At 67.4% G+C, this 443,850-nt stretch carries 447 protein-coding genes, 4 tRNA genes, 1 other RNA gene and 6 pseudogenes (2 of these 458 cut by a window edge); 213 read left to right on the top strand and 245 right to left on the bottom strand.

Annotated elements, in window-relative coordinates:
* Positions 1–36 carry the 3' portion of a DUF8054 family protein gene (locus tag BMW35_RS06510; protein WP_089668565.1) on the top strand. The gene continues 486 nt to the left of window position 1, outside the view, so only the last 36 of its 522 coding nucleotides appear in the window; the start codon falls outside the window, past its left edge; it ends in the stop codon at positions 34–36.
* Positions 37–79: 43 nt separating this feature from the next.
* Here BMW35_RS06510 and BMW35_RS06505 read toward each other — a convergent pair whose 3' ends face one another.
* The 8 genes from BMW35_RS06505 to BMW35_RS06470 form a co-directional block, all read right to left on the bottom strand.
* On the bottom strand, positions 80–2,908 hold the full coding sequence (locus BMW35_RS06505; protein ID WP_177170788.1) for an integrin alpha: 2,829 nt from the start codon (positions 2,906–2,908) through the stop codon (positions 80–82).
* Between the two features lie 378 nt (positions 2,909–3,286).
* Positions 3,287–3,799, bottom strand: a complete 513-nt coding sequence (locus BMW35_RS06500; protein ID WP_089668563.1) for a DUF7261 family protein — start codon at positions 3,797–3,799, stop codon at positions 3,287–3,289.
* Positions 3,781–4,200, bottom strand: coding sequence for a DUF7262 family protein (locus BMW35_RS06495; protein WP_089668562.1), 420 nt, complete (start codon positions 4,198–4,200; stop codon positions 3,781–3,783). The genes BMW35_RS06500 and BMW35_RS06495 overlap by 19 nt, the downstream gene beginning before the upstream one ends.
* The gene (locus tag BMW35_RS06490) at positions 4,193–4,855 is read right to left on the bottom strand and encodes a DUF7263 family protein (protein WP_089668561.1); all 663 of its coding nucleotides are present in this window, start codon (positions 4,853–4,855) and stop codon (positions 4,193–4,195) included. Before BMW35_RS06490 ends, BMW35_RS06495 begins: the two co-directional genes overlap by 8 nt.
* Positions 4,852–5,319: a DUF7266 family protein gene (locus BMW35_RS06485; protein WP_089668560.1), complete on the bottom strand. Its 468-nt coding sequence runs from the start codon at positions 5,317–5,319 to the stop codon at positions 4,852–4,854. The genes BMW35_RS06490 and BMW35_RS06485 overlap by 4 nt, the downstream gene beginning before the upstream one ends.
* On the bottom strand, positions 5,316–6,032 hold the full coding sequence (locus BMW35_RS06480; RefSeq protein WP_089668559.1) for a DUF7289 family protein: 717 nt from the start codon (positions 6,030–6,032) through the stop codon (positions 5,316–5,318). Before BMW35_RS06480 ends, BMW35_RS06485 begins: the two co-directional genes overlap by 4 nt.
* Positions 6,029–7,876, bottom strand: coding sequence for a type II secretion system F family protein (locus BMW35_RS06475; RefSeq protein ID WP_089668558.1), 1,848 nt, complete (start codon positions 7,874–7,876; stop codon positions 6,029–6,031). The genes BMW35_RS06480 and BMW35_RS06475 overlap by 4 nt, the downstream gene beginning before the upstream one ends.
* The gene (locus tag BMW35_RS06470; protein WP_089668557.1) at positions 7,873–10,017 is read right to left on the bottom strand and encodes a type II/IV secretion system ATPase subunit; all 2,145 of its coding nucleotides are present in this window, start codon (positions 10,015–10,017) and stop codon (positions 7,873–7,875) included. The genes BMW35_RS06475 and BMW35_RS06470 overlap by 4 nt, the downstream gene beginning before the upstream one ends.
* 158 nt (positions 10,018–10,175) lie before the next feature.
* On the opposite strand from BMW35_RS06470, the gene BMW35_RS15875 reads away from it, so the two are divergent.
* Genes BMW35_RS15875 through BMW35_RS06445 form a run of 5 tightly spaced genes read left to right on the top strand, consistent with a single transcriptional unit; the run spans position 10,176 to position 14,510 of the window.
* Positions 10,176–11,165, top strand: a complete 990-nt coding sequence (locus BMW35_RS15875) for a DUF4129 domain-containing protein (RefSeq protein ID WP_089668556.1) — start codon at positions 10,176–10,178, stop codon at positions 11,163–11,165.
* A gap of 51 nt (positions 11,166–11,216) precedes the next feature.
* Entirely contained in the window at positions 11,217–12,179 is a 963-nt protein-coding gene (locus BMW35_RS15870; protein WP_245708144.1) for a DUF4129 domain-containing protein, read from the top strand.
* Positions 12,179–12,757: a DUF7269 family protein gene (locus tag BMW35_RS06455; protein WP_089668555.1), complete on the top strand. Its 579-nt coding sequence runs from the start codon at positions 12,179–12,181 to the stop codon at positions 12,755–12,757. Before BMW35_RS15870 ends, BMW35_RS06455 begins: the two co-directional genes overlap by 1 nt.
* Positions 12,757–14,019 carry a DUF58 domain-containing protein gene (locus BMW35_RS06450; protein WP_089668554.1) on the top strand — a complete coding sequence of 421 codons (1,263 nt, stop codon included), beginning with the start codon at positions 12,757–12,759 and terminating at the stop codon, positions 14,017–14,019. The genes BMW35_RS06455 and BMW35_RS06450 overlap by 1 nt, the downstream gene beginning before the upstream one ends.
* A complete protein-coding gene (locus tag BMW35_RS06445; RefSeq protein ID WP_143052161.1) occupies positions 14,016–14,510 on the top strand; it encodes a DUF7519 family protein in 495 nt (164 codons plus the stop codon). Before BMW35_RS06450 ends, BMW35_RS06445 begins: the two co-directional genes overlap by 4 nt.
* Positions 14,511–14,560: 50 nt before the next feature.
* Here BMW35_RS06445 and BMW35_RS06440 read toward each other — a convergent pair whose 3' ends face one another.
* Positions 14,561–15,010: a DUF7979 domain-containing protein gene (locus tag BMW35_RS06440; RefSeq protein WP_089668552.1), complete on the bottom strand. Its 450-nt coding sequence runs from the start codon at positions 15,008–15,010 to the stop codon at positions 14,561–14,563.
* Positions 15,011–15,158: 148 nt separating this feature from the next.
* A complete protein-coding gene (locus tag BMW35_RS06435) occupies positions 15,159–16,112 on the bottom strand; it encodes an AAA family ATPase (protein ID WP_089668551.1) in 954 nt (317 codons plus the stop codon).
* Between the two features lie 101 nt (positions 16,113–16,213).
* Between BMW35_RS06435 and BMW35_RS06430 the strand changes: the two genes are divergently transcribed.
* Positions 16,214–16,298: transfer RNA gene (locus tag BMW35_RS06430), tRNA-Ser, on the top strand.
* Between the two features lie 109 nt (positions 16,299–16,407).
* Entirely contained in the window at positions 16,408–17,496 is a 1,089-nt protein-coding gene (locus BMW35_RS06425) for a S1C family serine protease (protein WP_342706486.1), read from the top strand.
* Here the strand turns inward: BMW35_RS06425 and BMW35_RS06420 are convergent.
* Complete coding sequence (locus BMW35_RS06420) at positions 17,493–17,843, bottom strand: DUF192 domain-containing protein (RefSeq protein ID WP_089668550.1); 351 nt, start codon at positions 17,841–17,843, stop codon at positions 17,493–17,495. The two genes, BMW35_RS06425 and BMW35_RS06420, sit on opposite strands and share 4 nt — an antisense overlap.
* A gap of 60 nt (positions 17,844–17,903) precedes the next feature.
* Between BMW35_RS06420 and BMW35_RS06415 the strand changes: the two genes are divergently transcribed.
* The 4 genes from BMW35_RS06415 (at position 17,904) to BMW35_RS06400 (ending at position 21,855) form a co-directional block, all read left to right on the top strand.
* On the top strand, positions 17,904–18,431 hold the full coding sequence (locus tag BMW35_RS06415) for a DUF7097 family protein (protein ID WP_089668549.1): 528 nt from the start codon (positions 17,904–17,906) through the stop codon (positions 18,429–18,431).
* A 255-nt stretch (positions 18,432–18,686) separates the two neighbouring features.
* Positions 18,687–19,241, top strand: a complete 555-nt coding sequence (locus tag BMW35_RS06410) for a GMP synthase subunit A (RefSeq protein ID WP_089668548.1) — start codon at positions 18,687–18,689, stop codon at positions 19,239–19,241.
* Positions 19,242–19,260: 19 nt separating this feature from the next.
* The gene (locus BMW35_RS06405) at positions 19,261–21,132 is read left to right on the top strand and encodes a DUF2070 family protein (protein WP_089668547.1); all 1,872 of its coding nucleotides are present in this window, start codon (positions 19,261–19,263) and stop codon (positions 21,130–21,132) included.
* A gap of 42 nt (positions 21,133–21,174) precedes the next feature.
* Positions 21,175–21,855, top strand: coding sequence for an MBL fold metallo-hydrolase (locus tag BMW35_RS06400; RefSeq protein WP_089668546.1), 681 nt, complete (start codon positions 21,175–21,177; stop codon positions 21,853–21,855).
* 57 nt (positions 21,856–21,912) lie between these two features.
* Here BMW35_RS06400 and BMW35_RS06395 read toward each other — a convergent pair whose 3' ends face one another.
* The 9 genes from BMW35_RS06395 to pth2 form a co-directional block, all read right to left on the bottom strand.
* The gene (locus BMW35_RS06395) at positions 21,913–22,152 is read right to left on the bottom strand and encodes a DUF3194 domain-containing protein (protein ID WP_089668545.1); all 240 of its coding nucleotides are present in this window, start codon (positions 22,150–22,152) and stop codon (positions 21,913–21,915) included.
* A gap of 7 nt (positions 22,153–22,159) precedes the next feature.
* On the bottom strand, positions 22,160–22,534 hold the full coding sequence (locus BMW35_RS06390; RefSeq protein ID WP_089668544.1) for a prefoldin subunit beta: 375 nt from the start codon (positions 22,532–22,534) through the stop codon (positions 22,160–22,162).
* 117 nt (positions 22,535–22,651) lie between these two features.
* Positions 22,652–22,909, bottom strand: a complete 258-nt coding sequence (locus tag BMW35_RS06385) for a KEOPS complex subunit Pcc1 (RefSeq protein ID WP_089668543.1) — start codon at positions 22,907–22,909, stop codon at positions 22,652–22,654.
* A 2-nt stretch (positions 22,910–22,911) separates the two neighbouring features.
* Positions 22,912–23,046, bottom strand: coding sequence for a DNA-directed RNA polymerase subunit P (locus BMW35_RS06380; RefSeq protein WP_089668542.1), 135 nt, complete (start codon positions 23,044–23,046; stop codon positions 22,912–22,914).
* A gap of 2 nt (positions 23,047–23,048) precedes the next feature.
* A complete protein-coding gene (locus BMW35_RS06375) occupies positions 23,049–23,336 on the bottom strand; it encodes a 50S ribosomal protein L37ae (RefSeq protein ID WP_089668541.1) in 288 nt (95 codons plus the stop codon).
* 185 nt (positions 23,337–23,521) lie between these two features.
* Positions 23,522–23,704: a hypothetical protein gene (locus BMW35_RS06370; protein ID WP_089668540.1), complete on the bottom strand. Its 183-nt coding sequence runs from the start codon at positions 23,702–23,704 to the stop codon at positions 23,522–23,524.
* An 83-nt stretch (positions 23,705–23,787) separates the two neighbouring features.
* A complete protein-coding gene (locus BMW35_RS06365; protein ID WP_089668539.1) occupies positions 23,788–24,510 on the bottom strand; it encodes a DUF2103 domain-containing protein in 723 nt (240 codons plus the stop codon).
* 56 nt (positions 24,511–24,566) lie between these two features.
* On the bottom strand, positions 24,567–25,871 hold the full coding sequence (truD, locus tag BMW35_RS06360) for a tRNA pseudouridine(13) synthase TruD (RefSeq protein ID WP_089668538.1): 1,305 nt from the start codon (positions 25,869–25,871) through the stop codon (positions 24,567–24,569).
* Positions 25,871–26,209, bottom strand: coding sequence for a peptidyl-tRNA hydrolase Pth2 (pth2, locus tag BMW35_RS06355; RefSeq protein ID WP_089670366.1), 339 nt, complete (start codon positions 26,207–26,209; stop codon positions 25,871–25,873). The genes truD and pth2 overlap by 1 nt, the downstream gene beginning before the upstream one ends.
* Before the next feature lie 83 nt (positions 26,210–26,292).
* Here pth2 and BMW35_RS06350 point away from each other — a divergent pair, with 83 nt between their 5' ends.
* Genes BMW35_RS06350 through BMW35_RS06340 form a run of 3 tightly spaced genes read left to right on the top strand, consistent with a single transcriptional unit; the run spans position 26,293 to position 28,433 of the window.
* A complete protein-coding gene (locus tag BMW35_RS06350; protein WP_089668537.1) occupies positions 26,293–26,907 on the top strand; it encodes a YIP1 family protein in 615 nt (204 codons plus the stop codon).
* Positions 26,908–26,940: 33 nt separating this feature from the next.
* The gene (dcd, locus tag BMW35_RS06345; RefSeq protein WP_089668536.1) at positions 26,941–27,528 is read left to right on the top strand and encodes a dCTP deaminase; all 588 of its coding nucleotides are present in this window, start codon (positions 26,941–26,943) and stop codon (positions 27,526–27,528) included.
* Complete coding sequence (locus tag BMW35_RS06340; RefSeq protein ID WP_089668535.1) at positions 27,525–28,433, top strand: thiamine-phosphate synthase family protein; 909 nt, start codon at positions 27,525–27,527, stop codon at positions 28,431–28,433. The genes dcd and BMW35_RS06340 overlap by 4 nt, the downstream gene beginning before the upstream one ends.
* Here BMW35_RS06340 and BMW35_RS06335 read toward each other — a convergent pair.
* The 9 genes and pseudogenes from BMW35_RS06335 to BMW35_RS06295 all read right to left on the bottom strand — a co-directional run bounded on the left by BMW35_RS06335 (position 28,425) and on the right by BMW35_RS06295 (position 37,916).
* Positions 28,425–29,186: a DUF7551 domain-containing protein gene (locus BMW35_RS06335; protein WP_089668534.1), complete on the bottom strand. Its 762-nt coding sequence runs from the start codon at positions 29,184–29,186 to the stop codon at positions 28,425–28,427. The genes BMW35_RS06340 and BMW35_RS06335 overlap by 9 nt on opposite strands.
* 1 nt (position 29,187) lies before the next feature.
* Complete coding sequence (locus BMW35_RS06330; RefSeq protein ID WP_089668533.1) at positions 29,188–31,629, bottom strand: DUF5059 domain-containing protein; 2,442 nt, start codon at positions 31,627–31,629, stop codon at positions 29,188–29,190.
* A 104-nt stretch (positions 31,630–31,733) separates the two neighbouring features.
* On the bottom strand, positions 31,734–32,483 hold the full coding sequence (locus BMW35_RS06325) for a 4-phosphopantoate--beta-alanine ligase (RefSeq protein WP_089668532.1): 750 nt from the start codon (positions 32,481–32,483) through the stop codon (positions 31,734–31,736).
* A gap of 51 nt (positions 32,484–32,534) precedes the next feature.
* The gene (locus BMW35_RS06320; protein ID WP_089670365.1) at positions 32,535–33,368 is read right to left on the bottom strand and encodes a pantoate kinase; all 834 of its coding nucleotides are present in this window, start codon (positions 33,366–33,368) and stop codon (positions 32,535–32,537) included.
* Between the two features lie 38 nt (positions 33,369–33,406).
* Positions 33,407–33,994 carry a hypothetical protein gene (locus tag BMW35_RS06315; protein ID WP_089668531.1) on the bottom strand — a complete coding sequence of 196 codons (588 nt, stop codon included), beginning with the start codon at positions 33,992–33,994 and terminating at the stop codon, positions 33,407–33,409.
* A 166-nt stretch (positions 33,995–34,160) separates the two neighbouring features.
* Positions 34,161–34,364 (bottom strand): annotated as a pseudogene (locus tag BMW35_RS15865) (FAD-dependent oxidoreductase); the annotation flags it as partial.
* Positions 34,365–34,435: 71 nt separating this feature from the next.
* Positions 34,436–35,734: an ABC transporter ATP-binding protein gene (locus BMW35_RS06305; RefSeq protein ID WP_089668530.1), complete on the bottom strand. Its 1,299-nt coding sequence runs from the start codon at positions 35,732–35,734 to the stop codon at positions 34,436–34,438.
* Positions 35,727–36,731, bottom strand: coding sequence for an ABC transporter ATP-binding protein (locus tag BMW35_RS06300; RefSeq protein ID WP_089668529.1), 1,005 nt, complete (start codon positions 36,729–36,731; stop codon positions 35,727–35,729). The genes BMW35_RS06305 and BMW35_RS06300 overlap by 8 nt, the downstream gene beginning before the upstream one ends.
* Positions 36,732–37,916 carry an ABC transporter permease gene (locus tag BMW35_RS06295; protein WP_089668528.1) on the bottom strand — a complete coding sequence of 395 codons (1,185 nt, stop codon included), beginning with the start codon at positions 37,914–37,916 and terminating at the stop codon, positions 36,732–36,734. It lies immediately after the preceding gene.
* A gap of 99 nt (positions 37,917–38,015) precedes the next feature.
* On the opposite strand from BMW35_RS06295, the gene BMW35_RS06290 reads away from it, so the two are divergent.
* Entirely contained in the window at positions 38,016–39,005 is a 990-nt protein-coding gene (locus tag BMW35_RS06290) for an ABC transporter permease (protein ID WP_089668527.1), read from the top strand.
* 1 nt (position 39,006) lies between these two features.
* On the opposite strand, the gene BMW35_RS06285 is transcribed toward BMW35_RS06290, so the two are convergent.
* Entirely contained in the window at positions 39,007–39,714 is a 708-nt protein-coding gene (locus BMW35_RS06285; protein ID WP_089668526.1) for a phosphoglycerol geranylgeranyltransferase, read from the bottom strand.
* A gap of 183 nt (positions 39,715–39,897) precedes the next feature.
* The gene (locus BMW35_RS06280; protein ID WP_089668525.1) at positions 39,898–40,863 is read right to left on the bottom strand and encodes a transcription initiation factor IIB; all 966 of its coding nucleotides are present in this window, start codon (positions 40,861–40,863) and stop codon (positions 39,898–39,900) included.
* Positions 40,864–41,044: 181 nt separating this feature from the next.
* On the opposite strand from BMW35_RS06280, the gene rnhA reads away from it, so the two are divergent.
* Both rnhA and BMW35_RS06270 read left to right on the top strand, forming a co-directional pair.
* A complete protein-coding gene (rnhA, locus tag BMW35_RS06275) occupies positions 41,045–41,641 on the top strand; it encodes a ribonuclease HI (RefSeq protein WP_089668524.1) in 597 nt (198 codons plus the stop codon).
* Positions 41,634–42,179: a DUF7108 family protein gene (locus BMW35_RS06270; RefSeq protein ID WP_089668523.1), complete on the top strand. Its 546-nt coding sequence runs from the start codon at positions 41,634–41,636 to the stop codon at positions 42,177–42,179. Before rnhA ends, BMW35_RS06270 begins: the two co-directional genes overlap by 8 nt.
* Positions 42,180–42,284: 105 nt before the next feature.
* On the opposite strand, the gene BMW35_RS06265 is transcribed toward BMW35_RS06270, so the two are convergent.
* Complete coding sequence (locus BMW35_RS06265) at positions 42,285–42,635, bottom strand: PadR family transcriptional regulator (RefSeq protein ID WP_089668522.1); 351 nt, start codon at positions 42,633–42,635, stop codon at positions 42,285–42,287.
* Positions 42,636–42,745: 110 nt separating this feature from the next.
* Here BMW35_RS06265 and BMW35_RS06260 point away from each other — a divergent pair, with 110 nt between their 5' ends.
* From BMW35_RS06260 to BMW35_RS06250, 3 genes are all read left to right on the top strand, one after another.
* On the top strand, positions 42,746–43,279 hold the full coding sequence (locus BMW35_RS06260) for an inorganic diphosphatase (protein ID WP_089668521.1): 534 nt from the start codon (positions 42,746–42,748) through the stop codon (positions 43,277–43,279).
* A gap of 260 nt (positions 43,280–43,539) precedes the next feature.
* On the top strand, positions 43,540–44,652 hold the full coding sequence (locus BMW35_RS06255; protein WP_089668520.1) for a DHH family phosphoesterase: 1,113 nt from the start codon (positions 43,540–43,542) through the stop codon (positions 44,650–44,652).
* Between the two features lie 84 nt (positions 44,653–44,736).
* Entirely contained in the window at positions 44,737–46,095 is a 1,359-nt protein-coding gene (locus BMW35_RS06250; protein WP_089668519.1) for an alkaline phosphatase family protein, read from the top strand.
* 169 nt (positions 46,096–46,264) lie between these two features.
* Here the strand turns inward: BMW35_RS06250 and BMW35_RS06245 are convergent, their stop codons facing one another.
* Positions 46,265–47,338 (bottom strand): tubulin/FtsZ family protein, encoded by a 1,074-nt coding sequence (locus BMW35_RS06245; protein ID WP_089668518.1) that lies wholly within the window; start codon positions 47,336–47,338, stop codon positions 46,265–46,267.
* Positions 47,339–47,417: 79 nt separating this feature from the next.
* Here BMW35_RS06245 and BMW35_RS06240 point away from each other — a divergent pair, with 79 nt between their 5' ends.
* The 11 genes from BMW35_RS06240 to BMW35_RS06195 are packed head-to-tail and all read left to right on the top strand — an operon-like array spanning position 47,418 to position 58,400.
* Positions 47,418–47,843, top strand: coding sequence for a DUF7310 family coiled-coil domain-containing protein (locus tag BMW35_RS06240; RefSeq protein WP_089668517.1), 426 nt, complete (start codon positions 47,418–47,420; stop codon positions 47,841–47,843).
* Positions 47,840–48,331 carry a DUF7311 family protein gene (locus BMW35_RS15525; protein WP_177170787.1) on the top strand — a complete coding sequence of 164 codons (492 nt, stop codon included), beginning with the start codon at positions 47,840–47,842 and terminating at the stop codon, positions 48,329–48,331. Before BMW35_RS06240 ends, BMW35_RS15525 begins: the two co-directional genes overlap by 4 nt.
* Complete coding sequence (locus BMW35_RS06235) at positions 48,276–50,069, top strand: ATPase, T2SS/T4P/T4SS family (protein ID WP_177170786.1); 1,794 nt, start codon at positions 48,276–48,278, stop codon at positions 50,067–50,069. Before BMW35_RS15525 ends, BMW35_RS06235 begins: the two co-directional genes overlap by 56 nt.
* A complete protein-coding gene (locus tag BMW35_RS06230) occupies positions 50,066–51,649 on the top strand; it encodes a hypothetical protein (RefSeq protein WP_089668515.1) in 1,584 nt (527 codons plus the stop codon). Before BMW35_RS06235 ends, BMW35_RS06230 begins: the two co-directional genes overlap by 4 nt.
* 32 nt (positions 51,650–51,681) lie before the next feature.
* Positions 51,682–52,152, top strand: a complete 471-nt coding sequence (locus tag BMW35_RS06225) for a DUF7283 family protein (RefSeq protein WP_089668514.1) — start codon at positions 51,682–51,684, stop codon at positions 52,150–52,152.
* Positions 52,130–52,525 carry a DUF7285 family protein gene (locus BMW35_RS06220; RefSeq protein WP_089668513.1) on the top strand — a complete coding sequence of 132 codons (396 nt, stop codon included), beginning with the start codon at positions 52,130–52,132 and terminating at the stop codon, positions 52,523–52,525. The genes BMW35_RS06225 and BMW35_RS06220 overlap by 23 nt, the downstream gene beginning before the upstream one ends.
* Positions 52,516–52,974: a DUF7284 family protein gene (locus tag BMW35_RS06215; protein WP_143052159.1), complete on the top strand. Its 459-nt coding sequence runs from the start codon at positions 52,516–52,518 to the stop codon at positions 52,972–52,974. Before BMW35_RS06220 ends, BMW35_RS06215 begins: the two co-directional genes overlap by 10 nt.
* On the top strand, positions 52,971–55,919 hold the full coding sequence (locus tag BMW35_RS06210; protein ID WP_143052158.1) for a DUF7286 family protein: 2,949 nt from the start codon (positions 52,971–52,973) through the stop codon (positions 55,917–55,919). Before BMW35_RS06215 ends, BMW35_RS06210 begins: the two co-directional genes overlap by 4 nt.
* Positions 55,920–55,957: 38 nt before the next feature.
* Complete coding sequence (locus BMW35_RS06205) at positions 55,958–56,389, top strand: DUF5791 family protein (protein WP_089668510.1); 432 nt, start codon at positions 55,958–55,960, stop codon at positions 56,387–56,389.
* Positions 56,389–57,291 carry an SDR family oxidoreductase gene (locus tag BMW35_RS06200; protein WP_089668509.1) on the top strand — a complete coding sequence of 301 codons (903 nt, stop codon included), beginning with the start codon at positions 56,389–56,391 and terminating at the stop codon, positions 57,289–57,291. The genes BMW35_RS06205 and BMW35_RS06200 overlap by 1 nt, the downstream gene beginning before the upstream one ends.
* 20 nt (positions 57,292–57,311) lie before the next feature.
* Entirely contained in the window at positions 57,312–58,400 is a 1,089-nt protein-coding gene (locus BMW35_RS06195) for an aldo/keto reductase (protein WP_089668508.1), read from the top strand.
* On the opposite strand, the gene BMW35_RS15520 is transcribed toward BMW35_RS06195, so the two are convergent.
* Positions 58,401–58,568, bottom strand: a complete 168-nt coding sequence (locus BMW35_RS15520; RefSeq protein WP_177170785.1) for an HVO_0758 family zinc finger protein — start codon at positions 58,566–58,568, stop codon at positions 58,401–58,403.
* A gap of 107 nt (positions 58,569–58,675) precedes the next feature.
* On the opposite strand from BMW35_RS15520, the gene BMW35_RS06190 reads away from it, so the two are divergent.
* The 7 genes from BMW35_RS06190 to BMW35_RS06160 all read left to right on the top strand — a co-directional run bounded on the left by BMW35_RS06190 (position 58,676) and on the right by BMW35_RS06160 (position 66,638).
* Positions 58,676–59,875 (top strand): MFS transporter, encoded by a 1,200-nt coding sequence (locus BMW35_RS06190; RefSeq protein ID WP_089668507.1) that lies wholly within the window; start codon positions 58,676–58,678, stop codon positions 59,873–59,875.
* Between the two features lie 27 nt (positions 59,876–59,902).
* Positions 59,903–60,997, top strand: a complete 1,095-nt coding sequence (locus BMW35_RS06185; protein WP_089668506.1) for a glycosyltransferase family protein — start codon at positions 59,903–59,905, stop codon at positions 60,995–60,997.
* Between the two features lie 117 nt (positions 60,998–61,114).
* A complete protein-coding gene (locus tag BMW35_RS06180) occupies positions 61,115–62,809 on the top strand; it encodes a DUF4352 domain-containing protein (RefSeq protein ID WP_089668505.1) in 1,695 nt (564 codons plus the stop codon).
* Positions 62,810–62,865: 56 nt separating this feature from the next.
* The gene (locus BMW35_RS06175; RefSeq protein ID WP_089668504.1) at positions 62,866–63,297 is read left to right on the top strand and encodes a DUF7109 family protein; all 432 of its coding nucleotides are present in this window, start codon (positions 62,866–62,868) and stop codon (positions 63,295–63,297) included.
* 49 nt (positions 63,298–63,346) lie between these two features.
* Positions 63,347–63,985, top strand: a complete 639-nt coding sequence (locus tag BMW35_RS06170) for an NUDIX hydrolase (protein ID WP_089668503.1) — start codon at positions 63,347–63,349, stop codon at positions 63,983–63,985.
* Positions 63,986–64,074: 89 nt separating this feature from the next.
* Positions 64,075–65,709, top strand: coding sequence for a hydroxysqualene dehydroxylase (locus tag BMW35_RS06165; protein WP_089668502.1), 1,635 nt, complete (start codon positions 64,075–64,077; stop codon positions 65,707–65,709).
* A 137-nt stretch (positions 65,710–65,846) separates the two neighbouring features.
* On the top strand, positions 65,847–66,638 hold the full coding sequence (locus tag BMW35_RS06160) for a DUF7388 family protein (RefSeq protein ID WP_089668501.1): 792 nt from the start codon (positions 65,847–65,849) through the stop codon (positions 66,636–66,638).
* Here the strand turns inward: BMW35_RS06160 and BMW35_RS15515 are convergent.
* Positions 66,625–66,789: a hypothetical protein gene (locus tag BMW35_RS15515; protein ID WP_177170784.1), complete on the bottom strand. Its 165-nt coding sequence runs from the start codon at positions 66,787–66,789 to the stop codon at positions 66,625–66,627. The two genes, BMW35_RS06160 and BMW35_RS15515, sit on opposite strands and share 14 nt — an antisense overlap.
* Before the next feature lie 121 nt (positions 66,790–66,910).
* Between BMW35_RS15515 and BMW35_RS06155 the strand changes: the two genes are divergently transcribed.
* The gene (locus BMW35_RS06155; RefSeq protein WP_089668500.1) at positions 66,911–68,032 is read left to right on the top strand and encodes an NAD(P)/FAD-dependent oxidoreductase; all 1,122 of its coding nucleotides are present in this window, start codon (positions 66,911–66,913) and stop codon (positions 68,030–68,032) included.
* Positions 68,033–68,038: 6 nt separating this feature from the next.
* Here BMW35_RS06155 and BMW35_RS06150 read toward each other — a convergent pair whose 3' ends face one another.
* On the bottom strand, positions 68,039–68,497 hold the full coding sequence (locus tag BMW35_RS06150; RefSeq protein WP_089668499.1) for an Hsp20/alpha crystallin family protein: 459 nt from the start codon (positions 68,495–68,497) through the stop codon (positions 68,039–68,041).
* Positions 68,494–68,652 carry a DUF7559 family protein gene (locus BMW35_RS15510; protein ID WP_177170783.1) on the bottom strand — a complete coding sequence of 53 codons (159 nt, stop codon included), beginning with the start codon at positions 68,650–68,652 and terminating at the stop codon, positions 68,494–68,496. Before BMW35_RS15510 ends, BMW35_RS06150 begins: the two co-directional genes overlap by 4 nt.
* Positions 68,653–68,752: 100 nt before the next feature.
* On the opposite strand from BMW35_RS15510, the gene BMW35_RS06145 reads away from it, so the two are divergent.
* From BMW35_RS06145 to BMW35_RS06135, 3 genes are read left to right on the top strand one after another with little or no spacing between them, the layout of a single operon-like run.
* Complete coding sequence (locus BMW35_RS06145; RefSeq protein ID WP_177170782.1) at positions 68,753–70,024, top strand: glycosyltransferase family 87 protein; 1,272 nt, start codon at positions 68,753–68,755, stop codon at positions 70,022–70,024.
* Positions 70,021–70,845: a DUF429 domain-containing protein gene (locus tag BMW35_RS06140; protein ID WP_089668497.1), complete on the top strand. Its 825-nt coding sequence runs from the start codon at positions 70,021–70,023 to the stop codon at positions 70,843–70,845. The genes BMW35_RS06145 and BMW35_RS06140 overlap by 4 nt, the downstream gene beginning before the upstream one ends.
* 35 nt (positions 70,846–70,880) lie before the next feature.
* Positions 70,881–72,578, top strand: a complete 1,698-nt coding sequence (locus BMW35_RS06135) for a radical SAM protein (protein WP_089668496.1) — start codon at positions 70,881–70,883, stop codon at positions 72,576–72,578.
* 24 nt (positions 72,579–72,602) lie between these two features.
* Here BMW35_RS06135 and BMW35_RS06130 read toward each other — a convergent pair whose 3' ends face one another.
* The 4 genes from BMW35_RS06130 to BMW35_RS06115 form a co-directional block, all read right to left on the bottom strand.
* Positions 72,603–73,031 carry a TRAM domain-containing protein gene (locus BMW35_RS06130; protein WP_089668495.1) on the bottom strand — a complete coding sequence of 143 codons (429 nt, stop codon included), beginning with the start codon at positions 73,029–73,031 and terminating at the stop codon, positions 72,603–72,605.
* An 86-nt stretch (positions 73,032–73,117) separates the two neighbouring features.
* The gene (locus BMW35_RS06125; protein ID WP_089668494.1) at positions 73,118–73,786 is read right to left on the bottom strand and encodes a YkgJ family cysteine cluster protein; all 669 of its coding nucleotides are present in this window, start codon (positions 73,784–73,786) and stop codon (positions 73,118–73,120) included.
* A gap of 124 nt (positions 73,787–73,910) precedes the next feature.
* Positions 73,911–74,681: an MBL fold metallo-hydrolase gene (locus tag BMW35_RS06120; RefSeq protein WP_089668493.1), complete on the bottom strand. Its 771-nt coding sequence runs from the start codon at positions 74,679–74,681 to the stop codon at positions 73,911–73,913.
* A gap of 36 nt (positions 74,682–74,717) precedes the next feature.
* Positions 74,718–74,987 carry a MarR family transcriptional regulator gene (locus BMW35_RS06115; RefSeq protein ID WP_089668492.1) on the bottom strand — a complete coding sequence of 90 codons (270 nt, stop codon included), beginning with the start codon at positions 74,985–74,987 and terminating at the stop codon, positions 74,718–74,720.
* Between the two features lie 117 nt (positions 74,988–75,104).
* Here BMW35_RS06115 and BMW35_RS06110 point away from each other — a divergent pair, with 117 nt between their 5' ends.
* The 3 genes from BMW35_RS06110 to BMW35_RS06100 all read left to right on the top strand — a co-directional run bounded on the left by BMW35_RS06110 (position 75,105) and on the right by BMW35_RS06100 (position 77,269).
* Positions 75,105–75,503, top strand: coding sequence for a PPOX class F420-dependent oxidoreductase (locus BMW35_RS06110; protein WP_089668491.1), 399 nt, complete (start codon positions 75,105–75,107; stop codon positions 75,501–75,503).
* 66 nt (positions 75,504–75,569) lie between these two features.
* Complete coding sequence (locus BMW35_RS06105) at positions 75,570–76,274, top strand: class I SAM-dependent methyltransferase (RefSeq protein WP_089668490.1); 705 nt, start codon at positions 75,570–75,572, stop codon at positions 76,272–76,274.
* Positions 76,275–76,348: 74 nt separating this feature from the next.
* Entirely contained in the window at positions 76,349–77,269 is a 921-nt protein-coding gene (locus tag BMW35_RS06100; RefSeq protein WP_089668489.1) for a glycosyltransferase family 2 protein, read from the top strand.
* Positions 77,270–77,304: 35 nt separating this feature from the next.
* Here BMW35_RS06100 and BMW35_RS06095 read toward each other — a convergent pair whose 3' ends face one another.
* From BMW35_RS06095 to BMW35_RS06080, 4 genes are read right to left on the bottom strand one after another with little or no spacing between them, the layout of a single operon-like run.
* Entirely contained in the window at positions 77,305–78,123 is an 819-nt protein-coding gene (locus BMW35_RS06095; protein WP_089668488.1) for an amidohydrolase family protein, read from the bottom strand.
* A gap of 51 nt (positions 78,124–78,174) precedes the next feature.
* A complete protein-coding gene (locus BMW35_RS06090) occupies positions 78,175–78,783 on the bottom strand; it encodes a trimeric intracellular cation channel family protein (RefSeq protein WP_089670364.1) in 609 nt (202 codons plus the stop codon).
* Positions 78,784–78,797: 14 nt separating this feature from the next.
* On the bottom strand, positions 78,798–79,553 hold the full coding sequence (locus BMW35_RS06085; RefSeq protein ID WP_089668487.1) for an SAM hydrolase/SAM-dependent halogenase family protein: 756 nt from the start codon (positions 79,551–79,553) through the stop codon (positions 78,798–78,800).
* A gap of 43 nt (positions 79,554–79,596) precedes the next feature.
* Complete coding sequence (locus BMW35_RS06080) at positions 79,597–80,130, bottom strand: nicotinamide-nucleotide adenylyltransferase (RefSeq protein ID WP_089668486.1); 534 nt, start codon at positions 80,128–80,130, stop codon at positions 79,597–79,599.
* A gap of 179 nt (positions 80,131–80,309) precedes the next feature.
* Here BMW35_RS06080 and lonB point away from each other — a divergent pair, with 179 nt between their 5' ends.
* From lonB to BMW35_RS15815, 3 genes are all read left to right on the top strand, one after another.
* Positions 80,310–82,394: an ATP-dependent protease LonB gene (gene lonB, locus BMW35_RS06075; RefSeq protein WP_089668485.1), complete on the top strand. Its 2,085-nt coding sequence runs from the start codon at positions 80,310–80,312 to the stop codon at positions 82,392–82,394.
* Positions 82,395–82,822: 428 nt separating this feature from the next.
* Positions 82,823–83,161, top strand: coding sequence for a hypothetical protein (locus BMW35_RS15820; protein ID WP_218138593.1), 339 nt, complete (start codon positions 82,823–82,825; stop codon positions 83,159–83,161).
* Positions 83,119–83,481, top strand: a complete 363-nt coding sequence (locus BMW35_RS15815; RefSeq protein WP_218138592.1) for a CPBP family intramembrane glutamic endopeptidase — start codon at positions 83,119–83,121, stop codon at positions 83,479–83,481. The genes BMW35_RS15820 and BMW35_RS15815 overlap by 43 nt, the downstream gene beginning before the upstream one ends.
* 3 nt (positions 83,482–83,484) lie before the next feature.
* Here the strand turns inward: BMW35_RS15815 and BMW35_RS06065 are convergent, their stop codons facing one another.
* A complete protein-coding gene (locus BMW35_RS06065) occupies positions 83,485–83,940 on the bottom strand; it encodes an MGMT family protein (RefSeq protein ID WP_089668483.1) in 456 nt (151 codons plus the stop codon).
* Between the two features lie 82 nt (positions 83,941–84,022).
* Here BMW35_RS06065 and trpC point away from each other — a divergent pair, with 82 nt between their 5' ends.
* From trpC to BMW35_RS06045, 4 genes are read left to right on the top strand one after another with little or no spacing between them, the layout of a single operon-like run.
* On the top strand, positions 84,023–84,790 hold the full coding sequence (trpC, locus tag BMW35_RS06060; protein ID WP_089668482.1) for an indole-3-glycerol phosphate synthase: 768 nt from the start codon (positions 84,023–84,025) through the stop codon (positions 84,788–84,790).
* Positions 84,787–86,073 carry a tryptophan synthase subunit beta gene (gene trpB, locus BMW35_RS06055; protein ID WP_089668481.1) on the top strand — a complete coding sequence of 429 codons (1,287 nt, stop codon included), beginning with the start codon at positions 84,787–84,789 and terminating at the stop codon, positions 86,071–86,073. The genes trpC and trpB overlap by 4 nt, the downstream gene beginning before the upstream one ends.
* Complete coding sequence (trpA, locus tag BMW35_RS06050; RefSeq protein ID WP_089668480.1) at positions 86,070–86,963, top strand: tryptophan synthase subunit alpha; 894 nt, start codon at positions 86,070–86,072, stop codon at positions 86,961–86,963. The genes trpB and trpA overlap by 4 nt, the downstream gene beginning before the upstream one ends.
* A 24-nt stretch (positions 86,964–86,987) precedes the next feature.
* On the top strand, positions 86,988–87,785 hold the full coding sequence (locus BMW35_RS06045; protein ID WP_089668479.1) for a 2-amino-3,7-dideoxy-D-threo-hept-6-ulosonate synthase: 798 nt from the start codon (positions 86,988–86,990) through the stop codon (positions 87,783–87,785).
* Here BMW35_RS06045 and BMW35_RS06040 read toward each other — a convergent pair.
* Together BMW35_RS06040 and BMW35_RS06035 are read right to left on the bottom strand one after the other, a co-directional pair.
* Entirely contained in the window at positions 87,782–88,084 is a 303-nt protein-coding gene (locus BMW35_RS06040) for a hypothetical protein (protein WP_089668478.1), read from the bottom strand. The genes BMW35_RS06045 and BMW35_RS06040 overlap by 4 nt on opposite strands.
* 89 nt (positions 88,085–88,173) lie before the next feature.
* The gene (locus BMW35_RS06035) at positions 88,174–88,731 is read right to left on the bottom strand and encodes a hypothetical protein (protein ID WP_089668477.1); all 558 of its coding nucleotides are present in this window, start codon (positions 88,729–88,731) and stop codon (positions 88,174–88,176) included.
* A 122-nt stretch (positions 88,732–88,853) separates the two neighbouring features.
* Between BMW35_RS06035 and BMW35_RS06030 the strand changes: the two genes are divergently transcribed.
* On the top strand, positions 88,854–90,017 hold the full coding sequence (locus BMW35_RS06030) for a 3-dehydroquinate synthase II (RefSeq protein ID WP_089668476.1): 1,164 nt from the start codon (positions 88,854–88,856) through the stop codon (positions 90,015–90,017).
* A 4-nt stretch (positions 90,018–90,021) separates the two neighbouring features.
* Here the strand turns inward: BMW35_RS06030 and BMW35_RS06025 are convergent, their stop codons facing one another.
* From BMW35_RS06025 to BMW35_RS06015, 3 genes are all read right to left on the bottom strand, one after another.
* Positions 90,022–90,456 (bottom strand): DUF7575 domain-containing protein, encoded by a 435-nt coding sequence (locus tag BMW35_RS06025; protein ID WP_089668475.1) that lies wholly within the window; start codon positions 90,454–90,456, stop codon positions 90,022–90,024.
* A gap of 56 nt (positions 90,457–90,512) precedes the next feature.
* Positions 90,513–91,187, bottom strand: coding sequence for a type I 3-dehydroquinate dehydratase (locus BMW35_RS06020; protein WP_089668474.1), 675 nt, complete (start codon positions 91,185–91,187; stop codon positions 90,513–90,515).
* A gap of 61 nt (positions 91,188–91,248) precedes the next feature.
* Entirely contained in the window at positions 91,249–92,208 is a 960-nt protein-coding gene (locus tag BMW35_RS06015; RefSeq protein ID WP_089668473.1) for a transcription initiation factor IIB, read from the bottom strand.
* Positions 92,209–92,483: 275 nt separating this feature from the next.
* Here BMW35_RS06015 and BMW35_RS06010 point away from each other — a divergent pair, with 275 nt between their 5' ends.
* Both BMW35_RS06010 and BMW35_RS06005 read left to right on the top strand, forming a co-directional pair.
* Positions 92,484–93,194, top strand: a complete 711-nt coding sequence (locus tag BMW35_RS06010; protein ID WP_089668472.1) for a helical backbone metal receptor — start codon at positions 92,484–92,486, stop codon at positions 93,192–93,194.
* A gap of 23 nt (positions 93,195–93,217) precedes the next feature.
* Complete coding sequence (locus BMW35_RS06005) at positions 93,218–93,769, top strand: DUF84 family protein (RefSeq protein ID WP_089668471.1); 552 nt, start codon at positions 93,218–93,220, stop codon at positions 93,767–93,769.
* Positions 93,770–93,889: 120 nt separating this feature from the next.
* Here the strand turns inward: BMW35_RS06005 and BMW35_RS06000 are convergent, their stop codons facing one another.
* Positions 93,890–95,731, bottom strand: a complete 1,842-nt coding sequence (locus tag BMW35_RS06000; protein WP_089668470.1) for a flippase-like domain-containing protein — start codon at positions 95,729–95,731, stop codon at positions 93,890–93,892.
* A gap of 260 nt (positions 95,732–95,991) precedes the next feature.
* On the opposite strand from BMW35_RS06000, the gene BMW35_RS05995 reads away from it, so the two are divergent.
* Positions 95,992–96,231, top strand: coding sequence for a DUF7123 family protein (locus tag BMW35_RS05995; RefSeq protein ID WP_089668469.1), 240 nt, complete (start codon positions 95,992–95,994; stop codon positions 96,229–96,231).
* A 161-nt stretch (positions 96,232–96,392) separates the two neighbouring features.
* On the opposite strand, the gene BMW35_RS05990 is transcribed toward BMW35_RS05995, so the two are convergent.
* The 5 genes from BMW35_RS05990 to pyk form a co-directional block, all read right to left on the bottom strand.
* On the bottom strand, positions 96,393–96,995 hold the full coding sequence (locus tag BMW35_RS05990) for a winged helix-turn-helix transcriptional regulator (protein WP_089668468.1): 603 nt from the start codon (positions 96,993–96,995) through the stop codon (positions 96,393–96,395).
* Positions 96,996–97,059: 64 nt separating this feature from the next.
* Entirely contained in the window at positions 97,060–98,235 is a 1,176-nt protein-coding gene (locus BMW35_RS05985; RefSeq protein WP_089668467.1) for an SPFH domain-containing protein, read from the bottom strand.
* 116 nt (positions 98,236–98,351) lie between these two features.
* The gene (locus tag BMW35_RS05980) at positions 98,352–98,900 is read right to left on the bottom strand and encodes an NfeD family protein (protein ID WP_089668466.1); all 549 of its coding nucleotides are present in this window, start codon (positions 98,898–98,900) and stop codon (positions 98,352–98,354) included.
* 32 nt (positions 98,901–98,932) lie between these two features.
* Complete coding sequence (locus tag BMW35_RS05975) at positions 98,933–99,115, bottom strand: DUF7312 domain-containing protein (protein WP_089668465.1); 183 nt, start codon at positions 99,113–99,115, stop codon at positions 98,933–98,935.
* Between the two features lie 37 nt (positions 99,116–99,152).
* Positions 99,153–100,886 (bottom strand): pyruvate kinase, encoded by a 1,734-nt coding sequence (gene pyk / locus BMW35_RS05970; protein WP_089668464.1) that lies wholly within the window; start codon positions 100,884–100,886, stop codon positions 99,153–99,155.
* 105 nt (positions 100,887–100,991) lie between these two features.
* Between pyk and BMW35_RS05965 the strand changes: the two genes are divergently transcribed.
* Positions 100,992–101,282, top strand: coding sequence for a GYD domain-containing protein (locus BMW35_RS05965; RefSeq protein ID WP_089668463.1), 291 nt, complete (start codon positions 100,992–100,994; stop codon positions 101,280–101,282).
* 337 nt (positions 101,283–101,619) lie between these two features.
* Here BMW35_RS05965 and metG read toward each other — a convergent pair whose 3' ends face one another.
* The 7 genes from metG to ppsA form a co-directional block, all read right to left on the bottom strand.
* Positions 101,620–103,686, bottom strand: a complete 2,067-nt coding sequence (metG, locus tag BMW35_RS05960; protein ID WP_089668462.1) for a methionine--tRNA ligase — start codon at positions 103,684–103,686, stop codon at positions 101,620–101,622.
* A gap of 137 nt (positions 103,687–103,823) precedes the next feature.
* The gene (locus BMW35_RS05955; RefSeq protein ID WP_089668461.1) at positions 103,824–104,507 is read right to left on the bottom strand and encodes a LiaF transmembrane domain-containing protein; all 684 of its coding nucleotides are present in this window, start codon (positions 104,505–104,507) and stop codon (positions 103,824–103,826) included.
* 42 nt (positions 104,508–104,549) lie between these two features.
* Positions 104,550–105,122 carry a VTT domain-containing protein gene (locus BMW35_RS05950; protein WP_089668460.1) on the bottom strand — a complete coding sequence of 191 codons (573 nt, stop codon included), beginning with the start codon at positions 105,120–105,122 and terminating at the stop codon, positions 104,550–104,552.
* 72 nt (positions 105,123–105,194) lie between these two features.
* On the bottom strand, positions 105,195–106,259 hold the full coding sequence (gene mfnA, locus BMW35_RS05945) for a tyrosine decarboxylase MfnA (RefSeq protein ID WP_089668459.1): 1,065 nt from the start codon (positions 106,257–106,259) through the stop codon (positions 105,195–105,197).
* A gap of 45 nt (positions 106,260–106,304) precedes the next feature.
* The gene (locus BMW35_RS05940; protein ID WP_089668458.1) at positions 106,305–107,279 is read right to left on the bottom strand and encodes a hypothetical protein; all 975 of its coding nucleotides are present in this window, start codon (positions 107,277–107,279) and stop codon (positions 106,305–106,307) included.
* Positions 107,280–107,373: 94 nt separating this feature from the next.
* Positions 107,374–108,621, bottom strand: a complete 1,248-nt coding sequence (locus tag BMW35_RS05935; RefSeq protein WP_089668457.1) for a M48 family metallopeptidase — start codon at positions 108,619–108,621, stop codon at positions 107,374–107,376.
* A 56-nt stretch (positions 108,622–108,677) separates the two neighbouring features.
* On the bottom strand, positions 108,678–110,930 hold the full coding sequence (ppsA, locus tag BMW35_RS05930) for a pyruvate, water dikinase (protein ID WP_089668456.1): 2,253 nt from the start codon (positions 110,928–110,930) through the stop codon (positions 108,678–108,680).
* Between the two features lie 152 nt (positions 110,931–111,082).
* On the opposite strand from ppsA, the gene BMW35_RS05925 reads away from it, so the two are divergent.
* Positions 111,083–111,496, top strand: coding sequence for a hypothetical protein (locus BMW35_RS05925; RefSeq protein WP_089668455.1), 414 nt, complete (start codon positions 111,083–111,085; stop codon positions 111,494–111,496).
* Positions 111,497–111,505: 9 nt separating this feature from the next.
* Here BMW35_RS05925 and BMW35_RS05920 read toward each other — a convergent pair whose 3' ends face one another.
* From BMW35_RS05920 to BMW35_RS05910, 3 genes are all read right to left on the bottom strand, one after another.
* Positions 111,506–112,414, bottom strand: coding sequence for a PhzF family phenazine biosynthesis protein (locus BMW35_RS05920; RefSeq protein ID WP_089668454.1), 909 nt, complete (start codon positions 112,412–112,414; stop codon positions 111,506–111,508).
* An 82-nt stretch (positions 112,415–112,496) separates the two neighbouring features.
* A complete protein-coding gene (locus tag BMW35_RS05915) occupies positions 112,497–113,369 on the bottom strand; it encodes a universal stress protein (protein WP_089668453.1) in 873 nt (290 codons plus the stop codon).
* Positions 113,370–113,417: 48 nt separating this feature from the next.
* On the bottom strand, positions 113,418–114,815 hold the full coding sequence (locus BMW35_RS05910) for an alpha/beta hydrolase (protein ID WP_089668452.1): 1,398 nt from the start codon (positions 114,813–114,815) through the stop codon (positions 113,418–113,420).
* Positions 114,816–114,944: 129 nt separating this feature from the next.
* On the opposite strand from BMW35_RS05910, the gene BMW35_RS05905 reads away from it, so the two are divergent.
* The 3 genes from BMW35_RS05905 (at position 114,945) to BMW35_RS05895 (ending at position 117,348) form a co-directional block, all read left to right on the top strand.
* Positions 114,945–115,643 (top strand): phosphoribosyltransferase, encoded by a 699-nt coding sequence (locus BMW35_RS05905; RefSeq protein WP_089668451.1) that lies wholly within the window; start codon positions 114,945–114,947, stop codon positions 115,641–115,643.
* Between the two features lie 74 nt (positions 115,644–115,717).
* Positions 115,718–116,572 carry an S-methyl-5'-thioadenosine phosphorylase gene (gene mtnP / locus BMW35_RS05900; protein ID WP_089668450.1) on the top strand — a complete coding sequence of 285 codons (855 nt, stop codon included), beginning with the start codon at positions 115,718–115,720 and terminating at the stop codon, positions 116,570–116,572.
* A 74-nt stretch (positions 116,573–116,646) separates the two neighbouring features.
* Positions 116,647–117,348, top strand: a complete 702-nt coding sequence (locus BMW35_RS05895; protein WP_089668449.1) for a DUF7504 family protein — start codon at positions 116,647–116,649, stop codon at positions 117,346–117,348.
* On the opposite strand, the gene BMW35_RS05890 is transcribed toward BMW35_RS05895, so the two are convergent.
* The 3 genes from BMW35_RS05890 to BMW35_RS05880 are packed head-to-tail and all read right to left on the bottom strand — an operon-like array spanning position 117,345 to position 122,364.
* A complete protein-coding gene (locus BMW35_RS05890; protein WP_089668448.1) occupies positions 117,345–118,505 on the bottom strand; it encodes a segregation/condensation protein A in 1,161 nt (386 codons plus the stop codon). The two genes, BMW35_RS05895 and BMW35_RS05890, sit on opposite strands and share 4 nt — an antisense overlap.
* A complete protein-coding gene (gene smc / locus BMW35_RS05885; protein WP_089668447.1) occupies positions 118,498–122,070 on the bottom strand; it encodes a chromosome segregation protein SMC in 3,573 nt (1,190 codons plus the stop codon). The genes BMW35_RS05890 and smc overlap by 8 nt, the downstream gene beginning before the upstream one ends.
* Positions 122,071–122,088: 18 nt before the next feature.
* Complete coding sequence (locus tag BMW35_RS05880; RefSeq protein WP_089668446.1) at positions 122,089–122,364, bottom strand: DUF7518 family protein; 276 nt, start codon at positions 122,362–122,364, stop codon at positions 122,089–122,091.
* Between the two features lie 131 nt (positions 122,365–122,495).
* Between BMW35_RS05880 and gatB the strand changes: the two genes are divergently transcribed.
* Complete coding sequence (gatB, locus tag BMW35_RS05875) at positions 122,496–123,977, top strand: Asp-tRNA(Asn)/Glu-tRNA(Gln) amidotransferase subunit GatB (protein ID WP_089668445.1); 1,482 nt, start codon at positions 122,496–122,498, stop codon at positions 123,975–123,977.
* A 54-nt stretch (positions 123,978–124,031) separates the two neighbouring features.
* On the opposite strand, the gene BMW35_RS05870 is transcribed toward gatB, so the two are convergent.
* The gene (locus BMW35_RS05870) at positions 124,032–124,424 is read right to left on the bottom strand and encodes a DUF7994 family protein (RefSeq protein WP_089668444.1); all 393 of its coding nucleotides are present in this window, start codon (positions 124,422–124,424) and stop codon (positions 124,032–124,034) included.
* 58 nt (positions 124,425–124,482) lie between these two features.
* On the bottom strand, positions 124,483–124,863 hold the full coding sequence (locus tag BMW35_RS05865; protein ID WP_245708142.1) for a DUF7994 family protein: 381 nt from the start codon (positions 124,861–124,863) through the stop codon (positions 124,483–124,485).
* A 217-nt stretch (positions 124,864–125,080) separates the two neighbouring features.
* On the opposite strand from BMW35_RS05865, the gene BMW35_RS05860 reads away from it, so the two are divergent.
* The 4 genes from BMW35_RS05860 (at position 125,081) to BMW35_RS05845 (ending at position 130,242) form a co-directional block, all read left to right on the top strand.
* The gene (locus BMW35_RS05860; protein WP_089668442.1) at positions 125,081–127,573 is read left to right on the top strand and encodes a DNA topoisomerase I; all 2,493 of its coding nucleotides are present in this window, start codon (positions 125,081–125,083) and stop codon (positions 127,571–127,573) included.
* A 204-nt stretch (positions 127,574–127,777) separates the two neighbouring features.
* Positions 127,778–129,046 carry a DNA repair protein NreA gene (gene nreA, locus BMW35_RS05855; protein WP_089668441.1) on the top strand — a complete coding sequence of 423 codons (1,269 nt, stop codon included), beginning with the start codon at positions 127,778–127,780 and terminating at the stop codon, positions 129,044–129,046.
* Positions 129,047–129,077: 31 nt separating this feature from the next.
* Complete coding sequence (locus tag BMW35_RS05850; protein ID WP_089668440.1) at positions 129,078–129,302, top strand: hypothetical protein; 225 nt, start codon at positions 129,078–129,080, stop codon at positions 129,300–129,302.
* Positions 129,303–129,456: 154 nt separating this feature from the next.
* Entirely contained in the window at positions 129,457–130,242 is a 786-nt protein-coding gene (locus tag BMW35_RS05845; RefSeq protein ID WP_089668439.1) for a CPBP family intramembrane glutamic endopeptidase, read from the top strand.
* A 56-nt stretch (positions 130,243–130,298) separates the two neighbouring features.
* Here the strand turns inward: BMW35_RS05845 and BMW35_RS05840 are convergent, their stop codons facing one another.
* Complete coding sequence (locus tag BMW35_RS05840) at positions 130,299–132,101, bottom strand: methyl-accepting chemotaxis protein (RefSeq protein ID WP_089668438.1); 1,803 nt, start codon at positions 132,099–132,101, stop codon at positions 130,299–130,301.
* 84 nt (positions 132,102–132,185) lie between these two features.
* Positions 132,186–132,473 carry a DUF5789 family protein gene (locus BMW35_RS05835; RefSeq protein ID WP_089668437.1) on the bottom strand — a complete coding sequence of 96 codons (288 nt, stop codon included), beginning with the start codon at positions 132,471–132,473 and terminating at the stop codon, positions 132,186–132,188.
* A gap of 90 nt (positions 132,474–132,563) precedes the next feature.
* Here BMW35_RS05835 and BMW35_RS05830 point away from each other — a divergent pair, with 90 nt between their 5' ends.
* Positions 132,564–133,493 carry a cell division protein CdpA domain-containing protein gene (locus BMW35_RS05830; RefSeq protein WP_089668436.1) on the top strand — a complete coding sequence of 310 codons (930 nt, stop codon included), beginning with the start codon at positions 132,564–132,566 and terminating at the stop codon, positions 133,491–133,493.
* Here the strand turns inward: BMW35_RS05830 and BMW35_RS05825 are convergent.
* The 3 genes from BMW35_RS05825 to BMW35_RS05815 are packed head-to-tail and all read right to left on the bottom strand — an operon-like array spanning position 133,490 to position 136,103.
* Positions 133,490–133,921: a Mut7-C RNAse domain-containing protein gene (locus BMW35_RS05825; protein ID WP_089668435.1), complete on the bottom strand. Its 432-nt coding sequence runs from the start codon at positions 133,919–133,921 to the stop codon at positions 133,490–133,492. The two genes, BMW35_RS05830 and BMW35_RS05825, sit on opposite strands and share 4 nt — an antisense overlap.
* Positions 133,918–135,672 (bottom strand): DNA polymerase/3'-5' exonuclease PolX, encoded by a 1,755-nt coding sequence (gene polX / locus BMW35_RS05820; protein ID WP_089668434.1) that lies wholly within the window; start codon positions 135,670–135,672, stop codon positions 133,918–133,920. The genes BMW35_RS05825 and polX overlap by 4 nt, the downstream gene beginning before the upstream one ends.
* On the bottom strand, positions 135,669–136,103 hold the full coding sequence (locus tag BMW35_RS05815) for a DUF5788 family protein (RefSeq protein WP_089668433.1): 435 nt from the start codon (positions 136,101–136,103) through the stop codon (positions 135,669–135,671). Before BMW35_RS05815 ends, polX begins: the two co-directional genes overlap by 4 nt.
* Before the next feature lie 162 nt (positions 136,104–136,265).
* On the opposite strand from BMW35_RS05815, the gene BMW35_RS05810 reads away from it, so the two are divergent.
* From BMW35_RS05810 to BMW35_RS05795, 4 genes are all read left to right on the top strand, one after another.
* The gene (locus BMW35_RS05810) at positions 136,266–137,246 is read left to right on the top strand and encodes a rhomboid family intramembrane serine protease (RefSeq protein WP_089668432.1); all 981 of its coding nucleotides are present in this window, start codon (positions 136,266–136,268) and stop codon (positions 137,244–137,246) included.
* A gap of 1 nt (position 137,247) precedes the next feature.
* On the top strand, positions 137,248–138,066 hold the full coding sequence (locus BMW35_RS05805) for an endonuclease V (protein WP_089668431.1): 819 nt from the start codon (positions 137,248–137,250) through the stop codon (positions 138,064–138,066).
* Positions 138,067–138,130: 64 nt separating this feature from the next.
* Positions 138,131–138,997, top strand: coding sequence for a hypothetical protein (locus tag BMW35_RS05800; RefSeq protein ID WP_089668430.1), 867 nt, complete (start codon positions 138,131–138,133; stop codon positions 138,995–138,997).
* A 48-nt stretch (positions 138,998–139,045) separates the two neighbouring features.
* Entirely contained in the window at positions 139,046–139,867 is an 822-nt protein-coding gene (locus BMW35_RS05795; RefSeq protein ID WP_089668429.1) for an SDR family oxidoreductase, read from the top strand.
* A gap of 6 nt (positions 139,868–139,873) precedes the next feature.
* On the opposite strand, the gene BMW35_RS05790 is transcribed toward BMW35_RS05795, so the two are convergent.
* Both BMW35_RS05790 and BMW35_RS05785 read right to left on the bottom strand, forming a co-directional pair.
* Complete coding sequence (locus BMW35_RS05790; protein WP_089668428.1) at positions 139,874–140,968, bottom strand: ArsA family ATPase; 1,095 nt, start codon at positions 140,966–140,968, stop codon at positions 139,874–139,876.
* 48 nt (positions 140,969–141,016) lie between these two features.
* Positions 141,017–142,117, bottom strand: coding sequence for a pyridoxal phosphate-dependent aminotransferase (locus BMW35_RS05785; RefSeq protein WP_089668427.1), 1,101 nt, complete (start codon positions 142,115–142,117; stop codon positions 141,017–141,019).
* A 94-nt stretch (positions 142,118–142,211) separates the two neighbouring features.
* Between BMW35_RS05785 and BMW35_RS05780 the strand changes: the two genes are divergently transcribed.
* From BMW35_RS05780 to BMW35_RS05770, 3 genes are all read left to right on the top strand, one after another.
* A complete protein-coding gene (locus BMW35_RS05780) occupies positions 142,212–142,556 on the top strand; it encodes a nuclear transport factor 2 family protein (protein ID WP_089668426.1) in 345 nt (114 codons plus the stop codon).
* A 65-nt stretch (positions 142,557–142,621) separates the two neighbouring features.
* A complete protein-coding gene (locus tag BMW35_RS05775; RefSeq protein ID WP_089668425.1) occupies positions 142,622–143,137 on the top strand; it encodes a CinA family protein in 516 nt (171 codons plus the stop codon).
* A gap of 22 nt (positions 143,138–143,159) precedes the next feature.
* Positions 143,160–143,642: a metal-dependent hydrolase gene (locus BMW35_RS05770; protein WP_089668424.1), complete on the top strand. Its 483-nt coding sequence runs from the start codon at positions 143,160–143,162 to the stop codon at positions 143,640–143,642.
* A gap of 6 nt (positions 143,643–143,648) precedes the next feature.
* On the opposite strand, the gene BMW35_RS05765 is transcribed toward BMW35_RS05770, so the two are convergent.
* A complete protein-coding gene (locus BMW35_RS05765) occupies positions 143,649–144,404 on the bottom strand; it encodes a PHP-associated domain-containing protein (protein ID WP_089668423.1) in 756 nt (251 codons plus the stop codon).
* Positions 144,405–144,512: 108 nt separating this feature from the next.
* Here BMW35_RS05765 and BMW35_RS05760 point away from each other — a divergent pair, with 108 nt between their 5' ends.
* The 3 genes from BMW35_RS05760 (at position 144,513) to BMW35_RS05750 (ending at position 147,155) form a co-directional block, all read left to right on the top strand.
* Positions 144,513–145,670: an acyl-CoA dehydrogenase family protein gene (locus BMW35_RS05760; RefSeq protein ID WP_089668422.1), complete on the top strand. Its 1,158-nt coding sequence runs from the start codon at positions 144,513–144,515 to the stop codon at positions 145,668–145,670.
* A gap of 365 nt (positions 145,671–146,035) precedes the next feature.
* Entirely contained in the window at positions 146,036–146,377 is a 342-nt protein-coding gene (locus BMW35_RS05755; protein ID WP_089668421.1) for a DUF7565 family protein, read from the top strand.
* A 55-nt stretch (positions 146,378–146,432) separates the two neighbouring features.
* Positions 146,433–147,155, top strand: coding sequence for a fumarylacetoacetate hydrolase family protein (locus tag BMW35_RS05750; protein ID WP_089668420.1), 723 nt, complete (start codon positions 146,433–146,435; stop codon positions 147,153–147,155).
* 33 nt (positions 147,156–147,188) lie between these two features.
* Here BMW35_RS05750 and BMW35_RS05745 read toward each other — a convergent pair whose 3' ends face one another.
* From BMW35_RS05745 to BMW35_RS05710, 8 genes are all read right to left on the bottom strand, one after another.
* Complete coding sequence (locus BMW35_RS05745; RefSeq protein ID WP_089668419.1) at positions 147,189–147,629, bottom strand: transcription elongation factor Spt5; 441 nt, start codon at positions 147,627–147,629, stop codon at positions 147,189–147,191.
* A gap of 1 nt (position 147,630) precedes the next feature.
* Positions 147,631–147,804 carry a protein translocase SEC61 complex subunit gamma gene (locus BMW35_RS05740; protein ID WP_089668418.1) on the bottom strand — a complete coding sequence of 58 codons (174 nt, stop codon included), beginning with the start codon at positions 147,802–147,804 and terminating at the stop codon, positions 147,631–147,633.
* 68 nt (positions 147,805–147,872) lie between these two features.
* Positions 147,873–148,127 (bottom strand): hypothetical protein, encoded by a 255-nt coding sequence (locus BMW35_RS05735; protein ID WP_089668417.1) that lies wholly within the window; start codon positions 148,125–148,127, stop codon positions 147,873–147,875.
* 65 nt (positions 148,128–148,192) lie between these two features.
* Complete coding sequence (ftsZ, locus tag BMW35_RS05730; RefSeq protein ID WP_089668416.1) at positions 148,193–149,368, bottom strand: cell division protein FtsZ; 1,176 nt, start codon at positions 149,366–149,368, stop codon at positions 148,193–148,195.
* Positions 149,369–149,395: 27 nt separating this feature from the next.
* Positions 149,396–150,757 carry a D-aminoacyl-tRNA deacylase gene (locus tag BMW35_RS05725; RefSeq protein ID WP_089668415.1) on the bottom strand — a complete coding sequence of 454 codons (1,362 nt, stop codon included), beginning with the start codon at positions 150,755–150,757 and terminating at the stop codon, positions 149,396–149,398.
* Between the two features lie 112 nt (positions 150,758–150,869).
* Complete coding sequence (locus tag BMW35_RS15860) at positions 150,870–151,685, bottom strand: hypothetical protein (protein WP_089668414.1); 816 nt, start codon at positions 151,683–151,685, stop codon at positions 150,870–150,872.
* A gap of 109 nt (positions 151,686–151,794) precedes the next feature.
* Positions 151,795–153,147, bottom strand: coding sequence for a sodium:calcium antiporter (locus BMW35_RS05715; protein ID WP_089670363.1), 1,353 nt, complete (start codon positions 153,145–153,147; stop codon positions 151,795–151,797).
* Between the two features lie 42 nt (positions 153,148–153,189).
* Positions 153,190–154,143: a calcium/sodium antiporter gene (locus tag BMW35_RS05710; protein ID WP_089668413.1), complete on the bottom strand. Its 954-nt coding sequence runs from the start codon at positions 154,141–154,143 to the stop codon at positions 153,190–153,192.
* 78 nt (positions 154,144–154,221) lie between these two features.
* Between BMW35_RS05710 and BMW35_RS05705 the strand changes: the two genes are divergently transcribed.
* The 5 genes from BMW35_RS05705 to BMW35_RS05685 are packed head-to-tail and all read left to right on the top strand — an operon-like array spanning position 154,222 to position 158,523.
* Positions 154,222–155,019 (top strand): shikimate dehydrogenase, encoded by a 798-nt coding sequence (locus BMW35_RS05705; RefSeq protein WP_089668412.1) that lies wholly within the window; start codon positions 154,222–154,224, stop codon positions 155,017–155,019.
* A 26-nt stretch (positions 155,020–155,045) separates the two neighbouring features.
* Complete coding sequence (locus BMW35_RS05700; protein WP_089668411.1) at positions 155,046–155,618, top strand: DUF4332 domain-containing protein; 573 nt, start codon at positions 155,046–155,048, stop codon at positions 155,616–155,618.
* A gap of 15 nt (positions 155,619–155,633) precedes the next feature.
* On the top strand, positions 155,634–157,112 hold the full coding sequence (gene pabB / locus BMW35_RS05695; RefSeq protein ID WP_089668410.1) for an aminodeoxychorismate synthase, component I: 1,479 nt from the start codon (positions 155,634–155,636) through the stop codon (positions 157,110–157,112).
* Positions 157,109–157,684 (top strand): anthranilate synthase component II, encoded by a 576-nt coding sequence (locus BMW35_RS05690; RefSeq protein WP_089668409.1) that lies wholly within the window; start codon positions 157,109–157,111, stop codon positions 157,682–157,684. Before pabB ends, BMW35_RS05690 begins: the two co-directional genes overlap by 4 nt.
* Positions 157,669–158,523, top strand: coding sequence for an aminotransferase class IV (locus tag BMW35_RS05685; protein WP_089668408.1), 855 nt, complete (start codon positions 157,669–157,671; stop codon positions 158,521–158,523). Before BMW35_RS05690 ends, BMW35_RS05685 begins: the two co-directional genes overlap by 16 nt.
* 29 nt (positions 158,524–158,552) lie before the next feature.
* Here BMW35_RS05685 and BMW35_RS05680 read toward each other — a convergent pair whose 3' ends face one another.
* Entirely contained in the window at positions 158,553–159,272 is a 720-nt protein-coding gene (locus BMW35_RS05680) for a DUF726 domain-containing protein (RefSeq protein ID WP_089670362.1), read from the bottom strand.
* A gap of 378 nt (positions 159,273–159,650) precedes the next feature.
* On the opposite strand from BMW35_RS05680, the gene BMW35_RS05675 reads away from it, so the two are divergent.
* Positions 159,651–160,088, top strand: a complete 438-nt coding sequence (locus tag BMW35_RS05675) for a Rieske (2Fe-2S) protein (protein ID WP_089668407.1) — start codon at positions 159,651–159,653, stop codon at positions 160,086–160,088.
* Here the strand turns inward: BMW35_RS05675 and BMW35_RS05670 are convergent.
* Positions 160,085–160,375 carry a transcriptional regulator gene (locus BMW35_RS05670; RefSeq protein WP_089668406.1) on the bottom strand — a complete coding sequence of 97 codons (291 nt, stop codon included), beginning with the start codon at positions 160,373–160,375 and terminating at the stop codon, positions 160,085–160,087. The genes BMW35_RS05675 and BMW35_RS05670 overlap by 4 nt on opposite strands.
* A 59-nt stretch (positions 160,376–160,434) precedes the next feature.
* Here BMW35_RS05670 and BMW35_RS05665 point away from each other — a divergent pair, with 59 nt between their 5' ends.
* A complete protein-coding gene (locus BMW35_RS05665) occupies positions 160,435–161,403 on the top strand; it encodes a nucleotidyltransferase family protein (RefSeq protein ID WP_089670361.1) in 969 nt (322 codons plus the stop codon).
* Between the two features lie 240 nt (positions 161,404–161,643).
* Here BMW35_RS05665 and BMW35_RS05660 read toward each other — a convergent pair whose 3' ends face one another.
* From BMW35_RS05660 to BMW35_RS05650, 3 genes are all read right to left on the bottom strand, one after another.
* The gene (locus BMW35_RS05660; RefSeq protein WP_089668405.1) at positions 161,644–162,390 is read right to left on the bottom strand and encodes a diphthine--ammonia ligase; all 747 of its coding nucleotides are present in this window, start codon (positions 162,388–162,390) and stop codon (positions 161,644–161,646) included.
* Positions 162,391–162,427: 37 nt separating this feature from the next.
* Positions 162,428–163,576: a DUF373 family protein gene (locus BMW35_RS05655; RefSeq protein WP_089668404.1), complete on the bottom strand. Its 1,149-nt coding sequence runs from the start codon at positions 163,574–163,576 to the stop codon at positions 162,428–162,430.
* Between the two features lie 147 nt (positions 163,577–163,723).
* Complete coding sequence (locus tag BMW35_RS05650) at positions 163,724–164,626, bottom strand: coiled-coil protein (protein WP_089668403.1); 903 nt, start codon at positions 164,624–164,626, stop codon at positions 163,724–163,726.
* Positions 164,627–164,927: 301 nt separating this feature from the next.
* Here BMW35_RS05650 and BMW35_RS05645 point away from each other — a divergent pair.
* Both BMW35_RS05645 and BMW35_RS05640 read left to right on the top strand, forming a co-directional pair.
* Positions 164,928–165,341 (top strand): annotated as a pseudogene (locus BMW35_RS05645) (DUF371 domain-containing protein).
* Between the two features lie 45 nt (positions 165,342–165,386).
* Complete coding sequence (locus tag BMW35_RS05640) at positions 165,387–166,187, top strand: endonuclease III domain-containing protein (protein ID WP_089668402.1); 801 nt, start codon at positions 165,387–165,389, stop codon at positions 166,185–166,187.
* Between the two features lie 3 nt (positions 166,188–166,190).
* Here the strand turns inward: BMW35_RS05640 and BMW35_RS05635 are convergent, their stop codons facing one another.
* The 3 genes from BMW35_RS05635 to BMW35_RS05625 are packed head-to-tail and all read right to left on the bottom strand — an operon-like array spanning position 166,191 to position 169,050.
* On the bottom strand, positions 166,191–166,559 hold the full coding sequence (locus tag BMW35_RS05635) for a DUF7522 family protein (protein ID WP_245708140.1): 369 nt from the start codon (positions 166,557–166,559) through the stop codon (positions 166,191–166,193).
* A gap of 54 nt (positions 166,560–166,613) precedes the next feature.
* Positions 166,614–167,072 carry a DUF7332 family protein gene (locus tag BMW35_RS05630; protein WP_177170780.1) on the bottom strand — a complete coding sequence of 153 codons (459 nt, stop codon included), beginning with the start codon at positions 167,070–167,072 and terminating at the stop codon, positions 166,614–166,616.
* Positions 167,073–167,124: 52 nt separating this feature from the next.
* A complete protein-coding gene (locus tag BMW35_RS05625) occupies positions 167,125–169,050 on the bottom strand; it encodes a beta-CASP ribonuclease aCPSF1 (protein ID WP_089668400.1) in 1,926 nt (641 codons plus the stop codon).
* A gap of 333 nt (positions 169,051–169,383) precedes the next feature.
* On the opposite strand from BMW35_RS05625, the gene BMW35_RS05620 reads away from it, so the two are divergent.
* Positions 169,384–169,866, top strand: a complete 483-nt coding sequence (locus tag BMW35_RS05620; RefSeq protein ID WP_089668399.1) for a cupin domain-containing protein — start codon at positions 169,384–169,386, stop codon at positions 169,864–169,866.
* 77 nt (positions 169,867–169,943) lie between these two features.
* Here the strand turns inward: BMW35_RS05620 and BMW35_RS15505 are convergent, their stop codons facing one another.
* Complete coding sequence (locus tag BMW35_RS15505) at positions 169,944–170,105, bottom strand: hypothetical protein (RefSeq protein ID WP_177170779.1); 162 nt, start codon at positions 170,103–170,105, stop codon at positions 169,944–169,946.
* 421 nt (positions 170,106–170,526) lie between these two features.
* Here BMW35_RS15505 and proS point away from each other — a divergent pair, with 421 nt between their 5' ends.
* The 4 genes from proS (at position 170,527) to BMW35_RS05600 (ending at position 177,819) form a co-directional block, all read left to right on the top strand.
* Complete coding sequence (gene proS, locus BMW35_RS05615; RefSeq protein ID WP_089668398.1) at positions 170,527–172,032, top strand: proline--tRNA ligase; 1,506 nt, start codon at positions 170,527–170,529, stop codon at positions 172,030–172,032.
* An 85-nt stretch (positions 172,033–172,117) separates the two neighbouring features.
* Positions 172,118–176,584, top strand: a complete 4,467-nt coding sequence (gene gltB, locus BMW35_RS05610; protein ID WP_089668397.1) for a glutamate synthase large subunit — start codon at positions 172,118–172,120, stop codon at positions 176,582–176,584.
* An 82-nt stretch (positions 176,585–176,666) separates the two neighbouring features.
* On the top strand, positions 176,667–177,176 hold the full coding sequence (locus tag BMW35_RS05605) for a hypothetical protein (RefSeq protein ID WP_089668396.1): 510 nt from the start codon (positions 176,667–176,669) through the stop codon (positions 177,174–177,176).
* A 55-nt stretch (positions 177,177–177,231) separates the two neighbouring features.
* Entirely contained in the window at positions 177,232–177,819 is a 588-nt protein-coding gene (locus BMW35_RS05600) for a hypothetical protein (RefSeq protein WP_089668395.1), read from the top strand.
* A 24-nt stretch (positions 177,820–177,843) separates the two neighbouring features.
* On the opposite strand, the gene BMW35_RS05595 is transcribed toward BMW35_RS05600, so the two are convergent.
* On the bottom strand, positions 177,844–178,260 hold the full coding sequence (locus BMW35_RS05595; protein WP_089668394.1) for a hypothetical protein: 417 nt from the start codon (positions 178,258–178,260) through the stop codon (positions 177,844–177,846).
* Positions 178,261–178,406: 146 nt separating this feature from the next.
* Here BMW35_RS05595 and BMW35_RS05590 point away from each other — a divergent pair, with 146 nt between their 5' ends.
* Together BMW35_RS05590 and BMW35_RS05585 are read left to right on the top strand one after the other, a co-directional pair.
* A complete protein-coding gene (locus BMW35_RS05590) occupies positions 178,407–179,396 on the top strand; it encodes an SDR family oxidoreductase (protein WP_089668393.1) in 990 nt (329 codons plus the stop codon).
* A 75-nt stretch (positions 179,397–179,471) separates the two neighbouring features.
* Complete coding sequence (locus BMW35_RS05585) at positions 179,472–180,530, top strand: NAD(P)-dependent glycerol-1-phosphate dehydrogenase (protein WP_089668392.1); 1,059 nt, start codon at positions 179,472–179,474, stop codon at positions 180,528–180,530.
* Here BMW35_RS05585 and BMW35_RS05580 read toward each other — a convergent pair.
* The 4 genes from BMW35_RS05580 to BMW35_RS05565 are packed head-to-tail and all read right to left on the bottom strand — an operon-like array spanning position 180,523 to position 185,490.
* Entirely contained in the window at positions 180,523–181,542 is a 1,020-nt protein-coding gene (locus tag BMW35_RS05580) for a lysylphosphatidylglycerol synthase transmembrane domain-containing protein (protein ID WP_089668391.1), read from the bottom strand. The genes BMW35_RS05585 and BMW35_RS05580 overlap by 8 nt on opposite strands.
* A 22-nt stretch (positions 181,543–181,564) precedes the next feature.
* Complete coding sequence (locus tag BMW35_RS05575; RefSeq protein WP_089668390.1) at positions 181,565–182,632, bottom strand: M48 family metallopeptidase; 1,068 nt, start codon at positions 182,630–182,632, stop codon at positions 181,565–181,567.
* 53 nt (positions 182,633–182,685) lie between these two features.
* Positions 182,686–184,479, bottom strand: a complete 1,794-nt coding sequence (locus BMW35_RS05570) for a S9 family peptidase (RefSeq protein ID WP_089668389.1) — start codon at positions 184,477–184,479, stop codon at positions 182,686–182,688.
* A gap of 60 nt (positions 184,480–184,539) precedes the next feature.
* Positions 184,540–185,490, bottom strand: coding sequence for a polysaccharide deacetylase family protein (locus tag BMW35_RS05565; RefSeq protein ID WP_089668388.1), 951 nt, complete (start codon positions 185,488–185,490; stop codon positions 184,540–184,542).
* A gap of 129 nt (positions 185,491–185,619) precedes the next feature.
* On the opposite strand from BMW35_RS05565, the gene BMW35_RS05560 reads away from it, so the two are divergent.
* Together BMW35_RS05560 and BMW35_RS05555 are read left to right on the top strand one after the other, a co-directional pair.
* Positions 185,620–186,687, top strand: a complete 1,068-nt coding sequence (locus BMW35_RS05560) for a glycosyltransferase family 4 protein (protein ID WP_089668387.1) — start codon at positions 185,620–185,622, stop codon at positions 186,685–186,687.
* Positions 186,688–186,737: 50 nt separating this feature from the next.
* Positions 186,738–187,385 (top strand): hypothetical protein, encoded by a 648-nt coding sequence (locus BMW35_RS05555; RefSeq protein WP_089668386.1) that lies wholly within the window; start codon positions 186,738–186,740, stop codon positions 187,383–187,385.
* A gap of 33 nt (positions 187,386–187,418) precedes the next feature.
* Here BMW35_RS05555 and folP read toward each other — a convergent pair whose 3' ends face one another.
* Positions 187,419–189,860 carry a dihydropteroate synthase gene (folP, locus tag BMW35_RS05550; RefSeq protein ID WP_089668385.1) on the bottom strand — a complete coding sequence of 814 codons (2,442 nt, stop codon included), beginning with the start codon at positions 189,858–189,860 and terminating at the stop codon, positions 187,419–187,421.
* Positions 189,861–190,005: 145 nt separating this feature from the next.
* Between folP and BMW35_RS05545 the strand changes: the two genes are divergently transcribed.
* On the top strand, positions 190,006–190,830 hold the full coding sequence (locus tag BMW35_RS05545; protein WP_089668384.1) for a hypothetical protein: 825 nt from the start codon (positions 190,006–190,008) through the stop codon (positions 190,828–190,830).
* A gap of 242 nt (positions 190,831–191,072) precedes the next feature.
* On the opposite strand, the gene purN is transcribed toward BMW35_RS05545, so the two are convergent.
* Complete coding sequence (gene purN / locus BMW35_RS05540; RefSeq protein ID WP_089668383.1) at positions 191,073–192,683, bottom strand: phosphoribosylglycinamide formyltransferase; 1,611 nt, start codon at positions 192,681–192,683, stop codon at positions 191,073–191,075.
* A gap of 168 nt (positions 192,684–192,851) precedes the next feature.
* Between purN and purB the strand changes: the two genes are divergently transcribed.
* The 4 genes from purB to BMW35_RS15295 all read left to right on the top strand — a co-directional run bounded on the left by purB (position 192,852) and on the right by BMW35_RS15295 (position 195,636).
* Entirely contained in the window at positions 192,852–194,228 is a 1,377-nt protein-coding gene (purB, locus tag BMW35_RS05535) for an adenylosuccinate lyase (protein ID WP_089668382.1), read from the top strand.
* 54 nt (positions 194,229–194,282) lie between these two features.
* Positions 194,283–194,486, top strand: a complete 204-nt coding sequence (locus BMW35_RS05530) for a zinc ribbon domain-containing protein (RefSeq protein WP_394327255.1) — start codon at positions 194,283–194,285, stop codon at positions 194,484–194,486.
* A gap of 128 nt (positions 194,487–194,614) precedes the next feature.
* Positions 194,615–194,800: an HVO_2922 family protein gene (locus tag BMW35_RS05525; protein WP_089668380.1), complete on the top strand. Its 186-nt coding sequence runs from the start codon at positions 194,615–194,617 to the stop codon at positions 194,798–194,800.
* A gap of 23 nt (positions 194,801–194,823) precedes the next feature.
* Positions 194,824–195,636, top strand: coding sequence for a hypothetical protein (locus BMW35_RS15295; protein ID WP_143052157.1), 813 nt, complete (start codon positions 194,824–194,826; stop codon positions 195,634–195,636).
* A gap of 76 nt (positions 195,637–195,712) precedes the next feature.
* Here BMW35_RS15295 and BMW35_RS05520 read toward each other — a convergent pair whose 3' ends face one another.
* From BMW35_RS05520 to dapA, 6 genes are read right to left on the bottom strand one after another with little or no spacing between them, the layout of a single operon-like run.
* Positions 195,713–196,780: a M20/M25/M40 family metallo-hydrolase gene (locus BMW35_RS05520; protein WP_089668379.1), complete on the bottom strand. Its 1,068-nt coding sequence runs from the start codon at positions 196,778–196,780 to the stop codon at positions 195,713–195,715.
* Complete coding sequence (dapF, locus tag BMW35_RS05515; RefSeq protein ID WP_089668378.1) at positions 196,773–197,600, bottom strand: diaminopimelate epimerase; 828 nt, start codon at positions 197,598–197,600, stop codon at positions 196,773–196,775. Before dapF ends, BMW35_RS05520 begins: the two co-directional genes overlap by 8 nt.
* Entirely contained in the window at positions 197,597–198,841 is a 1,245-nt protein-coding gene (gene lysA / locus BMW35_RS05510) for a diaminopimelate decarboxylase (protein ID WP_177170778.1), read from the bottom strand. Before lysA ends, dapF begins: the two co-directional genes overlap by 4 nt.
* Positions 198,838–199,671 (bottom strand): 2,3,4,5-tetrahydropyridine-2,6-dicarboxylate N-succinyltransferase, encoded by an 834-nt coding sequence (locus BMW35_RS05505; protein WP_089668377.1) that lies wholly within the window; start codon positions 199,669–199,671, stop codon positions 198,838–198,840. Before BMW35_RS05505 ends, lysA begins: the two co-directional genes overlap by 4 nt.
* Positions 199,668–200,417 carry a 4-hydroxy-tetrahydrodipicolinate reductase gene (gene dapB, locus BMW35_RS05500; protein ID WP_089668376.1) on the bottom strand — a complete coding sequence of 250 codons (750 nt, stop codon included), beginning with the start codon at positions 200,415–200,417 and terminating at the stop codon, positions 199,668–199,670. The genes BMW35_RS05505 and dapB overlap by 4 nt, the downstream gene beginning before the upstream one ends.
* Positions 200,414–201,316: a 4-hydroxy-tetrahydrodipicolinate synthase gene (gene dapA, locus BMW35_RS05495; protein WP_089668375.1), complete on the bottom strand. Its 903-nt coding sequence runs from the start codon at positions 201,314–201,316 to the stop codon at positions 200,414–200,416. Before dapA ends, dapB begins: the two co-directional genes overlap by 4 nt.
* A gap of 271 nt (positions 201,317–201,587) precedes the next feature.
* Between dapA and BMW35_RS05490 the strand changes: the two genes are divergently transcribed.
* Both BMW35_RS05490 and BMW35_RS05485 read left to right on the top strand, forming a co-directional pair.
* Positions 201,588–202,229 (top strand): metallophosphoesterase family protein, encoded by a 642-nt coding sequence (locus tag BMW35_RS05490; RefSeq protein ID WP_089668374.1) that lies wholly within the window; start codon positions 201,588–201,590, stop codon positions 202,227–202,229.
* A 36-nt stretch (positions 202,230–202,265) separates the two neighbouring features.
* Entirely contained in the window at positions 202,266–202,763 is a 498-nt protein-coding gene (locus BMW35_RS05485; RefSeq protein WP_089668373.1) for a LabA-like NYN domain-containing protein, read from the top strand.
* Here the strand turns inward: BMW35_RS05485 and BMW35_RS05480 are convergent.
* Positions 202,760–202,948 carry a hypothetical protein gene (locus BMW35_RS05480; protein WP_089668372.1) on the bottom strand — a complete coding sequence of 63 codons (189 nt, stop codon included), beginning with the start codon at positions 202,946–202,948 and terminating at the stop codon, positions 202,760–202,762. The two genes, BMW35_RS05485 and BMW35_RS05480, sit on opposite strands and share 4 nt — an antisense overlap.
* Before the next feature lie 83 nt (positions 202,949–203,031).
* Here BMW35_RS05480 and BMW35_RS05475 point away from each other — a divergent pair, with 83 nt between their 5' ends.
* The gene (locus tag BMW35_RS05475) at positions 203,032–203,508 is read left to right on the top strand and encodes a PUA domain-containing protein (protein ID WP_089668371.1); all 477 of its coding nucleotides are present in this window, start codon (positions 203,032–203,034) and stop codon (positions 203,506–203,508) included.
* On the opposite strand, the gene BMW35_RS05470 is transcribed toward BMW35_RS05475, so the two are convergent.
* A complete protein-coding gene (locus tag BMW35_RS05470) occupies positions 203,505–204,845 on the bottom strand; it encodes a cytochrome P450 (RefSeq protein ID WP_089668370.1) in 1,341 nt (446 codons plus the stop codon). The two genes, BMW35_RS05475 and BMW35_RS05470, sit on opposite strands and share 4 nt — an antisense overlap.
* Before the next feature lie 128 nt (positions 204,846–204,973).
* Here BMW35_RS05470 and BMW35_RS05465 point away from each other — a divergent pair, with 128 nt between their 5' ends.
* Both BMW35_RS05465 and BMW35_RS05460 read left to right on the top strand, forming a co-directional pair.
* The gene (locus BMW35_RS05465) at positions 204,974–205,366 is read left to right on the top strand and encodes a nascent polypeptide-associated complex protein (RefSeq protein WP_089668369.1); all 393 of its coding nucleotides are present in this window, start codon (positions 204,974–204,976) and stop codon (positions 205,364–205,366) included.
* Positions 205,363–206,082, top strand: coding sequence for a methyltransferase domain-containing protein (locus BMW35_RS05460; protein ID WP_177170777.1), 720 nt, complete (start codon positions 205,363–205,365; stop codon positions 206,080–206,082). The genes BMW35_RS05465 and BMW35_RS05460 overlap by 4 nt, the downstream gene beginning before the upstream one ends.
* A 340-nt stretch (positions 206,083–206,422) precedes the next feature.
* Here the strand turns inward: BMW35_RS05460 and BMW35_RS05455 are convergent, their stop codons facing one another.
* A complete protein-coding gene (locus tag BMW35_RS05455) occupies positions 206,423–207,394 on the bottom strand; it encodes a phosphoadenosine phosphosulfate reductase family protein (protein ID WP_089668367.1) in 972 nt (323 codons plus the stop codon).
* Positions 207,395–207,463: 69 nt separating this feature from the next.
* A complete protein-coding gene (locus tag BMW35_RS05450) occupies positions 207,464–208,468 on the bottom strand; it encodes a phosphate signaling complex PhoU family protein (RefSeq protein ID WP_089668366.1) in 1,005 nt (334 codons plus the stop codon).
* Between the two features lie 228 nt (positions 208,469–208,696).
* Here BMW35_RS05450 and BMW35_RS05445 point away from each other — a divergent pair, with 228 nt between their 5' ends.
* The 6 genes from BMW35_RS05445 to BMW35_RS05420 all read left to right on the top strand — a co-directional run bounded on the left by BMW35_RS05445 (position 208,697) and on the right by BMW35_RS05420 (position 214,819).
* Positions 208,697–209,719: a PstS family phosphate ABC transporter substrate-binding protein gene (locus tag BMW35_RS05445; RefSeq protein WP_089668365.1), complete on the top strand. Its 1,023-nt coding sequence runs from the start codon at positions 208,697–208,699 to the stop codon at positions 209,717–209,719.
* Positions 209,720–209,772: 53 nt separating this feature from the next.
* Positions 209,773–210,732 (top strand): phosphate ABC transporter permease subunit PstC, encoded by a 960-nt coding sequence (gene pstC, locus BMW35_RS05440; protein ID WP_089668364.1) that lies wholly within the window; start codon positions 209,773–209,775, stop codon positions 210,730–210,732.
* A gap of 1 nt (position 210,733) precedes the next feature.
* Positions 210,734–212,389, top strand: coding sequence for a phosphate ABC transporter permease PstA (gene pstA, locus BMW35_RS05435; protein WP_089668363.1), 1,656 nt, complete (start codon positions 210,734–210,736; stop codon positions 212,387–212,389).
* Positions 212,390–212,396: 7 nt separating this feature from the next.
* On the top strand, positions 212,397–213,278 hold the full coding sequence (pstB, locus tag BMW35_RS05430; protein WP_089668362.1) for a phosphate ABC transporter ATP-binding protein PstB: 882 nt from the start codon (positions 212,397–212,399) through the stop codon (positions 213,276–213,278).
* Between the two features lie 5 nt (positions 213,279–213,283).
* Entirely contained in the window at positions 213,284–213,964 is a 681-nt protein-coding gene (gene phoU / locus BMW35_RS05425; RefSeq protein WP_089668361.1) for a phosphate signaling complex protein PhoU, read from the top strand.
* Positions 213,965–214,096: 132 nt separating this feature from the next.
* Positions 214,097–214,819, top strand: coding sequence for a DUF47 domain-containing protein (locus BMW35_RS05420; protein WP_089668360.1), 723 nt, complete (start codon positions 214,097–214,099; stop codon positions 214,817–214,819).
* Here BMW35_RS05420 and BMW35_RS05415 read toward each other — a convergent pair.
* From BMW35_RS05415 to BMW35_RS05405, 3 genes are read right to left on the bottom strand one after another with little or no spacing between them, the layout of a single operon-like run.
* Entirely contained in the window at positions 214,816–215,226 is a 411-nt protein-coding gene (locus BMW35_RS05415) for a glutaredoxin family protein (protein WP_089668359.1), read from the bottom strand. The two genes, BMW35_RS05420 and BMW35_RS05415, sit on opposite strands and share 4 nt — an antisense overlap.
* 36 nt (positions 215,227–215,262) lie before the next feature.
* Complete coding sequence (gene gfcR, locus BMW35_RS05410) at positions 215,263–215,910, bottom strand: transcriptional regulator GfcR (RefSeq protein ID WP_089668358.1); 648 nt, start codon at positions 215,908–215,910, stop codon at positions 215,263–215,265.
* Entirely contained in the window at positions 215,907–216,977 is a 1,071-nt protein-coding gene (locus tag BMW35_RS05405; RefSeq protein WP_089668357.1) for a glucose 1-dehydrogenase, read from the bottom strand. Before BMW35_RS05405 ends, gfcR begins: the two co-directional genes overlap by 4 nt.
* A gap of 99 nt (positions 216,978–217,076) precedes the next feature.
* Between BMW35_RS05405 and BMW35_RS05400 the strand changes: the two genes are divergently transcribed.
* A complete protein-coding gene (locus BMW35_RS05400; protein ID WP_089668356.1) occupies positions 217,077–218,285 on the top strand; it encodes an HAD family hydrolase in 1,209 nt (402 codons plus the stop codon).
* Here the strand turns inward: BMW35_RS05400 and BMW35_RS05395 are convergent.
* Positions 218,282–218,548, bottom strand: coding sequence for a ubiquitin family protein (locus tag BMW35_RS05395; protein ID WP_089668355.1), 267 nt, complete (start codon positions 218,546–218,548; stop codon positions 218,282–218,284). The genes BMW35_RS05400 and BMW35_RS05395 overlap by 4 nt on opposite strands.
* A gap of 100 nt (positions 218,549–218,648) precedes the next feature.
* On the opposite strand from BMW35_RS05395, the gene BMW35_RS05390 reads away from it, so the two are divergent.
* The 3 genes from BMW35_RS05390 to BMW35_RS05380 all read left to right on the top strand — a co-directional run bounded on the left by BMW35_RS05390 (position 218,649) and on the right by BMW35_RS05380 (position 221,870).
* Positions 218,649–219,563 carry a dihydrodipicolinate synthase family protein gene (locus BMW35_RS05390; RefSeq protein ID WP_089668354.1) on the top strand — a complete coding sequence of 305 codons (915 nt, stop codon included), beginning with the start codon at positions 218,649–218,651 and terminating at the stop codon, positions 219,561–219,563.
* Positions 219,564–219,601: 38 nt separating this feature from the next.
* The gene (locus tag BMW35_RS05385) at positions 219,602–220,840 is read left to right on the top strand and encodes a mandelate racemase/muconate lactonizing enzyme family protein (protein ID WP_089668353.1); all 1,239 of its coding nucleotides are present in this window, start codon (positions 219,602–219,604) and stop codon (positions 220,838–220,840) included.
* 73 nt (positions 220,841–220,913) lie between these two features.
* Entirely contained in the window at positions 220,914–221,870 is a 957-nt protein-coding gene (locus tag BMW35_RS05380; protein ID WP_089668352.1) for an acetamidase/formamidase family protein, read from the top strand.
* A 4-nt stretch (positions 221,871–221,874) separates the two neighbouring features.
* Here BMW35_RS05380 and BMW35_RS05375 read toward each other — a convergent pair whose 3' ends face one another.
* The 3 genes from BMW35_RS05375 to BMW35_RS05365 are packed head-to-tail and all read right to left on the bottom strand — an operon-like array spanning position 221,875 to position 223,829.
* On the bottom strand, positions 221,875–222,771 hold the full coding sequence (locus tag BMW35_RS05375) for a hypothetical protein (protein ID WP_089668351.1): 897 nt from the start codon (positions 222,769–222,771) through the stop codon (positions 221,875–221,877).
* 15 nt (positions 222,772–222,786) lie between these two features.
* Complete coding sequence (locus BMW35_RS05370; RefSeq protein WP_143052156.1) at positions 222,787–223,209, bottom strand: hypothetical protein; 423 nt, start codon at positions 223,207–223,209, stop codon at positions 222,787–222,789.
* The gene (locus BMW35_RS05365) at positions 223,206–223,829 is read right to left on the bottom strand and encodes a rubrerythrin family protein (RefSeq protein WP_089668349.1); all 624 of its coding nucleotides are present in this window, start codon (positions 223,827–223,829) and stop codon (positions 223,206–223,208) included. The genes BMW35_RS05370 and BMW35_RS05365 overlap by 4 nt, the downstream gene beginning before the upstream one ends.
* A gap of 59 nt (positions 223,830–223,888) precedes the next feature.
* Here BMW35_RS05365 and BMW35_RS05360 point away from each other — a divergent pair, with 59 nt between their 5' ends.
* On the top strand, positions 223,889–225,013 hold the full coding sequence (locus BMW35_RS05360) for an MBL fold metallo-hydrolase (protein ID WP_089668348.1): 1,125 nt from the start codon (positions 223,889–223,891) through the stop codon (positions 225,011–225,013).
* Between the two features lie 14 nt (positions 225,014–225,027).
* Here the strand turns inward: BMW35_RS05360 and BMW35_RS05355 are convergent, their stop codons facing one another.
* A complete protein-coding gene (locus tag BMW35_RS05355; RefSeq protein WP_089668347.1) occupies positions 225,028–225,354 on the bottom strand; it encodes a 2Fe-2S iron-sulfur cluster-binding protein in 327 nt (108 codons plus the stop codon).
* A gap of 123 nt (positions 225,355–225,477) precedes the next feature.
* On the opposite strand from BMW35_RS05355, the gene BMW35_RS05350 reads away from it, so the two are divergent.
* Positions 225,478–226,848 carry a geranylgeranyl reductase family protein gene (locus BMW35_RS05350; RefSeq protein ID WP_089668346.1) on the top strand — a complete coding sequence of 457 codons (1,371 nt, stop codon included), beginning with the start codon at positions 225,478–225,480 and terminating at the stop codon, positions 226,846–226,848.
* Here BMW35_RS05350 and BMW35_RS05345 read toward each other — a convergent pair.
* Positions 226,845–227,315 (bottom strand): plastocyanin/azurin family copper-binding protein, encoded by a 471-nt coding sequence (locus BMW35_RS05345; protein WP_245708139.1) that lies wholly within the window; start codon positions 227,313–227,315, stop codon positions 226,845–226,847. The two genes, BMW35_RS05350 and BMW35_RS05345, sit on opposite strands and share 4 nt — an antisense overlap.
* Before the next feature lie 252 nt (positions 227,316–227,567).
* Between BMW35_RS05345 and BMW35_RS05340 the strand changes: the two genes are divergently transcribed.
* The gene (locus tag BMW35_RS05340) at positions 227,568–228,062 is read left to right on the top strand and encodes a hypothetical protein (RefSeq protein WP_089668345.1); all 495 of its coding nucleotides are present in this window, start codon (positions 227,568–227,570) and stop codon (positions 228,060–228,062) included.
* A gap of 15 nt (positions 228,063–228,077) precedes the next feature.
* On the opposite strand, the gene BMW35_RS05335 is transcribed toward BMW35_RS05340, so the two are convergent.
* Positions 228,078–229,358 carry an amidohydrolase gene (locus tag BMW35_RS05335; protein WP_089668344.1) on the bottom strand — a complete coding sequence of 427 codons (1,281 nt, stop codon included), beginning with the start codon at positions 229,356–229,358 and terminating at the stop codon, positions 228,078–228,080.
* Positions 229,359–229,454: 96 nt separating this feature from the next.
* Between BMW35_RS05335 and BMW35_RS05330 the strand changes: the two genes are divergently transcribed.
* Complete coding sequence (locus BMW35_RS05330) at positions 229,455–231,002, top strand: Na+/H+ antiporter NhaC family protein (RefSeq protein WP_089668343.1); 1,548 nt, start codon at positions 229,455–229,457, stop codon at positions 231,000–231,002.
* A complete protein-coding gene (locus BMW35_RS05325) occupies positions 230,999–231,265 on the top strand; it encodes a DUF7513 family protein (RefSeq protein WP_089668342.1) in 267 nt (88 codons plus the stop codon). Before BMW35_RS05330 ends, BMW35_RS05325 begins: the two co-directional genes overlap by 4 nt.
* 112 nt (positions 231,266–231,377) lie before the next feature.
* Here BMW35_RS05325 and BMW35_RS05320 read toward each other — a convergent pair whose 3' ends face one another.
* On the bottom strand, positions 231,378–231,713 hold the full coding sequence (locus BMW35_RS05320; RefSeq protein ID WP_089668341.1) for an uS10/mL48 family ribosomal protein: 336 nt from the start codon (positions 231,711–231,713) through the stop codon (positions 231,378–231,380).
* Between the two features lie 124 nt (positions 231,714–231,837).
* Here BMW35_RS05320 and BMW35_RS05315 point away from each other — a divergent pair, with 124 nt between their 5' ends.
* Both BMW35_RS05315 and BMW35_RS05310 read left to right on the top strand, forming a co-directional pair.
* Positions 231,838–232,266, top strand: a complete 429-nt coding sequence (locus BMW35_RS05315; protein WP_089668340.1) for a bis(5'-nucleosyl)-tetraphosphatase — start codon at positions 231,838–231,840, stop codon at positions 232,264–232,266.
* 105 nt (positions 232,267–232,371) lie between these two features.
* Positions 232,372–233,385 (top strand): DUF5787 family protein, encoded by a 1,014-nt coding sequence (locus BMW35_RS05310; RefSeq protein ID WP_089668339.1) that lies wholly within the window; start codon positions 232,372–232,374, stop codon positions 233,383–233,385.
* A 23-nt stretch (positions 233,386–233,408) separates the two neighbouring features.
* On the opposite strand, the gene BMW35_RS05305 is transcribed toward BMW35_RS05310, so the two are convergent.
* Positions 233,409–233,891 carry a DUF5797 family protein gene (locus BMW35_RS05305; protein WP_089668338.1) on the bottom strand — a complete coding sequence of 161 codons (483 nt, stop codon included), beginning with the start codon at positions 233,889–233,891 and terminating at the stop codon, positions 233,409–233,411.
* A gap of 79 nt (positions 233,892–233,970) precedes the next feature.
* Here BMW35_RS05305 and BMW35_RS05300 point away from each other — a divergent pair, with 79 nt between their 5' ends.
* Positions 233,971–234,741, top strand: a complete 771-nt coding sequence (locus BMW35_RS05300; protein WP_089668337.1) for an enoyl-CoA hydratase/isomerase family protein — start codon at positions 233,971–233,973, stop codon at positions 234,739–234,741.
* Here the strand turns inward: BMW35_RS05300 and BMW35_RS05295 are convergent, their stop codons facing one another.
* Positions 234,742–236,007: an MFS transporter gene (locus BMW35_RS05295; RefSeq protein WP_089668336.1), complete on the bottom strand. Its 1,266-nt coding sequence runs from the start codon at positions 236,005–236,007 to the stop codon at positions 234,742–234,744.
* A 129-nt stretch (positions 236,008–236,136) separates the two neighbouring features.
* On the opposite strand from BMW35_RS05295, the gene BMW35_RS05290 reads away from it, so the two are divergent.
* Positions 236,137–236,451, top strand: a complete 315-nt coding sequence (locus BMW35_RS05290; protein WP_089668335.1) for a transcription factor S — start codon at positions 236,137–236,139, stop codon at positions 236,449–236,451.
* Positions 236,452–236,770: 319 nt separating this feature from the next.
* The gene (gene aspS / locus BMW35_RS05285; RefSeq protein WP_089668334.1) at positions 236,771–238,081 is read left to right on the top strand and encodes an aspartate--tRNA(Asn) ligase; all 1,311 of its coding nucleotides are present in this window, start codon (positions 236,771–236,773) and stop codon (positions 238,079–238,081) included.
* 37 nt (positions 238,082–238,118) lie between these two features.
* On the opposite strand, the gene BMW35_RS05280 is transcribed toward aspS, so the two are convergent.
* The 10 genes from BMW35_RS05280 to BMW35_RS05235 form a co-directional block, all read right to left on the bottom strand.
* The gene (locus tag BMW35_RS05280; protein ID WP_089668333.1) at positions 238,119–238,403 is read right to left on the bottom strand and encodes a transcriptional regulator; all 285 of its coding nucleotides are present in this window, start codon (positions 238,401–238,403) and stop codon (positions 238,119–238,121) included.
* 1 nt (position 238,404) lies between these two features.
* Complete coding sequence (locus BMW35_RS05275) at positions 238,405–239,022, bottom strand: hypothetical protein (protein ID WP_089668332.1); 618 nt, start codon at positions 239,020–239,022, stop codon at positions 238,405–238,407.
* Positions 239,015–239,905, bottom strand: a complete 891-nt coding sequence (locus BMW35_RS05270; protein ID WP_089668331.1) for an ABC transporter ATP-binding protein — start codon at positions 239,903–239,905, stop codon at positions 239,015–239,017. The genes BMW35_RS05275 and BMW35_RS05270 overlap by 8 nt, the downstream gene beginning before the upstream one ends.
* On the bottom strand, positions 239,902–240,753 hold the full coding sequence (locus tag BMW35_RS05265) for an ABC transporter permease (RefSeq protein WP_089668330.1): 852 nt from the start codon (positions 240,751–240,753) through the stop codon (positions 239,902–239,904). Before BMW35_RS05265 ends, BMW35_RS05270 begins: the two co-directional genes overlap by 4 nt.
* A 149-nt stretch (positions 240,754–240,902) precedes the next feature.
* Entirely contained in the window at positions 240,903–241,730 is an 828-nt protein-coding gene (locus tag BMW35_RS05260) for an aldo/keto reductase (RefSeq protein ID WP_089668329.1), read from the bottom strand.
* Between the two features lie 81 nt (positions 241,731–241,811).
* Positions 241,812–243,044, bottom strand: a complete 1,233-nt coding sequence (locus BMW35_RS05255; protein ID WP_089668328.1) for a digeranylgeranylglycerophospholipid reductase — start codon at positions 243,042–243,044, stop codon at positions 241,812–241,814.
* A 212-nt stretch (positions 243,045–243,256) separates the two neighbouring features.
* Positions 243,257–244,939: a hypothetical protein gene (locus BMW35_RS05250; protein WP_089668327.1), complete on the bottom strand. Its 1,683-nt coding sequence runs from the start codon at positions 244,937–244,939 to the stop codon at positions 243,257–243,259.
* Positions 244,911–245,669: an ABC transporter ATP-binding protein gene (locus tag BMW35_RS05245; RefSeq protein WP_089668326.1), complete on the bottom strand. Its 759-nt coding sequence runs from the start codon at positions 245,667–245,669 to the stop codon at positions 244,911–244,913. The genes BMW35_RS05250 and BMW35_RS05245 overlap by 29 nt, the downstream gene beginning before the upstream one ends.
* 233 nt (positions 245,670–245,902) lie before the next feature.
* Complete coding sequence (locus tag BMW35_RS05240; RefSeq protein ID WP_089668325.1) at positions 245,903–246,103, bottom strand: helix-turn-helix transcriptional regulator; 201 nt, start codon at positions 246,101–246,103, stop codon at positions 245,903–245,905.
* On the bottom strand, positions 246,100–246,516 hold the full coding sequence (locus BMW35_RS05235; RefSeq protein ID WP_089668324.1) for a DUF2178 domain-containing protein: 417 nt from the start codon (positions 246,514–246,516) through the stop codon (positions 246,100–246,102). Before BMW35_RS05235 ends, BMW35_RS05240 begins: the two co-directional genes overlap by 4 nt.
* A gap of 95 nt (positions 246,517–246,611) precedes the next feature.
* On the opposite strand from BMW35_RS05235, the gene BMW35_RS05230 reads away from it, so the two are divergent.
* Complete coding sequence (locus BMW35_RS05230; protein WP_089668323.1) at positions 246,612–246,884, top strand: hypothetical protein; 273 nt, start codon at positions 246,612–246,614, stop codon at positions 246,882–246,884.
* Positions 246,885–247,037: 153 nt separating this feature from the next.
* On the opposite strand, the gene BMW35_RS05225 is transcribed toward BMW35_RS05230, so the two are convergent.
* The gene (locus BMW35_RS05225) at positions 247,038–247,907 is read right to left on the bottom strand and encodes a 2-oxoacid:ferredoxin oxidoreductase subunit beta (protein WP_089668322.1); all 870 of its coding nucleotides are present in this window, start codon (positions 247,905–247,907) and stop codon (positions 247,038–247,040) included.
* Positions 247,904–249,649, bottom strand: a complete 1,746-nt coding sequence (locus BMW35_RS05220; protein WP_089668321.1) for a 2-oxoacid:acceptor oxidoreductase subunit alpha — start codon at positions 249,647–249,649, stop codon at positions 247,904–247,906. The genes BMW35_RS05225 and BMW35_RS05220 overlap by 4 nt, the downstream gene beginning before the upstream one ends.
* A 255-nt stretch (positions 249,650–249,904) precedes the next feature.
* Between BMW35_RS05220 and BMW35_RS05215 the strand changes: the two genes are divergently transcribed.
* Positions 249,905–250,546 (top strand): FAD-dependent oxidoreductase, encoded by a 642-nt coding sequence (locus BMW35_RS05215; protein ID WP_089668320.1) that lies wholly within the window; start codon positions 249,905–249,907, stop codon positions 250,544–250,546.
* A gap of 14 nt (positions 250,547–250,560) precedes the next feature.
* Positions 250,561–251,142 carry an NUDIX hydrolase gene (locus BMW35_RS05210; RefSeq protein ID WP_245708138.1) on the top strand — a complete coding sequence of 194 codons (582 nt, stop codon included), beginning with the start codon at positions 250,561–250,563 and terminating at the stop codon, positions 251,140–251,142.
* Positions 251,143–251,146: 4 nt separating this feature from the next.
* Here the strand turns inward: BMW35_RS05210 and mce are convergent, their stop codons facing one another.
* The 3 genes from mce to BMW35_RS05195 form a co-directional block, all read right to left on the bottom strand.
* A complete protein-coding gene (mce, locus tag BMW35_RS05205) occupies positions 251,147–251,536 on the bottom strand; it encodes a methylmalonyl-CoA epimerase (RefSeq protein ID WP_089668318.1) in 390 nt (129 codons plus the stop codon).
* Between the two features lie 46 nt (positions 251,537–251,582).
* The gene (locus tag BMW35_RS05200; protein ID WP_089668317.1) at positions 251,583–252,533 is read right to left on the bottom strand and encodes an oxidoreductase; all 951 of its coding nucleotides are present in this window, start codon (positions 252,531–252,533) and stop codon (positions 251,583–251,585) included.
* Positions 252,534–252,617: 84 nt separating this feature from the next.
* On the bottom strand, positions 252,618–254,303 hold the full coding sequence (locus BMW35_RS05195; RefSeq protein WP_089668316.1) for an acyl-CoA mutase large subunit family protein: 1,686 nt from the start codon (positions 254,301–254,303) through the stop codon (positions 252,618–252,620).
* A gap of 193 nt (positions 254,304–254,496) precedes the next feature.
* Between BMW35_RS05195 and BMW35_RS05190 the strand changes: the two genes are divergently transcribed.
* On the top strand, positions 254,497–255,219 hold the full coding sequence (locus BMW35_RS05190) for a hypothetical protein (RefSeq protein ID WP_143052155.1): 723 nt from the start codon (positions 254,497–254,499) through the stop codon (positions 255,217–255,219).
* 69 nt (positions 255,220–255,288) lie between these two features.
* On the opposite strand, the gene BMW35_RS05185 is transcribed toward BMW35_RS05190, so the two are convergent.
* The 4 genes from BMW35_RS05185 to BMW35_RS05170 are packed head-to-tail and all read right to left on the bottom strand — an operon-like array spanning position 255,289 to position 258,481.
* A complete protein-coding gene (locus tag BMW35_RS05185; RefSeq protein WP_089668314.1) occupies positions 255,289–256,344 on the bottom strand; it encodes a S66 family peptidase in 1,056 nt (351 codons plus the stop codon).
* Between the two features lie 54 nt (positions 256,345–256,398).
* A complete protein-coding gene (locus BMW35_RS05180; RefSeq protein WP_089668313.1) occupies positions 256,399–256,626 on the bottom strand; it encodes a hypothetical protein in 228 nt (75 codons plus the stop codon).
* Positions 256,627–256,676: 50 nt separating this feature from the next.
* Positions 256,677–257,264, bottom strand: coding sequence for a GNAT family N-acetyltransferase (locus BMW35_RS05175; protein WP_089668312.1), 588 nt, complete (start codon positions 257,262–257,264; stop codon positions 256,677–256,679).
* A 44-nt stretch (positions 257,265–257,308) separates the two neighbouring features.
* Positions 257,309–258,481, bottom strand: a complete 1,173-nt coding sequence (locus tag BMW35_RS05170) for a LolA family protein (RefSeq protein ID WP_089668311.1) — start codon at positions 258,479–258,481, stop codon at positions 257,309–257,311.
* Between the two features lie 92 nt (positions 258,482–258,573).
* On the opposite strand from BMW35_RS05170, the gene BMW35_RS05165 reads away from it, so the two are divergent.
* Positions 258,574–260,553 (top strand): AMP-binding protein, encoded by a 1,980-nt coding sequence (locus BMW35_RS05165; protein WP_089668310.1) that lies wholly within the window; start codon positions 258,574–258,576, stop codon positions 260,551–260,553.
* On the opposite strand, the gene BMW35_RS05160 is transcribed toward BMW35_RS05165, so the two are convergent.
* From BMW35_RS05160 to BMW35_RS05125, 8 genes are all read right to left on the bottom strand, one after another.
* Positions 260,554–260,967 (bottom strand): hypothetical protein, encoded by a 414-nt coding sequence (locus BMW35_RS05160; protein WP_089668309.1) that lies wholly within the window; start codon positions 260,965–260,967, stop codon positions 260,554–260,556.
* 85 nt (positions 260,968–261,052) lie between these two features.
* Positions 261,053–261,637, bottom strand: a complete 585-nt coding sequence (locus tag BMW35_RS05155) for a GNAT family N-acetyltransferase (RefSeq protein WP_089668308.1) — start codon at positions 261,635–261,637, stop codon at positions 261,053–261,055.
* Positions 261,637–262,215, bottom strand: coding sequence for a GNAT family N-acetyltransferase (locus tag BMW35_RS05150; RefSeq protein WP_089668307.1), 579 nt, complete (start codon positions 262,213–262,215; stop codon positions 261,637–261,639). Before BMW35_RS05150 ends, BMW35_RS05155 begins: the two co-directional genes overlap by 1 nt.
* A gap of 53 nt (positions 262,216–262,268) precedes the next feature.
* Entirely contained in the window at positions 262,269–262,958 is a 690-nt protein-coding gene (locus tag BMW35_RS05145; protein WP_089668306.1) for an acyl-CoA synthetase family protein, read from the bottom strand.
* 248 nt (positions 262,959–263,206) lie between these two features.
* Positions 263,207–264,358 carry a molecular chaperone DnaJ gene (gene dnaJ, locus BMW35_RS05140; protein ID WP_089668305.1) on the bottom strand — a complete coding sequence of 384 codons (1,152 nt, stop codon included), beginning with the start codon at positions 264,356–264,358 and terminating at the stop codon, positions 263,207–263,209.
* 43 nt (positions 264,359–264,401) lie between these two features.
* Entirely contained in the window at positions 264,402–266,816 is a 2,415-nt protein-coding gene (locus BMW35_RS05135; protein WP_089668304.1) for a DUF2298 domain-containing protein, read from the bottom strand.
* A 116-nt stretch (positions 266,817–266,932) separates the two neighbouring features.
* Positions 266,933–268,846: a molecular chaperone DnaK gene (gene dnaK / locus BMW35_RS05130; protein ID WP_089668303.1), complete on the bottom strand. Its 1,914-nt coding sequence runs from the start codon at positions 268,844–268,846 to the stop codon at positions 266,933–266,935.
* 194 nt (positions 268,847–269,040) lie between these two features.
* On the bottom strand, positions 269,041–269,682 hold the full coding sequence (locus BMW35_RS05125) for a nucleotide exchange factor GrpE (protein WP_089668302.1): 642 nt from the start codon (positions 269,680–269,682) through the stop codon (positions 269,041–269,043).
* 90 nt (positions 269,683–269,772) lie between these two features.
* On the opposite strand from BMW35_RS05125, the gene BMW35_RS05120 reads away from it, so the two are divergent.
* Positions 269,773–271,122: a DEAD/DEAH box helicase gene (locus BMW35_RS05120; protein ID WP_089668301.1), complete on the top strand. Its 1,350-nt coding sequence runs from the start codon at positions 269,773–269,775 to the stop codon at positions 271,120–271,122.
* On the opposite strand, the gene BMW35_RS05115 is transcribed toward BMW35_RS05120, so the two are convergent.
* Complete coding sequence (locus BMW35_RS05115) at positions 271,119–271,478, bottom strand: hypothetical protein (protein WP_089668300.1); 360 nt, start codon at positions 271,476–271,478, stop codon at positions 271,119–271,121. The genes BMW35_RS05120 and BMW35_RS05115 overlap by 4 nt on opposite strands.
* A 70-nt stretch (positions 271,479–271,548) precedes the next feature.
* Between BMW35_RS05115 and BMW35_RS05110 the strand changes: the two genes are divergently transcribed.
* The gene (locus tag BMW35_RS05110; RefSeq protein WP_089668299.1) at positions 271,549–273,051 is read left to right on the top strand and encodes a DUF790 family protein; all 1,503 of its coding nucleotides are present in this window, start codon (positions 271,549–271,551) and stop codon (positions 273,049–273,051) included.
* A gap of 45 nt (positions 273,052–273,096) precedes the next feature.
* Here BMW35_RS05110 and BMW35_RS05105 read toward each other — a convergent pair whose 3' ends face one another.
* The 7 genes from BMW35_RS05105 to BMW35_RS05075 all read right to left on the bottom strand — a co-directional run bounded on the left by BMW35_RS05105 (position 273,097) and on the right by BMW35_RS05075 (position 277,795).
* The gene (locus BMW35_RS05105) at positions 273,097–273,660 is read right to left on the bottom strand and encodes a hypothetical protein (RefSeq protein WP_177170776.1); all 564 of its coding nucleotides are present in this window, start codon (positions 273,658–273,660) and stop codon (positions 273,097–273,099) included.
* A 14-nt stretch (positions 273,661–273,674) separates the two neighbouring features.
* Positions 273,675–274,223, bottom strand: coding sequence for a hypothetical protein (locus tag BMW35_RS15290; RefSeq protein WP_177170775.1), 549 nt, complete (start codon positions 274,221–274,223; stop codon positions 273,675–273,677).
* Positions 274,224–274,246: 23 nt separating this feature from the next.
* A complete protein-coding gene (locus tag BMW35_RS05095; protein WP_089668296.1) occupies positions 274,247–274,801 on the bottom strand; it encodes a hypothetical protein in 555 nt (184 codons plus the stop codon).
* An 84-nt stretch (positions 274,802–274,885) separates the two neighbouring features.
* Positions 274,886–275,434 carry a hypothetical protein gene (locus BMW35_RS05090; RefSeq protein ID WP_143052153.1) on the bottom strand — a complete coding sequence of 183 codons (549 nt, stop codon included), beginning with the start codon at positions 275,432–275,434 and terminating at the stop codon, positions 274,886–274,888.
* 151 nt (positions 275,435–275,585) lie between these two features.
* A complete protein-coding gene (locus tag BMW35_RS05085) occupies positions 275,586–276,134 on the bottom strand; it encodes a hypothetical protein (RefSeq protein ID WP_089668294.1) in 549 nt (182 codons plus the stop codon).
* A 240-nt stretch (positions 276,135–276,374) separates the two neighbouring features.
* Complete coding sequence (locus tag BMW35_RS05080; protein WP_089668293.1) at positions 276,375–276,887, bottom strand: DUF7122 family protein; 513 nt, start codon at positions 276,885–276,887, stop codon at positions 276,375–276,377.
* Positions 276,884–277,795, bottom strand: coding sequence for an RsmB/NOP family class I SAM-dependent RNA methyltransferase (locus BMW35_RS05075; protein ID WP_089668292.1), 912 nt, complete (start codon positions 277,793–277,795; stop codon positions 276,884–276,886). The genes BMW35_RS05080 and BMW35_RS05075 overlap by 4 nt, the downstream gene beginning before the upstream one ends.
* Before the next feature lie 107 nt (positions 277,796–277,902).
* Between BMW35_RS05075 and BMW35_RS05070 the strand changes: the two genes are divergently transcribed.
* Together BMW35_RS05070 and BMW35_RS05065 are read left to right on the top strand one after the other, a co-directional pair.
* On the top strand, positions 277,903–278,649 hold the full coding sequence (locus tag BMW35_RS05070) for a proteasome assembly chaperone family protein (RefSeq protein ID WP_089668291.1): 747 nt from the start codon (positions 277,903–277,905) through the stop codon (positions 278,647–278,649).
* 252 nt (positions 278,650–278,901) lie between these two features.
* A complete protein-coding gene (locus tag BMW35_RS05065) occupies positions 278,902–279,246 on the top strand; it encodes a DUF6176 family protein (protein ID WP_089668290.1) in 345 nt (114 codons plus the stop codon).
* A gap of 66 nt (positions 279,247–279,312) precedes the next feature.
* Here the strand turns inward: BMW35_RS05065 and BMW35_RS15500 are convergent, their stop codons facing one another.
* Positions 279,313–279,465, bottom strand: coding sequence for a hypothetical protein (locus BMW35_RS15500; protein WP_177170736.1), 153 nt, complete (start codon positions 279,463–279,465; stop codon positions 279,313–279,315).
* A gap of 189 nt (positions 279,466–279,654) precedes the next feature.
* Here BMW35_RS15500 and BMW35_RS05060 point away from each other — a divergent pair, with 189 nt between their 5' ends.
* From BMW35_RS05060 to BMW35_RS05045, 4 genes are all read left to right on the top strand, one after another.
* Positions 279,655–280,776 (top strand): pyridoxal phosphate-dependent aminotransferase, encoded by a 1,122-nt coding sequence (locus tag BMW35_RS05060; RefSeq protein ID WP_089668289.1) that lies wholly within the window; start codon positions 279,655–279,657, stop codon positions 280,774–280,776.
* Positions 280,777–280,840: 64 nt separating this feature from the next.
* Positions 280,841–281,692, top strand: coding sequence for a UbiA family prenyltransferase (locus tag BMW35_RS05055; RefSeq protein ID WP_089668288.1), 852 nt, complete (start codon positions 280,841–280,843; stop codon positions 281,690–281,692).
* 31 nt (positions 281,693–281,723) lie between these two features.
* Positions 281,724–282,113, top strand: a complete 390-nt coding sequence (locus BMW35_RS05050) for a hypothetical protein (protein ID WP_089668287.1) — start codon at positions 281,724–281,726, stop codon at positions 282,111–282,113.
* A gap of 38 nt (positions 282,114–282,151) precedes the next feature.
* Positions 282,152–282,934, top strand: coding sequence for a class I SAM-dependent methyltransferase (locus BMW35_RS05045; protein ID WP_089668286.1), 783 nt, complete (start codon positions 282,152–282,154; stop codon positions 282,932–282,934).
* 27 nt (positions 282,935–282,961) lie between these two features.
* Here the strand turns inward: BMW35_RS05045 and BMW35_RS05040 are convergent, their stop codons facing one another.
* Complete coding sequence (locus tag BMW35_RS05040; RefSeq protein WP_089668285.1) at positions 282,962–284,143, bottom strand: redox-regulated ATPase YchF; 1,182 nt, start codon at positions 284,141–284,143, stop codon at positions 282,962–282,964.
* A 109-nt stretch (positions 284,144–284,252) separates the two neighbouring features.
* Here BMW35_RS05040 and BMW35_RS05035 point away from each other — a divergent pair, with 109 nt between their 5' ends.
* Positions 284,253–285,359: a CNNM domain-containing protein gene (locus tag BMW35_RS05035; protein ID WP_089668284.1), complete on the top strand. Its 1,107-nt coding sequence runs from the start codon at positions 284,253–284,255 to the stop codon at positions 285,357–285,359.
* Here the strand turns inward: BMW35_RS05035 and BMW35_RS05030 are convergent.
* Together BMW35_RS05030 and BMW35_RS05025 are read right to left on the bottom strand one after the other, a co-directional pair.
* Positions 285,356–285,637: a hypothetical protein gene (locus BMW35_RS05030; RefSeq protein WP_089668283.1), complete on the bottom strand. Its 282-nt coding sequence runs from the start codon at positions 285,635–285,637 to the stop codon at positions 285,356–285,358. The genes BMW35_RS05035 and BMW35_RS05030 overlap by 4 nt on opposite strands.
* Before the next feature lie 50 nt (positions 285,638–285,687).
* Positions 285,688–286,533, bottom strand: a complete 846-nt coding sequence (locus tag BMW35_RS05025) for a polymer-forming cytoskeletal protein (RefSeq protein ID WP_089668282.1) — start codon at positions 286,531–286,533, stop codon at positions 285,688–285,690.
* A 95-nt stretch (positions 286,534–286,628) separates the two neighbouring features.
* Between BMW35_RS05025 and BMW35_RS05020 the strand changes: the two genes are divergently transcribed.
* The gene (locus BMW35_RS05020; protein WP_089668281.1) at positions 286,629–286,826 is read left to right on the top strand and encodes a DUF5800 family protein; all 198 of its coding nucleotides are present in this window, start codon (positions 286,629–286,631) and stop codon (positions 286,824–286,826) included.
* 68 nt (positions 286,827–286,894) lie between these two features.
* On the top strand, positions 286,895–287,029 hold the full coding sequence (locus BMW35_RS15975) for a hypothetical protein (protein ID WP_281242464.1): 135 nt from the start codon (positions 286,895–286,897) through the stop codon (positions 287,027–287,029).
* Between the two features lie 147 nt (positions 287,030–287,176).
* Here BMW35_RS15975 and pan1 read toward each other — a convergent pair whose 3' ends face one another.
* Positions 287,177–288,397, bottom strand: a complete 1,221-nt coding sequence (gene pan1, locus BMW35_RS05015; RefSeq protein WP_089668280.1) for a proteasome-activating nucleotidase Pan1 — start codon at positions 288,395–288,397, stop codon at positions 287,177–287,179.
* A 123-nt stretch (positions 288,398–288,520) separates the two neighbouring features.
* On the opposite strand from pan1, the gene BMW35_RS05010 reads away from it, so the two are divergent.
* From BMW35_RS05010 to BMW35_RS04995, 4 genes are all read left to right on the top strand, one after another.
* Positions 288,521–288,763: a MarR family transcriptional regulator gene (locus BMW35_RS05010; protein WP_089668279.1), complete on the top strand. Its 243-nt coding sequence runs from the start codon at positions 288,521–288,523 to the stop codon at positions 288,761–288,763.
* Between the two features lie 159 nt (positions 288,764–288,922).
* Positions 288,923–290,146, top strand: a complete 1,224-nt coding sequence (gene mre11 / locus BMW35_RS05005; RefSeq protein ID WP_089668278.1) for a DNA double-strand break repair protein Mre11 — start codon at positions 288,923–288,925, stop codon at positions 290,144–290,146.
* On the top strand, positions 290,143–292,806 hold the full coding sequence (gene rad50, locus BMW35_RS05000) for a DNA double-strand break repair ATPase Rad50 (RefSeq protein ID WP_089668277.1): 2,664 nt from the start codon (positions 290,143–290,145) through the stop codon (positions 292,804–292,806). Before mre11 ends, rad50 begins: the two co-directional genes overlap by 4 nt.
* 39 nt (positions 292,807–292,845) lie before the next feature.
* Positions 292,846–293,097, top strand: a complete 252-nt coding sequence (locus tag BMW35_RS04995; RefSeq protein ID WP_089668276.1) for a hypothetical protein — start codon at positions 292,846–292,848, stop codon at positions 293,095–293,097.
* Here the strand turns inward: BMW35_RS04995 and BMW35_RS04990 are convergent.
* From BMW35_RS04990 to BMW35_RS04980, 3 genes are read right to left on the bottom strand one after another with little or no spacing between them, the layout of a single operon-like run.
* Entirely contained in the window at positions 293,085–293,513 is a 429-nt protein-coding gene (locus BMW35_RS04990; RefSeq protein ID WP_089668275.1) for a DUF7346 family protein, read from the bottom strand. The genes BMW35_RS04995 and BMW35_RS04990 overlap by 13 nt on opposite strands.
* A gap of 25 nt (positions 293,514–293,538) precedes the next feature.
* Entirely contained in the window at positions 293,539–293,820 is a 282-nt protein-coding gene (locus BMW35_RS04985; RefSeq protein ID WP_089668274.1) for a DUF7322 domain-containing protein, read from the bottom strand.
* Positions 293,821–293,860: 40 nt separating this feature from the next.
* A complete protein-coding gene (locus tag BMW35_RS04980) occupies positions 293,861–294,055 on the bottom strand; it encodes a DUF7331 family protein (RefSeq protein WP_237007065.1) in 195 nt (64 codons plus the stop codon).
* Positions 294,056–294,159: 104 nt separating this feature from the next.
* On the opposite strand from BMW35_RS04980, the gene BMW35_RS04975 reads away from it, so the two are divergent.
* Positions 294,160–296,868 carry a DNA-directed DNA polymerase gene (locus tag BMW35_RS04975; RefSeq protein WP_089668273.1) on the top strand — a complete coding sequence of 903 codons (2,709 nt, stop codon included), beginning with the start codon at positions 294,160–294,162 and terminating at the stop codon, positions 296,866–296,868.
* A gap of 30 nt (positions 296,869–296,898) precedes the next feature.
* Here BMW35_RS04975 and BMW35_RS04970 read toward each other — a convergent pair.
* Positions 296,899–297,231: pseudogene (locus BMW35_RS04970) on the bottom strand (SDR family oxidoreductase); the annotation flags it as partial.
* On the opposite strand from BMW35_RS04970, the pseudogene BMW35_RS04965 reads away from it, so the two are divergent.
* The 9 genes and pseudogenes from BMW35_RS04965 to BMW35_RS04925 all read left to right on the top strand — a co-directional run.
* Positions 297,223–297,522 (top strand): annotated as a pseudogene (locus BMW35_RS04965) (DJ-1/PfpI family protein); the annotation flags it as partial. The pseudogenes BMW35_RS04970 and BMW35_RS04965 overlap by 9 nt on opposite strands.
* Before the next feature lie 106 nt (positions 297,523–297,628).
* On the top strand, positions 297,629–298,540 hold the full coding sequence (locus tag BMW35_RS04960) for an ABC transporter ATP-binding protein (RefSeq protein ID WP_089668272.1): 912 nt from the start codon (positions 297,629–297,631) through the stop codon (positions 298,538–298,540).
* Between the two features lie 33 nt (positions 298,541–298,573).
* Positions 298,574–299,998 carry a Fe-S cluster assembly protein SufB gene (sufB, locus tag BMW35_RS04955; RefSeq protein ID WP_089668271.1) on the top strand — a complete coding sequence of 475 codons (1,425 nt, stop codon included), beginning with the start codon at positions 298,574–298,576 and terminating at the stop codon, positions 299,996–299,998.
* Between the two features lies 1 nt (position 299,999).
* Positions 300,000–301,214, top strand: a complete 1,215-nt coding sequence (gene sufD / locus BMW35_RS04950) for a Fe-S cluster assembly protein SufD (protein ID WP_089668270.1) — start codon at positions 300,000–300,002, stop codon at positions 301,212–301,214.
* Positions 301,215–301,299: 85 nt separating this feature from the next.
* Complete coding sequence (locus BMW35_RS04945; RefSeq protein WP_089670356.1) at positions 301,300–301,794, top strand: rubrerythrin; 495 nt, start codon at positions 301,300–301,302, stop codon at positions 301,792–301,794.
* A gap of 40 nt (positions 301,795–301,834) precedes the next feature.
* Positions 301,835–302,272, top strand: a complete 438-nt coding sequence (locus BMW35_RS04940) for a metal-dependent transcriptional regulator (protein ID WP_089668269.1) — start codon at positions 301,835–301,837, stop codon at positions 302,270–302,272.
* Between the two features lie 164 nt (positions 302,273–302,436).
* A tRNA-Gln gene (locus BMW35_RS04935) sits at positions 302,437–302,509 on the top strand.
* Positions 302,510–302,694: 185 nt separating this feature from the next.
* The gene (locus tag BMW35_RS04930) at positions 302,695–304,551 is read left to right on the top strand and encodes a hybrid sensor histidine kinase/response regulator (RefSeq protein ID WP_089670355.1); all 1,857 of its coding nucleotides are present in this window, start codon (positions 302,695–302,697) and stop codon (positions 304,549–304,551) included.
* 54 nt (positions 304,552–304,605) lie between these two features.
* Complete coding sequence (locus BMW35_RS04925; protein ID WP_089668268.1) at positions 304,606–304,800, top strand: cold-shock protein; 195 nt, start codon at positions 304,606–304,608, stop codon at positions 304,798–304,800.
* A gap of 15 nt (positions 304,801–304,815) precedes the next feature.
* Here BMW35_RS04925 and BMW35_RS15495 read toward each other — a convergent pair whose 3' ends face one another.
* On the bottom strand, positions 304,816–304,971 hold the full coding sequence (locus BMW35_RS15495) for a DUF7563 family protein (RefSeq protein WP_177170774.1): 156 nt from the start codon (positions 304,969–304,971) through the stop codon (positions 304,816–304,818).
* A gap of 113 nt (positions 304,972–305,084) precedes the next feature.
* On the opposite strand from BMW35_RS15495, the gene BMW35_RS15490 reads away from it, so the two are divergent.
* Positions 305,085–305,390 (top strand): DUF7964 domain-containing protein, encoded by a 306-nt coding sequence (locus tag BMW35_RS15490; RefSeq protein WP_177170773.1) that lies wholly within the window; start codon positions 305,085–305,087, stop codon positions 305,388–305,390.
* Between the two features lie 7 nt (positions 305,391–305,397).
* On the opposite strand, the gene BMW35_RS04915 is transcribed toward BMW35_RS15490, so the two are convergent.
* Positions 305,398–306,117, bottom strand: coding sequence for an alanyl-tRNA editing protein (locus tag BMW35_RS04915; protein ID WP_089668267.1), 720 nt, complete (start codon positions 306,115–306,117; stop codon positions 305,398–305,400).
* A gap of 117 nt (positions 306,118–306,234) precedes the next feature.
* On the opposite strand from BMW35_RS04915, the gene BMW35_RS04910 reads away from it, so the two are divergent.
* Positions 306,235–306,912: an HD domain-containing protein gene (locus BMW35_RS04910; protein ID WP_089668266.1), complete on the top strand. Its 678-nt coding sequence runs from the start codon at positions 306,235–306,237 to the stop codon at positions 306,910–306,912.
* Positions 306,913–306,928: 16 nt separating this feature from the next.
* On the opposite strand, the gene BMW35_RS04905 is transcribed toward BMW35_RS04910, so the two are convergent.
* The 7 genes from BMW35_RS04905 to BMW35_RS04875 all read right to left on the bottom strand — a co-directional run bounded on the left by BMW35_RS04905 (position 306,929) and on the right by BMW35_RS04875 (position 314,702).
* Complete coding sequence (locus BMW35_RS04905) at positions 306,929–307,561, bottom strand: LysE family translocator (RefSeq protein WP_089668265.1); 633 nt, start codon at positions 307,559–307,561, stop codon at positions 306,929–306,931.
* A gap of 37 nt (positions 307,562–307,598) precedes the next feature.
* Positions 307,599–308,324 (bottom strand): TMEM165/GDT1 family protein, encoded by a 726-nt coding sequence (locus tag BMW35_RS04900; RefSeq protein WP_089668264.1) that lies wholly within the window; start codon positions 308,322–308,324, stop codon positions 307,599–307,601.
* Positions 308,321–309,013, bottom strand: coding sequence for a metal-dependent transcriptional regulator (locus BMW35_RS04895; RefSeq protein ID WP_089668263.1), 693 nt, complete (start codon positions 309,011–309,013; stop codon positions 308,321–308,323). Before BMW35_RS04895 ends, BMW35_RS04900 begins: the two co-directional genes overlap by 4 nt.
* A gap of 130 nt (positions 309,014–309,143) precedes the next feature.
* Positions 309,144–311,831, bottom strand: a complete 2,688-nt coding sequence (locus BMW35_RS04890; protein ID WP_089668262.1) for a TRAP transporter permease — start codon at positions 311,829–311,831, stop codon at positions 309,144–309,146.
* Positions 311,824–312,318: a DUF1850 domain-containing protein gene (locus BMW35_RS04885; protein WP_089668261.1), complete on the bottom strand. Its 495-nt coding sequence runs from the start codon at positions 312,316–312,318 to the stop codon at positions 311,824–311,826. The genes BMW35_RS04890 and BMW35_RS04885 overlap by 8 nt, the downstream gene beginning before the upstream one ends.
* Positions 312,319–312,429: 111 nt before the next feature.
* The gene (locus tag BMW35_RS04880; RefSeq protein ID WP_089668260.1) at positions 312,430–313,377 is read right to left on the bottom strand and encodes a TAXI family TRAP transporter solute-binding subunit; all 948 of its coding nucleotides are present in this window, start codon (positions 313,375–313,377) and stop codon (positions 312,430–312,432) included.
* A 131-nt stretch (positions 313,378–313,508) separates the two neighbouring features.
* The gene (locus BMW35_RS04875; RefSeq protein ID WP_089668259.1) at positions 313,509–314,702 is read right to left on the bottom strand and encodes a threonine synthase; all 1,194 of its coding nucleotides are present in this window, start codon (positions 314,700–314,702) and stop codon (positions 313,509–313,511) included.
* A 330-nt stretch (positions 314,703–315,032) separates the two neighbouring features.
* On the opposite strand from BMW35_RS04875, the gene BMW35_RS04870 reads away from it, so the two are divergent.
* Positions 315,033–316,298: an NAD(P)/FAD-dependent oxidoreductase gene (locus BMW35_RS04870; protein ID WP_089668258.1), complete on the top strand. Its 1,266-nt coding sequence runs from the start codon at positions 315,033–315,035 to the stop codon at positions 316,296–316,298.
* Positions 316,299–316,302: 4 nt separating this feature from the next.
* Here the strand turns inward: BMW35_RS04870 and BMW35_RS04865 are convergent, their stop codons facing one another.
* Genes BMW35_RS04865 through BMW35_RS04835 form a run of 7 tightly spaced genes read right to left on the bottom strand, consistent with a single transcriptional unit; the run spans position 316,303 to position 319,876 of the window.
* Positions 316,303–316,998 (bottom strand): metallophosphoesterase family protein, encoded by a 696-nt coding sequence (locus BMW35_RS04865; RefSeq protein WP_089668257.1) that lies wholly within the window; start codon positions 316,996–316,998, stop codon positions 316,303–316,305.
* Between the two features lie 54 nt (positions 316,999–317,052).
* Complete coding sequence (locus BMW35_RS04860) at positions 317,053–317,637, bottom strand: J domain-containing protein (protein ID WP_089668256.1); 585 nt, start codon at positions 317,635–317,637, stop codon at positions 317,053–317,055.
* A 48-nt stretch (positions 317,638–317,685) separates the two neighbouring features.
* Complete coding sequence (locus BMW35_RS04855; RefSeq protein ID WP_089668255.1) at positions 317,686–318,438, bottom strand: proteasome assembly chaperone family protein; 753 nt, start codon at positions 318,436–318,438, stop codon at positions 317,686–317,688.
* A 4-nt stretch (positions 318,439–318,442) separates the two neighbouring features.
* Positions 318,443–318,625, bottom strand: a complete 183-nt coding sequence (locus BMW35_RS04850) for an RNA-protein complex protein Nop10 (RefSeq protein WP_089668254.1) — start codon at positions 318,623–318,625, stop codon at positions 318,443–318,445.
* Positions 318,622–319,422 carry a translation initiation factor IF-2 subunit alpha gene (locus BMW35_RS04845; protein ID WP_089668253.1) on the bottom strand — a complete coding sequence of 267 codons (801 nt, stop codon included), beginning with the start codon at positions 319,420–319,422 and terminating at the stop codon, positions 318,622–318,624. Before BMW35_RS04845 ends, BMW35_RS04850 begins: the two co-directional genes overlap by 4 nt.
* Positions 319,419–319,592, bottom strand: a complete 174-nt coding sequence (locus BMW35_RS04840) for a 30S ribosomal protein S27e (protein WP_089668252.1) — start codon at positions 319,590–319,592, stop codon at positions 319,419–319,421. Before BMW35_RS04840 ends, BMW35_RS04845 begins: the two co-directional genes overlap by 4 nt.
* Positions 319,593–319,594: 2 nt before the next feature.
* A complete protein-coding gene (locus BMW35_RS04835) occupies positions 319,595–319,876 on the bottom strand; it encodes a 50S ribosomal protein L44e (RefSeq protein WP_089668251.1) in 282 nt (93 codons plus the stop codon).
* A gap of 161 nt (positions 319,877–320,037) precedes the next feature.
* Between BMW35_RS04835 and BMW35_RS04830 the strand changes: the two genes are divergently transcribed.
* On the top strand, positions 320,038–321,369 hold the full coding sequence (locus BMW35_RS04830) for a hypothetical protein (protein WP_177170771.1): 1,332 nt from the start codon (positions 320,038–320,040) through the stop codon (positions 321,367–321,369).
* Positions 321,370–321,394: 25 nt separating this feature from the next.
* Positions 321,395–321,661, top strand: a complete 267-nt coding sequence (locus BMW35_RS04825; RefSeq protein ID WP_089668250.1) for an HAH_0734 family protein — start codon at positions 321,395–321,397, stop codon at positions 321,659–321,661.
* Here the strand turns inward: BMW35_RS04825 and BMW35_RS04820 are convergent.
* From BMW35_RS04820 to BMW35_RS04750, 15 genes are all read right to left on the bottom strand, one after another.
* Positions 321,658–324,063 carry a DUF2298 domain-containing protein gene (locus BMW35_RS04820; RefSeq protein WP_089668249.1) on the bottom strand — a complete coding sequence of 802 codons (2,406 nt, stop codon included), beginning with the start codon at positions 324,061–324,063 and terminating at the stop codon, positions 321,658–321,660. The two genes, BMW35_RS04825 and BMW35_RS04820, sit on opposite strands and share 4 nt — an antisense overlap.
* Positions 324,064–324,323: 260 nt before the next feature.
* Positions 324,324–324,398: transfer RNA gene (locus BMW35_RS04815), tRNA-Met, on the bottom strand.
* A 63-nt stretch (positions 324,399–324,461) separates the two neighbouring features.
* Positions 324,462–325,142, bottom strand: coding sequence for a type 1 glutamine amidotransferase domain-containing protein (locus tag BMW35_RS04810; protein ID WP_089668248.1), 681 nt, complete (start codon positions 325,140–325,142; stop codon positions 324,462–324,464).
* Between the two features lie 120 nt (positions 325,143–325,262).
* Positions 325,263–325,829, bottom strand: coding sequence for a hypoxanthine/guanine phosphoribosyltransferase (hpt, locus tag BMW35_RS04805; protein WP_089668247.1), 567 nt, complete (start codon positions 325,827–325,829; stop codon positions 325,263–325,265).
* Between the two features lie 59 nt (positions 325,830–325,888).
* On the bottom strand, positions 325,889–327,652 hold the full coding sequence (locus tag BMW35_RS04800; RefSeq protein WP_089668246.1) for a Na(+)/H(+) antiporter subunit D: 1,764 nt from the start codon (positions 327,650–327,652) through the stop codon (positions 325,889–325,891).
* Entirely contained in the window at positions 327,652–329,295 is a 1,644-nt protein-coding gene (locus BMW35_RS04795) for a proton-conducting transporter transmembrane domain-containing protein (RefSeq protein WP_089668245.1), read from the bottom strand. The genes BMW35_RS04800 and BMW35_RS04795 overlap by 1 nt, the downstream gene beginning before the upstream one ends.
* The gene (locus BMW35_RS04790; RefSeq protein WP_089668244.1) at positions 329,292–330,815 is read right to left on the bottom strand and encodes a monovalent cation/H+ antiporter subunit D family protein; all 1,524 of its coding nucleotides are present in this window, start codon (positions 330,813–330,815) and stop codon (positions 329,292–329,294) included. The genes BMW35_RS04795 and BMW35_RS04790 overlap by 4 nt, the downstream gene beginning before the upstream one ends.
* The gene (locus BMW35_RS04785) at positions 330,808–331,164 is read right to left on the bottom strand and encodes a cation:proton antiporter subunit C (protein WP_089668243.1); all 357 of its coding nucleotides are present in this window, start codon (positions 331,162–331,164) and stop codon (positions 330,808–330,810) included. The genes BMW35_RS04790 and BMW35_RS04785 overlap by 8 nt, the downstream gene beginning before the upstream one ends.
* Entirely contained in the window at positions 331,161–331,637 is a 477-nt protein-coding gene (locus BMW35_RS04780; RefSeq protein ID WP_089668242.1) for an MnhB domain-containing protein, read from the bottom strand. Before BMW35_RS04780 ends, BMW35_RS04785 begins: the two co-directional genes overlap by 4 nt.
* On the bottom strand, positions 331,634–332,164 hold the full coding sequence (locus tag BMW35_RS04775; protein WP_089668241.1) for a DUF4040 domain-containing protein: 531 nt from the start codon (positions 332,162–332,164) through the stop codon (positions 331,634–331,636). The genes BMW35_RS04780 and BMW35_RS04775 overlap by 4 nt, the downstream gene beginning before the upstream one ends.
* Complete coding sequence (mnhG, locus tag BMW35_RS04770; RefSeq protein ID WP_089668240.1) at positions 332,161–332,484, bottom strand: monovalent cation/H(+) antiporter subunit G; 324 nt, start codon at positions 332,482–332,484, stop codon at positions 332,161–332,163. Before mnhG ends, BMW35_RS04775 begins: the two co-directional genes overlap by 4 nt.
* Positions 332,481–332,756 (bottom strand): cation:proton antiporter, encoded by a 276-nt coding sequence (locus tag BMW35_RS04765; protein WP_089668239.1) that lies wholly within the window; start codon positions 332,754–332,756, stop codon positions 332,481–332,483. Before BMW35_RS04765 ends, mnhG begins: the two co-directional genes overlap by 4 nt.
* A complete protein-coding gene (locus BMW35_RS04760) occupies positions 332,753–333,862 on the bottom strand; it encodes a monovalent cation/H+ antiporter subunit E (RefSeq protein ID WP_089668238.1) in 1,110 nt (369 codons plus the stop codon). The genes BMW35_RS04765 and BMW35_RS04760 overlap by 4 nt, the downstream gene beginning before the upstream one ends.
* Before the next feature lie 240 nt (positions 333,863–334,102).
* Positions 334,103–335,254, bottom strand: coding sequence for a bifunctional phosphopantothenoylcysteine decarboxylase/phosphopantothenate--cysteine ligase CoaBC (gene coaBC / locus BMW35_RS04755; protein WP_089668237.1), 1,152 nt, complete (start codon positions 335,252–335,254; stop codon positions 334,103–334,105).
* A 204-nt stretch (positions 335,255–335,458) separates the two neighbouring features.
* Positions 335,459–336,172: an NAD(P)/FAD-dependent oxidoreductase gene (locus BMW35_RS04750; RefSeq protein ID WP_089668236.1), complete on the bottom strand. Its 714-nt coding sequence runs from the start codon at positions 336,170–336,172 to the stop codon at positions 335,459–335,461.
* Positions 336,173–336,244: 72 nt separating this feature from the next.
* On the opposite strand from BMW35_RS04750, the gene BMW35_RS04745 reads away from it, so the two are divergent.
* Positions 336,245–336,736 carry an SRPBCC family protein gene (locus BMW35_RS04745; RefSeq protein ID WP_089668235.1) on the top strand — a complete coding sequence of 164 codons (492 nt, stop codon included), beginning with the start codon at positions 336,245–336,247 and terminating at the stop codon, positions 336,734–336,736.
* A 45-nt stretch (positions 336,737–336,781) separates the two neighbouring features.
* On the opposite strand, the gene BMW35_RS04740 is transcribed toward BMW35_RS04745, so the two are convergent.
* On the bottom strand, positions 336,782–337,360 hold the full coding sequence (locus BMW35_RS04740; protein WP_089668234.1) for a plastocyanin/azurin family copper-binding protein: 579 nt from the start codon (positions 337,358–337,360) through the stop codon (positions 336,782–336,784).
* Positions 337,361–337,432: 72 nt separating this feature from the next.
* A complete protein-coding gene (locus BMW35_RS04735) occupies positions 337,433–338,485 on the bottom strand; it encodes a M42 family metallopeptidase (protein ID WP_089668233.1) in 1,053 nt (350 codons plus the stop codon).
* Positions 338,486–338,627: 142 nt separating this feature from the next.
* Between BMW35_RS04735 and BMW35_RS04730 the strand changes: the two genes are divergently transcribed.
* From BMW35_RS04730 to BMW35_RS04715, 4 genes are all read left to right on the top strand, one after another.
* Positions 338,628–338,885, top strand: coding sequence for an MTH865 family protein (locus BMW35_RS04730; protein WP_089668232.1), 258 nt, complete (start codon positions 338,628–338,630; stop codon positions 338,883–338,885).
* A 77-nt stretch (positions 338,886–338,962) separates the two neighbouring features.
* Positions 338,963–340,264 (top strand): M28 family peptidase, encoded by a 1,302-nt coding sequence (locus BMW35_RS04725; RefSeq protein ID WP_089668231.1) that lies wholly within the window; start codon positions 338,963–338,965, stop codon positions 340,262–340,264.
* Positions 340,265–340,409: 145 nt separating this feature from the next.
* Positions 340,410–341,120, top strand: a complete 711-nt coding sequence (locus BMW35_RS04720; RefSeq protein WP_143052152.1) for an NAD(+)/NADH kinase — start codon at positions 340,410–340,412, stop codon at positions 341,118–341,120.
* 44 nt (positions 341,121–341,164) lie between these two features.
* Positions 341,165–341,605, top strand: a complete 441-nt coding sequence (locus tag BMW35_RS04715; protein WP_089668229.1) for a DUF7313 family protein — start codon at positions 341,165–341,167, stop codon at positions 341,603–341,605.
* Positions 341,606–341,885: 280 nt separating this feature from the next.
* Here BMW35_RS04715 and BMW35_RS04710 read toward each other — a convergent pair whose 3' ends face one another.
* The 9 genes from BMW35_RS04710 to BMW35_RS04670 form a co-directional block, all read right to left on the bottom strand.
* A complete protein-coding gene (locus tag BMW35_RS04710; RefSeq protein WP_089668228.1) occupies positions 341,886–342,146 on the bottom strand; it encodes a DUF7314 family protein in 261 nt (86 codons plus the stop codon).
* Positions 342,139–342,432, bottom strand: coding sequence for a DUF7315 family membrane protein (locus tag BMW35_RS04705; RefSeq protein WP_089668227.1), 294 nt, complete (start codon positions 342,430–342,432; stop codon positions 342,139–342,141). The genes BMW35_RS04710 and BMW35_RS04705 overlap by 8 nt, the downstream gene beginning before the upstream one ends.
* A 185-nt stretch (positions 342,433–342,617) precedes the next feature.
* Complete coding sequence (locus BMW35_RS04700) at positions 342,618–343,379, bottom strand: cytochrome b family protein (protein ID WP_089668226.1); 762 nt, start codon at positions 343,377–343,379, stop codon at positions 342,618–342,620.
* Positions 343,380–343,381: 2 nt separating this feature from the next.
* Positions 343,382–344,194 carry a cytochrome b gene (locus BMW35_RS04695; RefSeq protein WP_089668225.1) on the bottom strand — a complete coding sequence of 271 codons (813 nt, stop codon included), beginning with the start codon at positions 344,192–344,194 and terminating at the stop codon, positions 343,382–343,384.
* 2 nt (positions 344,195–344,196) lie between these two features.
* The gene (locus tag BMW35_RS04690; RefSeq protein WP_089668224.1) at positions 344,197–345,024 is read right to left on the bottom strand and encodes a Rieske 2Fe-2S domain-containing protein; all 828 of its coding nucleotides are present in this window, start codon (positions 345,022–345,024) and stop codon (positions 344,197–344,199) included.
* Between the two features lie 4 nt (positions 345,025–345,028).
* On the bottom strand, positions 345,029–345,415 hold the full coding sequence (locus BMW35_RS04685) for a DUF7318 family protein (RefSeq protein ID WP_089668223.1): 387 nt from the start codon (positions 345,413–345,415) through the stop codon (positions 345,029–345,031).
* Entirely contained in the window at positions 345,415–346,086 is a 672-nt protein-coding gene (locus tag BMW35_RS04680) for a plastocyanin/azurin family copper-binding protein (RefSeq protein ID WP_089668222.1), read from the bottom strand. The genes BMW35_RS04685 and BMW35_RS04680 overlap by 1 nt, the downstream gene beginning before the upstream one ends.
* A gap of 75 nt (positions 346,087–346,161) precedes the next feature.
* Positions 346,162–347,073 carry a DUF7319 domain-containing protein gene (locus BMW35_RS04675; RefSeq protein WP_089668221.1) on the bottom strand — a complete coding sequence of 304 codons (912 nt, stop codon included), beginning with the start codon at positions 347,071–347,073 and terminating at the stop codon, positions 346,162–346,164.
* A gap of 44 nt (positions 347,074–347,117) precedes the next feature.
* Positions 347,118–347,558, bottom strand: a complete 441-nt coding sequence (locus BMW35_RS04670) for a hypothetical protein (RefSeq protein ID WP_089668220.1) — start codon at positions 347,556–347,558, stop codon at positions 347,118–347,120.
* Positions 347,559–347,641: 83 nt separating this feature from the next.
* On the opposite strand from BMW35_RS04670, the gene BMW35_RS04665 reads away from it, so the two are divergent.
* Positions 347,642–348,130 carry a DUF7321 family protein gene (locus BMW35_RS04665; RefSeq protein WP_089668219.1) on the top strand — a complete coding sequence of 163 codons (489 nt, stop codon included), beginning with the start codon at positions 347,642–347,644 and terminating at the stop codon, positions 348,128–348,130.
* Here BMW35_RS04665 and BMW35_RS04660 read toward each other — a convergent pair.
* Together BMW35_RS04660 and nth are read right to left on the bottom strand one after the other, a co-directional pair.
* Positions 348,127–348,822 carry an ArsR/SmtB family transcription factor gene (locus BMW35_RS04660; protein ID WP_089668218.1) on the bottom strand — a complete coding sequence of 232 codons (696 nt, stop codon included), beginning with the start codon at positions 348,820–348,822 and terminating at the stop codon, positions 348,127–348,129. The genes BMW35_RS04665 and BMW35_RS04660 overlap by 4 nt on opposite strands.
* 109 nt (positions 348,823–348,931) lie before the next feature.
* A complete protein-coding gene (gene nth, locus BMW35_RS04655) occupies positions 348,932–349,615 on the bottom strand; it encodes an endonuclease III (RefSeq protein WP_089668217.1) in 684 nt (227 codons plus the stop codon).
* A gap of 134 nt (positions 349,616–349,749) precedes the next feature.
* On the opposite strand from nth, the gene mvaD reads away from it, so the two are divergent.
* Both mvaD and BMW35_RS04645 read left to right on the top strand, forming a co-directional pair.
* Positions 349,750–350,721 carry a phosphomevalonate decarboxylase MvaD gene (mvaD, locus tag BMW35_RS04650; protein ID WP_089668216.1) on the top strand — a complete coding sequence of 324 codons (972 nt, stop codon included), beginning with the start codon at positions 349,750–349,752 and terminating at the stop codon, positions 350,719–350,721.
* Positions 350,722–350,776: 55 nt separating this feature from the next.
* Positions 350,777–351,952: an NAD(P)/FAD-dependent oxidoreductase gene (locus tag BMW35_RS04645; RefSeq protein WP_089668215.1), complete on the top strand. Its 1,176-nt coding sequence runs from the start codon at positions 350,777–350,779 to the stop codon at positions 351,950–351,952.
* Here BMW35_RS04645 and BMW35_RS04640 read toward each other — a convergent pair.
* Both BMW35_RS04640 and BMW35_RS04635 read right to left on the bottom strand, forming a co-directional pair.
* Entirely contained in the window at positions 351,934–353,247 is a 1,314-nt protein-coding gene (locus tag BMW35_RS04640; protein ID WP_089668214.1) for a phosphoribosylglycinamide synthetase C domain-containing protein, read from the bottom strand. The two genes, BMW35_RS04645 and BMW35_RS04640, sit on opposite strands and share 19 nt — an antisense overlap.
* 657 nt (positions 353,248–353,904) lie before the next feature.
* A pseudogene (locus BMW35_RS04635) lies at positions 353,905–354,186 on the bottom strand (VOC family protein); the annotation flags it as partial.
* 131 nt (positions 354,187–354,317) lie between these two features.
* On the opposite strand from BMW35_RS04635, the gene BMW35_RS04630 reads away from it, so the two are divergent.
* The gene (locus tag BMW35_RS04630) at positions 354,318–355,076 is read left to right on the top strand and encodes a DUF2797 domain-containing protein (RefSeq protein ID WP_089668213.1); all 759 of its coding nucleotides are present in this window, start codon (positions 354,318–354,320) and stop codon (positions 355,074–355,076) included.
* On the opposite strand, the gene BMW35_RS04625 is transcribed toward BMW35_RS04630, so the two are convergent.
* On the bottom strand, positions 355,073–355,489 hold the full coding sequence (locus BMW35_RS04625; protein ID WP_089668212.1) for a hypothetical protein: 417 nt from the start codon (positions 355,487–355,489) through the stop codon (positions 355,073–355,075). The two genes, BMW35_RS04630 and BMW35_RS04625, sit on opposite strands and share 4 nt — an antisense overlap.
* Before the next feature lie 90 nt (positions 355,490–355,579).
* Between BMW35_RS04625 and BMW35_RS04620 the strand changes: the two genes are divergently transcribed.
* A complete protein-coding gene (locus BMW35_RS04620; protein ID WP_089668211.1) occupies positions 355,580–355,987 on the top strand; it encodes a hypothetical protein in 408 nt (135 codons plus the stop codon).
* Positions 355,988–356,006: 19 nt separating this feature from the next.
* On the opposite strand, the gene BMW35_RS04615 is transcribed toward BMW35_RS04620, so the two are convergent.
* Both BMW35_RS04615 and BMW35_RS04610 read right to left on the bottom strand, forming a co-directional pair.
* Positions 356,007–357,113, bottom strand: coding sequence for a glycosyltransferase (locus BMW35_RS04615; RefSeq protein WP_089668210.1), 1,107 nt, complete (start codon positions 357,111–357,113; stop codon positions 356,007–356,009).
* Position 357,114: 1 nt separating this feature from the next.
* On the bottom strand, positions 357,115–358,203 hold the full coding sequence (locus tag BMW35_RS04610) for a glycosyltransferase family 4 protein (protein ID WP_177170770.1): 1,089 nt from the start codon (positions 358,201–358,203) through the stop codon (positions 357,115–357,117).
* Between the two features lie 72 nt (positions 358,204–358,275).
* Here BMW35_RS04610 and BMW35_RS04605 point away from each other — a divergent pair, with 72 nt between their 5' ends.
* The 3 genes from BMW35_RS04605 to BMW35_RS04595 all read left to right on the top strand — a co-directional run bounded on the left by BMW35_RS04605 (position 358,276) and on the right by BMW35_RS04595 (position 359,795).
* Positions 358,276–358,551 (top strand): ribonuclease P protein component 4, encoded by a 276-nt coding sequence (locus BMW35_RS04605; RefSeq protein WP_089668208.1) that lies wholly within the window; start codon positions 358,276–358,278, stop codon positions 358,549–358,551.
* 123 nt (positions 358,552–358,674) lie between these two features.
* Positions 358,675–358,917 carry a YhbY family RNA-binding protein gene (locus tag BMW35_RS04600; RefSeq protein WP_089668207.1) on the top strand — a complete coding sequence of 81 codons (243 nt, stop codon included), beginning with the start codon at positions 358,675–358,677 and terminating at the stop codon, positions 358,915–358,917.
* Positions 358,917–359,795: a mechanosensitive ion channel family protein gene (locus tag BMW35_RS04595; protein WP_089668206.1), complete on the top strand. Its 879-nt coding sequence runs from the start codon at positions 358,917–358,919 to the stop codon at positions 359,793–359,795. Before BMW35_RS04600 ends, BMW35_RS04595 begins: the two co-directional genes overlap by 1 nt.
* Positions 359,796–359,804: 9 nt before the next feature.
* Here BMW35_RS04595 and BMW35_RS04590 read toward each other — a convergent pair whose 3' ends face one another.
* Entirely contained in the window at positions 359,805–360,254 is a 450-nt protein-coding gene (locus BMW35_RS04590; RefSeq protein WP_089668205.1) for a universal stress protein, read from the bottom strand.
* Between the two features lie 202 nt (positions 360,255–360,456).
* Here BMW35_RS04590 and BMW35_RS04585 point away from each other — a divergent pair, with 202 nt between their 5' ends.
* Both BMW35_RS04585 and BMW35_RS04580 read left to right on the top strand, forming a co-directional pair.
* Positions 360,457–361,338 (top strand): GAF domain-containing protein, encoded by an 882-nt coding sequence (locus tag BMW35_RS04585; RefSeq protein WP_089668204.1) that lies wholly within the window; start codon positions 360,457–360,459, stop codon positions 361,336–361,338.
* Positions 361,331–361,981 (top strand): DUF7504 family protein, encoded by a 651-nt coding sequence (locus tag BMW35_RS04580; protein WP_143052151.1) that lies wholly within the window; start codon positions 361,331–361,333, stop codon positions 361,979–361,981. Before BMW35_RS04585 ends, BMW35_RS04580 begins: the two co-directional genes overlap by 8 nt.
* Positions 361,982–362,108: 127 nt before the next feature.
* On the opposite strand, the gene ffs is transcribed toward BMW35_RS04580, so the two are convergent.
* Positions 362,109–362,419, bottom strand: an RNA gene (ffs, locus tag BMW35_RS04575) — signal recognition particle sRNA.
* Between the two features lie 104 nt (positions 362,420–362,523).
* Here ffs and BMW35_RS04570 point away from each other — a divergent pair.
* The 3 genes from BMW35_RS04570 (at position 362,524) to BMW35_RS04560 (ending at position 364,754) form a co-directional block, all read left to right on the top strand.
* Positions 362,524–363,375, top strand: a complete 852-nt coding sequence (locus BMW35_RS04570) for a nucleotidyl transferase family protein (RefSeq protein WP_089668202.1) — start codon at positions 362,524–362,526, stop codon at positions 363,373–363,375.
* A gap of 8 nt (positions 363,376–363,383) precedes the next feature.
* On the top strand, positions 363,384–363,662 hold the full coding sequence (locus BMW35_RS04565; RefSeq protein WP_089668201.1) for a DUF5798 family protein: 279 nt from the start codon (positions 363,384–363,386) through the stop codon (positions 363,660–363,662).
* A 111-nt stretch (positions 363,663–363,773) separates the two neighbouring features.
* On the top strand, positions 363,774–364,754 hold the full coding sequence (locus tag BMW35_RS04560) for a PLP-dependent cysteine synthase family protein (RefSeq protein WP_089668200.1): 981 nt from the start codon (positions 363,774–363,776) through the stop codon (positions 364,752–364,754).
* Between the two features lie 42 nt (positions 364,755–364,796).
* On the opposite strand, the gene BMW35_RS04555 is transcribed toward BMW35_RS04560, so the two are convergent.
* The 4 genes from BMW35_RS04555 to BMW35_RS04540 all read right to left on the bottom strand — a co-directional run bounded on the left by BMW35_RS04555 (position 364,797) and on the right by BMW35_RS04540 (position 368,547).
* Positions 364,797–366,323, bottom strand: a complete 1,527-nt coding sequence (locus BMW35_RS04555; protein WP_089668199.1) for a hypothetical protein — start codon at positions 366,321–366,323, stop codon at positions 364,797–364,799.
* Between the two features lie 180 nt (positions 366,324–366,503).
* Entirely contained in the window at positions 366,504–366,914 is a 411-nt protein-coding gene (locus BMW35_RS04550) for a CoA-binding protein (RefSeq protein ID WP_089668198.1), read from the bottom strand.
* A gap of 31 nt (positions 366,915–366,945) precedes the next feature.
* Positions 366,946–367,590: an RAD55 family ATPase gene (locus BMW35_RS04545; protein WP_089668197.1), complete on the bottom strand. Its 645-nt coding sequence runs from the start codon at positions 367,588–367,590 to the stop codon at positions 366,946–366,948.
* Between the two features lie 117 nt (positions 367,591–367,707).
* Entirely contained in the window at positions 367,708–368,547 is an 840-nt protein-coding gene (locus BMW35_RS04540) for a geranylgeranylglycerol-phosphate geranylgeranyltransferase (RefSeq protein ID WP_089668196.1), read from the bottom strand.
* A 74-nt stretch (positions 368,548–368,621) separates the two neighbouring features.
* Between BMW35_RS04540 and BMW35_RS04535 the strand changes: the two genes are divergently transcribed.
* The 4 genes from BMW35_RS04535 to BMW35_RS04520 all read left to right on the top strand — a co-directional run bounded on the left by BMW35_RS04535 (position 368,622) and on the right by BMW35_RS04520 (position 374,097).
* Positions 368,622–370,349, top strand: coding sequence for a multicopper oxidase domain-containing protein (locus BMW35_RS04535; protein ID WP_089668195.1), 1,728 nt, complete (start codon positions 368,622–368,624; stop codon positions 370,347–370,349).
* Positions 370,346–371,044, top strand: coding sequence for a cupredoxin domain-containing protein (locus BMW35_RS04530; RefSeq protein ID WP_143052150.1), 699 nt, complete (start codon positions 370,346–370,348; stop codon positions 371,042–371,044). Before BMW35_RS04535 ends, BMW35_RS04530 begins: the two co-directional genes overlap by 4 nt.
* Positions 371,045–371,092: 48 nt before the next feature.
* Positions 371,093–371,167: transfer RNA gene (locus BMW35_RS04525), tRNA-Arg, on the top strand.
* Between the two features lie 638 nt (positions 371,168–371,805).
* Positions 371,806–374,097 carry a phospholipase D-like domain-containing protein gene (locus BMW35_RS04520; RefSeq protein ID WP_089668193.1) on the top strand — a complete coding sequence of 764 codons (2,292 nt, stop codon included), beginning with the start codon at positions 371,806–371,808 and terminating at the stop codon, positions 374,095–374,097.
* Positions 374,098–374,311: 214 nt separating this feature from the next.
* Here BMW35_RS04520 and BMW35_RS04515 read toward each other — a convergent pair whose 3' ends face one another.
* Together BMW35_RS04515 and BMW35_RS04510 are read right to left on the bottom strand one after the other, a co-directional pair.
* Positions 374,312–376,597, bottom strand: coding sequence for an Eco57I restriction-modification methylase domain-containing protein (locus BMW35_RS04515; RefSeq protein WP_089668192.1), 2,286 nt, complete (start codon positions 376,595–376,597; stop codon positions 374,312–374,314).
* Positions 376,598–376,937: 340 nt separating this feature from the next.
* On the bottom strand, positions 376,938–378,197 hold the full coding sequence (locus BMW35_RS04510) for a hypothetical protein (protein ID WP_089668191.1): 1,260 nt from the start codon (positions 378,195–378,197) through the stop codon (positions 376,938–376,940).
* A gap of 98 nt (positions 378,198–378,295) precedes the next feature.
* Between BMW35_RS04510 and BMW35_RS04505 the strand changes: the two genes are divergently transcribed.
* Together BMW35_RS04505 and BMW35_RS04500 are read left to right on the top strand one after the other, a co-directional pair.
* On the top strand, positions 378,296–378,766 hold the full coding sequence (locus BMW35_RS04505) for a CRISPR-associated ring nuclease (RefSeq protein WP_089668190.1): 471 nt from the start codon (positions 378,296–378,298) through the stop codon (positions 378,764–378,766).
* Entirely contained in the window at positions 378,766–379,803 is a 1,038-nt protein-coding gene (locus BMW35_RS04500) for a hypothetical protein (protein ID WP_089668189.1), read from the top strand. The genes BMW35_RS04505 and BMW35_RS04500 overlap by 1 nt, the downstream gene beginning before the upstream one ends.
* A gap of 93 nt (positions 379,804–379,896) precedes the next feature.
* On the opposite strand, the gene BMW35_RS04495 is transcribed toward BMW35_RS04500, so the two are convergent.
* Both BMW35_RS04495 and BMW35_RS04490 read right to left on the bottom strand, forming a co-directional pair.
* Positions 379,897–381,591, bottom strand: a complete 1,695-nt coding sequence (locus BMW35_RS04495) for a DUF262 domain-containing protein (RefSeq protein ID WP_089668188.1) — start codon at positions 381,589–381,591, stop codon at positions 379,897–379,899.
* A gap of 198 nt (positions 381,592–381,789) precedes the next feature.
* The gene (locus tag BMW35_RS04490) at positions 381,790–383,355 is read right to left on the bottom strand and encodes an ATP-binding protein (protein WP_177170769.1); all 1,566 of its coding nucleotides are present in this window, start codon (positions 383,353–383,355) and stop codon (positions 381,790–381,792) included.
* 326 nt (positions 383,356–383,681) lie between these two features.
* Between BMW35_RS04490 and BMW35_RS04485 the strand changes: the two genes are divergently transcribed.
* The 4 genes from BMW35_RS04485 (at position 383,682) to BMW35_RS04470 (ending at position 388,232) form a co-directional block, all read left to right on the top strand.
* On the top strand, positions 383,682–385,781 hold the full coding sequence (locus BMW35_RS04485) for a vWA domain-containing protein (RefSeq protein WP_089668186.1): 2,100 nt from the start codon (positions 383,682–383,684) through the stop codon (positions 385,779–385,781).
* Positions 385,778–387,547: a HEAT repeat domain-containing protein gene (locus tag BMW35_RS04480; RefSeq protein WP_089668185.1), complete on the top strand. Its 1,770-nt coding sequence runs from the start codon at positions 385,778–385,780 to the stop codon at positions 387,545–387,547. The genes BMW35_RS04485 and BMW35_RS04480 overlap by 4 nt, the downstream gene beginning before the upstream one ends.
* Positions 387,548–387,673: 126 nt before the next feature.
* Positions 387,674–387,955, top strand: coding sequence for a ribbon-helix-helix domain-containing protein (locus BMW35_RS04475; protein WP_089668184.1), 282 nt, complete (start codon positions 387,674–387,676; stop codon positions 387,953–387,955).
* On the top strand, positions 387,948–388,232 hold the full coding sequence (locus tag BMW35_RS04470; protein ID WP_089668183.1) for a type II toxin-antitoxin system RelE family toxin: 285 nt from the start codon (positions 387,948–387,950) through the stop codon (positions 388,230–388,232). Before BMW35_RS04475 ends, BMW35_RS04470 begins: the two co-directional genes overlap by 8 nt.
* Positions 388,233–388,385: 153 nt before the next feature.
* Here BMW35_RS04470 and BMW35_RS04465 read toward each other — a convergent pair whose 3' ends face one another.
* Genes BMW35_RS04465 through BMW35_RS04455 form a run of 3 tightly spaced genes read right to left on the bottom strand, consistent with a single transcriptional unit; the run spans position 388,386 to position 394,410 of the window.
* Positions 388,386–391,850, bottom strand: coding sequence for an ATP-dependent helicase (locus BMW35_RS04465; RefSeq protein ID WP_089668182.1), 3,465 nt, complete (start codon positions 391,848–391,850; stop codon positions 388,386–388,388).
* A complete protein-coding gene (locus BMW35_RS04460) occupies positions 391,847–392,749 on the bottom strand; it encodes a PD-(D/E)XK nuclease family protein (RefSeq protein WP_089668181.1) in 903 nt (300 codons plus the stop codon). The genes BMW35_RS04465 and BMW35_RS04460 overlap by 4 nt, the downstream gene beginning before the upstream one ends.
* Positions 392,746–394,410, bottom strand: coding sequence for a PD-(D/E)XK nuclease family protein (locus BMW35_RS04455; RefSeq protein ID WP_394327261.1), 1,665 nt, complete (start codon positions 394,408–394,410; stop codon positions 392,746–392,748). Before BMW35_RS04455 ends, BMW35_RS04460 begins: the two co-directional genes overlap by 4 nt.
* A gap of 582 nt (positions 394,411–394,992) precedes the next feature.
* On the opposite strand from BMW35_RS04455, the gene BMW35_RS15285 reads away from it, so the two are divergent.
* The 4 genes from BMW35_RS15285 to BMW35_RS04440 all read left to right on the top strand — a co-directional run bounded on the left by BMW35_RS15285 (position 394,993) and on the right by BMW35_RS04440 (position 402,099).
* Entirely contained in the window at positions 394,993–396,402 is a 1,410-nt protein-coding gene (locus BMW35_RS15285; RefSeq protein ID WP_143052149.1) for a hypothetical protein, read from the top strand.
* Between the two features lie 328 nt (positions 396,403–396,730).
* Positions 396,731–398,044: a PD-(D/E)XK nuclease family protein gene (locus BMW35_RS04450; RefSeq protein ID WP_089670354.1), complete on the top strand. Its 1,314-nt coding sequence runs from the start codon at positions 396,731–396,733 to the stop codon at positions 398,042–398,044.
* An 85-nt stretch (positions 398,045–398,129) separates the two neighbouring features.
* A complete protein-coding gene (locus tag BMW35_RS04445; protein ID WP_089668179.1) occupies positions 398,130–400,823 on the top strand; it encodes an McrB family protein in 2,694 nt (897 codons plus the stop codon).
* A complete protein-coding gene (locus BMW35_RS04440) occupies positions 400,816–402,099 on the top strand; it encodes an McrC family protein (RefSeq protein ID WP_089668178.1) in 1,284 nt (427 codons plus the stop codon). The genes BMW35_RS04445 and BMW35_RS04440 overlap by 8 nt, the downstream gene beginning before the upstream one ends.
* Before the next feature lie 119 nt (positions 402,100–402,218).
* Here the strand turns inward: BMW35_RS04440 and BMW35_RS15280 are convergent, their stop codons facing one another.
* The 3 genes from BMW35_RS15280 to BMW35_RS04430 form a co-directional block, all read right to left on the bottom strand.
* A complete protein-coding gene (locus BMW35_RS15280) occupies positions 402,219–402,872 on the bottom strand; it encodes a DUF8169 family protein (RefSeq protein WP_143052148.1) in 654 nt (217 codons plus the stop codon).
* 18 nt (positions 402,873–402,890) lie between these two features.
* On the bottom strand, positions 402,891–403,886 hold the full coding sequence (locus BMW35_RS04435) for a DUF8098 family protein (RefSeq protein ID WP_089668177.1): 996 nt from the start codon (positions 403,884–403,886) through the stop codon (positions 402,891–402,893).
* Positions 403,887–404,254: 368 nt separating this feature from the next.
* A complete protein-coding gene (locus BMW35_RS04430) occupies positions 404,255–406,483 on the bottom strand; it encodes a Piwi domain-containing protein (protein WP_089668176.1) in 2,229 nt (742 codons plus the stop codon).
* A gap of 239 nt (positions 406,484–406,722) precedes the next feature.
* On the opposite strand from BMW35_RS04430, the gene BMW35_RS04425 reads away from it, so the two are divergent.
* From BMW35_RS04425 to BMW35_RS04405, 5 genes are all read left to right on the top strand, one after another.
* The gene (locus tag BMW35_RS04425) at positions 406,723–408,246 is read left to right on the top strand and encodes a ribonuclease H-like domain-containing protein (protein ID WP_089668175.1); all 1,524 of its coding nucleotides are present in this window, start codon (positions 406,723–406,725) and stop codon (positions 408,244–408,246) included.
* A 2-nt stretch (positions 408,247–408,248) separates the two neighbouring features.
* Positions 408,249–411,005, top strand: a complete 2,757-nt coding sequence (locus BMW35_RS04420; RefSeq protein ID WP_089668174.1) for a DEAD/DEAH box helicase — start codon at positions 408,249–408,251, stop codon at positions 411,003–411,005.
* 94 nt (positions 411,006–411,099) lie between these two features.
* Positions 411,100–412,110 (top strand): hypothetical protein, encoded by a 1,011-nt coding sequence (locus BMW35_RS15275; RefSeq protein WP_143052147.1) that lies wholly within the window; start codon positions 411,100–411,102, stop codon positions 412,108–412,110.
* Between the two features lie 308 nt (positions 412,111–412,418).
* Complete coding sequence (locus BMW35_RS15270) at positions 412,419–414,329, top strand: hypothetical protein (RefSeq protein ID WP_143052146.1); 1,911 nt, start codon at positions 412,419–412,421, stop codon at positions 414,327–414,329.
* A 151-nt stretch (positions 414,330–414,480) separates the two neighbouring features.
* Entirely contained in the window at positions 414,481–415,491 is a 1,011-nt protein-coding gene (locus BMW35_RS04405; protein WP_089668171.1) for a DUF7961 domain-containing protein, read from the top strand.
* A gap of 102 nt (positions 415,492–415,593) precedes the next feature.
* On the opposite strand, the gene BMW35_RS04400 is transcribed toward BMW35_RS04405, so the two are convergent.
* Positions 415,594–416,580 carry an HNH endonuclease gene (locus tag BMW35_RS04400; protein ID WP_218138590.1) on the bottom strand — a complete coding sequence of 329 codons (987 nt, stop codon included), beginning with the start codon at positions 416,578–416,580 and terminating at the stop codon, positions 415,594–415,596.
* A gap of 505 nt (positions 416,581–417,085) precedes the next feature.
* Between BMW35_RS04400 and BMW35_RS16030 the strand changes: the two are divergent.
* From BMW35_RS16030 to BMW35_RS04385, 3 genes and pseudogenes are all read left to right on the top strand, one after another.
* A pseudogene (locus BMW35_RS16030) lies at positions 417,086–417,622 on the top strand (metallophosphoesterase family protein); the annotation flags it as partial.
* A gap of 165 nt (positions 417,623–417,787) precedes the next feature.
* Positions 417,788–418,537, top strand: coding sequence for a hypothetical protein (locus BMW35_RS15855; protein WP_245708136.1), 750 nt, complete (start codon positions 417,788–417,790; stop codon positions 418,535–418,537).
* A gap of 34 nt (positions 418,538–418,571) precedes the next feature.
* A complete protein-coding gene (locus BMW35_RS04385) occupies positions 418,572–421,664 on the top strand; it encodes an AAA family ATPase (protein WP_089668168.1) in 3,093 nt (1,030 codons plus the stop codon).
* A 176-nt stretch (positions 421,665–421,840) separates the two neighbouring features.
* Here BMW35_RS04385 and BMW35_RS04380 read toward each other — a convergent pair whose 3' ends face one another.
* From BMW35_RS04380 to BMW35_RS04370, 3 genes are all read right to left on the bottom strand, one after another.
* A complete protein-coding gene (locus tag BMW35_RS04380; protein WP_218138589.1) occupies positions 421,841–423,052 on the bottom strand; it encodes a metallophosphoesterase in 1,212 nt (403 codons plus the stop codon).
* A 221-nt stretch (positions 423,053–423,273) separates the two neighbouring features.
* Positions 423,274–426,639, bottom strand: coding sequence for a helicase-related protein (locus BMW35_RS04375; RefSeq protein ID WP_218138588.1), 3,366 nt, complete (start codon positions 426,637–426,639; stop codon positions 423,274–423,276).
* A complete protein-coding gene (locus BMW35_RS04370) occupies positions 426,636–429,998 on the bottom strand; it encodes an Eco57I restriction-modification methylase domain-containing protein (RefSeq protein WP_089670352.1) in 3,363 nt (1,120 codons plus the stop codon). Before BMW35_RS04370 ends, BMW35_RS04375 begins: the two co-directional genes overlap by 4 nt.
* Positions 429,999–430,234: 236 nt before the next feature.
* Between BMW35_RS04370 and BMW35_RS04365 the strand changes: the two genes are divergently transcribed.
* Positions 430,235–430,774 (top strand): TATA-box-binding protein, encoded by a 540-nt coding sequence (locus BMW35_RS04365; protein WP_089668167.1) that lies wholly within the window; start codon positions 430,235–430,237, stop codon positions 430,772–430,774.
* Positions 430,775–430,783: 9 nt separating this feature from the next.
* Here the strand turns inward: BMW35_RS04365 and BMW35_RS04360 are convergent, their stop codons facing one another.
* On the bottom strand, positions 430,784–431,332 hold the full coding sequence (locus BMW35_RS04360) for a TATA-box-binding protein (RefSeq protein WP_089668166.1): 549 nt from the start codon (positions 431,330–431,332) through the stop codon (positions 430,784–430,786).
* A 432-nt stretch (positions 431,333–431,764) separates the two neighbouring features.
* On the opposite strand from BMW35_RS04360, the gene BMW35_RS04350 reads away from it, so the two are divergent.
* The 8 genes from BMW35_RS04350 to BMW35_RS04315 all read left to right on the top strand — a co-directional run bounded on the left by BMW35_RS04350 (position 431,765) and on the right by BMW35_RS04315 (position 439,515).
* Complete coding sequence (locus BMW35_RS04350) at positions 431,765–432,310, top strand: DUF8112 family protein (protein ID WP_218138587.1); 546 nt, start codon at positions 431,765–431,767, stop codon at positions 432,308–432,310.
* Positions 432,307–433,251, top strand: a complete 945-nt coding sequence (locus BMW35_RS04345; protein ID WP_089668164.1) for a hypothetical protein — start codon at positions 432,307–432,309, stop codon at positions 433,249–433,251. The genes BMW35_RS04350 and BMW35_RS04345 overlap by 4 nt, the downstream gene beginning before the upstream one ends.
* Entirely contained in the window at positions 433,244–433,525 is a 282-nt protein-coding gene (locus BMW35_RS04340; protein WP_089668163.1) for a hypothetical protein, read from the top strand. The genes BMW35_RS04345 and BMW35_RS04340 overlap by 8 nt, the downstream gene beginning before the upstream one ends.
* Positions 433,518–434,330, top strand: coding sequence for a DUF8168 family protein (locus tag BMW35_RS04335; protein ID WP_089670350.1), 813 nt, complete (start codon positions 433,518–433,520; stop codon positions 434,328–434,330). The genes BMW35_RS04340 and BMW35_RS04335 overlap by 8 nt, the downstream gene beginning before the upstream one ends.
* A gap of 397 nt (positions 434,331–434,727) precedes the next feature.
* Positions 434,728–435,663, top strand: a complete 936-nt coding sequence (locus BMW35_RS04330; protein ID WP_089668162.1) for a hypothetical protein — start codon at positions 434,728–434,730, stop codon at positions 435,661–435,663.
* Positions 435,663–436,340, top strand: a complete 678-nt coding sequence (locus tag BMW35_RS04325) for a 3'-5' exonuclease family protein (RefSeq protein WP_089668161.1) — start codon at positions 435,663–435,665, stop codon at positions 436,338–436,340. Before BMW35_RS04330 ends, BMW35_RS04325 begins: the two co-directional genes overlap by 1 nt.
* 67 nt (positions 436,341–436,407) lie before the next feature.
* Positions 436,408–437,127, top strand: a complete 720-nt coding sequence (locus BMW35_RS04320) for a hypothetical protein (RefSeq protein WP_089670349.1) — start codon at positions 436,408–436,410, stop codon at positions 437,125–437,127.
* A gap of 1,485 nt (positions 437,128–438,612) precedes the next feature.
* Positions 438,613–439,515: a hypothetical protein gene (locus BMW35_RS04315; protein WP_089668160.1), complete on the top strand. Its 903-nt coding sequence runs from the start codon at positions 438,613–438,615 to the stop codon at positions 439,513–439,515.
* A 91-nt stretch (positions 439,516–439,606) separates the two neighbouring features.
* On the opposite strand, the gene BMW35_RS04310 is transcribed toward BMW35_RS04315, so the two are convergent.
* The 3 genes from BMW35_RS04310 to BMW35_RS04300 form a co-directional block, all read right to left on the bottom strand.
* The gene (locus BMW35_RS04310) at positions 439,607–440,149 is read right to left on the bottom strand and encodes a hypothetical protein (protein WP_089668159.1); all 543 of its coding nucleotides are present in this window, start codon (positions 440,147–440,149) and stop codon (positions 439,607–439,609) included.
* Between the two features lie 319 nt (positions 440,150–440,468).
* A complete protein-coding gene (locus BMW35_RS04305) occupies positions 440,469–440,681 on the bottom strand; it encodes a hypothetical protein (RefSeq protein ID WP_089668158.1) in 213 nt (70 codons plus the stop codon).
* A 250-nt stretch (positions 440,682–440,931) separates the two neighbouring features.
* On the bottom strand, positions 440,932–441,789 hold the full coding sequence (locus BMW35_RS04300; protein WP_089668157.1) for a CBS domain-containing protein: 858 nt from the start codon (positions 441,787–441,789) through the stop codon (positions 440,932–440,934).
* Positions 441,790–441,897: 108 nt separating this feature from the next.
* Between BMW35_RS04300 and BMW35_RS04295 the strand changes: the two genes are divergently transcribed.
* Genes BMW35_RS04295 through BMW35_RS04285 form a run of 3 tightly spaced genes read left to right on the top strand, consistent with a single transcriptional unit; the run spans position 441,898 to position 443,529 of the window.
* Positions 441,898–442,254 carry a DUF8165 family protein gene (locus BMW35_RS04295; protein ID WP_089668156.1) on the top strand — a complete coding sequence of 119 codons (357 nt, stop codon included), beginning with the start codon at positions 441,898–441,900 and terminating at the stop codon, positions 442,252–442,254.
* A 53-nt stretch (positions 442,255–442,307) separates the two neighbouring features.
* The gene (locus tag BMW35_RS04290) at positions 442,308–442,577 is read left to right on the top strand and encodes a DUF8110 family protein (RefSeq protein ID WP_089668155.1); all 270 of its coding nucleotides are present in this window, start codon (positions 442,308–442,310) and stop codon (positions 442,575–442,577) included.
* A 43-nt stretch (positions 442,578–442,620) separates the two neighbouring features.
* On the top strand, positions 442,621–443,529 hold the full coding sequence (locus tag BMW35_RS04285; RefSeq protein ID WP_089668154.1) for an ADP-ribosylglycohydrolase family protein: 909 nt from the start codon (positions 442,621–442,623) through the stop codon (positions 443,527–443,529).
* A 187-nt stretch (positions 443,530–443,716) separates the two neighbouring features.
* Here BMW35_RS04285 and BMW35_RS04280 read toward each other — a convergent pair whose 3' ends face one another.
* A protein-coding gene (locus BMW35_RS04280; RefSeq protein WP_089668153.1) for a tyrosine-type recombinase/integrase crosses the window boundary here: on the bottom strand, positions 443,717–443,850 show its 3' portion. It continues 982 nt past the right edge of the window; 134 of the gene's 1,116 nt are visible here — the last part of the coding sequence; its start codon lies off the right edge, out of view; its stop codon occupies positions 443,717–443,719.

Raw genomic sequence — 443,850 nt, 5'->3', positions numbered from 1 at the left:
AGCGAGTGGGGCTTCGAGGAGTTCGCAGAGGACTGACTCCTGCTCGTCGCGCCGCGGCGAAAGAACGGGCGTCGGGGAGTTACTCGCGGGTGCGGACGAACAGACCGAGAGAGCCCACGAGCCCGACGAGCGCGGCTCCCGTCGCAGTGCTGGTCGAAGGCGTGGTGCTGGTCGGGGTTTCGGTGGTGGTCGAGGTTTCAGTTGTAGTGTTAGTTGGGGTTTCGGTGGTGGTCGGAGTCTCTGCGGTCGTTGGCTGTTCAGTCGTGGTCGGTTCCTCGGTGGTGGTTGGTTCCTCAGTTGTAGTCGGGGTCTCGGTGGTGGTGGTCGGAGTCTCGGTGGTGGTTGACTGCTCAGTCGTAGTCGTGGGCGGCTCGACAGGACACTGTTCGACGCTGACGGCTGCCTCGGTCTGGCCGTTGACGGTGACGTTGTCGGAGGCGAACGAGTCGTCGGTCGCGTAGCGGGCGTCGACGGTGTAGCCGCCTGCCGTCACGTTCACGGTGGCGCTGTCACCTGGGTCGACGTCCTGAGCGGTGGCGACCGGGTCACCGGACGCGTTCCGGACGCGGAAGTCGACGGGCTCCGCGCTGTCACCGGGGGTAGTCACGGTGATTTGCTCGCACTCTTCGGAGACCGCCGTGGTGTCGGTCGGCTGTCGACAGCTGGCGACTGCGACCGTCGCCTCGGTCTGGCCGCTGACGGTGACGTTGTCGGAGGCGAACGAGTCGCTGGTCACGTAGCGAGCGTCGACGGTGTAGTCGTCACCGGTGAGTCCGTCGATGGTGTCGCCCTCTCCGGGCGCGACGTCTCGGACGGTGGTGACCAGGTCGCCGGACCCGTTCCGGACGCGGAAGTCGACGTTCCCGTCGTTGTCACTCGGATTTCTGACGGTCAGCTGCTCGCACTCTTCGGTGACGGCCACGGTGTCCTGCGTGCCTCTCGGCTCGTCGCAGTCGACAGTGAGCGTGCCGTCGCCGATGTCGGTGCCGTCCTCGGCCTCGGCACTCCACTGGTAGTCACCGTCGTCGAGGTCGGAGACCACGAGGGAGTCGTTGGCGGTGCCGTTGGCAGTCAGCGTGTAGTTGTCGCCCTCGATGCTGAAGGTGGCGTTCTGGTCGTTCGGATTGGTGACTGTCAGCTCGCCCTGTTCGTCGACGCACTCCAGTGTCACCAGCACGTCGTCGGGTTCGTCGCAATCGACGGTGAGCGTGCCACCGCCGACGTCCGTGCCGTCCTCGGTTTCCGCGCTCCACTGGTAGTCGCCGTCGTCGAGGTCGGAGAGCGTAACCGAATCGTCGTCCGAACCGTCGGCGGCGAGGGTGTAGCTGTCGCCCTCGATGGTGAACGTGACGCGCTCGCCGTTGGGGTTGCTGACCGTGACCGTCCCCTGCTCGTCGGCGCACTCCGTGGTGACGACGACGTCCTCCGGTTCGGGCTCCGGCTCTGGCTCCGGTTCCGGCTCGGGGCAGTCGCCGGCGACGAGGTAGGCGGCACCGGCGTCGACGGCGCTGGAGTTGTTGAACGGTGCGCCGACGAGGACGTCCTTGTCGCCGCCACCAGTCACGTCCATCGCGTCGGAGACGGCGGTGCCGGCGCGGTCGCCTTCGCCCTCACCGGCGAGCGTCGCGTCGGCCGTCGAGAGGTTGCGCTCGGTCGCGGGGGACTCGCTGCCGGCGACGACGTAGACGGCTCCGGCCTCGACGGCCGTCGAGTTGTTGCCGGGTGCGCCCACGAGCACGTCGGCATAGTCGTCGCAGGTCACGTCGCCGGACCCGGCCGAGGAGACCGAGTAGCCGGCGAAGTCGTCCTCGCCCTCGCCGGCGAGCGTCGTCCCGGCGTCGGAGAGGTTCACCGTGCCGGTGTCGCCCTCGCCACCGTAGACCACGTATGCGATGCCGGCGTTCGACTCGCTGTCCGCCGTCTCGGCGGTCGGCGCGCCGACGAGGACGTCGTCGTAGCCGTCGTCGTCAACGTCGCCGGCCTCGGCGACGTCCCAGCCCGCGCGGTCGCGAGCGGCGTCGCCGGCGAGCTTCAGCCGGGCGTCCGCCAGCGAGACCGTCCCCACGTCGGTCTCCGTGAGGAGGTAGACGGCACCGGCGTCGGTGGCGGTGGAGTTGTTCCACGGCGCACTCACGAGAATATCCTGACTGCCGTCTCCGTCGACGTCGCCGGCTTCGGCGACGGACCAGCCGGCGGCGTCGCCGCTGCCTTCGCCGGTGAGTGTCGTGCTGGCGTCAGCGAGCGAACCGACGCCGGGGTCGACGTCCGAGACGACGTACGCAGCGCCGGCGTTGGCGGCGGAGGCGTTACTCCCGGGTGCCCCGACGAGCACGTCGTCGCCGTCGGTTCGGTTCACGGCGGCGACGGACCAGCCGGCGCGGTCGCCCGCGCTCTCGCCGCGGAGCACGTGGTCCGCGTCCGAGAGCGACCCGTTCTCGGGGAGGTCGTCGCCCCCGTCGACGACGTACACCGTGCCCGCGGACTGGCCGTTGGCGTCTTCGAGCGGCGCGCCGACGACGAGGTCGTCCGCCCCGTCGTCGTCCACGTCCCCCGCGGCCACGGCGTAGCCGGCGCGGTCGCCGGCGTCGACGCCGTGGAGCGTGACGCTGGCGGACGCCGCGTCGATGTCGCCGTCCTCGACGGGACCGTAGAACACGTAGACCGCGCCGGAGTTGGTCCCCTCACCCGTGTTGTTCTCGGGCGCGCCGACGACGACGTCCTCGACGCCGTCCCCGTTGAGGTCTCCGTGCGCGAGCGCAGTCCCGAACGTGTCGTTGGCACCTGCCCCCGCGAACGTCGTGCTCGCGTCGCCGAGCGAGCCTGTCTCGGGAACGAGCGGCGTCTGCTGCACTGGACCGTCGCCCGTAGCGTCGCTGGCGTCGCCCGCGGTCGATCCGACGACCCCCACACTCGCCGGAGCGACGACGAGTACTCCAACGACGAGTAGTGTGAGGAGTCTGCTCGTGCGTGACGATGCACTCTGTCGCTCGCCTGGTCGCGTGCCCATACCACCGCTGGCGGCATCTGTTGTCTTTGTTATAAAACGCCGATTCGCGAGTAGGCTCGGCCCCGGCAGCACAACGCCGAAGCTACGAGCCGCCGTGCGTCGGGCTGCTGCGCGAAATCCGGTCCTACTGTCGCTTCCCGGAGACGAGTACTCCAGCCGCTGTGACCCGCGGCGGTGTCGAGTGGCGTACAGGCCAGCGGTCGGCCGCCTGGCCGGCCCAGCGTGCCGGCGGCAACCGCCCCATTCCACGAAGTAAGCTCGCCGCCATTCGCCGAACTGTCACCTCGGTTGAAGTACCCGCGTGAACGTCGTCGTTCCGTCCGGCGTCGTCACGCGCACGTCGAGCGCGACTGCGACGACCACAGTCTCGTTCGCGCGTTCCTGGAGGACCACACCGCCGTCGCGCTCGCAGTCACCGAACGCGCGTCCGCGACCACTGGGGCACGCGACACCCGCTACGGCGGACTCGTTCTCCGTGACGTGCACGGCGACGGCGTCGCCCAGCCGACTCCGCTCCAGTGTGTCGACCGGTGGCCCGAGCGCCGCGCGGAGTTCTCGTACTGCCGCCTCGCGCTCGCTCCAGGGCCGCCCGGTCGCGCGCTCCGCGGCGTCGTCCACGAGCCGGTCGAGTTCGCTCGCCACGCGCTCGCCGTGGTCTGCGTCAGGGTCGGCGACATCGGGCGCGTAGCCGAACTGGAGGTAGGCCGCCGCGACCGGAACGAGCGCGAGCGCCGCGACGGCCGCCGCGACGAGCACGAGTTGGCCGCGCCGCGTCACGCGTACCACACCCATACCGTCACTGTCCCACCGCCCGTGGGGACCGTCGCGACGCCCGTCGGCACAGTCGACGGGCGCGCGTACCCGACCGTCCCGTGGGGCGTCGCCACCCGGAAGAGGAGGTTGTCAGGGAGGATGCGGTCGACGCGGCGCTCCAGCGCGTCGGCCTCCCGGTCGAACGCGTCCTCTGACGCCGCGACCTCCGCGAGTCGGGTGCTGTCGCCGTGCTGGGGCGGTTCGTTCGCGAGCACTGTCGCGGCATCGCTGGCGTACGCGTCCAGCTGGGCGTCCCGTGGGACGCCGCCCGCTGGCGACCCGAACGCGAACGCCGCCGCGACCGCGACCACGAACAGCACGCCGACGGCGGCCTCGACAGCCGGCAGCGACACCTGGCCGCGCGGCGGCTGCTCACGCATCGACGGTCACCTCTAGGACGGCCTTGCTCGTGGTCTCGACGCGGTAGCCGACTGTCAGCGCCCTGGGGCCGAGGTCGCGGTTCGCGTCGAGTGCCAGCGTCACGGTGTCGTACCGGGAGAGCGCGAGGTCGTAGCGGCCGTCGAGGCCGCCGGGGTCGTGGAGCACGACGCGGTCGTTCGCCCGGACGGTCGTCACGCGCGTCCCGGTCGGCGGGTCCAGCCGGACCGTCGCGTTCGCGGTCCGCCGCGGGAGCGTCACCGCGTCTTTCCCGGAGAGCGCGGCGTCGAGCGTCCGCCGCTCGGTGTCCGCGACGAGCACGATGCGGCGCACGGTCTCGCCGCGCTTCGGGTCGCCGCGCGCAGCGACAGTCTCCCCATCGAGCCGGAGCTGGCAGTCCGCGGCTCCCGGGCAGAGCCCTCCCGAGGCGTTCTCGACCGCGTCTCGCGAGAGGACGTTTGCGCGCACCGAGAGCGGGCCGTCTGCGGCGACCAGGCGCTCGGCGAGCGACGACACCAAGCGAGTGTCCTGCGCGTCCGTGTTCGCGGCCGCGAACGCGCCGCCCGCGAGCGCCACGGCGACGCCGACGCTCGCGCCGACCAGCAGCAGCGCCACCGCCAGCGCGGGCAGATTCGCCTGCCCCCGGCTCGCGGTCACCGGTCGCTCACCTCACTCGGCTCGTCCGCGAGCACGACGACCACGCCGCCCGCTGGGTGCGGTTCGACGCGGACGACGCCACCGCCGCCGTCCCACGCGCCCGTGACGGTCCGGACGCGGTCGGGGAGCACGAGCGGCGTCGACCCGCCGACGCTCGGGTGGTCGTGGGCGAGGACGAGCGACCCGTTCGCCGCCCGAATCTCGTAGCCGTAGTCCCTGATGCTCTCGGGCAGCGACACCCGGCGCTCGACCGCGGCCTCCCGGCCCGACGGCGGGACGGCAGCTTCCACCTCCGCGGCGGCGTGTTCGAGCGCGCGCTCGCCGACTTCGCTCCCGGCGGCGTTCCGGGCGTCGGGCACCACGCCGCCGTACAGCGCCGTCGTCGCAGTGGCGACGAACAGCACGACGATGCCGGCTTCGAGGGCCTTCCCGACGGCGGGCGTGACCGCGCGGCCGGCGGTCACTCGACGGTCACCTCCGTCTCGTGGACGACGAGGTAGCCGGTGCGCACGCCGTCGAAGTGAGCCACGACGCTCCGGACCCCGTCGCCGTCGAAGTCACGGGTCGTGGTCGTCGCGCCCATCGCCTCGAACTCGTCGGCGACGGCGTCGACGTACTCCGTCTCGACGGCGACCCGGTAGCCGGCGTCCCCGAGGCTGCGGCGGTGGTGGCTGACGTTCGACCGGACGGTTCTGGTGACGCCGCCACCGCCGCTGGCCGCCAGTGAGACGTTCCCGCGGAGTGCGGGCACGCTCACGACGAGGACGTCCGGGTCGGCGGCGACCGCGAGCGGGCTCCGGGCGCGCGCCCAGCCGTCACCCGCGACGAGCACGCTGCCCGCGAGGTAGGTCGCCGCCCGGCTGCCTGCCGAGAACCGCAGCGCGTTCGCGTCGACAGTGGCGGCCACGCCGCTCGTGTTCAACACCCGGACCTGCCGTTCGACGAGGGCGAGTTCGCCGTCCGTGAACGCCACGCCGCCCCGGTGGACGCCCGTCGTCTCGACCGGCCGGAGGGCGTCGTCGAGGTCGCCGGCGACCCGCCGGGTGTCGCTGGCGGCGGCGTGCTGGTCGACGACGGTGCCGACGCTCGCCGTGAGCGCGCCGAGCGCGACAACCGTGACGCCGAGCAGGATTGCGACGCCGACGACGTTCGACTGCGCGCGGTTCTCGCGCGTCACAGCATCCCCACCCCGGCGAAGACGGCGTAGGCGACCGCGACGAGCAGCCCCGAGTGCAGCAGGGCGTCGTAGCGCCCGCGGTTCGCGGCACCGGCGAACCAGCCGCAGGCCAGCATCGTCGCCTGCGTGACGACGTAGAACCGGAAGCGGTCGCGCTCCAGGTCGACAGCGCCGGGGTCGATGGCGAGGCCGCCCGCGTTCGCGGCGTCCGAGACCGCCGAGAGCTGCGCGAAGCTGTCGAGGACGGCGAGGTTCACGGCGACCGTGATGCCGACGACGAGCAGCGCGGTCGTCCAGCCGACGGCGACGTAGACGAGCAGCCGGGAGCGGAGCGCGCGCTTCTCGTGGTAGAGCCGGCCGACCTCCGCCTGCAGCGCCTCGAAGGCGGCGTCGGCGTCGCTGCCGGCGTCGAGCGCGCCGGAGACGAGGCCAACGGTCTGGGCGGCGAGCTGGGTGTCGACGCGCTCGACGAACTGGCCGAGGGCGGCCGCCCGGACATCCTCGTCGTGGGTGGTGACTGCGAGGTTGAACGCGAGGTCGTCGACGTCGGGGTTCAGCGGGCCGAGGTCGACGTCGTCGGCGACCCGGGAGACGGCGTCGCCGAACGGCCGGCCGAGGCTGACGTGGCCGGAGACGGCGTGGACGAAGTCCTGTATCTCGCGGTCCTTCGCGTCGTCGATACGCGCGCGGCGTGCGGCGACAGCGCCGACCGGGACGGCGAACGCGACGTACGACAGCAGCGCGACGTTCACCACGTTCAGGCCCGTGTCGGCGAGCCAGCCGCCCACGGCGAGCGCAGGCAGGGCGGCGACGACGGCGGCGTCCGCTGGGTTTCTGGCTGCGTTCGCGAGCACGCCGAGGCCGGTCGAGCGGCTGTGGCCGTGCCAGGCGAACCCTCGGGGCCGCATATCGCCGACGAGCCAGGCGGCGAGCACGCCGACGACGAGCACGAAGCCAGCGCTGCCGTAGACCAGCATCGCGCGCACCGTGGTCGTTCCGAGCGGCGTGGCGACCGGTGCCCCGAGCCCGGGCGCGAGGACGCTCATGACGGTGGCGACGATGACCAGCAGCGCGGGCAACACCAGGAGAACGATGAACAGTTCGGCGACGAGTTCGAGGAAACCCGCGGCGCGCTCGCGGCTGCGTTCGCGGCTGTTCGCGAGCATCCGCGATTCGAGTTCGAGGTACTGGGCGACGGCGTCCGGGCCCTGGGCGGCGTGCTCGCGGAGCTTCAGCAGGAAGGGCGCGAGCACGTCCCGGCTCGGCGTGTCGCGGGCGACGACTCGCAGCCCGCGGTCGACGCTGCCAGTGAGTTCGGCGGTGTTGAGCACGTCCCGGAACGCCGCCGCGGTCTCGCCGTAGGCGGCCGGCCGGTCGGCGATGCGCGCGAGGAGAGCCCGCTCGTCCGTCGTGCCGGACGCGAGCACGGAAAGGTAGCGGACGGCACCCGGCAGTGTGGCCTGGATGTCCGCCCGGCGGGCTTTCGCCCGCCAGCCGAGGTAGCGGCCGCCCGCCCACACTGTCGCCCGCTTGGTGACGAGCCCCAGCGGGAGGCCCACGGCGAGCCACACGGCGGCCGGCTGGCTCGCCGGCAGGACCTGCGCTATCGGTGCGAGCGGGCCGACCCCGAGCGCGAGTCCGGTGACCGCCGCTGCCGCCGCGACGGCCGCGAGCGCGAGCCAGGACGCGCCGTAGACGCGGGCGAGGAAGACGTCGAACCCGAGGTCGAGGCGGGTGGCGCGGTAGCGTTTGCGGTCGGGGTCGTGGCGGTCGCGGTCCGCCTGCCGCGCGAACAGCGCGTACAGTGCGCGGTCGACCACGCCGAGCGTGTCGCCGCCGGTCACTCGCCGGCCCTCCGCTGGAGTCGCTCGACGGTCGCTGCCTCGTCGGTGCGGAGGTCCGACAGCAGCCCGAACAGCTCGTCGAAGTCGTCGACGCCCTCGCGGTGGAGGTACTCGACGTAGCGGCGTTTCTGCGCGAACTCGTCGTGGACGTCCTCGACGGGCCGGTCGGTGCGCGCCGCGAGCGCATCGAAGAACCGCACGTCCGCGACGCCCCGGAACGAGTAGTCGCTCTCGCTGCCCGGTTCGCGCTCGGCGACCCGGCGGTAGTGGACTGCGCCGCCGTCCTTCTCGATGGTCTCCGTGGCGTCGTCGGGGTCGTTGACGAACTCCACGACCTCGCCGACGTACCGGTCGCCGTTGACGTGCCGGGGGAAGACGACGAGGTCGACCTCGCGGAGGAGGTAGGCGGGGACGCCCTGCTCGACCGCCCGGTTCACGAGCGTCTCCACGTCCTCGGCGTGCGTCGTGCCGACGACGCCGTGGCCGGTGTTCAGCACCTGCGCGAAGCTCTCGAAGCTCTCCCGGGTGTTGATTTCGGCGATGACCTCCACGTCGGGATTGAGATAATTGGTCTCGGTCATCAGGTCCGCCATCGAGACGCGCTTGAACTCGCGCTCGTGGTCGCGGGTGGTCAGTGAGACGCCGGTCTCGTGTGGGAGCCGGACCTCCCGGCTGCCCTCGTCGATGCTGATGGGGCGGTCGTCGAAGGGGACGAACGGCATGTGGGCGTTCATCAGCGTCGTCTTCCCGACGCCGGTGGGACCCGAGTAGAGGACGACGCCGTGGTGTTCGTACACCATCCAGAGCAGCGCGACGACCTCCGGAGTGATGCTGTCGCGCTCCAGGAGGTCGACGGGTGTGAGCGCGTCGGCGGCCTGCTTCCGGATGGAGACGTGCGGGCCGTCCTCGCTGATTGCGGGGAGCGCGACCGCACACCGGATGGTCACGTCGTCGGTGACCTCCGCGGGTTCGAGGTTGACCTTCGCCGACGGATTGGAGGCGTTGAGTTCGACGCCGTCCCGGGCGGCGAGCTGGGTGACGAGGTTGACGAATCGCTGCTCGTCGTCCAGCACGAGGTTGGTGGGGAGCCGTTCGCCGTGCGCGCGCAGGCTCCCGCGCGGCACGACTTTCACGCGCTCCCCGAGGCGGTTCGCTTCCACGTCTTCGAGGTGGGGGTCGCGGATGGGGACCGTGAGTTCGCCGTCGCCGACGAAGTCCCGGAGGACGTAGTACGTCAGGTCCTCCAGCCGGTCGTCACTGAACCGCCACCCGACCGGCGGGACGGCGAGGCCGTACTCGGCGAGCGCGGCCCGCACTCTGTGCCGGGTGGCGTCCAGCCACGCCCGCGTGTTCCGGACGGTGAGCCGCCGGGAGAGGAGCGTGCGGGCGCGTTCGGCGACGAACTCGGTGCGGTCGCGGCCGTCGCCGAGCACGTCCGAGACGCTGGCCTCCCAGATGCGGTCCTTGCACTCGGCGACGAGTTCGTCGTCGCCGGGGAGGCGGTCGGGCTCGCGGACGGCGTACTTGGTGTCGAAGGCGTCCCGGCCGAGTACGCGCTCTCGGTAGACCACCACGGGTATCTCGAAGTCGCGGAACGGCACGGTGTAGCGCGCGAGTCGCTCGGAGAGGAAGCGGTCGAGGTGCGGCGGGTCCGCGGGGAGGTCGGTTCGGGCCGGCGCGTACTCGCTGGTGTGAACGGCGAGGCAGTCGCTGGTAGCGTCGGCGACCTCCACGTCGTCGTCGAGGGCCAGCGGCGTGAGGTCGCCGAGCCCGCGGAGTTCGCAGAGCGCGTGGAACTCCACGCGCCTGCGGGCCGCCCGCGAGCAGTCGGTGAGTCGGGCGACGACCTGGCGGTGTTTCTCGGCGAGACCGTCGGCCACCCGCTCTCGGGTGCCCTCCCGCGTCCGGGGGCGGGAGAGCTGTGCGTCCGCGAAGTAGTCGCGGACGCGGTCGAGTGCTGTCTCGTCGCTCGCGCCGAGGACGGGCCGCCGGGCGTCGTACGCGAAGCCGCCGTCGGTCTCCGAGACGGTGACGACGGTGCCGGGGTGGACCTCGTACTGGGCGCGCACGTCCGGGGCGTACCACGCGTCCGGGCTGTCCGGCGGCGCGGGCGCGGGGACGGCGTCGGCCTGCTGGAGCATCACAGATGAGTCGCGCCTATCCTGATTTAAAATTTAGTAAACTTGAATCAGATAATTACTTGGGGAGAGTGGAACGAGCCGTTCGACTGGCTGATGGGTCAAACCGTCGTCTAACCCACCAGTAACTTTTGTTTCCCCCCGTCCGCTACGTTCTGTGCGTGACTCGTCGCCGGAGCGCGGTCGTCCTGGCGCTGGTCTGCGTGGTCGCCGTCTCGCTGGCGGCGGCGACGCTGCCGGCTCCGACCGAGCCACGGGGCTCGGGCACTGGCAGTGGCGACGAATCCCCGGTCGCGGGAGAGGGCGCTCACCAGTCGGAGAACGCGAGCAGCGGCGTCGCTCGGAACGTCGAGACGGCGACCGAGCAGACGACGCCACCGCTGTCCGGTGTCTGCGTCCCGGTCCTGCGGTCGCCGGCGTTCTTCGCGGTCGCTGCGGTCCTGACGGGGGCCGCGGCCGTCGCTGTCCGCCGACGCGTCGCCACGACGCCGACCGTCGTGGTTGTGGGCGGTGCCGTCCTCTCCGCCGTGCCGTTCTGGCTCGCGGCCACGGACTGCCGGTCGTCCGTGCCGTCGGAGTCCCGCGGCGTCGACGAACTGGTGTTCGCGCCCGGCGACACCGGCTCGTCGGGCGGCGGTGAGGCAGCGGCCGAGGCCGCGACGACCCTCCTCACCGACCCCGTAGTGGTGCTGGGCGTCGTCGCCGTGGTCGCGAGTCTGGTCGTCGTCGCGTACCACGCCACGGGCGACGACCCGGCACCGTCCAGCGACGACGCGAGCGACGAGTCCGGCGAGGCGGCCGACTCGGGCGTGAACGCGAGTCTCTCGGTCGCCGCCGCGGCGGGCGACGCGGCCGACCGCATCGAAGCCGGGGCCGACGTGGACAACGAGGTGTACCGCGCGTGGCGAGCGATGGCTGCGGCGACCGGGATTCCGGACCCCGGTGCGGCGACCCCCGCCGAGTTCGCGGCCGCGGCCCGCGACGCCGGAATGCCGGCCGAGGACGTGGCCGCGCTGACCGACGTCTTCCGGGAGGTCCGGTACGGCGACGCCGAGGCGACGCCCGACCGCGAACAGCGAGCCGTCGACGCGCTCCGCAGCCTCCAGACGGCTGCCGACCGCGACGCGGCCCTGGGGTGGGACAACCGCTAGCGAGAGAACTGTTCGCAAGACCTATGCTTTCGAGTAGATAACCGCGCGACAGTGGACCGAAACGTACGCGTCCTGATAGTCGCCCTCCTCTGTGTCCTCGCCGTCGCTCTGGCGGCGTCGACGCTCGCCGACCCCCAGTCGCCGTCCGGCGCTGGCCCGGGCGTCGGCAGCGACTTCCAGCCCGGAGACGCCGACCGGGAGGGTGACAACGACAACGCCCAGCCTGTCCCAGAACAGCCCGAAGGCGGCGACCCGATACGGCTCAGCGCTGCCTGCGTTCCCATACTGCTGTCACCGTGGGTGCTGATCGGTGGCGTGGCAGCCCTCGCCGGCGCGGGCTGGATACTGAAACGCCGCGAGAACGCCATCTACGCGGCCGCAGTCCTGTTCCCGGTGACCCTGTTCCTCGCGGTGCCGTACATGCTGTTGACGGACTGCGGAACCAGCAGCCCCCTGAATCAGCGCGACGCCGCGCTCCTTCCCGAGCTTCAGAACAACTCCAGCGGCGGCGACTTCGGCGGGAACGCCGCCGGGAAGGCCGTCGACCAGCTGGTCTCTCCGACCGTCCTCGTCGGCCTGCTCGTGGTCGTCGCCGTCCTGTTCGCCGTGCTCGCGTACCGCGCGAGCGGCGACGACGAACCCGACGACGACCCGCTTCCCGAGGCGAAGACCGGCGACCCGGAGGACCGGGACGCGCTGGCCGCCGTCGGCGCGGCCGCCGGCGAGGCGGCCGACCGCATCGAGGACGCCGCCGACGTGGACAACGAGGTGTACCGCGCGTGGCGGGACATGACCGACCACATCGACCTGCCCGACCCGGAGACGAGCACGCCGCGGGAGTTCGCGACGGCCGCCTGCGACGCCGGCATGGACGCCGCCCACGTCGACGCGCTGACCGACGTCTTCCGGGAGGTCCGGTACGGCGGAGCCGAGGCGACGCCTGACCGCGAGGAACGAGCCGTCGACGCGCTGCGAGCCATCGAACAGCGGTACACGGAGGGTGGTGAGCGCTGATGCTGCGCCGCATCCTGCTCGCGCTCGGCGTCGTGCTGGCCGCCCTCGGGTTCGCCGTCGCGGTCCAGCCGTCGCTCGCGCGCACCCTCCGGTTCCCGCCGCTCCCGACGATAGTCATCGCCGCGCTCGCGGCCGCGTTCGCGCTCTCCGCGGGCATCGCCCGCAGCTCCACGGAGTTCCGCGACGAGACCGACGACGAGGACCGCAACGAATCGCTCGAACCCCGGTTCGAGCCGCCGCGGCCCGGCGAGGACATCGACGCTCGCCTCCGCGAGGGCTCGGGCAGCTTCCGAACCAACCTCGACGACGCGCAGTTCAGCGACCGACTCCGCAGCGTCACCGTGCGCGCGCTCGTGGACGCTCGGGGGCTCGCGCCGGAGGAAGCCGAACGCCAACTCGACGAGGGCACGTGGACCGACGACCGGGCCGCCGCGGCGTTCTTCGCGGAGGACGTCGACTCGCCGGCCACGGACGTCTTCGACGCCATCCTCAGCGCCGACCCGGTCTACGAGCGGCAGGCCGAACACGTCGTCCGCGAACTCCGACACATTGTCGGCCTCCGGGGAGGTGAGAGCTGATGCGCTCCGAGGAGACCCTTCGGTGGCGCGGCGCGGTCGCGCTGGCGCTGTTCGCGCTCGCAGTCGGCGCAGCCACCCGCGTGCCCGGCGTGCTCGTCCTCGGCGTGTTCGGAGTCGCAGTCGCGGGCTACGCGCGGCTGTTCACCGCGCCCGACCCCTGCCTCTCGGTCGAGCGGTCGCTGTCCGACGACGACCCGGAGCCCGGCGACCGGGTCGACGTGACCCTGACGGTCACGAACGAGGGGTCGCTGCTGCCCGACCTCCGCGTCGTCGACGGCGTCCCGGAGACCCTCTCGGTGGTCTCGGGGTCGCCGCGGCTCGCCACCGCGCTCCGCGCCGGGAAGTCCGCGTCCGTCACCTACACAGTCGAGGTGATTCGTGGCGAACACGAGTTCGGTAGCGTCGACGTGGTCGCCCGCGACGCGTCGGGCGGCCACGAGACCCGGATGTCCGTCGCCACCGAGTCGGCGCTCGCGTGCGTCCCAGACCTCCCGCGCCTGGAGTCGTTCCCGCTGCGGGCACAGACCGTCCAGCGCGTCGGCCGCGTCTCGACGTCGACCGGCGGCTCCGGCGTGGAGTTCCACGCCACCCGCGAGTACCGCTCCGGTGACCCCCTCAGTCGAGTGGACTGGAAGCGCCTCGCCCGGGACGGCGAGCTCGCGACCATCCAGTTCCGGGAGGAGCGCGCCGCCACCGTCGTCGCGGTCGTCGACACCCGCGCCCAGGCCCACGTCGCCGACCAGGACGGCACGAACGCCGTCGAGTACGGCGTGGAGGCCGCGGGCGGCGTTGCGTCCGCCCTTCTCGACTCGGGCGACCAGGTCGGTGTCGCCTCGCTCGGCCCGTACTGGGCGTGGCTCGCGCCCGGCCTCGGCCGCGAACACCGCGCCCGCCTCGAAGAACTGCTCGCCCGCGACCGCGGCTTCTCCGTGTCGACCCCGGACCGCAGATTCCTCGGTGCGCTGGTGTTCCGGCGGCTCCGCAAACACCTCCCGGACGACGCCCAAGTGGTGTTCTGCTCGCCGCTCGTCGACGACGACGCCGCCGAGTACGTCCGCCGGCTGGAGGCCAGCGGCCACCCCGTGACGGTCGTGTCGCCGGATGTCACGGGCGCGGACACGCTCGGCCAGCAGTTCTCGCGCGTGGAGCGCGCGGTCCGCATCCGGTCGCTGCGGACGGCTGGCGTCCGCGTCATCGACTGGCGGGCCGGCGACTCGCTGGCGCTCGCCGTCGCCGACGCCGAACGGGGGTGGTCGGCGTGACGGAGTTCGACGCCCGGCCGCCGACCGTCGCCGTCGCGCCCGCCGCCGTCGCCGCCGTCGTCGCGCTCGTGCCGGCGCTCGGCTCCGGCATCGGCCTCGCGCTCGGCGCTGCCGGCGCTGGGCTGCTCGTGTTCGGTGCCCAGCAGGGCACCCGGCGGTTCGTCTCGCTCGGCGCGGCCACGCTCGCCGTCGGCGTCGTGTTCGGTGCCGCCACCGGCCTCGACCCCGCGTACACGCTCGTGGGCGGGGTCGGCACTGTCGTCGCGTACGACGCCGGCGAGCACGCCGTCAGCCTCGGCGTCGACGTCGGCCGCGACGCCCGCGTCGGGCAGTCCGTCCTCGTCCACGTGTTCTCGACGGCGGCGCTCTCGGCGCTCGTCGCGGCCGTCACGCTCGTCGTCTACACGTTCGGCCCGAGAAGTCTCCCCGTGACTGCCCTCGTGACGCTACTGCTCGGCGGGACGCTGCTCGCGTACGTCCTCCGGACCTGACGGCTACCGTCGCCGGCGGTCCGGCTCGCGACCACGGGCTGGGCGGCGGGCTAGTTCGCGAAGTGGTAGCGCCGAACCGACTCGACTATCGTCAGCAGACCGCCGACGGCGAGGCCGATAACTGTCAGTCCCATCGGCTCCGTCGCCGGGAAGACGGACTGGTACGTGAATGTGTGTACCATCCCGTTCTTGCGCACCCGCAGTTGCGTCGGTTCGAAGGCGAGGTTGGCCCTTCCGGGGAGCGGCTGACTGGTCTCGAAGACGTACTGCTCGCCGTCGAGCGCGCCGTCAACGACGCGCTGCTGTTGGTCCGTGAGAACGTCGTACGGAATCCCGTCCCCCTCCGTCGTCGCGCCGGTCGCTTCTTGCTGGAACTCGTACTGGAGGGCGGGGAGGGTCAACATCACCGCGGCGGCACACATGAAGGTGCCGAGGATGAACAGCCCGTAGTAGAGCCGCTTCCGTCTGGCCACGTCCGGCGGGTCGACTGTTCCAGTCATTACTCGGTTACTTCGACCAGAATTGATAAGTTTTCTTCACTCCTGCGGGCGCAACCTGTTCCCGCGCGGTGGTCGCGACAGACGAACACGAGGCTCTCTGTCGCTCGTCTCGTCGGCCGGGGGAGAGACGGCGGCGAGCAGTCCGGCGTCAGGCCTCGACGGTCGGGACCGAAACGTCGTCGAGGACGCTGTCAACGATGTCGCGTTTCGCGACGTTCTCGACGGCCGCGTCCGGCGTCAGCACGAGCCGGTGGGCGAGCACGTTCGGCGCGAGGCGCTTCACGTCCTCCGGCACGACGTACTCGCGGCCCTTCACCGCGGCCCGGGCTCGCGCCGCCTCGAACAGCCGCTGGGTGCCCCGGGGGCTCACGCCGACGTCGACGCGGCGGTCCTCGCGGGTCGCACGCGCGATGGACACCATGTACTGGAGGAGGTCGCCCTCGACGCGCACGTCCTCGGGTGCCTGCTTCACGGCCTGCACGCGCTCGTCGTCCAGCACCGGCTCGACGGTCGGGCTCCGGGTGTCGCGGCCCGCGCGCCGCCGGAGCAGGTCGAGTTCGCCCGCCTCGTCCGGGTAGCCGATGCCGGCCTTCGCCACGAACCGGTCCATCTGCGCCTCCGGGAGCGGGAACGTCCCCTCCTGGTCGACGGGGTTCTGGGTCGCGATGACGAAAAACGGGTCCGGCAGCTCCATCGTCTCGCCGTCGATGGTCGCCTGCCCCTCCTCCATCGCTTCGAGGAGCGCCGCCTGCGTCTTCGGCGGCGCGCGGTTGATCTCGTCCGCCAGCACCACGTTCGCGAAGATGGGGCCGGGCTGGAACTCGAACTCCCGGGTCTTCTCGTTGAAGACGTGAGTGCCCAGCACGTCCGTCGGCAGCAGGTCCGGGGTGAACTGCACGCGGCTGAACTCGAGGCCGAGCGCCGTCGCGACGCTCCGCGCAGTCAGCGTCTTCCCGGTGCCGGGGACGTCTTCGAGGAGGACGTGGCCGTCGGCGAGGAAGCCGACGAGGACCGTTTCGAGGAACTCGCGGTCGGTGATGACCGCGGACTCCACTTCGCTCAGGACGGCGTCGCACTCGTCACGCACGCTGGTGACGTCCATACCACGTCCTTTCCCTCCCCCGGTTTATTGCTACCGGTTGGCACGACAGCCGTTTTCCGAACCGAAACCACTAAACTCACGGCCGGCCTCGCATCGAACGAGCCGAGGTAGCCTAGCCTGGCCAAGGCGGTTGCTTCGAGAGCAACTGTCCACACGGACTCAGGAGTTCAAATCTCCTCCTCGGCGTTCTACCGGCACTACGCCGCGAAGCGACGGCTGTGTCGCTGCCAGACGCCTGCGCTGGTCCCCTCGCGCTCCAGAAGCTATTCCCGGCGCTCGCCCGTACAGCCAGTCCGTGACAGATTCCATGCCGAGCCGACGCGACGTTCTCCGGCTGGGAGCGGGCGCGCTTGCGGCCGGGGTGGCGGGCTGCAGCGGGGCACCGACGAATCAGGAGACCACGGTGGCGACGACCGACGGCACGACGACTGGCGACCCGTCGACCACGCGGTCGGGCGACGTGAGCCCGTACACGCGGGTCTACCGCGAGAGCATCGACTCCGTGGTGCTGGTCCGGACCGACTCGGGCCAGGGGACGGGGTGGGTGTACGACGACGCCGTCGTGGTGACGAACGAGCACGTCGTCGGGCCGGCCGAGGAGGTGGACGTCCGGTTCAACGACGGCGAGTGGCGGGCGGGCACCGTTCTGGGCACCGACGCGCACAGCGACCTGGCGGCGATTCGCGTCGCGGACCGGCCTGCGGACGCGACGCCGCTGCCGCTGGCTGACGCGGCCCCCGTGGTCGGCCAGGAAGTGGTCGCCATCGGGAATCCGTTCGCGCTCAGCGGGTCCGCGACGACGGGCGTGGTGAGCGGCACCGACCGCGCGATTCCCGCGCCGACCGGCTACCGCATCCCGGACGCGGTCCAGACCGACGCGGCCGTGAACCCCGGGAACAGCGGCGGGCCGCTGATGTCTCTGGACAGCGAGGTGGTCGCGGTCATCAATTCGGGCGGCGGGGACAACATCGCGTTCGGCATCTCGGCGGCGCTCACCGAGCGCGTCGTGCCGGGGCTCGTCGCGGACGGCGACTACCAGCACGCCTACATCGGGCTGTCGTTCACGGCGGTGACGCCGGCCGTCGCGGAGGCCAACGACCTCGACGAGGCACGAGGCCTCCTCGTGGTGTCCGTCGACCCGACCGGGCCGTCCGCTGGCGTTATGCAGGGAAGTGACGGCACCGCGTTCGTCGACGGCCGGCAGGTGCGGACCGGCGGTGACGTGGTGCTGTCGGTCGATGGTACGACCGTCCAGACGTTCGAGGACCTGCTGAGTCTGCTCGCACTCCAGACCAGTCCCGGTGACACGGCCACTGTGGCGTACCTCCGGGACGGCGAGCGCCGGACGGCGGACATCGAGTTGGGCGTGCGCTCGGAGACCTAGTCCTCGACCCAGACGCGGTCGCCGACGCTGACGCCGCTGGCCGCACCGGCCGGGAGCTCGACGAGCGTGTCACAGCGCGCTTCCGCGCGGCCGGCCCACGCGCTCATCGTCTCGACGTGCTGGACTTCCTCGTTTTCCACCCAGAGAGCGTCGATATCGAACGGGACGAACACCATGTGAGCGTCCCGGACGCCGGCGTCCCCGAACGGGAACACGAGCGCGTAGTCGTCGGGAATCGACCGGCGGAACATCAGGCCGCGGGCCTGCGCGAGCGTGGAGTCGGCGGTGTCGACGCTGCTGGCGAGCGTCCGGACGTCGCCGCTCCCGGGGTCGTGGCGGACGTGCACGGTCGGACTGCGAGGGCGGCGGCGAAAAGCGTTACCCTGAGCGGCGACGACTGGGAGGCGATGAAGAAGACGCCGTCCGGGACGGCCGTCGGGGTCGAAGACCCCTACGAGCACGCCGGCGTCTGCGACTACGCCACCGGCGACGGCAAGTGCCGGTACGCCTTCGAGTTCCCCGAGCAGGACCGCGAGTTCGCCGCCGAGCGCCGCGCCGAGGAGTTCCGGTGCCCGGTCGCGGACGGCGACTGGGCGTGGGCGGACTGCCCGCACTACCGCTGCCGGCAGCGCGACCGCGAGTGCGTGCGCTGCGGGCTCGAAGAGCGCCGGCGCGCCCACGACGACGAGCGCCCGCTGCTCGAGGAACACCACCTCGCGTACGACAGCGACGAGGACGTCGGCCACGAGATAACAGTCTACCTCTGCCGGTGGTGTCACGCGAAGGTCCACGACTCGTGGGCGCGCGTGGACGACGACGCGAACCCGGACCCGGACGCCATCGCGGCGGCCGAGAGCCGCCGGAGCGACGAGCAGTCGGAACTCGGCTTCGAGTCGGCGGCCGAGCGCTTCGACACGGAGGACCACGAGACGTGAGCTGACTCGGTAGCTGCCGGCCACTCGGCTGTGACCGACGACCACATACCGATACCGCCGAGGAACGGCTGGCGGGCCTCGTCGTCGCGGAACGCTCCATCCAGCGAAATCGTCAGTCGCCCCGCACTCGTTGTCACATGCTACCACTCTGAGTGATTAAAACCCCACCGGCTGCCGCAGCCACTGCAACGCCTCGTCCCGGCCGCCTCACCAGAACGGGTGGGTTTTTAGTCGCGAACCGTTTACCCCGGTTCAATGACGCGCATCCTCGTCGTCGACAACCACGGGCAGTTCACCCACCTGGAGCACCGCCTGCTCCGGGACATGGACGGGGTGGACGTCGAACTCGTGGACAACACGACACCCCCCGAGGACATCGAGGCGGACGGCCTCGTGCTGTCCGGCGGCCCCGACATGGACGACGTCGGCAACTGTCGCGAGTACCTCGACCTCGACGTCCCGGTCCTCGGCATCTGTCTCGGCCTCCAACTGATTGCGGACGAACTCGGCGGCCGCGTCGAGTCCGGCGACTACGGCGGCTACGCGGACGTCGACGTCCGCATCCAGGACGAGACCGACCCCGTCGTCGGGTCGCTCGCACCCGAGACCCGCGTGTGGGCGAGCCACGCCGACGAAGTCGTCGAACTCCCCGAGGGCTTCACGCGGACCGCGGACAGCGACATCTGCGGCGTCGAAGCGATGGGGGACGCCGACCGCGACCTCTACGGCGTCCAGTGGCACCCCGAAGTCGCGCACACCGAGGAAGGCGAAGCGGTCTTCGAGAACTTCGTCGACGTCTGCGCGGAGTGACCGAGCGGGTACAGCGAGCATGACCGAGACCCAGGGCGAACTAGCGAGCCTCTCGAAGTACATCTTCCGCGCCCCACGCTGGTACACGAGCGTCGCGCTCTCGCTCGTCATCGCCGCGCTCGCGGGCGTCGCGGCCTTCGACAGCCAGTACATTCTGGAGGACGCCTGGCAGGGCCTCTTCTTCATCGGCGTCCCGACGGTCGTCGCGAGTCTCGCCACCACGCCCGTCGACCGCTACTTCGGCGGGCAACTCACGTACAACCGCTCCTCGCTGCTCGCGGTCGCCTGCGAAGTGGTGGTGGTGGTCGTGCTCGTGCTGGCGGGCGTCGTCGCCGTCCTGATTCCGCGGTTCGGCCAGAACTTCGTCTTCGACGCGCTCATCGCCGCGCTCGCGCTCGTCTTCGCGGTCCGGTTCCTCGTCATCCTCGCGGTCTCCCGGAACTCCCTGCTGGTGTCCGCGGTGCCGGCGAGCGTCCAGACCGCCACCGCCGGCCTGCTGCTGTTCGTCTACAGCGGCACCATGAACTACCTCACCGAGGGCGGCCCGCTGGTGCCGGCGTACCTCTCCCGGCCGGCGCAGGCACCCCCGGAAATCCAGTACGCGTTCGCGCCCGAGGACTTCCTGTTGCTCGCCGCGATGACCGGACTGTACGGCGGCGTCGCCTACGGCTTCGTGCTCGCCATCGACCGCCCGTGGAAACGCAGCCTCGGCGTCAGCGTGCTGGACTTCGTCGGCGGCTTCATCGGCCACATCGCCGAAGGCACCCGGGAGCTCGAGGACTTCTTCGAGCAGATCGGCGAGGAGGCCGTCGTCCCCGTCACCGTCCTGTCCTTCCGCCGGACAAGCGACGAGACCGAGAAGGCCCGCTTCGTGCTGCCGATGATTCACCCCGGACCGATGGGTGAAATCGGCGGCGGGAACCTCCCCCAGCGGGTCGCAGAGTCCGCCTCGGGGCTGGCGTTCCCACCGCACGCCACCGCCGGCCACGACTTCAACCTCGTCACCGAGCGCGAGGTCGACACGCTCGTCGACGCCGCCGCCGACGCCCACGAGACCATCGAGTACAGCGACACGGCCACCCGTCCCGTTCGCGTTCAGGAGGGTGAAGCGAAACTCCTCGCGCAGGCCTTCGACGACAAGGCGCTGCTCGTCTCCACGTACGCGCCCAAGTTCGCCGACGACGTCGAGTACGCCGTCGGGCTGTCGGCGGCCGCCGAAGCCCGGGTCGAGGGGATGGACGACGTCCTGCTCGTGGACGCCCACAACTCCAACAACGGTCTGGAAGGCGACGACCTCGGCCACGTCTACCCCGGCAGCGAGCGCTCGTTCCAGATGATTCAGGCGGCCGGCACAGCGGCCCGGGAACTCCGGGACGCCGAGGAGTCCGTCATGCGCCTCGGCGTCGCCTGGGACCGCACGCCCTGGCGGCCGAGCGACGGTATCGGCCCGCTCGGTGTCCGTGTCTCCGTTCTGGAGACCGGCGGCGACCGCACCGCGTACGTGCTCGTCGACGGCAACAACATGGAGCCCGGGCTCCGCGACGAACTCATGGACGCTCTGGACGCCGTCGGCGTCGACCACGCCGAAATCATGACGACGGACACGCACATCGTCAACACCGTCGAATCCTCGAACCAGGTCGGGGCCGCCATCGACTGGGACGACCTCACGGACGTCGTCGTCGACCTCGCCGAGGAAGCCGTCGACGACCTCGAACCGGTCGAAGCCGGGATGGCCAGCGAGCGCGCCGAAGTCACCGTCTTCGGTAACGACCGCACGGAGACGCTCGCCAGCCACGCCAACGCCGTCATCGCGATGGGTGGTGCCGTCGCCGGTCTCGCCGTCCTCGCGACGGTCACCATCAGCGTCCTCGTCTTCTTCCTCACGTAGCCCGCCGAAACACTCACGGCACTCCTGCTGGCAGTTCCGGTAATGACGGCGCAGTTGCCGCCCGGCGTCACTCACGTCGACTGCTCGACTCTCGACATGCCGAACGCTTACGTCGTCGACGACGGCGAGACGACGCTCGTGGACGCCGGGTGGCCAGGTGACGAGTCGACCGTTCGAGACGGCCTGCGCGCTGCCGACGTCGAACCCGGCGACGTCGACCGCGTGCTGCTGACGCACTCCGACGCCGACCACGTCGGCACGCTCGCACGACTCACACCGGAACTGGACGCCCCGGTGTACGTCCACGAACGAGAGGTGCCGTACGTCGCTGGCGACCGGCTACCGCCGTGGACCGCTCGCAACGTCGTCGGGGCGCTCCACCGACTCTACTACCGACGACTCGACCTGCCCGACCTCCCGATTCGAGCCGTCGCCGATGGCGACACCATCGGGGGCTTCCACGCGTACCACACCCCGGGTCACACGCCCGGGCACGTCGCCTACGTCCACGAGGCCCTGTCCGTCGCGTTCCTCGGTGACCTGGTCTACGGACTCGGCGACAGACTGAAACCCACCGGCTGGCTCACGAGTCACGACGCCGCGCGAGTCGAGGACAGTGTCCGGACGCTGTGTCGCCGTGCACCCGACTTCGAGTACGCGTGTCCCGGACACGGACCCCCGCTCGCTGACGGTTCCAACCGGCTCGCCGACGCCCTCCGGTAACCACCAGTCGAGAGCCGTCGCTGGCGAGCGTCGCGAACGGCGAGAAGCTCTCACCGCCTACTCGTCCGCGAACAGGTCGTCGACGGCCGCCTGCGCTGCGAGCGCGCCGTCGTCCGCGACCTGCTCCACGTCGGCGTCCGCGTCCGGGGCCCGGACGTAGATGTCCACGTCCAGCACGCCGTCCTCGAACGTCACCGTGATGTCGAGGTCGTCTACGTCACTGGTCCGCAGCCGGTCGAGGACGAGGCCCTCGGCGGCTTCGGCGGCCGTCTCCACGACCTCCTCGTCGGTCGGCATCTGAGCGTTACGCGCTCGGGCCGCCCATCGCACCGCCAGCGCCACCGAGCATGTCCTGGAGCTCCTCCTGGAGGCTCTCGAACTGCTCCTGGACGCGCTCCTCCTGCTTCTGGAGGGTCTCGACGCGGACCTCGAGGTCGCTGACCTTCTCGTCGAGGTCGTCGTGCGCGTCGTCGTAGCCCGTCTCCACGAGGAGTTCGCCGACCTCGCGGTACATCGTGGTGTCCTCGTCGATGTCGCCGAGCGCGTCGAGCGCCGTCTCGGCCTCGGAGAGCTGCTGCTCGGCCTGCTGCTTCTGGGCCGCGACGTTCTGGGCCTTCTCCTGAAGGTCCTGCAGTGTCTCGAGTTTCTCCTGCGCTTCCGGCGGTAGGTTACCCTGCATACCTATTGGGTCGCGCGCCCGACGGAAAAACCCCCGCTTTGTGGGCGCGCGGCGTCACGTCTCGTCTCCCGCCGTCTCGCGACCCTAAACGGCGTTCTGAGGACCGGACCGTTCGCGTCACTCGGCGCGGCGGCCGGCCGACTCGGCCGCGCGCTCGGCCACCTCGACGAGCGTGAGCCACGTGTTCTGGCCGGCACGCAGCGCCGTCAAGTCCGTGGCGTCGACGGTCACGGTCACGGTGTCGCCGTCGCAGTCGACGACCGCCTCGCTGCGGTCGCCCTCGATGTCGCCCGCCTCGACGGCGACGCTGCTCGCGACGACGGACGCAGCGGCGGGCGAGTCGTACCGGAAAACGAGCTCCGTCGAGTGCGTCACGCCTACTCGACGTTGACTTCCTTCACGTCGCGGCTGCGCTCCTTCAGGAGCACGCGGTGGCCGCAGTACGGACAGCGCACGCCCCCGTACTCGTCGAGTTCGACGTCACGCTTGCAGCGGGAGCACTTGTACGCCATCGTTACTCGTCGTCGCCGTCGGCACTCTCACCGAGCGCGGTGCGAATCGAGCGCGTGACCGTCTTGCCGCCGGGCGTCTGGGGCTGGTACGCTCCGCCCGTGTACTTGTAGTCGCACTTGCCACACTGCCAGATGCCGGTCCCCTGTCGGGAGACCTTGTCGGCACCGCAGTCCGGGCAGGCGTGGTCTTCGTTCATCGTGCCCTCGATGTCGGAGACCCGGCGGCGCGAGACGCGCCCGTAGCGCGCGCCGAACCGGCCGGCACTCCCGGTGGAGCTCTGGTTAGCCATAGTGGCAGCGTCTACCGCCGTCGCGCACATAAACGCTACGAGTTGTGTGCCCGAGTGCAGCGAGGGCACAGGAACGCGAACGGGGCGCGAAGCGACCCGTGAGTCGCGTCCCCGAGCGTAGCGAGGGGACGGAACGAACGAGCGGCCCTGACGAAGTGAGGAGACGACCGAACCAGCCGGGACCGTCAGTCCCGAAGCACGCCGGCTGCGAGGCGGCCGACTATCACGACCGGTAGGACGTACGTGAGAAGAATCGCGAAGATGGCGAGCACGCTCAGGAGGGGATTGCCGCCGCTCTCGGCGGTTTGGATGAACGTCATGACGACGAACCAGAGCGTCGTCAGCTGGATTGTCTTCGAGTCGATCATGGGGACAACAGCCGGTCTGCCGGAGCGCACAAACTGTTTCCGGTCTCGTCGGACACCCGCGTCGGCAGGACCGAACCCCGTCGTCACTCCCGGAGCGCTTCCTCGGTGAGCGCGCCGTTGAGGTCGTCGCGGACGCGCTCGCCGGTCTCGCGGCTCATCGCCGTGGTGACGACGCGGTTCTCCTGCACGCTGGAGCCGTCCCGCACGAGCAGGCGGAGGTTGCCGTTGTCGTCGGCCCGCGTGACCTTCGCGCGAACGCCGGTCCGAGAGCCGGAGCCGCCCGCGTCGATGGGTCCGGGGATGACCTTCTTCACGTTCGGGTGCGCGGCGACGGTGCGGATTGCCTGCTGGCCGTCGCGGTCGCCGATGAGCGTCGAGTGTCGGCCGCCGATTTTCTCGCGGGCGGGCTTGTCGACGACGTCGAGCACGCGGTCGCCGCGGCGGTCCAGCACCGACTCCACGGGGTCGTCGGGCTCGACGCGGTAGACGTCGTGGTGGAGGTCCGCCCGGACGGCGCGGATGACCTCGTGGGCTCCCGCGACGAACACGTCCTCCGGCCGCTTGCGGCGAATCTCGTCCGCGATGCGGCCGGCGAAGTTCCGGAGCTCGATGACCCCGGTCTCGTCGCCGTCCTCTGGCATCGTCGTCACGTCGGTCTGCCCGACCACGTCCTCGTCGTCGAGGAACGTGAGCGTCGCGCGCTCCCGGCTGCAGTCCGCCACGACCGCGTCGCAGTTCCCGGTCCGGCACACCAGGCAGTAGTCGCCCGGCTTCTCCAGCGGCGTGCCGCACCGCGAGCACTCCATACGCTGGAGAAAGCGGTTCGGGGCGCAAAAGCGCGGTGTTTCTCGGGAGGGCGCGCTCAGAGGTCGAGCGGACTCGATTTGAGGAACTCCCGGAGGACCACGGTGGCGTAGCTCCCCGAGGGTAGCGCGAACTCGAACGTGAGCGGGTCGTGGCTGACCGTGAGGTCGGGCCGGAGGAGAATCGCGCGGCGGGTGCCCTCGCTGCTCCAGTCGCCGGGCAGGTCGAAGTCCGCGGGCGCGAGGTCGAGGTCGTCGAGCACACTTCGCGTGATGTCGCCGGGCTCGCCGTCCGCGAACTCGGTGTCGGTGCCGACGAGCGGCGCGGTGACGAACGCGCGGCCGCGCTCGCAGTGCCGCGCCATCACGTCCACGCGGGACTCGGTGACGCGCTGCTCGCGCGAGGAGTCGGGCTGTGCGATCGCCGCGTCGGCGTCACTATCCGCAAACCACACCACGTCGCCCGCGACCGGTTCGTGGAACGGCAGCCCTCGGTCCATCCGCTCGGAGAGAATCCGGTTGAAGGCGTAGGACTGGGCGGCGTTCACGAACAGGCGCTGGAGGTTCGACGGGAACGTCTCGACGGCGTCCCGGAAGCTCCCGCCGTCCGCGAGCTCGTGCAGCATCGTGCGCTCGTAGCGCAGGCGCTGCGGGAACTCCTCCAGAGCCCCCGTCCAGTCGCGGGTGTCCTCAACGTACTCGCGGGCGGCCTGCGAGTCCTCGGGCTCGTGTTCGGTGGGCGCGCCGAGGTACGCCATCGCGGCGGCCTCCCAGTCGTTCCGGAGAATGGCGAGCCCGACCTCGTGGGTGACGGGGCGCTTGCTGCCGAAGCGCTGCTGCCCGAAGAAATTGGGGGCTCCCACGTCACCGCCCGCGAACCCGGCGAGGTCGTCGGCAACGGCGTCGGCCTGCTCCGGGTTCTCTGGCTCACGAACCACTATCTCGAAGGCGTTGCCGGCGAGGTCGCCGAACTCCAGCCCGCGGCCCGCGCGGCCCACGACCTCGATGTCGGCGTCCCGAATCTCGGGCACCTGGTCGGCGTCGAGGTCGCGGACGGCGAACAACTGGGTGGTGACGGCGTGGCGGTCTTTCGTCCCCGCCCACGTCACGCGCTCGCGGCTCATCCCGACGCTGTTCGCGAACTCGCGGGCGAAGTCGTTGGTGTCCCAGCGCCGCAGCGTCGCGCGCACGACCAGCCACGGGTAGTCGCCGGTCGGCGCGTCTGCGGGCTGGGTGTCGAACGCTTCGAGTTCCCGGACGCGGAAGTCCTCGGGTGACTCGCGGAGCGTGCCGCCGGTGCCGTCGCTGCCGCTGGCGTAGTACGCCATCCCGACCTCGCGCTCTATCGGGTGGGCGTCCCGCATCAGAACAGCGAGAGGTCGCCCGTGATTCGGTCGACGTCGGCGTCGGGTGCCGGGCCGATTGCCAGCGCCGTCGGCGTCCCGGGCTCCAGCTGGGTGCGGCCGGCGTCCGAGATGAGGCCCGTCGGCAGTCCCTTGTGCTTGGCTTCCTCGGAGAGTTCGTAGAGCTCGCGCTCGCTGCCGACCTTCACCACGACCTTCGTCTGCCCCTCGTCTTTCCACTGCCGGACGGCTCGGTCGTCGGCGTACTCGTAGGCGTTCAGCGAGGCGTGTGCGACCTGAGCGGCGAGCTTCCCCTGCCCCATCCCGATGTCAGTTCGGGCGGCGATGACCTGTTTCATGTCCGGGCGGACGGTCGGCTCCCGCATAGCGTTGGCTACTCGCGCCCGAAAAGGCGAAGGCGGAGCCGGGCGCAGCCCACCGTATGGCTCCCCGCACTCCCATCCTCCACCCCGTCGCGTACTTCGAGTCCCGTGGCTTCGACCTGTGGCCGGCCGCCGTCGCGGTCGGCGTCGCGACGCTCTCGCTGACCCTCGCGCTCGCCGGCTTCGGCGTCCTGCTCTCCGACAAGCTCGCTGCCGCCGGCCACGGCGACGCCAGCGGCGCGGTCTGGAGCGTTCTCGTCAGCTACCTCGTCGTTGTCGTCGTCGCGATGGTCGTCGGCTGGCTGCTCGCCGCTGGCATCCTCCACCTGCTCGCCCGCGCTGTCGTCGGTCACGACGGCCGGTTCGGGGAGACGCTCACCGTCGTCGGCTGGGGCACCGCACCGACGCTGCTGACGTCGCTGGTCGCGTTCGTGATACTGGCGCTCGCGCTCGACGGCACGACACTGTCCTCGCCAGAGGCGTTCGCCCGGCAGTTCCGCGCGAACGTCCAGAGCGGCAGCGCGCTCTCCCACGCGCTCTCGTTTCTGGTCGCCTGCTGGCAGACGTTCCTCTACGGCCGCGGGCTCGCCGTTGCGTTCGACGACGACAGCGGAACGACGTGGCTGGTCGGCGGCGTCGTCGCGTTCGGCGGCTGGCTACTGGCGCTGTTCTGAACGCTTTTGACGGCCCCGGTCCACAGTCCGCGTATGATACTCTCCGACCGGGACATCCTCGCGCGCCTGGCGGACGGCGACCTCGCCATCGAGCCCCTGGAGGACGTCGACCTCCAGGTGCAGCCGGCGAGCGTCGACGTCCGACTCGGGCGGCGGTTCCTGGAGTTCGAGCGCGCGAACGTCCCCTGCATCCATCCGAACCGGGAGGAGGAAGTCGAGGACTACGTCACCGAGACGGTCGTCGACGACGGCGACGAGTTCGTCCTCCACCCGGGGGACTTCGTGCTCGGCACGACCAAAGAGCGCGTGGAGGTGCCGCCGGACCTCGTCGCGCAGGTCGAGGGCCGGTCGTCGCTCGGCCGGCTCGCCGTGGTCGTCCACGCCACTGCGGGCTTCATCGACCCCGGCTACCGGGGGCAGGTCACGCTGGAGCTGTCGAATCTCGGGAAGGTCCCGGTTGCGCTGACGCCGGGGATGCGCATCAGCCAGCTCGTGTTCACGGAGTTGGCTTCGGAAGCGGACCGGCCGTACGGGAGCGAGCGCGGGTCGAAGTATCAGGACCAGGACGGCCCGCAGGCGTCCCGAATCCGGGGCGACCGGGAGTTCGGTGGCGACCAATGAAGTTCCTCGAGGAGGTCGTCGTCGAGGAGTTCCTGCCGACGTTCCGGTCACTTCTGGCGGCCGACCTGCGGGAGCGCGGGCTCACCCAGCACGAGGTCGCCGAACTGCTTGGCGTGAGCCAGTCCGCGGTCTCGAAGTACGCCCACGGCGACGTGGCGACCGACGACGACATCGCCGCCGACGAGCGCGTTCAGGACACCGTCGAGCGCGTCGGCGAGGGGCTGGCGAGCGGCGACGTGTCTCAGGTGCAGGCGCTCGTGGAGGCCGAGGTGCTCGTCCGCCAGCTGTCGGCTCGCGGCGACCTGCTGGCCGAGCGCCACGAGGCCGCGAACCCCGCGCTCGCGGACTACGACGGCGACTTCCGCGTCCACGACGCCGACAGCGAGGTCCGGATGCGCGAGCAGGTGCTGTCGTCGGTCCGGCGGGGCGTCCGGATGCTCGAACACACGAGCGGGTTCGCGACGCTCATCCCCGCGGTCGGCGCGAACCTCGTGGAGTGCACTGGCGACGCCGAGACGGTAGAAGACGTGGCCGGGGTGCCGGGTCGCGTTCTGGACGTGATGGGGCGCACGGAGGTGCCGGCCGAACCGGACTTCGGCGTGAGCGCGTACGTCGCGACCGTCCTGCTCGCCGCCCGGTCGGCCGGCAGCGACGCGCGCGCGGCGCTGAACGTCTCGTACAGCGAGGACGCGGTCGAGACCCTCGAGTCGGCGGGCTACGAGGCGGTCGAGTTCGACCCGGAGGGCGAGTCCTCGGGGGACGACAGCCACGTGCGGGACGCCGTCGCCGACAGCGAGTCCGTCGACGTGCTCTACCAGACGGGCGGCTACGGCGTCGAGCCCATCGTCTACCTGCTCGCGGACTCCGCCCCGGACGCCGTGCGGATGGCTCGCGAGCTACTCTGAGGCGGTCGCGAGCCCGCGCGGCCCACCGGTCGGCCGGAGGTCGACGCGGTCCGCGACCGGCGCGAACGCCGGCGCGTCGACGCCGTCTGTCGCCAGCAGTGCCACGGCGACCGGCAGCGTCACGGGGCCGCGGTCGCCGGTCGCCGCGGCCGCGAACCGCCAGCCGTCGGTCGTGCGCGTGACCGTGCTGGCGAGGTCGGCGGCAGCGACCGCGCCGAGTGCCTCACCGGGCGTCGCGGCCGAATCGACGAAGTCGACGCGCCCGGCGGCGTCACGCAGCACGGCCGCTTGCTCTGCCGGAGTGAGGTGCGCGTCGAGAGCGTCCGCCGCGCACGACAGCAGGACGACCGAGAGGTCGTCGACGTCCGTCGTGGTCTCGGCGGCCGCGAAGTAGCCGTCGAGGACGGCGCGCTCGGCGGCCTCGTGGCCGGTCGCGGACAGTGCCTCGAACACCGCGCCGACGACGCCGTGGCAAACATCCGACCGGGAGGCGCTCTCGCCGGCCGGCGGCTCCGGCGTCCCGTGGACGACGAGGTCGTACTGGGGAGACCACGGGTCGTAGCGCGCAAGCGTCTCCCGGTAGGCGGTCGCCAGCGAGAGCGCGTCCGCGGCCGTCTCCCGGTCGGGGAAGCGGAGGCCGGCGACCGGGAACGGCTGTTCGCCGGTGCGAGCGCACGCGACGACGAACGCCCCGTCGTCCGTCGCGAGCGCCTCCAGCCGGCTCCGGATAGTCGCCAGGTCGCTGCCGACCATCTCAGTCCTCGACCACCACGGTGCCGACCATGTCGAGCTGTTCGTGGGGGATGCAGTAGTAGCCGTGCTCGCCCGCAGTCTCGAAGGTGCGGACGTAGGACTGCCCGGACTGCACGGCCCCCTCGCCGTTCTCCCAGCCCTCGGCGGCGGCGTTCTGGCTGTCGAAGTCCCCGGACGCCCAGTAGTCGGCACCGTCGGGAAGCTCGTCCTCGTACGCCGTCACGGAGTGCGCTTCGCCCTCGGTGTGCGTCCACGCCACTTTGTCCCCGACGGAGACGGTGAGTTCGGCCGGCTCGAACGCGACGGCGGTCATGTCGACGACGTGGTCGGCGTCCTCGGGGACGCCCTCCACGACGTTCGGGCCGCCGGAGAGTTCGACGTCCTCCTCCCCGCCGCTCTCACTCCCGCCCTCGCCGACGGGTGCCGCGTCGACGTCACCGGCGAGCGCGAACTGCGCCCGCAGCGACGCCCGCGCCACCGCCGACACGTCGCCGTCACCGGACTCCAGCCCGCTGGCGTACGACTCCAGCGCGGACTCGAAGCCCTCGTAGGCGTCGTGGTCGGCTTCCTCCAGCGGCTCGTGTACGCGGGCTCCCTCGAAGTCCCCGAACGCCGCGGTGACGACGCCGGCCGCCGACGCGCCGAGGTCGCCGCCCGCCGCGCCGAGCACGTCGTAGGTCGCCTGGAACGCCTGCCCGCCGAACGACTGGGCGGCGGCGTAGACGTCGCCGCTCCCGCTGGCGGCCGACGAGACGCCGACCAGCGCCTCCTCGAAGGCGTGGTAGGTGTCCTCGCTGGCGTGCTCGACGGCCTCGTGGAAGCCGCCCGCGCCCGCCTCGAAGTGCGCCATCGCGCCGTCGGCCACCGTCGCCGCGCGCTCGCGGCGGTCGGCGGCGGCGAGCGCGGCGGCGTCGAACCCTCGCGCGGCGAGGTACGCCGACTCCCCGCCCGAGACCCGGGCGGTCGACGCGGCCTGCGCGGCGAAGTCGGCGAGCGCCGCCTGCGCGCCGTCGACGTGCTCGGTCACGGCGTCGTCCTCGCCGTTCCGCATCGCGTCCGGCATCGCCGCGAGGTGCTCCTCCTCGAAGGTGTGGTAGAGGTCCTCGCTGGTGTCTTCGAGTGACTCGTGGACGCCGAGTTCGTCGCGCTCGAAGCGCTCGAAGACGGCTTCCGCGACCGACGCCGCGCGCTCCTGTTCGCCCCGGCGGTAGTGCTCGCGGGCGTCACCGAGACGCGCCCGCAGGAAGCCGGCTTCGAGGACGGCGGCCTCGGTGCCGGTGGCGAGCGCGGAGACGCCCGCGACGAGGTTCTCGTCGACCTGCCCGAGCGCGTCGTCGACACCCGACCCGTCCTGGATGGCGGACTGCAGGCTGGCGACGCCGCCCTCGAAGCCCTCGTAGGCGTCGTGGTCGGCTTCCTCCAGCGGCTCGTGGGCCTTCGCGCCCTCGAAGTGTTCGAGGATATCGATGGCCATCGTCGCCGCCTCGTCTGTGGCACCCGCGTCCGCGAGCCACGCCGCGTCCTGTGCTCGCGCCCGGTACGTCGTCAGCACGGCCGCGTGGCCGAACGCCGTCGCGGGACCGCCGAGCGCGGCGAGCGCGGCGGCGTCGTACGCTCTGGACTGCATGCTGGCGACGTGACCGGCCTGCGTGGCAGCTCCCTCGGTGACGGCGTACGAGCCGGCGATGGCCGCCGCCAGCGCCTCGTCAGCGGCCGTCTCTGCGGCCTCGGCGTCCTCGCTCTGGCCCGCGGAGAGCGCGTCGCCGAGCGCGCCCTCGTAGGTCTCGTAGTGGTCGGGCGCGGCGTCTTCGAGCGCGCCGTGGGCGGGCGCGGACTCGAAGTCGGTGAGCGCGGTGTTCGCCGCGACGGCCGCCGTCGTCGACTGTCCGGCCGCGGCGAGCGCGCGAACTGTCGCGGCGCGGTCGGCGAACGCCAGCACGTCGAGGGCGTCTGCGGTCTGGTCGCCGACGAGGCTGCGCTGGGCCGTCCGGAGATTGTCCGCGGCGGCCCGGAACTGCTCGCGCGCGGCACCGTCGTCGCCGGACTCGAGCGCGTCGCGGAGGCCGACGACGCCCTCCTCGAAGCCCTCGTAGGCCTCGGTGCTGGTCGATTCGAGCGTCTCGTGGGCACCGTACTCGCCGTTCGCGGCCTCGAAGTCCTCGAACACCGCCGTCACCAGGCGAGCGCCGGTCTCGCCCTCGCCGGCCGTGCCGAGGGTCGCGGCGTCCGCGAGCCGCGCCCGGTAGACGTTCCACTGGGCGGCCGTCGCGGCCTCGGGGCCGAGGTCGGCCGGTGCGTCCGTGGTCGTCTGTTCGGTCGTATCCGCGGCGGTCGTCGCCGCTTCGGTCTCTTCGTCGTTCGTCTGGTCGCTGCTGCAGCCGGCGAGGCCGACCGCGGCGAGCGTCGCGCCAGTCGCGCGCAGGAACTCTCGTCGTCGGTGCATACGGTTTAGGCTCGCCTAAAGAGGGAAAAGTGGTTCGATTTTTCAGCGCGCCTAAAAACGCGCTGCAGTGTTGCGATTACCGTGCTGAACGCCCGGCTAGCGCGTCACTCTCCGTCCGCAGCGCCCGTCCGGATGCGCTCTTCGGCCGCCGCCAGCGCCGCTTCGCGGTCGAAGTCCTCGACGATGGCTTCGAGTTCCTCGCGGCTCGCGTCCCGCAGGTCGCTGGCGTGGGCGGTGATGTTCGGCACGGCGCGCACGACGTTGTCGACAATCGGCACCGACGCCGTCTGGGGCGACCGCGAGAGCGGATTCAGGTCGATTACGAGTTCGGTCTTCCCCATCTCCGCGAGCGCCTCGGCGCGGTCGCCGTCCTCCAGCGGCACCAGCACCACGTCGGCGTCGTGGATGCCGTCGCTGTCGACTTTCGCGCGCTCGTGGTCCAGCCCCGGAATCCGGGCGTCCGCCTTCGTGCCCTTCACCTCGTCTGCGCCGTGCTCGCGGAGGTAGTCGGCGATGCGCTCGACGCGCTCCTCGGTGCGGTTGAACAGATTCACTTCCAGGTCCGCGCCCGTCGCCTCCGCCAACTCGACGATTTCGTCGGGGACGAGCGCGGCGACGTTGCCGTTCACGGAGAGCACGGCGTGCTCGGCGAGCAGGAGGTGGGCGGCCGCGACGCGCTCGGCCCCGTCCGCGCTCGGGAGCGTCTGCTCGCCCAGCAGGTAGTCGTAGGCCTCCCCGCGGCCCTGGGCGACGAGGCCCTGTCGGCTCGTGATGCCCCGGTCCACGCCGTCCTCGATGCGGTGGCGTGTCACCAGCGAGTCGTGGCGGGGGTGGTCCTCGGGAATCTCGGTCATACTCGGGGGTGGCGGCCGTCCAGCAAAAATCGCCCGCTCTCGGTACGCCCGCTACCGGAGTCGCGCGCCCGCAGCGTGAATCGCGGTGACCTCGGCGTCGTAGCCGGCGTCCGAGAGCCCCGTGCCGAGCGCGAACACCGACCGGCCGAGCATCGCCATCGCCGCCTCCCCGCCGGCGGCCGCGACGGCGTCGACGGCCTCGGCCACCTCGCCGTCCAGCAGGTCGGCAGCCTCGGCGAACCGACGGGACGCCGCCAGCAGCCCCGGGAGCGTCGGCGTCTCCCGGAGCGAACCGAGTGCGCGTTCGCCGGCGTCGTCGAGGGCCTCGGTGCCGCCGCCGATGACCTCGCTCGTGGAGAGCTCGCCGAAGGAAACGTACTCGATGCGGCCCGCCGCCGGCACGCCGTCGAGCGCCCCGACCCCCGGTGCGCCGGGTTCGACCCGGATGGGGACGCCGCCCCGGGCCTGCGCCACCACGTCGCCGAGGCCGGTGCCGGCCTCGACCTCCGCCGCGTGCGCGACGCCCACGAGGTCGTTCTCCGAGCGCTCCCGGCCGAACACGTCGTTCGCGGCGAGCGCGGCCCCGAGCGCCATCGCGCCCGACACGCCGAACCCCGACCCGATGGGGAGGTCGGTCTCAGCCGACACCGCCGCCGTCGCGTCGAGTGCGTCCAGCACGCGTGTGACGCTCTCCACGTCGACCTCGCGGCCGTTCAGCCGGACCGTCGTCTCGTCGCTCGGTACCACCTCGGTCGTCACGCCGTCGGCGAGCGTCACGCCAGCGCCCCGCGACCCCGCCCGCAGCGGGTCGTCCGCCCGGTGGACGCTGAAGAATCCCGTGACGTGTCCCGGCACGAACGCCGCTGCCCCGTCGCCGTCACTCATCGTCTCCACCTCTGGAGCGCGGCGACTTGAGGGTTGTACTATTCGGTCGACCGCTCCCCGAAGTCCGGCTTGTCCCACTGCTCCTTCTCGAACTCCGTGTCCTCGGCGAGCGTGACGCCGGCTCGCGGGTGCTGGTCGGCGTCCGCCACCAGCACGCCGTCCCCCCGGAGGTCGCGGAGTTCCGCCCGCGCGTCCTCGCGGGACCGGTCGCTCAACACGGCTGCGGCCTCCAGCAGGTCGTCCTTCGATACGCCCGAGGAGGCCGCGCTCTTCGGCAGGTCCGCCGTCTCCGTCATCACCGCCACGTACGCGGCCAGCGAGTCGTCGGGGTCGAGGCGCTCGTGCCAGGCCGCCGGGTAGCCGCTCACCCGTCCGTCTCCGACCTCGTAGACGGCCCCCTTGTTCGGTGCCTCCCGGTCGTCTGCGAGGTGGGCGCGGAGCTGCTCGCGCAACTGCTCGCCGTCCACGGAGTCCTCGGCGAGCGCGTCGAGGTAGTCCTCGACGAGGGACTGCGGCACGCCCGGGGCCGTGTCGTGGTGTTTCTCCGCGAGCTTCACGAGCTTCCCGACGAGCAGCTGGCCGCCCCGGCTACCCGCCTCCTCGATGACCGCGTCGTCGAGCTCCATACCGGCCCGGTCGGCGTCGAGCCCTGAAAACCCGCTAGAGGCCGGGAACAACCTGACAACCACCTCGTCACAGCCCGGTCGGCGCGACGCTGCAGACGTCCCGGAACGCGCCCTGCACGACCTCCGAGAGCGCGGGGTGGACGTGGATGGTCCCGGCGACGCGCTCGGCGTCCGCGCCCGCGTTCCGCACCGTCTCGACCACGTCGGCGACGTGCAGCAGCCGCTTCGAGGGGTTGCAGCCGCGGTTCAGGCACGTCCCGCCGAGCCGGCCGCGCTCCACGAGCGCGACCTCCAGGCCCTTGTCGACGGCCGCCGACGCGACGAGGTTCCCGGTGCCGCCGCCCAGCACGAGCAGGTCGAAGTCGGGCATACCGGGTGATTCGGCGGTCCGGAGAAAAAGCGTAGTGCCGGCGGCTGCGCCCCGCTGAAGGGCGTCGCGACTCAGTCGTCGCCGGCGAGTTCGGGCGGCGCGTACTCGCTGGCGACGCCGTGGAGGTGGCAGGCCGCCGGGTGGCCGGCATCCGTCTCACTCAGTGGCGGCGCGTCGCGCTCGCAGACGGTGCCGAAGGCGTCACCCAGCCGCTCGGCCGCCGCCGCGGTGTCGCCCGCGAGCACGTCCTCGATTACGGCCGAGAGGACCGCGTCGGCGTCGCCGTCCGGAAGCTCCGGTGGGAGGTCGTAGTCATCGCGGACCTCGGCGGCCGTGGCGAGGTCGTCGTCGACGTCGCCCGTCTCGACGGCCAGCCGGAAGTCCAGCACCTCGCGGAACGAGTCCTGCGGGAAGTCGTAGCCCTCGGGCGGGACGACCCGGGGGCAGCGCGGGTGGAACGAGCAGCCGCTCGGCGGACTCGACGGGTCGGGCACGTCGCCCGTGAGTTCGACCGCGCCGCCGCGCTGCCGGGGGTTCGGGTTCGGGATGGACGCCAGCAGCGCCTCCGTGTAGGGGTGCTGGGGGTTCGCGAACAGCTCCTCGGTGGGTGCCATCTCCACGAGTTCGCCGAGGTACATCACGCCGACGCGGTCACACACCTGCCGGACGACGCCGAGGTCGTGGCTGATGAGCAGCATCGACAGCCCGAGCTCCCGCTGGAGGTCGTCCAGCAGCGAGAGAATCTCGGCCTGCACGCTCACGTCGAGCGCGCTCACGGGCTCGTCGGCGACCAGCAGGTCGGGGTTGAGGACGAGCGCCCGGGCGAGCGCGATGCGCTGTTTCTGGCCGCCGGAGAACTCGTGGGGGTAGCGGTCGGCGTCGCTCGCCGCGAGGCCGACGCGTTCGAGGATGTCTTCGACGATTCGCTGCTGGCGCTGCTGGTCCCGGAGGCCGTGGATGCCGAGGGGTTCGGCGACGGACTCGCCGACGGTCATCCGGGGGTCGAACGCCGAGTTCGGGTCCTGGAACACCATCTGGGCGCGCCGGCGGAACGCCTGCTCCGCGCTGCCGTCGTACTCGGTGATGTCCTCGCCGTCGAAGTACACTTCGCCGCCCGTCGGCTCCTCCAGCCGCAGGAGGCTCGTCGCCGTCGTGGACTTCCCGCAGCCGGACTCACCGACCAGTCCGACCGTCTCGCCCTCGCGGACGTCGAAGCTCACGCCGTCGACGGCCTTCACGTGGCCCGTCACCCGCCGCAGCAGCCCCGACCGCACGGGGTAGTGTTTCTCCAGGTTCCGGACCGAGAGGATTGCGTCGCTCTCGCCGCTGTCGGCTCCGTGCTCGCTGTCGTCGTGTGCGTGGTCAGTCATCGTCGGCCTCCATGGCGCGCGGCAGGTCGTGGCGGTCGTCGTGCAGCAGGCAGGACACGTCGTGGCTGCCGCCGACGTCCCGGAAGGCGGGCTGGCTCCCGGTCTCACACTCCGGGACGGCGTGCGGACACCGCGGGTGGAACCGGCAGCCGTCGGGCGGGTCCGTCGGTTCCGGGAGGGACCCGCCAATCGTGTCGAGGGCGCGTCCCCGCCCGGGCAGACACTCCAGCAGCGCCCGCGTGTACGGGTGCGAGGGGTCCTCGAATATCTCGTAGACGCTGCCGGTCTCCATCACCTTCCCCGCGTACATCACCACGACGCGGTCCGCGATCTCCGCGACGACGCCGAGGTCGTGGGTGACGAACAGCATCGCCATCCCGTGCTCGTTCTGGAGGTCGTCCAGCAGCCGCAGTACCTGCGCCTGGATGGTGACGTCGAGCGCCGTCGTCGGCTCGTCCGCGATGAGCAGGTCCGGGTCGCAGGCCAGCGCCATCGCGATGACGACGCGCTGTTTCATCCCGCCCGAGAACTGGTGGGGGTAGTCGTCGATGCGCTCGGAGACGTCCCCGATGCCGACGCGGTCCAGCAACTCCACGGCGCGCTCGCGGGCCGCAGACTTCGGGACGTCCCGGTGCAGCCGGATGGCCTCGTTTAGCTGGTCGCCGACCGTGTAGACGGGGTCCAGCGCCTCCTGTGGGTTCTGGAAGACGTGACCGATGCGGCCGCCCCGGTACTCGCGGAGGGCCTTCCCGGAGAGTTCGGTGAGGTCCTCGCCGTCGAAGCGCACCTCGCCGCCCGTGATTCTGCCCGGCGGCTGCGGGACGAGCCTCGTGATGGACTCGCAGGCGACGGTCTTCCCGGAGCCGGACTCACCCACGAGACAGACGGTCTCGCCTTCGCGGACGTCGAAGCTCACGCCGTCGACGGCCTTCACGGTCCCCTCCTCGGTGTCGAACTGCGTGTGGAGGTCGTCGACGGAGAGCAGTGGGTCCCGCATCTACGCACCCCCGTCCCGCGGGTCGAGCGCGTCTCTGGCGGCGTCCCCGGCGACGTTCAGCGCGGCGACAGTGAGCGCGACGACGACCACTGCCGACACCGTCACCCACCACTTCGCCAGCCAGCCGCCGCTGACGTAGCGGGCTGCCAGCCCGCGCCGCAGCAGCTCACCGATGGAGCGCATGTTCGACTCGCTCAACACCAGGAAGGAGAGCCCGACCTGCGTCAACACGACCATCGGCACGCGCCGCGAGAGGCTCGTCGCGATGGCGGGCGATGCGTTCGGCACGAGGTGCGTCCGGAGCACGTGGAGGTCGCTCGCGCCCGCGCTCCGCGCCGCCCGGACGTAACCCTCGCTGCGCTGCTTGAGAACGTTGCTCCGGACGAGGCGCGCGATGCCGCCCCAGTCCAGGAGCCCGAAGAACAGCGCCAGCACCACTAGGCCCTTGTCCCGGAGGACGAGCGTCGCGACGAACACGTAGATGACGACGGTCGGGACGGTCTGCTGGACGTCGACGTACCGCATCAGCACGTCGTCGACCCGGCCGCCGTAGTAGCCCGCGGTCGCGCCGACAGCGGTGGCGATGACGCCCATCAGCGCGGCCGCGGACAGCGCCACCATCAGAATCTCGCGCAGCCCGTGGACCACCCACGAGAGCACGTCGATGCCCAGCCCGCTCGTCCCGAACGGGTGGGCGAGCGTGCCGTGGCACCGACCGCCGGCCGTCGACCCGACGCACCGCTCGATGGCGTCCGCGGGCACGCTGAACAGCCAGGGCGGCTGGAGCTGCCGGGTGAGGTCGGTCCGGCCGATGCCGCGGAACTCGGGTGCGAGCAGCGCCACTACGACCACCACGCCGAGGTACGCGACGGCCAGCACCGCCAGCGGGTCGCCGCGGACGCGCCGCCAGTACCGGCGGGCGCTCTCGCGGTCGACGGCGACCGGAACGACCACGAACCGCGCGAACACGAGCAGCCCGAACCCGAACAGCCAGTCGATGCGCTGGGGGTAGTACGTCCCCCACAGCGCGCCGCTGCGGAGCCAGTAGTCGAACGCGAACGTCGCCGCGAGCGCGAGCACTCCGACGAGGAAACCGACGGTCCGGAGCCGGACCCGCCGCCGGTCGTCTTGGGCCGCCCAGTCGACACTGGTGAAGGCGGCACCGTCGAGTCTGCTGGAGGGCATCGGATTGGCTGTAAGACACGAAATGCTTATACTTTGTGTTGACACATGTCACGCCAGTCCGATGGCCCTCCGCCAGCCCTCCGCGGGCGGTGAGTCACCGTGAGCTACGCGTCGTTCGTCGCGCGGCGCGCTGCGCTCGCGGTGCTCGCCGCCTACCTCGTCGTCTCGCTGACGTTCGTCGCGTCGGCACTCGTCCAGCAGAACAACCTCGGCGGCCAGGTCGCCGCCGCACAGCGCGCCGGTGCCAGCCCGGCCGAGATTCAGGAACTCCGCGAGGAGTTCTGGGCCGCCCGCGGCGGCAGCGACCACCTCGAACGCTACGTCGACTTCGTCACCGGGTTCGTCGTCCTCGACTGGGGCGACTCCCACGCCATGAACGAGCCCGTGACGGACGTCGTGGCCGACAGGCTGCCGTACACGCTCGCGTACGTCGTCCCCGGCATGTTCGCCGCGTTCCTCGTCGGGTCGCTACTCGGCGTTCTGGGGGCGTTCCGCCGGAACTCCGTCTTCGACGGCGTCCCGCGGCTCGCCGCCTACCTCGCGATGGGTGTCCCGTCCTTCTGGGTCGTCCACTTCCTCAGCACCGAGTTCCCGTCGCTGATGCCGTGGCTCCAGCCGACCCGCGCCGCCGTGAGCGCCACCCCACGCGTCAACGAAGTGTGGTCGCTCGCGTTTCCGCTCCGGTACGCGATTCCCGCGTTCGTGCTGTCGCTGGGGCTGGTCGCCGGCCTCCTCCAGCACTCGCGGGCGGAGTCTCTGGAGTACGCGCGAGCGCCGTTCGTGAAACTCCTCCAGGCGAAGGGGTCGAGCCGGCTCCGGGTCGCCCGCCACGTCCTCCGGAACGCCGCCATCCCCATCCTCACGCTGTCGTTCGTCGAGGTGCTCGGCGTCCTGATGCTGAACGTCTACATCCTCGAAGCCGTCTTCAACATCCCCGGCATCGGCATGATCAGCCTCTACGCCATCGAGAATCAGGACACGCCACTGGTCGTCGGGACGACGATGGTGCTGGTACTGGTCGGCATCGGCGGGAACTTCCTGCAGGACGTCTGCTACGGCTACCTCGACCCGACCATCGCCGAGGACTGACCTACTCGGCGTGCGCGTCCTGGACGCCCTCGACGGTCTCCCGAACGGCGTCCACGCCCTCGTCGTGCAGCAGGTCGCCGACGACGACGGTGTCGGCGTGTTGCCCCATCTGGTAGGCCGCGTCGTAGTCGCCGACGCCGCCGCCGTAGAACAGCGCCGCGTCGTCGACCCCGTCGGCGGCCGCCGCCACGACTTCCGGGTCGCCGAGCGTCCCCGAGTACTCCACGTAGACGATGTCCTGCCCGAGCAGGCGCTCGGCGACCGTGGCGTACGCGCCGACCTCGTCCGCGTCGAGGCCGCAGTCGGCGTCCGTGTACTCCGCGACGCTCGCCTCCGGATTCATGACGATGTACGCCTCGGTCGTCGTCCGCGCCCAGTCGAGGTCCGCGATGCGCACCCACTCCTTGTGCGCGCCCGTAATCCAGAACGGGTCGCCGGCGTTCAACACGACCGGCACGAGGTAGCCGTCCAGCGCGTCGTCGTCGACGACGACGGCCGGATTCGACGGCTCCTGGTAGAGCGGCACGTCGTGTTTCCGGCACGCGTCGATGACCCGCTGCATCTTCTCCGTCGTCACGTCCAGTGTCCCCCCGATTTCGATGGCGTCCGTGCCCGTCTGCGCGACGTCGTCGAACGTCTCGCCGTCCACGAGGGACTTGTCGGGGTCGACCTTGAGGACGTGGTCCCAGTCCGCCCACGGCGCAGTCATACCTGGGCGATTTCGCAGGCGTCCGCAAAACCCCTTCGATGCGGCGAGTCAGCGCGCTGGCCCGCTGTCCGAGGCCGAGGCTCCCCGGAGTCGGTCCCTCACCAGAGAATCGCGGCAGCGACGAGCGCGCGGTACCACGTCTGTCGGCACTCTTCGACGGCAGAGCAGTGGGGTTGGGCGGTCCTATCCGTGGATGCCCATCGCTTCGATCTGCTCTTGATAGCGGTTCCGGATGGTGACTTCAGTCACCTGCGCGACATCTGCGACCTCGCGTTGGGTCTTTTTCTCGTTGCAGAGCAGGCTCGCGGCGTAGATGGCGGCGGCCGCGTAGCCGGTCGGGGACTTCCCGGAGAGCAGCCCCTCTTCGGCGGTGGTCTCGATGATTTCGTTCGCCTTGGACTGCACTTCCTCGGAGAGTTCGAGCTCCGAGCAGAACCGGGGGACGTACTTCTTCGGGTCGACGGGCTTCATCTCGAGGCCGAGTTCCTGGGAGATATACCGATACGTGCGGCCGATCTCCTTGCGTTCGACCCGTGATACCTCCGAAATCTCCTCCAGACTTCGGGGGATGCCTTCCTTCCGGCAGGCCGCGTAGAGGGCGCTCGTCGCGACGCCCTCGATGGAGCGGCCGCGGATGAGGTCCTCCTTGAGCGCGCGTCGGTAGATGACCGACGCGACCTCGCGCACCGACCGCGGTACGCCCAGCGCCGACGCCATCCGGTCGATTTCGGACAGCGCGAACTGGAGATTGCGTTCGCCGGCGTCCTTCGTGCGGATTCGCTCCTGCCATTTTCGGAGCCGGTGCATCTGTGAGCGTTTCTTCGACGAGATCGAGCGGCCGTAGGCGTCCTTGTCCTTCCAGTCGATGGTGGTCGTTAGTCCCTTGTCGTGCATCGTCTGCGTCGTCGGTGCACCGACGCGGGACTTCTCCTGTCGCTCCTGGTGGTTGAAGGCGCGCCACTCCGGACCGGGGTCTATCTGCTCCTCCTCGACGACGAGGCCGCAGTCGTTACAGACCAGTTCCGCGCGGTCCGAACTCTTCACGAGGTTGTCCGAGTTGCACTCAGGGCACTCCCGTACTCCCTCCTCGGAGTCCTCCTCCTGCTCTGCCGCCGTTTCTCGCTCCCGCTGGCGAGTGGACCGTGTCATCGCATTTTTATATTAGTGTCGTCCACACGGTTAAACCCGTTGCCGGTGTTAACACCTACATCAAACGACACAATACCGGCGTCGTTCGGGCCGAATTCGACAGACGGAGCGGCGATACCGCCCGACACGCCTGCGTGTCGAACAGTAACCCATAAACGGGACGCGAGGTGACCTGACTTCAATGCCAGTCGTCGAGTGCGACGTCGCCGACGCGCGCGAGGCCCTCGCTCAGGCGGGCGCTTCGTTCAGCGACGGGAACTCCGAGTACGAACTGTGGCACGCCGACCTCGGGGACGCCCACGCGGTCGCCTACGAGGACAAACTCGTCGTGCAGGGCGCGTCCCCGACGGACATCACGGCCGTGGTCGAGCCCGACCGCGGCGGCCGCGTCCACGCCTACTTCGACGGCGCGAGCCGCGGCAACCCCGGGCCGGCGTCGGTCGGCTGGGTGCTCGTCTCCGGCGACGGCATCGTCGCCGAGAACGGCGAGACCATCGGCCGCGCCACCAACAATCAGGCCGAGTACGAGGCGCTGCTCGCGGTCCTGGAGGCCGCCGCCGACTTCGGCTTCGACGACATCGAAATTAGGGGCGACTCCCAACTCGTCGAGAAGCAGGTCAAGGGAGCGTGGGACACTAACGACCCCGAACTCCGCGAGAAGCGCGTGCGGGTCCGGGAGCTGCTGGAGCGCTTCGACGACTGGTCGCTGACACACGTACCGCGGGAGGTAAACGACCGCGCCGACGAACTCGCGAACGAGGCCCTCGACGATGCCTGAACTCCCAGACGAGGTTGTCTCGGAGGCGCGACGGCTCGCGCGGCTCGCACGGGACGCCAGCGAGGACGCCGCAGCCGACGCCTACCGCGACCGACTGGACGAACTGCTCGCCGAACACGACCGCGTGGCGCGGGTGCGGGACGCCGACGCGACGCTCGTCTGCTACCCCGCGGACTGGGCGGACGACGACGGCACCGTCCACCCGACGGACATCGAGGACCCGGACCGCGCGGAGGAGGTGTCGCTGGCGGGCGGCGGCGAGCAGGGCGACTACGCGGACGCCGCCGAGCGCAACGCCGAGCTAGTCGAGCGGGTCGCCGACGAGTACGACGACGTCCACGCGGAGAACGCAGCGGCGTTCGCGGCGTTCATGAACAACCACTACGCGCGGCCGATGGACACCGCTACCGACGCGGAGCGCGCGGAGTTCCGCGAAGAGTTCTTCCCGCGGAACGCGTGGCCGAGCGACGAGCAGCGCGCGCTCCTCGACGACTCACTGGACGCGGTCGCGGCCGTTGCCGAAGACGGCGACACCTGACGCTGGCGGCCGTTCACTGGCGCTGCTTCTCGGCCTCGACACAGCTTCGAGAGCCAGCGCTGTCGCTGTTCGGCGCGAGGTCCAGAGAAGGGGGATGCCCAGTCCTTATTCGTCGGCGACGATCGCTTCGACGCGCTCGCGGCGTTCGTCGTCAGTGACGAACTTCGAGAGCGTCCACTCCAGGTCGTCGAGGACGGCGTCGAAGCCGTCGTCGGTGAGCGCGTACTCGTTGGTGCGCTTGTCAAGCTCCGACTTCTCGACGAGACCCTTGTTGACGAGGTCGTCGAGGTTCGGGTAGAGTCGACCGTGGTTGACTTCCTGGCCGTAGTAGTCCTCGAGCTCGCGCTTGATGGCGAGGCCGTAGCGCGCTTCTTCACCGAGTACGTTCAGGATGTTCTTCTGGAACGCTGTCAGGTCCCGGACGTCAGTCCGGCTTTCGGGTTGTGCCTCTGACATAGCCGACGGAAGTGGCCCTGGACATTTAAGCATTCTCAACAGAGTGGGCTCATCGGGCCGTAGACCCGATACGAAAACCCTTTTTCGGCAGGCGTCGGAGCTTCAACAGCATGACGAACCTCTGGGAAGACCTCGAGACCGGTCCGGACGCGCCCGACGTCATCTACGCCGTCGTGGAGTGTCTCAAGGGCGAGCGGAACAAGTACGAGTACGACAAGGACGTGCCCGGCGTGGTGCTGGACCGCGTGCTGCACTCGAACGTTCACTACCCGTCGGACTACGGGTTCATCCCGCAGTCGTACTACGACGACGGCGACCCGTTCGACGTGCTCGTCCTCGTCGAGGACCAGACGTTCCCCGGCTGCGTCGTCGAGGCGCGCCCCGTCGCGCTGATGGAGATGGACGACGACGGCGAGAAAGACGACAAGGTCATCGCGGTGCCGGACGAGGACCCGCGCTACGACGACGTGGAGGACGTCGACGACCTCAGCGACCAGCAGAAGGCCGAAATCTCGGAGTTCTTCGAGACGTACAAGAACCTCGAGGAGGGCAAGGAGACGGAAGTGCTGGGCTGGGAGGACGCCGAGACGGCGAAGGACGCCATCGAGCACGCCCAGGACCTCTACGACGAGAACTTCGCGTAACGCCGCCGTACCGCGGATTCTCTCCGTCGGATAACTCGAACGTATGGGTCGACGCGAACCCATGTGTTATGCGCATGGGTAATTACTTCTTGCCGGGGGCGCTACTGTGTCGTGTATGAGCTCCGACCGCCCCCCTGTCGGCGTCAGCCACCCGACGGTCGTCCCGTCGAACTTCCAGCCCGAGGACGAGCAGTCACAGCGCGACCGACGCGACTGACTCGGGACAAGCTACTTAACGGTTCGCGGTCACTCTCGGCCAAATGCTCCCCGAGGTGGGCCCGGTCTCGACCCCGTTTCTCGCCGTCCTCGCCGGCTCCGCAGTCGTCGCCGGCGGCGTCGGAGCTTACGCGCTCCGCTCCGTGCTCGCGAAGCGCCGTGCACCCGACGAGAGCGAGGACCTCGTACAGCTCCGGGACACCATCGCCGGCCTCGAATCGGTCGCGCTCGTCGTCCCGGAGAACCCGAGCGTCGACGCGCTCGCGGCCGCCATCGGCCTCCGAGAGCTCTGCAACGAGTGGGGCGTGTCGGCCCGCGTGTTCGCCGAGGGCGACGTGACCAGCGACGACGCCAAGGCGTTCTGTAACCTCTTCAATCTCAGCCTCGACGTCGCCGACGACCCGCTCGACGACTACGACGGCGCGGTCGCGGTCGGTGGCGGCGGCACCGTCCCGTCGTTCGCGAACCGGCCGCCGGTCGTCGCGGTCGTCCGCCACCGTCCCGCCGCCGTCGACCACCCGCTGGTCGTCGCCGGCAGCGAAGCGGGCGCTACCTCCACCATCGTCGCGCGGTTCTTCGAGCGCACGGGGCACACGCCCGAGCAGGACGTCGCGACCGCGCTCCAGTACGGCATCCGCGCCGGCACCCGAGAGTTCCGCCGGGTGCGTTCCCGGGAGGACTTCCGGGCCGCGAGCTTCCTCCAGGAGTTCGCCGACCAGGGCACCATCGACGCGCTGCGCGCGCCCGGCATGAGCTCCGAGACGTTCGACGTCATCGGGCACGCCATCGCGAACCGGGAACGCCGCGCGAGCTTCGCCGTCACGAACGTCGGCAGCGTCCCCGCCGTCAGCGCCCTCGAAGAGGCCGCGGACACGCTCCTCAGGCTCGACGGGGTCTCCTCGGCGGCCGCGTTCGGCGTCCACGAGGACACCGTTGTCACCGCCTGCCGGGCGGACGACGTGCGGACGAGCGCGATGGACGTCCTCGCGTCCGCGTTCGACCAGACCGAGGCCCTCGGCGGCGACGCCGATGCTGCGACGGCTCGCGTCCCGCTCGGGCTGTTCAGCCGCGTGAGCGCCGAGCGGAAGGCCACGCTCGACGAACTCATCGACGCGAGCACGCGGAAGGCGCTGTTCGGCGCGTTCGAGCAGGCCTGACCTCGCGCCAGCGGGCTGGCGGGCGCTGTCGCCACACAACCACGTAAACCAACGCTTTAGTGGCGGAACGGCGACGGGACTGGTATGGGTCTGTTCGACCGACTTCGCGGGAGCGACGCTGGCCGGGTCGCGTTCGTCGGCATCGACGGCGTGCCGTTCAGCCTCGTCCGCGACCACCCCGAGACGTTCCCGAATCTCCACGACGTGATGGAGGCGGGGACGGGCGGCGCTATCGAGAGCATCGTGCCCCCCGAGTCGAGTGCGTGCTGGCCGTCGCTCACCACGGGCGTCAACCCCGGCGAGACGGGCGTCTACGGCTTCCAGGACCGCGAGGTCGGGAGCTACGAGACGTACGTCCCGATGGGACGGGACGTGCAGGCGACCCGGCTCTGGGACCGCGTCACCGACGCCGGCCGGGACGCCACCGTCCTGAACGTCCCGGTGACGTTCCCGCCCCAGCGGAACGTCCAGCGGATGGTCTCCGGGTTCCTCTCGCCCGAAATCGAGAAGGCCTCGCATCCGGCCGATGTCGGGAGCTTCCTGGAGTCCGTCGACTACCGCATCGACACGAACGCGAAACTCGGGCACAAAGACGACAAGTCCGACTTCGTGGAGAACGCACACGACACCATCGACGCCCGGCAGGAGGCGTTCATGAACTACGTCGAGGCAGACGACTGGGACCTGTTCTTCGGCGTGTTCATGTCCACGGACCGCGTCAACCACTTCCTGTTCAAGGACTACGAGGAGGACGGCGAGTACCGCGAGGAGTTCTTCGAGTTCTACGAGAAAGTCGACCGCTACATCGGCGAGATTCGGGACGCGCTTGCGGACGACGTGACGCTCGTCGTCGCCTCGGACCACGGCTTCACGAGCGAGGACTACGAGGTCCACCTGAACTCCTGGCTCGCGGACGAAGGGTATCTCTCCTTCGACACCGACGACCCGGAGGCCCTCGAAGACATCAGCGACGACACGCAGGCGTACTCGTTCATCCCCGGCCGGTTCTACCTGAATCGCGAGGGCCGCGAGCCCCGCGGGAGCGTCTCCGAAGACGAGGCCGACGACGTGCTTGACGAACTCCGCGAGAAGCTCCTCGCGTTGGAGAGCCCGGACGGCCGTCAGGTCGTCGACCGCGTCGTCGACGGCGACGCGGTGTTCGACGGCGACCACGACGAGATTGCGCCCGACCTTGTCGCCATCCCGAACCACGGCTTCGACCTGAAAGCCGGCTTCTCGGGGCCCGACGACGTGTTCCGCCACGGTCCCCGGAACGGCATGCACTCCTTCGAGAACGCCACGCTCGTCGTCGACGACCCCGGCGTCGAGGTGCCGTCGACGACGAACCTCTACGACATCGCGCCGACGCTGCTGGACCTCATGGACGTCCAGTACGACGACCGCGAGTTCGACGGCGACAGCCTCGTCACTGCCGACGACTGACTACGGGGATTTCGAGCATCAGCGCGCGAACGCGGTGAGCGCGCTGTTCCCCGCGCGAGTGAGCGCAGCGAACGAGCGCGGGACGTTTTTATCGTAGCTTTTTGCGAGGAGTGGTGGGCGAGCGCTGCGAGCGCACCCGACGAGTAAAAAGGTACGTGTAAAAGGTACGTTAGATTAGGTCGTCCAGTTCGTCGTTCTGGAAGGTCTGTTGTTCCTGTTCGGCTTCGACTTCCTTGCTGGCTTCCTTCGCGCGGTCCATGAAGTCCTGAAGTCGCTGGCTGCGCGCGATCCCGGAGAGCAGGACGAGGACCGCGATGCTGTCCGACGTGAGGGGGAAGTCACCGCCGCGGACCTGCATGCTGCGGGTCTCCTCTTCGACCCACGAGCGGGCTTTCTCGACGCCCTTCCGGGGGATGCGGTCGTTCTCGCCGGCGGCGACGACGAGCGCCGCGCCCGCCTCGGTGGTTTCGGGGACGCTCATCCCCGAGAGGAGTGCTTTCCGCGTGGTGGAGGTGACGACGTTGATGTTCTCGCCGGCGTCCGCGGCGGCTTCCGCGGACGCGAACCCGATGGCGGACATGTCCCCGGACTGGAGGGTGTTGATGACTTCGCTGGAGTCGACGACGCTCTCGCCGACGCCCTCGATGTTCTCGCCGGCGGCGAGCAGGATGCCGACGCGTTTCGCGATGCGTTCGTTGATTGCGTCGAAGGCCTCTGTGACGCTCTCGCCCGTCGAGCGCCAGGCGTCGTTGTCGACGAGCAGCGTGGAGTCCGCCTCCCGTACCAGAGTTTTCAGGGAGCGGCCGGCGTTCGCCTGGTAGATGCCGCCCTCGTCGCGGCCGGGGAGGATACCGAGCGCGTACACGGGCATCTCGTAGACGCGCTGGAGTTCCTTCACGAGGACGGGAGCGCCGCCGGAGCCAGTGCCGCCGCCGAGCCCGGCCACGACGAAGATGGCCTCGGTGTGGGGGTCGACGACACCGTCGAGAGCTCCCATGACTTCGCGCACGTCGTCGTTCATCACTTCAGCGCCGAGTTCGTTGTCCGCGCCGACGCCGTGGCCTTTCACCCGTTCCTGCCCGACGAGCATCGTGTCGATGTCGAGTCCGTCGAGGTCGGTTCGTGCGGTGTTGACCGCGAGCGTCCCACGGACGGCGTCGTAGCCGGCGCGGCGGTCCTCGGCGAGGAGGGCTTCGGTGACCTTGCCACCGGCTTGACCCACGCCGATGAGGGCGGCTTTCATACGGGACGAGTGACACGCTGCCCGTATCAACGTTGTGCCGTCCCGAAGTTGAAGTGAGAGGCCGAGGCCACCGGCCGCCGTGACCGACAACTCACTCGAAGCACGAGTGGCAGCAGTCGAGCGCGCGCTGACCGACGGCGACACCGCGGTCGACCTCTCCGACCCAGCCGAACGCCAGCGCCACCTCGACGCCCTGGCCGACGACCTCGACACCCTCACCGAGCGCGTGGACGCACTGGAGGCGACCGTGCAGTCCCTCCACGGCTACGTCGGCGAAATCGAGCACGTGAACGACCGCGTGGAGCGCCGCGCCGACGCGGCTCGCGCGGCCGTCGAACGGCTGGACGACGAGGCTCGCGCCCACGCACCTGAGCCCGACCGGTCGTCACCCGAACGCGCTCCGTCGACAGGCGACGAGACGGCCGTGCCGGACTCGGCCGCCCGTCTAGCCGACTCGGACGAGAAGCCAGCGTCGCTGCTGGACCGCCTTCGGTCGTCGCTGTGACGGTCCGCGTCGTGGCTGCGGTGGTGTCCGCGCTCGCGCTCGTCGCCGTGGCAGCGCCCGCTGTCGACCACGCCCGCGAGCGCCGAGCCGCCGCCAGCGTCGAGGCGACCGTCGAGGACACCGCCGACGCCGTTCGCGCGCTCGCTCGGCACAGCGACCCCGGCGACCGCATCGAGACCGCGCCGAGACGGACGGTCCACGTCTCACTCCCGGAAGCCACGACGCTCGCGGCCGAACGCGGACCACCGCGGCTGGTCGCCCGGGCCGGGAACGGTGCCGAGACGGTCGAACGTCTCCCCGTCGAGGTCAGCGTCTGTGGGGATGGGACGACGCTGCGCGGCGACACGACGTTCGCCTACATCGCGACAGACGGGGAGCCGGTTGTCGTCGCGCTGCGAGGGTTTATCCGGGGAGACGGGAGCAGAGCGGCCTATGCGTGCACTACTGGACCGCGTCCGAGCGACGCCCGACCCGGACTGCGGCTGTGAGCCCGGCGTCGACGCGGGGACGCTCCGCCTCGACGCCACGGCGTGCCCCGGCGGCGGCGCGCTCACCGACCAGCCGGCGTGCCGCGAGACGGTCGCCACCGCCGCGCGACGCCACGCCCCGAACCGCATCGTCGTCGATGCGGGGGGATTCGAGCGGGCGTTCGGCGAACGAGCGGCCGCGCTGTTCACCGCAGCGGGCCGGTTCGCCGCGAGGGTCGCCGACCGGGACGACCGCCTCTCGGCTCGCGCGCGCCGCGACCCGCTCGCCGCCGCGACCGAGGCCACTGGTCGAGCCGGCCCCGTTTCGGACGTCGCCGCCGAGACCGGGTTCGGAGCCGTCGCCGCCGACGTGCCGGAGTACGACGCCCTGCTCGCGCACCTCGGGCCGTCGCTCGCCGACGCCCGCGTCGGCCCCACCCCGCCTCGGCAGAGCCGACTGCGCGAGGCCCGCGACCTCGACACTGGAGCGGCCGTCCGCGTCTACGAAGTTCCGGACGGTGTCCCGGTCTACCACGTGCTCCCGCCGGAGTACGACCTCGACCGCGACGACTGGCGGCTCCTCGCCGACGCCCGCGAGCGACTCGCGGACGGGTCCGTTCGGGACGGCGAGGACGCACCGGGGCGAGCCGTCAGGCAGGCCGCGGGCGAGCACCGGGAGCGGCTGGCGGACGCGCTCCGGAAGCACACGCGTGGCTTCGGCGTCCTCGAAGACCTGTTCGCCGACCCCGGGGTGAGCGACGTGTTCGCGTCGGCACCCGTCGACGAGGGTGTGCTCCGCGCGTCCGTCGACGGCGAGTCGGTGCGGACGAACGTCCAGTTCACCGACCGGGGCGCTGCGCGGCTCGCGTCCCGACTGCGCGCGGCGACTGGCCGGCCGTTCTCCAGAGCCAGCCCCACGCTGGACGCGACGGTCGACGACCTCGGGCGGGCCGGCCGGGTGCGCGTCGCCGGCGTCACCGACCCGGTGAGCGACGGCACCGGGTTCGCGTTCCGCGCCCACGACGCCGACCCGTTCCGCCTCCCCGACCTCGTCGCGAACGACACGCTCGACGCCGACGCCGCGGGATTTCTCGCAGAAGCAGTCTCTCGGGGCGCAGCCGTGCTGTTCGCCGGCGCGAGGGGGGCGGGGAAGACCACGCTCCTCGGCGCGACCCTCTGGTCGCTCGCCCGGGACACCCGGCTCGTCACCATCGAGGACACGCCCGAACTCCCGGTGCGCGCGCTCCGCGCCGACGACCGCGACGTCCAGGCGCTCTACGCCGGCGACGACACCGCGGGCGCGGCTATCTCGATGCCGGACGCGCTCCGCACGGCACTCCGGCTCGGGGACGGCGCGGTCGCGGTCGGCGAGGTCCGCGGCGAGGAGGCGGGCGTCCTCTACGAGGCGATGCGCGTCGGAGCCAGTGACGCGACGGTTCTCGGCACCATTCACGGCGAGGAGGCCGCCGGGGTCCGGGAGCGCGTGGTCGCCGACCTCGGCGTCGACCGGTCGTCGTTCGCCGCCACGGACCTCGTCGTCACCTGCGCCGAGACCGAGGCCGGGCGACGCGTCGTCCGAATCGAGGAGGTCACCGACGACGGCGACGCCGCCCTGTTCGGCGACGACGGCGACGGTGCGAATCCCACGGGCAGAATTGCCCGCGGGAACAGCCACGCCGTCGACGCGCTCGCTCGCCCCGGCGAGACGTACAGCGACGTGCGGGCGGCAATCGAGGGGCGAGCGAGCGCGTTCCGATGACCGACAGCAGGGAGTCCGGCGACTGGCTGGCCGCCGGAGTCGGCGGCACCGCGCTCCTCCTCACGGCCGTCGCCTCGCCGCTCGCTCCGTACGTCGCCGCCGGACTCGGCGTGACCGGCCTCGCCGGCGCGCTCGCGGTCCGCTACGGTCCCCGGCTCCGCGAGGTCGCGCGGCGCTCGCGGAGCCTCGGTGCCGCCCCCGACCTCGTGGCGCTCGTCGTCCTCGGGCTCCGCGTCTCGCCGGCAGTCGAGTCCGCGAGCGCGTTCGCCGCCGACGCGGGCCGCGGCCGACTCGCGGACAGCCTCGCCGCCCACGTCCGGGCGGCCCGCGGCGAGCCAGCGGCCGGCTTCGCGGCGTTCGCCGACACCTGGAGCGACCACCTGCCGTCGCTCCGGCGAGCGGCGGCGCTCGCCGCAGCCGGCGTCGACGCGCCGGACGGTGACCGGGAGCGGCTGCTCGACCGCGCGCTCGCGGCCGTCGTCGACGGCACCCGCGAGCGCACCAGCGAGTACGCTGATGCCGTCCGCGGGCCCACGACGGCCGTCTACGCGTTCGGCGTCGTGTTGCCGCTCGCGCTCGTCGGCGTCGTCCCGGCCGCCGCGAGCGCCGGCGTCCCGCTGACCGTCGGGGCGTTCGTCCTCGGCTACGACCTCGTGCTCCCGCTGGGCGTGGTCGGTGCGGCCATCTGGCTGCTCGCGCGTCGCCCGGTCGCCTTTCCACCGGCACCCGTACCGGACGACCACCCCGAACTCGCGGGCCGCACCCGAGCGACCGCACTCGCCGCGGTCGGCGGGCTCGCGGCCGCCGTCGTCGCCAGCCTGCTGCTCCCGGGCTGGGCGACGCCGCTGCTGCTCGCCGGCTGGCCGATGGGGTTCGCGCTCGCCGCGTGGTTCCGGCCGGCCTGCGAACTCCGGGAGCGCGCCCGCGACCTCGAAGCCGGGTTCGCCGACGCGCTCTCCCTGCTCGGCCACCGGCTCCGCGAGCGGCAGGCCGTCGAAGCCGCCGTCGCGGACGTCGGCGACACCCTCGACGGCCCCACCGGGGCGGCGTTCGCGGACGCGGCGCGCCGGATGCGACAGCTCCGCGTCGGCGTCGAAGCGGCCTTCCTCGGGGACCACGGGCCGCTCGCGCGAACGGCCAGCGAGCGCGCCCGGGCTGCCGTCGCACTCTCCGTCCGTGCCGCCGAGAGCGGCGCAGCCGGGGGTCGCGTGCTCGTCGACGTCGCCGGCTTGTTCGACGACCTCACTGCCCTCGATCGGGAGGTCCGACGGGAGTTCGCCGCGACGACGCGCACGCTCCGCCATACGGCGCTCGTCTACGCGCCGCTGGTCGCCGGCGTGACGGTCGCGCTCGCGGGCCGCGTCCGGGGGCTGGACGGTGCCAGCGCGCTCCCGCAGTCCGCGCTCGCGCTCGCCGTCGGCGGCTACGTCCTCTGGCTCGCCGTCCTTCTGCCGACGCTCGCGGTCGCCCTGGAGCGCGGCCTCGACCGCGCGCTCGTCGGCTACCACGCGGGCGTCGCCGTCGCCTGCGCCGCGGTCGTCTACCCCGTGACGGCCGTCGCTGCCGGCACCCTCCTCTAGATTTAAACCGGAGGCCGGGACCACCTCGCGGCGTGTTCGACACGCCCGCCGACACGCCACCGGTCCTGGTCGCGCTGTCTCTCGTGAGTACCGCGCTCGCCGGCGTCGCGTTCGCCGCGAGCCCCACACCGCCACCCCGGGCGGCCCCGCTCGCCGGCACCGTCGACGCCGTCGCGGCCGCCGACACCGCCGGTGTGGAGACGCGCGAGGTCGCCGCCGAGGCGCTCCGACTCACCCCGAACGAGGTCGCCGTGCGGAGCGACGCCGGCACCGCACACGCCCAGTTCGCCTACGGTCTGGTCGTGCCAGTCCGCGAGGACACCCGACTCTGGGCCGTCCTCCACGGGACGCCGCCCGACGACCGCTTCGCGGACCCGTCGGCGCTCCGGAGTGCCGCCGACGACGCGACTGCCCGCGAGCACCGCTGGCGAGACGACCCGGCGCGTCTGACCGTCCGCCGCGTCACCTGGAGGGGTGTGGATGTCACGCTGGTCGGCGCGTAGGGCGCAGGTCGAGCCCGTGGCGGCCGTCGTCGCGGTGCTCGCGCTCTGTCTGGCGCTCGTCGCGTACGGCAGCGTTAGCGCTGGTGTTCTACCTGGACCGGGAGCGTCGGCCCCGGCCGGACAGGTCCTCGACGACGCCGTCGACGCCGCGACGACAGAGGGGAGCGTGGTCGTGTCGCCGTCGGCGCTCTCGGGAACGGTTGCGCCGGCCGGCTACCAGGCCAGCGTCCGGCTTACGGCTGATAATCGCTCGTGGAATACGGGTGCCGACGCTCCGCCGCCAGAGGCTGCGTCTGCGTCCCGGCGCGTGCCGGTGCGAGTCGCGCCCGGCGAGGTGGCTCCCGGCCGACTGACCGTGGCGGTGTGGCAGTGACCCGCGCCGTCAGCACCGTCGTCGACGTTTCGCTGGCGATACTGCTCGTGAGCGCGGCCGCCGTCGCCCTCGTCACGATTCCTGCAGACGGCCCTGACCCACCCGATCCCGACGCGGCCGCCCGGACCGTGCTCGCGAGCACGGTCACGGTCGACTACGGCCCGGCCGACGAACGGGCCGCCTCGGGTCGAGTGTCGACGCTGCTCGCGCACGCCACCGTCGCTGCCGACCGGGACGAGCAGCCGGAGTTCGTCGCGGCCGTCGTCGACGCGACTGGCGAGGTCGCCGCGACAGCCGGCAGTCGGGTCGAACTGGTCGCGACAGTCGGTCGGGAGTCGCTGCGCGTTGGCCCGCGACCGCCGCCAGACGCCTCGGTCGCCGCGACGACCCACGAGGTGCCGGCGAACGAGACGACTGTCGCGGTCACCGTCCGGACGTGGTCGGCGTGAGGCTCGCCGAAGACGAGCGGGCGCGCGTCCCGTTCGCGCTCGTCGGTGTCGTGTTGCTCGTCGCGAGCGCGAGCGCCGCCGCCGTCCTCGCCGGCCACGACCCGGCACCCGACCGCACCCGTGGCGACCGCGCCATCGACCGCGCGGAGACGAGCGTCGACGCCGCGCTCGCGGGCACAGCCAGAACCGCGCTCCGGAACGCCGCCGAGAACCCAGTGGTGTCGCCGGCGGACAGTCGCTACGGCGACGCCCTCGACCCCGAGACGGCGTTCCGGGACGCCCTCGCGCTCCGCGTGTACGCTCGGTTCGAGCGCGCCCTCCGGACCGTCGACGCGTCCGCCGGCAGCGCGACCGCGTCGGCGTCGCTCCCGCGAGTCCAGTCGACGGCCGACGCTGCGGCGGCCATCGAGCGAACGACCGTCGAGCGCGTGAACGACTCGGTCGTCGAGGTGCGCGTCGCCGGCGTCGAGACGGCCGTCGAACGCGGCGGCCGCACGCTCGACCGCCGCGAGCGGACCGCCTCGGTTCGCGTTCACAGCCCGACGCTGACCCTCCACGACCGCGCGCAGCGATTCGAGCGCCTGCTCGACCGCGGCGCGCTCGACGGTCCGGGGCTGGACCGCCGGCTCACCGACCTCCTGCACCGAGTGGTGTGGCTCCGGGGGCCACTCCAGTACGCCGGCGCACCAATCGGGAACGTGCTCGCGAATCGGCACGTCGCGCTCGCCGCGAACCGCGCGCTCCTCGACCAGCAGCGCGCGGCGTTCGGCCGCCTCGACGACGCCGGTAGCGACGCCTACGCTCGGGCGTTCGCCGAGACGGGGCTCCGAGACGTACTCGCGGCGGGCAAGCGCACTGCGAAGTCGCGGGCGGGGGCCGTCCTCGAAGAGCGCGGACAGAGCGGTACGGCTACCGATGTCGGCTTCGCAGCGGTCGAGGCGGCGGCAGAACAGGCGGACCGGGCCGTCCCCATCTCGGTGAACGCCACCGCCGACCGCGCGTTCGTCGGGTTCGTGGACGGGGCAGCCGGGCGCGGACTCGGCGGCACGCTCGCGGACGCGCTCGTCGGGTTCGCTGACCGCTCGGTCGCCGTCGAGCGCGTCGACCGAACCACGACCAGCCGCGGCTCCATCCCCGACGACTGGCGGCTGGTTCGCACAGACACGACGACCGAGCGGAGCGTGTCGGCGACGCCGGCCGGGCGCGTCGACGTGGCGGGGCGTCGGGCCGAACGGACCGGGAGACGGGTCGTCACCACGGAGGCCACGACCCGGCGGTACCGGAACGGGACGAACACGCGGACCGTCACCGAGACGACCCGAACCACGCACCGGGTGACAATCGGGGTCGGCTACGAGGCCGACCCGCCGGTCCGCGACCGGCTGTCTACCGAGCGAGACGCCGTCCTCGACGCCCCCGTCCGAAGCGTCGGGCCGGCGCTTCGAGAGCGGTACGCGGCCGCTTCCGTCCGGCGGTTGCTCCGGAGCGACGGCGGTGCAGACGCAATCGCGCGCCGCGCCGTCGCCGGCGAGGTCGTCGAGAAGCGAGCGGTCGTCCGACCGGCAGTTCCAGCGCCAGTCCGGGAGCGTGCGGCCGACGCCGTCGCTTCGCTCCGCGACGATGCCCGGAACGTCACAGTGGAACTGTCGACGCGTGCCCTCGCGTCGGGCGACGGGGCGACTGCGGACCTCGTCGACCGCGTCTGGGCGCTCCGCGAGGTCGGCGACGAGTACGACACAGCGACGGCACGGGCCGTTGCCGCCGCGGAGGAGGCGTACCTCGCGCGCGTCGTCGTCGCGCTCCGCGAGCAGGGAGTCGGCGGCGGCGTCGCTGCGGTCGGCGAGGAACTGGGCGACCGCGGCGTCCAGCGACCGCCGGCGGGTCGTGCCGACGCCGCCGAGGCCGGACCAGTGGCTGCGGTCGAGGGGACGCCGCCGTACCTCACGCTCGGCGAGGTGACGCCGGCGACGGCCGACGTGGACGACGCCTACCACCCGCTCACGGCGCGGAACCGCAACTGGTTCACCGCGCCCCACGGCGCTGTCGCCGAGGCCGTCGTGTCGGCCGCGCTCCCGGACCCACCAGACCGCGTCGGCCTCGGTCGGGCGGGTCAGGCGCTCCGGGCGGCCGACAGCGCGCTCGACACCGGCGAGAACGACACGCTCGCCGAACATCGCGCCCGGCTCCGGGACGCGGTCGCCGGGGGCGTCGACGACGCACGAGTGGCTTACGGCGGCGTGCTGTCGTCCTCCCCCGTCGACTTCGACCCAGAGGAGCGCAAGCGAGCGGTCGAGGCGGCGCTCGCGCGCTGGCCGACACTCGCGGGGGCGGCGACCGCAATCGCGAACGGGTCGGCGGCCGAGGCGGTCGCCGCGGCGGCGGCCGAGGTCGCTGACGCGGGGCCGCGGGCTCGCGACCGGCTGGACGCGAGGCTGCGGGCGAACGCGGCGGACGTGGCTTCGAAGGGCCGCGTCGAAGTCGAGTCCGGACTGGTGCGGGAGACGACTCGGGCCGCGCACGCGGTCGTGGAGGCCGCGGCAGTCGAAGCCGTGGACGCGACGAGCAGCGCGCTCGCGGCGGAGGCGGCGCGGCGCGCCGGCGTTCCGGACATGGGCGCGCTCCCGGCCGGACTGCCGCTCGCGCCCGTGCCGGGGTCGTGGTACGCGACGGCGAACGCGTGGACGGTCGAACTCCGCGGGTCGTGGGCCGAGTTCACCGTTCGAGCCGAGGCCGGGACGCCGGTGGCTCCGGAGGGTGTGGCGTACGTCCGTCGCGACGAGCCGGTCGCGTTCGACGTGAACGGTGACGGACGACCCGACTCAGTGGGCTCGAACGAGCGCGTGTCGTTCGCGGTCGAGGCGACCGTCGGTGTGGTGGTGCCGCCCGGCCCCCGGGGCGTCGGCGACACCTCTGGCGGACAGGACGAGCGGTCGCCCGGCTGGTAAACGCAGCCTCCTTGACCCCCGAGTGCGTACGAACTGGCGTGTTCACCGAAGCCATTGCGGACCCCGAGGAGACCACAGACGAGGCGGTTCACGCGGACTACGAGGCGACCCTCGCGGCCGTCGTCGAAGCCGGGGACATCGACGCTGTCGCGGCCGAGTCGGGCGTCGACAGCGACGTGCTCGACGCGCTCGCCGCGGGCGAGTCGCCGGAACTGACCGTCGAGGAGGCGGCCGGCATCCTCGGCACGAGCGACGACTACCCGGCGGCCGACGACCTGCTGCTGGAGGTCCAAGACCACCTGATGCTCCAGATGAGTTCGGCCGTGATGGACGTGGAGGCGCTGGCTAGCGGGCTCGACGACGACTACGACGCGAAGGAACTCCAGCAGAAACTGGAGGGCCGCCAGCCGATGACGCTCGCGGAGTACGCTCGCATCCACCGCTACGTCGCCGCGGAGAACCCCTACTGATGGACGTCGCCGTTCTGGGCTGTGGCTACGTCGGTATCGAACTCGCCCGACAGCTCGCGTCGGCGGGGCACAGCGCCGTCGGCGTCCGGCGGTCCGCAGACGGGCTCGCGGCGGTCCGCGAGACGGGTGCCGACGCCGTCGAAGCCGACGTGACCGACGCCGGGTCGCTCGAAGCGGTGCCGGACGTCGACGCCGTCGTGTTCGCGGCGTCCTCTGGCGGCCGGGGTGCCGACGCCGCTCGCGAGGTGTACGTCGACGGCCTGCGGACGGCCGTCGAGCAGTTTGGGGGTCGCGACGACGCGCCCGAGAAGTTCGTCTACACGTCGAGTACCGGCGTCTACGGCGACCACGACGGCGGCTGGGTGGACGAGTCGACGCCACTCGACCCGACCACCGAGAAGACCGAAGTACTGGTCGAAGCGGAGCGCGTCGCCCGCGAGGAGGCCCCCGAGTTCGGGATGGACCCGACCGTGGTCCGGTTCGCCGGTCTGTACGGCCCCGACCGCTACCGGCTAACACGCTATCTGGACGGCCCGGTCACCGAGGGCTACCTGAACATGGTCCACCGCGACGACGCAGCCGGCGTCGTTCGGTTCGCGCTCACCGACGACGCCGCCGACGGCGAGGAGGTGTTGCTGGCCGTCGACGACGAACCCGTCGACAAGTGGGCGTTCGCGGACTGGCTCGCGGACGAGTGCGGCGTCGACCACCCCGAGAAGCAGACCGTCGACGAACGCATCGCGGCCGGCGACCTGTCGACGCCCGCCGAACGCCGCGTCCGCACGAGCAAGCGCTGCTCGAACGAGCGGCTCCGCGACCTGGGCTACGAGTTCGCGTACCCGACGTTCCAGGAGGGGTACCGGGCCGCAGTCGAGGCGTTCGAACGCGGCGAGTACAAGTAGCGGCCGGCCGAAGCCCGGGTATGGCCACGGCCGACGGGACCTTCGAGTACAAGGAGCGATTCGGCGAGGGGCGGGCGCGCACGTACTTCCGGCGCGTGGGGGACCGCGCCGTCTCCAGTGTCGGCCTCGGCACGTACCTCGGCGACCCGACCGACGCGGTCGACGACGCCATCTACGAGACGGTCAAAGCGGGTCTCGAATCGGGCGTGAACGTCGTGGATACCGCGGTGAACTACCGCCACCAGCGCAGCGAGCGCGCTGTCGGGCGCGCGGTCCGGGACAGCGACATCGACCGGAACGCCGCGTTCGTCTCGACGAAAGGCGGCTTCGTGCCGTTCGACGGCGAGGCACCCGCCGACCCCGGCGAGTACGTCCAGCGGGAGTTCGTGGACGCGGGGCTGGTCGATTCGGCGGACCTCGCGCACGGCAGTCACTGCGTCGCGCCCGGGTTCGTGGACGCGATGGTCGACCGGTCACTGGACAACCTCGGTCTGGACACCATCGACCTCTACTACGTCCACAACCCCGAGACCCAACTGGACGAACGGCCCGCCAGCGAGGTGTACGACCAGCTAGAGGCGACCTTCGAGCGTCTGGAGGAGCGCGTCGCTGCGGGCGACCTCGTCCACTACGGCGTCGCGACCTGGGACGCCTTCCGGGTGCCCCGGGACCACGAGCGCTTCCTCGACCTCGGGGAGGTCATCTCCCGGGCGCGGAGCGCGGCGAAGGCGGTCGGGAACACGGCGACGCACCTGCGCGCCGTCCAGGTGCCGTTCAGCGTCTACATGGCCGACGCGTTCACGGTCGAGAGCCAGGAGGGGCCGGAGGGCCTTCAGAGCGTACTCTGGTACGCCCACGAGGCCGGCCTGAACGTCTTCACGTCGGCGAGCCTCGCGCAGGGCGAGGTGCTGTCGGGCGTTCCGGACGCGGTCGACGAGAAGCTTTCAGGGGAGACGCCGGCACAGCGCGGCCTGAACTTCGCGCGGAGCGCGCCCGGCGTCACGTGCTCGCTGGCGGGCACCACCAGCCCGGAGCACGTCCGCGAGAACGCGCGCGCCGGCGAGTTCGAGCCGCTGGGCGCGCAGGCGTTCGACGCCGTCTTCGAGTAGCTACCGGATCTGCTTCCACTCGCGGCCGCAGTCCGGGCACGCCCGCCGCCACCCGACCCCGCCGCGGTCTTGGGTGACGAGCCTGGTGTCGCAGTCCGCACAGACCAGTCGCTCGTAGGTGTCCTTGCGAACTGCACCGGACCGCAGCGCCTGCTGGACGGAGCTCATACCGTTCCGCCACTCACCTCCGTACCTTCGGTAGTCACTCGGTAACGCGCTGTTCGCGGCCGTGCCGGAACCGGAAGGATTGTGCCGGCCCGTCGAGAAACCAGCGTGTGGCTCCGACCAGCGACGGCGACGGCCGCCGGCTTCCACTGTTCGGGACGCTGTGCGGGCTCGTCTTCCTCGTGAACTTCGGCCGGGTCGTGTTCGCGCCCCTGGTGGCACCCCTCCAGGAGTTCTTCGTGGCGAGCGACGCGGCCGTCGGGCTGGTGGCGACGCTGGCGTGGCTCGGTAGCGCGCTCCCGCGGCTCCCGACCGGCTACCTCCTCACGCGGTTCCCGCGGCACCGCGTCGTCCTCGGGACGGGCGTCCTGCTCACCGTGGCGTCCGCGCTGATGACGTTCGCGCCCAGCATCGAGCTGGTGATGGTCGGCGCGCTGCTCGTCGGGCTCGCCTCCGGTGTCTACTTCGTCGCCGCCAACCCCCTCGTCAGCGAGCTGTTCCCGGACCGGGTCGGCCGCGTCATCGGCATCCACGGGACGGCCTCCCAGCTCGCCGCCGCGCTCGCGCCCGTCCTGGTCGGCCGACTGCTGCTCGTCCACTACACGTGGCGTGCGCCGTTCTACCTCCTGTCTGCGGCCGCCGCCGTCGTCACCGTCGTGCTGTACGTCACGGCGAAGCGCGCGGACCTTCCGGACGCCGGCGGCACGGACCGCGACCTCATCGGCGGCATCCGCCGCCAGTACCGCGTCGTCGCGCTCGGCGTCGTCATCGTCGGCCTCACCGGCCTCGTCTGGAACGGCTTCTTCAACTTCTATCCGAAGTACCTCGTGGAGACCAAGGGCGTCCCCGAGAGCACCGCGAACGTCCTGCTGACAGTCGTGTTCGCGGCGGGCGTCCCGGCGTTCTGGTACACGGGCCGTCTCGCCGACCGCTTCCGGCACGTCCCCCTGATGCTCGCCGTCCTCGGGTCGTTCGTCGTCACGCTGTTCGCGATGACCGTCGTCGAGGGCACGCTCGGTGTCGCCGTCGTCTCCCTCTTTCTGGGGTACGCCGTCCACAGCCTCTTCCCCGCCATCGACACCTTCCTCCTGGACAGCCTCCCGGACAGCGACCGCGGGTCGGCGTACGCCGGCTACAGCGCGACGATGATGATCGTGCAGGCGTTCGGGAGCGTCGCCGTCGGCACCCTGCTGGGCACTGGCTTCGCCTACGACACCATCTTCCGCACGGGCGCTGCCGGTCTCGGCGTACTCGTCGTCGGCCTCGTGGTGTTCCAGCGCGCGGGGCGATTGCCGCAGGGCGCAAGCTAATTCCGGTCCCGGTCCACGGGTACGAACATGGACTACACGCAGGAGCGCGTGGCGACGCTCCACGACTACGGCGACGCCGACCCGGCCGCGCCCGCGGGCCGCGCCGCCGTCGTCGTCCCGATGACCGACCGCGAGTACGCCGGCCTCGCGACCGAGCGCGTGTTCTCGGAACTGGAGCGCGTCGGCCCAGCAGAGGTCGTCGTGCCGCTGCGCGCGCCGGCCGAACGCGTCCCCGACTTCCGGGACTGGCTCGCGGACTTCGACCTCGACCTCACCCTGCTCTGGTGTGACGGCCCCCGAGTGGAGGGGCTGCTCGCCGACGCCGGCCTGACCGGCGCTCGCGGGAAGGGGCGGGACGTCTGGCTGGCGCTCGGCGTCGCGGCCCGACAGGACTTCGTCGTGCTCCACGACGCCGACACCGACACCTACGAGGCCCGCGACGTTCGTAAACTCTTGTTCCCGCTGGCCGACGGGTTCGACTTCTCGAAGGGGTACTACGCTCGCGTGGAGAACGACCGGCTGTACGGCCGGCTGTTCCGCCTGTTCTACGAGCCGCTGCTGGCGGCGCTCCAGGACACCCACAGCCACGGCGTGCTGGACTTCCTCGGGTCGTTCCGGTACGCGCTCGCCGGCGAGTGCGGGCTCACGAGCGAGACGGCCCGCGGCCTGCGCGTTCAGCGCGAGTGGGGCCTCGAAGTCGGTACGCTCGGCGAGGCCTTCCGGCTCGCCGGCCTCGACGGCGCGGCACAGGTCGACCTGGGGCGCTACGAGCACGACCACCGCGCCGTCTCGGGCCCGACCGGGCTCTCGGAGATGAGCGAGGGCGTCGGCGCGGCGCTGTTCCGCGCTGTCGAGGACGCTGGCGTCGACGTGGCCTACGACGAGGTCCGCGAGCGCTACCGCGAGCACGCCGACCGGTTCGTGCGCGCGTACGGCGCTGACGCCGCGTTCAACGGCTTCGAGTACGACGCCGCGGGCGAACGCGACCAGACCGGGACGTACGCCGACGCGGTCCAGCCGCCCGGCGACGACGACCGGCTGCCGGCGTGGGACGACGCCCCGCTCGACCCGGACGCGGTCGCGGCGGCGGCCCGCGCGGACGTCACGGCGACAGAGGACTGACTGCGAGCGCGCCTGCGGACGCCACACTCCTGATCGCTTACCATTCGGAATATCGACACATCAAACGAAATCTCCCCGCCTTCGAAACTATTTTTATGGTAGCTAGAGTTATGATTCGTGAACAGACGCGAACTGCTCAAGCTCAGTGCGGTCTCGATCCCCGCCGCGACTGCCGGCTGCTCGATGCTCTCATCTGGTGACGGGGACGGCGAGGACGGCGCGGACGGGACAGAAACCCCGGACGTGACGACGACGGACGGCCCCGCGGCCTTCGGAAACGTCGCTGTCGCGGTCCCCGAAGACCCGGTTGTCGGTGCGGAGTTCTCGCCATCGGTCACCGTGGCCAACGTCGGTGGGGAGTCCGGACCGTTCACCGGGACGCTCGCCGTGTCGGGAGCGAACCAAGAAACGAACGTCGACGTCGAGACCGACGCCGTCGACCCCGGCGAGACGATCACCGTTGATGTTGGGCCACTGACTTTGGACGCTGCCGGCGAGTACGAGTTCGCGCTCCCCAACCACGACGCCGCTGCGACCGCCCGCGTTGGTCCGGCGACCGCCCCAGTCGGCGAACCCGTGTCCTTCGGCGACGACCTCCGGGTGACGGTCGAGGACATCACGCTCACCGAGTCGGTGTTCGGCCAGACCACCTACTCTGGGACGTTCTCCAGCGAACCGCGACTGACGGCGTTCGGCGCCGCGACGGGCGACGTGCTCGCCATCGTCCGCGTGTCCGCCGAGAACACCGGCACGTCGACCACCTCGGCGTCGCCCGGGACGTTCCAGCTCGCGGACGGCGAGTGGTACGCTGACACCCAGGGGCTCCCGGACTCGCTCGTCGGTGAGGACGGCTCCTGGTTCGCCGACGGCGGCCTGCCCGAGATCGCGCCCAGCGACCGGGTGACCGGCTATCTCTTCGGAACCGTCCCGCGGGACGCTGCCCGGTCGACAGTCACCGTGCAGGCACAGCTCACGGGGTCCGGCACGCTCCCGGAGCGCGCCTGGGAGCTCGAACCGGCCGACGGCTCGGAGCGCTCGCTCCCGAACGTCTCCGTCGAGAGCGTCGACACGCCCGACCAGCCGCTGGTCGGGCGTCGCTACGATGTCGAGGTGACGCTCCGTAACGAGGGCGACGCCGACGGTACGTTCCGGGATGTCGTCCAGTGGGGCGACGAGTGGACCCAGGCGACCTCGGCGGACGGGGATGCCGACCTCGACGCGGATGTCCCCATCGGCGGGTCCATCGAGACAACAGTCCCCGCCGGCAAGACGACGACCACTCTGACGTCGTACTCGGTGTACACCCAGCAGTTCAGCTACCGGCTCGCCGGTGCGGGGACCGAGTGGACGGTCGAGTTCACGCCGGCCGAACTGGAGTTCGGCGAGGCCGTCCTCGCCGAGGGCAACACTGACATCGAGGTCCGCGGCCTCCGTCTCCAAGACGAACTGACCGTCTACGACGACTTCCAAGATGAGGAGTCTCAGGTCTCGCCGGGCGACGGCAACCAGTACGCGGCCGTCGAAGTCCACCTGACTCGCCGCGACGAGGACGCGGATGCCAGCGAGTTCGACTACAGCGGCTTCGATCTGGTCGCCGACGGCGCGCACGTCGGCGAATCGACCTACGTCGGTGACGAGGTCCTTGAGGACTGGTACGAGGCGACCGGCGACATCACGGCGTCCTCCTCGGTGTCGGGCTGGTACCTCATGGAGGCGCCGGCGGAGTACACGATGAGCGACCTCGTCGTCGAGTTCGAGCAGAAAACGGGCCTCTACGACAGATACGAGCCCCTGATCGCCACCTGGGAGTAAGTGGCTGCCGCCGAGGACGCGGCAGATTGAAGCCCCGTGGGCGGCCACCCCGAGGCATGGACGGCGACCACCTCGCGGGCGTCGCGGACCTCTTCGGCGGCCTCACGCGGGACGAACTCGACGACGCGCTCGACGAACTCGCCTTCCGGCGGGACGAGAACCTCGACGCGGACGTCGACCAGGCGGTCCGGGACTACTACCTCGTCGGCGTCGACATCGACGGCATCGAGATGTTCGCGCCCGGGCCAGTGGCGTTCCCCGACCCGCCCGAGGGTGCCGAGGACCTCCCGCACATCCTCGACGTGGAGCGCCGCGAGCCGCCCCGCGAGGCGCTCGCCGAGGCGGTCCGGAACCGCCTCACGACGGACGTTGACCAGGCTGACGCCGGCAGCGAGCGCGCGCGCTACCTCGTCGACGTGACCTACGACGCGGAGGCGTGGGCTCCCGTCGACCTCGCGGACGTCCGGGCCGCACTCACCGAGGACTGAATCTGCGGGAGTCCGGTGAATTAAGGCCGCTGCTCACCTCGGGGCGTACATGGACCTCTCCGGGGTCGCCGCCCACCCGCCGGTCCGCGTGCGCGACCAAGACCGCGACGCCGCAGTGCTCGTGCCCGTCGTCGACGGCGCAAGCGACGAGGACGGTCGCTTCGCGGTCGGCGACTCGGACGCGGAGCCGGCGCTCGTGTTCACGAAGCGCGCGGACCACCTCGGCGAACACCCCGGCCAGATGAGTTTTCCCGGTGGCGGTCGCGAGCCCAGCGACGCCGACCTCCGGGAGACCGCCGCCCGCGAAGCCGACGAGGAGATCGGCCTCCGCCGCGACGAGGTCAGCTTCGTCGGCCAGCTCGACGACATCGCCACCATCACCGACTACGCCGTGACGCCGTTCGTCGGGCGCGTCCCCGACCGCGAGTACGACCCCGACGAGCGCGAGGTCGACGAGGTCGTCGTGCTCCCTGTTTCGGGGCTCACGGACCCCGAGAACTACGAACTGGAGAAACGCATCCACCCGACGTACGGCGAGGCGCTCGTCCACTTCTTCCACGTCGACGGCTACACCGTGTGGGGGGCGACCGGCCGCATCCTCGTGCAGTTCCTCGACCTCGCCCTCGACTGGACGCCGCCGGACCGCGACCCCGAGGTCGTGGAGATGGACCCCGACCTCGGAGAGTAGCCGCCCGGCTCCGACTCACCGAGTCCCGCAGCCGGCGAGCCGCGCCGCTGGGGGATACCCTCAAGTTCGGTCAGTCCTACTACACCGACATGCCAGATTCGCGCCGTGTGGCGGTGCTCGGGGGAGGCATCGCGGGACTGACGGCGGCCCAGGAGCTCGCCGAACGCGGGTTCGACGTCACCGTCTACGAGGCCAACGACCGCGTCGGCGGGAAGGCGCGCTCGATGCCGGTCGACGAGACGGCCGGCGACGACGGCCTGCTCGGCGAGCACGGCTTCCGCTTCTTCCCGGCGTACTACCGGAACGTCGTGGAGACGATGGAGCGCATCCCGGACGGGACCGGGCGGTCGGTCGCCGACCACCTCGTCCCCACCACCGAGACGCTCATCGCGTCCGCCGACGGCGAGGGCGCGGTGGCGTCGACGGAGAAACCGTCGACGCCCCGCGAGTGGCTGGACGCCCTCCAGCCCCAGATTGCGGGCGGCGAGGTGCCGCGCCGCGAACTCGCGCACTTCGTCAGCCGGCTGGCCGTCCTGCTGACGAGCTGCGACGAGCGCCGCGAACAGGAGTTCGAGCGCCAGTCCTGGTGGGACTTCATCGACGCCGACGAGATGTCGCCCGCGTACCGCAAGCACCTCGCGCAGTCCACGCAGGCGCTGGTCGCGCTCCGCCCCGAGGTCGGGAGCGCGCGCACCGTCGGCACCATCTACCTTCAGTTGCTGTTCGGCCAGCTCGACCCGAACGCGCCCGCAGAGCGCGTCCTCGACGGCCCGACGAGCGAGGTCTGGCTCGACCACTGGCACGAGTACCTCGAATCGCAGGGGGTCGACATCCACCTCGAAACGCCGGTCTCGGCCATCCACAGCGACGGCCGCCGCGTCACGGGCGTCGAGGTCGGCGGCGAGACGGTGACGGCCGACCACTACGTCGCCGCGCTCCCCGTCGACGTGCTCCCGCGGTTCCTGTCGACGGATCTCCGGCGGGCCGCGCCGTCGCTCGCGGGCGTCGAACGCATCCAGACGGCGTGGATGAACGGCGTCCAGTTCTACCTCGACCGCGACGTCGAGGTCGTCGGCGGCCACGCCGTCTACGTCGACTCGCCGTGGGCCATCACGTCCATCAGCCAGCGCCAGTTCTGGGCCGACCACGACGTCGAAGCGCGCTCCGACGGCGAGGTCGAGGGCGTGCTCTCGGTCATCGCCTCGGACTGGGACACCCCCGGCATCCTCTACGACAAGCCCGGCCGCGAGTGTACCCGCGAGGAGGCCGTCGAGGAGATGTGGGCGCAAGTCCAGGGCCACCTCGGCGAGGCCGTGCTCCCGGACGACGCCCGGGTCGCGCACTTCCTCGACCCCGAACTCGTCGAGACCGACGAGGGACTGCGGAACGACTCGCCGCTGGTCATCAACACCGTCGACAGCCTCCGGAACCGCCCGGACCCGGACACCGACGCGCCGAACCTCGCCGTCGCGGGCGACTACGCCCGCGTCGACACGGACCTGGCGACGATGGAGGCCGCCAACGAGGCCGGCCGGCGCGCCGCCAACGCCGTCCTCGACGCCGAGGGCCACCACGCGCCCCGCGTCGAGGTCTGGGGCCTCGACGAACCGCGGGCGTTCGAGCCGCTGAAGCGTCAGGACCGCGTCCGGTTCAAGCTCGGGCTCCCGCACCCCGGCGAGGTCGGCCACGACGCCTGGAAGTTCGCCCGCGAACTCCGGCCGTGACGGCGGGCGAACGCCGCCACTGACGACACGCTTTTCCCGGCGCACGCGGTACCGGGTGTATGGTCGCAGAGACGATGGATCGAGTTCCGGCACTGTTCTAGTACTACCTGTCTCGCGGCCCGGGGTGGTTCGTCGTGATGCGCAGCGACGCCCACACCGCGGTCGCAGGCATCGACGCGGTCGCAGTCAAACCCGCCGAACACGACTGGCGACGCATCGCCGACCTCGCGGACGGCGTCCGCACGGTCACCGTCGACTACGAGGGCCGCGAGCACCTCCCCGACCTGGACGGACTCGCAGCCCTCACCGGCGACGGCAGGGAGGTCAGAGTGACGACGCCCGTGCGGGCGGACGGCTTCGACCCGCTCGGGGACGACTCGCTGGCGGCCGGTCTCCCCGACGAACTCGGGCGCGTGCTCGTCGCGGGCCACGGAGCCTACCTCAGCGAGGCGGAGGCGAACCGCGCGGTCGCACCGCGACTCGGCGCTGCCGCCGCGGCGACGGGCGACGCCTGGGTCGGCACGGAGGGCGTCGAGCGCGCCGCGCTCGCCACCGGCGCGACCCAGTTCGAGCTGCTGTCGCGGTCGACCGAGGCCGACGTCCGGGGGCTGCGAGCCGCCGGGTTCGACGGCGACATCGCGGTGTACGCGCCCACCGTGCTGAGCGGCGACGAGGACGAAATACTGGACGCGGTCGGCGACTACACGGCCCGCCGAGGGCCCGTGCGGCGCGCGCTCCCCGATGACGCCGCGACGGACAGCACCGCCGAGGGACGCGCTCGCGAGGTGCTCTCGAAGGCCGTCAGGGACTACGCGCTCGTCGGCGACCGGGAGACGGTCGGGGAGCGCGTCGCGGCGCTGCGCGAGGCCGGTGTCGACCGAATCGTGGCGTACCCCGCGCGCGGCCTCGACGCCTTCACTCGCGCGTGACGACCCACGTGCGGCCGCCGCGGCGCTCGATGTAGGCGTCGTCGTGGGTGTCCGCGTAGGCGGCGACGCCGGCGGCGGTCATCTCCGACACCTCGACGCGGCGGCGGTCGGCTGTCGTCGGTCGCTCCGAGCGGCGCGTCTGGACTGGCATACTCGTGGGTGCTCGCGGAACGGGCTTCAAAGCCACCCGTCCGGAGTGAAAGTGAAACTGTCGGACGGCGGCCGGTCGGCCGTCCCCGGGAGTTATCGGGGTCGCGCGCCCACCGGCGTGCATGGACGACTCTGACGCAGCAGCGGACCGCCGAGTCGCCGTCGTCGGCGCGGGCGCAGTCGGCCTCACGGCCGCCTGCGACCTCGCCGACCGGGGCGTCGACGTGACGGTGTACGAGCGAGAGACGGTCGCCGCCGCGAGCACCGGCCGCGCCGCCGGCATCTGCTACGACGCGTTCGCCGAGGACGTCGACGCGAGGGTGGCGGCGCGCGCCGCCGAGCGCTTCCGCGCGTTCTCCGGCCGGGGCGACTTCGCGTTCGAGGAGACGCCGTACGTCTGGTTCGTCACCGAACCCGGCGCGAAAGCCGACGCCATCCGCGAGCAGGTCGACGCGATGCAGCGCCACGGCCGCGACGTCGAACGCGTGGACGCCGACGACCTCGCGGCCGAGTTCCCGTCGCTCCGCACCGGGGACGTCGTCGAGGCCGCGGTCGCGCGGGACGCCGCGGTCGTCGACACGAGCGCGTACGCCCACCTGCTCGCGGACCTCGCGCGCGAGGCGGGCGTCGAGATTCGCGAGCAGACGCCGGCGAGCGTCGAGACCGACCCCGTGCGGGTGAACGGCGAAGCGTACGACGACGTGGTGGTCGCGGCCGGCGCGCACACCAAGCAGGTGCTCGCCGGCGCGGGCGTCTCGGTCCCGTTGAAACCCTACCGCGTGCAGGCGCTGACGGCGAACGCGCCCAGTGAGGGGCTACCGACGGTGTACGACGCGACCGCCGGCTACTACGCCCGCCCGCACCCCGACGGGCTGCTCGCCGGGGACGGCACCGAACCGTTCGAGGCCGACCCGGACGGCTACGACCGCGACGGCGACGACTGGTTCATCGACGCGACCGAGGACAGACTCCGCGACCGCTTCCCCGGCTACGAGCCGGCCGTCGAGCGCGCCTGGGCCGGCCTCTGCACGGCGACGCCGGACCGCGACCCGCTGCTCGGCGAACTCGGCGACGGGCTGTACGTCGCCGCCGGCTGGCAGGGCCACGGCTTCATGCGCGCACCGGCGACGGCGGAAGCGATTGCAGAACAGGTACTGGGCGGGGACGGCGTTCCCGCGTTCGACCCGACGCGCTTCGACGGCAGCGAGTCCTTCGAGGTCGTCGAGGGGATGGCCGTCGAGTAGCGCCGACTACTCAGCGTCGTCGTCGGCCGCGTCCTCGTCGGCCGCGTCCTCATCGTGGTGGTCCGTGACCTCGATGCGGGTGGCGTCGCCGCCCGTCTTCGGGAGGAAGACGTACAGCGTGCCGTTGTCGTTCAGTTCGGCGCGCGCCGCTTCGGCGTCCACGACGGCGTCCTCGGGCAGCCGGGCGTGTCCTTCGAGCGTCAGGCCGCGACCCGGGAACACCATCTCGAAGCCCTCGCGGAAGTCCCGGAAGCGGTCGACGCGCACGTGGACCTCGTCGCCCTCGTAGTTCACCTGCACGTCGGTCGCGGTCGCGCCCGGCGCGTCGAACACGACGAGGTACTCGTCGCTGCTCTCAAGCACGTCGACTGGCAGCGGCGACTCCTCCTGGAACCGGGAGGCCGCGCGGCCCGCGCGCTTCAGCATCTCGCCGCCGACGGCCTCGGCGAACTCCTTGCCCTTCATAGCTCGATCTCCGCGAGGTCGTCGGTGGTCCCGCAGTACGGACACGAGAAGTCGGTGACACCGACCTCCTCGGGCATGTCGTACGTGTAGTGCATCTCGAACATGTCCATCTCGCAGTCCCCGTTCTCGCAGCGGACCTCCAGCGTCGCTGGCATAGTCTTCTGTTGGAGCGCCGCGGCCAAAAAGGGGCCGGCCTGGGCGAGAACGACCCCGGCCACCGGAACAGGCAAGTGCGCGGCGATAGCTCGCTCTCCCGTGTCGACGACTCGCCGCCTCCGAGCCCTCCTCCGCCGCGTCCGTCGGTTCGTCACAGCGCACGCCGCGAGACTCGTGCTCGCAGTCGGCGCGCTCGCCGGCGTCCCCGCCGTCGTCGTCTTCCCGCAGACCAGCCCCGAGCAGGTCGCGCTCGCCAGCGACGTGTACTACGCCGCGGGTCGCGCCGTCCTCGACGGCAGGCCGCTCTACGACGCCGGCTTCCTCTACCCGCCGCCGGTCTCCGTCGCGTTCCTCCCGAACGCGCTGCTCGGGGACACGACGCTCGCGTACGCCTACCAGATAGCCGTCGGCGTGCTCGCGCTCGCTGCCGTCGCCGGCCTGAGCGTTCGTCTCGCGGCGCGAGCCGGCGTCAGCCTCGGCCGGACCGACCGCGCGCTCGTCACCGCCGCCGTCATCGCCAGCCCGCCGTCGGTAGTGAACCTCGTGAACGGGCAGGTCAACCCCGTGCTCGCCGCCGCCGTCGGCGCGGGCGCGCTCGCGCTCGCTGCCGACCGCGAGTGGGCCAGCGGCGCTGCATTCGCCGCCGCGGCGCTCGTCAAAGTCTTCCCCGCGCTCGTCGGCGCGTGGCTGCTCCGACAGCACGCCTGGCGCGCCGCCGCCGCCGCAACCGCCGTCGGTGTCGGCGTCCTGCTCGCCGGCCTCCCGGTCTTCGGCGTCGACGCCTACGAGACGTTCGCGACCACCGTCCTCACCGGCGAGACGAACGTCGCGACCTTCCCGGACGGACCCGACCCGACAGAGCCCTACGCCACCGTTCGCCGCCAGTTCGCCGCCGTCGCCCCCGGGCTCTCGGGCACCCAGCTGCTCGCCGCGAGCCTCACTGTCTTCGCCCCCGTCGTCGCCGCGGCGAACCGCGTCACCACCACCGTCACCGACCGCCTCGTCGGCCTTCACGCCGTCCTCGTCGCCGTCCTCGTCGCGTTCCCTCTGGAGCCGTTCTACGCTGTGCTCGCGTACCCCACGCTCGTCCCGCTGCTGTACGCCCTCGACGGCACCCCCCGCGGGCTGTTCCTCGCCGGCTCCCTGCTCACGATTGCGCCCCTTGCGTTCTCGGACATCGCGCTCGTCGCCGGCCTCCCCGTCGTTCCCCAGGCCGCCGGCGACGCGCTCACTGCTGCCGCGGAGGCGCTGTTCACGTATATTCGTGCGCCCACTATCGGCGCGTACCTCGCCCTCGCCGCCTGCGCGCTCCAGCAACACCGCCGCGCGAGGGGAAGGCCTACGGCCGCCGCTCGCGACCCTCCAGTGTGACCAGTGGAGTCGTCTACGGCGTGGACTTCAGCGGCGCGAGCCGGGCCGGCGAGAACATCTGGGTCACCGAAGCCGTCGCCGAACACGGAGCCCTCACGGTTCGCGACTGCGGACGAGCCGACGACTTCCTCGCCGACTACTACGACAGCGATCCGTCGACCGACCGTGGGCCGACCCTCGCCGCGCTCGCGGCGTTCGTCCGCGCTCACCCGGACGCCGCGTTCGGCTTCGACTTCCCGTTCTCGGTCCCCGGGCGCGTCGCAGCCGAGGCGTTCGGTGCCGACTCGTGGCGGGCGGTCGTCGCGGCCGTCGCCGACTGCGAAGACGCCGACGCGTTCGCCGAAGCCTGCGTCGAGGGCGTGGGCGGCGACGCCGACGACACGTACCTGAAACGCGACACCGACCGCGAACACGGCGCGTTCTCCCCGTCCCACTTCTTCGTCCAGCACCAGACCTACCACGGCATCACCGGCGTGCTCGCCGCCGTCGCAGACGTGGCTCGCGTCGTCCCGTTCGACGCACTGGGTGACGGTGGCCCCGTGGTCGCAGAGACCTACCCAGCGGGAGTTCTGGACGCCCTCGGGCTCCACCGGGAGGGCTACAAGGGGACCGACGACGACCACCGGACTCGCCGACGACAGAACCTCGACGGGCTCGCCGAGGCTGCGAGCGTCACCGTCCCGGACCGGCTCCGCGAGACGTACCTCGACGACCACGAGGGCGACGCGCTCGACAGCCTGCTGGCGGCCGTCGCGGTGTTCCGGAACCGCGGGGACTGGGGCCACGACCCGGAGTCGCTGGCGGGGCGCATCTACGTGTAGTCACGTTCTTACGCGTCGGCACCCAACGCCGGAGTATGATTGCCCCCGAGGACCTGGACGTGACGCTCGTGGACGGCTACGTCGACGAGCCCGCGCACTTCGGGGTGCCGCCGTACATCTCGACGTACCCCCGGTACACCGCCGGCGCGCTGGTGGACGCGGGCGTCGACCCCGAGAACGTCACCTACCACACCATCGACGAACTCCGCGACGACCGGTCGAAGTTCAACGACGTGGCGGACGCCGACCTGTTCGTCTACGTCGGCGGGATGACGGTCCCCGGGAAGTACGTCGGCGGCACGCCCGCCGAACCCGACGAAGTCCGAGAGCTGGCGTGGCTCGCGGACGGCACGAGCGTGATGGGCGGGCCGGTGCGCTTCGGCGTCGGCGAGGAGAACGCCGGCGCACAGGAGATGGAGCGGTCGGACCTCGACTTCGACTTCCTCGCGATGGCGGACGTGGAGGCGGCCGCGTACGACCTCGTAAACAGCGGGCTGGAGGGCTTCGAGGACCGCTACCGGGACAACGCCGAAATCGACCGGTGGGCGGCGAAGGGCGCGTTCGTCGTCGAGCAGCACCCGAACTACCCCGAGTACCTCATCTGCGAGATGGAGACCTCCCGGGGCTGCGCGTACCGGTGTTCGTTCTGCACCGAGCCGATGTACGGCGACCCCTCGTTCCGGTCGGCGGACTCGGTCGTCGGGGAGGTCGAGGCGCTGTACGACCACGGCGCGCGGCACTTCCGGCTCGGCCGGCAGGCCGACATCCTCGCGTTCGGCGGGGACGGCGAAGCGCCGAACCCGGACGCGCTCCGCGACCTCTACGGCGGCATCCGGGAGGTCGCCCCGGACCTCGGGACGCTGCACCTCGACAACATGAACCCGGTGACCATCGTGGACTACCCCGAGCGCTCCCGGGAGGCCATCCGCGTCATCGCCGAGCACAACACGCCCGGCGACACCGCGGCGTTCGGCCTCGAATCGGCGGACCCGCTCGTGCAGGAGGAGAACAACCTCCTCGTGAGCGCCGAGGAGTGCCTCGAAGCCGTCCGCGTCGTGAACGAGGTCGGCGGCTGGCGGCCCGGCGAGTCCCCCGAGGACGCGCCGTCGTGGGGCGACGACTCCCCCGACCGGCTGCCGAAGCTCCTGCCCGGCATCAACCTCGTCCACGGGCTCGCGGGCGAGCGCGCTGAGACCTTCGAGCACAACAAGCAGTTCCTCCAGTCCGTCCTCGACGAGGGCCTGATGCTGCGCCGCATCAACATCCGGCAGGTGATGGCCTTCGAGGGCACCGACATGGAGCAGACGGGCGCACAGCTCGCCGAGGACCACAAACAGCAGTTCAAGCAGTACAAGACCGACGTGCGGGAGACCATCGACAACGCGATGCTCCAGCGCGTCGTCCCGCCGGGAACGGTCCTGCGAGACGTCACGCTGGAGTACCACAAGGACGGCAAGACGTTCGGCCGCCAGCTCGGCACGTACTCGCTGCTGGTCGCGATTCCGGGCGAGCGCGAACTCGGACAGACCATCGACGTCGCCATCACCGACCACGGCTACCGGTCGGTCACGGGCGTCCCGCACCCGCTGGACCTGAACGACGCCACGATGGACGAACTCACTGCGATTCCCGGCATCGGGTCCAGCACGGCGGGTGACATTCTCGTCGACCGACCGCACGACTCCGCGCCGACTGTCGACGACGCGGACCTCGCGAAGTTCACGCGCCCCTGAGAAGCGGCCGGGGCGCGCGAGCCCTCAGTAGTCCTCGTCGATGATTTCGCCGACCGCGAAGTTCGACTTGACCTCGGTGACTTCGACCTTGACGCGCTCGCCGATTTCGGCGTCCGGCACGATGATGACGTAGCCGCGCTCGACGCGCGCGATGCCGTCGCCCTGCTTGCCGATGTCCTCGATTTCGACGTAGCGAATCTCGCCCTCCTCGACCGGCGGCTGGGGTTCCGAGGACGCCCCCGTCGAAGCGGACGACGAGGACGTGGACGTCGATGTCGACCCGTCGCTGCCGCCGCTGTCGGCGTGGCGCTCGATGAGCGCGACCCGGTAGATGTCGCCGGGGTCGACCGAGCCGGTCTCGATTTCGCTCTTCGGTACTTCGACCACGTACTCGTCGTCTTTGACCGTTACCTCCGCGTTGAACAGACAGAGCAGTTCGTCAGATATCTCCAATGTCGAATACCTCCGTCGGAATGTCACCCCCTCGGAACTTAGTCGTTGTCACACCGGAGCCGTCGAACCCGGGGGGTCGGCGGCGTTCACTCGCCGACCGTCGACCCGTCCGGTCGCTTCGCGCCCTCGGAGTCGTGGACGACCGTCTCGCCGGGGCCGGGGTTCGCGGGCTCGTAGCTGTCCCGAACGTCGATGGCCTCCTCCAGTTCGCGGACCGCGCGCTCTTTGAGCGCGCTCGCCAGCGACTCCGCGTCCTCCCGCGAGATGTCCCGCCCGAGCCCCTCGCACTCGTGGGCGCGCACCATCCCGGCTTCGTCGACCGCCTCCCCCATCGGCTGGCTCGTCCCGCCGAGCGCCACGCTGAACGGGTACGTCTGGCAGATGAGCGGCCGGCTGCCGTGGACCGAACACGAGCCAGTGCCGTCCTCGTCCTCTTCGTAGAACGTACAGTCCCCACACGAGTCGGTCTGGAGCGCCCACTCGAACGTCTCGCCCGCGCCGTCCTCGTCGAGGCCGTACGGCATCGGGCGAGCCACGTCCCGCCAGTCTCGCTCGTCGGCTTCGCCGTCGCTGCCCGTTGCCTGCAGATTCCGTACTTCGTCCGGGAACACTGTCGCAGTGTGCGGGTCGTCTTCTTCGCTCTTGCAGCACGCCCCGCAGCGCGTGCACTCGAAGCCGATGGTCTCGATGGCGTCCGCCAGCTCGCTCACGTCGAGGTCGCGGGCACGCTCCAGTTCGACTTCGAGGTCTTCCACGCGAGAGGAGAGGAGTCGGACGCCCAAAAGCCACGCGCTGCGGTCCGACAGCTCTGGCCCGACGGGTGGGTGCTGCCGAACTGCGTCGCCCCGACTCACGTTCGCGGACGCCGTCGACGAAGCCTCAGTCCTCACTCGCGGGCGCAGCGTGGGCCCCGTCCCAGTCGACGCGGCCGTCGACGAGCAGTTTGTCGAGGTGCGCGCGCACGGTCTGGCCGGCGAGGTCCCGGACGCCCGAGAGGTCTTTGTCGTATGCGTGGCCGAGGATTCCGTCGACAGTAGCGCAGCCGGCGTCGACGGCGGCGAGCACGCGGCGCTCGCGGTCGCGGCGGTGCGCGTACAGCTCGTGGAGGCGCGCCGTCGGGGCGTCGACGGCGGGTCCGTGGCCCGGGTGGAGCCGGTCGAGGTCGCGGGTGGCGAGGCGGCGCAGCGAACTCATGTAGGCGCGCATGTCGCCGTCGACGGCACCGACAAAGACGCTGCCGTCGGCGAACACGAGGTCGCCGGTGACGGCCTCGCGTCCGGCGAGGAAGGCGACGTGGTCCGGGGCGTGGCCGGGCGTGTCGAGGACGTGGACCCCCGAGCGACCGAGTTCGTCGCCGGGGCGGAACACCCGGTCCGGCGCGACGCCGGTCTCGCGCTCGAAGTGGTCGGCGAACGCGGCGTGCGCCCAGACGGTCGCACCCGTCTCGCGGGCGTAGTGGGAGACGGCACCGACGTGGTCCGGGTGCGCGTGCGTGACCGCGAGGTGGTCGACGCCGGTGGCTGCGTCGTCGAGCGCGTCGGTGCGGGCGGCGGGGTCGACGAGAACGCGCTCGCCGTCACCCAGCACGTAGGCGTTCGTCTCGCCGTGGGGCGCTCGCGTCTCGACCGGGGCGGCGTAGCGCTCGAACACACGAACAGCGTGGGACCGACGGGAGAAAAAGCCCGGTCAGTCGGCGAGGAAGTACACCTGCTTGCGCGCGTCCTCGAAGCTGTAGCGGGACTCGACGAGGTTCTCGTCGCCGAGGCGGTTCAGGGCGTAGCGGACGGTGCGGTCGGGCAGCAGGGACTCCTCGGCGAGTTCGCCCTGGGAGAGCGGCGAGTCGATTTCGAGGACTTTCGCGACCAGCTTCGCGCTCGGCGGCAGCTCGCTCAGGCGCTCGCGGAATTCCTCGTCGTCTGCTGGTGCCGACTCGGCCTCCGTCGCGGACAGGCTCATGCCAGCCGTTCTCATACCGAATCAGGTAAAGGTTGTCTACCCGTGCAACTAAATTCCTAATACAATATTAGGTCCCGCAGCCCCGCGATTTACCGGGCCGGCAGTCCAGACGTGGGTATGGTCACCATCCCCGAGGAGTACCACGACCTCTTCGAGCGACAGTCGTTCCTGAGCCTCGGCACGCTCACGCCCGACGGCGTCCCGCACGTCACGCCCGTCTGGGTCGACTACGACCAGGAGGCAGGCCACATCCTCGTGAACACGGCCGAGGGCCGCCGGAAAGAGCGAAACCTCCGGGCCGACGAGCGCGTCGGCGGCTGTATCCTCGATCCCGAAGACCCCTACCGGTACGTCGGATTCCAGGGCGACGTCGTCGAGTTGACGACCGACGGCGCTGTCGAACACATCGACGAGCTCGCGCAGCGCTACATGGACGAAGACGAGTACCCACACCACGGCGAGGAGGGCGGCGAGCGCGTCCTCGTCCGAATCGAACCGACGCGCGTCCTCGGCTGACGGCGGGTCGTCGCGCGGCGTTCCAGTACGGTTTTAACGACCCGCCCACGACGTGACGGTAGAATCGTGAAGGGACAGGAGTGGTACCAGGCCACCGAGGTCGCGGAGGAGTACGACGAGAAGCGGTTCTCACGAGGTGGCCGGCTCATCGACCGCCGGGAGAAGCAGGCAGTCCTCGACGCGCTCGGACGCGTGGAGGGCGACCGCGTCCTCGAAATCGCCTGCGGCACCGGCCGGTTCACCGTGATGCTCGCCGAGCGCGGCGCAGACATCACGGGTCTAGACATCTCGGGGCCGATGCTGCAGGAGGGCCGCCGGAAGGCCAAGCAGGCCGGGGTCGAGGACACCATCGAGTTCATGCGCGGCGACGCCGCCCGCCTGCCGTTCCCGGACGACCACTTCGACACCGTGTTCGCGATGCGCTTTTTCCACCTCGCGGACACGCCCGCGAAGTTCCTCGCGGAGATGGCTCGCGTCTCGAAGAATCAGGTGTTCTTCGACACGTTCAAGCGCTTCAGCACGCGGTCGCTGTACAACTGGCTGCTCCCGATGGGGTCGCGGCTGTACGGCTCCCGAGAGGTCGAAGACCTCGTCGACGGAGCCAGCCTCCAGCTCGTCGACAGCGACCACGACTTCGTCGTGCCCTACGGCTTCTACCGCGAGGTCCCGGACTGGGTCGCGGGGCCGTTCCGCCGCGCCGACACGGCCGTCGGCGCGACGCCGTTCGGCGACGCGCTCGCGTCGGTGTCCTACTGGGACACCCGCGTGTAGACGCCGCTGGCCACGCGTCTGACGGCGAGGACAGAGCCGGGACGTTTTTACCGGCGGCTCCGAACGGACGGGGTATGGACCTCTCGGTGGTGGTGCCGACGCTCAACGGCCGCGACGCGCTCGTCGAGGCGCTCGACGCGCTCGCGGCCTACGCGCCCGCCGCCGAGGTCGTGGTCGCGAACGGCCCCTCTGTCGACGGCACGTCGGGGATGACTCGCGAACACGACGCGGTCGACGTGCTGCTCGAACTCTCCGAGCGGAATCTCAACGCCGCCCGGAACGCCGGCATCGACGCGGCCGCCGGCGACGTCGTGGCGTTCGTCGGCCAGGACACGCAAATCGAGGCGGCGTGGCCGGCCGCCGTCGCCGACGCCGTCGCGGACGGTGCGGACGCCGTTACCGGCCCCATCCACCGGAATGTGGAGGGCGGTGTGACGACCGAAGCCGTCGAGGAGGACACCGTCGGGGGCCGCGAGGTGACGTTCTTCGACGGCGGGAACGTCGCGCTCACCCGGGACGCGCTCGACGAACTGGACGGCTTCGACGAGTACCTCCAGACCGGTGCCGCCCGCGACGCCGCCCACCGGCTCGCGGGGATGGACCGCGACGTGGCGTGGGCGACCGACGCCTGCGTGCTCCGCCAGGAGAAAGACGACATCCAGCACCGGCTCCCGGAGGACACCGACGAGTCGCCGTGGGGGCTGAAGTACCGGGCGCTCGCCTACCGGCTCACGAAGAACTACGGCGTGACGCCCCGGGTCGTCGCGCGCATCGTCCGGCACGCGCTCGGAGACGCGGGTTCGGTGGGCGCGGACGTCGTGCGCGGCGAGGCGGAACTCTCCGAGTGGGCGGCCGCCGGAGCCGCAGTCGTCCCGAACCTCTGGCGGGGCGGGCAGGACGGGGTCGCCGCGCGGGTCGCCGACCGGACGCCCCGCCGGAACCCGAACGGGGTTTCGTCGCGGATGGACCGCGTCCACGCCCGCCACGACACCTGACCGGTCGGTCTCGGTCGCCGACCGGGCAGGTGGCGTTACTCGCTGTCGAGGCCCGGAATCACGCGGCTCGGGTTCCGGCCGAACACCTTCGTCATCGCGTCCTCGGTCACGTCCAGCGTGAGCATCTCCATCACGGCGACGTTCGGGTGGGTCGCGGGCGCACCGGAGCCGAACAGCACCCGGTCCGGGTGCTCGCGGATGGCGCGTTCCAGAAGTTCGCGGTACCGGACGGCGGCGGTGTCGAGGTAGAGGTCGTCGTAACTGTCGAGCAGGTCGATGGCGTCACCCATCAGCTCGCGGTCGAGGGGGTGGCCGCCGAAGTGCGCGAGCACCACGGGGAACTCGCGGTCGAGCAGTGAGGCCGCCAGTTCGGTCGGCGTGAAGCCGCGGCCGCCGTGGACGAGCACCGGCAGCCCCACGTCGTCGAGCACGTCGAGCACGTCGCCGTCGGGCAGACCGTCCTGTGTCGGGTCGAGCTTGAAGCCGTGGAAGCGGTCGTCGTAGGCGTACTGCTCGATGTCCTCCGGGCTGGTCTGCCACTCGGCCCGCGAGGACGTGAAGTTCCGGAGCGCGGACGTCGCGCCGTCGCCGGGGTCCCGGGGGCCGTCGATGCGCGCGAACGCGATGAACGGCCGCTCGATGGCCTGCCGGGCGACGGCGTTGTTCGCTCGCAGGTAGCCCTGCTCGCCCTTCTGCGGTCCGGGGAAGACGACGGCGCGCACCACGCCGGCCTGGTGCATCTCGCGTTCGAGGTCCTCGCCGTCGATGGTCCGGCCGCGCACGGGCCGTCCGGGACCGGCGTGGAGCCGCGCGTGGCAGTCCACGACCCGGAACCCGTGCTCCAGTTCCAGCATGCGGGAGTGCTCGCCGGCCGAGTACGTGAGGCTGTCGGTGCCGGACGGCGGTCACGTTGCGGTGTCCAGTCGCACCGTCGGCAGTCGCCAGTCGAACCGGATGGCGAGCAGGCGGAGCGCGAGCGTCGACCCGGCACCCGCCGCCGCACCGAGGCCGGGACCGACGCCGGCGAGTTCGACCACCAGCCAGAGCGCCGCGCTCCCGGCCACGGCGCACGTCGCGTAGAAGTCTTCGGCGAGCACGAACGGCACGCGCTGCAGCAAGACGTCCGACACGAGGCCGCCGCCGACGCCCGTGACGGTTCCGAGCACGACCACGCCGAACGGGGAGACGCCGGCCTCCACGCCGACCAGCGCGCCCGAGGCGGCGAACGCGGCGAGGCCGATGGCGTCCGGCAGGACGACTGCGGGGTGGTCGAGGAGACCGTCCCCCATCCGGCGCGTGAGGACGACCGCGAGCAGGACGCCCGCGAGCGCGAACCCGACGTCGGTCGTGGACTGCAGTATCGCGGGCACCCGGCCGACGAGGACGTCCCGGGTCGCGCCGCCGCCGAGCGCCGTCAGCACGCCGAGCACGGCGACGCCGAGCACGTCGAACTCGGCGTCGGCCGCCTTGAGCGACCCGACCGTCCCGAACGCGACCAGCCCGACGGCGTTCATCACGTCGAACGCCGTCACCACGACAGCGCCACCTCGTCGCCCGGCTCGACGCCGAACGCCTCGTCACCACGGCCTCGGTTCGCCGCTAGCTCGACGTTCCCGTGGCTGCCAACCGTGACGAGGCGCTCGCCGGCGTCCACGTGTGCGTACGACCGCGCCACGGGCGCGACCTCGCCGTCGACTCGAATCTCGCCGCCGAACCGGCGGTCGAGCACGCGATCGGGGACGTTCGTGACGGCGTTCCCGAAGCCGTCGACGACGAGCACCTCGCCGAGCACGTCGCCGCCCGCGAGGTCCGGGTCGGGGAACGAGACGGTCTCGTAGTCCGTCGTCTGCTCGTACTCGGGGTACTGGTGGAAGGTGTCGACGCCGCGCTCGTGGACGTCGGCGGCCGCCGGCGCGAACACGTCCCGGCCGTGGAACGTCGAACTCGGCGGGTCGTCGACCGAAATCTCGAACACCTCGACGTCGTCGTCGATGCGGCGGGCGGCCGGAACCGCTACGCCGTTGTCCGGCGCGACGATGGCGTGCTTGCCGGCTCGCACGACGACAGCCGCCCGGTCGGTGCCGACGCCGGGGTCGACGACAGCCAGGTGGACCGCGGGCGGGAAGTACGGCAGCACTTCTCGAAGCCAGAACGCCGCCGCAGGCACGTTCTGTCGGGGGAAGTCGTGCGCGACGTCCACGAGGCGTGCGTCCGTCGACTGCAGGACGACGCCCTTCATCGCCGCCGGATACGGCGACCCGAAGTCGGAACTCAGCGTTATCATGCGCTCGCCTTGGGCTGCCGCCACCGAAAAGCCCGCGCTCCCTCTACTCGGGGTTCGGGTCGTCGCCGTTCGAGTCCGAGTCGCTGACGTGCTGGATGCGGTCGGTGCCGTCGATTTCGGTCACGACCTCCCTGACGGCGTCCGGAACGAGGCTCTCCCAGTCGCCGCCCTCGACCATCCGGCGGCGAATCTCGGTGCCCTCCAGAACGTCGCGGTCGTACATCGGCGACTGCCGGACCTCGATGCCCGCCTCGTCGAACAGCCGGATGACGAGCGGATTGTTCGAGTACGCCACGTCGAAGTTCGGGCTCATCGACTGCACGTGGCTCACCCAGACCGCGTTCCGGTCTAAGTCCTCGATGGGGACGGCGTACGTCACGAGGTCGAAGTCCACGAGCGCCTTCGTGATCATCATGATGCGTTCGCCCGCCGTGAACGGGTTCCGGGTCGAGTGGGAGTCGCCGGCGCTCCCGATGCCCACCACCAGTTCGTCGACCTCGGTCGAAATCTGTTCGATGACGCGGTGGTGGCCGTTGTGGTACGGCTGGAACCGGCCGATGTAGAACCCGCGGGTCATTCCTCTCCTGAACCAACCCGGCCGGCGACCATAAGAATGGCGAGTTGCGGCCCGAAACCCGAAATCACGAACGGCGAGTATGGGCCGTGAAAGCGGCGAAAACGACCGATTAGCGGGCGTACCGAGGGAGAAAGTATATCAGTCGCCCGCCCGTGGTTTCCGGTGTCGAACCAACTTCTATGAGCAACGAATCGACGAAGGACGCGCCCCGTCCCGACGACCCCGACGACCCCGAGGACCAGGGTCACGGCCCCCGAGAGGGCCCCGACCCCGACGTTCGAGACGACGTCGAAGACCTGGAAGACCTCGGGAGCGACGTCGGCGTCGAAGGCGACGTGTCCATCAACGAAGAAGACGCCGAGGACGACCTGCTCGGCGGCCTGAAAATCGGCGACACGTCGGACATCAAGGTCCCCGACCGCCTCGTCGACCAGGTCATCGGGCAGGAGGCGGCCCGCGAGATCGTCATGCGTGCGGCGAAACAGCACCGCCACGTGATGATGATCGGGTCGCCCGGCACGGGGAAGTCCCTGCTGGCGAAGGCGATGAGCCACCTCCTCCCGAAGGAGAGCCTGCAGGACGTCCTCGTCTACCACAACCCGGACGACTCCAACGAACCGAAGGTCCGCACGGTGCCGGCCGGGAAAGGCGAACAGATCGTCGAAGCACACCAGGAGGAAGCCCGCAAACGCAACCAGATGCGGTCGTTCCTCATGTGGATCATCATCCTGCTGGTCGTCGGCTACGCGCTGCTGATGGCCCGCCAGCCCCTGCTGGGCATCATCGCGGCCGGTGCCATCTACCTCGTGTTCCGGTACTCGAACCGGGGCAGCGACGCGATGGTGCCGAAGCTCCTCATCAACAACGCCGACCGTCAGGTCGCGCCGTTCGAGGACGCCACGGGCGCTCACGCCGGTGCGATGCTCGGCGACGTCCGCCACGACCCGTTCCAGAGTGGTGGGATGGAGACGCCGAGTCACGACCGCGTCGAAGCCGGCTCGATTCAGAAAGCCAACAAGGGCGTGTTGTTCATCGACGAGATCAACACGCTCGACGTGCGGTCCCAGCAGAAGCTGATGACCGCCATTCAGGAGGGCGAGTTCTCCATCACCGGCCAGAGCGAACGCTCCTCTGGTGCGATGGTGCAGACCGAGCCCGTGCCGTGTGACTTCATCATGGTCGCCGCCGGGAACATGGACGCGATGGAGAACATGCACCCGGCGCTGCGCTCCCGCATCAAGGGGTACGGCTACGAGGTGTACATGGACGACACCATCGAGGACACCCCGGAGATGCGCCGGAAGTACGCGCGCTTCGTCGCCCAAGAGGTCGAGAAGGACGGGAACCTCCCGCACTTCCACCCCGAAGCCGTCCGGGAGCTCATCCTGGAGGCGAAGCGCCGCGCCGGCCGCAAGGACCACCTCACGCTGAAGCTGCGTGACCTCGGTGGCCTCGTCCGGGTCGCCGGCGACATCGCGCGCTCCGAGGGCCACGACCTCACGCAGCGCGAGGACGTCCTCGAAGCCAAGAAGCGCTCGCGGTCCATCGAACAGCAGTTCGTGGACAACTACATCGAGCGCCGCAAGGACTACGAGCTCGGCACCTCCAACGAGGAGGCCGTCGGCCGCGTCAACGGCCTCGCCGTCATGGGCGGCGACTCCGGCATCATGCTGCCCGTGATGGCCGAAATCACGCCCGCGCAGAGCCAGGAGGAGGGCCGTATCTACGCGACCGGCCAGCTCCAGGAGATGGCCGAGGAGGCGGTCGAGAACGTCTCCGCCATCATCAAGAAGTTCAGCGACGAGAACATGTCCGAGAAGGACACGCACATCCAGTTCGTGCAGGCCGGCGAGGGCGGCGTCGACGGTGACTCCGCCTCCATCACGGTCGCCACGGCCGTCATCAGCGCACTGGAGGACATTCCCGTCGCGCAGGACCTCGCGATGACCGGCAGCCTCTCCGTCCGGGGCGACGTGCTCCCGGTCGGCGGCGTCACCCACAAGATCGAGGCCGCCGCCAAGGCCGGCTGCAAGCGCGTCATCATCCCGAAGGCCAACGAGAACGACGTGATGATCGAGGACGAGTACGAGGAGCAGATCGAGATTATTCCGGTCTCGCACATCTCGGAAGTGCTCGACGTCGCGCTCGTCGGCGAACCCGAGAAGGACTCGCTCGTCGACCGGCTGAAGTCCATCACCGGGAAAGCCCTCGAAGGCAGCACCGACTCCGGCACCGCGACCGGCGGCAGCCCGAGTCCGCAGTAGGACCTTTTTGCTGCGGGGGATTTCCTCGCTCGCTGCGCTCGTTGCGGGTACCCCCGTCTGCTCACGGGCGCGCAGCGTCCGTTCGCACGGCCAGCGGGACCTCCGGTCCCGCTCGGCTCGCAAAAAGCTACGCCGGGAGAGCACGGCTCTCCCGAGCCCTGGCTCGCTGCGCTCGCCAGGACGCTAAAAACGTCCCGCGCTCACTTCGTTCGCGCGGTGAACCGCTCGCGGCGCGAGGCGCTACGCGCCTCGGTTTGTGCGAACGGGGAGCGAAGCGACCCGTGAGCCGCTGGCGCTCGCGGATGCTACGCGGACCGCTACCGGGTCTCTTCCTGCTGTAGGCTCTCGACTGTAGCCGCTGCTGTCCTACTTTCGACCGAACACAGCGACCGGCAGCTTTCTGAGGGCGTCGTCCGTCGGTCCAGTCGATGACCGAGTGGGTCGCCTTCGGGTCGTTCGCGGTCGCGCTGTCCGTCGCCGTGGTGGCGATGACTCGCCGGTCCGCCCGGCTGCTCGACCGCATCGACCTCCCACCGGTGGCGCTGCTGGCGAACACCGCGGGCACGCAGGTCGTGCTGGGCGTCGTGGTCGCCGGGGCGGCGTGGCTCGCCTCCGTGCCGCTGTCGGCGGTCCGCCCGGGATTGTCTACGGAGGCGGCAGCAGTCGGCGCAGGGGCCGGCCTCGCCATCTCGCTCGGGAACGCCGGGCTCGTCCGGGTGTTCGATTGGGCGGGCGTCGGCTACGAGAGTCGTTACGCGAGGCGCTGACGCCCCGGACGCTCCGGGAGTGGGCGTTCCTCTTTCTGGTCGCGCTGCCGGTGGTCGCCGGCTTCGAGGAACTGCTCTTCCGGGGGGTGCTGGTCGGCGCGCTCGCGACCGGGTTCGGCGTGTCGCCGTGGCTGCTCACCGTCGGCGCGAGCGTGCTGTTCGGTGCCGCCCACACCGCCCAGGGGAGTGTCGGCGTCGCCGTGACGGCGCTGCTCGGCCTCGCGCTCGCCGCCGTCTTCGTCCTCACGGACAGCCTGCTCGCCGCGGCCGTCGCGCACTACGTCGTGAACGCGGTGGAGTTCGGTGTCCACGCGCGCTGACCATCAGGCTTCGAGGTCGCGGAGGACGCGGACGACGCGGTCCGGCGCGCCGCTCGGGGCACCGCGGACGCGGTGGTCGGGGACGAACAGCGGCACGGGGTTCGCGGCGAGGGCGTCCCGGACTGTCCGGCGGCCCTCGTCGCTGTCGTGGTCGAGGTCCGGCGTCATCCGGGCCGCGAGCTCGACGTCGACCGTCTCGCCGAAGGGCACGTTCCGGATGGCTTCGAGGACGCGGCGCTGGTCGGTCGGCAGCGTGAGTCCGACGGTCACGTCGTCGAAGTCGTCCTCGGTGCCGTCGAGGTACGCGCCGACGCGGTCGAGGAGCTTGTGGTCAGTGCCGGCGTCCATCGGGCGTTCGCGGGAGAAGGAGACGCTGATGACGCGGTCGCCCGCGACGCCGAGCTGTACGAAGCAGTCCAGTCTGTCGAATTCGCGTGCGTAGATGCCGGCGGCGCTCATGGTCTGTGGGTCGCGGGCCCCGGCCTTGAGCCTCCCGACCGACGCAAGCCTTATGTACAGACTAGTCCATCAATGTACAACGATGGACGATAGTTCGTCGCTGGCTCCCGCCGTCCGCTCGATTCTCGACGCGGCGCGCGAGCGCGAGACGCCCGACCGACAGCTCTCTGTCGACCCGGAACCGCTGCCGGACGCCCTCGACAGCGCCGCTGCTGGCGGTCACGCGCCCGTCGTCGCCGAAGTGAAGCCGACGAGCCCGACGACCGACGGCCAGCGCGACGACGACCCCGCCGAACTCGCGCGCGAGATGGTCGCTGGCGGCGCGGCCGCAATCTCCGTGCTCACCGAGCCCGAGCACTTCGACGGCAGCACGGACGCGCTGCGCACCGTCAGGGACGCCGTGGACGTGCCGGTCCTCCGGAAAGACTTCCTCCTGGAGGAAGCCCAACTGGACGCCGTCGAGGCCGACGTGGTGTTGCTCATCGCGCGCTTTCTCGACGGCGACGGCGAACTCGAGGCGATGCTGGCGGCGGCCCGCGAGCGGGGCTTCCAGGCGCTCGTCGAGGTCCACGACCGCGCGGAACTCCGGCGGGCGCTCGACGCCGGCGCTGACATCGTCGGCGTGAACAACCGCGACCTCGCGGCGCTGGAGGTCGACCTCGACACCTTCGAGTCCGTTGCGCCCCACGTCCCCGACGACGTGACGCTGCTCGCCGAGTCCGGCATCGGCTCGCCCGCCGACGCCCGGCGGATGCGCGCGGCGGGCGCGGACGGGCTGCTGGTCGGGAGCGCGATAATGCGGGGCGACGGCGACGTGCGAGAGAACACCCGGAGGCTGGTAACTGCATGAGCACACACGACACAGACGACCGAACCGGAACGTTCGGGGACTACGGCGGCCAGTACGTCCCCGAGGTACTGATGCCCGCCGTCGAGGAGTTGACTGACGCCTACGAGCGCTACGTCCTCGACAACGAGGCGGGCTTCGTCGACGACTTCCGGGACCGAATCAGGGAGTTCGGCGGCCGGCCGACGCCGCTGAGCTACGCGGCGAACCTCAGCGAGCGCTACGGCACCGAGGTGTACCTCAAGCGCGAGGACCTCCTGCACGGCGGCGCGCACAAGCTGAACAACGCCCTTGGCCAGGTGCTGCTGGCGAAGTACATGGGCAAAGACCGCATCGTCGCGGAGACCGGTGCCGGCCAGCATGGCACGGCGACGGCGATGGCGTGCGCGTACCTCGACATGCCCTGCGAGATTTACATGGGGCGCACCGACGTGAACCGCCAGCGCCCGAACGTCTTCCGGATGCGCCTCCACGACGCCGAGGTGAACCCCGTGACGGTGGGGTCGGGCACGCTGAAGGAGGCCATCAACGAGACGATGCGGGACTGGGCGACGAACGTCGAGGACACGCACTACGTCATCGGGTCCATCGTCGGCCCGCACCCGTTCCCCTCGATGGTTCGGGACTTCCAAGCCATCATCAGCGAGGAGATGCGCGAACAGGCCCGCGACCAGATTGGTCGGCTCCCCGAGGCAGTCGTCGCCTGCGCGGGCGGCGGGTCGAACACGATGGGCGCGTTCGGCGCGTTCGTCGGGAGCGCGAGCCTCCCCGGCCACCCCGAGGGCAGTCACGAGCCGGCACCCGACGTGGACCTGCTCGCCGTCGAGGCGGGCGGGTCGAGTCTCGGCGTGGACGCCGACGAGGGGTACGCGCCGAACTCCGCGAGCCTCTCGACGGGGACCGAGGGCGTGCTGCACGGCGCGCGCACGAAACTCCTCCAGACTGACGAGGGCCAGATCGTCGAGTCGCACTCCGTCTCCGCCGGCCTGGACTACGCCGGCGTCGGCCCGGAGCTCGCACACCTCGTCGACGAGGGGCGCGTCGAGCCCGTGAACGTCGACGACGACGCGGCGCTCGAAGCCTTCCACCGGCTCTCCCGCGAGGAGGGAATCATCCCCGCGCTGGAGACGAGCCACGCCGTCGCGTACCTCGAACACTACGACGGCGACGGTCCGGTGGTGGTGAACGTCTCCGGGCGCGGCGACAAGGACCTCGATACGGTCGTCGAGGAGTCCGCGGCGAAAGACATCGACGGCGCGCCATCGATGGAGGTGTTCGAGGAGTGAGCGACGCCACCACGAGCCGCAGCGACCTCGCAGCGGCGTTTGCCGACGAGTCGGCGCTCGTGTCCTACGTCGCCGCTGGCGACCCCACACCGGCCGCCACGGAGCGCTACGTCGAAGCACTCGTCGAGGGCGGGACCGACGTCGTCGAACTGGGACTGCCGTTCAGCGAACCGGTCGCGGAGGGCACCACCATCCAGAACGCCATCAAGCGCGCGCTGGACGCCGGGATGACTCCCGACGCCTATCTCGACCTCGTCGACAGCCTCGACGTGGACGTGCCCATCGTCTGCATGACGTACTACAACCTCATCTACCAGTACGGGGACGGCGAGGCGCGTAGCGCCTCGGAGAACGCGAGCGGCGAGGAGCCGCGAGCGAAGGGCCCCGAGGAGTTCGTGGCTGCCGCCGCAGAGGCCGGCATCTCGGGGTTCGTGGTCCCGGACCTCCCGGTCGACGAGTCCGGACCGCTGTACGACGCCTGCCGCGAGCACGGCCTCGACCTCGTGTTCATCGTCGCCCCCACCACGACCGAGGACCGCCTCGAACGCATGCTCGACCGGACGACGGGCTTCGTCTACGTGCAGGGTCGGCTCGGGACGACTGGCGCTCGCGACGAGGTCAGCGACGACACCCCGGACGCGCTCGCCCGCCTCCAGGACGCCGACGTGCCGAAGGCGGTCGGTTTCGGCATCTCCTCGGGCGAGCAGGCCCGGGAGGTCGTCGCGAGCGGGGCCGACGGCGTCATCGTCGGCAGCGCGTACGTCGACCTGATTGCAGATGGGGTCGAGAACGACGACCCGACCAGCGAGGTGGCCGACCGAATCGGGGACCTCGCCGCGGAACTGAAGGCCGGCGCGGCCGACGGTGTGCCGGAACCGGAACACAAATAGCCGAACCCTTGCTACTCTCTGACAATGACTGACGCCGGGAAGGCCGCACGACTCGACCGCATCAGCACAGACGACCGACTCGTAACGATTCCGATGGACCACGGCATCACGCTCGGTGCCGTCGACGGCCTCGTCGACATCGAAGCCACCATCGACGCCGTCACGAGCAACGGCGCGGACGCGGTTCTCACGCAGAAAGGCATCGCGCCCCGCGTCCACCCGAACAAGAACGACGCCGGCTACATCGTCCACCTCAACGCCTCCACGACGATGGGGCCGGACACGAACGACAAGCGCCGCACGGGCACCGTCGAGGAAGCCGTCCGCGCGGGTGCCGACGCCGTCTCCTTCCACATCAACGTCGGCAGCGACCACGAGCCCGACCAGATAACCGAACTCGCGGACGTCGCCGCCGACGCCGAACGCCTCGGCATCCCCGTGCTCGCGATGGCGTACGCCCGCGGCCCCGGCATCGACGAACACGACGCCGAGAGCCTGGGCCACGCCGTCCGCCTCGCCGAGGAAGTCGGCGCGGACGTCGTCAAGACCGCGTACTCGGGCAGCACGGAGAGCTTCGAGCGCGTCGTCGAGTCCACCGCCAGGCCCGTCATCATCGCCGGCGGCGACCCCGCTGGCGACCGCGAGACCTTGCAGGGCGTTCGAGACGCGATAGACGCCGGGGCCGCCGGCGTCTCCACTGGCCGCACCGTCTTCCAGCACGACGACCCCGGCGCGATGACCGCCGCCATCTCGGCCGTCGTCCACGACGACGCCGACCCCGAGGACGCCCTCCGCGTCGCCGGCCTCCCGCTGGAAGCCTAGAACTCGGAGTCAGTCACCCGCCACTCCCCCGGCAGATTCGCGAGCGCGTCCTCCACGTCGGCAGTCGCCAGCCCGAAGAACGACTCCCGGCCGACTGCCGTCCGGAACCGCGCGATGACCGTGTTCGGCGTCGCCTCGAACACCGTCAGCGCACAGCTCCGACTCGCGTGTTCGAGGTGGGCGCGCTCCGGCTTTCGCTCGGCGAGTTCGCTGCCGAGGTCCCAGCTCAACGACTGCGCGTCGTCCACCGGGAGCGGGACACGCTGCGCGAGGAAACTCTCTGCTTCACGGGTCGCCATACCGAACGGACGGCGACCGCGCCGCATAAATCGCACCCTTTCGGCAGCCCTCACTGCCGGCACGCGAGCCGAACGGCGTCGACCGTCGACTATCGGCCCATGTCGACGGCGTCGGCGTTCGCGGCGAGCCACGTCGCGTTCTCCACCTGTTCGTTGAACGCCTGGAGGTGCTTCGAGACGTCGCCGCGGTGGTTCGGGCCGCGGTCGCCGGTGGCGTCGACGATGTCGCTGTAGGTCAGCCCTCGTTCGCGCAGCGCGACGACCTCGGCGCGGCGGTCGGGGACGCCGTGGCTCCGGAGCGCAGCGATGCGGTCCACGACCTCGATGGGCCGGACGCGAACCCAGTGCTCGTCGGTTCCGGTGTCGTGGACGTGGAGGACGACGTACGCTCCGAACGACCACTTGTTCACGCAGACGCCGGCGTCCGGGTCGTGGCGCGCGTGGTTGGCACCCGTGTCTCTGATTGGGTACACTTCGAACTCGAGTCGGCCCGCGGGCGTGTCGACGGCGAGGCCGTTCGAGGCGGCGTGGTCGCCGTCGGCGGACACGTCCACTCGGAACTCACCCTCGTCCCAGAGCGCGGCCAGCAGGTCTTCTTCTGGGCTGTCCCCGGGCTGTACTGTCGGGTCGGAATCAGTGTTGCTCATGACTACGTTGGCCTATACTAGCCAACACATTAATTGTTGGGGCAGCTAGTCAAACACCGGCGTGGTGGGTGTGGACTGCGGGCTCCGGTACGCTTTAGGCCGCACCACGCCACCGTCCGGCAATGACACGGTCCGTCTGGCTGAAAGCCGACGACGCAGTCGGCGACTGGGAGACCCGGAAGCGACGCATCACCGCCGGTCTGGAAGCCGGCGTCGACTGGGTGCTCGTCGACCGCGCGGACGTCGCGAAGGTCAGGGAACTCGGGTCGGTGAACGTCGCCGCGTTCTCCACCGACGACGCGGACATCATCGAGGACGCCGAGGGCGACGACGCCGAGCCGGACGCCTACGTCGCCGGGAAGGGCGGCGAGGGCGACGGCACCGTCGACCTCCCCTCGGACTTCTCCGGGAGCGCGGACCTCTCGGCGCTCCGCCGCGGACACGCCGACAGCGCGTACGTCCGCATCCTCGGCGAGGAGTACGAGGCGTTCGCCCAGGACGCCGCCGCGGACGCCGACCACACCATCGTGGTCGGCGAGGACTGGACCATCATCCCGCTGGAGAACCTCATCGCGCGCATCGGGGAGGAGACCACCCTCGTCGCCGGCGTCGACTCCGCCGAGGAGGCCGAAACCGCCTTCGAGACGCTGGACATCGGCGCGGACGCCGTCCTGCTGGACAGCGGCGACCCAGACGAGATTCGCCGCACAGTGAACGCCCGGGACGCCGCCGACCGCGAGCGCCTCGACCTCTCGTGGGCGACCGTCACCGCGGTCGAGGAGGCAGGCAGCGCCGACCGCGTCTGCGTCGACACCGGGAACCTCATGGACGACGACGAAGGGATGCTCGTCGGCTCGATGAGCCGCGGGCTGTTCTTCGTCCACGCCGAGACCGCCGAATCGCCGTACGTCGCCGCGCGCCCGTTCCGCGTGAACGCCGGCGCTGTCCACGCCTACGTTCGCACACCTGATGGGGGCACGAAGTATCTCGCCGAAGTCGGCAGCGGTGACGAGGTTCAGGTCGTCGACAGCGAGGGCCGCACCCGAACCGCCGTCGTGGGCCGGGCGAAGATAGAGAAACGACCGATGTTCCGCGTGGAGGCCGAGACGGAGGCCGGCGACCGCGTCGAGACGCTGCTCCAGAACGCCGAGACCATCAAGGTCGCCACCCCCGACGGCCGAACGGCCGTGACGGACCTCGAAGCGGGCGACGAGATTCGCGTCTACCTCGAAGAAGGCGGCCGCCACTTCGGCGAAGCCATCGACGAACGCATCATCGAACAGTAACGAGTCACTCGGGGCCGGCGTCCGGGTCCACCGGCGCGTCGAGTCGCTGCGTACACCACGGACAGAAGTCCAGTTCCTCGTCGAGTTCCTTCCCGCAGGCCGGACACGTCGGGGCGTCCTCGCCGTCGTTGCCCGCTGCTGGCGTCGCCGGCGAGGACTGCTTGACCGCGAGCACGTACGCGTCGACCACGCTGAACACCCGCACCGCCAGCAGGCTCAGCGTCACCCGCGACCCGAAGGACTCGCTGGCCTCCAGCAAGCCCTGGAGTCCGCGAGCCTCGAAGGCCTGGATGGCCGACTCCGGGACGACGACGGCCGCCGTCACGACGGCCAGCCCGAACCACGCGACAGCACGGAGCCACGCCCGCAGGTACGCGTGGCCCAGCCCGGGGTAGAAGAACCCCAGCACGCCCGCGATGAGTCCACGTCTGTTGACCACACCGGGGCTCTCTCGCCAGCGCCCCTAAACCCACCGACAGCCGACGCCGGTCACTCCTACCGGAGGTCCGAGAGCAGGGAGCGGAGCGCTTCGGCGCTGTACTGGCCGGGCGCTGTCGACGCCTCGGGGTCGACCGGCGCGTAGCCGAGCGTCGACCCGTACAGCGGCGCGACGGCCCGCGTGTGCCGGCCGAGTTCGCCCATCCCCATCGTGGCGACGGTCATGCCCGCGGCGCTGTACTCGTGGGTGACCCGCAGGAGGTCGAGGGCGTCCCCGCGGTCGGTCGGCGTCACTGCGAGCTTCCCGACATCGCCCAGCGAGCACGCCTCGCCGAGCCGGTCGGCCATCTCGGAGAGGTCGGGCGCGCCCTCGAAGTCGTGCGTGGAGATCACAGACGCCGTCTCGGTCGAGCGCGCGGCCGCCAGCGCCTCCGCGCCGTCGCCCTCGTCCTCGACGAGCGCGGCGAGTTCGATGTCGATGGCGGCGACGCAGTCGGTGCGCGCGGCCTCCGCGAGCGCGTCGACGCGACCCTCGTCGTCGGCCTCCCCACCCTCCCACACCGGCCGGTTCGTCGCGAGAACGGGGAGTTCGCCGTCGTAGTCGTCGAGAGCGCCGAGGGGGTCCTCGGCGAGGTCCATGCGGAACTCGACGAGGTCGGCGTGCTCGCGGGCCGCCGGCTCCTCGGAGAGGTCGCCGACGGTTGCCGCCAGCATGAAATCCTGGAAGTCCATACCGGCCCCACGCGCGGCCAGCAGGAAAAAGGGTGCTACACTGTCCCGAACCGGGGGCCCACTACACCGGGATGGTGTCTTCGGCTTCCAGCAGCTCGTGGTAGCGGTTCCGGATGGTGACTTCGGAGATGTCCGCGACCTCCGAGACCTTCGCCTGCGTCGTCTTCTCGTTCGTCAGCAGCGCCGCGGCGTAGACGGCGGCGGCCGCGAGGCCGACCGGCGACTTGCCGGAGTGGACGCCCTTGTCCTTCGCGGTCTTCAGGAGCTCGCGGGCGCGGTGGCTGGCCTCGTCGCTGAGACCGAGGTCGCTGGCGAACCGCGGCACGTAGCTCTCGGGGTCCGCGGGCGCAACCTCCAGACCGAGTTCGCGGACGACGTAGCGGTACGTGCGGGCGATCTCGGCCTTCTCGACGCGGGAGACGTCCGCAATCTCGTCGAGGCTGCGCGGGACGCCGGCCTGCCGCGCGGCGGCGTACACGCAGGACGTGGCGACACCCTCGATGGAGCGACCGGGCAGCAGGTCGTCCTCGAGCGCGCGGCGGTAGATGACCGACGCCGTCTCACGGACGTTATCCGGCAGGCCCTGCGCGGAGGCCATCCGGTCGATCTCGCCGAGGGCCTGCTTGAGGTTGCGCTCCTTGGCGTCCCGAGTGCGGAAGCGCTCGTTCCACTTGCGCAGGCGCTGCATCTTCTGGCGCTGATTCGAGGACAGCGAGTTCCCGTAGGCGTCCTTGTCCCGCCAGTCGATGTTCGTCGACAGTCCCTTGTCGTGCATCGTGTTCGTGGTCGGTGCGCCGACCCGGGACTTCTCGTCTTTCTCCTTGGAGTCGAACGCGCGCCACTCGGGCCCGCGGTCGATGCCGTCCTCCTCGACGACGAGCCCGCAGTCGGCACACACCGACTCCCCGTGCTCTTCGTCGTTGACGACGAGGCCGCCGCACTCCGGGCAGCCGTCCGTCGATTCCGATTCCGTCTCGTCCGTGCGCTCCTGCTCGCGGGAACGCATTCGTGCGTCTGTCATAAGCGTACAGCCCCCCGGAAAAACCCGGATGAGTCGTAGGGCATTCGTTTACCCAGTTACAACTTAACAGTTGCGTTCTCCGCTCGCCGCGCGCGTCGGTGGCACGCGCCCTCACACTCGGATATTCGCGAATTTCGCCGATTCGAGCCCACCGGCAATATTCCTGACAAAGGCTCGCTGCAAACTACTCGGTGGTAGACACAATTATTAGTGAAGAACAGAGGGGTTCTCCTCCGGACCGCGAGCGTTTTGCCGGCAGCCCCGCAAACACGGCTATGCGCGTCGTCTCGCTCGCGCCGAGCGCCACGAACGTCGTCACCGCCCTCGACGCCGCCGACCGTCTGGTCGGCCGGACGACGCACTGTAGCGCCGACGCGCCCGCCGTGGGCGGCTGGCTGAATCCCGACTACGAGGCGGTCGTCGACCGCGACCCGGATGTCGTCCTGACGAGCGACGGCCTCCAGGCCGAGATTCGGGACGACCTCCGCGACCGCGGCCTCGACGTCCAGCACGTCGAACCAGCCACACTTGACGACGTCCTCTCTTCGTTCGCCGCCATCGGAGCCGCCGTCGGTCTCCTGGAACGCGGCCACGCACTCGAAGCCGCCTGCCGCGAGCGCGTCGAGACAGTTTGTGAGCGAGCGCCCGCCGACCGTCCAGTCGTCTACTGCGAGGAGTGGGCCGACCCACCGATGGCGGCCGGCAACTGGGTGCCCGACGCCGTCGACGCGGCGGGCGGCCGCTATCCGTTCGTCCCCTCGGGCGAGCGCTCCCGCGAGGTCGACCCGGACGTCGTCCGCGAGGCCGCCCCCGAGCACGCCGTCGTTCACATCTGCGGGACGGGCGAACAGACCGACGCCGACCCCGCAGACCGCTGGGGCATCGACGCCGACGTTCACGTCGTCGACGACAGTCTTCTGAACCAGCCGAGCCCCCGACTTATCGACGGCATCGAGCACCTCGCCGGCTTGCTCCGCGAGGACTAAGGCGCGCGCTCCCGGTGGGAGGCGTGCACGTAGCAGTCGGTTCCGGCAACCCCGTGAAGCGCGACGCCGTCCAGCGCGCGCTCCCCGACGCCACCGTCGACGCCGTCTCCGTCGACAGCGGCGTCAGCGAGCAGCCCTGGGGCGACGACGAGACCATCGAGGGGGCCCGCACCCGCGCCGAGCGGGCGTTCGGACCGGAGTACGACCTCGGGGTCGGGCTGGAAGGAGGGGTTTGCGCGGTCGAGCATCGCGAGACCGCGGGGAACGCGAGCGGTGGAACCGCGAGCACCGAGCGGGACGGCGACCTCTACCTGATTATGTGGGCGGCCGCCACCGACGGCGACCGCACCGAAATCGCGGCCGGGCCTCGCCTCCGGCTCCCCGGTAACGTGGCCGCTCGGCTCCGCGACGGCGACGAACTCGGGCCGGTAATGGACGACCTGCTGGACACGTCCGGTGTCGCCGAGAATCAGGGCGCGGCGGGCGTGCTGACCGCCGGGATGACCGACCGGACCGAGGCGCTTCGGACGGCCGTCGCGGGCGCACTCGGGCCGTTCGTCACCGAGTACTACTGACTCTCGCTACTGCTCGCAGACCACTGCGGTCTCACGGCTCACTTCGCTCGCTCACGGGTCGCTGCGCTCCCCGTTCGCGGTTCTCGTGGCTCTCGCCCCCGATGGTCGCTCCGAGCCACGCTACTCCTCGACGGGCGTGGCCTCGCTCTCGGCCGCGACGTCCGCCTCCCGGCCGTCGACGGCCTCGGTCAGCGAGACGTTCAGCGTCGTCATCGAGACGGCACCGCCCGCCACGGTGACGACGTTCTTCACGATGTGGTCGACGATGGCGATGCCGACCGCCGTTCCGAACGCCACCGGGAGCAGCGTCGACACGATGGCTGCGAACGCCGCCTCGTAGATGCCGATGCCGCCCGGCGGCCCCGGAATGACCTTCGAGAGGTTCCCGACGCTCACCGCGAAGAAGCCGACGGCGAGCAGGCTCGCGAGCGAGAGGTCGAGGCCGAACGCCAGGAACACGAGCAGGGCGGTCGCGACGTCGATGGTCCAGATGACGACGCTGGACGCGCCGATGCCGGCGAACGCCCGGCCGTCCGCGGCGACCTTCTGGACGTCGCCGACGAACCGCTCGAAGATGCCGGCGACGAACTCGACGTAGGAGTCGTCGCTCGCCCACTCCACGAGCCCGCGGACGTAGTTCGAGTCGGTGCGGGCCGACCAGACGATGGCGACCACCGCGGCGACGGCGAGCGCGCCGACGACGGTAGAGACGATAGTCGCCTGCTGGACAGCCGCGGACTCCTGGCCGCTGAGCCCCTCGCCGGCCGCCGTCGACGCGAGTTCGGCCAGTGTCGACGGCGAGAACAGCGACAGCGCGACGAGCACGCCCCCCGCGAGCACGGTGATGGTGAGCAGGTCGAAGACGCGCTCGACGGCCAGCGACGCGAACCCGGTCGTGTACGGGACGCCCCGCCGGGCCTTCACGACGTACGCGCGGATGGCGTCACCCGCTCGGGCGGGGATGACGAGGTTCCCGGTCTGACTGATGAACACCGCGCCCGTGAGGAACCAGACGTCCTCCCGGTAGCCGAGTTCGGCGAGGATGTCCCGGTAGCGCTGCCCGCGCAGGGGCCACGACGTCAGGTAGACGACGGCCGCGGCGGCGACGAGCGCGGGGTCGGCGTTCGAGACGGCGTCGACGAACGCGCCGACGTCGATGTAGACGAACATCAGCGCGAACGCTGCGACCGACAGCAGGCTCCCGACGACCATGCCCGTGCGGCGGTTCGCGTACGGGCTCACCGAGAACTCCCAGAAACACCGCAGAATCTGGCTCCCCATGCCGAAGACGTCCCGCACGAGGTCGACCTTCGAGTCGCCTTTCGGCGTCCAGTCGACGGCGAACTCCTTGACGTCGAGGCCGCGGCGCTGCGCGCGCACGAGCATCTCGGTGTCCCAGAACCAGTGCTCGTCCTCCACGTCGTCGACGAGCGTCTCGAAGGCGCTCCGGCTGAACGCCTTGAAGCCACACTGGTGGTCCCGTAACTCGGAGCCGAGCAGCGTCCGCACGGCGACGTTGAATCCTTTCGAGGGAACCCCGCGTTTCGCGGGGCGGTCTGCAGCCTCCCCCGGCATCCAGCGCGAGCCCGTGGCGAGGTCGAAGCGTCCCGAGCGCACGCTCTCCACGAGCTCTTCGAGGTGCCGCATGTCCGTCGCCATGTCCGTGTCGAAGTAGACGAGCGTGTCGCCGCGAGCGTCACGAAACGCCGCGTTCAGCGCGCCGCCGCGTCCCAGACGGTCGTCGCTGTGGAAGTGCCGGACGCGGTCGTCGTCGGCCGCCAGCCGGTCGGCGATTGCCGGCGTCTCGTCCTCGCAGCCGTCTTCCGCGACCACCACCTCGAAGCTCTCCGCCGAGAGGAAGCTCTCGAGGGTGTCGAGCGTGGTCTGGACCGTCGTCTCGATGGTGTCGGCCTCGTTGTACGCGGGGAGGACGACGCTCACCTCGACGGCCGAATCGCTCATTGAAACCACTGTTCGCTGGCTCGCTGTAAGTTCCTTCGGTCTCCCCCCTGGCCGGGCCGCGACCAGCAGACGGCACGACGGTTGCCGCGTGGCGTCACGATGCCGGCCACCGCCGACCGAGACGGCAGTTAGCCAAGCCTACCAACTACACCGACTACCGTACCACTGCCACCGCTCCGCTCCCCCAAAACCGCAAGCAAGCGCGGCGTTTTACTGGCCGTACCAAACCCCTCTTGGGTCGGTACGCCGTCCGTACTGATATGAGCGCGACCGCCGCGGCGGCCCAGTCACTCACCCCCAAGCAGCACCGCATCCTCGACTACCTCCGCGACCACGCCGACGACCGCACCTACTTCAAGTCGCGGAACATCGGCGACGAACTCGACCTCTCTGCGAAGGAGGTCGGCGCGAACATGCCCGCCATCGAGGAGGCCGACCACGACCTCGACGTCGAACGCTGGGGGTACTCCTCCTCGACGACCTGGAAAGTCGTCGCCTGAACACCCCGGCGTCTGCGGCTGTCGTCCACCCGGTCAGTCGCCGGCCGTCGTCGGCGACACCGCGTTTTCGGTCAGTCGCGCGCCGCTGCGCGTGACACCGCTGTCAGTATCTGTCCTCGCAGCCCACTCGGGCTGTGCGCGCTCGAACTGCCGAGCGCCGGCTACGGGTCGTAGGAGAGCAAGTCGGCCGCGTCGCCCGCGAAGTCCACGGCGTTCGCGTCGAAGGAGTCGGCGTACCGCACGAGCAGCGTGACGAGCGTCTCCGGGCGCTCGACGGCGTAGCCGTCCGTCCGCGACAGCATCCCGGCGTCCTCGAGCTGGGCGGCGTACTTGCTCACGGTCGCCGGTGACACGTCCAGCGCGTCCGCGAGGTCGCTGCCGGTCGCGTCCGGATTCCGGAGGAGTTCCACGACCATCCCCCGCGGGGTGTCCCGCCGGAGGTAGCCCAGCGCGCGCTGCTCGAAGGCCGAGAACTGGCCCGCCGGATAGAAGCGCTTGTAGTCGCCGTCCCGTACGCTCTCGACGGCACCGTCCTCCAGCAGCGTCCGCAGGTGGTGCTGGGTCTCGCCGGTCCCCAGCTTGAGGTCGTCGCGGAGCTTCGAGAAGTGCGCGCCCGGCGTCGTCGCCAGGTAGCCCGTGATGGCGTCGCGGACCTCGCTGCTACCCTCGACGCTGTCGTCGCCCGCGAGCCGCGTCAGCGGACTCGCTGCGCCGACCGCGGCGAACCGGCGGAGGGTCGCGCGCTTGTCCTCGTCGATACCCATTCGAGTCACCGTACGCGACGACCCGAGAAAAACGTTCGGTGCGGTCGCCGACGGCGGGGCCGGGCTACGTCTCGTCGCTGCCGCCGTTGTCGAGTTCCGCGTCCATCTCCTCGATGACTTCGTCGGCGTTCTGCAGGCCCGTGTCCTCGCCGCGCTGGACGGCCTCGGCCTGCTCCTCCAGGTCTGCGGGGTCGACGTCCGCCTCCTGGCTGATCTGGTTCAGAATCTCGTCGATGTCGTCGAGCCCGATGAGTTCGCGGGTCTCCGCGTCGAACTCCAGGCTCCCGAGTTCGGTGCCGTCGCCGGAGACGTCGCTGCCGGAGAGGTGTTTGCCGTACCGGCCGACCAGGCTGGACAGCTCCTGCGGGATGACGAACGTGTTCGACTCGCCGTGGCCGATGCCCTCCAGCGTCTCCATGCCCTTCTCGATGATGGCGCGCTCGCCCATCGACTCCGCCGACTTCGCGCGGAGCACGGTCGAGATGGCGTCACCCTGGGCTTCGAGAATCTGGGACTGCTTCTCACCCTGCGCGCGGATGATGTTCGACTGCTTGTCACCCTGCGCGTTCTCGATGGCGGACTGCCGCTCACCCTGCGCCTCCAGAATCATGGCGCGGCGGCGGCGCTCGGCGCTGGTCTGTTGCTCCATCGCCTTCTGGACTTCCTGGCTCGGGTTGACCTCCCGGACCTCCACGCTCTCGACCCGGATGCCCCACTCGTCCGTGGGTTCGTCGAGTTCGGTGCGGATGCGGGAGTTGATCTCCTGGCGCTTGTTCAGGGTGTCGTCGAGTTCCATGTCGCCGAGCACCGCGCGCAGCGTCGTCTGCGCCAGATTCGATACGGCGGTCTTGTAGTCGTCGACTTCGAGGAACGCGCGTTTCGCCTCGCGCACCCGGATGTAGACGACGGCGTCGGCCGTCACCGGAGAGTTGTCCCGCGTGATGGCCTCCTGACGGGGCACGTCGATGGTCTGCGTACGCATGTCGAACGTGTACGTCCGGGAGACGAACGGCGGGATGATGTTGATACCCGGTTCGAGCAGCCCTCGGTACTCGCCGAAGACCGTCAGCGCCTGCTTCTCGTAGGCGTCGACGATCTGGACGGTCTCGTAGATGACGACGGCCAGCAGCACCAGTAACAACAGTCCGACGACTGTCGTCAGGGAGCCACCGACGACCGTCGCCGGGGGTCCGGCAGCGACGGCCGCCAGTTCGTTGCCGACCTGGAGTGGTGTGAACATCGTCAAGAACGTTCGGCGACCGGACAATAAGTGTTGGCGTCGCTCGCCACGGCTGAAATCGCAGGGCTGCTCCGGCGCAGTCGGGTCTATTGCCGTCGACCGGTGGTCCGGTCTCGTCAGTTCGCGTTCGCCGCGTCGCCGTCTTGCCCTGCGTCTCCGGGGCCGCCCGCGTCCGAAACCACGGTGGTGTCGTCGGCCGAGTCGTCGACCGGTTCGACGGTGACAACGTTGCCGCCCCCGGGGTCGACGACCACGACCTCCTCGTCGACCGGGATGGTGCCGACCGTGCTGCGGGCCGCGTACGAGGAGTTGAAGCCGCCGCCCTCTAAGTCGATGCGGCCCGACCGGCTCGTGACCTCCTCGACGACGTACCCGGTCTTCCCGCGGAGGTCACTGGAGGCGAGCGTCTGACCGCTGTCCGTCCCCTCGTAAATCTCGTAGTAGCGGTAGACGTACAGTGCCACCATCCCGACGATGAACACGACCCCCGCAAGCACGAACGGCGTCGCGTTCGACAGCAGGAACATCCCGACGAGGCCGGCGGACAGCAACGCCACCCCAAGCACGATGAGATGCGCACCGGGCACCAGCGCTTCAGCGATGCAGAGGACTGCCCCTGCGACGACGAGCACGAACGACAGCGACTGCCCGAACACACCGTCCATACCTCCGCGTTAGGGGAGTGGGGTGAAAACCGTTACCCGAACAGCAGCAACGCGATGGCTCCCGCCATCGTCGCGACGCCGAGCAGGAAGAACGCGACGTTCTCGGCGGTCGGTGACCCGGGCTCGATGGGGTCGGGGCCGACGTCGGCGTCCTCACCGACCTCGTCGAGCTCGAACCGCCAGCCGTCCTCGGCGCTCTCGTCCGTCTCGCTCATACTCGGGCTTGGCCGCGGACGGGCAAAAGCCCCCGGGTCACTGCTCGGCCCGGTAGACGACGCCGCGCTCGCCGTCGACGGTGACGAGTCGGTCGTCCGGAACCGCGTCCACGTCGGCGTTCCCGACCATGGGTGCACCCAGTTCTCGCGCGACGACGGCGGGGTAGCCCGTCAGCCCGGAGTCCGCGCTGACGATGGCCGAAATCTTCGAGAGGTCCCCCTCGAACTCGGCGTCGAAACCGGGTTCCAGGAGCAACACGGCGTTCTCGGGGGCATCCGAGAGGTCGCCGTCGCCCACGCGGAACGCCCGACCGGTCGTCCGGCCGTCGACCACCGACTGGCCGGCGACGAGCGTCTCCGCCGCGACGTGGACTTTCAGCGTGTTCGTCGTGCTCGCGCCCTCCAAGTCCGTCATCATGCCGACCAGCACGACCACGGTGTCCCCGCTCTCGACCTCGCCGGAGTCGACGGCCGCCTGCACGGCGCGCTCCACGACCGTCGTGGCGTCGCCCTCCGCGACCTCGGCGTAGTTCGCGTGGACGCCCCAGTTCAGGGCGAGCTGTCGCCTGACGCCGTGCGAGGGCGTCGCACAGACCACGGGGACGTTCGGCCGGAACTTCGCCGCCTTCCGCGCCGTGTACCCGGACTCGGAGGCGACCACGACCGCGCTCGCGTCGACGTCCCGCGCGAGGTAGCGCGCCGACCGCGCGAGCGCGTCTGTCTTCGCCGTGCCGTCCGCAGTCGGCACGCGCTGCTCCTGGAGTTCGGCGTACTCCTCGCTGTCCTCGACCTCGCGCACGATGCGGTCCATCGTCTCCACCACGCGCGTCGGGTGGTCACCGACGGCCGTCTCCCCGGACAGCATCACCGCGTCCGTGCCGTCGAGGACGGCGTTCGCCACGTCGCTGGCCTCCGCGCGAGTCGGGCGGCGGGCGTGGACCATCGAGTCCAGCATCTCGGTCGCCGTGATGACGGGGACGCCCGCGTCCCGGCACTGCCGGATGATGCGCTTCTGAATCATCGGTACGTCCTCCATCGGGCACTCGACACCGAGGTCGCCGCGAGCCACCATCACGCCGCTGGCGGCCTCCACGATGCCGTCGAGGTTCTCGACCGCGCCGGCGCGCTCGATCTTCGCGACGATGGGGATGTCCGCACCGAACGACTCCAACACACGGTTCACGGCAAGCACGTCCTCGGCGTCCCGGACGAAGCTCGCCGCGACGTAGTCGACGTCCAGGTCGGCCGCGAGTTCGAGGTCGCGGCGGTCCTTCTCCGTGACGACGTCCAGTCCGAGTTCCACGCCCGGGACGTTCACGCCCTTCCTGCTGCCGAGGCTGCCGCCGGACAGCACCTCGGCGTAGACCGTCTCGCCCTCCACGCGGTCGACGACGGCCTCGATGCGGCCGTCGTCTAGGAGCACTCTGTCACCGGGTTCGGCCGCCGCGATGCTCGTCGAGAGGCCGACGCGCTCGGGCGTCGTCGTCTCCCCTTCGGCGAACGCGACCTCGGTCTCCGCTCGAATCTCGACCTCGCCGTCGGTCTCCGCCGTCCTGACTTCCGGGCCCTGCGTGTCCAGCATCACCGCGAGCGGCTTCTCGGTCTCCTCGTCGACAGCGCGCGTCGTCTCGACGAGCGCCCGTCGGTCCGCCGGGCCGCCGTGGCTCGCGTTGATGCGCGCCACCGTCATTCCCGCGTCCGCGAGCGCTCGAACCGACGCCTCGTCGTCGGTCGCCGGGCCGAGCGTGCAGACGATTTTCGCGTTCCTCATTGGCGAGTCGTACACCGTCGCCCGGCAAAAACCCACGCTATTCACTCGAAACCGAGTTCTCGTTTCGCCACAGGCGTTTTGTCACTCCGTGCAAAATGCTACCACATGCCGACTTACGCCGCGTTCGCGAACGTCGAGACCGGCCAGTTCCAGAACGCCCAGGAACTCGCGTCCATCTGGGGCGACCTCCGTCAGGACCTCGAGACCCGCGACTGCGACCTCCGCGACGCCTATGTCCTCCTCGGCGAGCGCGACGTCCTCCTCCTCTTCGACGCCACGGACCGACAGGCGGCCCTGGAAGCCTCCATCGCCGCCGAACGCTACGGCATCGAACTCCAGACCATGGAAGCCACGCACGTCGACGAACTCGGGAGACTCGTCGAAGACGGCACCTAGGCACTTTTTGCGCTGCAAGGGGTCGCCTCCGGCGACCCCTTTCGGCAAAAACTTGCGGAAAAAGCACTCCTCCTTCGGTCCGTTCCGTCCCTCAGTCGTCGGCCTGCGCCCACTCGCACCGCTCGTTCGCGCAGTGAACCGCTTCACTCGGGTCCGTTGGACCGCTCGCTCGCGGATGCTGACGGCTACCGGCTGTCGAATCAGCCGATATATGCCGGCTGCGTAGATTCAAGTAGGAGAGCGGGACCAGCCCGTCCCGTGACCTGACAGCCGGCCGGTGCGTACAGCTTCGGAACGGCGGCACCTCGCACCGGCACAGTCCCGCCGCCTGCTAGCCCTACAAGACCTTCGTGCCCGGTTCGCTGTCCTCGTGCGTGGTGAGGAGGTCGGCGTCGTCGCCGGCCGCCAGCACCATCCCGTTGGACTCCACGCCGAACAGCTCGGACTGCTCCATGTTCGCGACCACGACGACCTTCGTCTCCGGGAGGGCGTCGAGGTCGTGGAGCTGCTTGATGCCGGCGACGATCTGCCGGACCTCGTGGCCGATGTCCACTTCGAGGCGCGCCAGGTCGTCGGCACCCTCGATGCCCTCGGCGGACACTACTTCCCCGACGCGCAGGTCGAGGTCCTGGAAGTCCTCGAAGCTGATGCGGTCCTCGGTGAGCGGTTCCAGTTCGGTCGAACCGTCGTCTTCGTCGGTCACGTCTGCCTCGTCGTCCTCGCCGCTACTGGCCGCTTCGATTTTCGTCTGGAGTGTCTCGTCGAGGTCCTCGACGCGCTCGTCCTCGACCTTCTCGAAGAGCTCCTCGGGCTCGCCGAACTCGGCGGGCGGGGCCTGCAGGCAGTCCGCGATTGTCGCGTCCTCGGCGCTGCCGTCCTCGCCGAGCTGGCTCCAGAGGTCGTCGGCCTTCTCCGGGAGGAACGGCTGCAGGAGGACGGCGACCGCCTTCACGAGCTGCACGCAGTCCCGGATGACTGGTGCTGCCTCGTCGTCGTCGAGCTTCCAGGGCTCGTTGCGCTGGATGTACTCGTTCCCGAACCTAGCGAGCGCGACGGCGCGCTCCCCGGCCGTCCGGAGGTCGTAGTCGTTCAGCGCGTTCTCGTAGTCGTCCATCGCCTGCACGATTTCGGTCTCGACCTCGTCCGAGAGCGCGGCGTCCTGTGGCGTCCCGCCGAAGTTCCGGTTCGCGAACAGCAGCGCGCGGTACGCGAAGTTCCCGACGGCGTCCGCCAGTTCGGTGTTCACGCGCTGCGCGAACCGCTCCCACGAGAAGTTCACGTCGCGCTCGAAGCCGCTGGCCGTCGCGAGGTAGTACCGCAGCAGGTCGGGGTGGAACCCCTCGTCGAGGTACTCCTCGGCCCAGATGGCGCGGTTCTTCGACGTCGACAGGCCCTTCCCGTCGATGTTCACGAACCCGGTCGCGCACACCGCCCGCGGTTCGGCGTAGTCCGCGCCCGCCAGCATCGACGGCCAGAACACGGTGTGGTGCTGGATGATGTCGCGGCCGATGACGTGGACGAGTTCCCCGTCGCCGTCCTTCCAGACGGACTCCCAGTCGAACGTCTCGCTGCCGACGCGCTCCGAGTACTGCTTCGTGGAGGCGACGTACTCGATGGGCGCGTCGACCCAGACGTACAGCACGAGGTCCTCGCCGCCCTCGCCGGGGTAGTCGATGCCCCAGTCGAGGTCGCGCGTGATGCAGAAGTCCTCCAGCCCGCCCTCGATCCACTCGCGGGGCTGGTTCTTCGCGTTGTTCGTCCCCTCCATCCGGTTGATGAATCCTTCGAGGTACTCCTGGAAGTCGGAGAGCCGCAGGAACTTGTGCGTGCGCTCGTGGTACTCCGCGCTGTTCCCCGTGATGGTGCTCACGGGCTCCTCGATTTCGCCGGGTTCGAGGTGGCGCTGGCAGCCCTCGTCGCACTCGTCGCCGCGGGCGTGCTCGCCGCAGTACGGACACGTCCCCTCGACGTAGCGGTCGGGCAGCCACTGGTCGGCGTCGGGGTCGTACGCGACCTGAATCTCCTTCTCGTAGACGTGGTCGTTGCTCTCCCACGCTCGCACGAACTCCTTCGTGAGTTCGACGTTCGTCTCTTCGTCGGTGTGGCCGTAGTTGTCGAACTCGACGTTGAACTGGGGGAACGTCTCCGCGTACTGCTCGTGGCGGTCGAGGCCGAGTTCGAGCGGTTCGACGCCCTCCTGGATGGCCTGTACTGCGATTGGCGTCCCGTGCATGTCCGTCCCGGAGACGAACACGGTCTCTTGGCCGAGTTTCTGGAGGCCGCGACTGAACGCGTCGCCGCTCACGTACGTCCGCAGGTGGCCGATGTGCAGGTCCCCCGTCGGGTAGGGGAGGCCGCACGTCACCACCGCCGGGTCGTCGGTGGGGTAGTCCTCGTCTGTCATGTGTTCGTGTTGCCGTGGCGCGGGCCTAAAGCCCGCTGGTTGTGTCGTGGCGTGCTGGTTGTCGGACCGGGCTCGCAGCGGAGACGGGGGTCCCGGCGGTCCGACAGCCGTTTGCGGGCTCAGGGCCGGCAAAGATTCTAGCGTTCGACCGAGACACCGCCGAACAGTGCGAGGCCGGTGACGACGAGGTCGACCTCGCCGTCGGTGCCGGTCGGTGGCCGCGTGTCCTCGCTGCCGCCGAAGAGGCTGAGCACGTCGAGGTCGACGGTCCAGTCCTCGGGGACGTGGAGCTCGGCACCGCCGAAGGCGACGAGGCACTCGACGGTCGCGGGCGGATTCGAGACGGTTGCGTCCCGGAGGTCGAGTTCGGCACCGCCGAACGCTACGAAGACGTCGCCGCCGCGGAACCCCGCGCCCGTGACGCGACGCTGGGTGCCGCTGAACAGGCTGACGATAGAGACGGTGCCGGCGTCGCTGGCGTCGACGGAGACGCCGCGGGTGCGGCGGGAGCGCCCGACAACGTAGAGCACGCCGAACAGGACGACGAACAGCGGCCACCACTCGCCGATCTGCGCGTCGGTGACGAGGTCGAGGTTCCGCGCCTGGTAGGTGCCGGCGACGGCGACGACCATCACGGGGCCGGTGAGGTTCCGGAATCGGCTGCGGACGAGCGCCCAGACGCCGAGCGCGACGAACACGAGCGGGAGGTAGTTCCAGAGGTTCTCCGTGGCGACGAGGTCGGTCGTCGACAGCAACAACAGCAGTCCGACGAGGACGATGAGGCCGCCCGTGGTGAGGCGGCCGGAGCGGAGGCGAGCCATACCTCCGCCGAACACGTCGCCTGTGTTAACAGTACCGCCGGGTCACGCGAGGATGATGACGCCCTCGAAGAGCGCGATGGTGACGACGAGGCGGCCGACGCCACCTGCGAAGGCGGCGGCCGCGAACCGCTCGTAGTCCTTGTCGATGACGGAGAACGCGTACACGGAGATGGTGTCCGGGAAGAACGGCACCGAGAGCGCCATCGCCATCCCGTAGTACCCGTAGCGCTTGACGAGGTTGACGAGTTTGGACCGCGACCACTCCACGGGGTCGTAGCCGAACCGCCGGAGCGTTCGGACGACGATGCCGGAGTGACTGGCGTTGTAGCCGAGGTGGAGGGCGACGACGCTGCCGAGCGCCTTCCCGGCGGCGCTCACGAGCATGACGACCAGCACCAGCGGCGCGCCGGAGAGCCCGAGTCCGAGGTGGGCGGCCTCACCGCAGACGTAGCCCGCGGGACAGAGCACGACTTCGCCCGGCAAGGGGAGGACGAACGTGATGAGAAACGAGTAGACGAAGATGAGCGCGAGCCCGGTCCACCCAGTGGCGGCGCGGACGGCGCTCTCGACGCCGCCGAAGTCGAGTCCCAGGAGCAGTGGGGCCGTGACAGACACTACCTGCGCGAACGAACCCGCGAGTCAAAACCCTACTGGAGTCCCACGGACTGGCCGCGGCCGACCGGCTGGTCAGGCGACGGCGTCGACGTCGACGAGGAAGGCGTCCAGCATCTCGCGAGTGACGTGGGGCATGCAGACGACGCGGAGGGCGTCGGAGGCAGTCCGGGAGATGCGCCAGCCCTCGTCGCGGAGCGCGTGGAACTCGTCGTCCGGGAGGTCGGCGGCGACCAGCGGGAGTTCGGGGTCGACGACGTCGTAGCCGCGGGCCGACAGTTCGGCCGCGAGGTAGTCGGCGTTGGCCTGGGAGCGCTCGTACTGCTCGCGGTAGCCCCCGGGCCAGAGTTCCGAGAGCACCGCGTGAGCGCCCGCGACGCCCCCGCCGGAGCGCGTGCCGCCGAGCGTGGGCTGGGTGTCAGATTCGAGGTACGGCGTCGCGATGGCGAGCGCGTCCAGCGTCTCCGGGTCGCGGGCGAGGAAGCCACCGGCGGGCACGGGTGCCTGCCCGACCTTGTGGGGGTCGATGGTCATCGTGTCCACGGGCGCGTCGGAGAAACTCCAGTCGTGGTCGGTGAACGGCAGGAAGAACCCGCCCCACGCGGCGTCGACGTGGAGGCGTGCGCCCACGTCAGCCGCGACGTCCGCGAGCGCGGGAATCGGGTCGACGCGGCCGTACTCGGTAGTGCCGGCGACGCCGACGACGACTGCGGTGTCGTCGTCAGCGAGGTCGACGACGGCGTCGATGTCCGCGCGGTGGTCGTCGTCGGTCGGTGCGAGCCGCAACTCGACGTCGAGCACGTCGGCGGCCTTCTGGAAGCTGAAGTGCGCGCTCTCCGGCGCGACCACGTTCACGTCGCCGTCGGCGAGGTTGCGGGCAGCGCGGACGGCCTGGAGGTTCGCCTCGGTGCCGCCGGCCGCGACGTAGCCGTGGGGGTCGTCGAGGGCGACGACGTCGCCGAGCATCGCGACAGCCTCGCGTTCGAGGTCGGCGACGGTAGGGTAGGTCTCCGGGTCGCCGGGGTTCGTCGCGAGGAACCGCTCGGCGGCCTCGCGAGCGGCGGGGTGGGGGTCCGTACACATCGAGGACAGCACCCGTTCGAAGTCCTGTGGGGCTCGCCGCGTTTCCGCACGCGTCATACCCACACCGAACGCCAGCAGCGGTTTAGCGGTTCCGCTCTCCGGTCAGCCCGCCGCGTTCACGGTGACGTGTTTGCGGTTCACGATGCCTTCGACGGTGATTTCCACGCCGCCCTCGATGGGGTCGCCATGCTGGAGGGAGCCGAGTTCGTAGGTCCCGTCGCTCTGACCGACGAACAGCGACTGGCCCTCGCCGAAGTTCTCCTGAGTGAACAACTGGTCGCCGACCCGGATTCGCGCGGTGAAGGTGTCGCCGCCGGTGTGGTCGATGGCGACGTAGCCGTCGCTGGTGGTGCGCACGTCGAGGTCCGCGGTCGGCAGTTCGGCGCGCGCGTCGCCGGTCCAGCCCGGGGCCGGTGCCGCGTCGACCTCGGTCTCGGCGAGCGTGACCGTGTGGTGGAACTCGTCGGTGCCGGCGTAGTCGGACATCGTGTACTCGAGTTTGTGGACGAGGCCGTCGCCGGCGACGAGTAGCGTGGCGCTCTCGAGGTCGGCGTCGACGGACGCGTTCTCGACGAAGCTGTCGGCGCGCAGGCGGGCGACGCGCTCACCGTTCTCGGTGGTCGTCCCCGCGGTCTGGAAGTCCGCGAGCCGGAGCAGGTCGGACTGGCGGGCCGCGCCGTGCGTGCCGCCGGGGCTGTACCGGGAGCCGAGCCCGAAGTCGGGGCCGTCGCCGCGGTCGAGGCGGGAGGCGGCGAACGACTCGTTGGCGAACGCTTCGAGCGTCGAGGTGGTGGAGCCGTTCGTCGCGGACTCACGTTCGACGAAGATGGCGCTGTTGGCGACGACGATGCGTTCTTCGTCCGTCATCGTGGTGTCGCCGGCGGTCTCCTCGTAGGCGTTTCGGACCTCGTAGCTGTCGCCGCGTGCGTCGACGTGGGATTCCAGCAGCGTCGTCTCGTTCGCGAGTTCGCCATCTTCGACGCCGGGCGGAGAGACGTCGCCACCGACTCCGGGGAGCGCAGTACAGCCAGCGACGGCGAGTAGTGCAACGGCCAGACAGGCGGTCAGTCGCTTCACGACACCTCGTGGTGCTGCTACCAAATTTAAAATTTAGGAAACAGAACTAAAAATGAATGTGGTTGTAGCGCCGAAGTTCCGTCGCCTCTCCAACTCAGGCCTGCTCGCTCTCGGTGAGGTAGCGGATGCGTTCGGGGACGGGCGGGTGCTGGTAGTGGAACGCTTCGTAGTAGGGGTGCGGGAAGGGGTTACCGAGGTTCTCGCTGGTGAGGTCAGCGAGCGCGTCGGCCAGCGACTCGCCGCCCCCCATCACGTCCACGGCGAACGCGTCCGCTTCGCGCTCGTTCGCGAGCCAGAGCTTGTTCTGAATCGGCGCGGTGAGCTGGCTCAGCGGCTGGAGCCAGAGACCCGCGAGCAGCAGGCCGGCGGCGGGCTGCTCGGGGACGCCGAACATCCCGTACAGCCAGCCGGCGTCCAGCAGGAACGACGCGACGAACAGCAGGACCGCCGCCTGCAGCGCGCTCGCGGCGACGTTCTGCCAGATGTGCCCCTTCTTCCAGTGCGCGAGCTCGTGGGCGAGCACGCTCTGGACTTCCTCGTCGTCCATCTGCTCGACGAGCGTGTCGAACAACACGACGCGTTTCGTCCGTCCGAACCCGGTGAAGAAGGCGTTCGAGTGCCCGGAGCGCGAGGACGCGTTCATCACGTACACCTGGTCGCAGGCGAACCCGGCGCGCTCGAAGACGTCCTCGACGGCGTCCCGCAGACTACCGTCCTCGACGGGGTCGAAGTCGTAGAACAGCGGCATCACGACCCGCGGCACGAGTACCTGCGTGGCGAGCAGAAATGCGACTACCACGCCCGTCGCCGCGACCCACCACCACTCCGGGAACGTCTGCACGGTGAACAGTACCGCCGCCCCGAGGATCGCGACGAAGACGGCACCGACGACGGTCCCGACGAGTTTGTCGCGGGCGAACAGCGCCGGGGACTGCTCGTTGAAGCCGAACGCCGTCTCGACGCCGAACGTGTCGACGGCGTCGAACGGGAGACTCAGCACTTGGAGTGCGAGCACCGTCCCGACGAACAGCACGACGCCCGCGAGCAGGTCGTTCGCGATAGTGCCGTACACCCACTCGACAGCGCCGCCGAACACGCCCGCGTACAGCGCGAGCAGGACGACCACGAGCACGACGACCGACTCCAGTTGGCTCGCGGCCGTGGTGAGCCGGTGGTACGCGAGCAGTTCCTCGGGGTCGTCGACGCCGATGCGGTCGGCGAGCCAGTTCGCGCGCTCGCGGACGGCACGCTCCGCGTGTCGGACGTTCAGGGCCGCCAGATACGCGAAGAACAGCGTCGTTCCAGCGACGAGCGCGAGGAAAACAGCATGATAGACGAGCACATTCCCCAGTACCTGCTTGGGGGCCTAAGTAATTCGGGGCAGGGAACGTCGCCCGCCTACTCCCGGACGGATTCGAGGAGCATGCGTTGCTCGACGCGCTTGACCTCGTGCTGGACGTCGCGGACGGCGTCGATGTTCGCGGAGATGGAGGAGACGCCGGTCTCCACGAGGAAGTCCACCATGTCGGGCTTCGAGCCGGCCTGCCCGCAGATGCTGGTGGCGACGTCGTGCTCGCGGCACACCTCGATGGTGTGTTCGATGAGCCGCAGCACCGAGGGGTGGAGTTCGTCGAAGCGGTCGGCGACGTTGCCGTTGTTGCGGTCGACGGCGAGCGTGTACTGCGTGAGGTCGTTCGTCCCGAAGCTCGCGAAGTCGACCCCCTCCTCGGCGATTTCGTCCATCGAGAGCGCCGACGCCGGCGTCTCGATCATCACGCCCCACGAGCGCTTCTCGATGTCGATGCCGGCCTCGGCCATGAGGTTCCGGGCGCGAGCGACGTCCTCGGCGTCGTTCACGAGCGGGAACATCACTTCGACGTTGTCGTAGCCCATCTCGTAGAGCTCGCGGAACGCCTCCAGCTCGTGCTTGAACACGTCCGGCCGGTCGAGGCTGCGGCGGATGCCCCGGTAGCCGAGCATCGGGTTGTGTTCGTGGGGTTCGTCGTTGCCGCCCTCGAGCTGGCGGAACTCGTCGGTCGGCGCGTCGAGCGTGCGGACGCGCACCGGACGGGGGTAGAACTCCTCTGCGACGCCCTGAATGCCCTCCACGAGCTCCTGGACGTAGGCGTCCTCGCCGTGGTCCTCGATGTACCGTTCGGGGGTCTTGTTCGTGGAGAGAATCATGTGCTCCATGCGGAGCAGGCCGACGCCGTCGGCACCCGTCGCGGCGGCGCGCTCGGCGGCCTCCGGGATGGAGACGTTCACCTTGACCTCGGTGGCGGTCATCGGCTTCACGGGCGTCTTCGGCCGGGCCTCCTCGATGGGGTCGCGTTCCTCGTCGGTCTCCACGCGGCCCTCGCGGACGACGCCACGGTCGCCGTCGAGGGTGACAATCTGGTCGTCGGCGAGCGTCGTACTCGCGTCCTGCGCGCCGACGACTGCGGGGCAGCCGAGTTCGCGGGAGACGATGGCGGCGTGGCTCGTCATGCCGCCCTCGTCGGTGACGATGCCGGCCGCCCGCTTCATCGCCGGCACCATGTCCGGGGTGGTCATCTCCGTGACGATGATGTCGCCGTCCCCGACTTTGTCGAGCTGGTCGAGCTTGGTGACGACGCGAACCGGCCCGGAGGCGACCCCCGGGCTCGCGCCGAGACCGTTCACGAGCGCTTCGCCGTCGCCGCTGTCGGTGTCAGTCATGTCTTCCTCGTCGTCGATGGTGGTGATGGGGCGGGACTGCAGCATGTAGACGTCGCCGTCGACCATCGCCCACTCGACGTCCTGTGGGGTGCCGTAGTGGTCTTCGACGCGCTCGCCGATGGCGACGAGGTCCGTGATCTCGTCGTCGGAGAGCACGCGCTCGGTTCGCTTCTCGTCGGGGACCTCGCGTTCGACGGTTTCGCCCGTCTCGGCGTCCTTGACGTGCATCACCTTCTTGTCCGCGACCGTCACCTCCTCGACCGCGCCGGTATCGCGGTCGACGTGGTAGTTGTCCGGGGAGACCGAGCCCGAGACGACCGCCTCGCCGAGCCCCCACGCGGCCTCGATGATGGCTTCGTGAGCGCCCGTCGACGGGTGGCTGGTGAACATCACGCCGGACTTCTCGGCGTCGACCATGCGCTGGACGACGACCGCGATGTTCACGAGGTCGTGGTCGAAGCCCTGTTCCTGTCGGTAGTAGATGGCGCGCTGGGTGAACAGGCTCGCCCAGCAGCGCTTCACGCGGTCCAGCAGCCCCTCGCGGGTGATGTTCAGGAACGTCTCCTGCTGGCCGGCGAAGCTCGCGTCCGGAAGGTCCTCGGCGGTCGCCGACGACCGCACGGCGACGAACGCCTGTCCGTCGTCGAGCGCGTCGTACGACGAGAGGATGTTCTCGCGGAGCTCCTCGGGGAACTCCGTGTTCAGGATGAGGTCTTTCGCTCGCGCTTCGGCGTCGGCGAGCGCGGCGGAGTCCTCGGCGTCGACGTCCACCGCGTCGAACAGTTCCTGGTCGATGCCCGCTTCCTCGATGAACGTCCGGTAGGTGCCGGCGGTCACGACGAAGCCCGGTGGGACGGGGAGCCCGGCGTCCGTGAGCTCGCCGAGCGACGCCCCTTTTCCGCCGACGCTGTCGATGTCGTCGGCCCGTACGTCTTCCAGCCAGCGTACAGCCATGTGGCAGGTAGACAGTCGGGGAAAGCCCCTAAGAAGATTCCGAACGCCTCGGGACGACTGACACGTCTAACTCGCTTCCGAGTTGTTCTTCTGGACTGCGGTCGTCAGCCGGGGACGATGGCTTTTAGCGGGCGGCTTCCATCGGGGCGCGCATGGACGCGAAACGCTCCGCCGTACACGCCGGGAAGTACTTCCTGCTGACGACGCTGCTCGGCGTCGTCGCGCTCGCGCTCGTCGGCTACGGCGCGGTGCTGGCCGAACCCGCGCTCGCCGACGGACTGACGACGGGCGAGCGCGTGAGCGAGGCGGTGCCCGGACTCGCGCTCGCCGCCGTCGGCGTCGCCGTCTACCGCTTCGGCGAGTCCTGGGCGCTGTACGCGACGCTGACCGACGCCCACGAGGAGGCGCTGTCCGACACCTACGACACCGAGCGCGTCAAGGCCGACATCGTCAGCGTGCTCGACGACCGGCTCGCCGACATGCAGAACGACCTCCAGTCCGTGAACCGCGAACTCCGCAAATTCAAGGAAGACGACGTCTTCGACTTCGGCGACTCCGACAACTAATCCGGAGTTCTACGCTTCGAGGATGTCGTCCTCGTCGGCGTCGGGGACGACCAGGTCGCCGTCGAACGTCTCGACGGCTGTTCCGCCCACCGTGGGTGCGCCCCCGTCCGCCGCCCGCACCCGAACCGTCCCCGGACGGTCGACGAAGTGCCCCTGCTCGAACACCATCTCTTCGGGCGTGTCGTCGTCGAACGCGCCGAAGTGGTCGAGGTACGCGCCCGCCGCGCCGCTCGCGGTCCCCGTCACCGGGTCCTCGTCGACGCCAGCGCCCGGGACCCACGCGCGGCCGTGGAGCGTCGACTCCCGGTCCAGCGCATCGAACGAGAACATGTAGACGCCGGCCGCGCCGACCTCGTCCGCCAGCGTCTCGACCGCGTCGAAGTCCGGATCGGCGTCCCCCAAATCCGAGAGGTACGTGATGGGCACGACGAGAAACGGCAGGCCGGTGTCGGCGACGGCCAGCGGGATGTCGTCGCTGGCCCCCCGCAGCGCCGCGGCCTCGGTGCCCGTGACGCGAGCGACACGCTCGTAGGACAGGTCCACCTCGCGAATCTCGGGCGCGTTCTGGGTCATCCACACCACCCCGTCGTCTGTCACGTCGATGTCGAGGACGCCGACGTTCGTCTCCAGCGTGTGCTCGCCCGCCTCGATGCTGCCGTCGGCGAACAGGTGCGCGTGGCTCGCGATGGTCGCGTGCCCGCAGAGGTCGACCTCCGTAGTCGGCGTGAAGTACCGCACTCGGCGGTCGGCGTCGTCGCTCCCGGTGACGAACGCCGTCTCGCTCGCGCCCAACTCCGCCGCGATGGCCTGCATCTGGTCGTCGGCGAGTCCGTCGGCGTCGGGCACCACGCCAGCCGCGTTGCCCGCGCACGGCTCGTCGGTGAACGCGTCCACGAGCAGCGCTCGCGTCTCTGTCATACCGGCCGTTCGGTGGCCGCGGTGTTCGGTGTTTCCCTCCGCAGTCGCCGGACCGGCGCTCCCGGCTACAGGGTGGCCGCGGTCACTCTTCCGCAGGAGCCCGGACGGTCAACACCGGCACCGGCGACGTCCGAACCAGGAACTCGGCGACGCTGCCGAGCACGTATCGGTCGAAGCCCGTGCGGCCGTGCGTCCCGACAACTAGGAGGTCCACGTCGTTGTCCGCGACGTACGCGCGGATGGCTCCCGATACGGACGACCCGAACGCCACGGCGTCCGCGGCCGGGTCGACACCGGCGTCGGCGGCGTGCGCTGCCGCGTCCGCGAGAACGTCCCTCGCGTCCGCCTCCAGGGCCTCGCGGAGGGCCTCGGTTCGAACGTCCGGTCCGAGCGCCGCGATGTCGACGACAGAGAGCAGGTGGAGGGCGGCGTCCGTCTGGTCGACGACCTCGACGCCGACATCGAGGGCGGCGCGTCCACAGTCGCTGCCGTCTACCCCCACGGCCACCGCCTCGAACGGGTAGGCGGCCGTCGCGTCGCCGTCGGGCCGCACTGTGAGCACGGGGACCTCGCTGCGTCTCACGACCCGTTCCGTCGTGCTTCCGAGCAGGAAGCGCTCCAGCCCGCGCCGTCCGCGAGTCGGCATCGCGACCACGTCGACGCCGGCCGACTCGGCGTAGTCACAGACGACGCGGTACGGGCTGCCGCGCTCGACAGTCTCGACGACGTCGACACCGCGCTCCCGTGCGCGCTCGGCGGCCTCGTCGACGGCGTCCCGCGCGTGCTCCACGAGCGTGTCGTCCCCGGCCGCCGTGTCGAGTGCGCCCCGCGTCGTGTTCGCGACGCTGAGGAGGTGGAGCGTGGCGTCTCGGGCGGCCGCGACGTCGAGCGCGAACGCGAGACCGGCGGCCGCCCCGTCGCTGCCGTCCGTCGGGAACAGGATGTCGTCGAACATACCCCCAGAGACGTGACAGGGACACAAAACGTTGCGTGCCGCGGGCGCTCACTCGGACAGCCAGCCCGCGAGGTCGTCGACGACCGCCTCCGAGACGTTCCCCGGCCGGAAGTACTCGCTCGGGTTCGGGTCGCCCTCGCCGGCCACGAACAGGTGGTTCAGGTCGTCGTAGAGCGCGGTGTTCGACTCGCCGAGCGCCGCCCGCCACGCCGGGAAGTCCTCGCTCGGGCTGACCTGGTAGTCCCGCCCGCCCTGCAGCGCGTAGACCGGCGTGTCGAGGCCCTCGGCGACCGCTACGGGGTCGTAGTCGGCGGCGTCCCGCCAGAACGACGGCCCCCAGTCGAAGCCGCCGTCCTCGTAGTTCCCGTCGGCCAGTCGGTCGCTCGTCGCCTCCACGGCGTCTATCTGCTCCTGCTCCGCGTCCGTCACCGTCCCGTCGAGACTGGCGAGGTACCGCACCTGGTCGGGGACGAGCTCGTAGAGCGGGCGGGACGGCGCTGCGAGCAGGAACGCCGCCGCGTCACCGTCCTCGCTGGCGATACGGGGCGCGGCGTACGCGCCGAGGCTGTGGCCGACGACCGCCACATCTCCCACGTCAGTCTCCGCCCGGAGGCGGTCGAGCGCGGTCAGGGCGTCGTCGACGACCAGCGGTCCGAGTCCGAGTTCGCTCGTCGCAACGTCACAGGCGTTCGTGCGCTTGTCGTACCGGAGGACGGCGACGCCCTCGCTCGCGAGCCCCCAGGCCAGGTCCTTCAGGGGCTTGTTCGGGCCAATGGTTTCGTCGCGGTCGTTGGGCCCCGAGCCGTGGACGAGCACCACGCCGGTCTCGGCCCCGCCCTCGGGCGTCGTGAGCGTCGCGCCGAGCCCGCAGTCGGGGGTGTCGAGTGTGAGTTCGCGCTCCGAGAACGACGACTGGTCGGCGTACGACGGCGGCGAGTACGACCCGGCCGGCGGCAGAAACTGGACCCCCTCGACGTTCGCGCCCTGGAACGCCACCTGGACAGCCACGACGCCCGCCTCGAACTGCGCGCGCACCACGAGTACGTCGTAGCCCTGGTTCGTCGTTCGTTCGACGCCCCCCGTCCCGACGAACGAGCCCTGCTCGCCGACCGTCTGCTCCCAGGCCGACTCGAGCGCGGAGACCGAGAGCTGCTCGCGCACGGCCGACGAGAGCAGGCCGTGGGCCGTCTCGTAGTCGCCGTCGGCCAGCAGTCGGACCAGTCGCAGTGCCGTCTCGCGCTGGTCGTCCTCGGAGACGTCCGTGGCGGTCGACTCGGCCGTGGTCGTCGTTTCACTGGTCGTGGTCCCGGTCGTCTCGGTCGTCGCTGCCGAGCCGTCACCGTCGACGCAGCCCGCGAGCGCCGCGATCGCGACGCCGCCGACCCCTCGGAGGAGGTGGCGGCGGCCAGTCTCTGCCGGAGACCACGTCGAGTCGCGTGAGGGCATTGTACCTGAACTGTCGGTCGGCCCGGCCTTGTACGTTTCCAGTACGCCGGTTCGGCAAGCGAACTGACAGCTCGATACGGGCGCGGCTGTAAACCGTTAAGTAGCGACGCGCGCGACTCCGAACACGCAATGAGTGACCTCCCGGACGATTTCAAGTGCACTATCACCAACTGGGAGTACATCTACGGACTCTGCCGGAGCGTCAGCGACCAGGTCAAAGACTCCGAGTTCGAGCCCGACGTGGTCGTGGCGCTCGCGCGCGGCGGCTGGTTCGCGGGCCGGTGTCTCTGTGACTTCCTCGGCCTCGACGACCTCACGAGCCTGAAGATGGAACACTACGTCGGCACGGCACAGAAGTCCGGCGAGCCAGAGGTGCGGTACCCGATGCCGGAGGGCTCCGTCGAGGACAAGGACGTGCTCATCATCGACGACATCGCGGACACCGGCGGCTCCATCGAGCACGCCCAGGAGTACGTCGAGGACCGCGAGCCGAACTCCGTCCGCACCGCGACCCTCCAGCTCCTCGGGACCAGCGAGTTCGAGCCGGACTACGTCGGCGAGCGACTCGACGAGTGGGCGTGGATCGTCTACCCGTGGAACTTCATCGAGGACATGGTCGACGTCATCTCCGGCGTCATGGAGACCGACGGCGACGGCCCCTACACAGCCGAGGAGATTCGGACGCTGCTCGCGGACTACCACGACGTCGAACGCATCCAGATGGAGATCGCCCAGCCCGACCGCCTCGACGAGGTGCTCACCGAGATGGTGCGCCGCGACGTGCTCGTGGAGCCGGACGACGGCGAGTGGGCGCTCGCGGGCGACTAACCGAACGCGCTCCGCCACGACTCCTCCCGCCGCACTCCGATTCTTTTAGGACGCTGCCGGCACCACACGAGGACATGATCGGCTTCATCGGCGGGTCCGGCATCTACGAGGCGCTGCCCCTGAACGACGTCCGCGAAGAGGACATCTCGACGCCGTACGGCGACCCGAGTGCGCCCGTGACGGTCGGCGAGTTCGGCGACACCGGCACCGAGGTCGCGTTCCTGCCGCGGCACGGCCCCGACCACCAGCGGTCGCCGACGAACCTCCCGTACCGAGCGAACATCTACGCGCTCAAGCAGCTCGGCGTCGAGCGCATCCTCGCGTCGAACGCCGTCGGCAGCCTCAAGGAGGAGCTGTCCCCGCAGACGCTGGTCGTCCCGGACCAGATTTTCGACCGGACGAAGCACCGCGACTCGACGTTCTTCGGGGACGGCGTGGTCGTCCACCAGCCGTTCGCGGACCCCTACTGCCCGCACATGGTCGAACACCTCCACGACGCCGCCGAAGACGCGACCGACGCGGACTCCCAGAAGGGCGGCACCTACGTCTGCATCGAGGGCCCGCAGTACTCGACGCGCGCCGAGTCGGAGTTCTACAAGAGCCAGGGCTGGGACCTCGTCGGCATGACCGCCATCCCAGAGGCGAAGCTCGCCCGGGAAGCCGAGATGTGTTACGCGACTGTCGCTGGCGTCACCGACTACGACGTGTGGAAGGCCGACAGCGAGGTCACGCTCGACGAAGTTCTGGAGAACGCCGCCGCCAACGAGGACGCCATCAAGGCGACCGTCGAACACGCCATCGAGACGCTGCCCGAGGAGCGGGACTGCGACTGCGGGCACAGCCTCGAAGGCACCGTGAACACGCCGACGGAGGCCATCCCCGAGGACACCCGAGAGCGCGTCGACCCGATTCTCGGCGACTACCTGTAGCACGCCGAACGCACTAAGATTCGGGCGAGTAGACACAAAATGTAAATACCGGTCTCACGTTGGTTATGATAAGTATGAATGGTGACGTGGACGCGCAGGCGTTCTCGACGGAGCTCGCCGAGCTCAAACGCGGCGGCTGCACAGTCCTCGTCGCCAGCGACGCTCCCGGCCGGAGCGCCGCCTGCCAGCGCCTGCTCGGCGCACCCGAACTCGACCGCAGTCACGTCTTCCTCACCACGTCGGCGGACGTCTCCGAAATCCTCGACCGACACCGGCCCCGCCGCACCGACCCCGGGTCGTTCGCCGTCGTCGACGCCACCCCCGACACGCGGAGCGCGGCCGCGGCCAGCGCCGCGACGACCCCGCAGCCCGCTGCGGGCGACGACTGGTACGCTCGCGTCTCCGACCAGACGGACTTCGACGACCTCTACGCGACCACACGGGACGCGCTCGACCGCGTCGCCTCTGACGCCGACGCCCCCAGCGAGGTCCGGCTCTGTCTCGACGGCCTCGACCCGCTGCTGGAAGCCGTCGAAGCCGGGGACGCCTCCGAAGAGGGGCTGTTCCGGCTCCTCCACCTTCTGTCGGGTGCCGTCCGCGACGTCGACGGCATGGGACACGTCCACGTCTCCGAGACGGTCGGCGACGGCCGACTTGGCACGTTCGAGCCGCTGTTCGATGCCACCGTCGACATCGAGACGACCGCGACCGGGGACGCCCGCCAGCGCTGGCGGCTCCACGACTCCGGCCGCGAGACCGGCTGGTTCCAGCTCTAAATCGTCGCCGGCTCCCGTCCTTCTGCAGCGTCGACGTCGCAGACCCAGAGGTCGCCGAACAGGTCGTCCTGTTCCAGCGTGACCGCACCCCGGTGCGCGAGAAAGAGCAAGGCGAGGAACGTCTCGACTCTGGACGGGCCGGCGTCCGCGATCTCGCGGTAGAGGACCTCCGTCCGGCCCGATTCGTACTGCTCGTCGAGCACCACCTCGACGTCCGCGATGGTCGCCTCGATGTCCTCCTCGTGGGCGTTCCCGAGGGCGTCCTCCGCGGTCGGCTCGTCGTCCATCCGGAACTCGTCGCCGCTGTGGTAATCGAGTTCCTGGACGCCGCGCCGGAACCCCTGCGGGCTCTCCGAGGTGTCGTACTCGCGGGACTCTTTCCACCACGACCCGCGCTCGGCCTCCCGGAGTTCGCGCACGAGTTCGTCCAGCGTCTCCGGGCTCCCGCGGGCGTGCTTGCGCTCCAGCCGGCGGTCCATCTCGGACTCCAGGGCCGCTACCGGGTCGTAGGCCGGCTGCTCGCCGTCCTCACCCGGCGGCGGGGGCTCCCAGGGCGCGCGCTCGGGCTCCTCCTCGTCGGGCTCGTCGTCCTCGCCGTCGTCGAGCATCGCGTCGCTCTTCATCCGCAGCAGCACGCTCGCGTAGAACAGCGCCCGCCCGGACGTCCGCAGGTCGGCCTCGTCGAGCGCCGCCAGGAACTCGTCGGTCACCGCGACGATGTCGATGTCCCATGGCTCGATGTCACCCCGCTTCGCCAACTGCACGAGCAACTCCACGGGCTCGACTTCGTCGTCCTCCGGGTTCGGCTCGGGATCCGCCGGCGACTCTTCGAGCAGGGACTCGGCGTCCACGATTTCGTCGCTGCCGTCGTCCTTGTCGGCATCGGCCGCGGTTTCGCCGCCACCGAACACCGCTCCCGCGTCGTCGCCGTCGCGCTCCTGCTTGCGGTCTTCGTGGCCGGTGATGTCGAGCGGGATGTCGCCACCGTCGGTACGCTCCTCTTCCGATTCGTCGCTGTCTCGCGGCTCGTTCCGCTCACCGCTCGCCTTCTCCGAGGGCTCCGTCGCCTCCGGCTCTCCTTGCTCGCGGGTCGCGTTGCTCCCCGCTCGCTCTGTCGCGGACTCGCTACGCTCGTCCGCGCTGCCCTCGCTAGTCATCGGCTGTCGCCCCCTGCGCGGAGAGGTCGATGCCGGTGACGACGCTCTGGTTGTTCTCCTGCATCGTCACGCCGATGGCGCGCTCGGACCGGTCGAGCATCGCCGACCGGTGGCTGACGACCACGAACTGGGCGTCGCCCGCGAGCTCGTCGACGAGTTCGCCGACGCGGTCGGCGTTCACGGCGTCGAGGAACGCGTCCACCTCGTCGAGTGCGTAGAACGGCGCGGGGTTGTGCCGCTGGATTGCGAAGATGAACGCGAGCGCGGTCAGGGACTTCTCCCCGCCGCTCATCGCGTCCAGCCGCTGGACCGGCTTGTCCGCGGGCTGGGCCTTCATCGTCAGCCCGCCCTCGAAGGGGTCCTCGGGGTCGTCGAGTTCGAGTTCGCCGGTGCCCGCCGAGAGCCGGGAGAAGATGCGCTGGAAGTGCTCGTTGATGGCGTCGAACGCCTCCATGAACGTCGCCTTCTTCTGCTCGTCGTAGCGCGCGATGCGGTCTCGGATGCCCTCGGCCTCCTCCACGAGCGTCTCCCGCTTGGCTTCGAGGTCGTCGAGGTCGGCCTCCACGTCGTCGTACTCCTCGATGGCGAGCATGTTCACGGGCTCCAGGGCCTCCATGCGGCGCTCCAGGCGCGCGACGTTCTCCTCGACCTCGTCTAAGTCTGGAATCTCCTCGGGGTCGTAGTCCCCGACGGCGTCTTCCAGTTCGTCGATTTCCTCGCTGAGTTTCTCTTCGGCCGTCCGCAGGCTCTCTAGGCGGTTCCGGACCGTCTCGACCTCGCTGGCTTGCTCGTCGCGGGCGTCCTTCGCCTCCCGGAGGTCCGCCTTGAGGTCTTCACGCTCGCTCTTGAGGTCCGCAAGCTCCGCTTCCAGTTCGGCGACGGCTTCCTCTTTCTCCTCCAGTTCGGCCTGCTTGGTCTCGATGTCGGCCTCCAGTTCCTCGATGCGTTCCTGCTGGTCTGCCTTCCGGTTCTGGGCGTCCTCGATGTCGTCGTGGAGGTCCTCGACGGCGTCCTCGGCGTACTCCTTCTCCAGTTCGAGGCTGTTCAGTTCGCCGTCGAGGTCGTCCACGCGGTCCTCTAGGTCCGCGATTTCGGCCTCGATGTCCTCCTTCTCCGCGGTGAGTTCGGGAATCTTTGAGTCCGCGAGCTCGGCTTCGAGTTCCTCCACGGAGGCCTCCAGATCGGCAATCTCGTCTTGCTTCTCGGCGATGTCGGCCTCGATGGCCTGCATCTCCTCGTCGACGTCCTCGCGCTCCGCCCGGAGCTCCTCGATGCGTGCCTCCCGGGCTTCGATGCGCCCCTCGGCGGCCTCGCGGTCGGACTCGGCGGCCTCGATGTCGTTCTGGATGGACCGCACCTGGTCGGTAGCGTCCTGCCGGCGGTCCCGCGCGTCGTCCAGCCGCTGGTCGATCTCGCGGATGTCCTGCCTGATGTCCTCGCGTTCGTCCTCGAGGCGCTGGATGCGCTCGGCGACCCGTTCGAGTTGCCCCTTGCCGGACTTCGAGAACGAGTACCGGGAGCCCGACCGGCTGCCGCCCGTCATCGCGCCGGACTTCTCCACGAGGTCACCGTCCAGCGTCACGAGCCGGTAGTCGCCCATCAGGTCCCGCGCCGTCTCCATGTCCTCAACGACGAGCGTGTCCCCGAGCACGTACGAGAAGACCGCCGCGTACTGCGAATCGAAGTCCACGAGGTTGTACGCGAAGTCCACCACGCCCGGCACGCTCGGTGCGCTCGGCAGCGACCGGTTGTGCATCTCCGTGATGGGGAGAAACGTCGCGCGGCCCGCGTTGCGCTGTTTGAGGTACTCGATGCAGCGCTGACCGACGCTGTCGTCGTCCACCACTACGTTCGCCAGCCGGCCACCCGCCGCCGTCTCGCACGCGGTCGCGTACTGCTCGCGCACGCCCCCGAGCTGGCCGACGGTGCCGTGGACGCCCTCTTTCCCGCTGTTCAGGACGGTCGTCACGGCCTTCCCGTACGAGGAGTCACCGGACTGGTCGGCCTGCGCCTCCAGGCGCGCGTACTCCTCCTGGGCCGCCGAGAGGTCGTCCTCGACCTCCGCGAGGTCGTCCTGGCGCTCGGACTTCTCCTGCTTGAGGTCCTCGACGACGCCGTTGATCTGCTCGCGGTTCTTCTTCGCCTTCTCCAGTTCGTTCGCGAGCTCGTCGAGTTTCGCGTCCAGTTCGGGAATCTCCTCGCGTGCGTCCTCCAGTTCGCTCTCGGCCTCGTCCAGCTCCTCGCTGCGACGTTTCGCCTCGTCGAGCAGCCGGTCCTGCTCGCGCTGCAGGTCGTTGCGCTCGCTTTTGGCGGCCTCGATGGCCTCCTTCTTCTCCGCCAACTCGGCCTTGAGCTCGTCGAACTCCGTGTCGACGGACTCGATTTCGGCCTCCACGTCCGCGAGGTCGCTGCGGCGCTCCTGGACGTCGGCCGTCACCGACGCCTTCTCGACTTTGACGTCCTTGATGTCGTCGTCGAGTTCGTCGATCTGCTCCTGCTTGCGGTCGATCTCGACGAACGCCTCCCGGCGCTCGGCCTCCGCGTCCTGGATGCGGTCCTCACAGGCCTCGACCTTGTCCTCCAGCCGCGAGATGTCGCCCTTCACCTCCTCCATCTCGCGCTTGATGGCGAGCTGCTCGTCCTCGCCCTTGCGCTCGATGTCGGCGTTCAGGTCTTCGAGGTCCTCTTCGAGGCGGAGGACGGTGCCGCGGCGCTCGTCGAGTTCCGCTTCCAGGTCATCGAGTTCGGCCTCCCGGTCGGCGATGTCCGCCCGAGTCGCCTCCACGTCGGCGCGCTTCTCCTCCAGTTCGGCGGCCTTCGCGTAGCTCTCGTACTCTTCTTTCTCGTCTTGGAGACCTTTGTACTCCAGTGCGGTCTCCCGCTCGTCGGCGAGCTGTTCGAGGCGGTCGCGTTTCTCCTCGATTTTCAGGTCGGCCTCGCCGATGCGCTCCTCGACGACCTCCAGTTCGTCGAAGGCGTCGCCCTTCTTCGCGTCGAACTCCGCGACGCCCGCGATCTCGTCGACGATTTCGCGGCGCTCGCCAGCGGTCATGTTGATGATGCCGGTGACGTCGCCCTGCATCACGACGTTGTAGCCCTCGGGGGCCACGCCAGCCTGCGCGAGCAGGTCCTGGATGTCCGAGAGGTTCACCGACCGCCCGTTCAGGTAGTAGTACGAGTAGTAGTTGTCGTCGGTGCGTTTCACCCGACGCTTCACGGTAATCGTGTCCACGTCACCGACGCTGTCCGAGCCCGCGGCGGTCGTCACCTGCGAGCGGGAGAGCGTGTCGTCCTCGTTGTTCAGGACGACCTCGACGCTGGCTTCCGCCGGGCCGGACGTGCCTTCGGCGTCCTCGTGCGCCGGGTTGTAGATGAGGTCGGTGAGCTTCTCGGCGCGCATCCCCGACGTGCGGGCCAGCCCCAGCGAGAACAGCACGGCGTCGATGATGTTCGACTTCCCGGAGCCGTTCGGCCCGCTGATGGTGGTGAAATCCTCGTAGAAGGGGATGCGAGTCGTTCCCGCGAAGCTCTTGAAGTTCTCGAGGACGATTTCGTCGATGTACATTGGGGAACGGAGCCGTCCTCAGGCGACGATGATGTCGTCCAGGCCCGACTCCTCGTTGTCCGTCGCCTCGTCCTCGGCCGTCTTAGGCGCTTCGTCTGCCTCGCCGGCCGGCGTGACCGGCTCCTCCTCGCGGGCCTCGCGGAGCTCCGAAGTCGAGGGCGTCCGGTCGAGTTCCCCCTCGAGCGTTCGGATGCGCTCGCTGGCGTCGACGAGCTCCTCGGTCAGTCCGCGCACGGTCGCCTCCAGCTCGGCGACGCGGTCTTCCAGTTCGTCCACGCGGTCGTCGTCGCTCATACCGTGTGAACCGGTCTCGATACGTAAAAGGGTGTATCGGACGTGCGTCAGACAAACATACTGAATCTAACCTGTCTGCGGGGCCGGGGGCTTCGTTACTCCTAAGCGGGCGCGCCGAGAATCCGGGAGCAATGAGTGCGCAGGCAGCCGAACGGGACCTCGCGGCCGTCATCGGTCTCGAAGTCCACGTGCAACTGGAGACGGACACCAAAATCTTCTGTGGGTGTTCGACGGACACCGCCGACGCCGACCCGAACACGCACACGTGCCCGGTCTGTCTGGGCCTGCCGGGCGCGCTGCCCGTGCTGAACGAGGGGGCCGTCGAAGCCGCGGTCAAACTCGGGAAGGCAATCGACGCCGACATCCCCGAGCGGACGCGCTTCCACCGGAAGAACTACTTCTACCCCGACCTCCCGAAGGGCTTCCAGATCACGCAGTACGACGCGCCGGTCTGCCAGGACGGCGAACTGGAGGTCGGTACGGGCGACGACCGGCGCGCTATCGGCATCGAGCGCGCGCACCTCGAAGAGGACCCGGGCAGCCTCCAGCACGTCGGCGGCAGCATCGAGGACGCCGATCACACGCTCGTGGACTACAACCGCGCCGGCACACCGCTGATGGAGATTGTCACCCGGCCGGACTTCCGCGAGGCCGAGGAGGTCCGGGCGTTCCTCGCGAAGCTCACCGAGGTCCTGGAGTACCTCGGCATCTTCGACGCCGAGCGCGACGGCAGCCTGCGCGTCGACGCGAACATCTCGATGGTGGACAGCGAAGAGCTGGCGGGCGAGGACGGGCCCAGCGACGAGGTTCTGGAGTCCGCGAACCGCACCGAGGTGAAGAACATCTCCAGCCACCGCGCCGCCCAGAAAGCCCTCGCGTACGAGATTACCCGGCAGCGCAACCAGCTCGAGCGCGGGATGGCCGTCGAGCAGGAGACCCGCCACTGGGACGAGGCCCGCGGCGTCACGGTCTCGATGCGGTCGAAAGAGGAGGAGAAAGACTACCGGTACTTCCGGGAGGCCGACATCCCGCCGCTGGAGGTCTCGGACTGGAAGGAGGAGATTCCGATTCCGGAGTTGCCGGACGCGCGCCGCGAGCGCTTCCAGACCGAGTACGGCGTCGGCGGCGAGACTGCGTCGAAGCTCACCTCACGGAAGGCCGTCGCGGACCTCTTCGAGGAGCTCGCCGACGAGTACGACGCCGACCTCGCCGCGACCTGGGTGGCCGACAACATTCTCGGCGAACTCAACTACCGCGACCTCTCGCTGGACGACGTGGCCGACCGCTACGACGAGTTCGAGCGCCTCGTCGAACTCGTCGCTGAGGACGAGATCACGTCGAAGAACGCCGAGGAGGTCGTGTTGCGCTCGATGCTGGACGAGGACCGCGACCCCGACGATGTCGTCGAATCCGAGGGCCTCGGGAAGACCTCGGGGGACGCGGTCGCCGACGCCGTCGCCGAAGCCATCGAGGAGAACCCCGACGCCGTCGCGGACTACCACGACGGCGAGAGCGACGCCCTGAACTTCCTCGTCGGGCAGGTGATGGCGAAGACCGGTGGCAGCGCCGACCCCGGTCAGGTCAACGAACTGCTGCGAGAAGAACTGGCGTAACTCCGGCCCACTCGCTGCGGTCTCCCACTGCTCGTCCTCGCCGCCACTGGGTCACTACGGTTCTGTGTCCGTCCGGTCGAACCCGACGGCTGCTGGCCGCAGGCCAGTGACGACACCGAGGGCGACACCGAGGCAGCCGACGAGCATCCAGCCGGTGCCGGTCCCCGTGCCTGCTGTGGCTCCAATCCCGGTTCCGGTGTACCCAGAGACGAACACGACCACACCGAGTGTGGCGTATCCAGCGCCCGCGAGCCAGTGTCCTTCGACGAACTCGGGGCGTCTGTCCGGGGTGCCGGCGAGGACGAACGCGACGCCGGCCGCGACGAGCAGCCCCGACTGTCCGGTGAGTCCGGCTGGCTGGCCCGAGACAGCCGACACTGCAAGCAGCCCGCTTCCGAGACACACCAGGAACGCTCCGAACACCGGTGCCGCTTCGCTCCGAATCACGGTGGCGACGACAGTCGGTGTCGAAATAGTTTTTCTGTGTCTCCGGACCCGACCGACATCACTCCGGGAAGCCGTCCGGACCGAGGCCGAAGTTGCCCGGCCGGAAGATGTACGACAGCCCGACGAATGCGAGGCTGAGGCCCCCGAGAACGACCGCAGCGGTGTATGCAAGTCCGTCGTCGGCATCTGCCCCGGCCAGCTCGGAGACGACCAGCGACGCGCCGAGCGCGACGTTCCCAGCTCCGAGCAGCCGGTGGGGGCCGACGCGCTCGCGGAGGCGGCTCTCGGTCCCCGAGAGTATCATGAGCACACCGGCGACGACGAGGAGCACAGCCTGCGCGCCGAGGTCGAGCGGCGGCGGGTACGAGAGGGCCACGACGCCGACCCCGAGCGGGACGAGTACGAGGCTGAGCAGCCGCGAGTACTGGTAGCGGTTCATGGGCGAGGTGAGCCGACCCACGGGGGTAGTTCTTGCGTGCGCTCGCAGGCGCTGCGAGCGCACGGGCGAGCCCCCGACTGCGCACCCGCGGGCACCCGAGTCCGCGGACGCCCGAGCGCGCCTTGACCCGGCGCTTGATTGCGATTATGGCGTGCGAAATCTTTACCCGGAGTCCCAGCTTACAGTCTCCAACGACACCCGCAGGGGTCGATACATCGTGGAACTCATCGTCACAGAGAAGAACAACGCCGCGCGACGCATCGCCGAGATTCTCTCCGAGGGGGGAGCCTCGACGAGCCAGGTCGCCGGCGTCAACGTCTACGAGTGGGGTGGCCGACGCTGCATCGGGCTGTCGGGCCACGTCGTCGGGGTCGACTTCCCGCCGGAGTACAGCGACTGGCGGGACGTCGAGCCCGCGGAACTGGTCCACGCCGACGTGGTGAAGCAGCCGACCCAGGAGGACATCGTGAACGCCCTCCAGCGGCTCGCCCGCGAGGCGGACGACGTGGTCATCGCGACCGACTACGACCGCGAGGGCGAACTCATCGGGAAGGAGGCGTTCGAACTCGTCCGCGAGGTGAACGAGGAGGTGCCCGTCCAGCGCGTCCGGTTCTCCTCCATCACGGACAACGAGGTCCGGTCGGCGTTCGCGGACCCCGACGACATCGACTTCGACCTCGCTGCGGCCGGAGAGGCCCGTCAGGTCGTCGACCTGATGTGGGGTGCCGCGCTCACGCGGTTCCTCTCGCTGTCGGCGGGCCAGATGGGCGAGGACTTCATCTCGGTCGGCCGCGTGCAGTCGCCGACGCTGAAGCTCATCGTGGACAAGGAACGCGAGATTCAGGCCTTCGAGCCCGACGACTACTGGGAGCTGTTCGCCGACCTCGGGAAAGACGATTCGACCTTCGAGGCCCAGTACTTCTACGAGAACCCCGAGGACGGCACGGAGGCAGAGCGCGTCTGGGACGAGGACGACGCCGAGGCGGCCTTCGACGTGCTGCGGCAGGCCGGCGAGGCGGTCGTCGATTCCGTCTCCCGACGGACCCGCACCGACGACCCGCCGGCACCGTTCAACACCACGCAGTTCATCCGAGCAGCGGGCTCGCTGGGGTACTCGGCGGGTCGCGCGATGAGCATCGCGGAGGACCTCTACACCGCGGGCTACATCACGTACCCCCGCACCGACAACACCGTCTACCCGGACGACCTCGACGAGCGCGAACTACTGGAGGCCTTCCAGAACACCGTGTTCGGCGACGACGCCGAGTCGCTGCTCGAACAGGACCGCCTCTCGCCGACGGAGGGCGACGAGGAGACGACCGACCACCCGCCGATTCACCCGACCGCCGACTTCCCGGACCGGAACCAGCTCTCCGAGGACGAGTGGGAGGTGTACGAGCTCGTCGTGCGGCGGTTCTTCGCGACGGTCGCCGAACCCGCCGAGTGGGCGCACCTCCGCGTCGTCGCGGACGCCGACGGCGAGTCCCTGAAGGCCAACGGGAAGCGCCTCGTCGAGGAGGGCTACCACGCGGTCTACCCCTACTACGACAGCTCCGAGAACTACGTGCCAGCCGTCGAGGAGGGCGACGCGCTCGCCATCGCGGACGCCCGGCTGGACGCCAAGCAGACCCAGCCGCCCCGCCGGTACGGCCAGAGCCGGCTCATCGAGACGATGGAGTCCATGGGCATCGGGACGAAGTCGACGCGCCACAACACCATCGAGAAGCTCTACGACCGCGGCTACATCGAGGGCGACCCGCCGCGGCCGACGACGCTCGCCGAGGCCGTCGTGGCGGCCGCCGAGGAGTACGCCGACCTCGTCGTCAGCGAGGAGATGACCAGCGAACTGGAGGCCGACATGACGGCCATCGCCGAGGGCGAGAAGAACCTCGAAGACGTCACGGCGGAGTCCCGGGAGATGCTCGACCGGGTGTTCGACGAACTCACGGCGTCCCGCGAGGAACTCGGCGAACACCTCCGCACGTCGCTGAAGGCGGACAAGACCCTCGGACCGTGTCCCGAGTGCGGCGACACGCTGCTCGTCCGGCAGTCCCGGACCGGCTCGTACTTCGTCGGCTGCGACGGCTACCCCGAGTGCCGGTTCACGCTCCCGCTGCCTTCCAGCGGCGAGCCACTGGTCCTCGACGACGTCTGTGATGACCATGACCTCCACGAGGTGAAGATGCTCGCCGGCCGCAACACGTTCGTCCACGGCTGCCCGCTGTGCGCGGCCGAGGAGGCCGACGAGTCCGAGGACCGCGTCATCGGACCGTGCCCGGACTGTGGAGAAGAGCACGGCGGCGAACTCGCCATCAAGCAGCTCCAGTCGGGCAGCCGGCTCGTCGGCTGCAACCGCTACCCGGACTGCGAGTACTCGCTACCGCTGCCGCGCCGCGGCGACATCGAGGTCACGGAGACGTACTGCGACGACCACGACCTCCCCGAACTCGTCGTCTACGACGGCGAGGACGACGACGACCCGTGGGAGCTCGGCTGCCCCATCTGCAACTACGAGGAGTACCAGGAGCGCCAGCGTCAGAAGGGTCTGGAAGCCTTGGACGGCGTCGGCCCGAAGACCGCTGAGAAACTCGAAGACGCCGGCGTGGAGGACGTCGGCGACCTCGCGGACGCCGACCCCGAGGGCGTCGCGGAGCAGGTCTCCGGCGTCAGCGCCGATAAAGTCCGGGACTGGCAGGCACAGGCGGACTGACGGCTGCCGGACTGGTTCTGAGAAGTGGTCGGCGGGCAGACGCCCGCGGACCCGAGCGTGTGACGTGCGGCTCCCCCGAGCGCCGCAGTCCACCAGTGGGCCCCCTCCAAGTGACGTGTTTCGGTCCCGGCGGAAGGGGCCGCGATTCGCCGACTCGACGGGGGAGGCGCTGCGGTCAAGTGGGTGCGGCGACTACCCCGGGTCGTGCGGCTCGACGACTACATCGACGACCTGCAGCCGGACGGCGAGCAGCGGCGGCGACAGCAACTCGCCGAGGAGAAGTCCTACGAGATTCTGGACTTCGTCGACGACGTCGAGCAGGGCGTTCAGGACGCCGTGCAGGGCGACAGCCTCGTGGGCGCGACGGCACCGTCGGTGTTCGTCGGGCGGTCGTCGTACCCGGACGTGTCGGCGGGCATCCTCTCGCCGGTCGCCGGGGACGCCGACCCCGAGGAGTTCGCGACGAGCGGCGAGTGGTACCAGCAGGGCCTCGGCATCGACAACGTCCTCCAGTACCGGACGGGCCTGCTGAACTCGCGTCGGGCGGCGAACGTGAACGTCCACGACGTCTGGGACGGCTTCGTCGGCACGCAGCGCGAGGTCGCGATGGCCGACCGGCCGGTCGACGTCGAAATCGGACTCTCCGACACCCCCGAGTTCGACCGCGACGAGTACACGAACCCGGCGGCGAACGCGCCGTCGGGGCCGAACGCGCGGGCGGAGTCCGCCGACCTCGGGGAGAATCCCCACGTGCCGCGGTACGTCGAGAAGACACTGGAGGACGACGACTGGGCGGCCGAGGGCGCGATGACGTACCTCTACCGGCGCGGGCTGGACGTGTACGACGTGAACCGAGTACTCTCGGTTGGCGCGCTCGGGCAGGCCCAGCACCGCCGGCTGGTCCCGACGCGGTGGTCGATTACGGCCGTGGACGACACCGTCGGCCAGTACCTCCGCGGGACCATCCGGGACGCGCCGAGCGTCGACGAGGTCACCGTCCACGTCAACGAGTACATGGGGAACCGCTACTGGGTGGTGCTCGCGCCCGGGCGCTGGGAGTACGAACTCGTTGAGATGAAGGCACCGGGCAGCATCTGGAACCCCGACCCCGGCGGCGACCTCTGGATGGCCTCGGCGAGCGAGGGCTACGAGGGCCGAACGGGATACGTCGACGAGACGGCGGGCGCGTACTACGCTGCCCGCCTCGGCGTCCTCGAACACCTCTCGGACATCGGCCGGCAGGCGAAAGCCCTCGTCCTCCGCGAGGTCAGCGACGACTACTGGGCACCGGTCGGCGTCTGGCAGGTCCGAGAGAGCGTCCGCAACGCCTTCGACGGCACGCCGGGCGAGGCCGAGACGTTCCACGGCGCAGTCGCCGAAATCAGCGACCACCTCCCGGTCTCGCTGGCCGCGCTGCGCCGAAAGTCAGACATGGTCGCGGGCGTCCAGAGCGACCTCTCGGAGTTCGCCTAGACTTTTCAGCGAGCCGGTTGTCAGTGGAGCCATGCCCCTCCCCCCCGCGTTCGTCGGCGGACTGCCCGGCGGCATGGAACTGGCCGTGATATTCCTCATACTGCTGTTGATACTCGTCCCGGTCGCCCTCGTCGTGCTCGCGCTCCAGTACCTCCGGGACGGTTCCGGCGACTCCGAGCTCGAACGCCGCGTCGAGAACCTCGAAGGCCAAGTCGAGGTGCTCCGCGAGGAACTCCGCGACCACGAGGGCGACTGAAGGGAACTGGTTCGAGACGACGAAGCTGCCTCGCTGTGTCGAAATCCCCGACTTTCGAGTACCTCGGAACGCTCGAACGGTGACTGGCGTGAGCCGTGGCCCGACGCGACGAGTAGCACCGGGGTTTTTCGAGGGGCCACCCCAACCCCGCACCATGGAATCGGCCACATCGAGCGGTAGTCAGTCGAGCGGCAGTCGCGGGCGCGCGGTCCTCGTCGCGGCCGGTCTCGCCATCCTTGGGCTCGGTCTCGCGTCCATCATCAGCATCCCCGTAGCGTTGGCGTACTCGGCGCTGACAAACACGGCCGTCGGAGACCTCGGAATTGTTGCCGGACTGGCCATCAGTCTAGTGAGCCTCCATGGCATCGCCTTCCCACTCGTCGCATGGGGGTACGTCCGGCGGCGCGGCGTCGGCTGGTCGTTCGTCCCAGCGTCGATGCCCTCGCTGAGCGCCGTGAAGTACATCGTCGGCGGCTACCTCGGTGCCTTCGGTGCCCTCATCGTCATCTCGATGCTGGTCGCGCTGTTGGCCGTCGAACCGGCGCAGAACTCCGCTGGGACCGCCGCCCTGGAGAACCCCGGCATCATCCCCTACCTCGTCGTCCTCCAGTTCCTGCTCGTCGGCCCGGGCGAGGAACTGCTCTTCCGCGGCATCATCCAGGGGTCGCTGCGCGAGCACTTCGACGCCTGGCCCGCCATTCTGCTGACATCGATGGTGTTTGCGCCCATCCACATCACGGCACTCTCCGGCGGCCCGGCGGCCGTCGCGACGACCATCGGCATCCTCTTCGTTCCGAGCATCGTCTTCGGCTACCTCTACGAGAAGACCGACAACATCGTCGTCCCCGCACTCACCCACGGCCTCTACAACGCCACGCTGTTCGGCATCACGTACCTCGGCACCCAGATCGAACAGACGCCCGAACTCCTCGCGCTGTAACTGAACCGACGCGAGGCTGAAGTACCGCCCGCAAAACAAGTTCTCCTCGAACGCAGTCAGTTCCCGGTCTGGCCCCAGTCGAAGCCGGCCTCGCCGCCGTCGGTCACTGCGGTCGACCCGTCGTCGGTCCGTGGTCGGTCGCTGTCGGGCGTCGGCTGCTGGCTCGCGTCGACGCCGCCGTCGTCGCCGCCGGCGTCAGCGGGCACGTCGAAGTCGTCGAGCATCGCCGCGAGCGCCGCCGTGCGGTCTGCGAGTTCCTCCATCTGGTCGGCCACTTCGTCGGTCGCCTCCGTCTGGTCGGCGGCCGACGTCGCGACCGTGTCGGCTTCCGCTGCGGTCTCCTCGCTGACCGATGCGACCTCTTCGACCATCCCGACCACGTCGGTCACGGACTGCGCGCCCTGGTCGGTCGCGTCCGAAATCTCCTGGACGGCGTGGTTGACCGTCGCCACCTCGTCGACGATGGCCTCGAAGTCCCGGAGCACGCCCTCGGTCTTCGTGATTTTGCGCTCGACCTCCGCGTCCACCTCGCCGATGGCCGTCGACGCGTCCTCGGCTTTCGTCGTCACCGCGTCCACGATTTCCGAGATGTCCGCCGCCTGCTCGCGGGTCTCCTCTGCGAGGCTCTTCACTTCGTCGGCGACCACGGCGAAGCCGTCGCCGTCGCCGTCCGTGCGCGCCGCCTCGATGGAGGCGTTCAGCGCCAGCATGTTCGTCTCCTCGGCGATGTCCTCGATGAGCGCCGTGATGCCGTCGATGCGCTCGACCTCCTCGGCCAGCGACTCGACGGTCTCGGCGACGGCCTGGCTCTGCTCGCGCAGCGTCCGCAGCTCGTCGATGGTGTCCTCAACCTCGCCGCGCCCCTCCTCGCCGCGGTCGGCGGCCGCCTGCGCCGTCCCCGCGACGTCGTCGGCGCTCGCCGCAATCTCCTCGACGGTCGCCGAGACGGTGTCCATCTCGGCCGCGATGTCGTTCAACTGCGTCGTCTGCTCGTTCGCGCCGGACGCGATCTCGTCGACGCTCGCCGACACCTCGGCGCTCTTCGCGGCGACCTCGTCGACGCGGTCGTCGGTCGTCTCCGAGACGTCTAGCACCGCGTCGGAGAACGTCTGGATGTCGGCGATGGTGTCGCCGAGCGTTCCGAGGAGGTCGTTGAAGTCCTCGACAACGGCGCGGTGTTCGTCGGCCACCGCCAGGCTGTCGGCGTCGACGGTCGCGGTGAGGTCGCCGGCGCGCGCCGCCTCCGTCGCCGCCGAGAGCGCGTCTACGAGCCGTTCGAGCTGCTCGGACTGTCGCTCTAACTCCGCCTGCTGGGCCTCTAGCTCCGCTGTCTTCGACTCCAGTTCCTCCGTGTACGACTCCATGCTCTCCGCCATCTCGGTGAGGCTCTCACCGAACTGTCCCGGCACTTCGGCCTTCATCGCGGGGTCGTCGAAGTCCTGCCGCGCGAGCGCGTCGGCCTGCCGGGACACCGTCGCGAGGTTCGCCTGCATCCGCCGGAACGACTCCACGAGACTCGCGATTTCGTCGTCGCGGTCCGAGAACGGCAGGTCGGCCGCCTGAAAGTCACCGGCCGCGATGTCGTCGGCCGCCGCTTCGAGGTCGACCAGCGGGTCGACGAAGTCCCGCTCGGCGATGAGGTACGTGTTGAAGAACGCCACGACCGACAGCACGAGTGTCGCCCCGACGCCCGCGACCTGCCAGAAGCCCGTGGTGAAGACCGCGAGCGCCGCCATCGCGACTGCCGCCAGGAACTGGAGGCCGACGGCAGCCAGAATCTTGCGTTCGACGCTGCCGGCCACGCCGAGCTCCTCCATGCACCACCACAGGAGGCCTTCGTACGTACTCCGGAGAGTCATATTTCGTCCTCACAGTCGGCGTGTAAAATGGTTCCGCCCCCATCCCGGCGCGTGGGAATCGCGCTGTCGCGCGGTCCCGCGCCGCTACTCCGTCTCGACGGGCCCGACGCCGATGGCCGACCGCACCTCGGATTCGAACTCGGCGCGCGTCTCGAAGTACGGGCAGTCCACGTCTTCGAGCACCGCGGAGAGCTCGCGGGGGCCGTCCGACGTCCGCACGACGGTGTCGCCTTCCTTCCGGTCGACCTCGCTCTTCTGGATGCCCCACGTCAGCCGGGAGGCCACCCGAGAGACCGGTGCCCCCTCGACGGGCTCGCCGTCGCCGAGTTCGACGGCGGGTGCGTCCTCCTCCTCGTCGTTGTCGTCGCTCATACCGGCGGCTTCGGGAGGCCCCCGATTCAAGCTTTCGAAGCGGGTCGCGTCTGACGTAGTGTTTTTATCCTGCAACCACAATGCCACTGCATGACCAGCCTCGGGGAGGCGTACGACAACCGCGGCGGCGCGGCGAGCACCCGCCGGGTCTACCTCGGCACCGGGTTGTTCGCCGCGGGCGCGCTGCTCGTCGTCGGGGGTATCCTCGCGGGGGCGACCGGCGTGCTGGTGTCGAACGGCTTCGGCATCTACGAGAGCCGCGAAATCGCGGGCATCCTCGCCGGCCTCGGCGTCCCGGCGGTGTTCGTCGGCATCTTCACGGTGTTGCCCGCGAACCGCCTGCAGCGCGCGGCCGCTGCAATCGGCTCCGGGCTTGCAGTACTCGGTGTGATGCTGTTCCGGGTCGCGTACCCGCTCCAGTGGTACGCGTCTGGCTCCGGCGTCCCGTCGACGACGACGCTGGCGTTCATCGTCGTGTACGCCGCCGGCATCATCACGACGTTCTGGTGTCTGTTCACGGCGGTCGCGACGTTCAAGACCAGAAACGACCCCGGCGGAACGGTGACGATGACCGTCGAGAAGAACGGGGAGACGCACACCGTCGAGGTGCCGACGACGGACCTCGAGAGCGCACGCGAGAAGCTCACTCAGGAGGGGTTCGGCGGCGTCGGCGTCTTCGGCGGCGTCGAGGACCCAGAGCAGCGGACGCGAGCGAACGCCTCCGAGCCGGAGCCAGCGCCGGCGACCGGCACACGCAATACGACCTCCTCGATGTCCGAACCGTCCTCCAGGCCCGGCGCGTCGGCGTCGCTCTCGGACGGCGGCGCGGCGAGCCAGGACATCTCCTCGCCGCTGGACGACGCCGACGCCCGGGACGGCCCGGGGCCGGACCGGTACTGCGGGAACTGCACGCACTTCGACTACGTCGACACCGACGACGGCATGCAGCCGTACTGCGGCCTCTACGAGGAGGAGATGGACGACATGGAGGCCTGCGAGTGGTGGGAGTCCAACAACTAGGGGAGCCGCGCTTCCACGTCCTCCCAGTGACTCCCGCGGTAGAACTGCTGGCCGCAATTCCGACACGCCCAGACCGGGGCGGCGTCGTCGGGGACGTACTCGGCCGCGTTTTCTCCGGCCCCGAGTTCGCGTAGCTCGCCGTTACACGAGCCACAGCGCTCGCCCGCCGACAGCGAGAGGGCGACGCCCGTGGCCGCGAGTTCGCGGAGCTGTTCGTCGACGTCCTTCGATTCGAGGCGGACTGCGTCCCGCGCTCGCTCGGCGAGCTGTCGGTCGCGCGTGAGTAGTACTCTGTCCTCCCCTTCGGCGAGCGCGAGCACGTCGTCGTCGGCTTCGATGCCTCGGTCCAGACAGTAGACGGTGTCGTGGCCGCACATCCGGCAGATACGGGCGAGGCTGCCGAGCATCGCGTCGGCCAGCAGCCTCACGAGTCGAGGAACTCGCGGACGCCCGCCGCGTCCCGCGCGTTCAGCACGTCGCCGGCCTCGGCCCAGCCGCGGCGGGCCGTGTGGACGCCGTACTCGACGTTCTCGAACTCGGTGGCGGCGTGCGCGTCCGTGTTCACGGCGATGGTCGCGCCCGCTTCGACGGCGGCCTGCACGGCGCTCCCCCAGAGGTCGAGCCGGTGGGGGTTCGAGTTCACCTCCAGGGCGGTGCCAGCAGCCGCGGCCGCCTCGGCGAGTTCGCGGGGGTCGAACTCCATCGCGGGGCGCTGGTTGATGAGTCGGCCCGACGGGTGGCCGAGCACGTCGACGTGTGGGTGTTCGACCGCACGAATCAGGCGCTCGGTCTGGTCGCCGCCGTCGTCGCCGAGGCCGCTGTGGGGGCTGGCGACCACGAGGTCGAGGTCCGCGAGCACGTCGTCGCTCACCGCGCCGACGTTCCCGTCCGCGTCGACGTTCGCCTCGACGCCGTGGAAGACAGTCAAGTCGGTGTCCTCGCGCACTCGTTCGATGGTCTCGGCCTGCTCCCGGAGGTCGGCGTCGGAGAGCCCGGTCTCTGAGACGATGCCGGGGCCCGTGGCGTGGTCGGAGACGCAGAGGTAGTCGTGACCGAACTCGGCCGCGCCCGCCGCGAGGTTAGCGACCGACAGCGCGCCGTCCGACCACTCAGTGTGCGTGTGGAGGTCGCCGCGCACGTCCTCGACCGCGACGAGGTCCGGGAGGTCGCCGTCCGCGGCAGCCGCCAGTTCGCCGCGGTGCTCGCGGAGTTCCGGGGGAATCCACGGGAGGCCGACGGCGTCGTAGACTTCTTCCTCGGTCTCGCTCGCGAGCAGTTCGCCGACGCGCTGCCCCTCGTCCTCCTCGTCGACCTCGGAGAGGTCGAAGACGCCGTACTCGTTGACCTTCAGGCCCCGGTCGACGGCGTCGTCGCGCAACTCGACGTTGTGGGCCTTGCTGCCCGTGAAGTACTGGAGGGCGGCCCCGAACTCCGCCTCGACGACGACCCGGAGGTCGACGCGCTGCCCGTCGACGCGCACGCTCGTCTTCGTCTCGCCTTGGTCGAGTACTTCGTCGACGCGCTCCCAGTCCGCCAGCGCCTCCCCGACCGCCGCGCCGTCGCCGCTCGCCGCGAGCACGTCCACGTCGCCGATGGTCGGCTTCCAGCGCCGCAGCGACCCGGCGACGTCCACGCGCTCGACCGCGTCGACACCTGCGAGGAACTCCAGTACGTCCTCGGCCGCGGGCCGAGCGTCACCCAGCAGTTCGCGCTCCTGGGCCTGTCGCGCGAACGGGATGCCGTCGAGGATGTTCTGCTCGGTGGTCGCGCCGAACCCCGAGACCTCCCGGATGTCGCCCGCCCGCGCGGCGTCTTCGAGGTCGTCGAGCGTCCGGACGCCGAGCGCGCCGTAGAGCCGCCCGACGGTCTTCGGGCCGACGCCCTCCACGGACGTGAGTTCGGCCATGTCCACCGGCAACGCCTCGCGCTCGGCCTCCAACTCCTCGATTGATCCGGTTTTGACGTACTCCACGATTTTCGACGCGATTGCGTCGCCGACGCCGCTGATGTCCGCGACCGCGTCCTCGCCCTCGGCCGCGAGTTCCTCGACGGCCCCCGGGTGGTCGCGGACGTTCTCCGCCGCTCGCCGGTACGTGTTCGGCTTGTACTCGACGTCCTGGGCCTCCAGGAGGTCGGCGTACTCCTCCAGTAGCCCCGCGACCTCGGCGTTCCGGCTCACCGGCGAACTCCCTCGTTGTCGTCTCTCCCGAGCGCGTCCTGCAGGAAGGAGAACCAGCGCTTCTTGTCCGCGCGCTCCTGGGCCTCCGCTTCGGCCTCGATGTTCGTCGGCCCCAGGTTCTCCAGGGCGTGGAGCGCCCGGTCCAGCCCGATGACCACCTCGGCCTCCCGTTCGCCCTCCTCGCGTGAGATGTCTCCCTCCTCGATGCGCTCCCGGCGTTCCTTCCGTTCCCGCCGGAGCAGCCGCTTGGCTTGGCTCACTTCGCTCCGGAGGTCGTCGGGCACCCGGTCGTGGCGTTTCACCTCGAAGACGAAGTCGGCCAACTCCAGGCGCTCGCCCTGCACGTCGACCTCGTCGGGAATCGACGCTCCCACCGTCGCCGACTCCCGATCGACGCGCTCTATGAGCTGCTTCCGCTCGAACTCGCGCATAGGCGACCTATGGGCTGCGATTCAAATAGGTGCCGGGGTGCCGAACCGGCCGGGCGTCCGAGGAGACCGGCCCCGAAGGAGTGCCGTCGCGACCGCAGTCGATTTCGCCGTTTCTCTCGCCGACCCAAAGCCCTAACCCGAGTCCACTCCAAGCCTCGCCCGATGGCGACGTGTGACAGGTGTGGCACGCAGGAACCGATGCCATACCAGTGTCGGCTCTGTGGCGGCACCTACTGCTCCGACCACCGGCTGCCGGAGAACCACGAGTGTCCCGGCCTGGACAACTGGGGGGACCCGGACGGCGTCTTCGACAGCGGGTTCGACGACAGCGTCGACGACCGCGGGGGTGGCGGCCGCTCCCGTGGTGGTGGGGGTGTCGCCGACGCGCTCTCCATAGACACTGGACCGGGAAGCACGCTCGCGTACTTCCGCGGGAACCTCTCGTTCCTCTTCCTCGCGCTGATGTGGACGACGTTCGTCGTCCAGTACGCCGTCGCGCCGCTGCTCGGTGTGGCCCAGGGCAGCCCGGCGTGGTACAACATCTTCACCGTGAACACCGCACACCCCGAGTACGTCTGGACGTGGCTGGTGTCGGTGTTCTCCCACGGCGGGTTCACGCACATCGTGTTCAACAGCATCGTGCTGTACTTCTTCGGGCCGGTCGTCGAGGACCGCATCGGCTCGCGGAAGTTCGCCGCGCTGTTCCTCGCGGCCGGCGTCCTCGCCGGACTCGCGCAGGTCGGCGCGAGCATTGTGGTGAACCCCGACGTGCTCGGGCTCCCTCTCATCGGGCTGCCGAGTCAGTCCGCCGTCCTCGGCGCGAGCGGCGCGATATCGGGGCTGATGGGTGTTCTCACGGTTCTGAACCCGAACCTCAGAATCTACCTCTACTTCATTATCCCGGTGCCCCTGTGGGTCGCGACGGCGCTGTTCGCTGGGTACGCAATCCTGATGTCGGGCGCGGGCGGCATCGGCGCGGGCGGCGTCGCGCAGCTCGCGCACCTCGCCGGCCTCGGCATCGGGCTGGCGTACGGCGCGAAACTCAAGCGAGACGGAGCGCGCGCGCCCAAGCAAATCCAGTTCGGCGGCGGTGGCCCGGGCGGCCCCGGCGGCGGGATGGGCGGGCCGGGACGCCGGCGCTGAGATGGACGTCGTCCGCCCCGAGTTCCTGCCGACGGCCGGCCTGAGCCGCGAGGAGATGGAATCGATGCAGCGCGACATCGCGAGCGCTGCGGAGTTCACCGACAGGCACAGCCTCGACCCGGCGAGCGTCGCGCTCTCGGAGACGCCGACCGACCGCGAGACGGCGGACGGCTCCGGCGCGGGAACCGAGCAGGCGACGTTCGCGAGCGGCGACGCCGACGGGCCGGTCGTCGTCGGCGTCGACCAGGCGTTCCGGGACGACGAGTCCGTGAGCGCCGCCGTCGCGATTCGGGACGGCGACCTCGTCGAGCGGGCGGCGGGCCGGGCTCCCTTAGCCCTCCCCTACATTCCGGGCCTGTTGTCGTTCCGGGAGGGCAGCGCAATCGTGGACGCGCTCGCGTCGCTGTCCGTCGACCCCGACCTGCTCGTCTTCGACGGCAGCGGCCGCATCCACTTCCGGCAGGCGGGCCTGGCGGCCCATCTGGGCGTCGTGTTCGACACTCCGGCGGTCGGCGTCGCGAAGAACCTGCTCTGCGGGACGCCGGCCGAATCGCTCGACGACCCGCTGCCGGCGGGCACTCGGGTCGCAATCGAGGCCGACGACTCGATGGACGCGCCCGACGGCACGGTCGTCGGGTACGCAGTCCAGACCCGGCAGTACCCCAACCCCGAGACCAGACACGTCAATCCGCTCTACGTCAGCCCCGGGCACCGAGTGAGCGCGGCGTCCACTGCCGATTTCGTCGAGGCGACCTGCACGGGGTACAAGCTCCCCGCGCCCACTCGGCTGGCCGACCGGTACGCCGACGACCTCCGGTGAGCGCGCTCTCGCCGGCTGCAACTGCCCGACGCGGATTTCAGTGTCGGAGTTCGAAACTCGACCCATGCAGGAACGCCCCTCCCGCCGGTCCGTGCTCGCCAGCGCGGGCGGACTGGCGCTCGCGGGACTCGCCGGCTGCACCGGCGACGGCGGCAGCGACGACGCGACGACCAGTGACTCGACCGCGACCGAACAGCCAGCGACCACGGCCGACGACACGCCGTCGGTCGACTGGGACGAGGTCGCCGACTTCCGGACGTGGCTCACCGAGTACAGCACGCTCCCGTCGAGCAACGCGCGGTTCGACTACCAGTCGGTCGGTCTCGAGAGCGTCGTCGGCGTCGGGCGCACGAGCGTCTTCGACCTCGCCCCCGAGGACGCCGACGGCGCGCTCGTGCAGTCGGGCAACACAATTCTCCTCGGGGCGTTCGACGCGGACGCGCTCGTCGCGGACGTCGAGGCGTCGGCCGACTACGAACGCACCGGCGAGCACGAGGGGTACCGGACCGCCGAAGCCACGGAGACCGACAGCGAACTCGCAATCGGCGAGGACGCGGTGCTCGCGGGGTCTGACCTCTCGGTCTGGGTCGACACCCACCTCGGCGAGCGCGAGCGCCTGGAGGAGACTGCCCCGGTGTTCACGCACATCCTCCGGCGGCTCCCCCACCGCGGCCTCGTCTCGGCTCAGTACGGTGCGCCCGCGGGCGGCGAGATAGACGCCGAGGAAATCGACGCGTGGGGAACGTCGATGGCGTCTCTGGAATCGGGAGAGGGCGCGTGGGTGTACGCCCTCGAACCGGACACGAGCGACGCCGCAGTCGACGAACTCGCAGCCGAACTCGGCGAGAGCGCGTTCACCGAGGAGATCACCTCGCAGCGCCGGGACGGTCGCTTCGTGACGTTCGAGGCGACGATGCCGACGCCGGACTGACCGGCCTGCGACTCAACTGTTAACTGGCGGGCCCCCGACGGTCGGAGCATGCAGAAGGTCGCACTCGTGACTGGGTGTTCCTCGGGCGTCGGCGCGGCGACCGCTCGCGCGCTCCGCCGCGAGGAGTGGACGGTCGTCGCGACGGCGAGAGACACGGACGACCTCGCAGCCCTCGCTGCCGAGACGGGCTGCGAGACGGCCGAACTGGACGTGACGAAGCCCGCCCAGTGCAGGAACGTCGTCGACAGCGTCGTCGACGAGCACGGCCGGCTGGACTGTCTGGTGAACAACGCCGGCTACGCGCAACTCGGCCCGCTGGAGGACGTGCCGCCGCGGGAACTCCACCGTCAGTTCGACGTGAACGTCTACGGCCCGCACCGGCTGATTCGGGCCGCCCTGCCGCACATGCGGGAGCGCGAGGACGGCACCATCGTGAACGTCTCCAGCGTCTCGGGGCGGGTGGCGACGCCCGGCATGGGCGCGTACAACGGCTCGAAGTTCGCGCTGGAAGGGATGAGCGACGCGCTCCGCAACGAAGTCGCGGAGTACGGCGTCGACGTGGCGCTCGTCGAACCCGGGCCCGTCGACACCGGCTTCCAGGACCGCGCGGAGTCCTCGATGGACAGCCTCGACCCCAGCGGTGCCTACGAGCGCGTCTACTCGTGGTTCGAGGACGCGAGCGCGGTCAACGGACTGGGGTCCGTGCAGCCCGACGAGGTCGCAGAAGTCGTGGTCGAAGCGGCCGTCAGCCCCGACCCGGCGGCCCGCTACCCGGTGGCGCAGGCCGGCCGCGTCGGCGTCCTCGCGCGCTTCCTCCCCGACGGCGTCCTCGACTACGGCTACCGCGCGATGCTGAAGTGGCTGACCTGACGGCGGTCACTCCAGGCAGGCGGCGACGACGCGCAGCGGCCGCTCGCCCCTGACTTCCTCGGCGAGCAGTGGCACGCGCTTGACGTCGTGGCCCCGGAACAGGTCTTGGGCCTCGGCGAGCGCCTGCTGCTGGACGTCCCAGCGCCGCGCGCAGAACTCGCAGTCCTCGTGGTTTGGCGCGACGAAGGCGTCGGCGGGAACGTCGGTGACGTCCGCCAGCGGCTCCATCACGCGGTTCACGACGACGGTGTTGACGGGGACGCCGTACTCGCCGAGGCGCGCGACGAGCCGGTTCGACTCGGAGACGGAGAGCTCCTCGGGCACGAGGACGACCCGGAAGTCGGTGCGCTCGGGGTCAGTGAGGACGGCGCGGAGGCGTTCGACGCGCTCCTTGACGTCGTCGAGGTCGCCCATCGCCTGCTCGGCGTCCGCGTCGTCGTCCCCACCGAACATCCCCGTCAGTCCGTCGAGCATCCCGCCCATGCGCTCGCGGAACTGCATCAGCTTCCCCACCATCGAGTCCATCACCTCGGGGAGTTCCAGCAGCCGGAGCGTGTGGCCGGTCGGCGCGGTGTCGACGACGACGCGGTCGAAGCGCTCGTCGTCGAGGTACTCCAGGAGCAACTGCATCGCGGCCGCCTCGTCGGCACCCGGCATCATCGCCGCGCTCTCGTCTTCGCCCGCGGCACCCGCGCTGCCCGCACCGGCGGCCGCCCCGGGTCCGCTCTCGCCGCCCATTCCGGGCATCCCGCCGCCGAGCAGCGACTCCAGACCGCCGGAGAGCCCGCCGTCCTGTCCGAACATGCCGGCCTGGTCGAGCGCGTCGTCTGGGTCGATTTCGACCGCCCACAGCGGCACGTCCTCCCGGATTCGGTGGGGCCGACTCGGAATGTCGGCTTCGAGAGTGTCCGACAGCGAGTGCGCGGGGTCGGTGGAGACGACGAGCGTGTTCGTGCCGTCGCTCGCGGACGCGAGCGCGGTGGCTGCCGCCATCGTCGTCTTCCCGACGCCGCCCTTCCCGCCGTACAGCACGTACTCCGCGGTGTCCGTCTCGACGCCCGGGTCGAGAGAATCGACCGCCTCGACCTCGATTTCGTCCATACCCGTGGGTCGTGCGCCCACCGGGGTCAATCCGTTGGTCGCGCGCCGTCAGGCGAAGTAGTCGGCGAGGCGGTCGGCGGCCTCCTGGGCACGGGGCGTGACGAGCGCGAACCGCAGCCAGTCGGTCCGCGACTCGCCGAAGCCAGCGCCCGGCATCCCCGCGACGCCCGCCTCGTCGATGAGTTCGTAGACGTTCTCCAGGGTGCCCGGGAAGCCGGGGAACCGCGCCATCACGTAGAACGAACCCTCTGGCGTCGTGTACTCAGCGCCCGCGGCGTCGAGTGCCTCGGTGAACGCGGCGATGCGCTCCCGGAGGAGCGCCCGGGTGTCCTCGTAGTAGTCGGGGTCGGTGTTCCGGAGCGCGTGCAGGACGGCGGCCTGCGACGGCCGGCTGCCAGCCACACTCGTGAGCATGTGCCGAGACTTCATCGGCTCGGCGTGGCGCTCGTCGGCGATGGCGTACCCGACCCTGAACCCCGTGATCGCGAGCGACTTCGAGAACGAGTTCGTGACGATGCGGTGCGGCGAGTCGTACTCCAGCGCGCTCGTGAACTCGCCGGAGAAGTCGAAGTGGTCGTACACCTCGTCGCTGACGAGGATGGCGTCGTTGTCCTCCGCGATGGCGACCAGTTCCGCCATCGTCTCCTCCGGGTAGACCGCGCCCGTGGGGTTGTTCGGCGTGTTCACGACGATGCAGGCGGTGTCCTCGCTGGCGACCTCGCGGACGTCCGCGGGGTCGATGTGGCCCTCGTCGTCCGCGACGACGAAGCGCTGCGTGCCGCCGAGCATCGTCGTCTTCCCCGGATAGTAGGGGTAGACCGGGTCGGTCATGACGATCTCGTCGCCGGTGCCGCGCTCCAGCGCGCGCCCCATCGCGAGGTAGTTCGCGCCGCCGCCGCCGTTCGTCACGACGACCTGGCTCACGTCCACGCCGCGTCGGGCCGCAATCTCCTCGCGGAGTTCCCGCAGCCCCTCGCTGGGCGGGTACTGGAAGTCGTCGCCTCCGGTGTCGGCGTAGGCGTGCAGGCCCTCACTGACCGCCGGCGGTGACCCCCAGTCCGGGTTCCCCGAGACCATGTCGACGACGTCGCGGTCTGCGTCGGCCGCGTACTTCATCACGCGGAAGAACAGCGGCTCCTCGTACTCCATACCGGAGTCTGGACGCGTCGGCACGTGTTTCTTTCGCCCGGCAAACGTCGCCGGGAGACGGGCGTTGAGGGCGTTCCGCGCTGTCCTCGTGAGCATGTCCCACCGAGAACTCGCCCGGGAGTACTACGACGCCGTCGACGACGGCCGCGTCGACGACCTGCTCGCGCTGTTCGCCGACGACGTGACCTACGAGCGGCCCGGCCAGTCCAGCATCGACGGCAAGGACGACCTCGCGGCGTTCTACCGCGAGGACCGCGCTCTGGAGGGCGAACACGAGATTCACCACGTCGTCGTCGGCGGCGACCGGGTCGCCGTCCGCGGCACGTTCTCGGGCGAACAGGCCGGCGAGCCGGTCGAGTTCGGGTTCGCGGACTTCCACTTCGTCGAGGACGGCACGATTGCCGAACGCCACACGTACACCGACCGCGACACGGTCTGACCGCGACCCGACACGCCTCCGCCTCGACCCCTACCTTCTTGCTGTCGCCCCGGGAAGCTCGGAGCATGCGCGAGTACGCCGACGACCCGCCGGTCGAGGAGACGGTCGGGGACGCGCTCCGGGACGCCGGCCACACGGTCGCCACTGCCGAATCGTGTACCGGCGGCCTGATTGGCTCGCTGCTCACCGACGTGCCGGGCTCCTCAGACTACTTCGACCGGAGCTACGTCACGTACGCCTACGACGCGAAACTCGACCACGGTGTCACCCGCGAAGCGCTCGACGACCACGGCGCGGTCAGCGAACCGGTCGCCCGCCAGATGGCGCGAGGTGTCCGCGACCAGGCCGGCACGACGTGGGGCGTCGCCACCACCGGCGTCGCGGGACCGGACGGCGGCAGCGCGGAGACGCCCGTCGGCACGGTCTACGTCGGCGTCGCGTACGCCGGGAACTGGGGCAGCGGGGACTCCTACGCCGCGGTCACGCGCCGCGAGCTCGACGGTGACCGACTGGCAATCAAGGAGCAGATTGCCCGAACTGCCCTGCAACTACTCGCGGGGGAACTCGAAAGCGTCACGTAACCACCGTGCATCGACCTACCCGATGAACAAAGGCGACCACGTTCTCAACGGCATCCTGCTCGCCGTGGGCCTCGGCTACGTCCTCCACCCGGACGGCGGACTGGAGACGTTCGAGACCATCGCGGCGACGCTCGTGCCGGTCGTCCTCGGCACGCTGTTCCCCGACGTCGACACCGACTTCGGGAAACACCGCAAGACCCTCCACAGCCTCCCGGTCCTCGCCGTCCTCTACGCGTTCCCGTTCTACTTCGGGAACCTCCAGTGGGTGTGGGTCGGCGTACTCAGCCACTACGTCCTCGACGTGGTCGGCAGCAGACGCGGCATCGCGCTGTTCTACCCGCTCTCCGACCAGGAGTACGGACTGCCCGTGGGCGTCACCACGTCCTCGAAGTGGGCGACCACGGTCACGGTCGTAATCACCATTCTGGAGCTGGCGGTCGTCGCCGCCGTGCTCTACCTGGCACCTCAGGTCATCCCGATGGAGACCGTCGAGACCTTCCTCTGAGACGGCCTAGTAGACGGCGACATCGTCGAACCGGCCGTCGTACGCGATGTGACGGGGGTGGGTGGGCTCCATCCCCGAGAGCAACAAGCGGTCGACTTTCTCCCAGGTGTTCTCGTAGACGAGGTGGAGTTTCTCCGCGAGACGACGCTGCCGGTGACCGGGGCCGTTCCGGTGTTCGACGCTCCGGCTCACGCCGGACTGGAGCGCGTCGACGAGGTCGGCCTCGCTCTCGATTTCGGCGTCGAACGCGGTCCAGACGTCGCCGACCGTGTTCGAGAGGTGGGCGTACGACGACCCGAACTCGGGGAGGTCGTGGACGTCGGCCAGCCGGCGGGCGCGCCGGTCGTGGTGCGGGAGGAGTTTCGGGTTGTACGTCTCGACGGCGGCCAGGCGGCCGCGGTACGCCTCGACGTCGGCGGGCGTCAGGCTCACCGTCAGGAACCCCGGGTGGGGTGCCAGTACGGCGGCGTTCTGGCGGTCGAGCTCGGTCAGCGCGCCGTCCAGCGTGACGAAGTCCGGAACCGGCGAGTCGAGGCCGACCGCGAGGACGTGTTTGCGGTCGCGGTACGAGCCGGTGAAAATCTCGCGGGCCGGCACCACGAGGAGGTCGTCGTCGCTGTAGGCGGCCGCCCGCTCGCGGATGTCGGGCAGGCGCGTGAAGTGCGGGGCGTACACGAGCACGTCGACGCCGGCTGACTTCGCCTGACGGACGGCGTCGTCGTCCAGCACTTTCACGTGGAGGTCGACACGAGTCGTCGGCACGCCCTCGGATTCGCGTGGCGACAGTTAGCCGCTTTCGGTCTCGGTGAACGCTTCGCCCGGTGTTCCGCGTTCTGGCGAGCTTATGGGTGTGGCGTCCGAAGGGCGAGTATGAGCTTCGAGTTGCTCTCCGAGGACGTCGTTCCCGAACACGCCCAGGACGTGAAACAGGACGCCCGAGACTTCGCGGCCGAACACATCGCGCCGAACGCCGAGGAGTTCTACCGGACCGGCGACTACCCGCGAGACATCCTGGAGGCGGGGATGGACGCCGGTCTGGTCGCCCAGGACATCAGCGAAGAGTACGGCGGCCGTGGTCTCGACCTGACCCAGATGCTCGCCATCGCCGAGGAGTTCTTCCGCGCGGACGCCGGCATCGCGCTGACGCTCCAGCTCGCGAGCTTCGGAGCCGAACTCATGCAGGAGTACGGCAGCGAACAGCAGAAAGAGGAGTTCCTCCGTCCGGTCGCCGAGAACGAACAGATCACCGGACTCGCGGTCTCCGAGCCCGACATCGGCTCCGACCTCGCCGGCATGCACACGACCGCGGAGAAGGACGGCGACGAGTACGTCCTGAACGGCGAGAAGTACTGGATCGGGAACGGCGTCGAGGCCGACTGGGTCACGGTCTACGCGAAGACCGGCGACACCGACGACCGCTACATGAACTACTCGCTGTTCGCCGTGCCGACCGACACCGACGGCTACGACGCCGAACACATCCCGGAGAAGATGGGGATGCGCGCGTCGAAGCAGGCACACATCGTCTTCGACGACTGCCGCATCCCGGAGGAGAACCTCATCGGGAGCGAGGGCGCGGGCTTCATGATGCTCACCGACTTCTTCAACCACGGTCGCGTCGTGGTCTCCGGTCACGGGCTGGGGCTGGCCGCCGCCGCCTTCGAGGAGGCGTGGGACTTCGTCCACGACCGCGAAGGGTTCGGGCGGAACGTCTCGGACTTCCAGGCCGTCCAGCACGGTCTCGCTGACATGCGTCTGGAGTTCGAGTCGGCGCGCGCGCTCGCGTACCGGGCCGCCGAGAAGGTCGAGGCCTACGACCAGCCCGGGCTCTGGGCGGCGATGGCGAAGACGAAGGCGACGGAGGTCGCCACGGCGAACGCCGAGCAGGGCATGCAGTTCCACGGCGGCCGCTCGAATCTCACCGACCGCCGCATCGCGCGGGTCTACCGAGACGTCCGCATCCCGGTCATCTACGAGGGCGCAAACGAGATTCAGCGCAACCTCATCTACCGGCAGTCGGCTGAGTGAAACGAACCTGGTGACCGGAGACTGCGTCTCCCGGCAGTCCGGGGAGAGTAGCGAAACAGACGACAGAATTGCTGTGAGTCCGGGCGCGCAGCGGCTCTCGCTGTAATCGAACACTGGACGGAGGGCGTGCGAACGCCCGACTCATCCTCGGGTCACCGCACCTACCAGTCGCGTATCCCACAGACCGCGACATCGCGGCTCTGGCGGTGCTTCACGGGTCAGATAGCGGACTGTTAACTGTCGTGCGTATCGTTATCACGATTGAAAGTTTGTCTGACGCGCGGCAGACATTCGACGGACGTGCGGGGTTCAGTTCTCTAGCTAGCGACACAAAGTTTATGCGCGCGCTCCGGCTACGAGGAGGCATGCCCGGGTGGGAGTGCGCGATTGTCGGCTGTGGGTCGACCTTCGGTAGCGTCGAAGCACTGCTGGCACACCAGGTGACTGACCACGAGACCCACGAGTGCGAGGTCTGTGGCGACACCGTCCCGGAGGGCTACTTCGCCGTCAAGCACGTCCTCGAAGACCACACGCGCGCCGAGTACGTCCGCTTCTACGACGGCGACGCCGCCGCCATCCGCGAACGCGAGGAGGTCCTCGAAGCCGTCGGCGACGCCCTCGACCCCAGCGTCCTCGAAGACCTGCTCAGCGACGAGCGGGCCGACGTCCTCGACACCACCGACCCTACCCCCGTCACCACGAGCTGAGTTCTCGGCTGCCGCGTCCGGAACCGCCTTCCGGACGGCTCTGTCTCTTGTCCCCATGCGACTCGCGCGACTCCAGACAGCCGACGGCATCGTCGAGGGCGAGTACCGCGACGGAACCGTCGTCACCGACGACGCCGAGTACGTGGTTGGCGACGACGGCCGGCTCGCACCGCCCTGCGACCCGTCGGCGCTGTACTGCATCGGCCGGAACTACGCCGCGACGCTCGACCAGATGGACTACGAGCGCCCCGAGGAGCCGGACTTCTTCATCAAGCCGCCGGCGTCGGTTGTCGGTCACGGTGCCGACATCCCCTACCCGTCGTTCACCGACGAACTCACGTACGCGGGCGAACTCGCCGCCGTCGTCGGCGAGCGCTGCCACGACGTCGACGAAGCCGACGTGCCGGACGTCCTCCGCGGATTCACCGTGATGAACGACCTCGACGCGCTCGACCAGCAGGGCCGCACGGCGCGCAAGGCCTTCGACGGGTCTGGCCCGCTTGGTCCCTGGGTCGAGACGGACGTCGACCCGTGCGGCATCGACATGCACACCGACATCGCGGGCGAGCGACGCCAGGAAGCGAACACGGAACTGATGCTGTTCGACCCCTACGAGGCCGTCGCCTACCTCTCCGAGCGATTCACATTCCGGCCCGGCGACGTGATTGCGTTCGGCAGCCCGGCGAACCCGGGGCTCGTTGAACCCGGGGAGACGGTCGAAATCACGTACGAAGGGGTCGGCACGCTGCGAAACACTATCGTCGACGGCGAGAACTAGCTGCGGAACCGCGTCGCGCCGGAACCGGCCGCGTTACTGGCGGTCTTCGGAGTCCAGCACGCGAATCTGGTCGCCGCGCACGGTGACCGGAATCGGGACGGTCGCCTCGTACAGTTCGACGGTGACCTGGTCTTTGCCCTCGTCGATGCGCTGGACCTGGGCCTTCTCGCCCTTGAACGGCCCCGCGATGAGCTCGACGATGTCGTTCTCCGCGATGCCCTCGACGTCCGGCTTCGGAGAGAGGAAGTGCTCGACCTCCGAGATGCCGGCGTCGCCGGGCACGAGGCTGCGGGCGTGCGGAATCTCCTCCATGACGCGCTCGATGGCGGCGGTGTCCTCGGCCTCCACCATCACGTAGCTGGTGAGCGCGTCCGGCGCGAGCACCGCGTGGATGGTGTCCTCCTCGCGGTTCGCGATCATGCTCGCGACGGTCTGCTCCTGGCTCGCGGTTGTCTTGACGGCGAACACACCCATCTCAGATCACCGAGGTCACGCCGCTCATCAGGAGGAAGATGACGAATCCGATGAGGCCGATGAGCAGGATGCCTGCGCCGGCGATTTTCGCAATCTGGGAGAACTCCTCCCAGGAGGGCGTGCTCGCCAGGCGGAGCACCCTGGTGTACGCGGAAAGCTCTAGGGGAACGTCCATACTCGACTCCACACGACGCTGGCTTTTCTATCTATTGATGCTGCATAGGGACTTTCGAGTGTCGGGTTTCACTCCTCGCGATCGGTCGCGAACGTCGAGACGTACCCAAACACGGCGTAGACGGCGAAGAACACGACTATCGTCGACACCACTGTCGCGAGCGAGGAGTACCCGAACTCCTGTTCCCAGAGTTCGGAGAGTTCCCACGTCACAGGGAAGCTACACACGATGGTGGCGACGAGAACCGCAGCGCGTACGCGTGTCGATTCGAAGGTCGTCGCCGCCGTCCACGTCTCTGCGAGGGAGTGTGTGAGCCGAGGCACAGTCCAGGCGTCGCCGTGGCCGGACTAAAACACGGCGACCGTTTGCAGCCGCTGTACCGCGAGCGTCATTCGACGTAGTCGATGTCCTCGATTTCGCTGCCGGGCTGCGGTTCGGGTTCGGGCTCGGGCTGCGGTTCGGGCTCGGGGGTGTCGTTGCGGCCGTAGATCTGGGGAGAGTCGACGCCGGTGACGACGACCATGGTGCGCATCTCCTCCTCGATCTCCTCGTCGACGCTGGTGCCCCAGATGATGCGGGCGTCCGGATCGATGCGGTCGTAGAGCTGTTCGACGACGCCCTCGGCCTCCTCGATGCTCATGTCCGGCCCACCCGTCACGTTGATGAGCGCGGAGTTCGCCGAGGAGATGTCGACGTCCAGCAGCGGGGAGCGAAGTGCGGACTGGACCGAGTCCGCGGCCTTCGCGTCGGAGTCGGCCTCGCCGAGCCCGATCATGGCGACGCCGCCCTTCTCCATGACGGTGCGAACGTCGGCGAAGTCGAGGTTGACGAGGCCGGGCTTCGTGATGAGTTCCGTGATGCCCTTCACGGAGCGCATGAGGACCTCGTCGGAGACCTTGAACGCCTCGCGAACCGGGAGTTTTCCGACCGAGTCGAGGAGTCGGTCGTTCGGGACGACGATGACGGTGTCGGCGACGTCGCGGAGGCGTTCGAGGCCGGCTTCCGCGTTCGTGCGTCGGACCTCGCCCTCGGCGGTGAACGGCGTGGTGACGATGGCGATAGTGAGCGCGCCCTGTTCGCGGGCGGCTTTCGCCACGACCGGCGCGGAGCCGGTGCCGGTGCCGCCGCCGAGCCCGGCGGTGACGAACACCATGTCCGAGCCCGAGATGGCCTCCCGAATCTCGTCCTGGGACTCGATGGCGGCCTCCTCGCCGACCTGCGGGAGCGAGCCGGCACCACGGCCCTTGGTCTTCTGCTGGCCCATGAGAATCTTCGTGTCGGCGTCGATGTCGACGAGATGCTGGACGTCGGTGTTCGCCGCCACCAGGTCCGCGCCGTGGATGCCCTCCTCTGCCATGCGGTTGACCGTGTTCGAGCCGGCACCGCCACACCCGACCACCGTGATGTTCGTCTGGAGCTCCTGGAGGACGTCCTCGAGTTCGTCGTCGGTCATGGTGCCGGTGGGCATCGGCTCGCCCCCGCCGCCCGCGACGTCGCCCGCGTCCGAGGCCGAGTCTTCGGACTCCTCGGCCTCGTCTATGGCGTCCTGTACGATCGAGTCCATTGTTGCCTAACGGGTAGCGTGTGAGGCTTAATTACCTTTCCCCTCCGCGTCGGACGGGCGTCGCACGCGCTCTCGCGCCCGCTCTCGGAGGGCGACCGGAACGGTGATGGTCTCCGTTCGGGCGACCTCGTCGGGGGTGATGGTAGCCCCGTCGTACTCGACCGGCTGGCCGTTCGCGAGCTTCCCGTAGGCGGGGCCTTCCGGGACCCCGCGGTCGGCGGCGGCGGCCGGGTCGAAGGTCTCCCGAGTGGCGGTGACCTCAGCTTGATTTCGCGCGACCTCGTCGTACTCGGCCGCGAGCACGTCCGCGAGGCCGTCGACGAGCGCGTCGTAGTCGTTGCCGGTCGCGAACGCCGCCGGACCGGCGAGGCGGTTCCCGTTCTCCTCGGTGAGCACGGCGAGCGCTCGCTCCTGTGCCGCCTCGACCGTTGCGTCGGGGTCGACGGCGTGGGCGGCATCCAGCAGGTCGCCGGGCAGGTCGACGACCCGGTAGTCGCCCTCGTGGGACTCGGCGGGTGCGCCGAACCGGAGGCCGTCATCGACGCGCCCGACGTGGGCTTCCAGCGAGGCGACGAGGTCGAGCTGGACGCCGTCCGTCTCCTTGACCCACGTCTCGGAGACGACGTCGTAGCCGAGTCCGGCGATGGCGTCCCGGACGGCGGACTGCTCGCCGTCGACGACGGCGTACTCGGCGCCGCTCGCAGCGAACATCGCGTCGACGACGCCCTCGTGTTGGCGCGGGTCCCCGAGGTCCGACAGCGACCAGTCGGCGGCGACGTGGCCGACCGGCCAGTCGGTCTCCGCGAGAACGCGGGAGGGTCGAGGGGCGTAGTGGCCGCCACCGAACGCGACGAGCGCCCGGTCGCCGTGGGGGTCGACGCCACGGAGGCCGAGGACGGCCTTCGCGACCGCGCCCGCGCCCTCGGGGTCGCCCCACTCGGCCTCGTCGCTGCCGAGTTCCACGAACATCGAGGGCGCGCCGACGCTCGTCGGCCCGTGGTGGGTGCACTCCATCGCCACGTCGTAGCCGTCGGGCGCGTGCTCCCGGAGGCCGGCCATCACGGCGTGGTGGGCGTTCGGGCACGCCGGCGCGACCGACCGGCCCTCGCCCCCGAACTCGGCGTCGCCGCCGAAGTTCCCCGTGTAGTGGGCCGACAGCAGCGGCCCCGTCTCGCCGCTGTGCCGAGAGACGAACACCACGAGGTCGGGGTCGTCGAACGCCGCGGCGGCGTCGTCCGCGTGGATGTGGAGGTCGTCGATCTCCCGCAACTCGAAGCCGTCCGCGCGGTAGGTGTCCTCGGCGACCTGCTCGAAGTCGCCGAGTTCGAGGAGGTGGTCGCCGATGTGCTCCGAGGCCTCGTCCGCGCGGCTCACGACGATGCCGATCACGCTCCGGGGTACTCGGTCGGGCGTAAAACGCCTGCCGTTACCGCGTGGTAGCGCCGGAAGTCCGCGGGCAGTAATCTCGTGGCCCGGCTAGTCAGCCCGGGATGGTGAGCTATCAGAACACGACCTCGGCGTCGACAAAGTACTGCTCTCGCACTCGCTCGAACTCCGGACCCGCCGGCACGAGCCCCCGTGTCGGCGCGTCGTGTTCGTCGAAACGACTCCGGTCCGGGGAGACGGATTCGAGTATTTCCACGAACGTCGACCCGTTCCTCCCGGTGACGTGTACGAACCCGCCGTACCGACGCCGCTCGAACGCCGTCGCATCCGGGTCCGGAAACGCGTTGACGATACACCCGACGTGTTCTCGGAGGTAGTCTGCGGCCTGCTTCTGGGAGTACTGGCAGTCTGCGTAGTACTGCTCCTTGTTCTCGTCGTCGAGGCTCCGGCCACCGTGTTTCGCCGATTCGTACCGGACCGCGTCCGCGCCGACCTCGCCTTCGAGGAAGCTCAGATTCACAGTGAAACACTCCGGATACCTGAGGATGACGAGGACGAAAATCTGCTCGTCGACCGTGTAGCGCTCCTGTAAGCGGTAGTAGCACTCTAGATAGTACGCAGCCAGCGCCCCGACCCAGTCGTCGCGCTCGCCGTCGAGGTACTCGGTCGCGACCTCGTAGTAGTCCTCCCCGGCGAGCTGTCCCAACCGGTGTTCGAAACTCCGCCGCATGTCTCCGAGTTCGTCCTCGTAGACCTCCGTTACGGGAACGTCCGGGTCGGCCAGGAGTTCGATCTTCCGCTCGCCGGCGGCAGCGATTCGACGCATGTTCTCGTAACACTCCCGCTCAGCCGCGGCGTCAGGGAGTGGAACTCGAACTGCCTGGTGGGGCAGAGTTGCAGACCCGGACTCCAGCCGGTCGAGGTAGCCCATGACGACCTGTAGATAATAACACACGTCTATGAATCGGTCGGTATCCACACTACCGGCTCCCAACCGAGAACGGCCGAACGTGGAGCCGGCGGAGTGAACCGTGCACTCCTCAGTCGCCGGCCTCGGCCTCCGGTCGGCCGGAGCCGTACGCCGACTGCACAGTCCGGTTGGTGCGGCGCAGCAGCCGTGCGAGGGACTCCCGGCGCAGCCAGAACAGCCCGGCAGCCAGCACGAGGTAGACCACGGTGTAGACGTGGAGGACGAGGATGCTGAGTTCGGTCTCGACGGCGGCGTCGGCGACCGTCTGGATGATGGCGAACTCGACGACGACCTGACTCACGAACAGCACGAGCAGCCCCGTTGCCTCCCGCAGGCTGATGTTGAAGTTGGAGAGGATGGCGATGGCGAACGCGCTCTGGGCGGCCGTAATCCAGATTTCGGCGGTCTGTTTCTCGTCGAACGGCAGCGAGCCGACCTCGCCGAGGCCGAGGCTGTAGACGACCGCGAGGGTCCCGATGAGCAGCGTCCACTGGTTCAGCTTCGAGGAGATGAGGGCGTTGAACCCCGCCGTCGAGCGCGCCTTGTTCACGAGGTAGGCGACGACGATGAGTTCGGGGCTCTCGGAGGCCAGCGGCGCAATCCACTGAATCATGAAGAACGGCGGGACGCCGGCCTGTTTACCGAGCGCTTCGAGGCCGTGGGCGAACGGGTGGACGGCGGTGAAAATCATCGCGCCGGAGTACGCGAACAGCGCCAGCACGGTCCCGATTCGGACCACCTTGGTGAGGCCTTGGAGGTACTTCGGGACACCGACCTGGCCCTCCGGCTTCTCCACGTCGCCCTGGATGATGACGCCGATGTAGACGACGTACAGCCCGACGAGCACGAGCGTGTCGAGGATGCCGATGCCACCGTTCAGGGGAACGAAGAACGCGAACAGGGTGGCGGCCAGCAGGAACGCGATTTCCGTGCTGATGTTGCGGTCGAGTTGGACGACGCTCGCCAGGAACCCGGACCGCTGTTCGACGGCCACGTCCGACGTGGTCTTCGCCCGGTAGACGGTGAACATCGCGATTCCGGACCACCCGAGCCCGATGAGGATGCGGTTCGCGCCCGTCATGTTCGCGACCGCGAGGTTGCCGGCTTCGACGCCGCGAGCCGTACCGGCGCTCGCGCCGGCGGTCCAGGCGTACAGAGCGTCGACGGCGTACTCGGGGGCGACAGCGAGCACCGCGAGGACGGCGATGGCGAACGCCCGGGGCACGTCTTTCTCGGCGGTCTCGGCTCCCCACGCGAGGAGGAACGACGCGCCGAGCACTGCGACGCCGCTGACGGCGACGGTCGCCAGCTCGGTGAGCGCGAGCGCCTCCGGGCCGCCCGCGAGTTCGACACCGACCCACGGCGCGGTGCAGGCGAACGCCACAGCCAGCGCTGCGAGTGGGTGTGTCACTCGTTCTTTCAGCATACCACAAGGAACCGCGAACGAGTCCCTAACGCTTGCGGTTCAGGGGAGCAGGAAGTAGACGAAGCCGGCGTAGCCGGCGAGCAGTCCGACGCCCTCGACGCGGCCGATGTTGTCGCCGAACGCCATCATGCCGAGCGCGACGAACGTGAAGCCGAGCATCACGGGGAGTTCGAAGCCGATGGTCCCGGGCTGGACGGTGATGGGGACGAGCACGGCGACGAAGCCGATGACGGCGAGGATGTTGTAGATGTTCGACCCGACGACGTTCCCGATGGAGAAGTCGGCTTCGTCCCGGAGGGCGCTCACGACCGACGTGGCGAGTTCGGGGACGGAAGTCCCGAACGCGATGATGGTGAGTCCGATAAAGAGGTCGCCGAATCCCCAGGCTGAGAGCACGCCCCGCCCACCGATGATGAGGCTACGGGAGCCCGCGAGCAGCAAGGCGACGGCACCGACGAGCACCACGTAGTCACGAGTACTGGCGCTCTGGTCTTCGTCCATCTCGACGTCCTCAGGGAGGTTCACGTCTCCTTCCTGCTGGGACTGGTAGTAGAGGTAGCCGGTGAACGCGGCGAGCATCCCGAGCAGGACGACGCCGTCGAAGGCGGCGAGTTCGCCGTCCAGCGAGAGCGCGACGAGCGCGACGGCGGCCGCGAGCATGAACGGGCCGTGCTGGTAGAGCAGGGACTTGTCGACGTCCATCGGGCGGAGGACGGCGGCGGTGCCGAGGACGAGTCCGATGTTGGCGATGTTCGACCCGACGATATTCCCGAGGGCGATGCTGTCGTCGGCGGTGATACCGCCGACCGTGCTGACGAACAGTTCGGGGGCCGTCGTGGCGAACGCGACGACGGTGACACCGACGGTTGCGGCCCTGACGCCGTGCGAGAGTGCGAGGGCGGAGGCGGCGGAGACCAGGAACTCCGCGCCGACGTACAGCAGGAGGATGCCGGCGACGAGGATCGCTCCGTCGAGGAGCAGCGATTCGGCCATATCGACGGGAGACGGCCACCGAGTGAAAAGCAGTTCGGTGTGGGTGCCAGTTATGAGAACGCGGCCACGAGTCTCGGTATGGACGTCTACGGACTCGTCGGGAACCCGGTCGAGCACTCGCTGTCGCCGCCGATGCACGAGGCGGCCTACGACGAACTCGGTCTGGACGCCCGGTACGTCACGTTCGAGCCGGAGCCGGCGGACCTCGACGCCGCAATCGAGGGGGCGCGGGCGCTCGGTATTGCCGGCCTGAACGTCACCGTTCCGTTCAAGGAGTCGGTGCGGGAGCTCGTCGCCGTCGACGACCTCGCGGCGCGCGTCGGTGCCGTGAACACCGTCGACTTCTCGGGGGGTGAGCCGACCGGCCACAACACTGACCTCGAGGGCGTGCGGCGGGCGTTCGCGCACCACGACGTGCCGCTGGCGGGCGAGACGGCTGTCGTGGTGGGCGCTGGCGGCGCGGGACGGGCTGCCGCGTTCGCGCTCCGGGACGCCGACGCGACCGTCCACGTCGCCAACCGAACCGTCGAGACGGCCGAGGCACTCGCCGGAGACGCGGGCGCGACGGCTCACGGGCTCGACGAACTGCCGGCGCTCCTCCCGGACGCGGACGTGCTCGTGAACGCAACGACCGTGGGGATGAACAGCGACGAATCGCCGGTGCCGGCGAGCGCGCTCCACGCGGACCTCGCCGTGTTAGACGCGGTCTACGCGCCGCTGGAGACACGCCTGCTGCGGGACGCGTCGGCGGCGGGTGCGACGACCGTCGACGGCGCGTGGATGCTGCTGTTCCAGGGCGTCGCGGCGTTCGAGCGGTGGACGGGCCGCGATGCGCCCGTCGACGCGATGAACACCGCACTTCGGGCACGGCTTTAAGTTGGGGAGCGATATATACGCCAACGATGGGACTGCTCTCTAAACTCAAGTCGATGCTCGGGCTCGAATCGTCCGAGCGTGCGCCGGGCAGCGGCGTCGACGTCACCGTCGAGCGCGAACCCGGTGACGACACCGAGGCCCCTGCCGAGGACCACGGCGACGACTCGTCGGGCGACGACCCGGCCGCCACCGGCACCGACGCCGCGGCGTCGACGGAGTCGCTCGTGGACGAAGCCGGAACCGACGACCCCGACCGCGCCGCCGAACCCGCAGAGGCCGCAGGTTCGGCCACCGACACCGACGTCGAGGACGACGAGTACGTCGCGACCGACGCCGACGTCGGCACCGACGCCGATACGGATGCCGAGGAGGACTCGACGGCCGAAGCCGACGCGGACGAGGACGCGGCCGCCGAACCGGAGCCGGACGACCTCACGGAGATCAAAGGTGTCGGCCCGGCGTACGCCGACCGACTGCACGACGCCGGCGTCACGACGTTCGCGGCGCTCGCGGACGCCGACCCGGACGAACTCGCCGCCGACACCGACCTCTCCCCGAAGCGCGTCGGTCGCTGGATCGACCGCGCGGGCGACCGGTAGCGATGTCGCCGACGGATGCGTGAGGCGTCGGTCGTCACCGACTGCGCGGCGTTCCGCGCGGCGGTAGCGGACGCTCCGGCGGCCGCTCGCGGCGTCGTCGAGGCGCGGCTGGCAGTCGACGACCCGTTCGACGCCTACCGCCGGGCGCGCGGCGAGGAGCCCGCGTTCCACTTCGAGACGACGGGCGGCAGCGACGGCTGGGGCTACTTCGGCGTCGCTCCGGAGTCCGTGCTGCGCGTCGACGCGGGTGAATCCGGCGCACTCGACGCGCTCCAGGCCGAGGTCGAGGGTCCGCTCGTTCGCGCGGGCTGCGAGGTCCCTCACCCCGGCGGGCTGTTCGGGTGGCTGTCCTACGACGTCGCCCGCGAACTCGAAACGCTCCCCGATTCGACGACCGACGACCGCGGACTGCCGCGCCTCCAGTTCGGCGTCTATCCGACGATTGCGGCGTGGCGCGAGCCGTTCGAGCCCGGCAACGACCTCCGACTCGTCTCGGCGGTGCCGCTGGACGGCGACACCGACCCGGACTCCCTCTTCGAGGACGCCAGCGAACGCGTCCTCGCACTCGCCGACCGCATTCAGAGCGGTGACCCCGACGTGGGCCCCGCGCCCGCCGACGCGCCGGCCCCCTTCGAGAGCGCGACCGGCCGCGACGACTTCGAGGGCCGCGTCCGCCGGATTCAGGACGCTATCCTCGAGGGCGAGACGTTTCAGGCGAACGTCAGCCACCGACTGGTCGCACCGGCGAGTGTCCACCCGGTGAAGGCGTTCGCCGCGCTCCGTGAGGCCAACCCCGCGCCATACTCCGGGCTCCTGGAGTTCCCCGGCGTCGACCTCGTGTCCGCCAGCCCGGAACTCCTGCTCGAACGCCGCGGTCGCGACCTCGTGACCGAACCGATTGCGGGGACGCGACCGCGCGGCGACACGCCCGAGGCGGACGCGGCGCTGGAGGACGAACTGCTCGCCGACGAGAAGGAGCGAGCGGAGCACGCGATGCTCGTCGACCTCGAACGCAACGACCTCGGGAAGGTCAGCGAGTACGGGAGCGTCGAGGTCGCCGACTACCGGCGCGTGGACCGATACAGCGAGGTGATGCACCTCGTCAGTGAAGTCCGGGGACGGCTCCGCGGCTCCTGTACGCTCGCTGACGCTATCTCCGCGGTCTTCCCCGGTGGAACTATCACTGGGGCTCCCAAGCCTCGCACCATGGCGCTCGTCGACGACGCCGAAGCCACGCGCCGCGGCCCCTACACGGGGAGCCTCGCGGCCGTCGGCTTCGACGGCGACGCCACGCTCAACATCGTCATCCGGACGCTCGTCCGGCACGCCGACGAGTACCACCTCCGGGTCGGGGCCGGTGTCGTCCACGACTCCGACCCCGGCAGCGAGTACGACGAGACGCTGGACAAGGCCCGCGCGCTCGTCGACGCCATCGACGACGCGCTCGCCGACGACCCCGACGACCTCGCTGTCGACGCGGAGGTGGAGCCGTGACACGCGTGCTCGTCGTCGACAACTACGACTCGTTCGCGTACAACCTCGTGCAGTACGTCGGCGCGCTCGCCGACGACGTGGTCGTCCGGCGGAACGACGCCGTCGACGTCGACGGCGTCCGCGACCTCGACCCGGACGCAATCGTCGTCTCGCCCGGCCCCGGAACACCGGACGACGCGGGCGTCTCGGTGCCCGTGTTCCGCGACCTCGATGTCCCGACGCTCGGCGTCTGCCTCGGCCACCAGGCGCTCTGTGCCGCCAACGGAGCCACCGTCGAACACGCACCGAGCGTCGTCCACGGCAAACCCTCGATGGTCACCCACGACGACCGCGGCGTCTTCGCGGGACTGCCCGAGCGCTTCGAGACCGGGCGGTACCATTCGCTGTCGGTCGCCGAGCGCTCGCTCCCCGACTGCCTCGAACCCGCCGCGTGGACCGAGGACGGCGTTCTGATGGCCGTCCGGCACCGCCAGACGCCCCACGTCGGCGTCCAGTTCCACCCCGAGAGCATTCTCACACCTGCCGGCAACCAACTCGTCTCAAACTTCCTCGATACATGCGCTACCACGTAGACGGCGACCTCGTCGACGCCGAGGACGCCACCGTCAGTGTCCGAGACCGCGGCTTCCAGTACGGTGACGCCGCGTTCGAGACGCTGCGCGCGTACGGCGGACAGACCTTCGCCTGGGTCGCCCACCACCGCAGACTCGAAGCCACCTGCGACGCCCTCGGCATCGACCACGACTTCGACAGCGGGGCCCTCCGCGGCCGCGTCCACGAGACGCTCGCCGCCAACGACCTCACGGAAGCCTACGTCCGCCTCTCCATCACTCGCGGCGTCCAGGACGGCCGCCTCGCACCCAGGGAGAACGCAGACCCCACGGTCGTCGTCGTGGTCGACCCCTTGCCAAAGGGTGGCGTCGACGGCGAACGCGTCTGGAACGCGCCCGCGGACGTCCAGACCACGACGGTCAGGCCCACGCCCGACGCGACCATCCCCAGCAACGCCAAGACCCACAACTACCTCCCCGGCGTTCTCGGCCGCATCGACGCCGAGGACGCCGACGAAGCGCTCTTCGTCGACGACGACGGTCACGTCACGGAGGGTGCCTCAAGCAATCTCTTCTTCGTCGACGACGGCACCCTCTACACGCCGAGCACGGATCTCGATGTCCTCCCCGGCGTCACCCGCTGGGCCGTCACCGAGCTCGCCGCCGACCTCGGCATCCCGGTCGAGACCGGCCGCTACGACCTTGGGGACCTCTACGCCGCCGACGAGGCGTTCCTCACCAACACCACGTGGGAGGTCCGCCCCATCGCTCGCGTCGACGACACCAGCTACAGCACGTGCAAAGTCGGAGCTGCGCTCGCTCACGAATACGCGCGAGAAGTCGAACGTCGGCACTACTGAGTCCGTCCTGTACTGTTGTCGTCGGACTGTCAGTAGAGGCCGATTCGGCCGACGGCCCGCGGCAGACACCCTTGCTCCGGCTGAAGGTACGAGTAGTGGTCCGTCACCAGGTCGGTGACGTCGATGTCGGTGTAGCCAGCGGGCGCGTCCGCAGACCCCGCGAGCCCGCCGTGACCGACTGCCCGGGTTCGGTTCGACACGCGATACACCCAGCCCAGGACGCGGTCGTTCCGGTTGTGGAAGTTGTACACAGGCGCGTCGACGGCCTCGACAGCCGGCCCGTACTGCCCGTCGGTCCCGACGCTGTCGTTCGGAACCGCGCCGCCGAACAGCGACACCGAGGCGAGGAGGTCCGTTCGCCCGCGGTCAGCGAGCAGTTTGAGGGTCTCTCCTGTCAGGCGGGCACCGAGCGAGTGAGCGAACAGGTGAATCGGTCGCCCGTCAGATTCGGCCCACGCTGCCAGCCAGTCGGCGAGCGGCGCGGCGTTCGCGTCTGCGGTCTGCGTCGCCGGTCCCCAGTCGGTGTCTGACGCCCACGAGTACCCGACGACCGGGGGGATATCGGACTCCGAACCCGGTCCAGCCGCCGCGAGCCCCCGTCGGACGGTGTATGCGTGGTCGCGGGCGGACTCGGCGTCCGTGCCGAGACCGTGAACGAACAGCACGACCTCGTCGGCGTCGTCGAAGTCCCACGCCCCTACGCGCTCCGTCGGGTCTGCCGCGTCGAGCCGCCCCCGCGTCGTCACCATCGGCTGCGTCTCCGGTGCGTCGTACCCGCCGAAGTCGCCGGTCAGCGACCGTGCGACGTAGAATCCGCCGCCTCCGAGCAGGCCGATACCGCCCGCGACGCCGAGGAGGACTCGCCGCCGAGTGACGAGGCCGCCGGAGTCGTCGTCCGCCTCGGTCGAATCTGGTGGTCCCTGAGAGTCCGATTCGTTCGAGTCGTCCGCAGGCGTATTCGAGGTGATGTCTGGATATTGGTCCGAATTAGCAAGTACCTGACGCGGTGCCGGCGACAGCCGTCGACACACCGCCGACGCACAGCCCCGCTGTCTGCTGACTCGACGCTCACCAGTCGGCTCCCGCTTCCGGTGCGTTCAAGCGCCGCGAGTCGGTAGCTGGCGGCGATGGGAGACGACGACGATGACGGCGAGGGGGAGCGAATCGCAGGCGTCGACGAGGTGCCGGCCGACGACAGCTTCCTGTTCACGGTGCGGGAAGTGGGCGGGGACGAGCGAGAGGCCATTCTGGTCGAACTCTCGGACGACACCATCGCGGGCTGGCTGAACTACTGCATGCACTGGACGGACGTCACGCTCGACTCCGGTGACGGTGCCGTCCGGAACGGCGAGCTCGTCTGCCGCAAACACGCCGCGACGTTCGAGCCGGACTCGGGCGTCTGCACGCACGGCCCCTGCGAGGGCGCGGAACTCGACCCGATTCAGGTCGAGACGCGGGACGGCGCGGTCTACCTCACCGACTCCGACTACGCGTTCGTCCAGCAGGGCGCGGAAACCGACCCCGCGGACCTCTCCACGTCGCCCGGGTCGCGCGTCGGCTTCTAGGGGGACTCCACGACGAACGCCGGCTCCTCGATGCTCTCGCTTCTGCACTCCGGACACCGCGACGGAACGTTCACGGGGTCGTCGAAGCCGTCGAACCCGCAGTCGCGGCAGGCCGGCGGCCGCACCAGTAACTCCTCGTCGGTGCCGTCCAGGCTCTCCGAGATGTGCCGGACGTGCGTGAGCGCGGTGCCGCGGGCCACCTCGAACTCCTCGGCGACGGCGCTCGGGGTGCGTGGCTTCTCGCGGAGGGCGTCCTGAATCCGCTCCCGGGTGGTCTGGTCGTCCATACCGCGTCCTGTGTTTTCGGATGAAAAAGGACTTACCCAAAGACGTGGACCTCGATGGTATGAAAGCCGTCGTGCTTGCCGGCGGATACGCCACCCGTCTCTGGCCGATTACCAAACACCGGCCGAAGATGTTCCTCCCCGTCGGTGACACCACTGTCATCGACCGCATCTTCGAGGACCTCGAAGCCGACAACCGCGTCGAGGAGGTCTACGTCTCCACGAACGAGCGGTTCGCAGGCGAATTCCGCGAGCACCTCGACGACTCCCAGTTCGAGAAGCCGACGCTCTCAGTCGAAGACACCACCGACGAAGACGAGAAGTTCGGCGTCATGGGCGCGCTCGCCCAGCTCGTCGAGCGCGAGGACGTCGACGACGATCTCGTCGTCATCGCCGGGGACAACCTCATCTCCTTCGACGTCTCGGAGTTCGTCGACTTCTTCGCCGAGAAGGACGCCCCCGCCATCGCCGCCTACGACGTCGGGAGCTACGAGCGCGCGAAGTCCTACGGGCTCGTCGAACTGGACGGCGACGAAGTCATCGACTTCCAGGAGAAGCCCGACGACCCGAACAGCACGCTCGTCTCCATCGCGTGCTACGCCTACCCCCGGGAGGTCGTCCACGACATCGACACCTATCTCTCGGAGGACGGCAATCCCGACGAGCCCGGGTGGTTCGTGCAGTGGCTCCAGGACCGCCAGTCAGTCCACGCGTACACGTTCGAGGGCGCGTGGTTCGACATCGGCACGCCGGAGTCCTATCTCGACGCCGTCGCGTGGACACTCGACGGCGAGCGCATCGTCGCCGACGACGCCACGGTCGAGAACTCGACTATCGGCGAGAACGTCCACGTCCTCCCGGGCGCGGAGATTACGAACTCCAACGTCGAGAACTCCGTCATCTTCTCCGACGCGACACTCAGAGACTGCGACATCCGGGACTCAATCATCGACGAGGACACCGTCCTCGAGTCCATCGACTTCTCTGGCGCGCTCGTCGGCGCGCACACCACCATCGAGAACGGCGGCTAGGGACTTTTTGCGCTGTCACGGAAAGAGCGCGCAGCGTTCGCCGCCCCCTCGGCAAAAATTGCGGAAAAAGCACTCCTCCGTCCTGCCTCTCGCTGCGCTCGCGTTAGTCAGTCGTCGGCCTCCGCTCTCTCCTGCTGGTCGTTCGCGGAGTGAACCGCTTCGCTCGGGTTCTCCGAACCGCTCGCTCGCGGATGCTAGCCCGGAAGACAGTCAACCGGGAGCTACTGGGTGTTTGGCACCCTACTCGCCGAGCCAGGCGTCCGTAATCTCGACGTGGCCGCGGTCGCCCTCCCAGACCGTCTCGTAGTCGAGTTCGATTGGGCGGCTCATGTGCGGGCCGTCAGTCACGAGCGTCTCGAACTCGCCGCCTTCCCCCAGAATGTGGACCCCGTACTCGTCGTGCAGTTCCTCCAGTTCGGCGAGCGCGTCCGCGTCGAGCGTGCGTCCGAGCCAGGACTCGTCGAGGCCGTAGGCCGCGACCTGAATGATGCGAATCTCGAACCCCGCGTCCAGCATCGCGTCCGCCAGCTCCCGGGGGTCTTCCTGCCAGAGCGGCGCGAACAGCTCGCAGCCGAGGCGGTCGCACATCCCCTGGATGCGGTGCGTCTGGAACTCGCTCTCGACCGCACCCGCGGTGACGCCCGCCAGCCCGCCGTCGAGGTCGTCGGCGAGGTCGGCGAGGGCGGTCTCCATCGGTTCGAGTTCGCTGTCGCCCTGCGCGCCCGCGTCGGTCGCGGATTCGGCCTCGAAGTCGTCGGGCTCGACCTCCACGAGCGGGACGCCGACGCTCTCCGCGGCGAGTTCGGCGAGCCGCGTGGCGGGCACGTGGTACATGTAGGAGTCGCCCTCCGGGTGGACCGTCAGGAGGCGGGCGACGTTCAGGCCCGCTTCGAGGGCCTGATAGAGCGCCCACGAGGAGTCCTTCCCGCCGGAGAACAGGCTCACCCACTGTCCGTCGTCGGCACCGGGTCCGTCGCCGTCGCTCATACCCGGGCGTCGTCGTCCACGGTGAAAGGTCCCGCTATTACGGCTCGGCCGGCTGCTCGACGTCCTCCAGTTCCACGCCGGAGAAGTGCGTCGCCACCCGGATGCCGACCACGCTCACGAACACGCCGAGCACGACGAACGCCGCGAGCCGCTGCTCGGGCGTGAGCGCGAACCCCTCGACGGAGATGGCACCGACCTCCGCGGCCGGCACCTCCAGCGGCGGCACGCGGCCCGCGCGCTCGACGAAGTACGCCGAGAACCCACGGACGACGAGTGCCACCGCGAGCACGCCGAACGGGAGGTTCAGGAAGGAGGTTCGGACCTCTTCTCGGCGGATGAACTCGTCGAACAGCCGGCCGGCGCTCGCGGCGAGCGCGCCCAGCGCGACCCACGGGATGCTGTAGTACGTGAACGTCATCGCCGACAGCAGCTCCGGCGTGTTCGCGGGCTGGTTCGAGAGTTCGAGGGCACCCGCGAACACGCCGACGAGCGCGAGCCCGACGGCGACCACGTACGTGACGATGGACACGCGGCCGGAGTACAGCGCGTTCTTGGCCTGCCCCGGGAGCGCGGCGACGTAGTCGTCGACGCCCAGTCCCTTGTACAGGAGGAACAGTCCGATGACCGTCGTGATGCTGGCAGCGGCGACGGCGAGGCTCCCAGTCACCATCATCAGGGCGGGGAACACGAGCAGGACGATGCCGATGGGGACCAGCACCGTCTGCCGCATCTCCTCGTCGCCGAGGAACTGCTTCAGGAGGTAGTACGTCGATTCCAGGTCGCGGGCCTGCCGGACGACGACGCGGTCGACGGCGTCCACCTGGATGCGGCTCTCCACGATGGGGACGACGCGCTCGTCCTCGGCGCTGTCCACGACCAGCACGCAGGAGTCAGCGTCGTAGCGCTCCACGAGGTCGTCGAACTGGGCGGCGATGGAGCGGTCGGCGCTCACGCCGTCGCCCTCCGCGGAGACGGCCGCGACCACGGCGTCGTCGTCGCCGTCCCGGAGGTCTCGGGTCACGCGCAGCGCCTCCAGCAGACAGTTCACGCCGGAGTCCTCTGGGTCCGCCACCCCCATGTCCGTGACGAGCGACTGCACGGCCTCCCAGCCAGCGACTGGCGTCCGCAGCCCGGTCTTCCGGGAGATGTCACCCGTCCGGTCGACGCACACCACCAGCGTACGCATCTCGCTTCGACGGTCACGCCGCCGCCACAAAAAGCTCGCGGGGTCCCCACCGCGTCGCGGACCGACAGCCGTGGCTGTCGGACGTGGAAAACGGGAGAGTGCCGGCCGGAGAGCCGGCGTAGGGGATACCGGTGTCGCAGTCGCCGCTTAGAGGTGACCGGACTTCTGGAGCTTGCGGAGGTCCTCGGTGTCGAGGGTCTCGCCCTCCTTGAACCGCTCGTAGATCTCCTCGGCCTCTTCGCGGGCTTCTTCCTGCTCGGCCTGGCGCTGGTCTTTCTCCTCTTCTTCCTCCTGCTTGTCCAGCTCGCGCAGGCGCTTCTGGACGAGGACGAACGCCTCGTGGTGGGCGTCAGCGGCCTCCTGGGCCTCGACGAATGCCTCGTGCATCTCGTCGGCCTCGTCGCGGATGTCGTCGGCCTCCCGGTAGGCCTCGATCATCTGGTTGTGGTGTTCCTGAGCCTCGTCGGCGAGCTCGGTGACCTTCTCGTGGTGCTTGGAGGCTTCCGCGCGAACGGACTCGGCCTCCTCGACGACCTCGTCGAGGTTCCCGGACTGGTCGAGCTTCTCCTCGCGTTCCTGGTACTCCTCGCGCTTGGCCTCGATCTTCTCGATGAGCTCGCGCTCGTCCTCGGTCGAGAGGACTTCGGTCTGCTGCTTGAACTCGAGCTCCTCGATCTCCTCTTTGAGCTGCTCGAGGTCCTTGCCCTCGTCGAGCTCCAGGTCCTGTTTGCGCTGCTCGACCTCGTCGAACAGCTCGTTGGCGTCCGCGTTCAGCTCGTTGCGGACTTCCTTGTGGTCCTGGACGCGCTCGTTGAGCTCGTCTCGCTTCTCGCGGTGCTCCTGTGCCTCGTCGACCTTCTCTCGCGTCTTCGCGTTCAGGTCGTCTCGCTCGGAGGCTCGGGAGCTCGCGAGCTGGTTCAGCTCGTTACGCCGGTCGCGGAACTGGCCGGCGTTCTTGATGAGCTGACCCTTGGACTTGTTCTGGAGTTCGTCGTCAGTAATGAGTTCGTCGGCGGTCGATACCTCGATGGTTGTTTCTTCCTCAGCCATTGTTCAAACCTCGATGCCATTCCGCTGGCGCGCTCGCCACAGCCGTCGCTCGAGAGTTAGTCCGTCCCGGTCGTGGGGAGAACGTCCTGTCATTCTCTCGGGCTGTACACGAACGCTCGCAGCGTTCAGGTGACAGATAGTACTCCGCCGCACCACTTAAAATTTGCGTGTGTCACACCGCCGCAATCAGTTGGTAGGGCCTCTCACGACCGTGCGAAGACCTCACAGTCGGGTCCTCCTCGTACTTAAACCGGGGGCGTCGAGCGAGGTCCACAAGTACGTCCGGCCGGTCCGGTGACGCATGGAAGAGACCGTCCGCGCACACGGCCACGAGCACGTCGCCGGCGAGCACCAGAGCACGCTCGAACTCACGACCGACGACTACCTGACGCCCGCCGGCGACTGCATCCTCGGCATCGAGGCCGACAGCGCCCCCGCCGACTTCGCCGACGGGTTCGTCGAGGCCTGCCGAGACGCCGACGCCACCATCTTTTTTTTTTTCTGATCCGGCGGCCACCGAGAGGAAGTGACTGGCTCCGGCCACCCCGAGCTCGAATTCGAGAACGACCGCAGCATGGTCGCCCGCACCAGCACGTACGTCGACGACCGCACGATTCTCGTCGACGCCGACACGGCCGCGGCCGACGTGGACCGCGACCTCGTCGCTGCGCTCGCCGACGGTGCAGACCTCACTGCCACGCTCCGCGTCGAGTAGCCGTTCGGAGCCACGCTTTTCATCGCCGCGCCCCCACCAGTGAGCATGGACGACGAGCCCTCGGTGAACATCTCCGGCGGTGATGCCGGTGGCGGGGAGTTCGATGCCGTCGAAGCGTCCAGCGCCGACACGACCGCCGGCGCAGTGGTGGCTGAACTCGGCGACATCTACTGGGAGAAGACCTACGGCGGCCGGGACGCCTTCGAGTGTCTGGTCCGCACTGTCCTCAGCCAGAACACGAGCGATGTCGCCAGCCAGCCCGCCCACGACGCGCTCGTAGAGCGGTACGATTCCGGTGGCGACCTCGCGGCGGCGCTGCGGGACGCCCACCGGGACGAACTCGCGGAGACCATCTCCTCGGCCGGCCTCTACAACCAGAAGTCCGAGACGCTGATTCGCCTCGCTGGCCGCATCTGTGAGGAGTACGACGGCGCGGACGGCTTCGACGAGTTCGTCCGCGACGGCGACCCCGACGAGGTCCGCGACGCGCTGCTGGACATGAAGGGCGTCGGCCCGAAGACCGCCGACTGCGTGCTGCTGTTCGCGGGCGGCAACCCTGGCGTCTTCCCCGTCGACACGCACGTCCACCGCATCGCCCGGCGGATGGGGTTGGCCTCGCCCGACGCCGACCACGAGGGCGTCCGGGCCGCTCTGGAGGCGTCCGTGCCGGCGGAGGCGTGCGGCTTCGGGCACACGGCGATGATACAGTTCGGTCGAGACTACTGCACGGCCAGGACGCCAGCGTGCCTCGACGGTCCGGAGGCCTGCCCGCTGTACGACCACTGTGACAGAGTGGGCGTCGACGAACTCGCGGAGACGGTCGTCGACCCCGCGGATGCCGACTGACAGCTACTTGTCGACGTGCTCGCGGCAGGCGTCGGCGAACGACGCCAGCCGCACGTCCGCGTCGTTGTCGACGGAGACAAACAGGCCCGTGTACTCGCTGGCGAGGAAGTGGAACGCCGTCAGGTCGTCGAAGCGGTGGACCGAACAGTGCAGGTCACCGGCCTCGAACAGCGACTCCAGGTGTTCGCGGCCGACACCCTGCAGCACGAGGTCGTCGTGGATGGCCGGCGCGCGGTCCGCCGTCCGTTCGGTCACGTCGTCCCGGCAGTACACGAGGTCGTAGCCGTCCGGGTCGTACGTCGCAACGACCCGGAGCGCGTCGCCGGCCTCCGCGCGCAGGTCGGCCGTGACACTGTCCGAGACATCGACCATTCCACCGTATTCAGTCGCTCGCGAGATATAACTCTGCTGGCGCTGTTTGTCGGCTCAGACCGTCGTGTTCCCGGTCGAGCCGTTCCCGGAGCGGTTCCCGCCGATGGTCTCGTTGTCCCGGTACGTGAAGTCCTCGTCGGCGGCCGGTCCGGCCGACAGGAACGGGAGATTGAGCTCCCACTCCGCGGTGGCGGAGAACCGCGAGAACGGGTTCGAGAGGAAGTTTTCGAGCGGTCCGACGCCCCGGAAGTTCACCTGAATGTCGATGACAATGACGCGTGTGTCCATCGCGGTGCCGACCGCGCTGAACCCGAGGTCGCCGGCGGCACCGAGATTCGTGAGGAGGTCGAGGTGGAGCCAGAACGTGATGTGGGGGCTGTCGCCGCCGATGTCGAAGCGGTGGCCGCCGTCGGTGTCGATGGACGGCCCGGGCGCGGTCTGGGCAGCGCCGCCGCCGACGAACGCGACGAGGACGACGAGCGCGACGGCCACGCAGCGCGACTGACGGGGCACGAGTTGTAGTTACGAGACTGCGACAATAGGTCTGTCGGCAGTGGGGGCGGGCTCAGATGAAGCGGAACGTCTCGAGGTTCTTCGGCGCGAACGTCCGCATGTTGAACTCGTGGTAGAGCGCAGAGGAGAGGTCCTGCGTGGAGGACTCGTCGCCGTGGACACACAGCACTTTCTCGGGGCGGGGGTTCATCGTGCGCACGAAGTCCTCGAGGCCCTGGCGGTCGGCGTGGCCGGAGAAGCCGTCCACGGTCTCGACGTCCATGTTCATCTTCAGGCGTTCGGTGCGGCCGCCGTCGCGGGAGTCCGGCATCGGAATCTCGTCGCGGCCGGACTGGATGCGGCGACCGAGCGTCCCCTGGGCCTGGTAGCCGACGAACGTCATCGTGGAGTCGGGGTCGGGCGCGATGTGTTCGAGCCAGGACATGATGGGGCCGCCGGACACCATGCCGGACGTCGAGAGGATGATGCACTGGTCGTCGTCGGCGACTTCCTGACGCTCCTCCTCGCCGCCGTCGATGTGGTTGAACTGGGGCGCGAGGAAGGGGTTGGAGTCGCTGTGGAAGATGCGGTCGCGGAGGTCGTCGCGGAGGTACTCGGGGTACGTGGTGTGGATGGCCGTCGCCTCCCAGATCATGCCGTCGAGGTGGATGGGCATCTCGGGGATGTCGCCCTCCCGCATCGCCTCTTCGAGGACGAGCATGAGTTCCTGGCTGCGGCCGACCGCGAACGCCGGAATCAGGACTTTCCCGCCGTCCTCGTAGGTCTCGTTGATAATCTCTTTCAGCCTGCGCTCGGAGTCCTCCTGGTCGGTCTGGTAGTCGTTCCGGCCGCCGTACGTGGACTCCATCACGAGCGTCTCCACGCGCGGGAAGTCGTTGACAGCGCCGTTGAACAGCCGGGTGTCGTCGTAGTGAATGTCACCCGAGAACGCGACGTTGTAGAGGCCGTCGCCGATGTGGAAGTGGGAGACGGCGGAGCCGAGGATGTGGCCGGCGTTGTGGAACGTGAGTTTGACGTCGGGCGCGATGTCGGTGACGTCGCCGTACTCCAGCGGGATGCAGTGCTTGATTGCTTCTCGCACCATCTCGGAGTCGTACGGCGGCGTGCGGCCTTCCTTCGCCGCGACGTCGAGGTAGTCCAGCGTGAGCAGCCCCATCAGGTCGCGGGTCGGCTCCGTGCAGTAGATCGGGCCGTCGTAGCCGTACTTGAACAGCAGCGGGATGAACGCGGAGTGGTCGAGGTGCGCGTGCGTGAGGACGACGGCGTCGATGGTGTTCGCGCCGCCGGCCAGCGCCTCCTGGACCTGGAGGTACGGCACCTCGTCGTCGCTACCGGGTTTGTCGCCGCAGTCGACGAGGATGCGCGTCTCGGGCGTCGAGAGGATGAAACTCGCGCGGCCGACCTCGCGACAGCAGCCCAGCGTGGTGATGCGGACGTACTCGTCGTCCTGCATCTCCTCGCGGTGAATCTGGCGGCCGACCTTCTCGAGGATGTCCCGGCGCTCGTCGCGTTCCTGCTTGAGGAAGTTCCGGACGTTCGACACTGTGGAGGACTCGATGGGGGGCGTGCGAACGACTTCGGGCGTCCAGCCGGCTTCCCGCGTAATCTCTCGGAGCGTGGAGCCGTGGCGGCCGATGACCATCCCGGGCTTCTCGGCCTCGATGACGACTTCGCCCGTGTCCTCGTGGAAGTCGAGGTTCGTGACGCCGGCGTCGTCGGGGATGACGTCCATCACCTTCTCGCGGGCGCGCTGGGGCGGCGAGAGCACGTCGGGGTCCGGTCGCACCGTGATGCGTTTCCGGAGCTTGGAGGCGAGCCGGCGCACCAGGTCGCCGTCCTGTGCGAAGCGCTTCGGGTCGCGGGTGTAGACGACGAGCTCTGGCCCCTCGTACTTGACATCGGTGACCGAGATGTCGGGCGGAATTTCGCTGACGATTTCGTCCTGTAACTCCTCGAGTTGTCGGTCTACAGTACTCATAGTGGTCGGTGAGTGCGGGGTCCCTCTGCCGTAGCGACACCGACAGGGGTGGCCCTTGACCGGCGCGTGCCGGTGTCGGAGTAACCCTGAGAACGTGGCGTCGACCACAGCTTCGTCATGTCAGTAGGGAAATTCTGTTCCCGGCCGGCCGACGGCCGGGCCGCGGGAATGGCTGCGTGAGAACCCGCTTGCCTCCAGCTAGACAGGCTGGTTATAAAAGCCTTCGCAAAGCCTGTGTGTCAGCCGACACGCTCACGCCTCTGACCATCCGCACAGACGGCCTGCTGGGAACTGCCGCCCACACTTATGCGGGCGGAGGCCGGTCGTGACGACATGGAGCGAGTCACCATCGAAGACGTAGAGAACCGACCGAACCCGCTCGGCGTCCACAGCACTCGCCGGCCGGTCTCGCGCGCGCTCGGCACTGAACACGTCGCGCTCGTCGACTACGAACTGGACCCCGGCGAGCAGTTCTCCGGCGGCCTCCACACACACCACGACCAGGAGGAAATCTTCTACGTGCAGGAGGGCACGGCGACCTTCGAGGTCGGCGAAGACCGGGAGGAAGTCACGGTCGAGGCCGGCCAGATCGTCCGGTTCCCGCCCGGCGAGTTCCAGAGCGGCCACAACCACTCCGACGAGCCCGTTCGCGCGCTCGCCGTCGGTGCGCCGGGCGCGCGCCACGACTGGGACGCCCTGGAGTCGCTGGCCCCCTGCGCCGAGTGCGGCGAGGAGACCACACACGACGTCCGAGCGCCGAACGAGGACGGCGTGATGCAACTGGTCTGCCAGGAGTGCGGCACCGAGATGTTCTGACGGTCAGTCGGCGTCAACACTCCGGATAGCCGCTGCTGAAGGGCGTCGCGTCGAAAGAATTTGTGGGGAGGGTGTCGTCAGCTGAGTCGCTCGTCGAGGTCGATCTCTTCGTCGTCGGGGAACTCGGGCGCGTCCGCCGGTTCGTCCGTGGCCTCGAGGGTGCGCTCTACGTCTCGCTCGCGGAGTTGTTCGCGCTTCTTCTTGCCGGTGCGCTCGCGGCCACGCTTCGTGTCACCCATACTGTGAGCCACGTCACCACACTACTTAACCTTCCCGGCGGTTCTCGAACAGTGCCGTACTCGCTGCAGGAGAGTGTGAAAACGCCTCACGCACCCAGCCAGCCGTCGTCGCGGACCTCGTAGCCGTTGTCGCGGCAGAACTCGGCGGCGTGGTTCCTGACTCGGTGGTCCGTTCCTCCTGGACGGCCCGCTCGCGCTGTCGTTCGAGTTCGTCCTGCGCCTGGTTCTCGCGCCCCTCTCTGGTGTCTCCCATAGTCGCCGATTCGACAGCCCGCCGGAAACCGCTCGGTGCCCGATCGTGACCGAACTGCGGCCACGTGGCGGCCAGCCACGGGTCGGGTGCGCGCCCCGGCGGTCAGTCGGCCGGCGGTTCGCGGGCGCTTCACGGGATTTAAGAGCGCGTCAGGCGAGTGTTCCAGCAATGAGCGACGACGACCAGGAACTCGGCATCACCGAGTCCAAGGAGCACAGCCCCGGCGACTGGTACGCCGAGGTCGTCCAGAAGGCGGGTCTCGCCGACTACGCCCCGATGGGCGGCTTTATCGTCACTCGGCCGCGTGGCTACGCGCTCTGGGAGGCCATCCAGGACAACCTCGACGGCTGGTTCAAGCAGACCGGCGTCGACAACGCCTACTTCCCGATGTTCATCCCCGAGAACTACCTCGAACGGGAGAAAGACATCGTTGAGGGCTTCGACCCCGAGGTGGCGTGGGTGACCCACGGCGGCCACGACGAACTCGAAGAGCGACTCGCGGTCCGCCCGACCTCGGAGTCCATCATCGCGCCGTACATGTCCCAGTGGGTGCGCTCGCACCGCGACCTCCCGCTGCGGCTGAACCAGTGGAACTCCGTCGTGCGCTGGGAGGCGACGGAGACGAAGCCGTTCTTCCGCACGAAGGAGTTCCTCTGGCAGGAGGGCCACACGGCCCATGCCAGCGACGAGGGCGCGTGGGCGGAGACGACGCTGCGACTCGACCAGTACCAGCGCCTCTACGAGGACGTGCTGGGCATCCCGGTGCTGCGCGGCCAGAAGCCCGACCACGACAAGTTCCCGGGCGCAGACACGACCACGACAGTCGAGGCCCTGATGCCCGACGGGAAGTCCGTGCAGGGCGGCACCAGCCACCACCTCGGGCAGTCGTTCGCCGAGGCGTTCGACATCACGTTCAGCGACGAGGACGAGGCCGAGAAGACGGCGTACACGACCTCCTGGGGGCTGTCGTGGCGCGCCATCGGCGCGCTCATCATGAGCCACAGCGACGACCAGGGCCTCGTGCTGCCGCCGACCGTCGCGCCGAAGCAGGTCGTCATCGTCCCCATCTGGCAGGAGGACACCAAGGAGGACGTCGAGCAGTACTGCTCGGAGGTCGCGGCGGAACTGGAAGCGCAGGGCGTGCGGGTCCACTTCGACGACCGCGACGGCCGGAATCCCGGCTTCAAGTTCAACGAGTGGGAGCTGAAGGGCGTCCCGGTGCGCTTCGAAATCGGGCCGAACGAGGTCGAGGACGAGGAGGTCACGGTCGTCCACCGGCCCGACGGCGAGAGCACAGTCGAGGACCGCGCTGACATCACGGCGAGCGTCCACGACCACCTCGACGAGGTGTACGACAAGCTCTACGACGCGGCCGCCGAGCGCCTCGACGAGAACGTCCGCGAGGCCAGCGACCGCGCGGAGATTCTGGGCACCATCGGCCAGCACGGCGGCTACGTGAAAGCGCCGTGGTGTGGTGACGAGGACTGCGAGGCCGAGATCAAGGACCAGATTGCGGCAGAGATCGTGATGGTGCCGCTGGGCGAGGAGTCGGCGGCCCGCGCGGCCTCCGAGTTCGAGGGCGACCGCGTGCCCGAGCCCGACCACGAGGGCGAGGACTGCGCGGTCTGTGGCGAGGACGCGACGGAGACGGCGTACTTCGCGAAGTCGTACTAACGACCTTATACACCCTTAGTCACACTTCGGTCGTATTTAGTCATTCAGGGGTAGCGTCTTATCCTCGTGTGCGACTGATTCGCACATGCACGGGAACGACGTCGGCGACGACGACTCCGACCTCCTCGCGGACCCGAGCGACGCGCGCTCGAACTGCGGAGTCGGGGTCGTCGTGGACCTCGACGGGGGACAGTCACACCGCGTCCTCGCGGACGCGCTCGACGCGCTGGAGAACCTCGACCACCGCGGGACGACGGGCGCTGAACCGAACACCGGTGACGGCGCGGGCGCGCTGATACAGACGCCGGACGCGCTCTTCGCGGACGTCTTCGACGGCCTGCCGGAGACGTACGCGGTCGGGTCGCTGTTCCTCCCGCGGGACGCCGAAGAGCGCGAACGCGTCGTCGAGACCGTCGAGGACGCGCTCGCTGACTGGGGGCTCTCGGTCGACGACTGGCGGGCAGTCCCGACCGACAACACCGACCTCGGGGAGACGGCCCGCGACTCGGAGCCCCACGTCGCGCAGGCGCTCGTGCGACCCGACGGCTGCGAGAACTTCGAGCGGGCGCTGTACGTCGGCCGGCAGGCCGCCGAGGCCGCCGTCGACCACGACCGCTTCTACGTCTGCTCGCTCGACCCCGACACGGTCGCCTACAAGGGCCTGCTGAAGGGCACGCAGCTCGCCGGCTACTACCCGGACCTCCGCGACGAGCGCGTCGAGACCGGGTTCGCGCTCGTCCACGCCCGGTTCTCCACGAACACGCTGGGTGCCTGGGACCTCGCCCACCCGTTCCGGACCATCGTCCACAACGGCGAGTTCAACACCATCGACGGCAACGTGAACTGGATGCGCGCCCGGGAGGCCGACCTCCGGGCCGAGGGCTTCACCGACGACGAACTCGACACCGTGCTCCCGGTCATCGACGACCCCGAGCAGTCCGACACGGCGAGCGTCGACAACGCGCTCGAACTCCTCCTGCAGACGGGGCGCTCGCTCCCGCACGCGCTCCGGATGCTCGTCCCGGAGGCCTGGCAGGGCGACGACGAGATGAGCGACGCGCGCAGGGACTTCTACGACTACCACGCCAGCCTCGTGGAGCCCTGGGACGGCCCGGCGCTCGTCGTCGGCACGGACGGCGACCGCGTCGGTGCCGTCCTCGACCGGAACGGCCTGCGGCCCTGCCGGTACGAGGTCCGGTCGGACGGCACGCTCGTGATGGCGTCCGAGCAGGGGGCTCTCGAGTCGGACGCCAGCGACGTTGCGGAGCGCGGCCGCCTCCAGCCGGGAGAGCTGTTCCTCGCCGAACCCGGCCGCGGCGTCGTCGACGACGAGGACGTGTTCGGCGACCTCACCGACGACCGCTACGGGGAGTGGGTCGACGACGAGCAGGTCCGGCTCGCGACCGGCGGCGACACGCTGCCGAGGGACCCGACCGACGACCTGCGCGCCGAGCAGGCGATGTTCGGCTACACCGAGGACGAGCTCTCCGAACTCGTCGCGCCGATGGCCGAGGACGGCCACGACCCCGTCGGCTCGATGGGCGACGACGCGCCACTGCCGGGCGTCTCGGAGTTCGACCTTCCCTTGGCGTCGTACTTCCGGCAGCTGTTCGCGCAGGTCACGAACCCGCCCATCGACTACCTGCGGGAGGACCTCGTGACGAGCCTGGAGACCCGGCTCGGCCGCCAGCGGAACCTCCTCGGGGAGTCCCCCGAGCACGCCCGCCAGGTCGTCCTCGACAGCCCCGTCCTCGCCGACGCCGACCTCGACGCGCTCTACTCGGCGGGCCGGCCAGCCGAGACCGTCGACCTCGCGTTCGACCCCGACGACGACCTCGAAGCGGCGGTCGAGCGCGTGCAGGCGGCGGCCGAGGCGGCCGTCGAGGACGGCGCGGAACTGGTCGTCCTCTCTCAGCGCGCGGCGGGCGAGGACGCGCTCCCGGTCCCGTCGCTGCTGGCGACGGGTGCCGTCCACCACCGCCTCGTCCGGGAGGGGCTGCGGGCGCGCGTCGGCCTCGTCGTCGAAGCGGGCGACGTGCGCACCGTCCACCAGCTCGCCGCGACGGTCGGCTACGGCGCTGGCGCGGTGAACCCCTACCTCGCTATCCAGTCGGTCCGGGACCTCGTCGCCGGCCCGGACGGCCCGGACGCCCACGACGCCGTCGCGTCGTACGTCGGCGCGCTGGAGGACGGCCTGCTGAAAGTCCAGTCCAAGATGGGCATCTCGACGGTGGAGTCCTACCGGGGAGCCCAGATATTCGAGGCGGTCGGCCTCGACGAGTCGGTCGTCGAGCGCTTCTTCGAGGGGACGCCGAACCGGACCGGCGGGGCCGACCTCGACGACCTGGCGGCCGACGTGCGCGCCCGCCACGAGGCCGGGTTCGGCGGGGCGGACCCCAGAATCGACCGCATCGGCGAGTTCGAGAACCGCACCGGCGGCCGCCACCACCAGTGGAACCCCGACACCGTCCACAGCCTCCACGAGGCCGTCGAGGGCGGCGACTACGACGCCTTCCGGGAGTACGCGAGCCACGTGAACGAGCAGACCGAGCGCCTCCAGACGCTGCGCGGGCTGCTCGATGTCGACACCGCGGACCGAGACCCGATTCCCGTCGAGGACGTCGAGCCAGTCGAGGACATCGTGGAGCGGTTCTCGACGGCGGCGATGAGCCTCGGGAGCCTCAGCCCCGAGGCCCACGAGACGAACGCCGAGGCGGCGAACGAACTGGGCGCGAAGGCGAACACGGGCGAGGGCGGGGAGCCGCCGGAGCGCTTCGACACCGACAGGGAGTGCGCCATCAAGCAGGTGGCCTCGGGCCGCTTCGGCGTCACGTCGACGTACCTCGGCGCGGCCGACGACCTCCAGATAAAGATGGCACAGGGCTCGAAGCCCGGTGAGGGCGGCCACCTCCCCGGGTCGAAGGTCAACGAGATGATTGCGGACGTGCGCTGTTCGACGCCCGGCGTCGGGCTCATCAGCCCGCCGCCCCAGCACGACATCTACAGCATCGAGGACCTCAAGCAACTGATTGCGGACCTTCGGGCGGCGAACCCGGACGCCCGCGTCCACGTCAAGCTCGTCGCCGAGGCGGGCATCGGCACGGTCGCCGCGGGCTGCGCGAAGGCGGGCGCGGACTGCATCCACATCTCCGGGCACTCCGGTGGCACGGGCGCGAGCCCGAAGACGAGCATCAAGCACGCCGGGCTCCCGTGGGAGCTCGGGCTCGCCGAAGCGAACCAGCTGCTGCGGGAGACCGGCCTTCGCTCCCGGGTGACGCTGCGCGTCGACGGCGGTCTGAAGACCGGCCGCGACGTCGCCGTCGGCGCGCTGCTCGGTGCCGAGGAGTTCGCGTTCGGCACGGCGTCGCTGGTCTCCGCGGGCTGCGTAATGGCCCGCATCTGCCACACGAACAACTGCCCGACCGGCGTCGCCACTCAGGACCCCGAACTCCGGCAGCGCTACCGGGGCACCCCCGAGCGCGTCGGGAACTACCTCCGGTTCGTCGCCCGGGAACTCCGCGAGGTCGCCGCCGACCTCGGCTACGAGACGGTCGACGACCTCGTGGGCCGCGTCGAACACCTCTCGCAGGCCGCGGCCGACAGCGAGCGCGCGAACGGCCTCGACCTCTCCCGCGTCCTCGCCGAGCCCTCGGGCGACGACCGGATGCGGACGCGCGGGCAGGACGCCCCCGACGTGGCGCTCGACGAGGACCTGATTTCGGCCGCCGGGCCGGCGCTCGCGGGCGACGGCAGCGTCTCGCTGTCTCGCAGCATCGACACGAGCGACCGCTCGGTAGGGGCGCGGCTCTCGCACGCCGTCACGAGCAAGCACGGCACCGCCGGCCTCCCGGAGGACAGCGTCCGCGTCTCCCTCGACGGCACCGCCGGGCAGTCCTTCGGCGCGTTCCTCGCGTCGGGGGTCACGTTCGACCTCACCGGCGCTGCGAACGACTACGTCGGCAAGGGACTCTCCGGCGGCACGCTCGCCGTCGAGACGCCGCCGGGCGCGGGCTTCGACCCGGCGGAGAACACGGTCGTCGGGAACGTCGCGCTGTACGGCGCGACCGACGGCGAGTGCTACGTGAACGGCGTCGCCGGCGAGCGGTTCGCCGTCCGGAACTCGGGGGCGAACGCCGTCGTGGAGGGTGTCGGCGACCACGGCTGCGAGTACATGACCGGCGGCATCGTTGTCGTGCTCGGCGACGTGGGCCGGAACTTCGCGGCCGGGATGAGTGGCGGCGTCGCGTACGTCCACGACCCCGACGGCGACTTCGTGGACCGCTGCAACACCGAGATGGTGCGCGTTTCCCGGGACCTCTCCGACCGCGACGAGGCCGCCGTCCGCCGGCTCGTGGAGAACCACGCCGCCCGCACGGACAGCGAGCGCGCGGCCGACCTGCTGGCTGACTGGCCGGCCGCCGTCTCCGAGTTCGCGGTGGTGATGCCGGACGCCTACCGGGACGCCATCGACGAGCGCCCGGAGGCCGACGCCCGGCGGTCGCTGCCCGCGAGCGTCTGCGAGGACCCCTCGGTGGCCGGGAGCGCGGACTGACCCGGAACCGGGGACTGCGCTGACTCAAACTGCGATTTGAGTCCGCGCCACGGCTTTTGTGGGGGGTGGTGTAGTCGGGTCCGTGACCGAGAAGGTGACGCGCCGGGCTGCGCTCGGCGTGCTCGGGGTGGGGCTGGTGTCGCTCACCGGCGGGGCGTCCCGCCGGTCGCGCTGCGCGGTCGTCACGGGACGCACCGGCGCTGCCTGCGCGGACGCGCTCTCGCTGTCCGGGCCCGGGACGGTCCCCGCCGGCGGCCCGAACCCCGAGTTCGTCGCCACGAACGAGGCCGACACCCGAATCGACGTCGAGACCGGCGACTGGGCGGTCTACCGGTCGACCAGCGACGGGTGGAGGACTGTCGCGGCCGGTCCCGGTGGCGCGTCCAGAACGCTCGACGCGAGCGGGGAGACCGGCTGGGTCCTCCTGCTCGACGACGGCCGCGACGCGTCCGGTGGCGTCGGCACGTTCTCCACGCAGACCCGGTACGTCGGTCCCGTCGACGTCGAACCGGGCGAGCACGCGTTCGTCGCCCGAGGGCGTCGCGACGGCACCCGGTTCGAGTCGGTCGCCCGGTTCGCCGTCGTGGGGTGAAACTGTCGTTTCAGCCCACACAAAGCCTTCTTACGTGGCTGCACTTCGTGTATCTATGAAGCGAAGAGCGTTCCTCGCGACCGCCGGCCTGGTCGCGACGACCGGCTGCCTCGGCCGCGCCGTCTCCGACGGCGACGAACCGGCGACGCGGGACGAGTCCACGACGCAGCGTGACTCGGCGACGCGAGGCGACGGCGACGCGCTCGCCGACCACGGACGGTCCTGTCCGGCCATCCACGACTCCGCGGACGCGACCGTCTGCGCGGGCGAGGGGGGCGACCGCGGCGTCTCCTTCGGCCAGAACGCCGACCGCCTGACTTCGGGCGAGGTCCTCGAACTGACGCTCGTCACCGAGGACACCGAGTCGGTCGGCCTGAACCCCTACGACTGGGGGGTCTACCGCGAGAAAGACGGCGGCTGGGCGCGCGTCGACCAGGAGCCGACCATCGAACCCTGGGTCGTGCTCGCGTCCGGGGAGCGCCTCCAGTGGCGCGTGGGCGTCGGCGACGCCACCGTCGACACCGACGGCGACCGCGTCTACGGCGGCCCGAAGGACCTCGACCCGGGCGAGTACGCGTTCGCTGCGACCGCCGACATCGGCGACGCGACGGTGTCGCTGGTCGCGCCGTTCACTGTCGAATAGCCACGCTGTCGCACCCGGGCCGCCCTAGTGCAGCGGTCTCGGCCCGAGTCGGCCGACGGCCCGCTGTACCCCGCGGCGAACAGCGTACTCGACTGCTCCACCAGCGAGGACGACGCCAGCGGCGTAGAGCCACTTGGTCAACAGCGTCTCGACGGCCGCCGGCTGCTGACCGAGGAACACGCCGGCAGTCACGACGCCGACGTACCCGAACCCGGCCACTGCGGGCACCAGCAGGGACTGTTCGACGAACAGGTACCACGACACTGTCCCGACGCTGCCGACGCCGAGACTCGTCGCTGCGAGCGCGGCCACGAGGACGAACGGCTGGTCGGCGGTCAGGGGTATGTCGGAGCCGAGGAGACCGACGAGGGACGCGAGCCCGGCGGCGACACCGATGGCGACGGCAGTCCGCCGGTTCTCGTCTGAGCGCGAATACGTCACGGTGTTCGGTTTTCGACTCGCCACCGACTAAAAGCCCGCACCCGGCTCACTGCCGACACCGGACGAGCGGTCCGCGAGCGCAGCCCTCGTGGGGTCCCAGTTCCCCATTCGATACGGCTTTTTGGTCAGGAGTCAACCGTGCGAGCATGGACACGGCACTCGTCGTCGGCGGCACGCGGTTCATCGGCCGCCACCTCGTCGCGGAACTGCTCGACCACGGCTACGACGTGACGACGTTCAACCGCGGGAACCACGACGACCCGTTCGCCGAGGACGACCGCGTCGCCCGGGTGGAGGGCGACCGGACCGAGCGCCGGGACCTCCTCCAAGCGAAGCGCGAGGTTGAGCCCGACGCGGTCTTCGACTGCGTCGCGTACAAGCCGCGAGACGTCGAGTCGGCGACGGAGATTTTCAGCGGCGTCGACGCCTACGTCTACATCTCCAGCGGCGCGGCGTACGCCGACGAGGACGTGCCGAAGCGCGAGGGAGAGACCGCTCTGGAGTCCTGCTCGGCCGAGGCGGCGACCGACGACTCGCCGGAGACGTACGGCGCGCGGAAGGCGGCCGGCGACCGCATCGTCTTCCAGGCCGCGGACCGCGGAGTGAACGCGATGTCGGTGCGGCCGCCGGTCGTCTACGGCCCCCACGACTACACCGAGCGCCTCGCGTACTGGGTCGACCGGGTCGCCGAGTACGACGAGGTCGTCGTGCCCGGGGACGGCACGAACCTCTGGCAGCGCGTCTACGCCGAGGACGTGGCGCAGGGCCTCCGGGTCGTCGCCGAGGAAGGCGAGCCGGGCGAGGCGTACAACGTCGGCGACCGCAACGCCGTCACGCTCGACCGCATGCTCGACCTGATAGCGGACGCCCTCGGCACGAGCGTCGAGCGCTCGTACACGAGCCCTCGGGAGCTCTCCATCGTCGACCTCGAACCCGACGACTTCCCGCTGTACCGCGACCACCCCCATCTGCTGGACACCACCAAAGTCGCGGAGTTGGGCTACGAGTCGACGCCGCTCGCCGAGGCGATGGAACGCACCGTCGAGTCTCACCGCGAGCACGGGCTGACGGGCGAGGACAACGGTCCCGACCGCGAGACGGAGGAGCGGCTGCTGGACGTGCTGGACACGGTCTGAGTGTCGTCGCCGGCGCTGCGCTGGCGGGACTCGCCGACGAGTAGGTTTTTACTCGTCCCCGAGGGAGGGTCGAGCATGTTCGAGAAGTCGACGTGGATTCGCCTCCCGCGGAACGTCGTCGTCGGGCACGGCGTCCTCGACGACGCGGTGGAGGTCGTCCGCGACACCCACCTGACGGGGCGGCCGCTCGTGGTGACGAGTCCGACGCCGAAGACGGTGGCCGCTGAGAACGTCGTCGCGCAGTTCGAGGCCGTCGGGGACGACCCCGAGTACGTCGTCGTCGAAGAGGCGACCTTCGACTCCGTCGAGCGCGTCCTCGACGTGGCCGAGCGCGTCGAGCCCGGCTACCTCGTCGGGGTCGGCGGGGGGAAAGCCATCGACATCGCGAAGATGGCCAGCGACCACCTGAACGTCGGGTTCGTGAGCGTGCCGACCGCCGCGAGCCACGACGGCATCGTCTCCGGCCGGGGTTCGGTCCCGGAGGGCGACACCCGGCACTCGGTGTCCGCCGCGCCGCCGCTGGCGGTCATCGCTGACACCGGCGTCATCGCGGACGCGCCGTGGGAACTGACGACCGCGGGCTGTGCGGACATCATCTCCAACTACACCGCGGTGAAGGACTGGCGGCTGGCGAACCGCCTCCAGAACGTCCCGTACAGCGAGTACGCGGGCGCGCTCTCCCAGATGACCGCGGAGATGCTCGTGGACAACGCCGCGAACATCAAGCCCGAACTGGAGGAGTCTGCGTGGGTCGTCGTGAAGGCCCTCGTCTCCTCCGGCGTCGCGATGTCTATCGCGGACTCCTCGCGGCCCGCGTCGGGCAGCGAACACCTGTTCAGCCACCAGCTCGACCGCATTGCGCCGGGGAAGGCGCTGCACGGCCACCAGGTCGGTGTCGGCTCCATCCTCTCCGAGTATCTCCACTCCGGTCAGGAGGGGCAGTGGATGGCCGTGCGGGACGCGCTCGCGAGCCTCGACGCGCCGACCACGGCCGACGAACTCGGCATCTCCGAGGAAGAAGTGCTGGAGGCGCTCACTTCCGCCCACGAGATTCGGGACCGCTACACGATTCTCGGCTCCGGCATCAGCGAGGCCGCGGCCCGCGAGGCAGCGACGCGGACGGGCGTCATCTGAACGCCGTCTGCAGCCGCCACAGCGCCAGCCCGCCGACTGTCACCTGTGTGCCGTACGTCGCCACCCGGAACAGCACGAGCGCCGACGCGAGCGCGCTCAGCGAGTAGCCCGTGAGCACGGCGACGATGCCGCCGAGCGCGGCGTCCATCGGCCCGATGCCGCCGGGAACGGGGACGGCGAGCGCGAACCCGGCCAGCGGCATCGCCACGAGGACGACCGACGGCGCGACGGCGAGACCGACGGCCTCCAGGCAGAGGTACAGCGGCACTACGCCGAGCAGCCACGTGACGTGGGCGGCCAGCAGGGCGACGACGAGCCGGCGGCGGTCCTTGACGAGTGCGCCGATGTTGCCGAGGAAGACGTCGAGCGTCGACCGGACGCGCTCCCGGGACAGCGACGTGTCCAGCCGGGGTGCCAGCCGGCCGAGCGTGCGGCGACCGACCCGGGCGGCCCAGAGCACGACGCTGACCACGAGGTCGCGGCGCTGCACGGCGAAACTCAGCGAGCCGACGGCGAGCGCGAGTAGCGCGGCGAACGCCCCGAGGACGAGCGGTGCGTCCCCGGCGTCCCGGCCGGTCGCGACGACGCCGAGCAGGCCGACCGACGCGACCCCGGCGGACGCGAGCATGTTCAGGAACTCCCAGCTCGCGGCCCCCGCGAGCCCCTGGCTTGCGGATGTCGTCTCGCCGCGGCTCACCGTGTACGCGACGAACGCGCCCTTTCCGACGTTTCCGGCGGGCAGCACCGACCGGACGAACATCCCGGCGAGGGCGGCGTACCGGGTGCGGCTGGCGTCCGGCGACCGGCGCGACACGCCGATGGCGACCCGGACGCCTTCGGCGGACACCAGCATCCCCGCGAGGGACGCGACGACGGCCGGCACGAACAGCGAGAGGTCCGCCGCCGCGAGATTCGAGAGGACGCGCCGCCAGCCGACGCCGTAGACGAGCGCTGCGACGACGGCGGCGGCGACCCCGAACCGGGCGGCGGCCTGACGGCGCTGGAACTCCACACCGACTCGGTCACGCGACCCGTCAATGAGGATTGTGGTCTTGGAGTCGGCCGCGGCGGTCGTCGACCGAGGGGTGCAGGGAGACGAGGCCGACGAGGCGGCCGCGGTCCTCGGCGAGCAGGCCGCGGGCGGCGAGGGTCGCGAGCGCGCGCTCCATCGCCACCGGGGACGTGTGACGGGCGGCGTAGTCGTCGGCGTCGAACTCTGTCCACCGGACGACTGGTCCGGCCGCGAGCAGCAGGACGACTGACGCGACGGCCGGCGCGAGGACGCCGGGGAGGATACCGCCGGCCGCGAGGAACACCGGGGCGAGCGCACCGCCGACGGCGAGGAAGCGCACGGCGACGTGGGCGCGGCGGTGGTGGCCGGCCTCGTGGGCGACGACGGCGGCCACGGCGTCGTCGTCGAGCGTGGCGAACAGCGCGTCCGTGACGAAGACGTACCGGTAGCCGGGGAGCGCGCCGGCGGCGAGCGCGTTCGCGACCGGCGACCGGCTCGTGTCGACGACGCGCACCCGGAGGCCGCGGGCGCACTCCGGAACGCACGCTCGCTCTCGCTCGGTCGGTTCGCGGACGCCGGCGTGGCGGGCCGCCAGCACTGGGAGGCCAGCGGCGAGCGCGAGCGCGGCGAGTGCGACCGCGGCGAGCCCGGGCAGGCCCGACGGCGCGGCGAGCCAGACGCCGACGACGGCGAACGCGGGCGCGGTGAGCACAGTCACGAACAGGAGGTAGCGCCGCACTGCGCGGCCGTAGTCGGGCGCGGCGCGCGTGACGGCCGCCCACGCGGGCCGGGACCCGAGGTGGACGGCGAGCGCGGGCGCGACGCCGCCGACGACGACCGTCCCCGCGAGCCCCGCGAGCACGCCGAGCGCGGTGGGTCCGGGGACGGCGGCGACGACTGCGTCGTCGAGCAGGGAGTCAGTCGCGAGCGCGACGCCGGCGAGCGCGACGGCGACCTGGAGGAGTCGGTTCGCGCGCCGCAGCCGGGTCGCGGCGAGCGTCCGGTCCGGCGTCCGGGTCGCGAGGCTGGCGGTCAGGCGGCTGACGGCGTACGCGACTGCCGGGAGGACGCCGAGCGCGGTCGCGTGCATCACGCGTCTGTAGTGGCTCGTCGCACTAGTCTGTAGCGGGCGTTCTCATCGCGTCACACGTGTTCGTCGAGGAACTCGACCACCGTCGAGTAGGCCGTGATCTGGTTCTCGCGCTTCGAGAAGCCGTGGCCCTCGTCCTCGAAGACGAGTTTCTCGACGGGGACGTGTTCGCTCGCCTGCTCGACGATGCGTTCGGCCTCGCCGACCGGCACCCGGGGGTCGTTCGCGCCGTGCAGCACGAGCAGCGGCGACCGAATCTGGTCGGCGTTGCTCGTCGGGCTGATGGATTCGAGGAACTCGCGGTCCTCGTCGAGGCTACCGTACTCGGCTTCGCGGTGTTCGCGCCGCCAGTCGCCCGTGTTCTCGAGGAACGTGACGAAGTTCGCGATGCCGACGATGTCGACGCCGGCCGCCCAGAGGTCGGGGTACTCGGTGAGCGACGCCAGCACCATGAAGCCGCCGTAGGAGCCGCCGTAGGCGACGACGCGGTCCTCGTCGACGTCGTCGCGGTCGGCGAGCCACTCGACGCCGGCCTTGCCGTCCGCGACCGAGTCCATCCGGTTCCGGACGTTGTCGAGGTTCATGTACTCCTTCCCGTAGCCGGAGGAGCCGCGGACGTTCGGTTCGAAGACGGCGTAGCCGTTGTTCACGAAGTACTGGCGCAGGGACGTGAAGAACGGCCGGCGCTGGGCCTCGGGCCCGCCGTGGAAGTCCACGACGACCGGGTGGGGGCCGTCGCCCTCGGGGAGCGTGAGGAAGGCGGGAATCTCCAGCCCGTCGAAGCTCTCGTAGTGGACGAGTTCGGGGTCGCGGAACGTCGACTTCGGGATGCCGGCCGTCGACGCGCGCGTCCAGCGCTCGCTCGACCCCGATTCCACGTCGAAGACGTGGAGGTTCTGGTTCTCGGTCGCGCCCGAGACGGCGACCGCCAGCTCGTCGCCGTCGGGCCCCCACGAGAGCCCCATGACGACGCCGTCGGGGAGGTCGGGCTCCGGATACTCGTCGAGGCTCGTGCCGTCCGCTGCGGCGACGGTGAGTTCGCTGTAGCCGTCGCGGTTCCGGACGTACGCCAGCCGCCCCGTCTCGTGGTCGGTGGAGACGGCCTCGATAGACCAGCCGTCGCCGTCGGCGACCCGCTCGATGTCGCCCGTCTCGGGGTCGAGCAGCCCGAGGTAGCGCGTGTCAGCCTCGTGGTCCGTGGAGACGTAGACGCCGTCGCCGTCGGGTGCCCACGCCACCGACGAGAACCGGGTGTCGGCCTCGAACGGGGTCGCGTGCGTCAGCTCGCCCGATTCGAGGTCCAGCACGTAGAGGTCCTCGTCGAAGTTCGAGTGGGTGTCCGCGACCAGCAGGCGGTCGTCGCTCGGCGACCAGCCGGCCGGGCTCGGCCAGTCCATGTCGTCGCCCTCCAGCACGAGGTCGGCGTCCTCCCCGGTCTCGTCGCGGCCCTGCACGTAGACGTCGAACTGGCTCTGGTCGCGGCGGTTCGCCGCGTACGCGAAGCGGTCGCCGTCGTGGCTCCAGCCGCCCCAGTTGTGCTTCGCCTCGGGGAAGTCGGTGAGCGGCACGTCCTCGCTGCCGTCCGCCGACAGCCGGTACAGCTGCGTGAACTCGTCGCCGCCCTCGTCCATGCCGTAGACGAGCTCCGCTCTGGTGGGAGAGAACGACGCCCACGTCACGCGCTCGTCGTGGAACGTCAGCTGGTCCGGCCACGCTTCGGGCTCGTCGACGCGCCATACCTGCGTCGTGCCCGTCGTGTCCAGCGTGAACGCGAGTTCGCCGTTCGGCCCGAGCGACGGCCCGCCGGCCCCCCTGATGTTGAGGTACCGCTCGATGTCGTACGCCATACACTCACGTGGTCGCTGGTGCGGTTATCGGTTCGGGTCGCGGAACTGCGAGGCGTCGGCTCAGTCGTCCGCGACCGCCGCTCGCGAGCGCGCCCGAACCCGGTCGTTCAGCGCCGCCATCGTCAACGCCTCGACCTCGCCGCGGTCCCGGCGGTTCGCGAGTTCGGTGAGGAAGTCCCGGACGGGCGGCCACTGCGCGTCGTTCGCGAGGTCGTAGAGGTGACACCAGAGGTGGCAGTCGCCGTCGCTCTCGACGGCTGCGTCGACCGCCCGGGAGAGGTACCGGCGGTGGAGCGCCTGCCGCACCCCGACGGGGAGCGCGCGGAAGGGGGCTGGCGGCGCGCGCTGCCCGGACGGCAGTGTCGACGAGACCAGCGACGGGTACGACGTGCAGTACGTCTCCACGACGCCGTCCACGAGCCGCGGCTCGAAGACGGGGTGCGGGCCGACGACGAGTTCGCGGGCTCGCGCCGCCTTCCCGTTACCGCTCGTGTCCCGCGACACGCGCGTAATCTCGATGCCGGCGTCGCGGAGCGTCTCGGCGTCCGGCTCGCTGTGTCTCGGCGGGACGATGGACATCGTCTCCGAGCCCGTGAGGGCCCGCAGGCCGTCCTGTGCGCGGTCGAGCTCCCAACCGACCGTCTCCGCGTCGGCCGGCCCGCAGACGAGATGCGAGTACGTGTGCGTGCAGAGTTCGTGGCCGGCCGACCGGTCCCGTATCTCCCGGACGGCGTCGGGCGCGTAGAACAGCGGCGCGCGCTCGGGGTCGGTCCCCGGGTCCGCGTCGAACCAGCCGTCCCGGTGCGGGCCGTCGTGGTCACCGTCGCAGTCTCCCTCCAGCAGGTGACCGACCACGTCGAACGAGACCGGGACGCCGACCTGGTCGCAGTGGTCGAGGAGCCGCCGGAGCGCGCGGCGCTCGGGGCCGCCGTCCGCGCTCAGGTGTGCGCGCTCGTCGATGTCGTGGACGCCCCACGCCAACTCAACTTCGATGCTTATCGTGACCGCCATCGCCTCAACCGTCCCCGAGTACCCGGAAAAGTAGTCGGCGGCTACCGGCCGCTCGACGGGGTCAATCGACGGTCCGCGGCCCGGCCGCAGAACGGACCGTTTTTATCGGAGTCGTCCGTGGCCGGGAGTATGCGCGTGGCGTTCGTCTCGGAGACGACCGCCCACCACGCACGCGGCGACGACCTGGACCGGCTGGAGCTACTCGCGGACCGATTGACCGACCGCGGCCACGACGTCCACGTCTGCTGTGCGCAGTGGTGGGACGGCCAGCCCGACACCTTCGACCACGAAGGGGTCACCTACCACGCAGTCACGGCTGAACGCGGCCAGCGGTGGTTCGCGGCGAAGACCGTTCCCGCCCTCTCCACCATCGACCCCGACGTGGTTCACGCGACGAGTCGGACGCCCGGCCACGTCTACGGCGCTCGCTGGGGCGGTCTGCTCGCCGGCGCGCCCGTCGTCCTCGACTGGTACGACGCCCGGACCGAGAGCGGTGGGCTCGCGGGCCGCGCGTACCGCTACGCCGCCCGGAAGCCGAACGCCGTCGTCACGCCCTCGCGGACCGTGAAGACGTCCGTGCGGGAGTGCGGACGGAACGGCGAGGACGTCCGCGTCGTCCCGACCGGCATCGACATGGAGCAGATTCGGCGGGCCGTCCCCGGCGACGGCGGCGACATCGTCTGCAGCCGCCACCTCGACGCGGACGCGAACCTCGAATCGCTGTTCCTCGCGCTCGCGGAGTTCCGGGAGTACGACTGGAACTGCACCGTCGTCGGCGACGGCCCCGAGCGCGCGAGCTACGAGCGGCAGGCCCGCGACCTCCGCATCGCGGACCGCGTCGACTTCGTCGGCGACCAGTCTGTCGAGGAGCGCGTCGAGATTTTCAAGAACGCCCACGTCTACGTCCACACCGCCGAACGCACGTCGTTCGCGCTCGACCTGCTTCGCGCGCTCGCCTGCGGCTGCGTCGGCATCGTCGAGTACCACGCCCAGTCCTCCGCCCACGAACTCGTCGAGACCTACGAGCGGGGGTTCCGGGCGACCAGCGACGAGGAGATTACGGAGTGTCTCGTGCGCGCCGGCGACCTCGAACGGAAGGCCGTCGACGAGTCCTTTGCCGACTACGACCACGGGTCCTTCCTCGACTCGTACCTCGACATCTACCAGACCGCTCAGGAGTCCGCCGGCCTGTTCTGACGGTCCTGTCCCGTACAAAACATTTACCAGCGGCGCTTGTTGGGCCGCTCATGCAGGCTTCCCGACGTTCCGTCCTCCACCTCTCGGGTGCGGCGCTCGCCGGCAGTCTCGCGGGCTGCGCGTCGCTCTCCCCCGACACCGGCCAGACGCGCTCACCGACGGCCACGACGACGGGAACAGACGCCGAACCGAGTCTCGCCTTCACGGCCGAAGTCGTCTCCCAGCAGTCCCCCGAATCGCCTATTGCGATGACGGCTGCGCTCACGAACACGGGCGACGAGCCGGTGACGGTTGGACTCGGGCCGGCGCTGCTGTTCAGCGATTCCGGCCCCGGTGAGACTACGGTCTGGGCGCACGAACTCGTCGTCGACCCGGAGACGTACGTCGGGCCGTGGAGCGACCCCGTGCAGACGGACGACGGCTGCTGGCGGTTCCCGTTCGATGGTGAACAGGCGATTCAGAGCAGTCTCGAACGCCACGAACTCGACCCGGGTGACGCGGTCACCGAACGCTACCGGGTGTACACCGACGGCACCGGCGGCACGTGCCTCCCCGAGGGCTCGTACCGCTACGAGGACGAAGTGGAAGTAATCGACCAGTCGGTGTCGTTCACAGCTGTCCTCGTCCTGCACGTCGACGGCGATAAGACTCTCTCGGCGAGCACCGAGGACTCGGGGTTCACCGACGACCCCACTTGACTGCTGCTCCGGTCACTCGCTGCCTCGTCTTGCTCACTCGTCGTCCGTCCCGTCGTCGGTCGCTTCGGCCACGCGCACGGCGGCGACGTTCTCTGCGACGTCGTGGACGCGCACCAGGTCGGCACCCCGGTCGGCGGCCAGCGCGGTCGCGGCCGTCGTCGCGTAGCCGCCCTCGTCCGGATACCGTCCCACGTCGCCGAACATCGACTTGTGGCTGTGGCCGACGAGGACGGGACAGCCGAGCGCGTGGAACTCGTCGACGCGGTCCAGCAACTCGAAGCTCTCCGCGGACGCCTTCCCGAAGCCGAGGCCGGGGTCGACGATGATCTTCTCGCGGTCGAGGCCGGCCTTCTCCGCGAGCAGCACGCGCTCGCCGAGTTCGTCCAGTACGTCGTCGACCACGTCGTCGTACTCCGGGTCGCTGTCGGGGTCGACGGGCGCGTCGATGGAGTGCATCACGACGACCGGGGCGTCGTGTTCGGCGGCGACGAATCGCATCTCGGGGTCCTCCAGCCCGGTCACGTCGTTCAGGATGTCGGCACCGGCGTCGAGGGCCTGCCGGCCGACCTCGGCTTTTCGGGTGTCGATGGACACCATCGCGTCGAGGTCCGAGAGCCGCTCGACGACGGGGAGCACGCGGTCGAGTTCCTCGTCGAGCGGCACGGGGTCCGCGCCCGGCCGGGTCGACTCGCCGCCCACGTCGATGACGTCGACGCCCGCCTCGACCATCTCCTCTGCGCGCGCCACCGCGTCCTCGACGGCGTCGTACTCGCCGCCGTCGTGGAAGCTGTCCGGCGTGACGTTCAGGATACCCATCACGGCGGTGCCGTCCTCCCACGGGTAGCCGTGGGTGGTCGGGTCCGTCTGGATGCCCAGCGAGGTCCGGAGGTCCTCGCCGAGTTCCGCGAGCCCGTAGGGCTGGCCCTGGAGCTTCTCGCAGAGGCGCTTGAACTGCGCGAGCGTCCCCATCATGACGCAGTCCAGCGTTCCCCGGGGCTGGGCGTTCAGGCCCGACAGCGAGCACTCGCCGCCGAGGCTCAACAGCTCCTCTTTGAGGTACTGGGCCTGGCGCTGCTGGACGCGCGCTTTCACGACGCGGTGGACGCCCTTCCCGCGCATCCGCCACACGCCGGGCGGAGTGACGTGTGCGCGCTCTAAGGTGTCCCGAGCGTCGTCGAGGTCCTCGACGTCCGTCTCGACGAACGTCCGCGTCCAGCGTGACCGGGCCTCCGCGACGGCGAACAGCGACCCAGTGACGAGCACGAGGTCGTCCTCGGTCGACTCCTCGACTGCCGCCGCGACCGCCGACTCGACGGCCCGCTTCACGGTCACGTCGCCCGCGCCCGCCTCCTCGAAGACGGTCGCGAGCACGTCCGCGTCCTCCGAGCGGTCGGTGTCAGGCTCCGTCACCCAGGCCCGGTCGGCCTCGGGGAGCGCGGCCGCCATTCCCCGGTGGTCCTTGTCGTGCATCGCGCCGAACGCCACCAGCAGGCGGTCGTAGTCGAACCCGGCCACCGTCTCCGCGAGCGCCTCGCACGCGCCGACGTTGTGCGCGCCGTCCAGCACGACCACGGGGTCGTCGCCCATCACTTCGAAGCGCCCCGGCCAGTACGCCTTCCGGAAGCCGCGAGCGAGCGTCGCCGCGTCCACGTCCGCGACCTGCCGGGCGAGCGCCGCCGCCACGCCCGCGTTCTGGGCCTGGTACGCGCCGAGCAGCGGAATCTCGGCGTCCACGGACCACCCGTCGCCGGACAGCGAGACGGCGGCCTCGGTGTGGTTCGTGCGGCCCTCGTATGTCGCCGTCACGTCCGCGTCGCCGCCTCCGCCGACGGTCACCACGTCGCCCGCCTGCTCGCGGACGGCGTCGAGCGCGTCGCCGGTCGTCGCCGTCACCAGCGGCGTCCCGTCCGACGGCGCGACGTGGGCCTTGTCCGTGGCAATCTCCTCGATGGTGTCCCCGAGCACGCCGGTGTGTTCGAGCGTCACCGACGTGACGGCGCTCGCCACGGGGTCGACCACGCTCGTCGCGTCCAGCCGACCGCCGATGCCGACCTCCAGGACCGCGACGTCGACGTCCTCGCGGCCGAACTGCCAGAGCCCCATCGCTGTCACTACCTCGAAGTACGTCGGTGCCTCGCCGTCCGCCGCGCGCTCGTTCACGCGCGGCCGAATCTCCTCGACGAACGCCGCCAGCGCGGCCTTCGTAATCTTCCGGCCGTTCACTCGGACGCGCTCGCGCACGTCGTCGAAGTGCGGGGACGTGTACAGCCCGACGTCCAGGCCGGCTTCGCGGAGCGCCGACGCCAGCAGCCTGGCGGTCGAGCCCTTCCCGTTCGACCCCGCGACCTGCACGTACCGCGGGCCCTCGTGGGGGTCGCCGAGGTGGGCGAGCAGGTCCGCCGTCGACTCCGTCCCCGGCTTGGGTCGGTACCGGCGGAGGTCGAGCAGGAAGTTCGCCGCCTCGTCGTAGCGCATACACGAGTCGACCCGCGCTGCCAGTATCAGGCTGTCGGAGCCGGCACCCGAACCGTGGTACCGAGGTCCGTGTCATCGGGATTCGTGAAACGCGCGTTTGAGCTACCCGAACCCACTTTCACCGGAGCCACTTACGGGGTTCCGCATGGACCGACGCGACTTCCTCGCAGGCACCGCTGCGTCGCTCCCGCTCGCGCTCGCCGGCTGCCTCGGCAGCTCGGGCGACGGCGGTGGTGACGGAGACGCGACACAGACACCGGAATCGACCACCGACGACGGCCCGCTCTCGTCGGGCGACGAAGTCAGCCTCTCCGGCGACCGCGCGCTCACCGTCGCCGACTTCGACGCCTCCGCGTTCGTCGTCTCGAAGGACGGCTCGGACCGCACCGTCCACTCGGCCAAAACCACTCGGTACGTCCACGTCGCGCTCAAGCCCGACGGTATCGACGACCGCGAGGCGTTCGCCGCCGACAACGTCACGCTGCACGTCAACGACGAGTCCTTCACCGACCCCGTGTTCCCGCTGGGCGGCGGCCCGAGCCAGTACGTCGCCGCGTACCCAGTTCCGACCGACGTGACGCCGTACACCGCCAGCGTCGAGGTCGACACCGGTGACACGACGGCGACCTGGGAGCTGGACGCGCGCGCAATCGAAGACATCACCCAGAGCGTCGACTACGCCGTCTCCGACGTCTCCCTCCCCGAGGCAGTCGAGCCCGGCGCGACGTTCACCGCCGACCTCACGGTCTCGAACGCCGGCGACGCCATGGAGTTCGTCGTCCAGTACGAGGTCGGCGGCAGCACCGGTCGCGAGTCGTACGACGTCCCCGCGGGCGAGGAGACCACCCTCGAACTCGAACTCACCGCGCCCAGCACCACCGGTGACAGCGACGACCTCACCGTCGCCCTCGACTGGGGCGGCCGGAGCGTCAGCGAAACAGTCGCCTACGAGACCACCACGTCGTCGTAGTTCAAACGGCGATTTGTCCCTACCCAGGGACTTTGATATGTCATCCACTACAGCAGAGTGGAGCGTGCCACCCCTCCAGAATCCACCGTGGTGGACCCCCCTGACCCGCCGCCCCCGCTGACGCTCCACTCGCTGTCGGTCCTCTTCACCGACGTGTTGTTGTCAGTATCTGTGGGGTACTCGACCCCCCGGTACCCCTTCACGAACTTGACAGCACCGCGTTCGCCGCAGAACTGCTCCCGTCAGTCGTGCCGGAAGGTGCGGTGGCCGGTGAACACCATCGCCATCCCGTGCTCGTCGGCTGCCTCGATGACCTTGTCGTCGTTCTTCGAGCCGCCGGGCTGAATCACCGCCTCCACGCCCGCGTCGGCGGCGGCCTCGATGCCGTCCGGGAACGGGAAGAAGGCGTCCGACGCCATCACGGCCCCCTCGGCGTCCTTCCCCTCGGCGTCCCGGTCGGCCTTCTTCGCCGCGAGTTCGACCGCGTCGACGCGGGAGACTTGGCCGACGCCGAGGCCGACGGTCTCCGTGCCGTCCGCGAACAGGATGCCGTTGGACTTGACGTGCTTGAGCGTCCGCCACGCGAACAGCATCGTCTCGATTTCGTCCTCGGTGGGTTCGCGCTCGGTGACGACCTCCAAGTCGTCGACCGTCGGAGCCCACGTGTCGCGCTCCTGAACGAGTCGACCGCCGACGAGCGGCTTCTCGGTGACGGTCTCGGTGACGTCCCCCAGCTCGCCCACGGAGAGCACTCGTAGATTCGACTTCTCGGTGAGCACGCCGAGGGCGTCGTCGGTGTATCCGGGGGCGACGACGACCTCCTTGAACGAGTCGGCGACGCGCTCGGCGGTCTCGGCGTCGCACTCGCGGTTCAGGGCGACGATGCCGCCGAACGCCGACTTGGCGTCCGTCGACAGCGCGTCGCTGTACGCGTCGGCGAGCGTGTCGGCGGTCGCGCAGCCCGCGGGGTTCGTGTGCTTGATGACGGCGGCCGCCGGCTCCTCGAACTCCTTGATGAGGTTCAGCGCGGCGTCGGCGTCGTTGTAGTTGTTGTACGAGAGGGCCTTCGCGCCCTCGTTCAGCTGGTCGGCGTGGACGACGCTCGCCTCCGCGCAGGTGTCGTCGCGGTAGACGGCGGCGTCCTGGTGGGGGTTCTCGCCGTACCGGAGGTCGTCGGCCCGGGTCGTGCCGGTGACGCGGCGGCCGCCGAAGTCGCCGCCGTCGTCGGCGTGGACGGTGACGCTGTCGCCGTCGATGTCGAGGTCGCCCTCCGCGAACCACCGAATCGCGCGGGGGTACGCCTGGAACTCGGCGTCGTGCAGCACGCGGGCTTTCAGCGCGTCGCGGTCGTCGTCCGCGAACACGGGGACGGACTCCTGGGTGACGATGGGGCCGGCGTCCACCTCGTCGGTCTGGACGGAGCCGTCGTCCGCCACGGCGTCCGTGACGACGTGGACGGTGCAGCCGGTCACCGAGACGCCGGCGTCGAGGACCTGCTCGTGGGCGTCCGCGCCCGGGAACGCGGGCAGCAGGCTCGGGTGGACGTTCAGGGTGGCCGGCACCGCGTCGAGGAACGTCTCCGAGAGCACGCGCATGTAGCCGTCGAGACACACGAGGTCGACGTCGTAGTCCGCCAGCGCGTCGACGACGCGAGCCTCGTGGTCGCGGCGGGACTCGTCCGCCTTCTGCTCCACTACCTCGGTCGGGATGCCGCGCTCCGCGGCGGCGTCGAGGACGGGTGCGTCGGCGTGGTTCGACAGGACGACGGCGAGGTCGGCACCGCCGGGCTGTCGGTCCGCTACGTGCAGGAGGTTCCGGCCGCGGTTGCTCGCCAGGCCAGCGACGTTCGTCATACCCGACAGACGAACCGCCGCCCGCAAAGCCGTTGCGGTTCGCGACCCGAAAGTGTGCATGTACGAGCATAGAACGGCGAGTACTGTCGCATATATCGCGCTCTATATCCACGAACGTGCGACTGGGCGACCGGCAGGCTTTTGCTCGGTGCGCCGCCACACGCTGCCATGACCGACGAGAACGCCCTGTACGCCGTGTCGCCGCTGGACGGCCGGTACAGCGGTCGCACCGAGGCGCTCGCGCCGTACGCGAGCGAGGCCGCGCTGATGCGCGCGCGAGTCGAAGTCGAAGTCGAGTACCTGCTCGCGCTCACCGACCTCGACGCGGTGCCACTGGAGTTCACGGACGACGAGGCGGCGGCGCTCCGGGCCGCCTACGAGGACTTCGACGCCGAGGACGCCGACCTCGTCAAGCGCATCGAGACGGAGGGCGCGCGCGGCTACGACGCCACCAACCACGACGTGAAGGCCGTGGAGTACTTCCTCCGCGAGCACGCCCCCGAGCGCAGCCACTCGTGGATTCACTTCGGGCTCACCAGCGAGGACGTGAACAACCTCGCCTACCGGCTGCTCGTCGCCGGTGCCGTCGAAGACGTGCTCGCCCCCGAACTCCGCGGCGTCCGCGACGAGCTCGTCGACTTCGCCCACGAGTACGCGGACCTCCCGATGCTCGCGCGCACCCACGGCCAGCCCGCGACACCCACCACGTTCGGCAAGGAGATGGCCGTCTACGCCGCCCGACTCGGGCGCGAAATCGCTCGCATCGAGGCCGCTGCCGACGACCTCGCGGGGAAGCTGGCGGGCGCGTCCGGCACGTGGGCCGCCCACCACGCCGCCTTCCCGGACGTCGACTGGCGGGCCTTCTCCCGGGAGTTCGTGCAGTCGCTGGGCCTGAACTACGTCGAACCGACCACGCAGGTGAACCCGAGCGACGACTTCGGCGCGCTGTTCGACGCGCTCTCCGGTGCCAACGGCGTGCTCGAAGACCTCGCGGTCGACGCGTGGCTGTACGTCTCCCAGCGCTACCTCGGGCAGGACGCCGCCGAGGGCGAGACCGGGTCCTCGACGATGCCCCACAAGGTCAACCCCATCGACTTCGAGAACGCCGAGGGGAACCTCGCGAAGGCCGACAGCGACCTCCACTTCCTCGGGGAGTACCTCTCGTCCAGCCGGCTCCAGCGCGACCTCTCGGACTCCACCGTCAAGCGGAACATCGGGGGCGCGTTCGCGCACTGCCTGCTCGCGTACCGCAAACTCGGCGACGGCCTCGACACCGTCACGCCGAACGAGGCCGTCATGCGCGACGACCTGCGGTCGAACCCCGAGGTCGTCGGAGAGGCCGTCCAGACCATCCTCCGGCGAGAGGGCCACGGCGACGCCTACGAGCGCGTGAAATCTCTCACGCGCGGCGAGCGCGTCTCCATGGACGACTTCCGGGAGCTGTTCGCGAACCTCGACGTGGACGAGAACACCCGGGAAGACCTGCTCGCGCTGACGCCCGAGTCCTACACGGGCCTCGGCGGCGACATCGCCCGGGACGCGTAAGCCGGCGTTTCACCCTCCCGAAGGCATATGCCGTCGGCTGTGGGAGCCCGTAGTATGAAAGAAGCGGGCTGTCCCAAGTGCGGCGGCGACGAGGTCGACGTCGGCACCATCTCGACGACCGGCTCCGGTCTCTCGAAGATGTTCGACATCCAGACGAACAACTTCCAGACCGTGACCTGCACGTCCTGTGGCTACACGGAACTGTACGCGGACGTGGACTCCCGTGGCGCGGACCTCGCGGACATCTTCTTCGGGTAGGGAAACTTCACCCCGATTTGGGGTTTTGGTACAGAAGCAACTGGCCAGTAGGAGTACGAACGAAGTATTGTTAGAGGTAGCAGAAGGAATGACACAGACCTTTTTACAATTGGCATAATTTATTCCGTATGAGCGCAGAATTCGAGGTTTATGAGGACGCTGCCGGTCAGTATCGGTGGCGACTTGTACATGAAAATGGCAATATAATCGCTGATAGCGGCGAGGGGTATTCGTCAAAAGGAAAAGCACTTCAGTCTATCAAAAGCGTTCGAAGCAATTCTCCCGATGCAAAAGTCAAAGACCTAACTGATTAAACAATACTATAAATACGTTATACATGCCCATCCAACAACTGCGGTTGTATGATTTCTTGGTGGATATTTTTCCGGGGTTGATTGGAATATATTTGATGAGTCTTCTTGTTCCTATCGGGGAGCTGCCCTTTTCTGATCCTTCCGCTAGTGGTGTTTTAATTGCAGTAATATTAATTGGGGCAGGTTACTTGAATGGCAGACTAATTCATTCTATCTCTGGGTCCTCTTCTCGCTTAATAGATTCAATTATGCCTGTTGCAAAGTACCCTCCAGATGACTATTCTATGCGTAACAGAGTATGGTATGAAATAAGGAAATCTCTTCCTATTGAGGATGATGAAAAAATCATAGATGATTTCTTTGCTGAGGGTTGGGCACCAGAGAGGGTGAGCGGACCCACGTTACGAGTTCGTTACCCGTACGTTGATTTTGAGGTGATTCAAGGTATTAAAAATCGGTTTAAACAGAGATATGACTTTGACCCTGAAAATACAGAAGAGCGTACTGTTAGGCACTTTGCGTATTCTGAGCTCTATGACAGTCAAAGCTTATACGAAAGATATAACATATTAGCTACATTTTTCCGCAATATCGCTTTCACTTTTTGGGCGTCGTCAATAATATCAATAATTCAATATATTTTGTTTGTGTTTGAAATTCCAAGTGGTGGCATTTCTATTCCATGGCTACAAGAAAATAATTCATGGATATTACTAATCTCTCTGTTTGCTGTTTCGATTATTTCTTCTCGGCAACTTTTCGAATTTTCATTTAGGAGAAATAGACACTTAGTGATCGACTTTTACAATACCATCACTGACTCTGAAAGTGAGTGAATTTAGAGCGGTAAAATATTCCAAGACTGAATGCCGAGTCCTCATGTGAGTTAGTATCTCCCAAACGAACGGATTTTCAGACCATTGAGGCGAGCCCATCCGTCAGAATCTCTGCCGCGCGCTCTATGTCCGACTGGCGGACGTACTCGCGCTGGGCGTGCGCTACCGGCCCCTCGTCGTCGGCGAGCACGCCCGGCCCGAAGACGACGGTCGGCGCGTCCGCCGCGAAGTACGAGGCCTCGGTCGCAGCGCCGAACGGCCGCGGTGCCCCCGCGCCGGCGTCCACGAGCGCGTCCACGACCGGCGCGTCCTCGCGCGTCTCGAAGGCTCCGAGGAACGGCGTGTCGCGCTCGACGGGCACGACGTCGATGCCCACGGACTCCGACACTGCTTCGCGGAAGTGCGTCGCCACACCCTCGAAGAAGCCCTCCTGCGTCTCCGGCGGCACAGTTCGGCGGTCGACTGTAATCGTACACTCGTCTGGGATGCGGTTCGCGGCGTCCCCGCCCCGAACGCGGGTCGGCGTCAGCGTCGGCGGCCCCAGTTCGGGGTGCTCGCTGGGGCCGCGCTCGGCGTCGAAGGACCGCAGGGCCGCCAGCGTCTGCTCGACCCCCGCGACGGCGTTCACGCCCGACTCGGGGTCGGCGGCGTGCGAGCCGACGCCCGACAGCTCGACGTCGAACTGGAAGCGCCCCCGGGCGCTCGTGCAGGCCGCGAGGTCTGTCGGCTCCCCCACGACGTAGGCGTCGGCGTCCAGGTCGAGCACCGCAGCGCCCGTCGACTCGGTCTCCTCGTCGGGCGTGACCGCCAGCGTCACCGACCCCGACTCCGGTTCGGCGGCCAGAAACGCCGCGACCAGCGCCGCCAGCGGCCCCTTCGCGTCGCAGGCTCCCCGGCCGCGCACCACGTCGCCGTCGCGCTCGAAGGGGACGTGGGGCGGCACCGTGTCGACGTGCGTGTTCAGGACGACGTGTGGGCTGCCGCGCCCGCGGGTCGCGCGGACGTTCCCCGATTCGTCGACGACGGGGTCGACGCCGTGGTCGCGCAGCGTGTCGACCAGGAGCGCGCGCATCTCGCCGACGTTCTCGTGGCTCGGCGTCCGCACCGCCTCCGCGTGGAACGCCAGCGGGTCGAACTCAGGCATCGACTCTCCTCGCGGGTCGTCGCTCCAGCTCCCCGCTGTCCTCCCGCTCGGTCGGCCCGGTGAGCAGCGCGCGGTCCCCCGAGACGTCGACCCGCAGCGTTCCACCGGGCGGTCGGACGGCCACGTCGCTCCGGCCGTTGTCCAGCAGCCCCAGTCGCGCCGCGACGACCGCAATCGCCACCGCGCCGGTGCCACAGGACTGTGTCTCGCCCTCAACGCCGCGCTCGAACGTGCGCTGGCGGAAGCCGCCCTCGCCGTCCGGGGACGCCAGCGTGACGTTCGCGCCCTCCGGGAAGGCGTCGTGGTGGCGGACGGCGGGCGCGTCGGCGTCGAGGTCGACGCCGTCCACGTCGTCGACGAACGCGACGGCGTGCGGGACGCCCGTGTTCACAGCCGTCACCGCGAAGCCGGCGAGCGACTCTTCGACCATCGGCTCGTCGCGAGCGACCGGCACCGCACCGGGGTCGAACGCCGGTTCGCCCATCTCGACGGTGACGGTGTCGCCGTCGACCTCGGCGCGCCGCGTGCCCGCTTGCGTGTCCAGCATCACGGTGTCGACGCCCTCGCGCTCGGCGACCCAGCGCGCGGCACAGCGCGCGCCGTTCCCGCACATCGCGGCCGTCGAGCCGTCCGGCTGGACCAGTGTCATGACGGCGCGCGGCGGCGTGTACTGGGGTTCGACTGCGAGGAAGAGCACGCCGTCGACGCCGAGTGTGGCGCAGGCGTGCTCGGCGAACGCCGCCCTGTCGGGGACGTAGTGGGCTGCATCTACAATCGCGAAGTCGTTGCCGGTGCCGTGGAACTGGTCGTGGGATATCATCGTTCGAGTCGGGTGAGTGCCGCCAGCGGTTCGCGCTCGCGGGCGAGCCGGTCGTCCCCGCCGTCAAGCGCGACGACCGCGGGCCGGGGCCGGGAGTTGTAGTTCGATGCCATCTCGACGCCGTACGCGCCGGCGTTCCCGACGGCGAGCAGGTCGCCGCGTTCGGGCGCTGGCAGGTCGCGGTCGGCGGCGAGCACGTCGGTGCTCTCGCAGACGGGGCCGACGACGGAGACGGAGTCGCTCGCTCTCGCGTCCGCGCCGGGCGCGAGCGACCGGACCTCGTGGCGGGCGTCGTAGAGCGCGGGCCGCAGGAGGTCTGTCATGCCGGCGTCGACGCCCGCGAGCGTCGGCCCGTCGGTCGGCTTCACCGTGTTCACCTCGGTCAGGAGAACGCCCGCGTCCGCCACGAGGTAGCGCCCCGGTTCGAGCACGAGGTCGGCGTTCACGTCGGCGAGCGCCGTCCGGACCGCGTCGGCGACCGCACCGAGGTCGAGCGCCGGCTCCTCGGGCCGGTACGGGACACCGAGGCCGCCGCCGACGTCGACGAACTCCAGGTCCGCGGGCGCGCTGCGGGCGACCGCGGCGATTCGGTCGAGCACCTCGCGGTGGGCGGCGAGGTCGTCGGCGTCGAGGATGCCGGAGCCGGCGTGCGCGTGGACGCCGACCACGTCGAAGCCGCGGTCGACGGCGTCCGCGAGGACGGCGACGGCCTCGTCGTGGGGGACGCCGAACTTCGCGTCTGCACCGGTCGCCACCTCGTCGCTGTGGCCCGCGCCGACGCCCGGGTGGACGCGCAGCGCGAGGCGGCCGTCGAAGCCGCGCTCGTCGAGGCGGTCGACGGTGTCGCGCGCCCCGACCACGAACGTCGCCTCGGGCGCGGCGTCGAGGACGTAGTCGAGGTCGCGGGCCGGCGGATTGACGGCCGTGTAATGAATCTCCGAGGGCTCGAAGCCGGCGTCGAGCGCCCGCGACACCTCGCCGGCGGACGCGCACTCCGCGCCCGCGCCCGCCGCCCGGAGGGCGTCGAGGACCGCACCGCCGGCGTTGGCCTTCACGGCGTACAGCACGTCCGCGTCGGGGAACGCCCCAGCGACGCGCTCGTAGTTCGCGCGGACGCGGTCGAGGTCCTGGACGTACAGCGGCGTGCCGTACTCGCCCGCCAGCGAGCGCAGTCGGTCGGCGTCCCAGTCGGCGAGCCGCCGCACGTCCCTGCTGTCGGCCGCGTCCGCCGCCGTCGTCACGACCGCAACACCTCCTCGCGCTGGGTGGCGTCAAGCGTCTCGGCTTCGAGGTCCATCGCGACGACGGCGGGCTTGTACGCGCCGCCGTCGAAGAGGTCGTGGTCGCCCACGGAGGACTCGACGTAGCGCGTGAACGCCCGGCGCTCCGGCGGCAGTTCGCCGTACAGGACTTCCTCCTCGACGAGGTCGTAGACCGGGATGCGGGGCGTCAGCAGCGTGTTCTCGCCGACGACCGAGTCCTCCCCCACGACGAACCCCGAGGTGACCCGGCAGCCCGCGCCCAGCGAGACGCCGTCCTCGACGACGACTGGGGCGTCCTCGACCGGTTCGAGGACGCCGCCAATCAGGGTGTTCGCGCCGAGCTTCACGTCCGCGCCAATCTGCGCGCACGAGCCGACGGTGTCACAGGAGTCGACGAGCGTGCCGTCGCCGACGCGCGCGCCGACGTTCACGAACGCCGGCGACATCAGGATGCAGTCCTCGCCGACGTGCGCGCCCCGCCGCAGCACCGTGCCGTCGGGCGTGTTTCTGGTGCCGCGCGCGAGCAGGTCGCTCGTGTCCCGCAGCGGGAGCACGTCGTGGTAGGCGACGCCGCCGTACTCGCGGCGCTCGGTCTCCCGGAGCGCGAAGTTCAGCAGGACGCCGCGCTTCACCCACTCGACGGCTTCCCAGTCGCCACCCTCCTTCTCGGCCGCCCGCACGTCGCCCGCCTCCAGCGCGTCGAGGAACGCGTCGAGGGTGTCCGCGTCGTCGGCCGTCGCCGAGTCGACGGAGAGCTCTCCCGACTCGTGTCGCTGCCACAGGTCGCGAATTTCGGTCTCCAGACTCATACGTCCGCAGCCACCTCCGAGAACTCGTAGTAGCCGGCCGGCTGGGCCGCGAGCCACGCCGCCGCGTCCACTGCGCCCTCGGCGAACACGCGCCGGTCGCCGGCGCGGTGGGTCAGTTCCAGCACCTCGCTGTTGCCCGCGATCAGCACCTCGTGCTCGCCGGTCACGTCGCCCGCCCGCCGCGCGTGGACGCCGACCTCGCCCTCGCGCCGGGGCTGGTCGCCCTCCCGGCCGTGGACGCGCTCGCCCTCGCCGCGGGCGTCCTCGATGCGGTCTAGCAGGAGGCCGGCGGTGCCGCTCGGCGCGTCGACCTTCCCGTTGTGGTGGGTCTCGGTGACCTCCACGTCGTACTCGGGGAGCGCGCCGGCGGCCGCCTCGACGGCCGAGAGCAGCGCCTGAATCCCGCGAGAGAAGTTCGCGCCGACGAGCACCGGCGTCGAGTCGCCGGCCGCCCGCAGCGCGGCCCGCTCGCCTTCGTCGAAGCCCGTCGTTCCGGTCACGAGCGGGACGCCGGCGTCCGCGCACGCTCCGGCGTACCGAACGGTCGCCTCGGGCGCGGTGAAGTCCACGACGGCGTCGGGCTCCCGGAGGTCCAGCAGGGCGGCGAACTCGGCCTCGTCGTCCAGTGCGCCGGCCGCTCCGGGGTTGCGGGCGGCAGCGAACGCCACTTCGACGCCCCGGGAGTCGAGGACCTCGCGGACGACCCGCCCCATCCGGCCGTCCGCGCCGGTCACGCCGACGCTCATGCGGACACCTCCGGCTCGGAGAGCGCGCTCAGGGCGGCTTCGAGTGCTTCGCGTGGTTCGTCGCCCAGCTGCGAGAGCGGCGAGCGGTAGTTCGCGGGGCCGTGGCCGCGAATCTCCTGGGCGGCCTTCACCGGAATCGGGTTCGACTCCAGGAACAGCGCGCGGTGCAGGGGCGCGAGGTCGTGGTGGACCTCGCGGGCGCGCTCGTAGTCGCCGTCGATGGCGCTCCAGACGACCTCGCTCACGCGCTCCGGTTCGACGTTCGCGGTGACGCTGATGGCCCCCCGGCCACCCACCGAACAGACGGGCAGCGTGAGCGCGTCGTCGCCCGAAAGCACCGAGAACGCCTCGTCGCGGGTGCGCTCGACGACCTCGCTGACGCGCGCCACGTCGCCGCTGGCGGCCTTGTAGCCGACGATGCGGTCGTGACTCGCCAGCGACGCCACGGTGTCCACGTCGACGTTCCGGCCGGTCCGGGACGGAACGTTGTACACTACTTGGGGCGCGTCGATTCGGTCGGCTATCTCCCGGTAGTGGGCCTCTATCCCCTCCGGCTCGGGGCGGTTGTAGTACGGCGAGATGAGCAGGAGGGCGTCGGCCCCCGCGTCCACGGAGCGCCCGGCGAGGCCGACGGCCTCGTGCGTCGAGTTGCTGCCGGCACCCGCGACCACGGGCACCTCGCCGCCGACCTCGTCGGCGACGGCCGCCACGACCTCCACGTGCTCGTCGTGGGTCAGGGTCGCGCTCTCGCCGGTGGTGCCGACGGGAACGACCCCGTCGACGCCCCGGTCGACGAGGCGGCGGGCGTGTGTGCGCAGTCGGTCGAAGTCGATACGTCCGTCGTCGGTGAACGGCGTCGTCATCGCGGGGAAGACGCCGTCGAGTGGTGTGTACGTCATCTGGGTGGGAAACGCTGTGTTCGGGAACTGTGCGGACAACGAGGAGCCCACCACGGGGGTGCTACGCCCGCAGAGAGCCTACCGGACAGGTGTGAATTTGCGTTTCCCCGAGAAAGCGGCGGCGACGCTCCCGGCGGCGGCGACGGCAGTGGGAGCGTCGGTCATACTACCGAGTGGCTGCCCCGCCCTCATATGTCTATCGTCGCCGTCGGTCGTTGCCACTGTCGACGTTCCGCGGGTTTTTTGCCGGCTCTGACCCACCTGTCAGTGAATGCTGGTCCTCGGAGACGCACACGCAACCACCCCCGGACGCCGCCGTGCGCTGTTCGCCGCCTACCGTGCCGCCGACGAATCGGTCGCGGTCCAGGCCGGCGACCTCATGTACTACGACGTGCCCTACCAGACGTACTTCATCGGCGGGAACAACGAGGACTTCGATACCATCGACGCCCTCCGGAACGGCCGCGTCGAGAGCGAGGCCGTCTCGAACGTCACGCTGCTGCACAGCACCGCCGAGACCGTCGAAGGCCTCCGAGTCGCCGGCCTCTCCGGGAACTACGCGCCCACCCAGTTCGACAAACCCCGGGCCGTCCTCCGCGGCGACCGCCGCCGCCACTTCGTCCGCGACGACGTCGAGGACGCCAAACAGCTCGACGACGTCGACGTCTTCCTCGCGCACGAAGCCCCGAACGGCCTCCCCGTCGAGGAGGACTACGAGGTCGGCTGCCAGTACATCGACGAGATTCTCGACGCCCTCGACCCCGACGTCTGCCTCGTCGGCCACCACCACCAGCACGCCGAGAGCGACTACGGCGATACTCACGTTGTCGGCCTCGACCCCGTCTGGGAGTCCTACTACACGCTCGACCCCGACACCCTCGACGTCGCCCGCCACGACGCGCCCCCCGCCTGACGTACATTCAAGGCAGTGCGTCCACGAACTCGGTGTATGCCTCCGATACAGCCCGGCCAACGGGTCGCGGTTCTCGCGGACTCGCAGAACCTCTATCACTCCGCACAGAGCGTCTACTCGCAGAACATCGACTACTCGTCGCTCCTCGACAAAGCCGTGCAGGGCCGTCAGCTCACGCGCGCCATCGCGTACGTCATCCGCGCGCAGGCCGAGGACGAGGACTCCTTCTTCGACGCGCTGCGGGACATCGGCTTCGAGACGAAAATCAAGGACATCAAGACGTTCGGCGACGGCTCCAAGAAGGCCGACTGGGACGTCGGTATGAGCCTCGACGCCGTCTCGCTCGCGGACCACGTCGACACTGTCGTGCTCTGCACCGGCGACGGCGACTTCTCTCGGCTCTGCCATCACCTCCGCCACGAAGGCGTGCGCGTCGAAGTGATGGCGTTCGACGAGTCGACGGCGGACGAACTGGTCGAGGCGGCCGACGCGTTCGTCGACCTCAGCGAGCGAGAAGAGACGTTCCTGCTCTAGACCATCCGGCCGTCGGAGCCAGTACTCCCCATCAGGAGCGAGCCGGCGGCGAGCCCGGACGTGGCGAGACCGGCGGCGACCAGGAGTGTCGTCGTCGCCGTCGGCGTGAGACTCGACCACAGCAGCAGCGCGGCGCTCGCCAGCAGCAACACGCCGGCGACGCCGATCTTGACGGTGTCGTTCATACCCCGCCGTTGCGACCCACACCACATAAACGCATCCACTCGCTCTCGAAGCGGCTTTACGCGCGGGCCGCCGACTCCGGTGCATGCAGGACGCGGGCATCCCGGCGCTCCGAACAGTCGCCGCCTACCAGTACGGCGCGGGCGCTGGCCGGGCGCTGTTCCCCGACGACGAGGACTTCCGGGTGCGACGGTCGACGACCGGCCGCCCCCAGCAGGTCGCACGCGCCGACGGCCAGCGGCTGGTCTCCGTCGGCATGGACGGACGGCTGACGCTCGGCCCGGCCGGCGGCCGGCGGCTCGCCGACGCGCTCGACTACCCGGCGGCGCGCGTGGTCGTCGGCGACGAGAGCGAGCCCTTCGTCCGCGACGGCAAGAACGTCTTCGCGAAGTTCGTGCAGGCCGTCGACGGCGACGCCCGGCAGGGCGACGAGCTCGCGGTCGTCCACGAGAACGGCGACCTGCTCGCCGTCGGCCGCGCCGAACTCGACGCCCAGTCGATGCTTGACTTCGAGGCTGGGATGGCAGTGAAGGTGCGTGCCGGCGTCGAGGCGGACGACTAGCGCGGCTCGACCCGCATCGCCATCTCCTCCTCGGGGTGCAGCGTCAACGACGGGACGAACGACAGCGGCGGCTCCCCCTCGAACCGGAGCCGGTAGTCGCTGGCGACCGCGGCGACGATGAGCTTCGCTTCGAGGAGCGCCAGGTGCTTCCCGATGCAGTGCCGGGGGCCGCCGCCGAACGGGAAGTACGCGAACCGCGGCCGGTCGGCGCGCCGCTCGGACCGCCACCGCTCCGGGTCGAACGTCTCGGGGTCCGTCCAGTGTTCGGGCGACCGGTGGACCGCCCACTGCGGCAGCATAATCGGTGCTTCCGGTGGCACTCGATAGCCGGCCAGCTCGACCGGCTCGGTCGGCGTCCGGAAGATGTTGTACACCGGCGGATACAGCCGCATCGCCTCGTGAATCACCCAGTCGAGGTAGTCGAGGTCTCGGACGTCGTCGATGGTCGGTGCTTCGCCGTCGGCCAGCGTGCCGTCCAGTTCCTCGTGGAGCCGGCGCTCCGCGTCGGGGTGCTCCGACAGCAGGAACCACGTGTACGTCAGCGTCAACGCCGTGGTGTCGTGGCCGGCGAGCAGCGTCGTCGTCACCTCGTCTCTGAGCCGCTCGCGGGGCTGCTCGCCCCGGTCGCGGGCGCGCAACAGGACCGACAGCAGGTCCATTCGGCCGTCTTCGTCTCCGCCGGCTGTGCCCTCGCGTGCGGCGACGATGTCCTCGACGACTGCGTTGAGCGCATCGACGGCAGCGGCGTACTCCCGGTCGTCGGGCAGCGGGAGCCACTCGGGGGCCGCGAACCGAACGGGGTCCGGCTCGAACCGCGCGCCGACCGGCTCCAGCGCCGCCCCGATGTCGTCGACGCGCTCGTCGGGCAGCGACACGCCGAGCATGACGTCCAGAATCACGTCGAGGGTGACGTGGGTCATCTCGGCTTCGACGTCGATGGATTCGCCGACCGGCCAGCCGTCGACGCGCTCGGTCGCGTGGTCGACGATGGATCCGTCGAAGCCGGCGACCCGCGCCATCGAGAACGCGGGGTTGGCGAGCCGCCGCTGGCGCTCCCACGTCTCGCCCTCGCTCAACAGCAAGCCGTCGCCGAGCAGGTCGCCGATGGCGTCGGCCTGAAAGTCCGGCTTCCGGAACCGGTCCGCGTCGCTGACGAGTACGCGCTCGACGAGCGACGGGTCGGTCACCACGTACGTCTCCATCGGCCCCATGTCGAAGGCGGCGACACCGTCGTACGCGTGTTCGACGGCTTCGAGGAACGACAGCGGGTCGTCGGCGTACTGTCGGCTACTCCCGAACAGCGGCTCCCCGCGCGGACCGGGCGGTGCGTCCTCCATACCGGGGCGTTCGGACTGCACCACCAAAGCCACACGGCCCGATTGCCGTGGCGAGCGGCGGACACCGGGCTGCCGGCCGGCGCGGCAACTGCGTGGGGTTTTTCTTCCCGCGCCGCGAGCCTCTACCCATGTTTGGAGGCGGCGGCATGAACCCCCGGAAGATGCAGCAAATGATGGAACAGATGGGCATCGACGTCGACGAGCTCGACGCCACCGAGGTCGTCATCTCGCTGGAGGACGGCAGCGAGCTCGTCTTCTCGGACCCGGACGTCACGAAGATGGACGCCCGCGGCCAGGAGACCTACCAGGTTCTCGGCGACCCGAGCGAGCGGGAGGCAGCGGCGGGCGCAGTCGAGAGCGGTGAGGGCGACGCCGAGTCCGCCGACGAGGGCGACGACGGCATCCCGCAGGGCGACATCGACATCGTCGTGCAGCGGGCCGGCGTCTCCGAGGACGATGCCCGCGAGGCCCTGGAGGCCGCGGACGGTGACCTGGCGGCGGCCATCGAGCACCTCGAGTGATGCTGCTGGTGCGGGGCGACCGCGAGTTCCTCGTCGCCCCCGGTGAGGAACTGCACACGGACCTCGGGGTCGTGGAGGCACCCGAGGACCCCGAGCCCGGCGAAGTCGTCGAGACGCATCTCGGGGAGCCGTTCACGGTCCGGGAGCTGCGCGGCCCGGACCTGTTCAACCACCTCGAACGGACGGGCGCGCCGATGATGCCCAAAGACGTGGGACTGGTCGTCGGCTTCACGGGGGCGTCCCGGGCAGACCGCGTGCTCGACGCCGGGACGGGCACCGGCGTGCTCGCGGCCTATCTCGGGCGGCTGGGCGCAGACGTGGTGACCTACGAGCGCGACGCCGACTTCGCCGAGGTCGCTCGGGAGAACATGGAACTCGCGGGCGTCGCGGACACCGTCGACGTGCGGACTGGCGACCTCACGGAGCACGTCGACGACCTCTCGGGATTCGACGTGCTCACGCTGGACACGCAGAACGCCCCCGAAGTCGTCGCGGACGCCGACGACCTGCTGGTCTCGGGCGGCTACGTCGCGGTCTACTCGCCGTTCGTCGAGTCGGCGAAGGAGACTGCCGACGCGGCCCGTGAGGCGGGGCTGTCGGGCGTCGAAACCACGGAGACCATCCAGCGCGAGATGGACTTCGACGACCGGGGGTCGCGGCCCTCCACGGCGGGCGTCGGCCACACGGGCTACCTCACAGTAGCGCGCAACGAGTAGGGCTGTCCGACGGCTGCTTCTCCGGGGGCGGCTCGCCGCCTCACCGCTGCGACCACCCCGCTATCGACTACTGCACAGCCGCGGCTGGTCCCGTTCTCGTACTTGAATGTCCGGCTGGAGAGCCTCGACAGCCGCACGGCTGCAGAGCAGCATCCCGAGCGTAGCAGCGTCATGGTCACCGAACGCAGTGAGTGAGCGGGACAGTTCAGCGTCGTTTTTCGCGAGGAGTGGGCTGCCGGCAGAGCCGGCAATCGGGAACGTGGCGGCCCGCCCGCCACGCTGTTCTCGAAGGGAGCGCGAACCGCGAGGGCGGACCCCCCACGGAGTACAGCGGCCTGACTTACATGTAGCCGAGGTCGCGCAGGCGCTCCATCAGGTCTTCTTTGTCCTGGGCGCGGCCGGCGCGCTCGGTCGTGTTCTCTAGGTCCTGGAGCCACGCGGGCTCTTCGGCGGCTTTGTCCGTCGAAACCTCACTCCCCAGCGAGCGGAAGCCCTTGAAGTACTTGGGGGAGACCGGAATGTCGTCGTGGGTGAGGCCGTTCGGGAGGTCGTCGAAGTCCTGGGGGACGTAGCCGTCGTCCGGGAACTCCTCGACCGTCTCGGGGACGACGTAGTACCAGAAGGCGTCCCAGACGGCGGCCTCGTCGAACTGGAGAATCGGCTGGATGCGGTCGTGCGGCGGGTAGACGTCGGGGTCGTGGCGCGGACTGAAGAACGTCTCGTCGGCGCGGGCGTCCTGCTCGTCCCAGCGGATGCCCGAGAGGATGCCGTCGACGTCGTGCTCCTCGAGGGCGTTGTTGAGCGCGACGGTCTTCAGGAGGTGGTTGCCGACGTAGGTGTCCAGCAGGAACGGGAAGGAGTCCTCCTCGTACTCGAGAAGGTTCTTCACGTGGTGCTGGTTCTGCTCGTTCAGCTCGCTGATGGGGATGTCGTCGCCGGGTTCGAGGTCGTTGGCGTCGACGTAGTCACCGACGTCCTCGTTGCGGGCGTAGACGACGTCGAGGTCCCACTCGTCGGCCCAGCGGTCGACGAAGTCGTGGAGTTCGTCGAAGTGCTGGAAGTGGTCGATGAAGATGGTCTCCGGCACGTCGAGGTCGAACTTGTCGGCGACCTCCTTCACGAAGTACAGCGTGAGCGTGGAGTCCTTGCCGCCCGTCCACATGATGGCGGGGTTGTCGTACTCTTCGAGGCCCTTCCGGGTGACCTGAATGGCCTTCTCGATCTTGTCTTCGAGCGTCGGGTAGTCGGCGGGAGATTCGCCGTCACCGTCGGTGTAGTCGACGTCGAGGTAGTCGGGGAAGTCCTCGCCCATGGCTCCGCGGTCACTCCGCGTGCCTATAGGCCTGTGGATATTCGTCCGAATTCGGGCGTGTCTAACGCCCTACGGCCCGGGGGTAGGCGCTGCCTTCTGGAGCGCGGTCTCGGCGATGTTGCCGCCGTAGTCCGCGCTCCGGGACAGCGAGTCGACGACGAGCCCGAGGTGCTGGGCGTGGTGAGCGTCGAGGCCGTGGAGGAGGTCGTCGAGTCTCCGGGTCTGGTCGTCGATGTCACGGACGTGGGCGCGAGCCTGATTCGCGAGTCTGGTGGCTTCGTCCGGGTCGTCCGCGAACAGGGCGTCCATCGCGGTCTCGATGATGGCGGCGGCGTCCTCCTGGAGCGCGCGGAGCGCATCGGCGACGTCCTCGGGGACGTCTTCCTCGAGGTTCTCGACGGTGCCGGCGATTTTGGCGGCGTGGTCGGCGACGCGTTCGAGCTGACGGGCGCTGGAGTGGTAGTCGAACGCGACCTCCCGGGAGACCCCGATCTCCTGGGCGACAGTCGGGGACCGGAGCGCGCCGCGGAAGATGCGGGAGACGACGTACCAGAGCCGGTCGACGTCGTCGTCGCGGCTCGTCACGTCGCTGGCGGTGTCGAGGTCGCGGGCGGTGAGTGCGTCGACGGCGTCCCCGAGCATCGAGACGGAGATGAGGTGCATGCGGCGGACGGCGTTGTGGATGGAGAGCTCCGAGGAGTCCAGGAGGTCCTGGATGACGACGCGCTCGTTGGTCTCCTCGAGGACTTCGAGGCCGACGAGGCCCTGGGTGGCGTCCCGAATGACGCGACGCTGGTCCGGGTCGATCTGGTCGGCTTCGAGCGCGAGCACGTCGAAGCCGCTGACGTACATCGTCATGACCGCGCGCATGAGTTCGTCGCCGGACGAGTCCGTGATGTCGAGGGTGCCCTCGTCGGTGTCGGTGCCGTCGACGGGCGTCAGCAGCAGCGAGCCGCTGTCCGGGTGGAAGCCCACTTCGTCGCCGGCTTCGACGTCGTGGTCGCGCGCCCAGTCTTTCGGGATGGAGACCGTGAACGTGGAGCCGCCCGTCACCTGGACCTTGCGTCGTTCCATATCTGCCCCTATCGAACACCACACCATAAATCCCTACCAAGATACATAGCCGAACGGGGCTGTCGAAGTACTACTACGTTATCGAACGTAGAACCGCTCGAAAACCAGTATTCTGGACTTCAGGAGGGCGGATGTCCGGGTCGAAATCACAGTGTGAAGGTCTACACAGGTAGGACTATATAGTGATAATAGCAGGGTATTTATTCGAATGCTGCCGAAGATAGGGCGATGCCAGAACACGAAGCCGGACGTAATTCTCGGACGCGTCGTCAGGTACTCGCGGGCGTCGGAGCCGTCGGCGCGGCGGCACTCGCTGGCTGTCAGAGCACGAGCGACGACGAGTCCGGCGACGGCCTCTCGGGGGAAATCGACATTGCGGGGAGTTCGACGGTGTTCCCGCTCGCGACCGCGATGTCCGAAGCGTTCCGGAACGGCGAGATCGGCGAGGCACACAACGGCGTCGAGTTCAACATGCAGTCGACGGGCAGCGGCGGCGGCTTCGCGAACCACTTCTGCCCCGGGAACACGGACTTCAACAACGCCTCCCGTCCCATCCGGGAGCAGGAGGAACAGCAGTGCGCCGACAACGATGTCGAGCCGGTCGAACTGACCGTCGCGACGGACGCGCTGACGGTCATCGTCAACAACGACCTCGGCATCGACTCTATCACCACCGAGGAACTCCGGACCATCTGGTCGGAGGAGAGCGACGCCGAGATGTGGTCGGACGTCAACTCCGACTGGCCGGACGAGGAACTCGAACTGTACGGCCCGTCGGACGCCTCCGGCACCTACGACTACTTCATCGAGGCCATCCTGCACAGCGGCGACGAGGAACTCTCGCACATCAGCGGCGGCCAGTACTCCGGCACCGAGCAGGACCGCACCATCATCCAGGGCGTCGAGGGGTCCGAGAACGCGATGGGCTACCTCGGGTACGCCTACTACTCGACGAACCAGGACCGCGTGAAGGCACTCGCCATCGACGACGGCGACGGCGAGCCGGTCGAACCGAGCCTCGAAACGGCCCGGAGCGGCGAGTACACGCCCCTCTCCCGGCCGCTGTTCACGTACCCCGCGAAGTCCTCGCTCACCGAGGAGCACGTCGCGGAGTTCGCGCGGTTCTGGCTGGAGAACGCCACCAGCGAGAAACTGGTCGCCGAGAACGTCGGCTACGTCCCGCTCGACGAGGACGACCAGCAGGAGCAACTCGACACCCTCGAAGCCGCAATCGAGGACGCCAGTAACTAGCCGCGAGACGCCCAACGAAGCGCTTATAGGGATACTATGACCGACTCAAACCAATGAGCGGAGACAGTCTCGAGGAGGCGCTCACGCGACGAACACAGAACGCGCCCCCCGAGTTGCTCTCCCGGACGTTCTTCTTCGTCTGCGCCGCGCTCTCGATCGCCACGACCATCGGACTCATCGTCTTGCTCACGACCGAGGCGGCGAAGTTCTTCTCGTTCTCCGCCCCGCTCGTCGGCGTCACCGGCGAGACGGCGTCAGTCGTCGAGTTCCTCACGGGCACGGTCTGGGAGCCGACCGAGGGCAACTTCGGCGTGCTGTCGCTGGTGTCCGCGACGCTGATGATCATGATCGGGTCGTCGCTCATCGCGCTGCCGCTGGGCGTCGGCACCGCCATCTACCTCAGCGAGTACGCCAGCCCGCGGCTCCGGTCGATTCTCAAGCCCGGCCTCGAGATTCTCGCGGGCATCCCGACGGTCGTCTACGGCTTCTTCGCCATCATCTACATCACGCCCGCGCTCCAGCCGTTCGTGCCGGGGCTCGGGACGTTCAACATCCTGTCGGCGTGCATCGTCGTCGGCATCATGATCATCCCGATGGTGGCGTCCATCAGCGAGGACGCGATGTCGGCCGTCCCGGAGGCGCTCCGGCAGGCCGGCTACGGCATGGGCGCGACGAAGTTCGAGGTGTCGACCGGTATCGTGGTCCCCGCGTCGCTGTCCGGTATCTTCTCGTCGTTCATCCTCGCGCTCTCGCGAGCCATCGGGGAGACGATGGCGGTCACCATCGCCGCCGGGTCGACGGCCCAGTTCTTGAACGTCGTCAACCCCGCGGCGTACACGGAGCGCGCGCTCCCGATGACCGCCGCGATGGTGAAACTCGTCGGCGGGGACGTGACCGGCGGCGGAATCTCCTACCGGAGCGTGTTCGCCATCGGCATCACCCTCTTCGTCATCACACTCGTCATGAACGTCATCAGCGACATCGTCGCACAGCGGTACAGGGAGGAGTACTGAGATGGCAGCAGACACTACCACAGACGTCACCGAGGGGTTCGGGCAGGTCAGCCGGTCGGTCGGCCGCCTGTTCCGGTACCTTCTGCTGGCGGCGACCCTGTTCGGCATCGTCTTCGTCACCATCCTCCTGGTGTACGTCGCGAACGACGCAATCCAGCCGCTGACGGCCGACCCCGGCTGGCACCTCACGTTCTTCCTGACGCTCGTCACGCCGACATTGGCGGTCAGTGCGTTCGTCTACCGCCGAGATGCGGACGCGTTCACCACGGGCGCGCTCGCCGTCGGGCTGGTCGTCGTCGCGCTCATGTTCAGCGGCGGCGCGTCGATGATTTTCGTGGACATCGTCGAGCCGCTGACGTGGCTCGCGCTGCTGGTCGCGCTCGCGGTGCCGGCCGCGGTCACCATCGCTGTCGTCGCCTACGACCACCGGCTCCCGTTCGCCGCGCAGTTCGCGGTGACGACCGCGGCGTTCTACCTCTCGCTGTTCGGTCTCCCCGGTCCCCTCGGGTCGCTCGCAGACGCCCCGACGATTGTCCCGGGCGTCTACGGCCTGCTCGCGGGCGTCCCCGTCGCACCCGCGCCGTGGATGCTCGTCGCGCTCACCGTCGGCGGTCCCATCGCTGCAATCGGTGCGACTGCGGTCTCCCGGGACCGCGGCCGCCGCACGCAACTGCTGGCCGGCGTCGGCTTCCTCGCTGTCGCCGGCGGCGGCGGCGTCCTCGGCCCCGTTCTGGGCGTCCACCCGCTGCCGGCGACTGTCGTCGCGTCCGTCGGACTCGTCCCGCCGGTCGTTTACGCCGCGAACGTCGCGCTCAACGCACCCCGGGAGCGCGTCGGCCTCCTCCTGCCGGCCACCATCGTCGTCGGAACGCTCGTCGGCGCGGTCGCCGTCGACGCCCTCGCGTTCGCCGGCCCGCAGTCGTGGATCGACTGGGCGTTCCTCACGAGCGCACACAGCAACACCGCCGAAAACGCCGGCTTCTACCCCGCTATCGGCGGCTCCATCCTCCTGATGTTGACCGTCGCCGTCTTCGCGTTCCCGGTCGGCGTCGGTGCCGCCGTCTACCTCGAAGAGTACGCGCCGGACAACGCCTTCACGCGCGCAATCGACGTCAACATCTCGAACCTCGCGGGCGTCCCCTCCGTCGTCTACGGGCTGCTCGGCCTCGGGCTGTTCGTCACCTACCTCGGCCAGTCCGCGGGCACAGTCCTGCTCGGCGGCCTCACACTCGGTCTGCTCATCCTCCCCATCGTCATCATCTCCGCCCGGGAGGCCATCCGGTCCGTGCCCGAGGAGCAGCGAGCGGCGTCCTACGGGATGGGCGCGACCAAGTGGCAGACCGTGAAGAACGTCGTCCTGCCGCGGTCGTTCTCCGGCATCCTTACCGGGACGATTCTCGCGCTCGGCCGCGCAATCGGCGAGACCGCGCCGCTCATCATGATCGGCGCGCCGAACGTCAAGTACTCGCTGCCGACCGGTATCTCGGAGGCCGCCAGCGCGATGCCCCTGCAGGTGTACGCCTGGTCGAGCCTCTACGCCGGCCCGGACTTCTACAACAAGGTGGTGCCGGCCGGCGTCGTGGTGCTGGTCGCGGTGCTGCTCGCGATGAACTCCGTCGCCATCGTCCTCAGAAACAAGTACCAGACCGGAGAGTGAGTACACAATGACAGAGAACACGACAGAGACCACAGGCGAACCGGACGGCAACACGACCGCCGACCCGACGAACGACGAGATGGCCATCGAGACCGACGTCGCGAGCGCGACCGACGGCCGGAACTCGACTGCGACCCCCGACCCGGTCATTCGGTCGCGGGACCTCGACGTCTTCTACGGCGAGGAACAGGCCCTCGACAGCGTCGACATCGACATCCCGGAGAACCGCGTGACCGCCATCATCGGGCCGTCGGGCTGCGGGAAGTCGACGTTCCTCCGGTGCATCAACCGCATGAACGACCGCATCGACGCCTGCCGCGTCGATGGCGAACTCACGCTCCGCGGGAAGAACGTCTACGACCCCGACGTCGACCCGGTGGCGCTCCGGCGGAAGGTCGGGATGGTGTTTCAGGAGCCCAACCCCTTCCCGAAGAGCATCTACGACAACGTCGCCTACGGCCTCGAAATCCAGAACGTCGAGGGCGACTACGACGAAATCGTCGAGCAGTCACTGAAGCGCGCCGCGCTCTGGGACGAGGTCAGCCACCAGCTCGACAGCTCCGGACTGGAGCTCTCGGGCGGCCAGCAGCAGCGGCTCTGCATCGCGCGCGCCATCGCGCCCGACCCCGAGGTCATCCTGATGGACGAGCCCGCGTCGGCCCTCGACCCCGTGGCGACAAGTCAGGTCGAGGACCTCATCGAGGAGCTCGCCGAGGACTACACGGTCGTCATCGTCACGCACAACATGCAGCAGGCTGCCCGCATCAGCGACAAGACGGCGGTCTTCCTCACGGGCGGCGAGCTCGTCGAGTTCGGGGACACCGAACGCATCTTCGAGAACCCCGACCACCAGCGCGTCGAAGATTACATTACGGGCAAATTCGGGTAACGAACATGGCACGAGACAGCTACCAAGAGAAACTCGAGACGCTGCAGAGCGACGTCCTCTACATGAGCGAAGTCGTCACCGACCGCCTCCGAATGGCGCTGGAGGGCATGGCGCAGAAGGACGACGACACGGCGTGGGAGGTCATCGACGGCGACGACGAGGTCAACCAGCTCTACCTCGACCTCGAGGACGACTGCATCGACCTGCTCGCGCTCCAGCAGCCCGTCGCCGGCGACCTCCGGCTCATCGCGTCGTCGTTCAAGATCATCACCGACCTCGAACGCATCGGCGACCTCGCCGCGAACCTCGCCGAGTACACGCTGGACGCCGAGCGCGACATGTTCCCCGAGGTCGACATCCAGGCCATCGGCGACACCACCATCGAGATGGTCGAGAACGCCATGGACGCGTACGCCGAGTCGGACGTCGACGCCTGCTACGAGATTGCGGGCCGAGACGACGACCTCGACGACCGCTGCCGGCGCGCCTCCGAGACCGTGATGCGGGACCTCATCGAGACCGAAATCGACGACGCAACCGCGGACGACGAGGTCGAGCCGCTGATGCAGGAGGTCTCCCGGATGCTGCTCACCGTCCGCGACCTCGAACGCATCGGCGACCACGCCGTCAACATCTCCGCCCGCACCGTCTACATGGTGGAGAACGACGACGAACTCATCTACTAGTCGGGACCGCTTCGCGGCGTCGACGCTCCGTTTCCGGTCGTCGCGCCGCCGACCGTGTGTTCTGTTCCCGTACGGACGGCTGGATACCCCTCATAGCAAGCGCCTTGCTGTCTGCTGGCGAGGGAGCGGACGATGCCCGACCAGACTGACGCGACCTTCGAGGAGCGGCTGGTGTCGGCGACGGACGCGTACCTTGACCAGCTGGAGAACTGCGTTCGCCTGCTTCCCCGGGTCGTCGCGGCGTACGCCGCCGGCGACGACGAGGCGTTCGAAGCGGTCGTGGAGCGCGTGCGCCGACTGGAGAGCGACTGCGACGAGTCGGTGCGGGCCGTGACGGCGCTAGTCGCGAACGCCGACGTCAGAGACCTCGGCATCCAGCTGACGCACGTTCACCTCCACGCCGGGCAGACCATCGAGCTGTACCAGAGCCTCGACGAGGTGGCGAACGCCGCCGAGCGGTTCGCCGAGGACCTCGCCGCGACCGCGCCGCCGCGGATACCTGTCCTCCTCGACGCCTTCGAGGCGATGGGGGAGCGGGCGTGCGAGGCGTTCGCGGCGATGCGGGCGGTCGTCACGAGCTACCTCGGCGTCATCCGGTCGCCGGACGCCGGCGTCGACATCACGGACGCCGTCGAGCGCGTGCGGGCCGCCGAGAGCGACTGCGACCGGCACCGGAACGAGGCGGTGTCGGCGGCGTTCAGCGACCACGAGGACGCCTACCCCGTGGTGTACCGAGAGCAGGCGTGGCTGCTCGACGGCGTCGTGGACGCGATGGAGGACGTGACGGACTGCGTCGTGCGAGTCAGCGGCTCGGAGGTCGGCATCGAGGTGGCCCCCGCCGCGGGCGGCCGCTAGAAGGGGGCGTCGACGTCAGCGTCGAGGTCGTCGTCTCCGCCGACCTCGTCCGGGTCGACGTCGTCGGCGTTGAGTTCGTCGGCGAGGTCGCCGCGCTCGTCGAGTTCCGCGAGGATGTCGCTGCCGCCGACGAACTCGCCCTCGACGAACGCCTGCGGGGTGGTCTCCCAGCCGCTGTGGCGTTCGAGGGCGGTCCGGAACTCCTCGGTGCTCTGGAGCACGTCGACGGTGTGGACGTCCGGCCGGTGCTCCGAGACCAGCCGGATGGCGCGCTCGGAGAACCCACACTGGGGCGCGGCGGGCGTCCCCTTCATGAACAGCACGACGTCGTTGTTCTCGATGGCGGCGTCGACGATGTCGTCGACGGCCTCCTGGTCCATCGAGGAGTCGAGGGGGTCGAATGCCATACCTCGACTTGGGGAACGGCGAGGAAAGGCTTTGCGTCAGTCGTCGCTGCCGACGCGGATGACCTGCAGCAGCGCCTCGATGGGGACGCCGTCAACGTCGCCGAGGCCCTGCTTGTCGGCGAGCACGCCGCAGGCGACCGGGGTGCCGTTCGCCTCGCGGACGGCGTCGACGGCCTCGGTCATGGTCGTGCCCGACGTGACGGTGTCGTCGACGACGAAGCACTCGCGGCCGTCGACCTGCGCGAAGTTCCGGGAGAAGCTCCCGCCGAGGTCCGCCATGTCGCCTTCCTCCCACTGGTGCTTGCGGGGCGTGTAGGTGGCGAGGTCGGTCTTCAGTTCGTTCGAGACGGCCGTCGCGAGCGGGACGCCGGCCTTCTCGATGCCGACGACGAGGTCGACGTCGTGGCTGTGGTCCCGCAGGGCGTCCGCGAGCGCGACGCCGATGGCGGAGAGGCGCGCGCCGGCTTCGCCGATGTTGCTCCAGTCCACGTGGACGTCCTGCGGTCCGTCGTCGTCGCCACCGTCGCGGTCGTCGGAGTCGACGGAGGCGGCGGTGTCGGCGCGGTCCACGAGCCAGGACGCGGTCTCGCGGGAGACGTTGAGTTCGTCGGCAATCTCGCCGCGGGAGAGGCCGCGGGCGGCGAGCTCCGCCGCGTCGTCGATGAGGTCGTCCACGTTCTTCATTGGGAGTGAAATTGCAGCGCCGTTTTTATGGTCGTTTCGTCGTCGCGGAACGCTGCCTGAACGTCGCCGAGGTCGTGGACGCTCGTCACCACGTCGTCGAGGAGCCAGTCCGGCAGGGCGGCGAGCGTGTCGACGGCGGCCGCGAAGTGGCCGGCGTTCGAGTTCACGCTCCCGACCAGCGCCTTGTTCTGGAGGACGAGCTGCCGGTGGATGTCGCTGCCGGCGACCTCGAAGCGCCAGTCGCCGGCGGGTACGCCGAGCAGCGCGCCGACGCCGTTCGGCGCGAGCGCCTCGACGGTCTCGAAGGCGTGTCTGGCGTGCCCGGTCGCCTCGTAGACGAGGTCTGCGGGCTCGTGGGCGTCGGGAATCTCGCCGACCGGCGTCTCCCGGGAGTCGACGTACGTCGCGCCGAGTTCCTCGACGATGTCGATGGTGGGGTCGGGGCGGTCCCGGCGGCCGAGACAGTACAGCGACTCGAAGTCCGCACGCTGGTCGAGCATCCCGAGCGTCAGCAGCCCGAGCGACCCGTTCCCGAGCACGAGCGCGGTCTCGGGCTGCCAGTCGAAGGCGGACCGCGACGCGAACGCGAGTTCGAGTGCTTTCTCCGTGATGGAGATGGGTTCGACGAGGAACCCCCGGTCTGCGAGGTCGTCTGGGACCGGGACGAGGCAGTCGGCGGGACTCGTGAAGTACTCGGCCATGAAGCCGTGCGCGCCGTCGATGCCGCGCTCGACGTAGTCGCCGGGGGCGGCCATGTCGGCTTCGCCGCGCTCGAACGCCGACGACGGCTCGCCCCGGGGCCGCCGGACGGTCGGTACGACGACCTGCCCTTTCGTGAGGCCGGTGCCGTTCGCGTCGGCGACCACGCCGACCGCCTCGTGGCCGAGCACGAGCTCGTCCGAACCGTCGGGGAAGCCGCCGTGGTCGCCGGCGACGACCTCGTGGTCGGTGCCGTCGACGCCCACGCGCAGCGTGCGCACGAGCGCCTCTCCGGGTCCGGGCTCGGGCCGCGGCCGGTCGACGACCCGCGGCTGTCGGTCGTCCCGCGTCACGACAATCGCGTCCATGCCTCGTCCTCCACGCCCCACGTACAAAAATTCATTCTACTCCGAGTAAGTTTCTGTCACGCCTGGGGTATTGAAGTGCGTCCCGACCCAGGAGTCGGTATGCAGCGCCACGACCGGCTGTACGCGCTCTACGACGACTTCGACGCCGACGCCCTCCGCGCCCACCAGGACTTCGTGGACCTCTTCCCGCCGGTCGACTCCCGGGTCGCGCTGGAGTACTGGGAGTCCGCCAGCGAAGAGCTCGCCGACCGCAAAGACGAGATTCGGGCGGCGTTCCCCGACGACCCGGCGTTCGCCGCGGTCGCCGCGCGCGCCACCCGCGACCAGGCGTTCACCGCGCTCGACCTCCTCGGGAAGTACGACCGCGCGGTGAACGTCCTCGTGCTCGACGTCGACGAGACGCTGCGCTCCGCGGGCAGCACGGACAACGAGATTCCGCGGGCGACCCTGCACCTGCTCACGGAGTTCCACGAGGCGGGCATCCCCATCGTCATCTGCACCGGCCAGACCCTGGAGAACGTCAAGGGCTTCTTGAGCCAGGGCCTCGGGAACGAACTCGTCCACTCGGGGGACCTCTCGGTCGTCTACGAGGCCGGGACCGGCGTGTTCACGCCCGGCCACGGCCCCGACACGAAACAGCTGCTGTACGAGGACCTCGACGAGTCCGTCCGGAGCGTCTTCGACGAGGTGCGCTCCCGCGTGCTGCCGTCCGCGCCCGACGACGTCCGGCGCGGCTGCCACCTCCAGGGCAACGAGTTCAACGTCACCCTCAAACCGAACTACGAGACCGGCAGCGAGCGCGCCCGTGGCCTCATCGACGACGCGCTCGTCCACCTGCTGGACTTGCTCGCTGACTGCCTCGACGCGGACGCGGAGGCGGTCCGCGCGTACTACGCCGACGCGGACCCCGAGATCGCTGGCGTCCTCGACTCCGAGGGCGTGGCTGCCGGGAACCCGGACGCCGTCTCCGACGACCTCCGGGCGACGCTCGACCGCGTCGACGTAGCGTACTACGAGGCCGACGCCGCCGAAATCGCGTCCCGCGAACTCAACAAGGTCGTCGGCGTCGAGGCCGCCCTCGACGTGCTCGACGTCGACGACCCGTTCGCGCTCGTGATGGGCGACTCGAAGAGCGACCTGCGCGTCATGGAGTACGTCCACGAACACGACGCCGGCGTCGCCGCAGCGCCCGAGCACGCCTCCGGTCGCGTGCTCGACCACGTCCAGTCGACGGACGACCTCGTGTTCGACGAGGGCGCGGCCGACGAAGTCCTCAGAACAGTGTGGGCGCTCGAACGACTCGCCTAGGCGAGCTTGAAGCGCACCGTGTCACCGTCGCGGACGGTGCTCCCCGCAGACAGCGTCTCCGCGTCCGGGGACTCCCGGACGACGACCGTGTCCGTGCGGAGTCGGGAGCCGACGAGGACGCCCGACCGGACCTGCGGCCCGAACTGTTCGACGAGCGCGTCCACGACGTCCGCGACGGTGGCGTTCGGCCCGACGCCGACGCGGGCGCGGTGGGTGCCCGTGCGGGCGGCGAGCGTGCCGGTGAGCTTCACCTCGACGTCCATGGTACACTCCAGCGACCCTACTGACTAAAAGTTTACTCAGTTCCGGAATAGTTGTCGTGGAATCCCCGCGTTTATCCTCGCGGCGGGCGACCCACCAGCCATGCCCACGCACGCGCCCGCACCCGGAAGCGACGACCCGCTGGACCTCCACGGCGTCGTCCCACCGACGGTCACGGCCTTCGACGAGGACGGGAGTCTGGACGCGGAGACGACCGCCGAACACGCCCGGTACGTCGTCGACGGCGGCGCTCACGGCGTCTTCCCGCTCGGCACGAACGGCGAGTTCCCGCTGCTGACGCCCGGCGAGCGCGACCAGGTGGTTGAGGCCGTCGTCGACGAGGTCGGCGGCGACGTGCCCGTCATCGCCGGGGTCGGCGCGCCCGCCACCCGGCAGACGGTCGCGCACGCCGAGCACGCCGAGTCGGTCGGCGCGGACGGCGTCGTCGTCGTGACGCCGTACTACTACCCCCTCGACGGCGAGGCCGCAGTCCGGCACTACCGCGAGGTCGCCGACGCCGTCGACTGCCCGGTGTACGTCTACCACATCCCATCGAAGACCGGCAACGCGCTCTCCCTGCAGACACTGGACGAACTGGCCGCCATCGACAACCTCGCGGGGCTCAAGGACTCCTCGAAGGACGTGCCGTGGCTCGGGCAGGCCATCGACGCCCACCCCGAGTTGACGTTCCTCGCGGGCTCGGACTCGCTGCTCGCGCCCGGACTGGACCTCGGCTGCGCGGGGATGGTGTCTGCCGTCGCCAACGCCTTTCCGGAACTGGTCGTCGACCTCTACGAGGCCTACGACGACGGCGACGTGGCTCGCGCGAAATCCCTCCAGAGCACCGTCTACGACGTCCGGTCGGCGCTCAAGCGCGGCCCGTACATGGCGGGCGTGAAGACCGCACTCGACCTGCAGGGGTTCTACGCGGGGCCGCTGCGCTCGCCGCTGCGCGGGATGGACGCCGAGCAGCGCGCCGCGCTCGAAGCCGACCTCGCCGACCTCGACCTGCTGTGAAGGCATAGATTTACACCGAACCGAGTGAACATTCAGCCATGACGAAGAACTACGCTGACCTCCACGACCCGAACGCGGAGTACACGATGCGGGAGCTCTCCGCCGGGACGATGGGCGTCGACGGCGACCGGCCCGCGCCCCGCGACCTCGAAATCACGGACGTCCAGACGACGATGGTCGACGGGAACTTCCCGTGGACGCTCGTCCGCGTCTACACCGACGCGGGCGTCGTCGGCACCGGCGAAGCCTACTGGGGCGCGGGTGTCCCCGAGCTAATCGAGCGCATGAAGCCGTTCGTCGTCGGCGAGAACCCCCTCGACATCGACCGGCTGTTCGAGCACCTCGTCCAGAAGATGAGCGGCGAGGGCTCCGTCGAAGGCATCACTGTGACTGCCATCTCCGGCATCGAGGTCGCGCTGCACGACCTCGCCGGGAAGGTACTCGGTGTCCCCGCCTACCAGTTGCTCGGCGGGAAGTACCGCGACGAGGTGCGGGTGTACTGTGACTGCCACACCGAAGCGGAGGCCGACCCCGAGGCGTGTGCGGACGAGGCCGAACGCGTCGTCGAAGAGCTGGGATACGACGCCCTCAAGTTCGACCTCGACGTGCCGTCGGGGCTGGAGAAGGACCGCGCGAACCGCCACCTGCGACCGGGCGAGATTCGGCACAAGGTCGACATCGTTGAGGCGGTCACGGAGCGAGTCAGAGACCGCGCGGACGTCGCCTTCGACTGCCACTGGACGTTCTCCGGCGGCTCAGCGAAACGCCTCGCGAGCGAACTGGAGGAGTACGACGTTTGGTGGCTCGAAGACCCCGTGCCCCCGGAGAATCTGGAGGTGCAGGAGGCGGTCACGAAGTCCACGACGACCCCGATTGCGGTCGGCGAGAACCGGTACAGAGTGACCGAGGAGCGCCGCCTGATAGAGAATCAGGCCGTGGACATCGTCGCGCCCGACCTGCCGAAGGTCGGCGGGATGCGGGAGACTCGGAAGGTCGCGGACGTGGCGAACCAGTACTACGTCCCGGTCGCGATGCACAACGTCTCCTCGCCGGTAGCGACGATGGCGAGCGCGCACGTCGGCGCGGCCATCCCGAACTCCCTGGCCGTCGAGTACCACAGCTACGAACTCGACTGGTGGTCGGACCTCGTGGAGGAGGACGTCATCGAGGACGGTTACATCGAGATTCCGGAACAGCCCGGCCTCGGCATCACGCTGGACATGGACGCCGTCGAGGAACACATGGTCGACGGCGAGACGCTCTTCGACGAGGCCTGACCCGGAGATACACCGACGACCCGGATTGAACCGGGTCCGGCTTTATGTTGCCCCCGTCGGTACTGTTCGACGTATGTCAACAGATGTCAGTCCGGACTACGAGCTGAGCGACGACGACGAGAACGTCCACCACGCGTGGGACAACTCTCTCGACCCCGTTCTCACGGTCGAATCCGGGGACGTGGTGGAATTCGAGTGCCGGGACGCGGTCGACGGGCAGGTCGACATGGACACGACGGACGAGGAGTTCGGGGACGTGAGCTTCGACCCAGTCCACCCGCTCACGGGCCCGGTGTACGTCGACGGGGCCGAGCCCGGCGACGTTCTCGAAGTCGAGTTGCTGGAACTCGAACACCACGGCTGGGGGTACACGGGCTTCATGCCGGGCGACATGGGCCTCGGGCTGCTACCGGAGGACTTCGAGGAGCCCGGCTACCACGCCTGGGACCTCGACGGCGACGTCGGACACTTCGTGAACGGCATCGAGGTCCCCCTGGACCCGTTCCCGGGCACCATCGGGAACGCGCCCGCCGAGGACGGCGAACACGACACCCTCCCGCCCCGCGATGTCGGCGGGAACATGGACGTGAAACACCTCACCGAGGGGTCGACGGTCTACCTCCCCGTCGAGTGCGAGGGCGCGCTGTTCTCCACCGGGGACTGCCACGCCGGACAGGGCGACGGCGAGGTCTGCGTGACGGGCATCGAGGCACCGATGGATGTCACCGCACGCTTCGAGGTCCGGACGGACGTGAACATCGAGCAGCCGGAGTTCGAGTCCGACCACCCCTACACCGCCAGCGGCGCGGACGAACCGATGTACGCAACGACCGGCATCGAGGACGACCTGATGGACGCGACGAAGTCGGCCATCCGGCACATGATCACCCACCTCAGCGAGGAGCGCGACCTCACCCGCGGCGAGGCGTACATCCTCTGCTCGGCCATCGTCGACCTCAAAGTCAGTCAGGTCGTCGACGCGCCGAACTGGACGGTCACCGCCTACGTCCCAGAGAGCATCTTCCCGTAGCCAGTCAGTAGGCTCGGCCGCAGAGCCCGCCGTCGAACGACGCCGGCACGTCGGGGTCGAGGACGGCGGCGAACAGGCGACCGCCCGGGAGCAAGACGACGGTCAGACCGCCCCAGGACGGCGTTTCCGGCTGGGGTTTCCAGGCCACGTCCGCCAGCGCGCCGGACTGCCGCGCGACCGAAACCTCGTACTCGCCCGCCGACGCGACCACACCGGGCTGGACGACGAGCCGGAGGTCAGACGGGTCGTACCTGGCGAAGAACACTCGGTCGCCGCCGTCCTGCTCGTGGACGGCGACACTGACCTCGTGGTCGTCGTCGGCGAAGTCGTAGACCTGCAGCGACGCCGCGTCTGCCGGGTCGCGCTCGGCGTCGTCACCGAGTGCTGGCGGCACGCACTGGTAGGCGGTGTACTGCCGGGGACGGTGGACGCTGTCGGCGAGGTAGTGTACGACCAGCGCGCGGTGGACCGTGTACCCGCCGCTGTCGCGTCGGGCGCGCGCCGACCCGTCGCTGACGACCAGCAAGCCACCACCGGGACTTCCATCCTCGCCGTTCCGGAAGTCGGCGACGACGTCGGTGCGTATCGGTCTGACTTCGGTCTGCACTGGCTCGCCCCGCTTGTCGGCGTACTCAACGAGATCGTTGTAGAGGACGGCGCGTTCGTAGGCCCGCACGAACTCGCGGGCCGACTCCGGGGTGACTGCGTCCGGCGGTTCGGGAACCTCGCGGCGCGCCAGCTCGCTGGCCAGCGTACCGTCGAAAGTCGTCTCACTGGCCGGGGGCGTCTGGCGTTCCGGTGTCGGTCCGACGCCACCGGGTGTGGAATCGGTTTCGACGCAGCCGGCGAGCGCGGCGGCGACACCGCCGCCGGCGGCTGCGAGGAGGGCACGTCGCTTCACGCCACGGCTGTTCGCTCACCGCCGAAAAGTGTCTTGTGCCCGGGTGCGGCGGCCGCGGCGGCGCACGACCACGCCGAACGCGACCGTCAGGGAAGCCGCCCACACCGCGAGTATCGGCCCGAGTTGGCTGGTGACCGGGTAGCCCAGCCCGCGCTCGATTGCGACGGCGAGCGCCCAGAACGCGACCGCCGTCGAGAGGCCGAACCACCACGCCTCGTCGCTTTCGTGCGCCGGACCGAACGCGACCAGCGTCACGGCCGCGACGGCCACGACGGCAAGCGCGACCCAGATCGCTGCCGGTGACTCGACGCCGACCGCCTGCACCGCCAGCACTAGCGGGTAGAATGTCGGACCGAGCGCGAACCACCGGTCCACGACCCGGCGAGTCACCGCCAACCAGCCGTCCTCGTCGCGCACGGACGCACTGTGGCGGGTCAACAGACCGACTTCGCGTCGACGCCCATCTCGTTCAGTGCGGCGACGTACTCCTCGTAGACGGCGTCGACGGCCGCGGTAGCGGCGGCCTCGGCGCGCTCCCAGTCCGCCTCGGTCTCGCAGAGTGACGCGAGCAAGGCGACTGCCTCGTCGGTGTCGTCTTCGGTGTCGCGTCGCAGGTCCCGGAACAGGTCGGCGCGCGCCTCGTCGGCGTCGTTCACGAAGAAGCCGACGAACTGCGCGAGCGTGCGGTCGGCGACGAGTCCGCGGCCCACGGTCGCGCCGGCCCGCGAGACGGCGTCGCCCTGCTCGCGGAGGAACTCGTGGACGGCCCCCGCGTCTGCGTCCACGTCCTCGCCGAGGTCGTCGACGACGCGGTCGTAGTGGTCGCACTCGGTCTCGGCGAGCGTCTCGAACGTCTCGGCGGCGTCGCCCTCGCTGGCGTCGGCGAGCGCCCAGAACGTCTCGGCCGCGGCGGCCTCGCTCGCGGCGGCGCGTTCGAGGACGGTCTCCGGCGAGAGGTCGGCACCCGTCACGGCCACGAGACGTTTCGAGGAACCGAGGCGGTCGAGTTCGGTCTGCGTCGCCGTCACGACCGCGTCCCGGAAGCTGTCGGCGTCCATACCTCGCCTTGGTCGCCGGCTGACGTGAGCTTTTGGCCCCGGGCGTCCAAGCGGAGCGTATGAGCACGCCAGCCATCTCCGCCCGCGAACTCCACGACCGCATCCGCGAGGGCGGCGCGAGCGTTCTCGACGTCCGGGACCGCGACGAGTTCGACGCCTGGCACGTCGACGGCCCCGGCGTCACCGCCCGCCACGTCCCCTACATGGAGTTCGTGGCCGCGGGCGTGACCGGCGACGCAGCCGACCTCGTGCCGGACGACCTCGGCGAGCCGGTCGTCGTGGTCTGCGGGGTCGGCGAGGCCAGTGCGGAGGTCGCCGAGGACCTCCGAGGCGAGGGCGTCGACGCGGTGAATCTGAACGGCGGGATGGCGGCCTGGGGCGACCTCGTCGTCGCCCACGACCTCGGCGGCGTCGTCCAGTTCGAGCGGCCCTCGTCGGGCTGTCTCTCCTACCTCCTCGCCGACGGCGGCGAGGCGGCGGTCGTCGACCCGCTGGCTGCCGCCGTCGACGAGTACGTCGCTGCGGCCGAGGACCGCGGCGTCTCCGTCGAGTACGCCGTCGACACGCACGTCCACGCCGACCACGTCTCGGGGGTTCGGGCGCTCGCCGACGCGACGGGTGCCGAGCGCGTCCTCCCCGCGGGCGCGACCGACCGCGGGCTGGACTACGACGCCACGCTGGTCGGCGACGGGGACACGCTCCCGGTCGACGAGCGCGCACTGGCGGTCGAGCACGCGCCCGGCCACACCACCGAGCAGGCCGTGCTCGCGTGGGGCGGCGACCTGCTGACGGCGGACTGCCTGTTCCTCGACAGCGTCGGCCGTCCAGACCTCGAAGCCGAGGACGCCGCCCGCGAACTGGCGGGCGAGCAGTACGACACGCTCCAGCGGCTGCTCGACGGGGACGACGACAACCGGGTTCTGCCGGGGCACGTCGAACCGTCGACGACCCGGGACGGTCCGGATGGCGGCTTCGCGCGCTCGCTCGGCGAAGTGCGTGCTGGGCTGTCGCTGCGCTCGCTGGACCGCGAGGCGTTCGTCGACCGCGTCACGACGGACCTGCCGCCGCGGCCCGCGAACTACGAGCGGATCGTGGCGGTGAACCTCGGCCGAGAACCGGTGGCCGAGGAGACGCTGGAACTGGAGCGCGGGCCGAACAACTGCGCGGTGTCGGCCGTGCAGTAAGCGGGAGCGAGGCGTCAGTCGTCGTCGGCGGCCGCGTGGCCCGCGGCGGCGTCCTCCTCGATGCTCGGCGGATACTTTCCGCGGTCGAGCACGAGGTCGCTCTGCGGGCGCGCCATGCAGGTGAGCGCGTACTCCTCGGCCTCCTCGTCGGTGAGGCCGCGGGCCGCGGGCTGGACCACGTCGCCGTCCTCTATCTTCGCGGAGCACGCGAGACACATCCCCACCCGGCAGGAGTACTCCTGTGCGACGCCCTCGCGCAGGCACGCCTTCAGGATGGTCTCGGTGTCCGACACCTCGATGGTCTCGCCGGTGCCGGCGAACTCCACGGTGTACTCGGTCATGCCAGCGGCTTGCACGAGCGCCGACAAAACGCTTTCCACCCCCGTGTCCCCGCGTCGCCGACGGATTCCGGCGAGCCGAGCGGTCTCATAAAGAGTTTTCCTCGCGGGCGGCAACTCGGGGGTATGCCCACCCACGAGTACGACGTCGTCGTCGTCGGTGCCGGGACGTCCGGCTGCTACACGGCTGCGACGGTCGCCGACGCGGGGTACGACGTCGCCATCGTCGAGCGGAAGACCGAGGAGGAAGCCGGCCACATCGCGTGCGGTGACGCGCTCAAGGGTGCCGACAACTTCCCGGAGGTCATCCCGAAGTCCCAGCTCGAACCAGCGTTCACCAACACGGGCGTCGACCACGGCCGCTTCGAGATTCCGCGCGAGGACACCGTCCTCGACATCCCCGTCCCGGGCGAACTCGCGGTCATCGACCGCTGGGAGTACGGCCGCTGCGTCATCGAGGGTGCCGAGCGGGCGGGCGTCGACTTCTGCTACGACGTCGTCGTGCAGGACGTCCAGCAGGACGACAGCGGACGCGTCACCGGCGTGAAAGGCAAGCGCGACGGTCGCGTCCACGAGTTCACCGGCGACGTGGTGGTGGACGCCGCCGGCTCGCTGTCCGTCCTCCAGGACAAGGTCGACGTGGCCGACGCCACCTTCGACACGAACGTCTCGTACTCCCAGTTCTGTTCGGCGTACCGCGAAATCGTCGAGGTACCGGAGCCGGTGGAGTGGGACGACGCGCTCGTCTTCAAACCGACCGACCGCGCCGCTGGCTACCTCTGGTACTTCCCGCGCACCGACACCGAGATCAACGCCGGGCTGGGCTTCCAGATGAACGAGGAGCCGATGCAGCTCGTCGACGACCTGAAAGCCGACCTCCAGCAGCGACCCGAGTTCGAGGGAGCCGAAGTCAAGGACAAGCTCGGTGCCGCGCTGCCGACCCGACGCCCCTACGACTCCGCGACCGCGCCCGGGTTCGTCGCCGTCGGTGACGCAGCCGGGCACGTGAACCCGACGACGGGCGGCGGTATCGCGGGCGCTGCGTACGCCGGGAAGTACGCCGGCGAGCGCGCGATTCGCGCCATCGAGACCGGCGACGCCTCCGAGTCGATGCTCTGGGAGTACAACGAGCAGGTCATGGACCACTTCGGCGCGCGGTACGCCGCCCTCGACGTCTACAACATCATGGCCACCGCCATCGATGTCGACGACCTGATGGGGCTGCTCGCCGCGCTCCCCGGCCAGAAGCTCGCCGAAGCCCTCTACGACGGCTCCACCGAGTTCGGCCTCAAGCTAAAGCTCGTGACCGCGCTGAAGTCCTTCGGCTACTGGTCCGAGATTGCGGACTTCTACCGCGCGAAACAGCAGGCCGACCGCCTGCTGGAGCACTACCAAGACTACCCGAGTTCGCCCGAGGGCCTGCCGACCTGGCAGGACCGCCGGGACGACATCATGACCGACGTTTACGAGGTCACGGGAGCCGACGCGAAGTACTAGGATTCGCCGCCGCTGCCTTCTCGGTAGTCGCCGCCGTACTTCATGAACGCCCAGCCGAGCGCCAGAATCGCGGTGAGCGCGGCGGTGAGCGTGGCGACGAGGGTCTGCGCGCTGTTCGGCACGAGCGTCTCGAAGCCGGTGTCCTCCGGTGGCGGGTCCTCAGTGACGACGACTTCGCCGACCATCCCGACGGACTCGTGGGGGATGCAGAAGTAGCCGTGCGTGCCCGTCGTCTCGAAGGTGTGACTGTAGCTCTCGCCGCCGGGCACGTCGCCCCGGCTGGGGTAGGCGCTCCGGGCCGACGACTCGTCGCCGAAGCCGCCGGACGCCCAGTACTCCGCGCCGTCGGGAAGCTCGTCCGCGTAGGCCGTGACAGAGTGGCCGACCGACCCGACGTTCTCCCAGACGACTTCTGTGCCGACCTGAACGGTGACCTCCTCCGGGTCGAAGACGAGGCTGTCGGTCATGTCGACGGTGGTCGTCTACTCCTGGCCGGCGGCGCTGTCCGCCGCTGCGAGCCCGCCCGCGCCCGCGACGCCGGCGAAGAAGCCGCGTCGGGTGGTGCCGTCGTCCATGCACAGTCGTTCGCTGACTGCCCACAAGAAGGTCTGGCTGGCGTGCTTAAGCCCGCCACGCGTCGTATCGGCTGGCGCGGTCGGTGGTCTGTGGCGACTGTCGCCACCCCGACCGTTACGTGTCGGGCCGACGAAAGGGGCGCTATGGAAGCGCCGGAATGGCGGACTGTCTGGCGGTTCATCGCCGGACGCCCGCGGCCGCGACTGCGAGTCGTCGGTATCGCCGTCGCCGCCGTGCTCGCCGGCTCGCTCGTCTTCGTCGCCGGACTCCCCGTCGGCCTCTACGAGTTCGGTGGCTGGACCGTGTTCGCGCTCGTGCTCGGCGTGGTCGCGGGCGTCCGCACCGCCGGCCTCGTCCCCACCGTCGGGTCGCTGTGGCTCGTCGCTCTCTGGGGGTACGTGTTCCCGCCGCTGGTGGGCTACTTCACCGGTCAGTGGGAGCCGGCGTCGCGGTACGCACACCCCCGGATGATGGGGGTCGCGCACCGGTCCGCGTTCGGCGACCTCCGACACGGCGTCGAGACGGCCACGGAGTTCGGACTACTGGCCGCCGTCGTGCTCGGCATCCTCACCTACCTTGCTGGCGCTGGACTGCGGTGGCTCACGGACCGGTTCTCGTCGGAGTCAGAAGCGCGATAGTCAGTTCGGCGTCCGCTACGGCCGGTCCGCTGCGACGCCTCGGATGGCGTCCGTGAGCGCGTCGACGCCGATATCGAGTGAGTCCTCGTCCACGTCGAACGTCGGCGTGTGGTGGCCGCCGGGGTGGTCGGTGCCGACGCAGACGTAACACGCCAGCCCGCCCGTGTTCTGGACGCGCTGCATGAGGTAGGTGGCGTCCTCGCTGCCGCCGAGTGCGTCGTGGTCGAGGACGGTGTCGACGCCAGCGTGGTCGTCGGCGACCGCCGCGAAGGCGGCCGCGAGCGCCTCGTCGCTCTCCGCGCTCGGTGCCTCGCCCTCGGTGTGGGTCTCGACCGTGCACTCGTGCATCTCCGCGGCGGAGCGGACGACGCGGTCGGCCTTCTCCTTCATGTACTCCATCAGCTCTGTCGTCTCCCCGCGGACCTCGCCCTCCACGAACGCGTCCTCCGGGATGATGTTCGTCGCGGTGCCGCCGCCCGCGCGCCCGGCGTTCACGCGCGTCGCGCCGTCGTCGTGGCGCGGAATCGCGTAGAGGTTCTGGACGGCGGTCGCCATCGCCTGCACCGCGTTCCGTCCCTGCTCGGGGTGTGCGCCGGCGTGCGCGCCGGCCCCTTCGAACTCGGCGAGCAGGTGGCTGACGGCGAGGAAGCCGCCGACGCCCGCGACTACCTCGCCCGTCGGGTGGTCGAGGCCGAGGTGGACGGCGTACAGGTAGTCGATGTCGTCGAGGTGGCCGCTCTCCGCGACGGCCTTCCCGCCGCCGACGCGCTCCTCCGCCGGCTGGAAGACGACCTTCAGCGTGCCCTGGAAGTCGCTGTCGGCGACCGCCGCCAGCACGCCGACGCCGATGGTGGCGTGGCCGTCGTGCCCGCAGGCGTGCATGCAGCCCTCGTGTTCAGACCGGAACCCCTCGCCGGCCGGGTGGTGGTCGGCCTCGTCGCTCTCCGTGATGTGGAGCGCGTCGATGTCCACGCGCAGGCCGACAGTCGGCCCCTCGCCGCGTTCGAGGACGGCGACAGCCCCGGTGTGGCCGCCAGCCATCTGCTCCAGGAGGGACTCGTCGACGCCAGCCTCTCGGGCGCGCTCGATCCACTCGGCGAGCGTCTCGTCGTCTGGCACGGCCATCCGCGCGTCTGAGTCGACCACGTCCGGGCCGACGTGCAGTTCGTCCACGCCGATGTCCTCGCAGGCCTCGACGACGCGTGCGGTCGTCTGGAACTCGCACCACGCCGGCTCCGGGACGCGGTGGAGCGTCCGCCGGAGGTCGACGAGCGTCTCGCGGTCCGTGTAGTCCATGCCCTACCGCGGGGCGGGCGCTGGCATAAATGTGGGAGTCCCGGCGAGCCCCAGTAACATATTTCCCCGTGGTCGGAAATTGGCAACCGTAACATAATGAGTACCGACCAGACGGACGGGTTCGGCGACGACCCGATGGCCGATGACGACGGGCCGAACATCGAGTTCTACGGCGGCCCGGCCGCGAGCGCGATTCCGCTCGCGCTGTTCGTCGTATGGGCAGTGTTCCAGAGCGGCGTCCTCCAAGTGAGCGACACGACCGGGCTCGTCATCGGGATGCTCGGGTCCCTCGTCGTCGGAATGTTCTTCACGAAGGGGTCGTGGGCAACGTACGCGAACACCATCTTCGAGGGCATGACCCAGCGCGTCGCTGCCACCGCTATCGTCGCGTGGTTGTGGGCCGGCATGTTCGCCCAGCTCCTCCAGGACGGCGGCTTCGTCGAAGGGCTGGTCTGGGCGGCCGACGTCGCCAGCATCTCCGGGCCGCTGTTCCCCGCCGCCACCTTCCTGCTCGCGGCGCTGTTCACCACCGGCATCGGCACCGGGTATGGCGGAGCCATCGCGTTCACGTCGCTGTTCTACCCCGCGGGCGTCCTGCTCGGCGCAAACCCCGTGTTGCTGTTCGGCGCAATCCTCTCCGGGGCCGTCTTCGGGGACAACATCGCGCCGGTCAGCGACACGACCATCGTCAGTGCAGTCACTCAGGACGCCGACATCGGTGGTGTCGTCGCCTCCCGGTTCAAGTACGCCGTCGTCGCCGCGGTAATCGCCTTTGTCGGCTACGTCGTCGCCGGCTTCGTGATGCCGGGGTCGGAGGCCGCAGGGTCGGCCGCCCTCGACGGCCAGCCGCTGGGGCTCGCTCACGTCGTCTCGATGCTGGTCGTCATCGGGCTCGCCGTCGCTGGTCGGCACATCGTCGAAGCCATCTCGTGGGGCATCATCGTCGCGCTCGTGTTCAACGTCGGGTCGACCGTCCTCGCTTCCTGGGGCGTCATCGAGACCGGACTCCAGAGCGCGCCCGCGCTGTTGTTCCGCGCGCCGGCTTCCGGCGGGCTGGCGAGCGCCTTCGAGTGGCTGCCGTTCGTCGTTCTCGTCGAGGACGGCGGCGGCGTCACCGGCAGCCTCTACTCGGGGGCCGCCGGCTTCTTCCCGCTCATCGTCCTCACGCTGCTCATTGTCGCCGGGGCACGCATCATGATTCAGGGCGGCGGCTTCGCCGCCATCCAGTCGTTCCTCCTGAACCGCGTCGCCACCACCGTCCGCCGCGCCGAGACCACGATGGTCCTCGGGACGGCGTCCGTCAACGCAATGATAACTATCAACACCGCCGCCGAAATCGCCATCGCGCCGTACATCGCGCGCATCGGAGAGCGGTTCAACGTCAACGGCTACCGGCGGGCGAACATCCTCGACGCGAACACCAGCGCGCTCGGGTACATCTTCCCGTGGGGTGGCGGCGTCCTCGCCGCTTACGGGGCGATGCAGGGCATCGACGAGGGAATCACCACCGTCAACCCCATCGAGGTCTGGCCGTTCGTCTTCCACGGCTGGATCCTGTTCTTCGTGTTCTTGGCGGCCGCGCTCACTGGATTCGGGCTGGAGTACATCAGTGACCGCGAGAGCGAGGAGGTGGCTCGCGCATGAGCGTCCTCGAGAAGTACCTCGCGGGCTGGACGTTCCGGTCGAACTACCCGACGTTCGACGCCGGCGACGAGGTCGAGCTGTTCGTCACCGGCCGCGAAGACGGCGGGCAGATTGCTCGCGTCGGCGACTCGAAGCTCCGCATCGCCGACGCTCCGGGCGACCTGCTGGACAAGCGCGTCCGGCTGAAAATCACGAGCTTCGACGACGACGCGCACGTCGGCGAGGCCGAATACGTCGAGACCGTCGGCGAGAGCGCGTTCTAGGTCGCCGATGGCCGCCGCGCTCTCCCGCTGTCTGCGGTTTGGTTGGCTGTTCTGAACAGCGCCGTCGCTACCTGTTTGCGGTCAGCTGAGAGAGAACGCAGAGAGACGCCGTCTAGACAGAGGAGCCGAGCGGTTCGATGCGCTCGACCTCGGCCTCGACGTGGACGCTGGACGGGAAGTCCCGCTCCATAATCGTCCGCGCGAGGTCGTCGTGGCCGTGGAGTGCCACGCGACGCCGGTAGACGGTGTAGTGCCAGTCGTTGGTCTTCTCCTCCGGGTCGCCGCCGAGTCGGGCGTACAGCGGCACCCGAATCTCCGCGGGTGCGTCCGAGTGTGGGCCTTTGAGCTGTGCGCCCTTCCGCCGGCACGTCTCCTTGATGTCGGAGACGACGGCGTCGAGGGCCGCTCGGTCCCCACTCTCGAGGGATAGTTTGGTTACGAAGGTCATAGCTGGGTGTGCTAGCAGCGAGTGACGCGGCCCACACTGTTAAAGCGTGTGGCTTGCCGCCGAGCGCGTGCGACTGTCCCGCACTCCGACATTCACTTAACGGCCGCGCCTCTACCGTTCGGTAATGACGGTTGAAGCGACGAGCGCCGGTGCGATCCTGTTCCGCAACACGCGGGACCGGCGCGAGTACCTCCTCCTGAAGAGCCGGCCCGGGGACTGGGAGTTCCCGAAGGGCGGCGTGGAGGGGGACGAGGAACTCCAGCAGACGGCAATTCGAGAGGTACAGGAGGAAGCCGGCATCGAGGATTTCCGCCTCGTTGACGGCTTCCGCGACGAGTACGACTACGTGTTCGAGGCGAACGGCGACCGCATCCACAAGACGGTCCACCTGTTCATCGCGAAGTCCTTCGAGGCGAGCGCCGAGCTGTCCAGCGAGCACTCCGACCTCCAGTGGCGTGACTACGAGCAGGCGGTCAACACCATCACGCAGGACGGCCCCCGCGAAATCCTCGAGGACGCCCACGACTTCATCGACGAGGAAGCCGACGTCTGACCGGCCGGCCGCCGGTCGACGCACTCGCGTCAGGAGCCACAGCACCCGCCTCGATTCTGTCCGTGCGTCGAAAGACGTAGGTAGGTCGGCGGCCCCACTCCGGCCGTGACCGGCCACGAGTTCGGGTTCGAGCTTCGCGTGTGCGCGTGGGCCGAGCAGCGCTGGCGGCCCGAGGGCGACGACGTGCCGCGAATCGTCGCGCGGCAACTCGGCACACGGAACCGCCGCTGGGACACGGTCGTCGTCGAGGTCGACCCCGAGGGCCTCGCGCAGCGACGCCGCTTCGGCGAGCAGCGTCTGGACTCGGACCTCCTGCACGTCGTCCGGCACGCGCCCGCCGACTGGCAGTACTACCGCGACGCGCTCCCCCATCCGGGGTACCCGTGGCGGTACGTCCGGGCGGCCGTCCATCAGGCCGCCGACCGCGGCGTCGTGGAGACGCGGCGAAACGGCAACAAGATAGAGCTCAGACGGAAGTGGCCGTACCCCGACTGGGTAGAGCGAATCGTCGCCATCGAGAACAAGCCCGACCTGGACGCGTCGGCGGCGGACGCGCTCGCGGACCAACTGGAGCGCGACGTGGCGCTCGGACTGGCCGACGAGGTGTGGCTCGCGACCGAATCGGACGGGGACGTGGAGCGCGCGCTGCTCACCGAGATTCCCGTCGAGGCCGGCATCCTCGCGTTCGACGACGGCGCGGCGTCCGTCGAGTGGCTGCCGCAGTCGCTGGACGCCGACGCGACCGGAACGAGAATCACCGACCGACCCTCGGGCGGTGCGTTCGACCAGTCGGCCGCGGGCTTCGAGTACGTCGACGCCGACTGGAAGGCCGACAAACGCCTCGAACTCGCGGAGCGCGCCTACGAGCGGGGGTGGCGGTCGTACGTCGACACGATGCGGCCGGACTGCCGGCACTTCCGCGTGGTCGAAGCCGACCACGGGTACGTGCCGCGCTGTGCGGCCAAGCAGCGAGAGCAGACGGCAGCCGAGTGTTCGGGGTCGTGTCCGGAATACGAGCCCGAGCCCCCGGCGTGGCGGCAGCGAGGGTGGCCGATCGAGGGCGGCCCGGGAGCGACGGTCAGAGACGTGCTCTCGGAGCGACGGGACCGACAGCGGTAGGCGGAGCAGAAACGAGTGTGGCGTCAGTCGTCTGCGACGGTGACATCCTCGCGCGGGACCGCGAGGCGGTAGGTGGGGACGGTGCGGTTCTCGACTTCGACGATGCCCTTGCGTTTGAGCGTCTGGAGCGCGCGCCGCACGTCTCCGGATTCGAGGTCGGCGTCGTCGTACGCGTCCCGGACGGCGTGCAGGACGGAGACGACGCTCTCGGAGCGCTCCTCGGGACCGGCGATGACCGCGAACACCATCTGCTCGGTGTCGGACATGTGGACGGCGGGCGCTTCGCCGTCCTCGTCGACGTCCCCGACGAGTTCGGAGGCCTCTGCGGTCGCGCGAATCATCGAGTTCTCGTCGCGGTAGTAGTAGTCCCGCAGGTGGTCTTCGAGGTACTGGTGGACGTCACTGCCGGACTCGAGCCCCCAGCGGTCCTGGAGGTCGCTGTTCTTCGTCGGCTGGAGGGCCACGAGGTCCGCCAGGCGCTCGCGCTCCTCCTCGGAGAGAGTCATGTGGCGTCGTTCGGGAGACCGGTATATCGGATTTGCGAAGACCCCGGAGGCTTTTGTCCCGGCACCCGTCCGCCCGGGTATGGCAGACACCGTCGACCTCACCGTCGAAGACGGCGTAGCGACCATCACCATCGACCGGCCCGAGAGTCTGAACGCGCTGAACGTCCCGACGCTGCACGCGCTGGAGGACGCCATCGAGGCGGCCGAAGACGAGGACGCCCGCGCGCTCGTCCTGACGGGCGCGGGCGACGACGCGTTCGTCGCGGGCGCGGACATCTCCTACATGGTGGACATGGACACCGCCGAGGCGCAGGCGTACGCGGAGCTCGGCCACGGCGTCGCGAGCGCCATCGAGGAGTTCCCCGCGCCCGCCGTCGCGGCCATCAACGGCTACGCGTTCGGCGGCGGGATGGAGCTCGCGCTGGCCTGCGACCTCCGGGTCGCCAGCGAGCGCGCGCTGCTCGGGCAGACCGAAATCGACCTCGGCATCGTCCCGGGCTGGGGTGGCACCCAGCGGCTCCCGCGGCTCGTCGGCGACGAGACGGCGCGCCGCCTCATCTACTTCGGAGACCGCCTGGACGCCACGGACGCCTACGAGGAAGGGCTCGTCGGCGAGGTCGTCGCGCACGACGAACTGGACGACCACGTCGCCGACCTCGCCGCCGACCTCGCCGCCCAGCCCGCGACCGCGCTCCGCGCCGCGAAAGAAGCCATCAACGCGAGCCACGAGACCAATCTCGCCGCCGGCCTCGACTTCGAGGCGCGGGCGTGGGCGGGGCTGTTCGGCAGCCACGACCAGCGCGAGGGGATGCAGGCGTTCCTCGACGACCGCGACCCCGACTTCGAGTAACTAGTCGCCGGGCACGGCCCGCACCGACTCCGCGTCCTCCACGGTCTCCCGGACCTGCGTGTAGACGACGGCGAGCGCGAGCGCCGCGAGCGCGCTCCCGACGGCGAACGGCACCGCGAACCCGAACCGGACGAGGAATCCGGAGGCCAGTGGCCCGATAGCGGTGCCGAGCCCGAACCCCATCGTGAGCACGGACAGCGTGCTGCCGGACGCCCCCTTGCGCGCGAGGTCGCCGGCGACTGCGAGCGAGGGCGCGAACACCGCCGCCACGGCGATGCCCTGCACGAACCGCGCGAGCACCATCGTCGCGGGCGTCGGCGCGTACCCCTGGGCGAGCGTCGCGGGAATCAGGAGCACGAACCCGGCGACGATGAACGGCCGTCGGCCGTACGTGTCGCTGGCGTCCCCGATCGGGACCTGGAAGACGACGTTCGCCAGCGTCACCGCGCCGAACTGCGCGCCGAACAGGACCGAGGACTGCCCGAGGCGGTCGTTGATGGTGGCTTCGAGGGTCGCGAACAGCGCGATGCAGATGCCCATGCAGACGGTCGCGATACCGAGCGCGAACACGGGGTCGAGGAGGCTCCGGTCGCCACGGACGGCGATAGAGAGGTCCTCGCCGGCCTCGGCGTCGGCCCGCGGTGGCTCTTCGACGAGCCACTCGACGAGCGCGAACGACACGAGCGCGCCGACGACCGCGACGGCGAACGCGGCGTCGAACCCGAACCGCGTCAGCACCACACCGGCGACGATTGGACCGAACCCGAACCCGATGAGTCGGAAGGTGTTGAACACGCCGAAGTTGTTCCCGCGGGTGTCGGTGGTGCCGAGTTCGTTCACGAGCGCGACCGTCGCCGGGACCGTGAGCGCAGCGCCGACGCCCTGGAGGGCGCGCAACACCAGCACCAGCCGGTAGTCGGAGACGAACGAGTACGCGCCCGAGGCGACCGCGAGCAGCGCGAGCCCGCCGAGGATGAACGGCTTCCGGACGCCGGCGCGGTCGGAGAGCCGGCCGGACAGCGGCTGGAGGAAGCTGTTCAGGAACCCGAACATCGAGAGCACGAGCCCGATGAGCAGCGCGGGCGTGACCACCAGCACGTCGACGCCCGCTACGGCCAACTGGCCGGTGAACGAGTCGACAGCGACCCGGCCTTCAGCGCCGATGTACGCCGGGAGCACGACGATGAGAAAGGAGTTGCCGAGCGCGTCGGCCATCCGCGCCATCGCCAACACCAGCACCCGTCTGTCGGTGTCGAGGATACCCATCACAACCGTTCTCGGACCCACAGGGTTTGACAGTTCGGGAGCAGGCACGCCACGCGGGGAACACGCACCCGCACCCGGACGGCGGCTGAAACGCGTCGCTTAACATCCGGGCCGCGCTAGCCGACGACTATGGAGTTCTGCGACGACTGCGGCTCGATGATGAAAGCCGACGACGAGCTCTGGGTGTGTGGGAGCTGCGGGAACAAACAGCCCAAGGACCCGAACGCCAGCTTCGTCGTCACCGAAGGCCAGGAAGAGACCGACATCGTCGACGTCAGCGACGCCGAAGACAAGGGCCTCCCCACCACCGAGGTCGTCTGCCCCCAGTGTGAGAACGACAGCGCACACTGGTACATGCAGCAGATTCGCTCCGCCGACGAGTCCGAGACGCGCTTCTTCATCTGCACCGAGTGCGAACACCGCTGGCGGGAAGACGACAACTAACACCGTTTTGCTCGGGGGTGCGCGCTCTGTACGCACCCGTCTGCTTGCGGGCGCGGTGCGCCGCCCGGCTCCGCCGCGCGGCCGCGACGCCACGCAGGTTCGCAAATCATACGTAGGTGGGCGCACGACTCGGCAGTAGCGACGATGACGGCGACACACACCGGTCGAATCGCGCGACGCCCGCCGCGGTGTCGCTGTGGTCGTGGTCGGGGTGTCGCCTGCGGTACTGCGCCTGCGTGAGCAGGCCACCAGACATTCTCCCGACCGACCGGACTCGCCGTCGCGACGCGCCGACGAACATCCAGACGACACTCCACCAATGCTCGAACGAACCTACATCGAAGACGTAACGCCCGAGGACGACGGCGACGAGACCACCATCGCCGGCCACGTCCACGAACTGCGCGACCTCGGCGGCATCCTGTTCGTCATCGTGCGGGACGGCACCGGCCGCCTGCAGGTCGTCGCGAAGGAAGACGACACCCCCGACCTGTTCGAGACGGCGGAAGACCTCGACAGCGAGGACGTGGTGCAGGTCACCGGCACGCTGGAAGCCAGCGACCAGGCTCCGGGCGGCGTCGAACTCGCGCCGACCGAACTCACCGTCGTCAGCGAGGCGACGGACGTGCCGTCCATCGAAATCTCGAAGGACGTCGACGCGGACCTCTCGACGCGCCTCGACGAGCGCCACCTCGACGTGCGGAAGCCGTCGACGAAGGCCGTCTTCTCGCTGCGCTCGAAGGCGATGCAGGCGATGACCGACTGGTTCTACGACAACCGCTTCGAGGAGGTCGACACGCCCGAACTCTCCACCGCGGGCGCAGAAGGCGGTGCGGACCTCTTCCCGGTCGTCTACTACGACAAGGAAGCGTACCTCTCCCAGAGCCCGCAGCTCTACAAGCAGATTCTCGTTGCCTCTGGCTTCGACCGGCTGTTCGAGGTCGGGCACGCGTTCCGCGCCGAGGACTTCGGGACCTCCCGGCACGTTTCCGAAATCGCGATGTTCGACGTGGAACTCGGCTACGTCGAGGACCACCACGACGTGATGGACGTCCAGGAGGAGTCCCTGCGACACACCATCCGGCACGTCGTCGAGCACGCCCAGCGCGAACTCGACGAACTCGGTTCGGACCTCTCGGTCCCCGAGGAGGACTTCCCGCGCATCACCTTCGAGGAGGCCCGCGAGATTCTCGCCGACGAGTACAACCACGTCCCCGAGGACGACGACGACCTCGACACGAAGGGCGAGCGCCTGCTCGGCAAGTACTTCGAGGAGCAGGGCCACCCCGCGGTGTTCGTCGTCGGCTACCCGAACGAGAAGTTCTACTACCGGCAGGACGTCGAGGGCGACGACATCGCGTCCCGGAAGTTCGACCTGCTGTACCTCGGCCAGGAGCTGTCCTCCGGCGGGCAGCGTGAACACGACATCGAGCGCCTGACGGCGAAGATGCGCGAGCAGGGCGTCGAGCCGGAGAACTTCGAGTTCTACCTCGACGCGTTCCGCTACGGCGTCCCGCCCCACGGCGGCTACGGGCTCGGCATCGACCGCCTCGTCCAGCAGCTCGCCGGCCTCGACAACATCAAGGAAGCCATCCTCTTCCCGCGGGACCCCGACCGCCTCGAACCGTAGACGGTTCGGACAGCCCGTCGAACGACTCGCTTTTCGGCTATTGTAGGTCGTCGATGAGCCCCTGGAGCGTCTGGACGTGGTCCTCGAACATCGCCTCGCCGTCCTCGGTGAGCACCGCCGTCGTGTGCGGCCGCTTGTCCACGAACTCCTTGCGGACCTCGACGGCACCGGCGTCCTCCATGCGCTGGAGGTGACTGGAGAGGTTCCCCTCTGTGAGGTCCAGTTCGTCCGTGAGGTCGCCGAAACTGGCTTCGCCGTGGCGGTAGAGGTACGCGAACAGTTCGAGCCGGGTCGGCTGGTGGACGAGCTTGTCGAGGTCCATCCTACGTTCGGGTCAACACGAGGTAGGAGGCTGCGGCGTAAACCACGTACGATGCGCCGAAGGCGGCGTAGCCCCACGTGTGCAGGACATCGACGTTCGGGATGGCGACGCCGAGGACGACCAGGAGGACGCCCCCACCGTGCAGCACGTAGCGGTCCCGTGCGCGGATGCGGTAGGCCTTCAGCGTCTCGCCGGCGACGAGGTACCCGAGCCCGAGCATCACGGCGACGAGTCCGAGTGTGAGCGCGTTCTCCGTCAGGTAGCCGAGCTCCGGGAGGAACGGGTCGACGGCGAACAGCGCGGCGAACGACCCGAGGTAGACGACGAGAATCTGGAAGCCGACGTTCGGCTCGCTGTGGCCTGGGCCGAAGGCGTAGTCGTAGCGCCGGGAGAGCGCGACGGAGCCGGCACCGAACAGCCCGAACCAGACGACGGGGAACCAGAAGCCGGCCGCCCGCTCGAAGAGGAGGGCCTGAGAGATGGCGCTCCCGGCCGCCACGAGGACGCTGAACAGCAGCCACTGTTCGGGCGCGCTCTCGTAGCGCTCCGCGATGCCCATCGCGTCCTTGATGCGGTCGAGATCCTGCTGGAGCGCCTGGGGGTCGACGTCCTCACTCATCGTCGGCGGCTGCGTGGACGTAGTAGTTGAACGCGTCGGTGTAGCTCGGTTCCACGGTTTCGACGGTGGCGTCGCCGGCGTGTTCGCGGACGTCCGCCACAGTCGCGTGCTCACGGAGGAATCCGCGGCGTTCGTCGCCGTGGTAGAACGGCTCGCCGACGACGTGCGGGGAGAGGGCGTCGCCGGTGGCAGCCCGGCCGACCACTCGCACGACGGTCGGGACGCCGTCCAGCAGCGCCTCGGGGGTGTCGACGGCGAGCACGCCGCCGCCGTTCACGAACGCGACGCGGTCGGCGAGGTCGGCGTCGACGGGCCGGTGGCTCGTGGCGACGACGGTCCCGCCGTCCGCGACGCGGTCGCGGATGACGCGGTGGAACGACTGCACCATCGAGAGGTCGACGCCCGCGGTCGGTTCGTCGAGGAGGTACAGCGGCGCGTCGACGGACAGCGCCAGCGAGAGTTCGAGCTTGCGTTTCATGCCCTCCGAGTAGTACTTGATGCGTTTGTCGAGGTCGCCGCCGATGCCGAGGTCGTCGACGTACGTCCGCCAGCGGTCCGTGAACTCGGGGTGGAGCCGAGAGTAGAACGCGGCCGTCTCGCGGCCCGAGAGCGTTTCGACGCTCGCGCCGCCCTGCAGCAGCAGCGAGAGGCTGTGGCCGCCGTCTTCGCTGACGGGCGTCCCGAACACCGACACCGAGCCCTCGGAGGGCTCGGTGGCACCGGCGAGACACGACAGCAACACCGTCTTCCCGGTGCCGTTAGGCCCCATCAACAGCAGCACTTCGTTCTCGGCGACGGTGAGGTCGACGCCGTCGAGGACGCCGTCCTCGCCGTAGGCTTTGTGGACGTTCCGGGCCTCGACGGCGGGCCGGTCGACGCTCACCGGACCTCACCCCCGTAGAGCGAGCGGCGGGTGGCGGCGACGGCGAGCGTGAGCCCGGCCGCCGCGTAGCCGGCGAGCAGCGCGACGTGGCCCGCGCTCGTCGGCGCGCCGGGCGGTGCCAGTCCGGCTTGCGCCCACCCGCCGGCGGCGACGAGGTGGTGGACGGCCAGCCGGGTGGCGAGCGCGTTCGGGACGACGTTCACGAAGTCGGCAGCGCCGGCGAGCATCCCGGGCTGGATGCCGTTGTAGCCGGTGAGGAAGAAGGCGAGCATGACGACGCTGACGGCGACGATGCTCGCGAACTTCGCGTCGGGCACGACAGCGACGAGGACGACCGCGATGCTGGCGGCGAACAGGCCGAGCGCCAGCAGACCGAGCAGGGCTACGGGAATCGAGGCGGCCGACCGGAGCGCGAACTCTGCTCCCGTGACGGCACCGACGCCCAGCACAGCGAGGACGGCGGCGACAGCGAACAGGTAGGCGGCCGCGAACCGCCCGAGGAAGTCCGCTGCCGGCGACACGGGTAGTGCTCGGAACTGACGGTATCGACCGTCTTCGACGTCCGCGACGAGCGACTGCGAGAACGTGTTCAGGAACACGGTGAGGGCCGCGAAGGTGCCGTACGAGACGGCGTTCGTGGCTTTGACGGCGCTCACGACCTCGGCCGGCATCCCACTGGTGTCGATGAAGAGGTACACGGACAGCAGGTAGAACATCGCGGGGAACGCCACCGCCCAGAAGGCGACAGCGCCGTTCCGGCGGAGCGTCTGGAGGGTTCGCACGGCGAACGCCGTGGTCTGTTCGAGGAGCCGACCCACGGGCGGGCCGCCGCGTGTCTCGATGCTCATACCTACGCCACCGTCATCGACTGACAAATAACTTTGCACCACAAACTTACCTTGCAGCGCAAAGTGGCGGCTCGCCGGGCAACGGTGTCGGTTCGATTCGGGCGCTCGTCGAGAAATACTGCGTGTGGTTGGCCGGCGCTACGCCCCGCTCAGTTCCAGGGACCGAAGTCCGGGTCGACCTGGCGCTCGCGGCGGTCGATGGAGTCGATTTTTGCGACGTCCTCGTCGTCGAGGTCGACGTCGAGGCTCGCCCAGTTGTCCGCGATGTGGTCCTCGCCGGTTGCCTTCGGGATTGCGGTGACGCCCTTCTCGCGCACCCACGCCAGACTCACCTGCGCCTCGCTGACGCCGTGCTTCTCTGCGACATCCTGAATCTCCGGCACGTCGAAGACTTCGCCGCGCGCCAGCGGCGAGTACGCCACCAGTTCGATGTCCTCACCGTCGGCGTACTCCCGAAGCTCCGTCTGGGGGAGCAGCGGGTGGAGCTCGACCTGGTTCGCGAACGGCAGCTCGCCGAACACGTCCTTCGCTTCGTCGAGGTGGCGGGGCTCGAAGTTGCTCACGCCGATGCGATCGATATCGCCGCGCTCTCTCAGTTCCGCGAACGCCGAGAGGGTGTCCTCGGCGTCGTACTCCTCGGCCGGCCAGTGGACGTAGAGGAGGTCGACGTAGTCGACGCCGAGTTTGTCGAGGCTCTCCTCGGTCGAGGAGAGTACGTCGTCGTGACCGAGCTCGCTCGTCCACACCTTCGTCGCGAGGAAGATGTCCTCGCGGTCTACGTCGGCGGCGGCGAGACCGTCACCGACGGCGTCTTCGTTCTGGTACGCCTGCGCGGTGTCGACGTGTCGGTACCCCATCTCCAGGGCGGCCTGCACGCTGTCCGTGCAGTCCTGTGGGTCGTCGTTCTGCCAGGTACCGAGGCCGAGAATCGGCATGTCGTTCGCGAGCGGTGCGCGCTGCTGGGAGTCCTGTGCCATGGACGAGTCAACGACGGACGCGCGGTTAGGGGTTGGGACTCCGGCGAACGAGCGGGGTCGTCGGTGACAGCGGGCAGGCAGTCACTCCGCGAGGCGCTCCCGGGCGAACTGCGCGAGCAGCGGGATGTCGCTGGTGTGAATGAACTGGAGCAGCGACCGCCAGCCGCCCTCGTTAGCGCCCGAGAGCGTCTCGATGTCGGCGGACTGGAGGTCCGCCATCAGGCGGTCGTAGCGCTCGTTCGACGCGAGGTAGAGCAGCTGGGTCATCGTCAGCCGGGTGCGCATGTTCGGCGCGACGCGCTTGTGCCAGAGGTCGTCGTAGATGGACAGCGCCTCGGCGGACGTGTCGGGGTCGGTCTCCATGAAACAGCGGTCGGCAGTGATGGCGGCCGCTCGCGCGGACTCCATGCACTTGTGGATGCCCTCGCCCCACAGCGGGTCGACGGTCGGCACGGTGTCGCCGATGGCCATGAAGTTGTCCGTCGAGAGGCTCGACGGCATCTGGATGTGCGCGGAGCCGCGGTGCTGCTTCCCGTCGATCTTCTCCGCGTTCGCGAACCGCGGGTCGGTCTCCAGCCAGTACTCGAGGTAGTCGTCGATGCCCTTCTCGGGGTCGCCGTACTGCTGGAAGCTCTCGTCCTGAATGTAGCAGACGCCGACTTTCGCCGTGTCGCCGCCGGTGTGGAATATCCACGAGTAGCCGCCGGGCGCGAGGTCGTGGTCGAGCCGCAGCATCATCGAGTCGCGGAGGTCGGCGTAGCCGTCGTGGTCGACGTCGACGCCCTCCATCTCCCACTCGATGCCGATCGCCTGATTGCGGCGTTTGAGGTTCGTGACACCGAGTTTCTTCGCGAGCGGCGCGGCCGGCCCCGTCGCGTCGACGATTATGTCCGCGTACACCTCCTCGTCGCCGGCGTACTTCACGCCGACAATCTTCCCGTTCTCCGTGATGGGGTTGTTCGCCCGCGCCTGGAAGCGGTACTCCGCGCCGTGCTTGCGGCCTTCAGCGACGAGCCACTGTTTGAAGTCCGCGAATTCCAGGACGGCCCCCGGCTGCTGCTGGACGAAGTGCCGGTTCGGGGATTCGAGGACGACGTCGTCGGTGTACTGCATGACGACGTCGTCGGGGACGCCGAACGCGCCCATCATGGACGCGAACGTGCCTGCGGTGGACTTGTTGGACTGGCGGGGGAACTCGGCCTCGGGTTCGGCTTCGAGGACGACAACGTCGTAGCCTCGCTGTGCGAGGTCCCGCGCACACTGTGCTCCTGCCGGGCCGGCGCCGGCGACGACGACGTCGTGGTGGTCGGACATGGATAGATTCGGTCTCGCAGTCGACGCGGGCCGGACACAGCACTGTGACCGGCCGCAACAGCCTGCCGCCGGCCCCGTACACTGGGGCGGCGGCGACCCGCGCGAGTCTGGTTGTCGGATTGGAGCCACGCGGGAACCAAAAAACACGCGGGAACGTTCCTGACGCCCGCGAGAGGGCGGAATGGGGTGGGAGACGACGAGCGCCCGACAGGTCAGGACAGCCGGTAATCTCGGAGCCGGCCGACGGCGACCCGGTAGGCGACCGGGAGCGAGACGGCCACCGCGACCAGCACGACCCAGGCCGCCGACTCGACGCCGCCAGCGTTCGCGCTCCAGCCGAACGGAAGCGCGCGGGAGGCGAGCACGGCGACCACCTCGCTGGCGAGTGCGCTCTGGACGGCGGCGACGCTCACGACCGTCGCCGTGAGCGCGGCCGAGAACGCACCGTAGGCCACCTTGCTCGGTGGGACGGCGCGGCGGGAGCCCGCGAAGTCGACGCCCTCGAACCGCGGGAAGACGCTGCCGACGCCCGCCGCCAGGACGGACGCGGCGAGGACGGCACCGACGGCCCCGGCCCCGACACCAGCGGTCGCGAGGGCGGTGGCACCCGATAGCCACGCGAGCAGGACGGCGGCCGCCACAGTGACCGGGACGGCGACGACTGCCGTCGCGGCGACGTAGCCGTGGACCGCGTGGCGTCCGTCGGCGGGAGCGGTCAGCAGCGACGGGAGCGCGCTCCCCTGGTTCCCGAGTGGGTTCAGGGGAAGCGTCGCGCCGGCCGCCCACGCCCCGTACCAGACCGCGAGCCACGGCGCGTACCAGGGCACGGTCCCGCTCGCGAGCATCTGCTCGCCGACGGGAATTGCGGCGAGCAGCGGGAACGAGACGAAGACGAGCTGGAGCGGCGACCGGTAGACCCGCAGCAGTGCAGTGCTCGCGAGGCCGCGGGTCGCCGGAGCCCGCGTCACCGCGCCGAGCAGGCGGTCGACCGCGTGGTCGGGCGCGGTCGTGGGGCCGTCGTCACCCTCGGTCGATACCGTTCGGTCGGTGCGCCAGGCGTACCGTGCGGCCGGCACGGCGAGGAGGACGCCGACACCCGTGACGGCGACACCGAGAGCGAGCGCCCCGGCGACGCCGACGGCGCCGGGGGTCACGCCGGGCGTCGTGGCCAGCGAGAGGTCGCCGAGCCAGCCGAGCGGGGGCGCGCGGAGCGCCGGCCGGAGCGCCTCGACGACAGTCGTGAAGTTGCCGGTGAACATCACGGTGAAGTACGCGGCGAAGATGCCGACCCCGACGACGGGCTTGAGTCGCGTGAGCACGTTCGACCGGCGGACGACGCCCTTCAGCAGGAAACCGGCTGGGTAGCCGACGGCTGCCGCGGACGTGACGGTGACTGTCGCCGCGGCGACCACGCCGAGGACGGGGACTGGCGTTCCCAGCCCCAGGCTCAGCCCGAGAGCCAGCCCCAGCGCCGGGGGGACGACGAATCCAGCGAACTTGACCGCGGCGCTCGCGAGCTTCCCGGCGGCGACGTCGGCGGTCGGGCGGAGCGTGAGGTAGTGGCCGTCGTTGTCGAGGTCGCCGCTCGAACCGAAAGCGCCGCCGGCCAGTGTCGCCGCCGTGAACAGCCAGACGACGCTCCAAGCGGTCGCCGCGCCGCCGGCCGCGAACCACGGCGTCTCACCGGCCGCCAGCGCGACGCCGGTGTCGCGGCCGAGCGAGTACGCGTACACCGTGATGAACGCGAAGCCGACGGCCGTGAACGAGCCGTACAGGAGCCAGAAGTCCTGGCTGCGGACCCACCGGTAGCCCCGCACGAGGTCGACGCGCGCCAGTTCGACCGCGGCCCCGGCGTCGGGGACCGCCTCACGCGTCCGGGAGCGGGGCGTCGGCATCCGCAGTCACCTCCATGAAGACGGTCTCCAGGTCGGCCGCGCTGCCCTCGCGGGCGGTCGATTTGAGGTCCTCTGGGTCACCCTCGGCGACGAGGACGCCGTCGTCGATGACGCCGATGGTGTCCGCGAGTTCGTCGACGACGGGGAGGACGTGCGTGGAGAGGAAAACGGTCGCATCCCCCGCCGCGAGGTCCGCGACGGTGTCTCTGACGGTGCGGGCGGCCCGGGGGTCCAGCCCCGACGTGGGTTCGTCGAGGAAGAGGACGTCCGGGTCGTGGAGCATCGCGGCGACCACGCCGACCTTCTTCGTCATGCCCGTGGAGTACGACTCGATGCGGCGGTCGGCGTCTGCGAGCAGGTCGAAGCGCTCCAGCAGCGACTCGATGCGGGCGTCCGCCTCGTCGTCGCCGAGCCCGTGGAGTCGGGCGACGTGCCGGAGCTGCTCCCAGCCCGTCAGCTCGTCGAAGACGGGTGGGTCGGCGGGCAGGTAGCCGATTCGCGGGGTGAGCGCCGCCCGATCGGTGACTGGAACGCCGGCCACCTCGCCGCTCCCCGCGGTGGGGTCGGTGAGGGAGGTGAGCAGGCGCATCGTCGTCGTCTTCCCGGCACCGTTCGGCCCGAGGAAGCCGTAGACGCTGCCCGCGGGCACAGCGAAGTCGAGGCTGTCGACCGCAACTTCGTCTCCGTAGCGCTTCGTCAGGCCGTCTGCGCGGATGGCGGGGTCGGTCATCGGTGATTCGGTCTGGCGGCGACGTGGTCGGTGGTTGAGCAGTCGGTCGTCGGTGCGTCAGTGCCGGAGCGGTCGTCTGCGGCCGGCGTCGTGTCGTGGTGTCGAGGTCGGTGGGGGGACATGATTCGACTCGACTCGCGTGTAAAGCGAGCTTTACAGTAAGGCTTGTTTTACACTCCAAGGTAAAGCTGTCGGTGGTCCGAACGGAGCGACGAACAGAACTGCCGCCTCAGCTACCCGTTGAGTTCGGGGTCGAAGAGGTCCTCTATCCGGCAGTCGAAGAAGTCCGCGAGCTTGAACGCGAGTTCGATGCTGGGGTCGTAGCGGTCGCGCTCGATGGCGTTGATTGTCTGCCGAGTGACGCCGACGGCGGCCGCGAGGTCGGCCTGGCTCAGGTCCGCCTCGTCGCGGCGTTCGCGCACGTGGTTTCTCATCGTCGGTAGCGAACGACGGTGTAGACGACGCCGTAGACGATGAACAGGGCCGAGATGGTGAGGAAGCCACCGACGATTCGCTCGGGGACGTCCACCGACGGCATCTGGTCAGTGACGACGAGCGTGGTCATTGCCAGTACACCTACGACGCCCGCAATCTGGAGTGTGAGCAGGCTCGCCCGGCGCTCCAGGTCGAGGTCGCGCTCGTCGTACAGCGTGACGGACGTCCCCTTCCAGACGCCCAGGGCTGCGAGGATGCCCGCCCAGTACACCACCAGCCCGACCAGCGGGTAGTCGAACTCCACAGCGACGAGGAACCCGCCGACGCCGACGCCGATGCACGCGAACAGCAGCCGCCGGTACCGCCGAACCTTCGCCATTCGCCCCGTCCCGGTCGGCTCGTGGTCGCTCATGGACACAATCGTAAAACGCGCTTTACGCTCGGCCCGCTTGTAGGTTTCCTCTCGGCGGACCCCACTGCTATCTCACTGGCCGCCCTCGTGCCGGTATGGTCGACATCCGCGCACATTACCGGTCGACGACCGACGCCTACCCGTCGGGCGTCTACCGGGTCGTCGGCACCGGCAACCCAGTCGCGCTCCTCCGAGTGACGGACGACGACGGCCGGCGACGCCACACCGGTCACCTCGAACGCGTCCCAGAGGACGACCTCGCCGACCACTTCGAACCAGCGGACGACCCGGACGCCGGCCTCGACCCCATCGGCGGCCTGCGGAACGCACTCCAGGGGTTGTACTGGCAGATTCGGACGTTCTTCTGAGAATCGCAGCCAACCGGTAGCGGTCCACGCAGCATCGGCGCGCGAACAGTGTGAGCGAGCAGGAAATTTTTAGCGCAGCTTTTTGCGAGGTGGGTTCCCACAGGGAGCGCCGTCAGGCGCGACCGAGGAAACCCACCGACCGAAAAAGGTCCGTCAGTAGAACTCGCGGACGAGGTCGGTGGCTCCGTCGGGCGCGCCGTCCGGAATCTCGGCCATGTTCTCGGTGACGCCGTGGGCTTCGTGGTACGGCGTGGAGTCCTCGTCCTGGTAGAGGACGCCCATGTACTCCTTGTCGGCGTCGAGGATGGCGTCTTTCGCCTGGTCGTAGTCGTGGCGGTCGTAGTCGTCGTCCTCGCTGAGGTCCACGAGGCTGTCGCGGAAGTAGTCGTACGTGTCCACGTCGTTGAACGTGACACACGGCGAGAACGTGTTGACGAGGCTGAAGCCGTCGTGCTCGATGGCTTCCTGAACGATCTCCTGGTGGCGGAGGGCGTCCGAGGAGAAGCTCTGTGCGATGAAGCTGCCGCCGGCGGCCATCGCGAGCGCGAGCGGGTTCACGGGGGGCTGCTTCGGGCCGTCCGGGGACGTCGACGTCTCGAAGTCGGGCCGGCTGGTCGGGGACGCCTGCCCCTTCGTCAGGCCGTAGATGCGGTTGTCCATCACGACGTACGTGATGTCGACGTTGCGGCGGACGGCGTGGACGAAGTGGCCCGCACCGATGGAGTAGCCGTCACCGTCGCCGCCCGCGACCATCACTTCGAGGTCGGGGTTGGCGAGCTTGGCACCGGTGCCGACGGGGAGCGCGCGGCCGTGGACGCCGTGGAGCGCGTACGACCGCATGTACGTGCCGATCTTCCCGGAGCAGCCGATGCCGGCGACGACGAACGTGTCGTCCGGCGAGTTCCCGGTCTCGGCGAGGCCTTTCATCATACCGTTCATCGTGCCGAAGTCACCACAGCCGGGACACCACGTGGGCTGCTTGTCGGACTTGAAGTCGGTGAAGCGAACGTTCTCTGAGCTCATGCTAGGGTCTCCGTGATTTCGGCGGCGAGTTCGTCTGCCTTGAAGTCGACGCCGTCGTACTTGTTGATTCGTTCGACGCGTTCGAGGACGTCGTGTTCGATGACGTCGGCGAACTGGCCAGTGGCGTTGGCCTCGACGACAGCGACCTGATCGGCGGCCTCGACCTCCTCGGTGAGGTCCGGCCGCGGGAAGATGTACGGTACCGAGACGACCCGCACGTCGGGGTCGTCCTCGTCGAGGTAGTCGAGCGCCTCGACGATGGTCCCTTCGTTGGACCCCCACGAGATGACGAGGTTGTCGGCGTCGCCGTCACCGAACTCGCGGTAGTCGAAGTCCTCGCGCTCGCGGGCCGTGTCGACCTTCTGGTAGCGCTTGTCGACCTGTTCGACGCGGACGTCCGTGTCCTCGGTGCGTCGGCCGAGTTCGTCGTGTTCGAGACCGGTGGACATGTGGACGCCGCCCTCGGTGCCCGGTACGGCACGCGGGCTGATGCCGTCGGCGGTGACGGCGTGGGGCTTGAACTGGTCTTTCTCGTTCTGCCAGGTCGAAATCTCGTCTTCGTCGACGAGCTTCCCGCGGTCGATTTCGACCGCGTCCATGTCGAACTCCTCGGGCGGGTACGTGCGCTCGGTGACCGCCATCGAGAGGTCCGCGGTGAGGTAGACCGGGAGCTGGTACTTCTCGGCGAGGTTGAACGCCTCGACGGTCTTGTGGAAGCACTCCGCGACCGAGGTCGGCGCGACGACGAAGCGCGGAATCTCGCCGTGGCCGCCCTTCAGCATCATGTTCAGGTCGCCCTGCTCCTGCTTGGTCGGCATCCCCGTCGAGGGGCCCGAGCGCATGACGTTCGCGATGACCAGCGGCGTCTCGCTGGTGGCGACGAGGCCGAACGTCTCGGCCATCAGGTCGATGCCCGGTCCGGATGTCGCGGTCATCGACCGAGCGCCGGCGCGCGCGGCACCGAGCGCCATGTTGATGGCGGCGAGTTCGTCCTCGGCCTGGACGACGTGCCCGCCGAACTGCTCGATGCGGCCGGTGAGGTACTCCATCACGTCCGTCGCGGGCGTGATGGGGTAGCCGGCGTAGAACCGGCAGCCGGCGGCGATAGCGCCCATGCCGATGGCTTCGTCGCCGTTCAGCAGGACGTAGTCCTCGTCGGTGGTCTCAAGGGAGTACCGGGGCCCCTCGTCGTCGTAGTTCTCCTCGACGTACTCGGCACCGAGCCGAGCCGCCTGCTTGTTGTTCTCGACGATGCTCTCGCCCTTCCCGCCGAAGCGCTTCTCGAGGGACTCGTCGAGGTTCTCGATGGGGAAGTCCGCGACGGCGCAGACCGCGCCGAGCGCGACGATGTTGCGCATGATGGCACCGCCGGCATCCTCGGCGAGGTCCTTCAGGGGGACGTCGAGGCCCGTGACCTCGCCGGGGGCCTCGAAGTCCGAGAACTCCGTGCGGTCGCCGTCGTAGATGACGACGGAGTTCTCGTGGAGTTCGTCGAGGTTCTCGTCGACGGTGCGCTCCGTGAGCGCGATGAGGATGTCGAGGCGGTCGACCACGCTCTGCACCTGGTCGACCGACGTGCGGACCTTGTAGGCAGTGTAGCCACCCCGGATTCGGGACGCGAAGTCTTTCGAGGTGAACACGTGCCGGCCGGCGCGCGACAGCGCCTGCGCAAAGATCTTGCCGGTGGACGCGATTCCATCGCCGGCCTCGCCGCCGATGGCCCAGTTCAGGTCGTCGTGCATGTATCGGTGGCTACCCGTGCCGCCAGCAAAAAGGCTTCTGAAGGCGTAGTTAGGGTAGAACGGAACGATACGCCTGTGGGGCGGAACGAAACTGGACGCGCGTCCGGCTCGGCGCGGTGCCTCCGGACGACCACGGGTCGTCTGCCGGGGAACCGTGAACGCTGGAAGTTGTCGACGCGAGCATATCGGGGTGGGCGTGACTGGTCCCCGGGGCGGAAACGAACGGATTAGGAGGCTGGGTCACGTCGCCGGGGTATGGACGAGACACCGGTGACGGTGCGCGCGGTCGAGGACGTGGGACCGGAGACGGTCGCCGTGACGTTCGAGACGCCCGAGGGCTTCGCGGCCGAACCCGGGCAGTTCGTGCGCGTCGTCGGGGAGTTCGAGGACGGTGACGAGGGCCGGTACTACACGCTCTCGTCGCCGACCGTCGCGGAGACCTTCGAAGTGACTGTCGGCGTCGACCCCGAGGGGACGCTCGGCCCGTGGCTCGCGGACCGCCAGCCCGGCGACGAGGTCCGCATCGAGGGGCCGTTCGGGGACGACTACTATCAGGGCGAGCCGTCCGTGCTCGTGCTCGCCGGTGGCCCCGGCGTCGGTCCCGCTGTCGCTATCGGCGAGCGCGCGCTCGACGCCGGCTCCGAGGTCACCGTCGTCTACGAGGACGACCAGCCGGTTCACGAGGCGCGCCTCGCCGCGCTCGCGGACGCCGGCGCAGAGGTCCTCGTCGTGAGCGAGAACGTCGGTGACGCCGTCGCGTCGCTCGCCGACGCCGGCGACCAGGCCGCGTTCGTCTACGGCTTCGCGGAGTTCTGCGAGGCCGCCGTGGACGCTCTGGAGAACGAGGGGTTCGACACCGACGCCGCGAAAGTCGAGAGCTTCGGTCCCGCGCCCTGAATCGGGGTTCTCCCGTGTCGGCACCAATCAGCGTCAGGAGTCGGCGCGCGGTCGACCAGCGACTCGACAGGCTCCGTGACGCCCACGGCCCGTTCCCGTTCCACACCGAGACTGTCGAGAACAACCCCGAACTGTTCGCACACGGGCGAGAACTCGTCGCAGCCGGTGGTCGCGGCGGTTCGGGTGCACGCGTGACCGACAGCGAGGGCCGCGTCCTGCTCATTCGTCACCCACGCGACCCCGACCAGTGGGTGCTCCCGGGCGGCGGCCACGAGCCCGGTGAGACGTTCGCGGAGACGGCCGTCCGGGAAGTCTGGGAAGAGACCGGCGTCGAGTGCGAAGTCACGGGCGTCTGGCAGACCAAGCGCCGCCGGTTCGTCCACCGTGAGGACCCCGAACGCCGCGGCTACCTGCTGTCGGTGTTCTTCACAGCGGATTACGTCGGTGGGGAAGCGGGTCGCTACCCGGAGCGGTGGGACGACGAGACCGACGAGGAGATCCTCGAGGCGGCGTGGTTCGACGACCCACCGGAGAACGCCGCCGGATTCGTCACCGACCCCGATATCCCGCAGCGGGACGCGGTGAGTGAGAACTGACCAGTCAGTGCTCGACGAACTCGATGAGCGCGCCGCCCGTGTCCTTGGGGTGCAGGAAGGCCACGTCGTGGCCCCAGGCCCCGTCCCGTGGCTCCTCGTCGATGAGACCGACGCCAGCCTCGCGGGCGGTCTCCAGCGCGGCCTCGATGTCGTCGGTGGCGAACGCGACGTGGTGGATGCCGCCGCCCTCGTTCTCGAGGTAGCGCCCGATAGTCGTGTCGTCGTCGACTGGTTCGAGGAGTTCGACGTAGCCGTCGCCGCCGAGGTCGAGGAAGACGACGCGGAGGCCGTCGAAGACCTCCTCGTGGGCGACCGGCGCGTCCAGCAGTTCGGTGTACAGGTCGGCGAGGCTCTCGGCGTCCTCGGTTGCGACGCCGACGTGGTCCACGTGCATACTCGCAGGTGGCTCGGCGTCGCCCATCAAGCCACCGACCGACCGGCTACGCCGACGGCTCGGGCAGGTCGAATGCGACGCCGGTGCGGTCCTCCGAGACAGTCCAGAGGCGGCGTGCGGTGGCCTCGTCGCGCGAGCGCTCGCTGGACTGCTGTCGCTCGGGGTGGCCGCGCATCTGCAGGAGGCCGCCGGGGCCGACGTACTCGCCGCCGTCGATGCTCGGGTCGGTCGCGGCGTACAGCAGCGGCCACGCGCCCTGCTCGGCGCTCTGCCCGACGAGCGCGTTCGCGGCCTTCATCGCGAGCAGCCGCAGCCGCGACCCCTCCGCCTGCGGGCCGCGGAGCTGGAGGTTCGTCGCGGCGTACCCCGGGTGACAGGTGACGCTCGTCACGCTCGCCGACGCGGCCCGCAGCCGGCGGTCGAGTTCGTAGGCGAACAGGACGTTCGCGAGCTTCGACTGGCCGTAGGCCTCCCACTTGCCGTACTCGGCCTCGTGCTGGAGGTCCTCGAAGTCGATTCGGCCGCTCTCGTGGGCTCTGGAGGACTGCGTGACGACGCGGGTCTGTCCGCTCGTCCGCCGGAGCACACCGAGCAGCCGGCCGGTGAGCGCGAAGTGCCCGAGGTGGTTCACGCCGAACTGCGTCTCGAAGCCGTCAGCGGTCTCCGAGCGCGGAATCGCCATCACGCCGGCGTTGTTCGCGAGGACGTGCAGCGCGTCGAACTCGGTCTCGAACCAGTCGGCGAACGCCGCCACCGAGTCGAGGTCAGCGAGGTCGAGTTCCCGCACCGTCAGCGACGCCCCGGGGTACGCTTCGGTCACCTCGTCGCGAGCGGCCTCGCCGCGGTCGGTGCTCCGGCACGCCATCACGACGTGTGCACCGGCGCTGGCGAACGCCTTCGTCGCTTCGAGGCCGATGCCGCTGTTCGCGCCCGTCACCACGACGGTGCGGCCGGACTGGTCGGGCATCGCCGCCGCTGTCCAGTTGTCGTCGGTCATGTGGCAGTCCTCGTCGCCCAGCCGGAAAACACGGTGTGCCGCGGCCACGCCTGCCGCGACTCGTGGCTCGCGTACCGCGGCGGCTCAGAGCGCCGCGCCGGGTTCGTGCTCGCCGAAGACGTCCCGGAGCGTGTTGCAGATTTCGCCGACGCTCGCGTACGCCTTCACTGCGTCCACGATGTACGGCATCACGTTCTCGTTGCCCTCGGCAGCCGTTCGGAGCGCGTCCAGTGCGGCTTCGACGGCTTCGTCGTCGCGGTCCGCCTTCACGGCGTCGAGGCTCTCGATCTGACGGCGCTCGTCCTCCTCGGTGACCTCCTCGATGTCGGCCTCTGGCTCCTCGTCCTCGACCTCGAACTCGTTGACGCCGACGATGACGCGCTCTTTCTCCTCGATCTCCTGCTGGCGGTCGAACGCGACGTCCTGAATCTGGCGCTGCACCCACTGGTCCTCGACGGCCTGCCGCATCCCGCCCTTCGAGTCCACCTCGTCTAAGAGTTCCTGGGCCTCTTCCTCGACGTCGTCGGTGAGGCTCTCGACGTAGTACGAGCCGGCGAGGGGGTCGATGGTGTCGGCCGCGCCGGACTCGTGGGCGAGAATCTGCTGGGTCCTGAGCGCGGTTCGCACCGAGTCCTCGGTCGGAATCGAGAGCGCCTCGTCTTTCCCGTTCGTGTGAAGGCTCTGCGTCCCGCCGAGGACGGCCGCGAGCGCCTGGTACGCGACGCGGACGATGTTGTTGTCGATTTGCTGAGCAGTCAGCGTCGACCCGGCAGTCTGCGTGTGGAACTTCAGCTGCTTCGACTTCGGGTCGTCGGCGTCGAAGCGCTCCTCCATGATTTTCGCCCACATCCGGCGGGCCGCGCGGAACTTCGCGACCTCTTCGAGGATGTTGTTGTGGGCGTTGAAGAAGAACGAGAGCTGCGGCGCGAACTCGTCGACGTCGAGGCCGGCGTCAAGCGCCGTCTCGACGTACTCGATGCCGTCGCCGAGCGTGAACGCGACCTCCTGTGCGGCCGTCGCCCCGGCCTCCCGGATGTGGTAGCCGGAAATGGAGATAGTGTTGAACTTCGGGGTCTCCTCCGCGCAGAACTCGAAGATGTCCGTGATGACGCGCATCGACGGCTCCGGCGGGAAGATGTAGGTGTTGCGCGCGATGTACTCCTTGAGGATGTCGTTCTGGATGGTTCCCCGGAGCTCCTCGCGGTCGACGCCCTGCTTGTCGCCGACGGCGATGTACATCGCGAGCAGGACGCTCGCCGGCGCGTTGATCGTCATCGACGTGCTGACTTCGTCCAGCGGGATGCCGTCGAAGACGGTCTCCATGTCGGCGAGCGTGTCGATGGCGACCCCGGACTTCCCGACCTCGCCCTGCGCCATCGCGGCGTCCGAGTCGTAGCCCATCTGTGTCGGGAGGTCGAACGCCATCGACAGCCCGGTCTGGCCCTCGTCGAGCAGGTAGTTGAAGCGCTCGTTGGTCTCCTCGGCGGTCCCCATGCCGGCGTACTGCCGCATCGTCCACAGCCGCCCGCGGTACATCGTCGGATAGGGGCCTCGCGTGTAGGGCTCTTCGCCCGGGAACCCGAGGTCCTCGTCGTAGTCGAGGTCCGAGACGTCGTCGGGGGTGTACAGTCGGTCGACGGACTGCCCGCCCGTGTCCGTCTCGAAGGACTCCTTGCGCTCCCCGAAGCGGTCCAGCGTCGGCCCCAGTGTCTCCTCCTCCCAGTCCTCGCGGCCGTCCCGAATCGCCGCGAGGTCGTCGTCGTCGTACATACCCGAACGGACGGCGGACGCCGCCTTAATCCTTGTACGTTTCGACGGTGCTATTCCATGGGCGCTCGTCGGTCGCGTACTGCGCGTGGTAGCGCAATCCCGGTCCCGACACCGTGGCGCGTGGCTCGCTCCGGCAAAGCACAATAATTACTCAGCAGACGATATTTAACTCAATTAGCTGGATACAGTCATGGTGAGCTGGACAAACGCGCTGTACTTCGGCGGAGGTCTCGCACTAATCCAGACGCTGCACACAGTTCACGCTGCGACGGCCTACGGGCAAAAACAGGTCCGTTGGCTAGAGTGGCCGCGTCCCTTCGAATCGTTCACAGAACGCGACGACCCTCACTCCGACCAACTGAAAACCCTGTTCAGACCACTCAAACGACCACACCGACTACCGTGGACACTCCCCCACTACCAGATGCCGCCGTCGGACACGACTGGCCTCTATCGACTGCTCGGGCTCCACGCGACGAACCTCTACTACGCCTACGCGTCGGCCTTCGTGTACGGACTTGGTGCAGTCCTTGCGACGCGGTACTTGCTCACGTTTCCGGGGACGTTTACGCGCACCTTCGTGGTTGACATCTCGGCTCTCTTCGTGATACTGTTCGGCCTCTCTCACTGGGCAGTCGGCTCCAGCTTCGAGGTGTTCATCCTCGAATCGAACCTCGCGTTCAACCTCCTCATGCTCATCACACTCCAGGCTGGCGTGGTCGGTTACGGGACTGCGATTTCCACGCTCCAGTTCGTCACCGCGTTGATATCCGCGCCGCTCGTCTTCTGGCTGACGTTCCAGTACCAGAACGGCAACCTTGACTACGGGAGCTTCATGCCCGCTTACTTTGTGATGCTATCTGTTCTGTACTCGGAGTTCTTCGTCCTGATTCTGGGCTTGCTGTACGTGTACTGACACCGGCACGAAGCTCGGTGCCAGCTGGTTCGACTGGTTCGAGCGAGCTTGTGTCGCTCTCGTGGGCAATCAGTGAATATCCAGTCGCCGCTCGCCGGGGTCCACCGTGGCTTCGCGTCCGACAGGTATCGGCGCGACAGGGTTCGTGTGCCCCCAGTCGAGGCCCAGCACGACCGGCGCGTCGGGGTCGTACCGCGCGACCTGCTCGGCGACCGCGTCGTAGAGCGCTGCCCGGTACGCCTTGCGGTCGCCGCCGGGCGGGTCGGCAGCGAAACTCCGGGTCGGCGGCCGGCCGACGAGCACCGCGTCGAAGCGCTCCAGGAGGCCGCGCTCGCCCATCGCCATCAGGCTGCCGCCCACGTCGTCCGGGCTCGGCAGCCCCTCCGCGGTCTCGATGCAGAGCACCGCGCCGTCGAGGCGTTCGGGTTCCGGGAGGTAGCGGTCGCTGGCGAGGTGCCAGTCCAGCACCGACAGGCAGCCGCCCCAGAGCCGGCCCGTGGCGGTCCGGTCGCCGCCCGCCCACCGCCAGCCCGGGTTCGGCTCGTACTCCGGTCGGTCACCGAGCAGGCTCGGGTCCGTCCACCAGTGGCTGGGTTCGTCGGTCCACTCGTCGCTCGGTTCGAGTTCGCCGGCGGGGTCCTCGAAGAAGGCTCGCCGGCAGTACTGTTCCGTGTACGCGGGGACGTCGCCCGGGGTCGCAATCTCGTTCAGCAACTGGGCACCGTTGAACGAGACGACGCCCTCGCGCCAGAGATAGAGGCCGAGGTTCGTGTTGTCGCTCATCCCGTAGAAGCGCGTCGGGTGCTCGCGGAACACGCCGGGGTCGAGGTGCCGGAGGACGCGCAGCTGGTCGCTGCCGCCGACAGTCGCGAACACCCCCGAAATCTCGGGGTCGCGGAACGCGGCGTGGAGGTTGGCGGCTCGCGCCTCGGGGTGGCTCGACAGGAACTCGTTGCTCTGGCGGGCGGTCGGGTAGACGACTGGGTCGAGGTCGAAGACGTTTCGGAGGCGGTCGAGCGCCAGTTCGAGGAGGTGCGGGGCGTCCCGGGCACCGCCCGAGGACGGCGCGAGGACGGCGACCCGGTCGCCGGGAGTCATCGCTGGCGGCGTAACGAACTCGGTCATACCCGGAGTGTTACGCTCGCTCGCCAAGAACGCCGGGGGCGGCGTGCGGGGCGCTCACGCGTTTAGCGCCTTCACGACGCCGAACCCGCCCAGTCCGACGCCCGCGAGAACGGTGAGGAAGCTGCTGCCGTCGAACACGCCGGCGACGGTGAACTGGAGCGCCACGAGACAGAACGCGAGCCCGGCGAGTGCGTCAGTCACCCGGTCTGTGGCGTCGTCCTCCATCTCTGCCTCCGCTGCCGCCACGCGGTCCACCGGGTCGTCGGGGTGGCTGTCGGTCACGTCCCGGCGGTCGCAGCGTGCCGGGGAGTATCTTGTGGGCTGCGCCGCAGTCACCCGCCAGTGTCGTACTTGTAGGTCGCGGAGTCCGAGTCGATGCCGAAGTCCTCGGCGGTGTCCGCGTCGTCGCCGCCGTCCTCGCCGTGGTCGTCCGCGAACCGGCGGCGGAGCCGCTCTGGCATCTCGAAGGCGTCGAACGCCACGCGAAGCGGCTCTGCGTCCGGCTGGTACTCTCGGGTCGCGGACAGCCGGTCACCCAGCGGTGCCGGCAGGTCGGACTCGTCGACGCGCTCGAAGCCGAACTGCTCGAGGTACGCCGGCTCGTCCGTCAGCGCGTACGCCTCGTCGAGGCCCTGCGTGCGGGCGTCCTCCACGAGGTACTCGAGGAGGTGGGCTCCGACGCCGCGGCCCCGCCAGTCGGCCAGCACGCCGATGTTCGTGAACTCGCAGACGCGCTCCTCGCCGTCCGTGGCGTCGCCGGCGTGGACGCGGAGGCGCGCGAAGCCCGCTCGCTCGTTCGTGTCCTCGTCGACGGCGAGTACGTAGTCCCGGGACCGGAACGCCGGGTCCTCGAACCCGTACTCGTCGAGCCTGTCGAGCAGCCACACCTCCTCGTGGTTCTTCGCGTCCCGGGCGAACATGAGAGACCCTTGGACGGCACCCGGGAAAAGCGTTTGTGGGCCGACTACTCGCAGCCGACTGACTCCGCGACGGCCAGCAGCGCCTCCACGGAGACGCCGCTGCCCCGGACGGTGTACCGGTACTCCCCGCAGTTCCAGGACACCGACGTGGTCGACCCGAACGAGACGGCGGCGTCCTGACCCGCCACCGTGACTTCGCGGTCGCCGCGCGGCGGGAACGTCCGGTCGTACTTTGCGACCGACACCGAGGCCGTGTCGTTGACGTACCGGAGGCCGACGCCGTCGACCTCGCCCGTGGTCTGGGTGGCGGCGGTGAGCCGGAGCGACGCCGGCACGTCCGGGTCGGGGACCGAGATGTTCGTCGCCGCCCGGAGCTGCTCAGCGGAGGCGTACGCGGTCCGCTCGGGCGTCTCCAGTGTCTCGACGGTGGCGTTCTCGGGCGGGTCGAAGGTGAACGTGCCCTCGTCGAGTCCGGGGTCGAAGGTGACGTTCTCGTAGGTGGTCGTGACAGTCATCCGCTGGCTGTCCGCTGTCCACGACGTCTGACGCTGCAGCGCGAAGAATCGCTGCGTGTCCACCCAGAGCGTCTGCTGGAAGGTGTCGGACTCACTGCCCGGGGCCGACAGCTCCAGCACGTACGCCTCGCGGCCGTCGACCGACGCCGTCCCCTCGAAGGACAGCCGCAGGCCGGCCGCGTCGGTGGTGGCTGTCGGGCCCGCCGCGCTCTGCGGGACGACCGGGAGCGGCGAGACGCCGTCGACGGTCGCCGAGTCGTCGGCCGCCGTGACGTTCAGCCGCTCGAACAGTCGCTCGACTCGGTCGCCGAACGTCGGACCGACGACTGGCCCCGACACCGAGAACCGCGTCACCTTGCTCGCGTCGCGGTCGTACATCCAGACCGTCGAGTCGTTCTCCACGAGGACCTCGTGGCGGCGGTCGGTGGTTTCGAGGACTTCGACGCGGCGGTGGCTGCTGCCGGGCCGAAGCTGCACACTGGCGACCGTGCGCTGGATGTCGCCGCCGCGCTGTAGGACCGTGGTGCGGGTGGCGTCGACGCCGTCGATGGCCTCGTAGGTGTCGCCGGCGTCGTCGCCGATGGGCGCGCCGCTGGACGCGCCCGGCGTCCCGAACGCGACGAACGCGGCGGCGAGGACGACGAGTGAGAGGACTGCGAGTACCGCGAGGAGTCGCGCGGAGCGCAGCCGGCTCCGTAGCATGTGCGTTCGTCTGTATGACGGCCTATTAGTAATTGTGTCCTCGGCTCGGTGACAGCGAAACAACTTTGCAACGAAGGCAAGAGGTGCCGAACATGGATTCCCTCGACGAAGTGGACGACCTCGTCCACGAACCGAGCCGGGAGTTCGTCGAGTCGACGAACGTCTACCAGTTCATGGAGGCGTACGGCATCGACGGCGTCGACGAGCTCCGCGAGCGCAGCACCGACGACCTCGACTGGTTCTGGGGCGAACTGCCGGCGTACCTCGGTCTGGAGTTCTTCGAGGACTTCGACGAAGTCCGGGACGACGCCGAGGGCCCCCAGTTCACCGAGTGGTACCCGGGCGCGAAGCTGAACGTCGCGCACAACACGGTCGACCGGCACGCCGAACCCGGCAGCGGCAGCCGGAACCACGTCGCCTGCATCTGGGAGGGCGAGGACGGCGAGGTCCGCCAGCAGACCTACCACGACCTCCACCGGCAGGCCAACCGGGTCGCGAACGCGCTCGACGAGCGCGGCATCGGGAAGGGCGACACGGTCGGGCTCTACATGCCGATGGTGCCGGAGGTACAGAGCATCCTCTACGGCATCTTCAAGGCCGGTGCGGTGGCCGTCCCCATCTTCTCCGGGTTCGGCGTCGACGCCACCGCCACTCGCATCGCGGACGCCGAGTGTTCGGTCGTGTTCACCGGCGACGGCTTCCTCCGGCGCGGCGACCGGCTCACGCTCAAGGACACCCTCGACGACGCCATCGAGCAGGCCGGCCACGTCGAACACACCATCGTCTACGAGCGGCTCGGCATCGCCGACAGCGACGACGAGACGCTGACGTGGACGCGCCGCGACGAGTGGTGGGACGAGGCCGTCGGCGAGCAGCCCGCCGACTTCGAGACGCGGTCGATGGACGCCAGCGACCCCTGCATGCTGCTGTACTCGTCCGGAACGACGGGTCAGCCGAAGGGCATCGTCCACACGCACGCCGGCGCGCTCGTCCAGCCCGCGAAAGAGATTCACTTCGGGTTCGACCAGCAGCCCGGCGACCGCTTCTTCTGGGTGAGCGACATCGGCTGGATGATGGGGCCGTGGACGCTCATCGGCAACCACGCGTTCGCCGGCACCACCGTGATGTACGAGGGCGCGCCCGACCACCCCGAGCCCGACCGCTTCTGGGACATCATCGCAGAACACGGCGTCACCCAGTTCGGCATCTCGCCGACCGCCATCCGCGCGCTCCGCGAGTACGACGACGACTACGTCGACGACCACGACCTCTCCTCGCTGCGCATCCTCGGCTCCACGGGCGAGCCCTGGGACCCCGAGTCCTGGCGGTGGTTCTACGACCACGTCGGCGGCGGCGACACGCCCATCGTGAACATCTCGGGGGGCACCGAGGTGTTCGGCTGCTTCCTGATGCCGATGCCGACGGAGTCGCTGAAACCCTGCACGCTCGGCGGCCCCGGCCTCGGGATGGACATCGACATCGTGGACGAGGACGGCCGCTCCATCCGCGACGAGCACGAGCGCGGCTACCTCGTCGCGCGCTCCTCGAACCCCGCGATGACCAAGAGCCTCTGGCGCGGCGACGAGCGCTACCTGACCGAGTACTGGTCGCGCTTCGAGGACGTCTGGAACCACGGCGACTGGGCGCAGATGGACGAGGACGGCTTCTGGTTCCTCCACGGCCGCGCCGACGACGCCATCAACGTCGCGGGCCGCAAGGTCGGGCCCGCCGAGGTCGAGGGCGCGCTCATCGACCACGACGCCGTCAATCAGGCCGCCGCGGTCGGCGTCCCCGACGACACCACCGGCGAGGCCGTCGTCGCGTACGCGATTCTCGACGACGCGTTCCAGCCGAACGACGAACTCCGCGAGGCGCTGCGCGAACACGTCGGCGCGGAACTCGGGAAGCCGTTCCGGCCCCGCGAGGTGCTGTTCGTCGACGCGTTCCCGAAGACCCAGTCGGGGAAAATCATCCGGCGCGCAATCGAGGGAGCCTACACCGGCGAGGACGTCGGCGACATGTCCAGCATCGAGAACCCGGACGCCCTCGACGCGCTGCGGGACGCCCGGTAGTCAGAGCGCGTCGAGGAGACCCGGCGGCTCCAGGGTCTCCCCGTACTTCTCGAAGTCCTCGCGGTGCAGCCACGTCAGCCGCGTCGTCTCCCCGGACTCCGGGTCGAAGACCGTGAAGCCGTCGTCGTCGTACAACCACGACTGGTCGGCGCTCGCTTCGAGGACGCGGACGCCGCCGTAAGTTCCCAGCTCCGTCACCCATTCGAGTTCGACGCCGAGCAGGTCCGCGAACGCCTGTCGCACGGCGTGTTCCGGGCTCTCGCCGTCGGCGACGCCGGTGGTCAGCGGGCGGAAGACGTGCCCGCGCTCGGGGTCGACGGTCTCCTCGACGAGCAGTTCCTCCAGGCTGCGGACGACGCAGGCGGCTCGCGTCCCCGCCGCGTCGTCGCTCGCGTCGGTGGCTCCGTCGGTCACTGCTCGCACCGACCGAACACTCGCAAAAAAGAATTACTGTTCGGCCGGCGCGCGGTCACCCCCGGAGACGACCGGCCGGGACATCTCAGGTCTCGCCGTCGCCGTGCTCGGCCATCCACTCGTCGCGGAGCACGTCGTACCGCACTTCGTCGTAGTAGTCGCCGTCGATGTACCGGGCCTCGCGGCGGCGCGCCACCTGCGTGAACCCCATGTCTTCGAGGAGGCCGCGGGAGGCGTCGTTGAACTCGTACGCGCCCGCTGAGATGCCGCGGAGGTCGTAGTGCTCGAAGACGTAGTCGATGCCGGTGGTGGCCATGTCGCGGCCGTACCCCTCGCCGATGTGCTCGGGGAGCAGCCAGTACGCGAGCCACGCCCGGTCACCGTCGACGTGGCGAGCGCTGAACGACCCGATGGGTGTGGTCTCGTCGTCGTCGGGGTGGCCCGCCGGCGCGTCCTCGGCGTCGGCGCACACGACCGTGACGAAACTCCCGTCCTGCTCGACCCAGTGTTCGATGCCGTCTTCCTGCTCGCCGAGCGACCGGTGGTGGATAGAGCCCAGCGAGTACCGGACCCGGGGGTCGGTGCTCGACCGCTGGAGGTGGGCCGCGTCGTCGCGCTCGACGGTCCGGAACGTGACCCGGTCGCCCTCGGTGATAATCGGTCCCGGCATCACTGGCCCCCCCACTCCTCGCGGAGCAGTCCGTACTCGATCTCGTCGCGGTACGCGCCGTCCACGAACTGGACCTCTCGGCCGCGCCCCTCGTCGACGAACCCAACCGACTCCACGAGGTTCTGCGTGAACTCGTCGCCGCCGAGGACGGTCGCACCCACGGTGTGGGCGTCGTAAGTCCGCCACAGCGCGTCCAGAACGAGTTCGAGCGCCGGTTCGGCGTGGCCGTCGCCCCGGTGTTCCTCGGGGACCCACACCACGAGCCCCGGCCGGTCGCGGTCGACGTGGTTGGCGTACACGAACGCGACCACCTCGGTCTCGTCCTCGTCGGGGTGGTCGAACGGCGCGTCCTCGTCGTCGACGCACGCGAAGTACGCCGCGTTGCTGTCGTCCTCGACCTGCTCCTCGACGAACTCCTCGACCTCCGCCTCGCTCTTGTGGGTCGCCTCGTGGAGCCCGAGGCGGGCGTACGGGTCGGTGAACACCCGCTGGAGGAACGGTGCGTCCTCGCGTTCGACGGTCCGCAACACGAGGTCGCTGTCCTCGCTATCGCTCACTTCGAGAATAGGACCTGGCATACGTCCTCGGTCACTGGCGTCCCGTATAGTGGTTCCGAGACTCTGCGACCCACTTACGTGGGCGTCGCGTTCTCGGGCGACACCACGCGCTCCTCGGGGGTCTCGTCGTCGGCGGCGACCGCGACCGTTCCCTCGCCGCCCGCCGGCGGTAGCACGACGGTCGCACCTGCAATCAGCGGGGCGACGACGCCGGCGACGACCGTTCCGGGGTGCGACAGCGGCGCGCGCACCGCCACCTCGTCGGAGCTGTCGTACTGCTCGGCCACGCGCCCGGCCGCCGCGACGACCTCACCGTGGGTCGCGTCGCCGAGAAGCCCCGTCTCCCCGGTTATCTCGGGCTCGGGGAACGCGGGGTTCTCGCTCCAGACGTCGCGCTCGAAGTACATCCACGACGGGTCCGCCGGCGGGTCGCCCCAGCCGACGCGCTGCCCGCCCGCCGGCAGGTCGTACGCCCCGAGTTCGGCCGTCGGCCCGGCGAGCACCCGCGCGTCCACCACGGGGTCCGGCCCGAACTCGACGCTCGCACCGAGCAGCGACGCCCCGAGGAGAGTGTGGACAGCCTCCGGCTCGGGCACGTCCAGAATCGCGACGCCGGCGTCCACCCGGACGCCGCGGTGCCGGAGCGCGTTCCCGGTTTTGTACACCCGTGCCCGGGTCGAACGGGCGTCCTGTGTCCGCGTGTGCCGCAGCGCCGGCTGTTCGGGGTCGTCCAGTCCCGCGACGACGTCCGCGACTGTCTCCATACCGCGACCTGGGGACGCCGCCGGCTTACAACTGACGCGTCACAGCCCGACAGACCAACCGACAGGCAGGCATCCGCGAGCCGAGTGGCTCGGAGAGCGCGAGGCGAGCGGTTCTCCGCGCGAACGAAGTGAGCGCGGGCCGACGAGCGACCACCGCGCGCCACCGGCGCGCGACGGGAGCGAGGAGTGCTTTTAGCGTAGCTTTTGCCAGCGAGGGAGCGAAGCGACCGAGCGCAGCAAACGGTACGTTAGAACGAGTTCTTGAGTTTCTCGAAGAACCCCTGTTCGACGTCGATTTCCTCGCCGCCGGCTTCCGCGAAGGCTTCGAGGGCGTCGCGCTGCTCGTCGTTCAGGGAGTCCGGGGTGACGACCTGAACCGTGACGTAGAGGTCACCGTGGCCGCGGCGACGGAGGCGGGGCATGCCCTTCCCTTCGAGGCGGAAGGTCTCGCCGCTCTGAGTGCCGGCGTCGAGGTCGAAGGTGGCTGCGCCGTCGAGCGTCGGGACTTCGATGTCCGCGCCGAAGACGGCCTGCGGGAAGGAGACGGCGTGGCGGTGGTGGAGGTCGTCGCCCTCGCGCTCGAAGTCCGGGTGCTCCTCGACGGTGACGTCGACGAGGAGGTCGCCGTTGCGAGCGCCACGGTCGCCGGGCGCGCCCTCGCCGTCCATGCGGAGCGTCTGCCCGGTGCGGATGCCCTCGGGGACGTCGACGGTGAGCGTGGCGCGCTCGCGGGTCTGCCCCTGGCCGTTGCAGGTCGAACACGACTCGGAGTGGATTTCGCCCTCGCCGCCGCAGCGCGAACACTCCTGGCGCTGCTGGACGCGGCCGAGCGGGGTCTGTCGGACCTGGGTGACGACGCCCTGGCCGTCGCACTGCGGGCAGGTGCGGACGTCCGCGTCGTCGGGGTAGCCCTTGCCCCCGCAGTCCGAACAGCGCTCGGGCCGCCGGACGGTCACCTGCTTGGAGACGCCCTCGTATGCCTCTTCGAGCGTGACGGTGAGGTTAGTGCGCAGGTCCCGGCCCTGCTGTGGGCGGGACTGGCCGCGGCCGCCCTGGCCGCCGCCGCCGAAGAACTGGTCGAAGATGTCGCCCATGCCGCCACCGCCCCCGCCGAAGGGGTTGCCGCCGCCCATGCCGCCGCGGCCCGCGCCGCCGCCGGCACCGCCGCGCTTCTCGGCCTCGGTGAAGCGGTCGTGACCGAGCTGGTCGTACTGCTGGCGCTTCTCGTCGTCGGTGAGGACGTCCTTGGCTTTCTGAATCTTCTTGAACGTCTCTTCGGCGTCGGGCTCGTCGCTCACGTCGGGGTGGTACTCCGACACCTTCTCGCGGTACGCAGCCATGATCTCGTCCTCGTCGGCGTCCCGACTCACGCCGAGGACGTCGTAGAAGTCCTCACTCATTCGTTGCGGATACGTATCCCGTTGAGACACTTGAAACGACCGCTTACGGCCGATACGCGTTCGCGCCGTCGGTGACGCCGGCGAGGTCGTCGTGGGTCACGCGATAGATGGTGACGGCGTCGTTCTCGTAGACGGGCTCGATGCCGGGGTCGGCACCGAGGTCGGCGACGTCGTAGTTCTCGCGTTCGAGGGGGCCGACCCAGACGTACTGGACGTCGTACTTCGCGAGCTGGGCGGCCCGCGAGCGGTCGTCGGTCGTCTCGTAGAGGACGCTGACGTCGCTGACGCGCTGCTCGTAGGGCGCGTCGCCCCGGTAGCCGGTCTCGTGGAACCAGCCGGCGACGGTCGGCAGCCCGGTGAGCGTGGACACGGGGTTCTGCCAGCCCCTGCTCAGCCCCGGTTTCTCCACGAACGTCGGGTGCCCGGTCTCGCGCTCCATCCAGAGGACGGACTGCGTCTCGCCGACCGCCTCCTTGAACCACGACATCGCGGCGACCTGTTCCGGGTGGTCGGCACGGTGTTCGGCGTAGCCGTCGAGAGTCGGTTCGACGCCGGCGTCGTGGGGTTCGACGACGTCGGTGGCGACGACCAGCGGCGCGAACATTGAGGACGCGACGAGCACGAACGCGAGGACGACCGAGACCACGCTGACGGAGAGCGCGGGCCCAGCCGACTCCCGAATCGAGTCCAGCGAGAGGCCGCCTGCGGCGTCGTAGACGTCCCGCAGCAGCACGGCGGCGATGGGGCCGGCGGCGAGCCCGGCGAACACCCAGCCCTGGATGGCGACCTTCAGCGTGGTGTTCCAGCGCGCCAGCTCGAACGGGTGGACCTTCGCGTGGACGAGTTCCATCGAGAGCAGGAGGCCGACGCCGGCGACGACGAGCGTCGTCTCGAAGCCCGTCGACGCACGGGTGCGCATCGCTATCCAGGCGGCGGCGACGACCGGGAGGAGCACGGCGATGCCGCCGAGGTCGCCGAGCTGGGTGGTGACCGCGACGGCGGCGACGAGTCCGCCAGCGGCGAGCGCGACGCCCCTCGCGCTGGCGTCCTCGATGGCGGCGTACCGGGTGACGAGATACGCGACGAACAGCGCGAGCAGCGCGCCGTACAGCAGGAGCACGCCGACCGCCGTCGTGCGCGGCGGGAACAGCCCGACGCCGTCGTTCGGCGGGACGCTCGCCAGCAGGAACGGCGACGCCAGCGCGTACCCGGTGACGCCGACGCCGACCGCGACGACGGCCGCGAGGACGGTCCGCCACGCCTCGGCGACGACCCGCGCGAGCGCAGACTCGTTGGGGTCGGGAGCGAGCGCCCGGACGCTGGTTCCGAGGCTCCCCGGGAGGAGCGTAGCGGGGTGCGGGTCGGCGTAGACGCACGCCAGCCACGCCATCCCGACGGCGCTCGGCATCGACCACGTGTTCGTCACGCCGAAGTAGCCAGCGACCGCACCGAGCCCGCCGAACAGCAGGGCGAGCCGCCGCCCCCGCCTGTCTTCGGGCGTCTGCACGTAGGCGTACGCGAGTGCCGCCGACAGCACGAGGAACCCCGTGGTGACGGTGTGGCCGTGCATGTCGGCTTTCACGAACGAGTACAGCGGGAACTCCTGGAGCGTGCCCTCGACGACGTACCGGGTGTCCCACCAGCCCCACGTCCCGAGGCTGCCCTGTTCGAACAGCACCTGGGGGTAGTCGGCTCGGTTCACGTTGAACGCCGCGCGACCGTACTCGACGGCGAGGTCCCGGGGCAACTGGTTCAGCGCGAACCGCACGACGGTGACGGTGTTCCCGGCGAGCGCGACGAAGAACACGCCGAGCGCGCCGCCGAGCCGCCGCGAGTAGCCGCGGTCGTGCGTGAGCCAGCCGGTCAGCGAGTACGCGGCGACGACGAGCGTCCCGAAGTAGCCGGCGATGGTGAGGTTGTGGACGTACTCCACGCTGGTGTCGGTCAACAGGGCGGCGACGGCGTTGAACGTCGGCAGCCCGTAGTAGTACCGCACCGCCTCGCCGGCGTACCACATGTCCTCCGGCGGGAGCGCGTCGGTTCGCAGCATGGCGTTCAGGAGCCCGGTGTGGAGGAACTTCTCGCCGCCCCATCCGCTCATCACGGGGTTCATCGCCCGGAACGACAGCACGAACAGGAACCCCGCGGCGAACACCCCGAACGCGCCGGCGGCCCGACGCCAGGCGTAGCCGCCGCGGCCGCGGCGTTCACCCGCGACGTGGGCGAGCCCGCCGAGCGCAGCGAGCACGACGACGCTCGCGAGCGCCGTCCACGGTCCGAACGAGAACTGCCCGATGTAGAACGCAGTCATCGTCACGACGCCGGTCGCGACGGGCAGCGCGAACCCGGCACCGTCGTCCGGTGCCGACGGGAACGCGAGCCGCGCGACCGGCAGCCCGGCCAGCGTCAGCCCGGCGTAGAACAGCAGCCAGCGAGCGACGAGCGCGACTTCCGACATGCCCGAAACGCCAACGCTCTCGGGGAAAAGTTTTCTGTCCTCGGTCTCCCGTCAGTACGACGCTCGCCGGGTGGGATACACCGGGGAAGCGATTCCTTGGCGTCGCAGCCGGCGACTTACTCCTCGTCGTCGTCGACGTCCTCGAAGTCGGCGTCGACGTACTCCTCGCCGTCGCCGTCCTCGCCGCCGGGGCCGGCTCCACCCATGCCACCGGGGCCAGCGCCGCCCATACCGCCCATGCCGCCCGCGCCGGCACCGCCAGCACCGCCGGCCGCGCCGGCCTGGGCCTCCTGCTGGTAGGCCTGCTTGCCGATCTCCTGAAGCGTCTCGCTGAGGTCCTCGGTGACGGCTTCGAGGTCGTCGGCGTCGGGCTCGTCCTCGTCGAGGACCTCCTGCACGTCCTCGATGGCGGCCTCGACCTCGGATTCGAGGTCCTCGTCGACGAGCTCCTCGTTCTCGTCGAGGAGGTTCTCGGCGCGCTGAATCGCCGTCTCGGCCTCGTTGCGGGCCTCGATGCGGCGGCGACGCTCCTCGTCCTCCTCGGCGTGCGCCTCGGCCTCCTCCTGCATCTCCTCGATCTGGTCGTCGCTGAGACCGGCACCGCCCTCGATGGTGATGGACTCGGCGTTGCCCGAGCCCTGGTCCTCGGCCTCGACGTTCACGATGCCGTCGGCGTCGATCTCGAACGTCACCTCGATCTGGGGCGTGCCGGCGGGCGCGGGCGGGATGCCCGAGAGGTGGAAGTCACCGAGGAACTCGTTCTCGTCGGCGATCTCGCGCTCGCCCTGGAACACGCGAATCTGGACGTTCGTCTGGTTGTCCGCGGCGGTCGTGAACACCTTCGAGGCGGTCGTCGGGATAGCCTCGTTCTTCTCGATGAGGCGCTCGAACAGTCCGCCCTTCACCTCGATACCGAGGCTGAGCGGTGTCACGTCGACGAGCACGATGTCGTCGACCTCGCCGGAGAGCACGCCGCCCTGAACTGCCGCGCCGAGCGCGACGGCCTCGTCGGGGTTGACGTTCTTCTTCGGCTCCTGACCGACGAGGTCCTCGACCTTGTCCTGGACCTGCGGCATCCGCGTGGACCCGCCGACGAGGATGACCTCGTCGATGTCGCCCTTGTTCAGGCCGGCGTCCTCGAGGGCCTGCTCCGTCGGGCCGACGGTGCGCTCGATGAGGTCCTGCGTGATGCTCTCGAAGGTCGCCCGCGTGATGTCCTGTTCGAGGTGGACCGGGCCGGAGTCGGTCGCCGTGACGAACGGCAGATTGACCGTGGTCTCCTTGCGGCTGGAGAGCTCGATTTTGGCCTCCTCGGCGGCCTCGGTGAGCCGCTGGAGGGCCTGCCGGTCCTCGCGGAGGTCGATGCCGTGGTCGGCCTCAAACTCGTCGGCGAGGTGGTCGATGATGGCCTCGTCCCAGTCGTCGCCGCCGAGGTCGTTGTCGCCGTTCGTCGCGACGACCTCGTAGACGCCCGCGCCCAGGTCGAGGATGGAGACGTCGAAGGTGCCGCCCCCGAGGTCGTAGACGAGGACTGTCTGGTCCTGGTCCTCGTCGAGGCCGTACGCCATCGACGCGGCGGTCGGCTCGTTCACGATGCGCTCGACCTCGAAGCCGGCGATTTCGCCGGCGTCCTTCGTCGCCTGCCGCTGGCGGTCGTTGAAGTACGCGGGTACCGTGATGACGGCCTTCTCGACGTCGTGGCCGAGGTACTCTTCGGCGTCGCGCTTGATCTTCTGGAGGATGCGCGCCGAAATCTCCTCGGGCGTGTACTCCTCGCCGCCGAGTTCGACGGTGTAGTCGCCCTCGCCCATGTGGCGCTTGATGGAGGCGACCGTCTCACCGGGGTTCTGGACGGCCTGGTTCTTCGCCGGCTTCCCGACGAGCAGTTCGCCGTCGTCGTACGCGACGACGGACGGCGTCGTTCGGTCGCCTTCGCCGTTCACGATGATCTCCGGGTCACCGCCCTCCATCACCGCGAACGCGCTGTTCGTGGTGCCGAGGTCGATGCCCAGAATCTTCTCGGTCGCCATGTTACCAGAAGTGTAGCGGCGTTTTCCGTTTAAGCCTTGCTAGTGTGACCGACTCCCACGACGCCGGAGACGCCCGTAGTCCGGCGATTCAGCGCGCGCGACCACCGGTTGTCCGGGGAATTTATGTCGAACCGGTGGACTACCGTATCGCCCTCCCGCGGTCCCGGTCACTCGTCGTCGCTCGCTCCGGCTGCCTAGCTGTCGTCGTCGCTCTCGCTGGTCCCGTCACTGACGGTGACCTGCGCCGTCTGCAGCACCTTCCCGGCCATCTCGTAGCCCGGCCGGTAGACGTCTTCGACGGTGCCCTCGGGGTGGTCGCTGTCGACACGCATCATCACCTCGTGGCGCGTCGCGTCCACCTCGTCGCCCGCCTCGGGGCGAATCTCGGAGACGCCCTCGCTGTCCAGCACGCGGTCGAACTCCTTGCGCGTGAGTTCGACGCCCTCCCGGATGCTCTCGCCGTCGCCGTCCTGGTCGAGCGCCCGGCCGAGGTTGTCCCGGACGTCCAGCAGGCGCTCCACGAGGTCCTCGGTGGCGCGCTCCCGGATGTCCTCCTGCTTGCGCTTCGCGCGCTGCTTGTAGTTCTTGAACTCCGCCTGCTTGGCCTGCAGGCGCTCCGTGAGGTCCGTGACCTCGGTCTCCGCCTCGTCGAGGTCGCGCTCCAGTTCCTCGACGCGGGCCTCCAGGTCGGCGACCTCGTCACCGAGGTCGTCGCCGGCCGCCGCCCGGACGCGCTCGGCGAGCGTGTCCTCGGCGTCGGCTGCCTGCTCCTCGTCGCCCGCGGCCGTCCCGTCGGCGTCGGCCGCCTCGGCCGCGTGCTCGGCGTCTTCGCTCATATCCGGGAGAGGGGGCCGCGACCGTTTACGGATTTCGGGACGGCGCGACGGCCCGCGGCGACTAAGTGCGTCCCGCGCTCACGCCGGAGTGTGACGGTCCGACTCGCGTTCGCCGACGGGACGCTGCGCGTCGAGAGCGACGGCGACGGATTCGACGTGACGAGTCTCCCGGGCGTCGCGTTCGACGAACGCACGGCCACGGGCCGGGCACCCGCGATGCGGTACGCCGACGTGGTCGCCGCACTCGACGGCCGGGGCGTCGACTACGAGGACGACGCCCTCGATGCCGCCCCGCTCGCCGTCGCCTCGGACTACGAACTCCGAGGGTACCAGCAGGACGCGCTGGACGCTTGGACGACCAGCGACCGCCGGGGCGTCCTCGAACTCCCCACGGGGTCGGGGAAGACGGTCATCGGACTGAAGGCCATCGAGGCGGTCGGGGAGGCCGCGCTCGTCGTCGTCCCGACCATCGACCTCCTGGTGCAGTGGCGGCGCGAACTCGCCGCCGAGTTCGATTGCGAGGTCGGACAGCTGGGCGGCGGCGAGCAGGTCGTCGGCGACGTGACGGTGGCGACCTACGACTCGGCGTACCTGCGCGCGGAGGACCTCGGCGACCGCTTCGGACTCGTCGTCTTCGACGAGGTCCACCACCTCGGCGGCGAGGGGTTCCGGGACATCGCCCGCATGCTCGCCGCGCCCGCCCGTCTCGGCCTCACAGCGACGTTCGAGCGCCCGGACGGCGCGCACGAGGTCGTCGCGGAGTTGGTCGGCCCGCTCGTCTACGACCTCGACGTGGACGACCTCGCGGGCGACCACCTCGCGGACTACGACGTCAAACGCCTCGAAGTCCCGCTCACCGACGAGGAGCGCGCGGCCTACGAGGACGCCCAGGGGACGTTCACGGACTACCTCACGCAGTCGAACATCCAGTTCCGGTCCGGCAGCGACTACCAGGAACTCGTCAAACGCTCGGGCACCGACCCCCGGGCGCGAGAGGCGCTGCTCGCGAAGCAGCGCGCCCGCCGCATCGTTCGCGAGAGCGACGCCAAGGTCGCGGAACTCGAAGCCATCCTCGACGCCCACCGCGACGACCGCGTCATCGTCTTCACAGCATCCACCGACCTCGTCTACCGGCTCTCGGAGCGGTTCCTCGTTCCCGCAATCACGCACGAGACTACGGCGAGCGAGCGCGACGACATCCTCGACCGCTTCCGGCGCGGCGACTACTCGCGGGTCGTGACGGCCAACGTTCTCGACGAGGGCGTCGACGTGCCGGACGCGAACGTCGCCGTCGTCGTCGCCGGCAGCGGCAGCGAGCGCGAGTTCACGCAGCGCCTCGGCCGCATCCTCCGGCCGAAAGACGACGGCGGGCGCGCGCTGCTGTACGAACTCGTGAGCGCGGACACCGCAGAAGAGCGCGTGGCCGCCCGCCGGCGCTAGTCGTCGTCTTCCTGCAGGTCGACCTCCGGGCTGAAGCTCCCGGAGAGTTCGTCGCGTTTCACGTCGTACGTGACGGTGACACTCTGCGTCGAGTGCGCGTCCAGCGACACCTCCTGCACTTTCGTGATTGGGTTGTCGTTCAGCTCGCTGTTCACGTACAGCGTCCCCGACGCCGCGCGGTCGCTGGGGTTGGAGACGGTCACGGTGTACTGGAGGTACCCCTCGTCGTCTTCGCCGAACTCCGAGTCGACGACCTCCAGCACTTCGTCGTCAGCGCCGTCCCGCAGGCAGCCGGCGAGCGCGAGGCTCGCGCCCGCCGCCGCGGCCGCCCGCCCGAGCAGGGTCCGCCGATTCATACCCGGAGATTCCGGGCGCGTGGCAAGTATCTTCTGCCATCCTTTTCACGCCCGGTCGCCAACTGTCGGTGTGCTCACGAAGGACCTCCTCCGAGTGTCCCGCGCGGGCGGCGGCTACCACCCCCAGTTCGCAACGGGGGACGACGAGGCGCTGGCCGGCCGCGTGCTCGGCGTGTTCCAGGGCCACGTCGGCGAGGAGCGCGGCGCGCTGCGGGACGCGCTTCGCGACCTCGAAGGGGAGGCCGAGGACTTCAAACTCGTCCGGGGGTTCGCGCACCTCGTCGAGCGCGACGCCCGCTTCGAAGTCCAGTCTCCGGTCGACCCGGAGCGCGCCCGCAGGACGGCCTTCGACGCCGCGGAAGACGTGGGCGTCGTCTGCGAGGACAAGCGCGAGACGGCGCTCGCCGAGGCCGCGGGTCGCTTCCCCGGCGATCTCTCGCCGGACGACCTCGCCGACGCGCTGTACGCCGACCGCGAGACCCGGGAGGTGCTCGTCGAGGTCCCCGACCGCTGGACGCCCGCGAGCCTGGTCGCGCAGTACAACCTCTCGCTGGCCCAGACGGCGCTGTTCGACGCCACCGAGGTCCGGGTACGGTGCTCGGACCCCCGGCGGCTGGTCTCGGCGGTCAAACGCCTCGGCCTGCTGTACGAGGTCGTCCCGACCGACGAGGGCCGCGAGGTCGTGCTGACGGGGCCGGACGCCGTCTTCCGGCACACGCGCCGGTACGGCACCCGGTTCGCGCGCGTGCTGCGGACCGTCGCCGAGACCGCCGACTGGCGGGTCGAGGCGACCGTCGACGACCGCAGCACGGAGCGCCACCTCGTCCTCACCGACGACGACCTCGCGGTGCCCGACGCCGACCCCGTGGCCGAGGTGTCGTTCGACAGCGGCGTCGAGCGCGAGTTCGCCCAGCGCTTCCAGAGCCTCGACCTCGACTGGACGCTGGTCCGCGAGCCCGACGTGCTCGCGGCCGGCGAGCGCCTGATGGTGCCGGACTTCGCCTTCGAGTACGTCCACGGCGACGCCCGCGTCTACTTCGAGATTATGGGGTTCTGGACGCCCGAGTACGTCGCGAAGAAACTCGACCAGCTCGACCAGACCGACGAGACGCTGCTCGTCGCGGTCGACCAGTCGCTGGGCGTCGGCGAGGAAATCGCGGCCCGCGACCACCGGGTCGTCGAGTATTCCGGGTCGGTGCGGGTCAAGGACGTCGTGGACGCGCTCCGCGACCTCGAAGCCGACCTCGTCGCCGAGCAGGCCAGCACCCTCCCAGCCGAACTCGCCCCCGACGACGACGCGGTGACGCTGGCCGACCTCGCGGCCCGCCACGGCGTCAGCGAGGACGCAATCGAGGATGTCGGCTTCCCCGACCACGAGCGCGTTGGCCGCACGCTCGTCCGTCCCGACGTGCTCGACGCAATCGACGCCGACCTCGCCGCCGGGCTCTCGAAGGACGACGCCGAGGCGGTCGTCGCCGACCACGGCGTCGACGACGCCAGCGCCGTCTTCTCCCGGCTCGGCTACCGGGTCGAGTGGGAAGGACTCAGTGGCGGGACGCTCCGCGAGCAGTGACCGGGCCAGAGGAGGAACGGCGACGCTAGAATTGGTCGAATCCGGTTACGAGTCGTTCTGCCAGGCTGGCTGGCGTCCCAGGTGATTCGCGAGGTCCTCGACGGGCTCCTTGAAATCCGGGAGGAACATGCGTATATCCCGAACTCCAAGCGTATTGGGGTGATCCTCGCAGTACGGGATGACCTCAGTTTCAATAAACTTCACAAATTCCTCGCCGGTAGTCAGGATTTCGGTGGCGAACGTCTCCCGATCGATTGTCTGTTCGGCCTCAAAGGCGTCAGCGCCGCCCCACTCAAGCCCCACTTTTCCATCATTTTCGCAATCAGTCAGGATGACGAACATTTCCTTGTGGCTATCTATTATCGGTCCGTAGTGAATCTGCTTGTCTTCCATATCAGAGGTCAGCACCTCTGAACTCTCGGTGATTAACGACCAGAGCGAGAGGATATTATTGAATCCCTCAGGAGCTCGCTTGTGCCAACCTTCCTCGGGGACGTACTCGCCGTGGACACGGACTGACACTGGAACCGTCTCCAAACCGAATCCGCCTGCCCCACCAGCCATCTTCACTCGCTTAATGTACGCTTCCACGTCCGTGATGAAGTCCAACTCAAATTCTGCGGTCATTCTGGCGTATCGGCGGCTTCAAACTCGTCGAGTACTGCTTCGAGTTCGTCGATGAACTCTCTGTCTTGGTCGAGTTGATAGATTTTGCCGTACTCGCCCGCCCAGTCGGGGTTCGCCTCGCCGTATGGGAAGACGACTTCGCGGGCGAATTGGATGTACTCCCGGCCAGTCGCGAGCACCTCGGAAGCGAGGGCGTCCCGGCCGACGACTTCCGTGTGCTCGTAGTGTGGATGGTACCCCCAATCGATTCTCACTCTGGACTCGTCGAGTTTCTCGAATCGCAGCTCGTCGTCCACCGGACGGCGAGCCCGAAGGAAACGTGTTACTTCCTCGCTCGACGATAGGAACTCCGTAATCTTCTTTATGACAATGTAAATGCTGTACAAATCGTTGTACTTCCCGGGACGATTCATTTCGCCCTGCGGCGGGACGCAGTCACCGTTGATTTCGACTCTGGTGGGCATCCGTATGTCCGCCAGCGACCAGATATTGAGCTCTGATGAGAGCCCTTCTAATTCCTCTTTGAATTCAATATGCACACTCATTGTCAGATTTGGGGCCCACCACGCTACTCGTCGAAGTCTGCCAGCATCTTCTCTACGTCGTCGAGATGCGTTTCGAGTTCGTCGATGTACTCTCGGTCGATATCGAGTTGGTAGACTTTGCCGTACTCGCCCGCCCAATCCGGGTTCGCTTCCGCATGTGGAAAGACCACTTCACGGGCGAACTGGATGTACTCGCGCCCGGTGGCCAGTAACTCGGAGCCGAGCGCATTCCGGTCGACGACTTCCGTGTGCTCGAAGTCTGGATACGAGTACTCCCAGTCAATTTTGACACGCGACTCATCGAGTTTCTCGAGTCGCATCTGTTTGTCGTCATCGGGGAAGGCCGGAGTGAGTGTCACCACCTCGTCGTTCGACGCTAAGAATTCTGTGAGATTCCTAACCACCATGTATACACTGAATACGTCGTTGTACTCCTCTCTGGGTCCGTGGTCCTCCGGTGGGACGCATTCGTCGTTGATTACGACTCTCGTCGGTATCATCGCGTCCGCTAGTGTTCCGACTTTGAGGTTCGGCAAAACTGAGTCCAGTTCCTTCTCGAACTCGATCCGCACGCTCATGGTCGCGTCTGTTCTGTCGGGCTCGACGTTATCGTTTCGAGAGTGTGTGGAAAAATATCGAAGCCAACACGCATCGCTATCACGCTACTCGTTGAGGTCTGCGATGGTGTCCTCCAAGTCGTCGAGGAGTGCTTCGAGTTCGTCGAGGTCTTCGCGGTGTAACTCGGCTTCCTGCTCGTGCAATTTTGTGTTTTCGAGCGTCCTCGGGATGACCTCATCTCTGGCGAGCCGAAGGTACTCGCGACCACTCCGGATGAGTTCCGTGGCAAACGCCCGCTCGGAAACTGTCGCCCAGAAACCGCGCCTGACGTATGTAAGACAGAGGTCGACCCCGGATTCGTGTCGCCGGAAGGTGAAGCTGGCGTCGTTGGGATTCCAATCGATGCGGCCTACAGAGTACTCCGCTGTCCGATTGTCGCTCAGCACGAACTCCGCACCCGCCTTGATGACGTTGTACGGCGGCAGCGTTACGTTGTACTTGCCGTCGATGTGGAACTCATCCATCGGCGGCAAATACTCTCCGTTGACGCGGAGCCGGAGCCGCCAGTCCGTGTCCACTGGACCAGCCCGTGCCATCCCGCGCCACACGAACCTTTCCACCGGCCCGAACTCGATGGTGATACCGTCACTCACTGTGGTAGCTCACTCCGGTCATCTCCCGGACTCTCACGACCGAGATGGTCGGCAGGAGGCTTGAAAGAATGTTTGGGTTGTATTCATTTTGGCGAATGAGAAGTCTCTGCCACCCTCCAGTCAGGCGTGTGGTGGTTGCTCCATACTTTATTCACTCCGCCGAATCGAACGCTTCTGCCACCTCGTCCAACGTTTCCTCGAGGTCATCTATATGTGGACGGTCAACGGCTACTCCCTGACTGACCCCGTACTCTTTGGCCCAGAGTGGATTGTCCTCAGCGTAGGGAAACACCACATTCCGTGCGAGGTCGACGAATTCGCGGCCAGTTTGTTGTATCTCGCCCGCGAATTCGGGCCGTGGAATTACAGCGGTCCTCTCGTAGTCAATTCTGGTATACTCCCAGGCTATTTTGACGGCGTCTCCACCATCGTTTGAGAATAGTAGCTTATTTTGATCGTCTAAGAACTCGGGATACAATTCTACCGTCTGATCATCTGAGGTGAGGAACTCTCCCGCATTCTTCGTGAACTGGTATATGCTCAGTAAGTCGTTGTATCCCTGTGGAAGGGTCGAGCTTTGGCTGTTCGGTGGTATGTACTCGCCGTTCACAATGACCTTGGCTGGTAGACGAGCATCAACGATAGAACCGAAAGCGTCGGCTATGCGACCCTCTAAAATCCCCAAGTCGTCGCAGAACATAATTCTAAAACTCATAGGTCACCTGAATCTATTGTTTGCCTCAGATTTAATCTATCCACACACGCATTAATTTCAAGTTTGAAATCTTGTTTCTAAGTTCCGGCGGTAGAGAACATCTCGTTTAGCAGGGTAAATCATTTGTACTCCGCCTTTGTTTCCCGTCCATTGCCGCTACCTCGTTCAACAGCGACCTCCCTCCCATTCGAACGTCTGGTTTACGTCTCCTCGGATCGGTAGCCGTCAGTCCGCGTCGAACTCTCGCCGACGGCCCTTCGGCACCATCGACTGGAGCGTGCCGTAGGTGAACAGCCCGACACCGATGGGTTCGACGCGTCCGGCGACCTCGTGGGCGGCGACGAGGTACCCCCAGTCGCCGTCCCAGTCGAGGTCCTGCTCCTCGCCCGCGAGGAACACCCCAGCCTGCTCGCGGTCCAACTCGACGACGTTCTGGGTCGCCTCGCGGCCGAACCGCTGGGCGGCAATTGTCGTCGGCTTCCAGTGCTCCTGCCGGGTGCGCAGAACCTTCAGCCCCAGCGCCTCCACCGGCACTGGCGTCCCGGGGTCGAACGGGAGCGCCCACACCTTCCCCGCGCCCTTCTCCCAGAACGTGTACTCGTCGAAGGTGTCCTGGGGGACGCCGAACCGGTCGACCCACCAGTCGACGACGGCCTCGCGGCTCGGCCGCCCTTCGACCTCGCGGTCGTCGGCTGTCGCGGGCAGCCGGTCGAACTCGCGGCTCACGTTGTCTCTCATGCGGTCACCTCCAGTTTCGCGGCGAAGAACCCCCCCGTGTCGTTCTGGTGGGGGTAGTACCGCCGCGCCCGAGCGAGGCTGTCGTCGTACGACTCGCCGTCCCACTCGGTCAGCCCGGGCGACGAGTCGAGGCCCACGTCGAACGCGACCAGCCGGCAGTCCGTTCGGTCCAGCACCTCGTCGACGACGGCCTCGTTCTCCTCGGGCGCGAACGTGCACGTTGAGTAGACGACCGCGCCGCCATCGCCGGTGAGTTCGACGGCGCGTTCGAGGATGTCCGCCTGCAGGCGGCCGAGGTTCCGGCTCGCGGACGCCCCCGCGCCGTCCAGCGCGTCCGGGTTCTTCCGAATCGTCCCCTCGCAGGTGCAGGGCGCGTCCACGAGCGCCGCGTCGAAGGCGTCGACGTCCGGGAACGCGTCCAGGGTCGCGCGCCGCGCGTCGGTGTTCGTCACCGCCGCCGACGTGACGCCGAGCCGGTCGCAGTTCCCGCGCAGCGCCGACAGCCGGCCGAGGTTGTCGTCGTTCGCCACCACGAACCCCTCGTCGGCGATTTCGGCGGCGAGCTGCGTCGTCTTCCCGCCCGGAGCCGCACACGCGTCCCACACCATGTCCCCGGGCTCGGGGTCGAGCAAGCGCGGCGGCACACAGGAGACTTCCTCCTGACCGTGCAGCCAGCCGTGGACGTACGGCCACGTGTTCCCCGGCTTCCCCGTGTCCACTTCCAGCACGCCCTCGTGCCAGTCCCGGCGCTCGACTGCCACGCCCTCGTCCTCCAGGGCGTCGACCGCCCGGTCGACCCCGACCGCCAGCGGATTCACGCGGACCGTCGTCGGCAGCGGCCGCTCGCAGGCCGACAGAAACGCCTCGAAGTCCTCGATAATCGGCTCGTACCGCGACAGCGCGTCCATTGCTCGCTCCTACGCCCGAGGGTGGTTTGTGGCTTGCGCTCCCGCCCCCGACCACCGAGTCCCTCCCCGCCCCCGGCTTTATGCGACCGTCCGCCGAACCCACTCGCATGGCCAGCGTGAACCGCCGCGCGGACTTCGACCTCGACTCGCCCACGCTCGTGGAAGGTCTCCCCGGTGTCGGCCTCGTCGGCAAAATCGCCACCGACCACGTCGTCGAGAGCTTCGACATGGACCTCGTCGCTAGCGTCGACTGCGACGGCATCCCGAACGTCGCCGTCTACGACGACGACTCCCACGACGTTGTCCCGCCGGTCCGCATCCACGCCGACGAGTCCCGGAACCTCCTCGCGCTCCAGAGCGACGTACCAGTCGCCCGCAGCGGCTCCAGCGACTTCGCCGACTGCCTCACCACCTGGTTCGACTCCAACGATGTCACTCCGCTCTACCTCTCCGGCCTCCCCGACGAGAACCACGAGATGGGTGAACTCCCCGCCGTCTTCGGCATCGGCTCCGGCTCCGGGACCACCATCCTCACCGACCACGACATCGACACCCCGCCCGAACGCGGCGTCGTCGGCGGCCCCACCGGCGCGCTCGTCAACCGCGCCGCCGAACGCGGCCTCGACGCCGTCTCCCTCGTCGTCGAATCCGACCCCCAGTTCCCCGACCCCGCCGCCGCCCGCCGCCTCATCGACACCGCCATCGCCCCCATCACCGGCGTCGACATCCCCACCGACGACCTCGTCGACCGCGCCGAGGAAATCCGCGACCAGAAGGAGAAACTCGCCCAGCGCATGCAGGAAGCCAGCGAAGAGGAGTCCACGCAAGCGAAACCGATGCGGATGTTCCAATAGTACCTTTTTACTGCGGGGGGTCGCCTGCGGCGACCGCTCCTCGCAAAAAGCTACGCCGGGAGAGCACGACTCTCCCGAGCCCTGGCTCGCTGCGCTCGCCAGGACGCTAAAACGCCCCGCGCTCACTTCGTTCGCGGATGCTGAACGTAGCTTGTGATGGGGTAGGTGCTGGTGCTGACTGTGCAGGCACGTCCTGTGCCGCAAATCCGAGGTCGGGATAACAGTTATTTGGAGTTGCCGCGACGCGCCGGTATGGCCGATGTCGTCCTGTCGAAACAGAAAATCGCCGACGGGAAGACCGAGCGACTCCGGGAGTGGGCAGCGGAGGTACAGAACCGCAGAGACGAGGCCGTGGTGACGCTGCGTGACGAGGGCATGCACTCGGAGACGGCGTTCGTCGAACACACCGACGACGGCGACTTCCTCGTCTACTACATGAAGGCCGACGACATCGACGCGGTGTACGAGGCGCTCGAAGACTCCTCGCACGACATCGACGAGGACCACGAGCGCGTGCTGATGGACGTGCTAGAAGACGGCGAGGAGGTCGGCGACTACGAGTTTCTCTACCACCTGGAGAACCCTGACCGACCGTAGGAGACGGGAGCGACCGCTCGACCACCCGGTTCGGCGTCTACCGAAACTGCCGGTGGATACGCCCGCTCACGCCGACGGAGAGTACACCTCGGCCCAGAGGAATCCGGCACCGAGAACCACGTAGAGAAGACCCGAAAGCGAGAACAGCAGATTGCTATTCCAGGCGAAAGACGCCATCTGTGCGAGACCAGCGCCAATCATTGCCAGTCCGACGAGCATCTTGGCTCGTTGACTCGCCATACGTGTACCGCGGATGTCGATCTGATTACTGTACCGTTTTCAGGTAGCGAACTGCTGTCAGACTTCGATAGCCGGCGGGGGTTCGGTGCGCCGTCTCGTCGGGGCTCCCGCGGTCTCCGGCTGCCCGGTTCGCCAAGAGTTATCAGGTGTCCCGTTCCCGTCTGTGGTATGACGGAGTTCTCCGAGCGCGTGGAGCAGGTCTCCATCAGCGGCATCCGCGAGGTGTTCGAGGCGGCGGGCGAGGACGCCATCAACCTCGGGCTGGGACAGCCCGACTTCCCGACGCCCGAGCACGCCCGGCAGGCGGCCGTCGACGCCATCGAAGCGGGGAAGGCCGACGGCTACACGTCGAACCGCGGGACGCCCGGCCTCGTCGACGCCATCGTCGACAAACACGCCCGCGACCAGGGCGTCGACGTCGCGCCCGAGGGCGTCATCGCGACGGCGGGCGGCAGCGAGGCGCTGCACCTCGCGCTCGAAGCCCACGTCGACCCCGGCGAGGAAGTACTGTTCCCCGACCCCGGGTTCGTGGCGTACGACGCGCTGACGCGCATCGCGGGCGGGGACCCGGTCGGGCTCCCGCTCCGGGACGACCTGACGCTCGACCCCGCGACCGTCGAAGACCACATCACCGACGACACGGCGGCGTTCGTCGTGAACTCGCCCGGAAACCCCACGGGTGCCGTCCAGTCGCCCGACGACATGCGGGAGTTCGCGCGCATCGCCGACGAACACGACGTGCTCTGCATCAGCGACGAGGTCTACGAGCACATCGTCTTCGAGGGCGAGCACCGCTCCCCGATGGAGTTCGCGGAGACCGACAACGTCGTCGTCGTGAACGCGTGCTCGAAGACGTACTCGATGACGGGCTGGCGGCTCGGCTGGGTCGCCGCCAGCGAGCGCCGCGCCGAACGCATGCTGCGCGTCCACCAGTACGTCCAGGCGTGTGCCAGCGCCCCGGCCCAGTACGCCGCGGAGGCCGCACTCTCCGGCCCACAGGATGTCGTCGACGAGATGACGGCGTCCTTCGAGGAACGCCGGGACGTGCTGCTGGACGGCCTCGAAGACATGGGGCTGGACGTGCCGACGCCCGAGGGCGCGTTCTACGCGATGCCCGAAGTCCCCGACGGCTGGGTGGACGAGGTGGTCGACAGGGGCGTCGTCGTCGTCCCGGGGTCGGCGTTCGGCGACCACGGCGAGGGGTACGCCCGCATCTCCTACGCCACGGACATGGACTCACTGCGGGCGGCCATCGACGCGATGCGCGAGGCGACACGGGCCGTCCGGTAGCCGGCGGACCGCCGGACCGCGGCCTGCCCCGATAGTTATGCCGCCGGCGACTCATGGTATCACTATGCACGTTTCGCGGCACGGGCGGGGAACCCGCGCAGACCTCGGCGCGCTCGCCTCACAGGTCCACCCCGTGTTCATGCTGCCGCCGCTGGCGGCGTCTGCGTTCGGCGCGGTGCTCGCCGGTTCGTTCTCCCTCGGCGTCGCCGCAGTCCACCTCGCGGCGATGTTCTTCGCCGTCTACACCGCCCACGTGAAAGACGGCTTCGTCGACTTCCACGTCCGGGGCGAGGACGACGACCACCCGCTCACCGAGTCCGGCTGCCGGGTCGCGCTGGCCGGCGCTTCCCTCGGTTTCTTCGCGTGTGCCGCCGGCCTCCTGTGGCTGGTCGGTCCCGGCGCTGCCGCGCTCGCGCTGCCGGCGTGGCTCATCGGCTACCACCACGCCCCCCAGTTGGACACCAACCCTGTCACCACGACGACAGGCTACCCCGCCGGCATCGCCGTCTCCCTGCTCGGCGGCTACTACGCCCAGGTCGGCGCGCTCGGCGTGCGGTCGCTGGCGTTCGCCGCCGTCCTGCTCGTCCTCCTGACGGGCGTGAAGGTCGTCGACGACTCGAAGGACTACGACTACGACCGCTCCATCGACAAGCGCACGGTCGCCGTGGTGCTCGGCAAGCCGGCCGCGCGCCGCTTCGCGTACGGCCTGATGGCGGCCGCGATGGCCGGCGTCGTCGCGTTCGCCGCGCTCGCCGTCTTCCCGCCGAGCACCGTGCTCGCCGTCGCTGCGTTCGGCGTCGTCGCCGCGTTCGCCGCGCGCAGCGAGCCGACGGTCGCGACGATGCTGCTCGTCCGCGGCTGCTACGTCTTCCTGGCCGTGCTCGTCGCGGCCGTCTGGTTCGAGCCACTGGCCTAACACTTTTGTCGGGTCGGGACACGGTTCGCCCATGGACAGACTCGCCATCCTCGCTGGGGGTGCCGTCGGCGCGGCGACAGTCACCGCCGCAGTCACGCGCGCCGGCACGCCCGAAGCCGTCGCGGTCGCGCTGCTCGCGACCGGCGTCTGGACCGGCGCTGTCAGCCGGTCGTTCCAGTCCGAGTTTCTGGACGCGTTCTTCGCCGGAGCGCTCGGCTGGGCGCTCGCCGTCACACTCGTCGCGTTCGCGTTCGGCGGCACGAGTACGGCGAACGAACTGAGCCAGAGTGTCGTCGACGTCGGCCTGCTTGCCTACCTCTCCGCGCTCGGCTTCTCTGTGGTCCCGGGGCTGTGTGCGGCTGCCGGCGGCGGTGCCGGCGCTCGCATCCAGTACGTCGTCCGCGACCGCCTCGGCGCGTAGCCGGTGGCCTGAAGGCCGCGCGTTCCCTCCCAGTCGACATGAGCGACTGGCAGGACGACGACGTTGTCGCCGACCAGTACGAGGACGCCGGGAATCTCGGCGCACGCCAGATGCTGCACGCCCGCTTCGCCGCGAGCGAGCAGTCCCGCTACGAGTGGCTGTTCGACCGACTCGACCTCCCGGCCGACGCGGAGGTGCTCGCGCTCGGCGGCGGCAACGGCACGGTCTGGGCCGTGAACGCCGACCGCGTCCCGGACGGCTGGGACGTCACCGTCACCGACGCGTTCCAGGGAATGGTGATGAGCGCGATGGACGCCCTCGAAGACGCCGCCCACGACTTCAACTTCGACGCCGTCGACGCCCGAGACGTCCCGTACCCCGACGACACCTTCGACGCGGTCACCGCGAACCACGTGCTCTACCACCTCGACGACGCCGACCGGGAGCAGGCGCTCGCCGAGATTCGGCGCGTCCTGAAACCCGGCGGCGCGCTCTACGCGTCGACGAACGGCTCCGACAACCTCGCCGAACTCTGGGACGTGGCCGAGGCCTTCGCCGAGTTCCCGGACGAACTCCCGTTCTCGCTGTCGAACGGCGGCGACCAGCTCCGCGAGCACTTCGACAGCGTCGAGCGCCACCGCTACGACACAGAACTGGTCGTCGACACGCCGGAGCCGCTGGTGGCGTACGTGCTCTCGCTGCCGGGCGTCGACCCCGCAGCCGGCCCCGACCTCGAGCGCGCGTTCCGCGAGCGCTTCGAGGACGGCGAACTGCGCGTCGAAACCGACATCGGCGTGTTCGTCGCGCGGCTCGCCGAGTGAGAGCGAGCGGGACGGAGCGCCGTCCGGCTACTTCGCGGTGGAGACGATTTTCACCACGTCGCCCTCGTCGAGTTCGTAGTCCTCGCCGACCTCTCGTTTGCTCTTCGCGTTGACCGCGTGGAGGTAGCCGTCCCCGATGTCCGAGTGGACGGCGTACGCGAGGTCGACGGGCGTCGCCCCCGATTCGAGGAGGAAGGCGTCGGGGAGGACGTTGCCCTTCGCGTCGGTCCACTTCGACTGGTCCTGGACGGGGAACGCCGTCACCATGTCGAGGAGGTCGTAGACGGCGTAGTCGAGTGCGCCCTGGATGCCCGTGCCGCCGTACTCCTGCATCGTCGCCCGGAGGTCGTCGAGCGTCTCGCGCTGCTCGTCACCCACGTCGCCCGTAATTTCGAAGTCCTCGTCGCCGGGGTCGTAGTCGAGGATGCCCGCGTCGTCGCCGCGTCGCAGCGCGAGTTCGCCCTGCGCCGTCGCGGGAATCACGGGCTTGTCGAGGTCCAGCAGCCGCTGGACGTTCTCCTCGGGTGCCACGTCGACCTTGTTCGCGACGACGACGATGGGCTTCGTGCGCTCGCGGACGCCCCGGGCGAGCGCCTCCCGGTCGTCGTCCGACCACTGAATCGGGTCCTCGGGGTAGTCGATGTCCCGGAGGACGGCCGCGACCTGATACTCGCTCGCGCCGAATCCCGTCATCATGTCCGTGACGGCCTCCTCGATGTCGAAGCCGGGCGAGCGAGACGCCCGCTCGACGCTCTCCCAGTTGTCCTCCACGATGCCCGCTAGCCAGAGGTCCATCTCTTCCTCCACGAAGTCGATGTCGTCGACCGGGTCGTGTTCGCCGACCTCGACGGGCTCGCCCTCCGCGTTCGTCGCGCCGGAGGCGTCCACGACGTTCACGATGACGTCGGCGTTCGACAGCTCGTCGAGGAACTGGTTGCCGAGCCCGCGGCCCTCGTGAGCGCCCGGCACCAGCCCCGCCACGTCCAGTAGCTCCACCGGCACGTACCGCTTCCCGTCGTGGCAGTGCTCGTGGCCGCAGCGCTCGTCGCGGGTCAGGCACGGGCACTCGGTCCGCACGTGGGTCACGCCCCGGTTCGCGTCGATGGTGGTGAACGGGTAGTTCGCCACGTCCACCTCCGACCGTGTCGCCGCCGTGTAGAACGTCGACTTGCCGGCGTTCGGCTTCCCGGCAAGCGCGATAGAGAGCATACCAGACGGTTCTCTCGAAGCCGGAAAGCGTCTTTCGGTTGGGTGCCCGCCGTCCGCTCCGTGTATCGAGGTCGACACGTCTTTGGGGCCGGTTCGTCATGCTCCCGGTATGTCTACTGGCGAAATCACGCCGGTGACCGCGCTGCGCATCCTCGGCGGCATCGTCCTCCTCGCCGGCAACGGCTTCTTCGTCGCGACCGAGTTCGCGCTCACTCGCGTCCGACAGTTCGACGAGTCGGAGTTCCAGGAGACGGCTGGGCTCCGCCGGGCGTGGGAGATGACCGACCGCCTCGAAATCTACCTGACGGGCTGCCAGCTGGGTATCACCGTCTGTTCTGTCGGGCTGGGCGTCGTCGCGGAACCGGCGCTCGCAGTGCTGTTCGCACCCGTTCTCGAACTCGTCGGGTTCGGCGCGGCGTCCACCGCGACGCTCTCCGTGCTGGTCGCCCTCGCCGTGATGAACGTCGCCCACCTCGTGCTCGCCGAGCAGGCACCCACCTACCTCGGTGTCGAGCGCGCGAAGACGGTCGCGAACTACTGCGCCCCGCTGCACTACTGGTGGACGCGAACCATGTCGCCCATCATTCGCGCCGGTGACTACACCGCCAAGGCGATTCTCTCTCTCGTCGGCGTCGAGATGACGCGCTCGTGGACGGAAGAAGAGGCCGAGGGCGAACCCCCAATCGACGGCCGCTCCGACCTCCGGAGCCGGATGGGCGACCTGCTCAGTGGAACGGAGATTCCCGACGAGCGCCGGGAGGAAGTCATCGGCGCGCTCGACATCGACCGCATCCCCGTCGGCGACGAAGCCGTCCCGGTCGACGAGGTCGTCGCCGTCTCCACGACCGACGATCTGGAGACGAACCTCGACAGGATGGCCGACGCCCCCCACGTCCGGTACCCGCTGGTCGGCGAGTCGATGGACGACTTCAGGGGCGTCGTCTACCTCCCCGAAGTCTTCCGGGACCTCGACGACCTCCGGGACGGCACGCTCGCCCTCGAAGACGTCGCGCACCCGCCGCTGGTCTTCGACGCCGACATGTCCGTCAGTGACGCAATCGACCGCTTCCAGGCCGAACGGCAGGAACTCGCGTTCGTCACCGACCCCGACTCGGGCAGCGTGGTGGGGATGCTCACAGTCACGGACGCGCTGGAAGCCATCGCCGGCGACGTCGAGGACCCGTTCGACGAGGCGGCCGAGAAGTCCCAGTCCTAACCCAGTCGGTCGGCAGCGCTCCCGACGGCCACTGTCAGGAAGTAGACGCCGACGAACACGAGCGCGCTGTCCCACAGCAGACTCGGGACGCCGTATCCGGCGTGTGCGGGGGTCGACTCGCCGAGCATCCACCAGACGCCGTGAACTCCGGTGAGCAACGCGAGTACGCCGAGCCACGCGAGCACCGCCGCCGGGAGCAGGCGCACGCCCAGCCACCGCGGCTCGTGGTCACCGTTCAACGACTGGCCCGTCGCACTGTCATCGTCGGGGGAGGGCATCACTGCTGGATGGTCGCGGACCAATCAAGAAACCTGGCGGTCCGGCCGAGTCACTCGGCGTCCCGGTCGGTGGAGCTGCCGAGCCGCATCTCGCCGCGAGCGCGGATGATGCCGTCGACGTCCGCGGCCTCGTCGATGGTCACGTCGTGGCCGGAGACGTCCCCGAGGACGACCGCGTCCCCCTGCACGTGGACGTTCCCGTCCCGGGTTGTCACGTCGCCGTGGATCTTCGTGCCGGCACCCACCGTCACGTCGTCTTGGGCGCGCAGACTCCCGAAGACGTTGTTTCCGCGCCCGACGTCGATTTCGGTCGCGCGGATGTTGCCGTGCAGCCGGCAGTTGTCGCCGATGGTCGCCGGCGTGGAGACGCGCCAGGCGTCGTCGGAGACGCTCCCAGACCGGGGAATCGTGAGGGGGTCTCGGTCGCCGTCGGCCGCCAGCTCCTCGACGAGGTCCTGGGCTTCCTCCTCCTCGCCGAGCTGGAGGAGGTGCGTGACGTACATGACGAAGAACGTGAGGGTGGGCATCGGGTTCCGGATGACAATCCAGCCGGAGGCCTCGAAGCCCTCCTCGATGTCGACGTCGTCGCCGATGTCGAGGTCGCCGCCGACGACGAGCCGGCCCGTGATGTGGGCGCGCTCGCCGAGGTAGGCGTCTTTCTCGGCGAGGACGTTGCCGTCGACCTCACACCACATGTCGAGTCGGCAGTCGCCCTCGGCTTCGATGTCGCCGTCGAAGGAGACGCGTTCGCCCGCGACGACGCTGCGGCCGCGAACCCCGAGTTCGACCGTCGACTGCCCGCCGACGAGCACGTCACCGTCGGTGACGAGGTCGTGCTCCTCGACGGTGGTGTCGTCGGGTATCCGGAGCCGGTCGATCGGGTTCGGGCCGAGCACACGGGCCTCCAGATGTCGCACAGCTATAAACCCCGCGAGACCGTCAGACGAGCGTCAGACGACGGGGTTTAGTCTGTGGGCGCGTACTCTCGGACATGACGACGCTCTCCTTCGAAGACGACGGCGTGGACGTGGTGTACGAGGGCACCGAGTTCCGCATGGAGAAGGACCTCATCGAGGAAGCCACGGAGAAGAACTACGACGACGTCACCGACCACGAGGTGCTCCAACTCGTCGAACCGAACCCCGCGCTCTCCGGCGAGCCCCGGCGCATCGGCGACATCGTCAACTGACTGGACGCCCGGGCCGCGGTCGGGTGACTGATGGCAACGCTTACGGCGCGCCGCGCGGACATCGAGGTATGGACGCGCTCGACCAGTTCGACCACGACTCCTACTGGACGGCCCTGGCGACGTTCGGCAGCTACGGCCTCGTGCTCGCCGCGATGACCGTCGCGCTGTTCCTCGTGCCGTACTTCGTGTTCTCCGCGCTCTGAGGCGGGTTCCGTCGCAGGCTGCGGTCTCCGACGCCACACAGCCGACGCTGTCTCTCCGTCTGTCTCGTGGCAGCGTCGGTGACGACTCCGGGAGCAGCCCGACGGCTATCGACTGGAAACTGAAACGGAAAACAGCCAGAGAGCGGCCTAGGCGAACGTCCGGGACGGCTCGGCGGACGCCTCCGCGTCACTGTCCTGTTCGAGCTTCTCGCGGGCCGACCGGAAGTCCTGCATCGTGACCTCCTGGCGGTCGTCGCGGATGGCGAACATCCCCGCCTCGGTCGTGATGGCTTTCACGTCCGCGCCGGAGAGGTCGTCGGTGTCGGCCGCCAGCTCCGCGAAGTCGACGTCGTCGGCGACGTTCATGTCGCGGGTGTGGATCTTGAAGATCTTCTCGCGGCCCTCGGCGTCGGGGTTCGGCACTTCGATGAGGCGGTCGAAGCGGCCGGGCCGGAGGATGGCGCGGTCGAGCATGTCGAAGCGGTTGGTGGCGGCGATGATGCGGATGTCGCCGCGCTCGTCGAAGCCGTCCATCTCCGAGAGCAGCTGCATCATCGTGCGCTGGACCTCGGCGTCGCCCGAGGTCTTCGAGTCCGTCCGCTTCGACGCGATGGCGTCGATCTCGTCGATGAAGACGACGGCGGGCTCGTGGTCGCGGGCGACCTGGAAGAGGTCGCGGACGAGCTTCGCGCCCTCGCCGATGAACTTGTGGACGAGTTCCGAGCCGGCCATCTTGATGAAGGTGGCGTCGGTCTGCTTCGCGACGGCCTTCGCCATCAGGGTCTTCCCGGTGCCCGGCGGCCCGTGCAGCAGCACGCCGCTCGGCGGGTCGATGCCCACGGTCTCGAACAGCCCGGGGTTCTTCATCGGAAGTTCGACGGTCTCCCGGACCTCCCGGAGCTGCTCGTCGAGCCCACCGACGTCCTCGTAGCCGACGTCGGGGGACTGCTCGACTTCCATCACGCGGGCGCGGACGTCCGCCTCGTCGTCCAGCCGGCGGACGACGGACAGCGAGTTGTTGACGGCCACGCGAGCGCCGGGTTCGAGGTCCTCGCGGAGTTCATCCGTGACCTCGGTGAGGGCCTCCTGGTTGTTGCCGTGCTGCTTGATTACGGCACCCTCGTCGTTCAGTTCCTGGACGGTCGCGATGAACAGCGGGGACTGCTTGAGCTTCTTGTTCTCGTGAGAGAGCCGCTCGAGCTTCTGCTGGTACTTGTTGTTCTCTGCGTTGGCGTCGAGCAGCCGGTCGCGCATCTCCTCGTTCTCCTCTTCGAGGGTAGAGAGTTGCTCCTCTAGCGCCTCGAGTTTCTCCTGTTGAGAGGCGCTGTCGTCGTAGGGGAGCTCCACGTCCTCGACGGTGTCGGTCATCACACCGAGGTAGGTCGCTGCCGCACAAGAGGCTTCGGGTGGTCGTACCTCACCCAAAAGAAATTACTAACACGCATTTTCAAATCCGGAACAATTATGCAAGTGCATTCGGTATCGGTGGGTATGAGCGCGACAGCCATCGACGCCGACACCGTGGAAGCACTCGAAGACCTGCCGCCGAGCGCGAAGCTCGTCGCCAAGGTTCTGGAGTACAACGACACGCTCTCCCAGAGCGAACTCGCCGAGGAGACGCTGCTGCCCGACCGTACGGTGCGCTACGCGCTCACCCGCCTCGAAGAACAGGACGTGGTCGAGTCCCGCTTCTCGTTCTCGGACGCCCGCAAGCGCCTCTACACGCTGACCTGACTCGGTCTCCACGACGGTCGAGCCAACCCAGCGGTCGCCCAGACTCCCCGCGCTCGCTGCTCTCCCGTCAATCGCTCCCGAACAGCCGACGCCACGCGCACTCTCCGGCGCGCCGAGCGCCGAAGCTTTATCCGGGGTACCGCTACACTCTGGCAGTACATGGCTCGCGTCATCCACACGGGGGACACCCACCTCGGGTACCGCCAGTACCACGCCCCCGAGCGCAGACAGGACTTCCTCGACGCCTTCCGGGCGGTCGTCGAGGACGCCGTCGCCGAGGACGTCGACGCCGTCGTCCACGCCGGCGACCTCTACCACGACCGACAGCCCGGCCTCCGGGACATCCTCGACACCATCTCGGTGCTGCGGCCGCTCCGGGACGCCGACATCCCCTTCCTCGCCGTCGTCGGCAACCACGAGGGCACGCGGGACGCCCAGTGGCTCGACCTCTTCGAGACGCTCGGGCTCGCCGAGCGCCTCGGCGACTCGCCACGACGCGTCGGGGACACGGCGTTCTACGGGCTGGACTACGTCCCCGAGTCGAAGCGCGACGACCTCGACTACGAGTTCGACGCCCACGACGCCGACCGCGCGGCGCTCGTCTCCCACGGCCTGTTCACGCCGTTCCCGCACGCCGACTGGGACCTCGACGCCGTCCTGCGCGAATCGACCGTCGACTTCGACGCCGTCCTGCTCGGGGACAACCACGCCGCCGACACCGCCCAGGTCGACGACACCTGGGTGACCTACTGCGGGTCGACAGAGCGCGCGAGCGCGAGCGAACGCGACCCCCGCGGCTACAACGTCGTCGAGTTCGACGAGGACGTCGCCATCTCCCGGAAGGGCATCGACACCCGCGACTTCGTGTTCGTGGACGTCGACCTGGGCTCGGAGGACGGCACGGCGTTCGTTCAGGAGCGCCTCCGCGAGCACGACCTCACGGACGCCGTCGTCGTCGTGACCGTCGAGGGCGACGGCGAGAACGTCACGCCGGCCGAAATCGAGCGCTTCGGCGACGACCACGGCGCGCTCCTCACGCGGGTGAACGACCGCCGCGAGGTCGACAGCGAGTCCGACGTCGAGGTGTCGTTCGCCGACCCCGACGACGCCGTCAGAGAGCGCGTCCGTGAGATGGGGCTCAGCGAGCCGGCGCTGGACGTCGACCAGACGGTTCGGGACGCCACAATTGCCGGCGGCAACGTCCGGGAGCGCGTGAAACAGCGCGCTGAAGCGGTCCTCGACGGCGACGACGGCGGCCTCGACGCCGGGAGCGACGAGGACGGGAACGAGGACGAAGCGAGTGCGACTGACTCCGGTACCGAGGCGGGTGCCGACGCCGGAGACGACGACTCTCAGACCGCCACCATGGAGGACTTCCTGTGAAATTCACGCGACTCTCGCTGCGGAACTTCAAGTGTTACGAGGACGCCGACGTCACCCTCGACCGAGGCGTGACGGTCATCCACGGGCTGAACGGCAGCGGGAAGTCCAGCCTGCTGGAGGCGTGTTTCTTCGCGCTGTACGGTGCCACCGCGCTCGACAAGACCCTCGACGAGGTCGTGACCATCGGCGAGGAGGAGGCCGAAATCGACCTCTGGTTCGAGCACGCGGGCGGTGACTACCACGTCCACCGGCGCGTGCGGTACACCGGTGACCGCGCGACGACGGCGGACTGCGTGCTGGAGACGCCCTCCGGCCAGGTCGAGGGTGCCCGGGACGTGGAAGCCCACGTCGCGGACCTCCTGCGGATGGACGCCGAGGCGTTCGTGAACTGCGCGTACGTCCGGCAGGGCGAGGTGAACAAGCTCATCAACGCCTCGCCGAGCACGCGACAGGACATGATCGACGACCTGCTCCAGCTCGGGAAACTCGAAGACTACCGGGAGCGCGCCAGCGACGCCCGCCTCGGCGTGGAGGACGTGAAGAGTAACGTCGAGGGGCAACTCGACAGGCTCGACGACCAGATTGCGGAGAAGGAAGACCAGGACCCCCACGACCGGCTCGCGGCCCTGAAATCCGAGCTCGCCGAGGTGACCGAGAACGTCGAGAACTACGAGGCGCAGCGCGAGCGCGCCCAGGAGACCCTCGACGACGCCGAGGACGTCCTGGAGCGCTACGAGGAGAAACGCGAGGAACTCGAAGCCGTCACGGAGAAAATCGGGGAGGTCCGGGAGGCCGTCGCCGAGGCCGAGAGCGAGCGCGAGGACCTCGCCGAACGCGCCAGCGAGCACCGCGAGCGCGCGAGCGACCGCGGCGACAAGGCCGCCGACCTCGCGACCGAGGCCGGCCTCGACGACCCCGACGTCGAGGCTGCCGAAGCCGAACGCGAGGCCGTCGAGACAGAGCGCGAGGCCGTGACCGAGCAGGTGAGCGAGGTGGCTCCGGAGGCCTCCCGGCTCTCCGAGCAGGCCGACAGCGCCGCGGAGCGCGCCGACGACCTCGAAGAGCGCGCCGAATCCCTGCGCGAGGAGGCCGACGCGCTCGCCGCCGAAGCCGACGAGGCCGACGGCGAGCGAGAGGCCGCCGTCGAGCGAATTGAGGAACTGGACGAGCAAATCGCGGACGAGAAGGCGGCGTTCGAGGACGCACCCGTGGAGTTCGGCGACGCCGAGTCGTTCCTGTCCGACGCCGAGCGCGAGCGCGAGGACCTCCGTGAGCAGCGCGAGGCGCTCCGAGCCGACCTCCAGTCCGCCGAGGACCGCGTCTCCGAGGCCGAGGCGCTGCTCGACGAGGGGAAGTGCCCCGAGTGCGGGCAGCCCGTCGAGGGCTCTCCGCACGTCGAGAGCGTCGACGAGTACCGGAAGCGCGTCGCCGAGCTGCAAGACGACGTGGAAGCCGTCGAGCGCGACCTCGAAGACGCGACCGAGCGCGTCGACCGCGCGGAGGCGCTCGTGAACGCCGAACGCGAGGTCTCGGACCTCGAACAGAACCGAGACCTTGCCGTCGAGCGCCGCGAGGAGAAAGCCGACGCCGCCGAGTCGAAACGCGAGCAGGCCACCGAGAAACGGGAGCGCGCCGACGAACTCGCCGAGGAGTCCGCGGAGGCCCGCGAGGAGGCTGAGGCGAAGCGGGAGCAGGAGACCGAGAAGCGCGAGACGCTCGCCGACCTGAACGCGGAGCAGACCGAGCTGAAGCAGCGTCTGGCGGTCCTCGACGAACTCGTCGACGTTCTGACTGACGCCGCGGAGCACCGGACGGAGGCCGAGCGGCTGTCGGAGAGACGCGAGTCGCTGGCCGACCAGAACGAGGAGCGCCGCGACCGGCTCTCTGACTTGCGGGACCGCAAGCGCGACCTGGAGGCGGAGTTCGACGAGGACCGCGTCCAGGCCGCCCGCGACGACAAGGCGCGCGCCGAGGACTACCTGGCGGACGTGGAGCCGGAACTCAAGAATCTCCGAGAACGGAAAGACGAGCTCACAGAGAACATCGGAGACCTGAAAGGCGAAATTCGGCGATTAGAGGAATTGCGCGAGGAGCGCGAGCGCGTGCAGTCCCGCTACGAGGACCTGCAGGCGCTCCACGACGAGGTCTCGGAGCTGGAGTCGACGTACGGCGAGCTCCGGGCCGAACTCCGCCAGCAGAACGTCTCGAAGCTCGAACGCCTGCTGAACGAGACGTTCGAGCTGGTCTACCAGAACGACTCGTACGCCCGCATCGAGCTCTCCGGCGAGTACGAGCTCACGGTCTACCAGAAGGACGGTGAGCCGCTGGAGCCCGAGCAGCTCTCCGGCGGGGAGCGCGCGCTGTTCAACCTCAGTCTGCGGACCGCCATCTACCGGCTGCTCGCGGAGGGCATCGAGGGGGAAGCGCCGCTGCCGCCGCTCATCCTCGACGAACCGACCGTGTTCCTCGACTCCGGGCACGTCTCGCAGCTCGTGGAGCTCGTGGAGTCGATGCGCAAGCTCGGCGTCGAGCAGATTGTCGTGGTGAGCCACGACGACGAGCTCGTGGACGCAGCCGACGACGTGGTGCGCGTCGAGAAAGACGCCACGTCGAATCGCTCCCGTGTGGTGCGCGGCGAGACCGTCCCAGTCTCCGAGTAGCGCCGGAAGGTTCTCACGGGTAGCGGACAAACAGCTACCATGTCGACGAGTCAGGGTACGTCCTCGGGCACCAAGACGACGACAGGGGATACGGAACAGGATATCGGGTGGACAGCACTCCGGCAGCTGCTGCTTCTCGGCGGCGCGCTGGCGCTTGCGGGTGCCGGTCTCGGCGTCGCAGGCGTCGCCGCGTCGGTGCCGCTCGTGTGGGCGTTCGGCATCGGGGCGTCTGCGGTGTCGCTGTCCGTGCTGGCGGTGACCGGCTACCACGGCCGCGCTCAGTCCGTCTGACGGAGCGCGTCGACGCCGTCGCGGCCGGCGTCGGTGAGTTCGTAGGCGCGTTCGCCTGCGACCGTGGTCTCCGCGAGCAGCCCCGCTGCGCGGAGTTCGGTGACGGCTCCGAGGAAGTCGCTCTCGCAGGCCGCGGACTCGCCCAGCAGCGCCCGGACCGGCCGGGGGCCGTCGTCGGCGAGCGAGACGAGCAGCCCGACCTGCCAGTCCTCGTGGCAGGCGCGCAGAATCCGGCGGGCGGGCCCGGGGACTGCCCGGGCGAGCGCCTCGAACGGCGACTCGCCGCCCGCCGGTTCGAGGTCGTCGTTCGGTCGGAACGTCTCCTCGCCGGTCTCCGGGTCGCGGACGCGACTGCTCTCGCTGCTCTGCTTGAGGAGCACCCAGCGCCGGTCGTCGCCGTCGACTACCGTCCGCATGCCTACGGCGAGGCCGTCGACGGCGTTAGTCCTTCCGGCTGTAGACGCGGTACTTGTAGGAGCCGTAGACCGAGAGAATAGCGCCGGCTGCGAGCAGACTGCCGCCGGCGTCCCAGTCGCCCTGGAAGCCGACGAGCATCGCGCCGACGCTGAGGGCGAGCAGCGCGGCGTTGAACACGAGCACGAGCGACCAGAACTGTCGCTTGAGCTCGGTGCTGGCGGCCGACGAGTCCGGGATGTCGACCGAGGGAGCCAGCTCCTGCTCGGCCTCGGATTCCTCGTCGGCGAACGGGAGGTCGTCGAGCACGACCAGAACTGGGGTGTGTGGGAGGAAAGCGTTACTGGTTCTAGAGGGCGTCGCCCAGTGGCACGGCGTTCGTGCCTTTGAGCCACGCGAGCGGATTCTCCGCGTCGTAGAGTACGACGCCGTCGTCTGTGTCGTAGGCTTCGACGCTGTCTCGTGCGTCGTCACCCTCGGGCAGCTGTGGGACGTCGTTGTGGCGATGCCGGTCGCCCGCTGCGTGGTCTGTCACGTCTGTCACCTCGAAGTTTGGTATGGAGTCACATGATATAAGCCTTCTCCCCGTGTCCGAATCTGCCGCGGCGAAGGGCGAGTTTTTAGGGTGGACGAACGAACCGAGAGATAATGGGAAACACCGAGCTCTCCGAGTTCATGCACGAGAGCGACGGGAACGGCGGCGACGGTCCCGGTGAGGAGACGGTCCGCGCGGAGGCCGAAGTCGTCGCGGGTGACGCCGACCCCGTCGTGAACGAGGTGCTGACCGCGGAGCAGGACGCGCTGCCGGACGCCGAGGGCGAGGTCGAGCTGATGGTGACACAGGTCGATTACACCGTCGAGGGGTCCGGCGACCGCGAGCGCCCGGTCCTCCACGTCTTCGGTCGCACCGAGGACAACGAGGCCGAGCACGTCCGCGTTCACGGCTTCCGGCCGTACTTCTACGCGCCGACGGACAGCCTCTCCGAGGACGACCTCACCCGGGACGTCATCACGGGCACCGAGGACGGCTACGAGTCAATCCGGGGCGAGGAACTGACCCGGATATTCGGTCGGACGCCGCGGGACGTCGGGAACATCCGCGACGAGTTCGAGCACTACGAGGCGGACATCCTGTTCCCGAACCGGCTGCTCATCGACAAGGACATCACCGAGGGTGTCCGGGTGCCGGACCGCCGCGCCGACGACGGTGCCGTCTACGTCCACCACGACGAGGTCGAGGCCTGCGAGGTGGCGGCCGACCTGCGCGTGAACACGTTCGACATCGAGGTCGACGACCGCAACGGCTTCCCGGAGGACGGCGAGGAGCCGGTGGTCTGCCTGACGAGCCACGACAGTTACCGCGACGAGTACGTCGCGTGGCTGTACACGGCCCCCGACGCGACCGTCGAGAGCCCCGGCGAGGTGCCGGGCTACGACCCGCTGACGGACGACTTCGACGTCGACGTCCGGGTCTTCGACAGCGAGGAGGCGATGCACGAGGCGTTCCTCTCGTACATCGAGGAGACGGACCCCGACGTGCTGACTGGCTGGAACTTCGACGACTTCGACGCGCCGTACCTCATCGACCGGCTGGACGAGCTCGACTCTGGAACGAGTCACGACCTCGACTCCGACCGGCTGTCGCGCGTGAGCGAGGTCTGGACCTCCGGCTGGGGCGGCCCGAACGTCAAGGGCCGGGTCGTCTTCGACCTGCTGTACGCCTACCAGCGCACGAAGTACTCCGAACTCGACTCCTACCGGCTGGACGCCGTCGGCGAGCAGGAACTCGGCGTCGGGAAGGAGCGCTACCCGGGCGACATCGGCGACCTCTGGGAGGACGACCCCGAACGCCTCCTGGAGTACAACCTCCGGGACGTGGAGCTCTGCGTCGAAATCGACCGCAAGCAGTCCATCGTCGCGTTCTGGGACGAGGCCCGCAAGCTGGTGGGCTGCAAACTCGAAGACGCAACGACGCCCGGCGACGCCGTGGACATGTACGTCCTCCACAAGGCGTTCGGGAACTTCGTGCTGCCGTCGAAGGGCCAACAGGAGGCCGAGGAGTTCGAGGGCGGCGCGGTCTTCGACCCCATCACGGGCGTCCGGGAGAACGTCTCCGTGCTGGACCTGAAGAGCCTCTACCCGATGTCGATGGTGACCATCAACGCCAGCCCGGAGACGAAAGTCGACCCCGAGACGTTCGACGGCGACACCTACCAGACGCCGACGGGCGTCCACTTCCGCAAGGAACCGGACGGCATCATCCGGGAGATGGTCGACGAACTGCTCACCGAGCGCGAGGACAAGAAGGAACTCCGCGACCAGCACGATCCGGACAGCGAGGACTACGAGCGCTACGACCGCCAGCAGGCCGCCGTGAAGGTCATCATGAACAGCCTCTACGGCGTGTTCGGCTGGGACCGCTTCCGGCTGTACGACCGCGCGATGAGCGCGGGCGTCACGTCCACGAACCGGGAGGTCATCTCGTTCACCGAGGCGGCTGCCGAGGACTTCGGCTACGAGGTCGCGTACGGTGACACCGACTCGGTGATGCTCGAACTCGGCGGCGGGATGACCAAGGAGGAGGCCATCGAGGAGTCCTTCGACATCGAGGACCACATCAACGCCGCCTACGACGAGTTCGCCCGCGAGCAGTTGAACGCCGACGACCACCGCTTCCAGATCGAGTTCGAGAAGCTCTACCGGCGGTTCTTCCAGGCGGGCAAGAAGAAGCGCTACGCCGGTCACATCGTCTGGAAGGAGGGCAAGGACGTCGACGACGTCGACATCACGGGCTTCGAGTACCAGCGCTCGGACATCGCGCCCATCACGAAGCGCGTCCAGAAGGAGGTCATCGACCTCGTGGTGCGCGAGGGCGACGTGGACGGCGTCGAGGACTACGTCCACGGCGTCATCGAGGACTTCCGCGAGGGCGAGGTAGACCTCGACGACATCGGCATCCCGGGCGGCATCGGCAAACGCCTGGACAACTACGACACCGACACCGCACAGGTGCGGGGCGCGAAGTACGCGAACCTCCTGCTCGGGACGAACTTCGACCGCGGGTCGAAGCCGAAACGGCTCTACCTCGCGAAGGTCCACCCCGAGTTCTTCCGGGGCTTCGAGACCGACAACCCGGGTGCCGACGACGACCCGCTGTACATCGAGTTCAAGCGCGACCCGGACGTCATCTGTTACGAGTACGCCGACCAGATTCCCGGCGAGTTCGAGGTCGACTACGACAAGATGCTGGACAAGACGCTGAAGGGACCCATCGAGCGCATCCTCGAAGCTCTGAACATCTCCTGGAACGAGGTGAAGTCCGGCCAGACGCAGACCGGGCTCGGCAGTTTCACGTAACGCTCCGAGCGCACCCCGTCCGGCTGCCGTTCAGAAGTGCGAGAACTTGTCCTGCCGGTAGACGTCGATTTCGCTCGCGGTCGCGGGTGCGTCCGTCGTCGCGGCGAACGCGATGGCGTCGGCGACGTCTTCGGGTTCGCAGACCTCGCCCTCGTCGAAGGCGTCCTCGAAGGCGGTGCCGTCGGCCTCGTTGAACCGGGTGCGGACCTCGCTGGGGTTGACGACGGTGACGGCGACGCCGTCGTCGCCGTAGCGGGCTTCGACGCTGTGCGCGAAGCCGCGCGTCCACCACTTCGTCACGGCGTAGACGGGGTTGAACGGCCGGGGGTACTGACCGGCGAAACTCCCGACGAAGACGAGGTCATCGAGACCGTACAGCACTTCTTCGACGCGGACAAGCCCGTGGCGACGCTCTGCCACGGGCCACAGGTGCTGGCGGCCGCTGGGGTCCTCGACGGGTACGAGCTGACGTCGTATCCGGCCGTTCGACCCGAGTGCGAGGCGGCCGGCTGCACGTGGGTCGACGAGGTGACGACCGACGGAAACCTCGTGACTGCGCAGGCCTGGCCCGACCACGCCGAGTGGCTCTCGCAGTTCCTCGACGTCCTCGGAACCCGGGTGGAACACGGGGACCCCGTCGTCGCCGACGACTGACGTGATTTTCCGATTCACAAATTCATTTTTCTCGTCGAGGAAACAACGACGGTGAAATCCGCAACCGTTATAGGCCTCACGGACGTTGTTTAGGATGACCTAATCGATGGCTACGCTCCAACTCAACGACGTACACGCGGAAGTGGCTGAGGACGGCGGTGAGACGATTCTCGAAGGCGTGAACCTCGAGATTCCCTCCGGGGAGATTCACGCCCTCATGGGCCCCAACGGCTCCGGGAAGTCCACCACGGCGAAGGTCATCGCCGGCCACCCCGCCTACGACGTCACCGACGGCGAAGTACTGCTCACGCTCGAAGACGGCGACTTCGAGGGCGTCGAAGACGTCCCCGAGGACGAACGCACCTTCGACCTGCTTGACCTGGAGCCGAACGAGCGCGCCGCGCTCGGCATCTACCTCGGCTTCCAGTACCCCGCCGAAATCGAGGGCGTCACACTCGTGAACTTCCTCCGCACGGCGCTCAACGCCAGCCTCGAAGAGCGCGACGAACTCCTCTTCGGTGAGGGCGACGAGGACGACGAAGAGGACGACGCGGGCTACGAGAACTCCCCGATGGAGGGGCCCGCCGACGAGGGCGAAATCGGCGTCGCCGAGTTCCAGGAGCTGCTCTCCGAGAAGATGGAGCTGCTCGACATGGACGAGAAGTTCGCGAACCGCTACCTGAACGCGGGCTTCTCCGGCGGCGAGAAGAAGCAGAACGAGGTCCTTCAGGCCGCCATCCTCGAGCCGAGCATCGCCGTGCTCGACGAGATCGACTCCGGGCTGGACATCGACCGCCTGCAGGACGTCTCCGAGGGCATCAACGCGCTCCGCGACGAGCAGGGCACCGGTATCCTCCAGATTACGCACTACCAGCGCATCCTCGACTACGTCGAACCCGACCGCGTCCACATCATGCTCGACGGTGAGGTCGTCATGGAGGGCGACGCCGAACTCGCCGAGAAGCTCGAGGACGAGGGCTACGACTGGGTCCGCGAGCAGGTCTACGAGACCGCGTAACGGCCCCCGGACGCCACCCCACCAACACACACCATGAGTTCCGAAGACATACAAGACACTGACACCGAGGCGCGTTTCGAGTTCAAGAAGGAGGAGGAGTCCGCCTTCGAGTCCGAGAAGGGCCTGACCGAGGAGACGATTCGCGTCATCTCCGAGGACAAAGACGAGCCCGACTGGATGCTCGAGCGCCGCCTCCGCGCACTCGAACAGTACAAGAAGATGCCGATGCCGACGGACTGGCCGGGCCAGCCGGACCTCTCCGAGCTCGACATCGAGGAGATCGTCCCGTACATCCGACCGGACGTTGACAAGCGCGAGGGCGTCGACGACTGGGACGAACTCCCCGAGAACATTCAGGACACCTTCGAGCAGCTGGGCATCCCCGAGGCGGAGCGCAACGCGCTCTCCGGCGTCGGCGCGCAGTACGAGTCGGAGGTCGTCTACCAGAACATGCAGGAGCGCTGGGAGGAGAAGGGCGTCGTCTTCTGCAACATGGACGAGGCCGTTCGGGAGCACCCGGAGCTCGTCAAAGAGCACTTCATGACGGACTGCGTGCCCGCCAGCGACAACAAGTTCGCCGCACTCCACGGCGCTGTCTGGTCGGGCGGGTCGTTCGTGTACGTCCCCGAGGACGTCACGGTGAACATGCCGGTGCAGGCCTACTTCCGGATGAACTCCGAGGGCATGGGCCAGTTCGAGCACACGCTCATCATCGCCGAGAAGGGCTCCGAGGTCCACTACATCGAGGGCTGCTCGGCTCCGAAGTACGCGAGCCACAACCTCCACTCCGGCGGCGTCGAAGTGTACGTCGGCGAGGACGCGCACGTGCAGTACTCGACCGTCCAGAACTGGTCGAAGAACACGTTCAACCTCAACACGAAGCGCGCCATCTGCGAGAAGAACGGCACGATGGAGTGGGTTTCGGGCTCCATGGGGTCGAAGGCGACGATGCTGTACCCGTCGACCATCCTCAAGGGCCGCGGCGCGACTGACAACCACATCACCATCGCGTTCGCGGGCGAGGGACAGAACATCGACACCGGCGCGAAGGTCTACCACAACGCCCCGGAGACGAAGTCCACAATCGAGTCGAAGTCCGTCGCGAAAGACGGCGGCCGCACGAACTACCGCGGCCTCGTCCACATCGCGGACGGCGCGGAGGACTCGAAGACGAACGTCGAGTGCGACGCGCTGATGTTCGACAACGAGTCGACCAGCGACACCATGCCGTACATGGAGATCAACGAGTCGAAGGTCGACGTCGCCCACGAGGCGACCGTCGGGAAGATCGGCGACGAGGACGTCTTCTACCTCCAGAGCCGCGGCCTCGACGACGACGACGCCAAGCAGATGATCGTCTCCGGGTTCATCGAGCCGATCACGGAGGAGCTACCCATCGAGTACGCGGTCGAACTGAACCGCCTCATCGAGCTCGAGATGGAGGGGAGTCTCGGATAACATGAGCACGCAGCTACACAAGGACATCTCCGAAGAGACGGTACGCCAGCTCGCCGAGGAGCGCGACGAGCCCGAGTGGCTCCTCGAGACGCGACTCGACGCGCTCGACACGCTCGACGACCTCGACTACCCGAGCGTCATCCAGACGCCCGGTCGGAAGTGGACGAACCTCGAGGACCTCGACTTCGAGGCGCTCGTCGACCCGCTCACGCAGACCGAGGACAAAGACCAGGTCGGCGCTGAGAACGCCCGCGTGGAGTCATTCCACGACGCCCTGCAGGACGACGACCTCGCCGACCTCGTCGAGGAGCACTTCGGCAGCGTCGTCGACCCGCAGCAGAACCGCCTGACGGCGCTGTCGACGGCGCTGTTCACGACGGGGACGGTCGTCTACGTCCCCGAGGGCGTCGACGCCGAGGACGTCACCATCCGGACGTCCATGAACTCGCGGTCGCTGTTCAACTACACGCTCGTCGTCACCGAGACGAACGCCTCCGCCACCATCTTGGAGCGCCAGGACACCGGCGACGAGGTCGAGGGCGAGCGCTACTACAGCGGCATCGTCGAAGTCGACGCGGGCGAGAACTCCTACGTCCAGTACGGAAGTCTTCAGGACTTCGACCAGCAGACGTACAATTACACCGTCAAACGCGGCGACGCCGGCACCTACAGTACGGTCAACTGGATCGAGGGGAACCTCGGCAGCCGGCTGACGAAAACCGGCGTTGCCACGGAGCTGAACGGCGACGGCAGCGAGACGAAGATCGTCGGCGCGTTCTTCGGCCACGACGACCAGCACTTCGACCTCGACGCGAAGGTCTGGCACCGAGCCGAGCACACGACTGCCGACCTCGTGACTCGCGGCGTCATCGACGACGAGGCCCGAAGCGTCTACGAGGGCGTCCAGGACGTCGGCCGCGAGGCCTGGGACACGTCGAGCTACCAGCGCGAGAACACCCTGATGCTGAGCGACGAGAGCGAGGCCGACGCCTCCCCGAAGCTCATCATCAACAACCACGACACCGAGGCGTCGCACTCGGCGACCGTCGGTCAGGTCGACCAGGAGACGCTGTTCTACATGCAGGGCCGCGGCCTCACCGAGCAGCAGGCCAAGGACATGCTCGTCGAGGGCTTCTTCGTCCCCGTGCTCGAGGAAGTGGAGGTCGACGAACTCCGCGAGGATCTCGAGACGCGCATCGCCGAGCGCCTCGCGTAAGCCGCCCCCGAGAGGGAACGGCTTAAGTCCGCTTCGGACGACTACCCGACAACATGGAGACTGTACCGCTCGCGAGGTGGCTGCCGTGAGTTCCGTCGCAGCGCGCGTCGACACCGACACGCAGCTCGCGCGCCTGCTGCAGATCGGCGTCGTCCTCGAGGAGGTCGTCGAGGTGCGCGCCCACCGGCACTACCAGTCGCTGCCGGAGACCGACCGCGACGACGACATCGAGGCGTTGCTCTCGGAGGCCAGCGAGGAGTCCGCCGAGCACCGGGAACTTCTCGAATCCGTCATCGAAGACTTGGACGCCGATAGCATTCCCTTCGAGGAGGTGGAGGCGCTGGTCGCGGAGAGCTACGGGCAGACCGGCCCGGAGGACTTCGACGGCGTGCTCTACGACCAACTGCACGGCGAGGAGACCGCGTACAAGTTCTACGACGACCTCGTGGACGCCATCGAGGCCAGCGACGCCGAGTTCGGCGTCGACCGCGAAGCGTTGCTGGCGACGCTCCGGGACATTCGGGCGGCCGAAGCGGAGGGCGTCGAAGCCGTCGCGGGACTGATGGAGGACCGAACATGACCGGCGACACCGACGCGCGCGGGCCCCGAGGTGACCACCAGTGAACACCGCAGACCAGTACCTGAAGACGATTTTCCTCGTGGAGGAGTTGAACGACGGCCCCGCGGCGACCGGGGAACTCGCCGACCGACTCGGCGTCAGCCCGGCGAGCGTCAACGAGATGGTAGGGAAACTCGAGGAGCGCGGCCTCGTCGCACACGAGAAGTACAAGGGTGCGACCGTGACCGACGACGGTGAAGCCCGCGCTCGCGAGGCGCTCCAGACGTACTGCATCCTCGAACGCTTCCTCGCGAACGTCCTCGAGGTCGACGATTACCGCGCGGAAGCCCGCCAGCTCGAGCCCGTCATCGACGAGACGGTCGCGGACCGGCTGGACATGATTATCGACCGCGAGCCGCAGTGTCCCGACTGCTTCGACGCCGAGGCCGACGCCTGTGGCTACCTCGTCGAGGAAGAAGCCGTGGAAGCCGACGACTGACGGGGACCGCACGACTGAAGTGGGCCGTCGACTTTTGACTTGACGAGGCGTCTCGCGTGGCGAAACGGCCGTCGCGTTCGTGCGTCTCGCGCGGTACAGCCCCGTGGCGGTGAGGAGTTCCGGAGGAACTGCGAGGTGCGCGGGGGAGCAGACGATGCAAGCGAAGTCCCGTGGTGTAGTGGCCAATCATATGGGCCTTTGGAGCCCATGACGGCGGTTCGAATCCGCCCGGGACTATTCTGCGAGGAGACGAGCAGTGAACAGCCGTCGGTGAATCAGATCGTACGCTGTCCTCTGACCCGAGCGTGGCGGCAGTCGTCGGCCACGTGCCCAGTGGTTTTGCTGGTCGGTAGTCGTTGGTTCGCACCCGTCAGTGGCCGTAATCAACACTGTTAGGTGCGGTGGTACGGTATGCGATGGCAATGACCGAACGGGTCCGAGTGCTCCACGTCGACGACGAGCCCGGGTTCGCGGAGCTGGCGGGGGAGTTCCTGGAGCGTGAAGACGACCGCATCGAGGTCGTGACGGCGACGGACGCCGAGGCGGGGCTGGCGGTGCTGGAATCGGAGCCGGTGGACTGCGTGGTCTCGGACTACGACATGCCGGGCCGGAACGGCATCGAGTTCCTAGAGGCGGTCCGCGAGTCCCACCCCGAGTTGCCGTTCGTGCTGTTCACGGGGAAGGGCAGCGAGGCGGTCGCGAGCGACGCGTTCTCGGCCGGCGCGACCGACTACCTCCAGAAGGAGGGCGGTACCGACCAGTACACGGTTCTCGCCAACCGCGTGTCGAACTACGTGGAGACGGCGAGCGCCGAGGCCCAGCGCAAACGCCAGCTGAACGCCATCGAGGCGGCCCGCGAGGGAATCGCTATTCTGGACGCGGACGGCGAGTTCATCTACGTGAACGAGGCGTACACGGACATCTACGGGTACGACCGCGGGGAACTCCTCGGCGAGCACTGGGCGCTGCTGTACCCCGACGACGAGGTGTCGTACGCGTCCGACGTGATACTATCCGGCGTCGACGAGCAGGGCAGCTGGCACGGCGAGTCCGTCGGCGAGCGCGCGGACGGGTCGACGTTCGTGGAGGACCACACTGTCGCAGCGACCGACGAAGGCGAGTTCGTCTGCACGGTCCGGGACGTCAGCGCCCGCAAGCAGCGCGAGCGCGCACTGGCGGCGCTCCACGACGCGGCGACCGACTTGGAGGGCGCGGAGTCGGAGTCCGAGGTCTACGATGTCTTGCTGGCGGCCGCCGAGGACATCCTGGAGTTCGACCTGGTGGCGGTCGACGTCGTGGAAGACGGCGTGCTCGTGCAGCAGGCCTGGACGCTCGACCTCGACACAGAAGGCTACTGGCAGGAGACGGCGCTCGACGAGGACACGTTCGTGACGCGGGCGTACAACCGCCAGAAGACCATCACGGTCGACGACCTGCGGACGGCAGAGATCGCGCCAGCGGACCCCGAGTATCGGTCGGCGTTGACCGTCCCCATCGGCGACCGCGGGACGTTCCAGGCCGTTTCCCGGGACGTCGGCGCGTTCGACGACGCCGACCGAGAGCTCACGGAGCTACTGGTCGGCCACGCGCGGGAGGCGCTGGAGCGCCTGGCGAGAGCGCGCGAGCTCCGTTCGCGGACGGAGGCACTGGAACGCCAGAACGACCGTCTGGAGGAGTTCGCAGCCATCGTGAGCCACGACCTCAGAGCGCCGCTGAACGTCGCTGGCGGCCGCCTGGAGCTGGCGGCCGAGGAGTGCGACAGCGAACACATCCCCGCCGTCCGGGACGCACTCGACCGGATGGATTCGCTCATCTCGGACACGCTCGCGCTCGCCCGCCAGGGGCAACTGGTGACGGAGACGGAGCCGGTGTCGGTGGCCGCGGTCGCCCGGGAGTGCTGGGGTCGGTTAACGACCGACGGCGCGACTCTCGACGTCGTGTCGGACGCGACCGTGGCGGCCGCCGAGAACCGCCTCCAGCAGATCCTCGAGAACCTCCTGCGGAACGCGCTCGTGCACGGCGGCCGCGACGTGACCGTTCGCGTCGGCGGGACGGCGGACGGTTTCTTCGTCGAAGACGACGGCCCCGGCATCCCGGACGGCAACCGCGAGGCCGTCTTCGACCGGGGGTTCACGACGAGCGACGAGGGGACGGGCTACGGGCTCGCCATCGTCGAAGAAATTGCGGACGCGCACGGCTGGTCGGTGAGCGTCGGGACGAGCGACGCTGGCGGCGCTCGCGTCGACGTGACTGTCGGTAGCGACGAGTCCGAGACGTAGGCTCGCCGGAGCGTCTAAGTACGCAGCGGGCGTCGCTCCGAGTCGATAGCGACGATGGCCAGAGGGACGGTCGACTCGTTCAACGAGCAGAAGGGCTACGGATTCATCGAGAGCGACGACGCCGACGAGCCGGTGTTCGTTCACGTGGCTGACGTCGGCGGGCCCGCACTGCGGGAGGGCCAGGAGGTAGCGTTCGACGTCGAGCGGGCCGCCGGTGGCCCGCGAGCGACGAACCTGACGCGACTGTAGGCGGTTTTCTTCTCGTTACGACCGTGTGGCTCGCGCCTCGCGGACGTCGGCACCGTCCCGGACCATGTCCGGGCACTCGGGGCAGACGCGGGGGCGGTCGACGCCCGGCGGGGTGAACACGCGGGCGTAGTCTGTGGTGACGAACGACCCGCAGTTCTTGCATTCAGGCATCTCGATTGGAGCAAGGAAGTTTCTGTATATATACTTTGTGTGGATTGTCGTAGAGTGAATAAAACGACGGACCGGAACGACAGACCTACCCGTAGCCGCCGCCTGCCGCCGGTATGAGCGACGCTCTGGACTCGCTTCCCGCGCGACCGCTTCGCCAGCGGGAGGTGACGGCGCTGAACCACGCCGACGCGTTCACACTCGTGGTGCCGGTGGACCGCGAGGAGGCCGTGGAGGCCGAGACTCGGGAGCCGGTCGTGGTGACCGAACGGCTCATCCTCGGGACAGACGACTGGGTGAAGGGACTGGTGTACGACGGCGGCTGGGTCGTCGTCGAGTCGGTCGCCGTCGACGACCCCGACGAGGAGCGCTTCGAGGCGATGCGGGACTGCGAGGCGGCCGTCGCCGACTACGAGGCCTGACCGGCGACTACGACTCGCGCAGTTCGAAGCGCACGCGCTCCTCGCCGCTGCCGGCCGTCTCCCGTCCGGTGACGACGAACGACCCGACCTCTTTCGTGTTCTCGACGTGCGTCCCCGCGCAGGCCGTTCGGTCGACCTCGCCGCCGCCGATGTCGACGATGCGGACCTCGGTGACGGAGTCCGGCAGGAGGTCGAGTCTCGTGCGTTCGCGGTCGAGGCGCTGCTCTGCGGTCTCGCGGTCGAGCGTGTACCACTCCACGTCGTGACCCGCGTCGAGCACGCCGTTCACTGCCGCTTCGAGGGCGGTGAGGTCGCCGTCGTCGAAGCGCTCGTGCGCGCAGTCGAGGCGGGCCCGGTCGGCGTACAGCTGGTTCCCGGTCGTCTCGGCGTCGAACTCGTCCAGCAGGACCGCCGAGAGGACGTGCTGGGCGGTGTGGTAGCGGCTGTGCGCGCGGCGTCGCGCGGCGTCTATCTCACCGGTCACTGTCGTCCCGGGCTCCGGCGGCTCACCGTCGACGACGTGCCGGACCGTCTCTCGGCCCCGGACGTCCACGACGCGGTACGATTCTCCCGCTTCGTCGCGTAGCACGCCCGTGTCGTGGGGCTGACCGCCCCCGGTCGGATAGAAGTACGTCCGGTCGAGGACGACGCCGTCGGAGCCCGCGTCGGCGACGGTGGCCTCGAAGGTCGTGACCGCACTCTCGTCGAGATATCGCTTCTCAGTCACGGCTTCCCGTCGGTGTCGCCGCCACATAACCACCTGGGCTGCAAAAGGCCTAAGACCGAAACAGTCGTCTATTGGCGTAATGATACAGACAGTTCGCCTGATAACGGAGGTGAGACGGTGGGAGTCGAGATAAAGGAGTCCCCGGTCACGGACGGGCAGTTCGACGAGATGGCCGCGTTCGTCCGGGACTACCTGGAGGCCAGCGTCGAGAACGAGGACGACGGCGGCCGGATGCGGTGGTACCCCTGGCACTCCGCGGAGTACCGGTTCACCCACATCCTCAACGTCGTCGACATCGCCGAGCAAATCGCGGAAGAGACCGGTGCCGACGTCGACGTGGTGCGGGTTGCGGCGCTGTTCCACGACATCGCGAAACTCGAAGCCGATCAGGAGGCGCACGCCGACGAGGGTGCGCGCATCGCGCGGAAGTATCTGGAGACTCACGGCGACTTCCCGCCGTCGTTCATCGACCAGGTCGCGGAGGCGGTCGCCCGCCACTCCTATCAGGGCGACCTCGCCGACCTCCCGCTTGAGACCCGCTGTCTCGTCGAGGCCGACCTCCTCGACAAGGCCGGTGCGAACGGCGCTATTCTGATGCTGCTGCGGATGGGCTACGAGGCTCGCACGCACGTCGACGCCGCTGAGATGGTCGGGCGCGTCCAGGAGCGCGGCGAGGACGCCGCCGACCGCGTCGCCTCTGACGTCGCCGAGTCCATCGCGCACCGGCGTCTCAAGCGCGTGCGCTGGCTGAAGGAGTGGCTGCACGAGGAGATAGCGGGCACGGACGACCTGTAGCCGCCCGCATCTGTTTCTACAGGCCGGCCGCCGTCCCGAGGAACGTCAGCCCGAACAGCGCGAGCACCGCCGCGCTCGCGTACGCGACGGTCGTACCGAACGCGTCGACGCGGTCGCCGGCCGCCCGTAGCGACGCCGGGAACACGGTTATCCAGACGAGGATGCCGCCGAAGAAGCCGGCGACCGTGAGCGCGCCGTTGTTGGCCGGCAGCGAGTAGCCGAACGCGGAGATTCGGCCGGGGTCGAGGAGGCCGACGCCGGCCGTCAGCCACCACGTAATCTGGTAGGGGTTCGCGAGCGCGAGCGCGAACGCTTTCCGGAACCCTCGGCCGTCTGCGGCCTCGGCCTCCGAGAACGACCCGGCGTCTCGGGCTGCGCCGTAGGCGTAGTACAGCATCAGCAGGCCGCCGACCGCGAACAGCCCCGCCTCCAGCGTCGGGTACTCTTCGACGACGGCGACGACGCCGACGAGCGCGAGGGCCAGGAAGACGGCGTCGGCCGTCATCGCGCCGAGACCGGCGGCGAATCCGGACGTCCAGCCGCGGGCGACGCTCTCCTCGGCGATGACGGCGTTCATCGGGCCCGGTGGCGCGGCCAGCGACAGTCCGAGGACGACGCCGGCGGCCAGCGAGACGGCTGCGTCGAGCACAGCGGGAGGTGGCTGCGTTCCGACTAAAGCCCGCCGGTCACGGCAGAACAGCGAGCGCGGGGACGACGGCGTCGAGGACCCACGCGCCGGCGGCGACGACGCGCTCCCAGATGGAGACGCCGACGGTGACGGCGAGCACGGTGTCCAGCGCGAAGAAGAAGAACAGGGCGGCCGACGCGAGGTGCGCTTTCCGGGCGTCGAAGGCACCGGAGAACCGGTCGAAGAAGTACGCGTTCACCATGCTGACCGGAATGATGGCGAGCATCTCGCCGACCCAGATTGCGGGGGTAGCGCCGTAGTCGGCGGCCAGCCCGATGGTGATGAGCTGGGTCTTGTCGCCGAACTCGCCCGCGAACATCATGGCGAAGATGGGGAGGAAGCCGCCGGCGGCGGTGGTGAGGCTGCGCCCGAACAGGGAGGCGTTCCCGATGCGGCCGCCGACATCGACGAAGCCGCCGTCGCTGGTCATCTGGCTGTCAGCGCCGTCGGCGGGCATCGACCGCAGGAGCAACAGCCCGAAGACGACGAAGAGGGCCGCCGTGGCGACGTCGAGGACGACGCCGGGGATGGCGCGCTGGAGGGCTTCGCCGACGACAATCTCGATTGCGGTCCAGATGGCGAACGCCGAGCCGGCGGCGGCGACCACGACTCTCGGGTCGTACTCGGTGCTGAGGCCGGCGATGATGAACTGGACTTTCTCCCCCGGCAGCACGGCGAGCTGGGCGGCGAACGCGATGCCCGCGATTTCGAGGAACGTGCTCACGCGTCCGCCACCTCCTGGTCGCCGTCGCCATCGTCGGCCGGCCGCACTTCGAGAGTCCCCGCGACGCGTTCGGGGAGGTGGACGTCCTCGCCGTCGATGCGCACGACGAACATCCCGATGGGGGCGTGTTCGCGGAGCGTGAGTTCGGTGCCGGGCTGGACGCCCACGTCGGCGAGGTAGCGGAGTTCGTCGGTGTCGCGGTCGCTCACGCGCGCGACGACGAGGCGGTCGCCTTCGTCGTGGTCGGCGAGCACTTCGGTGTCGCCGTGTTCGGGTGGTTCGAGGTCCGCGCCCGGAATCGGGTCGCCGTGGGGGTCGACAGTGGGGTCCCCGAGCTTGCGGGCGAGCCGGCGCTCGAACTCCTCGCTGATGTGGTGTTCGAGCGCGTCGGCCTCGTCGTGGACTTCGTCCCACTCGTAGTCGAGGTGGTCGGCGAGGAACGCTTCCAGCAGCCGGTGGTGGCGCAGGACTTCGACGGCGACGGTTTCGCCGTCGGGAGTGAGTTCGACGCCCTTGTACTTCTCGCGTTCGACGAGTCCGCGGTCGGCCAGCTTCTCGACCATGCTGGTGACCGTAGGGGAGGTGACGTCGAGGTAGTCGGCGATGGTGGACGTCTTCACCGGCGGCCCGTGTTCGCGTTCGAGCGTGTAGACGGCTTTCAGGTAGTCCTCCATTACGTCTGAGAGCATCTAGCTGGCTCGAATTAGCCCAGTCTAAAGTATGTATTTGACGGTGGGCGAAGTATGGTTTGTGATTGTCTACGGCTGCTGGCTGTCGGCCGGCGGACCGGGACTAGGCGTGCTTCTGGCGACGACGCGGTCACGCCGACTCGTGGGACTCCGGTGCCGGCGCGGCGCTCCGACTCGCGCGGCGGTTCCGCACAAGCAGCCCCGCGAACAGGACGAGGCCCACGCCCCGCAGCGCCAAGTCGAGTGCGACGGTCGTCTCGCCCGCCGACACGCCGAGCAGTCCGAGCAGGTCGTACAGCGTCGAGACCGCCAGTGACGGTGCCATCAGCAGCAGGGCGCTGGCGGCGTAGGCGGCCCGCTCGGTGCCGCCCACGTCCGTGTAGACGAACCCGATGACGGTCGCGGCGAGCGCGACGACGCCGAGGAACACGCCCCCGACGGGCAGCAGAATCTCGGGCACCGAGTAGGCGAGGTCCAGCAGGTCCGGGACGCCGACGACGCTGTACTGGTCGCCGACCGGGAGGTCGCCGGGGTTGCGCCGCAGCAGAACGATGCCGGGCGTCACGACGAACGCGAACGGCACGATGGCCTTGTTCAGCGACAGCGAGAACGCCTCCACGCCGGTCTCGAACGGCTCGGACTTCGCCACCCCGGAGGCGGCGTAGGCCGCGACCGCGACCGGCGGTGTGATGTCCGCGATGACGCCGAAGTAGAGGATGTAGAGGTGGGCGGCCAGCTCGGGGATGCCGAACGGCGTGAGCACCGGCGCGAGCAGCACGGAGAGGATGATGTACGTCACCGTCGTCGGCATCCCCATCCCGAGGATGATCGAGGAGACGGCGGTGATGCCGAGGACGAGTACCAGCGACCCGCCGGCGACCGAGCGGATGAGCGCCACCAGATTCGGGCCGAGCCCGGAGATGCTGATGACGCCCGGAATGATGCCGGCGGCGGCGACGGCGACGACCACGGGGACGGCGGTGCGCGCGCCGTCCTCCATCGACTTCAGCGTGAAGATGCCGTAGTCGAAGAGGTTGTGCTGTGTGAGCGACGGTCGACCGACGGCCGCGGCGACTTCGGCCGTGGCGTCGTCGACGGCGTCGTCGAAGTTCAGGAGGCTGGTCGGCGCTCGCGGCCGCAGCGCCATCGTCAGCACTCCCGAGGCGACGAGCAGCCAGCCGAGGTCGCCGAGTGTCGCCGCGAGCGCGGCGTCCACCGACCCGCCGCCCGCCGCGGCTCCGGTCAGCGTCTCCACGATGGAGCCGCCGGCCAGCCACTCCGTGAGGAAGGTCCCGCCGACGAGCGCGGCGAGGGCGGTGGCGAGCAGGCCTCTGGTCTCGTCGCCGTAGGCGGCGATGAGCGCCATCAGCGCGCCGATGGCGACGAGCGTGAACCACGCCGAGCGGGCGACCGACAGCCGCTCGACGATGAGGTAGTACAGCAACAGCCCGATGGGCACCAGGTAGAACCAGCCGGCGACGAGGTGCCGGCGGACGTCCACGAGCTCCGAGGCGTCGAGACCGCCGATGCCCTCCTTGCTCGCCTCGAAGTGGACCATCACCCAGACGCCGAAGAAGAACACGACGGCGGGGACGGCCGCGGCGACGATGACGTCCGCGAACGGTGTCCCCGTGTACTGGACGATGAGGAACGCCGCCGCCCCCATCACCGGCGGGAGAATCTGGCCGCCCGAGGACGCCGACGCTTCGACCGCGCCCGCGAACTCCGGCCGGTAGCCGGAGCGCTTCATCAGCGGAATCGTGAACGCGCCCGTGGTGACCGTGTTCGCGATGGAGGACCCGGAGATGGTGCCCATGAACCCCGAGGCGAGGATGGACGCCTTCGCCGGGCCGCCCTTCCGGGTGCCGGTCGCGGCGTACGCCAGGTCGATGAACCACTGGCCCGCGCCCGACATCTCCAGGAACGCGCCGAACAGGATGAAGATGTAGATGAACTGCACCGAGACCGTCACCGGGATGCCGAACACGCCGTTCTCCGTGTTGTACCAGAGGTTCTGGACGATGCTCGCCCAGTCGAACGGCGGAATCGAGAGCACGCCGACGTAGGCGGCGTTCTGGGGGATGAGGTGGCCGAAGCGGGCGTAGACGATGAACAGCGCGACGATGACCATCAGCCAGAGGCTGATTGCCCGCCGGGTCGCCTCCAGAACGAGCAGGACGCCGACGACGCCGAGCACGAGCGCGTACGACGTGTCGGCCAGCGGCCCGAGCAGCACCGACACGGGTTCGAGGAACGTGAACACCTCCTGAACGGGCCGCCCGGCGTCGAGGCCGAACCGCCGCATGTTCTGAATCTCCGCGAAGTCCGTGACGAAGTACGCCGCTGCGAGCGCGGTGATACCGACGAACACGACGTCGACGGGCGTCACGCGGTCCATGTCCTCGTCGACGAGCGCCCACTCCAGCGACGAGCCGACGCGTCGGACGCCCCGCGTCGCGGGATGGGACGCGCCGAGTCGGTCGTCCAGCCCGCGGGCGAGCGCGACACACCGCCGGGCGAACGGGCCGTCGCCCGTGCTGGCGGGGTACAGCAGGAACGCCAGCGCGAGCGCGAAGGCGACGTGGACCGCGTTGATCTGGAGCAACTGCAGCGTCGCGAGCTCGAACACGCCGTAGAACGGCACGGTCACGGAGAGCTCGAACCCCTTCGCGGCGAGCCACATCTGGAACACGGAGAAGGCGATACCGATGACCGCGACGGCGACCACGGACACGCCCCGGAGGGAGCGCTTGCGTTCGATCTCCTGTAACACCGCGTCGGCGTCCGGCGTCTCCTCGTCTGGTGTGTCGTTAGCCATGGATGCTGGCGGTGATGTCAGTCAATAGCGACCGGCGGGTGACGTGGAGGTCGACCGACTCCCCGTCGGCGAGCGCCACCAGGTCGTAGGTCTCGCCGTCGACGTGGAGGCGGTGGCCCGCGACCCGCCCGGGCGCGACGGTGAGCCGGGTCGTCTCCCCGGGCGGGTCGTAGACGAACGTCCCGTTCTCCTCGGTGACGTTCGCGCGGCTGGGCAGCCCCCAGCCGTAGGACTCGAACTCCATGCGCGTCATCACGAGCACGTCGCCCCGGACGGTGTACTCGTCGTACACGCGGGTCTTCTCGACGCTGTGCGTGTACTCTAGGGCCACTGTCGACCCGTCCTCGACGGGCGCGGTCAGGTAGGTCTCACCGGTGTCGGTGTCCTCGACGACCAGCACGCGGTCGCCGGGGACGGCCACCGCAGCCAGGGCTGTCGCGACCGCGAGCGCGACGACAGCGACGACGGCCAGTCGGGTGCGTTTCATTCAGTGGGGCGTCGCTGCTGGTGGGGCCGCGGCTCGACGGTGCAGCCGCCGGTCCGCGCCGGGCGTGTCGACTCAGCTACGGGGCTCTCGCGGCGCGAGCGACGCACGGCGTCACTCGAAGTACGCCTGCGCGCCGGGGTGGAGTTCGATGGACATCCCGTCCTGCGCGGAGTCGGCGCTGATGAAGTCGGTCTTGATGGTGAGGTCGCCGACGTTGTCGAAGATGGCGGCCGTCACCTCCTCGACGGTGGTATCGTCGACCCCCTCGTTGGTGGCAATCATCGCCTGCACGGACACCGTCTCCACGTCCTCGCTGACACCCGAGTACGTCCCGCCGGGGATGGTGTCGTCCGCGAACCAGGACGCGGCGTCCTTGACGGCTTCGCGGTTGTCGCCCTCGATGGGGACGATGTGGATGTCGTTCGTGTTCGCGAGCTCCTCGATCGCGCCGACCGGCCAGCCGCCGACGACGAACGCGGCGTCGATGTCGCCGTTCCGGAGCTGGTCGGCCGCCTGCGAGAACGACGCGTTCTGCTCGTCGAAGTCCGAGACGCCGACAGCCTCCAGAATCTGGAGGGCGTTGACCTGCGTGCCGGAGCCGAGGTCGCCGGTGTTGATTGTGGCTCCTTCGAGGTCCGAGACGGTCTCGATGCCCGTGTTCTGGAGCGTCACGAGCGTGATGGTCTCGGGGTAGAGGGTCGTGACGCCCATGAGGTTCTCCACGGGGTCGTCCTGGAAGGCGTCGATGCCGGTGCCGTTCTTCGCGAAGTACGCGACGTCGTTCTGGATGAGCGCGAAGTCGGCGTCGCCGTCGGCGAGGCTGCCGACGTTCTCCACGCTCGCGCCCGTGGACTGGACGTTCAGCGTGTAGTCCGTGTTGTCCTCGACGATAGTCTTGATCTCGTTCGAGAGCGGGAAGTACGTCCCGCCCTGGCCGCCCGCGTGCCAGGAGAGACGGTTGCTCCCGTCGTCGTCGCCGCCGAGGCAGCCAGCGAGGGCCGCGACGCCCGCGAACCCGCTCGCCTGCAGGAACCGCCGACGTGTCTGGTTATCTGACATACGGTAGTAGGTCGACGCTCTCCCGTATGGTTATTTAGCGCGTACCGCGAGTAGAGACAGTCTTCTCGCCGGCGAGCGCAACGACGCGCCGGGGCGTGCCTGCGCGACAAGCCGACCGGCCGAGGCGTTCGTCAGATGCCCTTGCTCATCAGGTGCGAGCGCAGCACGTCGGCGTCCTTGTTCGCCGTGCCCGTGTTCAGGAGGACGACCGTCTCGTCGCCGTCGAACGCGCCGCGGTCAGCGAGTTCCCACGCGCCGGAGGCCGCCGCCGCGCACGTCGCGCCCATCTCGACGCCCGCCCGGCTCGCGACTGCCGTGCCCGCCTCCAGAATCTCGTCGTCGCTGGTCGCCACCGCGCCGCCGTCGCTCTCCCGGAGCGCGTCCAGAACGAGCGGGCTCGCGCCCGGGTCCGGAATCTCGATGCCGCCACAGATGGTGTCGGGACTGTCCCAGGGCTCGTGGACGTCCCGCCCCTCTTCGAAGGCGCGCACGATGGGCGCGCACCCCTCGGACTGCGCCGCGTACATCGCCGGCAGCTCGTCGGTGATGCCGAGCTCTCGGAGTTCCGTCGCGGCCTTGTGCATGCCGACGAGGCCGACGCCGCCGCCGGTCGGGTAGACGACGTGGTCGGGGACCTGCCAGTCGAGCTGTTCGACCGTCTCGTACAGCATTGTCTTCTTGCCCTCGTGGCGGTACGGCGTCTCGAACGTCTTCACCGAGTACCAGTCCCCGTGCTCGTCCATCGCGTCCTCGTAGGCCGCGCCCGCGTCCCCGATGCGGCCGCCGACGACGTTCATGTCGCCGCCGTGGACGTTCACCATCGCCTTGTTCGTGAACCCCGCCCGCGACGGCAGGAACACGTGCGCGTCGAGGTCAGCGCGAGCCGCGTACGCAGCGGCCGACTGACCCGCGTTCCCCGCGGAGTTCAGCGCCACGTCGCTCGCGCCGTGCTGATGTGCCGCCGTCATCGCCACGGTCTGCCCGCGGTCCTTGAACGTTCCCGTCGGATTCCGGCCCTCGTCCTTGATATACAGTTCGCCGACGCCCAGTTCCTCGGCCAGTCCCGGGCACTCCACGAGCGCCGTCGCCCCCTCGTCCATCGACACGGCGGACTCGCGCGTGAACGGCAACAGCTCCTCGTAGCGCCACATCGAGTCGAACCGCCGCGACTCGAAGGTCTCCCGGTCCACGTCGAGGCTGTCGAGGTCGTACGTCGGGTCGAGGATGCCCCCGCAGTCCGGACACCGATGCGTCGCCGCCTCGGCGTCGAACGATTCCCCGCAGTCCACGCACTCCAGCCCCTCGAACGCCGGCGTCGTCTCCATGCCGTGTCGCTTTGGACCCCTCGACAAAGGCCCTGTCCCTTCCGGCGCGAGACGCATCGTGAGCTATCTGCCCTTGCTCCGTTTCGGGCGCGTTCTACACTTCGAAAGCCCCGACTGGCTCGACGGCTGCGACTCGCTGCGGTCCTTGCGTCGTCTCGCTCGCCGAGCCAGTCGCCTCTTTCAGTCCCTCCCTGCTGGTCGGTGAGCCGGTCGGGGCTTTCGAGGTCGTGTAACCCACGAATCGGTAGTCACCAGAACACGTCCGGTCCCCAGTAGAACCCCACGTCGAAAGCACCCACGTTGATGACGCCACCGGCCCAAATCTCGGCCATGACTGACGAGGACGTCGTCGTGGTGGGCGGGGGGCTGGCGGGACTGGTGGCGGCGCGCCAGCTGGCCGAGGACGGGTTCGGCGTGACGCTGTTCGAGCGCGAGCCGACGGTCGGCGGCCGAGTCCGCTCCACGCACGCAGACGGCTTCACGTTCGACAGAGGGTTCCAGGTGCTGTTCACGTCGTACCCGGCCGCGCGCCGCGAACTCGACTTCGACGCGCTGGACCTGCGGGCGTTCTCGCCCGGAGCCGTCATCTGCCGCGGCGACCAGCGAGCGACGCTCGGAGACCCGCTCAGGGACCCCGGCGCGCTCGTCCCGTCCATCCTGAATCGGCAGGTGACGACGGCCGACAAGCTCCGGACGCTCGCGCTGAAACGCGACTTGTCCTCGAAGTCCGTCGACGACATCTGGACGAGCGAGGACGCGACCATCGAGCAGTACCTCGCGGCGCGGGGGTTCTCCGAGCGGTACGTCGACCGGTTCGTGCGGCCGTTCTACGGCGGCATCACGCTCGACCGGTCGCTGTCCACGTCCAAGCGCGTCTTCGAGTTCACGTTCAAGATGCTCGCGGAGGGAAAGACCGTCGTCCCCGCCGACGGGATGGGCGCGATGTCGGCACAGCTCGCCGAGCGAGCGCGCGAGGCGGGCGTCCGCATCGAGACGGAGACGCCCGTCGAGGCGGTCAACGCCGAAAACGCCACCGTCCAGATTCCGGGCGAGACGCTGGACGCCGAAGCCGTCGTCGTCGCCGCGGACCCGAAGAGCGCCCGCGACCTCACCGGCGTCGACGCGATTCCGACCGACGGCATAGGCTGTGTTACCCAGCACGTCGCGCTGCAGGCCGGTCACCCGCTCGCTGATAGCGACCGCATCCACCTCAACGCCGGCGGCGAGGTGCCGAACACGGTCGCGCCGATGTCCGGCGTCGCACCCGAGTACGCGCCCGACGACCGGGAAATCGCGGCCGTCACGACGCTCGGGACGCCCGACCGGTCGTCGACGGACCTCGCCGAGGCCGCGCGGGACGCCATCGGCTCGTGGTACCCGGAGGCTTCCGCCACCGACTTCGAGGTGCTGCACACGCACCGCGTCCCGTACTCGCAGTTCGCACAGCCGCCCGGCGTCCACGAGACCCTGCCGGACGTCCGCGACCCCGCCGGCGCGGTCTACCTCGCCGGCGACTACACCCACGACTCCTCTATCAACGGCGCGATGGACAGCGGCCGGGCGGCCGCCGCCGCGGTCGGAGAGGACCTGCACTGACGGCTCAGAGCAGCCCGCGGAGGTCCCCGAGCGCGGGGAAACCGAGGGCTTCGCCCTCGCTGACGACGACCGGCCGGTAGCCCGAGGGGTCGGCGAGCAGCGGCGAGACCGCCGTGCCGTCGGAGAGCGACTCGACGGGCGTACCGGCGGCCAGCCGCGTGAACGCCGGCAGGACGAGGACGTCGCCGCCGGCGTACTGGCCGGGACCGTAGAGGAAACACGGGTGGCGCTGCCCCTCGATTTCGACGGCGGGGTGCTGGTGGCCGACCACGTAGCGCGAGGCATCTCGGGGCGGGGGTTCGTGGCCGTGAGCGACCACCGTGCCGTCCGAGAGTTCGGCGTGGTCGACGGCGTCGACGCCGACCGCGTCCAGCATCGTGTCGTGGTTGCCTTCGAGGACGTCGAGGGTCGCGCCCGACGCCTCGATCGCTGCCCGGAGGTCGTCGACGGTGTCCCGGACGCCGTCCGGAACCGAGCCGTGGACGTGCAGGAGGTCGCCCGCCAGCACGACGCGCCCCGGCTCGAAGTCGTCGAGGTGCGCCCGCAGCCGGTCGAGGAGGTCCTCGTGCTCGCCGAGCGGGAGCGCCACGTCGGACGCGGCGTCCCGGCCCACGTGAACGTCGGCGAACACGAGCGCGTCTGCCGCCGGGAAGTAGGCGGCGCGGCGCGCGAACTCGACCCAGTCGGGCGGCTTCGTCACACCACTCCCTGCGGCTTCCGGGGAGTTAGGCGCGGCGGTCACTGGTGTCAAGCGTCAGGACGCCTGCTGGGCGGCCGCGTACGCCTCGCGGACGCGCTCGAAGGTCTCTTGGTCGCCGCCGTGGTCGGGGTGGGCTTCCTTCACGCGCTCCCGGTAGGCGGCCTTCAGTTCGGCGTCGCTCGCCCCTCGGGCGACGCCGAGTGTGTCGAAGGCGTCTGCGACGCTCTGCTCGTCGTCTTCGTCCTCGTCGTCGAAGAGGTCCTCCGGGTCGGGCGTCTCGAACGGCAGCCGACCGCCGAGCGCGCGGCCCGGCATCTCGTGTTCAGCGAGCACGACGAACGTCTCGGCGTTCCGGATGCGGAAGTACGCCGGCGCGTCGAACGTCACGGCCACGTCCCGCTGCGGCAGGTAGAACGCGACGTGCGTGCCGGCGACGAAGTGGTCTTCCGCGAACGGCTCACCGATAGCTCGCAGGTACTCGCGTATCTCGCGGCGGCGCTTCCACTCACCGGAGCGCTCCCCCGCAGGCGTCACTGGCTCCGTCGGAAACAGTCGCTCACCGACGACGAACAGCGCCGCGACAACCACGGTCACGACGGCCGTGATGCCCAGTCCCCACGCGAGCCAGCCCGGTTGCACACCCACCACTGTGGGCGCGTCGAAGAAGAATCGTTCGCCCGCGGTGCCCTACCCGATGTACCGGAGGTCCTCGTCGCCCGGGCTCGGCCCCTCCTCCATGTCCTGGAGCCGGGAGACGACTTCCTCCATCTCGTCGGCGCGGTCGTCGAGCGCCTCCTCGTCCACGTCGAAGCCCAGCAGGTCTTCGAGGACGGCGAGGACGGCCTTCGCCGCCTTCGGGTCGACGAGGTAGCCCGACGTCTCGCCCATCAGGCAGACCGCGTCGAACCCCCGCTTCCCGCCGAGCCCGACCAGGAGGCCGCTGGGGCCGACGATGCCGCCCGCGGGCTCCTCGCTGCGGAACTCCACGCCCGCCTCGGCGAGGTCCTCCTTGAGGTCCGCGCTCGACACCGACCCGACCACGTCGTGGTCCTCGACGAGCTCGCCCGTCGGCACGCCACCGAGCGCGAACACGTCCGTGGTGTCGAACTCCGCGGCGACGTCGAGGAACGCCCCGGTCACGCGGTAGTGTCCGACGTTGTCCTGCGCCTGGTGGTTCCCCGTCAGGACCAGGAGGTCTCGGCCCTCGGTCTCCACGGCGTGAATCTCCGCCGCCGCCAGCTCCGCGACGCTGTCGTCGTCGACGGTGACCTGCGGCGGGAAGTGCTCGCTGTGGATGCGGCAGACGACCTCGCTGTCGGCCTCCTCGATGACGTGTTCGGCGACGAGCTTGCCGACGTGACCGACGCCCGGCAGCCCCTCGACGAACGCGGGGTCGTCGAGGTCGGGCTCCGCGACCCACTCCGTGCTGATTTCGTCCATGCGTCTAGGCCCGGCGGCGCTCCTTAAGAGCGCGTCGGTACCGTCCGTGCGGGTCCTCGGGGTCGAACGGCGCGGGCGCGCTGTTCTCGGCGTCGCCGCCGCACTCGGGACAGGTGTCAGAAAGCGTGTACACCGGGCGGTCGTGGCGGTCGCGCCACGACGCACACACCCGGATGTCGGACTTCATTCCTCGTCGAGCTGGCGCTCCCGGTGGAACTCGCCGTTCCCGCCGAGGTCGCCGATCTCCGCGACAGCGCGGTCGCCCGCGGCCTCCAGCTCGCTCTCCGCCGTCTTGTAGTTCGGAGCCTGCACGCGGACGCGGTACTCCGGCGCGCCGACGTACGTCACGTCCATCTCGACCTCGTCGGGCACCTCGCCGTTGCCCTCCGCGGCCTGCAGCGCCGCCTTCACGTCGTCGACACCGTCCGCGTCCGGGGACGTGAGCGTCACGTAGCCCGTGACGGTCACGTACGGCACGGAGACGTTGTCGCGAGCGGTCTCCACGATGGCGTCTCGCTCGTCCTCGTCGAGGTCGGTGCCCTCCAGGGCCTCGTGGCCGTGGATGGCCGCCTGCTCGAAGCCGTCGTAGAGGCTGCCGAAGTCCGCCAGCAGGCCGTTGGCGATGTGGCGGAACTGGTCGTCGGCCATGTCCTCGCCGAACGCCAGCGTCAGCCACTTGTCGGCCTTCTGCTCGTTCTTCCACTCCTGAATCTTGTCGGAGTGCTGGTGGTCGTTGACGTCCTTCAGCGAGAGGTCGATCTGCTGGGCGGACTCGTCGACGTCCAGGACCTTCGCGACGACCGTCTGGTCCTCGTTGACGTGGTCGCGGACGTTCTTGATCCAGCCACTGGCCACCTCACTGACGTGGACCAGCCCGCGCTTGTCCTGGTACTCCTCGAGGTCGACGAAGACCCCGAAGTCCTCGATATCGTCGACCTTCCCGACGACCAGTTCGCCCTCGTCGGGCCAGCCCTCGTACTTCATCTCGCCTCGACGGTCTCGACGACCTCACCGAGGAGGTCGGCCTCGCCGCCGGTCGGACGCGCGAGCGTCGTCCCGCAGACGGCACAGGCGACCTCGGTCGAGGCCTTCCCGAAGACGGTCTGTTCGTTCTCGCAATCCGGACACTCGACTTTGTAGAATCCTCCTGACATAGTTACTCCTGAAGCTCCAGTTTGCCGGCGCGCCATCCCTCGCGCAGGTGTGCGTTGCCGCACTCGCTGCAGCGGTACTTGAGGTTCGTCCGGTTCGTCGGCTTGTTGCCGACCGGCACCTTCGAGAACCGGCCGTGGTTCCCGATGGAGGCGTTCGCGCGCTTCGTGCGGCGAGCGTCCCACTTCATGCCGGACGAGCGGCCGGAACGGACCTTCTCGACCTCGAGTTGGTGGTGTTCGTCACAGTTCGGGCAGTAGCTGTTGAATCGGCGTGGCATCTCCATAGGCGGAATCAGCTCTGTTACCCGTCGATAATACTCGGCTGTTTAAAATCCGTTTGGTTCGGTGGCGTCGGTGTCCTCGATTCGATTCGGCGGACGGCAGCCGGTCCGCGGTGTCGATGGCGAGGCCAGTACTTTTGTCAGTTCGCCGCGACTTGACGCCCGTGTCCACCAGCCGCTCGGGTTCGCTCCGTCCCGCAACGAGCCTGCCCTCCCCCAGTACACTTGCCGCCGTCGCGCTCGCCGTGTCGGCGCTCACACTCGGTGTCGGTGCACCGGCCGCTGCAGCACCACCGCCTGCGGACGTCTGCGGGGTCTGCGGACCGACCTTCGAGGACGCGGCGACAGCAGCCGGTGGCGACGTCACGGTCGACGCGTCCACGAGGGACGTTCACGTCGCAGCGAACGGGAGTGCGCGCGCCGCCGTCGACGTGACTGTCGGGTCACGGGACGCCGACTGGGTCGCCGCCAACGCCGACGCCGTCCTCGCCGAACTCGCAGCCGGCGACGACCCCAGCGTCACCGACGGCGTCGCGCCAGTCCCGGCCGACGCGACACTCCAAGCCAGTGGCGACAGCGTCACCATCGAGTACGACGCGCCCGGCGTCGCACACACCTCGCCGGGCGGCGTGGTCGTCGTCGACGCCTTCGCCGACGGCAGACCCACCGGCTGGGAAGTCGACGCCGACGCCGTCCGCCTGCACGCACCCAAGACCCACGTTGTCACGCACGGTCCCGCAGACGCGCCCGTGACCGCGTGGACGAGCGGCGACCACATCGATGACGCAGTCGTCGCGTACGCGACCGACGGCGGCCTCGTCGCCACCGCCGCCACGCAGGTCGCCCTCGTCGTCGACACCGGCCCCGCGTTCCTCCGGTACGCCGCTATCGTGCTCGCGCCGACGCTGGTCGTGCTCGCCGGGTTACTGTGGTCGACGCGCGCGGTCGGCACGCGCGTGCCGACCGTCGGTTCCGCCCGAGCCGGCACCGTCGTCGCGGCTGCTGGCGGGGCCGCGGCCGTCACGCTCGTCGCGTCCGGCGCGGTCTCTACGTATTTTGAGTTCCCTATCGCCGCTGCGCTATTCGCCGCGCTCACCGCCGTCGCGGTCGGCGCGCTCGCAGCCAGTGGGCGGCTCCGAACGATACGCGCCCTCGCGGTAGCGGCGGTCGGTACGCCGGTCGCGCTCGCTGCGCTCGGTGCCGCCGTCGGCGCACTCACACACCCGGCAGTCGCGGTACCGACCGCCCGCAAGGCGGTCATCGCCGGCAGCCTCGTCGCGCAACTCGGCGCGTTCGTCGTGGTCGGTGCATCCCGGCAGAGCGACCCCGCGAGCCGCTGGCGGCGGCTCGCCGCAGTCCTCGCACCGTCTCTCGTGGTGGTCGCCGTGGTCGGTCCGACGCTCCTGCTCGTCGCGTGGCTGCCGCTGCTCGTCGTCGCCGCCCATCCCGCGTACTGGTTCGGGCGCACCGTCGCAGGGGGGCTTCGAAGCGTTTAATCCGCGTTACGCCGAAGCCGGGCGCATGGAGCGGCTCATCATCCACGGCGACCCTGGCATCCGCCGGGACGGGATCGTCGAGGTCGACGGCGAGGAGCAGCACGTCTTCCAGGTCACCCGCAACGGGGACTGGCACGGCCCCGACGAGGTCCAGCTGTGGTGCGTGGTCGGCGACGAGGACGAACTCGAGGACTACGAGAAGCGCAACTACGTCCCCCACTGGCTCGATGTCACCGCCGTCGACGCCGAGGACGTGACCGTCGTGAAGCGCGCCGGCGACCTCGCGGTCTAAGTTCTGTACTCGGTCAGCGCCGTCTGGTTCACCTCGTAGACGACCACGGTCGGCGTCGCGTACGCGGTACTGATACCGGGCTCGTCGGCCATCCGCGCCACGTCGTAGCGCTCGCGCTCGACGGGGCCGACCCAGACGTACCGCACCTCGTGTTTCGAGAGCAGCGCCGCCCGCGACGCCGCGTCCGTCGTCTCGTAGACGACGCCGACGTCGCTGACGCGCTGGTCCCACGCCGCCTGGCTGTGGTAGTTCGCTTCGTGGACCCAGCCCGCGACCGTGGGGATGCCGGTCAGGCTCGACGCCGGGTTCTGCCAGGAGTACGGTTCGACGCCCGGCGCGGAGACCATGTGCGGCTGTCCCGGCTTGTCGTGCAGCCACTCGATAGCGGCCGCTTCGCCCGGCCGCTCGTCGTTGACGTGCTCGAAGGCGTCGATGGTCGCGTCGTCGGCGCTCCCGAAGTGCGCGGTGAGCGCGAGGCCGCCGTAGACGGACGCCGACACGACGAGCACGGCCACCAGCGCCGTGCCGCCGACCGTCCGCGCGTGAGAGCGCGAGGGCGCTCGGCTGGCGAGCGCTGCGAACGCCGCGCCGGCGGGAATCGTCCAGAGCGCCCACACCTGCGCGTACACCTTGAACACCGTGTTGAAGCGCTCGTAGGAGGCGGCGTCGGCGAGGTAGACGTACTCCACGAGCACGACGAGGCCAGCGCCCGCGACGACGAGTACGCCCTCGAAGCCGACCTCGTCGCGCCGCCGCAGCACCCACGCGGCGGCGAGCAGCGGCCCGGCGAGCACCGCGGCGACGATGCCGACCCGGGTCCCGCCGACCACGGGGTCGAACGAGAACGCGAGCAGCAGCGCGCCCCAGGCCGCCAGCCCCGCCGCGGCCCAGCCCAGTCTGGTTCGTGCAATCCGTGCGGTGAGATACGCCGCAAACGCCACCAGAAACACGCCGTGGGCGAGCACGAACGCGCCCAGCTGGGACGGCTCTGGGAGCGCGGCCGGGGTCTGGTTGCTCGCGCCCGACAGCAGCACGCTACGCACGAACGGCCACGCCGCGGCGAGCCCCAGCACGGTGACGACCACGGCGACGACGACGGCCAGCGCGTACCGCTGGAGTTCCGCCGCGACCGCCGAGTCCCGTTCTCCCCAGTGCGCCACGCGCTCCGGAAGGAGCGTCCCGGGTGGGGGGTCGGCGAGCGCCACGGAGAGCATCGCGAGGCCGGCGACGGACGGGAAACTCCACGTGTTCACCGCGAGGATGGCCGCCGCCGCGACGGGGAACCCGCCGAACAGCAGCGCCCACCGGCGACGGCGAGCGCCCTCAGGCGTCCGGTAGTAGGCCAGACCGACCGCGACCGCGAGGACGAGCACGGCGACGCTCATCATGTGCGCGTGCAGGTCGCCGTTCAGGTACGCGAACAGCGGGAACTCGTTGATGCCAGTCTCCACGATTCGGCTCGCGTCCCACGAGTCGAAGGCGTCCGGCGTGATGGTCGGCTCCCGGCTCGACTTGATGCCGGCTGCGGCCACGGCCTCCCGGACGAGGTCGCTGCGGGACGCGAGCAGCCGCACGGGCGTCACGAGGTTGCTCGCGAACCCGAACGCGAACGCCGCGAGCACACCCGCCCGCACCCGCCGCGAGCGCGTGACGACCGCGACGACGAACGCCGCTGGCACCGCGAGCAGCAGCCAGTGGACGCCCGTCGCGAGCAGGACGACCGCGAACGCAACGCCCGCCGCACCGAGCGCCGTCACCGCCTGCACTCGCCCGCCGTCCGCCTCGGATTCGTCGCCGTCCCAGAACCGCGTCGCTATCGTCCCGGCGAGCCCGTACACGCCCGTCACCGCCATCGCGTAGAACCCGGCGAGCGCCGGGCTGTACGCGAACCGGCCCTCGGTCCCGGTGAGGTGCGCCCCGATTGCAGTCATCAGGTGGCCGCCGTAGTAGTAGACGACGCGCTCGCCCGCGAACCACATGTCCTGCGGCGGCAGCCTGTCGCCCCGAAGCAGGCTCTGGACGAGCCCCATGTCGAGGAACTTCTCGCCGCCGTACGGGTGGACGCCGTCGGCGGCAGCTCGAACCGCGACGAGGAACACGAACGCGACCGTGAACACCGCCACGACCTCCGCGAGCGGCCGCGCGTCAACCTCGACGCCGCCCCGCGCCAGCCACGCCGAGAGCGCGAGGAAGAGGACGAACAGCGCGACGACCACCCACTGCCCGAACGCGACCTGGCCGACCCACAGCGTCGCCAGCGTCACCACGACCAGTGACAGCGGCATCGCGACCGACGCACCGCGGTCCGGCGCGTTCGGCAGCAGGCGCGCCGCAAGCGGGAGCCCCGCCACGAGCAACACCTGGAAGAACAGCCACCACCGGACGACCACGCCGTACTCCATTGCTGGAACCGTCGGCGTGACTCGTCAAACGCTTTCGGGTTCGCTGTCGCCCGTCCCGCTACCCGATGACGGACGACAGACTGTCAGGGAGGCGTCGGACGGAAGCGGCGCTCAGGAAGTGTATTGCAGAGACGTAGCAGGCGACAGATTCGAACGAGCGAGCCTCGTTGACGCTCGGCTCTCTCGTTCAAATCTACACCCGAACTACAGATGGTAACGAACGTGGAGACGACCCTCCGCGTTCGGTTGCACGCCAGAAGTAGCGGGAGGTAGATTTGAACTACCGATCTCCGGGTTATGAGCCCGGCGGAATCTCCTGGCTATCCCATCCCGCTACTCCATCGTAACCCGGTTTTACAGTTAAGGGTTCTGATTCGGCCGCCGTGTGGGAGAAATCCCTACACGTCCAGCTCGTCCAGCAGGGTCTCGGCGGCAGCCGCAGAGGACCCGGGCCCACGGGCCGTGAGGAGGTCGCCGTCGACCGTGACGCTGGTGGCGGCGTCCAGTTCGGCGTCCCAGTCGGCCCCCGCCGTCTTCACTTCGTCCTCGACCCAGTACGGGAGCTTCCGGCCGTCCGGCATCCGGCCGAGGTCGTCGACGATGCCTTCCTCCCAGGCGTTCGGGAAGCCGGTGATGGAGCGCCCGTCGACGAGGAAGCTGCCGTCGTCAGTCCGCGTCCACGCGAGAATGCCGACGGCGTGGCAGACGACGAGCGCCTTCCCGCTGTCGCCGGCGACCGCGTTCCGGAGGATGCGCCGTGCGTCCTCGTCCTGATTGACGTCCCACGCGGTGCCGTGGCCGCCCGGGAACACGACTGCGTCGTAGTCGGCGGCCTCCTCGGTGGCGACCGGCTCCGGGTCGTTCAGTCGGTCGTCGTTCTCGTGAACGTCGCGGACCCACTCCGCGGTCTCCTCGTCGACCTCCTCGGGGTCGACCGAGCGCTCGTCGAGGACGGCGGGGCCGCCACTCGGCGTCGCGACCGTCACGTCGAAGCCCGCGTCGTCCAGCGTGGTCAGCGGCTCCACGCACTCTTCGCCCCAGTATCCCTCTTCGCTCACGACTAGTAGTGCCGAAGACATAGCCGTCCCAGTGTAGCACGGGGCGGAGGAAAAGGCGTCTGCCGTCCGCGAGTCCCGCCGGGTCCGTCAGTACCGGCTGTCTGCGCCGAGTCCGCCACACCGGGACCCGCGCAGGCTCCGTTATCCGTCGCCTTCCGCGTCCGCGATGACGACGTCGCCGTCCTGCACGTCGACGTTGATGAGCGTCTTCACGTTCGTGTCCGTGTCGTCGAGCTCGTTCGGCCCCGCCTTCTTGATGACGGCGACCACGTCCGCGACGTCGGCACCGATGTGTTCGAGGGCGTCCGTGATGGCTCGCAGCGTCCCGCCCGTCGAGAGCACGTCGTCGAGGACGAGCACGCGGTCGCCCTCGTGGACGTCGTTGATGTACATCTCGTTCTCCGAGTAGCCGGTCTGCTGGCTGAGCGCGACCTCGCCGGGGAGGCCGTACTCGCGTTTGCGGATGACGACGATGGGGATGTCGGTCATCAGGGAGACCGCCGTGGAGATGTGGATGCCCATCGCGGCCGGCGTGACGATCTTGTCGACCTCGTCGAGTTCGGCCTTCCGGATGATTCGGATGACGATTTCCCGCAGCAGCTCCGGCTCCAGCATCGGGACGCCGTCGCTGATGGGGTGTACGAAGTAGTGGTAGCCGTCCTTCTCGATGATCGGCGCGTCGAGCAGGGACTGCTTGAGCCTATCCATGCAGGGAATACTCGCCGCCGGACGAAAAGGTGACGGAACGAATCGGGCATGTCAGCCGCCTACAGGGTGACGCTGGCGGCGACGAGCACGGCAAGCACGACGGCGACCAGGAGGATGCTCGTGCTGTAGTCCGCCCGCAGCGAGAGCCGTTCGTCTCCGAGCATGCGGCCGGTGGCGTCACCGGGCGACCGGACGAACCCGGCGGTGACCGCAGCGCCCCGGACGACGACGCGGTCGACGGCGGCGTACAGCTCGGTGACGCCGACGACCAGCCAGCGCGTGCCGTAGAACAGCGCCGGGTTGTAGAGGTTGTCGACGTCCGGAACGCGCCCGAGCCCCGACAGCGGCTTCTTCACGAGCGCGAACCCGACGAGGCCGAGGACGGCCAGCGCGACCCCCTCGCCGATGTGGGGGACGGTGTACGTGTGGTAGACGTGGTGGACGACCGCCTCGCTCGTCACGTCGTACGGAAGGATGGCGAACAGCGCGCCGTCGAAGACGCCGTAGAACACGCAGAGCGCGGCGACGGCCACCATCGCGACGGACTGCCCGCGGTTCGCGTCCTTCACGGAGCCGTCGTAGCTGCCGTGGAAGAACGCGTAGTAACCGAACTTGATGAAGGACATGAACGTCCCGACGCCCCCGAGCAGGAGCAGCAGTTCGAGCGTGTAGAACTCACCGAGCACGAGCGGCCCCTTCTCGAAGGAGTAGTGGCTCGCGGAGATGACGATGCCCTTCGAGACGAAGCCGTTGAACCCGGGGAACCCCGCGATGGACAGCGCCGCGACGCTGAACGCACCCGCCGTAATCGGCATCTCCCGGGCGAGGCCGCCGAGTTTCTTCAGGCTCTCCTCGCCGGTGCGGTAGACGACGACGCCCGCCGTCATGAACAGCAGCCCCTTGTAGAGGATGTGGTTGAAGACGTGGGCGAACGCGCCGGCCTGCGCGAGCGCACCGCCGATGCCGACGCCGGCGATCATGTACCCGACCTGCGACTGGATGTGGTAGGAGAGCAGCCGCCGCATGTCGTTCTGGAACAGCGCCATCGTCGCGCCGAAGACGGCCATCAGGCCGCCCATGTAGGCGACGGCGACGTTGCCGTCCTGCGGGAACACGCGGTACATGCCGTAGACGCCGGTCTTCGTGGTGAACACGCAGAGGAAGACGCTGGCGGCGATGTGCGGCCGCGGGTAGGTGTCGGGCAGCCACGCGTGCAGTCCGATGAAGCCGACGTTGACGCCGATGCCGACGGCGGCGAGCACGGGTGCCACGTCGCCGGCGAGCCCCGCGCCGGTGAACAGGAACGAGTCGACGCCCGGCTGGGTGTAGTGCCAGACGACGGCACCCAGCAGGAGCGTCCCGCCGATGCCGTGGGCGAGCGCGTACCGGAAGCCCGCGCGGACGGCCTTCCCGCCGTAGTGCCAGACGAGCAGCGTGCTGGTGACGGCCATCAGCTCCCAGAAGAAGACGAGGCTGAGCCAGTCCCCGCCGAAGACCGCGCCCAGACTGGTGCCGACGTACCCGAGCGCGAACGCGGTCTGGAGATTGTCGGCGTCGCTCGCGTACGAGTACAGCACGCCCGCGGCACCGATGAAGCCGAAGATGAGTCCCATCAGCGTGGAGAACGGGTCGACGTTGAACAGCACGGCGTCGAACCCGAACAGCTGGGTCTGGAAGTAGACGCCCTCGGAGACCAGCCAGACGTACGGCACGACCGCCGCCGACGCGAGCGCGCCGAGCGCGTGCCCGGTCCGACGGCCGAGGAACGGCAGCAGGACCGCGGCGAGTAACACCGGAACGAACGGCGGGACGATGGCGTCCATCAGACCACCACCCCCATCGCCGTGGCGTTCGAGACGATTTCACGCACGACCTGCAGGAACACCGCTGCGTCCGGCGCGACGCCGAGTACGACGGAGCCAGCGGCCGCGAACAGGATGGGCGCGACGACGAACCACGACCCCTCGGCACCGTTCGGCGCGCGACGCTCGAACGGCCCGTGGTCGTCGTGGCCGCCGTCGGCGCGAGCCGCGCGACCGAACCGGCCGCCGAACACGCCCGAGAGCAGGGGCTTCTCGTCGCTGTCGCCCTGCGACTCGAAGAACGCGGTGTAGACGACCGGCCAGAAGTACGCGATGTTGAGCACGCCAGACACCAGCAGCGCAGCCGTGAACACGACGTTGCCGGCCGAGACGGTACCGATGAGCAGGAAGTACTTGCTCGTGAACCCGGCGACCAGCGGGATGCCGGCCATCCCGGCGGCCGCGACGGCGAACGCACCCATCGTCAGCGGCATGCGCTTGCCGATGCCCGCCATGTCCGAGATGTCGTCGGTGTGGGTCTCGACGTGCAACGCCCCCGCGCAGAAGAACAGGGTGAGCTTCATGAACGCGTGGGCGGGGATATGCAGCAGTCCGCCGATGAGCGCCCACTTCGTCGCCTCGCTGGGTGCGGCCGCCGCGCCCACGGCCAGCCCGAGAACGATGTACGAGAGCTGGCTCACCGTGGAGAACGCGAGCCGGCGCTTCAGGTTGTCCTGTCGGAGCGCGATGACGGACGCGACGACGAGCGTGAACGCCGCGACGACCGCCAGCAGCGTGCCGACGTCGAGCATGGCGACGACGTCGACGCCGAAGACCTCCAGAAGGACGCGCGCGATACCGAACACGCCGCTCTTGACGACCGCGACGGCGTGCAGCAGCCCGGAGACGGGCGTCGGCGCGACCATCGCGTCCGGGAGCCAGGAGTGCAGCGGCATCAGCGCCGCTTTCACGCCGAAGCCGGCGACGAGCAGCGCGAACGCCGCCTTCGCGAGCGCCGGGTCCGCGGACGCTGCCTCGGCGAGCAGGGGGATGCCGCCCGGCGCGAACGCCGTCGTCGCGGTGCCGACGGTCCCGGTGAGGTGGACGACCAGCAGGATGCCACCGAGGACGGCGACGCCGCCGCCGAAGGTGTACGCGAGGTACTTCCGGCCCGCGGCCCTGGCTTCGTCGGTCTCGTCGTGGGCGACCAGCGGGTAGGTCGCGACCGTCAGCAGTTCGTAGAACAGGTACAGCATTACGAGGTTCGCGGCGAACGCCACGCCCACGGCGGACGCGACGCTGCCCGCGAACGCCGCGAAGTAGCGGGTCTGGCTGTGTTCGTCGAGCCCCCGCATGTAGCCGATGCTGTAGAAGCTGGTCGCGAGCCAGAGCGTGCTCGCGAGCAGCCCGAACAGCACGCCGAGGGCGTCGGCCTGCAGCGCGAGGTCCACGTACGGGAGCAGCGTTCCGAGTTCCGTGACGTAGACGTCGCCCTCGAGGACGGCCGGCACCATGCTCGCCACGAGCCCGAGCGTCAGCACGGACGCGAGCACGGTCCAGGCCTCCCTGAGATTCGGGCGAGCGCCGGACGCCAGAATGGGCGCGACGGCGACCGCCGGAGCGAGCACCGCAGCGAGCGGCCGGAGTGATGTGATGTCAGTCATGGCGAGAGCAGGAGGGTGTCGATGGTCGGTTGGAGGTGGTCGCCGTAGCCGAACGCGGCGAACCCGAGGGCGACGGCGAGCACCGCCGCGCCGGCGACGGTCGCGTACATGCCGGGGGACGCGCTGCGCGGGCCGCCGTCGGCGACGGCGTCCGCGTTCTCGGTCGCGTTCGTCGCCCCGGCCCGCTTGGTGGCGGACTCGGGGTCCGGCTCGCGGAAGAACATGCGTTCGACGAGCCGGCCGAAGTACGCGAGCGTGAGCAGCGTGCTGGCGACGATGACCGCCAGCAGCGACCACGCGCCCGCCTCGACTGCGCCGAGGGCGACGTACCACTTGCCCGCGAAGCCGATGGTCGGCGGAACGCCGACCATCGAGACGACGAGCACTCCGAACGCGCCCGCACCGACGGGGCTGCGCTCGACGAGCCCGTCGAACTCGTCGACGGTTCGCGCGCCGGTCTCGGTCGCAACCAGGCCCGCAGAGAGGAACAGCCCGCCCTTCATCACGGCGTGTCCGACCAGATGGATGGTCGCGCCGACGAGTGCGGTGCCGTTCCCGATGGCGATTGCCGCGACGATGAGCCCGAACTGGGAGACTGAGGAGTACGCCAGCATGCGTTTGACCTCGTTCTGTGAGACGGCCAGCAGGCTGCCGACGACGATGCTGATCACCGCGCCGCCGAGGAGGATGCTGTGGGCGACCGGGTTCGCGTCGAGGAAGCCGGTGCCGAAGACGGTGTAGACGACGCGCAACAGCGCGTACGCCGCGACCGTCGACACGAGCGCGGAGATGAGCGCGCTGACGGTGTCGGGCGCGCCGGCGTAGGCGTCCGGCTGCCAGGTGTGCAGCGGGAACACGGCGACCTTGATGAAGAGGCCGACGACGATGAGCGCGAACGCCGCCTGCGCCAGCGTCGGGTCCACGGCCGCGCTCTCCGCGAGCTTCTGACCGAGGTCGACCATGTTCAGGGTGCCGGTGCCGATGTACGCGTACCCGATGCCGAGCAGGAACAGCGACGCGCCGACCGTTCCGACGAGCAGGTACTTCAGCGCCGCGACCGCCGACCGGCCGCGGTCGCCGCTGGCGACGAGCGCGTACGCCGCCAGCCCCGTGATTTCGAGGAAGACGTACATGTTGAACAGGTCGCCGGTGATGGTCATCCCGGAGAGCCCGGCGACCAGCAGCATGTAAATCGCGTAGAACGCGTTCGAGCGCGGTCCAGCGCGCCGAGCGTACGCGAGCACGCCCAGCGAGACGGCGGCGACCAGCACGAGTATCGTCGCGGACAGCCCGTCGACGACGAGTTCGATGCCGTACGGCACCTCGAAGCCGCCGACGACGTACTCGATGCGGCCGTCGCCGAACGCCGACGCCGCGAGCGTGCCCGCGACGGCGAGCTGGGCGACGGACGCCGCGACGGCGACCGCCCACCCGCTCTTCGACCGCAGGACGCCCGCGGCGAACGCGACCAGCGACCCAAGGATGGGGACCGCGACCGCGAACGGAACGAGGTCACTCACTGTGACGCACCTCCTGGAGCGTGTCCTCGTTCAGTGTCCCGTACTCCGCGTAGATGCGGACGATCATGCCGAGGGCGACCGCCGTCAGCGCCACCCCGACGACGATAGCCGTCAGGATGAGCACGTGCGGCACTGGGCTGACGTGCGGCCCCTCGACTGTCAGTATCGGAGGGGTGCCGCCCTCCACGTACGCGGACGCGATGAAGAACAGGAAGATGCCCGTCTGGAAGATGTTCATGCCGATGACCTTCTTCACGAGGTTACCGGCCGCAATCATCACGTACGTTCCGATGCCGAGCAGCAGGAACGTCGCGACGTAGTAGTCCTTGGCTGCGAGTGTCTCTATCATTCGTCGTCGCCCTCCTTGCCGGCGTCGATCGCGAAGAACAGGCCCGTGATGGTACCTGCCACGATGACGCCGATGAACAGCTCGACCGTCTCGATACCGTACTTGCTGGCGTGGTGGATGGGCAGCGCGTGGTAGTCGAGGAACGAGCCGCCCAGTGCGACGGTGCCGACGGCGACGGCGAGGAACGCCGCGACGCCGCCGACGATGACCCCTACCAGCGTCGACTCACCGACCCACTCCCGGAGCGGGTCGATGCCGAACGCGATTCCCAGCATCAACATCACGGTGGCGACGATGACGCCGCCCTGGAAGCCGCCGCCCGCGGAGTCTGCGCCGTGGAACATCACGAACAGGCCGTACGTGAACACGAACGGCGACACCACGCGGACGGTCGCCATGATGATGGAGCTCTCGACGTACGACGGCGTCGCGGTCGTGTCCGTCGCGCTCGCGTCGGACTTCGACTGGCTCATGCGAACACCTCCTTGCCGAGCACGACCAGCAGACCGACGCCCGCCGAGTAGACGACGACCGCCTCACCGAGCGTGTCGAACCCGCGGTAGGACGCGAGCACGGCCGTCACGGCGTTCTTCACGCCGGCCTCCGTGTACGCGTTCTCGAGGTAGTACGTCGTCACCTCAGACGTGAGCACGGCGGTGTCCGGGTTCCCTATCTCCGGGAGTCCGCCGAGTGTCAGCAACAACACGCCGACGAGCACGACGGACACGCCGAGCGCCGGCAGGTCCAGCCGCTCGAAGACGCGCTCGCCGGACGGCCGCACCGTCTTCGCGATGGTGAGCAGGAACAACACCGTCGTCACGCCCGCACCGACGGCGGCCTCCGTCAGGCCGACGTCCGGTGCCTGCAGCACCACCCAGATGACCGCGATACCGAGGCTGTACGTGGCGAACGCGATAATGGACGCCAGCACGTCCCGGAGAACGGTCGTCGCCAGTGCCGCAGCGAGTACGAACGCCAGCAGCGGCAGTTCGATGTTCACTCGGCCTCACCTCCTTCGTCCTCGGTGGTCCACGGCTCGATACCCTGGTCGGCTGCGGCCCGCGCGATGGCGTGGGCCGCGGTCGGGTTCGTGATGAACATGAACACGACGAGCAGTCCGGCCTTCACGGTCGGCAGGTCTGCACCGAACGTCACACCGACCGCCGCCAGCGCCAGCCCAGCGCCGAGCGTGTCGCTCTTCGACGCGCTGTGCGTGCGCGTGTAGATGTCCGGCAGTCGGAGCAGCCCGACGCCAGCGACGAACGTGAAGAACACGCCGCCCGCGACCAGCACTGCCACCGCAATCTCCGTCGGCGTCACAGCACACCACCCCGCTCGACCGTGAACTTCGAGATGGCGATGCTCATCAGGAAGTTCAACAGCGCGTACACGATGGCGACGTCGAGGGCCGCCGGCGTGTTCGTCGCCGCGCCGACGAGCGCCAGAATGACGACGATGTTCGTTCCGATGGCGTTCACCGCGATGACGCGGTCCTGCATCGTCGGTCCGTCGAGCACCCGGTAGAGCACGACCAGCGACACGAGGATGAACGCGCCCGCACCGGCCAGCAGAATATCGGGGACGAGGCTCACTCTTCACCACCCCCGGTGTCGGATTCGACGCGCTCGATGGCCGCCTGCACCTCGTCGGCGTCGTCGCTGCGGGCCCCGTCGACGCTGCCGTCCATCGTCTCGCCGCGTTCGGCTGGGGTCGGCAGCCGCATCGCTGCACGCCCGTAGAAGACGAACCGCACGGCGCGCTCCAGGCCGCCCGCCAGCAGGTCGGACCGCGACCCCGTCGTCAGGCTGTGGACGGTGAAGTGTCGCTGGGTCACGTCCACGGTGAGGGTCCCCGGTGTGAGTGTGATGCTGTTCGCGAGCGTCGTCGCCGGGAGCTCAGACCAGACCGCGGCGTCGAACTCCACGACTTTCGGGTCGATGGGGAGCCGCGGGTGGAGCACAACCTTCGCGATGCTGATGTTCGCTTTCACGATCTCCCACAGCAGGTACGGCACGTACAGCGCCATCCGACCGAGGCGACCAGCTAACCCCGGCAGGTCGACGGACCCGCGAGTAGTGATGCGCCGGAGCAGCGCGGCGACGATTGTCCCCGTGACCGCCCCGGTCGCAACATTGAACACGGTCAGCTCGCCAGCAATCAGGAGGTAGAAGCCGAACGTCGACGCGAACAGTAACACGAACTGGTCGAGGCCGGCCGGCCGCGTGAGCGGCCCGCGCCGGGTCGCGCGCTCTACCGGTGCGAGTTCGGCGTTCAGACCCGCCGCCTCCAGCTCGCGCTCCAGCGGCGGCAGTAGCGGTGCCATGCCGAGCGGATTGAACTCTGGGTCGAGGACGACGGTATCGACGCCGTTCCGCCGCGCGTACGCGACCAGCACGTCTGCGTAGTCGCCGGGATTGAACAGGTACACGTCGGCCCCGACGACGCTAGTCACCACGGAGACGTCCTCGCTGTGCTCCCCGAGGTCCTCCTCGGCCCACACTTCGATGCGGTCGAGCAACGCTTCGGCGTCGCCCGCGACCTCGCTGTCCCCGCCGCCGACCGGACGCTCGGAGATCGGGCAGACGAAGTGTAGCGTCACCGGGACGCCGGCGTCCCGGGCGCGCTCGGCGACGTGCGCGACCGTCTGCCTGAGCGACACGGAGTCCTCGACCGGGACGAGCAGGTCAGCCCCCGACATCTCTCACCTCCGGTGGTTCGGGCCGCACCCCGTCGGGCGGCCGCGTAGCTGTCGTCATTGTCGTGTTCGGCAGGTGGCGGTGACCGATGATGATACCTTCGGTTTCCCCGGCTGTCGGCCGGTTTCGCCCCGTGAGGGTTGCTCTGGCTGCATCACGTTCGAGGAGTGGCGGTGACACACTGTGGGAGCCGCGTGAACCGTACCGGACGACGCGCGCGGTCCGGTGGCAGCGCCCCGTCCTCAGAGGCGGTCGGCGAGTTCGCCGGCGACTCGCCGCCCGAGCCCCTGTTTGTCGCCCACGAACTCGCTGGCGTCGTCGGCCGTGACGAACAGCGCGCGCGTCTCGTCGCCGCCCATCACGCTGGCGTCGTTCGCGACGACGAACGAGAGCGCGCTTCGGTCGAGGATGCCGCGGGCTGCCTCGACCATCGCGTCGTCCTCGCCCGACGTCTCCGCCTTGAAGCCGACTATCGGGAGAGTGGGGTATTCGTCGCGAACGGCGTCCAGAAGCTTCCGCGTCGGCTGGAGGTCGAGCGTGAGTTCCCGCCCGGAGCGAATCTTCTCCTCGCTCGGCTCGACGGTGTAGTCGCTGATGGCGGCCGCGGAGACGAGGGCGTCGGCGTCCTCGCAGGCGTCGAGTGTCGCCGCCGTCATCTCCGCGGCCGTCTCGACGTCGCACACGTCGGCGTACGGAACGTCGCCGTCGCCGTGGACGAGCGTCACGTCGGCACCCCGGACGTAGCAGGCGGCGGCGACGGCGCGACCGGTTTTCCCCGAGGACCGGTTCGTCAGCACGCGCACCGGGTCGATGGGTTCGCTCGTCGCGCCCGAGGTCACGACGACGTGCTCGCCGTCCAGCGGGCGGTCACCGGCGGCACGCGCGGCTGCGAGGACTATCGCCTCCTCACTGGCGATTTTCGCCTTTCCTTCTTCGACGCGCGGGTCGACGAAGTCCACGCCCCACGACGCCACGCGGTCGATGGCGTCGAGGACGCCCGGGTGGTCGTACATCGGCTCGTGCATCGCCGGCGCGACGACGACCGGGACGCCCGCCCCGAGCGCGGTGGTGGCGGTCGTCGTCACCGGTGAGTCGTCGACGGCGGCCGCGATTTTCCCGACGGTGTTCGCAGTCGCCGGCGCAATCAGGAAGACGTCCGCCCAGCCGTCGCGGCCGCAGAGTTTGACGTGCTCGACGCTCCCCGTGATTTCCGTGACGACCGGCGCGTCGGTCGCGAACTCGACCGCCCACGGGTGGACGATTCCCTGCGCGCTCTCGGTCACAACGGCTCGTACGCTCGCGCCGCGGCGGCGCAGCTCGTGGGCGAGCTCCACGACCTTCACCGCCGCGATGCTGCCCGTCACGCCGAGGGCGACGTTCACTCCGGAGAGCATTCCCCTGTGAGTCTGTGGGGTGAGGACTTAAATCGGGGCGATGGCAGACGCTGGCGGGAGTGGGCTGACAGGCGACCCCGGCGGAGCGGCGGCAGCTACCGACTCCCGGACTGCCCGACAGCGGGTCGCGCTCCCGCGGACTGCCGGGCGTCGGCGGTCACGTCACGGACGGCGGTGGTCCCGCCCTCACAGAAGAACGTTCGGCTACTCGTCGTCGACACTCGGGTGCTGGCTCGGTGGGTCGGCGGGTGAGCGACTATCGAGTGCTTCGAGACTCTCACGCTCGCGCTGCCGGCGTTCCTCCTCGCCGATTTCCTCCGTTCCCGGAGGAACGTCACGTCCTCGGCCCGTGAAGTAGCCGTCTGGTGCCACCCAGTCGTGGTAGTACGCCCTGTCGCTGTCCTCGACGACGGTGAGCCCCGCCGTCGCGCCGTGGCCGGCCGCGACGACCGCCTGGTGGTACTGGCGGGCGACGCGACCGGCGGCGTACAGACCGTCGACGTCGAGGCGCGCGAAGCGGTCGGCGACCAGCATCGTCTTCGACCCGCGCTGGACGCGCTCGACGTCGAAGCCGTCGAGGTAGCTGGTGTCCGGCCAAGACGCCGCCACCACGAACTCGGCAGCGTGCGCCGCGCCGGATTCGGTCTCGACGGTGAACGGTCGGTCTCCGGCCACGGACGCGACGTGCTCGTCGACGAAGCCGACGCCGGCGTCGGCGGCCTGCTCGCGGGTGGCGTCGAGGAACGACCGCGCGTTCACGCCCGCAGGGAACCCCGGAACGTTCTCCAGGTGGGCGTTCCGCGCGAGAATCGACTCACCGCCGTCGAACACCGTCGTGTCGAGGCCGGCGCGGGCCGTGTACGTGGCTGCCATCAGGCCGGCGGGCCCGCCGCCGACCACTGCGACTCGCTCGGTCATCGTCACTGATTGACGGGCGAGGAACACAAGTGTCGCGGTACGACTATACTGCCGGCGGCCCTGGGACGCAGCGTGGACACCCTCGAAGTCACCACCGACGTCCGCGTGCCTCCGGAGGAGGCGTACGCGTTCCTCGAGAACTTTCCCGGGTACGCGCGGTACTCGAAGTACCTCGACTCGGTCCGGCAGCACGGCGACGGCAGCGCGGGCACGGAGTACGACTTGACGTTCTCGTGGTGGAAGCTCTCGCACACCTTCCGGTCCCGCGTGGCGGACACGGACGAACCGAACCGCATCGACTGGGAAGTCCTTGGGACGCTGGACGCCAGCGGCCAGTGGCTCGTCGAAGCGGCCGAAGACGGCGCAGAAGTCTCGCTGGTCGTGACCTACGACTCCGGGAGCGCGAGGGGCGTCCTCGACCTCCCGATGTTCGCGTCGTTCGACTGGGTCGCCCAGCGCGTCGTCGAGAAAATCACCGAGGAGGGCGAACGCGTCGTCGAACGCGTCGTCGCCGACCTCGAAGGGCAGCGCCGTCCGGTCGACCTCCACGTGGAGACGCGGTAGCGTCCGGGCCAGCGGTGTCGAGCGAACGGTGCGGGCGGCCGGCCGTTACTCCTCGAACTCGCCGTCGTAGTCGCCGCCGTACTTCATGAAGAAGTACGCGATGCCGAGGACGGACGTCATCGACCCGACCGCCGCGACGGCCAGGGTCTTCGCGGAGTCCGGGACGAGAGTCTGGTAGCCCTCGTTCTCCGGTGGGCTGTCGGTCACGATGATGGTGCCCTCCATGCCGACGGAAGCGTGGGGGTCACAGACGTAGTTGTACTCGCCCATCGGCCCGTCGAACGTGTACTCGTACTCCATCGGCGGCCCCGTTATCTCGGTTTTCGCGCTCCACTCGGCGTCACCGGGAACTTCCGTCGCGTGAACGTTGTGCCCGCTGCCCTCCCAGACGAACCGCACCGTGGTCCCGGGAGTGACGTAGAGCTCTGCGGGGTCGAAGATGTTCTGGCCGTTCGGCCCAACCTTCACGATTTTCTCCCCGCTGCTGCTTCCCTCGCCGTCTCCGCCTTCCTCCTGGGCGGCTGCGGTGCCAGTCGCGGCGGTCGCAGCGGCCGCGGCCGCGCCGGCACGGATGACGCTCCGCCGGGACACCTGCCCGTCGTCGCCGTCGTTCTCGGAGTTCATGCCGTCCGCTAGGGAATCACGGGTACTGAATACTTTGGTTTGACTCCCCGGGGACGCGAGCAGGTGGTCCGCTCAGAGCGTGAAGTCCTCGCTGCCGTCGAGACTCGTCACGAACGCCGCCGTGAGGTCGACGACGTGCTCGATGTCGTCGGTGTGCACGGCCTCGACGGGCGTGTGGAGATATCTGGTGGGCGTGGAGATTGCGCCGACGGGCGTCGCGCCGTGGGTGCGCTGGAGCGGACCGGTGTCGGTGCCGCCCGCGCCCAGAACCTCGCGCTGGTGGTCGATACCCTCGCTGTCGGCGACGTCGAGGAGGTGGTCGACGACCTTCGGGTTCGGGATGACGACGCCGTCCTTGAACTTCACCGCCGCGCCCTCGCCGACCTCCGTGACGTAGTCTTCCTCGTAGACGAACTGCGGGATGTCGTTGGCGACCGTCGTGTCGAGGTTCAGGACGAGGTCGGGTTCGATGTCCGGGCCGAGCGCCTCCGCACCCCGCAGCCCGACCTCCTCCTGCGTGGTCGCGACCCAGTGAACCGTGACGTCGGGCGACGCGCGCTCGGCGGCCTTCAGCAGCTCGTAGACGCTCACGCGGTTGTCCAGCGCCTTCGCGGTGACGAGGTCTCCCACTGGCTCCAGACGCTGTGAGAGCGTCACGGCGTCACCGACCTGTACGTGGTCTCCGACGTCGTCGGCGGGCAGCCCCACGTCGATGAAGACGTCCCGAATCTCGTCGCGGTCCCGCGTGTCGGGGTTGTCCTCGATGTGTGGCGGCGGCGACCCGATGACGCCCGGGATGTCGCCGTCGTCGGTGTGGACGGTCGCGCGCTCGGCCCGCAGAATCCGGGGGTCCCAGCCGCCGAGCGCGTCCACCTGCACGAAGCCGTCCTCGTGGACGTGCTTCACGATGAATCCGATTTCGTCCATGTGCGCGGGCACCAGCACCTCGAAGTCTGGGTTCTGGCTGCCCTCCACGGTCGCAATCAGGTTCCCCATCGCGTCCGTCTGGACCTCCTCCACGTCGTCCGGGAGGTGGGCGCGCACCACGTCGCGGACGCGCTCCTCGTGGCCGGGCGCGCCGCTGGTCTCGGTCAGTTCCCGCAGCAGGTCTAAGTCGACGGCCATACGTGTGACAGGCTATCGCGACCCAATAAAGGCCCGCGTCCCGGTAGGCTGGACGGCGCTACGGGGACTGCGGCCGGGAAACTCCACGCCCGGGGTTCGGGGTTCCAGAACCCTTTTGCCGGACGCCGGAGACGTACCGTTCATGTCCGACACCGAAGCCGAACTCCGCGAGGAACTCACCGAGGCGTTCTCGAACGCCGACTACCCCGTGAAGAACCAGATGGGTCTCGTGCCCGCGCTCCCGAACGGCCCGTCGACGTCCTTCGAGGCCGGCGGCCAGTCCTGGACCGCGATGGAGCTCGCGACGAAGCTCTCCAGCCGCGCCGAGTTCCCCTACGACAACGTCGACGACCTGGTCGACGACGTCATCGCGGGTCTGAAAGACGAAGACGAGCTGTAACCCGGCTGTCGGCTCGGGGAGCCAGCGGTGGTTCCTCTTCCACAACTTCTTAGCGGACGTTCCTCGTCTGGCCAGCCATGGCTGACTGGATCGGTGACACCTTCACGAGCGACACCGGCTGGACCCACCTCGAACGACTCGTCGACGTCCGCAACCGGATGGCGGGCAGCGACGGCGAACGCGAGGCGGCCGTGGCCACGCGCGACGCGCTGGCCGAGCACGCCGACGACGCCTGGCTCGACGAGTTCGACATTCAGGGCTGGACGCGCGGCGACAGCGGCGTCGAGACGCCCGCCGGCGTCGAGGACTCCATCGCACTTCCGCGCAGTCCCAGCGGTGACGCAGCCGGCGAGTTCGTGGACCTCGGCCACGGCCTCCCCGAGGACTTCGAGGACGCCGACCTCGACGGGAAGGTCGTCATGGTCGCATCGGACGTCCCCGACTGGTACGACCGCTACCTCCACCGCCGGGAGAAGTACTACCACGCCGTCGAGGCCGGTGCCGCAGCCTTCGTCTACGAGAACCACGTCGAGGGCTGTCTGCCGCCGACGGGCAGTGTCGGTACTTCGGACGCCCCTATCGGCGACATCCCGGCCGTCGGCGTCTCCCGGGAAGTCGGTGCCCGGCTCTCGCGGCGCTTCGAGGGCGACGAGGTCACCGTCTCGGTGAACGCCGACGTCCACGACGCGACCAGCCAGAACGTCCACGCGACGCTCGGCCCCGACACCGACGAGGAGCTGCTCGTCACCAGCCACGTCGACGCCCACGACATCGCCGAGGGCGCGATGGACAACGGTGCCGGCACAGCGATGGTCGTCGAAGTCGCTCGCGCGCTCGCGGCCCGCGAGGACGAACTCGACACCAGAATCCACTTCGTCTGCTACGGCGCGGAGGAAGTCGGCCTCGTCGGCGCTGCCCACGACGCCGACGAACGCGACCTCGCCAGCGTGCGTGCCGTTCTCAACTTCGACGGCGTCGTCCGCGGCCGCACGCTGAAGTTCTACGCCCACGGCTTCGACGCGCTCGCGGACGCCGCGCGCGGCGTCGGCGATGACTTCGGACACCCGGTCTCCGTGACGCCGAAACTCGGCCCGCACTCCGACCACTGGGAGTACGTCCAGCACGGCGTCCCCGGCTACCACGTCGCCAGCGAGACCGGCGGTGCCGGCCGCGGCTGGGGCCACACGTACGCCGACACGCTCGAGAAACTCGAAGTCCGGAACTTCCGGGAGCAGGCAGTCCTCCTCACCGACCTCGCCGTCCGCCTCGCCGACGACGGGTTCGCCGTCGCGCACGCCAGCGAGGCTGACATCGCCGCCGCCCTCGAGGACGAAGATCTCGCCGAGGGCATGAAGATCACCGGCGACTGGCCGTACTGACCGAGCCGACTCCTCGCCCAGCCACCTCGCGCCCGCGGGGTTTTTGTGACTGCCGCGCCGCAGTCTCACCGATGACACGGACGCCGACCGACGGGTCGCCCCGCGCGGAGAATCCGGTGACTGCACCCACCGGCGGGTGGTCGCGGTGACGACGCGGGTCGCCGTCGTCGGCGACGACACCGGCGAAGCGACCGACGCCGTCAGGGACGCCGGCGGGACGGTCGTCGACCCGGCCGACGCCGACGTCGTCGCTGCGCTCGGCGAGGACCCACTGCTGGACGCCGCTGTCGACCCGCCGGCTCCGCTCCTGCCAGTCGATGCCGGCCGCGAGTACGGCGGCGTCGCCCGCGCGGACGTCGAGCCCGCGCTCGCGTCGCTGGCCGCTGGCGACTTCTCCGCCGTCGACCGGCCGACGCTGGCCGTCGACGCTCCCGGCGTCTCCGCGCGAGCGCTCGCTGACGTCACCCTCGCGACCACCGAACCCGCGAAGATATCCGAGTTCGTCGTCGACGCCGGCGACCGCCGCGTCGACTCGGTGCGCGCGGACGGCGTCGTCGCCGCCACTCCCACCGGGAGTCGGGGGTACGCCACGGACGCCGGTGGTCCACGCCTCGAACCCGATGTGCCGGCCGTCGGCGTCGTCCCCATCTCGCCGTTCCGCGTCGACCGCACCAACTGGGTGGTCGCGCCCCCGCTGTCGGTCACCGTCGCCCGCGACGAGACCAGTGTCGAACTCCACGTCGACGGCCGAACACACGGGACGCTCGCCGTCGACGACCCGGTCGCGCTCACCTGGGGCGAGCCGCTGCGAGTCGCTGTCGTGCCGGCGACGCGCCGCCCGCCGCGGCCCGATTGAGCGATTGGAAAAGACATAATACCGCGACACACCGAAACCCGCACATGGTAGACCCCTCGGTCGCGCTCTTCGGGCCTCTCGACACACTGGTCGCGCCCTACATCGAGTTCGTGCTACTGGCACTCGTCCTGCTGAACTTCGTGAGCCGCCGGGTCGCGCACGGTCAGCACGTCAAGCAGGCCGAGGACGGCGCTGACGCCATCTCCCGGCATCCCTTCCACTCGTTCACGACGTGGGGGCTCGTGCTCTCGACGTTCTACTACCTCACGCTCCACCACCACTCGGGGATGGTGCTCGCGACGCTCGTCCTCAGTATGTACATCGCGGACCTCTTCGAGTTCGAGGCCCGGAAAGTCGAAGCACGCGAGGGCCACGGACTGGAACGGCCGAAGGGCGCGCTCGTCGCAGCCACGTTCACGTTCCTCTACGTCGCCTTCATCAGCGTGTTCTACCTCATCAAGCCGTACTGGACGCAGGTCATCTGAGGTCTCTCGCGGCCCGACACCGTTCGCACTCGTTTTCTCCGAGCGAACTCCACGCCGCAGTCGCCACACAGTAGTGCGTCGGCTGTGTCTCCTCGCGCCTTTTCGACGGTCTGTACTGCCTGTGGCCCCTTCAGCGGTGGAAGTTGGTAACCGTGGACCGTCCGGTCGCGCTCTATCGCCCGCTCCGCCGATAGCTATCGCTGACCTCAGCCCAGACCGTCAGTGGGTTGGCCGGCGCAGCAGCTACTCGGGACGAGATTGTCGGAAGAACGGACGTCAGTTACTCGCCGCTGTACTTCGCGTGCAGTTCGCGGCCGAGCGGAACGCCGATCCAGAAGAACAGCGCGCCGAAGATGGCCAGCCAGAACATCCCCTCGAGGAGGACGACGGCCAGCTGGTCGTACATCGTCAGTTCGCTCGGGACCGAACTGGTCAGCTGTCCGCCGGCGAAACTCGGCGTCTTGTACCAGCCCGCGAGCACCATCCAGACCAGGCCCGCACCCGTCAACAGGCCAAGTCCCTTCGCAAACTCGTCAGCCATTATCGGATGTTTCGTCGTCGCTGTTCTTATCCGTTACCATTCCGCGAGCCCGGAACCGGGACGCGAACGCGTACACCACGCCGCCCGCGGCGATGAGTCCGACACCGAGTGCGGCCGTCGGCACGCTCACTTCCTCCGGGGCCGCCGACCCAGTGTCTGTCGCCGCGTCCAGGGCGACGAACCCGAGGACGACCGCGACGATTGCGAACAGCGTCGAGAACACCGTCACGGTCTTGTAGAGTCGCTCCGGGACGACGACCTCGCGGCCGCGGGAGTCGTCTGCCATCTCTCGGGACTCGGGCTGCAGGCTACTTTACTGCGGCGGAACCACTGCCCAGACTGGCGCATCGGGGACGGTGGCCGAGAGTACACAGGCACACGAGCGACTCGACTGGGGACAGTGTGACGGAACAGGACGGCAAAACGAGGAACGGTGATGTCGCGGAAACCGACGGGTCTCCGACGGACCGCTTACTTCGGCGGCCGCAGCTTGTAGTACCGCCGGTTCAGGTCGTACATGTACCCCTCGCGCATCGACTTCAGCAGCGGGTACGCGAGCGCGCCCATGAGCGGCGGCAGCAGGAACGTCAGGTCGAACAGCAGGTGGGGGTCGAGCGGGATGAGGTTCTTCGCGGAGTACGCGCTGATGGTGAACGCGAAGACCACGCCCATCACGCCGACGGACGCCCAGAACGGCTGCTCGACGGGTCGGCGAGCGCTCCCCTTGTTGAGGAACGGCACGATGGCGATGAAGCCGACCACGACGACGTTCGCGAGCACGCCGTACGTCCGGTCGGCGAGCAGCTTCTCGCCGCCGAGGATGGCGAGCTCGGGGTTCAGCGGGCCGAGCTTCAGCAGGCCGAACGACCAGTAGAGGTACCAGTCGGGCAGAATGATACTCGGCGTCACGCTCGGGTTCGCCGGGTCACCGAGGTGCGGTGGGAGCGTCGCCGCCAGGAAGATGATCATCCCGACGAAGAAGCTCGTCAGCGCGAGGTTGCGCACGAGCTCGTGGGGCCACGTCGGGAACGCCAGCACGTCACGCTCGACGTAGTCGGACTCCTGACGGAGGTTCTGATCCTCGCGTCGCGAGCGCTCGAAGTACTCGTAGGTCAGCCGGGAGAGCCCCGTCGTGCGCTCCTTGCGCTCGCGCCACGTCGGAGTCTCGTCGTCCGGCGGAACGATGCCCGTGCCGTCGGTCCGAGGTTCCTCGGATTGGTTGTCGTCTGTCATTGTCAGTGGGGTTCCGCGATGCCCTGCATCCACACCAGCCCGAGGTGGATGGCGATGACCGTCGTCACCACGAACGGGAGCAGGAACACGTGGAGGATGTACATCCGCTGGAGCGTCGCCTGGCCCAGCGAGAAGCCGCCGAACATGAGCTGTGCCACCCACTCACCGACGAACGGTATGGAGAGGCTCATCTCGACGCCGATCTGTCCCGCCCAGTACGCCAGCTGGTCCCACGGGAGCAGGTAACCGGTGTACCCGAAGACCATCGTCAGGCTGAGCAGAACGATGCCGATCAGCCAGTTCACTTCGCGCGGCTCCTTGTACGAGCCCGTGAAGTAGACGCGGAGCATGTGCAGGAAGACCGCGGCGGTCATCACCTGCGCGGCCCACCGGTGCAGCGACCGGAGGAAGAACCCGAAGTTCAGGTCCGTCATGATGGCGGCGACGGTGCTGTACGCGACCGTCGCGCCCTCGATGTTGGCCGTGCCGGCGGCCGCGGACGGCGAGTAGTAGAACCCCAGCAGTGCGCCGGAGATCGCCGCGACGACGTACGCCAACGTCGAGAAGAACCCCAGCGAGTACAGCGGGTACCAGTACCAGAACTTGTTGTCGAGGTTGTACTGTTCGGTGTGGCTCTTCGGCATCTGGAGGTTGACGCGGTAGTACAGCGTCTCCAGCAGCTCCAGGTAGTCGACGATGCGGATGCGGCGGTCCAGCCAGACCAGCACCGTGAGGAACGTACTCTCGATGGGCGTCAGGTCTTTCTCCTGAATCCAGGCTTCGTGGTCGTGTTCGTCTTTGCGTTCGACACTCATTGTCAGTTCTCCGGCCGCGCGAACGCGACGAAGCTCTTTTTCACGATGCTGTACGGGTCGTAGATCGACTGGTGGCACTGACAGTAGATCTTGTCATCGGCTCCGCCGTAACTGGACGTCCGGAAGCCGCTCGGCGCACAGCAGAAGTGCGTGCACTTGTTCAGGATGGCCATGAAGCCGTCCTGCGTGGCGGCGTCCAGCCAGTCGACAACCTCGCCGCTCTCGGACTCGATTTTGTCCTCGATGATGGAACTACGGATAATCTGAATCGGCATCGTGTTCTCCGTGTTCTGGGAGCGCCACGTCGCCTTCGCAGGCTTCCCGATGCCGGCGTCGCCGTAGTCGTTCTCCCAGGTGTCGTAGTCCTGGAAGTCCTCGACGTTGACACGGCCCGAGGTCGGCTGCCAATCGTAGCCCGTGTTCGAGTACCGGAAGTAGTTGTCACCGTCGTAGCCCGGGTCGACTCCCTCGTAGCCCTGCACGCCGCAGTACTGGAACCAGTCGGGGCTGTACTCGATGCCGCCGATTTCCTCGCGGGCGACCTCGACGGTCTCGCCCTTCTGTTCGACTTTCTGGACTTCGGGGTAGATACCGCGAACGAACCCCTCGTCGTCGATTTCGAGCGGGACCATCGGCATCCCTCTCGGTGCCGGACCCGCGACGTTCTCCACGGCGTAGTACTCGACCGGGCCACCGCCGGCACCGCTCGGGTTCGTGACACTGTCGAGGGCCGCGACACCGGCCGTGCCGGCGCCGGCGAGGGTCGCACTCCCCACGACACCCTTCACGAACCGGCGACGCCCCGAGCTCTCTGGGTACTTATCTGACATAGTGTTATTTCCTCATGTACGGGTAGACCGCCTTCTTGAACTGTTCGACCGTGTCCCCGACCATCGACGTCCCGTCGGCCTGGTCCTCACGGATGTAGAGGTCCTCCCACTTCCGGCGGCGCTTCTTCACGATCATCACGTCCGGGAGGAACTCCTTGCGGTACAGCATGAGGATGAACGAGAGGTCGATGAAGATGGCCGCGAGCAGGAACCCGAGGTACATGTTGCCGACCGGGTCGGTGCCGAGGCCGGTGACGAGTCCCCACGTGAACAGCGCGACGAACACCACCTCGACGATGGTGAGCAAGACGATGGTGATCATCGCCGCGGTGCTCTCGTTGGCGGGTTCGTACCGGTGGATGTCGCCGTAGTTGGAGCCTTTGGATGACATTATTCTTTGTTCGGTGCGCTGGCGTGGCGCGACTCGCCGTACTTCAACACGAAGAACGTGTACACCAGACTCACGATCATCATGAGAATGGTGGCGATACCGACGAAGTGGGCCTGGAACGGCACGCCCATCTCGTGGGGTGTCCGCGACTCGCCACCACCGCCTTCGCCCTCCGGCGGAGCGCCGGACTCGTTGACGACGACGGTGCCCTCCATGCCGACGGAGGCGTGGGGGTCACAGACGTAGTTGTACTCGCCGGTCGGCCCGTCGAACGTGTACTCGTACTCGAACGGCGGTGAGACGATCTCCGTCTGCACGCTCCAGTCGGCTTCGTCCGGGACACCGGTCGCGTGGACGTTGTGGCCTTCTCCTTCCCACACCCACTTGACGGTGTCACCGGGCGCGACGTAGACGGTGGCCGGTTCGAATACGTTCTGACCATTGGGTCCGACTGCGACGGTCTTGGTGGTGCCGCCACCGCCGCCACCGGACGTGGCCGTGCTGTTGCCCTCTGTGCCGTTGCCCGTCGTCGTGCCGTTGGCTGTGGAGTTGTTACCCTCCTGTTGCAGGACGGCTGACGAGGACGGAGACGACTGCGCACCGGCTGCTCCGACGGCCGCGGCACCGCCAGCCGAACCGGTCGCGATTTTCAGAAAGTCCCGCCTCTTCATACACTCCAGAATCAGGATGGGAAACGCATAAACCCACCGATGGCCCGGTGCCGCTACGAGGCCAGTATCGGCGGCTTACGGGGCTTCTTCGCCCGGTTCCGCACTCTCGTCGTAGCCGTCGGTCTCGGGGACGAACGGCGGCCGCTCTCCGCCACCGACGCCCGCCGAGCGGAGGCGGTTCCGGAACTCTTCGGCCCGGAAGCGGTCCGAGAGGCGCGCGTTCGCGACGAGTGTGAGCATGAACACGCCGAAGGCGACGAATCCGACGCCGGCGATGGCGGCGATGACTGCGGAGTCACCGAGCGGGTGGAGCGTCAGTGTCGTCCCCGCGACTGAACAGGCGTGTGCGGCCGAGTCCGGGACGGACGGGCAGCCGCGCACGATGGGGTCGTAGACGAACGGCGCGAAGAACAGCAGGACGCCGGCCACCAGCTGAGCGATGCCGACGTACTTCAGCAGCGACGTTCCGAAGCCGCCGCTGCCCTCGGGTATCTCTCGAGGGTCCGGGAGGCCGGCCCCTTCCGGCGGTTCGGGAACGTCGTAGTCGTCCATCGAGCAGAGCGCGACAGTCGGTTTCACGTCCCGAAGCACCGTCCCCGACCCCTCGACGGTGCCGTCGTCGTAGACGACGCCGTACCCCTCGTCGGAGTACGCGAGTACGACCGGTTCGCCGTCGATGCTGTCGCGCTCGACGACGGCGAACACGTCGCGCGTGGCGACGCGGTGCCTGAGGTCGGCTTCCACGCGGTCGAGGAGGTCTGCCCCTGTAATCCAGGTGTCCGGGTCGAAGGCCGCCTCCCACTCCTCGGCGGTCATATCGGCCATCTGTCCGGGGCCGAACTCCTCGAAGTCGTACTCCTCGTCGACGTCCGCCGCGACCTCGCTCGGGGTTACTTGCGCTCGCTCCGGGTCCGGCTCGCGTCCGTCCGGCGGGGTGTCGTCACCCGACGGCTCGGACTCGTCTCCGCCGGCGCTGGAGTCCGTCATCCCCTGAGGGTTGCGGTCCGAGCGTGTAAACGCTTCCGACCGACCTACGTGACTGCCTTCGTGACGCTCGTCTCGTTCTCGCGGACAGTCACCCGGTGGTACTGGTAGGCCAGGACGGAGGCCTCGTACACGACTTCGCCGTCCCGTTCGACGACGACGTGCACGCCGTGCCCGCGCTCGTGAATACTTCTGGTGAACGAGCGCTCCTCGCCCGCCCGAACAGCGAACTGCTCGGTGTCTCCCTCGGGTGCGAGCGTGACGGTGACGTTCTCGGCGTCGTGCCACGCTTGCACGGTGAGGTGGCGACTGGTGTGCGACGTTCCGTGTGCTGTGTGCGGTTCGATTGTCTCACCGGTCGTCGGCGCGGTCGTGGCAGCGGCCGTCGTTGTAGTCGTGTCGTCGCCGACGCCACCGGACGGACCATCACCGGTGCAGCCGGCGACCGCGACGAGGAGGGCGACCAGCAGCACGCGCCTCGGGGACATGTTCGGCCGTTCCCCCAGATTCGGCATACGTCTTGTGGGCCGCGAGTCGAACCGGTTTTGTCCCGTCGGCCGAAGGACCACACATGGTCGAGGACGTGGCGGTCGCCACCGTCGCCGGGTTGCTCGTCACGCTGAGTTTCCCCTTCTACATCTACGGCGCGTGGATCATCATCGACGCCGAACCGGTGACGTGGGGCGTGCTCCGCCACCACCTCTCGTACATCTTCGTCGGCCTCACACTCAACACGGTGCCCGTCGCCGTCTGGATGATTCCCCGGCTGTTCGACCAGCTCGGCGGGTTCGCTGCTCTCCACGCTTTCTTCGGCGTGCAGGCGTACGCGTTCCTCGCGTTCGCGCTCACGGGCATCGTCCCAATCCTCCGCGCGAAGCGCGAGTACAACCTCTACAACGACCCGGACCGGGACATCGAAATCGACGAGATTCACGAGAACATGGGCGCTTGGCGGATGCGGCTGCGCGGCGGCGTCGTCGGGTACGTCGGCTGCTGGCTCGTCGCGTGGGTGCTCGGCGTCGTCCGGTACGCGATGCGGTACAACGAGATTCCGATTTAGCGGCCGCGGTACCAAGAGAATCCGAGGACGACAGCCAGCATCAGCAGGCCGCCAGCGAAGAACAGCAGGCCCGGTGGGACGCCACCCGCGACGGCGTCGGCTGCCTCCGCGACGAAGTCGGTGGCCTCCGAATCTGCAGCCTTTTCCACCGTCTGCTGGGCCGTCGTATTTGCGTCGACGCTTTCCTTGGAGGCGAGCTGGAATCCACCGCCCTCACCTCCCCCGGTGGTGGCGGCCTGTCCGTCGGACGCCTGGCCGCCGACCAGCCGCTGGACCACGAAGCTCGCCGCGCCGAGGATGCCGACCACGCCGAGCAGCCGCAGCAGCCGGTCTTTGAGCGCAGGGGCCGACGACTCGTCGGACGCGAACAGCACCAGCGAGTCGCTCGCTGGCGCGTACACCTTCATCTCCCGGCCCTGCTCGGAGTACCACGTGTCCGCGACCTCTACCAGGTCCGCGTCGACGAGCTTCTCGATGTGGTAGCTCGCGTTCTGCAGGGACGTGTCGACGCGGTCGGCGACGCTCGACGCCGTATCGGGGTCCTCGTAGAGCGCCGCGAGAATCTCGCGGGCGGTCCCCGAGGACAGCGCCTCGAAGACCTCGTCGGCGGCGTCCTCCCGGATGCTCACGACCTCCGAGCCCTCGCCGCGCTCCACGGACGACCCGCCCGGGAGTAGACGGTTCGCTGTCATCGACTGGGGATTCGTCCCCCTCCAGTAAAACGTCTCGTGAAGCTAAAATCGCGGTTTCATCCCCGGTGAACCGGGGACAAACGTCGACTTACCGCCGGACGGAACGGTGTTACCACTCGCTGCCGTCCGCGAGGTCCACGTCGCTGTCCGCCTTCGAGGACGGACAGATGTCCGAGAGGACGCAGTCCGCGCAGTCGGGGTTCCGCGCCGTACACGTCTCTCGGCCGTGCGCGATGAGCCAGTGCGTGTAGTTCTTCCAGTGTTCGCGGGGCACCACCGGCATCAGGTCCTCCTCGATGGCCTCCGGCCGCTCCTCCTCGGTGATGCCGAGCCGCCGCGAGAGCCGCTGGACGTGCGTGTCGACGACGATGCCTTCCGTGATGTCGTGGCCGTGCTGGAGGACGACGTTCGCCGTCTTCCGGCCGACGCCGGAGAGGTCGGTCAGCTCGCTCATCGTGTCCGGGACCTCGCCGTCGTGCTCGTCGCGGATGGCCTGCGCGGCGCTCTTGATGTAGCCCGCCTTGCTGTTGTAGTACGTGATGGAGTTCAGGTCCTCCGCGAGTTCCTCCTCGTCGGCGTTCGCGTAGTCTTCGACGGTCTCGTACGTCTCGAAGAGGTGTTCGGTCTCCTTGTTCACGCGCTCGTCCGTGCACTGTGCGGAGAGGATTACGGCGACGAGCAGTTCCATCCGGTTCGAGAACGTCAGCGAGATCTCCGGCTCCGGATACGCCTCGGAGAGGCGGTCGATTACCTCTACGGCCTGCGCTTCCCCCGACTCCAGACGTGTGCCCATACTGTCGCCTGTGCGCCGCCGCCCTTCGCTGTACCGGAAGCGGGCGAACGTTCGAGTACGGGGCGTCGTCCGGCGGGCGGGCGCGCTGGCCGGCTTCCGGGACGTTTATGCGCGCGACAATCCGGCTACGTGGTATGAAAGCGACCGCTCGAGCGCACCCGATTCAGGGACTGGTGAAGTACCACGGGATGCGGGACCACGACCTCCGGTTCCCGTACCACGACTCCATCAGCGTCTGCACCGCGCCGTCGAACACGACGACGACGGCCGCGTTCGACCCGGACCGCGAGGAGGACGTGTACGTCGTGGACGGCGAGACGGTCGACGGGAGCGGGGCTGACCGCATCCGGTCCGTCGTCGACGAGGCCCGGCGGCGCGCGGGCGTCGACCACCGCGTCCGTCTGGAGAGCGAGAACAACTTCCAGACGAACATCGGCCTCGGGTCGTCGGCGTCCGGGTTCGCGGCGGCGGCGCTGGCGTGCGTCGAGGCGCTCGACCTCGACCTCACGCTGCCGGACGTGTCGGCCATCGCGCGCCGCGGGTCGGCGTCGGCGGCGCGCGCGGTCACGGGCGGCTTCTCGGACCTCCACGCGGGAATGAACGACGAGGACTGCCGGAGCGAGCGCCTCGACGTAGACGACGACCTCGCGGACGACCTCCGCATCGTCATCGGGAAGGTACCGGCGTACAAGGAGACGCAGGCCGCCCACGACGAGGCCGAAGACAGCCACATGTTCGAGGCCCGGCTGGCGCACATTCACCACCAGCTCGGCGTGGTGCGTGACTCGCTCCGCGAGGGCGACTTCGAGCGCACGTTCGAGACGGCGGAACACGACTCGCTGTCGCTTGCCGCGACCACGATGACTGGTCCCTCGGGGTGGGTGTACTGGCAGCCCGAGACCCTCGAAATCTTCGAGGCCGTCCGCGACCTCCGCGAGGACGGCGTGCCCGCGTACTTCTCGACGGACACCGGCGCGACCGTCTACGTGAACACGCGAGCCGAGCACGCCGACGAGGTCGAGGCGACCATCGCGGACTGCGGGGTCGACACCGACGTCTGGGAGGTCGGCGGCCCCGCCCACGTCGTCGACGACGCCATCTTCTGACGTCGGTCTCGCCGCCGGGCATACGGTTTTCCCTCGTCCGTCCCAAGACGGGGGTATGCGAGTCGTCGTGCTCGGCGCTGGCTACGCGGGTATCGTGGTCGCCGGTCGACTGGAAGACACTCTCCCGGAGGACGTGGACCTGGTCGTCGTCGACGAACACGACTACCACCTCGTCCAGCACGAACTCCACCGCGTGATACGGCGACCCGGGCTCGCGGACGACGTTCGCGTGCCGCTGCGCGACATCTTCGACCGGGCGCGCGTTCAACAGGGTCGCGTGAGCGAGGTGGACCAGAACGACTGCGTCGTGGAGTTCGCCGACGGCCGCAGCCTCGAGTACGACGTGGCAGCGGTCTGTCTCGGCGCGGAGACTGCCTACTACGGGCTCCCGGGCGTGGAAGAGCACTCGTTCCCGGTGAAGCGGCTGGCGGACGCGGAAGCGATTCGGGCGCGCTTCGAGGGCGTGCTCGAATCGGGCGGCACCGCTGTCGTGGGCGGGGCGGGTCTCTCTGGCGTCCAGACGGCCGGCGAGCTCGCGGCGTTCGCGCGAGACGCCGACGCGGGTGATTCCGTGGACGTGGTGCTCTTAGAGCAGGCCGACCGGGTGGCACCGTCCTTCCCGCCGAAGTTCCAGGAGGCGGTCCGCGAGGAGCTGCTGCTGGAGAACGTGGACGTGCGGACTGGTGTGACGGTCACCAGCGCCACCGGGGACGCAGTCGAGACGGCCGACGGGTCGGTTCCCAGCGACCTGTTCGTGTGGACGGGCGGCATTCAGGGCCCGGACGCCCTCGGCGGGGAGCGGCCGTCGGTGCGAGCGGACCTTACCGCAGACGACCACACGGTCGTCGTGGGTGATGCGGCGCGCGTCGTCGACGCCGAGGGGTCGGCCGTCCCGGCGAGCGCGCAGACCGCAGTCCGGGAAGCGAGGGTCGCCGCGGCGAACGTCGCGTCCCTCGTGGCGGACCGCCGCGACGGCGACGTCCGGCCGCGACAGCGCTACACCTTCGAGTCGCCCGGCTGGCTGGTGTCAGTCGGGGACGGTGCCGTCGCCCAGATCGGGCCGAGCGTCGTCCGTGGAACTGCCGCGAAGGCCGCGAAGGTCGGCGTCGGCGTCGGTTACCTGGCAAACACTGGGGGCGTCGAGGACGCGGTCGGGCTGCTCCGTGAGGAACTCGGGCTCGGCGGCCGAGAGCGCGACGAAAATGCGGGCGGTCAGGCCGGACCGAGGTAACCCCAGGCCTGGAGGCGGTCGCCGTCACCGCCGACCCAGCGCTCCCCGATGTCGTCCCGGTAGTACATGTTCGGCATCGTGATCGCGTCGACGCAGTCGTAGCACTGCTCGCGGGCGGCCTGCATCGTCTCGCCCTTCCCGGTGACGACCAGCGGCATCCCGCTCTCGCCGGCGGCCCGCCACTGGCCGTCGACGCGCTTCGCGTCCTCGAGGTGGTAGCCCTCGCGGCTGTCCGTCTCGAAGACGACGGCGGCGTTCCGCGAGTTCTCGTCGTACGTCTGCTCGTCGTCGAACGGGAACGGCGGGAGGACGACGCGCACCGCGACCTGGAACCCCTGATGGACGTCGAGGTCGGGGTCGTTGCCGTGTGCGAGGTCGTAGAAGAACTCGCCGGTCGGCGACTCGAAGGATTCCTCCTGGAGCGCGATGGTCGGGTAGCCGAACCGCGGCGTGAACTCCAGGGGGTAGATGCCGGAGTCGTTGACGATGCAGTTCACGTCGATGCTGCCGACGTACCCCTCGTCGGCGAGCCACCCCTCGAGCTTGCCGAGCGTCTCGGCGAACAGTCGGTTGCGCCCCGCCCAGAACATCGACGTCCCCATCTCGCCGGTCGACGGGCCGACGTTCCCCGGGAACAGTTTCTTGTGCTCGAAGTTGAAGTTCACCCGGTCGACGAACGAGTTCCCGTCGAAGAAGCCACAGACCGCCACCTCGACGCCCTCGACCTTGCGCTGGAGCTGGAACCCCTTCATGCGGTGACCCCAGGCCGTCTCGTAAGCGCGCAGGACGTCGACGACGTCGCTGCCGTCGTCCTCGTCGCCGACGTACAGCAGCCGTTTGACGTTCTGGACTTCGCCGAGCGGCTTCACGACGTAGGGAGCGGGGTTCGCTTCGACAAACTCGATGGCCGCGCCGAAGTCGGTGAACACGCGGTGGTCGATGGTGTTCACGCCCTGCGATTCGAGGACGTCCATGGCGTACCCGCGGTCTTCCTCGAGGCGGTCGGTGTTCGGTGTCCCGCCGACGACGGCCGTTCCCTGTTCGCGGAGTTCCTCGGCGAGCGCGCCGGTCCCGACTTCGTCGCCGACCCAGATATCGTCGAAGACGACGACGTCCGCCCAGTCGGCGTCCGAACGCCAGTCCTCGCTCCGTGTGACGAACCCGTCACCGATGTCCCGGTCGCTGTCCGCTTCGACGTAGTGTCTGACGTCGTGGCCTTCGCGGTGGAGTTGCCACGCGAGGTCCGTCGCGAGGGCGGCGTCGGCCGACACGATGAGAAACCGTCTGGCAGTCATACACGTCCCTCGTAGCGCGCTCTGAAAAGTGTACGCAGGGACCCCACGGGTGTAGTGTGGTCAATGAGAGTTTGTGACACAGGCACAACGAATTTATACCGTACCCACGCAACCTCGTGGTATGGCTCAACGAATCAATCGACGCAACGTCATTCGCGGCCTCGGCGCAGCCGGCATCGCGGGACTCGCAGGCTGTACCGGAGACGGCGGCGGTGACGGCGACAGCGGTGATGACGACACAACGACGGAATCAGGCGGGGGCGGCGGTGGAGACACCACGACGACGGAGTCCGACGGTGGCGGCTCCATGGACCGCACCATCAAGCAAGGCGTGTTGCTGCCCACCACGGGCGACCTCGCGGACCTCGGTGGCCCGATTCGTAACGGTGCCATCCTCCCGCAGACCGTGCTGGAAGGCGAGACCGACTTCGAACTGGACTTCTCGGTCCAGGACACCCAGACCGACCCGAACGCGGCGCAGTCCGCCGCACAGTCGCTCCGCGCCGGCGGTTACCCGGCGGTGACGGGCGCGGCGTCCTCGGAGGTCACCATCTCCGTCGCGGAGAACGTCTTCATCCCCTCTGGAATGGTCGGCTGCTCGCCCGCGAGCACGTCCCCGGCCATCAGCGGCCTCGAGGACAACGGCCTCATCTACCGGACGCCGCCGACCTGCGTGCGGAGGCGGCCGCGGTTCGAGGACCGCTCGTCGCTGACGAATACGGTGAGGATGCGGCCGTCGCCCGTGTCGAAGAACAGGTGGGTCTGCGAGGGGTCGTCGAGGTTCGGCTGCCGCATCACGAGCGGCATCCCGAGCAGGTCGCGGTAGAACGCGATGGTCTCCTCGGCGTTGCTCCCCCAGACCGTGACGTGGTCGGTGCCGGTGGTTCGGAACGGGCTGTCGGGCACGTCGGCGCTGACCGGGATGGAGTCGTCTGCCATACCTCGTCTAGTCGTTGACGGCGGAAAAGGGCTCGCGGGCGTCCGTGCCACCCGGTGACGGCGGTGTCACCGCCGCGCGCTGCCTGCCCGGGAGCGCCACCGCTTTATCTGGGACCGTCATACGTCGTCGCGTGCAAGTCGTCGGGTACGAGACGACTCCGGGCGGCGGGCCGGCAGCCCTCCGCGTCGCCGATGCGGGCGAGGTCGACCGCGTCCCGCTGGTGGCCGGGAACGAACTGGCCTACACGCTGGGCGACCGCCACTGCGCGGGCGTCGACCGCGGCAGCGACGGCCACCGGACCTGCCAGCGCCCGGACGCTCCGTACTGCGACGAACACACCTCGACGTGGCCGTGTGCGCGCTGCACCGGGAACTGCGCGATGCCGCTGGACTCGTGTCACGAGGAGCACGCGGTCTACCTCGCGGCGTTCGCGCCGGACACGTTCAAGGTGGGCGTGACGCGCTCGTGGCGACTCGACACCCGGCTCCGCGAGCAGGGTGCCGACCGCGCGGCGCACATCCGGACCGTCGAGGACGGCCGGCGCGCCCGCCGTATCGAGGCCGGCATCGCCGACCGAATCCCCGACCGCGTGCGCGTCCCCACTAAACTCGACGGCTTCGGCGAGTCGGTCGACGACGAGGCGTGGCAAGCCCTGGTCGACGACTTCGACCCCATCGAGGAGTTCGCCTTCGACTACGGCGTCGACGTGGACAGCCGGCCGGTCGCGGAGACGATGCTCACTGGGACCGTTCGCGGGACGAAGGGGCGCGTCCTCCTGCTGGACCGGCAGGGGACCACCTACGGCGTCGACATGCGGGACCTCGTCGGCCACGACCTCACGGCGGGTGCCGACGACCGGGACGTCCAGTCCAGCCTCGGCGCGTTCTAGTCCGTCGTGTGGCGGCCGTCGATGGCCGAGTCGTTCGCGACAGTCACGACGTACCCCTCGCCGGCGTACACGTCGTGGGTGTGAGTCGCGTTCGCTGTCGACACCGTAATCCGGTACTGGTCGCGGTCGGCGACTTCGCTCGTCAGGTAGAGCTGTGAGCCGGGGTCCATGGTCGTCTCGCGCTCGTAGAACGTCGTCCCGGTCGGCACGGAGCCGAGTGTCACCCGCACCGTCGTCGGGCCGTCGCCGCTGTGCAGGACGGTGAGGGCAGGCGGCGACGACGCGGTCGTTGTCTCGGCGGGCACGTACGTCGTCTGCGGGTTCTCGGGGGTGACGCCCGTGGGGCCGGTTCCCCCACAGCCAGCGAGCAGGACGAACCCGACGACCAGCAGGGCGGGCCAGCGGGACTGCACGCGTCGGCGTTCTCCCGAATCCGGCATGGGTCTTCCGGCCGCCGTCTCCGGAAGCCGGCTTTTTTCAATGCGGGCGGCGAATCGTGAGGTATGGCAGACGACGAACCAGACCAATCGGACGCCGAGAACGGCGACGACGGGGAGGAGAAGTCCTTCCGGGAGCGCGTCGAGGAGATTCGCCAGGAGCGAGCCGAAGAGCGCGACGAGGGCGACGGCGAAGACCCCCGCGAGCGCATGAAGGACGCGATGGGCGGCGGTGCGGGCGGTCCGCCCGGCATGGGCGGCGGCGGCGGTGGTGGCGGCAATCCGTTCGCGCAGATGATGGGCGGCATGATGGGCGGCGGTGGCGGCCCGCCGGGGATGGGCGGCGGCCCCGGCGAGGAGTCCGGCGACAGCGGCACCAGCGAGAAAGTCGAGCGCGAACTGGAGATGCTCCGCAAGGAAGTCGAGCGCACGAACAACAAGCTCGACCGTATCGCGAACGCGCTCGAAGACTGAGCGCGCTTCCGGTGAGGAGTTACAGGAGGTCGCGGTAGCGGGCCGCGAGCCGGTCGATGGCGCGTCCCACGCCTGCTTCTTCACGGCGCGCCAGGCAGTTCTCCGCGAGCCGGTCGCAGTCGTCCAGCGTCCGCCGTATCGCGCGCCGGAACCCCGGGATGCTCCCCTCGCCGTAGTGGTAGCCGGTCTCGCCGTCGAGAATCGTCTCGGAGAGCGCGCCCGCGTCGACGCCCGCGACGGGCGTGCCGCAGGCGTTGGCCTCCAGCGCGACCAGCCCCTCCGTCTCGACGGGGCTCGGGAACGCGAACGCGTCCAGCGCCGAGTAGAACGCCGGCAGCTCGTCGCGGTCGAGGAACCCGAGGAAGCGGGCGTCGACGTCGCGCTCTGCGGCTTCGGCTTCGAGGTCGTCGCGCGCGGGGCCGTCGCCGCCGAACACGACTGTGACGTCGAGGTCTTCGGCGGCCGCGAGCAGGTCCGAGAGCCGCTTCTCGTAGCCGTGCCGGCCCGTGTACCCGACCAGCGGCTCGTCCGTCGGGAGGTCGTGGCGCGAGAGGAACGCCGTGGGGTCGGTCGGGCGGAAGTGCTGGGTGTCGACGCCGTTCGGCATCACCTCGACGGGCGTGTCGACGCCGAGGGCTCGAACCGTCTCACACGTGCGCTCGCTCGGGCAGAGCACGAGGTCGGCGTGCCCGAGGAACCACCGTTCGTAGCGCTCGCTGGCGGCCCGCACGACACCCGTGAGCGCGTCCGGACCGACGTACTCGGCGTACTCGGCGGTCGGCGTGTGGTAGGTCGCGACCAGCGGGGTGTCGCTCCGGCGCGCCAGCCGGAGGCCCGCGAGCCCTAGGCCGAACGGCGTGTGGGCGTGAACGACGTCGGCGTCCCGGACCGCGTCCGGCGTGCTCGGCAGCGCCATCCGGTAGCCGTCGTAGAACGGGAACGGCAGGCTCGACACCGGGTGTTCGCCCTTTCCGGGCGTGTGACTCGACTTCGGGTAGACGACGGGCATCCGGCCGTCCCGGGACTGGTACTCCTCGTGCCACGAGGAGACGGTGTACGTCACGCCGTTGACCGTCGGCAGGTAGGAGTCAGTGAACGCGGCGACGGTCGGCAGGGCTCCGCTCACGCTACCCCTCCACGGCGTCGCCCGACGCGGCTCGCTCGACGTTGCCGTCGAGGAGCGCGTCGTAGACGTCGGCCAGTTCGTCACCGATTCGGTCCAGGCTGTGGGATTCGGCCGTCTCGCGGGCGTTCTCGCCGAGGCGCTGCCGCAGGTCGGGGTCGTCGGCGAGGCGTTCGAGCGCTTCCCGGAACTCCTCGAACGTCGAACACATCAGGCAGTCCTCGCCGTCCGTGAAGAACTCCCGGAACACGTCGATGTCCCGGAGGACGACCGGCTTCCCGCAGGCCATCGCTTCCAGGACGGCGATGCCCTGGTTCTCGACTTTCGCCGGGAAGAGGTAGACGTCGCCCGCGCCGAACGCCGCGCGCTTGTCCTCCATGAACCCGGTGAACGTCACGTTCTCGGGCGGATTGTTCACCCAGTGGCGCGTCGCGGTCCCGGCCTGCGGTCCCTCGTCGTACGGGCCGAACCACGCGAAGTCGTAGTCGGTGTCTTTCGCGAGTTCGCAGAACATCGTCAGGCCCTTGCGCTCGAACACCTCGCCGACGGCGTACACCACCATGCCGTCGAGGTCGAAGCGCGCCCGGGTCTCCTCGCGGAACTGCTCGTACCCCTGCATGCTCTCGACGTCCACGCCGTTCGAGATCTGGCGGATGGGGGCGTCCACGGGGTACGACTCCAGCACGCCTTTCGTGTACTCGCTCGGGCAGAGCACGAGGTCGGCCTGCGAGTAGAACCACCGCAGGTAGGGTTCGAGGGCGGGCGCGACTCTGCTCGACCCCCGGAAGGACTGCGCGAAGTCCTCCTTAGTAACGTGTGCGTGCAGAATCAGGGGGATGTCCTCGCGTCTCGCGTGCCGGGCGACTGCGACGCTGCCCGGGCCGACGAGGTTGCAGTGCGCGAGGTCGACGTCGGTGAAGTAGCCCTCGCCCGCGAACAGGGTGCCCAGAGACTGCACGGGGTTGCCGGCGCGCCAGGGCGTCTCGACTACCTCGACGTCAGTCGTGGAGAGCGCTTTCCGCTGCTGGCGGGTCGCCGTCACCATCCCGCCCCGGACGGCGTCCTCCAGTTCGAGGTAGTTCAGCGCTCGCATCAATCGGTGGATGCTGGTGGCCGCCGATAACCCTACCGGAACTGTCTTGGGCCGCACAGACCGAGAGCCGGTATGTCCATCGCGGCCGAACGCATCGACCGCCTGCACGCGCTCGCCCGAGCGACGGCGCGCGCCGGCGACGACGATCGCGCCCGCGAGTACGTCCGACTCGCTCGTCGGCTCGCGGAACGCAACCGCCTCCGGCTCCCCCGCGAGTTCCGGCGGTTCACCTGCGACGCCTGCGACGCCTTCCTCGTCCCCGGTCGGAACGCCCGCGTCCGCACCCGGAACGGCCACGTCGTCGTCACCTGCGACTGCGGGACCCAGGCCCGCTACCCCTACGAGTGACCCGTCAGCCGGCCCGCGTTCGAGCGTCGGTTAGTTCTCGACGACGAACCGCGGTGTAGCCCGCTGGAACCGGACGGCCAGGCAACAAGCTTCAAACAGCCCGGGCCGCAAGCAGGGGTAACAATGTCCGACGACCTGGCGACGAAAGCCCACGAGGCAGACGTCACCGTCTGGGTTGGGAAGGCCGGTATCGAGTCCGTCGTCGAAGAGCTGTCCGACCAGCTCGACGACCGCGACGTGGTGAAGGTGAAGTTCCTCCGGTCGGCCCGGGGCGGTGACGAGACGGCCGACCTCGCCGCGGACCTCGCAGAGCGGACGGGAACCGAGGTGATCGACGTGCGGGGCAACACGGCGGTGTACCGGTGATGGCCATCGAGCCGCTGCCGGGTCTGCAGGGTGCTCTCGGCGACTACGCTATCGCCGTCACTCAGGCAGTGTACTTCGTCGTGTCGTTCCTGGCGGTGTACCTCGTCGGCCGGCTGGCCGTCCAGCCGCTGTTCGAGCGCGTGCTTCAGCGCCGGAGCCTCGACGCCCACGCGCGACGACCGCTGAAGCGCATCGTGAGCGTCGCTGTCCTCTTCGTCGCCGTCTCGGTGGCGTTCGGGTTCGCGGGCTACGGGAACTTCCTGACGAGTCTCGCGACCATCGCGGCGGCCGCGACGCTCGCCATCGGGTTCGCGATGCAGGACGTCATCGCGAACTTCGTCGCGGGCGTGTTCATCTACACGGACGAGCCGTTCCGCATCGGCGACTGGATCGAGTGGGACGGCAACTCGGGCATCGTCGAGGACATCAGCCTCCGCGTCACGCGGGTCCGCACGTTCGACAACGAGCTACTGACGGTGCCGAACTCCACGCTGACCGACGGTGTGGTGAAGAATCCGGTCGCGAAGGACAAGCTCCGGCTCCAGTTCATGTTCGGCATCGGCTACGACGACGACATCGAGGCGGCGACGGATATCATCGTCGAGGAGGCCGAAGCGCACCCGGACATCCTCGACGATCCCGCCGTGTCGGTGCGGCTGACCGAACTCGGGGACTCCTACGTCGGGCTCAAGTCCCGGTTCTGGATCGGGAATCCGTCCCGGTCCGACTTCGTGAAGACCCGCGGCGAGTACGTCACCGCGGTCAAGCAGCGCTTCGACGAGGAGGGCATCGACATCCCGTACCCCGTCCGCACGCTCGACGGCGACGTGGACGTCGAGGTGACCGGTGAGGCTGTCACCGACAACCTCGAAGCGTAATCCGTCCAGTCAGTCCGCCGTCTCCGTTTTGACGACCGTGGTCGGCCGGTGCGTGAGCCGAACCACGCGGTCCGTGACGCTGCCGAGCAGCGACCGGTACTCGTCCGGCCGGCGCTTCGTCCCGAGCACCAGGAGGTCGGCGTCCTCGTCGTCGGCGTAAGCCACGACCGCCTCGGCCGGGTCGCCGTACCGCATCGCGTCGATGGTCTCGACGCCGGCCTCCGACGCCCGCTCGCGGACACCGTCCAGTGTTTCCCGCCCGTGTTCTTCGAGGCCGTGCTCCGGGCCCTCGGCTTCGTCCACGTACTCGTCGCCGCTGTACGCGGTCGTCACCGCTTCGTCCACGACGTAGAGGACGTGGAGCGTGGCGTCCATAGACGCCGCGAGTTCGATTGCGTGCGCCTCGGCGTCTTCCGATGCGACACCGCCGTTCGTCGCGAGCAGGATGCGCTCGTACATACCCACACCTCCCGCACCGCGGACAATAAAGGCGGCTGTGGTTCTCGGCGACCGGGACGAACCCCGTGACAGCGTGGCCGTGTCACGACACGCGACTGCGGCGAGAGTGTTGCGGGAATGACGGGATATTCGGTCGTTAGCGAAGCTGTCCGGTGAATCCACGAGTACCAACGTTTAGGAGGGCGGACCAGCAACAGCGGGTATGATTCTCTGCGTCGACCCCGACGCGGCCGCCCGCGAGCGGACCGCGGTCGCGCTCGCCGACGCCGGATTCGACGTCGAACACGCGGGGTCACTCGCCGACGCACGCGACGTGCTCGCCGACCGAGCGAGCGTGGACTGCCTCGTCACGGAGTACGACCTCGGCGACGGCACCGGTCTGGAACTCGCCGAGGGCGTCCGCGAGCGCTCGCCGGACGCGGCGTGCGTGCTGTTCACGACGACGCCGCTCGACGACGTCGACACCGGGACGTTCGGCACACTCGTCGCCGAGTACGTGCGAAAACAGGGCGAGGACCGCGAGGAACTGCTCGGTCTCGTCGAGCACGCGCTGGCGTTCCGCAGTCAGACCGCGTACCCGCTGCCGGACGACGAGGCCGCACGCGTCGCGGCGCTCGAACAGTACGCGACGGACCCCGCCGAACTCGGGGACTCACTGGACCGCTTGACGGTGATTGCCACGGAGCTGTTCGACGCGAAGGCGGCTGCGGTCGGTATCATCGACGCCCACAGCCAGAAGTTCCTCTCGTGTCACGGTATCGCCTTCGAGCCGATGGACCGTGAGGACACCACGTGCACGTACGCGATTCTCGACACGGACGTGATGGTGGTCGAAGACGTCTTGGCGGACCCCCGGTTCGCCGACAACGAGGCCCTGGACGCCGCGGGCGTGCGGTTCTACGCGAGTGCGCCGCTCGTGACGCCCGACGGGCAGGCAATCGGGACGTTCTGTATCTACGACGACGAGCCACGAGCGTTCCCCGAGAGGGACCGCGAACTCCTGTCGATGCTCGGCGACGAGGCGATGGAGCAGTTGACGTTGCGGCAGCGCGCTCCGGCCGACGGAGGTGACGACGATGAGTGACGCCTACGAGTTCGCGGACCTCCCGCTGGCCTCGCTCCGACCGGGAACGACAGTGCTTGTCACCGGTCCCGCACACGTCGGTACCCGGAACCTCGGGTTCCAGATGCTCTCCGGGCCACCGAGCGAGGGGTCTATTCTCATCAGTACGAACCATCGCGCGGACCGCATCGCCGACGACTGGGCCCGGAGCGGCTTCGAACTGGTCGAGGACCGGGCGGCGATTCTGGACTGCGTCGGCGACGAGGAAGCGGACGTGCCCGCCCGAGTGCTGCCGGTGTCCGGCCCCTCGGACCTGACGGGCATCGGGATGCGGTACTCGGACGTCTACCGGACGTTCACGGAGACCGGCATCGAGCGCGTGCGCACCGGGCTGTTCTCGGTCTCGACGCTGCTGTCGTTCGGCGACCTGAAGACTGTCTCGCGGTTCGTCCACACGCTCTCCGGCCGCATCGACGCCGTCGACGGCATCGGCATGTTCTTCATCGACCCCGGGATGCACGACGACCAGACCGTGAGTACAGTCACGCAGTTCTGTTCGGCACGGATCGACGTTCGCGAGACGGAGACCGGCCAGGAGTTACGCGCCCGCGGCATCCCCGGCCAGTCTCGCGAGTGGATGGACTTCGACGTGCGCACGGAGTGACTGACCGGAGTGTCGCGCCCAGCGCGAGCCGGCCGACAGACCAGAACGATTGCGCCACCGCTGTGCGGTTTTAGCGTAGATTTTGCGACCGTGAGCCGTCGGCTCTCGGTCGTAAACGGTAGTATGAATGTGGACGCTCGGGGTTGCCCGGCGTTCCCGGCCGGGTAGTCCCGGTCGCCTTCTCCACCCCGCGACCCGTCGAGCGACGGGCGTTCGGTGGTCCGCTGCTCACTTCCGTGCCTGGCGGGCTGCCACCGTCGAACCACGACGTAACGCCCCTGCGGGTGCACGCCGCGGACCGCCGTCCCCGACGGACGAGGCTTCCACGTTGGCTTCCGGGGCCCGACCGCGTCGGCCGGACTTCCCCGTGTTTCGGCCCCCGCTGATGACTGTCTCACGGGTGGAGGGCGGAGCCAAACCGCCCGGCCTAGTCCACTTTCACCTACCCGGGTCGTTCTTAAGGGCCTTTCGGGTTCGCGTGAATGGTGTTCGCTACCGTGTCTCGCGTTATCACTTTGTCGAAGTCCGTCGTGTCTCCGAGTATGTCCGCGCTACCGAACCACTACGAGACCCTCCGCGAGGTGTTCGACTACGACCGTCCGACCGTCGACATCGGCGACGTGGACGCCGAGGTCGTCGACCGTGCGTTCGCTGCGACGACCGACGAGGACGCGCTCCGCGAGGCGGCCGACAAGGAGACGCTGTTCGTGGCGAGCGCCGGACTGACGGGGCCGCCGCACGTCGGCACCGTCGCCCAGATGTTCGCGGTGAAGCGCCTGCGCGAGGCGGGCTTCGATACCGAGTTCCTGCTCGCCGACTACGAGAAGGTCGCCGCGGGCGGCCGCGACCTCGACGTCGTCCGGGGCCTCGCCGACGACTACCGGGCGTTTCTCGACGGCATCGGGTACGACGGCCGCGTCCGGACGCAGTACGACGCCACCGGCGTGATGCAGACAGCGTTCCGGCTGGCACCCCACTTCGACCCGGACGCCAGCATCGGCGTCGACGCGGAGCCGACTGCGTGGGTCGAGGCCCTCCAGGCCGCGTACGAGCGCGACCGCGACGGCCCCGCCGACGAGGCGACGACGACCGACTTCGGGGGCGACGCGGCGAGCCTGCTCTGTCTCGCGGACTTCGTCCACCCGACGCTGGCCGACGGCTACGACCAGACGGTGTTCGTGTTGGGCGTCGACGAGCACGCGCTCGTCCGGGCGAACGAACACCACCTCGCCGACGCGCCCGTCGACGCCGCCCGGCTGGCCGAACTCGAAGCGGCCTGCCGGGCGGGTGGCGGGGTCTGGGACGCCGCCGTCGAGGAGTACGCGGACTTCCTCGCCGACCTGTCGCGGGCGTGGCCGTCGGAGGGGAAACGGTCAACCACCCGGGGCTGCTAGCGGGTCGTATGGGATTCGGTTCCACCGCGAAGAAGCTCCAGAAGGTCACCGAGTACGCCGAGCAGCTCTACGAGCGCTTCGAGAAGCTCCGCAACGAGGTCGACGCGCTCCGGACCACCGTCGAGGACACGAACGACCGCGTCGAAACGCTGGAACGCCAGCTCGCCGAGCAGCGCGCGCTCGTCGAGGCGCTCGCCGAACAGGACGGCGTCGACGTCGAGGCGGCGGTCGAGGACGCGGCGACGGCACCGGAGGCTGCCGCCGACGGCGGGAGTCAGGCCGAGTGACCGACGGCAGCGGGTCGCCCCCACAGCCGACGCGCGCGGCGGCGGGTCCGAGTGGCCGGGGGCGGCCCGGATGGTAACGACTAAAGAACGCAGGCAAAAATTACCGACTCGATGACTACCCACCGGAGGCCGCTGGAGTCCGTGCTCGACACCGTCGGCGAGACGCCGCTCGTGCGCGTGCAGGCCGCGCCCGACGACGTCCCGGTGTACGCGAAACTGGAGTCGTTCAACCCCGGCGCGAGCATCAAAGACCGCATCGGGCTGTACATGGTCGAACAGATGCTCGAATCCGGGAAACTCCCCGAGGGCGGCACCGTCGTGGAGCCGACCGCCGGCAACACCGGCATCGGCTTCGCGGTCGCCGCCGGCCAACTCGACGTCGACGCCGTCTTCGTCGTGCCCGAGCGCTTCAGCGTCGAGAAACAGCAACTGATGCGCGCGCTCGGCGCTGACGTCATCAACACGCCGACCGAGGACGGCATGGGCGGAGCCATCCAGCGCGCCCACGAACTCGCTGAGGAACTCGACGACGCCGTTGTCCCCCAGCAGTTCTCGAACCCCCTGAACGCCGAGGCGCACTACGAGACGACGGGCCCGGAGATCGACGAGGCCCTCGACGGTGAGGTCGGCGCGTTCGTCGCCGGCTGCGGCACCGCCGGTACCCTGATGGGAACGAGCCGGTACCTCCGCGACCAGGTGTCGGACCTCCACGTCACCGCCGTCGAACCGCAGGGCTCGCTGTACGGCACCACGAAGGGACAGGACCTCGACGAAGGCGAGTACAAGACCGAGGGTATCGGCACCCACAACCCCGAGACGAGCGAGCTGTTCGACCCCGAGTTCGTCGACGACATCGTCCAGATTCTCGACGAGGATACGCACGCGGAGATGCAGCGCCTCGCCGCCGAGGAAGGCCAGCTCGTCGCGTCCAGCGCCGCCGCGAACAGCCTCGCGGCCCTCGATGTCGCCGAGCGCGCGGCCGCCGGCGACATCGACCTCCCCCACGACTGCGTCGTCACCGTCTTCGCCGACTCCAGCGAGCGCTACCTCTCGAAGGGCGTCTACGGCAGCTACGAGGAGTGGGAGGGCTGAGGGCCAGCGTCGCCGCTCAGACGCTGCGAACCGCTCGCTCCACTACGGAAGGGTGTAGTTCTCGATTCGGCGCACGGCGCGCCTGTACGCGACCAGTGTACTCGCTCCAGCCGCGACTATCGTCAGCGCGAGGGCGGCGATACCCACCCCGGAGGAATAGCCGACAGTCCCCGTCTGCGGAGCGAACCGCAGGCCGTACGCGATTCCCGGTGGAACGCAGACCAGTGCAGTGAAGCCCACGACGGCGGCGAGGTGAACGAAGCCGCGCCGGCCGACGACATCGTAGACGACGGCGTCGGTGAACGGCAGCGGAACCGGCTGGAAGTCGAGGTACTTGATGCGGGACGCGAGGGCGGCACCGGTCGCGACGCTGCACGCACAGAGCGCGACGCCCGCGACAGCGAGTATCGCGAGTTCGAGTGCGTGCAGGGGACTGAAAGCGCCGAGGACGGCTGTCGTCGCGACGACGACCGGGCCGCCACTGGCGACGCCGGCGAAGAGGACGCCGCGAACGAACGTGGACGCCGGGACCGCCGTCAACGTCGCCGAGAGCGACCGGTAGTCAGAGGCGAGCGTCCGCAGCCCGAAGACGAGTCCCGTCGACGACGCGACGAGGAACGCGGCGACGACGAGCGACACGCCGGGAACGGCTTTGGCAGCGAACGCGGGGAGAAACACCGCGGGCGTGAAAAAGAGCAGGTACGCGACACCGTACAGGCCGCTGGGGACGCGCCGCTCCTGCACCCATCGTTTGCTCGCCACCGTCCGGACGGGCCGGGAGACGTGCCGTCGGACGAGGGCCGTATCCAGGATTCCACCCGGGACTCGCTTCGACCCACCGGTCGACCGTTTCCCTGTGTGGTCCGCGGCCCACGCGCGCTCTGCGAGGCCGACGATAGCCCACGCTGTCGCGGGGACAGCGACGAGAGTGATGCCGACGGCGGCAGCGGCGCGAGCGCCGCTTGCCGCCGGCGTGGCGGCGAGCGCGAGGTCGACGAACCACGCGGACGGCAGCCCAGCGGCGACGGGTGCGACCGACGGCACATCTACCGGTCCGGTGACGACGACCATCCAGAGCAGGAGGCCGACGGCGAACGCGACGGGCCTCGACGCCGCTGTCGCCGTTTGGGCGAGCGGCGAGACCCGCTGGAGGAGGGTGACACCGAACGCAGCGGCGACGCCGACGAGCGTAGCCACCAGAAACAGCGCCGCTCCCGCCGACAGGGTCGTGGCCGCAGAGAGCAGCGATCCAGTGCCGACGCCGACGCCGACCGCCACGGCGACGAGCGGGGGTGTCGCGACGACGCCCAGTTTCCCGGAGACGGTCGCCACGATGCCGGCCGCCACCTGATTGTCGGGGAGCAGTACCCGGAGGTGCTCGACGTCGGCGCGTTCGAGCGTTCGAACCGACTGCCGCGCCGCGGCGAACGCGACGGTAACGAAGCCGCCTAGCGCGAGGACTGCGACCGAGTCTAGTGGCGCGGGACGCGTGGAGAGGCGCGCGCCGAAGGAAACGGCGCGAACGCCCGCCAGACCAGCACTCCCCACCACGGCGACGAGGACGAGCACTTGCCACGTCCACGAGTCGCTCGCCCGTCGGTGGGCTCGACGCCACTCGGTTACGGCGATGCGGACCGCGTGACCGACTCCGGAACGAGAGCGCACGAGTCACTGGACCGTCTGCCGGACGCAGCAAAGAACTCCCCCAGCCTTCGCACGTAGTGAGAGCCACGCATCTCGGCGCGCGCCTTACGCCGTCAGCCGCCGGTGTTCGACCTTCATGCACTTGTCTTGGACGACGCGCAGCCCCGCGTCCTCCGCCCGGGCCGCCGCCTTGTCGTCCGTGATGTCGAGTTGCAGCCAGACCACCTGAACGTCCCCGCGGTCGATGGCTTCGTCGACGATGCCGGCGACTTCCTCGCTCGGCCGGAACACGTCCACTACGTCCACGTCCTCCTCGACACCGGAGAGCGAGTCGTAGGCCGTCCGGCCGAATATCTCGTCGGCGAACGGATTCACCGGAATCACGTCGTAGCCGTGCTCGCGGAGGTACCGCGGAATGTCGTGGGCGGCCTTCCCCGGCGTCGACGAGCAGCCGACGACCGCGACGCTGTCGAGGTCGAACACGTCGGCGAGACCGCTGTCGGATTCGACTGGCATGGACGCGGCTACGTCGGCCGCGAGGATAAGCCTACAGCTCGCGCCACGAGTCGTCGTCGCCGACGCCGAGCAGCCGCGCGCGGAAGCCGTCGTCGCGTTCCTGAATCGAGATGACGCCGTCGAACAGCTGTTTGAGGGTGCTCACGGTCTGTTCGTCGTGGGCGGTGGAGTCGACGACGAACGCGCCGAGGGCGTCCGCGGACTGCACGCGGCCCGTGAACACGTGCATGAACCGGAAGACGGTCTGGAGGTCGGAGTACATCAGCAGCGTCGACAGCGAGTGCAGGAGGATGCGGTTCTTCTGCACGCCGCGCTGCTCGTAGAGCGTCCGCAGCAGCTCCGAGAGCTCGATACCGATGCCGGTCAGGTCGTTCGGAGACGACGCGTACCGGACCAGATCCGACTCCCGCTGCGTCCCCATCCCCTGTTGTTTCGTCACGCAGTCGACGACGCCGATTGTCGGATTCTGGGCGGCCACGAGGTCCGCGAAGTCCTCGAGAACGCGGTCAGCGCCGTCTTTCGTCGTGACGACGATAGCGCCCTCGCCGCCCTCGATGCCGTCCGACAGAATCTGGAAACCGAGGTCGCGCTTGCCGCTCATCGGCGGTCCCTCGATCAGGAGGTTCGTGCCCTCCTGTACTTCCACGCCCGAGAATGCCGCGCCTAGCTCGTACATGTCACTCGTCGCCTCCCGACAGCGACCGGGGGCGAACCGTCGGGTCCCGAAGTTCCCCCGTGCTCATCTGCCCTGATTGTGTTCGGTTTCAGTTATATTCCTTTTGATTGGGGGGCCTCACGTCGGGGCCAGTCGACCGACGACGAATGCGCCCGCGGCAAGTAGTTGCCCCACTTTCAACAGTGCCTGACCGCGCGCCGGGTCCCCGAAACTCCGGGCTGCGGCCGCGAGCATCACGGCATCCGCCGGCAGGACGGCTGCGAGGTACCACCAGTTGAACGTCCCAGCGAGGTACGGGAGTGGGCTGGCTGCCACTGCGAGCACGAGCAGGCCGGCACCTATCTTGAGCGCGCGCCGCTCGCCGACGGCGACGGGGAGCGTGCGCAGCCCCTCCTCGCGGTCCCCGGCGACGTCCTCGACGTCCTTGACGACCTCCCGCGCGAACGTCGAGAGCGCGGCGAGCGCCGCGAGCACCGCGCCCGCGAGCGGGTCGCCGACGGCGGCCGCGCCGAACAAGAACGTGCTCCCGCCGAGGTACGCGACGAGCGCGTTCCCGGCACCCGGCAGCCCCTTGAAGTACTGCGTGTACGTCACGAGCCCGACGAGGTTCACGGCGGCGATGGCGAGCGCGAGCACCGGCAGCGTCACCGCGAGCACGGTCGCGCCGGCGAACAGCACGACGCTGAACGCGAGCGCGCCGCGGGCGGAAACCGCGCCCCGCGGAATCGCGCGCTCGGGGTCGTTGATGCGGTCGATGTCGCGGTCGAAGTAGTCGTTGACGGCGTTCCCGCCGGCGGTCGCGAACCACGTTGCGCCCACGGCGGCCGCGGTCGCCGTTCCGTGGTCGAACGCGCCGCCCGCGACGAACGCACCGATGAACGTGAGCGCGCCGGCGGCCAGCGTGTTGACTGGTCGCGTCAACTCCAGCAGCCCGCGTCCCGTCTCCGCGACCGTCATTGCCGGAACCGGGGAGGGCCCGCCACTAAAAGCGAGCGAAACCAACTTCCCGTCGCGCTCCGACGGGACGGTCGATGGCAGACCGTCCCGCCCACACCCGCCCGGACGCCGCTCCGACGCCCTCTCTTGCGGTAGTCAGAACTGCGGTCGTCGTCGCGCTTCTCGTCACTAGTGCCGCCGTCGCAGGCGTCGGTGTCGCGGGCGTCGGCGCGGCCGCCGGCTCGACCGCGTCGACACCCGGCTCCGCGCCTGTCGCACAGTCCGCGCAGCCCGACGAGTCGGTCTGCGAGTTCGACCGGCCGTCGTGGCGCGCACCCCAGCTCGTCGCCGGCGTCCGCGTGGACGCCGAGCGCGCCTGCCGGCCGGACGACCCGAACGTCGTCGTCGCGAGCGTCCTCGGGACGAACGAAGCACCGGCGGCCGTCGTCGAGCGTTCCGGGCTGGCGCGTGACGCGGTCGTCAAAGACGAGGACCGCGACGGCGACGGGGACCCCGATGTCGTCGAGGTGACGGTCGAGGCGCTGTCGGTGAACGGCCACAACGCCGCGCTCTCGCAGGCCGTCGCGCCGGGCGTCACCCCCGCGATGTGGCTGTTCGCGCCCAAGACCCAGGGCATCGTCGTCCCCGGCACGGCGGCCGGCGACCTGGTGCGCGCACCGAGCCCGCCGATTCGCGTCGAGGCCGGCGACACGCTCCGCCTCACGGTGGAGAACACGCACTACCTCCCGCAGTCGCTGGCGTTCCCCGGCGTCGACGCCGCCGTCGTCGCGAACGGCAGCCGGGTCGACGACCTCCATGCGCTCGACGACCCCGTCGAGCCCGGCGAGGCGCGGACGTACGAACTCACGCCCGAGGAACCCGGGACGTACGCCTACCGGTCGAGCGCGGCCGGCCCCGGCGCGGCCATGGGGCTCGCGGGCATGCTCGTCGTCGTCCCGAACGCGTCCGAGAACCGCGTCCAGACGCTGAACGTCGGCGGCGGCAAAGTCCGACACCCCTCCGAGGGCCTCTCCCACGACGCAGTCTACGACCTCCACTACCAGGCCATCGACGAGACGCTCCACGACATTCCCCAGCGCTACGACGACGTTCGCGCCATCGCCACGGCCGTCACCCGGACCTACGACGCGACGGACGCCAGCCCCGACTACTTCCTCGCGAACGGCCGCGCGTTCCCGTACACGCTCCGCGAGTCCGTCGTCGCCACCGAACCGAACGCGTCCTACGCCCTGCGCGTGTTCAATGCCGGCGACGACACGCTCCCCCTGCACGCGCACGGCCACGACCTCACCGCCGCGAGTGTCGGCGGCGAGGGAGCCGCCGCCACTGTGCGAGCCAGCGACCCGGTCGCGCTCTCGCCCTCGGAGCGCGCGACACTCACCTTCCGGACGCCGGCCTCGCCGTCGGGTGACGCTGGCGTCCAGTTCCTCCACGACCCACGGACCGCGGCCGTCACGACCGACGGCATCGCGCCCGGCGGGAGCGCGACCGTCGTCGCTCCCCGGAACGCGCTCCGCGATAATGGCATCCCGGCCACAGCGAACGTCTCCCGGTACTTCGACGCCGCCTACTACGCCGGCGATGTCCCGACCTGGCGGCACCTCGACGACTCGCGACTCGCGGCCCCGCCGGCCGACCTCCACCCGAATCGGACGACAACCACGACCGACTCGCCGCCGCCCGCGCCGGCTCCGTCCGGCGGTGCCACGGGGCTGCCCGACGCCGTCCTCCTGCTGACCGGCCTCGTCGCCGGCGGTGTGCTCGTCGCGGCCGGCGTCGCAATCGGGAGGTGGACGACGTGACCAGTCACCGCTACGGGCGCGTCTCTGCGTTCGCCGCCGTCGCTGTCCTCGCTGTTGCCGTCGCTGGCTCCGCGAGCCTCGCACTCGCAGCCGACCCCGTCTCCAGCGCGGCCGGCAGCGGTGTCGTCGCCCACCCGACGCCAGACGGCGACGCCGAACCCGAGACGCGCGTCGTCGAGAACGGCAGCGTCGTCAACGCCAACGGCACTGTCCGCCCGCCCGGCTGCGAGGCAATCCAGGGAGAACGTCGGCTCACCGTCGACGCAGGCCGCGAGTACGCTGCCGACGGCGACGCGTTCGGCTACGACCTCGACAGCGTCACCGCGCCGGCCTGCACCCGGCTGGTCGTCACGCTCGTCAACCACGACGACGTCCGCCACCAGTGGGTCGTCAGCGGCCTCCCCACTGCCACCTACCCCGGCGGGTACGTCGCCATCGAGGTCGCGCACCGCGGCAGCGTCACCGCCGCCTTCGTCACCCCGAGCGAGTCCGGGACCTACGAGGGGCTCTCCACGCTCCCCCAGCACGAACAGACCGGCATGCAACTCCCACTGGTCGTCACCGGCGGCGCGTCGGACCAGTCGACGGCCACAGTGACGACAACGCCGGACGCCGACGGCTCGGCACCCGGTCCCGGCCTGCTGCTGGCAGTCGTCGCGCTCGCCGCCGCCGTCCTCCTCGCCGCCCGCCAGTGACTCCGAATCACGGGGTTTAAATCTACCCTCCGACTATCTGCGGCCGCAGGGCGCTTAGCTCAGCTTGGACAGAGCACTTGGCTTCGGACCAAGATGCCGCGGGTTCAAATCCTGCAGCGCCCATCATTCTGCGTGACGGGCAACATTTGGCAGACGGCGGCACGGCGTTTATAAAGAAACCCCTCCTCGGCCGATTTGATTTCGTCACGTTTCGGAACGGGGGTTGCCGGTGTCATGCGATTCGCTTACATTTGAATGACAGTGAGGGAACATAATACTAGGGGTCGTGGTGCGGTACGAGCGCGAATAAGGGCCCAATTTTGGCAAGCGGTAGTAGACTTCGAGTTCAAATGCCCGCAGAATCATTCAGTCCAGCGGTCTCGATAATGCGCCCAACAGCCCGAACGAAGGCTGGTGCCCAGACCGCCCACGTATTGCGCGAGCGATGGAGGGCGCCAGCAATGTTTTGCCACGAGCGCCCCAATAGTCAATTACGGCAAACCTGTTCAACGATGACACGCGCGATTGACGTGATGGGACTGCGGCAACTGCTAATCCTACTCACTGGAGTGTGCCTGATGCTTATCGGCACGGCTGGATTGGCGGGCGTTTTCTGAATCACCGACCACTACTGAACTGCACCCTGAGCGCGGTGACTCCTTTGGTTCCTCTGCCAGATCTCCAGGGACTACTCCAGACCGATCAGGCTCTACTATCAGTTCGTGGAATGAGCTTATTCGTGTCAAGCGAGAGTGTGTTCTATGGACGAACTGACGGCGAACATCTCGTTCGACCGGTTCGCCGACATGCCGGAATTCTACGGGTCAGGAGCCGCGAAATACCGCCTAGCGATGGTGAAAGACCGGAGCGACTTCCTCGACCTGTTCGAGGGTGCGCGCCACGTGGATGCGGTGACCTACGCGGAGACGCCCGAACTGATGGTACAGATGCTAACCGAGTACGACATCGGGTCACTGGACGTGCTTATCGGAAACGCCGACGACTACGCCAACCAGGTCAACGAGGTCTCGACGGCCAAGTCGCTCGTCCAGCTTCGGGAAGCCGATCGGCTGACCGTCCGACTGAAGAACCAGAAGACAGTCCACTCGAAGATCTACCGGATCGTCATGCCCGACGACACGGTGAAACTCGTTCAGGGCTCGGCAAATCTCTCGCGGAATTCCTGGGAGTACCACACGAACCAGATCTCCGTCTTTACGACCGACGTCGGGACAGAACTGGACGAAGAGTTCGAGCGGTTCATCGATCAGTACCGCGAGGGGTACAGCGACCAGACACTCCTTGAGGGGTTGGTCGACGCGCTCGAAGAGGCGGACTCGCCGGAGGAGCGAGAGAACCGCATCGAGTATTGGGTCGGTGCTGGTGACCTCGACGTGAGCGATACAGCTGCGCTGAACCAGGACGCCGTCGAGGACCTCAAAGACGTCGCTGGGCAAGTCACCGCTGTCGTTGACGATCCAGAAGAGGCCGACGGGACAGTCGCGTTCGTCGAAGAGCCTGAGAACGCCGACCGAACGATTATCGAGCCCGACGAGGAGTCAGCGAGCAGCGAGGAAGGTGATGAGATGGATTCTGGTGAATCCATGGAGGGCGAGGAGTCGCCGGACGTTGGGCTTGTTGAGTCCGACCACGAGACGGAGCTCACGGACACGTTGGATCGACCGCGTGTGCGAGCGCCCGAAGAGAAGATTCGCATGGGGACGAGCAAGGTCGACAAGGACACTGCCGACGAGTTCGGGACCAGTCTCCGTGACCGCGGCGCGACCATCGAGGACCACAGCATCACCGCGCCGATGAGCGCGTACAACAAACAGGTCAAGGAGTCAACGTCGATCCCGACGATGTCGGTTCTACCGGAGGCCGAGCAGGTCGTCATCGGCGAAGACGACGAGATGATTCTCGTCGCCACCGACGAACCCACGCCGGAAGTCCTGGACCACTGCCTGGGCACGATCGAGGATTACATCGAGACCGTCGAGAACCACGGGCACACGCAGTCCGAGACCGCGGTGATGGCCCAGATGTACGAGGCGTTCCTGTACGGGTTCTGGGCGCCGTTCGCCAACCAGTACGCCGAAGCCATGTCGTCGCCGTCACGGACGCTGGACAACGTCCTCCAGCACCTGTACATCGAAGGAAAGAGCGACGCCGGGAAGGACAAACTCACCGAGTACATCCTCCGACTGGTCTCCGACAACACGGTCATCTCCGGCGTGGACGCCGACGACGTCGGTGTCAAGGAAGTCCGCGGCGTCCGCGAATGGGACACCAGCTTCCCGTACGCGATCATCGACGCGGAGAAAGAGAAGATCCAGCGGTGGAGTCCGATCCGGAACTACTGGGGCGACTGGACGCCCACCAGCGTCGACCAGCCGTGCCTGATCTTCACGACGAACGACGCGCTCCCGAAATCCGAGTTCCGCAACCGCATGAAGATCCTGAGCATGGACGTCTCGTTCCCGTCAAATCCGGAGGACCCTGGGTTTCGGGAAGCCCAGGAGGACCTCTCTGAGGTGCTGGAGCGACAGAACCCGATTTTCAGTTACGTGGCTCGCCGGATGCTCACCGAACAGCCGTGGACCGACGGGAACGGCACGATAGAGGACGTCCGTCGTATCGTCCGCGAGTTCTACGACGAAGCGAACCGAGAGCAGCCCGAGTATTTCCCCGCCGACGAACCGGCCGAGAAGACGTACGACACGGGTCGGCTCAAGTGGCAGCGCGACATCCAGGGCGGGCGCGTCACCTTCGAATCCGAACCCAACGCAATCACGGCGAACTTCGACCGCGACGAATACGAAGTGTACGACTACGAGAAACGCCTCCCAAAACGATTCATGTCTGAGAAATCCTCGAATAGTGTCTACATCGGTGCGCCAGAGGAGTTCGCCGAATGGCTCGGGTACTCCGTCGACGAACTGCTAGACGGTGCGGCCGAAACGGGCACAGACACCGCACAAGCATCCGAGACGCCAGAGGCGGCTAGCAGCGATGAGTCTGGAGGGTTTCTCTCCCGTCTGTTCGGCGACTAGCTTGTACGGCCCTGATGAAACAGCGCCGTGACCCACACCTCCTCACCGGTTTCCGACCCACGAAAATCACCACCGCAACTACTCCTGAGGCCTCAAACTAATGGCGATGTCTTGCCTGGAGCACCCCTACTTCGGCAACACCCAACGATGACATCCCGTGAAACTCAGACGAGGAACCCAACAATACAGTATGTAGAATAGCAGCGGAACGAAGCTACTGGAGGTTTATCCGCGACTCAAGCAATCCATCGATGTGCTTGCGGACGGCCTCGGTGTCATCGTCATGGCGGGCGGCTGCTCGCAGGTCGTCGAACGCGTCTGCGAGGTTCACAACGGTCTCGTCGTCTAATGCGCGTGGATCGATTACGGGGAGATTCTTGAGGGCTCTGACCCCGAGGCTCTCATATCCGTCTGCCCGCAGCCGCGTGCGCTGTCGGACGACCCGCTGTCCGACTGTGCTGTTCAGGTATGCGAGGACCGCCTTCAGGTCCGTCTCGTCAACGGAGACGTTCGTGATGCCGTGGTAGTTGTGGATGTTTCGCGCATCGGTTTCGTTCAGGACGAACGGGAAGCCATCCCGGCTACTATCAGGGACGAGCACGCGCGGGGAGTCTCGTCTCGGTGGTCGATACCAGCACTCGCCCTGTTCTACGGTCGACGTGCTGGAGAGGTCGTGGTCGGTGATCGCTGTTCGGAGATAGTCGACCAGGTCTGCTTCCTCACCGCGGCCATCATCCAGGCTTCGGGAGGAGTCCTCGACGTGCTCGCGGAACGCCGTCAGTGAGTCGGGGACGGCCGACAGCTTGTCCGGGTCCAACAGCCACACGGCTTCGCCGGCCGCCCGGAGCGTCTTCCAGTCGGCCTCGCGGAAGTCGTACCCGTTGACGACAGCAGGTCGCCGAACCAAGCGAGTGAGATGGTGCTCGGAGAGGTCGTAGGCATCGACATCGTCCTGTGAGAGGGTGAAGAATCCGACGTTTCCCGTGCTCACGCCGCGGTGAACCGTGGCCAGGTCGGACAACGGAATCAGATCGCTCGTATCGATGTCGATGGGTGTGAATCGCGCTTGCCAGTTCTGGATCGGAGATAGTTGGTTTTGCTGGACGGCGGCGACGTATCCCCAGTCTGTTGTCCCGTGGTGGTCCCCGCGGACGGCTGCGCGAACCGTGCTAGCTGGGATGGGCTCATCGACGCGGATGAACCGTGTTTGGCCGGCTGTGTCGTCTTCGACTGGAGCTTCGAGGAATGTGACGAGGGCCGTCGTGTCGGCGTTGTCGAAGACCGGGTAGCTCTCGGGGTTGAACTGGACGAACGCCTCGATTGAATACTGCTCCAGGAAGAACTGCTTCAGTGACTCGCCGTAGTGGGTGCCGAGGAAACTGTGCGGAGTGATGAACGCCGCGCGATCACCCGCGGACAGGAACTTCCGTGAGTGGTAGATGAAGTACGCGTACAGCGGTGAGCGAGCACTAATGCTCAGTCCCGTTTCGCGCTCGAAGCGCGTGTTGATCTCTGCTTTGTACGTCGGCGGGAGGGCATCTCCCTTCGTGTACGGTGGATTGCAGACGAGCGCATCAACTGCCTCCGGCCGGTCGTCCAGAGACATCGCCAGGAAATCCATGTTCGGCGGGTCATGGGATTGCCCGTAGAGTGTCAGTGCGGTACTTCCCATCAGAATCGAGAGTGGGCTGCGGTCAACTCCCGTGACGTGCGTTGGGTCGCTGCTCACGTCCCAGTCTGGATGGAACGGGCTCGCTAACACACCAGCCCCCATTCCGGGGTCGAGCACGGTGCTCGACCCGGTTGCCGTCCAGGTCCGCATCAGGGTGCCAATCTCTGGCGGCGTGCGGAACTGGCCGAGGAGCTGACGGTGGGCATCCGGAATCACTGCTTCGTAGATGCGGCCGACATCCTCAGCGGGCTGGGTCGAGTCAAGGAGCAGCGTCCGCTTCTGGATAAGCGGCTCTCTGTCAGCCCGGCTGGCCAAGTAGATGATGTCGTCGAGGACGCATTCGTCGAACGCGGGATTGTCTGTGACCGTTCGCGCGTTCTGGAATCCGGTTCGGACGTCTGCGGGGAGTTCTGGTAGCTCGGTGTGTCGATGATGGTGCTCGTACAGCGTGGCTTTCAGCAAGTGATGGTAAGCGGCTTGTCGGGCTAGAATGCGTCGCCTCGTGTCGTCACTTACCTCGTCAAGTCCGTGCAGGTCGCACCACGAGGGAAGTCGTGAGTGAAGCGAGGAGGGTGCATCTGTGAGTGCCGGTGCGATGGACGCAGCCACCTCAGTGATTGTTCGAGTGAGTCGCTCGTCCGGGATGGAGCGCTGTGCTGCAGGACTGTCGGCGGTCAGGATTTCACCGGATGGCTGGTCGATTGAAGCGACCGGAGCGTCGTCGATTGCGTGGGTCTCGACGACTAGGTCCGGCTCTGTCGACGGATAGGAGCCATCGGCACTGTCCGAGCGGCAGTGGCCGAGATTCGTGACGGTGCTCGTAGGCATTGGAGTACCGCGGCTTCATGAACCAGGCACTTAAAAACATTAGCGCGGGATGCGCCGAACTCGCGCCCCTAGCGCTCTAAAACCGGCGAACACTGGTTGACAGTCTGGCCTTCCGACTCACAGCACGACCATTTCGCCCAGAGTACCACGCCCAACGATCCCCTGCCGACAACCAATTCGCTCACCGTCCAGAATTGGACCATCGCTAATTCACGCCTTAACGAAGCCCGTGCACTCCAGATCCCCTCTTACTCACGCTGGCACGCTTGGTACGCTGTGTTCCGGACTGCCGCGTCCGAAGCCGCCTATGGGAAACCACTTGTCGCAGCCGGTCGGAGAATCACTCCAGTCGCAGTGCCGTAAGGGGATTACAGAGACTCCATTTCTCAGTCTCCGGGTCGAGACGGTGCGGCTCCGCGCCACGCGTTTGGAGGATGCCTGCGTGGTAGAGAATCGCCTTCAGTTGGAAGACGGTCGGCGAGTGATACACCTCACCATCGGAGAGTGCGTCCACACGCAGGTCTCCGTCGACGTCGAGGACGCGCTGACGAGCATCGTCAGTGCCGCGAATGAAGAGTTCGATCGTAAACGTGGGATGGTGAACGTGCAGCCACTCGACGAGGTCAACTAACGACGGCGTCGTGATGCCGTCCTCGTGCATCGTCTGCAGTTCCGAGACGATGAGTTGCGTAGCCGGATACGCCCAGACGATTCGCCGAGTCAGTAACCCCCACTCGGGAGCCACGTCGTAGAACCGACTGCGTGACCCCTGCCAATCTTCAAATGCAGACAGCGCAGCGTCCACGGACTCGTACCGCTGTAGTGCGAACCGAATGACCTCCGCTCCGAGCGCAGTGACCGTCGGCCCGCTCGGTTGGTCGTCGATCAAATTGAGGAACGCGGCTCCCGTTCGTGCAGCGTCAACCGCGCGAACGACGTGGTCCGCGAGAACCTCCGCAGTCTCGGCTTCGTGGTAGATGGCGAGTGGATACGCGAGGTAGTTCTTCGGGTGATTCAGCCCGAAGGATTTGTCCGCGACGCCCTGTGCGGAGGCCTGAAACCGGATTGCCGCAGCCTCGTCCGGGGCGCGATTACCGACGATCCGCGGTGTTTCGAGCACCTCGACCGAGTGGTCCGGAGTGATGCCGAGCATGCCGACGTTCAATTCGCGGGCTAGCGCCCGATTCGACTGGGAGACAGCCGCGGCCGGGACCGCGGTGTAAGCGGCGTTCGCTTCGTGGAGCCGGTCGTACGCCTGAACGATTCCACGTTCAATGTCCACGCCACCGTGTTCCGTGTATCCCTTGGCTTCGACGGCGATCAGTGGTGGGTGGTCACCGAAGCGGTCGACGGCGAGGAGGCTGGAATCGAGTTGGCGGACGCCGACGAGGTCGGGATAGCCGGATCCGATGCGCACGTGATTGAACGGCGCGAGCTGATCACGGATTTGGTTGGGAATCGGTTGGCCGGGGAGCCACTCGTCGGTTGCAAACTGCGTATCAGCCACCGCGTAGGCATCCGATTCGCCCGTTTCCGGGAAGAGGCGGCGTTTAGCTGTCGCAAGCACTTGGGGCTCAGACAACGACGCCGCACTAGCCATGTGTCGAGATACCTCGGGGGCCACATGAAGATTCCGTGGCTGGCAGCACCCAGGACCACCACCTGATTACTTCAGGGCTGTCGCCATCTGTGGCAACGATGACACGCCACTGGGTGACCTGTGGGACGCCGACGACCCCCGGAATTCTGAACCCGCTGATCGCGGCCTGTGACGGCGGGTACGTCCCGGACGAAGTCCACGTGCTGTCGAACCCACCGGTCGCCGACGACGTCGAAGAAGCCGTCACACTGATGGAAGAAACGGTGGCTGCGTACGGCGGGGACACCGAGACCGACGTCCACGAGCTCGTAAGTGAGACGGACTTCGAATCGATCGTCGACTACTACCAGTCCTGCATCGAGGCAGCGACCACCGCCGGTGACGAGATAGCGATCGACGTCACCCCGGGGCGGAAGTTCATGTCCGCAATCGCTTTTCAGGCCGGCATCCAGTTCGGCGCGGACCACGTCTACTACTTCCATCGGAAAGCTGGACGCTACCGGGGACGGTTCTATCCGGAGATGCCGCGCACTGCGAGTGACCTCATCGACTTCACGGAGGTGCTCTGATGCAGGTCACTCGATCCCGGCTCACTGTGTTGTTGAACGCGCTCTACGACGCGGGCGTCGACTCCATCCCGGTCGAACACCCCTCCAGTGACATCGGCGAGCTCGTCCGCATCGAACTGGAAGACGACGGTGCGGCGACGGTTCGGTTCACCCAGGGAACGTACACCTACCAGGACAACCGGGAAGAGATTCCCGTGAAACACGGCGAGCCTGCATACGATGACCTCCCTGACGCCGAGACGTACACGCGGGCTGTAGTCGCCAGTGGGCTCGTCGACGTCGAAAACGACAGTGAAATCGCGTCCTTCTTCGACCGCTACGGGTACGCAGATCTGGAGGCGGGTCACGAGCCAGTCGTGTTGGGGTTGGACACGAACCTCGTACCTTGGCGGCTCCCCGAAACGCTCGGCATCGACAGTGAGACCGGCGAAAGCGACGACAAGGATCGCGCACCGACGAACGGGTACGCGTTAGCGACCGGTGTCAAGGAAGAACTCGACTGGCACTACAAGCAGTACAACACCCACGAACTCACGGCCGCGTTCGGCGACGAATTCGAGCGACTGGACGAACAGCCGGCAGGACCGAACCGCGAGGGATTCCTCGGCCTATACGAGTATCGCCGCCTCCGCACCACCCGAACCGTCGATATCGTCAACTCCGAAACGGGAGACCAGGAAATCGTCGACGCGTACCGTGAGTTCAACGAAGACAGCCGGAAGACCGTGCTCCTGTTGTCCAACGATTATGGATTCGTGGACCGCGCACAGGAAGCAGGAGTTCCCGCTCACCACGTGACCTATCCCGTCGATCTCCCAAGGAAAGCACAGGGCTCGTGGACAGACGCCACCGAATTACTGTACTATCTCACCATCCTCTTCGGCGTCCTCAAACTCCCGAAGGTCACGCTGTACGGCGTCTGGAACGACAAGGATGGCCGACACTGGCAGCACGAAGAACTGGACATCGACTGCCGCAGCCCAAAGGTAGCGCCACAAATCGAACGCGACCTCCGAATCCTGTCCGCAACCGACTGAATGATGGTCTCTTTATTCAGAGTATGGGGTGAAACAGCCGCTAAGTGAGGGATGCATCATCATCCTGAGCGTAGGTCCCATCAGCAGTCATTTTTATAGCGACCAGATGTTCGCGGCTACCTCTGCAAGCTCAGATGTGCGCTGTTGAATAGAGTCAAGATTCCAGTCATCGTAGTCTTCGGCGAGCGTCTGGGTCATCGTAACGTTCGAAGTAGCGTATTCGCTCTTTTTTGTCTCGAACGGGTTATTGCTCGCTCGGATGTTCTTGTCCGATTCGAGTAGAGTAAGGTTCCCGAGCCGGTCACGGTGCTGTTCGAAGGTTGCCTCAGTGGTGTCTAACGTGGTGACCCAAGCGCTGTGTTTCGTAGCGGTGTACGCAGACCGGGGCGCGATGTGTTCCAACTCGTAGTCGTCCATCCGGTCGATAGTACCTCCGTAGTGAACTTCCTCAATGCGCTTCAGCATGTACTTTGTCCGATTGTTCAGCTTAACCCGTTTGTTCTCGATGCCTGCCTTGAACTCCTCCTCACTCGGATACTTTTCGCTCAGATAGTCCGCCATCTGCTCCACGGGATCGCTCTCGTCAAATACAGTGGAACAGAGTTCGGAATAGATCCGGTCTAATTGACTGCCGGTCGCATAGTTAGCGACCTTCCATCGAATCAGGAAGCGCTCAAGGACGCCAAGAGCTTCCATAGCCTTGTTCGGGTTGTCAAACTCACGGAAGATACGGAGCAACAGTGTGCGTGCTTGAACTGATTTGATGTGATGGAGTTGGGTCAGTTTCTCATTGATAGCTTCGTTGCCGCTCCGATCGAACTGATTGATGTCCGCATTCACAATCCGCATATACAATTCGGACTGCTCCGCGATGTCTGCTAGATAAGATTCCAGAGAGATGCCAGGCGACGACCGAACTTCCTCGATTATTTCTTGGAACGTATCATAGAGTTTGTAATCTGAAACGGCGTCGGTGAAGTCCGGCTCTGGAGCCGACATGAGGTAGTGCCGGAAGAATCGACTCGGCTTGTTGAGATTCGGAACCGTGTTTTCTACCGCTCTCTGCCACGATTTCTGGATGTCGTCGTAATCAACACTGTCCTCTTGAGCAGCAAGACTGAAGACGTGATTCTTCATCAGGTCAACCGAGGACAGTTCCAGCCCGCGCTCGTTTAGCGTCTCGAAAAGACGGAAGGCCGACTGCTCCTCGGTACACTCGATAGTGACAAGGGTGATAGAGCTCAGCAACTTTTTCCGAAGCGTATCCGTTTCCTCTACGGTCAGGCTATGAATCCGCGAGCCGTAGAATTCGAGTGCCTCGTCTAGATTCTCGTTGTCTACCTGCCCGAAGTCGCAGTTCAAGATAGATGCGAACGAATCGTTGTCGTACCGACTCAGAGAGAGATTCTGGTATTCTCGCTGGTCGAGATCTTGCTCGAAGAGATACTCGTTTCGAATAGCGTCCGCCTGACTCTGCTCTCCCTCGTCTAGATACTTCTGTCGCATCACGGAGAGCATCGCTAGAATGGTCGCTAAGCGCTGTTGACCATCGACGACTTCGAGCCGGTCTAACTCGTTTAATCCTTCCGAGCGCTCAATTACGACGACCGACCCGAGGAAGTGAGTGTCCTCGTCATCCAATGCTTGCAGGTCTTCCCAGAGAGCACGCCATTGTTCTTCACCCCATGAATATTGGCGCTGGTAGTCCGGGACTGTGTAGCGATAGTTGCGAGAAAGAACACTTTCGATGGTATCTTCGTTCGCAGAAATGCCTAAATTCCCACTCATACGTCGTTCGAGACAAGTGACGTTATTAGGCGTTTCTGTTCAAGAGGTATACATATGCGGTGTCTCAGCTGAATCTGCCAAACCTATATTATCAAATCATCTGCACAAAATGATTGGGGTTCAATAGGCAGACCAACCCCGTACCACATATTTCAAAGAGGTTCTGGATATCGAAACAGCGTTAGTATTTACTACTATCTAGCAGAGCAACAGGTACAGCCAGTAGGGGAGTTGGACGACGCCGTCACCGAGATCCTCAATGGGCTGCGCCGCTTGGACGGTGTCGCCAGCCAACAGCAGTCCGACTGGTGCTTCGTATGTCTGTTTGAACTCGCGGACCGCCGCGAGCGCTGCGTCTCGCTCGCCGGAGTGATATGCGAGGCCGACGGGCACGGGGGTGTCGCCGACCTCGAAGACGAAGTCGACCTCGCCGTCGCGCCCCCGCCAATACTGGATGGACGGCGACGCATCGTTGCCCTGGATGGCGTTGACGCCGTACGCGAACCGCATGGTGTGGTCGAAGGCGGCGACGCGTGCAAGGTCCACCTCGCGGTCGAAGTTGTTGCGGACGGCTGCCGCGTCACCGTCAGCGAGGGCGGTCACCAGGCCCGTATCCCGGAGATAGAGATGGACGGACCGCGGGCGGCTGTTGTCGTATTCGGTAGCGCTCGTCAGGAGGTAGAGTTCTTTGAGCGCGGGGAGGTAGCTGTCGGCGATAGTTCGCCGGTCGACATCGAACAGTTCCACGAGGTCCTGGTACCGGAACGTATCCGCGCCCCGGTTTCGGGCCGCGAGCGCGCACAGGCGCTCCAAGTCGGCGATGGTCTGGATGGATTCGAATCCCGGGACTTCTTGATAGAGTGCATTTCGCACGTTGTCCCGCAGGCGCGTGTAATCGGCTTCGTTGAGGTCGGCTGCGGATTCGACGACGCCGTCGCGTTCGAAGCTGATGGTGCCGCCCATGGCGAGATAATCGACGACCTGTGACTGGATGCGGCGTTCGACGTCTGCGACGCGGTCGTGCTTCACACGGAGTTCGGAGACGAACGGTCCGATGTCTCTCGTTTTGAGGGCTGTAGGGAGGCTGTTCTCGCCTTTGCGGAGCGACGTTGGACTGACGCGGGTGTCTGGTTCTTCGAGGGCGGGGTAGAGGCTGAACAGGTAGTCACGAAACTTCTCGGGAAGGATGGGCTGAATCCCGTAGTCGTCGTCGCTGACGCCGGCACTCTGGAGTTCGCGTTCGACCTGTATCGCTGCGCTGGCTGTGACGACGACGTGGCGGTCGGCGGGATCGTTGAGGAGGTCAGCGACGGGGCCGCCCCAGCCGTCGATCGTCGGTTTGTTGGGGTGTTCGATCTGGTGGACGTCGTCGATGATGACGAAGTGTGGGGTGTCTGTGTCGAGGCGGCCGAGGACGCGGCTCTCGTAGTAGCGGATGGCGCGCCGGAGTTGGTCGTCGGACTGGAGCTGGTAGAGCGGGTCGGCGTCGAATGGGAGGTAGAGGAACTGCGCTGGGTCGTCGCCGTGGTCGATGCGGTGGTGGATGAACTGGTGGAGGAGCGTCGTCTTCCCGACGCCTCGCCGACCGACGAGACCGAGCAGTGGTTGGTCCTCGAACTGGCTGCCCGAGCGCTCTGGGCGGGTTAGGTGGTAGAAGTCACTCTTCTGGCGGGCTGGGAGAGAGAACGCGTCCGTTCCGTGTTCCCACCAGGGGTTGTGGTCGTGGAGCGCCCGGAGAAGGGCGTCACCGGCGTCGATAGACATGGCGCGTTGTCGGACCCACGAAAGACTCTCCAATGATTGTTTCGGCCCTCTACCCGACAGCCCAACGTCCATTCCGAACCACTAACCGCTACGGAGCATGCTCCATCCACCGGATATACTGAGAAAGTACACTTTGGTGTGCCTTTGAGCCAGATATACACCCACACAGTCCATCTTGGCGAAGAGTTTATTACAATTTAGCTCACACTATGGGGTGTAGAAGAACGATAAGGAACATCCCAGTGTTGTTTAGGCAGGGGTGTGAGGAGTCGGAGTTCGCAAAACAACCCGCTGGCTGCCCGGGGACTGGCAGCCGACCCAGACCAATGGACACGACCTACGCCGACATCCAGGCCGAAGCCCGACTCGACATCGCCGTCGAGTTCATCACACGCCGTGCAATCGACTGCCCGGACGGCCGCGTCCACCGACTCCTCGTCGCCGACCAGAACGGCACGGAATTCGCCATCCTCACCACGCCGGACAGCGACCCGATCCGCGACCTGAAAACCGGCGCGACCCACCGCATCACCAGCCTCCTCGGCGCAACACCGCCCGACGCGACAGAAACAACGGACGCCACCTGCCCCAACTGTGGTGGCGCACTACGGCCCGGAACCGTCGCCGATGCTGCTGGCCCGACAGTCGCCGAGGCCGCCACAGAACTGGGGCTCGACGCCCGCATCGGCATCATCGACAACGCGACAACCATCCGTCGCGTCCGCCCCGGGACGACCACCGTCGACGACTGGACCCCGATGCATGATGACGATGACGGGCGCGTGGCGGCACCTGACTACGTCTGCACCGACTGCAGACGACACACCGCCTCCCAACATCACCACGACGCGCCCGAGGCCGACCACGCCCTCGACGAGTTCGTGGAGAACGTGTCGCCCGCACCGGCCACTTCTGACATGGCGAGCCCGGAGACCGTCGGGCTCGCCGCTGGCGGCGCGAAGGACGTCACCAACTTCCGCGAGAACGTCATCGACGGCTACACCCCACAGCCCGAAGCCATCAGCGACGAGGGGCTGTTCTACGACTACCACTTCGAGACCGGCGAGCGCACCGACTCGGACAGCCTGTTCGCCCCGCGGTACGCCGCCGCCGTGACCGAGCACCCGATTAGTGGTAAGACGGAGCAGTACCTCTCGGTCGGCCTCGACTCGACGCTGTCGGTCGCCGACTTCGAACGCCCGCGGTTGGACCTCGTGGCCGTCCTCGACGTCTCCGGGTCGATGACCAGCCCGTTCGACGCGTACTACTACGACGAACACGGCCGCAAGCGCGAGGCCGAACCCGACGCGTCGACGAAGCTGGCGGCCGCAACCCAGTCGCTGTGCGCGCTCACTCAACAGCTCCATCCGGACGACCGGCTGGGCGTCGTCCTCTACAACCACCGCGCACACGTCGCTAAACCCCTCCGCGATGTCGGCACGACGGACATGCCGGCGATTCGTCGCCACATCCGCGACATCACCGCCGACGGCAGCACGAACCTTGCAGACGGCTTCGAAGCTGCCGTCGACATGCTCGCCGACCACACCGGCAACCCCCGTGACGAGCAACGCGTCGTCTTCCTCACCGACATGATACCGAACACGGGCGCGACGGGCGACAGCGAACTCACCGAGTTGTTCGCCGACGCGGCCGCCAACGGCATTCACACCACGTTCGTCGGCATGGGCCTCGACGCCAACGCGGAACTCGCGGACACGCTGTCCGGGATTCGCGGTGCGAACCACTACTTCGTCCACTCCGCTCAGGAGTTCAAGCAGCGCCTCGGCGACGAGTTCGCCTACATGGTCTCCCCGCTCGTGTACGACCTCGATCTCGAACTCCGGACCGACGGCTACCAGATCGCGTCGGTCCACGGCTCGCCGTCGGCGGACGCGGCCACGGGCGACCTCATGCACGTTGGGACGCTGTTCCCCTCCGCCAAACAGGACGGCGAAGCCCGCGGCGGCGTCGTCCTCGTCCGCCTAGAAGAGACCCGGGCTGACGCCGACCTGGAGCTAGTCGCCTCGTGGACGGAACGAAACGGCAGCGACCACACCGAACACGTCACCGTCGAGATCCCAGATGACCCGGAGACGTTCGCCCACGACGGCATTCGGAAGGCCGTCGCGCTCGCCCGATACGCCCGCGAACTCCGCGCCTGGAGCCGAGACGTCCACGAGCGCGCCGACGCAACGGGTGGCATCGACGACTGGCTGCTCGGCGACGCCCGCGGCGACCACGAACGCGAATCGGTCCCGCTGACCGTGCCCCAACAGTCCGCCAGCCGATTCGTCCAGCTCCACGACTACCTCGCAGACGAGATGGACGCCGTCGGCGACGACACGCTCCAGCAGGAACTGGACCTCCTCGACATCCTCGGCTGGGAAGCACCAACAGCCGGCGCAGAGGTGCCTAACGAATGACGGTGTTCGCGTTCGACCGCGACTGGACCGTCGACGTGAATCCCCACCCTCGCCACGATGCGGTTCCCCTGGAGTGGGTCCGCCACCTCGCCCACGAAACCAACCACGCCGTCTACGCCATCGGCAACCAGGACCTCGCCGACGAAGCCGCAATCCCCGGCGTCGTCGACATCGTCGGCCGACACCCAGACCAATGGGGGGAGTGGCTCGGCAGCAAGCAACCCGACGGCCGATACGAACGCTTCCCGACCCGCCGCGAGCGCCTCGCCCTGATCGCCGATCTCCACCCCAACGCAGACCAGTACATCGTCGTCGACGACCTGGACCTCAGCGACGTCAACGACTGGACGCACTACCACGCCTGGGACTTCGTCCCCGCCGTCAAGAACGGCAACATCGACCCCGGCCTCCCCTGGTGCACGCCTCGTACCGATGGCGGCTCACCAACCACCGCTGCTAGCATCACTCGGCCTGACCTCGATGGGCTTCGGTCGTTCCTCGATGAGCACGCGGATGCTGACGCCTTCGAGCTCGCGTACCACAGCGACCATGGGAGCCAACAGCGGCTGGTCGGGGACGCGAGCATCGTTGAACGGACTGTCCGCCGGCCCGCCGCCGCCATCACCGTTGAGTGTGTGGCTCTCCCGCCGAGCGGTGAAACGTTCCGTGTTCGCCTCGACGACATACGGTCTCTGCAGGCTGTCGAGCCGCCGGCCGACCTGTTCACCGTCGACGGAGAGACACCGCTGGCACGCGCCAAATCCCTCGCCGACATCGCTGCCACCGCCCCCGACCAAGTCGAGTTCGCCACCGTCATCGACCTGCTCGATAGCGACGACAGCACCGTACGCGAGACCGTACTGGATGCAGTCCAGTCGCTCGCCGAAGCCCGACCCGAGGGCTGCCTGACGGTCCTCCCTGCGCTTCGCAGCCACCTCGCTGATGACACCCACGCAACCCCGGTTCTGAAGTGCCTCGCCCCGATCGCCGCCGCCCGACCAGCGGACATCGCGCCGTTCGTTCCCGACGTGATACCGTATCTCCTGACGGACGACGCCCGGCAGCAGCGCTCAGCGGCTCGAATTATCTCGGAGGTCGCCAGCGACCACCCCGCGGACGTCGTCGACGCCGTGCCAGCGTTGAGTGCCATCGTCGCTAACGAACTGGCGGGGTTCGATTACGCACTGTTCGCGCTCAATCGGACCGCCGCGGAACACCCCGACGAAGTACGCCCCGCCGCTACCACACTCACAGAGGTCCTCGAAGACGAATCACTGGACGTTCAACCACGGCTGAACGCCACCGCCGCACTCGGCCGAATAGCCAGTGAATACCCGGACGCAGCCCTCGATGCTATCGAACCACTCGCCGACCTCATAGACGCAGACAACCAACGCCTCCGCGCGAACGCAGCCGGCGTCCTCGGCGATATCGCAAAAGGCCACGCGACCGAGCTCGTTCCCTACGTCGACCAACTCGCAGTACTCCTCGAATCCGACGACGACTACGCGCTCGTGAACACAACCGCCGCCCTCTCACGAGTCGCCGACACGAACCCCACCGCAGTCGAGCACCTGACCAAACAATACATCTCGTTACTCGACTACGACCACCGCCTCGTCCGGCTGAACGCCTGCTGGATGCTCGGACACGTTCGTGCAGACCCGGCAGCTTCACGGCTGGACGACGTTCGAATCAATGACGACGACGAACGGGTCCGCAACCGCGCGGCGTGGGCACTCACGGAAATCGACCAACCGCACTGACCGGTGCGGATCAAGTCCAGTAACGAGAAACTGCTGATGCCGACCATCCGGTTGCGAGTGCATCAGTGGGCTCGGACGTCGAAGTCGGCGAAACCGTTAACAGTATTACCAGCGTATTACGTGCGTATGTCTGAAGCTTCTACGGGCGGGGACGGCGAAGACGAGATTGTCACGGTGAATTTCAAAACCACGCAGTCATTCCTCACCGAGATTGACGAGGCCTGGCAAGGTCGCGGTTTCAACAGTCGGAGCGAGTTCATTCGGTACACGCTCCGAGATGCAGTCGAGAACCCGACGTTCGACCGTGATGAGCTCATCGCACTGCTCGCCGCCGAGGAAGACAGCCGCAAGGGCAAGACGATGGACGCCGAACAAGCACGCGAGACGTTCGGCACAAGCGATGAGTGACGAGGAGTGGACCTGGGAACTCTCCTCGACCGCGCGGACCGACCTTGACGCATTCTCCCCCGAGGAGCAGGAACGGGTCCTCGACAAACTTGATGAAATCGTCACCTCCCCGTGGCGCGACCCGCCGGACTACGGCGAGCCACTGCAAAACAGTCCCCACAAGAAAATCCGAGTTGGTGGATTTCGGCTCGCCGCGACATTCCGGCAGGACAAAAAGCGGCTCGTCATTGCCCGAATCAAGCGTCGTGGAGGCGCATATACAGCAGACGACGACTAATCAGAGCCATTGGAACGCGCGTTCCCGGTACTCAACGAGATTCCCAATTAGAGTTCGTTAGTCAGCGAGAATTTCAACGGCGTCGAATCCCTCCATTACGGAAACGAGAAGTCGGGACAGGCAAAACCGTTCTTCTACCGGAGACGAGCGGTGCTATTGAGGCCGATCCGGTGGTATTTCTGCCGCAGTACGGGGGGCATCGTCAGCACAGGGCAGTTGGTTGTGCTGGCACCACTGGCAGTGGTCGCCGGCGGAATACTCGCTAAAGGATAGCTCCGCAATTTGACTCATCGATTCCGTCACGTCATCGGCAACCGCTTGAATTTCGGCGTCGCTGAATACTCGCTCCTCGACCTGCGGGCCGATGTCGCCGACGTAGGCGTATCCAGCGCGGGTCACTGGTTCGTCGTACAGGTCACGGCAGGCCAAGAGGTAAATCGGGAGCTGCTTATCGGTCTCCAGGTCGCGGCGGCGTTCCGTCGCCTTGTAGTCGATCACGAGTAGCTCGTCGTCGGGTGTCCGGTAGACCGCGTCGATGAACCCGATGAGTTCGTGGCCATCGATATCGAGTTCGAACTCGCGCTCTGCGTCGATGACCTCGTACTCGGAGAGCTCTAACTCGAAATACCGGTCGATGCACTGTTTCGCCGCCGGGAGTGCGTCCGTTGCCCGACGCTGACTGGCGAGCCGCTGGCAAATGTCGTACCACCCCTCACGGTTCCCGACGTCTTGCTTCGCGGCCTGTTCGGCAGTGTCGTGGAACAGCACGCCGATTTCGCGTTGCGATACGCCGTCCCCGGTATCGTTCGTGTTCTCTTGGTAGTCGGGGAACGCGTTGACGACGTACTCCAGGTAGTGGCTCCGTGGGCACTCCTCGTACGCCGTCAATGACGTGTAGCTATGCGAGAGTGCCGGCGGTTGCGTTGCCGGACCATTCAGCGACGGGACCTGCAGTCGTTCCCGGTCGGCGCGTGGCGTGAGGTCTCCATCGAGCGTAGCCGTTGCCAGAGAGATGACGCGGTCGCGTGCGGTCCGAACAGTGAGGTCATCCCCGTTATGGCGGACTATCCCCCCGACGTTCCCCACTGTCTCAGTGGCCAGCGTCGTAGTCCAGTCTACCGCCTCATCCGGGAGGCACTCCTGGATATCTGCCCAGAGGGGGAGGTGTCCTCGTTCTGGCTGCCACGGGATTCGGGACGGCAGTATCTCACTGACCGCCTCAGTGACCGGGTGCGTGCCCGATGCATCAGATTCGTCGTCGGTGCCGCCCTGGAGAACGAGAACATCTTCGGCGCGCGTGATGCCGACGTGGAGCACGCGGCGAGTTTCACGGGCATCACGCTCAACGAAGTCCTGAGCGAACGCGGCCGTGGGGCCGTCCGAGAGGCTCGTTTCGAACGCGTTGTAGGTCCGTGAACTCGGGGCCCATTCCTCGGCGGTGATCTGCGGGATGAGGACAACCGGGAAGTCCAGGCCTTTGCTCTTGTGGATGGTCATCACGTTGACCGCATCGTCGGCGACATCCGGCTGACTCGTCGGCGAGGACCCGCTCTCGTCGAACAGCGAGTCGTAGTGTTCGAGCGAGTCGATGAACTCAGGAGTGAGTGGTGGTTGAACGGCGCTGTCTCCGTACTGTTCGATGACGTCCTCTAGCTGGGCGAGATCGCGGCGCTCCTGTTCACTGAGGTACCACTCGATATTCGTGCGGTCCGTGAGCTCGCGGTAGAGATGACTGAGCGACGCCGAGTCCCGAATATCGAGCAGTTCCGTGACGTGCTCGCGCGCCTCAGCGACGCGGTCAGGCTCCTCGAACTTATCGAGTGGTGTCCCCCGAAGCGCGTCCACGAGTGGCTCCTCGCCGGCGTTGAGCGTGCGGAGGTCCGCATCGCAGAGCCGGTACCGCATCAGCAGGACGCGATTCCAGCTCACCTCGTCCTCCGGCCGTGCGAGCGCCTTCAGGTAGGCGGTGACGGTGCCAACGCCGACCGATTCTGTGGCCAGATCGCCAGCAACCTGGTACGGAATCCCGGCGTCTTCGAACTCCTCGATGACGGGGGTCGCGTGGTCGTTCTTCCGGACGAGCAGCGCGATGTCGCCCGGGTCGTACGCCTCGTCGAGGGCCTCCGCGTCACCGCTCAGCAAATTCTGGACGACAGTCCGAAGCTGTGCCGAGCCGTCAGCGTCGTCGTCCTCGGGGAGTTCGACGGTGGCGACCGTGTCACCGTCGTACGCCGGTTCATCGACGCGCGTGAGCGTTTTGTGTCTCTCGCGGCCGTCGAGTTTCGTGATCGCTTCGTTCGCCAGGTCGAGAATCGGCTGCCGGGAACGGAAGTTCTCCTCCAGCGGCTCGTCACTGAGTGCAGCGAACGCACGGTCGAGCTCGTCGGTGATGTTAGCGACGTGCGCGCCACGCCACTCGTAGATCGCCTGGTCGTCGTCGCCAACGACGAACAGATTGTCATCAGTGACGAGCGACGTGACGAGATCGAACTGCAGCCGGTCAGTATCCTGGAACTCGTCGCAGAACACGTAGTCCCACCGCTCGGCGATCTCCTCACCAACCGGCGAGTCCATCAGCGCAGCGGTCTCGACGACCAAGCCGTCGAAGTCAATGAGATTCCGCTCGTTGAGTTCGCGTTCATACGCAGCGTAGCCTGCCGTGAGGTCTCTGGCGGTGAGACAGTCGGCGACGAACGAGTCGAGGTGGTCCGTGAGTTCGAGGTCCAGGTCGTCCGGGATCCCTGTCGGGGCTCCGCTCGCGTACCCGCCGAGCAGGTATTTCGGGAGTTTGTATGCGTTGTCTGGCAGGCTTCGCTCGCCAGCTTCGTGAGCCTCGAACGCGGCTTCGAGCGCATCACAGACTTCGAGGAGCCGGTCGATGAAGTCCCGAGTGCTCGCTGCCATCCCGTCCGTGCCCAGGGCGTCACGTTCAGCGGCGAGCTCGTCGCGCACATCAGGGAGTGCGTCCAACACACTGCCGACGGACCGCCCGCCGAGATGGTCGCTGGCAATCGTTTCGATGCGCTCCGGCAGGTCGGCGCGCTCGTAGACGCGGTCAGCAGAGCCGAGGAACGCGTCGATGTCGCTGGGGGAGATGCCGCTGCGCTTCATCGACCCGATGAAGTTCAGGAGCTTCGACGCAGCTCCGGACGCGTACCCATCAGAGCCGTACACGTTGGGTTTGACCGATCGGTACTCGATGTCGTCGAGCACATCCAGCACGATAGCGTACTTTTCGGCGTCCGTGGCAACCTCGAAGTCCGGGTCGATCCCGGCTTCGTACGCGTAGTCGGTGAGGATCTCGTTACAGATCGAGTGGTACGTGTACGCGTCGATGTCGTACCCCGCGGTCCCAAGTTTCGCGTTAAGTTTCTCCCGCATCGAGTCCGCCGCGTTGTTCGTGAACGTCAACGCGAGAATCCGGTCCGGCGACACATCTTCCTCGTCGATGAGGTGCTCGATCTTCCGCACCATCGTGAACGTCTTCCCCGTGCCGGCTCCCGCGAGCACGCGCATCGGATACGCGTCTGAATCGATAATCGCCTCCTGTTGGGGCTCCGGTGAGACATCCTCTTCGGGGACCGGGAACCAAGACGGATACTCAGCGTCGTCGCTCATCGCTGCACCTCCGTGGACAACCGGTCAGCACACATCTCCCTGTAGTCGCAGTCCGGACACGCCTCCTCGGTAATCAACTCGAAAAACGCTGGCTCGTACCGCTCACTCGTAATCCCATCATGGGCCTCCCGAATGAGCGCCCAAATCGTGTCGTAATGCTCCTCGTAGAGCTCCGTCGTCTCGCGTTCCTTCCCGCTTGCGGACACCTCGTAACCGTCTGGCGTGCTCGTGAAGTCCGTGTCATGCAGGAGGCCATAGAAGCTGAACCGGACCTCCATGTCCGCCTCATAGAAAGCCTCGTTCTTCACACCTTCAACGTACGTCGCCGTCTGGAACGCGTTCCGGACGCGTTTCGGTTCGTGCGCGTCGCCGTCGCGGTGATCCGCGAGATACTGAGCAGTCCACGGGGTGAGGACACCACGCACGTTCCGCTTGTAGTCGAAGATATGGAGCCCCTCATCGGTCCGAACAACGTTATCGGCCTTCCCGTGGAGACGGACGCCGTCACACTCGCACTCAACCCACACCTCGGTGGCGACCGACCGCCGCGCGTGCTCGATACCGTCACCGCCGTCCGGATCGAAAAACGCCGCGATGCCCGCACGATTCTCCGCCCGCTGGTACGCCTGATGCGCATCCGATTCGTAATCCTCCGCAGTACTGTGTTCAGCCCACTTCGCATCGAAGACCCGCATCGCCCGCTCGTGTATCGTCTCCGGAGCATCGTCGCGGTCGGTCTCGTCACAGACGTCCTCGATCGTCTCGTGATAGATCGTCCCCTGGTTGAGATACAGTTCCGTCCGGTCTGGCGTGTTCACGTCCTGCACGTAGCCGTAGTCGTACTGCCGCGGACACGTCGCGTACGTCGCCAACCGAGACGGGGACAGCGACGAACTCATCGCCGCACCTCCCCGGTCGCCAGCTCGACACGCGCACGCAACGCCTTCCGGAGCTCCTCACCCCGAGCGCCGCTCCGTTCGAGCAACTCTTGGATCTCACCGAGTTCTGCTTCCACCTCGTCAAGCGACACGGTCACGTCCTGACTGGTCGCCCGGCTTACCTCCGCGAGCGCGTCGTCAACCCGCGACAGTAGATACTCCTCCGCCGCCCGCTCGCTCGTAATGCCGGGATCGTCGGCTTCGGTCACCCACGGCAGATCGTCGTACGCCGCCGTGAGGAACCGCGATGCCTGCGCGCGCTCTTCGAGCGCCGTGTCCTCGAACTCGTAGAGACAACAGTACAGCCGCTCCGACGCCGCACCCGCACCGACAGCCAACCGTCGCCGCGCGTGCTCAGTGTGGTACTGCGCGAATGGCCGCCCCGACGCCGTCGACGTCGTCGGGAACGTCGCGCCTACCTCCCCATCATCGAGTTGCGTGACGCCCGGGTAATCCGGCATCGATGCGACACGCTCGGTCGGGAACAACCGCGACAGGAACGGGTCACCTGGGTACTCGCTGTCGACGAGATTCACGAGGAACACCGCGCGGAACGACTCGTTCTTGATCGCCTGCAAGTGATCGACGCGAACGCCACCATCGAGCTCCGTCGCACTCGTCTGATTCTGCTGGGGCGCATACTCGTGGGCGCGTTCCAGCATCTCCGCGAGCGACGCCCACGTCGCCTCCATGAACTCGGTGTCTTCGAGGAACGCCGCCATCCGGAACGCTCGCCTGACGTTCCCAAACTCCGCCCGAGCATCCAGCGGCGATGCCCGCTCCGCAATCTGCGCTTTCAACCCCGACTCCGTCGCCCACCACCGCAACGCCTCTTCGAGCCCATCTATCTCTGCAGCGCGGTCTACCCGCTCTTCATCGAGGTCTGGACCGTGCCCGGGCACGTCATCGTCGTCGTCGGCTGCGAGGTGCCGAACGACAGCGAGGAGCTCCCGAATCGCGGGATCGTCACCGAACCCCGTCACAGTCGTCGATTCTGTCGGAATCCCCGACCGCTCGAACGCCTCAATCACGTCGGTCACAGCACTCCCGCTTTGCTTCGTGGCGACCGCGATGTCGTCGTAGCTCCAGTCTTGTTGCGCGACGAGTGCTTCAATCTCGTTCGCAATCTCGGCGAGCTGCTCGTCACTGGAATCAGCAGCGAGCACAGAGACCGACCCAGTTTCCGGATCCGCTGACACTGTCTCCTCAGCGAAATACGCTGCCGTGGCAGCCGGCCGGGTGGACGGCGTCTCCGAATCCCCGCGTCGGGATTCGCTGAACGAGACGTGGTCCGTAACCGGTCCTGTTTCGACCCACGTGCGGCGCACGCTCGCGTTCTCCTCGGCGATACAGACGAGCTCACTGTCGCCCGCGAGCGCGTCGAGGTATGCGCGGTCGAGCGGGAAGAACTCCTCAAACTCCACCGCAAGCACCGCCTCGAAATCAACGACAGCGTCGCGGCCATCCCCGGTAAGCACGTCAAGCGCTTCGGAGATGAGTTGCCCGCGTTCGATGTGGTCGTGCTCGGCCAGCCACTCGTGGAACGCGTCAAGCGCAGCCGTAATCTCCCGGAGTTCCGGTGTCTCCTCAGGCGTGATAGTCTGCCAGGAAATCGTGTCCATCACCTGGTCTACATGGTCGATGAACGACGGCTGTTCAGCCGCCCGCTGGAGGTACTCCGTCTCCCACTCGTAGTCCGCGAGGAACCGATGAAGGAGCTCACGCCGCAGCGCGTCAGAGAGAATGACGCGTTCATCCGTCTGATTCAGGACATCAGTCGCGTGCACCACGAGTGAACTTACGTACGGCGTCGCCGCACCCGACAGCTCCTCACCTAACGTCTCTCGGAACGTGTCCGAACTCGTCGGCGCACCCGTCAAAACGAGCACATCCTCAGAATCGTACTCGTCGAGGAGGGTTCGATATTCGTCCCGCGCAGTACGCTCGACGTTGTCACCGCCGAACGGTACCGTGACCAACGTCCCGTCGAACCGTGACCGAATAGATGATGATGGCACGTAATCGAACCTCAGATACGTCGAATCGTTGCACGGTGCTGTGATAAGAGTACTCCCAATGCAACGACTCGTTGAAACTCCCACCAGCTAACAAACCTCGATAGGGGTATCGGTAAGTGCAGTGAAGACACTACTCTCGTCCATCACCTACCAACGCTTAAGTCACAACCTTTTGAACGGATGGCCATGTCAGCATGCGTCTCCTGTGGCGAACAATTACCGTCCGTTGTCAGCAAGTGCCCGGAATGCGGACACGAGACTGGCTGGGTATCGTATCCTGAGGATGCGTACTGGTGGGAAAAGGAATATGCAGAGCAATTGGCTGCGGAAGCAGAGTCAGATACGGTATCAGCGGAGCGACTGACGGCGCAAAAATCTGGTTTCATTTCTCGACTATTCTCGACCGATGACCTCCAGAAACGCCGTAGCCATGATCGACCATTACTAGGCTATCTTTCCCCGAGCGAAGATCCACACTACATTTTACTAGCGAATAAGTACATAATCGTCCGAGATCGGGAAGAGAGTCGATACCTTCGAGACGAACCTAGCGTCTATGCGATGATGGCTGAAGAGGGGTACCGTCCTATCGTCATCGCTACCGATGAACGCCTTCTCGTCGTTCTCGGCGATCCCGGCGGAGATGCACTAGCAGCTGTTCAAATTAACAGAATCATCGACATCGAAGCAGATGTTTCCCCACCGGCCCATTATGAATGGAATGTCCAAGAACAGGGCGGGGTAACGAGCGATGTTGACGCGGTTTACAAGCTGAAATTGACGACGGTCACAGCGAAATTCGAGGTATATCTCCATCCGAACACAGAGCGCTCTGAAGTAAATAGTCTGGTCAGATTCATTGAGGACCTAGCTGCAACATCAGACCAAACGAGCCGTCTTCAGGGAGAGACCCAAACTCGCCAAACTTCCGACTTTACTAACTCAAATGGCGGTACTCGCTCTTCCTCAAGTGGTAGCGGGGAAGGGCCAACTCCATCTAGTGTGGTGATTGACCAGACAATCCTCGATAGAATTCGAAGTGCCCGAGAACAAGTTGATTGGAAAGAGTCGGTCCGAACGGGTATTCGCGTAGGCACTGAAGCAGTTAAATACGCGAAATTCACGACAATTTCGACGCCCGGGATTGTCGCTCTCAGTGCGCTCAGTGGGACGGCACTCAAAGCACATAATGACGTCTCTGGATCCTCCCTGTCAATTGACCCTGATGAATTAATAGACCGAGGGCTAGCAGGTGTTGCTCTTGGGAAGCAATTCGACCTTTCAGAGTTCAATACTGAACGGCTTGGGGCCAGTGTGGGGATTTCTCGGTATTTGGCAGAACGAATCACACCCACCTCCTACAAACACCTCGTCGAACGGACGAACCCTGAAACAATTATGAAAGGTGCTGAAGCGGGCAATGAATTGGGGAGTCGAGCTACTGTACCATTGACCACTCGCCAGGGTACATTAGCTGGTGCCTGCGCAGGCCTGGTGTACAGCTATGTGCCACAGGATTCTCCCCTTCATCAAGCTGACCCGGAGGGGATTTTTTCTACCGAACATCTGGACGCGCTTGAAGAGCTCATGGAGTAGAAATTCCGGCTTTTTGGCTTGTCTCGAATTGATCTATCTCAAGTTTAAACAATTTGAGGTACACACCTATTCACCGGATGTTCACCAGAGGAAGTGTCGAACTCATATGCATTAACGGGGGTGAATTACTGGGGTTGAATTGCCAGCCTGTAGGATGGCAGTGTCTCTGTTCTCCGCTCGCAGTATGGGCAAAGCGTCTATGCCGTCACGCTGAGTTGTTCAGGTAGATACTGGAATGTCCGAGATAGAGGACTTGCGGCGTGAACTGCAGACGCTCACACGCCAGTGGGAGCGACTCACTGCGGTTCCAGAGACACCGCGTTCGCTGATGGACGTGATCGAGTACTCGTTAGGAACGCAGCAGAAGGCCGAGGTATACATCAACCGGCTCTTCGCATACCTCCTTGACCCAAAGCAGCCCCACCGGATGAACGCGGAATTCCTCCGCGCATTCCTCACTGGCCTCCCCGAAACCTGTGGATTCGAGGAGGACATCCACGATCTATCAGACGTCGTCGTCAACGAGCAAGTCCAGCTCACAAAGCAGGCCGACGGAGAGACAGTGTCGTCGGGATTCGTCGATCTGGCAGTGCAAGTCCCCAACGAGTGGTTCCTGCTGGTCGAGCTCAAATTCGCCGCTGAGGACACGCAGACGGAGTTCTACCGGCAGGAAGTCACGCACATCGACGGTGTGCCAAAGGACGACTACGAGTCTGGCGGGTACTATCTCTACCTGCATCAAGCCGACCGACCGGACGCGAACGACCCCGAATTCAGTAACTGGACGTGGACAGCCTTCGTCGAATCCGTCCTGACCACGTTCATCGCTGAGAACGCACCACAATACCCGCAACGAACGGTCGTACAGCTCCACGATTTCGCTGACGATATTCGATCCATCACCGGCATGTCAGACCCCACCGACAACGTTGACGAGAAAATCGAACTGTACCTCGACCACTACGACGCCATTGCTGACGTAACGGCCACGTTCGAGACCCAGTGGGAGACGTTCTCCCACAACTGGCCCGCTCGCCTTTCCGACCGTCTCGAAACTGCCAACCAGGGGTCAATCCGCTCAGAAAACGAGTATCACGTACGGTTCGAATGTGCGAATGACGCTGTCGGGGATTGGTGGTTCCGGTCAACGAGCCCCGATTGGGGGATGCTCTTCAAGCACGGCTGGTGGCGGTCCACGGATGACCTCACAGACGTGCTCCACGAGCGCCCCGACAACCGGAACGATGCCAGAATCGGATTCCACCACCGACTCGAAAACGACCGCGAACAGGCACTCCGAGACAACACACTCACACTGTACTTCCGGAACATGGGTGCCAACGATCAGTCATTCAATGATGCTGTCGCTGACCACTTCGATACACGCGCTGATGATATCGAGACTGCGTTGCCGGAGGCTGCGAGTGTCACCGGGAACAAACGCAACATGATTGCAGCAGAATACGATATCGCCCCCGACGAGCACGATGACTTCTTCGCAGCGTACGTCACCGCACTCCAACGAGGCTTCTCCGAACTCGTCGCTGAGAATCCAGCGCTAATCACCATCCTTGACGACATCTACACCGAGGCCGTCGCAGATGTCTACGGCACAGAGATCAGAATGCCCTCGTCGCAATAACGAGCGCCGTGCAGACGACACTCGTCTAGATAGAGCCCTGGATGCGGTATTTTCAAGAACAAGACATTCCACGTATCGGTAACTGATGAGCCAGACCGGTCAAACATCTTCTCTCACTGCACGACAGCGAGCCGTTCTAGAGCAGTGGACGGAGGTAGCAGAAACTGAGCAGGCTGGTGCAGAGTTTGACTTTGGGCAGTACGACCGCACACAGCAAATCATCCAACACGCAGACGAGTTCATTGAGAACCCCACGAGAGACGGGTTCAAATCGATGTGGGACCGGATGCACGCAGCCAGTCAACGGGGGAGAGCCGAACAAATCCTGTCGAAATGGGATGGCTCTATCGCCGACCTCGCTGCACTCATCGAGACTGTCCGTGATGCCAGCCAGTACGATAGTGACTGGGAGGACCAATTAGGAGCGAAGGCAACGATTCAAGAGCTCTTCGGCCACCTTCACATCGAAGACTACCCCATCATTAACGCCGCCACTGAGAGCGGCCTCGCATTCTTCGGATACGACACGCCCACCAGTTACACCGACGGCGTTGAAGCATTCGAAGCCTTCCTCGATACGTACGAGCGTGTCGTCGGACACGCCACCGCCGACGCGGACCACGGTCTCACAGTCCCAATTCGCCTCGAAGTCGATCAACTGTTCAACGTCATCGACAAAGCCGACGAATCAAGCATCGAGGACGAACGATCAGCCGTTGCCACTGAACTCTACGACACTGTCCTCAATGGGACCCGTATTGGAGACCCATCGACTCTAGATCTGAAAGACTTCAGTGACGCAAATCCCACGCCGTACTGGGTGAATCAGTCGAACGAGCCTGAGCTCATCGACGAGTACCTCAAAGCCAAGGTCGATAACGTCTGGCATCACGATCTCGAAACGGTCGAAGCCGGTGACATCATTCTTCATCACTACGAGGACGAGCTCGTCGCCTACTCCGTAGCGACCGGCGAACACGAGACCTACACGTTCCAAGGAGAAGAATTCCAGCGCATTGGCGTTGACATCCACTGGTTCGACGACCCGATTATAGTCGATGCCGGTCTCAAACAAACGCTCGGGGAGGACCAGTACCGCACCGACGAGTACTACGTCCTGGATTCACACAATAATTTCAAACAAGCCTACCTGTCCCGGCTTTCAGACGATGCCGCAGAGTACCTGCTCCAGAAAGCCGGTGTGTCACCGCCAGAAGGGGGATCAATAGGACCGCCCGGTGGGCCGTATGTGAAACCCGAGAATGCGGGTACAATCGAACGCCAGCTAGAACAGAACAAACAGGTCGTGTTTTACGGCCCGCCCGGAACGAGCAAAACCTACGAAGCCAAGCAGTTCGCCGAATGGTGGACACGAGAACGGACGTCGACACCGCCGACTAAGCCTCAAGTTCGGACGGTCACGTTCCACCCGTCGTTCTCCTACGAGGATTTCCTCGAAGGTCTCACAGCCGATGCGACCGACGACGGCACCGTCACGTACGACGTCGAAGACGGCGTCTTGAAACGCATCGCCGCGGACGCCACCGACGCCCTCGAAGCGACGCCGGACGACGAATCCCCACCGCCGTTTGTCCTTATCATCGACGAGATCAACCGCGGCAATCTCGCTCAAATCTTCGGGGAAGTCATCACTCTGCTCGAAGCGGACAAACGAACGACGTACGAGGTCGAACTCGCGCACTCCGGGGAGTCGTTCACGCTCCCGCCAAACCTCTACCTCATTGGGACGATGAATACGGCCGATCAATCGATTGCGCTGGTCGACACCGCGCTTCGACGCCGCTTCCGCTTCATCGACTACCCCCCGGACCTCGACACCGTCCTTGCTACGGACGCTAGCATCGACCGTGATGCTGCCGCTCTTGTCCACGACCGCGCGTCCAAGATTTCCGACCGCGACCGCCTCCTTGGAGCCAGTATCCTCGCGGTCGAGGAGCTCAACACTCGCATCTTAGACGCCCCGCAGCTCGGGAAGGGAAAGCAGCTCGGCCACACGTACCTCATGGGGCATGACTCCGTCCCAGACATCGTTGACGCGTGGCGGTACGACATCCTCCCGCAATTGGAGGAGTACTACTTCGGCCAGACGGAGCGGCTGCGTCAGGAACTCCTCGACGATACCGGGTCCATCTGGTTCGACTGGGACACCGAACGAATCCAACCGTTCACAGCGACAGAACTCTACGACGTCCTCTGCACCCTTGCGGGGATCGACGACCCAGTCCCGCTCGCTGAAGACACCCACTCACCAACCGACACAACGAACGAGCCAGCACCGTCCTCGCAGGACGGACTCAATGATTCGTGGGCGAACGGCGAGCGAACTCCGGACACGTTCCGCGAGCGAATCCAGCACACACTCACCGAGGACAACGCAGCGAAATTCAACACCATCATGGACGCCGGCGAAGACGTCGCACAGCTTGACCCAGGTCGCGGCGAACAGAACGCGAAGCTGATGGTGAAGTCAGACCGAGTCAACCCGAACGTGGGGATCGTGAAACTCGAACAAGACGGGACAATCGGTTTCCGCTGGGACTGGCTCACCTCGAACGAAAACGCAGTCGTCTCGCCGGAATTCGTCGCCGACGCCGCAACCGTCTTCGAATCAATCCCAGAGTACACCCACGACTGGAACGTCGAGGCCGAATCCTCCGAGAGCCCCGAACTCGCAGTCGACGACCTCTCGATGGACGACGCCGAGGCACTCGCCGCCGCCATCCGCAAGTTCGTCGACCGTGCCGCCGAGCATGAGTAACATCACCCCTCTCGGCGGGACCGGCCCACCCATCACCGACGACGCAGCAGTCGGGACTGACCCACCGACAACGCCACTCTCACTCGGTGAACACGACCACACGGAGCCATTCCCTGTCTCGGACGCGGACGCCGAATTCCTCGACACGATGGAAGAGCGGTTCGGGATGACCCCCATCACAGCCACGTTTCAAAGAGACGGGCAAGTCGTGCTCTCCAGCGACGCACACGTCGGTGTCCTCACACTCCCGAGCGGCCTCCGCATCGAAGTCACCCCGAAAACAACGGTCACCCGCCTCCTCTGGGCACTCCAATACGCCTTCGACACACCAGTCGACACCCTCGACGAGGAAACCGAATTCACGAGCGCGTCGTCGTTCTTTGACGCCATCGGCACGCTGTTTCACGCTGAGCTCCAGTCTGTCTTCGCAGAAGGCCTCCACCGCGACTACGTCCCTACAAACACCATCGAAACCCAAGTCAAAGGCCGCATCAACGTCCAGCAACAACTCCAACGACCGTCGCCAGTCACAACCGACTTCGCCGTCAACTACGACGAACACACCACCGACAACCAACTCAACCAAGCCGTCCTCGCCGCCCTCCAAGCACTGCTGTACCTCGTCAGCGACGACAAACTCGCCGCCCGACTGCGCACCCAATCCCAACGCCTCCAACAGTACACCACCACCACCAGCATCACGCCCGCAGACATCCGCAACATCCAACTCTCCAGACTCAACGAACACTACGCCGCACTACTAAAGTTAGCAACACTCGTCCTCGAACGCAAATTCTTCGAAGACGTGCGCGCCGGCACACAGCGCTCGCTCGCCCTCTTCGTCAACATGAACCACGTCTTCGAACGCATCGTCGAACGCGCATTCCGCGACGCCACACGCAACACCACCCACCGCGTCGAAGACCAAGCCACAATCCCCAACCTCATCGACGGCCCACACGCAGTCTCCATGCGCCCCGATGTCCTCATCCGCAACACCGACGACGAACCCCTCCTTGTCGCCGACGCCAAATGGAAAACACACAGCGAATCACCAACCGCAGCAGACATCTACCAACTCACCTCCTACATCCTCACACTCGACATCCCCGGCATCCTCATCTACCCCGGACGTGAAGAAACAACAGCAACGTCCACCGTCGGAGATCAGCAGTTGCGTTCCTTCGAGTTTCCAACAGACGAACCGGCCACCACCTACGACGAATACGTCCACGAACTGCAAGCAGCAGCTCAACACTGCTTAGATAAAGTATAGTAGTCGTCACTGCGGTTTCTATATTTAGAAGAGGGGCTGAAACAACCGCTTGCTTCAGATAGGGGAGTTCACAGACTGCTGTTGCGAGAAGATCTCAGAACCCGGTCGATAGGGAGTTTTTACACGTCGCTGGGTTCCAGAATCCGAAGCTCAAGGCTTTGATCTTCTACTGAGCTAATCCGATTGTTGATTGCTGTATCGTTGCTCGTGAGGTCATTATCTGACCCAACAAGGAGGTCAATCGAATCCTCACGGTGAATCTCTACTGCATCGATTACTATCTGGGTATCGTGACCTAAGTCGAGATCTCCGAGTTCCTCTGATAACTCCGAGTTCGAGAACTGGGGGTAGATACCGTCTAGGAACTTCCGAATGATATCTCGACGAATCGTGTCCAATCCTTGGGACAGCCGGCGAAAGTCGGAGAGTTGTTTCCGTCGAGGCTCTTCCCCCCATCCGCATTGAATGTCAAACCGAACGTGGTCCGTATCGTTGTCTGAGGCACTAACTGGACGCGATGAAACGTCGTATTCGTAAATATTGGACTCCGGGTGGTCTTCCAGCCAGTCCAGCAAATCGTCATAGATTACCTCCCGCCGATCACAGAGACTTGTGAACTCTCCTTTCGCCTTTCCACCGATTACACGATTCAACCCTGAGTCTTCGAGTAATCGGACCGCATCGTTGTCGTCTTCATTTGTACCGGGGAGCTTTGTATAGACGTAGTTTACGAGAACGGAGGTGTCAAAGTTGGCATCCCCATTGGAACTCATTAATTTCGGATATCTACATCACTCGGGATAAATGATATTGTTTTCAGAATCCATATCGATAGCCTCGATATCTTGTGCATTGGGGAGGAGCCCCACCTCATAGAAGTGATCAGTTAGTCTGGAAATCTCTGATTCCACCTGTTGGTTGAACCTCTCGAACTCCTGTAGCCGATTGAGTCGAATAATGTCCTCGTTTGGCCCAGTCGCCGTGTCTGCGGAAATTAGGAGCGCAGGGTACTTCCATATGTAATAGAAGAAAAGCTCAGAGAGATTATTGAGGAGACGGCGCTGCTCCCGAGTGGTTCCCTCTATTTGGGTTAGTTTGAACAGCACCTGTTCAATCAAATCAGTTCCTGCAGATACGACTTGCTTCGTCTGGGATAACTCATCGGTCGCTGTCAAATCCATATGAAAATCCGAGATGAGATATCGGATTTCACGCTCGTCTGCAGATTCCAGAAGACTGTTTGACCCACCTCCCCCAAAATCACCGAGAGTAGCATTCTGGGACTCTGTAGCAATCAGGTTGTCCAAGTTTGTAAGCTTCTCTCGGATGTTGACTGAGGTGATGTAAAGGTCCGTGTATTCTTCAGGCGCGAACTTGCTGTAATAGTCTCGAAGGAAGGTATATCGGTCCGTATACCAAACCTTAGCAAGATTGTAGTCCCCAAAGAAGGTCTCATTCCGGAAATAATTCCGCAACCGTGTCAGGCGATCTGTAGTTGGAGTATCTTGCTGAATCGTCCCGAACTGTTGCCCCGGAGTGTAGCTGGTGTCAGGTGTAGGGGTTGGGCCAACCTCCGTATTCCCACCAGCAAGATACCAACTGTAACTTAGGTCGATGTTCAGGTCCCGTATCGCAAAGAAAGTCAGCTTTTCCTCCTCAACAGCAGTAATCTCCCTTCCACGATTATCGAGAATGCTATCGAGAGCCAAGTCAATAGCTAGATGAACGTCAGTCCGGAGTTCCTCCTCCTGCTCAAAGTCGTCCCAGTCTGCAGGAGAAGGGCTCATATTGAATACTTCAATTGGTCCGTCATATAGACCTTGTTATTCCCCAAATAGCTGAAGGGAATCGGCGTATTTGAGTTATCCAGCCGGTCTCCGGCACGATTTCGCATTCGCCCTCCATTCGTGATCTTGTCCACCATACACTCCCTGCTGTCACCCCGATAGCTTCGTGAATACTTCCTCATCTCCAAAAGTCGCCTAGGACTCGACCGTCAGTTGTGCTTGCTAGCAGAATGCCGGCCGCGCCGTAAGCACAGGTCAGGTACAAAGGCCAAGGGGGTTCCGCAAGTGATCAATTAGGTCTTCGTCTCCCTGTTTGAGATTCGTCACTGAAACCGGGAATCAATTTCATGTTCAGAGTAGGAGACGAACTAAATGTACGCGGGGCCTTTTATAACAGTCCCGGGAGAAACAATCTCATCACTCACATAGCCGGCTGCTTTGTCAGCATATTCGATTGGAATCGGAAGCCGCGGGCTTCGGACTGGACTACCGATGTGGACCTCGGACAGCCAGTATGCTTGTCGAGCAAGAGTCTCTATATCCGTTGGACCAGAGTGTTGGGTGATTCGGTAGGTCTGAGGGGTTCCCACGCTGTTGTCATCTTTAATCTCGGGCTTGCCAGATCCATGGACTATCGCATATCCTTGCTTATCTGAGACGAACGCGATCCCTTTCTCTGCAACCTGGAAGTGCGTGCCATCATACTCCGCAACCCGGGGTTGGCCACTTTTCCGTACACCCACAATATCAATCTCTGCAGATACTCCTCTAAGCCCGTCTTGGATCGCGTCGATATCCTCTGGGACTTTTCCATCACGCATTATGCAGAGTCGATTAATCTCTGTACCTTGGTCCATCGCAAAGTCAAAGACGAGATCCCGAACGAACTGTTGGACGTGCTCTGCCGAGAATTCCTCTCCACTTTGACCGACCGTGGATTCGGCGGCATACGTTGTCCCGTCAGATAGTACAACACTCGCACTCGCGCCAGTATGCTTGCCAGAAGACTGGTCATGAGATACGTCTAATCCCATGAATGCGTCGGTCTCGCCTGGCAGATTGTGAATGTGCCAAGGAGTTCCACCAGCCTTGCCGACCACGGCGCTCAGAATATTCAACATTTTATCGTTTCCGATATCAGCGCCCAGCTTGATGAGCTCATCCACCGTGGATTTTGTCGTCATCTGTGTTGGAACGCCTTGCCGCATCAGGGTCCGTTTGACCTCATGATGCGGGTCTTCAATGCCAAATTGTTCCGACGCTCCCTCATCGGGTACGACTGCTACGACGACTTCCGTCTCATCGTGGAGTCGATGAGCGATGGGCGTATAGTTTGAGATGTCTCCTAATTCGTATTCGTACTTTGTGACACCGCCTGGTGCCTGTATCTCAGCTAACCCTTTTGTGATTAGTCCGGGGAACTCCTGCTGTATGTCGTCCCATGCCTCTGGCACTAGAACGCCGATGCGATACTGTCCGGGGGACTGATACACTCCGCTTTGCCGTAATCCCGTAGAAGGATTGTTTGCTGGTGTACTATTCTGGAAGATTAACCGGTCCCGAGTCCCCCTAATGTCTATTCGGTCATATCCGTCGTTGGTTGGCCCGGGTTCAAATTCTAATTCCAGCACCGGTAGCCACGAGAGGTTCTCTATGAACTCTTTTGTGTATTCGAACTTCTCGCCGGGCATCATCGAACGGCGAGACATGAACCGCTGGAAAAAGTCGTAGTCCTCGTCCTTGACCTGTTCAATTCGAGGTGCTAACTTGAGGAAATGAGGAGCTTGATTGCGGATGTTACTCCCGTACTTGATTTTGAGTAGTCTGGGGTTTTCCTGTATCAGCTTTTGACGCCACTCCTCATCGGCTACTCCTTCATGCATCTCTGCGATCGAGGCACCAGCATCCTCAATGAGATCGTTATAGTGTAAATCACTCCAGCCGCGGAGCCATCCCTGCCCTTCCCTCGAATATCTTTCAGGGTCGTGGGCTGCTTTCATACCCCGCGGATTTTCTGACTTAGTATACAGCTCATCAAGGGTCATTCTGCTTCGAAGAGTGTATCCAGACTCAACATGAGCCAGAACAGTACCGGAGTTCGTAATCTGGATACTGAGTTCATATTTGGGGTGAGCAGCAAATTTCTTTGACGTAAACTCCGGCTCCCTCCGAACGATCTCATTGATGAACTTGTAATCGTATTTTTCGTCCGGGACTGCTCGTCGGAGGCACGATTGTACGAAGTCTCGAAGTGTTTCTCGTTCCCGTGGGTTCTCGGGATTGAGCGTGATTTTCTTCTCTTCAACCACCTCGACACGCTGACCCCAGACATAGACTGTATGAGAGAGACTCGTTGCAGAGAGAACCCTCATCGTACCCGCTGTTGATACAGGTGTCCCATGCTCTTGATCCAACGAATAGGCAGCGGAGGCAGTAAATGCCGTCCTATCACCACTTACACCACCATCAACATTTAGCCGATACTGCGTAACTGAAACATCATTCAGTTGGCTCCTAGAATATGCGTTAAGAAGATATGTCCCGGGTTCAGCACTCGACTGTTGGGATAACGGATCCGTAGAGGGCACCTCGCTCATAAGGTCACGACACTCCCCAACGGCGTATAAAGTTTGGCAGACCGACGTTATGCGGTCTGGGTCGACACTAATAGCTGAGCTATATCGCGGGGCTGATAGAGGGTTTCCGAGACCTCAGAGGACACGAAAGGACGTCCAAAGCTCGGCGTTGTTTTCGTAATTACAATCACTCGGAGAGTGCTCCACTTTCACCCCACCAAAGTCACACTTATTTGGCAAGCCTGCCTTGATTAATCGGAATGGCGCTTGACACCTCTCTGGATTTACTGACATTCCCTGCGCCCGCGCTTGAACGTGTCCCTCAACCTGCAATCCAGGACGCTCTCCAGTATTTCGCGCCAGATTTCATCACAATCCCTGGCCCACGGGATCCAAACGCCCTCGCAGCGATCCAAGAAGCCACTACAGAGACTCCGTTTACATATCCAAAGCTTGGCCGGGACGGCAATCACATTCAGCACTTCCAATACACCTCTGATGCCGGCCTCCACGAGGTCACAGACTCACCATCACCCAATCCCACTATCGACATCCTTGCTGTCCAAAATCAAACCACCCTCCAATACCTCAAGTCGGAAATCGAGTCGGGCACCCGCCAGACTGGCAGCGAGGCAGCGACGTACCTGTTTGTTCCGCAACTATCGGTAGACTGGGACCCGACGACACTTTCGACAACACTCCCAAACCGCAAGGAAATCGCCGCCATCAGCGCACTCCTTCCCGAGCCGGTAACCGTTCTCGCAGGTGGCCAGCCGACAGAGTACTACCACGAGTGGGACCTCTCCCACAACGGATCAGCAGTAACCGTACCGATTACTGGGCTTGGTGCAATTGACCAAGCCCAGTCGAAACTCGCTCGATACTCCTGTACAGCTCATGGAACGGTTGCCGCAGAAGCAGTCGACACCGAATCATTCGGTCTCACAGCCCTGAACGGTGTGGGACCAGCCACCGCCCAACGACTCCGCAACGTAGGGTGTCGGACGACAGAAGATGTCCGCGATCTCTCGGTAAGCAAGTTGGCCGACCTCCCCGGGATCGGCCAGCAGACGGCCGAACAGATTCACGCCCACGCCGAAGTCATTGCCTCAGGCAACCCGCTCGTAGTCTCGAATCGGACACCAGTCAAGACCCGTGACGACCGTCCACCACTCTGCCTGGACATCGAAACGGATGGACTCTCGCCCACGATCATCTGGCAATTCGGCATCTACGACCCCGCGACAGACACCTACCAAGCCTTCGTCGAAACAAACGACCCCCGGGACCCGGCAAGCGTCTTAGAAGCGTTCACCACATGGCTGCTCGCCAACCATAGCAACCGATCACTCCTCACGTGGAACGGCCACAACTTCGACTACCAGCATATCGAACAGTTCCTCAAACAACACCATCCAGAATACACCGACGCGTGGGACGAAATGTGGACGTACGATCTCTACAAGTGGGCTGTCCGAGACGGAAACGCGCTCCTCCCTGGTCGCACGAACAAACTCGGGCACGTCGCACGCGCCCTCGGATACGACCCCACCGAAACAGGCCTCACCGGCGCGCAAACGGCCGCTGCCTACCAAGAGTTCATGCGGAACCCAGACAATCCCAAGAGTGAGCCAGACTGGGACCGCCACAAGACATACTGTCGAGATGACTGTGAAGCACTCTGGCACGTCTATCAAGCACTCACAGACGCACCGCGCCGTGACATGACTGACAGCGGCTCCCAGGGAGCCACAGGCCAACAAGCCGGCCTCACCGACTTCTAACCATGACAGACACCAACCACTCCCACCACCCAGACGACACAGTAGTCGACGCCGATACAGTCATCAACAGTTTCCCCCGCCAGAGCCTCTCCGCGGACTCCGAGTTCATCCAAACGATTGAACGCCCAGCACGACCAGCCAACACCACCCCAACAGACTCAGTACTACGGGCGACACTCGCCGATCAGTACCCATTCGAGCTGTTCAGCCATCAAGCCGAAGCCCTCACCGCACTCGCCGACGGTGAGAATGTGACGGTCACGACCTCAACATCCAGCGGGAAAACCCACATCTACGCCCTCCAAATCGCGCGGAATCTCCTCGATGCGGGCGTTCTCAACCCGGATGGTTCGCGGGCAGCCGAACAGAACAACGCCTCGACAGCGCTGTGCGTGTACCCAATGAAAGCGCTGACGAAAGACCAGAAGCAAGCCCTCAACGACCTCTACGACGACCTCGGACTGGACATCCGCGTCCGCATCTACGACGGCGACACAACAGGCGACCGACGGGCAATTCGGGAGGAAGCCGACGTGATCCTCACGAACTTCGCGGGCCTCAACGTCTACCTCGAACACCACGACAAGTGGAGTCGCTTTTACAGCGCACTTGACCTCGTCGCCATCGACGAATCACACACCTACACAGGCATCGAAGGTATGCACGTCGCGTGGATTCTCCGCCGCATGCAGCGCGTCGCCGACTACTGGGGCAGCACCCCACAGTACGTCCTCACCTCCGCCACCATCGGCAACCCCCACGCCCACTCCCAAGAACTCATCAATCAGCCCGTCACCGTCATCGATGACGACGGCTCTCCACATGGCCCCCGAGACATCATCCTCTGGAACCCCCCGCCACGCGACCAAACACAAGCAGCAGACCCCCACAAAGACGTCGTCGAATTCCCCGACGAAGACTCCACAACCAGTGACACAGACGCCGCCGAGGAGACGGACAACGACGAAGCTGAGACGTTTGTCGCAGAGCGAGTGCCGGCAAGCATCGAAGCACCGCGAATATTCAGTCACCTCACCGCCAACGACATTCGCACGCTCCTGTTCTGCCCGAGCCGGAAACTCACCGAACTCAGCGTCCAACGCACCAACAAACACCGCCAAGCAAACACCAGCGACTACGACACGTCGAAAACACCCTCCATCGAAGCATACAATGCCGGCCTCGGCCGTCACACCCGCCACAGCCGCGAACACGAATTCAAAGCCGGCGCACTCACCGGGCTCGCCACTACAAACGCCCTTGAGCTGGGCATCGACATCGGGTCACTCGATGCCACCGTCCTCATGGGGTATCCCGGGCAACGGCAAGCGTTCTGGCAGCGCATCGGTCGGGCCGGCCGCGAAGCCAGTCGCAGCCTCGCCGTCCTCGTCGGCGACCACCGCACCATCGACCAATACATCATCAACAATCCCGACTACCTCCTAGAGAACGACGTCGAAAATGCCGTTATCGACACCTCGAACAACGCCGTATTCGCCACTCACGTCCTCGCCGCCGCCGACGAAATCGCCCTCGACGAAACAGACAGCGACGCCTTCGCCAGCGAAGAGCGACTCCGGAACGCCGTCCAGATGTGGCGCGAAGCCGGCTACATCGAAGGGTATCTGGATGCCGCCGCCCATTACGCCGGTCCCAGCCGCCCGCAAACGCGGGTCAACCTCTACGGAACCAGCGACACCGACTACCAGTTCAAACTTGCCGACAATGTCGATCCCACTGGCTGGGGGCTCGGCGATGGCCTCGACTTAGAATCCGTCGAACAGAACCGCGCCTACCGCGACTACCACGAAGGCGCAGTCCGCCTGCTGAACGGTCAACAGTTCGAAGTCACCGCCATCAACGAGGACCGCCCACAACCAATCATCGAACTCGAACCCGTCGACCGCGACTACTACACCCGAACACGAAGCAAAGTCAACGTCCTCGACGCAGACACCGAAAAGACACGAGACATCAACGGATTCACACTCCATTTCGGCCGCGGCACCGTCCTCGTCCATCACCACGCCTACGACCAGATGTACATCGAGAGCAGCCAACCCAAAACCCAAGCCCTCCCCACAGACGTCCCACCAATCCTCATGGACACCCAGCTCTGCTGGGTTGAAGTCCCCGACACCATCGAAACCGCACTCATCCACAAATACCAGGACTACGGCGTCGAAACCGGTGTCGATCCAGAAACCGCCGGCATGGCCCACCTCGGCTACATCGCCGGTCTCCACGCCGCCGAACACGCAACCATTCAGACCGCTCCACTGGAACTCCGCGTCGACAAAAACGACCTCGGTGGCCTCGCCACACTCGTCATGGACACGCACTACAGCCACCCCGACTACGACGACATCACCGACACACTCAACGAATCCTTCCAAGCCGCCACCAACGCCATCGAACAACGCACCCACGAACTCGACGGCACCCGCTCCTCCGGGTGGTTCATCTACGACGGCGTCGACGGCGGGCTCGGCTTCGCCCACGCCATCTACAATAACTTCGAAGCCCTCGCCGAACGCGCCCGCGACCAACTCCGCGACTGCCACTGCGGCCAACCCAACGGCTGCCCCGCCTGCACCTTCGACGAACACTGCGGCAACGACAACAAACCTCTCCTCCGCGCCTCAGCCATCGACGTCCTCAACCAACTCCTCGGCGACGATACCCGCGGCGACCTCGCAGAACACATCCCCGACGACGAACACGGAGGCGACCGTCGCCCCGTCGTCTTCTACTCCTGACGTACCCGGTGGCCACAATCATTCCGACAAGTCTAGCAAGAGGATCTAACATCATCCAGACCGTTTTTATTGTGTCCATTAGTTGAGGGCCTATATGGAATTACCTACCACGGTAGCCGCAGACATCGAACAGAATCAGGAAATCAGTATAGTCGCCCGGATAGATTCAATTCACGAAGGTAGTAACGTTCGAGCACGGGTGCTTCTCACCGATATCGACGGAAACGATGTCCAGATCACGCTATTCGACCAAAGTCCAGAATACGATTTCGTCGAGAACCAATGGTTCCTGTTTCAAGACGCGTCAGGTAATATCTATCAAGGCCAGAAAGAATTACGTCCGAATTTCGGAGATATGCGAGTCGAACCGGTCGATCCTCCTGAAGACCTCATTTCCGGTGCCAAAGAGCAAGAGGAGGTCGTAGAACCTACATCCGGCGATGTGACTGACGGTCGGGTAGCGCTCGATATCGAGACGATCCAGACAGTCAAAGAATCTGAGCTGGATCTTTCAAACTCCAACCATCTTGAACTTCTGTGCATCGGTGTTGGCTATCAACCGTCGCCGGGTGTTCCGGTCGAAGCCGACGTCCTCTTCCGAGAAAACTCATCACCAGCAGCAGAATTAGACCTCATCGACGAACTCTGTGAATGGTTAGAAACACGGGATGGGACTACACTACTCACTTATAATGGCGGATTTGATTTGGGGCATATCCGAGCACGCGCCGAACTAGCCTGCAAAGCAGCTCCGCAGGAAGATGAAGCCACCATTCAGCGGGTGGAGGATCTGTTTGGACAACTGACCCACGAAGATCTGAAGCGACCAGGGTTCTCGCTAGAATCTGTCGCAGATGTCCCCGAGACACACTGGGATATCTATAATCACGGCATGGATCCGACGGAGTGGCGGCGAAACCAGAAAGAACTCGGGAACTTTGACGAAGATCGCCCACTGGACGATTCCGCCGTAAGCGGAAGCGACATCCCGTACTTCGGCCAGAAGCTTCTCACGAGTACAGAAGGTAGCCCGGAACACCGAGCTTTACACGAGATGGTATACAGGTACGCCATCTCTGATGTGGAACCGCTATTCAAGCTGTAACATTCATCCATCGTCTTACCCGAATCAAACTCTTAACAGAGGCCACATTCAGCACACTCGAAAACGGCACTTGGAGCGCAATCATGCACCGCGCCACGACCATACCTACCACGACGTCTTCGACCACGGCACGAACCCGCTTCCCGATGTCTCAGATACGATCTTCCGCGACGGACAACACCATCATCCCGACCAGCCACCCCCCACGACTCCAACTTAAACACCACATCAGTACACTTCCCATCCGATCATCGGTTCACCGAAGTACGCAGGTATTTCCGGCCACCCCACTTTCGGGGGGTTAGGCAATGCCGGTCCTCCACGAATATTCTGACTCGTATCCTAAATCAGGCTACTACGTTAATGTCAATTGGAGTGCCCCTCATCCCTATCCACTCCAAACGCCAGCGATAACCGCACGGATCTACCGGTCGCTCGGCTTCCAGCCAGGCGATGCCGTTCCAAATGAACTCACATCACGTCTCTTCAACGCCGGGCTCCACTGGACCGGGAGTACTGGCACAGGCGATCCTGCAAAACAAACTGATCTCAACCCAATCGATGATACCGATATCCCGGAACTCGACTCAGAGAGTTTGGACCACGTCTATTACATCCTAAACGAAGCCCCAAACCACGCAGACATTGACGAACTCAACCCGAGTGCCGTCGACGACCTGAAATCCGAGCTCAGTTCCCTCCGGCCAAATAGCAACCCCGATTCAGATTCTCTTTCCGAGCGGACAGTCACAGCGCTCGATGACCTCCGCGACGACCAATCGGTCTCCCGAGAGCAAGCAGAAGAGCTTCGCGCCGCCTGCAGTCACCCACCCACGTTCGATTCCTCTGTCTATGAATTCGTTCGCAACCACCCGATTACACCCCGGGCCTTCGAAGTCAACAAGCACGGCTCCCCATCCTTCACGTTCAGCACAACCGACGTTACCTGGAACCTCGCAGACTGCCGTCCGGACTCACTCAGCTTTGACTGGCCGGTAACCATCGCCCCGGGAACTGACCGCGAATTCGGCCTTCGCGTCACCAATGACGAACTCGTACGCGTCGTTCATGACGGCCACCACCTCTCGACTCAGCAAGCGACAGACCTGATCACTATTCTTCCCTGCCTACTATGGACACTCCACCTCGTTGACGACTATTCACTCTCGGACCGCTGGACAATCACCGACGTCAAAGCGAAACTCCCGGAACCACAGCGAGAGTGGCTAGATGACCAAATACGCGCCTCTCTGTCCGCTCTCGGCCAAGAACCAAACAAGACTGACGGAATTATCGTTGACCGGCCCGACCAATACCTCGGTCGAATCAGAACCCGAGATAAGAGCACCGTCTGTATGGCCGTAAACGCGCTCCCCGACGACGCGGAGGTCGGCGACACCGCCTCATTCGACGTTGACCACCGCTACGACACCTACTACGCCACCAACATTACACTCTCGGAGAAAGCCCCAAACACCGGACGCGAAATCGAAATTTCCACCGGTGACGAAACACACTCATTCCGCCTTCCGTCATCATCCACTCCAGAGCCAAAACGGAAGCTCGCCGCCACACTCTCGACAGCTATTGAGACGGTTGGCCCCACAGCAGCACTCAAAACTGACGTCTTCCAGAGATTCATCACGGATATCGAGATCAACGACCCAGACATTCGAGACCGACTTCTCCAGCGACTCCTCGCAGGAACCCCATTCCACCCAGGGACATTCCCCGAACTGGTCACAAATCTCAACGCCCACCATCGGTTGCCTGACAAACCCCTCTCGTTCCACCTCCTCCCTATTGCCGCCTGCACAGCCGTCTTCTACGATGCCATCGACACACAAGCCATCCTAGACGAGTGCGACAACCAAGGCGACACGACCATTCTCTACCACCGCGACGGCAACACGGTACTTGTCGGAAACGAACTCCTCTGGCACGGCATAGCGAACGCTCTCCAAACCATCCCAGACCCACTCAAAGCCGCCATTGGAGCCGAATCCCTCCATCACGCACGATTCGTCCCTCGAACTATCGCCGCGCTCAGCGAGCAACAATTCTACCGAACTATCTCCCGACCATTCGTCGAGGACATCCTCCAAGCCGGCATCCAAAAATCTGGTCTCAATGCACTCTATCTCCCAGACAACGAGGTCGAGGAATCAGACAACATCCTAAAAGAGATTAAGCCGGACTTCATGCAAGGGGAGAACTGAGCGATACTCGATCAGATCGTGTAACCCATCCGAGACTGTCTTAACTGACGACGTTCATTACTGTAGATCCGCCCACAACCCATGACGGGAGTGATTTACTTTCCCGGTAATCCACGCTATCTATATCAGCCACGGTGGTAAGTCACAGACAGTGTATCTCTACACGCCCGGTGAAATAGATCGTGAGCGCGCCCACCATCAAGCCGTCATCCAGGGCGCTGATGATATCAACGTCAAACGAATCGGTAATCTTGGCGAACTCGCATTCGAACAGTTCTGCCGTGAATATCTCCCCGTCGAAATGTGGACCTGGAAGAACGAGAAAGCAATCCGACGATGTAACTCGGAGAGCTTCTCCAGCTACGACTTTGAGGTCTTCGACTACACTGTTGACGTCAAGACCTCACGCGATGTCTCCGCGTTCCAACCCGAGAAGCTCCTGGACAACGACCCTGACGACGACATTTTGGTTATGGTCTGGCACCGCGATAACGAAGATGCCCTCATCCTCCTCGGCTGGGAACGCACCGAAACCCTCAAATCGAAAGTCCACACCCAAGAAGCGTATTCCGGAGAAGAGCCGGAAAAGCTCGCGCACCTCGCTACGCGACCGATGAATGAACTCCACGACCTCGGTCCTAACACTGCCCACCTCAACCAGAAGCCTGAGAACCCCTTCCAGCCCGGCGACCGCGTCATCAAAGCCACCGACGAGGACAGTTCAGTTGGCGTCGTCGTCGAAGTCCTCCCGCCCGAAGAAAACGCTACACTCTACGGGCAAGAACTAGAGGGCGAGGCTGTTCGAGTGGCGTTCCCCAGTACACTCGACGAAGGACCCGGCGATTGGCGGACGATCCACCCCGCGAAGCTAGCGTCGTATTGCGTCGACCAAGAAATCCATCTCTACGACTACAAACACACCAACCTAGAGTACGCCGACCAACCGTTCACCGTCGGCGACTACGTCATCAAACCCGACTACGACAACCCCGACCTCGCCATCATCACCGCCGTTGACAGCGGTGAAATATCAGTCGTCTTCGAACACCTCCTCAACAAGGACTACATCCAGCCCCAGCGCCTAGAAGACATCTGCGAAAACAACAACCTCAGTCAATACTCATTCCCCGCCGAGGACATGGCATTCGAACCGCAATACTAGTCTCGACACCTACCATCCCCAACCCAGGTGAGGAAGGATCCCCCAATTCACCAATACATGAGATAATCCTCTGACAATCCGGTTTACTCTTAATATCTACTTTCACACCCACTCAAGCGACGCATTATGTTGCGCAACGTACTGTGGCTCTAAACCCCCATCTGGAACCGAGATCCGCTCGCCCTCCCGGTCGATGACCGTCCGCTGTAACACGTCACTCTCCGTTTCGAACTCTGGATTCACGCACAGCCGGTACTCCTGATCAATCGTGAACAGCTCTCGGTCAAACGCCGCGTGGTGTGTTTTGCTGAGTGCCAGCACGTTCGAGAGATCAGCCCTGTGTTCGGGATACTCACTCCACGACAGGACGTGCGCCACGTCCAACAGCCCTGGATGATCCACCCCGGAAACCGGGCATGTGCGGCCATGACGAGAGAGCGCCGTCGCACGGAACTCCGGATCTAACGATCGTGCGTGGACGGTTGCTTCGTAGGTCCCGGAATGCATTCCGTCAGTGCTCGCCGACGGCGTCCACTCAGAGTCAGCCCACTCCTCAACCGCAGACTCAACGAACTGTAGGCCGTCATCCGTCAACGCGTACTCGTCACCGCGTTTCTCGACGAGCCCCATGCTCCGCAGCCAATTCACTCGCTGCTTCGCCATGTCCGTCTCCCCGCGACTCCACCCCAACTCCGGATGCGTATCCAGCTGCTGGTTACTCACCTCCGCGAGCGTCATCGAACCCGCAGCCAACGCATACAATAGACTCCGCAGCCCGACGTTCCGATCACACATAATTCGCAGCAACGTCGTCACATCACCCTCCGAAACGTACTCCCGCCCAGCCTCACCGAGCTCCCAATGCTCGTTCGTCGGGCGGAGGAACCCAACCTGCTGTAAATACTTGACCCGCCGCATAATCGAATCCCGGCTCGACACATTCGGGAATGAACCACGATGCCAGCCCACCAGTTCATCCAACGTCGGCTGATGCGCATCCACGAACTCAAGAATCGCATCCAACGTCTCAACGTACCGCGTCCCCCCACCAAACATCGGAACAATACTACGGAGCCGATCCGGAGACATGCAAATACAGTAACAGAGCCGGATGATGATCCTTTCCCCAGGGGGATCGAATCTGAATCAGGTCGGGGGCTTTCAGAAACTACGATTGTGAGGAATCGGCGATTGGTGGCCGCAAGTCACGCCACCGAAATCGGCTGTCTCACCTAAATCAAGCACAACCCGATAGAGCTTGGCATCTCGCTCCTCAGCGGTGAATGAATTCGCATCATCACTCAATACTGCAACAACTCGCCCTGCTCCCCGTGATACTCCTGATAATCGGGGTCAGTCTCATCAGGAATACCGACTCGGACGCAATCTCTCTTCGAAAAGCGCTGCATTATCGGAGACGACAGTGACGGTTATCAGCACTTGGGTATCGATGAGATGTCCGTTCAAACTAAGTGTTGGCTTGTTTCCTCTTTCCATACGTATCGAGTTAAGCAGCCCACTATAATCACCCTATTATACGGACGTGTTGTCCCGTAGACTTATCCAACGTGCGGTAAAATAACCTTGCATCGAAATGGTACGGCTCCTACATACTAGTGATACGCATCTAGGATATCGACAATATCATTTGGATGAGCGTCGGCGAGATTTCGCTGAAGCATTTGCAGAGGTCGTATCAGCTGGAATTCAGCAAGACGTTGACGCCGTTGTTCACGCCGGCGATTTATTCCATACTAGTCGACCTGATATCACACCACTCCAAACCGTCCTAACTGAACTCCAACGCCTACAGGACGCGGATATTCCGTTTCTACTAATCGTTGGGAATCACGAACGAACACATGACCGTAATTGGGTCGAGTTACTCCAGGAGATTGGGCTAGCTACTCGATTGGATGCGGCCGGAACCCGAGTAGCCGATACGACGATTTACGGTTTAGACCACGTCCCACCTGGACAGCGCGATCGACTTGACTATCACTTCGAAGCTGCTGAGACTGACAGCGCCATCCTGGTCGGCCACGGTCTATTCAAACCATTCGGGCACGGCGACTGGAGTACACAGCGAATCTTAGCAAAAAGCCCGGTTGATTTTGACCTCATGCTTGTCGGCGATGACCATGGAGCTGATTATCGACTCGTCAGTAGCGGTCGTCCCGACAGCAACTTCGACTCAGCGGACTCAGATAGCACACCTGAAGGTGACCAAGCAACAGCGACCTCACCAAGCTCAAAGCGAATCCCGCTCAGTTACGCTGGTTCCACTGAGCGGACGATGGCAGACCAGCGCGACCCCCGGACATATTCGCTCGTAACAGTCCCGCCCAACGGTGCTGTCGATCCTGAAGAGCACATCGACCGTCGAGTCATCGAAAGCGCCCGCGAATTCGTCTATGTTGATGTCCCACTGCACCGCGGGGAAGGTATCGAAACCGTCGAACAAACAATTAGAGAGAAAGTCGACTCGCTGGATGACTCTGTGCTGAAAGTGACGCTAATGGCTGCTGAGGAGGAACCGCCGGTTTCTGATTCACTGCCAGAAGCTGACGATGACGGGGACGCGCCTGATCGTGTTGTCCACGAACGGGTTCCAGTCGGCCCAATCGAGAATTTAGGTACCGAACTTGGAGCCTTGGTTACACGAGTCAGCGATCGCCGAGATCTGCTTGAGGACGAACGAGATTACCAAGCGGTCGAATTTGCAGATGTTGATGCCGCCGTCGAAGAACGACGCGAAGACATCATCATCACAGAAACGGCAGATCTGTTCCTCGAAATGGCGATGAATACTGACCAAACTGCAGACAGTAACATCACTGACAAAGCCCAAGAAACTGTTACAACAGTCCTTGAGCGCGAATCACCCGACGCACTCCACGTTGACGGATCTGCTGCTCCCGATACCAGTAGCGAGGGTGAGGCGGCAGACACAGCAGATGAATCAGTATCGACTGCTGTTGGCGGTGGTGACAAAGTCGATAACGAGGAACTCCTAGAGAACGCACTTGAGGAAATCAACGACTGAACAGCACTAGCTAACGCTACTACTTCACTAAGTCATGCAATTTCAACGAATCCACGTTCAAAACTGGCGGTGTTTCACAGACGAATCAGTGCGTTTCGAGGACGGCGTCACTGTCCTGTATGGGAACAACGGGTCCGGGAAATCTTCATTATTGGAAGCCGCGTTCTTTGCCCTGTACGGCAGTGACGCGTTAGATAGTGGTACCACCATGGACGATGTGGTGACAACCGATGAGGATACTGCTGAAGTAACACTGTCCTTTGCCCATCGCGGTGAGTCCTACGAGGTCACCCGAGAAATCCGTGTTCGAGGAGACACGTATCAAGAGGCGGATCTTACCACGCCACCGGGCAAACCAGACCTTAACCAAATCGGTGCTATCGATGATCTGATTGAAGAAGAACTCCGGTTAAACGCTGAGGATTTCCTCAACAGCGCGTACGTCCAACAAGGTGACGTCTCTCGGCTTATCGACGCCACGCCGAAACAACGCCAGCGAATCATCGACAACCTGCTCCAGATGAGTAAATTGGAGCGGTATCGAGCTCGCATGGATAGCATCGGAACTGGCGTCGGTCGCGTTGCTGATACGAAAGAAGATCAAGTCCAGGAACTCACGACGCAGATTGAGGAATACAACGAACCCCGAATCCAGTCCAGAAAACAGCAACTGCACGGGTTTGAATCTGCACTCGAAGACAGGCGTGACGCCATCACAGCAGATATAGAGGAACTAGAAGGTGAGAAAGCAGACGCCGAGGAGGTTGTCGACGCACAAGAAGACGCACGAAAGACCGTCGAAGAAACTAGAGACACTGCAGCGACGCACATGGAGGACTTGGCGAGTGCTGTCACCGAGTACCAATCGCTACAAAACGAGTACAACAACGCCGAGTCCAACGTCAAGCAGCACCAAGACGAATTGACCTCGCTCTTTGCAGCCGGAACCGGTGATCTCACCACGGACTTCGGTGCTGTCGACGACATCGTCACAGAGGTGGCAGAGAAAGCTGATGCTACCGTAAAAAATGAAGTAGCGGACGCGACAGTGGATGGGAGCTTACAACAACCAGACACTGACCCTCGTGAGATAGCAACCTCTCTTGTGCCGGAATCAAACGACAAGCCGGCGAACGAAACAGCAGCGACAGCTGATGATATACTGACAGATATTCCAACAGCAACCGCACCCCTAACTCCTGCAGTGACGGGCGAGACAGAAGACACCGATGGCGATACGATTGGTACAACGGATGCCGTCGATGAAACGGCCGTTGACCCACTGACTAACCCGACTGTAGACATCGAGGTCTCGTTAGTTCGAGTACCGACACCAGGTCTTGACATAGACCCGGAATCACTCGAACTGAGTGTCGCTGAGGACGCCCAAGACCAGACCAGAGACCTCGTGAAAAACATTCGAGAACGACTGCAAGCGCTTGAAACCGCAGCGGAGGAAGCCCGCAGCGAAGCAGATCGTCTCGAACAAGATACCCAACAACACAACCGGGTAGTTGACACAGCACTTGATGACGCCGCTACAACCCTAGCCGACATTGCAAATATCCGTCAAGGCCGCAGTGAATTAGCAAAAAAGCGAGACCAACTGCAGGCTGACATCGACGACTCACCGTTTACCATTGCCACCGCAGATGAGACCCCAGACACTGCCCTTGAAGCTCTAGCTGAACGCATAGAACACAGAATTGAGCGGCTTCAAGCAGAACAAGACCACTACCGCGATGAGGCAACGCGACTTGGCGAACGAATCGAGCAAGCCGACCAGTTACTCGACGAGGGCAACTGTCCCGAGTGTGGCCGTCCAGTCGACGGTGCGCCAAACGTCGAACACCGCGACCAATGGGAGGACGAACGAGACTCCGCCGAACAGCTGGTCGAAGCACTTGACGACGGCATCACAGAATTAGAACAGCAAAAAGAGCAAGCAGCTAATCTCCTTGCGACAGCCCAAGACCTGTACGGAGAGGAGCTCACCGTCACCGTTGCAGCAACGGGCACGACCACCAGCGCAATCCAAGTCGACCCGAATACAGATCTCACCCCGCTGCACGAAGACGCAGCTGAACATCACCTCGATGCCAGAGAGGCACGCCACACAGCCCACGAAACACGATTCAAAGCCGTCGTGCAACATCTTACAGCGACTGTTCTCACCCGGGCATCGGAACGCACTCTTGCATACCTTACCCGCTCCCTTGCACGAAAAGACGTACTGAGTCAAATTGAAGCGGCAGTCGACAAACGGACCAACGCCGAACGCAATCTCGAACTCGCCAAAACTAAACTCGAAACGCAAGCGACCGCTGTCACTGACACGCACACTGACCTACAAGAAGAAATTAAAGCGTACTCCGACGCGACTGATTCGTTCAACCCGGAGAAGCTCCAAGAAGCTGAAGACACTGTCGCGGAAATCACGGATGAACTCGACACGCTTGATGCAGAGCTTGAGGACTTACGAGCCACAGAGCGTGCTGTCAGTGAACACCTCGGTGACCTTGGGCAACAACTCAAGAAGCTGAACGAACTCCGGGATACACGCGACACGCGGCAACGCGAAGCGACCGCCGTCAAAGCGCTCAACAACCAAGTCACCGAGCTGGAAGAAATGTTCATTAACCTTCGAGCAGATCTGCGGGAGCAAAACGTTCACCGGCTCGAAGACTTACTTCAAGAAATGTTCGACACCCTGTACCGCAATGACGCATATGCCGACATCAAACTGGATGGAGAATACGACGCTACACTCATCGAGAAGGGCGGCGGCGAACTCCCACCAACCAAGCTCTCCGGCGGCGAGTCCGCCGTGTTCAATCTCGCGCTCCGCGGCGCAATTTACCGGCTCCTCACTGAAGGCTTCGAAGACGACGTCCCAATGCCACCCCTCATCCTCGACGAACCAACGGCTCACCTCGACGATGGGCACGTTGACCGCCTCAACGATGTCGTCGAAGCGATGCGCACAGCGGGCGTCAAACAAACTATCGTCGTCAGCCACGACGAAGGCCTGATAGACAGTGCTGACCACCGCATCCACGTTCGCCAACAACAAGGGACGAACCGGTCCGTCGCCGAACCAGAAACCGCGCTACCAGTTGACCTGTAGAATATAGCGCATTCGGTATGTTCCGCCCATGACTATAGCTGTGTCATCTCGCAACGATATTTTAGAGCTATGTGTACCATCAATCAGTCCCACCCAAAATCGACCGCCTGTTGAATTGTTCTACGACACCCCGCAACTGAGCTGCACGACTCCTCCACGGGACAACTCCTCTCACGTCACACTGAATGCCGCGTCCACGAGACCTCCTCGGCTGAAATCGTGAGCTCCGTGATGAAGGCATCGTGATTCCGGTACGCCGGACCAACGCGTGCTGCAGGTCCGGTGTATAATACGGGCGTCCCATCCCCGGTCTCGAACGAGTACCCATGCTCGAAATCATCGTGCTTGGGTCGATGCTCATCACCCACCAGCACACAATCAAACGATACGCGTGACTGTGCCAGCAACTCGTCGAGATCGACATCTGCAGTCGAACGTTCTCGGTACGGCGTCGCCCCGTCGTGTAGGCACAGTACGTTCGGCCCAGGCGACGATGCTCCGAACGCAATTTCCGATGGACGCCACCCAAGCGACTCGTAAGTCCCGACATCACCAATTCCAACGTTTTCCGCCGAGACCCCATACGCGTCAAGTGGCCCGCCAGCAACCGATGTCGGACTGGCCGACAACTCAATAAGATACTCGTTCCGCACCTGATCTTTCACCCACGCAATCCCATCCACAGAATTCGAATAGTACGGATCCGCCGCCCCGTGATCGTGCGTTCCCAAAATACAGTACACTGGGATATTACAGAGAGCCAAATCACGCAAACTCGACTCCGCAGCATCAAGCGTCACCGCATCCACCTCGTGATCCAGCAAATCACCGGTGTGAATCACCGCATCAATATCCCCCTCCATCGCAAGCGTTCGCACCCGCCGAATCGTGTCCCGACTATTGATCTCATCAATCCACGGCACTGCCTTCCCACTCCCAGTCTCCGCACGATTCTCATACCCGAGATGCGTATCACTCACAAACAGCACCGTCGTCGCATCACCACCAACTCCCGCTTCCGTACTGTTGCGCGCTCGCTGAACTCGATCTCGGTCAAGCAACCTCTCGCTCCCGTCACCCGGCCGATCAGCCGCGGGCTCAGCAGGGAACTCAGCCAGCAACGAGATCGCCCAATCAACCTCCCCCGACGAAACGTATACCGGAAGCACTTCTCCCGACGCCGGCGCAACCGGTAACTCCGCACCCGACGGCACATACCGACGATCCCCCTCTCGCGGCTCCGCCACCGTAATCGCCGAAAACTCCGTCACCCGCTCCCCATTCCCCTGTCGCCGCGCGTAATCCTTCCGTTTCCCCAAATTCCGCTCCTTCTGCTGAGCGCCAAAACACGACGCCTCATCAGCCAACAACTCATCACCGTACAGCACAGACCGCAACGCCAATCTCCACTCCGAATCCACCCCAGAAGGCAACGACCCATACAGAACAGACAGAGAATCATACAACTCAGTCAACTCATTCCCAGAACCCATCGGATACCACTAACTTACTCTTGTCAGGCGGTATGAAGCCGCCGGTCTTTCAGTAAATCCGGTTGAAAGGAACTACTGAGATTCTAGCGGGGATAGTATGAGTCATCCTGATGCAGTTAGGTCTCGGATTTGCTGTTATCTAATTGGCCAGCAAGTGCGACATCTGCTTCTGTAACGGTTTCTGGATCAACTAGCTCAATTTCCTCTGTGAGTTTGTGGTGTATCCTTCGGATTGTGCCGTTGGTCCCATATCTACGACGTCTCCGATATATCGTGCGCAACTGTCCCTCGGCCCAGTCGCTCATTTCGTGATCATCTAAGAGTTCGAGGATTTCCTCTGCTTCTCCGCTTACGTCTTCGTCGCTGTCCGCAATCTGCCGGCATAACTGTTTGATGTCGGTAACGACGTCGCTATCGCCGCTCTGCCTGCTCAATATGTCGTTTTGCCACGTGCTCGGGGTACCTAGCTCACTTACAAAGGATTTCAACTCCTCAAAATCATCCTCCGGGATCGTTTGGCGAGTGGTATCAGGGGAAGAGATAGTTTCGAACACTCGAACGTCATCTGTCTCCAGCCGTGGGAATTGGGTGAAGACTGTTTGTCCCCCGATTGTAGTGCTTTGTACTCGATCCGAATCGAAAATGGTGGTTCGCCATTCGGTGCGTCCACTACTGTGTTCTAAGTGTGCGAGCGAGACATATCCTTCTTCGCCGGGTGCGACGAAATATTGCGGTTCCGACCTACCTGCGACGGCATCGTAGGTTTCCCGAAGCTCCTCGACATTGACATCATTCTCTTCACAGAATGTCCGAACGACGTTTCTGAGATCGTCATACTTCGACCCGATACCCTCCAACCGTTCGTCCCCGAACTCCGCACCACCTTCTTCTAATCGCTCATAGGTCATGAGCGTCTTATGCACTTGCTCTTCGGCCGTATCCAGGATGGGAGCAGCATGGCCGAAGGTGTTTGCGATATCTTCGATTTTCTCTTGAATCCGCTCAACAAGTCCGAGCTGCTTCCGCAGGTCGCCTGTCGGAGCAAAGTTATAGATTAACAGCTCGTCATGCCGCGTCGTAATGCGGTCGATACGTCCAATTCTCTGCTCCATCTTCATCGGGTTCCAATGGAGGTCGTAGTTCACGATGACTCGCGCATCCTGGAGATTCTGTCCGACCCCTAGTACGTCGGTTGCAAACAGGATGTCAATCTCTTCACCGGGGGTGACGTCGGCTTCTTGGGCTTCTGGAGCGAATCGCTCAACAATCCTCTCATCGTACCCACTGCCCCCGTGGACAAATCCGACAGTAGGGTTACTCGGATCGTGACCGAGCGTAGCAACGTTGGTGTGCGCTGGATTCTCGCCAGTTAGTTGCTCGAAGAGATGCGTGATCGTGGGTACGTACTGACTGAATATGAGGACCTTCTCGTCCGATAGCTCTCGATCAATTAATCCACGCAGACGTTCCGCCTTAGCGTCTTTAGTGCGGCCGTCTTCTTTGGTCTGGAGTGCATTCTGTGCTTGCCGCTTTATACGATCAAGTTCCTGAAGGTCTTCGTCAATGTCTGCTACGATCTCGTCCCTCTTCGAGGGGCTGACTCTATTGAGGGCTTCTGCGACCTCCTCAAAGTCAATATCTTTGGCGAAGTCGTCTTCAAATGTGTCCCGTATCTGTTCAACGGCGTCACTCCGGTTTTTCGCATCATCCAAGTCACCAGTAGCGATGTGACGTGTGATGCGCTCTCGTTCCATAAGACGTTCAACAGAAGTCTCGAAAGCGGCAAGGCTGCTCTCAAGACGTTTGAGGAGATTGATGAGCATCAGAATGCTCGCATTCTGGTACTCAATGATTAGTTCCTCTTCCTCGTCTCCATCAGCGTCATACCGATCTGCGCTAACGTAGGGAATATTCAACCCGGAGTTCTCGGAGTTATCTGCCCCGATGACTGTATCGACGATGTCACTATAGAGTTCATCGAGACGAGGGTCGTCCGGTGTGACAAGACGCGGATTTCGATCAGGGACGCTAATGGCCCGGTCTCCGATGGTGACTTCCTCGTAATTTTCGAGGATGTACTTCCGGTCCCTCGAAATAATTACCTCTCGCATAATTGACTCAATGAGTTCTTCGAGGTCCGAAAGCCGACTCTGAGTGCTCGCAGATTTGTCCTCCTCGCTGGAGAGGAGGTCGTACTGCTTGAAAATCTCGCTCGGTGACAAACCCTTCAGCTCAATATCGAAGTCGTCGTCGTCGGCAAACACCTTGATCAGATTGTCCACGTCTCGAACGGAGTTGTGGATCGGGGTCGCAGTGAGCATCACGAACTTCTTGCCCTTTCGACCGATTGACTGGAGTTTATCGTAGCGCTGTGTTCCAGTATTTCGGAGATTGTGGGCTTCGTCGACGAGAATCAAATCAACTCCGCGGAGCCGTTGGATCTCCTTTTCAGACAGGCGGGAGAGTTTATTGAAACTCATAAACGTCTTCTCAGCGGTCGTCGGAAATTCGCCGGTGTCCGCATCAAGGAGGTCCCGCATCCACATCCGCTCCAGTCGGTTGGGGGCGATGATGAGTACATCATCTCGGGAGCTCGTGTATTCCTGCACGAGTGGGGCACCGATGTACGACTTCCCTAAACCGACGCTGTCAGCTAATACGACGCCGTTGTATTTTTCGAGCGGGCGACGCGCTGCTCTGAATGCGTCCTGCTGGAACGCTGTGAGTTGTTCTTCGTAATCGCCAGTGATGTCCTGGAGTAGGGTGCCCTCTCGGACGTCTCGGGAAAACTGCTCGACAATAAACCGCTTCGTCGCTTCGTACGGTGAAATCGTTTCCACCTCTGCGACCGATGTTCCTCCCTCAGAGGTGTCCGGCAGGTCATCTCCGAACTGCGACTCCTCTATCTCGGCAACCATCAGGTCTGTATCGAATTCGCTGGCCTCCTCCCAGATCTCCTCGAACCACTCGCCGAGATACCGGATCGTGTTGTTGTCCTTCTTTTCGACGTTCAGTTCGACATTTCCGCGGAGACCGCTGGCGGAGAGGTTTGAGGAGCCGATAATCGCCCGGCCGAGGTCCGGAGAACCCGCGGGGTGCTCGAAGAGATAGAGCTTCGGATGAAACCGACTGTCGTCGTACACACGCACATCCACCTTGTCCTCCTGAATGAGCTCGTAAAGCCGATTAATACCTTCTTGAGCTTCAGAGCGGTCGTACTCATCTAAGTCGTCAGCAAACCCACGTTCCAGTTCATCGATGGTACGCTGATCGGTATCGGTTCCGATGAGTATTTCAACGCGTTCAGCTCTTCGGAGGTTCTCCTTCAGGAGATCGAAACCACCGAGATAGAAGTACCCAACGGCAATTCGGACGGTCTCGGCTTCGGGAGCCAGAGCATTCGCCCGCTCGGCAACATCGTATTCGCGGTTGTCGAGGACGTCAGAGTAGCCAGACCAATCAGGGACTGGGTCCTCACTCATAGCGAGATATTGTATAGCTTTTCGACGCGTTCGTCAATTTCGCTCTGTACGTCTGATAGAGTTCTTGTACCCTCTCCCTTCTGGATTGAAATTGCTTCGTCGACCAGTTCTTCGATCATCTGCTCCTCTTCTGATGTTGGTATCGGGATAGGGATATGGCGCATGTCTGTCGCCTGTTTTCCAGAGGAGTTGATGAAAGAATCCGTAATATGCTCGCAGACCTCGGAATTGAGCAATCCATTAAGGTATTTGGCCGAGACTACATCTTCGTCAATAGATACAAGAACGACACCAGTGCTATCGATAACCGAGTCGTCTGTGTAGCGAACTTTGAGCTCCGAAAATCCTCCCCGGGAGGAGAATATCCCGGGGTCAAAGTAGTATCCCGGGTTTCGGATGAGACCGTCATCGTCAATCCCTTTGACTGCATCTCGACTCCAGTTGATGTACGAATCTTTCGCCTTATAGTAGATCTCGTCTGATTTGAAACCCTTCTCTATTGGCACCCAGGTGTCTTTGCGGTCGGAGTCAAGCCCATTCAGCCGCTCATCTTCGGACATTGAGTCGACATCTGCAAGATACTCTTCGGTAATCACTCTGCTAACGGAACTAAAGGTGTTCTCGTTTTTCTCACCGTAGGTGAATGTTTCTTCATTTCTTTGCTTTACTTTTCGTGCTCCGCGCGAGCCGTCGATGTACGCTAGGTACTCCTCGTTGTTGCCAGTAGCAAGGCCTTGCCCACCAAGTGTAAGTAAACCAACGATAGAGGTGTCGCCAGGTTCAATCTGTGAGAGGTGGTCGCCCTCAATACGCTCTAAATTATTTTCTAAGGTAGTTGAATCTCTAATGGCGTCTTCCCACTCCTCAGCGAGAGTCCTAATTCGCTCCATGTGTTTCTGATGTATCTCCAGATTCACCTCCGTGGGCTCAAAGAATGCGTGTCGAAGCGTCCGATTGAACAGAGATAGCTTCACCGCATATCCTCGCGTAGGTTCTTGGAGATCCAACGGAGTTGCAAATTCGTCACACCCAAGCAAGTTATCCTCAAGATCTGAATCCGTCGTTCGATATAGGTCACCGATGAGAGAACGATAAAGATCAATATTGGTGTCTGAAGCATCGATATACGCCATAATATGGGTTTCATCAGGAGGGGATTTTCGAAGGGAGAAAATCGCAGGATCTACTGTAGCGTCGAATGTTTCCGAGTTGGCGTCCAACAGAATATCAAGTTCATTTTGTTGAAGCAGATTTCGTGTCGTCTGTTTCGAACCAATAGTGTAGAACGTATCACTAGTAATGTATGACAATACGCCACCCTTTCGGGTCAGTTCCCATCCACGGATATTGAACTTCTGATAGAGATCATGGCGCATCCGCGGAATCGTTTTATAGAAGTCGTACTTTTCGTCGTAGAAGCGGGCAAGTTCTCCAATATAGTCTTGTTGAGACTGTCCCTCGTACGGTGGATTACCGATTACAATATCGAAACCACCGTCCAGAATGACCTCCGGAATGTTTAGCGTCCACGCAAAGGTTTCGTCAGTCTCTTCGGCAACCTCGGTCATCCAGTCACTCTTTTCGACGGCTAATTGGGTCTCCAGCTCGTCTGTAAGTGTTTCGAGTCGCTCGGCAAGCCGGTCCTTTTCCTCACCATGTGCGGTCTGGTATTTGGACCTAACATCGTGAATCTCATCGAGTGTATCGTCGAGTCCTCCCGATAGGGTGGCTTGCTGGGCCTCGACGTTTGTCGGGTCATGCTCGCCGACGAGGCTGTTACCAACGAAGAACTTGAACCCGAGGTTGGGCAGTGCAAACTCTTCGTTTGAGTCGAGGAACTCTTCGTGGTCTACGTCGAGATCCTGCATTAGGTGGAGCCAGACACGGAACTTACACAGCTCGATACCGCCAGCGTCGATGTCGACACCGTAGAGCGTGTCCGCGATGAACTCTTCTTTCAGCTGGAACCGGCTTCGGTCGTCGCCAGTACTATCGTCGAGCGCTTCCGAGACGGCGACGAGTTCCTCCAGCATGGCGATGATGAACGCGCCACTACCCACTGCCGGATCCAGTACGGTCGCAGAGCGAAGAGCGTTATTGACGTCCTCGATCTGATCCTCGGTGAGCGAGTCGGGGGCGATGTGGTCACTAACCAGTGACACAGCCTCTTCGTGGGAGATGTCGGTTTCCCCCAGCAGGTGCTGCTTGAGCGCGTTCTTCGTCATGTAGGCAGTGATAGGCTTCGGAGTGTAGAACGCGCCCACCTCTGAACGCTCGTCCTCCTGCATGAACATCTCGAAGATACGCCCGATGAACTCCGGATCGACGACGAGTTCCTGTTCGCTGGGGTTTGACTCACGCAGCGAGATTTTGTATCGCCGGAGGAATCCTTCCGGTTCGCCATCGTCGCCATCCTCCGGGCTGAGGAGCTTGTCGAAGAACGCCTCGTCAATTTCGACGTCCTCTTCGATATCTTTGCGCTCGAACAGACCGCCGTTGAGGAAGGGAATCTGACCGAGGCGGTCCGATTCCGTTGTCCCCTCCTCGGAGAGCGCTTCGAAGAACAGTGGCTCGAATAAGTCGTCGTAAACGTGCAGATCGTTCTCTTCGGCCACCTCTTCGTACTTGTTTTCTACGTAGTCTACATCCCCGTCAAGCCACCCCTTCTCCTCAATGAATAGCAAGAACAGGACGCGATTGACGACCGTTCGCGTGTATGCGTTCAGGTTCTCCTCCGGATCCTCCAAGTCGTGAATTGCATCCTGAAGATCCTCGCGGAAGATTTCCCCGAAATCTTGGTAGAAGCTCCGCGTGACCTCTCGGATGGAGAAGACATCCTCAACATCGCCTCCCAGACTCGTTCGACCCTGTCCAGAGTCCACGGAGAGGTCGTCAAGATAGTCGAGATACGCAGGCTCGACGCCGAACCGCTTGACCGTGAAGTAGTTGAGATCGAAGGTCACCTCAACGTCTTCTGAAGAGAACTGCTCCTCAATATGAAGGAACGTGAGATCATCGTTCAGGGGACTAGTCAGTGGTCCCTCGTCCGATTTCCTGTATGCAATGACAGTGAATAGTTCGTTGATCGGACTACCGTGTCGTTTCAGGTGTCGCTTCAGATCGCTAAACGCAGGGCTATCCCCAGATGCTTCGAGTTCGATGTATCGAATGACCCCGTCACCGTTCTCATCGACTAAGTGAGCTTCGTACCAATCGTTTCTCCCTTGGTTACGCTTTATCCCGCTCGGGACCTCTACAAAGGTACTGTAGTTTAGTCCCCCGGAGTCGAGCAGATAGTCGATGACATCGCCTCCGTTTTCGATTGAATCGAGATCTTCAATGGAAGTTCGGACAGACATATTTCGCTTGACGGCCATTCTCTCCATCATCATATATACTCTTGGCAAACCGTCGCGGGCTGTCGGTGAATCATTCGAGGAGAATTCCTGTCGTTTTCGCATATGAACCTACGTCACCTCTGGACAGCTGCGATTCTTGGCAGTTCGTACATCCAGCAAAGACCGACGACCGAGACAGTCAGTTACCGTAGGTTATTATTCGGCGAGACGAGTGACGTGACATAGAGGATTACAGAATGGTCAGCGTGGAGAACGTCGTCGCTTCGGGCTCTCTGGGTATAGAGCTAGACCTTGAGACCGTAGCACGTGAATTGAGTGAAGTCGTTGACTACGACCCAGAGAAATATCCAGGTGCCTACTTCCGTCTTGATGACTCTGCACCGCTGATCACGGTTTACCGTACGGGCAAGTACATTATCACTGGAGCAGACTCAGCGGACGAAGCATCTGCTACTCGCTCGGAATTCCTCCGATTACTCACAAACCAGAGTATCCTTCCGAAGGCCGAGGACGAGTGGTATAAAATTCAGAACTATGTCTGTATGGAAGACATTGGCCAACAACTGAATCTCTCAGCGCTTGCTATCGGACTGGGGCTAGAAATCACTGAGTATGAGCCAGAGCAGTTTCCTGGATTAATCTATCGACCAACAGACCATGACTGTGTGCTGTTAATCTTCGGTTCTGGAAAGGTGATTATTACTGGGGCAAAAGACGTTGATTCGGCTGAGGAGTCAGTCACTGGCCTCTTAGAGCAGATTGATTCTCTCTTCTAAGCACGGATTTTAAACGCGTTCAATGGTACTCAACTGTTCCCGTAGGTGATCCACCGCATCAAGAGCTTGGCTCCGGTCAGTAGTTCCACCAATGATGATCTTCCCGCTTGCGAAGACCAGCAAGGTGACCTCGAAAGAGGGAGGGCGATAAATGAGCCCGGGGAATTGCTCCGGCTCATATTCGGAATTTTCCAGACCAAGAGCGATCATCGCAGTTTCAAGATCCACCCTTCGGTCAAGAGATTCCATGAATACCGAAGTTACATGTTCAAAATCGTAACCGTCTATTTCGATTTTAAGTTCATCTAATTCCTCTCGGAAACGTCTCTCAGCCCGAGCCAACCCCTCTTCAGTCTCGGCACCTCGGATTTGGAACGACCCAGTTCGATAGATTGTGTAGGCGGGTCCACCTTCCTCTAATCGGATGGTCACCATAGCGTCTCCATGAAAATTCGCATCTACTACCCCACCATTTTGTGACTGCAGATCGCTGACGAGAGGCTCTAAGTTCAGTTCGCGCCCGAGCGAACCGGTCCCCATTGTACTAACGATCTCCATTGCAACCTCTCAATAACTTATTCTCCATCTGCACAGACCACTTCCCGTAGTTCTTCAAGCAAATCTTCCCGATTATCCGATAAAATCTCGACGTCTTCATCGATACTTTCGATTTTTGTACGAATCCGACTAACAACACGATAGCGGTAATTGTCTGATACGTCAGCTTCTCCTCGTATGATCTCTCGTTCTCGTTCAGTGAGGAGTCCCCGATACTGATCGTCCACCATACCGCCACTTCGCCACCCTGCGTCAAAGTAATTCTTACTGCGGATAGTCCCTATATTCCTGCGGGCACCATAGTTACTACCCACAGTAATCTTTATATGACTGCATGCAGTAATGGCTGGTAGGAAGGCTCGGCTCCACGGGGCACGATCACACGAGAATGCCCGGATGCCTGTAACATCCGAGCTGGGCTCTTCCAGAGGTATGCAAGAACCCATGGACGAATCAGAGTCAGTTGATGAAGAGAGCATCGATAACCAACTCCTTGAAGAAATACATCAATTAAATGATTTTTCGCTCGGGGAAGGGGCCGCGACGTGTCAGGTGTGCGGCTCTTCTTTTTGTGAGGGTGATGCGGTTTTTGTGTACGTGTTTCGGCCGGCTGGCGAGGTGATGTTTCAGGTTGGTTACGTAGTGTGTGGTGACGAGGGTCATGAGCTTCCCACGGAGTACACGCTTGGTGTGCGGGAATTGCTTGTCGAGGGTCGCATCGGGCTGTGCTCGGACGGGGCGACCCAGTCGTCATGGCCGGTGCTGTTGGATCCTGTGGTGGTGGGGGTGAGTTCGGCGGCGACGAAGTCGGTGCGGAAGATCCCGGATGGTGGGTCGCCTGCGAACGTCGCGTCTAACGTTGAGGAACCAGAAACACACGAGGCGTCAGCAGAGGTGTCCCTTGACGAGGCGCAGCGTCGTACGAGCCGCCCAGACAGTGATGTGGTTCGTGGGTTGTTCTGGGGTGGTGAGCGATGAAGTCGGGTGAGTCGTGGCTCGCGGATTCGCATCTCGATGTCGAGCTGGACGTGCCGCGGTCGGTGGAGGAGATGTTGCTGCCAGACGTGTACGTCGGCCTCGAAATCGATCTGCTGTCCCCAGGAGACGGCATCGTCACGGATCGGCATCACGCGTCCGCTGAGCGATACGAGTCGGACGATCCGATGAATCAGATCGAGGGGCAGATCTCACCGTTCACCCTTTCGGGGTGGCTGCGGCACGGGTGCGAGGAAGCCGTCCAGATCGCTGGCGCGACTGCGTGCCATCCCGGAGAACCGAATGCGGATTATATGCGTGCGGAGACGTACGAGCGTGATCTCGACTCGGGGTACCACGAGAAGGGGGCATGCCTGGGTGACCACGATGCGGGTTGTGTCATCTACGACCTGTTTGGTGGGTTCGGTTCGCAACCTGGGAAGTTGCTGCGTCGTCCGGTGTCGTTTTCGCCGATTCGCCGGCAGGTGGATGTCCTAGACGGTGAGGCGGAGGCGCATTATCGGCAGATTTCGAATCAGGTGCGGTCGCGGAACGAGGAAGACGGTGGGGAGCCGCTTCGGCAAGCGGACCGAGATGTGCTCGGAAACGTCGAGGGGACGTGGAAGTTGTCGCTTCGGGAGTTGAAGCCGGAGTTCGTCGGGCTGCTCCTTGAAGCTGTGTCGTTCCTGGACGCGCATAGCGATGAGTTTGAGTTCCAGGTTGGTGGCGCTCGGAATTTCGGGGCCGGGATCGCTGATGTGTGGGTGATTAATCCGTTGTACAGTGAGCGTGAGGTGCGGCGGGTGTTTGATCGGGCGAAGGCGGCGACGTCGGCGATGGAGGAAAAAGACGACCTTTGGGCCGAGGAGTGTCGGCCGGAGTTTGTGCGGGCGTTGCAGGCGCGTGTTGAGGCGCGTACTGGGGAGGTGGTGCGTGATGCCTGACGACTCCGAAAAGGATGACAGCGGTCCTGAGACGGATGATACAGGGTTGAATGAGTTGGTTGAGCCGTCGGTGGATTTGCGGACGGCGCAGGAACACGAGCGTACCGAGCCAGCTAACGACGCAGGTAGCGAGACGACGCCGAGTCGTGGTGGCGAGCTAGAGCCGGACGCCCGGGGTGGGGTGGATGAGTTGGTGGATCCCTCGACAGAGTTGCGGACCGCCCAAGAGCAGGAGGTGGCGGGTGAGGTTGCTGGGGGTGGTGGTGATGAGTGACGCTGCTGAGAGTGCGGTGGTGGAGACGGAGAGTGCGCCGTTGGTGGGGGTGTATCGGCATGATGTGCATAAGGCGCGGTTGCGGTCGCATGCGGATGCCGAGGACTGGGTTGCTGGCGTGCGCGTAAACCAGGCTGTGCCGCGTGGGGCGGATGGTGATGCGGCGTTGCTGAGTCGGCCACGTGGCGAGCCCTCACAGACGTTCGAGGGGCATGACTCGCCGTACCGGCTTTCGTTGGTGTCGGGGAGTATCTCACCGCTCGTCGAGACGGCGAGCGTGTGGCCGGCGATTCGTGACCTGATTCAGTTGGACGACCCGGTGGAGTTACACGCAGCGTGGTTGGCGTCTCGGGAGGTCGGGGTCTTCTCTGAATCGGTATATTATCCGTATACGTCGCTGAAGTACCACACGCTGCTGGCGGCCGCGCTCTTCGACAACTATCGTGCTGGCTACGACTTCGAGGACCTGTACCTCGCCGTCGAACCTGCTGGTAAGGGATCCCCGGATGTGGTGCCGCATCGGACAGTCTTAGAGACGGCTGGGGTTGCGTTGACGGTGACTGGCGAGCCTGATGGACGGCCCGCAGCGCGGCTTGGTGGTGGGCCGGTGCGGTCGTTTGCGGATGTGTGGAGTCGGCTGCCGGAGCATCCCTTCCAAGCTGATTCGGGCCGTGAGTGGCGGGTTCTGGATGCGCAGCTGCGGCGAATCCGGTCGTGGTCGACGGCGCTGCAGTACATCGAGGATTACTGCCGGCGGTTCGAATCGGGTGGTGGTAGTGCTGCGGGTTTTGGGGGTGGGAGGTGATGCCGGTGGGTTGGGGGCGTGGTGGTGGCCCCGAGTGTGGGGTGTGGGTGGTGCTCGTGGTGGGGCACCGCTCACACCGACGGGGTGGTGCTCGTGTGGCGGGCTGTGGTGGGCGTGCCACAACTCGCACTCCGGGGCGTGACCCTCAGGGTGGGTTTGGGCGGGTGGGCTGCGTGGTGGCAGCCCGTGCCCGCCCAGGTGCCCGTCGCTGGCTGGCGATGCATGTTCCCCGTCGCCAGCCCCAGTGCCGGTTTGACGCCCATCCTGCTACTGCGGGGGCAGCCCATTCCCTGACATCTGCGTGTCCATGTGAGCAGGAGTCACTGGAATTCAGGCGTGTTCGTGGTTGGTGGTTGGCGAGTCAGTGTGGTCGCCGGTGTGTTGGGGGTGGTGTGGTGTGACGGCCATTCAGCAGGTGTTGTTTGAGGTGGACGGGCACTATCTCGGCCATCCGTACTTCGTCTCTGGGAATGCGCTCTACAATGCGTTAGCGCGCCGCGTTGACGACGTCGCGGGGCGTTCGCTGCACGTGAGTCATGGGTTGTTTGTGCCGGGCGAGTACGGAGAGTACCCCGCTGCTCACTCAAGGGATGGGTATGCGGGGAAGTTGGGGATGTCGTTGCCTGAGGTTGCGGCGTACGAGGATTTGTTCGTGTTCCGTGATCCCGGGCAGCGGTGGTTGCTGGATTCGCGGCCGCGGGACGCGCACAACACGCACGATCTCGCCAGTCATGGTGGGCGGCTTGCGTTCACAGATAGTGTGCAGTTTGCGCGCCCTGTGGAGATGCGGGCGCATACCCGGACGATGTCGTGGTTCCTGCACTGCTACCTCCACACCCCTGACGACACCGTCCTCCCGCTCGACGAGGACGTCCTAGATGGGATTCAGGTTGGTGGGGCGCGGAACTACGGGTTTGGCGAGTTGTCGGTCGCGGACACCCAGCTCGTTGAGCTCGACGACCTCGATTATTCGGGCTTAGCGGATGCGGGTCAAGGCTACCAGTTGGAGGTGGTGTCGCCGTACGTCCTTGGGAGTGAGTCGCCGCATGGTGATGCCCAGGCGGTGCCGTGGTGGTGGGATGTGCAGGGCGACTTGACAGGTGGGTTGCGACAGCGGACAGGGCGGCTCGTCGACGGCGACGACACGTACGAGCTCGAACTCGTCGATCACGGCCAGGTCGTCAACTATGGTGGTGATCGGCCGGTGGAGACGGCGGTGAATGGCGTGCTGCGGGTTGGGACGCATTCACGGCTTGGATTCGGTGAGTTTCGGCTCCGACCGGCTGGCCGTGACCGCGTTGAGTCACGGAAGGAGGCTGGGGGTGATGAGTAGTGGTGCTCGAATCGGTCGCCTTCGATATTGAGACGACCGGGTTCGGCGTCGATGATGCAGTGACGGTGGTCGGGTTCGCAGTGCCGATGGGTGTCCGGGTGTTCGTGCAGACGGGTGGCCGGTCGGTGACCGGGCTTGAGACACGAGTGCGGGAGCGTGTTGACGAGCACGTGGTGGTGTCCGTCCACGAGAGTGAACGAGAATTGTTGGAGGGGGTGGGAGAGTTTGTTGGGCGGAGGCTCTGTGACCGCGAGGTCCTGTTGCTGGCGTACAATGGTGAGCGGTGGAAGTCGGGGTTTGACTTGCCGTTCCTGCGGACGCGCCTCGCCCAACATGGCCTCGCGTGGCCGTTCAGCGACGTCCCGTACGCGGACCTGATGCCACTCATCTCCCGGCGATTCAACACCACTAGGAGTGACGCGAGCGGCGATGAGTCCCAGTCAGACTTGGTGGGGGTGTATGAGACGCTGTGCGGTGGCGAGTACAGTGGCCTCGATCCGTTCGAGGCGAGCAAGGAGGCCGTATCGGCGTTCGAGGCCGGGCGGTTCGGTGACGTGGTGGTGCACAACGTGGCGGATGTGTTGCGGACGCAGGCGCTCGGCCGGCTCGCGGAATCGTACTGCAGTAAATCAGATTTCAACGTGAAATCACTCACGCCAACAATCACAGACTCATGAGACACAGTAACACGACAGCAGCGACGGTAACGTGGACGAGTGACTGCGGTAAGCAGGGAGAGTGGGGATGACGGAGTTTTCGCGGGCAGACATCCAGGAGCTGCAGACTGCGGGGACGGAGTCGCAGGCGCATCTGTGGCCGAAGGTGGAGTTGGCGGCGCGGAAACGCGAGGAGCGCGACCCGTACTATCCTGGTGAGTACCGGTTCGAGCGGAAAATGGCGGACCGCGTCCCTGACTGCCTGATCCTCGGGGAAGGAGTGAACCGCTGGATTGAGTTCGTCGCCGGCAGCGACCAGCCATACCGTGAGAAAACCCGGGAGGCACTGCGGCTGGGGGCAATCATCCACTGGGTGTTCCACGAGGACCACATCGAGCAGATCGAGGATGCGCGGGAAGCGCTTGGCGGTGATCTCCAGCAATCGGTCGAGTTCGGCCGGTACAGTCCTCGCCTCGAAACGTTATCGTTGGGGGAGCCGATTACGTACCGGAATTTCGAGATGCCTGTCGAAGCTCTCGAAGATTTGGTGCCGGCCGAGATCCTCGGGTATCGCAAAGGCGCAGCGCGCATCCAACAGAAAGGCCTGTACCTTGATCTCGGGCTCTTCGACTTCGGTGGGAGCCAACGCCGGTTATTCGCGTCCGATCCCGACGCGCACTACTATCATTCGCTTGCGCCTGGTGAGCCGATGGATAACCTTACGCGGCGATTTCCGTCGAAGGATGGGTTGCGGGAGTTGATCGAAGGTGGGCAGTTGACGCGGCTCGGCCCCGTCGCTACGCAGTGACAGTCACGCCGCCCGACGACCAATCGGTGAGTGCTGGGCACCGCCAGTAGTATACTCGATTGCCGGGATATTCAGCAACTCGTTGATGCAGTCCACTTTGTTCGATGCGTCAGTTACTGGAGTCGGCGTAGGGAGCCTGAGACCGTGTTTAGTATCGTATGATTGGGTTTCAACTATACGTTCTCAATTCAGCAGTGTCCTGCTACAGTTTTCAGTGAGATGTATTCGATGACACAGGCGGGCGAGATGCCATCCTCAACTACGATCTCTGGACGGCAGTACTGGTCGCTGAGCGCATCGAACAGTTTGAGTTAGCGTTCGACCGAGCTTCGGGAGTCACTGTTTCCGACGACGTACTTCGGATGTTCGCCTCTGCGGTCGACGGCCAGGTCCCGGAAGTGAATGTTACCGTGCAATACGAGTCTTCGAAGAGCGACCAACTACAGTCCAAGAGTGGGGTTCTTGATTCCGTTCGATCAGTCTATTATGCGGATCCGAACCGAGCGCGCCACCAGATCCGATTCAAAAACACGACATTATATTACCTCTTGGTTGATCCCCACGTTGAGGCAACGTCCCCGGTTGGCGTGTACAGTAAGGCCTACAATCGACACTGGGATACGAATTTGGGAGCCGTACGTAGCATCGAAATCGCTGGACTGGAGTAAACTCAAAGAACCGTCTATATCTCACATGCACCTCCTGATAGAGGTCAGAGAGATCGTAGACTTCACTGGTAAGTGATTTCCCTGTATTTACCGATCTAACCAACTGTAGTGACTCTTCTATAACACCCTTTGTTGGATGTTGGTGCCGGTAGGGATGAACGGGAGAGTACCGGGAAATGGGGGGACGCTTCGGACTGACGGTGAGGCCAGTGAGCTATCGGGCGCGGTGGCTGCTGGGGATGAAGAAGCCGCTGGTGGGAACTGACGAGTGGTGGGCAACTGTAGCGCGTGATAGCCGTGCTTGCGGAGGTGACGCAGAGGCGGAAGCCTGCGTTGTCCGTGCTGGTTGAACTGGTCGTGGTGAGCGGGTCTCGTTGGCGTTGTAGTTCGAGGCCGGTTCTGGGCCGCGATTCTCAACATTTCGTTGTTGGGGGAGCGGGTGGGCGTGACGGTGCGAGCGATATTTCAACTTCTCAGATTCGGTGTCGGTATTCTTATGCTTTCGTGAATATGGAATATGGAAATCCGTCATCCTATAACTAGATATCTAATCTCAGATTGTGGGGTAAACGGCCTGATGGGTTCGTTTTCTGGGGTTATCGGGGGGTGGCCGGGGGCTAATCCTTTTATGTGGGTCGTTCAAATCCGGGGTGCTGTCGGACGTGATGAGAAACTGGAACCGACGGGGGCAGAACGGTGCCCTCGGCCGCACTGTGACGCGGTCCTCGGGGCCAGATTCCCCGCTCATCATCCGCAGTGTACACAAATCGAAACTATGCAGACTACTACAGAACCTGTAGCGGACGCGAGAAGTCAGGTGCATCGCATCGCTGACTACTGGACGACCCACGGTGAACTGCCGGACGACGTTTCGTGGGACACGGTCGCTGAGCACGCGCACACACTTCACGACGCCATCGAGGAACAGATCCAGACCCACGCAACCGGCACGGGGCTGACGCGACTCGAAGCCGAAGTGTGGCGGCTGGCGAAGCTGATGGCGCAGGAGCCAGGGGTCGTGATCACGGATGGCATCGCGCTGGTGCTAGCGGTGGACGACGGTCCGTTCCACACCGCCGCCGTCGAATCGGAGGCAATCACGCCCAGGGAGGTTGATAAGTTGTTGGCGCGTGTCGAGGAGAACGTTGCGGCAGCCCAACGGCTGGCGATGCTGGCCGCTGACCCGGAGTTCGAAGCCGAAATTGAGAATCCGGAAGTCGTGGTCCTTGACCGCTGGACGCGTCAGCGACTAGAGGACCTGGCGGAGCCAGGCGAGCAGACGATCGAGGCGGTCGTCCGCCGGCACTGCGACGCGGTTGAAACGCGACGAGAACTCGGGACGTTTTGCGAGGAGTTCCTCGACGAGGTCGGCCGTGAGAACGTCGTCCAGATCACCGTTGCTGAACAGGTATCCGAGGGGGCGGTGCTCTTACTCACCGTCCACGGCAACGTGTCGCTGGAGGACGTCGATGTGGTGGCGGAGACGAATGCCATCACGATCGCAGACCGGCGCTTCGACTTCCACGTCGAGGTCGATCCGTACGGACCGTCATCGCTGAACTGCACGACGATCTATGGGACTGACCCGCCAGAAATCGGGCAGCCGGACGACTCCCAGTCCGAGGTACCGCTCACAGACGGCATCGACGCGGTCACGGACGCAGTAGCTGCCCGAATCAACGACGAGGACGCCCGCACGCCCGGGACCGCCCTCGACTAACGCAGCCGGCGCTGAGGTAGAGCAGGTGAGCGCTCATACCCAGTGAGAGGCATCGCTACGCAGCCACACAGCCAGCGGCCTTCTTTTCGGATCATTGTTCGCGTGGTGTGTAGACGGTGTGGCGGTTCCAGAGTTGTTCTTCGTGGGTTGGGAAGGTGTGTGGTGGTGAATCTGCGGGCGTGAGTTCGACAGTGGTCTCGATGGATGTCCCCCAGGGAATTGGTGTCCCGTGTTTCGTCCAGAGGACGACGTCATCGACTTGTTTCATGGGAGGGGGTCCGGTGGTCGTGAATCGGATGTGGACAGACGTGGGGTCTTCGATGGGGGCGTGGGCAATCCACCTCGCTATTGCGGTATAGTCGCCGTCTCGGTAGACAGAATCCGCAACAAGGGGAATGGACTCGCCGGCGATCGAGAGCGAGCAAGACAGCTGGTCTTCGGCAGTGATTGTTTCGTGAAACAGCTGGCTGCCGAGAGCAGACTGGGTCGAGGGAATTCGGGTGGGGGTCCCGACAGCGAGAGCGGTCCAGAAAAAGAGCGTTGTGTCGGGTGGCACTTCGAATTCGTGTGTTGCATCGTCGAGCGGGAGTGGCAGTTCTACAGCGGGGTGTGAGAGCCCGTCACTCCAACTCATCAGCACGATACACGGGGGGCCTCGATGGGTCGTTAGGGCTGGTGGCCGGGTCTGGAGTTAAGTCAACGACTCGAAAGCGCTGGGTCTCCCCGAGTCCTGGAAACCGGCCCGAGTTGCAATGATAGCAATGCGCGTCCAGCGTCTCTCCAACGGCTTTCTGTTCTCCAGTCGTGCGAAATCTGGCAGCAGTTCCACACGCTTCGCAGACCGTATCAAAGCGGTTCCCGGAGAGGGCTTGATCCGTGTCTAGTTCGATTTCTTCAACGGTGGTCGTGTGAGTCATCAGGGAAGCTACGCGGTGGCGCGTGACTGACCGTAGTCAGTGGTTGTTCGCCGTGGCTTTGATTTCGTCCTCGTAGTTCCAGCCAAGGTCTTCGTGTACGGAATCTTTTGACCCGGAAATATGGCCTTTAATGCTCCGCACGGAGTCTGACTCGTACTCTCCACAAATCGGGCACGCGTACTCGCCGTCTTCCTGGGTCACATCGCCGATGATCTCGTCGAACTCAAACGGCGGGTCATCTGAAGGCATACCTCCACGTTCCAACACAGAATCAATAAATCCCGGCACCAAACCCTAGAACCGTCCTAGATTATCGCTCCTAGACGCACTCCTAGACTCGCTCCTAGATAGAACTCAGGCACCATCGCGGACACATCACACCGCTCGCGCGTGACCGACCGTGCCCTACGTGTTCGTAGTTGGTGATGACGGCGTCTGTCGAGAGTTTCCTGCCGGACGATGATGAGATGGGTTTGGATATCGGTTGTAAATGGAGGCACTACGAATGCGGGTGAGGTCCGGGGGTGGGCGAGGTATCTGTGGGTGTAGTGCTTGGGTTATACCCGTGGTCTTGGAGGGCTGTGAGGACGTTGTTGATGGTTTCGAGTGTGTTGTGGAGGTTTTCTGTGGTGCGGCCGGTGGTGAGGAAGTCGTTGCTGTCGGTGTTTTCGACGAGGAGGTTTGCGTGGGCGACGTCGTTGCGGAGTTCGGTGATTTCGTGGAGTCGTGTGTCTGCAGCGCCTTTCGTCGAGAACTCGCAGGCTTCCCAGCAGGCTTCGACGCTGGTGACGATGGTTTCGAGTGTGGAGAATTGGGCGTAGTGGAGTTCGTCTAAGGCGACGTTGGCGGCCTGTGCGTCTTCGTAGCGGGCTTCGATGTCGTCGAGTTCGGCTGCGGTGACGGGTGTGGTTTTCCAGTCGGGTTTCGTGTCGAGGATGAGTTCGCGGAGGTGTTCTTCGAGGTACGTGATGCGGTCGAAGAGGTAGATGCGGGCGGGAGCGGTGTTTAGGTCGGCACGGGTGAGGATACCGGTGACGTGGTTGTGGCCGCCGAGAAAGTAGACTGGTTGCTCGATGAGGGCAGACAGGACGTCGGTGAACTGGGTGTCGCCGCTGATCAGGTGGTCGATTGTGAGCGGTGTGAGATGCGCGTCGAGGGTGTCGCCGTCGTCGTCGGTCGTGACGTCGTCTTTGTGGATGAAGCCGACTGGGTCGTCGTCGCTGTAGATGGGCGCGGCGTCATAACCGTTCTCCGCGAGCCATTCGGCAGCGATGTGTGGTGGCGTGTCGCGTTGGAGGTGCTCAACAGAGTGGGTGGCGAGCTCGGCTGCAGTGCAGTCGTAGAGATCACGGGGCATATTGACCGCTGCGGAGGGTGGCATCTTCAAAATAGGGTCGCCAGATATGGGTCGGAGCTATCACCACCACAAAACTAATGCTCATAGAGCATATATCTGTATCTAATTATGCTCAAAGGGCATTTCGGGTCGGCCGGGGCGAGTATCGAATACGGTGCCGCCGGCTGTCTGTTCCCCATCGACGAACTCGATGCAACCATCCTCCAGTACCGAGATGCCCAGTTCGCACTCGACGATATCGATGGCGCGAACGTCATCGTCATCGCCCCGACGAGTCTCGCAACCAGTTACTTCCTCACCCAGCACGCGCTCACCGCGATCCCCATCGACAGTCTCCCCACTACAATCCAAACCCAGATCGCTGACGAGCTTGACGCGCCCCTCGACACGTTCGGGCTCATCCAGATCGGCAAGTGGAACAGTGACAGCTCGAACCACTCGCTCACGGAATTCACAACCGCTTGAGCCGCCCCCGTACACGCACGAAAGCAACCCGACCCAGCAGCACATGAGGACCAATGACTGAGACACTCGCGGACGACTATCCAGAGGCCACCCCGTACATCCAGAAGGCTGTCGACGAGCACGGTGAAGACTGGGTGTTGGAGCACTACTACGAGCAGCTCTACCCGCTTTCGCGGGTGATGGCGATGCCTGAAAAAGACGACCTCCCGTTCTACGACGAGGACGAACATGACACAATGACCGAGGAGGAACGAGTGGAGATGTACCAGGCGTGGGCGGAGTATCGGGAGAATCTCCGGACCGGAATGAGGCCCAGCGAGTGACTGATGCCCGATGTTTTTCTCAGCGGTCGTTGTTGAGTGACGTATGGATTCGGATCGCGCCCGTGGCGTCCTTCTCGGGTTAGCGTGTGGAGATGCGTTAGGTCGGCCGGTTGAGTTCTCGTCGCCAGCACAGATTGAAGCGGAACATGGCCGGCTGACTGAGATGGTTGGGCAGGGGACGTGGAACCAGCCTGCGGGGACAATTACGGACGACACCGAGCAAGCCCTGTGTATCGCGCGGAGTCTCGTCGAACAGCAGGACTTCGACCCCGGGGACATCGCGGACCGATTCGTTGCGTGGTACGATAGTGACCCGTTCGACATCGGCCGGATGACGATGAAGTCGCTGAGCCGCCTCAAACACGGCGACCAGTGGGACGAAGCCGGCCAGCACGTGTGGGAGGAGAGTCCAGAGGGACAGAATGCGGGCAACGGGAGCGTGATGCGGTGTCCACCGCTCGCCATCCCGTACGCGACCGACTGGGAGCGACTCGTCGAGGTGAGTCGGCAGTCCTCGCGGATTACGCACGCTGACCCGCGGTGTACCGATGGCTGCTCGATTCTGAACCTCACCGTGGCTGGCTTGCTTGAAGACGCAGATGCGCCGCTGCAGGATGCCCTCGAATACGTTGGCTCGGACACCCCTGACGAGTTGATGGCCGCGCTGCGACCGCTCACTCGTGGCGAGACACCCGACACGTTGGAGACGTCAGGCTACGTGGTCCACTCACTGCAGACGGCGCTCCACGACGGGCTCTCGGCAGACAGTGCTGAAGAGGCAATCGTCACTGCAGTCAATCGCGGCGGAGACACCGATACGATTGGTGCTGTTGCCGGTGCAGTCTCGGGAGCACGATTTGGAGCATCGCAGCTTCCCAGCGGGTGGCTATCAGCGATCGACGAAACGGGCGAACTCGAAGCATTAGCGAATCAACTTGTGGAAGTCGTATAATGCATATTCTGGCGTTCAACCGGGGTTGGACAGTGGCTATAAACTCGTAGCCAAACGAGAGGTGGTGCCGCTGGGGTGCGTGTGTCACTAGGCGCAGGAGACCGACTGGAGGTCGTCACAGTCAATCTTAGTGCCGCCCGTGAGTCCGTAGTAGAACGTCCACTAGGTGGTACTCTAAGACCGATGATTACCAGGCGTCACGAACAGAGTCGGCACGGTCCTTGCGCCGACGGCGTTTCGAGCGTGGGTCGTAGTGCTTTTCGAGAGTCTGAATTGAGACGTCGAATCGTTGGCTGGCGAGATCAGGACGGAGGCCACCAC

It is taken from the genome of Halobacterium jilantaiense, from assembly GCF_900110535.1.
GTDB classification, from domain to species: domain Archaea; phylum Halobacteriota; class Halobacteria; order Halobacteriales; family Halobacteriaceae; genus Halobacterium; species Halobacterium jilantaiense.
The sequence above is the reverse complement of the archived record's forward strand: the minus strand, read 5'-3'. Positions and strand labels throughout refer to the sequence as shown.

What these genes read in the sequence shown, in the direction of transcription:
- BMW35_RS05340 (WP_089668345.1), top strand. Translation starts at nt 227,568, where the DNA reads ATGGAAGCGCCGGAATGGCGGACTGTCTGGCGGTTCATCGCCGGACGC.
- BMW35_RS04880 (WP_089668260.1), bottom strand. Translation starts at nt 313,377, where the DNA reads ATGTCAGATAACCAGACACGTCGGCGGTTCCTGCAGGCGAGCGGGTTC.
- BMW35_RS04345 (WP_089668164.1), top strand. Translation starts at nt 432,307, where the DNA reads ATGAAGTCGGGTGAGTCGTGGCTCGCGGATTCGCATCTCGATGTCGAG.
- BMW35_RS05685 (WP_089668408.1), top strand. Translation starts at nt 157,669, where the DNA reads ATGCGCTACCACGTAGACGGCGACCTCGTCGACGCCGAGGACGCCACC.
- BMW35_RS05985 (WP_089668467.1), bottom strand. Translation starts at nt 98,235, where the DNA reads ATGTTCACACCACTCCAGGTCGGCAACGAACTGGCGGCCGTCGCTGCC.
- BMW35_RS06375 (WP_089668541.1), bottom strand. Translation starts at nt 23,336, where the DNA reads ATGGCTAACCAGAGCTCCACCGGGAGTGCCGGCCGGTTCGGCGCGCGC.
- BMW35_RS04440 (WP_089668178.1), top strand. Translation starts at nt 400,816, where the DNA reads ATGAGTAACATCACCCCTCTCGGCGGGACCGGCCCACCCATCACCGAC.
- BMW35_RS05295 (WP_089668336.1), bottom strand. Translation starts at nt 236,007, where the DNA reads ATGGGTATCCTCGACACCGACAGACGGGTGCTGGTGTTGGCGATGGCG.
- pth2 (WP_089670366.1), bottom strand. Translation starts at nt 26,209, where the DNA reads ATGAAACAGGTCATCGCCGCCCGAACTGACATCGGGATGGGGCAGGGG.
- BMW35_RS04570 (WP_089668202.1), top strand. Translation starts at nt 362,524, where the DNA reads ATGTCCGCGCTACCGAACCACTACGAGACCCTCCGCGAGGTGTTCGAC.
- BMW35_RS06080 (WP_089668486.1), bottom strand. Translation starts at nt 80,130, where the DNA reads ATGACCCGCGGGTTCTACATCGGCCGGTTCCAGCCGTACCACAACGGC.
- BMW35_RS04360 (WP_089668166.1), bottom strand. Translation starts at nt 431,332, where the DNA reads ATGGAGATCGTTAGTACAATGGGGACCGGTTCGCTCGGGCGCGAACTG.
- BMW35_RS05575 (WP_089668390.1), bottom strand. Translation starts at nt 182,632, where the DNA reads ATGCACGCGACCGCGCTCGGCGTCCTCCCGGCAGTCGCGTACGCCGTC.
- BMW35_RS05895 (WP_089668449.1), top strand. Translation starts at nt 116,647, where the DNA reads ATGAATGGTGACGTGGACGCGCAGGCGTTCTCGACGGAGCTCGCCGAG.
- pyk (WP_089668464.1), bottom strand. Translation starts at nt 100,886, where the DNA reads ATGAGGAACGCGAAAATCGTCTGCACGCTCGGCCCGGCGACCGACGAC.
- dapB (WP_089668376.1), bottom strand. Translation starts at nt 200,417, where the DNA reads ATGAGCGTCGGCGTGACCGGCGCGGACGGCCGGATGGGGCGGGTCGTC.
- BMW35_RS04305 (WP_089668158.1), bottom strand. Translation starts at nt 440,681, where the DNA reads ATGCCTTCAGATGACCCGCCGTTTGAGTTCGACGAGATCATCGGCGAT.
- BMW35_RS06330 (WP_089668533.1), bottom strand. Translation starts at nt 31,629, where the DNA reads ATGCACCGACGACGAGAGTTCCTGCGCGCGACTGGCGCGACGCTCGCC.
- BMW35_RS06390 (WP_089668544.1), bottom strand. Translation starts at nt 22,534, where the DNA reads ATGCAGGGTAACCTACCGCCGGAAGCGCAGGAGAAACTCGAGACACTG.
- BMW35_RS04885 (WP_089668261.1), bottom strand. Translation starts at nt 312,318, where the DNA reads ATGAAACGCACCCGACTGGCCGTCGTCGCTGTCGTCGCGCTCGCGGTC.
- BMW35_RS05590 (WP_089668393.1), top strand. Translation starts at nt 178,407, where the DNA reads ATGGACACGGCACTCGTCGTCGGCGGCACGCGGTTCATCGGCCGCCAC.
- BMW35_RS06280 (WP_089668525.1), bottom strand. Translation starts at nt 40,863, where the DNA reads ATGACACGGTCCACTCGCCAGCGGGAGCGAGAAACGGCGGCAGAGCAG.
- BMW35_RS04705 (WP_089668227.1), bottom strand. Translation starts at nt 342,432, where the DNA reads ATGGCAGACGACTCCCGCGGCCGCGAGGTCGTCGTCCCGGAGCGACTC.
- BMW35_RS06340 (WP_089668535.1), top strand. Translation starts at nt 27,525, where the DNA reads ATGAAGTTCCTCGAGGAGGTCGTCGTCGAGGAGTTCCTGCCGACGTTC.
- BMW35_RS04580 (WP_143052151.1), top strand. Translation starts at nt 361,331, where the DNA reads ATGAGTGACGCCTACGAGTTCGCGGACCTCCCGCTGGCCTCGCTCCGA.
- BMW35_RS06160 (WP_089668501.1), top strand. Translation starts at nt 65,847, where the DNA reads ATGCGCAGCGACGCCCACACCGCGGTCGCAGGCATCGACGCGGTCGCA.
- BMW35_RS05845 (WP_089668439.1), top strand. Translation starts at nt 129,457, where the DNA reads ATGGAATCGGCCACATCGAGCGGTAGTCAGTCGAGCGGCAGTCGCGGG.
- BMW35_RS05635 (WP_245708140.1), bottom strand. Translation starts at nt 166,559, where the DNA reads ATGGTCGATGTCTCGGACAGTGTCACGGCCGACCTGCGCGCGGAGGCC.
- BMW35_RS05380 (WP_089668352.1), top strand. Translation starts at nt 220,914, where the DNA reads ATGTCAACAGATGTCAGTCCGGACTACGAGCTGAGCGACGACGACGAG.
- BMW35_RS05485 (WP_089668373.1), top strand. Translation starts at nt 202,266, where the DNA reads ATGCCTCCGATACAGCCCGGCCAACGGGTCGCGGTTCTCGCGGACTCG.
- pstC (WP_089668364.1), top strand. Translation starts at nt 209,773, where the DNA reads ATGAGCGGAGACAGTCTCGAGGAGGCGCTCACGCGACGAACACAGAAC.
- BMW35_RS05420 (WP_089668360.1), top strand. Translation starts at nt 214,097, where the DNA reads ATGCCCGACCAGACTGACGCGACCTTCGAGGAGCGGCTGGTGTCGGCG.
- BMW35_RS06370 (WP_089668540.1), bottom strand. Translation starts at nt 23,704, where the DNA reads ATGATCGACTCGAAGACAATCCAGCTGACGACGCTCTGGTTCGTCGTC.
- BMW35_RS04710 (WP_089668228.1), bottom strand. Translation starts at nt 342,146, where the DNA reads ATGGCTGACGAGTTTGCGAAGGGACTTGGCCTGTTGACGGGTGCGGGC.
- BMW35_RS04475 (WP_089668184.1), top strand. Translation starts at nt 387,674, where the DNA reads ATGTCTGAAGCTTCTACGGGCGGGGACGGCGAAGACGAGATTGTCACG.
- BMW35_RS06045 (WP_089668479.1), top strand. Translation starts at nt 86,988, where the DNA reads ATGACTGACGCCGGGAAGGCCGCACGACTCGACCGCATCAGCACAGAC.
- BMW35_RS04685 (WP_089668223.1), bottom strand. Translation starts at nt 345,415, where the DNA reads ATGTCATCCAAAGGCTCCAACTACGGCGACATCCACCGGTACGAACCC.
- BMW35_RS05705 (WP_089668412.1), top strand. Translation starts at nt 154,222, where the DNA reads ATGGACGTCTACGGACTCGTCGGGAACCCGGTCGAGCACTCGCTGTCG.
- BMW35_RS05700 (WP_089668411.1), top strand. Translation starts at nt 155,046, where the DNA reads ATGGGACTGCTCTCTAAACTCAAGTCGATGCTCGGGCTCGAATCGTCC.
- BMW35_RS05585 (WP_089668392.1), top strand. Translation starts at nt 179,472, where the DNA reads ATGTTCGAGAAGTCGACGTGGATTCGCCTCCCGCGGAACGTCGTCGTC.
- BMW35_RS05035 (WP_089668284.1), top strand. Translation starts at nt 284,253, where the DNA reads ATGTCTACTGGCGAAATCACGCCGGTGACCGCGCTGCGCATCCTCGGC.
- mfnA (WP_089668459.1), bottom strand. Translation starts at nt 106,259, where the DNA reads ATGACGCGTGCGGAAACGCGGCGAGCCCCACAGGACTTCGAACGGGTG.
- BMW35_RS04485 (WP_089668186.1), top strand. Translation starts at nt 383,682, where the DNA reads ATGGACACGACCTACGCCGACATCCAGGCCGAAGCCCGACTCGACATC.
- pabB (WP_089668410.1), top strand. Translation starts at nt 155,634, where the DNA reads ATGCGTGAGGCGTCGGTCGTCACCGACTGCGCGGCGTTCCGCGCGGCG.
- BMW35_RS05710 (WP_089668413.1), bottom strand. Translation starts at nt 154,143, where the DNA reads ATGGCCGAATCGCTGCTCCTCGACGGAGCGATCCTCGTCGCCGGCATC.
- purB (WP_089668382.1), top strand. Translation starts at nt 192,852, where the DNA reads ATGACCGACGAGAACGCCCTGTACGCCGTGTCGCCGCTGGACGGCCGG.
- dnaK (WP_089668303.1), bottom strand. Translation starts at nt 268,846, where the DNA reads ATGGCGACCGAGAAGATTCTGGGCATCGACCTCGGCACCACGAACAGC.
- BMW35_RS05240 (WP_089668325.1), bottom strand. Translation starts at nt 246,103, where the DNA reads ATGAGAAACCACGTGCGCGAACGCCGCGACGAGGCGGACCTGAGCCAG.
- mce (WP_089668318.1), bottom strand. Translation starts at nt 251,536, where the DNA reads ATGCACGTGGACCACGTCGGCGTCGCAACCGAGGACGCCGAGAGCCTC.
- ftsZ (WP_089668416.1), bottom strand. Translation starts at nt 149,368, where the DNA reads ATGGACTCGATCGTACAGGACGCCATAGACGAGGCCGAGGAGTCCGAA.
- BMW35_RS05770 (WP_089668424.1), top strand. Translation starts at nt 143,160, where the DNA reads ATGAACAAAGGCGACCACGTTCTCAACGGCATCCTGCTCGCCGTGGGC.
- BMW35_RS06415 (WP_089668549.1), top strand. Translation starts at nt 17,904, where the DNA reads ATGAAGAAGACGCCGTCCGGGACGGCCGTCGGGGTCGAAGACCCCTAC.
- BMW35_RS05975 (WP_089668465.1), bottom strand. Translation starts at nt 99,115, where the DNA reads ATGAGCGAGACGGACGAGAGCGCCGAGGACGGCTGGCGGTTCGAGCTC.
- hpt (WP_089668247.1), bottom strand. Translation starts at nt 325,829, where the DNA reads ATGGATAGGCTCAAGCAGTCCCTGCTCGACGCGCCGATCATCGAGAAG.
- BMW35_RS04620 (WP_089668211.1), top strand. Translation starts at nt 355,580, where the DNA reads ATGGCAGACGACGAACCAGACCAATCGGACGCCGAGAACGGCGACGAC.
- BMW35_RS04840 (WP_089668252.1), bottom strand. Translation starts at nt 319,592, where the DNA reads ATGTCAGGAGGATTCTACAAAGTCGAGTGTCCGGATTGCGAGAACGAA.
- BMW35_RS05325 (WP_089668342.1), top strand. Translation starts at nt 230,999, where the DNA reads ATGAGCGTCCTCGAGAAGTACCTCGCGGGCTGGACGTTCCGGTCGAAC.
- BMW35_RS04480 (WP_089668185.1), top strand. Translation starts at nt 385,778, where the DNA reads ATGACGGTGTTCGCGTTCGACCGCGACTGGACCGTCGACGTGAATCCC.
- BMW35_RS15820 (WP_218138593.1), top strand. Translation starts at nt 82,823, where the DNA reads ATGACCGAGTGGGTCGCCTTCGGGTCGTTCGCGGTCGCGCTGTCCGTC.
- BMW35_RS15505 (WP_177170779.1), bottom strand. Translation starts at nt 170,105, where the DNA reads ATGGGTGACACGAAGCGTGGCCGCGAGCGCACCGGCAAGAAGAAGCGC.
- BMW35_RS05235 (WP_089668324.1), bottom strand. Translation starts at nt 246,516, where the DNA reads ATGAGCGACCACGAGCCGACCGGGACGGGGCGAATGGCGAAGGTTCGG.
- BMW35_RS05750 (WP_089668420.1), top strand. Translation starts at nt 146,433, where the DNA reads ATGCGACTCGCGCGACTCCAGACAGCCGACGGCATCGTCGAGGGCGAG.
- BMW35_RS05545 (WP_089668384.1), top strand. Translation starts at nt 190,006, where the DNA reads ATGGACCGACGCGACTTCCTCGCAGGCACCGCTGCGTCGCTCCCGCTC.
- BMW35_RS05775 (WP_089668425.1), top strand. Translation starts at nt 142,622, where the DNA reads ATGCGCGAGTACGCCGACGACCCGCCGGTCGAGGAGACGGTCGGGGAC.
- BMW35_RS04610 (WP_177170770.1), bottom strand. Translation starts at nt 358,203, where the DNA reads ATGCGAGCGCTGAACTACCTCGAACTGGAGGACGCCGTCCGGGGCGGG.
- BMW35_RS05995 (WP_089668469.1), top strand. Translation starts at nt 95,992, where the DNA reads ATGAGCGCGACCGCCGCGGCGGCCCAGTCACTCACCCCCAAGCAGCAC.
- BMW35_RS05330 (WP_089668343.1), top strand. Translation starts at nt 229,455, where the DNA reads ATGAGTACCGACCAGACGGACGGGTTCGGCGACGACCCGATGGCCGAT.
- BMW35_RS05530 (WP_394327255.1), top strand. Translation starts at nt 194,283, where the DNA reads ATGAAAGAAGCGGGCTGTCCCAAGTGCGGCGGCGACGAGGTCGACGTC.
- BMW35_RS04490 (WP_177170769.1), bottom strand. Translation starts at nt 383,355, where the DNA reads ATGTCTATCGACGCCGGTGACGCCCTTCTCCGGGCGCTCCACGACCAC.
- mtnP (WP_089668450.1), top strand. Translation starts at nt 115,718, where the DNA reads ATGATCGGCTTCATCGGCGGGTCCGGCATCTACGAGGCGCTGCCCCTG.
- BMW35_RS04535 (WP_089668195.1), top strand. Translation starts at nt 368,622, where the DNA reads ATGGCAGACCGTCCCGCCCACACCCGCCCGGACGCCGCTCCGACGCCC.
- BMW35_RS04990 (WP_089668275.1), bottom strand. Translation starts at nt 293,513, where the DNA reads ATGCGGACGGTAGTCGACGGCGACGACCGGCGCTGGGTGCTCCTCAAG.
- BMW35_RS05880 (WP_089668446.1), bottom strand. Translation starts at nt 122,364, where the DNA reads ATGAGCGACGACGACCGCGTGGACGAACTGGAAGACCGCGTCGCCGAG.
- BMW35_RS05555 (WP_089668386.1), top strand. Translation starts at nt 186,738, where the DNA reads ATGCAGGCTTCCCGACGTTCCGTCCTCCACCTCTCGGGTGCGGCGCTC.
- BMW35_RS04825 (WP_089668250.1), top strand. Translation starts at nt 321,395, where the DNA reads ATGGAGCGGCTCATCATCCACGGCGACCCTGGCATCCGCCGGGACGGG.
- BMW35_RS05010 (WP_089668279.1), top strand. Translation starts at nt 288,521, where the DNA reads ATGAGCGCGACAGCCATCGACGCCGACACCGTGGAAGCACTCGAAGAC.
- BMW35_RS05405 (WP_089668357.1), bottom strand. Translation starts at nt 216,977, where the DNA reads ATGGACGCGATTGTCGTGACGCGGGACGACCGACAGCCGCGGGTCGTC.
- smc (WP_089668447.1), bottom strand. Translation starts at nt 122,070, where the DNA reads ATGTACATCGACGAAATCGTCCTCGAGAACTTCAAGAGCTTCGCGGGA.
- BMW35_RS04845 (WP_089668253.1), bottom strand. Translation starts at nt 319,422, where the DNA reads ATGAAGTACGAGGGCTGGCCCGACGAGGGCGAACTGGTCGTCGGGAAG.
- truD (WP_089668538.1), bottom strand. Translation starts at nt 25,871, where the DNA reads ATGCGGGACGCCCACCCGATAGAGCGCGAGGTCGGGATGGCGTACTAC.
- BMW35_RS05225 (WP_089668322.1), bottom strand. Translation starts at nt 247,907, where the DNA reads ATGAGCTCAGAGAACGTTCGCTTCACCGACTTCAAGTCCGACAAGCAG.
- BMW35_RS04875 (WP_089668259.1), bottom strand. Translation starts at nt 314,702, where the DNA reads ATGGAGACGACGCCGGCGTTCGAGGGGCTGGAGTGCGTGGACTGCGGG.
- BMW35_RS05655 (WP_089668404.1), bottom strand. Translation starts at nt 163,576, where the DNA reads ATGCGTACGCTGGTGGTGTGCGTCGACCGGACGGGTGACATCTCCCGG.
- BMW35_RS05170 (WP_089668311.1), bottom strand. Translation starts at nt 258,481, where the DNA reads ATGCTACGGAGCCGGCTGCGCTCCGCGCGACTCCTCGCGGTACTCGCA.
- BMW35_RS05080 (WP_089668293.1), bottom strand. Translation starts at nt 276,887, where the DNA reads ATGAGAGACAACGTGAGCCGCGAGTTCGACCGGCTGCCCGCGACAGCC.
- BMW35_RS04995 (WP_089668276.1), top strand. Translation starts at nt 292,846, where the DNA reads ATGTCGACGAGTCAGGGTACGTCCTCGGGCACCAAGACGACGACAGGG.
- BMW35_RS05300 (WP_089668337.1), top strand. Translation starts at nt 233,971, where the DNA reads ATGGCAGACACCGTCGACCTCACCGTCGAAGACGGCGTAGCGACCATC.
- BMW35_RS04550 (WP_089668198.1), bottom strand. Translation starts at nt 366,914, where the DNA reads ATGCCAGTCGAATCCGACAGCGGTCTCGCCGACGTGTTCGACCTCGAC.
- BMW35_RS05415 (WP_089668359.1), bottom strand. Translation starts at nt 215,226, where the DNA reads ATGGCATTCGACCCCCTCGACTCCTCGATGGACCAGGAGGCCGTCGAC.
- BMW35_RS04460 (WP_089668181.1), bottom strand. Translation starts at nt 392,749, where the DNA reads ATGAGTTCGTCGCTGTCCCCGTCTCGGTTGGCGACGTACGCGACGTGT.
- BMW35_RS06300 (WP_089668529.1), bottom strand. Translation starts at nt 36,731, where the DNA reads ATGCGGGACCCACTGCTCTCCGTCGACGACCTCCACACGCAGTTCGAC.
- BMW35_RS04510 (WP_089668191.1), bottom strand. Translation starts at nt 378,197, where the DNA reads ATGGCTAGTGCGGCGTCGTTGTCTGAGCCCCAAGTGCTTGCGACAGCT.
- BMW35_RS05570 (WP_089668389.1), bottom strand. Translation starts at nt 184,479, where the DNA reads ATGGCGTACGACATCGAGCGGTACCTCAACATCAGGGGGGCCGGCGGG.
- BMW35_RS04500 (WP_089668189.1), top strand. Translation starts at nt 378,766, where the DNA reads ATGCAGGTCACTCGATCCCGGCTCACTGTGTTGTTGAACGCGCTCTAC.
- trpC (WP_089668482.1), top strand. Translation starts at nt 84,023, where the DNA reads ATGGACGATAGTTCGTCGCTGGCTCCCGCCGTCCGCTCGATTCTCGAC.
- BMW35_RS04470 (WP_089668183.1), top strand. Translation starts at nt 387,948, where the DNA reads ATGAGTGACGAGGAGTGGACCTGGGAACTCTCCTCGACCGCGCGGACC.
- BMW35_RS05890 (WP_089668448.1), bottom strand. Translation starts at nt 118,505, where the DNA reads ATGACTAGCGAGGGCAGCGCGGACGAGCGTAGCGAGTCCGCGACAGAG.
- mvaD (WP_089668216.1), top strand. Translation starts at nt 349,750, where the DNA reads ATGAAAGCGACCGCTCGAGCGCACCCGATTCAGGGACTGGTGAAGTAC.
- BMW35_RS05390 (WP_089668354.1), top strand. Translation starts at nt 218,649, where the DNA reads ATGCCCACGCACGCGCCCGCACCCGGAAGCGACGACCCGCTGGACCTC.
- BMW35_RS06410 (WP_089668548.1), top strand. Translation starts at nt 18,687, where the DNA reads ATGACGCGCATCCTCGTCGTCGACAACCACGGGCAGTTCACCCACCTG.
- BMW35_RS06285 (WP_089668526.1), bottom strand. Translation starts at nt 39,714, where the DNA reads ATGACTGCGCCGTGGGCGGACTGGGACCACGTCCTCAAGGTCGACCCC.
- BMW35_RS06175 (WP_089668504.1), top strand. Translation starts at nt 62,866, where the DNA reads ATGGACGGCGACCACCTCGCGGGCGTCGCGGACCTCTTCGGCGGCCTC.
- BMW35_RS04975 (WP_089668273.1), top strand. Translation starts at nt 294,160, where the DNA reads ATGGGAAACACCGAGCTCTCCGAGTTCATGCACGAGAGCGACGGGAAC.
- BMW35_RS05680 (WP_089670362.1), bottom strand. Translation starts at nt 159,272, where the DNA reads ATGGTGACGACGCGGGGGCGGCTCGACGCGGCAGACCCGACGGAGCGC.
- BMW35_RS06325 (WP_089668532.1), bottom strand. Translation starts at nt 32,483, where the DNA reads ATGACCGAGATTCCCGAGGACCACCCCCGCCACGACTCGCTGGTGACA.
- BMW35_RS05155 (WP_089668308.1), bottom strand. Translation starts at nt 261,637, where the DNA reads ATGCCGGGACCGATTATCACCGAGGGCGACCGGGTCACGTTCCGGACC.
- BMW35_RS04445 (WP_089668179.1), top strand. Translation starts at nt 398,130, where the DNA reads ATGAGCCAGACCGGTCAAACATCTTCTCTCACTGCACGACAGCGAGCC.
- BMW35_RS06170 (WP_089668503.1), top strand. Translation starts at nt 63,347, where the DNA reads ATGGACCTCTCCGGGGTCGCCGCCCACCCGCCGGTCCGCGTGCGCGAC.
- BMW35_RS04365 (WP_089668167.1), top strand. Translation starts at nt 430,235, where the DNA reads ATGGTCAGCGTGGAGAACGTCGTCGCTTCGGGCTCTCTGGGTATAGAG.
- BMW35_RS05075 (WP_089668292.1), bottom strand. Translation starts at nt 277,795, where the DNA reads ATGGACGCGCTGTCGCGGTACGAGCCGATTATCGAGGACTTCGAGGCG.
- BMW35_RS04455 (WP_394327261.1), bottom strand. Translation starts at nt 394,410, where the DNA reads ATGGACACGATTTCCTGGCAGACTATCACGCCTGAGGAGACACCGGAA.
- BMW35_RS06040 (WP_089668478.1), bottom strand. Translation starts at nt 88,084, where the DNA reads ATGGCGACCCGTGAAGCAGAGAGTTTCCTCGCGCAGCGTGTCCCGCTC.
- BMW35_RS05315 (WP_089668340.1), top strand. Translation starts at nt 231,838, where the DNA reads ATGACGGTTGAAGCGACGAGCGCCGGTGCGATCCTGTTCCGCAACACG.
- BMW35_RS04420 (WP_089668174.1), top strand. Translation starts at nt 408,249, where the DNA reads ATGACAGACACCAACCACTCCCACCACCCAGACGACACAGTAGTCGAC.
- BMW35_RS05345 (WP_245708139.1), bottom strand. Translation starts at nt 227,315, where the DNA reads ATGACCGACAGCCTCGTCTTCGACCCGGAGGAGGTCACCGTTCAGGTC.
- BMW35_RS06435 (WP_089668551.1), bottom strand. Translation starts at nt 16,112, where the DNA reads ATGGACGTCACCAGCGTGCGTGACGAGTGCGACGCCGTCCTGAGCGAA.
- BMW35_RS06365 (WP_089668539.1), bottom strand. Translation starts at nt 24,510, where the DNA reads ATGGAGTGCTCGCGGTGCGGCACGCCGCTGGAGAAGCCGGGCGACTAC.
- BMW35_RS05915 (WP_089668453.1), bottom strand. Translation starts at nt 113,369, where the DNA reads ATGTTCGACGACATCCTGTTCCCGACGGACGGCAGCGACGGGGCGGCC.
- BMW35_RS05445 (WP_089668365.1), top strand. Translation starts at nt 208,697, where the DNA reads ATGCCAGAACACGAAGCCGGACGTAATTCTCGGACGCGTCGTCAGGTA.
- BMW35_RS05455 (WP_089668367.1), bottom strand. Translation starts at nt 207,394, where the DNA reads ATGGGCGAGGACTTCCCCGACTACCTCGACGTCGACTACACCGACGGT.
- phoU (WP_089668361.1), top strand. Translation starts at nt 213,284, where the DNA reads ATGGCACGAGACAGCTACCAAGAGAAACTCGAGACGCTGCAGAGCGAC.
- BMW35_RS04835 (WP_089668251.1), bottom strand. Translation starts at nt 319,876, where the DNA reads ATGGAGATGCCACGCCGATTCAACAGCTACTGCCCGAACTGTGACGAA.
- BMW35_RS05805 (WP_089668431.1), top strand. Translation starts at nt 137,248, where the DNA reads ATGGACGTCGTCCGCCCCGAGTTCCTGCCGACGGCCGGCCTGAGCCGC.
- BMW35_RS05560 (WP_089668387.1), top strand. Translation starts at nt 185,620, where the DNA reads ATGCGCGTGGCGTTCGTCTCGGAGACGACCGCCCACCACGCACGCGGC.
- BMW35_RS06030 (WP_089668476.1), top strand. Translation starts at nt 88,854, where the DNA reads ATGACACGGTCCGTCTGGCTGAAAGCCGACGACGCAGTCGGCGACTGG.
- BMW35_RS05230 (WP_089668323.1), top strand. Translation starts at nt 246,612, where the DNA reads ATGGTCGACATCCGCGCACATTACCGGTCGACGACCGACGCCTACCCG.
- BMW35_RS15520 (WP_177170785.1), bottom strand. Translation starts at nt 58,568, where the DNA reads ATGAGCTCCGTCCAGCAGGCGCTGCGGTCCGGTGCAGTTCGCAAGGAC.
- BMW35_RS15275 (WP_143052147.1), top strand. Translation starts at nt 411,100, where the DNA reads ATGGAATTACCTACCACGGTAGCCGCAGACATCGAACAGAATCAGGAA.
- BMW35_RS15510 (WP_177170783.1), bottom strand. Translation starts at nt 68,652, where the DNA reads ATGCCAGCGACGCTGGAGGTCCGCTGCGAGAACGGGGACTGCGAGATG.
- BMW35_RS04670 (WP_089668220.1), bottom strand. Translation starts at nt 347,558, where the DNA reads ATGTCCCCGAGGCGCGTGCTGCTGGTCGCCCTCCTCGTCGCGGTCGCC.
- BMW35_RS06495 (WP_089668562.1), bottom strand. Translation starts at nt 4,200, where the DNA reads ATGCGTGAGCAGCCGCCGCGCGGCCAGGTGTCGCTGCCGGCTGTCGAG.
- BMW35_RS05965 (WP_089668463.1), top strand. Translation starts at nt 100,992, where the DNA reads ATGCCGACTTACGCCGCGTTCGCGAACGTCGAGACCGGCCAGTTCCAG.
- BMW35_RS06200 (WP_089668509.1), top strand. Translation starts at nt 56,389, where the DNA reads ATGGACGTCGCCGTTCTGGGCTGTGGCTACGTCGGTATCGAACTCGCC.
- BMW35_RS05250 (WP_089668327.1), bottom strand. Translation starts at nt 244,939, where the DNA reads ATGCCGACGCCCCGCTCCCGGACGCGTGAGGCGGTCCCCGACGCCGGG.
- BMW35_RS05790 (WP_089668428.1), bottom strand. Translation starts at nt 140,968, where the DNA reads ATGGACGAAATCGAGGTCGAGGCGGTCGATTCTCTCGACCCGGGCGTC.
- BMW35_RS06090 (WP_089670364.1), bottom strand. Translation starts at nt 78,783, where the DNA reads ATGAACGCCGTCGGGCTGGTCGCGTTCGGGACGGTCGGGTCGCTCAAG.
- BMW35_RS05050 (WP_089668287.1), top strand. Translation starts at nt 281,724, where the DNA reads ATGGACAGACTCGCCATCCTCGCTGGGGGTGCCGTCGGCGCGGCGACA.
- BMW35_RS04585 (WP_089668204.1), top strand. Translation starts at nt 360,457, where the DNA reads ATGATTCTCTGCGTCGACCCCGACGCGGCCGCCCGCGAGCGGACCGCG.
- BMW35_RS05400 (WP_089668356.1), top strand. Translation starts at nt 217,077, where the DNA reads ATGCAGCGCCACGACCGGCTGTACGCGCTCTACGACGACTTCGACGCC.
- BMW35_RS15975 (WP_281242464.1), top strand. Translation starts at nt 286,895, where the DNA reads ATGGACGCGCTCGACCAGTTCGACCACGACTCCTACTGGACGGCCCTG.
- BMW35_RS05785 (WP_089668427.1), bottom strand. Translation starts at nt 142,117, where the DNA reads ATGGAGTACGAGGAGCCGCTGTTCTTCCGCGTGATGAAGTACGCGGCC.
- BMW35_RS05525 (WP_089668380.1), top strand. Translation starts at nt 194,615, where the DNA reads ATGAGCGCAGAATTCGAGGTTTATGAGGACGCTGCCGGTCAGTATCGG.
- BMW35_RS04810 (WP_089668248.1), bottom strand. Translation starts at nt 325,142, where the DNA reads ATGTCTTCGGCACTACTAGTCGTGAGCGAAGAGGGATACTGGGGCGAA.
- BMW35_RS05760 (WP_089668422.1), top strand. Translation starts at nt 144,513, where the DNA reads ATGAGCTTCGAGTTGCTCTCCGAGGACGTCGTTCCCGAACACGCCCAG.
- BMW35_RS05085 (WP_089668294.1), bottom strand. Translation starts at nt 276,134, where the DNA reads ATGTTCTGCGACGACTTGGGGATTTTAGAGGGTCGCATAGCCGACGCT.
- BMW35_RS05565 (WP_089668388.1), bottom strand. Translation starts at nt 185,490, where the DNA reads ATGGCGGTCACGATAAGCATCGAAGTTGAGTTGGCGTGGGGCGTCCAC.
- BMW35_RS05830 (WP_089668436.1), top strand. Translation starts at nt 132,564, where the DNA reads ATGACCAGCCTCGGGGAGGCGTACGACAACCGCGGCGGCGCGGCGAGC.
- pstA (WP_089668363.1), top strand. Translation starts at nt 210,734, where the DNA reads ATGGCAGCAGACACTACCACAGACGTCACCGAGGGGTTCGGGCAGGTC.
- BMW35_RS15515 (WP_177170784.1), bottom strand. Translation starts at nt 66,789, where the DNA reads ATGCCAGTCCAGACGCGCCGCTCGGAGCGACCGACGACAGCCGACCGC.
- BMW35_RS04695 (WP_089668225.1), bottom strand. Translation starts at nt 344,194, where the DNA reads ATGAGTGTCGAACGCAAAGACGAACACGACCACGAAGCCTGGATTCAG.
- BMW35_RS06155 (WP_089668500.1), top strand. Translation starts at nt 66,911, where the DNA reads ATGGACGACTCTGACGCAGCAGCGGACCGCCGAGTCGCCGTCGTCGGC.
- BMW35_RS04605 (WP_089668208.1), top strand. Translation starts at nt 358,276, where the DNA reads ATGTCCATCGCGGCCGAACGCATCGACCGCCTGCACGCGCTCGCCCGA.
- BMW35_RS05195 (WP_089668316.1), bottom strand. Translation starts at nt 254,303, where the DNA reads ATGTACGACGACGACGACCTCGCGGCGATTCGGGACGGCCGCGAGGAC.
- BMW35_RS05660 (WP_089668405.1), bottom strand. Translation starts at nt 162,390, where the DNA reads ATGAGCGACGGCGACGGACCCGGTGCCGACGACGGACAGTGGGTGAGC.
- BMW35_RS04430 (WP_089668176.1), bottom strand. Translation starts at nt 406,483, where the DNA reads ATGAGCGAGGTGCCCTCTACGGATCCGTTATCCCAACAGTCGAGTGCT.
- BMW35_RS06305 (WP_089668530.1), bottom strand. Translation starts at nt 35,734, where the DNA reads ATGACTGACCACGCACACGACGACAGCGAGCACGGAGCCGACAGCGGC.
- BMW35_RS06450 (WP_089668554.1), top strand. Translation starts at nt 12,757, where the DNA reads ATGCGCTCCGAGGAGACCCTTCGGTGGCGCGGCGCGGTCGCGCTGGCG.
- BMW35_RS04675 (WP_089668221.1), bottom strand. Translation starts at nt 347,073, where the DNA reads ATGACGGACTCCAGCGCCGGCGGAGACGAGTCCGAGCCGTCGGGTGAC.
- BMW35_RS05350 (WP_089668346.1), top strand. Translation starts at nt 225,478, where the DNA reads ATGCCCACCCACGAGTACGACGTCGTCGTCGTCGGTGCCGGGACGTCC.
- BMW35_RS05470 (WP_089668370.1), bottom strand. Translation starts at nt 204,845, where the DNA reads ATGGAGGACGCACCGCCCGGTCCGCGCGGGGAGCCGCTGTTCGGGAGT.
- lonB (WP_089668485.1), top strand. Translation starts at nt 80,310, where the DNA reads ATGAGCAACGAATCGACGAAGGACGCGCCCCGTCCCGACGACCCCGAC.
- folP (WP_089668385.1), bottom strand. Translation starts at nt 189,860, where the DNA reads ATGCGCTACGACGAGGCGGCGAACTTCCTGCTCGACCTCCGCCGGTAC.
- trpB (WP_089668481.1), top strand. Translation starts at nt 84,787, where the DNA reads ATGAGCACACACGACACAGACGACCGAACCGGAACGTTCGGGGACTAC.
- BMW35_RS04370 (WP_089670352.1), bottom strand. Translation starts at nt 429,998, where the DNA reads ATGTCTGTCCGAACTTCCATTGAAGATCTCGATTCAATCGAAAACGGA.
- BMW35_RS04855 (WP_089668255.1), bottom strand. Translation starts at nt 318,438, where the DNA reads ATGGACGAAATCAGCACGGAGTGGGTCGCGGAGCCCGACCTCGACGAC.
- BMW35_RS04385 (WP_089668168.1), top strand. Translation starts at nt 418,572, where the DNA reads ATGCAATTTCAACGAATCCACGTTCAAAACTGGCGGTGTTTCACAGAC.
- BMW35_RS05465 (WP_089668369.1), top strand. Translation starts at nt 204,974, where the DNA reads ATGTTTGGAGGCGGCGGCATGAACCCCCGGAAGATGCAGCAAATGATG.
- BMW35_RS04730 (WP_089668232.1), top strand. Translation starts at nt 338,628, where the DNA reads ATGTCCGACACCGAAGCCGAACTCCGCGAGGAACTCACCGAGGCGTTC.
- BMW35_RS04725 (WP_089668231.1), top strand. Translation starts at nt 338,963, where the DNA reads ATGGCTGACTGGATCGGTGACACCTTCACGAGCGACACCGGCTGGACC.
- BMW35_RS05840 (WP_089668438.1), bottom strand. Translation starts at nt 132,101, where the DNA reads ATGACTCTCCGGAGTACGTACGAAGGCCTCCTGTGGTGGTGCATGGAG.
- BMW35_RS05475 (WP_089668371.1), top strand. Translation starts at nt 203,032, where the DNA reads ATGCAGGACGCGGGCATCCCGGCGCTCCGAACAGTCGCCGCCTACCAG.
- pstB (WP_089668362.1), top strand. Translation starts at nt 212,397, where the DNA reads ATGACAGAGAACACGACAGAGACCACAGGCGAACCGGACGGCAACACG.
- BMW35_RS04735 (WP_089668233.1), bottom strand. Translation starts at nt 338,485, where the DNA reads ATGGCCGTCGACTTAGACCTGCTGCGGGAACTGACCGAGACCAGCGGC.
- BMW35_RS05020 (WP_089668281.1), top strand. Translation starts at nt 286,629, where the DNA reads ATGACGACGCTCTCCTTCGAAGACGACGGCGTGGACGTGGTGTACGAG.
- BMW35_RS06245 (WP_089668518.1), bottom strand. Translation starts at nt 47,338, where the DNA reads ATGAAAGCCGCCCTCATCGGCGTGGGTCAAGCCGGTGGCAAGGTCACC.
- BMW35_RS15280 (WP_143052148.1), bottom strand. Translation starts at nt 402,872, where the DNA reads ATGAGTTCCAATGGGGATGCCAACTTTGACACCTCCGTTCTCGTAAAC.
- coaBC (WP_089668237.1), bottom strand. Translation starts at nt 335,254, where the DNA reads ATGCTCTCCGGAGTGAACGTCGCCCTCGGCGTGACGGGCAGCATCGCG.
- BMW35_RS05450 (WP_089668366.1), bottom strand. Translation starts at nt 208,468, where the DNA reads ATGGAACGACGCAAGGTCCAGGTGACGGGCGGCTCCACGTTCACGGTC.
- BMW35_RS06195 (WP_089668508.1), top strand. Translation starts at nt 57,312, where the DNA reads ATGGCCACGGCCGACGGGACCTTCGAGTACAAGGAGCGATTCGGCGAG.
- BMW35_RS15295 (WP_143052157.1), top strand. Translation starts at nt 194,824, where the DNA reads ATGCCCATCCAACAACTGCGGTTGTATGATTTCTTGGTGGATATTTTT.
- dnaJ (WP_089668305.1), bottom strand. Translation starts at nt 264,358, where the DNA reads ATGAGTGAGGACTTCTACGACGTCCTCGGCGTGAGTCGGGACGCCGAC.
- BMW35_RS06220 (WP_089668513.1), top strand. Translation starts at nt 52,130, where the DNA reads ATGTCACGCTGGTCGGCGCGTAGGGCGCAGGTCGAGCCCGTGGCGGCC.
- BMW35_RS05625 (WP_089668400.1), bottom strand. Translation starts at nt 169,050, where the DNA reads ATGAGTACTGTAGACCGACAACTCGAGGAGTTACAGGACGAAATCGTC.
- BMW35_RS05245 (WP_089668326.1), bottom strand. Translation starts at nt 245,669, where the DNA reads ATGACCGACCCCGCCATCCGCGCAGACGGCCTGACGAAGCGCTACGGA.
- BMW35_RS15860 (WP_089668414.1), bottom strand. Translation starts at nt 151,685, where the DNA reads ATGGGCTACCTCGACCGGCTGGAGTCCGGGTCTGCAACTCTGCCCCAC.
- BMW35_RS06335 (WP_089668534.1), bottom strand. Translation starts at nt 29,186, where the DNA reads ATGGTCGGCAGCGACCTGGCGACTATCCGGAGCCGGCTGGAGGCGCTC.
- BMW35_RS05740 (WP_089668418.1), bottom strand. Translation starts at nt 147,804, where the DNA reads ATGGACGTTCCCCTAGAGCTTTCCGCGTACACCAGGGTGCTCCGCCTG.
- BMW35_RS06270 (WP_089668523.1), top strand. Translation starts at nt 41,634, where the DNA reads ATGCCTGAACTCCCAGACGAGGTTGTCTCGGAGGCGCGACGGCTCGCG.
- BMW35_RS05065 (WP_089668290.1), top strand. Translation starts at nt 278,902, where the DNA reads ATGGCCGATGTCGTCCTGTCGAAACAGAAAATCGCCGACGGGAAGACC.
- BMW35_RS05040 (WP_089668285.1), bottom strand. Translation starts at nt 284,143, where the DNA reads ATGCTCTCTATCGCGCTTGCCGGGAAGCCGAACGCCGGCAAGTCGACG.
- BMW35_RS06230 (WP_089668515.1), top strand. Translation starts at nt 50,066, where the DNA reads ATGACCGACAGCAGGGAGTCCGGCGACTGGCTGGCCGCCGGAGTCGGC.
- BMW35_RS05800 (WP_089668430.1), top strand. Translation starts at nt 138,131, where the DNA reads ATGCAGGAACGCCCCTCCCGCCGGTCCGTGCTCGCCAGCGCGGGCGGA.
- BMW35_RS06400 (WP_089668546.1), top strand. Translation starts at nt 21,175, where the DNA reads ATGACGGCGCAGTTGCCGCCCGGCGTCACTCACGTCGACTGCTCGACT.
- BMW35_RS05990 (WP_089668468.1), bottom strand. Translation starts at nt 96,995, where the DNA reads ATGGGTATCGACGAGGACAAGCGCGCGACCCTCCGCCGGTTCGCCGCG.
- BMW35_RS06010 (WP_089668472.1), top strand. Translation starts at nt 92,484, where the DNA reads ATGCGCGTCGTCTCGCTCGCGCCGAGCGCCACGAACGTCGTCACCGCC.
- BMW35_RS05365 (WP_089668349.1), bottom strand. Translation starts at nt 223,829, where the DNA reads ATGGACGCCGACAGCTTCCGGGACGCGGTCGTGACGGCGACGCAGACC.
- BMW35_RS04680 (WP_089668222.1), bottom strand. Translation starts at nt 346,086, where the DNA reads ATGAAGAGGCGGGACTTTCTGAAAATCGCGACCGGTTCGGCTGGCGGT.
- BMW35_RS05795 (WP_089668429.1), top strand. Translation starts at nt 139,046, where the DNA reads ATGCAGAAGGTCGCACTCGTGACTGGGTGTTCCTCGGGCGTCGGCGCG.
- BMW35_RS06015 (WP_089668473.1), bottom strand. Translation starts at nt 92,208, where the DNA reads ATGACAGACGCACGAATGCGTTCCCGCGAGCAGGAGCGCACGGACGAG.
- BMW35_RS06500 (WP_089668563.1), bottom strand. Translation starts at nt 3,799, where the DNA reads ATGGGTGTGGTACGCGTGACGCGGCGCGGCCAACTCGTGCTCGTCGCG.
- BMW35_RS05670 (WP_089668406.1), bottom strand. Translation starts at nt 160,375, where the DNA reads ATGGACGACCAGACCACCCGGGAGCGGATTCAGGACGCCCTCCGCGAG.
- BMW35_RS05755 (WP_089668421.1), top strand. Translation starts at nt 146,036, where the DNA reads ATGCCCGGGTGGGAGTGCGCGATTGTCGGCTGTGGGTCGACCTTCGGT.
- BMW35_RS06000 (WP_089668470.1), bottom strand. Translation starts at nt 95,731, where the DNA reads ATGAGCGATTCGGCCGTCGAGGTGAGCGTCGTCCTCCCCGCGTACAAC.
- BMW35_RS05200 (WP_089668317.1), bottom strand. Translation starts at nt 252,533, where the DNA reads ATGACCGACGACAACTGGACAGCGGCGGCGATGCCCGACCAGTCCGGC.
- BMW35_RS05030 (WP_089668283.1), bottom strand. Translation starts at nt 285,637, where the DNA reads ATGCCCTCCCCCGACGATGACAGTGCGACGGGCCAGTCGTTGAACGGT.
- BMW35_RS04740 (WP_089668234.1), bottom strand. Translation starts at nt 337,360, where the DNA reads ATGAACTCCGAGAACGACGGCGACGACGGGCAGGTGTCCCGGCGGAGC.
- BMW35_RS06110 (WP_089668491.1), top strand. Translation starts at nt 75,105, where the DNA reads ATGGTCACCATCCCCGAGGAGTACCACGACCTCTTCGAGCGACAGTCG.
- BMW35_RS04820 (WP_089668249.1), bottom strand. Translation starts at nt 324,063, where the DNA reads ATGGAGTACGGCGTGGTCGTCCGGTGGTGGCTGTTCTTCCAGGTGTTG.
- BMW35_RS04450 (WP_089670354.1), top strand. Translation starts at nt 396,731, where the DNA reads ATGGACGTGATCGAGTACTCGTTAGGAACGCAGCAGAAGGCCGAGGTA.
- BMW35_RS05070 (WP_089668291.1), top strand. Translation starts at nt 277,903, where the DNA reads ATGGCCAGCGTGAACCGCCGCGCGGACTTCGACCTCGACTCGCCCACG.
- BMW35_RS04795 (WP_089668245.1), bottom strand. Translation starts at nt 329,295, where the DNA reads ATGACTGACATCACATCACTCCGGCCGCTCGCTGCGGTGCTCGCTCCG.
- BMW35_RS06095 (WP_089668488.1), bottom strand. Translation starts at nt 78,123, where the DNA reads ATGCTGGAACTGGAGCACGGGTTCCGGGTCGTGGACTGCCACGCGCGG.
- BMW35_RS04335 (WP_089670350.1), top strand. Translation starts at nt 433,518, where the DNA reads ATGAGTGACGCTGCTGAGAGTGCGGTGGTGGAGACGGAGAGTGCGCCG.
- BMW35_RS05910 (WP_089668452.1), bottom strand. Translation starts at nt 114,815, where the DNA reads ATGCCCTCACGCGACTCGACGTGGTCTCCGGCAGAGACTGGCCGCCGC.
- BMW35_RS15490 (WP_177170773.1), top strand. Translation starts at nt 305,085, where the DNA reads ATGAGCGACGCTCTGGACTCGCTTCCCGCGCGACCGCTTCGCCAGCGG.
- BMW35_RS06020 (WP_089668474.1), bottom strand. Translation starts at nt 91,187, where the DNA reads ATGGACTTCCAGGATTTCATGCTGGCGGCAACCGTCGGCGACCTCTCC.
- rnhA (WP_089668524.1), top strand. Translation starts at nt 41,045, where the DNA reads ATGCCAGTCGTCGAGTGCGACGTCGCCGACGCGCGCGAGGCCCTCGCT.
- BMW35_RS05175 (WP_089668312.1), bottom strand. Translation starts at nt 257,264, where the DNA reads ATGTTCGCCCGGGACGCGAAGAACCACGAGGAGGTGTGGCTGCTCGAC.
- BMW35_RS05305 (WP_089668338.1), bottom strand. Translation starts at nt 233,891, where the DNA reads ATGACTCTCTCCGAGGAGGAGCGCGAGCGCCTGGCGGACCTCGTGGCC.
- BMW35_RS04590 (WP_089668205.1), bottom strand. Translation starts at nt 360,254, where the DNA reads ATGTACGAGCGCATCCTGCTCGCGACGAACGGCGGTGTCGCATCGGAA.
- BMW35_RS05135 (WP_089668304.1), bottom strand. Translation starts at nt 266,816, where the DNA reads ATGTCGGAAGTCGCGCTCGTCGCTCGCTGGCTGCTGTTCTACGCCGGG.
- BMW35_RS05620 (WP_089668399.1), top strand. Translation starts at nt 169,384, where the DNA reads ATGGAGCGAGTCACCATCGAAGACGTAGAGAACCGACCGAACCCGCTC.
- BMW35_RS04520 (WP_089668193.1), top strand. Translation starts at nt 371,806, where the DNA reads ATGGACGAACTGACGGCGAACATCTCGTTCGACCGGTTCGCCGACATG.
- BMW35_RS04690 (WP_089668224.1), bottom strand. Translation starts at nt 345,024, where the DNA reads ATGTCAGATAAGTACCCAGAGAGCTCGGGGCGTCGCCGGTTCGTGAAG.
- sufB (WP_089668271.1), top strand. Translation starts at nt 298,574, where the DNA reads ATGAGTTCCGAAGACATACAAGACACTGACACCGAGGCGCGTTTCGAG.
- BMW35_RS05810 (WP_089668432.1), top strand. Translation starts at nt 136,266, where the DNA reads ATGGCGACGTGTGACAGGTGTGGCACGCAGGAACCGATGCCATACCAG.
- BMW35_RS06260 (WP_089668521.1), top strand. Translation starts at nt 42,746, where the DNA reads ATGACGAACCTCTGGGAAGACCTCGAGACCGGTCCGGACGCGCCCGAC.
- BMW35_RS04290 (WP_089668155.1), top strand. Translation starts at nt 442,308, where the DNA reads ATGACTGAGACACTCGCGGACGACTATCCAGAGGCCACCCCGTACATC.
- BMW35_RS05980 (WP_089668466.1), bottom strand. Translation starts at nt 98,900, where the DNA reads ATGGACGGTGTGTTCGGGCAGTCGCTGTCGTTCGTGCTCGTCGTCGCA.
- BMW35_RS05675 (WP_089668407.1), top strand. Translation starts at nt 159,651, where the DNA reads ATGGGAGACGACGACGATGACGGCGAGGGGGAGCGAATCGCAGGCGTC.
- BMW35_RS05265 (WP_089668330.1), bottom strand. Translation starts at nt 240,753, where the DNA reads ATGAGCATCGAGACACGCGGCGGCCCGCCCGTGGGTCGGCTCCTCGAA.
- BMW35_RS04785 (WP_089668243.1), bottom strand. Translation starts at nt 331,164, where the DNA reads ATGATAGAGACACTCGCAGCCAAGGACTACTACGTCGCGACGTTCCTG.
- BMW35_RS06315 (WP_089668531.1), bottom strand. Translation starts at nt 33,994, where the DNA reads ATGGAGCTCGACGACGCGGTCATCGAGGAGGCGGGTAGCCGGGGCGGC.
- BMW35_RS04505 (WP_089668190.1), top strand. Translation starts at nt 378,296, where the DNA reads ATGACACGCCACTGGGTGACCTGTGGGACGCCGACGACCCCCGGAATT.
- BMW35_RS05520 (WP_089668379.1), bottom strand. Translation starts at nt 196,780, where the DNA reads ATGCCTGAGTTCGACCCGCTGGCGTTCCACGCGGAGGCGGTGCGGACG.
- BMW35_RS04640 (WP_089668214.1), bottom strand. Translation starts at nt 353,247, where the DNA reads ATGACTGCCAGACGGTTTCTCATCGTGTCGGCCGACGCCGCCCTCGCG.
- BMW35_RS05150 (WP_089668307.1), bottom strand. Translation starts at nt 262,215, where the DNA reads ATGCCAGGTCCTATTCTCGAAGTGAGCGATAGCGAGGACAGCGACCTC.
- BMW35_RS04350 (WP_218138587.1), top strand. Translation starts at nt 431,765, where the DNA reads ATGCAAGAACCCATGGACGAATCAGAGTCAGTTGATGAAGAGAGCATC.
- BMW35_RS05955 (WP_089668461.1), bottom strand. Translation starts at nt 104,507, where the DNA reads ATGGCTCGCCTCCGCTCCGGCCGCCTCACCACGGGCGGCCTCATCGTC.
- BMW35_RS04565 (WP_089668201.1), top strand. Translation starts at nt 363,384, where the DNA reads ATGGGATTCGGTTCCACCGCGAAGAAGCTCCAGAAGGTCACCGAGTAC.
- BMW35_RS05355 (WP_089668347.1), bottom strand. Translation starts at nt 225,354, where the DNA reads ATGACCGAGTACACCGTGGAGTTCGCCGGCACCGGCGAGACCATCGAG.
- dapA (WP_089668375.1), bottom strand. Translation starts at nt 201,316, where the DNA reads ATGACGTACACACCACTCGACGGCGTCTTCCCCGCGATGACGACGCCG.
- BMW35_RS04320 (WP_089670349.1), top strand. Translation starts at nt 436,408, where the DNA reads ATGACGGAGTTTTCGCGGGCAGACATCCAGGAGCTGCAGACTGCGGGG.
- BMW35_RS04310 (WP_089668159.1), bottom strand. Translation starts at nt 440,149, where the DNA reads ATGAGTTGGAGTGACGGGCTCTCACACCCCGCTGTAGAACTGCCACTC.
- BMW35_RS05395 (WP_089668355.1), bottom strand. Translation starts at nt 218,548, where the DNA reads ATGGACGTCGAGGTGAAGCTCACCGGCACGCTCGCCGCCCGCACGGGC.
- gfcR (WP_089668358.1), bottom strand. Translation starts at nt 215,910, where the DNA reads ATGAAGAACGTGGACGACCTCATCGACGACGCGGCGGAGCTCGCCGCC.
- BMW35_RS05650 (WP_089668403.1), bottom strand. Translation starts at nt 164,626, where the DNA reads ATGGCTGAGGAAGAAACAACCATCGAGGTATCGACCGCCGACGAACTC.
- sufD (WP_089668270.1), top strand. Translation starts at nt 300,000, where the DNA reads ATGAGCACGCAGCTACACAAGGACATCTCCGAAGAGACGGTACGCCAG.
- BMW35_RS06265 (WP_089668522.1), bottom strand. Translation starts at nt 42,635, where the DNA reads ATGTCAGAGGCACAACCCGAAAGCCGGACTGACGTCCGGGACCTGACA.
- BMW35_RS05505 (WP_089668377.1), bottom strand. Translation starts at nt 199,671, where the DNA reads ATGAGTCTGGAGACCGAAATTCGCGACCTGTGGCAGCGACACGAGTCG.
- BMW35_RS06150 (WP_089668499.1), bottom strand. Translation starts at nt 68,497, where the DNA reads ATGAAGGGCAAGGAGTTCGCCGAGGCCGTCGGCGGCGAGATGCTGAAG.
- BMW35_RS04960 (WP_089668272.1), top strand. Translation starts at nt 297,629, where the DNA reads ATGGCTACGCTCCAACTCAACGACGTACACGCGGAAGTGGCTGAGGAC.
- BMW35_RS05125 (WP_089668302.1), bottom strand. Translation starts at nt 269,682, where the DNA reads ATGAGCGAAGACGCCGAGCACGCGGCCGAGGCGGCCGACGCCGACGGG.
- gatB (WP_089668445.1), top strand. Translation starts at nt 122,496, where the DNA reads ATGAGTGCGCAGGCAGCCGAACGGGACCTCGCGGCCGTCATCGGTCTC.
- BMW35_RS04435 (WP_089668177.1), bottom strand. Translation starts at nt 403,886, where the DNA reads ATGAGCCCTTCTCCTGCAGACTGGGACGACTTTGAGCAGGAGGAGGAA.
- aspS (WP_089668334.1), top strand. Translation starts at nt 236,771, where the DNA reads ATGCTCGAACGAACCTACATCGAAGACGTAACGCCCGAGGACGACGGC.
- BMW35_RS06440 (WP_089668552.1), bottom strand. Translation starts at nt 15,010, where the DNA reads ATGACTGGAACAGTCGACCCGCCGGACGTGGCCAGACGGAAGCGGCTC.
- BMW35_RS05275 (WP_089668332.1), bottom strand. Translation starts at nt 239,022, where the DNA reads ATGAGTGAGGACGTCGACCCCCAGGCGCTCCAGCAGGATCTCGACCGC.
- BMW35_RS05815 (WP_089668433.1), bottom strand. Translation starts at nt 136,103, where the DNA reads ATGCGCGAGTTCGAGCGGAAGCAGCTCATAGAGCGCGTCGATCGGGAG.
- BMW35_RS04780 (WP_089668242.1), bottom strand. Translation starts at nt 331,637, where the DNA reads ATGAGCCAGTCGAAGTCCGACGCGAGCGCGACGGACACGACCGCGACG.
- BMW35_RS05360 (WP_089668348.1), top strand. Translation starts at nt 223,889, where the DNA reads ATGAGCACGCCAGCCATCTCCGCCCGCGAACTCCACGACCGCATCCGC.
- BMW35_RS05480 (WP_089668372.1), bottom strand. Translation starts at nt 202,948, where the DNA reads ATGAACGACACCGTCAAGATCGGCGTCGCCGGCGTGTTGCTGCTGGCG.
- BMW35_RS05255 (WP_089668328.1), bottom strand. Translation starts at nt 243,044, where the DNA reads ATGTCCGACCACCACGACGTCGTCGTCGCCGGCGCCGGCCCGGCAGGA.
- BMW35_RS06235 (WP_177170786.1), top strand. Translation starts at nt 48,276, where the DNA reads ATGCGTGCACTACTGGACCGCGTCCGAGCGACGCCCGACCCGGACTGC.
- BMW35_RS04465 (WP_089668182.1), bottom strand. Translation starts at nt 391,850, where the DNA reads ATGAGCGACGACGCTGAGTATCCGTCTTGGTTCCCGGTCCCCGAAGAG.
- BMW35_RS04340 (WP_089668163.1), top strand. Translation starts at nt 433,244, where the DNA reads ATGCCTGACGACTCCGAAAAGGATGACAGCGGTCCTGAGACGGATGAT.
- BMW35_RS04515 (WP_089668192.1), bottom strand. Translation starts at nt 376,597, where the DNA reads ATGCCTACGAGCACCGTCACGAATCTCGGCCACTGCCGCTCGGACAGT.
- BMW35_RS06455 (WP_089668555.1), top strand. Translation starts at nt 12,179, where the DNA reads ATGCTGCGCCGCATCCTGCTCGCGCTCGGCGTCGTGCTGGCCGCCCTC.
- BMW35_RS05835 (WP_089668437.1), bottom strand. Translation starts at nt 132,473, where the DNA reads ATGAGCGACGACAACGACGAGGAGGAGGACGCACCCGCCGTCGAACTC.
- gltB (WP_089668397.1), top strand. Translation starts at nt 172,118, where the DNA reads ATGCACGGGAACGACGTCGGCGACGACGACTCCGACCTCCTCGCGGAC.
- BMW35_RS05335 (WP_089668344.1), bottom strand. Translation starts at nt 229,358, where the DNA reads ATGGACTACACGGACCGCGAGACGCTCGTCGACCTCCGGCGGACGCTC.
- BMW35_RS04715 (WP_089668229.1), top strand. Translation starts at nt 341,165, where the DNA reads ATGGTAGACCCCTCGGTCGCGCTCTTCGGGCCTCTCGACACACTGGTC.
- BMW35_RS04850 (WP_089668254.1), bottom strand. Translation starts at nt 318,625, where the DNA reads ATGAAGTCCGACATCCGGGTGTGTGCGTCGTGGCGCGACCGCCACGAC.
- BMW35_RS05165 (WP_089668310.1), top strand. Translation starts at nt 258,574, where the DNA reads ATGGATTCCCTCGACGAAGTGGACGACCTCGTCCACGAACCGAGCCGG.
- BMW35_RS04890 (WP_089668262.1), bottom strand. Translation starts at nt 311,831, where the DNA reads ATGGCTAACGACACACCAGACGAGGAGACGCCGGACGCCGACGCGGTG.
- BMW35_RS05215 (WP_089668320.1), top strand. Translation starts at nt 249,905, where the DNA reads ATGGACGAGACACCGGTGACGGTGCGCGCGGTCGAGGACGTGGGACCG.
- BMW35_RS04545 (WP_089668197.1), bottom strand. Translation starts at nt 367,590, where the DNA reads ATGTACGAGCTAGGCGCGGCATTCTCGGGCGTGGAAGTACAGGAGGGC.
- BMW35_RS04425 (WP_089668175.1), top strand. Translation starts at nt 406,723, where the DNA reads ATGGCGCTTGACACCTCTCTGGATTTACTGACATTCCCTGCGCCCGCG.
- ppsA (WP_089668456.1), bottom strand. Translation starts at nt 110,930, where the DNA reads ATGGCTGTACGCTGGCTGGAAGACGTACGGGCCGACGACATCGACAGC.
- BMW35_RS04540 (WP_089668196.1), bottom strand. Translation starts at nt 368,547, where the DNA reads ATGACGGTCGCGGAGACGGGACGCGGGCTGCTGGAGTTGACGCGACCA.
- BMW35_RS04400 (WP_218138590.1), bottom strand. Translation starts at nt 416,580, where the DNA reads ATGTCTCCGGATCGGCTCCGTAGTATTGTTCCGATGTTTGGTGGGGGG.
- BMW35_RS06100 (WP_089668489.1), top strand. Translation starts at nt 76,349, where the DNA reads ATGGACCTCTCGGTGGTGGTGCCGACGCTCAACGGCCGCGACGCGCTC.
- BMW35_RS15290 (WP_177170775.1), bottom strand. Translation starts at nt 274,223, where the DNA reads ATGAGTGTGCATATTGAATTCAAAGAGGAATTAGAAGGGCTCTCATCA.
- BMW35_RS06255 (WP_089668520.1), top strand. Translation starts at nt 43,540, where the DNA reads ATGCTCCCCGAGGTGGGCCCGGTCTCGACCCCGTTTCTCGCCGTCCTC.
- BMW35_RS05905 (WP_089668451.1), top strand. Translation starts at nt 114,945, where the DNA reads ATGAGTGACCTCCCGGACGATTTCAAGTGCACTATCACCAACTGGGAG.
- nth (WP_089668217.1), bottom strand. Translation starts at nt 349,615, where the DNA reads ATGGGCACACGTCTGGAGTCGGGGGAAGCGCAGGCCGTAGAGGTAATC.
- proS (WP_089668398.1), top strand. Translation starts at nt 170,527, where the DNA reads ATGAGCGACGACGACCAGGAACTCGGCATCACCGAGTCCAAGGAGCAC.
- BMW35_RS06380 (WP_089668542.1), bottom strand. Translation starts at nt 23,046, where the DNA reads ATGGCGTACAAGTGCTCCCGCTGCAAGCGTGACGTCGAACTCGACGAG.
- BMW35_RS15495 (WP_177170774.1), bottom strand. Translation starts at nt 304,971, where the DNA reads ATGCCTGAATGCAAGAACTGCGGGTCGTTCGTCACCACAGACTACGCC.
- BMW35_RS06165 (WP_089668502.1), top strand. Translation starts at nt 64,075, where the DNA reads ATGCCAGATTCGCGCCGTGTGGCGGTGCTCGGGGGAGGCATCGCGGGA.
- BMW35_RS04665 (WP_089668219.1), top strand. Translation starts at nt 347,642, where the DNA reads ATGGTCGAGGACGTGGCGGTCGCCACCGTCGCCGGGTTGCTCGTCACG.
- BMW35_RS04295 (WP_089668156.1), top strand. Translation starts at nt 441,898, where the DNA reads ATGCTCAAAGGGCATTTCGGGTCGGCCGGGGCGAGTATCGAATACGGT.
- BMW35_RS04285 (WP_089668154.1), top strand. Translation starts at nt 442,621, where the DNA reads ATGGATTCGGATCGCGCCCGTGGCGTCCTTCTCGGGTTAGCGTGTGGA.
- BMW35_RS06395 (WP_089668545.1), bottom strand. Translation starts at nt 22,152, where the DNA reads ATGCCGACCGACGAGGAGGTCGTGGAGACGGCCGCCGAAGCCGCCGAG.
- BMW35_RS05260 (WP_089668329.1), bottom strand. Translation starts at nt 241,730, where the DNA reads ATGGCACAGGACTCCCAGCAGCGCGCACCGCTCGCGAACGACATGCCG.
- BMW35_RS15500 (WP_177170736.1), bottom strand. Translation starts at nt 279,465, where the DNA reads ATGCTCGTCGGACTGGCAATGATTGGCGCTGGTCTCGCACAGATGGCG.
- BMW35_RS06035 (WP_089668477.1), bottom strand. Translation starts at nt 88,731, where the DNA reads ATGAGCAACACTGATTCCGACCCGACAGTACAGCCCGGGGACAGCCCA.
- BMW35_RS15285 (WP_143052149.1), top strand. Translation starts at nt 394,993, where the DNA reads ATGTCAGCATGCGTCTCCTGTGGCGAACAATTACCGTCCGTTGTCAGC.
- BMW35_RS05850 (WP_089668440.1), top strand. Translation starts at nt 129,078, where the DNA reads ATGCCCCTCCCCCCCGCGTTCGTCGGCGGACTGCCCGGCGGCATGGAA.
- BMW35_RS04700 (WP_089668226.1), bottom strand. Translation starts at nt 343,379, where the DNA reads ATGACAGACGACAACCAATCCGAGGAACCTCGGACCGACGGCACGGGC.
- BMW35_RS05185 (WP_089668314.1), bottom strand. Translation starts at nt 256,344, where the DNA reads ATGACCGAGTTCGTTACGCCGCCAGCGATGACTCCCGGCGACCGGGTC.
- BMW35_RS05045 (WP_089668286.1), top strand. Translation starts at nt 282,152, where the DNA reads ATGAGCGACTGGCAGGACGACGACGTTGTCGCCGACCAGTACGAGGAC.
- dapF (WP_089668378.1), bottom strand. Translation starts at nt 197,600, where the DNA reads ATGATATCCCACGACCAGTTCCACGGCACCGGCAACGACTTCGCGATT.
- BMW35_RS04800 (WP_089668246.1), bottom strand. Translation starts at nt 327,652, where the DNA reads ATGGACGCCATCGTCCCGCCGTTCGTTCCGGTGTTACTCGCCGCGGTC.
- BMW35_RS06185 (WP_089668506.1), top strand. Translation starts at nt 59,903, where the DNA reads ATGGACTACACGCAGGAGCGCGTGGCGACGCTCCACGACTACGGCGAC.
- BMW35_RS06115 (WP_089668492.1), bottom strand. Translation starts at nt 74,987, where the DNA reads ATGAGCCTGTCCGCGACGGAGGCCGAGTCGGCACCAGCAGACGACGAG.
- BMW35_RS15855 (WP_245708136.1), top strand. Translation starts at nt 417,788, where the DNA reads ATGGCAGACCAGCGCGACCCCCGGACATATTCGCTCGTAACAGTCCCG.
- pan1 (WP_089668280.1), bottom strand. Translation starts at nt 288,397, where the DNA reads ATGACCGACACCGTCGAGGACGTGGAGCTCCCCTACGACGACAGCGCC.
- BMW35_RS04895 (WP_089668263.1), bottom strand. Translation starts at nt 309,013, where the DNA reads ATGCTCTCAGACGTAATGGAGGACTACCTGAAAGCCGTCTACACGCTC.
- BMW35_RS05095 (WP_089668296.1), bottom strand. Translation starts at nt 274,801, where the DNA reads ATGAGCGTGCGGATCGAGTTCGAGAAGGAACTGGACTCAGTTTTGCCG.
- BMW35_RS06320 (WP_089670365.1), bottom strand. Translation starts at nt 33,368, where the DNA reads ATGAGTGACGGCGACGGGGCAGCGGCGTTCGTGCCGGGACACGTCACG.
- BMW35_RS05780 (WP_089668426.1), top strand. Translation starts at nt 142,212, where the DNA reads ATGTCCCACCGAGAACTCGCCCGGGAGTACTACGACGCCGTCGACGAC.
- BMW35_RS06065 (WP_089668483.1), bottom strand. Translation starts at nt 83,940, where the DNA reads ATGAGCGCCGCCGGCATCTACGCACGCGAATTCGACAGACTGGACTGC.
- BMW35_RS04300 (WP_089668157.1), bottom strand. Translation starts at nt 441,789, where the DNA reads ATGCCCCGTGATCTCTACGACTGCACTGCAGCCGAGCTCGCCACCCAC.
- BMW35_RS05060 (WP_089668289.1), top strand. Translation starts at nt 279,655, where the DNA reads ATGACGGAGTTCTCCGAGCGCGTGGAGCAGGTCTCCATCAGCGGCATC.
- BMW35_RS05865 (WP_245708142.1), bottom strand. Translation starts at nt 124,863, where the DNA reads ATGAACCGCTACCAGTACTCGCGGCTGCTCAGCCTCGTACTCGTCCCG.
- BMW35_RS04750 (WP_089668236.1), bottom strand. Translation starts at nt 336,172, where the DNA reads ATGACCGAGCGAGTCGCAGTGGTCGGCGGCGGGCCCGCCGGCCTGATG.
- BMW35_RS05600 (WP_089668395.1), top strand. Translation starts at nt 177,232, where the DNA reads ATGAAGCGAAGAGCGTTCCTCGCGACCGCCGGCCTGGTCGCGACGACC.
- BMW35_RS05290 (WP_089668335.1), top strand. Translation starts at nt 236,137, where the DNA reads ATGGAGTTCTGCGACGACTGCGGCTCGATGATGAAAGCCGACGACGAG.
- BMW35_RS06135 (WP_089668496.1), top strand. Translation starts at nt 70,881, where the DNA reads ATGATTGCCCCCGAGGACCTGGACGTGACGCTCGTGGACGGCTACGTC.
- BMW35_RS04760 (WP_089668238.1), bottom strand. Translation starts at nt 333,862, where the DNA reads ATGTCGGGGGCTGACCTGCTCGTCCCGGTCGAGGACTCCGTGTCGCTC.
- BMW35_RS05925 (WP_089668455.1), top strand. Translation starts at nt 111,083, where the DNA reads ATGGACGCGAAACGCTCCGCCGTACACGCCGGGAAGTACTTCCTGCTG.
- BMW35_RS06350 (WP_089668537.1), top strand. Translation starts at nt 26,293, where the DNA reads ATGGCTCCCCGCACTCCCATCCTCCACCCCGTCGCGTACTTCGAGTCC.
- BMW35_RS05665 (WP_089670361.1), top strand. Translation starts at nt 160,435, where the DNA reads ATGAAAGCCGTCGTGCTTGCCGGCGGATACGCCACCCGTCTCTGGCCG.
- mre11 (WP_089668278.1), top strand. Translation starts at nt 288,923, where the DNA reads ATGGCTCGCGTCATCCACACGGGGGACACCCACCTCGGGTACCGCCAG.
- BMW35_RS05220 (WP_089668321.1), bottom strand. Translation starts at nt 249,649, where the DNA reads ATGCACGACGACCTGAACTGGGCCATCGGCGGCGAGGCCGGCGATGGA.
- BMW35_RS06295 (WP_089668528.1), bottom strand. Translation starts at nt 37,916, where the DNA reads ATGCCCTCCAGCAGACTCGACGGTGCCGCCTTCACCAGTGTCGACTGG.
- BMW35_RS04495 (WP_089668188.1), bottom strand. Translation starts at nt 381,591, where the DNA reads ATGAGTGGGAATTTAGGCATTTCTGCGAACGAAGATACCATCGAAAGT.
- BMW35_RS05320 (WP_089668341.1), bottom strand. Translation starts at nt 231,713, where the DNA reads ATGACCTTCGTAACCAAACTATCCCTCGAGAGTGGGGACCGAGCGGCC.
- BMW35_RS06405 (WP_089668547.1), top strand. Translation starts at nt 19,261, where the DNA reads ATGACCGAGACCCAGGGCGAACTAGCGAGCCTCTCGAAGTACATCTTC.
- BMW35_RS06250 (WP_089668519.1), top strand. Translation starts at nt 44,737, where the DNA reads ATGGGTCTGTTCGACCGACTTCGCGGGAGCGACGCTGGCCGGGTCGCG.
- BMW35_RS04660 (WP_089668218.1), bottom strand. Translation starts at nt 348,822, where the DNA reads ATGACAGCGAACCGTCTACTCCCGGGCGGGTCGTCCGTGGAGCGCGGC.
- BMW35_RS04645 (WP_089668215.1), top strand. Translation starts at nt 350,777, where the DNA reads ATGCGAGTCGTCGTGCTCGGCGCTGGCTACGCGGGTATCGTGGTCGCC.
- metG (WP_089668462.1), bottom strand. Translation starts at nt 103,686, where the DNA reads ATGACAGACGAGGACTACCCCACCGACGACCCGGCGGTGGTGACGTGC.
- BMW35_RS04595 (WP_089668206.1), top strand. Translation starts at nt 358,917, where the DNA reads ATGGCCATCGAGCCGCTGCCGGGTCTGCAGGGTGCTCTCGGCGACTAC.
- BMW35_RS04925 (WP_089668268.1), top strand. Translation starts at nt 304,606, where the DNA reads ATGGCCAGAGGGACGGTCGACTCGTTCAACGAGCAGAAGGGCTACGGA.
- BMW35_RS04375 (WP_218138588.1), bottom strand. Translation starts at nt 426,639, where the DNA reads ATGAGTGAGGACCCAGTCCCTGATTGGTCTGGCTACTCTGACGTCCTC.
- BMW35_RS05640 (WP_089668402.1), top strand. Translation starts at nt 165,387, where the DNA reads ATGGACGACGAGCCCTCGGTGAACATCTCCGGCGGTGATGCCGGTGGC.
- BMW35_RS05115 (WP_089668300.1), bottom strand. Translation starts at nt 271,478, where the DNA reads ATGAATCGGCGGACCCTGCTCGGGCGGGCGGCCGCGGCGGCGGGCGCG.
- dcd (WP_089668536.1), top strand. Translation starts at nt 26,941, where the DNA reads ATGATACTCTCCGACCGGGACATCCTCGCGCGCCTGGCGGACGGCGAC.
- BMW35_RS04560 (WP_089668200.1), top strand. Translation starts at nt 363,774, where the DNA reads ATGACTACCCACCGGAGGCCGCTGGAGTCCGTGCTCGACACCGTCGGC.
- BMW35_RS05490 (WP_089668374.1), top strand. Translation starts at nt 201,588, where the DNA reads ATGCTGGTCCTCGGAGACGCACACGCAACCACCCCCGGACGCCGCCGT.
- BMW35_RS05055 (WP_089668288.1), top strand. Translation starts at nt 280,841, where the DNA reads ATGCACGTTTCGCGGCACGGGCGGGGAACCCGCGCAGACCTCGGCGCG.
- BMW35_RS05145 (WP_089668306.1), bottom strand. Translation starts at nt 262,958, where the DNA reads ATGGAGACAGTCGCGGACGTCGTCGCGGGACTGGACGACCCCGAACAG.
- BMW35_RS04930 (WP_089670355.1), top strand. Translation starts at nt 302,695, where the DNA reads ATGACCGAACGGGTCCGAGTGCTCCACGTCGACGACGAGCCCGGGTTC.
- BMW35_RS04870 (WP_089668258.1), top strand. Translation starts at nt 315,033, where the DNA reads ATGACTGACGAGGACGTCGTCGTGGTGGGCGGGGGGCTGGCGGGACTG.
- BMW35_RS04600 (WP_089668207.1), top strand. Translation starts at nt 358,675, where the DNA reads ATGTCCGACGACCTGGCGACGAAAGCCCACGAGGCAGACGTCACCGTC.
- BMW35_RS05385 (WP_089668353.1), top strand. Translation starts at nt 219,602, where the DNA reads ATGACGAAGAACTACGCTGACCTCCACGACCCGAACGCGGAGTACACG.
- BMW35_RS06085 (WP_089668487.1), bottom strand. Translation starts at nt 79,553, where the DNA reads ATGATAACGCTGAGTTCCGACTTCGGGTCGCCGTATCCGGCGGCGATG.
- BMW35_RS05745 (WP_089668419.1), bottom strand. Translation starts at nt 147,629, where the DNA reads ATGGGTGTGTTCGCCGTCAAGACAACCGCGAGCCAGGAGCAGACCGTC.
- BMW35_RS15270 (WP_143052146.1), top strand. Translation starts at nt 412,419, where the DNA reads ATGCCGGTCCTCCACGAATATTCTGACTCGTATCCTAAATCAGGCTAC.
- BMW35_RS05280 (WP_089668333.1), bottom strand. Translation starts at nt 238,403, where the DNA reads ATGGACCTCGACAAGCTCGTCCACCAGCCGACCCGGCTCGAACTGTTC.
- BMW35_RS06470 (WP_089668557.1), bottom strand. Translation starts at nt 10,017, where the DNA reads ATGCTCCAGCAGGCCGACGCCGTCCCCGCGCCCGCGCCGCCGGACAGC.
- purN (WP_089668383.1), bottom strand. Translation starts at nt 192,683, where the DNA reads ATGACGAACGTCGCTGGCCTGGCGAGCAACCGCGGCCGGAACCTCCTG.
- BMW35_RS05920 (WP_089668454.1), bottom strand. Translation starts at nt 112,414, where the DNA reads ATGACAGAGACGCGAGCGCTGCTCGTGGACGCGTTCACCGACGAGCCG.